Annotated in this window: 409 protein-coding genes, 10 tRNA genes and 4 pseudogenes (1 of these 423 cut by a window edge); 243 read left to right on the plus strand and 180 right to left on the minus strand. The window is 63.2% G+C overall.

Translation table 11 applies throughout. The features are described 5' to 3' along the window. Positions 1 to 1310: the 3' portion of a sulfatase-like hydrolase/transferase gene (locus ACOGXC_RS02700; protein ID WP_419919187.1), read on the plus strand. 184 nt of this gene lie to the left of the window's left edge; the window shows 1310 of its 1494 coding nt (coding positions 185-1494); its start codon lies beyond the left edge, outside the window; it ends in the stop codon at positions 1308 to 1310. 14 nt (positions 1311 to 1324) lie between these two features. Then, complete coding sequence (locus tag ACOGXC_RS02705; protein ID WP_419919188.1) at positions 1325 to 2143, plus strand: hypothetical protein; 819 nt, start codon at positions 1325 to 1327, stop codon at positions 2141 to 2143. Positions 2144 to 2241: 98 nt separating this feature from the next. Here ACOGXC_RS02705 and ACOGXC_RS02710 read toward each other — a convergent pair whose 3' ends face one another. Then, on the minus strand, positions 2242 to 3525 hold the full coding sequence (locus ACOGXC_RS02710; protein WP_419919189.1) for an amidohydrolase family protein: 1284 nt from the start codon (positions 3523 to 3525) through the stop codon (positions 2242 to 2244). A 245-nt stretch (positions 3526 to 3770) separates the two neighbouring features. Between ACOGXC_RS02710 and ACOGXC_RS02715 the strand changes: the two genes are divergently transcribed. After that, positions 3771 to 4313 carry a nuclear transport factor 2 family protein gene (locus ACOGXC_RS02715; protein ID WP_419919190.1) on the plus strand — a complete coding sequence of 181 codons (543 nt, stop codon included), beginning with the start codon at positions 3771 to 3773 and terminating at the stop codon, positions 4311 to 4313. A 33-nt stretch (positions 4314 to 4346) separates the two neighbouring features. Here the strand turns inward: ACOGXC_RS02715 and ACOGXC_RS02720 are convergent, their stop codons facing one another. Continuing rightward, on the minus strand, positions 4347 to 5321 hold the full coding sequence (locus tag ACOGXC_RS02720; protein ID WP_419918168.1) for an IS30 family transposase: 975 nt from the start codon (positions 5319 to 5321) through the stop codon (positions 4347 to 4349). A 237-nt stretch (positions 5322 to 5558) separates the two neighbouring features. Between ACOGXC_RS02720 and ACOGXC_RS02725 the strand changes: the two genes are divergently transcribed. Together ACOGXC_RS02725 and ACOGXC_RS02730 are read left to right on the plus strand one after the other, a co-directional pair. After that, positions 5559 to 6230 (plus strand): restriction endonuclease, encoded by a 672-nt coding sequence (locus ACOGXC_RS02725; protein WP_419919191.1) that lies wholly within the window; start codon positions 5559 to 5561, stop codon positions 6228 to 6230. After that, positions 6223 to 7728, plus strand: a complete 1506-nt coding sequence (locus tag ACOGXC_RS02730) for an SAM-dependent methyltransferase (protein WP_419919192.1) — start codon at positions 6223 to 6225, stop codon at positions 7726 to 7728. The genes ACOGXC_RS02725 and ACOGXC_RS02730 overlap by 8 nt, the downstream gene beginning before the upstream one ends. 14 nt (positions 7729 to 7742) lie before the next feature. Here the strand turns inward: ACOGXC_RS02730 and ACOGXC_RS02735 are convergent, their stop codons facing one another. From ACOGXC_RS02735 to ACOGXC_RS02745, 3 genes and pseudogenes are all read right to left on the minus strand, one after another. Further along, entirely contained in the window at positions 7743 to 8102 is a 360-nt protein-coding gene (locus ACOGXC_RS02735) for a cytochrome P450 (protein WP_419919998.1), read from the minus strand. Beyond that, positions 8078 to 8850 (minus strand): annotated as a pseudogene (locus tag ACOGXC_RS02740) (SDR family NAD(P)-dependent oxidoreductase). Before ACOGXC_RS02740 ends, ACOGXC_RS02735 begins: the two are co-directional and overlap by 25 nt. Before the next feature lie 150 nt (positions 8851 to 9000). Continuing rightward, positions 9001 to 10503, minus strand: coding sequence for a flavin-containing monooxygenase (locus tag ACOGXC_RS02745; protein WP_419919193.1), 1503 nt, complete (start codon positions 10501 to 10503; stop codon positions 9001 to 9003). Positions 10504 to 10724: 221 nt separating this feature from the next. Here ACOGXC_RS02745 and ACOGXC_RS02750 point away from each other — a divergent pair, with 221 nt between their 5' ends. After that, positions 10725 to 11639, plus strand: a complete 915-nt coding sequence (locus ACOGXC_RS02750; protein WP_419919194.1) for a nucleotidyltransferase family protein — start codon at positions 10725 to 10727, stop codon at positions 11637 to 11639. Between the two features lie 194 nt (positions 11640 to 11833). Here ACOGXC_RS02750 and ACOGXC_RS02755 read toward each other — a convergent pair whose 3' ends face one another. The 4 genes and pseudogenes from ACOGXC_RS02755 to ACOGXC_RS02770 all read right to left on the minus strand — a co-directional run bounded on the left by ACOGXC_RS02755 (position 11834) and on the right by ACOGXC_RS02770 (position 14161). Next, positions 11834 to 12583 carry an IS1595 family transposase gene (locus tag ACOGXC_RS02755; protein WP_419919999.1) on the minus strand — a complete coding sequence of 250 codons (750 nt, stop codon included), beginning with the start codon at positions 12581 to 12583 and terminating at the stop codon, positions 11834 to 11836. Positions 12584 to 12601: 18 nt separating this feature from the next. Beyond that, positions 12602 to 12817, minus strand: a pseudogene (locus tag ACOGXC_RS02760) (transposase); the annotation flags it as partial. Between the two features lie 256 nt (positions 12818 to 13073). Continuing rightward, complete coding sequence (locus ACOGXC_RS02765; RefSeq protein ID WP_419919195.1) at positions 13074 to 13388, minus strand: Dabb family protein; 315 nt, start codon at positions 13386 to 13388, stop codon at positions 13074 to 13076. A gap of 29 nt (positions 13389 to 13417) precedes the next feature. Next, complete coding sequence (locus ACOGXC_RS02770; protein WP_419919196.1) at positions 13418 to 14161, minus strand: SDR family oxidoreductase; 744 nt, start codon at positions 14159 to 14161, stop codon at positions 13418 to 13420. 144 nt (positions 14162 to 14305) lie between these two features. Here ACOGXC_RS02770 and ACOGXC_RS02775 point away from each other — a divergent pair, with 144 nt between their 5' ends. Next, positions 14306 to 15052: a hypothetical protein gene (locus ACOGXC_RS02775; RefSeq protein ID WP_419919197.1), complete on the plus strand. Its 747-nt coding sequence runs from the start codon at positions 14306 to 14308 to the stop codon at positions 15050 to 15052. A 23-nt stretch (positions 15053 to 15075) separates the two neighbouring features. On the opposite strand, the gene ACOGXC_RS02780 is transcribed toward ACOGXC_RS02775, so the two are convergent. Beyond that, complete coding sequence (locus ACOGXC_RS02780; RefSeq protein ID WP_419919198.1) at positions 15076 to 15405, minus strand: helix-turn-helix domain-containing protein; 330 nt, start codon at positions 15403 to 15405, stop codon at positions 15076 to 15078. Between the two features lie 115 nt (positions 15406 to 15520). Here ACOGXC_RS02780 and ACOGXC_RS02785 point away from each other — a divergent pair, with 115 nt between their 5' ends. Next, positions 15521 to 16495 carry an IS30 family transposase gene (locus tag ACOGXC_RS02785; protein ID WP_419918168.1) on the plus strand — a complete coding sequence of 325 codons (975 nt, stop codon included), beginning with the start codon at positions 15521 to 15523 and terminating at the stop codon, positions 16493 to 16495. Here ACOGXC_RS02785 and ACOGXC_RS02790 read toward each other — a convergent pair. After that, positions 16470 to 16850 (minus strand): hypothetical protein, encoded by a 381-nt coding sequence (locus ACOGXC_RS02790; protein ID WP_419919199.1) that lies wholly within the window; start codon positions 16848 to 16850, stop codon positions 16470 to 16472. The two genes, ACOGXC_RS02785 and ACOGXC_RS02790, sit on opposite strands and share 26 nt — an antisense overlap. A 554-nt stretch (positions 16851 to 17404) precedes the next feature. On the opposite strand from ACOGXC_RS02790, the gene ACOGXC_RS02795 reads away from it, so the two are divergent. The 5 genes from ACOGXC_RS02795 (at position 17405) to ACOGXC_RS02815 (ending at position 21391) form a co-directional block, all read left to right on the plus strand. Next, complete coding sequence (locus ACOGXC_RS02795) at positions 17405 to 17926, plus strand: hypothetical protein (protein WP_419919200.1); 522 nt, start codon at positions 17405 to 17407, stop codon at positions 17924 to 17926. Next, complete coding sequence (locus ACOGXC_RS02800; RefSeq protein ID WP_419919201.1) at positions 17923 to 18933, plus strand: hypothetical protein; 1011 nt, start codon at positions 17923 to 17925, stop codon at positions 18931 to 18933. The genes ACOGXC_RS02795 and ACOGXC_RS02800 overlap by 4 nt, the downstream gene beginning before the upstream one ends. Then, entirely contained in the window at positions 18926 to 19576 is a 651-nt protein-coding gene (locus tag ACOGXC_RS02805) for an ABC transporter ATP-binding protein (protein ID WP_419919202.1), read from the plus strand. The genes ACOGXC_RS02800 and ACOGXC_RS02805 overlap by 8 nt, the downstream gene beginning before the upstream one ends. Further along, entirely contained in the window at positions 19573 to 20691 is a 1119-nt protein-coding gene (locus ACOGXC_RS02810) for a hypothetical protein (protein ID WP_419919203.1), read from the plus strand. Before ACOGXC_RS02805 ends, ACOGXC_RS02810 begins: the two co-directional genes overlap by 4 nt. A 169-nt stretch (positions 20692 to 20860) precedes the next feature. Continuing rightward, positions 20861 to 21391, plus strand: coding sequence for a hypothetical protein (locus tag ACOGXC_RS02815; protein WP_419919204.1), 531 nt, complete (start codon positions 20861 to 20863; stop codon positions 21389 to 21391). Positions 21392 to 21397: 6 nt separating this feature from the next. On the opposite strand, the gene ACOGXC_RS02820 is transcribed toward ACOGXC_RS02815, so the two are convergent. Both ACOGXC_RS02820 and ACOGXC_RS02825 read right to left on the minus strand, forming a co-directional pair. Continuing rightward, the gene (locus ACOGXC_RS02820) at positions 21398 to 24289 is read right to left on the minus strand and encodes an ABC transporter permease subunit (protein ID WP_419919205.1); all 2892 of its coding nucleotides are present in this window, start codon (positions 24287 to 24289) and stop codon (positions 21398 to 21400) included. Between the two features lie 64 nt (positions 24290 to 24353). Next, entirely contained in the window at positions 24354 to 26657 is a 2304-nt protein-coding gene (locus ACOGXC_RS02825) for an MFS transporter (RefSeq protein WP_419919206.1), read from the minus strand. A gap of 84 nt (positions 26658 to 26741) precedes the next feature. On the opposite strand from ACOGXC_RS02825, the gene ACOGXC_RS02830 reads away from it, so the two are divergent. The 4 genes from ACOGXC_RS02830 to ACOGXC_RS02845 all read left to right on the plus strand — a co-directional run bounded on the left by ACOGXC_RS02830 (position 26742) and on the right by ACOGXC_RS02845 (position 28237). After that, positions 26742 to 26957: a hypothetical protein gene (locus tag ACOGXC_RS02830; RefSeq protein ID WP_419919207.1), complete on the plus strand. Its 216-nt coding sequence runs from the start codon at positions 26742 to 26744 to the stop codon at positions 26955 to 26957. Further along, positions 26950 to 27420, plus strand: coding sequence for a pyridoxamine 5'-phosphate oxidase family protein (locus ACOGXC_RS02835; RefSeq protein WP_419919208.1), 471 nt, complete (start codon positions 26950 to 26952; stop codon positions 27418 to 27420). Before ACOGXC_RS02830 ends, ACOGXC_RS02835 begins: the two co-directional genes overlap by 8 nt. A gap of 93 nt (positions 27421 to 27513) precedes the next feature. After that, the gene (locus tag ACOGXC_RS02840) at positions 27514 to 27816 is read left to right on the plus strand and encodes a DUF2442 domain-containing protein (protein ID WP_419919209.1); all 303 of its coding nucleotides are present in this window, start codon (positions 27514 to 27516) and stop codon (positions 27814 to 27816) included. Beyond that, complete coding sequence (locus ACOGXC_RS02845) at positions 27809 to 28237, plus strand: DUF4160 domain-containing protein (RefSeq protein WP_419919210.1); 429 nt, start codon at positions 27809 to 27811, stop codon at positions 28235 to 28237. Before ACOGXC_RS02840 ends, ACOGXC_RS02845 begins: the two co-directional genes overlap by 8 nt. Before the next feature lie 54 nt (positions 28238 to 28291). On the opposite strand, the gene ACOGXC_RS02850 is transcribed toward ACOGXC_RS02845, so the two are convergent. Further along, positions 28292 to 29071, minus strand: a complete 780-nt coding sequence (locus tag ACOGXC_RS02850; RefSeq protein ID WP_419919211.1) for an enoyl-CoA hydratase-related protein — start codon at positions 29069 to 29071, stop codon at positions 28292 to 28294. 122 nt (positions 29072 to 29193) lie between these two features. Here ACOGXC_RS02850 and ACOGXC_RS02855 point away from each other — a divergent pair, with 122 nt between their 5' ends. Both ACOGXC_RS02855 and ACOGXC_RS02860 read left to right on the plus strand, forming a co-directional pair. Further along, positions 29194 to 30069 carry a hypothetical protein gene (locus ACOGXC_RS02855; RefSeq protein ID WP_419919212.1) on the plus strand — a complete coding sequence of 292 codons (876 nt, stop codon included), beginning with the start codon at positions 29194 to 29196 and terminating at the stop codon, positions 30067 to 30069. A gap of 9 nt (positions 30070 to 30078) precedes the next feature. Continuing rightward, a complete protein-coding gene (locus tag ACOGXC_RS02860) occupies positions 30079 to 30477 on the plus strand; it encodes a PIN domain-containing protein (protein WP_419919213.1) in 399 nt (132 codons plus the stop codon). Here the strand turns inward: ACOGXC_RS02860 and ACOGXC_RS02865 are convergent. Further along, the gene (locus ACOGXC_RS02865; RefSeq protein ID WP_419919214.1) at positions 30461 to 30715 is read right to left on the minus strand and encodes a hypothetical protein; all 255 of its coding nucleotides are present in this window, start codon (positions 30713 to 30715) and stop codon (positions 30461 to 30463) included. The genes ACOGXC_RS02860 and ACOGXC_RS02865 overlap by 17 nt on opposite strands. 91 nt (positions 30716 to 30806) lie before the next feature. On the opposite strand from ACOGXC_RS02865, the gene ACOGXC_RS02870 reads away from it, so the two are divergent. The 4 genes from ACOGXC_RS02870 to ACOGXC_RS02885 all read left to right on the plus strand — a co-directional run bounded on the left by ACOGXC_RS02870 (position 30807) and on the right by ACOGXC_RS02885 (position 35263). Further along, positions 30807 to 32102, plus strand: a complete 1296-nt coding sequence (locus tag ACOGXC_RS02870) for an acyl-CoA dehydrogenase family protein (RefSeq protein WP_419919215.1) — start codon at positions 30807 to 30809, stop codon at positions 32100 to 32102. Between the two features lie 163 nt (positions 32103 to 32265). Beyond that, positions 32266 to 33015: an ABC transporter ATP-binding protein gene (locus ACOGXC_RS02875; protein WP_419919216.1), complete on the plus strand. Its 750-nt coding sequence runs from the start codon at positions 32266 to 32268 to the stop codon at positions 33013 to 33015. A gap of 32 nt (positions 33016 to 33047) precedes the next feature. Next, on the plus strand, positions 33048 to 33923 hold the full coding sequence (locus ACOGXC_RS02880; RefSeq protein WP_419919217.1) for an ABC transporter permease: 876 nt from the start codon (positions 33048 to 33050) through the stop codon (positions 33921 to 33923). 86 nt (positions 33924 to 34009) lie between these two features. Next, positions 34010 to 35263, plus strand: coding sequence for an ABC transporter substrate-binding protein (locus ACOGXC_RS02885; RefSeq protein ID WP_419919218.1), 1254 nt, complete (start codon positions 34010 to 34012; stop codon positions 35261 to 35263). Between the two features lie 47 nt (positions 35264 to 35310). On the opposite strand, the gene ACOGXC_RS02890 is transcribed toward ACOGXC_RS02885, so the two are convergent. The 10 genes from ACOGXC_RS02890 to ACOGXC_RS02935 form a co-directional block, all read right to left on the minus strand. Further along, the gene (locus tag ACOGXC_RS02890) at positions 35311 to 36354 is read right to left on the minus strand and encodes an acyl-CoA dehydrogenase family protein (protein ID WP_419919219.1); all 1044 of its coding nucleotides are present in this window, start codon (positions 36352 to 36354) and stop codon (positions 35311 to 35313) included. Next, entirely contained in the window at positions 36351 to 37493 is a 1143-nt protein-coding gene (locus ACOGXC_RS02895) for an acyl-CoA dehydrogenase family protein (protein WP_419919220.1), read from the minus strand. The genes ACOGXC_RS02890 and ACOGXC_RS02895 overlap by 4 nt, the downstream gene beginning before the upstream one ends. A 49-nt stretch (positions 37494 to 37542) precedes the next feature. Beyond that, positions 37543 to 37926 carry a hypothetical protein gene (locus tag ACOGXC_RS02900; protein WP_419919221.1) on the minus strand — a complete coding sequence of 128 codons (384 nt, stop codon included), beginning with the start codon at positions 37924 to 37926 and terminating at the stop codon, positions 37543 to 37545. Then, a complete protein-coding gene (locus ACOGXC_RS02905; RefSeq protein WP_419919222.1) occupies positions 37923 to 39242 on the minus strand; it encodes an SRPBCC family protein in 1320 nt (439 codons plus the stop codon). Before ACOGXC_RS02905 ends, ACOGXC_RS02900 begins: the two co-directional genes overlap by 4 nt. A 9-nt stretch (positions 39243 to 39251) precedes the next feature. Next, positions 39252 to 40487 (minus strand): amidohydrolase family protein, encoded by a 1236-nt coding sequence (locus ACOGXC_RS02910; protein ID WP_419919223.1) that lies wholly within the window; start codon positions 40485 to 40487, stop codon positions 39252 to 39254. Positions 40488 to 40571: 84 nt separating this feature from the next. Beyond that, positions 40572 to 40853: a 2Fe-2S iron-sulfur cluster-binding protein gene (locus ACOGXC_RS02915; protein ID WP_419919224.1), complete on the minus strand. Its 282-nt coding sequence runs from the start codon at positions 40851 to 40853 to the stop codon at positions 40572 to 40574. A gap of 81 nt (positions 40854 to 40934) precedes the next feature. Then, positions 40935 to 42155, minus strand: coding sequence for a CaiB/BaiF CoA transferase family protein (locus ACOGXC_RS02920; RefSeq protein WP_419919225.1), 1221 nt, complete (start codon positions 42153 to 42155; stop codon positions 40935 to 40937). A gap of 64 nt (positions 42156 to 42219) precedes the next feature. Continuing rightward, positions 42220 to 42708, minus strand: coding sequence for a VOC family protein (locus ACOGXC_RS02925; protein ID WP_419919226.1), 489 nt, complete (start codon positions 42706 to 42708; stop codon positions 42220 to 42222). Positions 42709 to 42715: 7 nt separating this feature from the next. Then, entirely contained in the window at positions 42716 to 43207 is a 492-nt protein-coding gene (locus tag ACOGXC_RS02930; protein ID WP_419919227.1) for a VOC family protein, read from the minus strand. 28 nt (positions 43208 to 43235) lie between these two features. Next, entirely contained in the window at positions 43236 to 44609 is a 1374-nt protein-coding gene (locus tag ACOGXC_RS02935) for an amidohydrolase family protein (protein WP_419919228.1), read from the minus strand. 188 nt (positions 44610 to 44797) lie between these two features. On the opposite strand from ACOGXC_RS02935, the gene ACOGXC_RS02940 reads away from it, so the two are divergent. Continuing rightward, on the plus strand, positions 44798 to 45811 hold the full coding sequence (locus ACOGXC_RS02940) for a Rieske 2Fe-2S domain-containing protein (protein WP_419919229.1): 1014 nt from the start codon (positions 44798 to 44800) through the stop codon (positions 45809 to 45811). 41 nt (positions 45812 to 45852) lie between these two features. Here the strand turns inward: ACOGXC_RS02940 and ACOGXC_RS02945 are convergent. Further along, positions 45853 to 45925 (minus strand) — tRNA-Lys (locus tag ACOGXC_RS02945). 7 nt (positions 45926 to 45932) lie between these two features. After that, positions 45933 to 46007 (minus strand) — tRNA-His (locus ACOGXC_RS02950). 207 nt (positions 46008 to 46214) lie between these two features. Here ACOGXC_RS02950 and ACOGXC_RS02955 point away from each other — a divergent pair. Beyond that, positions 46215 to 46289 (plus strand) — tRNA-Arg (locus ACOGXC_RS02955). A 48-nt stretch (positions 46290 to 46337) separates the two neighbouring features. Here ACOGXC_RS02955 and ACOGXC_RS02960 read toward each other — a convergent pair. Further along, a tRNA-Gly gene (locus tag ACOGXC_RS02960) sits at positions 46338 to 46408 on the minus strand. A gap of 104 nt (positions 46409 to 46512) precedes the next feature. Between ACOGXC_RS02960 and tig the strand changes: the two genes are divergently transcribed. The 17 genes from tig to proB all read left to right on the plus strand — a co-directional run bounded on the left by tig (position 46513) and on the right by proB (position 65677). Next, the gene (gene tig, locus ACOGXC_RS02965) at positions 46513 to 47868 is read left to right on the plus strand and encodes a trigger factor (protein WP_419919230.1); all 1356 of its coding nucleotides are present in this window, start codon (positions 46513 to 46515) and stop codon (positions 47866 to 47868) included. 164 nt (positions 47869 to 48032) lie between these two features. Then, positions 48033 to 48665: an ATP-dependent Clp protease proteolytic subunit gene (locus ACOGXC_RS02970; RefSeq protein ID WP_419919231.1), complete on the plus strand. Its 633-nt coding sequence runs from the start codon at positions 48033 to 48035 to the stop codon at positions 48663 to 48665. A 14-nt stretch (positions 48666 to 48679) separates the two neighbouring features. Next, the gene (clpX, locus tag ACOGXC_RS02975) at positions 48680 to 49951 is read left to right on the plus strand and encodes an ATP-dependent Clp protease ATP-binding subunit ClpX (RefSeq protein ID WP_419919232.1); all 1272 of its coding nucleotides are present in this window, start codon (positions 48680 to 48682) and stop codon (positions 49949 to 49951) included. A 175-nt stretch (positions 49952 to 50126) separates the two neighbouring features. Beyond that, entirely contained in the window at positions 50127 to 51449 is a 1323-nt protein-coding gene (locus tag ACOGXC_RS02980) for a bifunctional folylpolyglutamate synthase/dihydrofolate synthase (RefSeq protein ID WP_419919233.1), read from the plus strand. 11 nt (positions 51450 to 51460) lie between these two features. Then, a complete protein-coding gene (gene ndk / locus ACOGXC_RS02985; RefSeq protein WP_419919234.1) occupies positions 51461 to 51868 on the plus strand; it encodes a nucleoside-diphosphate kinase in 408 nt (135 codons plus the stop codon). An 88-nt stretch (positions 51869 to 51956) separates the two neighbouring features. Next, positions 51957 to 53000 carry a rod shape-determining protein gene (locus ACOGXC_RS02990; RefSeq protein ID WP_419919235.1) on the plus strand — a complete coding sequence of 348 codons (1044 nt, stop codon included), beginning with the start codon at positions 51957 to 51959 and terminating at the stop codon, positions 52998 to 53000. A 21-nt stretch (positions 53001 to 53021) separates the two neighbouring features. Further along, positions 53022 to 53870, plus strand: coding sequence for a rod shape-determining protein MreC (gene mreC / locus ACOGXC_RS02995; protein ID WP_419919236.1), 849 nt, complete (start codon positions 53022 to 53024; stop codon positions 53868 to 53870). A gap of 100 nt (positions 53871 to 53970) precedes the next feature. After that, on the plus strand, positions 53971 to 54477 hold the full coding sequence (gene mreD / locus ACOGXC_RS03000; protein ID WP_419919237.1) for a rod shape-determining protein MreD: 507 nt from the start codon (positions 53971 to 53973) through the stop codon (positions 54475 to 54477). A 31-nt stretch (positions 54478 to 54508) separates the two neighbouring features. After that, complete coding sequence (mrdA, locus tag ACOGXC_RS03005) at positions 54509 to 56593, plus strand: penicillin-binding protein 2 (protein ID WP_419919238.1); 2085 nt, start codon at positions 54509 to 54511, stop codon at positions 56591 to 56593. Continuing rightward, the gene (rodA, locus tag ACOGXC_RS03010) at positions 56593 to 57747 is read left to right on the plus strand and encodes a rod shape-determining protein RodA (protein ID WP_419919239.1); all 1155 of its coding nucleotides are present in this window, start codon (positions 56593 to 56595) and stop codon (positions 57745 to 57747) included. The genes mrdA and rodA overlap by 1 nt, the downstream gene beginning before the upstream one ends. A gap of 94 nt (positions 57748 to 57841) precedes the next feature. Then, the gene (locus ACOGXC_RS03015; RefSeq protein WP_419919240.1) at positions 57842 to 59740 is read left to right on the plus strand and encodes a TIGR03960 family B12-binding radical SAM protein; all 1899 of its coding nucleotides are present in this window, start codon (positions 57842 to 57844) and stop codon (positions 59738 to 59740) included. A 3-nt stretch (positions 59741 to 59743) separates the two neighbouring features. Next, positions 59744 to 60475: a TIGR03936 family radical SAM-associated protein gene (locus tag ACOGXC_RS03020; RefSeq protein WP_419919241.1), complete on the plus strand. Its 732-nt coding sequence runs from the start codon at positions 59744 to 59746 to the stop codon at positions 60473 to 60475. Between the two features lie 195 nt (positions 60476 to 60670). Beyond that, positions 60671 to 62320: an Rne/Rng family ribonuclease gene (locus ACOGXC_RS03025; RefSeq protein WP_419919242.1), complete on the plus strand. Its 1650-nt coding sequence runs from the start codon at positions 60671 to 60673 to the stop codon at positions 62318 to 62320. A 151-nt stretch (positions 62321 to 62471) separates the two neighbouring features. Further along, complete coding sequence (gene rplU, locus ACOGXC_RS03030) at positions 62472 to 62840, plus strand: 50S ribosomal protein L21 (RefSeq protein WP_419919243.1); 369 nt, start codon at positions 62472 to 62474, stop codon at positions 62838 to 62840. Between the two features lie 25 nt (positions 62841 to 62865). Continuing rightward, a complete protein-coding gene (gene rpmA / locus ACOGXC_RS03035; protein ID WP_419919244.1) occupies positions 62866 to 63117 on the plus strand; it encodes a 50S ribosomal protein L27 in 252 nt (83 codons plus the stop codon). A gap of 161 nt (positions 63118 to 63278) precedes the next feature. Then, complete coding sequence (gene obgE / locus ACOGXC_RS03040) at positions 63279 to 64583, plus strand: GTPase ObgE (protein WP_419919245.1); 1305 nt, start codon at positions 63279 to 63281, stop codon at positions 64581 to 64583. Next, positions 64580 to 65677 carry a glutamate 5-kinase gene (gene proB, locus ACOGXC_RS03045; RefSeq protein ID WP_419919246.1) on the plus strand — a complete coding sequence of 366 codons (1098 nt, stop codon included), beginning with the start codon at positions 64580 to 64582 and terminating at the stop codon, positions 65675 to 65677. The genes obgE and proB overlap by 4 nt, the downstream gene beginning before the upstream one ends. A 554-nt stretch (positions 65678 to 66231) precedes the next feature. Here proB and murJ read toward each other — a convergent pair. After that, positions 66232 to 68100, minus strand: coding sequence for a murein biosynthesis integral membrane protein MurJ (gene murJ, locus ACOGXC_RS03050; RefSeq protein WP_419919247.1), 1869 nt, complete (start codon positions 68098 to 68100; stop codon positions 66232 to 66234). A gap of 148 nt (positions 68101 to 68248) precedes the next feature. On the opposite strand from murJ, the gene ACOGXC_RS03055 reads away from it, so the two are divergent. The 3 genes from ACOGXC_RS03055 to ACOGXC_RS03065 all read left to right on the plus strand — a co-directional run bounded on the left by ACOGXC_RS03055 (position 68249) and on the right by ACOGXC_RS03065 (position 72051). Further along, positions 68249 to 69487, plus strand: a complete 1239-nt coding sequence (locus ACOGXC_RS03055; protein WP_419920000.1) for a glutamate-5-semialdehyde dehydrogenase — start codon at positions 68249 to 68251, stop codon at positions 69485 to 69487. Positions 69488 to 69612: 125 nt separating this feature from the next. Next, positions 69613 to 70512 (plus strand): AAA family ATPase, encoded by a 900-nt coding sequence (locus ACOGXC_RS03060; protein WP_419919248.1) that lies wholly within the window; start codon positions 69613 to 69615, stop codon positions 70510 to 70512. 78 nt (positions 70513 to 70590) lie between these two features. Continuing rightward, entirely contained in the window at positions 70591 to 72051 is a 1461-nt protein-coding gene (locus ACOGXC_RS03065; RefSeq protein WP_419919249.1) for a VWA domain-containing protein, read from the plus strand. Between the two features lie 143 nt (positions 72052 to 72194). Here ACOGXC_RS03065 and ACOGXC_RS03070 read toward each other — a convergent pair whose 3' ends face one another. The 4 genes from ACOGXC_RS03070 to ACOGXC_RS03085 form a co-directional block, all read right to left on the minus strand. Continuing rightward, entirely contained in the window at positions 72195 to 72518 is a 324-nt protein-coding gene (locus ACOGXC_RS03070; protein WP_419919250.1) for a TM2 domain-containing protein, read from the minus strand. Positions 72519 to 72975: 457 nt separating this feature from the next. Then, positions 72976 to 73830: a hypothetical protein gene (locus ACOGXC_RS03075; RefSeq protein WP_419919251.1), complete on the minus strand. Its 855-nt coding sequence runs from the start codon at positions 73828 to 73830 to the stop codon at positions 72976 to 72978. After that, on the minus strand, positions 73823 to 74515 hold the full coding sequence (locus ACOGXC_RS03080; protein WP_419919252.1) for a helix-turn-helix domain-containing protein: 693 nt from the start codon (positions 74513 to 74515) through the stop codon (positions 73823 to 73825). Before ACOGXC_RS03080 ends, ACOGXC_RS03075 begins: the two co-directional genes overlap by 8 nt. Positions 74516 to 74633: 118 nt before the next feature. After that, entirely contained in the window at positions 74634 to 75401 is a 768-nt protein-coding gene (locus ACOGXC_RS03085) for an SDR family NAD(P)-dependent oxidoreductase (protein ID WP_419919253.1), read from the minus strand. Positions 75402 to 75489: 88 nt separating this feature from the next. On the opposite strand from ACOGXC_RS03085, the gene ACOGXC_RS03090 reads away from it, so the two are divergent. Continuing rightward, positions 75490 to 75738, plus strand: coding sequence for an AbrB/MazE/SpoVT family DNA-binding domain-containing protein (locus ACOGXC_RS03090; RefSeq protein ID WP_419919254.1), 249 nt, complete (start codon positions 75490 to 75492; stop codon positions 75736 to 75738). A gap of 245 nt (positions 75739 to 75983) precedes the next feature. Then, the gene (locus ACOGXC_RS03095) at positions 75984 to 76154 is read left to right on the plus strand and encodes a hypothetical protein (protein WP_419919255.1); all 171 of its coding nucleotides are present in this window, start codon (positions 75984 to 75986) and stop codon (positions 76152 to 76154) included. 237 nt (positions 76155 to 76391) lie between these two features. On the opposite strand, the gene ACOGXC_RS03100 is transcribed toward ACOGXC_RS03095, so the two are convergent. From ACOGXC_RS03100 to ACOGXC_RS03115, 4 genes are all read right to left on the minus strand, one after another. Continuing rightward, complete coding sequence (locus ACOGXC_RS03100; RefSeq protein ID WP_419919256.1) at positions 76392 to 77066, minus strand: phosphoadenylyl-sulfate reductase; 675 nt, start codon at positions 77064 to 77066, stop codon at positions 76392 to 76394. A 34-nt stretch (positions 77067 to 77100) separates the two neighbouring features. Further along, positions 77101 to 78885, minus strand: coding sequence for a nitrite/sulfite reductase (locus ACOGXC_RS03105; protein ID WP_419919257.1), 1785 nt, complete (start codon positions 78883 to 78885; stop codon positions 77101 to 77103). 116 nt (positions 78886 to 79001) lie between these two features. Next, a complete protein-coding gene (locus ACOGXC_RS03110) occupies positions 79002 to 80375 on the minus strand; it encodes a class II 3-deoxy-7-phosphoheptulonate synthase (protein ID WP_419919258.1) in 1374 nt (457 codons plus the stop codon). A 90-nt stretch (positions 80376 to 80465) separates the two neighbouring features. Continuing rightward, on the minus strand, positions 80466 to 81299 hold the full coding sequence (locus ACOGXC_RS03115; RefSeq protein ID WP_419919259.1) for a sigma-70 family RNA polymerase sigma factor: 834 nt from the start codon (positions 81297 to 81299) through the stop codon (positions 80466 to 80468). 244 nt (positions 81300 to 81543) lie between these two features. Here ACOGXC_RS03115 and nadD point away from each other — a divergent pair, with 244 nt between their 5' ends. The 4 genes from nadD to ACOGXC_RS03135 all read left to right on the plus strand — a co-directional run bounded on the left by nadD (position 81544) and on the right by ACOGXC_RS03135 (position 86548). After that, positions 81544 to 82131 carry a nicotinate-nucleotide adenylyltransferase gene (nadD, locus tag ACOGXC_RS03120; protein ID WP_419919260.1) on the plus strand — a complete coding sequence of 196 codons (588 nt, stop codon included), beginning with the start codon at positions 81544 to 81546 and terminating at the stop codon, positions 82129 to 82131. Between the two features lie 190 nt (positions 82132 to 82321). Further along, on the plus strand, positions 82322 to 83446 hold the full coding sequence (locus tag ACOGXC_RS03125) for a LytR C-terminal domain-containing protein (RefSeq protein WP_419919261.1): 1125 nt from the start codon (positions 82322 to 82324) through the stop codon (positions 83444 to 83446). Between the two features lie 78 nt (positions 83447 to 83524). After that, positions 83525 to 83896 (plus strand): ribosome silencing factor, encoded by a 372-nt coding sequence (gene rsfS, locus ACOGXC_RS03130; protein WP_419919262.1) that lies wholly within the window; start codon positions 83525 to 83527, stop codon positions 83894 to 83896. A gap of 60 nt (positions 83897 to 83956) precedes the next feature. Next, positions 83957 to 86548, plus strand: coding sequence for a glycoside hydrolase family 3 protein (locus ACOGXC_RS03135; RefSeq protein ID WP_419919263.1), 2592 nt, complete (start codon positions 83957 to 83959; stop codon positions 86546 to 86548). A 110-nt stretch (positions 86549 to 86658) separates the two neighbouring features. Here ACOGXC_RS03135 and ACOGXC_RS03140 read toward each other — a convergent pair whose 3' ends face one another. Both ACOGXC_RS03140 and ACOGXC_RS03145 read right to left on the minus strand, forming a co-directional pair. Continuing rightward, entirely contained in the window at positions 86659 to 87369 is a 711-nt protein-coding gene (locus ACOGXC_RS03140; RefSeq protein ID WP_419919264.1) for an RDD family protein, read from the minus strand. 76 nt (positions 87370 to 87445) lie between these two features. Continuing rightward, a tRNA-Ala gene (locus ACOGXC_RS03145) sits at positions 87446 to 87519 on the minus strand. Positions 87520 to 87698: 179 nt separating this feature from the next. On the opposite strand from ACOGXC_RS03145, the gene leuS reads away from it, so the two are divergent. Then, complete coding sequence (gene leuS, locus ACOGXC_RS03150; RefSeq protein ID WP_419919265.1) at positions 87699 to 90170, plus strand: leucine--tRNA ligase; 2472 nt, start codon at positions 87699 to 87701, stop codon at positions 90168 to 90170. A 13-nt stretch (positions 90171 to 90183) separates the two neighbouring features. On the opposite strand, the gene ACOGXC_RS03155 is transcribed toward leuS, so the two are convergent. The 5 genes from ACOGXC_RS03155 to ACOGXC_RS03175 form a co-directional block, all read right to left on the minus strand. Continuing rightward, positions 90184 to 90393, minus strand: a complete 210-nt coding sequence (locus tag ACOGXC_RS03155) for a PIN domain-containing protein (RefSeq protein WP_419919266.1) — start codon at positions 90391 to 90393, stop codon at positions 90184 to 90186. Continuing rightward, the gene (locus ACOGXC_RS03160; RefSeq protein WP_419919267.1) at positions 90390 to 90677 is read right to left on the minus strand and encodes a type II toxin-antitoxin system prevent-host-death family antitoxin; all 288 of its coding nucleotides are present in this window, start codon (positions 90675 to 90677) and stop codon (positions 90390 to 90392) included. Before ACOGXC_RS03160 ends, ACOGXC_RS03155 begins: the two co-directional genes overlap by 4 nt. A 201-nt stretch (positions 90678 to 90878) precedes the next feature. Further along, complete coding sequence (locus tag ACOGXC_RS03165) at positions 90879 to 91931, minus strand: TIGR03617 family F420-dependent LLM class oxidoreductase (RefSeq protein WP_419919268.1); 1053 nt, start codon at positions 91929 to 91931, stop codon at positions 90879 to 90881. A 92-nt stretch (positions 91932 to 92023) separates the two neighbouring features. Then, positions 92024 to 92893, minus strand: coding sequence for a proteasome assembly chaperone family protein (locus ACOGXC_RS03170; protein ID WP_419919269.1), 870 nt, complete (start codon positions 92891 to 92893; stop codon positions 92024 to 92026). Positions 92894 to 92948: 55 nt separating this feature from the next. Continuing rightward, positions 92949 to 93995 carry a phosphotransferase family protein gene (locus ACOGXC_RS03175; RefSeq protein WP_419919270.1) on the minus strand — a complete coding sequence of 349 codons (1047 nt, stop codon included), beginning with the start codon at positions 93993 to 93995 and terminating at the stop codon, positions 92949 to 92951. Between the two features lie 120 nt (positions 93996 to 94115). Here ACOGXC_RS03175 and ACOGXC_RS03180 point away from each other — a divergent pair, with 120 nt between their 5' ends. Further along, positions 94116 to 94814, plus strand: a complete 699-nt coding sequence (locus ACOGXC_RS03180; RefSeq protein WP_419919271.1) for a tetratricopeptide repeat protein — start codon at positions 94116 to 94118, stop codon at positions 94812 to 94814. 33 nt (positions 94815 to 94847) lie between these two features. On the opposite strand, the gene ACOGXC_RS03185 is transcribed toward ACOGXC_RS03180, so the two are convergent. Together ACOGXC_RS03185 and ACOGXC_RS03190 are read right to left on the minus strand one after the other, a co-directional pair. Further along, positions 94848 to 95867, minus strand: coding sequence for an NADP-dependent oxidoreductase (locus tag ACOGXC_RS03185; RefSeq protein ID WP_419919272.1), 1020 nt, complete (start codon positions 95865 to 95867; stop codon positions 94848 to 94850). 7 nt (positions 95868 to 95874) lie between these two features. Continuing rightward, a complete protein-coding gene (locus ACOGXC_RS03190; RefSeq protein ID WP_419919273.1) occupies positions 95875 to 96867 on the minus strand; it encodes a TauD/TfdA dioxygenase family protein in 993 nt (330 codons plus the stop codon). Positions 96868 to 96936: 69 nt separating this feature from the next. Here ACOGXC_RS03190 and ACOGXC_RS03195 point away from each other — a divergent pair, with 69 nt between their 5' ends. Next, positions 96937 to 99282, plus strand: a complete 2346-nt coding sequence (locus ACOGXC_RS03195) for an arylsulfatase (RefSeq protein ID WP_419919274.1) — start codon at positions 96937 to 96939, stop codon at positions 99280 to 99282. Positions 99283 to 99360: 78 nt separating this feature from the next. Here ACOGXC_RS03195 and ACOGXC_RS03200 read toward each other — a convergent pair whose 3' ends face one another. Continuing rightward, positions 99361 to 100845 carry a sulfatase-like hydrolase/transferase gene (locus ACOGXC_RS03200; RefSeq protein ID WP_419919275.1) on the minus strand — a complete coding sequence of 495 codons (1485 nt, stop codon included), beginning with the start codon at positions 100843 to 100845 and terminating at the stop codon, positions 99361 to 99363. Between the two features lie 181 nt (positions 100846 to 101026). On the opposite strand from ACOGXC_RS03200, the gene ACOGXC_RS03205 reads away from it, so the two are divergent. The 9 genes from ACOGXC_RS03205 (at position 101027) to ACOGXC_RS03245 (ending at position 110338) form a co-directional block, all read left to right on the plus strand. Beyond that, complete coding sequence (locus ACOGXC_RS03205) at positions 101027 to 103120, plus strand: ABC transporter substrate-binding protein (RefSeq protein WP_419919276.1); 2094 nt, start codon at positions 101027 to 101029, stop codon at positions 103118 to 103120. A gap of 85 nt (positions 103121 to 103205) precedes the next feature. Next, a complete protein-coding gene (locus tag ACOGXC_RS03210) occupies positions 103206 to 103982 on the plus strand; it encodes an ABC transporter ATP-binding protein (protein ID WP_419919277.1) in 777 nt (258 codons plus the stop codon). Positions 103983 to 104007: 25 nt separating this feature from the next. Continuing rightward, entirely contained in the window at positions 104008 to 104955 is a 948-nt protein-coding gene (locus ACOGXC_RS03215; RefSeq protein WP_419919278.1) for an ABC transporter permease, read from the plus strand. A gap of 158 nt (positions 104956 to 105113) precedes the next feature. Beyond that, positions 105114 to 105773 carry a helix-hairpin-helix domain-containing protein gene (locus tag ACOGXC_RS03220; protein ID WP_419919279.1) on the plus strand — a complete coding sequence of 220 codons (660 nt, stop codon included), beginning with the start codon at positions 105114 to 105116 and terminating at the stop codon, positions 105771 to 105773. A gap of 127 nt (positions 105774 to 105900) precedes the next feature. Next, positions 105901 to 107673: a ComEC/Rec2 family competence protein gene (locus ACOGXC_RS03225; RefSeq protein ID WP_419919280.1), complete on the plus strand. Its 1773-nt coding sequence runs from the start codon at positions 105901 to 105903 to the stop codon at positions 107671 to 107673. A 40-nt stretch (positions 107674 to 107713) separates the two neighbouring features. Beyond that, positions 107714 to 108043 (plus strand): helix-turn-helix domain-containing protein, encoded by a 330-nt coding sequence (locus ACOGXC_RS03230; RefSeq protein ID WP_419919281.1) that lies wholly within the window; start codon positions 107714 to 107716, stop codon positions 108041 to 108043. Between the two features lie 4 nt (positions 108044 to 108047). Further along, a complete protein-coding gene (locus tag ACOGXC_RS03235) occupies positions 108048 to 108242 on the plus strand; it encodes a hypothetical protein (RefSeq protein WP_419919282.1) in 195 nt (64 codons plus the stop codon). After that, the gene (locus tag ACOGXC_RS03240) at positions 108235 to 108759 is read left to right on the plus strand and encodes an IS256 family transposase (protein ID WP_419919283.1); all 525 of its coding nucleotides are present in this window, start codon (positions 108235 to 108237) and stop codon (positions 108757 to 108759) included. The genes ACOGXC_RS03235 and ACOGXC_RS03240 overlap by 8 nt, the downstream gene beginning before the upstream one ends. A 340-nt stretch (positions 108760 to 109099) precedes the next feature. Then, entirely contained in the window at positions 109100 to 110338 is a 1239-nt protein-coding gene (locus ACOGXC_RS03245; protein WP_419919284.1) for a DUF222 domain-containing protein, read from the plus strand. Positions 110339 to 110365: 27 nt separating this feature from the next. Here the strand turns inward: ACOGXC_RS03245 and ACOGXC_RS03250 are convergent, their stop codons facing one another. Both ACOGXC_RS03250 and ACOGXC_RS03255 read right to left on the minus strand, forming a co-directional pair. Continuing rightward, entirely contained in the window at positions 110366 to 110920 is a 555-nt protein-coding gene (locus tag ACOGXC_RS03250) for an IS256 family transposase (protein WP_419919285.1), read from the minus strand. Continuing rightward, positions 110913 to 111116, minus strand: a complete 204-nt coding sequence (locus ACOGXC_RS03255) for a hypothetical protein (protein WP_419919286.1) — start codon at positions 111114 to 111116, stop codon at positions 110913 to 110915. Before ACOGXC_RS03255 ends, ACOGXC_RS03250 begins: the two co-directional genes overlap by 8 nt. A 29-nt stretch (positions 111117 to 111145) precedes the next feature. Between ACOGXC_RS03255 and ACOGXC_RS03260 the strand changes: the two genes are divergently transcribed. Both ACOGXC_RS03260 and ACOGXC_RS03265 read left to right on the plus strand, forming a co-directional pair. After that, complete coding sequence (locus ACOGXC_RS03260) at positions 111146 to 111676, plus strand: transposase (protein ID WP_419919287.1); 531 nt, start codon at positions 111146 to 111148, stop codon at positions 111674 to 111676. 11 nt (positions 111677 to 111687) lie between these two features. After that, positions 111688 to 112092: an IS30 family transposase gene (locus ACOGXC_RS03265; RefSeq protein ID WP_419919288.1), complete on the plus strand. Its 405-nt coding sequence runs from the start codon at positions 111688 to 111690 to the stop codon at positions 112090 to 112092. Between the two features lie 87 nt (positions 112093 to 112179). Here the strand turns inward: ACOGXC_RS03265 and ACOGXC_RS03270 are convergent, their stop codons facing one another. Beyond that, complete coding sequence (locus ACOGXC_RS03270) at positions 112180 to 115596, minus strand: hypothetical protein (RefSeq protein WP_419919289.1); 3417 nt, start codon at positions 115594 to 115596, stop codon at positions 112180 to 112182. Between the two features lie 563 nt (positions 115597 to 116159). Here ACOGXC_RS03270 and folP point away from each other — a divergent pair. Together folP and holA are read left to right on the plus strand one after the other, a co-directional pair. Further along, positions 116160 to 117002, plus strand: a complete 843-nt coding sequence (gene folP, locus ACOGXC_RS03275) for a dihydropteroate synthase (RefSeq protein ID WP_419919290.1) — start codon at positions 116160 to 116162, stop codon at positions 117000 to 117002. Positions 117003 to 117068: 66 nt separating this feature from the next. Further along, complete coding sequence (gene holA, locus ACOGXC_RS03280) at positions 117069 to 118082, plus strand: DNA polymerase III subunit delta (protein ID WP_419919291.1); 1014 nt, start codon at positions 117069 to 117071, stop codon at positions 118080 to 118082. A gap of 106 nt (positions 118083 to 118188) precedes the next feature. Here holA and rpsT read toward each other — a convergent pair whose 3' ends face one another. After that, positions 118189 to 118458: a 30S ribosomal protein S20 gene (rpsT, locus tag ACOGXC_RS03285; protein WP_419919292.1), complete on the minus strand. Its 270-nt coding sequence runs from the start codon at positions 118456 to 118458 to the stop codon at positions 118189 to 118191. Positions 118459 to 118600: 142 nt separating this feature from the next. On the opposite strand from rpsT, the gene lepA reads away from it, so the two are divergent. The 4 genes from lepA (at position 118601) to ACOGXC_RS03305 (ending at position 123398) form a co-directional block, all read left to right on the plus strand. Then, positions 118601 to 120385, plus strand: a complete 1785-nt coding sequence (gene lepA, locus ACOGXC_RS03290; protein ID WP_419920001.1) for a translation elongation factor 4 — start codon at positions 118601 to 118603, stop codon at positions 120383 to 120385. A gap of 109 nt (positions 120386 to 120494) precedes the next feature. Further along, positions 120495 to 121508: a heat-inducible transcriptional repressor HrcA gene (gene hrcA / locus ACOGXC_RS03295; protein WP_419919293.1), complete on the plus strand. Its 1014-nt coding sequence runs from the start codon at positions 120495 to 120497 to the stop codon at positions 121506 to 121508. A gap of 3 nt (positions 121509 to 121511) precedes the next feature. Next, entirely contained in the window at positions 121512 to 122636 is a 1125-nt protein-coding gene (dnaJ, locus tag ACOGXC_RS03300) for a molecular chaperone DnaJ (RefSeq protein WP_419919294.1), read from the plus strand. Between the two features lie 66 nt (positions 122637 to 122702). Further along, positions 122703 to 123398: an RsmE family RNA methyltransferase gene (locus ACOGXC_RS03305; RefSeq protein ID WP_419919295.1), complete on the plus strand. Its 696-nt coding sequence runs from the start codon at positions 122703 to 122705 to the stop codon at positions 123396 to 123398. 18 nt (positions 123399 to 123416) lie between these two features. Here the strand turns inward: ACOGXC_RS03305 and ACOGXC_RS03310 are convergent, their stop codons facing one another. The 8 genes from ACOGXC_RS03310 to ACOGXC_RS03345 form a co-directional block, all read right to left on the minus strand. Beyond that, the gene (locus tag ACOGXC_RS03310; protein ID WP_419919296.1) at positions 123417 to 124685 is read right to left on the minus strand and encodes a citrate synthase; all 1269 of its coding nucleotides are present in this window, start codon (positions 124683 to 124685) and stop codon (positions 123417 to 123419) included. A 99-nt stretch (positions 124686 to 124784) separates the two neighbouring features. Next, on the minus strand, positions 124785 to 126164 hold the full coding sequence (locus ACOGXC_RS03315) for an acyl-CoA carboxylase subunit beta (RefSeq protein ID WP_419919297.1): 1380 nt from the start codon (positions 126162 to 126164) through the stop codon (positions 124785 to 124787). 124 nt (positions 126165 to 126288) lie between these two features. After that, entirely contained in the window at positions 126289 to 127191 is a 903-nt protein-coding gene (locus ACOGXC_RS03320; protein ID WP_419919298.1) for a LysR family transcriptional regulator, read from the minus strand. 26 nt (positions 127192 to 127217) lie between these two features. Next, positions 127218 to 129491: an aconitate hydratase gene (locus tag ACOGXC_RS03325; RefSeq protein WP_419919299.1), complete on the minus strand. Its 2274-nt coding sequence runs from the start codon at positions 129489 to 129491 to the stop codon at positions 127218 to 127220. Positions 129492 to 129603: 112 nt separating this feature from the next. Beyond that, entirely contained in the window at positions 129604 to 130503 is a 900-nt protein-coding gene (locus tag ACOGXC_RS03330) for a lysophospholipid acyltransferase family protein (protein WP_419919300.1), read from the minus strand. Positions 130504 to 130579: 76 nt separating this feature from the next. Further along, a complete protein-coding gene (locus ACOGXC_RS03335) occupies positions 130580 to 132193 on the minus strand; it encodes a lactate racemase domain-containing protein (RefSeq protein WP_419919301.1) in 1614 nt (537 codons plus the stop codon). Positions 132194 to 132317: 124 nt separating this feature from the next. Beyond that, positions 132318 to 134630: an HAD-IB family hydrolase gene (locus ACOGXC_RS03340; RefSeq protein ID WP_419919302.1), complete on the minus strand. Its 2313-nt coding sequence runs from the start codon at positions 134628 to 134630 to the stop codon at positions 132318 to 132320. A 176-nt stretch (positions 134631 to 134806) separates the two neighbouring features. Then, positions 134807 to 135856 carry a D-alanine--D-alanine ligase family protein gene (locus ACOGXC_RS03345; RefSeq protein WP_419919303.1) on the minus strand — a complete coding sequence of 350 codons (1050 nt, stop codon included), beginning with the start codon at positions 135854 to 135856 and terminating at the stop codon, positions 134807 to 134809. Between the two features lie 151 nt (positions 135857 to 136007). On the opposite strand from ACOGXC_RS03345, the gene ACOGXC_RS03350 reads away from it, so the two are divergent. From ACOGXC_RS03350 to ACOGXC_RS03365, 4 genes are all read left to right on the plus strand, one after another. Next, positions 136008 to 137354 carry a UDP-N-acetylmuramoyl-tripeptide--D-alanyl-D-alanine ligase gene (locus ACOGXC_RS03350; protein WP_419919304.1) on the plus strand — a complete coding sequence of 449 codons (1347 nt, stop codon included), beginning with the start codon at positions 136008 to 136010 and terminating at the stop codon, positions 137352 to 137354. A gap of 11 nt (positions 137355 to 137365) precedes the next feature. Then, positions 137366 to 138754, plus strand: a complete 1389-nt coding sequence (locus tag ACOGXC_RS03355; protein WP_419919305.1) for an amidase — start codon at positions 137366 to 137368, stop codon at positions 138752 to 138754. A gap of 9 nt (positions 138755 to 138763) precedes the next feature. Further along, positions 138764 to 138837: transfer RNA gene (locus ACOGXC_RS03360), tRNA-Val, on the plus strand. 4 nt (positions 138838 to 138841) lie between these two features. Beyond that, on the plus strand, positions 138842 to 139363 hold the full coding sequence (locus tag ACOGXC_RS03365) for a hypothetical protein (protein WP_419919306.1): 522 nt from the start codon (positions 138842 to 138844) through the stop codon (positions 139361 to 139363). Positions 139364 to 139444: 81 nt separating this feature from the next. Here the strand turns inward: ACOGXC_RS03365 and ACOGXC_RS03370 are convergent, their stop codons facing one another. Continuing rightward, entirely contained in the window at positions 139445 to 139864 is a 420-nt protein-coding gene (locus ACOGXC_RS03370) for a hypothetical protein (RefSeq protein WP_419919307.1), read from the minus strand. Between the two features lie 235 nt (positions 139865 to 140099). Here ACOGXC_RS03370 and efp point away from each other — a divergent pair, with 235 nt between their 5' ends. The 16 genes from efp (at position 140100) to ACOGXC_RS03450 (ending at position 156649) form a co-directional block, all read left to right on the plus strand. Next, positions 140100 to 140663: an elongation factor P gene (efp, locus tag ACOGXC_RS03375; RefSeq protein ID WP_419919308.1), complete on the plus strand. Its 564-nt coding sequence runs from the start codon at positions 140100 to 140102 to the stop codon at positions 140661 to 140663. Between the two features lie 79 nt (positions 140664 to 140742). After that, positions 140743 to 141183: a transcription antitermination factor NusB gene (nusB, locus tag ACOGXC_RS03380; RefSeq protein ID WP_419919309.1), complete on the plus strand. Its 441-nt coding sequence runs from the start codon at positions 140743 to 140745 to the stop codon at positions 141181 to 141183. A gap of 218 nt (positions 141184 to 141401) precedes the next feature. Continuing rightward, complete coding sequence (gene pyrR, locus ACOGXC_RS03385) at positions 141402 to 141902, plus strand: bifunctional pyr operon transcriptional regulator/uracil phosphoribosyltransferase PyrR (RefSeq protein ID WP_419920002.1); 501 nt, start codon at positions 141402 to 141404, stop codon at positions 141900 to 141902. 55 nt (positions 141903 to 141957) lie between these two features. Beyond that, a complete protein-coding gene (locus tag ACOGXC_RS03390; protein ID WP_419919310.1) occupies positions 141958 to 142896 on the plus strand; it encodes an aspartate carbamoyltransferase catalytic subunit in 939 nt (312 codons plus the stop codon). Beyond that, the gene (locus tag ACOGXC_RS03395) at positions 142893 to 144164 is read left to right on the plus strand and encodes a dihydroorotase (RefSeq protein WP_419919311.1); all 1272 of its coding nucleotides are present in this window, start codon (positions 142893 to 142895) and stop codon (positions 144162 to 144164) included. The genes ACOGXC_RS03390 and ACOGXC_RS03395 overlap by 4 nt, the downstream gene beginning before the upstream one ends. Next, positions 144161 to 144286: a hypothetical protein gene (locus ACOGXC_RS03400; protein ID WP_419919312.1), complete on the plus strand. Its 126-nt coding sequence runs from the start codon at positions 144161 to 144163 to the stop codon at positions 144284 to 144286. The genes ACOGXC_RS03395 and ACOGXC_RS03400 overlap by 4 nt, the downstream gene beginning before the upstream one ends. Continuing rightward, a complete protein-coding gene (gene carA, locus ACOGXC_RS03405; protein WP_419920003.1) occupies positions 144286 to 145383 on the plus strand; it encodes a glutamine-hydrolyzing carbamoyl-phosphate synthase small subunit in 1098 nt (365 codons plus the stop codon). The genes ACOGXC_RS03400 and carA overlap by 1 nt, the downstream gene beginning before the upstream one ends. A gap of 44 nt (positions 145384 to 145427) precedes the next feature. Beyond that, a complete protein-coding gene (carB, locus tag ACOGXC_RS03410; protein ID WP_419919313.1) occupies positions 145428 to 148844 on the plus strand; it encodes a carbamoyl-phosphate synthase large subunit in 3417 nt (1138 codons plus the stop codon). An 88-nt stretch (positions 148845 to 148932) separates the two neighbouring features. Beyond that, on the plus strand, positions 148933 to 149847 hold the full coding sequence (locus ACOGXC_RS03415; RefSeq protein ID WP_419919314.1) for a dihydroorotate dehydrogenase: 915 nt from the start codon (positions 148933 to 148935) through the stop codon (positions 149845 to 149847). After that, on the plus strand, positions 149840 to 150685 hold the full coding sequence (gene pyrF, locus ACOGXC_RS03420; protein ID WP_419919315.1) for an orotidine-5'-phosphate decarboxylase: 846 nt from the start codon (positions 149840 to 149842) through the stop codon (positions 150683 to 150685). The genes ACOGXC_RS03415 and pyrF overlap by 8 nt, the downstream gene beginning before the upstream one ends. Before the next feature lie 38 nt (positions 150686 to 150723). Further along, positions 150724 to 151041, plus strand: a complete 318-nt coding sequence (mihF, locus tag ACOGXC_RS03425; RefSeq protein ID WP_419919316.1) for an integration host factor, actinobacterial type — start codon at positions 150724 to 150726, stop codon at positions 151039 to 151041. Further along, complete coding sequence (locus tag ACOGXC_RS03430) at positions 150968 to 151651, plus strand: guanylate kinase (protein ID WP_419919317.1); 684 nt, start codon at positions 150968 to 150970, stop codon at positions 151649 to 151651. Before mihF ends, ACOGXC_RS03430 begins: the two co-directional genes overlap by 74 nt. A gap of 126 nt (positions 151652 to 151777) precedes the next feature. Beyond that, positions 151778 to 152149, plus strand: a complete 372-nt coding sequence (gene rpoZ, locus ACOGXC_RS03435) for a DNA-directed RNA polymerase subunit omega (protein WP_419919318.1) — start codon at positions 151778 to 151780, stop codon at positions 152147 to 152149. A 115-nt stretch (positions 152150 to 152264) separates the two neighbouring features. Beyond that, positions 152265 to 153563, plus strand: a complete 1299-nt coding sequence (gene coaBC, locus ACOGXC_RS03440; RefSeq protein WP_419919319.1) for a bifunctional phosphopantothenoylcysteine decarboxylase/phosphopantothenate--cysteine ligase CoaBC — start codon at positions 152265 to 152267, stop codon at positions 153561 to 153563. Positions 153564 to 153709: 146 nt separating this feature from the next. Beyond that, positions 153710 to 154897 (plus strand): methionine adenosyltransferase, encoded by a 1188-nt coding sequence (gene metK, locus ACOGXC_RS03445; protein ID WP_419919320.1) that lies wholly within the window; start codon positions 153710 to 153712, stop codon positions 154895 to 154897. A 39-nt stretch (positions 154898 to 154936) separates the two neighbouring features. After that, entirely contained in the window at positions 154937 to 156649 is a 1713-nt protein-coding gene (locus ACOGXC_RS03450; protein WP_419919321.1) for a hypothetical protein, read from the plus strand. A gap of 122 nt (positions 156650 to 156771) precedes the next feature. Here ACOGXC_RS03450 and ACOGXC_RS03455 read toward each other — a convergent pair whose 3' ends face one another. Beyond that, positions 156772 to 157377: a class I SAM-dependent methyltransferase gene (locus ACOGXC_RS03455; RefSeq protein ID WP_419919322.1), complete on the minus strand. Its 606-nt coding sequence runs from the start codon at positions 157375 to 157377 to the stop codon at positions 156772 to 156774. Positions 157378 to 157566: 189 nt separating this feature from the next. On the opposite strand from ACOGXC_RS03455, the gene def reads away from it, so the two are divergent. From def to ACOGXC_RS03490, 7 genes are all read left to right on the plus strand, one after another. Continuing rightward, the gene (gene def, locus ACOGXC_RS03460) at positions 157567 to 158163 is read left to right on the plus strand and encodes a peptide deformylase (protein ID WP_419919323.1); all 597 of its coding nucleotides are present in this window, start codon (positions 157567 to 157569) and stop codon (positions 158161 to 158163) included. Continuing rightward, complete coding sequence (locus tag ACOGXC_RS03465; RefSeq protein ID WP_419919324.1) at positions 158160 to 159041, plus strand: methionyl-tRNA formyltransferase; 882 nt, start codon at positions 158160 to 158162, stop codon at positions 159039 to 159041. Before def ends, ACOGXC_RS03465 begins: the two co-directional genes overlap by 4 nt. A gap of 44 nt (positions 159042 to 159085) precedes the next feature. After that, on the plus strand, positions 159086 to 160348 hold the full coding sequence (locus tag ACOGXC_RS03470) for a transcription antitermination factor NusB (RefSeq protein ID WP_419919325.1): 1263 nt from the start codon (positions 159086 to 159088) through the stop codon (positions 160346 to 160348). A gap of 89 nt (positions 160349 to 160437) precedes the next feature. After that, positions 160438 to 160926 carry a MogA/MoaB family molybdenum cofactor biosynthesis protein gene (locus ACOGXC_RS03475; RefSeq protein WP_419919326.1) on the plus strand — a complete coding sequence of 163 codons (489 nt, stop codon included), beginning with the start codon at positions 160438 to 160440 and terminating at the stop codon, positions 160924 to 160926. Positions 160927 to 161031: 105 nt separating this feature from the next. Further along, positions 161032 to 162015 carry a bifunctional diaminohydroxyphosphoribosylaminopyrimidine deaminase/5-amino-6-(5-phosphoribosylamino)uracil reductase RibD gene (gene ribD / locus ACOGXC_RS03480; protein WP_419919327.1) on the plus strand — a complete coding sequence of 328 codons (984 nt, stop codon included), beginning with the start codon at positions 161032 to 161034 and terminating at the stop codon, positions 162013 to 162015. A 97-nt stretch (positions 162016 to 162112) separates the two neighbouring features. After that, the gene (gene hisG, locus ACOGXC_RS03485; protein WP_419919328.1) at positions 162113 to 162988 is read left to right on the plus strand and encodes an ATP phosphoribosyltransferase; all 876 of its coding nucleotides are present in this window, start codon (positions 162113 to 162115) and stop codon (positions 162986 to 162988) included. Between the two features lie 71 nt (positions 162989 to 163059). Then, positions 163060 to 163275 (plus strand): cold shock domain-containing protein, encoded by a 216-nt coding sequence (locus tag ACOGXC_RS03490; protein WP_419919329.1) that lies wholly within the window; start codon positions 163060 to 163062, stop codon positions 163273 to 163275. Here ACOGXC_RS03490 and ACOGXC_RS03495 read toward each other — a convergent pair. Then, complete coding sequence (locus ACOGXC_RS03495) at positions 163262 to 163732, minus strand: DUF1844 domain-containing protein (RefSeq protein WP_419919330.1); 471 nt, start codon at positions 163730 to 163732, stop codon at positions 163262 to 163264. The genes ACOGXC_RS03490 and ACOGXC_RS03495 overlap by 14 nt on opposite strands. A gap of 290 nt (positions 163733 to 164022) precedes the next feature. On the opposite strand from ACOGXC_RS03495, the gene infC reads away from it, so the two are divergent. The 11 genes from infC to ACOGXC_RS03550 all read left to right on the plus strand — a co-directional run bounded on the left by infC (position 164023) and on the right by ACOGXC_RS03550 (position 173364). Then, positions 164023 to 164643, plus strand: coding sequence for a translation initiation factor IF-3 (infC, locus tag ACOGXC_RS03500; protein ID WP_419920004.1), 621 nt, complete (start codon positions 164023 to 164025; stop codon positions 164641 to 164643). A gap of 1 nt (position 164644) precedes the next feature. After that, positions 164645 to 164839 carry a 50S ribosomal protein L35 gene (gene rpmI / locus ACOGXC_RS03505; RefSeq protein WP_419919331.1) on the plus strand — a complete coding sequence of 65 codons (195 nt, stop codon included), beginning with the start codon at positions 164645 to 164647 and terminating at the stop codon, positions 164837 to 164839. Between the two features lie 30 nt (positions 164840 to 164869). Further along, the gene (gene rplT, locus ACOGXC_RS03510; RefSeq protein ID WP_419919332.1) at positions 164870 to 165229 is read left to right on the plus strand and encodes a 50S ribosomal protein L20; all 360 of its coding nucleotides are present in this window, start codon (positions 164870 to 164872) and stop codon (positions 165227 to 165229) included. Positions 165230 to 165269: 40 nt separating this feature from the next. Continuing rightward, positions 165270 to 166025: a TrmH family RNA methyltransferase gene (locus ACOGXC_RS03515; RefSeq protein ID WP_419919333.1), complete on the plus strand. Its 756-nt coding sequence runs from the start codon at positions 165270 to 165272 to the stop codon at positions 166023 to 166025. After that, positions 166022 to 166249, plus strand: coding sequence for a hypothetical protein (locus ACOGXC_RS03520; protein ID WP_419919334.1), 228 nt, complete (start codon positions 166022 to 166024; stop codon positions 166247 to 166249). Before ACOGXC_RS03515 ends, ACOGXC_RS03520 begins: the two co-directional genes overlap by 4 nt. Positions 166250 to 166278: 29 nt before the next feature. Beyond that, a complete protein-coding gene (locus tag ACOGXC_RS03525; RefSeq protein ID WP_419919335.1) occupies positions 166279 to 167424 on the plus strand; it encodes a hypothetical protein in 1146 nt (381 codons plus the stop codon). Positions 167425 to 167561: 137 nt separating this feature from the next. Next, entirely contained in the window at positions 167562 to 168494 is a 933-nt protein-coding gene (locus tag ACOGXC_RS03530; protein ID WP_419919336.1) for an NAD(P)H-dependent flavin oxidoreductase, read from the plus strand. A 112-nt stretch (positions 168495 to 168606) separates the two neighbouring features. After that, positions 168607 to 169839 (plus strand): magnesium transporter, encoded by a 1233-nt coding sequence (locus ACOGXC_RS03535; RefSeq protein ID WP_419919337.1) that lies wholly within the window; start codon positions 168607 to 168609, stop codon positions 169837 to 169839. Between the two features lie 18 nt (positions 169840 to 169857). Next, positions 169858 to 171084 carry a potassium channel family protein gene (locus ACOGXC_RS03540; RefSeq protein ID WP_419919338.1) on the plus strand — a complete coding sequence of 409 codons (1227 nt, stop codon included), beginning with the start codon at positions 169858 to 169860 and terminating at the stop codon, positions 171082 to 171084. Continuing rightward, positions 171081 to 172325, plus strand: a complete 1245-nt coding sequence (locus ACOGXC_RS03545; RefSeq protein WP_419919339.1) for an MFS transporter — start codon at positions 171081 to 171083, stop codon at positions 172323 to 172325. Before ACOGXC_RS03540 ends, ACOGXC_RS03545 begins: the two co-directional genes overlap by 4 nt. Positions 172326 to 172419: 94 nt before the next feature. Beyond that, the gene (locus ACOGXC_RS03550) at positions 172420 to 173364 is read left to right on the plus strand and encodes an IS30 family transposase (protein ID WP_419919340.1); all 945 of its coding nucleotides are present in this window, start codon (positions 172420 to 172422) and stop codon (positions 173362 to 173364) included. Between the two features lie 4898 nt (positions 173365 to 178262). Here the strand turns inward: ACOGXC_RS03550 and ACOGXC_RS03555 are convergent. Beyond that, a complete protein-coding gene (locus ACOGXC_RS03555) occupies positions 178263 to 178652 on the minus strand; it encodes a helix-turn-helix domain-containing protein (protein ID WP_419919341.1) in 390 nt (129 codons plus the stop codon). 212 nt (positions 178653 to 178864) lie between these two features. Beyond that, a complete protein-coding gene (locus ACOGXC_RS03560) occupies positions 178865 to 179896 on the minus strand; it encodes a class I SAM-dependent methyltransferase (RefSeq protein WP_419919342.1) in 1032 nt (343 codons plus the stop codon). A gap of 29 nt (positions 179897 to 179925) precedes the next feature. On the opposite strand from ACOGXC_RS03560, the gene ACOGXC_RS03565 reads away from it, so the two are divergent. From ACOGXC_RS03565 to ACOGXC_RS03600, 8 genes are all read left to right on the plus strand, one after another. Beyond that, positions 179926 to 180810 carry an FAD binding domain-containing protein gene (locus ACOGXC_RS03565; protein WP_419919343.1) on the plus strand — a complete coding sequence of 295 codons (885 nt, stop codon included), beginning with the start codon at positions 179926 to 179928 and terminating at the stop codon, positions 180808 to 180810. A 16-nt stretch (positions 180811 to 180826) separates the two neighbouring features. Continuing rightward, positions 180827 to 181288 carry a (2Fe-2S)-binding protein gene (locus tag ACOGXC_RS03570; protein WP_419920005.1) on the plus strand — a complete coding sequence of 154 codons (462 nt, stop codon included), beginning with the start codon at positions 180827 to 180829 and terminating at the stop codon, positions 181286 to 181288. Positions 181289 to 181355: 67 nt separating this feature from the next. Continuing rightward, positions 181356 to 183674: a xanthine dehydrogenase family protein molybdopterin-binding subunit gene (locus tag ACOGXC_RS03575; RefSeq protein ID WP_419919344.1), complete on the plus strand. Its 2319-nt coding sequence runs from the start codon at positions 181356 to 181358 to the stop codon at positions 183672 to 183674. 33 nt (positions 183675 to 183707) lie between these two features. Then, positions 183708 to 184583 carry a DMT family transporter gene (locus ACOGXC_RS03580; RefSeq protein ID WP_419919345.1) on the plus strand — a complete coding sequence of 292 codons (876 nt, stop codon included), beginning with the start codon at positions 183708 to 183710 and terminating at the stop codon, positions 184581 to 184583. Positions 184584 to 184699: 116 nt separating this feature from the next. Then, positions 184700 to 184775, plus strand: a tRNA-Asn gene (locus tag ACOGXC_RS03585). 44 nt (positions 184776 to 184819) lie between these two features. Further along, positions 184820 to 184892, plus strand: a tRNA-Ile gene (locus ACOGXC_RS03590). Between the two features lie 20 nt (positions 184893 to 184912). After that, entirely contained in the window at positions 184913 to 186034 is a 1122-nt protein-coding gene (locus ACOGXC_RS03595) for a histidine decarboxylase (protein WP_419919346.1), read from the plus strand. Beyond that, entirely contained in the window at positions 186031 to 186444 is a 414-nt protein-coding gene (locus ACOGXC_RS03600; protein WP_419919347.1) for an ACT domain-containing protein, read from the plus strand. Before ACOGXC_RS03595 ends, ACOGXC_RS03600 begins: the two co-directional genes overlap by 4 nt. 171 nt (positions 186445 to 186615) lie before the next feature. Here ACOGXC_RS03600 and ACOGXC_RS03605 read toward each other — a convergent pair whose 3' ends face one another. Then, positions 186616 to 187080 (minus strand): HNH endonuclease signature motif containing protein, encoded by a 465-nt coding sequence (locus ACOGXC_RS03605; RefSeq protein WP_419920006.1) that lies wholly within the window; start codon positions 187078 to 187080, stop codon positions 186616 to 186618. Positions 187081 to 187427: 347 nt separating this feature from the next. On the opposite strand from ACOGXC_RS03605, the gene ACOGXC_RS03610 reads away from it, so the two are divergent. Further along, positions 187428 to 187637: a hypothetical protein gene (locus ACOGXC_RS03610; protein WP_419919348.1), complete on the plus strand. Its 210-nt coding sequence runs from the start codon at positions 187428 to 187430 to the stop codon at positions 187635 to 187637. Positions 187638 to 187796: 159 nt separating this feature from the next. Here the strand turns inward: ACOGXC_RS03610 and ACOGXC_RS03615 are convergent, their stop codons facing one another. After that, the gene (locus ACOGXC_RS03615; protein WP_419919349.1) at positions 187797 to 188594 is read right to left on the minus strand and encodes a phosphatase PAP2 family protein; all 798 of its coding nucleotides are present in this window, start codon (positions 188592 to 188594) and stop codon (positions 187797 to 187799) included. A 122-nt stretch (positions 188595 to 188716) separates the two neighbouring features. Next, entirely contained in the window at positions 188717 to 189277 is a 561-nt protein-coding gene (locus ACOGXC_RS03620) for a hypothetical protein (RefSeq protein ID WP_419920007.1), read from the minus strand. 124 nt (positions 189278 to 189401) lie between these two features. On the opposite strand from ACOGXC_RS03620, the gene ACOGXC_RS03625 reads away from it, so the two are divergent. The 4 genes from ACOGXC_RS03625 (at position 189402) to ACOGXC_RS03640 (ending at position 192587) form a co-directional block, all read left to right on the plus strand. Continuing rightward, positions 189402 to 190223 carry an inositol monophosphatase family protein gene (locus ACOGXC_RS03625; RefSeq protein WP_419919350.1) on the plus strand — a complete coding sequence of 274 codons (822 nt, stop codon included), beginning with the start codon at positions 189402 to 189404 and terminating at the stop codon, positions 190221 to 190223. A 16-nt stretch (positions 190224 to 190239) separates the two neighbouring features. Beyond that, positions 190240 to 190313, plus strand: a tRNA-Val gene (locus ACOGXC_RS03630). Between the two features lie 150 nt (positions 190314 to 190463). Continuing rightward, a complete protein-coding gene (locus ACOGXC_RS03635; protein WP_419919351.1) occupies positions 190464 to 191753 on the plus strand; it encodes an amidohydrolase family protein in 1290 nt (429 codons plus the stop codon). A 51-nt stretch (positions 191754 to 191804) separates the two neighbouring features. Then, a complete protein-coding gene (locus ACOGXC_RS03640; protein ID WP_419919352.1) occupies positions 191805 to 192587 on the plus strand; it encodes a TauD/TfdA dioxygenase family protein in 783 nt (260 codons plus the stop codon). Here the strand turns inward: ACOGXC_RS03640 and ACOGXC_RS03645 are convergent, their stop codons facing one another. Together ACOGXC_RS03645 and ACOGXC_RS03650 are read right to left on the minus strand one after the other, a co-directional pair. Next, entirely contained in the window at positions 192588 to 194216 is a 1629-nt protein-coding gene (locus tag ACOGXC_RS03645; RefSeq protein WP_419919353.1) for an acyl-CoA dehydrogenase family protein, read from the minus strand. A 103-nt stretch (positions 194217 to 194319) separates the two neighbouring features. Continuing rightward, positions 194320 to 194760, minus strand: a complete 441-nt coding sequence (locus tag ACOGXC_RS03650; RefSeq protein ID WP_419919354.1) for a Fur family transcriptional regulator — start codon at positions 194758 to 194760, stop codon at positions 194320 to 194322. Between the two features lie 94 nt (positions 194761 to 194854). Here ACOGXC_RS03650 and ACOGXC_RS03655 point away from each other — a divergent pair, with 94 nt between their 5' ends. Together ACOGXC_RS03655 and ACOGXC_RS03660 are read left to right on the plus strand one after the other, a co-directional pair. After that, positions 194855 to 195937: a metal ABC transporter solute-binding protein, Zn/Mn family gene (locus ACOGXC_RS03655; RefSeq protein WP_419919355.1), complete on the plus strand. Its 1083-nt coding sequence runs from the start codon at positions 194855 to 194857 to the stop codon at positions 195935 to 195937. Between the two features lie 48 nt (positions 195938 to 195985). Further along, on the plus strand, positions 195986 to 196849 hold the full coding sequence (locus ACOGXC_RS03660; protein WP_419919356.1) for a metal ABC transporter permease: 864 nt from the start codon (positions 195986 to 195988) through the stop codon (positions 196847 to 196849). Between the two features lie 29 nt (positions 196850 to 196878). Here the strand turns inward: ACOGXC_RS03660 and ACOGXC_RS03665 are convergent, their stop codons facing one another. From ACOGXC_RS03665 to ACOGXC_RS03675, 3 genes are read right to left on the minus strand one after another with little or no spacing between them, the layout of a single operon-like run. Further along, positions 196879 to 197373, minus strand: coding sequence for a MaoC family dehydratase (locus ACOGXC_RS03665; RefSeq protein ID WP_419919357.1), 495 nt, complete (start codon positions 197371 to 197373; stop codon positions 196879 to 196881). Beyond that, positions 197370 to 197828 (minus strand): hypothetical protein, encoded by a 459-nt coding sequence (locus tag ACOGXC_RS03670; protein ID WP_419919358.1) that lies wholly within the window; start codon positions 197826 to 197828, stop codon positions 197370 to 197372. Before ACOGXC_RS03670 ends, ACOGXC_RS03665 begins: the two co-directional genes overlap by 4 nt. A gap of 4 nt (positions 197829 to 197832) precedes the next feature. After that, positions 197833 to 198915 carry an LLM class flavin-dependent oxidoreductase gene (locus ACOGXC_RS03675; RefSeq protein ID WP_419919359.1) on the minus strand — a complete coding sequence of 361 codons (1083 nt, stop codon included), beginning with the start codon at positions 198913 to 198915 and terminating at the stop codon, positions 197833 to 197835. 117 nt (positions 198916 to 199032) lie between these two features. Here ACOGXC_RS03675 and ACOGXC_RS03680 point away from each other — a divergent pair, with 117 nt between their 5' ends. The 5 genes from ACOGXC_RS03680 (at position 199033) to ACOGXC_RS03700 (ending at position 202799) form a co-directional block, all read left to right on the plus strand. Continuing rightward, positions 199033 to 199800: an enoyl-CoA hydratase family protein gene (locus ACOGXC_RS03680; protein WP_419919360.1), complete on the plus strand. Its 768-nt coding sequence runs from the start codon at positions 199033 to 199035 to the stop codon at positions 199798 to 199800. 35 nt (positions 199801 to 199835) lie between these two features. Further along, on the plus strand, positions 199836 to 200588 hold the full coding sequence (locus ACOGXC_RS03685) for a GMC family oxidoreductase (protein WP_419919361.1): 753 nt from the start codon (positions 199836 to 199838) through the stop codon (positions 200586 to 200588). A gap of 14 nt (positions 200589 to 200602) precedes the next feature. Continuing rightward, on the plus strand, positions 200603 to 201079 hold the full coding sequence (locus ACOGXC_RS03690; RefSeq protein WP_419919362.1) for a GMC oxidoreductase: 477 nt from the start codon (positions 200603 to 200605) through the stop codon (positions 201077 to 201079). A gap of 67 nt (positions 201080 to 201146) precedes the next feature. Further along, positions 201147 to 202130: a hypothetical protein gene (locus ACOGXC_RS03695; RefSeq protein WP_419919363.1), complete on the plus strand. Its 984-nt coding sequence runs from the start codon at positions 201147 to 201149 to the stop codon at positions 202128 to 202130. 120 nt (positions 202131 to 202250) lie between these two features. Continuing rightward, positions 202251 to 202799, plus strand: a complete 549-nt coding sequence (locus ACOGXC_RS03700) for a UGSC family (seleno)protein (RefSeq protein ID WP_419919364.1) — start codon at positions 202251 to 202253, stop codon at positions 202797 to 202799. Between the two features lie 50 nt (positions 202800 to 202849). Here ACOGXC_RS03700 and ACOGXC_RS03705 read toward each other — a convergent pair whose 3' ends face one another. Continuing rightward, positions 202850 to 203170: a hypothetical protein gene (locus tag ACOGXC_RS03705; protein WP_419919365.1), complete on the minus strand. Its 321-nt coding sequence runs from the start codon at positions 203168 to 203170 to the stop codon at positions 202850 to 202852. A gap of 62 nt (positions 203171 to 203232) precedes the next feature. On the opposite strand from ACOGXC_RS03705, the gene ACOGXC_RS03710 reads away from it, so the two are divergent. Together ACOGXC_RS03710 and ACOGXC_RS03715 are read left to right on the plus strand one after the other, a co-directional pair. Continuing rightward, a complete protein-coding gene (locus tag ACOGXC_RS03710; protein ID WP_419919366.1) occupies positions 203233 to 204591 on the plus strand; it encodes a phosphotransferase family protein in 1359 nt (452 codons plus the stop codon). 198 nt (positions 204592 to 204789) lie between these two features. Further along, a complete protein-coding gene (locus ACOGXC_RS03715; protein WP_419919367.1) occupies positions 204790 to 209949 on the plus strand; it encodes a fibronectin type III domain-containing protein in 5160 nt (1719 codons plus the stop codon). A 75-nt stretch (positions 209950 to 210024) separates the two neighbouring features. On the opposite strand, the gene ACOGXC_RS03720 is transcribed toward ACOGXC_RS03715, so the two are convergent. The 3 genes from ACOGXC_RS03720 to ACOGXC_RS03730 are packed head-to-tail and all read right to left on the minus strand — an operon-like array spanning position 210025 to position 212507. Continuing rightward, complete coding sequence (locus tag ACOGXC_RS03720) at positions 210025 to 210816, minus strand: SDR family NAD(P)-dependent oxidoreductase (protein ID WP_419919368.1); 792 nt, start codon at positions 210814 to 210816, stop codon at positions 210025 to 210027. After that, positions 210813 to 211595: an SDR family NAD(P)-dependent oxidoreductase gene (locus ACOGXC_RS03725; protein WP_419919369.1), complete on the minus strand. Its 783-nt coding sequence runs from the start codon at positions 211593 to 211595 to the stop codon at positions 210813 to 210815. The genes ACOGXC_RS03720 and ACOGXC_RS03725 overlap by 4 nt, the downstream gene beginning before the upstream one ends. Before the next feature lie 60 nt (positions 211596 to 211655). Beyond that, positions 211656 to 212507 carry an SMP-30/gluconolactonase/LRE family protein gene (locus tag ACOGXC_RS03730; RefSeq protein WP_419919370.1) on the minus strand — a complete coding sequence of 284 codons (852 nt, stop codon included), beginning with the start codon at positions 212505 to 212507 and terminating at the stop codon, positions 211656 to 211658. Between the two features lie 182 nt (positions 212508 to 212689). Between ACOGXC_RS03730 and ACOGXC_RS03735 the strand changes: the two genes are divergently transcribed. From ACOGXC_RS03735 to ACOGXC_RS03745, 3 genes are all read left to right on the plus strand, one after another. Further along, complete coding sequence (locus tag ACOGXC_RS03735; RefSeq protein WP_419919371.1) at positions 212690 to 213589, plus strand: oxygenase MpaB family protein; 900 nt, start codon at positions 212690 to 212692, stop codon at positions 213587 to 213589. Between the two features lie 156 nt (positions 213590 to 213745). Then, a complete protein-coding gene (locus ACOGXC_RS03740; RefSeq protein WP_419919372.1) occupies positions 213746 to 214543 on the plus strand; it encodes a glucose 1-dehydrogenase in 798 nt (265 codons plus the stop codon). 48 nt (positions 214544 to 214591) lie between these two features. Then, positions 214592 to 215269: a PaaI family thioesterase gene (locus ACOGXC_RS03745; protein ID WP_419919373.1), complete on the plus strand. Its 678-nt coding sequence runs from the start codon at positions 214592 to 214594 to the stop codon at positions 215267 to 215269. A 170-nt stretch (positions 215270 to 215439) separates the two neighbouring features. Here ACOGXC_RS03745 and ACOGXC_RS03750 read toward each other — a convergent pair whose 3' ends face one another. Next, on the minus strand, positions 215440 to 216765 hold the full coding sequence (locus ACOGXC_RS03750) for a sulfotransferase family protein (RefSeq protein WP_419919374.1): 1326 nt from the start codon (positions 216763 to 216765) through the stop codon (positions 215440 to 215442). A 193-nt stretch (positions 216766 to 216958) separates the two neighbouring features. Here ACOGXC_RS03750 and ACOGXC_RS03755 point away from each other — a divergent pair, with 193 nt between their 5' ends. Beyond that, complete coding sequence (locus ACOGXC_RS03755) at positions 216959 to 217684, plus strand: hypothetical protein (RefSeq protein ID WP_419919375.1); 726 nt, start codon at positions 216959 to 216961, stop codon at positions 217682 to 217684. Positions 217685 to 217688: 4 nt separating this feature from the next. Here the strand turns inward: ACOGXC_RS03755 and ACOGXC_RS03760 are convergent, their stop codons facing one another. Continuing rightward, positions 217689 to 219881 (minus strand): malate synthase G, encoded by a 2193-nt coding sequence (locus ACOGXC_RS03760; protein ID WP_419919376.1) that lies wholly within the window; start codon positions 219879 to 219881, stop codon positions 217689 to 217691. A 208-nt stretch (positions 219882 to 220089) separates the two neighbouring features. Here ACOGXC_RS03760 and aceA point away from each other — a divergent pair, with 208 nt between their 5' ends. Next, positions 220090 to 222360, plus strand: a complete 2271-nt coding sequence (gene aceA / locus ACOGXC_RS03765; RefSeq protein WP_419919377.1) for an isocitrate lyase ICL2 — start codon at positions 220090 to 220092, stop codon at positions 222358 to 222360. A gap of 121 nt (positions 222361 to 222481) precedes the next feature. Here the strand turns inward: aceA and ACOGXC_RS03770 are convergent, their stop codons facing one another. Both ACOGXC_RS03770 and ACOGXC_RS03775 read right to left on the minus strand, forming a co-directional pair. After that, the gene (locus ACOGXC_RS03770; protein ID WP_419919378.1) at positions 222482 to 223681 is read right to left on the minus strand and encodes a CynX/NimT family MFS transporter; all 1200 of its coding nucleotides are present in this window, start codon (positions 223679 to 223681) and stop codon (positions 222482 to 222484) included. Further along, positions 223681 to 223827 carry a hypothetical protein gene (locus ACOGXC_RS03775; protein ID WP_419919379.1) on the minus strand — a complete coding sequence of 49 codons (147 nt, stop codon included), beginning with the start codon at positions 223825 to 223827 and terminating at the stop codon, positions 223681 to 223683. Before ACOGXC_RS03775 ends, ACOGXC_RS03770 begins: the two co-directional genes overlap by 1 nt. Positions 223828 to 223836: 9 nt before the next feature. Between ACOGXC_RS03775 and ACOGXC_RS03780 the strand changes: the two genes are divergently transcribed. Further along, positions 223837 to 224616: an SDR family NAD(P)-dependent oxidoreductase gene (locus ACOGXC_RS03780; protein WP_419919380.1), complete on the plus strand. Its 780-nt coding sequence runs from the start codon at positions 223837 to 223839 to the stop codon at positions 224614 to 224616. 126 nt (positions 224617 to 224742) lie between these two features. On the opposite strand, the gene ACOGXC_RS03785 is transcribed toward ACOGXC_RS03780, so the two are convergent. Next, complete coding sequence (locus tag ACOGXC_RS03785) at positions 224743 to 224934, minus strand: hypothetical protein (RefSeq protein ID WP_419919381.1); 192 nt, start codon at positions 224932 to 224934, stop codon at positions 224743 to 224745. Here ACOGXC_RS03785 and ACOGXC_RS03790 point away from each other — a divergent pair. The 6 genes from ACOGXC_RS03790 to ACOGXC_RS03815 all read left to right on the plus strand — a co-directional run bounded on the left by ACOGXC_RS03790 (position 224933) and on the right by ACOGXC_RS03815 (position 231048). Then, positions 224933 to 225523: a hypothetical protein gene (locus ACOGXC_RS03790; RefSeq protein WP_419919382.1), complete on the plus strand. Its 591-nt coding sequence runs from the start codon at positions 224933 to 224935 to the stop codon at positions 225521 to 225523. The genes ACOGXC_RS03785 and ACOGXC_RS03790 overlap by 2 nt on opposite strands. A gap of 295 nt (positions 225524 to 225818) precedes the next feature. Then, on the plus strand, positions 225819 to 226097 hold the full coding sequence (locus ACOGXC_RS03795) for a hypothetical protein (protein ID WP_419919383.1): 279 nt from the start codon (positions 225819 to 225821) through the stop codon (positions 226095 to 226097). Continuing rightward, positions 226063 to 227841, plus strand: a complete 1779-nt coding sequence (locus ACOGXC_RS03800; RefSeq protein ID WP_419919384.1) for a hypothetical protein — start codon at positions 226063 to 226065, stop codon at positions 227839 to 227841. Before ACOGXC_RS03795 ends, ACOGXC_RS03800 begins: the two co-directional genes overlap by 35 nt. Next, a complete protein-coding gene (locus ACOGXC_RS03805) occupies positions 227838 to 228839 on the plus strand; it encodes a hypothetical protein (RefSeq protein WP_419919385.1) in 1002 nt (333 codons plus the stop codon). Before ACOGXC_RS03800 ends, ACOGXC_RS03805 begins: the two co-directional genes overlap by 4 nt. After that, on the plus strand, positions 228839 to 229642 hold the full coding sequence (locus ACOGXC_RS03810) for a hypothetical protein (RefSeq protein ID WP_419919386.1): 804 nt from the start codon (positions 228839 to 228841) through the stop codon (positions 229640 to 229642). Before ACOGXC_RS03805 ends, ACOGXC_RS03810 begins: the two co-directional genes overlap by 1 nt. Continuing rightward, positions 229609 to 231048, plus strand: coding sequence for a DNA cytosine methyltransferase (locus tag ACOGXC_RS03815; RefSeq protein ID WP_419919387.1), 1440 nt, complete (start codon positions 229609 to 229611; stop codon positions 231046 to 231048). The genes ACOGXC_RS03810 and ACOGXC_RS03815 overlap by 34 nt, the downstream gene beginning before the upstream one ends. Before the next feature lie 29 nt (positions 231049 to 231077). Here the strand turns inward: ACOGXC_RS03815 and ACOGXC_RS03820 are convergent, their stop codons facing one another. From ACOGXC_RS03820 to ACOGXC_RS03830, 3 genes are all read right to left on the minus strand, one after another. Then, complete coding sequence (locus ACOGXC_RS03820; protein WP_419919388.1) at positions 231078 to 231974, minus strand: NaeI family type II restriction endonuclease; 897 nt, start codon at positions 231972 to 231974, stop codon at positions 231078 to 231080. A gap of 60 nt (positions 231975 to 232034) precedes the next feature. Next, positions 232035 to 233102 (minus strand): DNA cytosine methyltransferase, encoded by a 1068-nt coding sequence (locus ACOGXC_RS03825; protein WP_419919389.1) that lies wholly within the window; start codon positions 233100 to 233102, stop codon positions 232035 to 232037. Positions 233103 to 233225: 123 nt separating this feature from the next. Next, complete coding sequence (locus tag ACOGXC_RS03830; RefSeq protein ID WP_419919390.1) at positions 233226 to 233711, minus strand: very short patch repair endonuclease; 486 nt, start codon at positions 233709 to 233711, stop codon at positions 233226 to 233228. A gap of 255 nt (positions 233712 to 233966) precedes the next feature. On the opposite strand from ACOGXC_RS03830, the gene ACOGXC_RS03835 reads away from it, so the two are divergent. Beyond that, complete coding sequence (locus ACOGXC_RS03835) at positions 233967 to 234911, plus strand: hypothetical protein (protein WP_419919391.1); 945 nt, start codon at positions 233967 to 233969, stop codon at positions 234909 to 234911. Between the two features lie 704 nt (positions 234912 to 235615). Here ACOGXC_RS03835 and ACOGXC_RS03840 read toward each other — a convergent pair. Then, on the minus strand, positions 235616 to 235867 hold the full coding sequence (locus ACOGXC_RS03840; RefSeq protein ID WP_419919392.1) for a hypothetical protein: 252 nt from the start codon (positions 235865 to 235867) through the stop codon (positions 235616 to 235618). 77 nt (positions 235868 to 235944) lie between these two features. On the opposite strand from ACOGXC_RS03840, the gene ACOGXC_RS03845 reads away from it, so the two are divergent. From ACOGXC_RS03845 to ACOGXC_RS03890, 10 genes are all read left to right on the plus strand, one after another. Continuing rightward, positions 235945 to 236637, plus strand: coding sequence for a hypothetical protein (locus ACOGXC_RS03845; RefSeq protein ID WP_419919393.1), 693 nt, complete (start codon positions 235945 to 235947; stop codon positions 236635 to 236637). Further along, positions 236631 to 237308 carry a hypothetical protein gene (locus ACOGXC_RS03850; RefSeq protein ID WP_419919394.1) on the plus strand — a complete coding sequence of 226 codons (678 nt, stop codon included), beginning with the start codon at positions 236631 to 236633 and terminating at the stop codon, positions 237306 to 237308. The genes ACOGXC_RS03845 and ACOGXC_RS03850 overlap by 7 nt, the downstream gene beginning before the upstream one ends. Beyond that, positions 237308 to 238945 carry an ATPase, T2SS/T4P/T4SS family gene (locus ACOGXC_RS03855; RefSeq protein WP_419919395.1) on the plus strand — a complete coding sequence of 546 codons (1638 nt, stop codon included), beginning with the start codon at positions 237308 to 237310 and terminating at the stop codon, positions 238943 to 238945. Before ACOGXC_RS03850 ends, ACOGXC_RS03855 begins: the two co-directional genes overlap by 1 nt. Beyond that, positions 238942 to 239766 (plus strand): hypothetical protein, encoded by an 825-nt coding sequence (locus ACOGXC_RS03860; RefSeq protein ID WP_419919396.1) that lies wholly within the window; start codon positions 238942 to 238944, stop codon positions 239764 to 239766. Before ACOGXC_RS03855 ends, ACOGXC_RS03860 begins: the two co-directional genes overlap by 4 nt. Continuing rightward, complete coding sequence (locus ACOGXC_RS03865; protein ID WP_419919397.1) at positions 239763 to 240476, plus strand: hypothetical protein; 714 nt, start codon at positions 239763 to 239765, stop codon at positions 240474 to 240476. The genes ACOGXC_RS03860 and ACOGXC_RS03865 overlap by 4 nt, the downstream gene beginning before the upstream one ends. 39 nt (positions 240477 to 240515) lie before the next feature. Beyond that, positions 240516 to 240713 carry a hypothetical protein gene (locus ACOGXC_RS03870; protein WP_419919398.1) on the plus strand — a complete coding sequence of 66 codons (198 nt, stop codon included), beginning with the start codon at positions 240516 to 240518 and terminating at the stop codon, positions 240711 to 240713. Positions 240714 to 240722: 9 nt separating this feature from the next. After that, positions 240723 to 241124, plus strand: coding sequence for a hypothetical protein (locus ACOGXC_RS03875; RefSeq protein ID WP_419919399.1), 402 nt, complete (start codon positions 240723 to 240725; stop codon positions 241122 to 241124). A 73-nt stretch (positions 241125 to 241197) separates the two neighbouring features. Then, entirely contained in the window at positions 241198 to 241617 is a 420-nt protein-coding gene (locus ACOGXC_RS03880; RefSeq protein WP_419919400.1) for a hypothetical protein, read from the plus strand. Positions 241618 to 241668: 51 nt separating this feature from the next. Beyond that, the gene (locus ACOGXC_RS03885; RefSeq protein WP_419919401.1) at positions 241669 to 241995 is read left to right on the plus strand and encodes a hypothetical protein; all 327 of its coding nucleotides are present in this window, start codon (positions 241669 to 241671) and stop codon (positions 241993 to 241995) included. Positions 241996 to 242164: 169 nt separating this feature from the next. Next, complete coding sequence (locus ACOGXC_RS03890) at positions 242165 to 243481, plus strand: hypothetical protein (RefSeq protein WP_419919402.1); 1317 nt, start codon at positions 242165 to 242167, stop codon at positions 243479 to 243481. Here the strand turns inward: ACOGXC_RS03890 and ACOGXC_RS03895 are convergent. The 9 genes from ACOGXC_RS03895 to tatB all read right to left on the minus strand — a co-directional run bounded on the left by ACOGXC_RS03895 (position 243468) and on the right by tatB (position 250116). Beyond that, positions 243468 to 243866, minus strand: a complete 399-nt coding sequence (locus tag ACOGXC_RS03895; RefSeq protein ID WP_419919403.1) for an NUDIX hydrolase — start codon at positions 243864 to 243866, stop codon at positions 243468 to 243470. The genes ACOGXC_RS03890 and ACOGXC_RS03895 overlap by 14 nt on opposite strands. Positions 243867 to 243958: 92 nt before the next feature. Continuing rightward, a complete protein-coding gene (locus ACOGXC_RS03900) occupies positions 243959 to 244408 on the minus strand; it encodes a GNAT family N-acetyltransferase (RefSeq protein ID WP_419919404.1) in 450 nt (149 codons plus the stop codon). Positions 244409 to 244462: 54 nt separating this feature from the next. Further along, the gene (locus ACOGXC_RS03905; RefSeq protein WP_419919405.1) at positions 244463 to 244705 is read right to left on the minus strand and encodes a hypothetical protein; all 243 of its coding nucleotides are present in this window, start codon (positions 244703 to 244705) and stop codon (positions 244463 to 244465) included. A gap of 46 nt (positions 244706 to 244751) precedes the next feature. Further along, positions 244752 to 245264 (minus strand): hypothetical protein, encoded by a 513-nt coding sequence (locus ACOGXC_RS03910; protein ID WP_419919406.1) that lies wholly within the window; start codon positions 245262 to 245264, stop codon positions 244752 to 244754. A gap of 99 nt (positions 245265 to 245363) precedes the next feature. Next, positions 245364 to 246983 carry an FAD-dependent thymidylate synthase gene (locus ACOGXC_RS03915; RefSeq protein WP_419919407.1) on the minus strand — a complete coding sequence of 540 codons (1620 nt, stop codon included), beginning with the start codon at positions 246981 to 246983 and terminating at the stop codon, positions 245364 to 245366. Between the two features lie 152 nt (positions 246984 to 247135). Then, positions 247136 to 248311 (minus strand): M20 family metallopeptidase, encoded by a 1176-nt coding sequence (locus tag ACOGXC_RS03920; protein WP_419919408.1) that lies wholly within the window; start codon positions 248309 to 248311, stop codon positions 247136 to 247138. Between the two features lie 116 nt (positions 248312 to 248427). Beyond that, positions 248428 to 249039 (minus strand): hypothetical protein, encoded by a 612-nt coding sequence (locus ACOGXC_RS03925; protein WP_419919409.1) that lies wholly within the window; start codon positions 249037 to 249039, stop codon positions 248428 to 248430. Continuing rightward, a complete protein-coding gene (tatC, locus tag ACOGXC_RS03930) occupies positions 249020 to 249868 on the minus strand; it encodes a twin-arginine translocase subunit TatC (RefSeq protein ID WP_419919410.1) in 849 nt (282 codons plus the stop codon). Before tatC ends, ACOGXC_RS03925 begins: the two co-directional genes overlap by 20 nt. Then, a complete protein-coding gene (gene tatB / locus ACOGXC_RS03935) occupies positions 249865 to 250116 on the minus strand; it encodes a Sec-independent protein translocase protein TatB (RefSeq protein ID WP_419919411.1) in 252 nt (83 codons plus the stop codon). The genes tatC and tatB overlap by 4 nt, the downstream gene beginning before the upstream one ends. Before the next feature lie 121 nt (positions 250117 to 250237). Here tatB and ACOGXC_RS03940 point away from each other — a divergent pair, with 121 nt between their 5' ends. Both ACOGXC_RS03940 and ACOGXC_RS03945 read left to right on the plus strand, forming a co-directional pair. Beyond that, positions 250238 to 250990 carry a glycerophosphodiester phosphodiesterase gene (locus ACOGXC_RS03940; protein WP_419919412.1) on the plus strand — a complete coding sequence of 251 codons (753 nt, stop codon included), beginning with the start codon at positions 250238 to 250240 and terminating at the stop codon, positions 250988 to 250990. Then, on the plus strand, positions 250980 to 251840 hold the full coding sequence (locus ACOGXC_RS03945; RefSeq protein ID WP_419919413.1) for a metal ABC transporter ATP-binding protein: 861 nt from the start codon (positions 250980 to 250982) through the stop codon (positions 251838 to 251840). Before ACOGXC_RS03940 ends, ACOGXC_RS03945 begins: the two co-directional genes overlap by 11 nt. Positions 251841 to 251941: 101 nt before the next feature. Here ACOGXC_RS03945 and lepB read toward each other — a convergent pair whose 3' ends face one another. The 9 genes from lepB to arc all read right to left on the minus strand — a co-directional run bounded on the left by lepB (position 251942) and on the right by arc (position 261568). After that, positions 251942 to 252568 (minus strand): signal peptidase I, encoded by a 627-nt coding sequence (lepB, locus tag ACOGXC_RS03950; protein ID WP_419919414.1) that lies wholly within the window; start codon positions 252566 to 252568, stop codon positions 251942 to 251944. A gap of 15 nt (positions 252569 to 252583) precedes the next feature. Next, entirely contained in the window at positions 252584 to 253540 is a 957-nt protein-coding gene (locus ACOGXC_RS03955) for a helix-turn-helix transcriptional regulator (protein ID WP_419919415.1), read from the minus strand. Between the two features lie 124 nt (positions 253541 to 253664). Continuing rightward, on the minus strand, positions 253665 to 254630 hold the full coding sequence (locus ACOGXC_RS03960; RefSeq protein WP_419919416.1) for a helix-turn-helix transcriptional regulator: 966 nt from the start codon (positions 254628 to 254630) through the stop codon (positions 253665 to 253667). A gap of 143 nt (positions 254631 to 254773) precedes the next feature. After that, positions 254774 to 256132 carry a Pup--protein ligase gene (pafA, locus tag ACOGXC_RS03965; protein WP_419919417.1) on the minus strand — a complete coding sequence of 453 codons (1359 nt, stop codon included), beginning with the start codon at positions 256130 to 256132 and terminating at the stop codon, positions 254774 to 254776. A 75-nt stretch (positions 256133 to 256207) separates the two neighbouring features. Continuing rightward, a complete protein-coding gene (prcA, locus tag ACOGXC_RS03970; protein ID WP_419919418.1) occupies positions 256208 to 256885 on the minus strand; it encodes a proteasome subunit alpha in 678 nt (225 codons plus the stop codon). Next, on the minus strand, positions 256882 to 257682 hold the full coding sequence (gene prcB / locus ACOGXC_RS03975; protein ID WP_419919419.1) for a proteasome subunit beta: 801 nt from the start codon (positions 257680 to 257682) through the stop codon (positions 256882 to 256884). Before prcB ends, prcA begins: the two co-directional genes overlap by 4 nt. Positions 257683 to 257698: 16 nt before the next feature. Beyond that, positions 257699 to 257893: a ubiquitin-like protein Pup gene (locus ACOGXC_RS03980; protein WP_419919420.1), complete on the minus strand. Its 195-nt coding sequence runs from the start codon at positions 257891 to 257893 to the stop codon at positions 257699 to 257701. 188 nt (positions 257894 to 258081) lie between these two features. Continuing rightward, entirely contained in the window at positions 258082 to 259605 is a 1524-nt protein-coding gene (gene dop / locus ACOGXC_RS03985) for a depupylase/deamidase Dop (protein WP_419919421.1), read from the minus strand. Between the two features lie 76 nt (positions 259606 to 259681). Further along, entirely contained in the window at positions 259682 to 261568 is a 1887-nt protein-coding gene (gene arc, locus ACOGXC_RS03990; protein ID WP_419919422.1) for a proteasome ATPase, read from the minus strand. A gap of 145 nt (positions 261569 to 261713) precedes the next feature. Between arc and ACOGXC_RS03995 the strand changes: the two genes are divergently transcribed. Next, the gene (locus ACOGXC_RS03995) at positions 261714 to 261947 is read left to right on the plus strand and encodes a ferredoxin (protein WP_419920008.1); all 234 of its coding nucleotides are present in this window, start codon (positions 261714 to 261716) and stop codon (positions 261945 to 261947) included. A gap of 35 nt (positions 261948 to 261982) precedes the next feature. On the opposite strand, the gene ACOGXC_RS04000 is transcribed toward ACOGXC_RS03995, so the two are convergent. The 7 genes from ACOGXC_RS04000 to ACOGXC_RS04030 form a co-directional block, all read right to left on the minus strand. After that, on the minus strand, positions 261983 to 262762 hold the full coding sequence (locus ACOGXC_RS04000; protein ID WP_419919423.1) for a tRNA (adenine-N1)-methyltransferase: 780 nt from the start codon (positions 262760 to 262762) through the stop codon (positions 261983 to 261985). Positions 262763 to 262854: 92 nt separating this feature from the next. Next, entirely contained in the window at positions 262855 to 263067 is a 213-nt protein-coding gene (locus ACOGXC_RS04005) for a hypothetical protein (RefSeq protein WP_419919424.1), read from the minus strand. Positions 263068 to 263125: 58 nt separating this feature from the next. After that, complete coding sequence (locus tag ACOGXC_RS04010) at positions 263126 to 263347, minus strand: hypothetical protein (protein WP_419919425.1); 222 nt, start codon at positions 263345 to 263347, stop codon at positions 263126 to 263128. Next, on the minus strand, positions 263344 to 263700 hold the full coding sequence (locus ACOGXC_RS04015) for a hypothetical protein (RefSeq protein WP_419919426.1): 357 nt from the start codon (positions 263698 to 263700) through the stop codon (positions 263344 to 263346). Before ACOGXC_RS04015 ends, ACOGXC_RS04010 begins: the two co-directional genes overlap by 4 nt. 245 nt (positions 263701 to 263945) lie before the next feature. Then, a complete protein-coding gene (locus ACOGXC_RS04020) occupies positions 263946 to 265397 on the minus strand; it encodes a D-alanyl-D-alanine carboxypeptidase (RefSeq protein ID WP_419919427.1) in 1452 nt (483 codons plus the stop codon). A 5-nt stretch (positions 265398 to 265402) separates the two neighbouring features. Then, positions 265403 to 266866 (minus strand): acetate--CoA ligase family protein, encoded by a 1464-nt coding sequence (locus tag ACOGXC_RS04025; protein WP_419919428.1) that lies wholly within the window; start codon positions 266864 to 266866, stop codon positions 265403 to 265405. Next, positions 266863 to 267540, minus strand: a complete 678-nt coding sequence (locus ACOGXC_RS04030; protein WP_419919429.1) for an acetate--CoA ligase family protein — start codon at positions 267538 to 267540, stop codon at positions 266863 to 266865. The genes ACOGXC_RS04025 and ACOGXC_RS04030 overlap by 4 nt, the downstream gene beginning before the upstream one ends. Before the next feature lie 200 nt (positions 267541 to 267740). On the opposite strand from ACOGXC_RS04030, the gene ACOGXC_RS04035 reads away from it, so the two are divergent. Beyond that, complete coding sequence (locus ACOGXC_RS04035; protein WP_419919430.1) at positions 267741 to 268493, plus strand: fatty acid desaturase; 753 nt, start codon at positions 267741 to 267743, stop codon at positions 268491 to 268493. A 42-nt stretch (positions 268494 to 268535) separates the two neighbouring features. Next, positions 268536 to 269105: a DUF4352 domain-containing protein gene (locus tag ACOGXC_RS04040; protein ID WP_419919431.1), complete on the plus strand. Its 570-nt coding sequence runs from the start codon at positions 268536 to 268538 to the stop codon at positions 269103 to 269105. A gap of 69 nt (positions 269106 to 269174) precedes the next feature. On the opposite strand, the gene ACOGXC_RS04045 is transcribed toward ACOGXC_RS04040, so the two are convergent. Continuing rightward, complete coding sequence (locus tag ACOGXC_RS04045; RefSeq protein WP_419919432.1) at positions 269175 to 270464, minus strand: ATP-binding protein; 1290 nt, start codon at positions 270462 to 270464, stop codon at positions 269175 to 269177. Between the two features lie 654 nt (positions 270465 to 271118). Further along, complete coding sequence (locus ACOGXC_RS04050; protein ID WP_419919433.1) at positions 271119 to 271775, minus strand: hypothetical protein; 657 nt, start codon at positions 271773 to 271775, stop codon at positions 271119 to 271121. 48 nt (positions 271776 to 271823) lie between these two features. Here ACOGXC_RS04050 and ACOGXC_RS04055 point away from each other — a divergent pair, with 48 nt between their 5' ends. Next, entirely contained in the window at positions 271824 to 272798 is a 975-nt protein-coding gene (locus tag ACOGXC_RS04055) for an IS30 family transposase (RefSeq protein ID WP_419918168.1), read from the plus strand. Positions 272799 to 272885: 87 nt separating this feature from the next. Here ACOGXC_RS04055 and ACOGXC_RS04060 read toward each other — a convergent pair whose 3' ends face one another. From ACOGXC_RS04060 to ACOGXC_RS04070, 3 genes are all read right to left on the minus strand, one after another. Further along, entirely contained in the window at positions 272886 to 277331 is a 4446-nt protein-coding gene (locus ACOGXC_RS04060; protein ID WP_419919434.1) for a DEAD/DEAH box helicase family protein, read from the minus strand. Between the two features lie 111 nt (positions 277332 to 277442). After that, positions 277443 to 277751, minus strand: a complete 309-nt coding sequence (locus ACOGXC_RS04065; RefSeq protein WP_419919435.1) for a type II toxin-antitoxin system PemK/MazF family toxin — start codon at positions 277749 to 277751, stop codon at positions 277443 to 277445. Then, the gene (locus ACOGXC_RS04070; RefSeq protein ID WP_419919436.1) at positions 277748 to 277957 is read right to left on the minus strand and encodes a type II toxin-antitoxin system CcdA family antitoxin; all 210 of its coding nucleotides are present in this window, start codon (positions 277955 to 277957) and stop codon (positions 277748 to 277750) included. Before ACOGXC_RS04070 ends, ACOGXC_RS04065 begins: the two co-directional genes overlap by 4 nt. Before the next feature lie 182 nt (positions 277958 to 278139). Here ACOGXC_RS04070 and ACOGXC_RS04075 point away from each other — a divergent pair, with 182 nt between their 5' ends. From ACOGXC_RS04075 to cofH, 4 genes are all read left to right on the plus strand, one after another. Further along, positions 278140 to 279252, plus strand: coding sequence for an FIST signal transduction protein (locus ACOGXC_RS04075; RefSeq protein WP_419919437.1), 1113 nt, complete (start codon positions 278140 to 278142; stop codon positions 279250 to 279252). Between the two features lie 24 nt (positions 279253 to 279276). Then, complete coding sequence (tkt, locus tag ACOGXC_RS04080) at positions 279277 to 281244, plus strand: transketolase (protein ID WP_419919438.1); 1968 nt, start codon at positions 279277 to 279279, stop codon at positions 281242 to 281244. A 55-nt stretch (positions 281245 to 281299) separates the two neighbouring features. Further along, entirely contained in the window at positions 281300 to 282403 is a 1104-nt protein-coding gene (gene tal / locus ACOGXC_RS04085) for a transaldolase (protein ID WP_419919439.1), read from the plus strand. A gap of 124 nt (positions 282404 to 282527) precedes the next feature. Beyond that, the gene (gene cofH / locus ACOGXC_RS04090; RefSeq protein ID WP_419920009.1) at positions 282528 to 284786 is read left to right on the plus strand and encodes a 5-amino-6-(D-ribitylamino)uracil--L-tyrosine 4-hydroxyphenyl transferase CofH; all 2259 of its coding nucleotides are present in this window, start codon (positions 282528 to 282530) and stop codon (positions 284784 to 284786) included. 9 nt (positions 284787 to 284795) lie between these two features. On the opposite strand, the gene ACOGXC_RS04095 is transcribed toward cofH, so the two are convergent. The 4 genes from ACOGXC_RS04095 to ACOGXC_RS04110 are packed head-to-tail and all read right to left on the minus strand — an operon-like array spanning position 284796 to position 288640. After that, positions 284796 to 284975: a hypothetical protein gene (locus ACOGXC_RS04095; protein ID WP_419919440.1), complete on the minus strand. Its 180-nt coding sequence runs from the start codon at positions 284973 to 284975 to the stop codon at positions 284796 to 284798. 41 nt (positions 284976 to 285016) lie between these two features. Further along, positions 285017 to 286177 carry a (Fe-S)-binding protein gene (locus ACOGXC_RS04100; RefSeq protein WP_419919441.1) on the minus strand — a complete coding sequence of 387 codons (1161 nt, stop codon included), beginning with the start codon at positions 286175 to 286177 and terminating at the stop codon, positions 285017 to 285019. A gap of 28 nt (positions 286178 to 286205) precedes the next feature. Next, the gene (locus ACOGXC_RS04105) at positions 286206 to 287162 is read right to left on the minus strand and encodes an FAD-binding protein (protein ID WP_419919442.1); all 957 of its coding nucleotides are present in this window, start codon (positions 287160 to 287162) and stop codon (positions 286206 to 286208) included. Between the two features lie 26 nt (positions 287163 to 287188). Next, positions 287189 to 288640, minus strand: a complete 1452-nt coding sequence (locus ACOGXC_RS04110; RefSeq protein WP_419919443.1) for an FAD-linked oxidase C-terminal domain-containing protein — start codon at positions 288638 to 288640, stop codon at positions 287189 to 287191. A 59-nt stretch (positions 288641 to 288699) separates the two neighbouring features. On the opposite strand from ACOGXC_RS04110, the gene ACOGXC_RS04115 reads away from it, so the two are divergent. Next, entirely contained in the window at positions 288700 to 290439 is a 1740-nt protein-coding gene (locus tag ACOGXC_RS04115; protein ID WP_419919444.1) for a chloride channel protein, read from the plus strand. A gap of 88 nt (positions 290440 to 290527) precedes the next feature. On the opposite strand, the gene ACOGXC_RS04120 is transcribed toward ACOGXC_RS04115, so the two are convergent. The 4 genes from ACOGXC_RS04120 to ACOGXC_RS04135 form a co-directional block, all read right to left on the minus strand. Continuing rightward, complete coding sequence (locus ACOGXC_RS04120) at positions 290528 to 290746, minus strand: hypothetical protein (protein ID WP_419919445.1); 219 nt, start codon at positions 290744 to 290746, stop codon at positions 290528 to 290530. A gap of 202 nt (positions 290747 to 290948) precedes the next feature. Next, positions 290949 to 292130, minus strand: a complete 1182-nt coding sequence (locus ACOGXC_RS04125; RefSeq protein ID WP_419919446.1) for a ribonuclease D — start codon at positions 292128 to 292130, stop codon at positions 290949 to 290951. Between the two features lie 35 nt (positions 292131 to 292165). Further along, positions 292166 to 303763 carry a PKD domain-containing protein gene (locus ACOGXC_RS04130; protein WP_419919447.1) on the minus strand — a complete coding sequence of 3866 codons (11598 nt, stop codon included), beginning with the start codon at positions 303761 to 303763 and terminating at the stop codon, positions 292166 to 292168. Between the two features lie 1106 nt (positions 303764 to 304869). Next, entirely contained in the window at positions 304870 to 305073 is a 204-nt protein-coding gene (locus ACOGXC_RS04135) for a hypothetical protein (RefSeq protein WP_419919448.1), read from the minus strand. 87 nt (positions 305074 to 305160) lie between these two features. Here ACOGXC_RS04135 and ACOGXC_RS04140 point away from each other — a divergent pair, with 87 nt between their 5' ends. Beyond that, a complete protein-coding gene (locus tag ACOGXC_RS04140; protein ID WP_419919449.1) occupies positions 305161 to 305724 on the plus strand; it encodes a hypothetical protein in 564 nt (187 codons plus the stop codon). Between the two features lie 30 nt (positions 305725 to 305754). On the opposite strand, the gene mobA is transcribed toward ACOGXC_RS04140, so the two are convergent. From mobA to ACOGXC_RS04165, 5 genes are all read right to left on the minus strand, one after another. Beyond that, positions 305755 to 306606, minus strand: a complete 852-nt coding sequence (gene mobA / locus ACOGXC_RS04145; protein WP_419920010.1) for a molybdenum cofactor guanylyltransferase — start codon at positions 306604 to 306606, stop codon at positions 305755 to 305757. After that, complete coding sequence (locus tag ACOGXC_RS04150; protein ID WP_419919450.1) at positions 306534 to 307097, minus strand: flavin reductase family protein; 564 nt, start codon at positions 307095 to 307097, stop codon at positions 306534 to 306536. Before ACOGXC_RS04150 ends, mobA begins: the two co-directional genes overlap by 73 nt. 125 nt (positions 307098 to 307222) lie before the next feature. Beyond that, entirely contained in the window at positions 307223 to 307669 is a 447-nt protein-coding gene (locus ACOGXC_RS04155) for a DUF3151 family protein (protein ID WP_419919451.1), read from the minus strand. 152 nt (positions 307670 to 307821) lie between these two features. After that, on the minus strand, positions 307822 to 309240 hold the full coding sequence (gene pyk, locus ACOGXC_RS04160) for a pyruvate kinase (protein ID WP_419919452.1): 1419 nt from the start codon (positions 309238 to 309240) through the stop codon (positions 307822 to 307824). A gap of 221 nt (positions 309241 to 309461) precedes the next feature. Next, a complete protein-coding gene (locus tag ACOGXC_RS04165) occupies positions 309462 to 310253 on the minus strand; it encodes a SirB1 family protein (protein WP_419919453.1) in 792 nt (263 codons plus the stop codon). Between the two features lie 104 nt (positions 310254 to 310357). Here ACOGXC_RS04165 and ACOGXC_RS04170 point away from each other — a divergent pair, with 104 nt between their 5' ends. From ACOGXC_RS04170 to ACOGXC_RS04195, 6 genes and pseudogenes are all read left to right on the plus strand, one after another. Next, a complete protein-coding gene (locus ACOGXC_RS04170) occupies positions 310358 to 311113 on the plus strand; it encodes a glycerophosphodiester phosphodiesterase (RefSeq protein ID WP_419920011.1) in 756 nt (251 codons plus the stop codon). A 430-nt stretch (positions 311114 to 311543) separates the two neighbouring features. After that, positions 311544 to 312224 (plus strand): alpha/beta fold hydrolase, encoded by a 681-nt coding sequence (locus tag ACOGXC_RS04175; RefSeq protein ID WP_419919454.1) that lies wholly within the window; start codon positions 311544 to 311546, stop codon positions 312222 to 312224. Next, on the plus strand, positions 312221 to 313450 hold the full coding sequence (locus ACOGXC_RS04180) for an RNA-binding domain-containing protein (RefSeq protein ID WP_419919455.1): 1230 nt from the start codon (positions 312221 to 312223) through the stop codon (positions 313448 to 313450). Before ACOGXC_RS04175 ends, ACOGXC_RS04180 begins: the two co-directional genes overlap by 4 nt. After that, on the plus strand, positions 313447 to 314475 hold the full coding sequence (locus ACOGXC_RS04185) for a ParA family protein (protein ID WP_419919456.1): 1029 nt from the start codon (positions 313447 to 313449) through the stop codon (positions 314473 to 314475). Before ACOGXC_RS04180 ends, ACOGXC_RS04185 begins: the two co-directional genes overlap by 4 nt. Before the next feature lie 82 nt (positions 314476 to 314557). Further along, positions 314558 to 314803 (plus strand): annotated as a pseudogene (locus ACOGXC_RS04190) (transposase); the annotation flags it as partial. Positions 314804 to 314993: 190 nt separating this feature from the next. Continuing rightward, positions 314994 to 315386 carry a transposase gene (locus tag ACOGXC_RS04195; protein ID WP_419917674.1) on the plus strand — a complete coding sequence of 131 codons (393 nt, stop codon included), beginning with the start codon at positions 314994 to 314996 and terminating at the stop codon, positions 315384 to 315386. Between the two features lie 170 nt (positions 315387 to 315556). On the opposite strand, the gene ACOGXC_RS04200 is transcribed toward ACOGXC_RS04195, so the two are convergent. Continuing rightward, positions 315557 to 317017 carry a glutamate synthase subunit beta gene (locus tag ACOGXC_RS04200; protein ID WP_419919457.1) on the minus strand — a complete coding sequence of 487 codons (1461 nt, stop codon included), beginning with the start codon at positions 317015 to 317017 and terminating at the stop codon, positions 315557 to 315559. Further along, a complete protein-coding gene (gltB, locus tag ACOGXC_RS04205) occupies positions 317010 to 321632 on the minus strand; it encodes a glutamate synthase large subunit (protein WP_419920012.1) in 4623 nt (1540 codons plus the stop codon). Before gltB ends, ACOGXC_RS04200 begins: the two co-directional genes overlap by 8 nt. Positions 321633 to 321895: 263 nt before the next feature. Between gltB and ACOGXC_RS04210 the strand changes: the two genes are divergently transcribed. Then, positions 321896 to 323158 carry a M18 family aminopeptidase gene (locus tag ACOGXC_RS04210; protein ID WP_419919458.1) on the plus strand — a complete coding sequence of 421 codons (1263 nt, stop codon included), beginning with the start codon at positions 321896 to 321898 and terminating at the stop codon, positions 323156 to 323158. A gap of 26 nt (positions 323159 to 323184) precedes the next feature. On the opposite strand, the gene ACOGXC_RS04215 is transcribed toward ACOGXC_RS04210, so the two are convergent. The 4 genes from ACOGXC_RS04215 to ACOGXC_RS04230 all read right to left on the minus strand — a co-directional run bounded on the left by ACOGXC_RS04215 (position 323185) and on the right by ACOGXC_RS04230 (position 328146). Continuing rightward, positions 323185 to 324732: a TrkH family potassium uptake protein gene (locus tag ACOGXC_RS04215; RefSeq protein ID WP_419919459.1), complete on the minus strand. Its 1548-nt coding sequence runs from the start codon at positions 324730 to 324732 to the stop codon at positions 323185 to 323187. A 49-nt stretch (positions 324733 to 324781) separates the two neighbouring features. Beyond that, the gene (locus tag ACOGXC_RS04220; protein WP_419919460.1) at positions 324782 to 326083 is read right to left on the minus strand and encodes a TrkH family potassium uptake protein; all 1302 of its coding nucleotides are present in this window, start codon (positions 326081 to 326083) and stop codon (positions 324782 to 324784) included. 78 nt (positions 326084 to 326161) lie between these two features. Beyond that, positions 326162 to 327505: a Trk system potassium transporter TrkA gene (gene trkA / locus ACOGXC_RS04225; RefSeq protein ID WP_419919461.1), complete on the minus strand. Its 1344-nt coding sequence runs from the start codon at positions 327503 to 327505 to the stop codon at positions 326162 to 326164. A 44-nt stretch (positions 327506 to 327549) separates the two neighbouring features. Continuing rightward, a complete protein-coding gene (locus ACOGXC_RS04230) occupies positions 327550 to 328146 on the minus strand; it encodes a 5-formyltetrahydrofolate cyclo-ligase (RefSeq protein ID WP_419919462.1) in 597 nt (198 codons plus the stop codon). A gap of 160 nt (positions 328147 to 328306) precedes the next feature. Here ACOGXC_RS04230 and ACOGXC_RS04235 point away from each other — a divergent pair, with 160 nt between their 5' ends. Then, positions 328307 to 330433, plus strand: coding sequence for a sodium-translocating pyrophosphatase (locus tag ACOGXC_RS04235; protein ID WP_419919463.1), 2127 nt, complete (start codon positions 328307 to 328309; stop codon positions 330431 to 330433). A gap of 116 nt (positions 330434 to 330549) precedes the next feature. Here ACOGXC_RS04235 and ACOGXC_RS04240 read toward each other — a convergent pair whose 3' ends face one another. The 5 genes from ACOGXC_RS04240 to ACOGXC_RS04260 form a co-directional block, all read right to left on the minus strand. After that, complete coding sequence (locus ACOGXC_RS04240) at positions 330550 to 331650, minus strand: Zn-dependent alcohol dehydrogenase (protein ID WP_419919464.1); 1101 nt, start codon at positions 331648 to 331650, stop codon at positions 330550 to 330552. Positions 331651 to 331719: 69 nt separating this feature from the next. Next, positions 331720 to 332853 (minus strand): DUF222 domain-containing protein, encoded by a 1134-nt coding sequence (locus ACOGXC_RS04245; protein ID WP_419919465.1) that lies wholly within the window; start codon positions 332851 to 332853, stop codon positions 331720 to 331722. A gap of 501 nt (positions 332854 to 333354) precedes the next feature. After that, a complete protein-coding gene (locus ACOGXC_RS04250) occupies positions 333355 to 334098 on the minus strand; it encodes a 3-hydroxyacyl-CoA dehydrogenase family protein (RefSeq protein WP_419919466.1) in 744 nt (247 codons plus the stop codon). A gap of 63 nt (positions 334099 to 334161) precedes the next feature. Continuing rightward, entirely contained in the window at positions 334162 to 334887 is a 726-nt protein-coding gene (locus ACOGXC_RS04255; RefSeq protein ID WP_419919467.1) for a dienelactone hydrolase family protein, read from the minus strand. A 184-nt stretch (positions 334888 to 335071) separates the two neighbouring features. After that, positions 335072 to 335632 (minus strand): nuclear transport factor 2 family protein, encoded by a 561-nt coding sequence (locus tag ACOGXC_RS04260; protein WP_419919468.1) that lies wholly within the window; start codon positions 335630 to 335632, stop codon positions 335072 to 335074. Positions 335633 to 335815: 183 nt separating this feature from the next. On the opposite strand from ACOGXC_RS04260, the gene ACOGXC_RS04265 reads away from it, so the two are divergent. From ACOGXC_RS04265 to ACOGXC_RS04285, 5 genes are all read left to right on the plus strand, one after another. Then, positions 335816 to 336349: a transposase gene (locus ACOGXC_RS04265; protein ID WP_419919469.1), complete on the plus strand. Its 534-nt coding sequence runs from the start codon at positions 335816 to 335818 to the stop codon at positions 336347 to 336349. Beyond that, positions 336252 to 336644 carry a transposase gene (locus ACOGXC_RS04270; protein ID WP_419917674.1) on the plus strand — a complete coding sequence of 131 codons (393 nt, stop codon included), beginning with the start codon at positions 336252 to 336254 and terminating at the stop codon, positions 336642 to 336644. The genes ACOGXC_RS04265 and ACOGXC_RS04270 overlap by 98 nt, the downstream gene beginning before the upstream one ends. Positions 336645 to 336702: 58 nt before the next feature. Continuing rightward, positions 336703 to 337005 carry a DUF2510 domain-containing protein gene (locus ACOGXC_RS04275; protein WP_419919470.1) on the plus strand — a complete coding sequence of 101 codons (303 nt, stop codon included), beginning with the start codon at positions 336703 to 336705 and terminating at the stop codon, positions 337003 to 337005. A gap of 87 nt (positions 337006 to 337092) precedes the next feature. Then, positions 337093 to 337833: a hypothetical protein gene (locus ACOGXC_RS04280; protein ID WP_419919471.1), complete on the plus strand. Its 741-nt coding sequence runs from the start codon at positions 337093 to 337095 to the stop codon at positions 337831 to 337833. Positions 337834 to 337921: 88 nt separating this feature from the next. Continuing rightward, on the plus strand, positions 337922 to 339013 hold the full coding sequence (locus ACOGXC_RS04285) for a zinc-binding dehydrogenase (RefSeq protein WP_419919472.1): 1092 nt from the start codon (positions 337922 to 337924) through the stop codon (positions 339011 to 339013). Between the two features lie 75 nt (positions 339014 to 339088). On the opposite strand, the gene ACOGXC_RS04290 is transcribed toward ACOGXC_RS04285, so the two are convergent. After that, the gene (locus ACOGXC_RS04290) at positions 339089 to 340627 is read right to left on the minus strand and encodes an amidohydrolase family protein (protein ID WP_419919473.1); all 1539 of its coding nucleotides are present in this window, start codon (positions 340625 to 340627) and stop codon (positions 339089 to 339091) included. Positions 340628 to 340658: 31 nt separating this feature from the next. On the opposite strand from ACOGXC_RS04290, the gene ACOGXC_RS04295 reads away from it, so the two are divergent. Together ACOGXC_RS04295 and ACOGXC_RS04300 are read left to right on the plus strand one after the other, a co-directional pair. Further along, on the plus strand, positions 340659 to 341642 hold the full coding sequence (locus ACOGXC_RS04295; protein WP_419919474.1) for an alpha/beta hydrolase family protein: 984 nt from the start codon (positions 340659 to 340661) through the stop codon (positions 341640 to 341642). Positions 341643 to 341771: 129 nt separating this feature from the next. Next, entirely contained in the window at positions 341772 to 342749 is a 978-nt protein-coding gene (locus ACOGXC_RS04300; RefSeq protein ID WP_419919475.1) for a hypothetical protein, read from the plus strand. Positions 342750 to 342923: 174 nt separating this feature from the next. Here the strand turns inward: ACOGXC_RS04300 and ACOGXC_RS04305 are convergent, their stop codons facing one another. The 3 genes from ACOGXC_RS04305 to ACOGXC_RS04315 all read right to left on the minus strand — a co-directional run bounded on the left by ACOGXC_RS04305 (position 342924) and on the right by ACOGXC_RS04315 (position 344427). Then, positions 342924 to 344042, minus strand: a complete 1119-nt coding sequence (locus ACOGXC_RS04305; protein ID WP_419919476.1) for a nucleotidyltransferase family protein — start codon at positions 344040 to 344042, stop codon at positions 342924 to 342926. Between the two features lie 23 nt (positions 344043 to 344065). After that, positions 344066 to 344152, minus strand: a tRNA-Ser gene (locus ACOGXC_RS04310). 47 nt (positions 344153 to 344199) lie between these two features. After that, the gene (locus tag ACOGXC_RS04315) at positions 344200 to 344427 is read right to left on the minus strand and encodes a hypothetical protein (protein WP_419919477.1); all 228 of its coding nucleotides are present in this window, start codon (positions 344425 to 344427) and stop codon (positions 344200 to 344202) included. A gap of 36 nt (positions 344428 to 344463) precedes the next feature. On the opposite strand from ACOGXC_RS04315, the gene ACOGXC_RS04320 reads away from it, so the two are divergent. Further along, positions 344464 to 345282, plus strand: a complete 819-nt coding sequence (locus ACOGXC_RS04320) for a sugar phosphate isomerase/epimerase family protein (RefSeq protein ID WP_419919478.1) — start codon at positions 344464 to 344466, stop codon at positions 345280 to 345282. Between the two features lie 79 nt (positions 345283 to 345361). Here ACOGXC_RS04320 and ACOGXC_RS04325 read toward each other — a convergent pair whose 3' ends face one another. The 4 genes from ACOGXC_RS04325 to ACOGXC_RS04340 all read right to left on the minus strand — a co-directional run bounded on the left by ACOGXC_RS04325 (position 345362) and on the right by ACOGXC_RS04340 (position 351683). After that, on the minus strand, positions 345362 to 346399 hold the full coding sequence (locus tag ACOGXC_RS04325; protein WP_419919479.1) for a Gfo/Idh/MocA family protein: 1038 nt from the start codon (positions 346397 to 346399) through the stop codon (positions 345362 to 345364). A 64-nt stretch (positions 346400 to 346463) separates the two neighbouring features. Then, complete coding sequence (locus ACOGXC_RS04330; RefSeq protein ID WP_419919480.1) at positions 346464 to 347318, minus strand: inositol monophosphatase family protein; 855 nt, start codon at positions 347316 to 347318, stop codon at positions 346464 to 346466. Continuing rightward, on the minus strand, positions 347315 to 348301 hold the full coding sequence (locus ACOGXC_RS04335; RefSeq protein ID WP_419919481.1) for an acyl dehydratase: 987 nt from the start codon (positions 348299 to 348301) through the stop codon (positions 347315 to 347317). Before ACOGXC_RS04335 ends, ACOGXC_RS04330 begins: the two co-directional genes overlap by 4 nt. A gap of 22 nt (positions 348302 to 348323) precedes the next feature. Beyond that, positions 348324 to 351683 carry a M16 family metallopeptidase gene (locus ACOGXC_RS04340; protein WP_419919482.1) on the minus strand — a complete coding sequence of 1120 codons (3360 nt, stop codon included), beginning with the start codon at positions 351681 to 351683 and terminating at the stop codon, positions 348324 to 348326. 165 nt (positions 351684 to 351848) lie between these two features. On the opposite strand from ACOGXC_RS04340, the gene ACOGXC_RS04345 reads away from it, so the two are divergent. Beyond that, on the plus strand, positions 351849 to 352751 hold the full coding sequence (locus ACOGXC_RS04345) for a 3-keto-5-aminohexanoate cleavage protein (protein ID WP_419919483.1): 903 nt from the start codon (positions 351849 to 351851) through the stop codon (positions 352749 to 352751). A gap of 90 nt (positions 352752 to 352841) precedes the next feature. Here ACOGXC_RS04345 and ACOGXC_RS04350 read toward each other — a convergent pair whose 3' ends face one another. After that, positions 352842 to 353666, minus strand: a complete 825-nt coding sequence (locus ACOGXC_RS04350; RefSeq protein WP_419919484.1) for a fumarylacetoacetate hydrolase family protein — start codon at positions 353664 to 353666, stop codon at positions 352842 to 352844. 134 nt (positions 353667 to 353800) lie between these two features. Further along, a complete protein-coding gene (locus tag ACOGXC_RS04355) occupies positions 353801 to 355807 on the minus strand; it encodes an FAD-dependent oxidoreductase (RefSeq protein WP_419919485.1) in 2007 nt (668 codons plus the stop codon). A gap of 138 nt (positions 355808 to 355945) precedes the next feature. Here ACOGXC_RS04355 and ACOGXC_RS04360 point away from each other — a divergent pair, with 138 nt between their 5' ends. From ACOGXC_RS04360 to ACOGXC_RS04370, 3 genes are all read left to right on the plus strand, one after another. Next, positions 355946 to 356965, plus strand: a complete 1020-nt coding sequence (locus ACOGXC_RS04360; RefSeq protein ID WP_419919486.1) for an ABC transporter ATP-binding protein — start codon at positions 355946 to 355948, stop codon at positions 356963 to 356965. Between the two features lie 134 nt (positions 356966 to 357099). After that, positions 357100 to 357891, plus strand: coding sequence for an ABC transporter permease (locus tag ACOGXC_RS04365; protein ID WP_419919487.1), 792 nt, complete (start codon positions 357100 to 357102; stop codon positions 357889 to 357891). 5 nt (positions 357892 to 357896) lie between these two features. Beyond that, positions 357897 to 358664 (plus strand): ABC transporter permease, encoded by a 768-nt coding sequence (locus ACOGXC_RS04370; RefSeq protein WP_419919488.1) that lies wholly within the window; start codon positions 357897 to 357899, stop codon positions 358662 to 358664. 86 nt (positions 358665 to 358750) lie between these two features. On the opposite strand, the gene ACOGXC_RS04375 is transcribed toward ACOGXC_RS04370, so the two are convergent. Then, entirely contained in the window at positions 358751 to 359107 is a 357-nt protein-coding gene (locus tag ACOGXC_RS04375; protein WP_419919489.1) for a hypothetical protein, read from the minus strand. A 149-nt stretch (positions 359108 to 359256) separates the two neighbouring features. On the opposite strand from ACOGXC_RS04375, the gene ACOGXC_RS04380 reads away from it, so the two are divergent. From ACOGXC_RS04380 to ACOGXC_RS04430, 11 genes are all read left to right on the plus strand, one after another. Continuing rightward, positions 359257 to 360462, plus strand: coding sequence for an amidohydrolase family protein (locus tag ACOGXC_RS04380; protein WP_419919490.1), 1206 nt, complete (start codon positions 359257 to 359259; stop codon positions 360460 to 360462). Between the two features lie 380 nt (positions 360463 to 360842). Next, positions 360843 to 361604 (plus strand): DNA-methyltransferase, encoded by a 762-nt coding sequence (locus ACOGXC_RS04385; protein ID WP_419919491.1) that lies wholly within the window; start codon positions 360843 to 360845, stop codon positions 361602 to 361604. Next, positions 361601 to 362371, plus strand: coding sequence for a hypothetical protein (locus ACOGXC_RS04390; RefSeq protein ID WP_419919492.1), 771 nt, complete (start codon positions 361601 to 361603; stop codon positions 362369 to 362371). Before ACOGXC_RS04385 ends, ACOGXC_RS04390 begins: the two co-directional genes overlap by 4 nt. A gap of 127 nt (positions 362372 to 362498) precedes the next feature. Further along, complete coding sequence (locus ACOGXC_RS04395) at positions 362499 to 362981, plus strand: IS30 family transposase (RefSeq protein WP_419919493.1); 483 nt, start codon at positions 362499 to 362501, stop codon at positions 362979 to 362981. 273 nt (positions 362982 to 363254) lie between these two features. Continuing rightward, a complete protein-coding gene (locus ACOGXC_RS04400) occupies positions 363255 to 363785 on the plus strand; it encodes a SigE family RNA polymerase sigma factor (RefSeq protein ID WP_419919494.1) in 531 nt (176 codons plus the stop codon). Then, positions 363782 to 365704: a hypothetical protein gene (locus tag ACOGXC_RS04405; protein ID WP_419919495.1), complete on the plus strand. Its 1923-nt coding sequence runs from the start codon at positions 363782 to 363784 to the stop codon at positions 365702 to 365704. Before ACOGXC_RS04400 ends, ACOGXC_RS04405 begins: the two co-directional genes overlap by 4 nt. Before the next feature lie 245 nt (positions 365705 to 365949). Beyond that, positions 365950 to 367647 carry a formate--tetrahydrofolate ligase gene (locus ACOGXC_RS04410; RefSeq protein ID WP_419920013.1) on the plus strand — a complete coding sequence of 566 codons (1698 nt, stop codon included), beginning with the start codon at positions 365950 to 365952 and terminating at the stop codon, positions 367645 to 367647. Positions 367648 to 367785: 138 nt separating this feature from the next. Beyond that, positions 367786 to 369846, plus strand: a complete 2061-nt coding sequence (locus tag ACOGXC_RS04415) for a S8 family serine peptidase (RefSeq protein ID WP_419919496.1) — start codon at positions 367786 to 367788, stop codon at positions 369844 to 369846. Positions 369847 to 369976: 130 nt separating this feature from the next. Further along, the gene (locus tag ACOGXC_RS04420; RefSeq protein ID WP_419919497.1) at positions 369977 to 371950 is read left to right on the plus strand and encodes a molybdopterin oxidoreductase family protein; all 1974 of its coding nucleotides are present in this window, start codon (positions 369977 to 369979) and stop codon (positions 371948 to 371950) included. After that, on the plus strand, positions 371943 to 373688 hold the full coding sequence (locus ACOGXC_RS04425; protein ID WP_419919498.1) for an NADH-ubiquinone oxidoreductase-F iron-sulfur binding region domain-containing protein: 1746 nt from the start codon (positions 371943 to 371945) through the stop codon (positions 373686 to 373688). The genes ACOGXC_RS04420 and ACOGXC_RS04425 overlap by 8 nt, the downstream gene beginning before the upstream one ends. A 132-nt stretch (positions 373689 to 373820) precedes the next feature. Next, a complete protein-coding gene (locus ACOGXC_RS04430) occupies positions 373821 to 374660 on the plus strand; it encodes a 2Fe-2S iron-sulfur cluster-binding protein (RefSeq protein WP_419919499.1) in 840 nt (279 codons plus the stop codon). Between the two features lie 96 nt (positions 374661 to 374756). On the opposite strand, the gene ACOGXC_RS04435 is transcribed toward ACOGXC_RS04430, so the two are convergent. Then, positions 374757 to 375500, minus strand: a complete 744-nt coding sequence (locus ACOGXC_RS04435; protein ID WP_419919500.1) for a PaaI family thioesterase — start codon at positions 375498 to 375500, stop codon at positions 374757 to 374759. 70 nt (positions 375501 to 375570) lie between these two features. Between ACOGXC_RS04435 and ACOGXC_RS04440 the strand changes: the two genes are divergently transcribed. From ACOGXC_RS04440 to ACOGXC_RS04535, 20 genes are all read left to right on the plus strand, one after another. After that, positions 375571 to 376815: a DUF222 domain-containing protein gene (locus ACOGXC_RS04440; RefSeq protein WP_419919501.1), complete on the plus strand. Its 1245-nt coding sequence runs from the start codon at positions 375571 to 375573 to the stop codon at positions 376813 to 376815. A gap of 87 nt (positions 376816 to 376902) precedes the next feature. After that, positions 376903 to 377760, plus strand: a complete 858-nt coding sequence (locus ACOGXC_RS04445; protein ID WP_419919502.1) for a bifunctional 5,10-methylenetetrahydrofolate dehydrogenase/5,10-methenyltetrahydrofolate cyclohydrolase — start codon at positions 376903 to 376905, stop codon at positions 377758 to 377760. Positions 377761 to 377799: 39 nt separating this feature from the next. Beyond that, entirely contained in the window at positions 377800 to 379200 is a 1401-nt protein-coding gene (locus tag ACOGXC_RS04450; protein WP_419919503.1) for a hypothetical protein, read from the plus strand. 297 nt (positions 379201 to 379497) lie between these two features. Further along, a complete protein-coding gene (locus ACOGXC_RS04455) occupies positions 379498 to 380652 on the plus strand; it encodes an acetyl-CoA C-acyltransferase (RefSeq protein WP_419919504.1) in 1155 nt (384 codons plus the stop codon). Between the two features lie 76 nt (positions 380653 to 380728). After that, positions 380729 to 381262 (plus strand): VOC family protein, encoded by a 534-nt coding sequence (locus ACOGXC_RS04460; RefSeq protein ID WP_419919505.1) that lies wholly within the window; start codon positions 380729 to 380731, stop codon positions 381260 to 381262. Positions 381263 to 381407: 145 nt separating this feature from the next. Continuing rightward, complete coding sequence (locus tag ACOGXC_RS04465; protein WP_419919506.1) at positions 381408 to 382400, plus strand: LLM class flavin-dependent oxidoreductase; 993 nt, start codon at positions 381408 to 381410, stop codon at positions 382398 to 382400. Between the two features lie 134 nt (positions 382401 to 382534). After that, positions 382535 to 383920: a phytoene desaturase family protein gene (locus ACOGXC_RS04470; RefSeq protein ID WP_419919507.1), complete on the plus strand. Its 1386-nt coding sequence runs from the start codon at positions 382535 to 382537 to the stop codon at positions 383918 to 383920. Positions 383921 to 384088: 168 nt separating this feature from the next. After that, positions 384089 to 385249, plus strand: coding sequence for an acyl-CoA dehydrogenase family protein (locus ACOGXC_RS04475; RefSeq protein ID WP_419919508.1), 1161 nt, complete (start codon positions 384089 to 384091; stop codon positions 385247 to 385249). Between the two features lie 23 nt (positions 385250 to 385272). Beyond that, positions 385273 to 386052: an SDR family oxidoreductase gene (locus ACOGXC_RS04480; protein WP_419919509.1), complete on the plus strand. Its 780-nt coding sequence runs from the start codon at positions 385273 to 385275 to the stop codon at positions 386050 to 386052. 37 nt (positions 386053 to 386089) lie between these two features. Beyond that, positions 386090 to 386977 (plus strand): CoA transferase subunit A, encoded by an 888-nt coding sequence (locus ACOGXC_RS04485; RefSeq protein ID WP_419919510.1) that lies wholly within the window; start codon positions 386090 to 386092, stop codon positions 386975 to 386977. Then, entirely contained in the window at positions 386977 to 387795 is an 819-nt protein-coding gene (locus tag ACOGXC_RS04490) for a CoA-transferase subunit beta (protein WP_419919511.1), read from the plus strand. Before ACOGXC_RS04485 ends, ACOGXC_RS04490 begins: the two co-directional genes overlap by 1 nt. 52 nt (positions 387796 to 387847) lie before the next feature. Then, entirely contained in the window at positions 387848 to 388954 is a 1107-nt protein-coding gene (locus ACOGXC_RS04495) for an LLM class flavin-dependent oxidoreductase (RefSeq protein ID WP_419919512.1), read from the plus strand. After that, positions 388951 to 389340 (plus strand): nuclear transport factor 2 family protein, encoded by a 390-nt coding sequence (locus ACOGXC_RS04500; RefSeq protein ID WP_419919513.1) that lies wholly within the window; start codon positions 388951 to 388953, stop codon positions 389338 to 389340. Before ACOGXC_RS04495 ends, ACOGXC_RS04500 begins: the two co-directional genes overlap by 4 nt. 52 nt (positions 389341 to 389392) lie before the next feature. Further along, positions 389393 to 389647 (plus strand): type II toxin-antitoxin system Phd/YefM family antitoxin, encoded by a 255-nt coding sequence (locus ACOGXC_RS04505; RefSeq protein ID WP_419919514.1) that lies wholly within the window; start codon positions 389393 to 389395, stop codon positions 389645 to 389647. A gap of 51 nt (positions 389648 to 389698) precedes the next feature. Continuing rightward, complete coding sequence (locus ACOGXC_RS04510) at positions 389699 to 390112, plus strand: type II toxin-antitoxin system VapC family toxin (RefSeq protein WP_419919515.1); 414 nt, start codon at positions 389699 to 389701, stop codon at positions 390110 to 390112. A 69-nt stretch (positions 390113 to 390181) separates the two neighbouring features. Next, the gene (locus tag ACOGXC_RS04515) at positions 390182 to 391732 is read left to right on the plus strand and encodes an FAD-dependent oxidoreductase (protein ID WP_419919516.1); all 1551 of its coding nucleotides are present in this window, start codon (positions 390182 to 390184) and stop codon (positions 391730 to 391732) included. Positions 391733 to 391791: 59 nt separating this feature from the next. After that, positions 391792 to 392886, plus strand: a complete 1095-nt coding sequence (locus tag ACOGXC_RS04520) for a cation diffusion facilitator family transporter (protein WP_419919517.1) — start codon at positions 391792 to 391794, stop codon at positions 392884 to 392886. Further along, positions 392883 to 394523, plus strand: coding sequence for a class I adenylate-forming enzyme family protein (locus tag ACOGXC_RS04525; protein ID WP_419919518.1), 1641 nt, complete (start codon positions 392883 to 392885; stop codon positions 394521 to 394523). The genes ACOGXC_RS04520 and ACOGXC_RS04525 overlap by 4 nt, the downstream gene beginning before the upstream one ends. Before the next feature lie 271 nt (positions 394524 to 394794). Then, complete coding sequence (locus tag ACOGXC_RS04530) at positions 394795 to 395169, plus strand: hypothetical protein (RefSeq protein ID WP_419919519.1); 375 nt, start codon at positions 394795 to 394797, stop codon at positions 395167 to 395169. Further along, complete coding sequence (locus ACOGXC_RS04535) at positions 395169 to 395900, plus strand: ABC transporter ATP-binding protein (RefSeq protein WP_419919520.1); 732 nt, start codon at positions 395169 to 395171, stop codon at positions 395898 to 395900. Before ACOGXC_RS04530 ends, ACOGXC_RS04535 begins: the two co-directional genes overlap by 1 nt. A 224-nt stretch (positions 395901 to 396124) precedes the next feature. Here the strand turns inward: ACOGXC_RS04535 and ACOGXC_RS04540 are convergent, their stop codons facing one another. After that, positions 396125 to 396541: a hypothetical protein gene (locus ACOGXC_RS04540; protein WP_419919521.1), complete on the minus strand. Its 417-nt coding sequence runs from the start codon at positions 396539 to 396541 to the stop codon at positions 396125 to 396127. Here ACOGXC_RS04540 and ACOGXC_RS04545 point away from each other — a divergent pair, their 5' ends adjacent. After that, positions 396542 to 397963 carry a hypothetical protein gene (locus ACOGXC_RS04545; RefSeq protein WP_419919522.1) on the plus strand — a complete coding sequence of 474 codons (1422 nt, stop codon included), beginning with the start codon at positions 396542 to 396544 and terminating at the stop codon, positions 397961 to 397963. On the opposite strand, the gene ACOGXC_RS04550 is transcribed toward ACOGXC_RS04545, so the two are convergent. Beyond that, the gene (locus ACOGXC_RS04550; RefSeq protein ID WP_419919523.1) at positions 397947 to 398282 is read right to left on the minus strand and encodes a nucleotidyltransferase family protein; all 336 of its coding nucleotides are present in this window, start codon (positions 398280 to 398282) and stop codon (positions 397947 to 397949) included. The two genes, ACOGXC_RS04545 and ACOGXC_RS04550, sit on opposite strands and share 17 nt — an antisense overlap. A gap of 94 nt (positions 398283 to 398376) precedes the next feature. On the opposite strand from ACOGXC_RS04550, the gene ACOGXC_RS04555 reads away from it, so the two are divergent. The 3 genes from ACOGXC_RS04555 (at position 398377) to ACOGXC_RS04565 (ending at position 401000) form a co-directional block, all read left to right on the plus strand. After that, on the plus strand, positions 398377 to 400098 hold the full coding sequence (locus tag ACOGXC_RS04555; RefSeq protein WP_419919524.1) for an AMP-binding protein: 1722 nt from the start codon (positions 398377 to 398379) through the stop codon (positions 400096 to 400098). 108 nt (positions 400099 to 400206) lie between these two features. Continuing rightward, positions 400207 to 400623: a nucleotidyltransferase substrate binding protein gene (locus tag ACOGXC_RS04560; protein ID WP_419919525.1), complete on the plus strand. Its 417-nt coding sequence runs from the start codon at positions 400207 to 400209 to the stop codon at positions 400621 to 400623. Then, the gene (locus ACOGXC_RS04565; protein ID WP_419919526.1) at positions 400614 to 401000 is read left to right on the plus strand and encodes a nucleotidyltransferase family protein; all 387 of its coding nucleotides are present in this window, start codon (positions 400614 to 400616) and stop codon (positions 400998 to 401000) included. The genes ACOGXC_RS04560 and ACOGXC_RS04565 overlap by 10 nt, the downstream gene beginning before the upstream one ends. An 8-nt stretch (positions 401001 to 401008) precedes the next feature. On the opposite strand, the gene ACOGXC_RS04570 is transcribed toward ACOGXC_RS04565, so the two are convergent. Next, the gene (locus tag ACOGXC_RS04570) at positions 401009 to 402232 is read right to left on the minus strand and encodes a cytochrome P450 (protein ID WP_419919527.1); all 1224 of its coding nucleotides are present in this window, start codon (positions 402230 to 402232) and stop codon (positions 401009 to 401011) included. A gap of 51 nt (positions 402233 to 402283) precedes the next feature. Between ACOGXC_RS04570 and ACOGXC_RS04575 the strand changes: the two genes are divergently transcribed. The 4 genes from ACOGXC_RS04575 (at position 402284) to ACOGXC_RS04590 (ending at position 405104) form a co-directional block, all read left to right on the plus strand. Beyond that, complete coding sequence (locus ACOGXC_RS04575) at positions 402284 to 403156, plus strand: CoA transferase subunit A (RefSeq protein WP_419919528.1); 873 nt, start codon at positions 402284 to 402286, stop codon at positions 403154 to 403156. 61 nt (positions 403157 to 403217) lie between these two features. Next, the gene (locus tag ACOGXC_RS04580; protein WP_419919529.1) at positions 403218 to 404015 is read left to right on the plus strand and encodes a CoA-transferase subunit beta; all 798 of its coding nucleotides are present in this window, start codon (positions 403218 to 403220) and stop codon (positions 404013 to 404015) included. Between the two features lie 95 nt (positions 404016 to 404110). Continuing rightward, a complete protein-coding gene (locus ACOGXC_RS04585) occupies positions 404111 to 404869 on the plus strand; it encodes an SDR family NAD(P)-dependent oxidoreductase (RefSeq protein WP_419919530.1) in 759 nt (252 codons plus the stop codon). Between the two features lie 10 nt (positions 404870 to 404879). Continuing rightward, positions 404880 to 405104, plus strand: coding sequence for a type II toxin-antitoxin system Phd/YefM family antitoxin (locus ACOGXC_RS04590; protein ID WP_419919531.1), 225 nt, complete (start codon positions 404880 to 404882; stop codon positions 405102 to 405104). Positions 405105 to 405164: 60 nt separating this feature from the next. Here ACOGXC_RS04590 and ACOGXC_RS04595 read toward each other — a convergent pair whose 3' ends face one another. The 4 genes from ACOGXC_RS04595 to ACOGXC_RS04610 are packed head-to-tail and all read right to left on the minus strand — an operon-like array spanning position 405165 to position 408912. Next, positions 405165 to 405935 (minus strand): SDR family NAD(P)-dependent oxidoreductase, encoded by a 771-nt coding sequence (locus ACOGXC_RS04595; RefSeq protein WP_419919532.1) that lies wholly within the window; start codon positions 405933 to 405935, stop codon positions 405165 to 405167. A 50-nt stretch (positions 405936 to 405985) separates the two neighbouring features. Continuing rightward, complete coding sequence (locus ACOGXC_RS04600; RefSeq protein WP_419919533.1) at positions 405986 to 407320, minus strand: cytochrome P450; 1335 nt, start codon at positions 407318 to 407320, stop codon at positions 405986 to 405988. Positions 407321 to 407324: 4 nt separating this feature from the next. Beyond that, positions 407325 to 408485, minus strand: a complete 1161-nt coding sequence (locus ACOGXC_RS04605; protein ID WP_419919534.1) for a thiolase family protein — start codon at positions 408483 to 408485, stop codon at positions 407325 to 407327. A gap of 34 nt (positions 408486 to 408519) precedes the next feature. Continuing rightward, entirely contained in the window at positions 408520 to 408912 is a 393-nt protein-coding gene (locus ACOGXC_RS04610; RefSeq protein WP_419920014.1) for a Zn-ribbon domain-containing OB-fold protein, read from the minus strand. Between the two features lie 156 nt (positions 408913 to 409068). Here ACOGXC_RS04610 and ACOGXC_RS04615 point away from each other — a divergent pair, with 156 nt between their 5' ends. The 6 genes from ACOGXC_RS04615 (at position 409069) to ACOGXC_RS04640 (ending at position 413811) form a co-directional block, all read left to right on the plus strand. Beyond that, the gene (locus ACOGXC_RS04615; protein WP_419919535.1) at positions 409069 to 409683 is read left to right on the plus strand and encodes a fasciclin domain-containing protein; all 615 of its coding nucleotides are present in this window, start codon (positions 409069 to 409071) and stop codon (positions 409681 to 409683) included. An 83-nt stretch (positions 409684 to 409766) separates the two neighbouring features. Continuing rightward, entirely contained in the window at positions 409767 to 410279 is a 513-nt protein-coding gene (locus ACOGXC_RS04620; RefSeq protein ID WP_419919536.1) for a sigma-70 family RNA polymerase sigma factor, read from the plus strand. Beyond that, positions 410272 to 410931 (plus strand): anti-sigma factor, encoded by a 660-nt coding sequence (locus ACOGXC_RS04625; protein ID WP_419919537.1) that lies wholly within the window; start codon positions 410272 to 410274, stop codon positions 410929 to 410931. The genes ACOGXC_RS04620 and ACOGXC_RS04625 overlap by 8 nt, the downstream gene beginning before the upstream one ends. 83 nt (positions 410932 to 411014) lie before the next feature. Continuing rightward, a complete protein-coding gene (locus tag ACOGXC_RS04630) occupies positions 411015 to 411827 on the plus strand; it encodes an SDR family NAD(P)-dependent oxidoreductase (RefSeq protein ID WP_419919538.1) in 813 nt (270 codons plus the stop codon). 4 nt (positions 411828 to 411831) lie between these two features. Beyond that, positions 411832 to 412239, plus strand: coding sequence for a nuclear transport factor 2 family protein (locus tag ACOGXC_RS04635; RefSeq protein ID WP_419919539.1), 408 nt, complete (start codon positions 411832 to 411834; stop codon positions 412237 to 412239). A 12-nt stretch (positions 412240 to 412251) separates the two neighbouring features. Further along, positions 412252 to 413811, plus strand: coding sequence for an AMP-binding protein (locus ACOGXC_RS04640; RefSeq protein WP_419919540.1), 1560 nt, complete (start codon positions 412252 to 412254; stop codon positions 413809 to 413811). A gap of 264 nt (positions 413812 to 414075) precedes the next feature. Here the strand turns inward: ACOGXC_RS04640 and ACOGXC_RS04645 are convergent, their stop codons facing one another. The 11 genes from ACOGXC_RS04645 to ACOGXC_RS04695 form a co-directional block, all read right to left on the minus strand. After that, positions 414076 to 415410 (minus strand): Calx-beta domain-containing protein, encoded by a 1335-nt coding sequence (locus tag ACOGXC_RS04645; RefSeq protein WP_419919541.1) that lies wholly within the window; start codon positions 415408 to 415410, stop codon positions 414076 to 414078. A 372-nt stretch (positions 415411 to 415782) separates the two neighbouring features. Next, positions 415783 to 416043 (minus strand): type II toxin-antitoxin system Phd/YefM family antitoxin, encoded by a 261-nt coding sequence (locus ACOGXC_RS04650; RefSeq protein ID WP_419919542.1) that lies wholly within the window; start codon positions 416041 to 416043, stop codon positions 415783 to 415785. 71 nt (positions 416044 to 416114) lie between these two features. Then, positions 416115 to 419033: an insulinase family protein gene (locus tag ACOGXC_RS04655; protein ID WP_419919543.1), complete on the minus strand. Its 2919-nt coding sequence runs from the start codon at positions 419031 to 419033 to the stop codon at positions 416115 to 416117. 140 nt (positions 419034 to 419173) lie between these two features. Continuing rightward, positions 419174 to 420718 carry a sugar ABC transporter ATP-binding protein gene (locus ACOGXC_RS04660; RefSeq protein ID WP_419919544.1) on the minus strand — a complete coding sequence of 515 codons (1545 nt, stop codon included), beginning with the start codon at positions 420716 to 420718 and terminating at the stop codon, positions 419174 to 419176. Positions 420719 to 420832: 114 nt separating this feature from the next. Then, the gene (locus ACOGXC_RS04665; protein ID WP_419919545.1) at positions 420833 to 421858 is read right to left on the minus strand and encodes an ABC transporter permease; all 1026 of its coding nucleotides are present in this window, start codon (positions 421856 to 421858) and stop codon (positions 420833 to 420835) included. A 116-nt stretch (positions 421859 to 421974) separates the two neighbouring features. Next, positions 421975 to 423222 (minus strand): sugar ABC transporter substrate-binding protein, encoded by a 1248-nt coding sequence (locus tag ACOGXC_RS04670; protein WP_419919546.1) that lies wholly within the window; start codon positions 423220 to 423222, stop codon positions 421975 to 421977. A gap of 118 nt (positions 423223 to 423340) precedes the next feature. Then, a complete protein-coding gene (locus ACOGXC_RS04675) occupies positions 423341 to 424567 on the minus strand; it encodes a cytochrome P450 (protein WP_419919547.1) in 1227 nt (408 codons plus the stop codon). A gap of 51 nt (positions 424568 to 424618) precedes the next feature. Next, on the minus strand, positions 424619 to 425035 hold the full coding sequence (locus ACOGXC_RS04680) for a putative toxin-antitoxin system toxin component, PIN family (RefSeq protein WP_419919548.1): 417 nt from the start codon (positions 425033 to 425035) through the stop codon (positions 424619 to 424621). A 12-nt stretch (positions 425036 to 425047) separates the two neighbouring features. Continuing rightward, positions 425048 to 425434, minus strand: a complete 387-nt coding sequence (locus tag ACOGXC_RS04685; RefSeq protein WP_419919549.1) for a hypothetical protein — start codon at positions 425432 to 425434, stop codon at positions 425048 to 425050. 36 nt (positions 425435 to 425470) lie between these two features. Further along, entirely contained in the window at positions 425471 to 426661 is a 1191-nt protein-coding gene (locus tag ACOGXC_RS04690; protein ID WP_419920015.1) for a lipid-transfer protein, read from the minus strand. Further along, entirely contained in the window at positions 426658 to 427116 is a 459-nt protein-coding gene (locus ACOGXC_RS04695) for a Zn-ribbon domain-containing OB-fold protein (RefSeq protein ID WP_419919550.1), read from the minus strand. Before ACOGXC_RS04695 ends, ACOGXC_RS04690 begins: the two co-directional genes overlap by 4 nt. An 86-nt stretch (positions 427117 to 427202) precedes the next feature. On the opposite strand from ACOGXC_RS04695, the gene ACOGXC_RS04700 reads away from it, so the two are divergent. Beyond that, positions 427203 to 429116, plus strand: coding sequence for a CotH kinase family protein (locus ACOGXC_RS04700; RefSeq protein WP_419919551.1), 1914 nt, complete (start codon positions 427203 to 427205; stop codon positions 429114 to 429116). Between the two features lie 70 nt (positions 429117 to 429186). On the opposite strand, the gene ACOGXC_RS04705 is transcribed toward ACOGXC_RS04700, so the two are convergent. Together ACOGXC_RS04705 and ACOGXC_RS04710 are read right to left on the minus strand one after the other, a co-directional pair. Then, entirely contained in the window at positions 429187 to 431598 is a 2412-nt protein-coding gene (locus tag ACOGXC_RS04705; protein WP_419919552.1) for a S8 family peptidase, read from the minus strand. Positions 431599 to 431721: 123 nt separating this feature from the next. Beyond that, the gene (locus ACOGXC_RS04710) at positions 431722 to 432702 is read right to left on the minus strand and encodes an AAA family ATPase (RefSeq protein ID WP_419919553.1); all 981 of its coding nucleotides are present in this window, start codon (positions 432700 to 432702) and stop codon (positions 431722 to 431724) included. Positions 432703 to 432981: 279 nt separating this feature from the next. Here ACOGXC_RS04710 and ACOGXC_RS04715 point away from each other — a divergent pair, with 279 nt between their 5' ends. Continuing rightward, positions 432982 to 434253 carry an ATP-binding protein gene (locus ACOGXC_RS04715; protein ID WP_419919554.1) on the plus strand — a complete coding sequence of 424 codons (1272 nt, stop codon included), beginning with the start codon at positions 432982 to 432984 and terminating at the stop codon, positions 434251 to 434253. Between the two features lie 378 nt (positions 434254 to 434631). Further along, on the plus strand, positions 434632 to 434862 hold the full coding sequence (locus tag ACOGXC_RS04720; protein WP_419919555.1) for a hypothetical protein: 231 nt from the start codon (positions 434632 to 434634) through the stop codon (positions 434860 to 434862). Between the two features lie 70 nt (positions 434863 to 434932). Here the strand turns inward: ACOGXC_RS04720 and ACOGXC_RS04725 are convergent, their stop codons facing one another. The 7 genes and pseudogenes from ACOGXC_RS04725 to ACOGXC_RS04755 all read right to left on the minus strand — a co-directional run bounded on the left by ACOGXC_RS04725 (position 434933) and on the right by ACOGXC_RS04755 (position 447375). Beyond that, positions 434933 to 437575 (minus strand): site-specific DNA-methyltransferase, encoded by a 2643-nt coding sequence (locus ACOGXC_RS04725; protein ID WP_419919556.1) that lies wholly within the window; start codon positions 437573 to 437575, stop codon positions 434933 to 434935. Between the two features lie 10 nt (positions 437576 to 437585). Then, positions 437586 to 440679, minus strand: a pseudogene (locus ACOGXC_RS04730) (BPTD_3080 family restriction endonuclease). A 98-nt stretch (positions 440680 to 440777) separates the two neighbouring features. Further along, positions 440778 to 442511: a HesA/MoeB/ThiF family protein gene (locus ACOGXC_RS04735; RefSeq protein WP_419919557.1), complete on the minus strand. Its 1734-nt coding sequence runs from the start codon at positions 442509 to 442511 to the stop codon at positions 440778 to 440780. Next, positions 442508 to 443515 carry an SMODS domain-containing nucleotidyltransferase gene (locus ACOGXC_RS04740; RefSeq protein WP_419919558.1) on the minus strand — a complete coding sequence of 336 codons (1008 nt, stop codon included), beginning with the start codon at positions 443513 to 443515 and terminating at the stop codon, positions 442508 to 442510. The genes ACOGXC_RS04735 and ACOGXC_RS04740 overlap by 4 nt, the downstream gene beginning before the upstream one ends. Further along, positions 443512 to 444528, minus strand: a complete 1017-nt coding sequence (locus ACOGXC_RS04745) for an SAVED domain-containing protein (protein WP_419919559.1) — start codon at positions 444526 to 444528, stop codon at positions 443512 to 443514. Before ACOGXC_RS04745 ends, ACOGXC_RS04740 begins: the two co-directional genes overlap by 4 nt. A gap of 544 nt (positions 444529 to 445072) precedes the next feature. Then, positions 445073 to 446326, minus strand: coding sequence for an amidohydrolase family protein (locus ACOGXC_RS04750; RefSeq protein WP_419919560.1), 1254 nt, complete (start codon positions 446324 to 446326; stop codon positions 445073 to 445075). Positions 446327 to 446433: 107 nt separating this feature from the next. Continuing rightward, positions 446434 to 447375: an SDR family NAD(P)-dependent oxidoreductase gene (locus tag ACOGXC_RS04755; protein ID WP_419919561.1), complete on the minus strand. Its 942-nt coding sequence runs from the start codon at positions 447373 to 447375 to the stop codon at positions 446434 to 446436. Positions 447376 to 447420: 45 nt separating this feature from the next. On the opposite strand from ACOGXC_RS04755, the gene ACOGXC_RS04760 reads away from it, so the two are divergent. The 5 genes from ACOGXC_RS04760 (at position 447421) to ACOGXC_RS04780 (ending at position 454451) form a co-directional block, all read left to right on the plus strand. Continuing rightward, entirely contained in the window at positions 447421 to 448518 is a 1098-nt protein-coding gene (locus ACOGXC_RS04760) for a hypothetical protein (protein WP_419919562.1), read from the plus strand. A gap of 20 nt (positions 448519 to 448538) precedes the next feature. Beyond that, positions 448539 to 451463, plus strand: a complete 2925-nt coding sequence (gene gcvP / locus ACOGXC_RS04765) for an aminomethyl-transferring glycine dehydrogenase (protein WP_419919563.1) — start codon at positions 448539 to 448541, stop codon at positions 451461 to 451463. 2 nt (positions 451464 to 451465) lie between these two features. Next, positions 451466 to 452266 carry a crotonase/enoyl-CoA hydratase family protein gene (locus ACOGXC_RS04770; RefSeq protein ID WP_419919564.1) on the plus strand — a complete coding sequence of 267 codons (801 nt, stop codon included), beginning with the start codon at positions 451466 to 451468 and terminating at the stop codon, positions 452264 to 452266. A 77-nt stretch (positions 452267 to 452343) separates the two neighbouring features. Next, positions 452344 to 453165 carry an amidohydrolase family protein gene (locus ACOGXC_RS04775; protein WP_419919565.1) on the plus strand — a complete coding sequence of 274 codons (822 nt, stop codon included), beginning with the start codon at positions 452344 to 452346 and terminating at the stop codon, positions 453163 to 453165. A gap of 83 nt (positions 453166 to 453248) precedes the next feature. Next, positions 453249 to 454451, plus strand: a complete 1203-nt coding sequence (locus tag ACOGXC_RS04780; protein ID WP_419919566.1) for an acyl-CoA dehydrogenase family protein — start codon at positions 453249 to 453251, stop codon at positions 454449 to 454451. Between the two features lie 25 nt (positions 454452 to 454476). Here the strand turns inward: ACOGXC_RS04780 and coaE are convergent, their stop codons facing one another. After that, positions 454477 to 455088 (minus strand): dephospho-CoA kinase, encoded by a 612-nt coding sequence (gene coaE, locus ACOGXC_RS04785; RefSeq protein WP_419919567.1) that lies wholly within the window; start codon positions 455086 to 455088, stop codon positions 454477 to 454479. Positions 455089 to 455231: 143 nt separating this feature from the next. On the opposite strand from coaE, the gene ACOGXC_RS04790 reads away from it, so the two are divergent. Next, entirely contained in the window at positions 455232 to 456419 is a 1188-nt protein-coding gene (locus tag ACOGXC_RS04790; RefSeq protein ID WP_419919568.1) for an acyl-CoA dehydrogenase family protein, read from the plus strand. A gap of 34 nt (positions 456420 to 456453) precedes the next feature. Continuing rightward, positions 456454 to 457563: an acyl-CoA dehydrogenase family protein gene (locus ACOGXC_RS04795; RefSeq protein WP_419919569.1), complete on the plus strand. Its 1110-nt coding sequence runs from the start codon at positions 456454 to 456456 to the stop codon at positions 457561 to 457563. A gap of 108 nt (positions 457564 to 457671) precedes the next feature. Here the strand turns inward: ACOGXC_RS04795 and ACOGXC_RS04800 are convergent, their stop codons facing one another. Next, positions 457672 to 458712: a D-2-hydroxyacid dehydrogenase gene (locus ACOGXC_RS04800; RefSeq protein WP_419919570.1), complete on the minus strand. Its 1041-nt coding sequence runs from the start codon at positions 458710 to 458712 to the stop codon at positions 457672 to 457674. A 207-nt stretch (positions 458713 to 458919) separates the two neighbouring features. Here ACOGXC_RS04800 and ACOGXC_RS04805 point away from each other — a divergent pair, with 207 nt between their 5' ends. Further along, on the plus strand, positions 458920 to 459810 hold the full coding sequence (locus ACOGXC_RS04805) for an SDR family NAD(P)-dependent oxidoreductase (protein WP_419919571.1): 891 nt from the start codon (positions 458920 to 458922) through the stop codon (positions 459808 to 459810). Positions 459811 to 459834: 24 nt separating this feature from the next. Further along, the gene (locus ACOGXC_RS04810; protein WP_419920016.1) at positions 459835 to 461190 is read left to right on the plus strand and encodes a mycothione reductase; all 1356 of its coding nucleotides are present in this window, start codon (positions 459835 to 459837) and stop codon (positions 461188 to 461190) included. Positions 461191 to 461373: the final 183 nt, after the last annotated feature.

Raw genomic sequence — 461373 nt, forward strand, 5'->3', positions numbered from 1 at the left:
GCTACCTGGCCGAGCACAAGGTGGTGGACAACGTCAGCTTCCCGGCCCACACCGCGCTCGACCCGGCCATACCCACCGTGGGGCGGCTGCTTCGGGATGCCGGATACGAATCGGCCTACCTGGGGAAGTTCCATCTCACCCACGAGCCGAGGCCCGACATGGATGCCTTCGGCTACAGCGGCTGGCGAGGCGACGACCGCCACTACATAGGGGGGCCGTGGACCGGGCGGCACTTCGACCCGGTGATCGCCACCCAGGCGGTGGATTGGCTGCGGACCCATGGCACCGATCCCACCGCCGGCCCCTGGTTCTTGACCGTGGCGCTGGTGAATCCCCACGACGTGATGTGGTTTCCGCTGGACCAGCCCTCGTACCAGCGGGCGAACCCCGACTCCGCCGCTATCTTCCGGTTCCTTCACGAGCACATGCTCGGGGGGAAGGTGGATCTCGATCCCCTGGAGGAGATCTACCCCCGCCGGTTCACCCGGCTGCCCGACAACTTCGACGACGACCTTCACACCAAGCCCGAGGTTCAGCGGGCGTGGCGGCACGTCCGCAATCGGGAGCACATGGTGGGCAACATGGACCTCGACGACGTTGACTCGTGGTTGCGCCAGCTCGACTACTACGCCTGGCTCCACGAGCTTTTGGATCACAGCATCGCCTCGGTGCTGGGGGCGCTCGACGAGATCGGGGCCTACGACGACACCGTGGTCATCTACACCTCCGACCACGGCGACACCTGCGGATCGCACGGGCTGCGGGCCAAGCTGCCCTGCGTGTACGAGGAGGTCATGGGGGTGCCGCTCATCGTCAAGGCCCCCGGACTCACACCGGCGGGAGCGACCACCGATGCGCTGGCCACCCACGTGGACCTGGCCACCACCATTGCGGCGTTGGGCGGGGTGGACGTGGGCGGTGTTCCCACCCTGTCGGGTCGGGATCTGACCCCGGCGCTGGCCGATCCGTCGGCATCGGTGCGGGACTACGTTTTGTTCAGCCAGGACAGCGCCCAGTCCGAACTTTTGCGTCACAGCCGCTACGCGGTGCGGGGCTTCTTCGACGGGGAGACCAAGTACGCCCGTTACTACGGCGTGGGGGGCGGCATCGACCGGACCGGCAACCCCGCTCCCGAGCCCAAACTGTTCGATGTGGATGCCGATTTCGACGACCATGACCACGAGTGGTACGCCCCGGCCGACGATCCCCACGAGCTGGTGAATCTGGCCAATGACCGCGCCCGCCGATCCGAGCTGCGGGAGTTGTTCGCTCGCCTGCTGGAGTACGAGGCCGCCGAGTTGGGGGGCTGACCGGAGGTTGTTTTTTGACCCCTTCGGGAAACAATCCGCACCCGACCGTCCTGCTGGCCCTGGCCAGCGTGGCGGTCTCTCTGGGGGCGGTACCGCTGATGTGGGTGGGGGATTTCCGGCTGGGTTCGCTGTCCAACGGCTTCTGCATGGCACTGACGGTCGTGGCGATGCTGCTGGCCGGCATGGGGGCCCGAACGATGCTTCTGGTGCGATGGCGGGACAGGACCCACCCCTCGGTCCTCATGGGGATATCCTCCATAGCCGTCGGTATGACTGCGGTTCCGCTTCGGGGCGCGGGCACGCCGGAACCGGACCCGCTCCATCAGGGGCTGTTGGTCGCCATCATGGACTCGCTCCATCAGGGGCTGCTGGTCGCCATCATGCTGGTGGCCATGGTGCTGGCCTTCTCCTGCGTGGCCACCGCTCTGGGTAGTATGGCCCCGGTGCGGGTGGGACTGTATTTATTCTCGGATCACCCGCAGTTGCCGGAGACCAGTTTGCAGGCCTTTCCCGCAAGCCTGGGGCCGGATGTGCTCGACGACATCGCCGATACCTACGAGGAGGTGTGGCAGGCCATCGCGGCGGCTCATGATGCCGGTACCTGTTCGAGGAAGTTCGTCCGGACCCAGGTTCAGCTACTGCGAGGGCTCGCCACCCGGGTGGATACCGCTCCCACCGATGTTGCCATACGAGCCGAGGCCGACGTATTCGACCGCAAGGCCCGCCGGGCGGCCCGCTCCATGAACTCCGCGTCCGCCCTCTACATCAGGGAGCAGTGCCACAAGCGCTTCACCGTTGCCGTCACCATCGCCAACCACCGGCGCGGCCGCTGAGCGGGTTTCGCGGGTGGTGGTGGGGCATTTCTCGGGCTGAGCGGGCACCGGCTGGGCGGGGGAGGGGCGGGCGCGGTGAAGGGGGGGAGGGATCCCCGTTAGTCACGCCTCCAGCCACCGGTGGTGATCTGGTGCCATATCTTCCGGTCGCGCTCGTCGGCCGGGCGGCCCACCCGGGTTACAACATCCACATCGGGGGATTCCGACCGCAAAGCGGCGGCGGTGCACCGCTCGGTCGGGCGGTGGGCGAAGGGGTCGAACCGGTAGTGGTGCATGGCGTTGCGGTGGGTGATCTTGGCCACCACATCCTCGGGCAGGCCGTCGAGCAGTTTGGCCACGTACTCGGGGGACTGGGGCCAGGTTCCGTCGGAGTGGGGGTAGTCCGACTCCCAGCTCAGGTTGTCCACGTTGAACTCGTCGAGAAGCTTCACCCCGATGCGGTCGTTGATGAAGCAGCACAGTATGTGGTTGCGGAACACACCGGCGGGACCACCGGCGGCTCCGAAGGTGTGCTGGATCCACCCCGAGTGACGATCCTGCACGTGCTCGGCCCGCCACAGGAAGTAGGGGATCCAGCCTATGTCTCCCTCGGTGAGCGAAAACTTGAGGCCGGGGAATCGGTCCCAGAACTCCGCCCACAGAAGCTCCACGAGGGTGGATATGGTGGTGGCCGACGAGAGGGTCATCTGCACACCGGCCGGGGCATCGGGCGAGGCCCCCACCCCGCGCGAAGACGATCCCAGGTGGCAGCACAGCACCGTGCCCAGGTCGCTGCACACCCCGAACAGGCGGTCCCAGGCACCGGAGTGGATCGACGGCATGCCCAAAGCGGCCGGATTCTCGGAGAATGTCACCGCGTGGCAACCGTTCTCGGCCAACCGCTCGACCTCGGCCACCGCCCGGTCCACGTCGTAGAGCGGGAGGATGCCGCAGGGGATGAAACGACCCGGGTAGGCACCGGCCCACTCGAAGACATGCCAGTCGTTGTAGGCCTTGATCATCACCTCGTTGATATCGGGATCGGGCCCCTCGTTGAGCACCTGGCCGGAGAACCCCGTCCAGTTGGGAAAGTTCAGCCCGGCGAGCTGGCCTCCGGCGTTCATGTCCCGCACCCGCTCGTGCACGTCGTAGCAGCCGGGTCGCATCTCGTCGTAGCGGCTGGCATCCAGGTTGAAGTACTCCCGGGGCTTGCCGGCTACCGCGTTCAGCCCCAGGTTGCGGCCGGGGAGTTTGCCGTAGTACCACTGCTCCCGGCCGTTCTCGTCGGTAACCACCCGGGGGGCGTGCTCCCTGTACTTGTCGGGCACGTGGGCCTCGAACATGTCCGCCGGCTCGGCAATGTGGTCGTCCACGCTGATCAAGATGAGGTCGTCGGGGTTCATCGGGTTCCTCTCAAGATGAGGTCGTCGGGGTTCATCGGGTTCCTCTCAAGATGAGGTCGTGGGGTTCATCGGGTTCCTCTCAAGATGAGGTCGTCGGGGTTCATCGGGTTCCTCTCAAGATGAGGTCGTCGGGGTTCATCGGGTTCCTCCAGGCGGGCCGGTTCGTTGCTCGGCCCGGACCCCAACGGTAATAGAAACGATCCCTGCCTGCCCGCCCTCTTGACCCCGATGCAAGAATGGGTCGTATGACCGACCTGGAAGCCAAGCAGGCGATTACCGAAGCGCTGTACCGCTACTGCCGATCCATGGATCGCATCGACACCGAGTTGGGGTACGGCGTTTGGCACCCGGACGGCACCGCCCTCTACAGCGGTATCTACGAGGGCAGCGGTCGTGGCTTCATCGACTGGGTGTGCGAGGTGCACCGGGGCATGGAGTTCACCTCCCACCAGGTAACCAACATCCTCATCGCTCTGGACGGCGACACCGCTACCAGCGAGGCCTACGTCACGGTGCGCCTGCGCACCTCCGACACCGGTTCGGGCCGGTTCAACATCATGACCACCGGCCGGTATCTGGACCGGTGGTCATGCCGCCACGGCCACTGGGCCATAGACCACCGCCAGTACCTAACGGACTCCTCGTGGACCAATCCGGCCCCCGACCCCGCCGCCCCAGGTGATCCCGGCGACACGGAACCAACCGCAGGGGTCCCCCTCCTCGTACCCCACCCCAACCGCGGCGACCCCAGCTACAGCATCCTTGGAAGTGTCATAGGTGGTGGGTAGCCTTCGGAAATGGCTGACGAGACACGGTAGGCTCTATTGGTGATCGCGACAGAGTTTAGTGTAGATGGTTTGGGCGGGTTGCCATTGGTGGATTCTGCGGGGCATGGTGTTGATGAGGTCTTCGATGATGGCGAGGCGTACCGGGCCGATGTTGAGGTTGGTGCTTTTGGGTAGCCAGCGTCTGAGTGTGGCGTTGTTTTGTTCGTTGGTGGGTCGTTGCCAGGGGGATCGGGGTTCGCAGAAATAGACCTGTATGTTGAGGGTTTTTTCGATGTCGGCCCATTTGGCCATTTCTGTTCCTTGGTCCCAGGTCAGGGTTTTGACCATTTCGGCGGGTTGGCGTTTGAGTGCGGCGGTGACGGCTTTGGCGGTGTTTCGGGCGTCGTAACCATCACATAAAGGCACTACCAGGGTGTGGCGGCTGGTGCGCTCCACCAGGGTGGCTACGGCTGATTGGTTGTTCGCACCGATTATCAGATCACCTTCCCAGTGGCCCGCCTCGGCTCGGGTGTCGACTATTGCGGGGCGCTGCGCTATGGGCCGGAAATCACCCAGCACGGAGCGTTTCGCCTGCTCACAACGGCTTCGGGGTTTGCGCCGCCGGCGACGGCGCACCAGCAGTTTCCAGCTATCGGCTGCTAGGCCGCTGCGTCCGCTGGGGTCGTAACACGCCCGGTAGATGGTTTCTGCGCACACCCGCAGCCCTTGTTTGCGGAGAGATTCTGAGATCGCATGAGGGGACCAACGAAGCGCCAACAACTCGGCCACCGCGTCGGCCAACACCGGATCTGTGGCCAACTTGGATGGGCGAGGCCTCAAAGCCCGCACATCGGCAACGGCTTGGGCCGCATCGGCCCGATACACCGAACCACCCCCGTTGCGCCGCAACTCCCGCCACACCGCGGAGCGGCTCCTGCCCAACCGGCGGGCCATCTCAGCTGTCCCCACCCCCATCCCAACCATAGTCTCGATGCGGGCACGCTCGCCCGCACACAACCTCTGTGCCATACTGGAACACCTCCACCGGTGATTCGCCAATGTTTCTGATCGACCATCATGGCCGACCTGTCGCGATCACCGGTGGAGCCTTCCCACCTCCAGTGAATGGAGCCGATGACGGGGCGGACGCGGCCCCGGAACCCCCTGAAGATGAGTCCAGTGCCTTGACTATGTTGTGTAATGAATACATTGTATGGAGTGATTTTGCCGATGAAGTCACGGAACCTGCTTGATATGGTTGGAGATATGTCACTGATGAAGAGCTCACTCAACCTCGCTGCCTTGAAGATCTCAGCTCAACAATTTTCAACTGAACTAACATCGACCTCTATTTCATCTCTATATGGAGTTACTGATGGAAAGGCTGTAGGGTCATATGTTGAAAAGGCTTTTGTTGAATATGTTTCAAAGCGCTTTGATTTTCAAGCTGGCAATTCTGCACAAGGACTTGATTTTCCAAAACTTAGTGTAGATATTAAGGTAACTTCTATACGGCAACCACAATCAAGCTGTCCATTTATAAGCGCAGATCAAAAGGTATATGGCCTTGGTTACCACCTTTTGGTATTTGTATATGAGAAAACTGATATTGCATCAGATAAGGTTGCAAAGCTAGAAATAAAACATGTAATTTTTATTGATAAGCTGTATACTGGTGATTTTCAGACAACAAAAGGCATTTGTGAGCTGTTAGATTCTGGGGCAAATGCTGATGACTTAGATGCTTTTATTGAAGAGCGTAATCTCCCATTAGATTATATTGGAAGGAGAAATTTAGCGACACGTTTGATGGCTGACAGACCAAGAATAGGTTGGCTCACAATCTCTAATGCACTTCAGTGGAGACTACAGTATACTAGGGCTATAGAAAAAGCTTCATCCGAGGAATTGGAGGGAGTTGAGAATCTAAGTGGCTAGAGATGAATGGGGGGACTTCCAGACCCCGTTTGACCTTACACAACAAATCATAGAGATATTTAGGCATCAAAACTGGAAGCGAATACTTGAACCAACCTGTGGAGTTGGCAATTTCCTCAAATCTTCCACCATTCTAGGTGACCACATTCAACGGCAGGGCATTGAAGTAAACTCTGCATATGTTGCAAAGGCTCGATCTGCTGGTTTTGATGTTAGGCAAGGTAATATATTCCACATGAAATTAAATACTGAGCTTATATGGCAACAGAAGGGTTCACTTCTAGTTATTGGGAATCCTCCCTGGATTACAAATTCACAGCTCGGAATGCTAGGTTCAATGAACCTACCTACTAAATCAAATATAAAAGGGTTTGATGGATTTTCAGCAATTACAGGTTCTTCTAATTTTGATATTGCAGAGTTTATTTTTCTTAAGCTTATGATTGAATTGGAGCATGAAAAGCCTACAATCGCACTTCTAGTAAAAACACAAGTTGCCAGGAATATACTTCTGTATGCTGAACAATCTAATTTGCATTATTCTGGCTATGAGATCCGCTTGATAGATGCAAAAAAACACTTCAATGTAAGTGTAGATGCTTGCCTATTTGTTGCACAGTATGATGAGAATCCGAAATATGAATGTGATGTGTACCCGGACATCATATCTGAAAAACCAATAAAGCAAATGATATCAATAAATGGGAAACTAATTTCAGATACTGCGAAGTACAAGTTAGCAAAGCAAATAGATGGGGTTTCGCCACTTGAGTGGCGTTCTGGAATAAAACATGACGCTGCAAAGGTAATGGAAGTAAATCTTGACACTGTACGTAGGTATGAGTTGGAGGACAAATATGTCTATCCACTACTCAAATGTAGTGATATTTTTTGTGGACGTTTGCAGCCTAATAAGTATGTTATTGTAACACAACAAAAATTAGGTGAAGATACTAGACACCTCAAGTATGATGCCCCTAAATTGTGGATATATCTTATGGAAAACTCTAAAATCCTTGATGGGCGTAAGTCCAAGTTATACAACAAACAGCCAAGATTCTCCATGTTTGGTATAGGTGACTATGCTTTTGCCCCATTCAAAATTGCGGTTTCTGGTCTCCACAAGAGTGCTAGGTTTGCACTTTTAGGTTCATTTGAAGGTTATCCAGTCCTTGTAGATGATGCTAGCTATATTCTTTCATTTGATGATTCCCATAATGCAGCATTATGTTACGCTCTTCTCTCCAGCAAGATAGTGTCAGATATGCTACAGGCAATAGTTTTTACAGATTCAAAGAGGCCGATCACAAAAAAGGTACTTCAAAGAATTGATCTGAGGAGCGTCGTTGAATCTAGTTCATTCAGAGATATAATACCTTTCGCAAACCATTCTCTATATTCTATTGGAGAGCAGTTGAGCCGCCCATGGGAAACTGTTATTTCTTCGCTCATGATGGAGTGGGATGCAAAACCTACATTGAACTTTGCTAACTCCTGATCGAACGCGGTTCATCAGCGCCAGGTGATGTGGGCGGGGAGGTCGCCGTAGGTGAGGTTGGCGGGTAGCGGTGGGTACTCGAACCCGGCAAGTGGGGTCAGGGCGGCCACTCGGTCAAGCAGGGTCTCGATAGCGGTGACTCCTTCGAGGCGGGCCAAGCTGGCCCCGGGGCAGATGTGGGCACCGGCACCGAAGGCCACGTGGTTGAGCATGTCGGGCCGGTCGAGCCGGAAACTCTCGGGGTCGTCGTACTGGGCCTCGTCCCGGTTGGCCGAGGCCAGACCCACCTCCACCCAGTCGCCCCGTTTCATCTTCACCCCGCCCAGGGTGGTATCGCTCAGGCACCGCGTTATTCCTCGAATGGTTCTCGCCAGGGGCCGGCCAGGTGTCCGCCGTCGATCACGAACTGGGCACCGGTGATGTAGTTGGCCTCGTCGCTGGCCAGAAACAGGGCCAGGGAGGCGATCTCGTGGGGTTCGCCCATGCGCTTGATGGGCTGCATGGCCATTAGGCGGTCCAGGCGGGCCCTGGTCTCGGGCGGGGCCTCCTGCACCATCGGGCTGTTGATCACCCCGGGGTGGATGGAGTTGACCCTTATCCCCAGCGGTCCCAGTTCGATGGCCGCGGAGCGTGTCATGCCGGTGACCGCGAACTTGCTGCCGGCGTAGCTGGTCATGCCCAGCACCCCGACGATGCCGTCAATGGATGAGATGTTCACGATGGCCCCGTTGCCGGTGGCCACCAGTGCGGCTTTGGCTGCTCGCATGCCCAGGTAGACGCCGTGGAGATTGATGTCGATCATCTCGTGGTGGGCTTTCAGATCGAGCCCGTCGAGGGTGCCGAACGCCCCGGTACCAGCGTTGTTGATCAGGATGTCCAGCTTGCCGAACCGCTCGACCGTGGCGGCCACCGCGGTATTCCAGTCGTCCTCGCGGGTGACATCCAGAGGCTGGTAGAAGGTGTCGGCCCCAGTTCGACGGCAAGCTGCTCACCCAGCACGTCCCTGATGTCGGTTATGACCACCCTGGCCCCCTCGGCCACGAACCGGCGGGCCTCGGCCTCCCCCTGCCCCCGGGCGCTGCCGGTGATGAGCGCCACCTTCCCCTCCAGCCGCCCGCTCATTGGTTCTTCATTCACCGGTTATCGCCTCCCGATTGGTTATCGCAGGTTTGCTATCGCCCGCTGTGACCCCGCCGGACCGATTGGTTATCGCAGGTTTGCTATCGCCCGCTGTGACCCCGCCGGACCGCTGGGTATTTCCTGCCCACCGGGTCAACTCGCCGGCAGGGCCGCCGTCTCGTGGGTTTCGTAGGCATCCTCGTCGATGGTGGCGGTCTGGTTCTTGAACGTGGTCATGTTGTGGGGCCACTGGGTGACGATGCGACCGCTGGGGCTGCGGTAGTAGCCGTTGCAGCTCGCATGCCAGGGCTCGATTCCGGCGATGCCCTCCTGAACCCAGTCGTTGTAGCGGGCCATGGGTTCGGCCTTCACGTCCACCCAGGCCAGCTTCCGGTCGGCGATGCGCCGGATGTGGGCCAGGGCGTACTCCACCTGGTATTCGATCATGGTGATTATCGAGCCGTTGTTGGTGTTGGGGCCGTACAGCATGAACAGGTTGGGGAATCCGCTGGTGGTGATGCCCATGTAGGCGGTGGCACCGTCGTTCCATGCATCCTCGATGCGCAGGCCGCCCCGGCCCACCACCTCGATGGCCGACAGGTACTTGGTGGTGGAGAACCCGGTGGCCAGCACCATGGTGTCCATGAACCGCTCGGTGCCGCCGGTGGTGAGGATCCCCCGGGGCGTGATCCGCTCGATGGGGTCGGTGACCAGCTCCACGTTGGGGCGGTTGAAGGTGGTGTAGTACTCGTTGTGGAACAGCGGGCGCTTGCACCCCCACATGTGGGTGGGGGTGAGCCTGGCCCGCAGCTCGGGGTCGGCCACCGCCTCCAGGGCTCGACGGCCGAGCGCCTCCATCTCGGCCCGCCGGTTGGGATCCTTGAAGGCCATACCGCTGTCCACCTGCTCGAACAGCTCGTTGCGGCGGGTCACGACCATGGAGGGGTCGGCCCGGCGGGCGGCCAGCTCCTCGGGGGTGTAGGGGTCGTCCTCCTTGGGCAGCACCCAGTTGGCGGTGCGCTGGAACACATGGAGCCGGCCCACCTCGGGGGCGATCTCGGGGATGAGCTGCACCGCGCTGGCCGCCGAGCCGACCACCCCCACCGTCTCGCCGGCCAGGTCGTGGTCCCAATCCCATCGGGCCGAGTGAATGGTGGTGCCCTCGAAGGATCCCAAACCCTCGATGTCGGGCAGGGGCACGTCGTTGAACATTCCCAGCGCGCTGATCACCACCTCGGCCTCCACCTCGGTGCCGGACTCGGTTGTCAACGTCCAGGTGGCCCGGTTCTCGTCCCAGCGGGCCGATCTCACTGCGTCGCCGAACCGGCAGTGGGCGAGCACCCCGTACTTGCGGGCGCAGTGCTCCATGTAGCGCAGGATCTCGGGCTGGCGGGCGTAGGGGCGGGTCCACTCGGTGTTCACCTCGAATGAGAACGAGTAGAGCTCCGACTGGATGTCACAGGCGCAGCCCGGGTAGCGGTTGTGGTACCAGGTGCCGCCCACGCCGCTGCTCTTCTCGAGCACGGTGAAGTTCTCGAACCCCTCCTGGCGCAGCCGGATGGCGGCGCACAACCCACCCGGACCGCCCCCGATTATGGCTATCCGCAGGTCGCCGGTTCCGTTGCTGCCGGAAGCCCCGAAGTGTTGCGTGCTCATTTCCCCCCTTTGGATGCGCTCGGGTTGATGCGCTCGGAAAAAGCTACTCCCGGAGCTGCGGTCAGATAAAACGCAAGCAACAACGGGCCTCCACGCAGGGGCATCCCCCACAGGTGTTGCCCTTGATCGGTCGTGGCCCACGTCGGCAAGCCACAGGGACCAATGGTGCATGCCGCCAGCCCTGTATCGCCTCCGCTGGAGCCGATGGTACAATACCTCACATGGGTACCGCCGCTGTTTTGAAGGCCAGCGATGTGCCTACCCTTGAGGATGCGAAGCGCGTCGCTCAGGTATTCGTTGGCGAATACGGTGTTGGGGCAGTGCTGCTGTTCGGGTCGGTTGCTGAGGGCGTAGCTGGCAGTGGCAGCGATCTTGATCTGGTGGCAGTGTACGACGATCTTGACTACTCCACACGTTACCAGCGGTGGAAGGACTTGAAATTCGCAGCTCGGAAGTGCGTGGGTTACGAGATCGATCTGCTGGTTACCGACCGTCCCGAATGGAAGCTCCGCACCGAAGCAGTTGGTAACTCCTTCGAGTGCGGCATAGCAGGAACCACCCGGATTTTGCTTGATAAGCCCGGGGGTAAGATAGATTGGGAAAAGGAAATAGGAATGCCCGACTCCGAGCAGAAAGAAACTGATGAGAAACTGGGTGACATGGGTGGAGCATTACGAGAGATTGAAGATAAGTACAAGGCCAGGGAGCGTGAAGAATCAGCACGCTTCAAAAACGACGAGTGGGGGTTGGAGTATTTGAGGCGAGAGAGGTTGGCAAAAATATGTGCAAGTGGTGCAATGGCCATCGAGCACGGGCTCAAAGCTCTTGTATCAATGTCTGGAAAGCCATTTGCACGTACACATTCCTCTGCTGACCTAACAGAGGAAATTCCAGAGCATATGGCTCACCGGTATGCAGTTATACCTGAAGACCTGTTGGGTATTATATACATATGGAGGCAAGCAGGATCGTATGAATCCGAGTTGACACAGATGCATCTTTCTACCGAGGATCTGGCCCGGCTGGCTTCGCAGTACACAGAGGCAGCAACACATTTTGCCAAAGGAGTGCTGGAAGAATATGTCCTCACCTATCCCGAACCTGGTCAGCAAGCTAGCTGGGGCTTATATATGTGACTAGCCAAACTACATCTGGCCTGGGATTTTTTTGACTGGTTAGAGAGAAAAGCCCTGGTCAAAACAGATGTGGTTAGCTTTGTATATAATTTCCGCATTAGACGCTATCCTCCAAATCGGTTGTGTCCACAGCGTCGGGTGGCATGATGAGCACGGCTCGGAGCATATCCGCTAGTTCTTCCTCTGTGGGATAGTCAGGCTGCATTCGCTTGGACCCCCTCGGCGGTTAGACGGTCATAGGTTAGTAGTTTGTCCTCCATCATGGAGAACGCATCCGCCATTTGCTGAATCGTGTTCTTGGGACGCTCGTTGTGCCTGTGCTGGAACTCAGCGATGTAGCGGTGGAGATGTTCAGGCGATATGTGGTGGTAGGTGCCCTGATAGCCGCGCTTGAGCAACGCCCAAAAGGATTCCAGCCCATTCGTGTGGGCCATCCCATCAACCCAGCGACCTGTCGAATGCGTAACGGCGTGGTGCTTGTACCCGGCCCTGTTCAACGGCAGGTAGCCGGGGGCCTCGTCGGTGAACACCACAGATTCCCTCTCAGTGTGGTCGGTGACCACGGCGGTCAAGGTAGCAGCTTTGGTGTCAGCCACCACACCGGCAGCAACTCGACCCGTTGTCCGCTCCCTCACACCGGCGACGATAGCCTTCCCCGATGGGCCGCCTGCTGCTTTCATCCGTTTGTGCTGGTGCTTGTTGCGCTCCAGCCCGCCCACATAGGTCTCATCGGCCTCCACCGGGCCGACAAACAGGAAATCGTCAACCTTCATCCCCTCACGAATCCGGTGCGCCAAATGCCACGCCGTTTTCTGCGTCACCCCAAGATCACGATGCAACTTCATACTAGACACACCTTTCAACCCGGTGTTGAACAAATACACGGCTAACAACCATGTCTGGCAGGAGAGCTTTGAGTCGGCCATCACCGTGCCGGTCTTCACTGAGAAATGCTTACGGCAGTCCTTACACCGAAAGGGCATCGGCTGGCGGGTTCTTATACGACTGATCCGTTCACTTTGGCATCGTGGACAGGCCACACCGTTCGGCCACCGCGCCGCTTCTATAAAAGCTTCTGCACTTTGATCGTCGGGAAAGAGTCGAAAAAATTGAGGCAAGGAAATGCCTTTCCTGCCCGACCGTCCCGGCCCTTTACCCGAGGATTTATTATTCTCCATATTTACTATTATACCAACACAAGCGACACTTTCTCTGTGGCCCAATTCCCCAGGTCAACAGTAGTTTGGCTAGTCACATATATAAGCCCCAGCTAGCTTGCTAGGTGCCACTTGTGAAGATATAGAGGCTTTGTATTTTGTTGATGATATATAGTTCAGGGTATATGCTATTATCTACTTTTAAGACAGGGTTTGTAAAAGTATATATTTGGTTCAGTTGTTGGAATAAACCTATTGATGCGGACGGCGGGTTTGGTCAGTCGGGCTTGGGGGGTTGGGGTATCTCGTACTGGATGGCGGCTCGGTCGGATATGGCGGGGCGGATTATTTCGGAGACTATCCTTTGGTGTTCGGGGTGGTCGCGGTATGTGAGGTAGGCGGCTTCGTCGGCGAAATCCCCGACAACGGCGAAATCGAAGTTGCCCTCGGCCAGACCCAGGTCGGGGCCGATGGCATAGGCCTCGGTTGCCCCGGTGGCCCCGGGCATGGTGGCAATGGCATCTCGCACGGCCCGGCGCTGGGTGGCATCTGCATCGTTCCGGAAGCGGAACATGACAACATGGCGGATCATTGGTTGCTCCTTCGTGGGTTGATCTTCGGTTATTGAAGTCCGGCGTAGAGGCCGCCATCCACCGGTAGGGCAGCCCCGGTTATGAACCGGGCGTGCTCGGAGCAGAAGAAGGCGGCGATGCGGCCGAAGTCGGTGGGGCTGCCCACCGTTCGGGTGGCGGCGGTGGATTCCAGGTCGGTCATCCGGTCGCCGAAGAGTTGGGCGAGCCGGTCGGTGGCGTGGTAGCCGGGTTGCAGGGAGTTGACGGTCACCCCGTCGGCCGCCACCTGCTTGGCCATGGTCTTGAGATAACCGGTGACCCCGGCACGAGCAGTGTTGGACAGGATGAGCATGTCCAGGGGTTGGCGCACCGACACCGAGGTGATGGCCAGCACCCGGCCCCAGCCCCGGTCCTGCATGGCGGGGACAGCCTCCTTGGTCATGGCCACCACCGACATGAGGTTCAACTCCAGGGCGGCCGGGTATTGATCGGTGCCGATGGTGGCCCAGTCCCCTCCCGGCGGCCCGCCGGCGTTGGTAACCAGGATGTCGATTCCTCCCAGAGCCTCGGTGGCGGCTCTCACCAGTTCGATGGCAGCGGCTGATCCCGACACGTCGCCGGCTATGGGGATGGAACCGGGCACGCTGCGGGATGCGCCGTCGAGCCGGTCGGGGTCACGGCCGTTAATCACCACCTGGCACCCCTCCTCGGCCAGCGCCATCGCAGTTGCCAGCCCCAACCCGGCCGAGGACGCGGCGACCAGGGCTCGCCGCCCGCTTATTCCTAGATCCACGGGCCGAGGTTAGTGGTCGGGCACCGGTATTTGTGCGCCGTACCCTGGTGGACAGCGCCGGGTCGCCGGGGTTGCATCGAGGATGAGCGGTTCGGGGCCGGGGTCTCACCGTCAAGCTGGGGGGTGGTGGCATAGTATGGCCGGGTGGAAATCGACAGCGTGCAACTGGGTTCGATCAATTCCTTCGCGGTGAGGACAGTCCGTTTTACCGAGTGCATTGCCGAGGCCCATCGGCTGGGCCATGGTCCGGGGCCGCATGCACGACCCTGGTCGCTTGATTTCCAGCGGCGGGCAGCGCCGGTATATGCCGAGGCTTTTCCGGCCGCGTACCGCCGGGGCATAGCCGATGCCAGCAAGTTGGTTGCCAACTACATGGCCAACTACATGGAGGGGGCAACAGTCCCGGAGCCGACCGCAACCGAATGGAGCATAATAACCGAGTTTTTGCACACCACCAGTAAAGCACTATCCGAAGCATCCGATGTTGCTTCGCTCAACCCGGAAGCAGGGCGCGCCAGCATCAGTGGTACATTGCCGGCGGTATTGCGGTACGAGCTGTTCGCCGAACTGCTCAATGTTCAGGGAGTCACTCTGTTGCAGTCCGCAGCCATGGCTGTGGTTAGCTTCTGCCAAGCCAATTTGCCTGCTACGCCCAATGCCATAGAACTCGAGTGGATCATCTCACTTGCTAATCGGGTGCCAGTGGAAGAACTTGCCGAACGCTACAACCTGTCAGCAAGAAATATGTATCGCCGTCTCGAATCCATGTGGAAGCACCTCGGTGTCGGCTCCCAGGTGCAGGGGGTTGCCCTCGCAGTGCAGCATGGGTGGATTGCACTCCCGCCTACAAGTGGGCAGGAAAGTGCAGATCAAGAAAATGAAAGAGGCTGACCTCCAGGCTGGCTAATGAGACCTTACTGGTTGGTATCTCTGGGAATTGTTACCCAACCTTGTTCCACCGCGATGGCTAAGCCTTGGGTGGGGTTGTCCACACCAAGCTGATTCCACAGGTCGGTGAGTTTGCGTTGTATTTGGCGCTTGGAATATCTCATGTGGTTAGCGATATCCGCGTAATGCTCACCATTGGCCAGCCTTTGCAAGCAGGCAAGTTGGAAGTCGTCAGGAACAAATGGTGAGTCAAATCGGCAGTATCGAACAATGACGGTGGCAGCGTTATGCAGCTTGTTTACCAATTCAGGGTGAAATAGCTTGGCCAACTCCTCGTAGCGTACCAACTCCAGCATGCAGTCATTGATCTCGGAACCCTCGAAAGACGGAAGGCTCCACCGGTGATCGCGACAGGTCGGCCATGATGGTCGATCAGAAACATTGGCGAATCACCGGTGGAGGTGTTCCAGTATGGCACAGAGGTTGTGTGCGGGCGAGCGTGCCCGCATCGAGACTATGGTTGGGATGGGGGTGGGGACAGCTGAGATGGCCCGCCGGTTGGGCAGGAGCCGCTCCGCGGTGTGGCGGGAGTTGCGGCGCAACGGGGGTGGTTCGGTGTATCGGGCCGATGCGGCCCAAGCCGTTGCCGATGTGCGGGCTTTGAGGCCTCGCCCATCCAAGTTGGCCACAGATCCGGTGTTGGCCGACGCGGTGGCCGAGTTGTTGGCGCTTCGTTGGTCCCCTCATGCGATCTCAGAATCTCTCCGCAAACAAGGGCTGCGGGTGTGCGCAGAAACCATCTACCGGGCGTGTTACGACCCCAGCGGACGCAGCGGCCTAGCAGCCGATAGCTGGAAACTGCTGGTGCGCCGTCGCCGGCGGCGCAAACCCCGAAGCCGTTGTGAGCAGGCGAAACGCTCCGTGCTGGGTGATTTCCGGCCCATAGCGCAGCGCCCCGCAATAGTCGACACCCGAGCCGAGGCGGGCCACTGGGAAGGTGATCTGATAATCGGTGCGAACAACCAATCAGCCGTAGCCACCCTGGTGGAGCGCACCAGCCGCCACACCCTGGTAGTGCCTTTATGTGATGGTTACGACGCCCGAAACACCGCCAAAGCCGTCACCGCCGCACTCAAACGCCAACCCGCCGAAATGGTCAAAACCCTGACCTGGGACCAAGGAACAGAAATGGCCAAATGGGCCGACATCGAAAAAACCCTCAACATACAGGTCTATTTCTGCGAACCCCGATCCCCCTGGCAACGACCCACCAACGAACAAAACAACGCCACACTCAGACGCTGGCTACCCAAAAGCACCAACCTCAACATCGGCCCGGTACGCCTCGCCATCATCGAAGACCTCATCAACACCATGCCCCGCAGAATCCACCAATGGCAACCCGCCCAAACCATCTACACTAAACTCTGTCGCGATCACCAATAGAGCCTACCCACTCTACGGCCATGGGGTGACCAGAATCACCTGCCGAAGTTTTGGAGATTGAGCGGAGGTAGCTGATAATCGTGTTCCATTCTTCGGTCACTGAGTTGTCGGGCTGCATTAACTCCATCAAGCCAGCACAGTGTTCAAACGATTCAGCAATTAGCTCCACCTGGTGCGGGGGCAAGGTCAACTCGTAAACATCGCGGGCTTGGCGGCGAAACTTTTCGCTATCGCTATCGGTATGCTCGCCAGGCCCGTGCCCCAGATCGTGCGCCTCAGAGATTTGTGCCGCCTGCCACTGGATCCATCTAGCGTGCCTGAGAACGATGCCGAGCTGCTCTTGCCTGAGCTGCATGGTGCCAATTCTACACCCTCCATGGCTCCACACCTCCGCAGGAGCCTCACTGAACCCTCGCTGGTGGTCGCTGAGGGCGAGCGAAATGGACAGCGCCGACAGTGTGGCTGGGCAGCGGTGCGGCCTCCCTAGCGGGCCTGCCCGGGTGCGGCCTGCCCAGGCTCCATCGGTGCAGCCTGCCCTGCTCAGGTCATGCGGTTCGGACGGGTAGAGACATCATCCACCCTCTCAATGCGTAGGGGCTTGGGGTGTGCTTTTGTCAAAAGAGGACATAAAAGTTGTCCTCTTTTGACAAGCTTTTTGGTTGTGTTCTGCCAATAGGGGGGCTATGTTCATTCGTATTCCCCAGGCAGGGGAGTGCAAGTGCCGAGAGGCATGAAGTTCAGAAAGGTAGGGTTGTGATGATACAGGTTTTGGGACTGATTGGGTTGTAGGAGGCGGTTGTGAAAAGCGCCATACAGCACTCTGTCGACGTGTGTACCGCTAGACTGCTTGCCTCTGTCATTGCTGTCACAATGACAGTTGGCTGCTTGGGCTCTCCAGAGCAGAGGACTGTGGACATCGACGAGAAACGTCTGCGCGAAGCTGAAATAGCCGAGTTGCTGCTTGACAAAGAGATTGCCAAGCATCAACGAGAGATTTTGGCTGATGGATTTGTTGATCTCTCTGAGCTGGAGGAGGCTGGCATCAAAACTGAAGAGTGCATGGCAGAAAACGGTATTCCTAACCCTGCTTTTGAGCTATACCCTTCTGGGTCTTCTGCAGGTAACAAATACAAGTTTACCTGGTATGCAGAAGAGGACTGGACACCACCTGTAGAACGGCCAACTTTAAGCCCAGAAGAGTATGAAAAATATTTTGATATTGATGATAAGATATATCGGACATGTGAAAAAATAAACTTTCTGGCTGTGGCACTTCAGTGGGCTTGGCAGGAGCGGTTGCCGCCTGATGTTCGGGAGGCTGTGGATAAGGCCTTTGAGGATTGTGTCGAGCAGCTCGGTGAGCTTGATGGTAGCGATGAGTGGTTGAGCCGGGAATCGGATTGTTGGGATGAGGCTCAGGAGGTCCGTTGACCTTTCGCCGGGCCTGGTTCCTGCTTGGGGCCGTATTCGCTGCTAGCGGGCTGGCGGGGTGTTCCCAGAGCCCGCTGGTTCAGGATGCTGAGCCGGCGCCGATGGTTGTGGCGGTTGATCGGCAAGAGGTAACAATCACGACCTTCGCCACCTTGGAGCTGGAGTGGAGCCGGCCAGAGGTGCTCTGGGTGGCGGCCTCGGGTTTGGTGACGGAGGTGCTGGTCCAGCCCGGCTACACCGTGCCATCCGGTTCTGCGCTGCTCAATGTTGACGGGGCACCACTGGTGGGGTTGCACACCCCGGCACCATTCCACCGAGCTCTGGAGGCGGGAGACTCGGGCGATGACGTGGCGATGCTAACCGATGCTCTTGCTGCTGCGGGAGATCTGCCGGCGGAAACTGCCGACAACACCACCTTCACCCCGGTTGTTGCCGAGGCGGTGCAGCAGTTCAACCAGCGCCACAACCTCGGCAACACCGACTCCTTCGACCCTTCAAGAATCGTCTGGCTACCGAAGAGGTCTGTGGTTGCCGGTCAAGTCAACCTTCGGGCCGGCGAAGAGGTTGCGGGCCGCACCATCGGGTTCACCCTTAGCCCAGAGCTACTGGATGCGAGGTTGGTGGGCTTGTCCCGCCCGATCTCGGATTGGGCCAACACCTCTGTGATCCTCCCGAACGGGTTGGAGCTTCCACTACCGGAAGATGGGCTGGTGCCGGCCAACTCGCTGACCATACTGCAAGAAGCAGTCGATGCCGGCGTGCCGGACCTGAATGTGCGGGTGGAGAAGCGGCTGGGAACAGCCTCGCTGGTGCCGGTCACCGCAGTGCAGCAGTCGGCCCGGGGCGATGCCTGCGTGTACGATAAGCACAGCAACGTTCATGGAGCGGTGATCGTCGGGGGGGAGGCCGGGATCGTCTACATCTCCGGTACGAGCCTGGATGAAGTATTGGCCAATCCCACTGCCCTGGATCTGGCCAATTGCGGGGGAATGGAAGTTGATGGGTAGCTCGATCGGTCTCGAGTCAGCCTCTTACCATCCGCCCCGCACTGCCTCGCCCATTCTCAGCGAAGCGTGCTTGGAGGTCGGTTCGGGGGAATCGGTTGCGGTTATCGGTCCCAGCGGATCGGGCAAGAGCACGTTGCTGTCCATCCTCGGTGGTATCGAGTCGCCCACTGGCGGCCGGGTGATCGCCACCCACGAGGGTGAGTCCTGCGATCCTTGTTCGCTGGTGTCGTGGATACCCCAGGCCGACACCATGTTGCCCCGCCGGTCGGTTCTCGGCAATGTGCTGCTGGTGTCCAACTCCCGGGGCCGGGTTCGTAGAGCCGACCGCTCACAGGTTGTGCGGCTCTTGCCGGTACTCGGCCTGGGCCTGTCCCCCCGGTCACCGCTGCGGTGCCTCAGCGGCGGTGAGCGCCAGCGGGTCGCCATCCTGCGGGCGGTCATCTGCCGGACTCCCTTCATCTTTGCCGACGAGCCCACCGGCCAACTCGACCTCAGCACCTCGCAGGCGGTGGCCGATGTGCTGTTGAGATGCTGCTCCGACTACGGCCAGGGGCTGCTGGTGGCCACCCACGATCTCACCCTGGCCGAGCGATGCGACCGGGTTATAGAGGTGTGCGACGGCCGTATCGGGGAACGCCGATGAGCCCGTCGCCCGGCTCCACCGACCCGCTACGAAGATGGAAGCCGGGGGCGTGGGGGGCCGAGGCCATTCGGAACCTGGTGGCATCGCCGGGTTCTGCGGCTGTGCTGGTGTCGGTTCTCGCGCTGGTGTACTGGTTCTCGGCCCACGCCGACCAGCGAGAGGTGGAGGCACTGGTTCGCAGCGAACAAAGGCTCCAGCACGAGGGGGCATGGGTTGTGGTTGCCCTTGCCTCCGATGAGGGGGCCACGGTCTCCGGGGAAGCCTGTGGCGCGTTGTCGACCATCACCGGGGTTCTGGGAACCGGGACGATATCCCATCGCAACGCTCGAGCGATCACCGCCCGCACCCCTGCGGGACCGGAACTGGCCGCCGGGGAGCTCTCGCCGTCTTTGGCCGTGCTGCTGTCGGGCCGCGAGCCGCCGCCGGGCACCATAGCGGTGGTGGGTCGGGGAGCCGCCGACCGGCTGGGACTGACCACCGGAAGCCGGCTTGGTGCCAAGTTAACCGGTATGGAACCCCATGGTGCCGTGACTCGGGCTGCGGGGGAGATTGCGGTGGCCGATCTCACCCGGCTGGGCGTGATCAGCGACCGCGGCCTGTGGTTGCTGCGGGCCCGGACCGGTGAGGTGGAGAGCTGCGTGGTCGAGTTCGCCCCCTGGGTGGATGACAATGTTCAGCGGGCGGTGGCCTCCCTGGCCGCCGGGGGTAGCAGGCCCCCCGACCTGTCCCGCTTCACCCGAGTTCCCGAGGGTGAGGACTCCCTGCCCCATCGCTATGCCAACCGATCCACCAGGCTCCTACCCCTCGGTGCGGCCGCGGTGGTGGCGGTGGTGGTCTTCGGTTCGATGGCCCGGCGCCGGTCGGAACTGGCCCTGTACCGGCTGACGGGGGCTAGCCCACGGTCGGCCAAGCTGGTGATCATGGCCGAGATTTCCATTGCCGCGGTGGCCGCGTTCTGCGTAGCCACCGCAGTTCACCTGGCCACCCGTTCCACCGGCATCGACCATGGACTCGTCGCCGCGCTGCGGTGTCTCACCGCCACGGCCGCCGCCGTCCTCCTGGTTGGCATCACCTACTCCAGCGGTTCAGTGGCCAGCGCCATCAAGGATGCCTAGACACACAGGCGAAGATGCCTGGGTTCAGGTGTTTTTCAAAAGAGGACATAAAAGTTGTCCTCTTTTGAAAGAGGATTTGGTTGTCAGTTTCTGTAAGGGGTGTTATGCTTTCTTTGTGTCCTATGAATGTGGGATGCAAACACAAAGCAGATGATAGAGGCTACTGCCAATGATTGACATGGGCGAAGCCAGGCACTCCAAGTGGTTACTGGCTGCCGCATCGTGGGTGGTAATACTTGCGTTCTTAGCCGTGTTAGTAGTTGTCAGACTTGTATTTGAAGTACGGACTTACAAGCTGACTCCACTGTTTATCATCATGGGTCTGCTTTGCGTAATCTTGTCCCGGCTGTTATGGGTAAGAGCATATCCTGATAAGCACCCATATGCCTTTGAGCATTCTGGAATCAAATCTCTGGCTAAAATGTGGCCCAAAGGTTACTGGGGTGTAATAGCAATTATTTTTTTGGTAGCAATTGTGTTTGATAGCATTTCGATGTTGATTGAACTGTTTACAGCAGGAACTCTTCAACGTTTACTCTTGCTACCATTCGGCATTATTGGCATGTACATTGTTATAATGTTGATCCCAAAAACAAGAGAATTGATAATTTCAGAAATAAAAGAACTGCGTGACAGGTCATCGCGTTTTCGTAGTTGGTTATCGTATTTTTACAATTACTTCTCGCGGTCCAGGCGTTAGCAGGCGTTAGGTGTTGCTGATGGCGATGGCCCGGGTGTCGGTACCCAGGTAGCTGGCTATAACCAGGGGGTCGTTACGCACTTCGGGAGGGGTTCCCTCGGCGATCACCCGGCCGGCTTCGAGGCAGTACACCCGGTCGCTGATGCTCATGATTAGGGGCATGTCGTGCTCGATGATCAACATGGCCGCACCCAGCTCCCGGCGGATGTTCACGATGAGCGGCCCGAAGGCTTCGGTCTCGCGCTGGGCCACCCCCGCGGTGGGCTCGTCGAGGCACAGCACCCGGGCCCCCAGGGCCAAAAGCCCGGTGATCTCCACTATGCGCCGGGTGCCGGTGGAGAGGTCGCTGATGTAGGAGTCGCCGTAGCGGCCCAAACCCAAAAAGTCGATCAGCTCGTCGGCCTCGGCCCGCCGCCGCCGCTCCAGGGCGAACGTGCGGGGCAGGTGCAGGGCGGTGCTGATCAGCGGCGTGCGGCCCCTGGCCTCCAGGGCCACCTGCACGGTTTCCCTCACCGTCAGCTCTGGGAACAGTGCGGCGGCCTGGAACGTTCGCCCCAGCCCGGCCCGGGCTCGCCGGGGCGCGGAAAGCCGGGTGATGTCGGTGCCCAGCAACTCCACCCGGCCGCTCGACGGCACGTAGCCCCCCACCGCGTTCATGAAGGTGGACTTGCCCGCGCCGTTGGTGCCGATGAGGCCCACGATCTCATCGGGACGAACCAGCACCGTGGCCCCTGACACCGCATCCACACCGCCGAACCGCACGCTGATGTCGCGGCCGCCCAGCATGGGATCGGTGGCCGGCCTCGGGTCCCTGGGACGGTTCAGAGCCACCGGCACGGTTTTCACCGTCTTGGTCCAGTCGGCGGGACCGAGCCGCCGCTCGGCCAGGACGATGAGGGCGTTGCGGGCGCTGTAGCCGATCTGCACCAGCCCGCCGGGGAAGTACATGAGCACCACCAGCAGCCCGACGCTGGATGAGAACAGGGCCACGGTTTCGGAGCTGTTGAACAGGTTGGGAAGTCCGTAGACCCAGATCGCCCCCAGCACCGCGCCCACCGACGACCCCAGGCCACCGATGACCACCATGCCGACGAGTTGCAGGGAGTCACCCACCTGGAAGAAGCGCTCGCTGAGCGGCACGTTCTGCACCAGCCCGGCCAGAAGCGCCCCTCCCAGGCCGGCGATCCCACCGGCCAGCGCGAACGAGGACAGCTTGGAGCGAACCGGTCCGACCGTGTAGGCCGATGCCGAGTCGATGTTGTCGCGCACCGCGATGATGGTGCGGCCGGTGCCGGAGCGGCGCAGCCGGCTCACGATGATCACCACTATCAGCAGAAAAGCCAGGCAGACGTAGTAGTAGCGCTTCTGGGAGGCAAGATCCAGGCCGAACAGCTCGCCCCGGCGGAACGAAACCGATGAGGTGTTGCCCCCCGAGAAGAACGGCCTGTGGTAGAGGTACTGCTGGGCGGCCAGCGCGAACACGAACGTGGTAACCGCCAGGTGGAGGCCGCGGACCCGCAACGACCCGATCCCGATCACCGCTGCCACCAGCGCCGAGAACAAGCCGGCCAGCACGATGGCGACCATGAACGGGATGCCGCCGGTCTCGAACCGGATGTCGAAGAAGTCGAACGACAGGGCATCGCCGGGCAGGAACCCGGTTCCCACGGTGAAGTCCATGGACAGGCCCCGGTGGAGGCCGGCGGCGAACAGTGCCCCCATGCCTGCGAAGGTCATCTGGGCCAGGGATAGCTGGCCGGCCCAGCCGGTGATGATGGTGACCGATACGCCGCACACCGCGAAGCACAGCACGGTGGCGTACAGGAGCTGGCGTGAAGGCAGGTCGGTGATGCCGGGAAGTTGCACGAGCACGATGGCGAGCAGCGCCAGGGCACCCAGAGAGATCCGGGACAGGTGCCGCAGCCACCACAATTGCCGCAGCCGCTCGGGGATCGGCCGCATCTTGGGGGCGAAGGCGAAGGCTCCGGTCTCCCCCCGGCTGCGGCTCTGGAAGTAAACGGCCACCAGAACGGCCAAAAAGGTCACGAAGTTGATGAGCCCCTGATCGCTCAGGAAGTTGAACCGCAGCAGGGATTCGGAGGCGCCGATCAGCACCCCGGCCAGCACGGCCCGGGGGAACGAGACCATGCCGGCCAGCACGGCGGCCACCATTGCCTTGCCCAGTGTCAACGACCCCAGATTGATGAGGCCCGAGACCCCGCGGGTTGACCCCGACAAGAGGATCATGGACACCGAGGCCAAAAGCCCGGCCATGATCCACACGAAGGTGGACACCTTCTTGGGGTTGATGCCCGACAGGCGGGACAGTTCGGGGTTGCCGGCCGCCGCCGCCACCGACTTGCCGAACGTGGTGCGGTTCAGAAGCCAGCCCAGCACCAGGGCCAGCACCGGCACCACGATGAGAATGGTTAGCTGCGGGCCTCGCATGCGTATCCCGGTGTTCAGGACGCTTTCCCAGGTTCTGCCGATCATCACCGGGTAGCTCCGCCCGGCGGTTTCGATGTCGGGAAGTTGCAGAACCACCAGTTGAGCGAGCTGGGCAATGCCCACCGTGGCCACCAGCACGATCACCCGGGGAGAGGTGAACAGGCGGCGGATCACGGTGAGCTCCACCGCGGCGGCGAACAGCGTGCCCAAAAGCAGCGACAGGGCCAGCGCCAGCCAGAACCCCCAGCCGTGGTTCAGCACCAGCAGCGCCAGGACCGAGGCGGCGATGATGCCCATGTTGCCCACCGCGAAGTTGATGACCCGGGTGGACCGGTAGATCAGCACTATCCCCATGGCCACCAGGCCGACCGCCAGGCCGTTTACCACCCCGTCGAACACGATCTGGCGGGTGATCCACACACCGACCATGGGCAGAGCGGTGGTTTCCATCAACCGCCCTCGGTTCCGAGGAACTGGAGTACTGGGTCGTCTATTTGGTTGGATGCAGTTTCCATCAACCGCCCTCGGTTCCGAGGAACACCGCCCGGGCCAGGTCGTCACGTTCGGCCAGTTCCTGGGCCGGACCCTCGAAACGGACCTGCCCCTTCTCGAGGAACACGGCCCGGTCGGCGATGGCCAGCGCCACGTTCAGCGACTGCTCCACGATGATCATGGTCTGGCCCCGGGCCTTGAGCCCCTCGACGGTTTCCAGCAGCGACTGCACGACCACGGGGGCCAGTCCCAGCGACAGCTCGTCGATTATCAGCACCTCGGGCTCATGCAGCATCACCCGGGCCAACGCCAGCATCTGTTGCTGCCCGCCCGACAGGTTGGCGGCCCGCTCCCCGGGTCGTTTGGCCAGATTCGGGAACAGGTCGAACACCTTCTCGATGCGCCGGTCCCGGTCGTGGGAGTCCTTGCGGTAGGCGTAGGCACCCATGAGCAGGTTGTCGCTGATGGACATGTCGCTCCACACCCCGGCCCCTCCGGGCAGCATGTGCAGGCCCATGGCCGACCGCTGCTCGGGGGTGGCGAAGGTAATGGTTTGACCGTGCAGGCGCACCACACCCCGCTCGGGGGTGACCAGGCCGGTGATCACCCTGAGTGCGGTTGACTTGCCCGCTCCGTTGGTGCCCAGAAGGGCCAGCGTCTCCTGGCGGCCCACCTCGAAGCCGAGGTCGAACAGCACCTGAACCTGCCCGTAGCTGAAATCCACGTCGGCCACCTGGATGGCCGGTATTTCCTCGGGATCGGTTTCGGCCCGGCGGCGCTCCTCGGCCTGCTCCTCCTGGAGCTCTGCGACGATCAGGGAGAGGTCACGGCGGAGCCGCCCGGCCCCCCTCAGCACGAAGTAGGCCCCGATCGGCATGGCCGAGGCGGTGATGAGGGTGATGGCGGTCTGCTCGCCGAGCTCGTTCTGGAGGAAGCCGGCGATGATGCTGCCGCCCACCCCGCCCACCATGACCATGAAGAACGTCAAAAAGGCAGTGCCCATGCCCCGCAGGCGGTAGGGGAACACCGCCTGGATGGCGGGCTGTACCATGGCGAAGGCCCCGCCCAGCAGGGTGGAGTTGACCGCGGCGAACACCATGAACAGGGCGAGATCGGACATGGCGTACTGGATCGGTACCAGCACCCCGATGGGCACCAGCAACACGCCGATCATCCTCAGTGCCCGGTCGGGATCTTGGCGGTAGGTGGCGTCGAATCGGCGCCCGACCACCGGTAGGAACATCATCAGCCCGATGCCCGCGGGGGCCACGGCCAGGCCGCGCTCCAGGGCGTCGAGGCCGAACTCCTCCTCCAGGAAGAACGACTGGATCGAGCCGGCGGGGAAGAGGGCGAAGCCCATCGCCGCGAACGCGATGGTCATGTTGCGGATGGTGTCGATGTTCCAGATACGGGTGAAGGCGGCCTCCACCGAGATGGGCATCTTGTCGTTCTGCACCAGGCCGGTTCCCAGCACTTCCTTTTGCTCCCACTGGCCCCGGGGCGGTTCCCGCAGCCAGAAGGCGAACACCGCGAGGGCGGCAGTGGGCAACCCGAGCAGGTAGAACGCCCAGCGCCAGCCGTCGTCGCCGCCCATCCACACCGCGATGCCCCCGGCGAGTATCGGGCTGAGGGCCGCGAACACACGCCCCACGCCGGCGTTGGTGGCGAACATGCGGCCCCGGGTCTGAAGGGGGTAGGTGTCGGCCAGCATGCTGGGATGCACGGTGATGGTGTTGGCCTTGGACATTCCGGTGAGGAACCGAGCGAAGAAGAACATCAGGGCGTTCACCGCCGCTCCCGACAGCGCGCTGAAGGCGGCGAACGCCCCGCTGGCCAGCCCGACGATGGGGCCGCGCCGGAAGCGGTCGGCCATCCAGCCCATCGGCCCGGCCCCCAGCACGAAGAACATGAGCGACGCGGTGCTGATCGCGGTTATGGCCCCGTCGCTCACCCCGAAGCTCCTGCCGATGTCGGGTCCCAGGATGGCGACCGCGCTGTTCTCCAGCTCGTCCAGGCTGTTCAGCGCCAGTAGCACGAGAAATGTCCGGTAGCCCCCCTTCAGCAGGCCCTCCCTGAGGGTGGTCTCCTCGCCGCCCACGCCGGGGAGCAGGTCATCGGGGAACAGCACCTCGGCCTTATGGGCATCGCGCCGGGCAGCCTCACCCTCGAGCACCGTCGTAGCCAGAGCATCAATGGTTTCGTCCCGGGTTTGGGATTCGTCCGGGTTCGGGGTTCCGTTCCCGGTTTGGGATTCGCCCCGGGTCTGCTCGCTGTCCAAATAGTCCCCCCGACTGTCGCGGGTATCGTCAAACCCGCATCGGCCCATCAGAGTAGCGTGGGGGGCCGGTAGGTAATCCACAAGCGGGGCAGGCGACTCATGAACAAGCCGTTGAACAAACCATCCAACGTTGTGAGCGAGCCGTTGAGCAAGCCATCCAACAGCAAACCATCCAACGTTGTGAGCGAGCCATCCAACAGCAAACCATCCAACGTTGTGAGCGAGCCATCCAACAGCAAACCATCCAACGTTGTGGTTGTACTGTTGGACTCGTTGAACCGGCACATGTTGGGAAGCTACGGGGGTACCGAGTTCGAGACCCCGAACCTGGGGGTGGGTGATGGCTGAGGGTCGGGCCGGGCCCACGGTGCGGATGTCGCCCGAGGAGTGCTGGGAGATGCTCGAGACCTCGGTCAACGGCATCCTCACCACGCTCAGGGCCGACGGCCGGCCGGTGGCCCTCCCCGTCTGGTACGTCGTTTTGGATCGGAGGATCTACATGGTGACCCGGGGCAAGAAGGTGGTGCGGATCCGAAACGACCAGCGCTGCTCGTTGTTGGTGGAGTCGGGGGAGCGGTGGGCCGATCTGCGAGCGGTGCATATGGAGTGCACCGGCCGGGTGATCGAGCCCTCCGACGAGTTGGCCCAGCGAATCGGTAGGGCCCTCGACGACAAGTACGCCCCGTACCGGACCGCCCAGGACGCGATGCCCGGCCCAACCAGGGACTACTACCGCAAGAACCTAAATGCCACCATCGAGTTGACCCCGGTCGGCAAAATGCTCAACTGGGACAACCGCAAGCTGTTCTGAAGATATTGGTTGCTGTTCTTGGTTGGTCGCCTTTGCAGTTCGCCGCAGCAAATCGACGTTCGGGTGCAGGCGTTGGTGGAGTAGTGTTTGCCTATGGCTGATATTGAGACGCTGGCAAGACCCGTCGCTGTGCGGGCGTGTGATCCGTACCGAATATGGCTCCGCTACTCCGATGGGGTAGAGGGTGAAGTTGACTTATCGAACTTTGCGGGCCGTGGCGTATTCAAAGCCTGGGACGACCTGTCACTCTTTGCCAGCGTACATATCGGACCTGGGGGAGCCATTTGTTGGGGAGACATCATTGATATGTGCCCCGACGCGCTCTACCTGCGGATTACAGGCATCTCGATAGAAGAGTACATGCCGACACTTCGCGGCATCCCAGCGGATGCCTGAACTCTGCCGCTTCTACGGAATTGTGATCCAGATGTACTACGGAGACCATTCGCCACCTCACTTCCACGCCAGATACGGCAGCTATCGGGCGGTCATAGATATCGATAGTCTTGCTGTTATCGGGGGTTGCCTTACTCCTAGAGCGACGGGTCTGGTAATTGAGTGGGCTGCGCAGCACCGAAGGGAACTGAGCGCGGCGTGGCGCAGCGCAGAGCGTAACGAGAACCCAGGCAAGACGCTCCCTTGCCGTAACCGATGGGAGATAGCGGATCTTGCAATATCAGCTTCTCGCGGGTCAGATCAAGATAGGAGTGAATGTCCCGCTCGTAGGTGTAGCGAAACGCTCGGATCGTGCGGATCACAATTTGAGTTGACCCCGGTGGGCAAAATGCTCAACTGGGACAACCGCAAGCTGTTCTGAAGATATTGGTTGCTGTTCTTGGTTGGTCGCCTTTGCAGTTCGCCGCGCTGATCCCTATTCCCATTTGAATTCGGGGTCGCGCTTTTCCCGGAAGGCCCGGCGGGCTTCGCGGGAATCCTCGAAGCGCAACAGGCGGGCGGTGTAGTCCTGTTCGGTGCGGTAGGCCTCACGCAGGGGTAGATGCTCGGTGCGGTTCATGGACTCCTTGGCCAGGCGGAGGGCGATCGGGCTCTTCGACGCCAGCAGGCGGGCCAGCTCCAGGGCGGCCTCCCGGAGAGCTTCAGGGGCAGTAACCGTGCGGACCGCACCGATCCGGTGCATCTCAGTGGCCGAAACCGGCTCGCCGGTGAAGAACATCTCCCGGGCCTTGTGGCGGCCCATCATCAACGAGAGGTGGGCGCTGGCCCCGAGCAGGCCGACATTTATCTCGGGGGTGCCGAACGCGGCGTTCTCGGAGGCCACCAGCATGTCGCAGCACGCGGCCAGGGCCAGGCCCGCGCCGAGGGCGGGTCCGTTTATGGCCCCGATTACCGGAACCGCGCAGTCGATGATGGCCCACATGGCCTCCCGGGCCAGGTGCCCGGGGTCGGTCAGCTCCTGGGGATGGCGCTCGGATCGTGGCCGGTTAACGGCCGGGCTCAGATCGGCCCCGGCGCAGAATGCCTTGCGCCCCGCTCCGGTAAAGATGGCGGCCCTCACCTCCCGGTCGTCGCCCAGGCTCGAGAACAGTTCGCGGATCTGGACGAAGGTATCGTTGTTCACGGCGTTCACCGGAGGCCGATCGAGGGTGACGATGACAATATGCTCAAACTGTTCAACCTGGATATCGGGCACTGCTTGCTCCCTAACTGCCGGCTGCCGGGCCACCCCTCACGGTATCGGGTCGGCCCATCCCTTGAGGACAGCACGCCCTATTTGATGTAGCCTTGCGGTCCGGCGGGTTAGAGGAGGGACTGATGGTGCCCAGGACGTTGAGCGTGACCTTCGAGGGCCCAGGCACGCATAGTGGTGTACCGCTGGAGGATTTTCAGAAGACCCTTCGCCATGTGCAGGCCGCGGTACGGCTCACGGTCGAGCACCTGTCGGACCTGGATGTTCCGCAGCGAGGTCGTCCCTCGAAGTCCGTTCGCGAAGGGAGCGAATTGCATCTGTGCGGGATCACACTAGGGTCGCTGGTTGTCGAGTTGGAGCTCCCGCCTCCCAAGCAGGAACGACTGTGGGACGACAATGTCGGACCGCAGGCATTGGCAGCAATCTTGAGCCTTGACAGTGACGGGAACGGTGCCGGATCTGTTCCCCCATCTGCCGTTGACCAACTGCGCGCAATCTGTACTGATCTGTCATCGGAAGTAGATTCAGTATGGCTAGGTGATGCCAGCGAGAATCGAAGACTGCAATTCAAGCGGGAGACTTCTGTGAAGCAAATGTCGAATTCACCTGAAGTAGCCTTATTGTATGGTTGGCTGAAAGAGGTGAACTGGGAAAAGAACACGGCTCGACTATATGATATGGCTGGCGAATATGTTAATTTGAGATTTGACCCTTCGCTGGATGTCCTGATGCAGAAACTTGCAACTCAGTATGTAGAGGTATCAGGAACTGGACGATTCAACGATAGTGGAGAGTGGATCACTGTTTCGGTCGACCGGATCGATCACACGAGGTCCTCGGATCAACCGTTTGATATTGAGTCTGCTCTTGAGCAGGCACGAGACAAGGTGTTCAATCCCGAAGCGGTCATAACAACAAGTGAACCATTTGATGTGGATGACTTCATCGATATCATTCACCGAGCCCGTGATGTGGATGATGAGCTACCACAAGCCATGTAGGCTTCGATAATGGGTAATATTGTACTTGATACTAGCGTAGTATCCTTCATTTTCAAGAACGATAGCCGGGCTGGATGGTACATGGCTGAAATTACAGGGATGAGCCCGTGTATCTCCTTTCAGACGTGGGAAGAACTATTATATGGGGCAAAGATCGGGAAGTGGGGTGCACAGAGAATGAATGATCTAGCCCGTAATCTTGGACAGTACTCCGTGATATGGCCTAACGAAGAGCTAGTCATGCGTTGTGCAGAGTTGAGGGGTATACAAAAATTAGCGGGGCGCAAGTTGGCGTGTGCTGATGCCTGGATAGCTGCCACGGCTCTGATGCTCAAATGCCCCTTGGCATCTCATGATCGGGACTTCAACAATATTCCTGATCTAAAACTCATCAGGTCTCAACAATAGAAAGGGACCTGTGGGTTCCAGGTCCTTTTATCATTGGTATGTCGACTGTGTTCAGCACCCGCACCCTCACCGGCCCGAGCACGCTGAGCTTGCTGTCGGGCAGCAGGTCCATCTCGTTATAGACATTGTTGGAATGGGAGGGGTCCACCACGGCCAGCTCGCGGCGTACCTCTGCCAGTACTCGATCATTGTCGGCGTTGCCTTCCGTCAACCAGATCAGCGTTTCGGCCGCCTCCACTGTTGCAGAGGCCAGGTGCCCGGCTGGTGTTCGGCCCCTCAGGAGCCTGCGCAGCACCCGCAGTGTCGCTCCTGGACACTAGGGTCGGGGAATGGCCTGGGATTTTTCCACCGACCCCGAGTTTCAGGACCACCTGGATTGGCTCACCGAGCTGATGCGTACCGAGGTGGAGCCGCTCGACCACTACTTTCGGGGGCGGTCGCCGTTCGACAAGACCGACGAGGAGGTGCAGACCCATCTGCGCCGTGTCCAGCAGAAGGTGAAGGATCGGGGGCTTTGGGCCTGCCACCTGAAGCCCGAGATGGGGGGCATGGGGTTCGGCCAGGTGAAGCTGGCGCTTATGAACGAAATCCTGGGCCGGTCCTCGTTCGGTCCATCGGTGTTCGGCAACCAGGCCCCCGACTCGGGCAACGCCGAGATTTTGGCCCACTACGGCAACGACGAGCAGAAGGAGCAGTACCTGAGGCCACTGCTGGCCGGGGAGATCTCCTCGTGCTACTCGATGACCGAGCCCCAGGGCGGGTCCGATCCCAACCACTTCACCTGCACTGCCCACCGCGACGGCGATGAGTGGGTGATCAACGGCGAGAAGTGGTTCGCATCCAACTACCCGAGGGCAGAGTTCCTTATCGTGATGGTCATCACCAACCCCGATGTATCGGTGTACCGGGGGTCGTCCATGATGCTGGTGCCCCACGATGCCCCCGGTCTGGAGCTGGTCCGCAATGTGGGGGTGGGGGGCGAGCGGCGCGGCAGCCACAGCTACCTGCGGTTCAACGAGTGTCGCATCCCGGCCGAGAACCTCATGGGTCCCGAGGGGGCCGGGTTCAAGATCGCCCAGACCCGCCTCGGCGGGGGCAGGGTGCACCACGCCATGCGCTCGGTGGGGACGGCCCGCAAGGCGTTCGACATGATGTGCGAGCGAGCCCTCAGCCGGGAGACGAAGGGCACGCTTCTGGCCGAGAAGCAGGCGGTGCAGCACATGATCGCCGACTCCTGGATCCAGATCGAGCAGTTCCGCCTCCAGGTGCTGCACGCCGCGTGGCAGATAGATCAGGCCGACACCTCCAAGGCCCGCCTCTACATTGCGGGGGTGAAGGTGGCCACGCCCCGGGTGCTGATGGACGTGATCTTCAGGTCGATGCAGATCCACGGTTCGCTGGGTATGTCCAACGAGACACCGCTGGCCAACATGTGGATGATGGCCCCGACCTTCGGGGTGGCCGACGGCCCCACCGAAGTTCACAAGGACACCATTGCCAAGCAAGTGCTGAAGGGCTACCGCCCCTCCGAGGGCCTGTTCCCCACCGAGCACCTGCCCGCCAAGATCGAATGGGCCCAAGCCGTCATGGCCGAGCGCATCGAGCTGGAGTTGATGAACTCCTAGGTCCGGAGCCGGGCTCGAAGGCCTATCTTTGCCTATCTTTGCCTATCTTTGTTGTGCCGAACCACCGGAGGCCTATGTGAGAGCAGACGAGCCAGCCTCAACGAACGCAAAGATCTCTTCCGTTGGCCTTGAGCGCGTTTTCGGTGCCGAAACCGCAAACCCCGTGCACGCGCTCGGACCTCTCGACCTGGAGGTGGGCGACGGCGAGTTCCTCTGCATCGTCGGCCCTTCGGGGTGTGGCAAATCTACCTTTCTTCGGATAGTTGCCGGGCTGGTCAGGCCCACGAGCGGGCGTGTGGAGGTACGCAGCTCGGGACAGTTCTCGATCCCTTATGCCGTGGTCTTCCAGGATTATTCGATTTACCCCTGGAAGACGGTGGAGCGAAATGTGAGCTTCGGGCTCGAGGTTCAAGGGTTCAGCAAGAAGGTATCCCTGGAGAAATCCAGGCGATGGCTGGAAATGATGGGCCTATCCGACTTTGCCCGCGCCTATCCCGCCACGCTTTCGGGGGGTATGCGCCAGCGTGTCGCCATTGCTCGGGCACTGGCCGGCGAGCCCGAGGTCTTGCTCATGGACGAGCCGTTCGCCGCCCTCGACGCTCAGCTTCGCCAGTTGATGCAGGACGAATTGCTGGCGATCTGGCAAGCCGACCGGCGGACTGTGCTGTTCATCACCCACTCCCTCGAAGAGGCGATAATGCTGGGTGACCGGGTGGTGGTGATGACCTCCCGCCCCGGACGTGTGCTGGTTTCGATTCAGGTCCCCTTCGAGCGTCCCCGCAAGCCCGAGCTGCGCGATTCCGCGGAGTTTGCCCGCTTTCGGGCCATGTTGTGGGATTACCTCAAGGGGGAGGTGGAGCACTACCTCTCCGATGTTCACGACGAGATGGCCGATTCGAGGGAAGGCCGATGAGCACGGCTGGATCTTCAACGGCTGGGCCCTCAATGGCAGGATCTTCACTACCGTCCAACTCGGGGCAGAACGCCGAGCGAATTGTTCGCGAGCCGGGACCGGCGGAGCGGATGCCTCGAAGGGCCAGCCGCCGCCGCCGAAGCATCGAACTCACGCTTGCCGTGGCGTTTCCGGCAGTACTGATAGGTCTCTGGCAGGTGGCATCCGGCCTGGATTGGATCGACGGGCGGCTCTACCCGTCGCCCACCGAGATCATTGCCAAAACCCGCACTCTCTTCGCCGACCGTGATCTTGCCTCGGATGCATGGATCAGCGTTCGGCGAATCCTCTGGGGTTACTTGTGGGGAGTGCTGGGGGGCTTGTCCTTCGGGATCGGCATGGGAATGTTCCGCCTCATGCGAAAGACCGGGGAGCCCACGCTCATTGCCCTGTATACCGTACCGAAGCTCGCGCTCCTACCCATCTACTTGACGATCTTCGGCTTCGGCGAGACCACGATCATCGCGCTGATTGCCACCACCGTGTTCTTCTTCGTGTGGCTTTCTGCGATGGCCGCGGTCATGGCCGTGCCCGAAACCTACCGGGAAGCGGCATCCAGCTTCGGGGCGGGTCGGTGGTTGCTGTTTCGTCACGTCATGCTGCCGGCAGCCCTGCCCTCGATCTTCGTTGGCCTTCGCCTGTCGGCCGGGGTTGCGGTTTTGATGATCGTCGGGGTGGAGTTCGTGATCGGGGGCGAAGGTTTGGGTTACGTGATCAACCAGGGGCGGCTCCTTGGCCTGATCGAACAGACATATGTGGGAATTGTGATCGTGGCCGTCATTGGTGTTGTCTTTTCTGCTCTGGTACGGTTCGCCGGAAAACTCGCCTGCCCGTGGTCGAACGACGATCAAGGCCAGCCAATAGCATGAGCAAGACCGGTTTCATGGTGTTTCGCCACGGGTTGGGAGGCTCGACACGAACCAAGGCATTTAATTTGCCAAAAGGAAGGATGGAAATGAAACGAGGCAAAGGGATATGGCCCGCGCTGCTCACCATTTTTGTGGTGTTCGCCCTTGCGGCCACCTCGTGCGGAAACGACGACTCGGGGAACGAGGGCGATGATGCCGCCCCCGCACCGGCAACCGAACAACCGGCAACCGAACAACCCGCAACCGAGGAGCCGGCCCCCGAGGAACCGGCTGAAGAGGATCCGTTCGCCGGCTGTGGTGAGGGGGCCGAGGTTGACCCCTCCATCCTGGCCGTCGGCCGGCCGGTGGCTCGGTGCGAACCCGGGTATCCCAAGGCGATCCCGCTGGCGGAGCGTCAAACCATCAACTTCTCCTCGTCCTTCAAGCTGGAGTTCATAGCCCCCATTCTGCTGGCCGACTCCCTGGGTGAGTTCGAGAAGGAGAACCTTGATTTCAACTTCATCAACCTCGGGCTCTCCGATGCTTTGCCCCAGATCGGTACCGGCCAGATCGATCTGGGGGTGGGTGGCATCGAAGCGGCGGTGTTCAACGCCATCGACAACGATTTCGACGTGCGGTGGGTGAGTGCCAACTTCTTCCCCCCGAACGCCGGTGACAACAGTGTTCCCCAGACGGGGGTATGGGCCCGCGCCGACGTTTTCTCCGACCCGTCCAATCCCGACATTGCCGAGTTGGAGGGCACCAAGATGGCTTCCGCCGTCGGGCTCAGCTCGGTCATCGCTTATCCCATTGCCGAGGCGCTGAAGCCCGCCGGGTTGGTGTTCGGAGTGGATGTGGAGGCCGAGCAGATTCCCTCCACCGACATGATCCTGGCCATGGAGAACAACGCCGTTCAGTCGGCATGGATCCTGGATCCGCTGTGGGGGGCACTGGTGGATCGTCCCGATGAATTCGTGTTCGTCACCGGGCAGCCTCCGGGTGAACCCATCGGCGGTCTTTTCGGCGGCCCATCGTGCCGTGAGACCAAGCGGGATGCCTGCGTGGCGTTCCACAGAGCGATCATCAGGACAATAAACACCTACCTCACCGGTGACTACCACCAGAACGACGAGATCGTTGAAGCCATCGCCGAGGCCATTGATCGGGAGCCGGACGCGGTTCGGGCCACACCGTCTCTGCTGTTCGACTGGGAGATCCGCGAGGGCACAGCGACCCGGGCCCAGGAGGCATTCATCAGCTTCGCGGAAGCGGGTGTGACCGTCGTCGAGTACGACGAGCCCTATCCCGAGGACCAAGTGGTGGATCGTTCGATCTACCTGGAGGCCATCGGGCGGCAGTAGCGCTGGGTGGCAATCAGAGTTGGTTGGGGATCAGCGCTGGGTGGCAATCAGAGTTGGATGAGGCGGGGCACGGTTTCCTGGGCTAGCAGGTGACGGCCGATCTCGGCCGGTAACGAGTTGGCCGAGCCGAACAGCGTGTCCAGCACCAGCATCCGCTTCAGCCAGCGGTGAAAACGGTGCTCAGCCGTGAAGCCGATCCCGGCCAGTACCTGCTGGGCGTGGGTGGCGGTGGTGCGCGCCGCCCGGCCCGCCAGCGATTTGGCCAGCGCCGCCGGCAGGGGGTGGGGGTTGTGGATGCAGGACTCGGCCACCGAGCTTGCCCCCTCGATCTCAACCAGCGACTCGGCCAGCTTGTGCCGGATGGCCTGGAACGATGCCACCGGCCGGCCGAACTGCACCCGGTTTAGGGCATGCCGGCAGGCCTCGTCCAGCATCCATCGCGCCCCCCCGAGGAGCTGGTGGGCCAGGGCAACTCGAGCGGCGACAACCGCTGAGTCCCAGGTGCCGCCCCCGGCCTGCCACTCGAGTTGATCAGCCGTGATCCGGGTGGCAACCCGGTGGTAGGCCCGCCCCGGATCCACCCCCGCGGCGGTGGATAGGGGGAGCAGCGAGGTATCCAGGCCGGCAATCTGGATCTTCCCGCCGCAGTCCACGGCCACCGTTGCCGTGGAGGCGTACCGGGCCCGAGCCGACACGAGCCCATCGATGGCAACGCGATTGCCCCGGTGAATGGCCGGTGCGGTGGATTTCAAGGGGGCGGGGAATACCGCGCAGGTTTGTATCGAGACCGCGACATTGAGGGCATGGGCTACCACGTCGTCGAGCAGCCCGGCTGCGGCCCCGGTGGTGCCCAGGGCTTTGAACGCGGTGGCCGCGCCCCGGGCGGGGGCGGCGGCGAGCAACTCGGCCCAGCCCAGGTCGTAAAGCGCTTGGTCGGCCTCCCCCGGCCCGGCCGCGCCAACCATGGCGGCCTCGAAACCACCGGCCAGCAAGGCCAGATCGTCGGCATCGGGGGTTTGGTTCACGATTCCGGTCCCGGGTCGAGGAGGTGTGGTTGTGGACGCTGGTTCGGCATCGGGGGTTTGGTTCACGATTCCGGTCCCAGGTCGAGGAGGCGGCGGGCGATGATGTTGTGCTGGATCTCGGCGGTGCCGCCGTAGATGGTGGCGGCCTTGGAGTAGAGGTAATCGGTGCGCCACCTGGCGGCGGGGAGGTCATCGTCGAACTCGATCACGCCGGGCAAAAGGTCACGCGCCGTCTCGAAAAGCTGCTGCTCGGCCGATGCGATGAGGAGCTTGTCGATGGAGGTTTCCACACCGAGTTGTTCACCCGATGCCAGGCGGTGCTGGGTGTCGCAGGATCGGCTGCGGAAGGCGACGATCGACTGGAACGCCCGGCCCAGGGCGGCGGCCGTCGTGTCGCTGCGGTCACCGGATGCCGCCACCCGGGCCACCAGATCGGAGCAGCGCCGGTGCAGTAGCGCACCCCGGTGCCAGAACGTGGTGGACCTCTCGTAGGGGAGAATGTCCATGGCCACCCGCCATCCCCCGTTCTCCTCCCCGATGAGCCGCTCCTCGGGCACGAACACATCGTGGAAGTGGACCTCGGCGAAATCCAGCTTGCCGTGCATGGTCTGGATCGGGCTGTAGCTCAGGCCCGGTGAATCCACATCCACCAGCAGGGCGGTTATCCCCCGGTGGGCGCTGCCCGGTTCGCCGGTGCGGGTGAGCAGCACGCAGCGCCGGGAGTACTGGATGAAGCTGGTCCAGACCTTCTGGCCGGTCACCACCCAGCCACCCCTGGTTCGGGTGGCCCGGCACGACAGGGCAGCCAGGTCGCTGCCCGCGTCCGGCTCCGAGAAGCCCTGGCACCACATCTCTTCGCCCCTGAGGAAGGGGGGCACCACGCTAGCGGCCAACTCGGTCGGGGCGAAGTCGATGACGGTGGGGGCCAGCACCTCGATCATCGTCCAGGCGTTGGGGTCGGCCAGGTTGCGGAGGTTGATCTCCTCGCCGACGATGGCCCGCAGCAGCGGCGAACCTCCCAGCCCGCCCACCGACTCCGGCCAGCCGTACCGGCCGAACCCGGCATCGTGCAGGGCGCGCTTCACTCGGAAGTAGTGCGCCATCTGCGCGTCCATCGATTCGGGTCCCTCCCGGGGAGGGGTCAGTTCGCCGGCGTTGGTATCGAGCCACGCTTCCAATCGTTGGCGGAAGGTCTTGGGATCCATTGGGGTCGAAGCGAATCGGAGCTACCGGTCGGGTTGAGGGCTGTTCCGGCTACAGGCGCGGTTCGCGAACCAGCTCCAGGTCGGCCGACCCGCTGTCGGGAACGCGGGGCTGGCGCCACGCCTCCACCGGGAACGAGGCCTCGCCCAGGGCGAACACCATCAGCAGCAAGTTGCGGGTGTCGCCCGGCAGGTCGTGGAGGGCGAAGGAGTCGCAGTGCTCGAGGATCTGGGGTAGGCGGGGCATCATGGCATCGTAGAAGGCCTGCATCTCGTCCATTGTCGAGGCCAGGCGCTTCTCGTAGCGCTCCCGCCAGGTTTCGAGGGCCCACCCCGAGAAGGGGGTGAGGTCCAGAAAGCAAGCGGGAAGCGCGGCGACGGTGTCGCTGTTGTTGGCGTGGCTCTGGGCGTTGTCGCTGTTGTTGGCATCGCTCATCGTTGTCCCTTTCGGGGTTCTCGGTCCGAGGCGGGCATCCACGGGTAGCCGGCCGGGCGCTCACCGGCCCGGACCTGCTCTTGCACCGCGGCGTGGTGGTGGCGGCAGAGGATTTCCTGGTCGTTGAGCATGAAGGTGTCCACCACCTCGCCCTCAATCATCGTCTGGGTGGCCTCCAGCGTGTTGGCGTCCTGGAAGGCGTACTCCTTGAAGGTCGAGAACGCGAACTCCTGGGCGGCGCGCCCGCTGGCGTTCTCGGGCGGCACGAAGTTGAGGGTGGACTCGAACAGGTGCCTGCTCGGTCCGAGGGGCCAGTAGGTGTAGGTGAGGTACCAGCCGGTCTCCCAGATCAGGATCATGAAGTTGGGCCACACCAGAAACGAGTCGATACCCCAGGCCCGGTGCCCGGAGGGGTTGACCAGCGGGGGGAGGTCCTGGTTGTTGTTGATCGCCGCGGGCTTGTCCCAGGGGCCGAACAGGCCACTGCGCAGCAGGTTCTCGATCGGCTTGACCATCCCCGGATCCTTGGGGGGTGACATACCACCCCACGACGACACCATCGAGTGGGGGCTGAACAACTCGTAGTGGAGGCCCTCGAAGCCAAAACCGGCCAGCTTCTGGGCCTCATCGGCGGCCGCCTGGCGCTGGTGCAGCACCGGTGCGTGGTAGAACTCGACGAAAGCGTCGATGAACAGCTTCCAGTTGCTGTTGATCTCCGAGCGCACCTCGTAGGTCTGGGTCATCTCACCGAACGGGTACCCGGCAAGGCCGCCGGCCAGCGGGGCCAGAGCCTCGGTGAGCGTCTGCCGGGGTTCGGAGTCGAGGTTGACGAAGATGAAGCCCTCCCACACATCGCAAGCCACGGGAACCAGGCCGAGGGTGTCCTTGTCGATGTCGAAGAACTCCGACTCCTGCTGGATGAACGTGAGCGAGCCGTCGAGGTCGTAACGCCACCCGTGGTACTTGCAGGCGAATTGACGGCACAAGCCCGCGGTTTCCTCGTTGGGGTAGTCGTCCCATACCAGTTTGTTGCCCCGGTGGCGGCACACGTTGTAGAAGGCCCGCACGGTGCCTCCCCGGTCCCTGACCACCACGATGCTGCGCTTGGCCCAGGGGAACTCCCTGGTGAAGTAGCTGCCGGTCCGGCCGAGTCGCTCGACACGGCCCACGCACAGCCACTCCTTCATGAAGATGGTGTCGATCTCCCGCTGCCAGTGGTCGGGGTCGTAGGAGTCACGATAGGAGACCGGCCCGGTTCCCAACCCGGGGTAGTGCTCGGTCCAGCTCCCCTCGGCGGGTTTCGGGAAGTGGGGCATGGATTCTCCTTAGCGCTTGTACACCCTGCCGTTCTTCATCACGAACTGCACCCGCTGGGTGGTGGTGATATCGGTGAGCGGGTCGCCGGGGACACCGATGATGTCGGCGAGCATACCGGGCGCGATGCGTCCCAGGTCGGGTGCAGCGATCAGCTCGGCACCGGCGGTGGTTGCCGCCCGCAGGGCCTGCAACGGCGTCATGCCCCGCTTGACCAGCACAACCAGCTCCTGCGCGTTGCGCCCGTGCCAGATGGCGGGGGCATCGCTGCCGCAGGCGATTTTCACCCCGGCCTCGATGGCCCGGGTGAGGGACTCCTTGGCCCGGGGGAACACCTCAGCGGCCTTGGCCCGTAGCGTCGGTGGGTACTGGGAGACATCCCAGTCCTCGGCCAGAGCGGTGGTGGACACCAGAAACGTGCCGGTGTCCACCAGGCGCTGGATGGTGGCATCGCCGATCATGAACCCGTGCTCGATGCAGTCGATGCCGGCGTCCAGAGCGGCGTTCACCGCAGTGTCGCCGTGGCAGTGGGCGGCCACCTTCAGGCCCCGGCGGTGAGCCTCCTCGGCTATGGCGGCCAGCTCCCCGGTGGAGTACTGCTGGGCCCCCGACGGGCCGGTCTGGGACATCACGCCACCGGAGGCGCAGCATTTGATGAGCCTGGCCCCGTGCTTGATCTGGTAGCGCACGGCCCGCCTGATCTCGTCGATCCCATCGGCGATGCCCTCCTCCACCGTGAGGGGCATGATGTGCGGGGCCAGGCTGCTCTGGGCGCTCGGATCGAGGTGGCCGCCGGTGGGAACGATGGCATGGCCGGCGGGGACGATACGAGGGCCATCGATCCAGCCGGCTTCTGTCGCCTCGCTCAACGCCACGTCGATCAAGTACCCGCCGGTCTTGACGAACAGGCCCAGATTTCTCACGGTGGTGAAGCCGGCCCGCAGGGTGCGCCGGGCGTTGACGGTGGCCCGCAACGTCATCTTGATCGGGTCGCTCCTCACCGGGTCGGAAAGACCCGCCCCCGGGCCGCCGAGCACCAGGTCCACCTCCATGTCCATGAGGCCGGGGATGAGGGTGAGATCGGGCATGTGGATCACCTCGTCGGCCCTCTCGATGGTGCTCCGGTCGGTGGATACAGTGCTGATCCGGTTGCCCTCGACGACCACCGATGCGGATTCGATGACATCGCCGGTGTCGATGTCGAGAACGCCGCCGGCGCGCAGGACGGTTACGGTCGATTCGGACATGGCAGGCCTTTTCCTGTGGGGTTATTTCGGGGGTTGTTGGGGTAGGGGCTAGTAGTTCTCGTACTCGATGTCTTTTGGACTGGGCTAGTAGTTCTCGTACTCGACAACGGTATCGCCCTCGGGGATTGATTGGCAGGTGAGGATCCACCCCTCGTCCAGGTCATCGGGGGTCAGAGCGTTGTTGGCCCGCATCGTGACGTGACCCCGATGGAGCAGGGCCATACAGGTGGCGCAGTTGCCCGCCTCGCAGGAGAACGGGGGGCTGAGTCCGGCCCGCCGGGCGGCTTCGAGCACCGTGTCGCCCGCGACATAGTCCAAGGTGTGGTGCCGACCCTCAAACACGATGGTCAGGGTTGCGTTCTTCATCTTCGGCGATCAGGGGATTGCGTTCTTGGTTTTCGGTGATCAGGGGGTTGGGTTCTTGGTTTTCGGCGATCAGGAAGGCGATCAGGGGATTGCGCCCTTGATCTTCAGTTCGATGACCTGGTCGTAGTCGAGGCCGAGGACCCGCTGGAGAATCTCGTCGCCGTGCTCGTTGAAGTCCGGTGCCCGGCGGGGCTGAGCCGGCCGGCCGCCGTACTGCACCGGCGGAGACACCAGCGAGAACGGTTCCCCGGCGGCCGACTCGTACTCCTGCACGTACCCGTTGGCCACGGCTTGGTGGTCGGTGGCCGCCTCGAGGGTGTCCTGGACAACCGCCCACTGGCCCGAGAACCCCGCCAGCGCCTCGCGCCACTCCTCCAGGGTGCGCTCGGCGAAGGCCTCGGCCAGGAGTTGGGTACCCACCGCCGCGTTGCGGGTGATCGAGGCGGCATCGGCGAAGCGCTCGTCGCCGGCCAGCTCGGGGCGGCCCACCACCGCACACGCCTCGGGCCAGTACTTGGCGGCTTGAAGGCAGGTGAGGAAGATGAACCGGCCGTCCCTGGTGCGGTATGTGCTGCTTAGAGGATTGCCGGGGGGCGCGTCCTTGGGGCGGCCCCGCCAGGGGGTCTGATGCTGGAGGGACAGGGCAATGGTGGCCCCCATCGACCACATCCCCACGCCGAGCAGGGATACGTCCACGGTGGTGGCCTCACCGGTGCGCTCTCGGTGGAACAGTGCCCCCATGATGCCCCCGGCGATGGTCATGGCCCCTATGGAGTCGCCGAACGCCGGCCCCGGCGGGCCGATCACCGTGTCGTTCTCGGGGGGCGAGAGCGCGGCGGCGACGCTCGACCGGGCCCAGTAGGCCAGCGAGTCGTACGAGCCTTTGTCCCGGTCGGGCCCGTTCTCGCCCTGGCCGCTGCCGCTCACGTAGATGATGTCGGGGTTATGGGCCCGGATCTCGTCGAGGCCGATCCGAAGCTTCTCGCGGACCCCGGGCAGCTTGTTGGTTAGGAATACATCGCTGACCCCGGCCAGGCGGTACAGCACATCGAGGCCCGCGGCGGCGGTCAGGTCGAGGCCGAGGCTCTGCTTGCCCCGGTTGGAGTGCTCGAGCAGCACGTGGGCTCCCTTGCCCAGCGACACCGTGCCGCTGGAGGCCAGACCCCGCATGGCATCGCCCCGCTCCACATGCTCGATCTTTACGACCTCGGCCCCCCACTCGGCGAGCAGGGCAGAAGCAGCGGGTACGAACGTGTGCTCGGCCACCTCGAGGATGCGGACACCGTGCATGACATCGGTCATCGAACTCTCCGTTTCGGATATTTCGGGCCCGGGGCCTGGATGCGGGGCTCGGACCTGGGCAAGGTCAGCTCTTTTTGAGGGCGAGCCGGCGGGCCAGGGCGTAGACACCCTGATCGTGGGAGAACTCCACCATGTTCCCGTCAGGGTCGCTCAGCATGCAGATGTAGCCGATGGGGGGTGGCATGTCCGTGGGGGCCATGCGCAGCCAGCCACCGGCATCGCCCCGGGTGGCCGCATCCTCGACCGCCTCGCGGCTGGTCAGCTCGATGCCCAGGTGGGCAAACGGGGCCAGCCTGGCTATGGGCGAGTCCTTGAATGGGTCGGTCCCGGGAAAGAACTGGGCTATCACCAGCAAGAACGGAGAATCGGGGGCATCGTCGTGGCCCAGCCAGGCCCCGTAACCCATGTCGTCCTGGCGCCGGTCGAGCAACCGCATCGGGGTGTAGGTGGTGTACCAGTCGATGGTGGCGTCGATGTCGGTCACCCGCAGGGCCACGTGGGTCCAGCGGGGGGCCGGTGGGTGGATGTCGTGCACGGGGGCGTGATCGTCCACGGTGGATCTACTCCGAGGTCCAGCCGTCGGGCACTTGGGGGTCGTCGCCGCCCTTGGTCCATAGCATCAGCGTGTTGCCCCACGGATCCTTGAAAGCGGCGTTGAACCCGTTGAACTCTGCCCAGTAGTGGTTTCGCCACAGCTCGGTGGCCCCGCGGGCCAGGGCTCGGTCCATGATGGCGTCGGAGGAGTCGTCGTCGCTCACCAGGATCCACACCCTCACGGTGCGACCGTCGCCGGCCGGAGTGCGGGGCTCGGTTCCATCGGGGTGGGGGTGGGGACGGGCGTTGGCCACGTTGTGGATACCCATGTGCAGGTTGCCGATGGGGCTCTGGGAGCCGTCGTCCAGCAGGAAGTTCTGGCCGGGGACGATGCGGTGGAACACACCCGCGGGGCGGGGTTCCACCTCCCAGCCGAACACCTCGCGGTAGAAGGTGGCCGAGGCCTCGGGGTCACTGGAGGGGAAATCAACAAAGATGAGAGTGTTGGGGTAGGTCATCGGGTTATTTCTAGTCCATAACTCTGGGTCATCGCACCGGCCAGCGGCTGCGGGGCCGGATGCCGGACCGGTCGATGAGCCGCCGCCCGGCCCGGCCGGCCTCATCTCTAAGCGAACCGGCATCCACTGTGGTGCAGCGGCCATCGGCAATGACAAGGCGGCCGGCGATGAGGACATCGGTGACCGACCGGCCCCCACCGGCCCAGACCAGTTGCAGGATCGGGTCGGGGCTGGGCGGCTGCCACTGCACCCCGGAGCGGTCGATCACCACCAAGTCGGCGGCCTTGCCCACTTCCAGGGAGCCGATCCGGTCGGCCATGCCCACGGCCTCGGCTCCGGCAATGGTCAGCAGCTCGAAGGCCTGATGGGCCCCGAACGCGGTGGGATCGGCCGAGGTGTCCTTGGCCAGCCCGGCGAACAGGGCCGCAGCCCGAAGCCCGTCCACCGCGTCGCCGGCGTTCTCGGTGTCGCACCCCAACGCAAGCCGGCCCCCCCGCCGCCACAGCTCCAGGTGGGCGAAGCGCTCGGTGATGCCCTGGCCCAGCCGCAGGTAGGCCCACGGGCAGGAGGCCACCGCGGTGCCGGTGGTCACCAGGGTCTCCACCTCGGCATCGTCGATGTGGACGGCGTGACCCACCAGGGTTCGGGGACCGAGCACCCCCAGGCGATTCAAGTGCACCAGCGGTCGATGCCCGGTTCGCCCCCGGTAGTGGGCGGTGTCGTCGGGGGTGGGGGAGAGGTGAAAGCTCAACCTGCTTGCGGTGGAGCGGGCCAGATCGGCGGCCGCCACCACCAGCTCGTCGGACATCAGGTCGTGACCCACCAGGGTCACCGATGCCTCCACCATCCCGCCGGGCGGGTATCGCTCCAGCAGGTTCCGGTGAGCGTCGATCACCTCGTCGACCGAGCCGGACTGGGGGAGGCCAACGGCATCGGTGCCCCAGCGCCCGATGGCTCCCCTCACCCCCACCGCGTTCATGGCCCGGGCCACCCGGTCGGGGTGGGCCACCGTCCCGGCATCGATGGTGGTGGTGATGCCGTTGGTGGCCGCCTCGATCAGTCCCAGGGTGGCGGCCAACTCGTCGTCATCGCCGGTGACGTGCTCGTGGACGGGGACGATCCACTCGTAGATGGCAGCTCCGGGGGGCAGCTCGTCGGGGATGGTCGAGGCCATCAACCGGTCGGCAGTGAGGTGCTGGTGGGCATTGATGAATCCGGGGACGACCAGCGAGCTTGCCGCCCCCCGCTCGGGGGCACCCGGGTACTGCGCTTTGATGTCACCGGCCTTGCCCACCGCGGCGATAACCCCACCGACCACCGCCACCGCGCCCCCCGAAATGATGGTGCGCTCGGCATCCATGGTGACGATGTCCCCCAAGATCACCCAGTCGGCTGCGGTCACGCCCGTTGACCCTAGCCACCGGCTTGGTTTCGAGCAGCTCTTCTCGAGCAGACCTTCTGTTGGGGGAAACAGCAGCCACCAGCCTGCCTTCAAGCAGTCCTCCTGCTGGGTGAAATCAACAGCCACCAGCCGTCCCAGCGGGTTCTTGAGTGAAAAGCGGTTTGGGGCGGCGGGGGTATCATCGGTCCATGACGGGTAATGCCCATCTTGTTGGCCAGCCGGCGCTGGATCATCACTGGTATCCGGTGGCCCTCACCGGGGACATAGCGCCGGGGCCGGTGGGGTATCGGGTGCTGGGCCGCCGCTACGTGCTGTGGCGTTGCGGGGATGGATCGCTCATCGCCGCCCCCGACCGCTGCCCCCACCGGGAGGCCCCGCTATCGGCCGGCCGCATGGTGGACGGGTGCTTGGAATGCCCTTATCACGGGTGGCGGTTCGGGCCCGGTGGCCGGTGCGAGCGGGTGCCGTCGTCACCGCCGGGTACACCGGTGCCGCCCAAGGCTCACTTGGCCACGGTTGAGGTGACCGAGCGCTATGGCCTGGTTTGGCTCTGCCCGGGCCGACCGTGGGGGCCGATCCCCCAGATTCCCCAGGAGACCGACCCCGAGTTCCGGCGGCTCAACACCCCGTTCCAGCAGTGGGCGGTGTCGGCCACCCGGGTGACCGACAACTTCATGGATTTCTCCCACTTCCCGTTCGTTCACACCGCCACTTTCGGTCTGGCCCAGGAGACGGTGGTGCCGCCGCTGGAGATGGTCGATCTGCCCGACGGCTACCGGGGTTACGCCTACGAGGTGAACGCCAACAACACCACCGACGCCGGCCGGACAGTCACCGGCCAGGACATCGATGTGCTGCACCGCCGCATGACCACCGGTTACACGCTGCCGTTCTCGGTGCGCAGCACCATCACCTATGAATCGGGCCTGGAGCACATCCTGTTGCTGCTGGCCACCCCGGTGGACGACACCAATACCCGGTTCAACTTCGTGGTGTGGCGCAACGACGATTTTTCGGTGCCGGCCGAGGAGATCATGAAGTTCGACCTGGCTATCGGGGCCGAGGACAAGGCCATGCTCGAGAAGCTGGAAGGGGTGCTGCCCATGGATCTGACCGCGACGGTCAGCGTGCAGTCCGACCGCCCCTCGGTGGAATGGCGCCGAAGCCTGGCCGCGCTGCTGGACGGTGGCGGGAACTCCTGAGGTTTCCCGCCGTCCCCGGTTTTGTTGTCGATGCTGTGCGGTACCCCCCCTGGGATTCGAACCCAGAACCTGCGGATTAAGAGTCCGTTGCTCTGCCAGTTGAGCTAGAGGGGCTTGTCAGGCGGACCGAGGGGATTTGAACCCCCGACCTCCGGGACCACAACCCGGCGCTCTAACCAGACTGAGCTACGGCCCGCAAGGAAGAGCCAGTCTAGGCCCAACGATGCCCGATGCGGAAACCGTTTGTTGCCGGCCGGATGCTTACCGCAAGCACCCCAACCCCCCGCCACCCTCCGACACGGCCAAACCCCCCAACCAACCCCCGTCCCGCACCCAAACCAGCAGCCCAAACCCCTACCCGACCGCTAACCTGGCAATTACGCGCCACAATTCGCGCCAGCCCGCCCCTGTAGCTCAGTCAGGATAGAGCAGTTGACTTCTAATCATCAGGCCGCAGGTTCGAATCCTGCCGGGGGCGCATGCCGATTGCGGGAGGGTCGTAGGCACCATGCCGGGGGGGGGGGGGAGCGGGTGACGAGAATCGAACTCGCGTCATCAGCTTGGAAGGCTGGGGTTCTACCACTGAACTACACCCGCGGGGCTGGTCACCAATGATAACTGTTGGCCGCGGCAACCCCAATCGGCTACGACACGAGTATTCGGGGGGTGGCCGGTAAACTGGCGGGTCTGTGAGGAGCACCGTGGAAAGCCTGGAGGGCAACCGGGTAAAGGTGTCGGTGGACATCGACTGCGATGAGTTCGAGAAGAAGCTGGACCAGGCCTTCCGCAAGCTGGCCCACGAGGTTCGCCTGCCCGGATTCCGTCCCGGCAAAGCCCCCCGGCGGGTGCTGGAGGCTCGGATAGGTCCCCAGGCGGCCCGGGGGGAGGCCCTCAATGATGCGGTCCCCGAGTACTACACCCGGGCCATCAATGATCACGATGTGGACGCGATCGCTCCGCCGGAGATCGACATCACCAGCGGGGCTGAGGACGGCCCGGTCAGCTTTGACGCGGTGGTGGAGATCCGCCCCTCTGTCACCGTCACCGGCTACGACCGGCTCAAGGTGGAGGTGCCCAGTCCCGAGCCCACCGAGGAGGAGATCAGCCGCCAGATCGACCAGCTTCGCAAGCAGTTCGGCGAGTTGGCCTCGGTGGCCCGGCCCGTGCTTGACGGTGACAACGTGACCATGGACATTTACGGGTCGTACAACGGGGAGCAGGTCGAGGGTCTCACCGTGGACGACTACTCCTACGAGGTGAACCAGGAGTCATTGATTCCCGAGATCGACGAGCATCTCCGGGGATCCAAGGTCGGGGACATCCTGGAGTTCAACGCCCGCCACCCCGACCCCGCCGAGGACGGGCTGCTGAGGTTCCGCGTTCTCGTCAAGGAGGTGCAGGAGACTGTCCTGCCCGATCTGGACGACGAGTTTGTTCGGGAGGCCTCCGAGTTCGACACCGTTGACGAGTTGCAGGCCGACACGTCGGAGAGCATCGCCCGATCCAAACGGGCCAACACCTTGGAGTCTCTGATGCATCAGGTGGCGGAACAACTTGCCGGGCTGGTGACAGACGATGTTCCCGAGGCGTTGGTGGACACCGAGGTGCTGCGCCGCCTCCGAACCTTCCAGTTGCGCCTGGACAGCCAGGGGGTTGAGGTGGAGACCTACCTGGAGGCCATCGGCCAGACCACCGAAGAGCTGGTGGAGGCATTGCGGGGACCGGCCCTCATGGAGGTGAAGAGCGACCTGGCTCTGCGGGCGGTGGCTGCGGCTGAGGCAATCCAGGTTTCCGCCGAGGACATCGAATTGGAGATGGCCCTGCTGGCCGCCCAGGTGGGCCTGACCGTCGATGAAATCAAGTCGTCGGTTCTGGGCGGCGACGAGAATCGCCTCAAGGGGGTGCGATTGGATGCTCTGATGCGCAAGACCCGGGGATGGGTCCTGGAGAGGGTCGAGATCACCGATGACGACGGAAACCCCCTGGAGTGGTCTAGCCTGAACCCAGACGACAACTTCGAGCTTCCCCCGACTCTGAGTGAGAATCAAACCCCATGAACCCCCAGAACTGCTTCGAGCTTCCCCCGACTCTGAGTGAGAATCAAACCCCATGAACCCCCAGAACTGCTTCGAGCTTCCCCCGACTCTGAGTGAGAATCAAACCCCATGAACCCCCAGAACTGCTTCGAGCTTCCCCCGACTCTGAGTGAGAATCAAACCCCATGAACCCCCAGAACTACATGGTGCCCGTCGTGGTCGAGCAGACCAACCGGGGGGAGCGGTCATTTGACCTTTACTCCCGCCTTCTCAAGGAGAACATCATCTTCTTGGGCACCCCGATCGATGACACGGTGGCCAACCTCATCTGTGCCCAGTTGCTGCACCTGGAGTCGGAGAACCCCGACAAGGACATCAACCTCTACATCAACAGCCCCGGTGGTGACATAAACGCCATGTTCGCCATCTACGACACCATGCAGTACCTGAAGCCCGACATCACCACCATCTGCTTCGGGCAGGCGGCCTCGGCCGCCGCGGTGCTGCTGGCGGCGGGCGCACCCAACAAGCGCCTGGCGTTGCCCCACGCCCGGATGCTCATCCACCAGCCCTACGCCGGGGCATCGGGGCAGGTGTCCGACATCGAGATCGCCTCCCGGGAGATCCAGCGGCTCAAGGACCAGTTGGAGGAACTCCTGGCCCGCCACACCGGCCAGGATATCGAGAAGATCAAGCAGGACACCGACCGCGACTACGTGATGACCGCCAACGATGCCAAGGAGTACGGGCTGATAGACGAGGTGATCTCGTCCCGGGATGCCGCCGACAACTCCGGGCCGATCACGGCCATCCGGTAAGGGGATCTGGGACCGTGGCCAAGTTCGGTGAGGGCGGCGAGCTGCTGAAATGCAGCTTTTGCGGAAAGACCCAGAAGCAGGTCAAGAAGATGATCGCCGGTCCCGGTGTCTATATCTGTGACGAATGCATCGACCTGTGCAATGAGATCATCGAGGAGGAGCTGGCCGAGGGCAGCGGCACCGGATTCAAGGAACTGCCCAAACCCCAGGAGATCTACTCCTTCTTGAACGACTACATCATCGGCCAGGAGCACGCCAAGCGGATCCTGTCGGTGGCGGTCTACAACCACTACAAGAGGGTCCAGATGGGCTCGTCGGATCCCGAGGTGGAGCTGTCCAAGTCGAACATCCTGCTGCTCGGCCCCACCGGGTGCGGCAAGACGCTCATGGCCCAGACCCTGGCCAGGATGCTCAACGTGCCCTTCGCCATAGCCGATGCCACCGCACTGACCGAGGCCGGCTATGTGGGCGAGGATGTGGAGAACATCCTCCTCAAGCTCATCCAGGCCGCCGACTACGATGTCAAAAAGGCCGAGACCGGCATCATCTACATCGACGAGATCGACAAGATCTCCCGCAAGAGCGAGAACCCGTCCATCACCCGGGACGTGTCGGGCGAGGGCGTGCAGCAGGCCCTGCTGAAGATTCTCGAGGGCACAACGGCATCGGTTCCGCCCCAGGGCGGGCGCAAGCATCCCCATCAGGAGTTCATCCAGATCGACACTACCAACGTGTTGTTCATCGTCGGTGGTGCCTTCGCAGGGCTGGAGCAGATCATCGAGAACCGGGTGGGCAATGTCGGGGTCGGTTTCGGTGCCGACATCCGCAGCGATTCGGAGCGGGACCATGGGGAGTTGTTCACCCAGGTGCAGCCCGAGGATCTGATCAAGTTCGGTCTCATTCCCGAGTTCATAGGTCGCCTGCCGGTGGTCGGTGTGGTGTCCCACCTGGAGCGGGACATGCTGGTCAGGATCCTGGTGGAGCCCAAGAACGCCCTGGTCAAGCAGTACTGCAAGTTCTTCGAGTTCGAGAACGTGGAGCTGGTCATCACCAATGAGGCCCTGGCCGAGGTCGCCGAGCTGGCTCTGGCCCGCAACACCGGGGCCCGGGGTCTTCGAGCGATCCTGGAGGAGGTTCTGCTCGACGTCATGTACGAGTTGCCCAGCCGCGACGATGTGGTCCAGTGCGTGGTTAACGACAAGGCAGTTCGCGGCCAGGCTCAGCCCCGGATGTTGGACGCAGCCAAGGTTCGCTCGACGGACCGGTCCCGGCGCGAGGCGAGCTGATCGCTCGATGCCCACGGATTACCCCATGTCTTCGGACCGGTCCCGGCGCGAGGCGAGCTGATCGCTCGATGCCCACGGATTACCCCATGTCTTCGGACCGGTCCCGGCGCGAGGCGAGCTGATCGCAAAGTCGCCCACCAGATCTTTCGGATCTCTCGACGAGGCTCGGGCGTGGTTGGATACCCACATCAACCTGGAGGCCACCGCCGGGGATACCCGCGGCCTGTCGCTGGCACCGATGCGGGAGTTGTTGAGCGCGCTGGGAGATCCGCAGGCCGACTACCCGGCCATCCACATAACCGGCACCAACGGTAAGGGTTCGGTGGCCGCGCTGGTGGCCGCGCTGGCCTCGAGGTGGGGGATGACGGTGGGGACCTACACCAGCCCCCATGTCGAGCGTATCAACGAGCGAATGGCCGTGGGTGGCGACCCCATAAGCGATCCCGAGCTGGCCGAGCTGTTGAGCCATCTGCGGCTGGTGGTGGACCACATTGCTGCTCACCCGGGTTCTGGTATTCACACGGGTTCGGGCCTTAACACGGGTTTTGGTCCGCCGTCGTGGTTCGAGCTGGTCACCGCCGCCGCCCTGCGCTGGTTCGCCGATGCGGCGGTAAACCTGGCGGTGGTGGAAGTGGGCAAGCTGGGTCGCTACGACGCCACCAACGTGGTGAACAGCCGGGTGGCGGTTATCACCAACATCGGCCGCGACCACACCGATGGTCGACCCGGCTGGGAGGCGGAGGTCATGGGGGAGAAAGCAGGCATAATCCATCCCGGGGTCACCGCCGTTTTGGGGCCGATGGCACCTGAGCTGGTTGAAATAGCCTCTGGGGAGTCACCGGGGGATTTGCTGGTTGCCGGTGAGCATTTCGAGCTCGAGGAGAACCGCCCGGCGGTGGGGGGCCGGCTCATCACGGTACGCACCCCCCGGGCTCGCTATGAGGATGTTTATGTCAGCTTGTTCGGTGCCCATCAGGGGGATAACGCCGCGGTGGCTCTCACCGCTTTTGAGGCTCTGGCCGGCTGCGTGCTGGATGAGCCGCTGCTCGATGGGCTCGGGGAGGTGACTGTCCCGGCCCGCTTCGAAGTGGTGGCCCGCCGACCCCTGGTGGTGATCGACGGTGCCCACAACCCCGATGGGGTGGCCGCCACCGCCGCCACCCTGCGGGATCAGTTCAGCGTGTCCGGAGCGATCATCTGGGTCATCGGCATCATGCGCGACAAAGACCTGGATGCGATGCTGGCTGCCCTCGAACCAGCCGGTGCCCGCCGGAACCGGGTGATCTGCTGCGCCCCCCGCTGGCCCCGCGCCCTACCGGCTCGGGACCTGGCCGCCGCGGTCCGAAACCGGGGGCTGGATGCCGAGATTGCCGATGATGTCACCGGCGCGGTGGACACAGCCCTGGCTTCGGCCACTGCAAAGGACGCGGTGGTTGTGACCGGTTCCATGTACACCGCCGGGGAGGCCCGCTTTCACATGGCGGCCCACGATCGTTAAAATCCCGCCCGGTGAATAAAACACTGGTGTTGTGCAAGCCCGATGCGGTGGAGAGGGGTCTGGTGGGGGCCATCCTGTCGCGTTTCGAGGCCCGAGGTTTGCGGGTAGCGGCCATGCGCATGCTCACCATCGACCCGGATCTGGCCGCCCGGCACTACGCCGAACACGTCAACCGCCCGTTCTACCCCGACCTGGTGTCGTTCATCGGCCGTTCACCGTCGGTGGCCCTGGTGCTGGAGGGGCCCGATGACACCTATGCCGTGGTCCGCTCCATGATGGGGACCACCAACCCCTTGGATGCCCCCGCGGGCACCATCCGGGGAGACTACGGCCTGGAGGTAACCGAGAACCTCGTTCATGGCTCCGACAGCAAAGCCTCCGCCGAGCGGGAGATAGCTATTTTCTTCCCGTCCCTGTAGGGCCTTGCCGGGGGCGGGGGCTCGCCCGATTGCCGGGCAACTGCCGGGCCGGTGTGCGATTTCGGGTGAATCATTCTAACATTGCTTCATGGTGAAGCGGCGGTTCTATTCCGGCAGTGGCCTGGTGGGTCGTGATATCGCCATCGACTTGGGTACCGCCAACACGCTGGTGTACGTCCGTGGCGAGGGTGTCCTTATCAACGAGCCCTCGGTGGTGGCGGTCACCAGCGAGGGTACGCCTCTGGCCGTGGGGGCCGAGGCCAAGCGGATGCTGGGTCGCACACCGGCCCATATCCAGGCCATCCGACCGCTCAAGGACGGGGTGATCGCCAACTTCGACATCTGCGAGAAGATGCTGCGGTACTTCATCCAGCGAGTGTCCCCCGGGCGATTCACCCGGCCCCGTATGGTGATCTGCGTTCCCTCCGGTATCACTCCCGTGGAGCAGCGGGCCGTTCAGGAGGCCGCGATTTCTGCTGGGGCCAAAAAGCCGGTGTACATAATCGAGGAGCCCATGGCCGCGGCCATCGGTGCCGGCCTGCCGGTGCAGGAGGCTTCGGGCAGCATGATCGTGGATATAGGCGGCGGCACCACCGAGGTGGCCATGATCTCGCTCGGCGGGGTGGTCACCGGCCAGTCGATCCGCATGGGCGGCGATCGGATGGACGAGGACATCATCTCCTTTTTGAAGAAGGAGCACAGCCTCATCATCGGGAGCCGCACCGCGGAGGAAGTGAAGATTGTGCTGGGGTCGGCGTGGAGGGGCAGCGAGAACGAATACGCCGAGGTCCGGGGTCAGGACATGGTCACCGGCTTGCCCAAGACCGTGGTTACCTCCACCTCCGAAATTCGCGAGGCCATCTCCGAGGTGGTGCGGTCGATCGTGGACGCGGTCAAGGTGACCCTCGACGAAACCCCTCCCGAGCTGGCTGCCGACATCATGGAGGTGGGCATCGTGCTGGCGGGGGGTGGGGCACTGCTGAACGGTTTGCCCTCTCGGATCCAGGAAGAAACGGGGATGCCGGTCCGATTGACGGACGACCCCCTCCACGCCGTGGCCATCGGCTCCGGTCAGTCGCTGGAGGAGTTCGACGCGCTGGAGGGACTCCTCTTCTCGGCGTCGTACGACTGACCGTTCGGTTGGTTGGGCCCCGTGCCAGCGGGCACCCGCACCGGACGGTCGCGAGCAACGCTTGTCTTCCTGCTGCTCAGCTCAGTGACCCTTCTCACTCTGGATGCCCGTGGCTTCGAGCCCCTCCAGCGAACGGAAGAAACGCTGATGGATCTGATGTCACCATTTCGTTCAGCGGCGAACCGGCTGTTCAATCCGGTGGGCGATGCCTGGAAAGGCATGACCGGTTATGCCGAGCTGGAATCCGAGAATGTGATGCTGCGGGACGAACTCCAAAAACTCGAGGCTCAGCGCATTCTCGATTCCGATGCGGCCGTTCGCCTGGAATCGCTGCTCAAGGAACTGGATCTGCCCTATGTGCAGGCCATTCCCAACACCGTGGCGGAGGTGGTTACCGCCAATGTGGGCAACTTCGACCGGTACTCGGTGCAGATCAACCGGGGGTCCGAGGACGGGATCCGTAACGGGATGCCGGTCGTCACCAGGGGCGGGTTGATCGGGCGGATCGATGGTGACCCCGGGCGGCGGCATTCCCGGGTGACGCTTCTCACCGATCCCGAGTTCGAGGTGGGGGTGCTGGTGGTGGGAACCGACGACGTGGGATTGGCCTCGGGGGGTGGACATGGGAATGCGCTGAGGGTTGACAAGGGCTTGGAGGTCGATACCGAGGTAGCCGTTGGGGATGAGGTTGTCACCAGCGGTGTGGATCGCAGCCGTTACCCCCCCGGCATACCCATAGGCACGGTTACCAGGATCGAATTCGACGAGGCCCGCCTGCTCCAGGTTCTCATCGTGGAGCCCTCGGCCGATACCGATAACTTGAGCTTCGTGACCGTGCTGCTCTACGACCCCCTGGGCGAGGGCCCATGAGTTCAAAGGGCAGTGGGCGAGGGCCTGTGAGTCCAAAGGGCAGGATGAGCTTGCGACCCCCTGGGCGAGGGCCCGTGAGTCCAAAGGGCAGGATGAGGCGGTGAACACGGCGAGTGGCTATGTCCGCAGCGCCCTGTTTCTTTTCACCGTGCTGGTGCTTCATCTGACGTTGTTCTCCGATCTGCGGGTATTCGGGGTTGCGCCCGAGGTGCCGCTGGCCGTGGCGGTCACCGCCGGTTTGGTGGGGGGACCGCAGCGGGGGGCAACCGCCGGGTTCGTGATCGGCTTGGGCATGGATCTTTACCTGCCCACGCTGTTCGGTCTTTCCGCTCTCATCTACACCGTGTGGGGCTACGCGGTGGGTTTGCTGGAAGAGCGGATCATCCGCAGCGCCTGGTGGATAAACGTCCTGGTTGCTGCGGTGGCCACCGCGGGAGGGCTGCTGGTGTACGCGGTGCTGGGTGAGCTGCTGGGCGAGGCCAACCTCTATACCGAGCACCTCTACGTGGTCATGGGGGTGGCCGCGGCCTACAACCTGGTGTTGAGCCTGCCCCTTTTGGGTATGTGGCGCTGGTCGTGGGTTCGACTGTTGGCGGAGGAGTCGTGAGCCCGGAGTCATTGCGGTTGGCGGAGGAGTCGTGAGCCCGGAATCGCTGCGTCTGCGGTTGAGTTTTCTGGGCCTTTTGGCGTTGCTGGCCTTCGGAGCGTTGGTGGCCCGCCTGTGGTTCCTTCAGGTCATGAGCTCGGAGGAGTTCGAGGTTCAGGCCACGCAGAACACCATTCGGTTGGTCTACGAGCCGGCCCCCCGGGGGCGCATCTTCGACCGCAAAGGCAACGTGCTGGTTGACAACGGGGAGTCCCTGGTGGTGACCGTGGATCGGGTGATCTTCGACACCAAGTTCGATACCGACGAGCAGGAGGCTCTGGTTCTGCGGCTGGCCAAGGAGATCAGCCGAACCGGCCGCCTGACCAAGGTTTTTGAGATCAACAGGGCGTTGGAGGATCCCCGGTACGGTCCCCTGGACTCGGTGCCGGTCGCCGACGATGTGACCGAGCACTTCGAGATAGTGCTGGCTGAGCGGTCCGATGAGTTCCCGGGTGTGGATACGGAGATCCGCAGTGTTCGTACCTATCCCTACGGCGATCTGGCTGCCCATGTTCTGGGCTATGTCTCTCTCATCAGCGAGGAGCAGTACGAACAGGTGGCTGACAATCCCAAGTCCTACCGCCGAAACGATGAAATTGGGCAGACCGGGGTGGAGGCATCATTTGAGCCACTGCTCAGGGGTACGCCCGGCTATACCAGGATGGAGGTGGACAATCTCGGTGATCCGATCCGGATCATTGAGAAAATCGACCCGGTAGCCGGTGCGGATGTGCATCTCACCCTTGACATCGACATCCAGGGAATGGCCGAGAAGGAGCTTCTGGCCGCTTTGGCCGCGGCTCGCCAGCGGGCGGGGACCGAGGAGGGGGATCTGCCCTTCAACGCTCCTGCCGGTGCCATGGTGGTAATGGACCCCAATGGGGCAGAAATCCTGGCGATGGCGTCGTTTCCCACTTACGAGCCCGGCGAGTTCGTCAAGGGGTTTTCCGACGAGCGATGGGCGGAGCTTCAGGATCCCAACAACCATCAACCCCTGAACAACCGGGCTCTCTCCGGCATCTACTCACCGGGATCCACGTTCAAGTTGTTCACAGCCTATGCCGCGATGAACAGCGGGGTGCTCGGTCCTCGTGGGGTTCTGGGCCCCTACACCCTCTATGAGGACACCGGTAGCTTCGTCGTGCCTTCCTGCGATGAGGAGTTGATCGCCTCGTGCACCTTCAACAATGCCGAAGGAGCCGTATACGGGCCCGTTGACCTGGCTCGGGCCATCACGGTGTCCTCCGATGTGTACTTCTACTACCTGGCCGACACCATGGACCGGACCGACCGTTTTGATCGCGAGAGCATCCAGCGTACCGCTCGACTCTTCGGGTTCGGGGCTCAAGCCGGTATAGCCCTGGGTGGTGAGGGGGCCGGCAGGGTGCCCTCACCGTCGGAGGCGGAGGCCGCGGGGGAGCCGTGGCGAACCGGTGATTCCATTGTGCTGGCCATCGGGCAGGGCGTGCTGGGGGTCACCCCCATCCAGTTGGCCAACGGCTATGCCGCTTTCGCCAACGGGGGCACGCTCTACGCCCCCAAGGTGGTGGATCGGGTTGAGAATCCGGTCACCGGGGAGGTGTTGCAGTCCTTTGCCGACCGGGTGCTCAACCGCATATACATGCCCAGTTCCATCCGGCAACCGATCCTTCAAGGGTTGCTGGGCGTCACCAGCGATTTGGATGGCACCGCCTACTTCGCCTTTGAAGGGTTTCCCCATGAGGATTGGTCGGTGGCCGGCAAGACCGGCACCGCGGAGGTGGTGGGCAAGGCCGATTATTCGCTTTTCGCCGCCTTCGGTCCCAATCCCAATCCGGAGTACGTCGCGGTGGCGGTGATGGAGGAGGCGGGCTTCGGTGCCCATGTCGCCGCCCCCGCGGTGCGCCGCCTGCTGGAGCCCATCGCCACCGGCACGGTGCAGGCAGTCCGTACTATCGACGACCTCGCCGACCTGGGCCAATCGATGGATACCGGCGGGGATGGGGAAGGCGGGGACGGGACCGGTGGGGATGGGGAAGGCGAGGACGGATCCGGCGGGGACGGAGAAGGCGGGGACGGGACCGGGGGTAGCTCCTGATGTCGGTGATCTCCATGGAGGATCGCCGATCTCGGGATCCGAACACCCGGGACAGCCAGTACGCGCCCTGGTTGCACATCGATCTGCTGCTGATTCTGGCCGTGGCCGGCTTGACGGCAATCGGCATTGTGGCCATTTACAGCACCACTCGGGGCCGGGATCCCGAGAACTTCGATACTTTCTTTCTGGATCGGCAGTTGCTCTTCGGGGTGGCCGGAGCGTTGCTCATGATCTTTGTGGCCTGGATGCCCTACCACGAGCTGTCCAAGTTCGCCGTGGCCATCTACGGCGTGGGCATTCTGGCTCTCATAGTGGTGCTGGGACCGCTGGGCCAGGAGGTTAACGGTGCCCGGTCGTGGTTCCGGGTCGGCGACGTACAGCTCCAGCCGTCGGAGTTCCAGAAAATCGTGGTGATCGTGGCGATGGCCGCCTTTTTGTCCCGCTTCGAGGACCACATGGACGTGACCAGGGTGTTTTTGGCCGTGGGCATGGTTGCGTGGCCGGGCCTTCTGGTCCTGCTCCAGCCGGATGTGGGTACGGCGCTGATTTACGTGTTCATCGGATTCGCCATGCTCCTGATCGGCGGGATTCGCTTGCGCCAGGTGATCGGAATCGCCTTGATCGCCACCACGGTTGTAACCCTCATGATCAACTCCAACATGTTGGAGGAGTACCAGACCAACCGGCTCCGGACGTTTGTGGATCCCTCCAGCGACATCACCGAGGCGGCTTTCCAGCAGCGCCAGGCCCAGATAGCCATCGGCAACGGCGGGGTGAGCGGCACCGGCTACGGCGAGGGTTCCCAGACCCTGAGCGGCTTGGTGCCCCAGCAGCACACCGACTTCATCTTCACGGTGATCGGTGAGGAGTTCGGCTTCATAGGGGCGGCCGCCACCCTGGCGCTTTACGCCATCCTTCTGTTGCGGATCCTCCAGGCCGCTCGCTTGGCCCGGGACCGGTTGGGCACGCTGATCTGCTCGGGGGTTTTCGCCATGATCCTGTTCCAGATGTTCGAGGCGGTGGGCATGACCCTGGGCATTACCCCCATCACCGGTATCCCCCTGCCCCTGGTTTCCTACGGCGGTTCCTCGGCCATCGCCACCCTCATCGGCATCGGCCTGGTCATCAACGTGCGGATGCGCCGGTTCGTCTGATCCGCTCTGAGGGGTTTGGTCTGCGCCGGTTCGTCTGATCCGCTCGGAGGGATTTGATCTGAGAACCCGGTCCGGGGGCGGTACATTTAGGTAGATGTCCTTGTGGTCGGATTTGGAGCTGGTGCTCCCCAATGTCTCCAAACCGGCGCGCTATATCGGCGGTGAGGGTGGGATGGTGGTGCCCGAGCACCATCCGTCCAAGGCGGCTTGGCTGCTGGCCTATCCCGACACCTACGAGGTGGGTTTGCCCAATCAGGGTCTTCAGATCCTCTATGAGATCCTCAATGAGCAAGACGGCGCGGTGGCCGAGCGGGCCTACGCCCCCTGGGTGGACATGGAGGCCGAGATGCGGGCTGCGGGCCTGCCGCTGTTCTCGGTGGACACCCACCGGCGGGCCACGGAGTTCGATGTGCTGGCCTTCAACCTGTCGTCCGAACTGGTCTACACCAACGTGCTCAACTGCATAGACCTGGCCGGGGCACCGGTGCGGGCCGAGCATCGGGCCGAGGACGACCTGCTGATCGGTGCCGGGGGGCACTGCACCTACAACCCCGAGCCGCTGGCCGATTTTGTCGATTTCTTCGTGCTGGGTGACGGGGAGGAGGTGGTTTCCGAGATCAACGCGGTGGTCCGGGACTGGAAGCGGGCGGGCAAGCCGTCGCGCCTCGCGGTGCTGCTGGAGTTGGCCTCGGTCGAGGGCGTGTACGTGCCTTCGCTCTACGACGTGGTCTACGACGGCCCGGCGCTGGTGTCGGTAACCCCCCGCCACCCGGGGGTGCCCGAGGTTGTGGAGAAGCGCACGGTGGCCGATCTGGCCGCCTGGCCCTACCCCAAGAACCAGCTCGTTCCGCTTACCGAAGTGGTTCACGACCGGCTGAACGTGGAGGTGTTCCGGGGTTGCACCCGGGGGTGCCGTTTCTGCCAGGCCGGGATGATCACCCGCCCGGTGCGGGAACGGCCCGCCGAGCAGGTTCGCACCATGGTGGCGGGTGGGTTGGCCCGCACCGGTTACGACGAGATTGCTCTGACCTCGCTGTCCACCGCCGATTTCAGCGGGATAGAGGAGGTGGTGGCCACGACCATGGAGGTCGGGGGTGGTGAGGTATCGGTGTCGCTGCCCAGCCTGCGGGTGGATGCATTCACCGTGGGTTTGGCCGCTCAGATCCAGCGGGCCCGGCGTACCGGTTTGACGTTCGCTCCCGAGGCCGGGTCGTGGCGGATGCGCCAGGTCATCAACAAGCTCATCGGTGAGCAGGATCTGTACGGCGCGGTGGAGTCGGCGTTCTCCCAGGGGTGGCGGCGCATGAAGCTGTACTTCCTCACCGGGCTACCCACCGAGACCGATGAGGACACCCTGGCCATCGCCGAATTGGCCCGCAATTGTGTGGCGTTGGGTAAGGCTCATACCAAGAACCCGTCGGTGACCGTGTCGCTGGGGGGGTTCGTGCCCAAGCCCTTCACCCCCTTCCAGTGGTTCGGCCAGAACACGGTGCCGGAGTTGGAGCGCAAGATCTTCCTGCTGCGTGACGATGTCAAGCGGAATCGGGGGGTACAGATGAAGTGGCACGATCCCCGGGCCAGCCTGGTGGAGGGCATCGCCAGTCGGGGGGATCGCCGCATAGGCCGGGTCATAGAGGAGGTGTGGCGGGGGGGCGGCACTTTCCAGGAGTGGTCCGAGCATTTCGACCACGACCGCTGGATGGGGGCCATGGCCCGCCACGGTCTATCGGCGGACTGGTACGTGCACCGCCACCGCACCGCCGATGAGGTTCTGCCCTGGGATCACATATCCGCGGGGTTGCACAAGGACTTCTTGTGGCAGGACTGGCGGGATGCCCTGAACGAGGTGGGTTTGGAGGACTGTCGCTGGACTCCTTGCTACGACTGCGGGGCTTGCACCGGCTACAGCATCGAACACATCGTGGCTTCCGCCACCCCACCGGCGGGGGGGAGTCAGGGTACGGGGCAAACCCCGGTCTTTCTGCGGGGGTAATGCGTGAACCCGAACGAGGCCCCGCGGCGGCGAGTGCGGTTGCGGTACCGCAAGATCGGACCCATCCGCTTCACCAGCCACCGCGACGTGGCTCGTATCTGGGAGCGTTCGCTGCGGCGGACCGGGTTGCCGGTGGCCCGGACCGAGGGGTTCTCCCCCCGGGCCAAGTTGCACTTCGGGCTGGCGTTGGCCACCGGTTACGAGTCGGATGCCGAATACCTCGACGTTGACTTCAAGAACGACACCATTGGGGTCGAGGAGGTGCAAGAGGCATTGGTGGGCGTGCTGCCCGACGGGCTCTCGGTGACGGGTGGAACGGTTCTGGGTCGGGGCGCGATGTCGTTGCAGCAGGCAGTTACCAGTTGCGACTGGGACATCGAGGTGCTGGACGTGAGCACCCCCGATCTTGCCCGATGGGTGGATCGGGTGTGCGGCGCGGCTACGCTGATGGTCACGCGAGAACGCAAGGGACAAAAGATCACCGACGACCTAGCCCCTCAGGTGCATGCACTGGAGGTCGGGGAACCTACGAGCCGGGGGATACGCCTCCTGGCCACCCTGGGTACCCGACCGAGGGCGGCCCGCCCGTCGGAGCTTCTTACCGCTCTCGAATCTGCGTACCGTCCGGTGCTGGTTCGGCGCACTCGTCAATGGATTGAGCAGGATGGCGCCCGCTTGGAGCCGCTTGAGGTCGGCGCAGCCCCTGCTCGGCTCACCCTGGTTGGTGGGCAATGAGAAAGGACTCAGGATATGACCGACTCCACGGAGCGGACTGGCAAAAAGTCAGCCAGCAACGCGCCACAGGCTAAGCCACAGGCTAAGCCACAGGCTAAGCCACAGGCTAAGCCACAGGCTAGTCCCAGGATTGGGGATTCCCGGCCGGCACCGTCTGGGGATCGTCCCAGGATTGGGGATTCCCGCCCGGCACCGGTGCCGTCTGGTGGTCGTCCCAGGATTGGGGATTCCCGGCCGGCACCCGCGGGCAACGGATCCGGTGCGGGTGGGGCTCCGGGTTCGGGGGCCAAAGACTCCGGTGCGGGTGGGGCTCCGGGTTCGGGGGCCAAAGACTCCGGTGCGGGTGGGGCTCCGGGTTCGGGGGCCAAAGACTCCGGTGAGGGTGGGGCTCCGGGTTCGGGGGCCAAAGACTCCGGTGAGGGCCGTGGGCGTCGGCGTCGTCGGGGCGGCCGAGGTCGCGGTGGCGGCCGTCCCGTTCAGCCGGTGGAGCACCAGGTGTCCGACGGCCCGGTGGAGCTGGATGAGAAAACCTTGCAGCGGAGGCGGGGTCGGCGCCGCAAGGGCCGGCCGGTGGGTCGGTACATGATGCTCGTGCAGGTTCGTCCCGAGGCCACCCAGATTGCCGTCGTCGAGGGTCGAGCGCTGATTGAGCACTACGTTTCCCGGCCCGCGGACGATGTGAACGAGATCCACGGCAACATCTATCTGGGCCGGGTGCAAAACGTGCTGCCCGGTATGGAGGCTGCCTTCGTGGACATAGGCACCCCCAAAAATGCAGTGCTGTACCGGGGGGACCTGGTGTTCGACCCCGATGAGGTGGAAACCACCAATGGGGCTCCTCGCATCGAGAACCTGCTGGAGGCCCGCCAGACCGTCCTGTGCCAAGTCACCAAGAACCCCATAGCCCACAAGGGGGCCCGGTTGACCCAGGAGGTGTCGCTCCCCGGCCGGTTCGTGGTGCTGGTTCCCAATTCCAAGACCTATGGCATCTCCAAGCGGCTTCCCGACCGGGAGCGCAAGCGGCTCCGCCGGGTGCTGGACCGCTGCAAGCCGGACGCACACGGGCTGATCGTCCGAACCGTGGCCGAGAACATCACCGCTGAGGAGCTGGAACGAGACGTGGGGCGGTTGGTTTCCCAGTGGGAGCGAATCGATGATCTGGCCAAGCGGGTGCGGGTTCCGGGGCTGCTCTACCGGGAGCCGGAGATGGCGGTTCGGGTCATCCGTGAGGAGTTCAACCAGGATTTCCGCTCGGTTCATATCGACGATCCCCGGCTCTTCGAGGAGGTGAACGACTACGTGTCCAGCGTGGCCCCGGAGCTGGTCGAGAGGCTTCACTACTACGATGCGAGCAGTGAGCGCCTAGATCTTTTGGAGCGCTACCACGTGCATGAGCAACTGGTCAGGGCTTTGGACAAGAAGGTGTGGTTGCCGGGCGGCGGGTCACTGATCATCGAGAACACGGAGGCGCTCACGGTTATCGACGTGAACACCGGTAAGAACGTCGGCAGCTCCAATCTGGAGGAGACCGTGTTTCGCAACAACCTGGAGGCGGCCCGGGAGATTCCCCGCCAGCTCCGGCTGCGCGACATAGGGGGGATCATCGTGATCGATTTCGTGGACATGGACAAGCGGGTGAACCGCGAAGAGGTCATGAAGGTGTTCCGGGAGTCGCTGGCTTGGGACAAGACCCGCACGCAGGTACTGGACATCTCCGATCTGGGCCTGGTGGAGATGACCCGCAAGCGCATAGGCGAGGGTCTGCTGGAATCGTGCTCATCCACCTGCCCGACCTGCAATGGCCGGGGCCTGGAGCTGGACCGCCAACTGGTATCGAGTAGCTGACCGCGAGCCGGCAGGGCTGTTGGAAGGGCCCGTTGAAGTTCACGATTGGCTGACCGCGAGCCGGCAGGGCGGTTGGATCAGGGTTGACGGTTGGGGTTTCGCCCCGGTGGTTGGCCTAGAATTACCCGTCGGCCCTGCCGGCAACAAGTGAGTGAGGCGCAAGCAGGTGTATGCCATCATCCGCACAGGCGGCAAGCAGTACAAGGTGAGGGAAGGTCAAACTCTGGATGTGGAGTTGCTGGGTGAGCCCGGCACCGAGGTGGAGCTGATCCCGGTTATGCTTTTCGACGGGCAATCCGTGGTCGTGGCCCCGGACCAGCTCGGCGGGGCCAGGGTCACCGCCACGGTGCAGGCCTCGGTGAAGGATCGCAAGATCAACGGTTTCACCTACAAGAACAAGAGCAACCAGCGTCGGCGGTGGGGTCACCGCCAGCACAAGTCCCGTATCCGGATCACGGCCATCACGGCCCGGTCCGGGGTTGAGGGAGCCAACGATGTCCAAGACCAAAGTGTTGGGTAGTACCAAAGGCTGAGGGGAGTTAACGATGTCCAAGACCAAAGGCGGTGGCTCGACCCGCAACGGCCGCGATTCCAACCCCAAGCGTCTGGGGGTGAAGGTGTACGACGGCACCCGGGTGACCGCGGGGTCGATCATCGTCCGCCAGCGCGGCACTCGTATCCATCCGGGCGAGAACGTCGGCCGGGGTCGGGACGATACGTTGTTCGCCACCGCTGATGGGCGGGTCAAGTTCGGTCATCGGCGGCGCCGCAAGCTCGTCGACGTAATCACCGGCTGACCGCCCCTCGGTGGTTTCCCACCGATCGGCGCGGGGACCGTGATGGATATTGCCGCCGCTGGGCGCAGGCGGGTGGGGGGTTGCGGGGACCGTGCGGGGACCGTGATGGGCCGATGTTATATTGCCGCCGCTCGGCGCAGGAGCGCAGGGGTTGGCGGGCGATGACCCGGTTCGTGGACGAATGCGGTTTGAATGTGCGGGGTGGCGACGGCGGTGCCGGGTGCGTGTCGTTCCGGCGGGAGGCCCATGTGGCCAAGGGTGGCCCCGATGGCGGTGACGGTGGCAGCGGCGGCGGTGTCTGGCTGGTGGCCGATCACAATGTGGCTTCCCTGATCGCGTTCAAGGACCACCCCCACCGCCGGGCCGGCAACGGCCGCCATGGTGGGGGCAAGCGCCGTCACGGCGCGACCGGTGACGACGCGTGGGTCAGGGTTCCCGTGGGCACCGTTGTCAGGGACCAGGGCGGGGAGCTGCTGGCCGACCTGGCGGTTGACGGAGCCCGCTGGCTGGCGGCGGCCGGGGGTCAAGGGGGTATGGGCAACACCCGCTTCTCGACCCATCTGAACCGGGTGCCCGGGTTTGCCGAGCAGGGTGAGGCGGGGGCGCAGCGCTGGTTGAGGCTGGAGTTGAAGCTGCTCGCCGACGTGGCTCTGGTCGGCTTTCCCAACGCGGGCAAGTCCACATTGATATCCCGCATTTCTGCGGCCCGCCCCAAGATCGCCGACTACCCGTTCACCACCCTCGAACCCAACCTGGGAGTGGTTCGTACCGGCGACGACTTCGAGATGGTGGTGGCCGACATTCCCGGCTTGATTGCCGGGGCCGGCGAGGGACGCGGCCTCGGTCACCGTTTCCTGCGCCACATAGAGCGGGCCCGGGTTCTGGTCGTGATGGTCGATCTGGCCTCGGTGGAGGATGTGCCGGCCGGGGAGCAGCAGCGGGTGCTGCTCCACGAACTGGGGTCGTACCGACCGGAATTGCTGGATCGACCCCGGATCCTGGTGGCTTCCAGGGCCGATGCCGGTCACCTGGATCCGCCGCCCGGAGCACTGCGCGTCTCAGCGGTCACCGGTGCCGGCCTGACCGAACTGGTTCGAGCCATGTCCACCGCGGTGCGAACCGCCCGGGACCGAGAGGATCCGCCCCGAAGCCCCGGTGGTTCCGGTGGTTCCGGCGATGTTGTCGTTCACCGGCCCGTTCCCGAGGGGCTGGCGGTGGAGCGGGCCGATGACGGCGTTTTTGTGGTGCTCGGTCGGGCTGCGGAGCGGGCGGTGGCCCTGTCCGATCTGCACGCCCCCGGTGCCTGGGACTTCGCTCGTCGCCGCCTTCGGGGGTTGGGGGTGGACCGGGCCCTGGAACGGGCCGGGATAAAATCGGGGGACACCGCTCGAATCGGTGCCTTCGAGTTCGAGTACCAGGATGACGACGAGTACTGGGCCGAGGGAGCCGAGGGGGACACAAGGTGATCGTGGTGGTGAAGATCGGCACCTCGTCGATCACCGAGGCCGACGGCACCATCAAGGCCGGAGCGGTGGCCAAATTGAGCGGTGAGGTGGCGGCCGCAGTGGCCTCCGATCATCAAGTGGTGGTGGTCAGCTCCGGGGCGATCGGTGCCGGGCTGCCGGTGCTGGGTTTCGCCCGGGGGCGGCCCCGGGATCCGGTCACCCTCCAGGCGCTTTCCGCGGTGGGCCAGAGCAGGTTGATGGCCCTGTATCAGGAGTGCCTCGGGGGTTACGGTCTGGTATGCGGCCAGGTGTTGCTGGCTCCCCGGGATTTTCTGGAGCGCTCCCAGTACCTGCACGCCCAGCGCACCCTCGCCCGGTTGCTCAAGCTGGGGGTGATCCCCATCGTCAACGAGAACGACGCGGTGGCCGACGACGCCATCCGCTGGGGGGACAATGACCGCATAGCGGCACTGGTGGCTCACATGGTGGGTGCGGAACTTTTGGTGCTGCTGACCGACATCGAGGGGGTTCATACTGCCGATCCCCGCTTTGACACCGAAGCCCGGATTGTGGAGGAGATCACCGACCTCGGCATTCTCGACGAGCTGGCCGCCGCGGCCGGTGGGTCCGGTACCGACCGGGGCAGCGGCGGCATGGCCTCCAAGCTGGCGGCCGCCCGCATCGCCAGCCGATCAGGGGTAAGGACCGTCATTGCCGCCGCTCACCGGCACCAGGTGGTGGCCGATGCCCTGGCCGGGGTGCCGGGCACAGGATCCACGGTGGTTGCCCAGCCCCGCCGGTTGAGCGCCCGCAAGCTGTGGATCGGGTTTGCCATGGTCCCCACGGGAACGATTCAGGTGGATGCCGGTGCCCGCCGGGCGGTGATGGAGCGGGGTGCTTCGCTACTGGGTATAGGGGTCACCGGGCACGAGGGCAGCTTTCAGGTCGGCGATGCGGTGGATGTGTGCGGGCCGGATGGCCAAGTGTTCGCCCGGGGTCTGGTGAAGGTTCCGTCGGAGGAGATGCACTCGGTGGTGGGCATGCGTACCGACTCCATACCTTCCGGCCGCCCCGACGAGGTCATCCACCGCGATTCCCTGACCGTCCTGCTCTGAACGGCGAGGTACCAGGAGCCGACGACCTGCGATCTCCACGACCTCGCCTCCCACCCCCTGCTCTGAACAGCAAGGTACAGTTGGAGCCATGACAACGGTTTATTCCATTTTCCGGCGGCGGCACCTGGGGGTGATCGACGCTCTCATCGGGGCGGGCATCGTGGTGGTGACGGTATTCGCCTGGGCGGAACGGTCAAATGCAGTAGTAGGGGATCCAGGCACCTGGCAGTGGCGACTCTGGCATGTGGGCCCTCTGGTGTTCGCGTTGATCGGGGTTTGGGTGATGTGGCGAAACACCAGCAAAGTGCCTTGGGTGCGCACCCTTTGCCTGTCGGTGCTGGCCCTGTCCATCCTCCTCAACCGCTACACCGACATATTCAACAACAGCGGCAACCTGTGGTCAACCATAAACCCCTTGTCCATTGCTTGCGCCAGTGTAGCCGCCGTCACCGGATACAGCAGGATGATGTCGCAGCGCCAAGGCTTGGAGCCGCTCAATCCCTTCACGCTGTTGGCCGGAGCTATTGCCGTGGGCTTGGGAACAAGCGTGCTGATCATGGCCTTTTTCTTCGGTCACGTCGAGGTCGCCTGGCAGGTGCTGGATCCGCTGATGATCCTGGCGCTGTTGATCTGGGCTTCTGCTGCCCGCCGCACGGGAGTGGGTGACGCAATCTGATTCTGAGCAGCATTGCCTTGAACCGCCCCAGGCCCTGCTCGATCAGCGCGGCGGCTTCGTCGGCGGCGGCCACCCCCGCCCCCCGGCCGAGAACGATGTAGACCATTCCCACCACCAGCAGGGCGAACGGCGCGCCCACAAGAGCCGGCAGGGGTTCCAACCCCCAAGCCAGCACCCCGCCCAGCACCGCCGCGGTAAGGGCGGCGGGGGCCAATCGACGGGCCGGTCCCCGCAATGGCCGGTGGCACCGCAGCAGGTGGCGGACCCGATGGCGCAGAATGCCGTACTCCACCCAGGCCCCCACCGTGCTGCCCAGGGCCAGGCCCACCGCCCCCAGCCTCACGGCCCGGTCGGCCCTTTCCGCGCCGGAGAGCACCCGGAAGTCCCCCAGGCGCTGCACGCTGCCATCGATCACCGCGTAGGAGTCGAAACTGAACATCAGAAGCAGCCCCACGGTGGCGGCCAGCACCAGGCGCACGACCGCCACCCGGGCCGGACCCCTGGTGTCGCCGGCGGCGAAACAGGTGTTTTGCAGCAGGCGGGCCGAGGCCGAGGCAGCCAGCCCCAGGCTGTAGGCGGCCAGGATCCACCACACCTGAACCGTCTGGTCGGCGTTGAACTGTCCCCGCTCCAGCAGGGCTCCCACAATCAGCCCGCCCAGAGTGATGAACGCCACCGCGGAGAACAACACGTAGAACCCGATGCGGTCCAGCCCGGTTTGCAGCCGCCGCATCAGCGCCCCGGGATCATCCTGCTCGCGAGCCATCTCCGGCAGGTCGCTGGCCGCCACGCTCATGGCGAACAGGCTGATGGGCAGGAAGTAGATCACCTGGGCGAAACCCAGGGCGGCGATGGCCCCACCGGCCAGCAGACCGGCCAGGATCAGATCCACATAGGCCGACACCTGCACCACGCCCCGCCCGATGAGGGCCGGGCCGAACCGGCGGAGCACGATGCGCACATCGGGGTGTCGCCAGTTCAGGCCGAAACGTAGCGACGGGACCAGCCGGAGCACCAGTGGCACCTGGACCAGAAACTGGAGGGCACCGCCCAGCACCACACCCCAGGCCGCCATCCTGGCCACGTCGGAGGCTCGGGTTGCCGGGTCCACGGTGTGCCAAACGGCCCAGGCCCCCACCATGAACGCCACTTGGGTGGCGTTCCAGATCACCGGAGCGGCGTAGGACAGAAAGAACCGGCGATGGGAGTTGAGCACCCCCAGGGCCCACGCGGCCGGCACGATGAACCCGATTCCGGCGAACATGATCCGTACCAGCTCGACGGTGAGGTCGGTGGTGTCATCGGGCAACCGCCACAGCAGCAGCGACACCAGCGGCCGGGCCAGCATCCATCCGGCCAGCACCACCAAACCGGTAACCAGGGCCAGGAGTCCGAAAACCGCCCCCGCCAGCCGGCCGGCCTCCCGGGACCGCTTCTGCTCCACCAGTTGCGAGTAGATCGGGATGAACGAGGCCGACAGCACTCCCTCGCCCAGCAGGTTTTGAAGCAGGCGGGGAATGGTCAGGGCGGCCCGGTAGGCATCGCCGGTGCGCCCCGCGCCGATGAAAGCGGCCACCGCCGACTCCCGACCGATGCCGGCCAGGCGGGACAGGAATATCCCAGCACCGACAAGGATGGCACCCTTGCCGCTGGTTCTGCGCTCGTTGATGCCGGCTCTTCCGCCACTGGTTCCGCGCTCGTGATTGCCGGCTTTCCTGCCACTGGTTCTGCGCTCATCGGTGCTCATCGGGTGGAGTGCAACAATACGCTAGCCAAGCGGTTGGTGTGGCCCGGTACCGCCAGCGGGGGTGAGTTCTGCATGGTGATGCCGCCGGGCGTATCCAGGAACTGTCCATGGGGCCCGGTACGCTAGTGGGGTGAGTTCCGGTACATCCATGGTCGGGTTGGCGGATCGGGCCAAGGCCGCAGCCCGAGTCATGGCCACCGCCACAACCGAGATGAAGAACGAGGCGTTGTTGCTGGCCGCCGACCGACTCGAGCAGGCTCGTGAAAATTTGCTGGAGGCCAACTGCTCCGATGTGGAGGCCGCAACCGAGTCGGGCATGAGCGCCACCCTGGTGGACCGCCTCCGGCTGACCGACTCCCGGCTGGGGGCAATGGCCGGGGGCTTGCGCAAGGTGGCCGGTTTGGCTGATCCGGTTGGGGAGGTGGTCAGCGGTTGGGTTGTGCCCTCCGGTCTGCGGATCAGCCAGGTGCGGGTGCCCCTGGGGGTGGTGGCCATTGTCTACGAGAGCCGTCCCAACGTGACCAGCGATGCCGCCGGGCTGTGCCTGAAGTCGGGCAATGCCGCCTTCTTGCGGGGCTCATCCAGCGCCTTGAACTCGAACCTGGCCATCGCCGGGGTGCTGGGGGACGCGTACCACCAGGCCGGTTTGCCCCGCGATGCCCTGGTGCTGGTGTCCGACACCAGCCACGCCGCGGCCGCCGAGTTCATGCAGCTCAGGGACAGCATCGACTGCCTCATCCCCCGGGGCGGCCCCGGCCTGATCGCCTCCATCCTGGAGAACGCCACCGTGCCCTACGTGATCGACGGCGACGGCAACTGTCATGTGTACGTCGATGCTTCGGCCGATCTGGACATGGCCCGGCGAATTGTGGTGAATGCCAAGACTCAGCGGCCGTCGGTGTGCAACGCCGCCGAATCGCTGGTGGTGCATCGGTCGGTGGCCGCGGAGCTGTTGCCCCGGTTGGCCGCCGACCTGGAGGGAGTCGAGCTGGTGGGCGACGAGGTGGCTCGGGCCATCCTGGGGCCGGAGCGCATCGGGGAGGCCACCGCCGCCGACTACTTCACCGAGTTCTTGGACTTGAAGCTGTCGGTAAGGGTGGTGGACAGCCTGGACGAGGCCATCGACCATGTGAATGACACCGGCAGTGGCCACAGCGAGGCCATCATCACCACCGATCTGGTTGCCGCCGACCGGTTCTGCACCGAGGTTGATGCCGCGGCGGTGCTGGTGAACGCGTCCACCCGGTTCGTGGACGGCGAGGAGTTCGGTTTCGGAGCCGAGATCGGCATCAGTACCCAGAAGCTGCACGCCCGAGGCCCCATGGGTTTGCGCCAGCTCACCACCACCAAATACGTGGTCCGCGGCGACGGCCAGGTACGCGGCTAGCACCACCACGATTTCGGGGCCAGATCGGGCCGACCCTAGCCTTGTTTCCATGAGCGGTTGTTTTGTTGCCGACCCCGGTTTGTTTCCATGAGCGGTTGTTTTGTTGCCGACCCTAGCCTGTGCCCATGAGCTTCTCGTTCGCTGACGTTGCCGCCGTGCGCAAGGGTTTGAGCGATGCTCAGTATCTGGCCGACGACGGCATCGCCGGGGTGGTGTATCTGGCCGAGCGCCTGGAGAAGCCGGTGCTGGTGGAGGGTCCGGCCGGCACCGGCAAGACCCAGCTTGCCAAGAGCGTGGCCGAGGCCACCGACGCCCGGCTCATCCGCCTCCAGTGCTACGAGGGGCTGGACGAGTCCAAGGCGCTTTACGAGTGGAACTACAAGAAGCAGCTCCTGCGTATCCAGGCCGAGCGCCAGAGCGACGACATGTGGGAGCAGATCGAGGACGATCTGTTCTCCGAGGACTTCCTGCTCACCCGACCCCTTCTGGAGGCCATACGATCCCCGGACCCGGTGGTGCTGCTGATCGACGAGGTGGACCGGGTGGAGATCGAGACCGAGGCATTGCTGCTGGAGATCCTGTCCGATTACCAGGTGTCCATTCCCGAGCTGGGCACGGTGTCGGCCCGCCGGATCCCGCTGGTGTTCCTCACCTCCAACAACACCCGGGAACTTTCCGAGGCGCTCAAGCGGCGGTGCTTGTTTCTGCACATCGACTATCCCGACCTGGAGCGGGAGAAGGAGATCGTGCTGGCCAAGGTGCCCGGTGTGGGGGAGAGCCTGGCCGATCAGGTGGCTCGCATCGTCCGGTCGGTCCGCCAGATCGAGCTGAAGAAGGCCCCCTCGGTATCGGAAACCCTGGACTGGGCCCGCACCCTGGTACTGCTGGGGGTGGAGCACGTGGATGCCGAAACCGCGGCCGAGACGGTGAACATCCTGCTGAAGTACCGCAGCGACATCGACAAGGCGCTCAAGGAGTTCGCGTCCTCCGACGAGAGCTTCGCCCCGCCGACCGCAACCCCGTGATCCGAATCTCCGGAAATCCAGATCATTCAATGCAGCCATGAGAGTCGAGCCCCGTGATGGTGGCCTGCTGACCGGGCCATGAGAGTCGAACCCGCCACCTCACCGCTGCTCGGGCTCCTGGCTGGGTTCATCTCCGAGTTGCGGGCCGCCGGGCTGCCGGTCAGCCTCACCGAGAACCTGGATGCCATGGAGGCCATCCAGCACATTCCCATCGAGGATCGAGAGGCGTTCAAGTACGCCCTGGCCGCCACCCTGGTGAAGAACCACGCCCACTGGCGGGCGTTCGAGACGGTTTTCGAGGTGTACTTCTCGCTGCGGGGGGCCGAGTACGACTTGGTGGACGGGCAGTGGCCCGACGGCCTCGACATGTCCGACCTTGTGGACGGGATGGACGGGCAGCAGCGCCGCTCGGGTGGAGGTGGGGGCGAGTCGATGTCGGCCGAGCAGTTGGCCGAGATGCTGTTCCAGGCGCTCATGCGGGGCGACGATGCCCTGATGAGGGCCATTGCCCGCCAGGCGGTGCAACGCTACGCGGGCATGGAACCGGGCCGCCCGGTGGGGGGCACCTACTACCTGTATCGAACGTTGCGGAACCTGGACCTGGACGGGGTGCTGGAGCGCCTGATGGATCAGGCCCGCCAGGATACTCCCGGCGAGCTGACCCCGCTGGAGGAGCGGTTGGAGCGCGACGAGTTCGAGGCCCGGGTGGATCAGCTACGAAAGGAGGTGGAGGCCGAGATCCGCCGCCGCCTGGTGGCCGACCGGGGGGTGGAGGCCATGGCCAAAACGCTGCGCAAACCCCTGCCCGAGGACGTGGACTTCATGCACGCCAGCCGGGAGGAGATGCTGGCCCTGCGCCGCGCCATCTACCCGCTAACCCGCAAGCTGGCCGTTCGCCTGGCCCGCAAGCGGCGTCATGGCCGCAAGGGGCCGCTGGACTTCCGCAACACCATGCGCCATTCGCTTTCTTACGGTGGGGTGCCGGCCGAACCCAAGTTTCGCTATCCCCGCCCGGCCAAGCCCGAGATCATGGTGGTGGCCGACGTGAGCGGGTCGGTGGCCGCTTTCGCCCGCTTCACCCTGCACCTGGTTTATGCCATCAGCAACCAGTTCTCCAAGGTGCGCTCATTCGTGTTCATCGACGGCCTCGACGAGGTGACCGGTTTCTTCGAGGGGGTGGACGACATCGGCGAGGCCGTTCACCGGGTGAACGCCGAGGCCGATGTGGTGTGGGTGGACGGCCACTCCGACTATGGCCACGCCTTCGAGGTTTTCTGGGAGCGGTACGGGCGCGATGTGGGCCCCAAGACCACGGTGATGATCCTGGGGGATGCGCGCAACAACTACCACGCCTCCCAATCCTGGATAGTCAAGGAGATAGAGCACCGGGCCCGCAAAGTGTTCTGGCTCAACCCCGAACCCGGGGCCTACTGGGACACCGGCGACTCCATAGTCTCCGAATACGGCATCCACTGCAACGGCGTATTCGAAGTCCGCAACCTCCGCCAACTGGAGGCCTTCGTAGAAAACCTGGTGTAAGCGCGAACCTTGAGTCGTTGATTCGGTCTATGGCAAGGTCACTCTACCTATCCGACCCAACACGGGCACTAACCAGCAAGTTTAGCTGTTTTCCCAGCTCAGAACCGTTTTACATCACTTTAAGATATAAGCCCCAAATACTGTTAGCGAGCTTCGGCTATGTGGGCGCAGATATCGCGGATCGCGGTGGCGTTCTGCTCGGCGGTGATGCGGCGGATAATGAACAGATCGACAAACGCCCAAATGAAGAAACCGCCTAGAGTGAACAGCTTGGCGAATCCTGCTCCGACCTGGCCCAGATAAAACCGGTCCACTCCGGTGACGTTGAACACGACGCTCAAGATCGTGGCTATGGCGGGGTCACGTCGGTGGCGGGCGTACTGGGCTTCGAATACCAGCCGTTCGGTGTCAGACAGGTCTTTGCAGGCTGAGGCCATCTCCCGCAGTTCGGCGTTTCTCGGTGTCATGGGAGGCTCCCTTCAGATAGTCGGGTTCGTTTGCTGTCGAAGCCATGACGGTGCCGAAGGGATCCAGGGGTGACCCCGGCTCCTTCACGTCATGGCTTGGTTTCTACAGCGCTTGACAACCTAGCCCAACCGGCGCGACGTGTCGACCCGACTGGCGCTGACCTTGCACCGAAGTCACTGTGGGTAGGCTCCACCGGTGATCGCGACAGGTTGGCCACGATGGTCGGTCTGAGGTGTTCACGATCTACTGGTGAAGGTATTTCAGTGTGGCACAGAGTTTGGATGTGGGTGAGTGCGCCCGCGTTGAGGTGATGGTTGGTATGAGGTTGGGGGCAACCGAGATCGCAGACTTAAGTAACACCATGCCCTGCAAACTCCACCACTGGCAACCAGCCCAAACTATCTACAATAAACTCTGTCACGATCACCACTAGAGCTTGCCAACCTCTTTATCCTTTTAGGAATGGTGGTGGCACTTCCCTGATGGGTTGGTTGTTCGGTTCTTGCATTGACGGTTGTTGCTTAGACGATATGTGCAACGCTTTGACTTGGAGGCTATTGGTATAATTGTGTTTGGTGGTACCTGTTGCGTATTTGCTAGCTGTAAAGTTTCTTGCATAAGTGGGCTGAGTCTTGACCTGAGCAAGCTGGGAATGTTTTTGTCTTCCATAATTTTTTGAAAGATTTTCTTTTCACTCTTCGAAAGAGGTAGTTCACTTTTTGAAAAATGGCAACATTGCAGCAAAGTAATGATGTCATCATGATGACGCTTGGGGGAGCCTTGGAGACCTGATTGATTGTAGTAGAAAGCTGACCCTTTGATAACAAGTGCTCCTACGGGGGAAGGTATACGTATCATTCCTACAGTACCATCAAGTTGAATTGTGACACGGCGTGAACGTATCAATGCTCGCGATGCCCCACGGGCGGCAACCGTAGTCCCCATTCCTAGCCTAAGTAAGTTTCGATAGCCTATCCCCTCAGGTACCAGAACGTCGATCGTAGCCTCTCCGCGGCAGTAGCGATGCCCAGTACCGACTCTAGTGGAAACCAGTTGAGTAAACCCTGCATTGACTAGAATCTGATGAGTTTTCTCTAAACTTTTTGTATCAACTCGCAAGTTGACGACAATATCTGCATCAGTTGTCTCACGGGAGATAGCGTCTAGGTGCCCTGTGGCATAAACCGTTACCATCTGCCCACCTATCAGTATCCAGTCCTCTCCAAGTAAAGGGGCAACCTCTAAGAGAGCCTGCCAACTTGCTCGCCCTTTGGCACCTTGCGGGGAGATGATGATACTGTTGTCATCCATTATTTATTATTCTGGACTGGTAGTGCATCAATGAGTATGCTGCCTGTTGGCTTCGGGAGTTACCGTGTAGCATCAAGTCCAACGCCGCCGCCGCCACAGGAGCCAATCGCAAGCCTTTGATGTCGTCAGATGGGATGGCCGCGGATGTGGCCAACGTCCACACGCTGTCGTCCACGAAACGTACTACGGTGTATCCCTCAGTAGTCAGAACAGCACCGGTTAAATCAATCAACTCTTGTTGCTTGGACCAGGGCAGGTACAGATCATGTTCAAAGTTCTGTTTGGGGATGCCAACATCAGAGTACTGCCTCACACGATCCAGTAACTCCACCGATGCGTATGTTCCGCCTATCATCCCCCCCAAAGCGACCGCCTCTTCGGTTGGCGCTCTACTACCCATGAACCACCGAGTTGTGTGCCCGCGATTTTGATATTTTACTCCGTTGTCAACCTCCACATCACCCGCGTTTATGGCCTGCCAGGCGCTTTCCGCCCCAAGCGGGCGTGTGGAGGGAAGTCGCAGGTCGGCTCTGGCTGACACGTTGCCCAGCGGCAGAGCCCACACGCCACCTATTTTGTGCGCGGGCAGGTAGTGGTTTTCAATCAGTTGACGGACTCTGCTTTGCGAAACACCGAGTATCCCAGCGGCTTCCGTCACGCTCACGGGATGGAGCAGAACCGTCATGGAGACAACATTAACTTAAGTCTTGCGGCTACACAACTGATTTTTGAAATCATAGATGGTTTTGGGCTTGTCCCGGTTTGATTGATACATGGTTCTGATATGCAATAAACGCGCGGTTTCAGTCGTGGCTGGTGACACCGCCGTCGACGATGAGGGTGGTACCGGTTATGTAATCGGCTTGGTCGGACATGAGGAAGCGGACGGCTTTGGCGATGTCCTCGGGTGTGCCCACCCGGCCCAGCGGGGTTTTGGCCTCAAGAGCGGCCCTGCTCGGGGGGTCGTCCATGACTGCGGCCATCATCGGGGTGTGAATGTAGCCGGGGCATACCGCATTCACCCGGATACCGTCGGCACCGAGGTGGTTGGCCAGTGACTTGGTCAGTCCCACCACGCCGTGCTTGGAGGATGTGTAGGACGGGATCATAGCGTTACCCACCACCGACATGATCGAGCCGATCCCCACAATGGCCGACTTCTCGTGACGACGCAGATCCTCAAGCAGAGCCTTCACCGTGAATACCTGAGCCCGCAGGTTCACCCCCAGCACCGAGTCCCATATCTCCTCGGTCAGATGGTCGATGTCCACCGCAGTCACGATCCCGGCCGCGTGAACCAGCCCGCCGATGCTGCCCAGCGCCTCCCGAGCCGCGGTTACGGCATGGGCCACTGCGTCGCCGTCTGTAACGTCCACACTCACCGAATGGGTGACCACCCCGCAGTCGGCGGCGATGGATGCTGCCGCCTTTGCCGCCTCCTCGTCGTTGAGATCCCACAGCGACACCGGTCGTTCGGCCTCGGCCAGGGCCCGGGCGCAGGCCCGCCCGATCCCCGAACCCCCTCCGGTGACCACCACCCCCGTTGTCGGCGACATAATCAAACCGGACATGCCAGCTACCTTACGCGGCAATAGTAGCCCGAGGGTATCTGGGTTCGCTGAGTGTTGACGGGGGATTGCTTGAGGCTGAGGTAGGCTGATGAGTATGTCCAGTGCAGGTGATCTCAGAGTTTCAAAAAGTGGTCAGATGAGCCTCCCGGTGTCAGCTCGCCGACGGTGGGGTCTGATTGGTGGCGGCAAAGTCGGGTGTCTCGATTTTGGGCAAGGAGTGCTGCTTGTCCCCGGTGGTATTGAGGGACTGCGCAAAGAGGTGATGGAATCTGTTTCGGATCAGGATTGGGAAGCAGCTCAAGATGGATTCGGCGATCCTGACCTGGCCAGTATGTGACGCAGCTCGTTGACGACCGCCTCCTTGCTGGCGTACTCGGAGGAAGCGATCCACCTAACCCCTACGAGCCGGTTTTTACTACCGGTTACTGGTATGTGAGGTTGTGTCGAGCTGTCATGGGTTCTGGCGGCCCAAGGGGTGTGCTCTCGGTGACGTTTTCTACTATGCCTTTGTCTATTCGTAATTTGGCGCTTCAAGCACTGTTGGAGTTGCCCGATGAGGTTGGGTTGGAGAGCTTGAGGACCTTGGCACCAGTGATCGGGCGCATGAGCCGCCGCCACCATCTCAATGCATTGGGTATCGAGGTGTTGGCTGCGGCGGTGTATCTCGAAGCCGATGTCTATCTGTCTGCGCCTTCACCTCGACTTCAAGAGGCACTAACCGCTGAGAGCCGCAGCGTGGAGGTAATCAAATAGAGAGGGCCTGGGCCACGGCTTCCCAGGCTTATTGCTCTCGGTTCTCAGTGTGGCCACCATTTCCTCGGTCTCGTCTTCGGTGCAGTAAGTGGTGGTGTCAGTTCATCCAACTCATCCAACATCTCGGCGGCCATTCCGTAACAGCGAGCATCTCAGCCAAATCATCTTGATCGGCCTCCAGCGCCGCAACCTCATCAGCCAGGCAATCCATATGGTTACAGTGTCTGGAACTGATGGTCAGTCGTGGAGGCCGCACTCGGTTTTTTCGGAGCCGGCCCAGCGGCCGGAGCGGGGGTCGTCGCCGGGGGCCACCGGTGTGGTGCAGGGCATGCAGCCGATGGAGGGGTAGCCCCGATCCAGCAGGGGATTGAATGGCACCTTGTGCTCGACCATGTAGTCGGCCACGTGTTCGTCGGTCCAGGTGGCTATGGGGTTCAGCTTGACCAGGCCCCGTAGGTCGCGCACCACTATGGGGGCGCTCACCCGGGTGACGGCCTCTACCCGGCGCAGGCCGCTCATCCAGGCCGCCTTGCCGGCCAGGGCCCGGTCGAGCTGGCCGGCCTTGACCGCCGAGCAGCAGTTCTCCGGGTCCATGTTCCACAACTCGGGATCGTGGCGGGCCACGGTCATCAATCGCAGGTTCAAGCCGTAGTGGCGGCGTACCCGTTCCACCGTCTCCAGCGTCTCGGGGAAGTGGAAGCCGGTGTCTATGAACACCACCTCGATGGCCGGGTCCACCTTTACCGCCAGGTCTATAAGCACCGCGTCGGTCATCGACGCGGCCAGCGACAGGTGGGGGGAGAAGTTGTCCACCCCCCACTGGATGATCTTCTCGGCGGGGAGCCGCTCGAACTCCTCGTTGAGGGCGGCCAGCTCGGCGTCGGGAAAGGACGGTATGGTCAGGTTGCGCATTCGGAATCACCAACCACGGAGGGGGACGGTATGGTCAGGTTGCGCATTCGGAATCACCAATCACGACTTCGTAGGGGCCGGTCTCGTCGTAATCCACGTAGTACTCGGGGCCGGTCTCGGGGGTGGGGAACTCATCCAGGTCGGCCAGATCCCGGCCCACCTCACGGGAACCGCCCCGGCGCTCCAGCCAGTGACGGAACTGCTCGCCCGCTTCACGCTCGGCGGTGAACTGTCTCACCACCCGCACCACCGCTTCGGGAGCGTTGCGGGCGGGCAGGCGCAGGGCTTTGGTGCCGAAATGAATCTGGGTGTCGCCCACATAGCCCCCGAGCAGCATCTGGTAGCCCGGTGCTGAGCGGCCATGGGCCCGGCGCTCGGCCCCGAAGAAGCCGATGTCGGAGGCGTGGTGCTGGCCGCAGGAGTTGGTGCAGCCCGAGATGTTGATCCGCAACCCTCCCACCTCGGACAATCCCTCCTCCTCCAGGCGATCGCCTATGGCATCGGCCAGCCCCCGCGACTGGGTCACGGCCAGGTTGCAGGTGTCGGCCCCGGGGCAGGCCACCACGTCGCGCAGCAACTCCGCACCGGGTTCGGCCATGGAGATGGACGACAGGGCCTCGAACAACCGGGGCAACTGGTGCTCGGCCAGGTCGCGAAACACGATGTTCTGGCGGTTGGTCACCCGGCACTCCGCTCCCAGCTCCCGCTGGATGGCGGCCAGGGAGTCGAACTGATCGGCGGTGATGTCACCCAGGCGAGCCCAGGCGTAGGCCGAGACGGTGCCCCGGGCTGCTCCCCGCACCACGTTGGCCTGCTCCCAGCGCTCATACGGTGCCCGGCCGCCGATGGCAACCGCCACGCCCTGGCCCACCGGGGTGGCGGTCATCCCGTCCCGGTGCCCGGCGGGGGCGTCGCCGTGCATCCTGACAAGATCGGGGATACCACCGGCCCAGTCCGCCGAGGCCGGCAAGAACTTGCGCTCCCGGAGGATGCGGCGCTGGAGCTCCTCAAAGCCCAGGTGCTCGACCAGCCACTTCATGCGGGCCCGGAGCTTGTTGTCGCGGTTCCCGTCGTGGTCGAACACCCGCAGGCAGGCCTCAATGGTGGGCAGTAGCTCCTCGCGGGGGGTGAAGTCCTCCAGGGCCAGCGCGGGATGGGGATTGGCCCCCAGACCACCGGCCACGAACACCCGGAATCCGGCCTCGATTCCGCCGTTTACCTCCCGGGTGGCGGCCACGATACCCACGTCGTTGAACATGGCCTGGCCGCAGTCGGTGGCGCACCCCGAGAAGTTGATCTTGAACTTGCGGGGCAGCCGCTGAGCGTAGGGGTGGCGGAGGAAGTGCAGGGCGGTGGCCCGGGCCCAGGCGGTGATGTCCAGAACCTCGTGGGGGCAGGCACCGGCCAGGTGGCAGCCCTGCACGTTGCGGACGGTGTCGCCGCAGGCCTCCCGGGTGGTGAGCCCCACCGAGGCCAGCACCCTCATCACGTCGGGCACGTTGTCCAGATCCACGAAGTGCAGTTGGATGTTCTGGCGGGTGGTAATGTGCCCCCAGCCCCGGGACCAGGTTCGGGCGATGTGGGCCAGGGCCTCGAAATGCTCGGGATGGATGATCCCGGCGGGGACCTTGACCCGCACCATCTGGTGGGTACCGCCCTGACGCTGACCGTAGATGCCGTTGTTCAGGCGGAACACCCGCATCACATCCTCGGGTATCTCACCGGCCTTGTAGCGGGCCAGCATCCGCTCGAACTTGTCGATGTCGGCTTGCTGGGCGGGGTCTATCACCGCGGTGTTGTCGAGTTGAACGGTGACCATGGCACCTTCTTCGTCTGGGGTTGGGCAGTGGGATAAAAACTAAATCGGACTACTTTGATCCGATTACTTGTCTATCAGCCCGCAGTCCCGAAATCAAACGCAACGAACGCAAATGGTCAGTCGCTGAGCCGCTCGGCCAGCCGGAAGGCCAGTTCCAGGCTCTGGGTACCGTTCAGCCGGGGGTCGCACATGGTTTCGTAGCGCCGTTCCAGGTCGTTGTCGCTCAGGGCCTCGGCACCACCCACGCACTCGGTAACGTCGTCGCCGGTGATCTCCACGTGGATGCCGCCCGGCCAGGTGCCGGCCTGGTTGTGAGCGTCGAAGTAGCCGTTTATCTCGGTCACCACGTCCTCGAAATGGCGGGTCTTGAGCCCGCCGGGGGTGGTGTAGGTGTTGCCGTGCATGGGGTCGCACTCCCACAGCACCGGATGGCCGGCGTCGCGGGCCGCAACCAGCAGGGGAGGCAGGGCATCGAACACGTTGCGGGCACCCATGCGGCTGATGAGGGTGAGCCGGCCGGGTATCCGGTCGGGATTGAGGTTCTCGCACAGTTCGAGGACATCCGCCGGCGTTGCCGTGGGTCCCAGTTTGCACCCCACCGGGTTCTTGATGCCCCGCATGAACTCCACATGGGCACCGTCCAGCCGGCGGGTCCGCTCACCGATCCACAGCATGTGGGCTGAGCAGTCGTACCACTGGCCGGTTATGGAGTCCTGGCGGGTGAGGGCCTGCTCGTAGTCCAGCACCAGCGCCTCGTGGCTGGTGTAGAAGTCCACCTGGTGCAGCTCGGGGGCATCGGGGGGGATACCGCACGCGGCCATGAAGCGCAGGGCGGCATCGATGCCCTCGGCCACCCGCTCGTAGCGCCGCCCCTCGGGGCTGGACGCGATGAAATCCTGATTCCATCGGTGGACCTGGCGGAGATCGGCGTAACCCCCCTTGGTGAACGCCCGCAGCAGGTTCAGGGTGGATGCCGATTGGTGGTAGGCCCGGATGAGGCGCTCGGGGTCGGCGGTGCGGGAGCGCTCGGAGAAGCTGATGTCGTTGATCATGTGACCCCGGAACGAGGGGAGCTCCACGTTGTTGACCACCTCGGTGGAGGAGGAGCGGGGTTTGGCGAACTGGCCGGCGATCCGGCCGATCTTCACCGTGGGCACCCCGGCGGAGAAGGCCAGCACCACAGCCATTTGCAGGATGACCTTGAGCTGGTCCCGGATGCTGTCGGCGGTCACCCCGTTGAAGGACTCGGCGCAATCGCCGGCCTGGAGGACGAATGCCCGGCCCGCACAGGCCTCGGCCAGTTTACCCTGGAGCTGGCGGGCTTCTCCGGCGAACACCAGCGGGGGCAGCTTGGCCAGGGTCTCGCAGGCCTGTTCCAGCGTTGACTGGACGGGCCATTGCGGTTGCTGAGCCGCCGGCCGATCCCGCCACGAGGACGGGTGCCAGGAGGCTGGGAGCGGGCCAACCGTTTCAGCGGTGACCGAACTCATGGTGAAGCCCAATTCATGGTGAAATCGTCGCCTTTTGTCGAGTGGAGGACAACTGAATTAAATCAGAATAAGTGGAGCCACAACCGGCAGCTACGCCGCGTCTATGTCCAGCAGCTCGGCTCGGGCCCGAACCTTGTCCAGCGACCGTCCGATGATCCGGCGAATGGCCTCCGCGGTCAGGCCCAGGGCTTCGCCGATCTCCCGGTAGCTGTGCTTTTGCCGGTCGATGAGTCCGTAGCGCATCTCCACGGCCAGGCGGGCCTTTTCGTCCAGTTCCTCCAGGAGTACCGACAGGGTTTCCATCCGGTCGGCGGTCAACGCGAGATCCTCCGGTCCGGGACCGGCGTCCGGTTGCAGATCCATGAGTTCGCTGCCGTTGTCGTCGCCCACAGTGATGTTGAGGGAGGTCAACGATGTGAGCCTGTGGAGTATGGAGTGTTCGGCATCCAGCTCCTCGCCCCCGCTGGAGGCCTGGCGCACCGCAGCCCGCAGGCTGGCGGCCCGTTCTCCCGGTAGCCGGATCATGTTGGCCTTCTGATCCAGCGCCCGGCCGATGGATTGTCGTATCCAGAAGGTGGCATAGGTGGAGAACTTGAACCCCTTGCGCCAGTCGAACTTGTCCACTGCCCGGTCCAGCCCCAGGTTGCCCTCCTGAACCAGGTCCAGCAGCTCCATGCCGGGGGGCAGGGGGTACTTCTTGGCCACGCTCACGACCAGGCGGAGGTTGGCCCGGATGAAACGCTCCTTGGCCCTGGCCGCTTCCCGGACCTGGGCCCGCAGCCGGGGGCTGCGCTCACCGGCGTCCAAGCGTGCCTGGGCCTCCCGTCCCTGCTCGATGGTCTGGGCCAGCTTCCGTTCGTCCTCCTTGGTCAGGAGCGGCACCAAGCCGATGGCGTTTAGGTACTGGCCTGTTGAATCGTCCATGTGTCCCTGTCTTATCATCTGTGGGAGCTAAAACCGTGTCGCCCCCCGCTTTGTTCCCGGTTACAGCTAGCCCGGTGGTTTTTATGCAAATACCGACCTTCAAGAAAATACCGATCCTTCTGGCCGATGTCGCATGAATTACCGGCCGGCATGGCAGCCGGTCTGTGGTGGCGGTGGGAGAGCCGGACTTCGGTGGTGGCGGGGCAGCGGGGCAGCCGGTCTTCGGTTTCGTAAACTGCGGGCAGTGAGTCGCGTCGGGATATTCGGGGGTACCTTCGACCCCGTCCATGTCGGTCATCTGGTGGTGGCGGTGTGGGTGCGGGCTGAGTTGGGGCTCGACAAGGTTCTATTGGTGGTCGCCAATGAGCCGTGGCAGAAGCTGCACCGGTGCGAACTCAGCCCGGCTCGGGATCGCCTGGCCATGGTGCAGGCCGCGGTTGGTGGGATTGACGGGGTGGAGGCCTCGGCGATGGAAATCGATCGAGGGGGGCTTTCCTACACCGTGGACACGCTGGCGGCGGTCAGGGCCGGTGATCCCGATGGGTCGAGATTCTTGATTCTGGGCAGCGATGCCGCGGCGGGGCTGGAAACCTGGCACCGCTACCCGGAGATAGTCCGAATGGCCGAGGTGGTGGTGGTGGATCGGCCCGGCGCGGTGGGCCAGCGCCCGCCGGTGGCCCACCGGGTGGTGGATTGCCCGCTGCTCGACCTCTCCAGTACCCGGGTGCGGGAGTGGGCCGAAGCCGGCCGGCCGCTCGACGGGTTGGTCCCGGCGGCTGCGCTGGCTCACTGCCGTGAGAAAGGCTTGTATGGACAAGCCCGCCACCGGTGAGATCGCATGAGCAGAGCAGCACCGCGTGGGGATGCCGCGGGGCGTGGAGTACGACCTATGTGTGACCGGTGGGCGTAGTGAGCAGAGCAGCACCGCGTGGAGATGCCGCAGCGCACGGAGCATGGCCTATGTGTGACCGGTGGGCGTAGTGAGCAGAGCAGCACCGCGTGGGGATGCCTCAGGCTCTACCGTGGCTTTGTCGCGCTGGTGGCGCTGGGGGTGGCCGCTGATTCTGCTGGGGCTGATGGCGGCCATCCCGCTGCTGGTCTGGTCGGGATGGTCGGCCATATCCGAAAGCAGCGATGGCACCGACGTCAGCACGCCGGTCGATCCCACGGCTCCCGGTTACCAGGCGTTCGTGGATCCGACCCCCACGCTTTTGCTCATCCACGGCGACGACAACGGCCTGGATGGTGTGTCGCTGCTGGCTCTCACCGATGCCGGAGCCGAGGGAGCAGTCCTGTTCGTGGCTCCCGAAACCATGACCCCCGGTGGGCGACTGGGCGCGCTATGGATCGAGTCGGGCAGTGCCGGGGTGGTCGATGCGGTCGCCGGGCTTCTGGGTATTCGCCCCAGCGAGCTCCAGGTGGTGAACGATCAGGGGTGGGCGGCCATGGTGGCCGCGGTTGCTCCCATCTCGGTGGACAACCCCGATCCTTTGGTCACTGCCACCGAGGAGCGCCGCTTCGGGGCCGGGGTGCTGAGCCTGGCTGCCGGCGATGTTGGGCCTTACCTGGGGTGGCGCAACCCGGATGAATCTCCGGCGGCGGCCCTGTTCCGCCACGAGCTGTTCTGGGAGGCCTGGCTGGAGGCGATTGCCGTGTCGCCGCAGGCGGTGATCCCGGGCGAGACCGACCGGGGTATGGGTCGATTCGGGCGGGATCTGGCCAGGGGACGGGTTCGCTTCGAGACCGCGCCCGGGGTGGTCGATGAGAGCGGGGCGGTGGTGCTGGATGCGGCCAAGGCCGGTGAGCTGGTGGCGGAGATCGTGCCCTTTTCCATCCCGACCATCGACACCGGCCGCCCCCGGGTGCTCCTGCTGAACGGGGTCGGTGATCCTCGCTTCACCAAGGTAGCCGCCCGAGCCCTCAGCCGGGCCGGCGCTAGGATCGTGCTCATCGGGAACGCTTCTGAATTCGGTTGGGAGATCACCAGGATAGCCCACCACGACTCCGGGTTCGCCCCCGATGCCCTGGCGTACCGGGACGCACTGGGCACCGGCTCGGTGACCGTCCAGGAGCAGTGGGATCCCGGCATCGACATCACGGTGACTTTCGGAGCGGATTTCTCCCAAAGGTTCGCTGGGGATGGTTAGAGTATGGTTTCGGATGAGCACAGTTCCCACCCTGGGATCAACAAGGGGGATCAACGAGGGCAGCGGTGTGACTTTCGCATGAGCGTCAACACCTCTGACGCACTGGCTACCCAGTACTGGGCCAGGGTAGCCGCCGCCGCGGCAGAGGAAGGCCCCGGTTCCGACACGGTGATAATCGATGTGGGGGATGTGCTGGTTTTCACCGACCTCTTCGTGATCATCAGCGGTGCCCACAGCCGGGCGGTGCGGGCGCTGACCGAGCGGGTCGAGGAAGCGGTGGATGCCTGCGGTGGTCCCAAACCCATTCATATCGAGGGGCTCTCCGATTACGAGTGGGTGCTGATGGACTACGGGGACTTCGTGGTCCACATCTTCACCGCGTCGGCTCGGAGCTACTACGCCCTCGAACAGCTCTGGAAAGACTGCCCGCTCGTCGAGCACCGCCGGTAGCCAGGTCCCGCACTGCGGTGGGGATGCGAACCGGGCAATCCGATATGGAACGCTAGAATCATGTCCGAATCGATCAAGGCCCGCTTGGCGGTGCTGAGTATCCAGGAGAAGGCCGATCTGGTCGCCGGTGACGGGACCTGGACCACCAAAAAATTTGAACGGGCGGGGATTCCGGGGATCGGGGTTACCGATGGTCCCAATGGTGCTCGGGGTGGTGGGCTCCTGGGTACCGGCACCCCGACGGCGTGCGTCCCCTCCGGGGTGGTGCTGGGGGCGACATGGGATCCCGATCTGGTTGAGCAGATCGGCGGTTTGGTGGGCGACGAGGCCAGAACCAAGGGATGCCGGGTGCTGCTGGCTCCCACCATCAATCTGCATCGGAACCCGCTGGGAGGGCGCAACTTCGAGTGCTACGGCGAGGATCCCATCCTGTCCGGGCGGCTGGCCGCTGCCTACGTACGCGGGGTGCAGTCGCGGGGTGTGGCCACCACCCCCAAGCATTTCGTGGCCAACGATTCCGAATTCGAGCGCAACACCATCGATTCCCAGGTTGACGAGCGCACTTTGAGGGAGCTTTACATGGTGCCGTTCGAGCATGCGGTGATCGACGGCGGGTCGTGGGGAATAATGAGCGCCTACAACCGGCTGAACGGGGTCTTTTGCTCGGAGAACGAATGGTTGCTCACCCGGGTATTGCGGGAGGAGTGGGGTTTCGACGGTTTCGTGATCTCCGACTGGTTCGCGGTCCGGTCCACGGCGGCATCGGCACGAGCCGGTCTGAGCCTGGAGATGCCCGGACCGGGCCAGTGGTACGGGTTCGGGCCGATCGGCGAGGCCCTGGAGTCGGGGGAGATGGACGGGGACCATCTGGATCGTATCGCTGGGGATGTGCTCCGGCTGCTGGAACGCACCGGGGCCTTCAATGGCGATGACGGGTGCGTACCCGGTCAGGAGCGCCTGCTGGATAGGCCCGGGGATCGGGAGCTCATCCGGCGAGCGGCCGGGGCCGGAACGGTTATGGTGACCAACGACGGGGTGCTGCCGCTGGACGCCGGCAGATTGGGATCCTTGGCGGTGATCGGTCCCAATGCTCGCAAGGCTCAGATCATGGGTGGAGGGTCGGCCACCGTCCAGTCGTATCGCCGGGTGAGCCTGCTGCAAGCGCTGGAAGAAGAGTTCGGCCATCTTGATATCCGTTACGCCCAGGGCTGTGACATCGAGCGCTCGCTGGTTCCCCTGGCGGCTCCGACGCTGAGAGGAGAGCTTCGCTTGGAATATTTCAACGGCCACGACTGGTCGGGCCCGGTGGTGCACACCAGCCGGGCGGCGGCGGCCGAACTGGTGTTCTTCGGCACGCCCGGGCCGGGAGTGGATCCCGAGGCGTTCTCGGTGCGGGCCTCGGGGGTGCTGGTACCGGAGGAAACCGGTGAGTACAGCCTGGGGTTGGTGCAGCTCGGGCGCTGCCGGGTATTGCTCGACGCCAAGGTGGTGCTGGATGCCACCGAGGGGGACCACGGCCGGGGTGATGACTTCTTCGGAATGGGTTCGCAAGTCGTGTCCACGATGGTGCAGCTAACCGCCGGCCGGGAAGTAGCCATCGACATCGAGTACTCGAGCCGGGAGAGTGTGATGCTGTGCGGGGTCCGGGTGGGTCTGAAGGCGCAGGGGGAGCGTGATCTTGTAGCCGAGGCGGTCGAAGTGGCGGCCGCGGCCGATGTTGCGGTGGTCGTGGTGGGCACGAACGCCGATTGGGAGACCGAGGGGCGTGACCGGGGCGGCTTCGATCTGCCCGGGGATCAGCCCGAGTTGATCCGGCAGGTGGCGGAGGCCAACCCGGCCACCGTTGTGGTGGTCAACACCGGCGGGGCCTGCAACCTGGATTGGATCGGCGAGGTGGCCGGGGTGCTGATTACTGGTTTCGGGGGCCAGGAGATGGGGTACGCGGTGGCCGATGTGTTGTTCGGTCGGGCCGATCCCGGTGGTCGCATGCCGATGACTGTGCCGGCCCGCTACGAGCACAGTCCGGCTTATCTCAACTATCCCGGTGAGAGCGGGGCCGTGCGCTACGGGGAGGGACTCTACATCGGCCACCGCTGGTTCGATGCCCGGGCCATTGATCCGGCGGTACCCTTCGGGCACGGCATGTCCTATACCTCCTTCGAATGGTCAAAGCCGAGAGTATCGGGAGGGGGTGACACCGGTATGGTCGATCCCGTAACCGTGAGTGACACCGGTATGGTCGATCCCGTAACCGTGAGTGACACCGGTATGGTCGATCCCGTAACCGTGGAGGTTGACGTTGTCAATGTCGGCGACCGGCCGGGCAGCGACGTTGTGCAGGTGTACGTCGAGCCGCCCCCGTCGCTGCTCCACCGCCCGGTGAGGGAGCTCAAGGGGTTCGCCAAGGTCCACCTGGAACCGGGTGAGCACGCCACCGCCGCCATCGTGCTGGATCGCCGGGCCTTTGCCTATTACGACCCCGGCACCGAGTCCAGGGCCGCACTCTCCGCCGCAGGCCCGGTTCCCGCGGGGGCAGCCCCGAGCCGTACCGATCCGGGGTGGTACGTCGATCCCGGTACCTACACCGTATGGACGGCCCGCTCCAGTGCCGATCTGGTCCACTCCACCGAGGTATATCTGGCCCTTTCTTGAGCCGATCTGGTCCACTCCACCGAGGTATATCTGGCCCTTTCTTGAGCCGACCTGGTTCTAGGTGTGCCTGGCCCCTTCTGGGACAGCGTGGGGCTTTTTTGCTGCTTTGGTTAGCGCCGCCGGGGGTCGAATATGCCGTCAGGGTCACTGATCACCACAGTATTCAGCATCTTGTCCCAAATTGCTTGTTTATTTTCGGTGGATAGAAAAACTATGAAATTGGCCAGGGCCCATAAACTCAGAAATACCAATATAGCAAATACAGCTATGTCAGTAGATGACAATTCTTCATAATCATCTGACATTTCGATGAAATTTAGTACAAATACAACTTCCATTTTCAAGACAAGGTGGCGCAAAGCCATCAATCCCCAGGTGGCAGACCGATGGTTATCCAACCGGACAACCCTCATTTTGAGTAGTTGCTTTCCAGGGCTTTGGCCTCTCGAAAAAACGATCAAGGACCAGATCAGTATAGGAATGACACTTAATATCTCTAACAATAAACTAAGGGTAACTTCAATTACTATTACGATAAGTTCAGCGGACACTCTGCGCCACCTTGATGCCAGCATGGACAATGGGTCGGGCGGGACCGAACTGGAGCCAGCACTCAGCTCCCCGCCAGGCGGGCCGTGGGTAAGGCTGGGGGCAGATGGTGGGTGTTGATGCCCAGTCCGGGGGAGCTTCGCCTCGGAATGGCTGAGAGGATCAACCTTTTGCACCCCGTCGTCGGCAACCTGGTCGGTCCATTGCTCTCCGTCCCACCAGCGGTACTGGTGGCGACCGGTGGGATCGTTTTCCCATGCCGAAGTGTTCATGGGTGAGTAATATACCCGTTGCTGCTGGTGCGGAACCGGTGGCGGTCTCGGCGGTGTTGACCCTTATGGCCGGTTGTGGAGCTGATGGGACTCGAACCCACGACCTCTTGCATGCCATGCAAGCGCTCTAGCCAACTGAGCTACAGCCCCGTAGGAATGGGCACTCTACCAGCCATCGGTATGAAGGCCCACACCAGATATCCAAGCCGGTTGAGTGCGATGGCTCGAAAATACCGCCGTTTCCTCATCGGTATGAAGGCCCACACCAGATATCCAAGCCGGGACGACGGTTGCTGACCGCAATCCCGGCCTGGGTAGATTGAGCGACCATGGACGGCTACGCCCCGGCGATCATCGAGCCCAAGTGGCAGCAGCGCTGGATCGACGACGCGACCTACGAGATCGACAACGATGACCCCCGGCCCCCCTACTACGTGCTGTCCATGTACCCGTATCCCAGCGGTCCGGCCCACATCGGCCATGTTCGCAACTACACCTTCGGGGACCTGCTGGTCCGCTACCGCACCATGGGCGGCGATGGTGTGCTGTCGCCCATCGGATTCGACAGTTTCGGCCTACCCGCCGAGAACGCCGCCATCAGGACTGGCACCCATCCCCGGATCCACACCGATGCCAACATCGAGACGCTGTCGGCCTCGCTCCGCCGCATAGGGGCTGTTTATGACTGGCGGCGGACCCTGAGCAGCCACGATCCCGACTACATCCGCTTCACCCAGTGGATCTTCCTGAAGTTCTACGAGGCCGGTCTGGTGTACCGGGCCACCGCCCCGGTGAATTGGTGTCCCGGCTGCCAGACGGTTCTGGCCAACGAGCAGGTGCTGGCCGACGGCACCTGCGAGCGCTCCGGCGACCGGGCCCAGCAGCAGGAGCTGGAGCAGTGGTTCTATCGCATCACCGCCTACGCCGAGGATCTACTGGCCGGTTTGGACGGCCTGGACTGGCCCAACCGGGTCAAGACCATGCAGCGCAACTGGATCGGCCGATCCGAGGGGGTGGAGTTCACCCTGCCCATCGCCGATGGCGACGGCCGCCCCCGTGACGACGTTGACGGTATCGCGGTGTTCACCACCCGGCCCGACACCAGCTTCGGCATGACGTTCGCGGTCATGTCCCCCGAACATCCGCGGGTGACGGAGCTGGTGACCGACCATTGCCGGGGCGAGGTGGAGGCGTTCGTGGCCGCGGTGGCCGAACGCAGCGAGATCGAGCGCTTGTCGGTGGCCGGTTCGGCCGGCAAGCGAGGGGTGGACACCGGCACCAGGGTGATCAACCCGTTCACCGGCCGGCCCATCCCGCTGTTTCTGGCCGACTACGTGCTCACCACCTACGGCACCGGGGCGATCATGGCCGTACCCGGGGAGGATCAGCGCGACTGGGAGTTCGCCCGGGCCCACGACCTACCCATTATCCGCACCGTCCAACCTCCCGATGGCTTCGACGGCGAGGCCTACACCGGTGATGGGCCGGCCATAAACAGCCAGTGGCTGGATGGCCTGTGGATGTCGGAGGCCAAGGCCGCGGCCATCAACTGGCTGGAGGATCGGGGCATCGGTCGGCGCAAGGTGAACTACCGCCTGCGCGACTGGCTGCTGTCCCGCCAGCGCTACTGGGGGTGTCCGATACCCATCGTCTACTGCCACCAGTGCGGTACCCAACCGGTGCCCACCGAGCAACTCCCGGTGTTGCTACCCGACGATGTGGCCTTCATGCCCACCGGGCGTTCCCCGCTGGTGGACAACGCCGGCTTCCTGCACACCGAGTGTCCCGGTTGTGGCGGCCCGGCCCTGCGGGAGACCGACACCATGGACACCTTCGTGGACTCCTCCTGGTACTTCCTGCGCTTTGCCGACCCCACCAATCAGGAGCTGCCCTTCGGCCCGGAGGCGGTGGAGAGGTGGTTGCCGGTGGAGCAGTACATCGGTGGGGTGGAGCACGCCATCTTGCACCTGATGTACGCCCGGTTCTTCACCCGGGCACTGTCGGATCTGGGCGTGGCCCCCGCGGGGCTGAAGGAGCCCTTCCAGCGGCTGTTCACCCAGGGGATGGTGCGGATGGGGGGAGGCAAGATGTCCAAGTCTCGGGGCAACCTGGTGGCCCCCGAGGACATCATCGACGTTCACGGGGCCGACGCGCTGCGGCTGGCCATCCTCCAGGTCAAACCCCCCGCCGAGGATGTTGACTGGGAGGACTTCGGTCTCGAGGGCTGCGCTCGCTTCCTCGGCCGGTTGTGGCGGCTGGCGGCCGGCACCGCGGAGAGGGCCAACCCGGCTCGCTCCGGGCCGACCGGTGCCGCCGACCGTGCGGTTGATGCCGCCACTCACCGACTCGTCCACCGCATAACCGACGAGTTCGACCGCTGGTCCTACAACACCGCAGTGGCCGGTTGCATGGAGTTCACCAACGAGCTGTACCGCTACATCCAGTCCGACGACGGTCCCCACCATGACACGCTGGCGGTGGCGGTAGACACCCTGCTGCTGGTGATGGCCCCCATGGTGCCCCACATTTGCGCGGAGCTGTGGGAGATGCGGCGGGGGGGCAACATCCACGGGGAGTGCTGGCCGGTGGCCGATGAGGCCAAGCTGGTGCTGGGCACGGTGACGATGATCGTGCAGGTGAACGGCAAGGTGCGCGACCGCCTGGAAGTGGGGGCCGACATCTCCGAGGCCGAAGCCGAGGCGCTGGCCCTGGCATCGGCGAGGGTGCAGCAACACCTAGACGGTGCCGAGCCCCGCCGGATCATCACCCGCCCCCCCAAGCTGGTGAACGTGGTGGTCTAGCTCCAGGGGTTGATCACTGCGCTACCAGCGACCTGACCGCAACCGCAATCCGATCCCGGCGACGGCCAGGGGGAAGCACCCGCACACCGTATTCCAACTCATGGATAACTACCACCGAGAGCCACAGATCTTCCTTCGAAGCGAGGAAGGTGAGCACTTTTGCATCAGGCTCTGGGCGGGCCGACTCAGAGATTACGTTGGTATCCAGAAGGATCCCGCTCACAACCCCTCATCGTCGCAGTAGGAGAATGGGATTTCGCGGTCCGAACCACGATCGGGGAGCTCGAGGTTGTATCCCCTCGGCATGCTCTTGACGAGCCATTGACCCAGAGGTACCGATGAGGGAGCTCGTGCCTCCCAAACATGTTCGGGGACAACCACGAATGTCTTTCTGGTACCGATGCGCTGCGGTCCCTCCTCCTCGGCGCGGCGCAGCACTTGCGACAACCGCGCCTTGGCATCCGCTACGGTCCAAATCCCATGCGAATCAGTCGAATGCTGTACCACTATGACACTTCTCCATGAATGGGACGTTTCTCCATGAATCCTCGAATCCAGAATCCTTAAAATATAGTCTATGCTGGTCTAGGCCATTAATTTTCTAGACTATTAATCTTGCCTGGTCTATCGACACCGGATGCCAGCCGGAATGGGGAAGTCGTCCATATCTGTGGTTCCGGTGGCCAACCGTGGTTGCGGGCTGCTTCGCTACTCAGGTGATCGTCCGGGGATGGCACGGAGCGCTTCTCTTACCTCCGGCCATGGTCCGTCGGGGCGGATACCCTGGCCGAACGTCAGGCGGTCGATCAGCCCCCGGTGACTGGCGGCCACCGCCTCGGCCAGGTGGTCGGGCTCGGCCACCACTGCGAACGTGCGAAGCATCTCGTCGTCGATCACCTCGGCCATCTCGACCCACTGGCCCTGCTTGGACATGCGGTTCAGTTCCTCCTGGGCCTCGCCCCAACCGTGGTGTTCCAGCACCGGCCGGTAAGCGGGGGTGGATCCGTAGAACGAGAGCTGGCGCCGGGTGGCGGCTGCGCTGGCCGCCATCTCCTCCTCGGTGGTGCCGGTCACGATGAACAGGGGAATCGACACCTGGATGGACCTCGGATCCCGCCCGGCCCGGATCGCCCCCCGATCCAGCGCCGGCAGCGACACCTCCCTCAGATAGTCCGGGGTGGTGAAGGCGTGGCTGATCCAGCCGTCGGCCGACTCGCCGGCCACCTCGGTCATGCGGTCACCCACCGCAGCCAGAAATATCGGCGGCGGTCCGAACGGGTTGGGGCCGGGGCTGAACATGGGGGTCATCAACGTGTGCTGGTAGAACTCGCCCCTGAACGACAGGCGCTCCCCGGTCTCCCATGCCGCCCAGATGGCCCGTATTGCCGCGACCATCTCGCTCATGCGGGCGGCGGGCCGGGACCAGGGCATGGAGAACCGCTTGGTTATGTGGGGTCTGATCTGGGAGCCCAGGCCCAGGATGAACCGGCCCCGGGACCAAGCCTGAAGATCCCAGCCGGTGTTGGCCAGCGTCATGGGGTTGCGGGCGAACGCCACCGCTATGGCGGTTCCCAGATCAATCGTTTCGGTGCGCTCCGCGGCCAGCACCAATGGAAGGAACGGGTCGTGGGCCAGCTCTGCGGTCCAGGCCCCGCTGTATCCGGCGGCTTCCAGGGCGGCAGCATCGGCGGCGGCCTTATCCATCGACGCGGTTACCCTGCCATCTGCGGAGTGCATTCCCATACCGCCGTCCAGCTTCATCTGTTCATCCTTTCGGGGTTCTCCGGCATCGTCTACCGCCGTCCAGCTTCATCTGTTCATCCTTTCGGGGTTCTCCGGCATCGTCGTTACGATCACTGGGATTCGTCCTGGTCGCGCAAGAAGCGCTCCAGTTCCGCGGCCAACTCGTCCCCGCTGGGGATCTCCGTCTCCTGGGTTTCCATGCTGGCGTCGAACATACTCTCCAGGCGGCTGATCAGCCGCTGGTGGTTGGCGTTCTGGGCGATCATGGCATCCAGCTTCCGGGACACCTCCAATCCTTCGGCAATCAGCGGCGCCGGATCGAATCGCAGGTCGGCCACGGCACGCAGCCCCTGGAACAGGGCGGCCCCCGCAGCCGGGAACGGTGAACCGGCCACATAGTGGGGCACCTGGGCCCACACCGTCACCGATTCGATGCCGGCGATCTCGAACTTCTTGGCCAGCGCCGCACTGATCCCCGCCGGCACTTCCAGGTGTCCCCGGGGGGTGCCGAACCGTTCCACGAGGTCGGGGGCGGTGCCGGTGGCCGACAGCCGTACCGGGCGAGTGTGGGGCACCGCCGCGGGGTACGCTCCCAGGGTCACAGCCCGGGTCACGCCCAGGTGTTGCATCAGGTCGTCGATGGTGTCGCAGAACTCCCGCCAGCGGAAGTCGGGTTCGGGGCCGTTGAGCATCAGGAACCCTCGCCGGTCGAGATCGCGGACCACCCGCAGGGTTATGGTCGGCCAACTGATGTCGTCGATGCGACCGTCCCTCACGGTCATCGTCGGGCGGCGGGCCCGGTAGTCCAGCAGCATATCGGTGTTGAAATTGGCCACCAGCGGGCAATCATCCTCCCCCATCATGATTTCGGTGGCGTCGCGCACCCCGTACCCGGCATCCACCCACCCATCCAGGGTGATCACCAGCACGGGCTCAACCACGTCGGGTTCCCGGTAGATGGTGATCAGCTCGTCGTTCATGGCGCTCGCTCCGTAAGTGTTCCGGTTGGGCCTGCTTGCCGGGCCAGTTCGTCGTTCATACCGCTCGCTCCGTGGCGGTGCAGGCCATCCGGGTGAGGGCATCCACCCGGGCGGCGAAGCTCTCGGCTCCCTGAGGGGGGGCCTTGTCACCCATGGCACCGTTCATGTACCTGCTGTACACGCCCTCAAGGATGCAGGCCAGCTTCCAGTAGGCGAAAGCGATATAAAAGTCGATGTCGTCGAGGCTCCGACCCGATGCCTCCCGGTAGCGGTCCAGCATCTCGGCCCGGCCGGCGAATCCGGGGGCCGTGGTGGGCGGGTTGTCCAGGGCGAAATCATCGTCGCCGGCCTCGGCCCAGTACACCAGTAGCTGGGCCACGTCGGCGTTGCGGTCGCCCAGGGTGCAAAGTTCCCAGTCCAGCACGGCCAGTATCCGCCCCTCATCGCTCAGGATGCAGTTGTCCAGCCGGTAGTCGCCGTGCACGATACCGGCCGCCCCCTGCTCGGGAATGCGGTCTACCAGATGGTCGTGGACGGCTCGAATCTCGGGTCGCTCCCTGGTCCTGGACTTCTCGAACTGGCCGAGCCAGCGCCGGAGCTGGCGGGAGATGTAGCCCTCCTTGGGGCCCAGATCTCCTAGCCCCACTTGGTCCACGTCCACCGCGTGGATGCGAGCCAGGGTATCGACCACCGAGTGGGAGGCGGCCCGGCACAGCTCCGGGGTGAACCCGGCGGCCTCGTTGCGATTGCGCACTACCCGTCCCTTCACGAAGTCCATGACGTAGAAGGGGCGCTCGTTCACCGCCTCGTCCAGGCACAGCCCGTAAGTTCGAGGTACCGGAACATCGGTGCCGGCCAGAGCGGCGATGATGTTGTGCTCCCGGCTCATGTCGTGGGCGGTGGACAGCACCTGGTGCAGCGGGGGCCGGCGCAGCACATAGGTTTGGCCGTCGGCTCCGGTGACCTTGAAAGTGAGGTTGGAGTGCCCCCCGGCGATCAGCTCGAACCTCAGAGGCAGGGTGACACCGGCCACGTGGTTGTCGAACCACGCGCTAACCGTGTCGTACCGGATGCCTCGGATGTGGCCCATGCAAAAAGCCACGCTAGCTTTCCCAATGGCTTGATGAGATATGACCCGATGAGAGGCTGCCCGTGATGGTTCCTTGTTCCCCGATGAGAGGCTGCCCGTGATGGTTCTTTGTTCCCAGATGAGAGGCCAACCATGGCAGATGTGACCGACGCTGAGTTTGCCACCGCAGTGGTGGAAAGATCGCACACCGTACCGGTGGTGGTGGATCTGTGGGCCCCGTGGTGCGGGCCATGCAGGACGCTGGGGCCGATTCTGGAGCGGGTTGTTGCTGCCACCGGCGGTGCGGTGGAGTTGGCCAAGGTAAACGTGGATGAGAATCCTCAAACCGCCCAGGCTTTCCAGGTGCAGGGCATCCCCGCGGTGTACGCCCTGCGGGATGGCAAGGTGGTGGACGGTTTCGTGGGGGCCCAGGGCGAGACTGCGGTTACCGAGTTCGTGCAGAAGCTGCTGCCCACAGAGTTGGAGAGCGAGGTGGAGGCGCTGGTGGCCGCAGGTGACGAAGCCTCCCTGCGGCGCGCCCTGGAGTTGGATGCCGACCATGCCGGGGCCGTGGTGGCTCTGGCCGGCCTGCTGGTGGATCAGAATCGTTCAGACGAGGCCCTGGAGCTGCTGGGACGGATTCCCGAGACGGCGGAGGTTCGCCGGGTGGTGGCGCGGGCCCGCACCAGTGGCGGCGATGGCGACATCGAAAACCGGCTGGAGGCCCTACTCACCCAGGTCGGGGTCGACCCCGCCGCCCGCCAGGAGTTCGTGGATCTGCTGGAGGTAATGGGCACCGATGACCCCCGTACCGCATCCTACCGGCGGCGCCTAACCGCTCAGATCTACTGATGAGTAGCAGTGTCCTCGTTCATGTCCCTTCGTTTATGGCTGGATGTCTGATGGGGCTGGTGAGAGCTTGACAAGTTGCTTGCCCATGTTGTTGCCGTCGAAGATCCGGGCCAGGGCTCGGGGCGCATTGGTGATTCCTTCCACCACATCCACCCTGTAGGAAATACGCCCCTGGCCCACCCAGTCGGCCATCACCGGCAGCGCCTCGGCGAAGCGGGGGAAGTAGTCGGTGATGATGAGGCCCTGCATGCTCACGCGCCGGAACAAGAGATTGCGGAACCGCCGGGGCGACCACCAATCACCCTCGCGGTTGTAGGTGGATATGAGCCCGCAAAGCACGACTCGGGCGTGGTTGTTCACCATCCCCAAAACCGCGTCCATGACATCACCACCGACATTTTCAAAGTCCACGTCGATGCCTTCGGGGCAAGCCTGCCGCAACTGTTCCTCCAGGTTGCCGGCCCGATGGTCCACGCAGGCATCGAAACCCAACTGCTCGGTCACGTAACCGCACTTGAGCGAACCGCCGGCCACTCCCACAACCCGGCAACCCATGATCTTGCCTATCTGGCCCGCCACCGAGCCGGTGGCACCAGCGGCCGCCGACACCACCAGCGTCTCGCCCGGTCGGGGTTTGCCGATATCCGAAAGGCCCCAGAAGGCCGTCATCCCGGCAGGACCCAGCACGCTGGTGAACGCTTCCAGGGGCAGACCGAGGTTCATGGGCACCGCTTCGGCGTGACGCAGTACGGAGTATTCCTCCCAGATCAGCCCGCCGGTGACCACATCGCCGGCTCGGAAACCCTCATGGCGTGACTTGATCACGGTGCCCCAGGTACGTCCCCGCATGGGTTCACCCACCTCAACCGGAGGCATGTAGGCATCAATGTCGCTCATCCAGATGCGGTTGGTGGGGTCCACCGACAGGTAAATGTTCCGCACCAGGATCTCGCCCTCATCCAGATCGGGTATTGCCACCTCGATCAACTCCAGATCGCCCTCGGAGATATCCCCCTCCGGGCGGGTTCTCAATATCCACCGCCTGTTGGCCACGGTGGATTCAGCAGTCCCCGGGGCCGTGCACGACCTCCCCGGCGAGGGTCACACGGTGCATGGTGCGGGCGGAGGGGCCGTGCACGACCTCCCCGGCGAGGGTCACACGGTGCATGGTGCGGGCGGAGGGGCCGTGCACGACTTCCCCGGCGAGGGTCACACGGTGCATGGTGCGGGCGGATGAGTAGTCCTGCACGGCATAGTGTTGGAGGCAGCGGTTGTCCCAGACAGCCACGTCGCCGGGCTGCCACTGCCAGCGGATCTGAACTTCGGGGGCTCGGACCTGGTCGCAGAGCAGGCCCAGCACGATCCGGCTCTCCTCCTCGCTCAATTCGTTGATGCGGGTGGTGAAGAGCCGGTTGACGAAAAGGCATCGGCGGCCGCTGGCGGGATGGGTGCGCACCACGGGGTGCGAGATGGGTCGATCCGGCATCTCCTGTTCGACCATGGCCGCGCTGCGGGCCAGATGCCCTCCCCCCTCGTGAACGGCTGTCAACCGTTCGGCCAACCCCCTCAGGGGCGTCGAGAGGTTGTCGTAAGCGGCCCCCGCGTGAGCGAAGCAGGTGTCGCCCCCTTTGCCGGGTAGGCGAGCAGCCGCAAGCATGGTGCCGATGGGGGGTTGAGCCATCCATGTGGCATCGCTGTGCCAGATGGCCACACCTGCCCCCGGGCGGGCACCTTCCTCGTGGATCACGTGAACCAGGGGCAGGTCGTCGCGAACCGGGGGGGAGAAACGGAACTCGACCGGTTCGCCGAACACCGATGCCGCTGCCGGCAACTGCTCGTCGGTGACCCGCTGGTTCCGAAAGAACAACACCCCGAACTGGTGCCAGGCCCTCCGAAGCGCAGAAGCGGTGTCCTGGTCGGGCGGTACCGACAGATCGACGTGGTGCACCACCCCTCCCAGCACCGGCGAGATGGGTGTCACCTCCAAAGTCACCGCCCAATTCAACCACGCCGGGCCTTGCTCCGGCGGTTTGGATCCAAGCGCTGCGCTCACCGGCACCCCTTAATGGGGCGGGCCATGCAGGATGAGCACCCCGAGGCAGGTTGTGATAGTAGGAACGGCATGGAAACCCGAGGAGGGGCCATGCAGGATGAGCGCCAAAATGATCACTACCCGGGGTTCGGGGGCAGGATCGGGCGAGTTGTTTCCACTTCGGAACCGTGGTGGCCTCCACGCCCGACCCCCGCGCCGGATGCTCCCAACATCGTCATCGTGCTGGCCGACGATCTGGGTTACTCCGATATAGGTTGCTACGGCTCCGAAATACCCACGCCGGCCATTGACCAACTGGCCGGCAGCGGATTGCGGTACACCAACTTTCATGTGACGCCGCTCTGTTCGCCGACCAGAGCGGCGCTGCTGACCGGACTCAATGCCCACGCCGCAGGCATGGGGTTCACCGCCAATACCGATCCGGGCTTTCCCGGCTATGCCAGCGAGTTGCCTCGCAACCAGTCCAGCCTGGCTGAGATGTTGAACGCCGGCGGTTACGCCACCATGGCGGTGGGCAAGTGGCACCTTTGCCGGGAGGCCGACCTCACTGTTGCCGGGGATACCCACTCGTGGCCGCTCCAGCGAGGTTTCGAGCAGTTCTACGGCTTTTTGGAGGCCCTGACCGACTTCCATTTCCCTCACCAGCTCTTCGAGGGCAACAACCCGGTTCATGTGGACACCTATCCCGAGGGTTACTACCTGACCGACGATCTCACCGACCGGGCCTGCCGCATGATCCGTGAGGTGAAGACCGCCGACCCGGACAAACCGTTCTTCCTGTATTACGCCCACGGAGCGGTTCATGCCCCGCTGCAAGCCAAGGCAGCGGACATAGCCAGGCATCGAGGCAACTACGACAGGGGCTGGGACCAACTCCGTGAGGAGAGGCTGGCCCGCCAGAAAGAGCTGGGGATTGTCCCTCCCGATGCCGAGTTGCCTCCTCGCAACAGCGAGCCCAACGAGGATGTGCGCGCCTGGGACACCTATCCCGAACCGGATCGCCGGGTGATGGCCCGCTACATGGAGGTTTACGCGGCCATGGTGGAGACCATTGACGAGAGCGTGGCTCGCATCACCGCGGAACTGGAAGCTTTGGGTCAGCTCGACAACACCATCTTCATCTTCACCAGCGACAACGGCGCGTCACGCGAGGGGCGGGCCCAGGGCAGCACCTCCTATTTCACCCACAGTGGCACCGGAGCCAAACCCTCTCCCGAGGTGGATCGATTCGAGCTCGAGGCGTTGGAGGCCGGAGAGATAGGCGGCCCCACCACCTGGCCCCACTATCCCAGGGGCTGGGCCATGGCCTGCAACACACCGTTCCGGCTGTACAAGATCACCGCCCACAGAGGGGGCCACTCGGTTCCGCTGGTTGTCTCGTGGCCGGCTCGCACCGCGGCGGTTGGTGGGCAACTGCGCCACCAGTACACCCACATTACCGATATCCTGCCCACCCTGGCCGAGATGCTGGGCCTGGAAGTACCCACTCAACGCAACGGGCAGGAGTCCCTGGATCTGAACGGTGCTTCGTTCGCCGACTCGCTGAACGATGCGGGCGCACCCTCGCACCACCACGAGCAATACGTCGAATGCATCGGACATCGGGGCTTTTACCGCCAGGGATGGTCGGTGGCCGCTTTCCACGAGTTCTTGACCCCGTTCAGCTCCGATCGCTGGGAGCTGTTCAACCTGGAGGACGACTTCAACGAGCGTTTCGATCTGGCCGGTACCGAGCCCGAGAAGCTGGCCGAGATGGTTGCGGGTTGGGAGGAAGCCGCCTGGCGCAACCGGGTGTTTCCTCTCGACGATCATGCCGGGCTGTTCAGAACGCTGAAGCCACCCGGTCACGAAAAGCTGACCCGTGAACTGCGAATCCTGCCGGGGTCGCCCACCGTGGAGCGGGTGAGGTCGTCTCGTATCATCGCCGGTGGCAACTTCACCATCACGGTGGATCTGCATCACCGCCCCGGTGATCAGGGGGTGCTGGTGGCTCACGGAAGCCAGGCTTCGGGATACGTTCTTTTTGTCGAGAACAACGCCTTGCATTTTGAGGTGAACAGCGCAGGCCGCTATCTGGTGGTGGAACCCGTAAAGTTGGCGGGGGAGTGCAACCGGATAGTTGTGGACGTGAAGGCACCGGGCGGGCGCATCTGGAATGTCGAGATACACATTGACGGGCAATTCGGGGCATCGCTATTGAACATCCCGCAGATGTACGGCTTCTTGCCCTGGCAGGGCATCGATGTCGGGATCAACCGCCGATCCCCGGTGTCGTGGCCGCTCTTTGAACGCCACGGTGCCTTCCCGTACTCGGGCACTCTGGATGTTGTGACCTACACCCCCGGCCCTCCCGCCCCCGACACCGATGATGTGCGCCTGGCCGAGTTCCGAGAAGTGGGCATGGCACTGGAGTAGCAGCCGGCAATCCTGGTTCCCGTGTTCGGCCGGTTTGGGGATGGATCAGTTCCCGTATTCGGCTGCCTCTGGGATGGATCAGTTCCCGTATTCGGCTGCCTCCAACTCCTTCAGGAGCTGGAAACGCTCGCGCACCTCCACCCGACGGCTGCGATCGTTCGCCAGGTTCACGAGCTCGTGGGGGTCGTCATCGTGGTCGTACCACTCATGTTCGTGATCCTCGAAACTGGCTCCGGGTCCGAACAGCATCGAATCGCCCAATGACACCCCGAGGTTGCTGACACCACCGCCGATGCCGTAGTAGCGGCAGTACTTGTTATGGCCGTCGAACACCCCGCTGGATGCGTACCGCACCTTCTCCACCCCCATGTACCATGGCCATCGCTGAGCGAACAGGACGTAGTCCCGGATCTTGGCCTCCTGATTTCCGAACAGGGGGAGCAGGCTCCGCCCGGGCAAGTCGCTGGCATCAACGCCCGCAAGCTCCAGGATGGTTACGGCCAGATCGGTATGGCAACTGAGGGCCTCGGTGGTGCTTGCTGAAGTGGTCCGGCCCGGTGCCGAGATGTACAGAGGGATACGCAGGGTCTCCTCGTAGTTCCACGGCCCCTTGGACCGTAACCCGTGGGATCCGCACTGATCCCCGTGGTCGGAGGTGAACACCACAACGGTGCGGTCCCACTGGTTGATGTCGTCCATGGCGTCGAGGATCATGGCCAGGCTCTGGTCGCTGAGTTGGTGGAGTTTCACGTAATAGTCCAGTTGGCGTAGCCAGGAATCGTGGTCATCGGGATCCATCCGCCCTGGGCGGCTGTTGCGTTCCATCTCCAGCATCCATCTCCGGTGCACCTCGGGCTTGGTGTGCAGATCGTCGTCGAAGTTCTCGGGCAGCTCTGTGAACCACCGCTCGATCTCGTGACCAAAAGCGGGCAGGTTGGTGGCCCGACCCCACTTGCGCCGATCCAGCCGGGCGCGGCTCTCGGCCACGTATTCGGGCTCCCGGTTCCAGAACCAGGGCTGATCCAGCGGGAACCACATGATGTCGTGCGGGTTGACCAGGCCTACGGTCAAGAACCACGGTTGTGAGGCCGAACGCTGGTTTCTCAACCACCCGGCCGCATCAGCGGCAATGGGTTCGTCGAATTCCGTCCCGCTGCCGGGCAACCCCCAGAAGGCCATATCGTTGCCAACCCAATCGGAGAAACCGTAGGCCTCCATGTCGGGTTCGGCGGTTGCCTGGAGGTGCCACTTGCCCTTGTATGCGGTGCGGTATCCGGCCTCCCGCAAGCGGGTACCCAGTGTGGGTATCCGGGTGGAGAGTTGGGTGTTGCTGGGATAGCTGGAGTTTTCGGTCACCCCGTGAGCGTCCATGTGCAGCCCGGTGAACAGGGTGGCTCGGGACGGGGAGCACGGTGAGGTGTGGGTGTAGTGGCGGCGGAACTCCAGTGAGCGGCTCAACAAACTCTGCCTGGCGGGTAGGGACAGCCCTGGTGGTAGCCAGTCGCGCTGGCGCTCCTGATCCGATACCAGCAACAAGATGTTGGGCCGGTTGACATCTGGCATTGCCTGGACTGGGTTGGGCTGGCTGATTTGGGGCATTGCCTGGACTGGGTTGGGCCGGTTGATTTGGGGCATTGCCTGGACTTTAGCGGTGCCGGCCCAAGTCGGTTTTGCGGTTCCGGCGAGTTCGTGCTGAACTACCGGCTTTGTGGACTGCACGGCCACATCAACTTGAGGGGGATCAATGCGACACTTTTCCCGGCTTTTTTCGCTGCTGGCCATTTTGTTGGCGTTGGCACTGCTTACCACCGCTTGTGGCAACGACGACGACTCGGGTGCGGGAGAGAGCTCGGCGGAGGAAACGCCTTCGGCTGAACCCGCAGATGGCTCCTCCGGTTCAACCGAGGAGGGGCAGGATGGCGGTACCGCATCCGGGGCGGAGGAAGCTGCGGTGGTCACCGAGATTGGGCCACCCGAGGACTCGGTGGTGACGATCTGTGATGCCCCATCGTTCACCCAGCTCTATGCCAAGGTCATCGTGAACAGGGGATTCTTGGCCGATAGGGGAATCCAGGGCGAATTCGTTTCCTGCCTTTCGGGTCCGGCACAAGCCGCGGCTTTGATTTCCGGCCAGGTGGACGTGGCGCTGAACACTCCCGACAACATGCTGGGAATCCGCAACGCCGATTTTGATGTGGTGATGTTCGCCCAAATTGTTGACCGGCACTTCTTCGACATCGTGGTGAGCAACAATTTCGGCCCGATTGATTGCCCGCAGGGTGACTGGGAGTGTGCCATGGCGGCGCTGAACGGTTCCCGGGTGGGAGTGGTTGCCAGGGGCGCGGCTGCGGAGCAGATCGCCCGGCAGTTGCTGGAATCGGCAGGGTTCGACCCGGATGATTCCACCTACATTGCCACCGGTTTGTCGGGCACCACCCTGGCTGCGTTGGCTTCCGACGAGGTGGACTGGGCCATCACTTTCGAGCCCGGCTTGAGCACCGCCGAGATAGATGACATCGGCTATGCCCCGTTCCGGTTGCGGGCCGGGGACGGTCCCGTGGAGTTGGATTGGCCTTCGGCCATCTTGAACACGGCCCGCTCCTACTGGAAGGAAAACCCCAACACCATCCTCCACTACCGGGCGGCGATGGTGGAAGCGATGGAATGGATGCGCGATCCGGCCAATCGTGACGAGGTGATGAAGGAGCTGGATGCCCATCTGGGGCTCGACCCCGAGGTGGCGCAGGTGGTCTTCGACAACAACGTGGGTTCGTTGACCATCACCGGTGAACTGGATCCCGTGCGTCTCGGTAACAACGTCAAATACGCGGTGGGTCGGGGGATCCTCCAGGAGGCCCAGGAGTTCGGTGAGTTCGCGGTTGGGCCGGGCATAGATGTCATCCTGCCCGCTGCGCTGGAGCCCGAGACCGATCGGGTACGCATCTGCCAGGCTCCTTCGTTCAATGGCCTCACCGTGCACATTGCGGTGGAGAAGGGGTTCCTCTCCGAGCGTGGCGTTACCGGAGAGTTCGTGCAGTGTCCTTCCGGTCCGGCCAACGCGGCCGCCCTGGTGGCCGGCGAGGTTCAGTTCTCCATCAACACGCCTGACAACATGCTGGGAATCCGCAACGCCGATTTCGACGTGGTGATGTTCCAGCAGATACAGGACAAGCACTTCTTCGACATAATCATCAGCGAGAGCTTCGGGCCGATCGATTGCGAGCAGGGCGACTGGGAGTGCACCATGGCCGCCCTCGATGGCACCACTGTTGGGGTGGTGGCGCGTGGAGCGGCTGCGGAGCAGATCGCCCGGCAGCTCTACGACTCCGCCGGTCTTGATCCCGACGACGCAACCTACATCGCCACCGGCTTGTCGGGTACCACGCTGGCTGCGCTGGTATCGGGCGAGGTGGATTGGGCCATTACCTTCGAGCCCGGACTGAGCCAAGCCGTGGTGGACGAGATCGGTTACTCGCCGTTCGCTCTGCGGTCCGGCCAGGGTCCGGTGGAACTCGATTGGCCTTCGGCGGTGAACACCACCTCTCGCGAGTTCTTTGACAACAACCCCAACACGGTGGCCATATATGCCCAATCCGTGCGCCAGGCAATGGACTGGATGCGTAATCCGGCCAACCGGCAAGAGGTGTACGAGCTGATGGGCAGCTTCCTCAACCTGGAGCAGGCGGTTGCTGAGGTTGTGTACGCCAATAACATCGGCAGCTTCTCGTTGAACGGGGCGCTCCAGCCGGCGCGGCTTCAGAACAACGTGGACTACGCTGTTGGCCGCGGCATTCTCGAGGAGCCGCAGGACTTCGACGATTTCGCGGTTTCGCCATAACCGTGACTTCTCAGGATTGGGTTCCCCAGGTTTGAGTGAACGGCCGGGTCGCACTACCCGAACGGTTGTTTAAGGTTCCAGGGTTATGACTCCAGCGGTCGAGTTGAAAGACGTGTCGCTTATCTTTGGGGGGGGGCACCCCAAGGAAGAGCCGGTGCTGGCTGTGCAGGACATTCATCTTGCCATCCCGGCCGGCCAATTCATTTCCGTGGTGGGGCCAAGTGGCTGCGGCAAGACTACCATCTTGAACATGTTGGCCGGGCTGATCGGGCCAACCAAGGGTTCGGTTATGCGTCACGGCGAGGTGGTGGACGGCCCCAGCCGGGACATTGGCTACATGCTGGCTAGATCGGGTCTCAGCCCGTGGCGAACAGCCCGCAGAAACGTGGAGTTGGGTCTGGAGTTTCGGGGAGTCCCCAAGGCTGAACGGCGAAGGAGAGCCATGGAACTTCTGGGCAAGCTACGCCTGGAAGGATTTGCCAACTCCTACCCTTCCCAGTTGAGCCAGGGCATGCGTCAGCGGGTTGCCATCGCCCGGACGCTGGCCATCGACCCCGACCTGTGGTTGATGGACGAACCTTTTGGTGCTCTGGATGCCCAGACCCGTCTCACGGTACAAGCAGAGTTCCTGGAACTGTGGTATGAGACCCCCAGAACGGTTATATTCGTCACCCACGATCTGGAGGAGGCCGTGCTTTTGGCCGATCGGGTTCTGGTCATGACCGCCCGGCCCGGGCGCATCAAGTCGGACACCATTGTGGACATACCCCGGCCCAGGGTGATCGACGAACTTCGTTTCGACCCTGTATTCCGGGAGACGGAGCACAGGATTTGGGAGGAATTGCGCGGTGAGATCGTCTGAGGTTGACGAGCCTCGAGAAGCCGACATGGCTGATCAAGTTTCTCCTGTGGATGCGCTCAACCAGGAGGAAGTGGAGGCACTGATACCGCAGGAATCCATCTGGAGATACCGGTTGCGCCGTTTGGACATACCCATCCAGTTGATGCGGGTGGCGATCCTGTTCGGAATTTGGGCGCTGTGGCACTACGAGATCGTTTGGAACGGCTTCACCTCGATAACTGTCCCAGGTTTGTTCAGTTGGGATGTCTCTCTATTTGGTGTTCAACCCTTTCCTGAAGTCAAGGAAACCTTCCGAGCCAGTCCCGGAGAGACGTGGGAGTATTTCACGGACATCTACCACGAAAAGCTCTTCTGGCAGGACTTTTGGGTTACCGTGAAGGAGGCTTTATTCGGTTTCGCGATCGGCTCGATACTAGGACTCCTCGTGGGCATCACATTTGGGCGGTATCGGAAGGTGGCCAAGACGGTGGGACCTTTCATAATCGTCATAAACGCAATGCCCAAGATTGCTTTTTTGCCTCTTATCCTTATTGTCTACGGCGTGGGTGAATCCTCCAAGGTGGTCCTGGCAGTTATAATCGTTTTTTTCATCGTGCAGGTGCCCACGCAGGCGGCGGTGGCTCTGGTGGATCCCGATGTGGAACTGGTTGCTCGCACCATGGGGGCATCCCAGCGCCAGCTCTTCGCCAAGGTGACGCTGCCCGGTATAACTCCTGCGGTTTTCGGTGCCCTGCGACTTGCGGCTGTGATCTCGGTTCTTGCCGTCGTGTTCGGCGAGATATTTTCGGCTAAGCGGGGTCTTGGCCAGCGGTTGGCTTACGCAGCCAACCAGCTCTCCTATGACGATACTTTCGCAATCGTGTTCATCCTGGCGTTGATCGCGCTGATAATGAACGGTGGGATCGGGTTGATCGAGCGCAAAGCCCTTCGCTGGCAAGCCTCACAACAGCGCGGCCAGGTCATATCGCTCTAGGCCGAGGGGCAGCTTGTGAGCACGTCTGGTATGCCGAACACTTCGGCGTAGCAAATCGGGGCTAACCGGCGAGGGGCGTGGGCAGCTTGTGAGCGCGTCTGGTATAGTTGGCGTACTTCCCCCGTCACGGTTAGGGCGCGCCGCGCCGGGAACGGCACATGGAAGGCTCCTCGCTTCCTCCTCCCCGGTTGACTCCTGCGGAGCGGATCCGGGAGATGTGGGATGACTACCGCTACCTGATCCGGCTGCTGGTGGTCGGGATCTGCGCCCTGATCGCCACCGGGGTGGTGGTCTACTTGATGGTTGGAACCGATCGGGCACCCCGGCCCGAGGCGGTGATCCCCCGGGCCACGCCGCTGCCGGTTACTCCCTCGCCCGAACCGCTTCCGATTCTGGTTCACGCCGCCGGCGCGGTCGAAGTTCCCGGTGTTTACCGCCTGCCGGATGGTGCCCGCGTCCTCGATCTGGTTGGTGCGGCCCAGGGGTTGACCCCCGATGCCGATTTCGACCGGGTGAACCTGGCCGCGGAGCTGTCCGACGGTCAGCGGGTGTACTTTCCCAGGCTGGGCCAGGATGCCGTTCCTGCGCTCATTGGGGAGAACGGGTCGGAGCGCAGCGCGCCATCCGGGCCCCTTGATCTGAACTCCGCCACTGCCGAGCATCTGGAGTCGCTGCCCGGGGTGGGCCCGGCCATAGCCGCGGCCATTGTCGAGTACCGCCAGCGCGCCGGCGGATTCAAAACGGTGAGCGGGCTGCTGGCCGTGCCGGGTATAGGGCCGGCCAAGCTGGAGGCGATCCGTGACCTGGTAGTCGTGTGAGCGGTGGGGGTCGGGGGAGTGCTACCGGGGCCCATCGTGGGTTCGGTGGCGGTGGGTGGCGGGGCAGCCGTGGGTTCGGTGGTGGGTGGTGGTGGGCCCATCGTGGGTCAGGCAGCGGTGGGTTGCGGTGAGCGACCGCCAGGTGGTGGCTTTGGCCGTTGCCGCCATTGCTGGGGCTTGGTGGTCGGCGGCGGTGCCGTTGATCCCGGCCATTGCCCTTGGAGTGGTCGCCCTGGCCGCTCGCAAGCCGTGGCTGCTGGTTGCCGCGGTGGTGCTGTTGGGGTCATCGCTGGGGGCGAGAGCCTGGTCGGGCCTCGACCCGGTGCCGGCGGCGGCCTTCGAGGGAGAGGTTACCCTGGTGGCCGACCCGATCCCCGCCGGTGCCGGGATGCGGGTGGATGTGCGGGCCGGCGGGCGGCGCTACGAGGCCTGGGCCTACGGTCGGGCTGCCCGAGATCTGGGCGAGCGCCTGGCCGGGGACCGCGCCGTCGTCACCGGCAGCGTCCGCTCCATCCAGCCACTGCCGGCGTACCTGGCGGCCCGTCACATCAGCAACCGGCTCAGCATCGACCAGATACATGGCTCCCGGAGTGGGGCCCCGGCCTACCAACTGGCCAACTGGTTGCGTCGTACCATTGCCCGGGGAGCCGAGTCGCTGGGTGGCGATCAACACGCCCTGCTCACCGGGTTGTCCTACGGCGACGACCGCTACCAGTCACCGGTACTGTCCGACGACTTCCGAGCAGCCGGACTCACCCATCTGCTGGCGGTGTCGGGCCAGAACGTGGCCTTCGTGCTCATATTGGCCCGCCCCCTCATCGAGCGCTTCGACTACCGGGGTCGCTGGGTGCTCACCCTGGGGTTGATCGGCTTCTTCGCTCTGGTCACCCGGTTCGAACCCTCGGTGCTCAGAGCCACGGTTATGGCGGCCATTGCTGCCACCGCCACGCTGCTGGGCCGCGAGGCCTCCAGCCGCCGGGTGCTGGCCCTGGCCGTGGCTTTGCTGGTGCTGGTGGATCCGCTACTGGTCCACTCGGTGGCCTTCCGGTTGTCGGTGGGGGCCTCGGTGGGAATCATCTTGTGGTCGGTCCCCCTGGCCGAGCGCATACCCGGTCCCCGGGTGCTGGCCGATGCGCTGAGCGTCACCGTCTCCGCCCAGTTGGCGGTGGCTCCCCTGCTGATCGCCACCTTCGGCGGGGTTCCGGTAGCCTCCTTGCCGGCCAACCTGCTGGCCGCCCCGGTGGCCGGTCCGATCATGATGTGGAGCCTCTCGGCCGGGGTTGTGGCAGGGTTGGTGGGTGGGCCGGCGGCCCAGTTGATCCACTGGCCCACCGCGTTGGGTGTGGGTTGGATTCAAGCGGTGGCCGGTTGGGCCGCTTCGGCCCGGCTGGGCGAGCTGCGGGGCCTCCACCTGGTTGCGGTGGTCATCGGCGTGGGGGGCTGGTGGCTGGCCCGGCGGCGACTGCTGCGGGCGGTGGCCGTGGTGGGGTTGACCATCGCGCTCTTGGTGCCGGCGGTAGCCCTGCGGATCACCGATCCACCGTTCCACGCGGTACTCGACTCCGGTGTCGAGGTGTGGCGGCACGACCGGACCACGGTGGTGGTGCTCGGAGCCAACCGCTCGACCGGGAGGCTGCTGGAGGATCTGCGTCGCGCCGGGGTGGGTGCCGCCGATCTGGTGGTGGCCGACCGTGGCGGGCAGGCGCAGCGTGAGCAGGTCTGGGCATTGCGGGAGCGGATGTGGGTGGGGGCGGTGGTCGCCCCGCCCGGCCACCGGATAGGCGGAGCGACCACTGTTGGCACCGGCCGGCGCGTGCTGGTCGGGGGCCTGGAGGTAAATGTGGTGTCCCACGACCCCCACCTGGTGGTGACAGCCACCCATGCCGGCGGTGCCGCGTGATCGTGTGGTTGCCGGTGGCGCTGCGTGGGGGTGTTCTGGTATGGCACAGAGGTTGTGTGCGGGCGAGCGTGCCCGCATCGAGGCGATGGTTGGGATGGGGGTGGGGACTGCTGAGATGGCCCGCCGGTTGGGTAGGAACCGTTCGGCGGTGTGGCGGGAGTTGCGGCGCAACGGGGGTGGTTCGGTGTATCGGGCCGATGCGGCCCAGGCTGCTGCGGATGTGCGGGCTTTGAGGTCTCGCCCATCCAAGTTGGCCGCAGATAGCGTGCTGGCGGGGGCGGTGGCCGGGTTGTTGGCGCTTCGTTGGTCACCTCATGCGATCTCAGATGCTTGGGCTTGTCAGGTGTTTTGTGTAAGGGGGGTGGTTTGATTGTTTGCTGGGCCTGTCGGGTCCGGGTTTTTGGAAAGGAGTCTTTGTGAGTGGTATTGAACAGGATGCATTGTTGGTGTTGGATGAGTTGTTGGATGTGCTGGTGGAGCGTGTCCGCTCGGAGGGTGTTGAGTTGTTGGGACCTGGGGGGTTGTTGTCTCAGGTGACCAAGGCGGTGCTGGGGGCGTTTGTTGGCTGAGGAGCTTTCGGAGCATTTGGGCTACGACAAAGGGGATGTGTCGGGTCACGGGTCGGGTAACTCACGCAACGGGGTGTCTTTCAAGCGGGTGCACACCGATACGGGGATTGTGGAGCTAGATGTGGGTCGGGATCGTGCCGGCACGTTTGAGCCACAGATCGTGCCTAAACGCTCAACACGTCTGGCGGGGTTCGACGAGAGGATCATCGCCTTGTATGCCCGGGGTATGACCGTTCGTGATGTGCAAGCGCATCTGCGGGAGATTTACGGGGTGGAAGTATCCCATGATCTGATCTCCAAAGTCACCGACGGGGTTATGGATGAGATGCAAGCCTGGCGGACCCGGCCTCTAGATGAGGTGTACCCGATCATTTTCATCGACGCGCTGGTGATCAAGGTCCGTGACAACAAAGTCGCCAACCGGTCCTGCTGCCTCGCGGTGGGTGTTGACATCGACGGGCGAAAAGACCTGCTAGGTGTAACCCTTATCGAGGTTGTTGACAGTTCGGTTGGGTGAGTCTGTGATGCCATTGAGGTGGTTGTAAAGCATCCATCTGGGTGGCAGGGGAGGCTCTGTGTCACATGGTAATGCGCTTTTTATGTCCGCGGGGTGGTTGTTGATGGTACGAAGGGTTGAGTCGGGTATGGCTCAGGCTCGTCACCATCGGTTAGCCCTCTTTCTTGTGTTCAAAGGGAGCGCCGGTGTTGTTGAGGTCGATTGCTGATCGGGTGGGTCCACATCATAGATGTTATATAAGGTCTGGTCTGTACCTATTTTTCCTAACATTTTTTGGATTTTCAGAAATATCTTTATGTTTTGGGTGGGTATTGTCACCCGGGCTGATAGTATTACAGGTATGAAGTTCGACCTCAGTGTTTCCAGTGACGAGACCAATACTGATGCCAATGCTGCTGGCAGTGACGATGCTGGTGGTGGGGATGTTTTGCGTTTGGAGATGGTTGATTTGGAGGGGATGGATTCCAAGGGTTTGTTCGATTTGCTGTTCGAGATCAACGCTGCCCGCTGCACACTGGACGGGTACATGACCGAGGTGTTGAACCGTTACGGTGATCTTTTGGGCGAGGGCGAGGTGCAGGCTCTTTGCCTCCAATTCGGAATGGGCCGCTACCTGGCCAACCGCCAAGCCCGCACCGCCGGATCCCTGCGAGAACTACCCACCACCGTGGACGCGGTCAAAGCCGGCGGGTTCTCCATAGACCACGCCCGCTTGCTGGGGGAGTCCCACGGTCGGGTGCCTTTGAACCGAGCCCAAGAAGAAGAGTTGATCGACAAAGCCAAAACCGAGAACCTGGACAAGTTCAGGAAAACCCTGGCCCGCCAGGAGGACGACCGGCGCGGCACCGACAGTGAGTCGCGGCTTGATCAGCAGCGCCGCCGTCGCAAGGCTGCGGTGTTCAACGGTGATGATGGCATGGTGGTGTTACACGCCGAGTTGGACCGGGTGACCGGTGAACGGGTCAAAACCGCACTCGACGGCATGTGTGATCGCATGTTCCGCGACGACTCCAAAAATGGCAACGACCGCACCCACCAACAGCGCGCAGCCGACGCACTCGCTGCTCTCATCACCCAAACCCCTGGTAAGAACCCCAAAACCGCCAGTGGCATCTGTGGTGATCATGGCGGTGACGTGGCGGTGCAACCCACCACGCTTTTGGTCAAGGTTGACTACGACCTGCTCACCGGCCAGCTCAAAAACGCCGGGCTCATAGACGACACCCCCATCGACATGGACGAACTACGCCGCATCGCCTGCGACGCAGCCCTAATACCAGCCATCTTCACCGCCGAGGGGGTGCCCCTGTATTTGGGTCGTAAGCAACGCTCGGCCACCCAAAAACAAAAACTCGCTCTATACGCCCGAGACAAACACTGTGTCAATTGCGGGCTAAGAGCCACTGCCTGCGACATACACCACATCAAACCCTGGGAACACGGCGGCAGAACCAGCATCAACAACCTCGTCCTACTCTGCCCCACCTGCCACGCCCAAACCCACAAACACCAACCCCAACCACCCCCCACCCCATGGACCCGAAAACCCACCTACAGCAACGTCCTCCTCAGCCCCTAACCAACCAACACAGCAGACCTCCACCCGTTACAACCGACCTGTGGCGATAACCGGCCAACCCCCAACCGAACTGTCAACAACCTCGATAAGGGTTACACCTAGCAGGTCTTTTCGCCCGTCGATGTCAACACCCACCGCGAGGCAGCAGGACCGGTTGGCGACTTTGTTGTCACGGACCTTGATCACCAGCGCGTCGATGAAAATGATCGGGTACACCTCATCTAGAGGCCGGGTCCGCCAGGCTTGCATCTCATCCATAACCCCGTCGGTGACTTTGGAGATCAGATCATGGGATACTTCCACCCCGTAAATCTCCCGCAGATGCGCTTGCACATCACGAACGGTCATACCCCGGGCATACAAGGCGATGATCCTCTCGTCGAACCCCGCCAGACGTGTTGAACGTTTAGGCACGATCTGTGGCTCAAACGTGCCGGCACGATCCCGACCCACATCTAGCTCCACAATCCCCGTATCGGTGTGCACCCGCTTGAAAGACACCCCGTTGCGTGAGTTACCCGACCCGTGACCCGACACATCCCCTTTGTCGTAGCCCAAATGCTCCGAAAGCTCCTCAGCCAACAAACGCCCCCAGCACCGCCTTGGTCACCTGAGACAACAACCCCCCAGGTCCCAACAACTCAACACCCTCCGAGCGGACACGCTCCACCAGCACATCCAACAACTCATCCAACACCAACAATGCATCCTGTTCAATACCACGGAAGGCTCCACCGGTGATCGCGACAGGTCGGCCATGATGGTCGATCAGAAACATTGGCGAATCACCGGTGGAGGTGTTCCAGTATGGCACAGAGGTTGTCTGCGAGCGAGCGTGCCCGCATCGAGACGATGGTTGGGATGGGGGTGGGGACAGCTGAGGTGGCCCGCCGGTTGGGGAGGTGCCGTTCGGCGGTGTGGCGGGAACTTCGGCGCAACGGGGGTGGTTCGGTGTATCGGGCCGATGCGGCCCAAGCTGCTGCCGAGGTGCGGGCTTTGAGGCCTCGCCCATCCAAGTTGGCCACAGATAGCGGGTTGGCGGGGGCGGTGGCCGAGTTGTTGGCTGATCGTTGGTCACCTCATGCGATCTCAGAAGCTCTCCGCAAACAAGGGCTGCGGGTGTGCGCAGAAACCATCTACCGGGCCTGTTACGATCCCACCGGACGCAGCGGCCTAGCAGCTGATAGTTGGAAACTGCTGGTACGACAACGCCGGCGGCGCAAACCCCGAAGCCGTTGTGAACAGGCGAAACGCTCCGTGCTGGGCGATTTCCGGCCCATAGCGCAGCGCTTCCGAAATAGTCGCCACCCGAGCCGAGGCGGGCCACTGGGAAGGTGATCTCATAATCGGTGCGAACAACCAATCAAGCAGTAGCCACCCTGGTGGAGCGCACCAGCCGCCAAACCCTGGTAGTACCACTACCCGATGGCTACGATGCCCACAACACCGCCAAAGCCGTCACCGCCGCACTCAAACGCCAACCCACCGCAATGGTCAAAACCCTGACCTGGGACCAAGGAACAGAAATGGCCAAATGCGCCGAAATCGAACACAACCTGGGCATACAGATCTACTTCTACGAACCCCGATCCCCCTGGCAACGACCCACCAACGAACAAAACAACACCACACTCAGACCCTGGCTACCCAAAAGCACCAACCTCAACATCGACCCGGTACGCCTCGCCATCATCGAAGACCTCCATGCCCCGCAGACTCCACCACTGGCAACCCGCCCAAACCATCTACACTAAACCCTGTCGCGATCACCAATAGAGCCTACCCTTCCCTGCCTCAAAACCAAACACCCAACCGGGCGACCCCGCCTCAGAACCAAACACCTAACCGGGCGGGGAACAAGTAAAGCGGATACTCTTGGAAGACCACTCAGAAGAAGGAATACCAGAAGCTCGGGCCTGAACCTCGAACTGATAAGTACTCCTCACCGTTCGAGGAAACGAAACCGAAGTACCAGTCAAACCAGTTCTCGACAAACCCGAACCCAACACATCGCGAACAGCATAACTCCGAGTCCTGCTATCCCCACTACGCCACTCAACCAAGACATTCACCGTACCCGGTCTACTACTAGAAACACAATCAACACGATAAACAGAAGGCACCCCCAACCGCGCAGGAACAACCGTAGGCGCAGGCGTAGCAGTAGGCGTGGGAGTGGGAACATTACAAGCAACACGGGCGTTACTATTATACTGAGAAGACCAATGCGACCATTTCTTCAAAGAGTCAGAATACCCGGCAACTATAAACTGATAAGTACCATTCGCCGTTTGCTCAAACACAGCCGAAGTATTAGTCACCCTCTTAGTCATCCCCGGAGTACGATTATTATCCCGAACACTATAACTCGTAGTTATACCCGTCGGGTCAGCATCCCACTCAACAACAACATTTATAACAGCAGTTCTAGGATTATTAGGATTACGACTGGGAGTAGCACAACTAGCCCTCACATTAGCAGGCACAGACACCGTCTTAGGCGTAGCAGTTGGAGTAGCAGTAGGAGCCGGAGTCGGCGTAGCAGTAGGAGTAGGAGTGGGGGTAGCAGTAGGTGAAGGAGTGGTAGTAGCGGGTGGAGTGCAGGTGATACGGGTACTCCTGGAAGACCAAACCGAAGAAGGAATACCAGAAGCCCGTGCCTGAACCTCGAATTGATAGGTTCCTTTCACCGTTCGAGGAAACACAGCTGTAGTACCAGTCAAACCAGTTCTCGACAAACCTGAACCCAACACATCGCGAACAGCAAAACTCCGGGTTCTGAGATCACCACTCAACCACCTAACCGTCACATTCACCGTACCCGGCCTATTACTAGAAACACAATCAACATGGGAAACAGAAGGCACCCCCAACGGCGAAGCCGTAGGAGCATTACAAGTCTTAACAGGGCCGTAAGAAGACCAACCCGACCAACCCACCCCAGACTTAGAAGAATACCCGCGAACCTTGAAACTATACCTACCGTTCTCCGTCCTAATAAAAGTAGCCGTATTAGCACCGATCACAATTTTAGACAACCTATTACCAAGCGACGCATTCGATTCCACTTCATAACGCTCAGTCCTACCCGTCGAGTCAGCATCCCAATTAACAATAACACTAACAACACCAGCCCTACCCTTAACCCCACCAGCATAACACCTAATAGATACGTTAGAAGGCACCACCATCGGCCTATTATCAGCACACTTAGTAACATCAGACTGACTAACCCAACCCGAATACCTACTATTACCACCGCTAGTTACAGCACTTCTTACTTGAGCCGTATAAGCACGACCGGGAGACACCACAAGAGTACCAGAAGTAGCAGGAGCATCCACCGTCTCAGCAGACCTACCAACCACCTTGAACTCATAAGAAGTAGCCCCCACGACGGCATCCCAGCTGACAGTCAAAGTACGGCCATCAGCCGAACAACTAACTGAAACATTAGAAGGCGGAGGTACAGGCACAGCACAAGTGATACTGCCCGGCATTTTAACTGGGCCTGCGCCCATCAATCCTTGCACATTATTAATGGTAACTCTTCTCATGCTATACATATCAACAGTATAATTTTTACCGGGTATTATAGGAAAAGTAGTTGAAGTAGTAGACCCACCTTCTACATGTTTAGTTTCCCATGTATTTTTGCCTTCTACAGAAGTGAATAGACGCACAGTGTAGTAGCTGGCATTACTAGCAGCCCTCCAGCTAACAGTTAAAGTACGGTTGCCAGCAGAACACCTAGAAGTTATATTAGAAGGTGGTTTAGGGGGAAGTGGCATACCCGGTCTCCATGTCGGTGGGAACAAAAAACAGTATGCTGTAAAAATGGTACTCGCAATCGCACCAAGAGGAGTTATCTTACTGAAGAGTGATACCAACCTAGCAGTGTTAACTATGGCAGGAAGTCCTTTACTTATCAAATAATTATTCAAGCTATTAAATATGGCAATACCAGTAAGAAAAACACCACCAGTACCCAATTTAGTAATACCAAAGTATTCGCACGTGTAATAGTAGTAAGGCCCTGAATTGTACCAGTGCTCATCAGTTGACCTTATATAAGACATAAGGTTACGAACATCTTCCCACTGCTGGGACGATATACCAGCCAATGCATTTAGTCCATCTCTGCTCAAATTACCTAAGTGATTTACTGCGTTTTGCCCTAGGTTTACTCCAGATCGTACTATGTCTGATCCTGCGTCATAAATCTTTTTAAATAGCCCACCCCAATTAATACCACCACCTGAACTGTGACTAGGAAGAATAGGGCCATACTTATAACAATTAGGATGGTGTTCATCATATTTCACCCATTGAACCGGATACACTGGAAATGCTTCTAAACCTTGGTCCCAACGCTTTTTATATGCTTCATATATTTCAATTCGCGATCTATAGAGATTATCATTATCATCGATCCACAGCCCATAGCCAAACATAGTTGAAGAGCTTGATGTAGCAGGTAATGAATTTTTGTTGCGAGCATGAGTGCTCCCTGACGGACAGTTGTTATGTGGTGTATGGGTGGTAACGGTTGTTGTCCCAGTCTTTTCTTGTATAGTGGTAGTGCCTGTTTGTCTCCGTACCTTTTGCTTTGATATCACGGTATAGTTATTGGGGGGAGGGTCGGTAACCTTACGATACCGGGTCTCAGTCCGATACGTTGTTTCTGTGAAGCCAACGGTAACTGTGGAGGTATACAACCATTTCCCAATAGCAGTAGACAAAGGGAAAAACCTTTTAGAAGGGTACTTATAAGCACCCCAGGTATTACCAACGCGTGGTTGTAAAGCAATCTCAACCCTACTATTCGCCGTCTTACGAGCAGCAATACGAACCGTAGCATTACCAAAACTGATCGGAGCGCTATGCAACCATTTCCCAGTGGCAGTAGACAAAGGGAAAAACCGAGTAACAGGATACTGACGGTCACCCCAGGAAACAATAAGAGCAACTGCAATACGCTCCTGTAATGCTAACTCAACCCTACTATTCGCCGTCTTACGAGCAGCCATACGAAAACTCAAAGAACCAGGTGTATAATTAGGAACCCTTACAGTTTCTTTCCAAAAATCCTCATAAACAGGAACTACCCTATCCTCATAAACGTCCTTAGTTATAGTCTGAGGATCATGCGCCAACACAACCTTAGGAGCAACCGAAGCCAACAACCCGGCAACAACAACAAACACCAACAACCTTCTCATGGCCGCTGACTCCTTAATTTTCTCTTGTCTTTCCACTCTAAAATTTTTACCCAAATCCAGAGGAGTAATAAAAGCCCCACAATCCCACGAGATACAAAAAAAGTAGTTTGCTTAGACAAACCATACCAGTGAGGTAAATAATGCATCGAGAATAAGAGGAAGCCTATAAGTAAAGGTGCAAGTGCCATTACATAGGCTACAAAAACCAGAAAAGGGGAGGGGGGAGATGAAGGGGTATCAGTTTGTGGTAGCGGTTTCGGTGGGGGGCGGTATTGGTTGGGGGGTAGGCCCTCGGTCGGGGTCATCGAGTCGGGTTCGGGTGGGGTGGTCATGGGGCTAATGGTAACAGTGTTTGGTGTTGTTGTCGTTGGTGGCCCTCTTCAGTCTGGCGTTGAGCTTCTGTCAACAAGAGTGTCGCGGTCAGGGCCGAAGGGAGCCAGGAGGTGAAACCCGAAGCGCCTTTTGATCCTGACCGCGAGGCACATACCCCAGTGAGGCCGCTTTGAGCGAGGGAAAGAGTAGGTGTAATCCTTATGGAGGTTGTTGACAGTTCGGTTGGTGGCGGCGCAGCGGTGGGGTGGCGGTGTAGCGTCGCTGTTGTGATAGTGGAGCTGGGGAGTCGCGGCTACGACGTGTCCAGCAGGGCTCTGGTCATGGGTATTTTGAATCGCACACCCGACTCTTTCTACGATGCCGGTAGCTACTGGGATTTTGATGCTTTCCTGGGCCGGGCCGAGAAGCTGGTGGCCGAGGGGGCCGACCTCCTGGATGTGGGAGGGGTGAAGGCCGGGCCCGGCCCGGAGGTGACCGAGGCTGAGGAGATGGATCGGGTGGTGCCCGCCATCGAAGCGCTGCACCGGCGTTTCGACCTGCCGATCTCGGTGGATACATGGCGGGCTTCGGTGGCCCGGGAGAGTTACGCCGCCGGGGCCGTGGTGGGCAACGACATCAGCGGGTTCGCCGATCCCGACTTCCTCCCGGCCGCGGCTGAGGCCGGGGCTTCGGTGGTGGCCTGCCATGTGCGTTTGGCCCCCCGGGTGGCCGACCCCGAACCGGTGTACGGCAACCTGATGGAGGAGGTGAGCCGGTTCCTGTCCGAGCGGGCCCGATGGGCGGTGGACGCGGGGATCCCGGCCCGGCGGGTGATGCTGGATGCGGGCCACGACCTGGGGAAAACCCCCCAGATGTCCACCGAACTGCTGCACCGGGCCGGCGAGTTGGTGGATTTGGGCTACCCGGTGCTGCTTTCGGTGTCCAACAAGCGCTTTCTGGGTGAGCTTACCGGCACCGATGTGGGGGACCGGCGGGAGGCCACGCTGGCGGCTCACACCCTGGGCATCGGGTTGGGCTGCCGGATCCTGCGAGCTCACGATGTGGTCGGAACCCGCCGAGTGGCAGATTTCATGAGCGCGATCCTGCAGTCGCGGGGGGCCATGGCATGAGTGCGATCTTGCAGTCACGGGGGGCCATGGCATGAGCGCGATCCTGCAATCCCGTGGGGCAATGGCATGAGTGCGACTGTGGTTTTGTTGCACGGGGGTGATGATGTGTTGCTGTCCACCGCGGTCAGGGAGCGGGTGGCTGGGTTGGTGGGTGACGGTGACCGGGAGCTGATGGTGTCCGAGCTCACCGAAGCCGCTTACCTGGTGGGGGAGGAGTACGAGATAGCTCCGCTGGTGGACGCGGCCCAGACCCCGCCGTTTCTCACCCCCCGGCGGGTGGTGGTGGGTCGGGAGCTGGGCCGGTTCTCCAACGCCGAGTCCCTCGGCCCCCTGCTCGGCTATCTGAAGAACCCGCTGGACACCACCGACCTGGTGCTGGTGTGGGAGAAGGGGCCGGCGCTTCAACGGATGGCCGCGCTACCCAAGAGCTTGTCGTCTGCGGTTGCTGCCGCCGGGGGGGAGGTGGTCGGTGCCGGGGTTCCCCGGGGCAGCGACGGGGTCACCCAATGGATGGACGGGCAGATCGCGACGGCAGGACTGCGTTTGCGGGCCGGGGCCAAGCGGCTGCTGGCCGACCGGCTGGGGGAGGACATGAGTCGCCTGCCCTCGGTGCTGGCCACTCTGGCCTCGGCCTACGGCTCGGATCGGACCCTGGAGGCCGACGACGTGGCCCCGTTTATAGGGGAGGCCGGATCGGTGCCTCCCTGGGAACTGACCGACGCGGTGGCGGCGGGCAGCATCCCCGACGCCCTGGAAAAACTGCACCGCATGCTCCATGGTGGGGGTCGCAACGAGATGCAGGTGCTGGCCACCCTGTACAACCATCACGCCCGGTTGTTGAGGCTCGACGGCTCCGGTGCCGAGGACGACAAGGCGGCGGCCCAGCTTCTGGGAATCAAGGGCTCCACCTTTCCGGCGCTCAAGGCGCTGCGTCAGGTTCGCAAGCTGGGGTCGAAAAAGGTTGCCCGATCCATCCAACTGCTGGCCCAAGCCGACCTGGATCTCCGGGGTGCCACCGCGATGTCTCCCCCGATGGTGCTGGAGGTGCTGGTGGCTCGCCTGGCCCAGCTCAACCGATGAACCGGCGGCTCGGCTCTGGCTAGGGGAAAGGCGGGTTTTAGCTGGTGGCTCGCCTGGCCCAGCTCAGCGGGCGGCGCGGGCGGCGCGGCGGGGTTGCGCGAGGGGTTTAACCGGCCTGCAACCGGGACAGGCGCTTCATCAGGCGGGACTTGCGCCGGGCCGCGGTGTTGGGATGCAGGATGCCCTTCCCGGCCGCCTTGTCGATGCGCTTGATGGCCATGCGAGCGGCTTCGGCGGCTTCGGCGGCGTTGCCATCGGTGGCGGCAGCCACGGCGGTGCGGGTGCGGGTATTGATTTCCGAGCGTACCGCCTGGTTGCGTTCGCGACGCTTGACGTTCTGGCGGTTGCGCTTTATCTGGCTCTTGATGTTCGCCACAGGGGGGTAACCCTACCGTTTTTGGATTCCGAAAACCACATGGGAGCCACCTGGGAAAAGGGTTTCTCCGGTTTGGTGAACACCGGGAGAAAACCTGGGAGGTTCGCGGGAAAGGGCGGTAGCGTTTTGAGTTATCGTGGCCATTGACTCATCTCGCATCCGCAACACTTCGATCATTGCCCACATCGATCATGGCAAGTCCACGCTGGCCGACCGTATGCTCGAGTTGTGCGGGGCGGTGGACCCCCGGGAGATGCGGGCCCAGTACCTCGACTCCATGGACCTGGAGCGGGAGCGGGGTATCACCATCAAGCTCCAGAGCGTGCGCCTGGATCACGACGGCTATGTGATCAACCTCATCGACACCCCCGGCCACGTGGATTTCGGCTACGAGGTGAGCCGCTCCCTGGCCGCTTGCGAGTCGGTGATCCTGCTGGTGGACGCGGCTCAGGGCATCGAGGCCCAGACCCTGGCCAACTGCTACCTGGCCATCGAGAACGAGTTGGAGATCGTGGTCGCTCTCAACAAGATCGACCTGCCGGCGGCCGAGCCCGAGCGCTATAAGGCGGAGATCGAGCGGGTGCTGGGAATCCCCGCCACCGATGTGCTGGCCATAAGCGCCAAGACCGGTGAGGGGGTGAGAGAGCTGCTGGAAGCGGTGGTTGATCGCACCCCGCCTCCTGCGGGCGACCCCGAAGGCCCGCTCCAAGCGCTGATATTCGACTCCCATTTCGATCAGTACCGGGGTGTGGTCAGCTCGGTGCGGGTGATGAACGGGTGCCTGCGTTCCGGGGCCGGAATCCGGTTCATGCAGGCTCGTACCGAGCGGGAGGTGGATGAGATCGGGGTTTGGCGACCCCGCCCGACCCCGGTCGACGAGCTGGGGCCGGGTGAGGTGGGTTACCTCATCGCCGGAATGAAGAACGTGGCCGAGGCTCGCTCGGGTGAGACCGTCACCACGGCCCGCGGGGGGGCGGTCGACCCACTGGCCGGCTATCAGGAGCCCAAGTCAATGGTGTTCTGCGGCCTGTACCCCATCGACGGGGACGAGTTCGCGGCCCTGCGGGATGCCATGGAGAAGCTGCGGGTGAGCGACTCCAGTTTCAACTATCAACCGGAATCCTCGGGGGCGCTGGGCTTCGGTTTCCGCTGCGGCTTCCTGGGACTCCTGCATATGGAGATCGTGCGGGAGCGCCTCGAGCGGGAGTTCGGCCTCAGTTTGATAGCCACCGCCCCCTCGGTGGCCTACCGGGTGTATCTGGACAACGACGAGGTGATTGAGGTGGACAACCCCTCGGCCATGCCCCCCGCTGCCGAGGTCCGGGCCATCCATGAGCCCATGCTGGCGGTCACCATCATCGCTCCGGCCGGATACACCGGCACTCTCATGGAGTTATGCCAGGGTCGCCGGGGGGAAATGCAGAAGCTGGAGTACCTGTCGCCCGAACGGGTGGAGCTGGCCTACCGGCTGCCGCTGGCGGAGGTGGTGATGGACTTCTTCGATCAGCTCAAGAGCCGCACCCAGGGTTACGCAAGCCTCGACTACGAGCCCGACGGGTACACCCCCGCCAACCTCACCAAGGTGGATATTCTGCTCCAGCACGAGCCGGTGGACGCTTTCAGCTCCATCGTTCACCGGGATGCGGCTTACAGCTACGGGCGGCGCATGACCACCAAGCTCAAGGAGCTGATTCCCCGCCAGCAGTACGACGTTCCCATCCAGGCGGCCATCGGCGGCAAGATCATCGCTCGTGAGACCGTTAAGGCCTACCGCAAGGATGTCACCGCCAAGCTGTACGGCGGTGACGTAACCCGCAAGCGCAAGCTGCTGGAGAACCAGAAGGCCGGCAAGAAGAAAATGAAGGCCATTGGCCGGGTGGATGTGCCCCAGGAGGCGTTCATCTCCGCCCTCCGTCTGGACGACTGAAATGAGGGCCATTGGCCGCCTTACATCTGGATGACTGAAAGGTTGATGGCCCGGTGGTTCCGGTTGGACCGCGGCCGGCTTGGGCAGGGCCATTAGTATCAAAGATTTGATGAGCAAAAACGGCGAGATGCTCTCCGCGCGCAAGGCTGCGGTGCTGCGGGCCGTGGTTGAGGGGTACATCTCGACCACCCAGCCCGTGGGTTCGACCCAGGTTTCGGAGTTGGCCGACCTGGGGGTGTCCCCCGCCACGGTCCGCAACGAGATGGTGGCCCTGGAGCAGGCCGGATATCTGAGCCAACCCCACACCAGCGCCGGCCGCATCCCCACCGATAAGGGCTACCGCCATTTTGTCGATTCCCTGACCGACGTGCCCGACACCCTGAGCCGCAGCGAGCGCCGCCAGGTGCGCGACTTCTTTGACACCACCCACAACGAGCTGGAGAAGATGCTGGCCGATACCAGCGCTCTGCTGGCCGACCTTACTGCCTACGCCGCCCTGGTGGTGGCCCCCCAGCACTCGACTGCCACCATCCGGTCGGTGAACCTGGTTGACCTGTCGGAGCGCCAGGTGCTGGCCCTGGTGGTGTACGAGAACGGGTCGGTGGACAAGCGCACCATCGAGATGGACGGCCCCTTCAACCCGGTGGAACTGGCCCGAGCTGCCATGGGGTTGACCGAATTCCTGGTCGGACGGCCGATCACCGCCCTGCGGGAGCAGATCACTGCCTCCTGGCTGACCCCTCTGGCGGTTCGGATCATGGGCTCCCTGGCCGATCTGAGCGAAGCCGAGGAGGATCTGTACGTGGGCGGGGCAGCCAGCGTGGCCGGCCTGTTCGATGCCACCGACACGGTACGGTCGGTTCTGGGAATACTGGAGAAGCAGTTGGTGGTTGTGTCGTTGGTGAGAGACATACTGGATCGGGGCCTTACCGTGGCCATCGGCTCGGAAACCGGTATCGCCCCCCTGGCGGAGTGCTCGCTGATCGTGGCCCCCTACGAGGTGGCCGGTCGGCCGGTGGGGTCCATCGGGGTGCTGGGACCCACCCGCATGAACTATCCCCAGGCTCTGGCCGCGGTGGCGGTGGTGAGCCAGAAGTTGGGCGACCGGCTGTCCGTCCCGTAGATCATGGCTGCCGACTTCTACAACCTGCTCGGCGTGGGCCGGGATGCCACCGAGGACGACCTCAAGAAGGCATTTCGCAGGCTGGCTCGCCAGTACCATCCCGATGCCAATCCCGATAACGCCGAGGCCGAGGCCCGGTTCAAGGAGATAGCGCTCGCCTATGAGACGCTGAGCGACCCTCAGAAGCGAGCCCACTACGACCGCTTCGGCACTGCGCCGGGAGCCTCGGGGGGCGGCGATCCGTTCTCGGGCATGAACCTGGGCGACGTATTCGATGCCTTCTTCGGGGGGAGCGCGTTTGGCGGCAGCCCGTTCGGGAGGGCTACGGGACGGGCCCGGAGCGGCCCCCAGAAGGGTGCCGACCTGGAGACGGCGCTGACCCTCGACTTTGAGCAGGCGGTGCTGGGGGCCGATGCCGAGGTGGCGGTGCGCACCGCCACGGTATGCGAGCAGTGCGAGGGCCGGGGCGCGCCCGAGGGGGTACAGCCGGTGACCTGCGGAACCTGCGACGGTATGGGCCAGGTGCAGCGGGTGCGTCAGTCGATCCTGGGTCAGATGGTCACCCGGACGGTGTGTGACACCTGCTCCGGTTCCGGTGAGGTGATTCCCGACCCGTGTACCGGATGCGGGGGTGATGGCAGGGTGGTGGAAGATCAGGACTACAAGGTGACCATCCCCGCCGGGGTGAGCCACGGGTCCACGCTGCGAGTCACCGGCCGGGGCGCGGTCGGGCCCCGGGGGGGTCCTCCCGGAGACCTGTACGTGCATGTGGAGGTGCGCCCGCATCCCCGGTTCGAGCGCGACGGCGACCACCTGCTGGACCAGATCCACCTCACCATGACCCAGGCCGCCCTCGGGGTCAACGTCAAGTACGAGACGCTGGACGGGGTGGAGGATCTGGATGTCCCGGCCGGCACCCAGACCGGGCGGGTGTTTCGCATCAAGGGCCGGGGGGTGCCTCGGCTGGAGGGTAGGGGTCGGGGCGATCTGCTGGTGCAGGCGATGGTGGAAACTCCCACCGGGTTGAATGATGAGCAGATCGACCTGGTCCGCCGGCTGGCCGAGATTCGGGGCGAGGAAGTGGCTCCGGCCACCCGGAGGAAACGACGCCGCCGCGAATCCCGGTAGTGCCGGCTGCTTTTGGTGGGGGAGTGGTGAATCCCGGTAGCGCCGGCTGCTTTTGGTGGGGGAGTGGTGAATCCCGGTAGCGCTGGTGGCCCCCATGTCTTCGTGGCCGATTTGGAGCATCCCGAGCTAAGCGACGAAGACCGTCGCCACCTGACCCGGTCCCTGCGGTTGAGACCGGGCGATGCCTTCACCATCTCCGACGGTGCGGGGTCGTGGCGGGCCTGCCGCTTGGGATCCGATCCGGGTGGTGAGGCCGAGCCCGCCGGCCCGGTGGTGCCCGTTCCCGCACCCCACCCACCCCTCACCATTGGCTTCGCCCTGATCAAGGGGGGTCGCCCCGAGCTGGTTGTCCAGAAGCTGACCGAGCTTGGTGTGGACACCATCTTGCCGTTCATCGCCGATCACAGTGTGGTGCGCTGGGAACCCGACCGGGCTGCCCGTCACACCGAGCGGTTGTGCCGGGTGGCTCGGGAGGCGGCGATGCAGAGCCGCCGGGTGCGCCTTCCCGAGATCGGAGGGGTGGCCGACTACGCCGGTCTGGCCGGCCTGCCGGGAGCGGTTCGGGCTGACATGGATGGGGATCCGCCCACCCTGGATCGTCCCGTTGTCCTGATTGGCCCCGAGGGGGGCTGGTCCGATGCCGAGCGGAACCGGCTCGGCGCGGTGCGGATCAGCCCCTGCGTCCTGCGGGCCGAAACCGCCGCCATCACCGCTGCTGCCCTTCTCACCGCCCTGCGCGACGGCCTTACCCGCACCCAATGATGGGCCTCTGGTTTGGGGTTAGCGTTGGTGGATGGGGGTGTAGCTACGTTCGGCGGGGCCGGTGTAGACCTGGCGGGGCCGGGCTATGCGGCTTTCTTGTTCCAGGAGTTCCACCCAGTGGGCCAGCCATCCCGCGGTGCGGGCGATGGCGAACAGCACGGTGAACATCTCGGTGGGGAAGCCCATCGATTGGTATATGAGCCCGGAGTAGAAATCAACATTGGGGTAAAGCCGGCGGCTCACGAAGTACTCGTCGGCCAGGGCCACCTCCTCCAGCTTGAGGGCTATGTCCAGCAGCGGGTTGGAGCCGGTCACCTCGAACACGTCGTGGGCGGCCTGCTTGATTATCCGGGCTCGAGGGTCATAGTTCTTGTACACCCGGTGACCGAACCCCATCAGGCGAGCCTTGCCGCTTTTGACCGCGCTGAGGAACGGGTCGATGTTCTCGTAGTTTCCGATATCGTTGAGCATTTCCATGACGGCCTGGTTGGCCCCCCCGTGACGGGGGCCGTACAGGGCGCTGGCGGCGGCGGCGATCACCGAGTAGGGGTCGGTGTGAGCGCTGCCCACCACCCGGGCCGCGCTGGTGGAGCAGTTCTGCCCGTGGTCGGCGTGGGTGATGAGCAGCAGATCCAGTGCCCGCCGGAAGGTCGGGTTGCAGTGATAGGTGGGCTCGGCGACCTTGAACATCATCGACATGAAGTTGCTGGCGAAGTCCAGGTTGTTGTCGGGGTAGACGAACGGCATGCCGGTGCTGAACCGGGCGCTGGCGGCGGCCACCGTGGGCACCTTGGCGATGAGCCGCACGATCTGGTGCATCCGGTTCTGGGGATCCTCGATGTCCTTGGCCTCGGGGTAGAAGGTGGACAGGGCGGCGATGGTGGACACGAACATGCCCATTGGATGGGCATCGTGCAGGAACGATTCCATGAACCGCTTGCGGAAGCGCTCGTGGATGTAGGTGTGATGGGTGATCTCGTCCACCCACCGCTGGTACTCGCCCGAGGTGGGGAGCTGGCCGTAAAGCAGCAGGTAGGCCACCTCCAGATAGGTGGAGTGCTCGGCGAGCTGTTCGATGGGGTAACCCCGGTAGCGCAGGATCCCGTTTTCGCCGTCCACTTCGCTGATGGCGCTGGTGGTGGCCGCGGTGGTGCTGAAGGACGGGTCCAGGAACCATACGTTGGGAAGTAACTTGCGCCAGGCCGAGGCATCCACACCGCCGTTGACAATCGGAACCTCTGTTGACTCACCGGTCCGATTGTCGGTGATTGTTATGGATTCAGGCACACACGGCTCCTCTCGCCTCGCTCTTTGACGCTGCCGCAGCTTACCCCAGAGGGCTTCGTCGCCCCAGAAAAGCGGTTACCACCGGTTCGAAGGGGGGTTTCAAAGGGGGGTGTTGTCGTGGCGGCGGCGAGGGAGGGACTCCCGCTTTGACTCCAGCAGTTCCAGGGCGGTGGCCACCTCGGCCCGGGTGTCGGCGGGATCGATGACCGCGTCCACCGAGCCCCGCTCTGCGGCGATATAGGGGTTCAGGTAGCGCTCCTCGTAGGCGGCCTCAAGCTCGGTCCGCTCGGCGGGGCTCGCCCGGCGGTGGACGATCTCCACCGCTCCCCTGGCCCCCATGACCGCTATCTCCGCCGAGGGCCAGGCCAGGGCGATGTCGTTACCCATGTGCCGGGAGTCCATAACTATGTAGGCCCCGCCGTAGGACTTCCGCAAGGTGATGTTCACCCGCCCCACCGTGGCTCGGGCGTAAGCGAAGGCGAGCTGGGCACCGTGGCGGATGATGCCCCGCCATTCCAGATCCTTACCCGGTTGGAAGCCCGAGGTGTCCACAAAGGTCACCAGCGGGAGGTTGAAGGCATCGCAGAACGACACGAACCGAGCCCCCTTCTGGCTGCACGCGATGTCGAGGGTTCCCGCCATGCTCTGGGGCTGGTTGGCCAGCATCCCCACCGGCCGGCCGGCAACGGTGGCAAAGGCGCACACCAGGTTGGTGGCCCAGTCGGCCTTGTACTCCAGCAGGTCACCGTCGTCGGCCACGGCCCGGGCTGCCTCCCGCACGTCGTAGCTGCCCAGCGGGGAATCGGGTAGCAGGTCGCGCAGCTCCGGTGTGGGGCGGTCGGCCGGATCATCGACCGCCCACCGGGGGGGCAGCTCGTCGCAGTGGGCGGGCAGCAGGTTCAGCAGCGTGCCCACCAGGTCGCAGGCACCGTTCTTGTCGGGGACCATAAAGGCGGCCACTCCGCTGCGGCGGGAGAGCTGGCCGGCACCCCCCAGGGTTTGGGTGCTGATCACCTCCCCGGTGTACTGGCCGACCATGCGGGGGCCGGTCACGAAGGCGTAGCTGCCTTCGGTGACCATGGCCATGTCGGCCAGACCGAGCAGCAGGGCAGGCCCTGACACCGCCGGACCGGTGGCGCAAAAGATGGTGGGCACCCGGCCCGAGCAGTTCACCACCGCCCTGGCAACCCGGCCCCAGCCCATGGTGGCCGCGATGCCCGAGTCGATGTCAGCTCCCGAGGATGCGATGAACCCCACCAGGGGGAGGCGCCGCCGGAGGGCCTCGCCGGCCGCCCGTTCCAGGGTCTCGCTGTCGGCCGGGCCCAGGGCCCCCCGGTCGGTGTCGTTGTCCTCCACCTCGAAGGTCACGCACTCCCGACCGTCGTAGGCACCCAGCCAGGCTCGGGCCGATCCCGATGATCGAGCTCGTAGCGGGACTCGTCCCGGCTGGTCGCCATAGCAATCCGTGGTGTCAGACATGGTCGATGGTTAGTTTCGCGCCGGGTTCAGCTCGGATACACCTGGACATGGTCGATGGTTAGTTTCGCGCCGGGTTCAGCTCGGATACACCTGGACATGGTCGATGGTTAGTTTCGCGCCGGGTTCAGCTCGGATACACCCCGGCCTGGTCGTAGCCGTGGGTGCCCACCACGTCGAAGATGGCATCGCGCACTGCCTGGGTGAGGGCCGACGGGGTCACCCGCCGGCTGACGATCAGCCCCACCGACCGCCGGACCAGCCCGGTTATGGGAATGCGCCGCCACGGCCCGGGATCGGGGGTCGCGGTGGCCGGCAGGATGGCGGCGCCGAACCCGGTGAGCACCAGGGTGGCAATCATCCGCATACCGTCGATCTCGGCCCGGGTGGTGAGCTCCACCCCCTGGTTCTTCAGCTCCGAGTCGATCTCGTCCCGAAAGGCGGTTCCGGTGGGGGGCAGCAGCAGCTCGTGGCGGCTCAGCTCGGCCGGGGTGACCACCGACTTGCGGGCCAGTGGATGGTCGGGCGGAGCAACCAGCAGGCGGTCCTCCTCGAACAACTCCTCGACGCGGATCCCGGGGTCACGCAGGGGGAGGTTCACCACCGCGCTGTGCAGATGACCCGCCACCACCTGGGGGAGGAGGCTGGTGGTGGTGGCCGTCAGGATCTCGAGCCGGATGTTGGGGTAATTGGCCTCGAGGGCGGGAAGCAGTATGGGAATCAGCCACCGGGCGGTGGAGTCTATGGTGCCCAGGCGGGTGACACCGGAGATGTTGTCGCGCATGGCGGCCATATCGTCGGCGATGGCATCGGTCTCGGCCCGGATGCGTCGGGCCCGGGTTGCCACCGCCTCTCCCTCCTCGGTGAGGGTGCCGGTGTCGCGGTCCACCAGGCGGGTGCCCAGCTCCTCCTCCAGGCGGGCAATGTGCTTGGACACGTTGGATTGCACGGTATGCAGGGACCGGGCGGCATTGGAGAAGGTCTTGTGCTCGGCTATGGCCAGCAGGGCATCAAGCTGGCGGATATCCATGGCGGCTCGCGGTGGCCGGTAACCGGTCAGTCCCGGGTTCGCCGGCGGATCAGGTTCAGCGCGCTGCCCGCCCGGAACCATTCGATCTGGTCCGGCGACAGGGTGTGGTCGGCGGTGATATCCAGGGTGGTGCCGTCGGGGCTGGTCACCTGGATCCTCACCGGCACGCCGGGGGTCAGATCGGCCAGGCCCAGCACCGAGATGCGGTCGTTTTCGCCGATGCGGTCGTAGTCGTCGGGATCGGAGAAGGTGAGGGCCAGCATCCCCTGCTTCTTCAGGTTGGTCTCGTGGATGCGGGCGAACGACCGGGCGATCACCACCGCGCATCCCCGGAAGCGGGGCTCCATGGCGGCGTGCTCCCTCGACGAGCCCTCGCCCATGTTGCGGTCGCCCACCACCACCCAGCGCCAGCCGGCGGCGTGGTAAGCGGCGGCAACCCCGGGGAACGGCCCGGTGGAACCGTCGAGTTGGTTCTTGCCCTCACCCACCGCCCCGGTGAAGGCATTCACCACCCCCAGGTACAGGTTTCCGGAAATGTTCTCGAGATGCCCCCGGTAGCGCAGCCACGGCCCGGCCATGGAGATGTGGTCGGTGGTGCACTTGCCCAGGGCCTTGAGCAGTACCGGCAGATCGCAGAAATCCTTGCCGTCCCAGGGGGCGAACGGCTCGAGCACCTGGAGTCGCTCGGAGTCGGGCGACACCCGAACGCTCACCTCGCGTCCGTCCTCGGGCGGGGCCAGGAACCCGCTGTCGCCGGGGTCGAATCCCTGTTCAGGCAGCTCGGTGCCCGGACCCACGGTGAGCTTCACCTCGGTGCCATCGGGGGCGGTGAGGGTGTCGGTGGCCGGGTCGAAGTCGAGCGTGCCGGCCAGGGCCAGCGCCACCACCGTCTCGGGGGAGGTCACGAACGCGTTGGTGGAGGCGTAGCCGTCGTTGCGCTTGGGGAAGTTCCGGTTGTAGCTGGTGACGATGCTGTTGGGGGTGCCTTCGGCCACGTCGTCACGTTGCCACTGCCCGATGCACGGACCGCAGGCATTGGCCAAAACGGTGGCCCCGATGGACTCCAGGTCGCCCAGGAGCCCGTCACGTTGGATGGTGGCCCGTACCTGCTCCGAACCGGGAGTGACCATGAGCGGGGTCTTGGTTCTCAGCCCGTGGGCAGCAGCATGGCGGGCAATGCCGGCCGCCCGGGTGATGTCCTCGTAGCTGGAGTTGGTGCACGACCCCACCAGGGCCGCGCTCACCTCCAGCGGCCACCCGTTCAGCCTGGCCTCCGAGCCCAGTTCGGCCACCGGGCGGGCCCGGTCGGGGGTGTGGGGACCGTTGATGTGCGGTTCCAGGCGGGACAGGTCGATCTCCACCACCCGATCGAAGTGGCTACCGGGGTCGGCCAGCACCTCATCGTCGGCCCTCAGGTGGTGGGCCACAGCCGTGGCCGCGCCGGCCATCTCCTCCCGACCGGTGGCCCTGAGGTAGCGGGCCATGGCATCGTCGTAGGCGAACAGCGAGGTGGTGGCGCCTATCTCCGCGCCCATGTTGCAGATGGTGGCCTTGCCGGTGGCTGACAGTGATGCCGCCCCCGGCCCGAAGTACTCCACGATGGCCCCGGTGCCGCCGGACACGGTGAGGATCTCGGCCACTTTCAGGATCACGTCTTTGGGGGCGGCCCAGCCGCTGAGCTCACCGGTGAGGAGCACCCCGATGAATTGGGGCCAGCGCACGTTCCAACCGAAGCCGGTCATCACGTCCACCGCGTCGGCTCCCCCGACACCCACAGCCACCATGCCCAGCCCGCCGGCGTTGGGAGTGTGGCTGTCGGTGCCGATCATCATGCCTCCGGGAAAGGCGTACTGTTCCAGCACCACCTGGTGGATGATCCCCGAGCCCGGCTTCCAGAACCCGGCACCGTAGCGGGCACTTACCGACTCCAGGAAGTCGTAAACCTCCTGGTTGCTGTCCAGCGCGGCGGCCAGGTCGTGCTGGGCGTCGATTCGGGCCGAGATGAGATGGTCGCAATGGGTGGTGGTGGGCACCTGCACCCGGTCGAGCCCGGCGGTCATGAACTGGAGCCACGCCATCTGCGCGGTGGCATCCTGCATTGCCACCCGGTCGGGTCGCAGATCAACATAGGACGTTCCCCGCTCGGGGGTGGTGGTCCGGTCGTCGAGGTGGTTGATCAGGATCTTCTCGGCCAGGGTTAGGTTGGGCCCGAAACGTTCCCGGGCGGTTTCGATCCGCTCGTCCATGGTGGCGTACACGTCGTTTATGAGTTCGATGGGGGTAAAGGCGGCTACCGGCATACTCCCGATCCTACCGAGCTGACATGGGGTTTGGTCTTGTCGCGGAGCCCGGTTGCCGGCCCTGGGGGTATCAGGGGTTGGTTCGGGTTTGGTCTTGTCGCGGATCGTCCGTCTAGGGCCAGCGGCGGTGCTGGCGGCGGGAGCGGGGGGAGCGGTCTCCCAGGGCCCAGGCCCGGCGCCAGGGGGAGACATCGGGGCCGGTGAGTCCGGGGGTGGTTCCGGAGTGGGCTCGGCGGCGGGCCTGGTACCAGTCGGTGGCGCACTCGTCGGCAAGGGTGGCCACCGCGGTCTCGATGCGGGCTGCGAACCGGCGGGCGTTGTCCCCCTCGGCGGGCACCAGGGGATCGCCGAAGGTAACGGTGGTGGCCGACACCCGGGGCACTCGCCGGCCCTTGGGCAGAATGCGGCCGGTGCCCTCGACATGAATCGGTACCACCGGCACCCCGCAGCGCACGGCCAGGTAGCCGGCCCCGCCCAAAAAGGGTCGCCCCCAGCCGTCGGGGCTGCGGCCGCCCTCGGGGAAGACGAGCAGGCTCCAGCCGTCGTCGATCAGCGACGCGGCCAACCGGGTTGAGCGCCTTCCCACCTTGGATCGCTCTATGGGGATGGCTCCGATGACCAGAGCCGACATCACCGATTTGATTGCTCCGGTGAAGAAATAGTCGGATGCCGCCCCCACCACCAGCCGCTTTCTCCACCGGGTCGGAATGGAGGTGACCAGCAGGGGGGTGTCGATGTGGCTGTGGTGGTTGGCCGCGAAGATCATCGGTCCCTCCAGCCGCTCCAGCCGGTCCAGCCCCTGGTGAAGGGGGCGGGCCAGGGCGGTCACCGCGGGCCGCACGACGGTTTCGGCGAGGACCCACCGGGCAGCCCGGGCCGCGGGTTTGCGGGCCCAGTCGGTGTCGTAGTCCGCCCCCCGCTTCCTTGCTGGCGGCGCAGGAAGCACCCCTACCGGGGGCCGAGCCGCCCGGTAGGGAAAGTCGAGCTTCGATATCACCCGCCTAGCTGACATGGGCCTTCATCATTGGGTGGGGGTTGTGGTTCGTTGGCTGACATGGGCCTTCATAATCGGGGGTGGGGGTGGTTTGTTAGCTGACATCGGCCATCAGGATCGGGGGGTTGTGGAGGTGGGTGATGGTGGGCTGGCGGCCCACGGTGTCGCCTGCGATCTCCAGGGCATCCTGGAGGGTGGACGCGGGACGGAAGCCCATGCGCTGCACGGCCCCGGTGTCGCCGCCCACGATGATGACCTCACCCAGGTGCTGGAGAGCGTGTGCCCCCCAGTACCACATGTAGAACGGGTGCACCCCGTGGTAGGCGTAGGACGTGCGGTACAGGTGGCGGTACCACTCGTCGGTGGCAAACCGGTGCTCGTAGCGGGCCTCGATCTCCACCGGGTCGGTGGTATCGGCCAGCACCTGCTCGAAGAAGTCGATATAGCTGGGATGGTGAACCGGGTGAAACTCCCACCGGGTGGGGTGGCCCATGATGACCACCCCGCCCTTTCGCACCAGTGGGCGCCCCCGGTACAGGTTGAAGAAGTATCCCAGCCCCAGGCACATCACCAGGATGGGGTTCATCACCGAGTTCACGTTGTAGGGGCATATGTAGGGCAGGCCCATGGTCAAGATGTCGGTCTGGCCCTCCACCGGCACCAGGTGTTGGGCGTACACGTTCTCGGTGGTTGTCCTGTGAACCGCCTCGACCTCACCGGCCTGCACCGAGGTCAGCTCATAGGGGGCCCGCCAGGATTGAAAGATCTGCCGGGCCATCCGGGGCGGGGTCCGCTTCAGCGCCGCAGTCATGGCGATGAACGAGGCTCGGTCCCTGGCCGTCCACTCCCATTCCCGCTTCTGGAGCATGGCCAGCGGGCCGTCCACCCCGAAGGTGTTGTTGTTGACCGTGGTCTCGATCTGGAAGATTTTCACCCCGGCATCCCGTAGCACCTTGCCCATGCGCCAGTTGGAGGCATGCAGTTCGGATCGGTGCTGGTCCATGAACGACTTGGACTCCTGCATGGTTTTCACGTTGTGGTGGTGCCGCAGCCCCTGGTAGCCGGCCAGCCCGGTGGCGGTACTCTTGTGCCCGCCATCCATGGCCACCAGGTTGATGTTCACGTACACCACCAGGTCGCTCTCCGCGGCCCGCCGGTTGAACTGCACCTCCTCGCCGTGGGGGGTGGTCCCCAGGATCACCATGCCGTCGGGATCCTCGGCATCGTGGTTGTAGAGGCAGCCCGAGGGGGCGAAGGCATCGTGGACGCGGTCGCCCACCGCGTGGCGCAACTCGGATTCGGTCATGCGCCGGTGCAGGGCCAGGGCGGCGATGACGTGGACATCCTCCACTCCGGCGGCGGCGGCCATCTCCAGCACTTGCTCGATCACCATCTGGCGGATGTCGGGGCGACGCATCGGGGGCAGGGGAAGCGAGATGTCGTCGAACGCGATGGTGAGCCTCATGCCCGGGCGAAGCTGGGCGGGCAGTGGATCCTGATCCACGGGGTTGAGCAGCGCCCGGCGGATGGCCCCCTCGGGATCGGGCAGGCCCAGCAGTGGCTCGGCCGGGTATATCACCCGGCTACGTCCGGCGGGGAGCCGCTCGGTGCGGAACCCCTCACCGTGATGGAACACAATCGGCGGGGTGGACCGGTCCACCTCCAGCACCAGGCCCGGCCGGGGAGTGGGTCGAACCCGGTCCTTCATGCCGGATTCACCGCTGGATTGTCGGTCCCGGTGTCCGGTCGCGGTGGGGCGGTTCTCATGATGCCTTCCGGGTTCCGATGGGTTGGGTTGTCGGTTGTAGTGGCCGGTTTCGGTGGGGCGGTTCTCATGATGCCTTCCGGGTTCCGATGGGTAGCAGTTTGCGGGGGCCACCTGGAGCCTTCTCGAAGTGTTCGATGAGCCATCCCCGCTTGCGGGCCAGCATGGCCAGCTTGGGTTCGGGGTTGACCGCCACCGGGTAGCCCACTGCTTCCAGCAGGGCCAGGTCGCTGGCCGAATCGGCATAGGCCACCGACTCCGACAGCAGCAATCCCTCGGCCCGGGCGAAGTCCCGCAGCACCTCGGCTCGCGACTCGCTGGTGGGCGGCACCGCCGCCAGTTGGCCGGTGTAGGCACCGTGGGACTGGGCCAGCTCGGCACAGACGATGTGATCGAACAGGGGTCGGAGCGGTTCCACGATGAAGTCCAGCGCACCGGTGATGAGCACGGTGGTGTGTCCGGCGGCCCGGTGGCGGCGTACCCGGCGGATGGCCGCGGGGAATGCCTGAGCCAGGATCAGGTCGCTGAACATCTCCTGGGAGTCCTCGGCCATCTGTTTCACCCCTGCCCCCTCGTAGCGACGGTAGAAGTGCCGGAGAAAGTCGCTGCGGTCCCGATGGTCCAGTGCGAGCAACGATGGTGCCTCCAGCAGGATTCTGGTCACCAGCCGGACCCGGTCGTCGAGGGGCAGGCGCCGGGTGGCCAGCCAGCCGTAGGCCATGACCACGTTGGCGGCGATGAGGGTGTTCTCCAGGTCGAATGCCGCCAGGTGCCGGTCGGGCGAGAGCACCCGGGCTCGCTGGCGGTCCTTGCGGGACGGCTCCGAGCGTCCCGACGGTGCTGTTTTCACCCTGCCCTGGGCCACCACCGTGGGCAGGTGGACACCGGTCACGTAGTGGGGCCAGTCGATGATCCGGGGGTCGAAGCAGAAAGCCTGCTGGTCGCTCTGGTCGAGGTCGGCCCACAGCTCCAGCAGCCGGCCGACCCCGAACAGCGCCTCGCACTCGGTGTAGGCCCCGTACAACTCCACATAGCCCAGCGCCCGCTCCACCTGCTCGCGGCGCTCGTCCAGATCGGCGGTTATCTCGGCCTGGCGACCCCGGATGGGCAACCGCCCCAGCACCCGCTCGCCGGCGTTCAGCCCCCGCTGGAGCCGCTTGAGTTGGCGCACCACCCGGCCCCGGCCCGGGTAGGTCCAGTTGGGCGGGGGTATGGGTTGGTCCCGGTCGTCGTAGATGGGGTTCTCGCTGAACCAGCCGTGGGCCAGGTTCACCAACTGGTTCAGCCGGAAAGGGTTGACCGCCCCCGACGCCACCTGGATGACCGGGCGGTCGGGATCGTGGCCCCGGGCGGCCACCGCGCAGATGGCAGCGGCCACCAGATCCACCGGAATCACGTCCAGCACCCCCTGGGGGATGCCGGGGAAGTCGGTCAGCAATCCCCGCCCGTAGCCGATGATGATCGGTTCGGCCATGCGAAACCCCCGGATCCATCCGGGGTAGGGTTCGGAGTAGGCCGACTCGATTATGGATGGCCGCACGGTGGTTACCTCGAGATCACCCCTGACCTCGGCCAGGGCGGTCTCAGCCAGCGCCTTGGTGAATGCATACGCGTCCGGAAACCCCAGCGAGGCGGCCCGCGACCGGCCCGCTTCCACCATCTGGTTGTTGACCCAGCGATTGCGGATCTGCTCGGTCTTGGCGGCCAGTGCCGGGGTGCCGGCCGCGCCCAGCTCGTGGCGGGCCCGGCTGCGGAACTCAGCCAGGCGGCTGGGGTCACGGCTCTCGGTCTCGGTGGTGATGCGCCGGCGCCGGCTGGTCTCGGCCTCTTCCTGCCACGACACCGGCACGTACATCGGCCCGTCCACCAGGGGTTCCTCCGGGGCGTTACCCCGGCGGCTCCCGGCCACGTAGCAGGTGGACACCGCGATCAGGTGGGGGGAGGCCCCCATCTCGTTCAGCATCCGGGCCAGGCGTACCGGTCCCAGAAGGTTGACCTCCACCGCGGTATCCAGCGGATTGTCGAAAGCCACCGCCGCGGCCGAGTGGATGACGATGTCGCAGCCGGCGATCAGCTCCCGGCCGGTATCGTCGAGCCCCAGCCCGTTCACCCCGACATCTCCGGCCACCCCGGTGATCCGCTCCCGGCACAACCGCTCGAAAGCGTCGGAGCCCACCTGCTCGCGCAGGCGGTCGAAAGCGTCGTTGCGGACTATCTCCCGCCGGATGCGCTGCTCGACGCCCCGGCGGCCGGGGCGCACCAGCAACACCAGCTCAACATCGGGTACGCATCGCAGCAGCCGCTCCACCAGCGCGGTGCCGAGAAACCCGGTGGTTCCGGTGATGGCCAGCCGCTTGCCGGCCAGCGCCTCGGGGATCATTGCAGTGTTCTACCAAACCCCGGTGACATTCCCCGAATGCTCAAGGCAACCCTCACCGCCCGGCCTCACCGCCCGGCCTCGCCACCCGGTGAGGCCACCGCTTGTTCGGGTTGCGGTTCGCCCGCAGGGTGGTTGCTCGCCGCTGGTTGCCTGGGTTGCGGGTCGGGCTTTTGCTTTCAGGGGTGATGCCGGTGGCGGCGCTCGAAACGCTCGATGGCCAGCTCGACCAGCCGGTGGATGAGCTGGGGGTAGGTGAGCCCGGAGACCTCCCACAGCTTGGGGTACATGCTGATGGGGGTGAAACCGGGGATGGTGTTGACCTCGTTGATCAACATGCCCCGACCGCCGGCCTCGTAGAACAAGTCCACCCGGGCCATGCCCTCGCACCGCAGGGCGCGGTAGGCCGACACCGCCAGCTCCCGGGCTTCCCTGGAGGCCGCGGAGGGGATCTGGGCGGGTACCACCAGTTCGGCACCCTGGGTGAGGTACTTGTCGGCGTAGTTGTAGAAATCGGCACCGGGCACGATCTCCCCGGGTACGGACACTTCGAGGTCACGGTTACCCAGCACCGACACCTCTATCTCCCTGCCGGCAACGGCCTCCTCGATCAGCAGCGTCTCGTCGTATTCGGCGGCCAGCTCCAGTGCCCTGACCGTTTCCGATGCGGTGGTGGCCCGGCTCACCCCCACCGATGAACCCATGTTGGCCGGCTTGACGAACAGGGGCAGCCCCAGATCGGCGATGGCGGTCTCGGCCACGGTCTCGGCCCGGTCATAAGCCGATGCCGTCCGGTACCGGCATTGGGGCAGACCGTGGTGGTTGCAGACCAGCTTGGTCGTGGCCTTGTCCATGCACATTGCCGAGGCCAGCACCCCCGACCCCACGTAGGGCACATCGGCTATCTCCAGCAGCCCCTGGAGGGTTCCGTCCTCACCCATCGGGCCGTGGATCAGGGGGAACACCACCGTGCCGGGCTCGGCAAAGATCTCGGCCGGGGCCACACCGGGGCCCTGGGCATCCAAGCGGTCGGGCAGCGGGTCGGGCAGTTCGGCCAGGCACCACTTCCCCGACCTGGTGATGCCCACGGCAACCACCTCGAAACGGCTCCTGGCAATGGCGGCCACGTGGCGGGCCGACACGCAGGAGACATCGTGTTCGGCCGACCGGCCGCCGAACAGAACAACCAAGCGGGTACGGGTTCCCACGAGGCGACGGTACCCCACCATGCCCGCTCGAGGTGGGAAACTGGGTCAACCATCTTGCCGGTTGCAGGTAATTCAGCAATCGCGCCCGCTCGAGGTGGGAAACTGTGTCAACCATCTTGCCGGTTGCAGGTAATTCAGCAATCGCGCCCATCCATGGTGGGAAACTGGGTGAGTGCAACTGGCAGCGTCGGAGGTGGCTCGAGCGGTGGGGGGTTTACTTGCCGGACCCGAGGTTGTGGTTTCGGGGGCATCCATCGACTCCCGCACGGTGGTGCCGGGTGAGCTGTTCATACCGGTGGTGGCCGAGCGGGACGGCCATCGCTACATCGACGATGCCCTGGCGGCGGGAGCGGCTGCCTACCTGACCTCGGCTCCTCCCCGGGGCGCAACGGCGGTGGTGGTGGGTGACACCGCGGTGGCGCTGGCCGAGTTGGGCCGCCATGCCCGGAGTGGTTTCGACGGCCCGGTGGTGGGCATAACCGGGTCGGTGGGCAAGACCTCGGTCAAGGACATGGCGGCTGCGGCCATCGGGGCCGACCGCCCGACCCATGCCAGCCCGATGTCGTTCAACAATGAGCTGGGGGTGCCGCTCACCCTGGTCAACCGCCCGGCTGGTGCCGAGGTGGTGGTTCTGGAGATGGGGGCCCGGGGCCCGGACCACATCCGCAAGCTGTGCGTTATGGGGCGGCCCACCGTGGGAGTGGTTACCGCAGTGGGCGCTGCCCACATCGAACTCTTCGGTACGGTGGAGGCGGTGGCCGAGGCCAAGGGTGAGTTGGTGGAAGCCCTGGATCGCTCCGGCGTGGCCGTTCTCAATGCCGATGATCCCCTGGTGGCGGCCATGGCCGGGCGTACCGAGGCCCGGGTATTGAGCTACGGCCGGTCCCGCGGGGAGGTGCGAGCCGCGGCGGTGAGCATGGACGATGGCCTGAAGTGCCGGTTCCGGTTGGAGACCCCGAGCGGTCGGGCCGAGGTGGTGTTGGCGGTGCCCGGCGAGCACATGGTGGTCAACGCCCTGGCGGCGGCGGCGGCGGCGCTGGCAGTGGGAGTGGGGGTGGAGGCCATAGCCGCCGGCCTGGGCTCGGCCCGGTTGTCGCCGTGGCGGATGGAGGTGACCACCCTGGAGTCGGGGGCGGTGCTCATCAACGATGCCTACAACGCCAACCCGGTGTCCATGGCCGCCGGGCTGAGGTCGCTGGCCGCGGTGGAACGCAGCCGCCGGGTGGCGGTTCTGGGGGTGATGGCCGAGCTGGGATCACAGGCCCCGACCGAGCACGCGGCAATTGGTGCTCTGGCCCGGGATCTGGGTATTGAGATCATCCCGGTGGCAACCGCCGACTACGGACCGGTGCCGGTGGCCGATGCCGCCGCTGCGGTTGCCGCTCTCGGCCCCCTCGATTCCGACACCGCCGTGCTGGTGAAAGCCAGCCGAGTGGCCGGCTTGGAGTCGGTGGCCGCCGCCCTCACCGCCGCCCCTTCCGGCGGTAGTGTCGGGATCCCAACTTCAGAGGATATGTAGAGGGTATGTATATGGACTTTCGTGAGCAGCCGGTGCAGGAGTGGGCCGCGGCGGTGCGGGACCGCGAGGTGTTGGCCCGGGAGATGGTCCGGGCCTCACTGACCGCCATCGATGCCCATGAGGATTTGAATGCTTTCGTGGCCGTCGATCCCGAGCGGTCCCTGGCCGAGGCCGATCGGATCGATGCCCGGCTGGCCTCGGGTGACGAGGTGGGGCCGCTGGCCGGGATCCCGATCGGGGTGAAGGACCTGGAGGATGCCGCCGGGTATGTCACTTCCCATGGTTCGAGGCTGCATGCCGAGGATCCGCCGGCCGCGGTTGACAGCGTGCTGGTCGAGCGGCTCCGGGCTGCGGGTTGTGTGGTGATGGGCAAGACCAACACCCCCGAGTTCGGTTGGACCGGTGATACCTACAATCCCCTGTTCGGCCCCACCAGGAACCCATGGGATCGGCGGCGGTCCCCGGGGGGATCATCGGGGGGAAGCGCGGCAGCGCTGGCCGCCGGTCTGGTTCCGCTGTGTACCGGTTCGGACGGGGGCGGGTCGATCCGCATTCCCGCAGCGGCCTGCGGGTTCACCGGGTTCAAGCCCAGCCTGGGGCGGGTACCGGTGGAGGGGTCGTCCCGCCTCTGGCCCATTTCGGTTCACGGGCCCATGGCGCTGCGGGTGGCCGATGCTGCTTTTGTGCTGGATCTGGTGATGGGGCCGTCACCCCACGATCTCAACTCGTTGCCGAAACCCGACCGGTCGTGGCGGGAGGCTCTGGATGAGGGCAGGCAACCCCGCCGGGCGGTGTGGTGCCCGGCACCCGACGGCAAGCCCTCCGACGCCGAGGTGGTGGCGGTGTGCGAGGCCGCGCTGGCCGAGCTGGAGGGGGCCGGGGTGAAGGTGGAAGTGAGAACCGAGCCCCTGTTCGCCGATCCCATCAGGGAGTACATCCTGTTGTCGGGCACCATGGTGAGCGGCGAGTTGGGCGAGATGACCGAGGATCGCAAGGATATGATCACCCCTGGCCTTCGCTACTACCTGGATCTGGCCTCCGAACCCCAAGTGGCCGATTTTGTGCGGGCGGTGGAGACCTTCCGAGTCATGGCCATTGCGCTGGCCGAGGTGATGGATGGTGCCGACCTGCTGCTCACCCCCACGGTGGCCGGCCAGTTCCCCGAATGCGGGGGCAAGGGACACATAAACGGTGGGGCCACCGATGCCTGGGTGCGCCACACCTACCCCTACAACCTCACCCGGCTGCCGGCGGGCAGCGTCCGGGCCGGTTTCACGGCCGGTGGCATGCCGGTGGGACTCCAGATCGTCGGCCACCAGCACGCCGATGTGGAGGTACTCCAGGCCCTGGCTTTCTGCGAGCAAATCTTCGCCCCACCGGTTTGGCCCGCGCTATCCTGAACCGTCCCCGGACCGTTAGCTCAGATGGCCAGAGCGCTCGCCTCACACGCGAGAGGTCACTGGTTCAAGTCCAGTACGGTCCACCCCATGAGTTCCCGGGTAGGGATTACGGGCGCGAGCGCGAGCATAATGGCTGCCTGCCTGCTGATTGGTGCCTGCGGAACCGGTACCCCAGCGTCCACGCCGGTTACGCCTGTGGCAACCTCTGTTCCAGCGTCCACGCCGGTTACGCCTGCGGCGTCACCCTCACTCTCACCCCCATTTTTCCTGGGCGGCACCGATGACATCACGTATCGGGTTCTCGAACTTTTCGTTGACACCCCAGTGGCGGAGACCATGCTCGATCTCGGCCTGATGATTGCCCAGGCCCTCTTCCCCGAAGATGAAGACGTTGAGGGGTCGCTACGTATCTCGATTGCCGGTGACCCGGTAGTGGGTGACCTCGGTGAGATCGTCGTTGATGTAGTGGGCCTGCCCGACGACTCGATCCTCGGCTACCGGCTGCATGTGTTCGCCACCCCCCACGAGAGCGGCGAGGCCTTTACCCTCAAAAGCGTCGAGAGCACCTTGCTGTGCGCCCGGGGAGTCAGCAGCGACCTCTGTGTCTAATAGCCGGATTCGTCGCAGGCGGCGGTGTCCAAGGGGTGGAAATCGCTAGCATTATTATAATCTTGAGCAAGCAAATATGGGTTATGATGATTCGGGATAAACTAATTCAGTATAATGCTTGGCAAGTAGTTTACAATAACGCTTGGGCAAGCCAATAATATAATGAGCATAGTTGCCCGCGTAGTTTAGTTGCTCATGGGCTTGAGATTCTGGCAATGTTGCTAGTTGTTTGGCATAACGTTTGCAAGCATTATCGTAACAACTACCTATCCTATCAAGCTCATTGCCGCTCCATATAATCTTATTGGAACAACTATCTATTAGAGCTTGCGCTTCATCAAGATAAGTTTGGAGCCAAACACTACTTGTATCATCAAGCGATTTTGGTAATGGAGTTTTGAGTTTGGGCTTGGCTTGAACACTTGGCCTTGAGCGCTTGGAGCGCCTACCAAGAACACTTGCGGCAACGGCAAGTGTTTTATACTTATTGTAGTTGCTCATAGTCCTATTCCTATCAAGTTTATATAACTCATTATAGCAGGTCACAGGCCATTTGTCAAGTTTGCTCGGTAACTCCCTATATCAACCCCAACCACCACCCATCCCATGGATCAGAAAACCCATCTATAGCAACGTCCTCCTCAGCACCTAACCAACACCGGGCGACAAAAACGCGAGGGCTTTTAAATTGCGGGGCGGTTCAGCTTGGGCTGGTTGGTTGGGCCAGACTTGGGCCATGGCCACGATCACCACCAACGATCTCAAGAATGGTATGGCGCTGAATCTGGACGATGGCTTGTACAGCGTGGTCGAGTTTCAGCATGTCAAGCCGGGCAAGGGTGGGGCGTTCGTGCGTACCACCCTCAAGAACGCTCGCACCGGTGCTGTTCTGGAGCGCACTTTTCGGGCTGGGGAGAAGGTGGAGCGGGCCAACATCGACCGCCGAGAGATGCAGTATTTGTACTCCGATGGCGACAGCTTTGTGTTCATGGACAGCGAGACCTACGAGCAGCTCCATGTGAGCGCCGACGTTCTGGGCGATGCGGTGAACTATCTGGTGGAGAACAACTCGGTCATCCTGGCCATGTTCGGGACCGAGATCGTGGGCACCGACCTGCCGGCCGCGGTCGAGTTGGACATCACCGTGACCGAGCCCGGCGTGCAGGGCGACCGGGTGTCGGGGGCCACCAAACCGGCTACCTGCCAGACCGGTCTGGTGGTTCAGGTTCCCCTGTTTTTGAATCCCGGCGACCGCATCAAGGTTGACACCCGCTCCGGCAGCTACATCAGCCGGGCCTGAGTTCTCGGATCCTTCGTGAGTGAGGCGGGGGTCAGGGAGTATCCTGCGTGAGTGAGGCGGGGGTCAGGGAGTATCCTTCGTGAGCGAACCGCATCCGTTGGTCGCGGGGTCCCGGCGCCATCAAGTCCGGGAACGGGTTCTGGGTCTGCTCTATGAGGCCGAGATCAAGGCAGTGGGGATGGCTGAGCTGGTGGCCGCCCAGGAGTTGCCCCTGGATCCCTATGCCCACGCGCTGGTAACCGGTGTGGCCCACCACCGGGATGAGATCGATGCTCGCCTGGAGGAGTTGTCGGAGCGCTGGCCGGTGGCTCGAATGCCGGCGTTGGACCGGGCCATCCTGCGCTTGGCCAGCTTCGAGTTGTCCCACAGTGAAGACATCTCTGTTGCGGTAATCATCAATGAAGCCGTGGAGTTGGCCCATGAATACTCCACCCCAGCCTCAGCCGGTTTCATCAACGGCCTGCTATCCCAGGTGGCAACCATCGTCCGTTCACCGGGGAGCGATTTCGGCGGGCACTAGCACCGGGCTCACATCGTCAACCATTGTCCGCTCATCGGAAAGCGGAGGTTGCTGATCCGGGCCCTTGACCCGACCACTGGTTGCTGTATAGTGCTCGGGGACAGCCGTGAAGTGGGTCCGGCGAGGCCCATACGGACATGGAGGAAACCTGGTTGGCAGAACGAGAGCGCCGTCGAACGCCCCCTTACGGGGGCGTTTTCGTCGCCCGCAACCGGGTGATGGTCGCCGAGGATATCAATCGGGCGATTTGGCGCATGGCCCACGAGATCGTCGAGCGCAATCATGGTCTTGGTGATGTGGTCCTTGTGGGGTTGCAAACCGGAGGGGTGTGGCTGGCAGGGGAGATCGCCAATTCCCTGGAGGAGATTGAAGAAGTCCAGATCCCCCTGGGGACCTTGGACGTGGCCTTTCACCGCGACGACATCGGGTTGAGACCGTTGCTGCCCGAGGCTCCCACCCGGGTACCGGTCGGTCTCGACGGCCGAACCGTGGTGCTCGTCGACGATGTGCTGTACACCGGTCGCACCGTCAGGGCCGCGCTGGATGCGCTGAACAGCTACGGGCGACCCCGGGCCGTGCAACTGGCGGTGATGGTTGACCGGGGCCACCGGGAGCTGCCCATCCGCCCCGACTTCGTGGGCAAGAACCTGCCCACCCGGCGCGACGAGATGGTGGATGTCAAGCCCGAGGGTGTGGACATTGGTGAGGTGGTTCGATGAAGCACCTGTTGTCGGTGAACGATCTCAGCGCGGAGGGCATCAACGAGGTGGTTCGGTGAAGCACCTGTTGTCGGTGAAAGATCTCGGCGCGGAGGGCATAAACGAGGTGTGCCGGTTGGCTGACGATTTCACCGAGGTGTTGCAACGACCCATTCCCAAGGTTCCCACCCTGCGGGGTCGCACGGTGGCCATGTTGTTCTACGAGGACTCCACCCGTACCCGCCTCTCGTTCGAGGTGGCCGCCCGGCGGCTGTCGGCCGACGTGATGGGCTTCAGCGTGTCCAGCTCCTCGGTCAACAAGGGGGAGTCGGTACGCGACACCGTGGCCACCATCTCGGCCATGGGTACAGATGTCATCGTGGTGCGCCACAGGTCGGCCGGGGTGCCCCACCAGGTTACAGCCTGGACCGATGCCGGGGTTGTCAATGCGGGGGACGGTTGGCACGAGCATCCCACCCAAGCCCTGCTCGACTGCTACACCATCCGTGATCGCCTCGGCACGGTGGCTGGGCGGCGCATCGTGATCCTGGGCGATATCAAGCACTCCCGGGTGGCTCGCTCCTGCGTGCTGGCGTTCACCGCGCTGGGGGCGAAGGTCACGCTGGTGGCCCCCCCGACGCTGCTGCCCCCGGCCCCGGACTCCTGGCCGGTGGACATAAGCCTCGACCTCGACGAGGTTCTCGGTGACTGCGATGTGGTGTACGGGTTGCGGATGCAGGCGGAACGCCAGTTCGAGGCCCTGTTGCCGTCGCTGCGGGAGTACACCGCCCAGTGGGGGCTCACCGTGGACCGGGCCGCCCGGCTGCACCCGGGAGCGCTCATCATGCATCCCGGTCCGGCCAACCGGGGTGTGGAGATCGCCTCCGAGGTGCTGGACGGCCCCAACTCGACCACGAACGAGCAGGTCCGCCACGGGGTAGCGGTAAGGATGGCGGTTCTGTATCTCATGCTGGGGGCCGATTCCCAGCCGAACCAGCGGGAAGACGAGGCATGAGCATCGTCATAAAGGGAGGTTCGGTGGTCGACCGCACCGGGGAGCGCGCCGCCGATGTGGTGATCGACAGCGGTCGGATTGTCGCCGTCGGTCCCGACCTCGGCGGTGATCGGGTTCTGGATGCCTCCGGCTGCGTGGTGGCCCCCGGCTTCGTGGATCTGCATACTCATCTACGCCAACCCGGGTACGAGGAGGCCGAGACCATCGAAACGGGGGGATGGGCCGCAGTGCGGGGCGGGTTCAGCGCGGTTGTGGCCATGCCCAACACCGACCCGCCCATAGACAACGCCGCGGTGGTGCGGGAGGTGCTGCTGCTGGGTCGCCGAGCGCCCTGCGACGTCTACACCTCCGGAGCCATCACCGTGGGCAGGGGGGGGACGCAGCTAGCTCCCATGGCGGAGATGGCCGCATTGGGGGTGCGCCTGTTCACCGATGACGGCAACGGTGTCCAGGAAGCCGGGCTGATGCGCCGGGCCATGGAGTACGCCGCAGGGCTGGGGGTGATGCTGGCCCAGCACTGCGAGGTTGATTCCCTGGCCGCAGGGGGTCACATGCACGAGGGTAGGTGGTCCAGTTGCCTGGGTATACCCGGGATACCCGCCGAGGCCGAGGAGCTGATGGTAATGAGGGACATTGCCCTCAGCCGGCTGACCGGTGCCCCCATCCACTTCCAGCACCTGTCCACCGAGGGATCCCTGGCCATGGTACGAGCTGCCCGCCGGGCCGGTGTCGCCGTAACCGCCGAGGTGGCCACCCACCATTTCACTCTTACCGACGAGGCTTGTGCCTCCTACGACCCGGTGTTCAAGGTCAACCCCCCCCTCCGCCCGGCTGAGGATATGAAAGCGGTGCGCTCCGGTCTGGCCGATGGGACGGTAGATGCCATTGCCACCGACCATGCCCCTCACCCCGGTCACACCAAGGAATTGCCCTTCGATCAGGCCCCGCCGGGGATGCTCGGCCTGGAGACCGCTCTGGCGCTGGCCCTCACCGAGTTGGATTTGCCGGTGCAAGAGGTGGTGGCGCTGCTGAGCTGGCGGCCGGCCGCCATAGCCGGGTTGGAGGGCGTGCATGGGGGTCCGATCGTGCCCAACGCGCCGGCCAACCTGTGCGTGTTCGACCCCGGGGAGGAATGGATTGTGGATCCCGGCAACCTGGCCAGCCGCTCCCGCAACACCCCCTACGCCGGCCGCCGGGTCCGCGGTCGGGTTCGCCACACCATTGTGGCCGGCCGGCCCGTGCTGGTGGATCAGGAGATGCAGCGATGATCGATGCGGCGGCTCTTGCGGGGGTTGCTCTCGATGCGGCGGCTCTTGCGGGGGTTGCTCTCGATGCGGCGGCCCTCGCGATGATCGTTCTCGCAATGATCGCTCCGGGGGCGGTCTCGTGATCGCTCCCGCGGCTCTGGTGCTGGGTGATGGCGAGGTTTTTGAGGGCGAGGCCATCGGCGCGGCCCCCCCCAACGGGATCACCTCCGGTGAGGTGGTGTTCAACACCGTGCTCACCGGTTACCAGGAGGTGATCACCGATCCCTCCTACGCGGGGCAGATCATCACCTTCACCTACCCCCACATCGGCAACTACGGCGTCACCCCCGATGATCACGAGAGCCGCCGCCCCTTCTGCCGGGGGGTGATCGTGCGAGAGATGGCCCGTCGCCGCTCCAACTGGCGGGCCACCGGCGACCTGGAGGCTTTTCTGGCCGAACAGGGCATTGCCGGCCTCGCCGGGGTGGATACCCGGCGGCTCACCAACCACATCCGCGAGGCCGGGGCCATGCCTGGGGCCTTCGGGACCGCGCCCGAGTCCGATCTGCGAGCCGCGGCCCGGGCCGAACCCGGCACCGATGGGGTGGATCTGGTGGCCACGGTCACCCGTTCGGAGCCCGAGCAATTCCCCACCACCCGCACCGATGGCCGCCCCCCCCGGAGGGTGGTGGCCCTGGATTTTGGAATGAAGGCCACCATTGTCCGCAACCTGCGGGCCATTGCCCAGGTCGAGGTGGTGCCGGCCGCTACCACTGCGGCCGAGATCCTGGCCCGGCAGCCCGACGGGGTTTTCCTGTCCAACGGCCCCGGTGATCCCACCGCAGTGGCCGGCGCGGTGGGCACCATTTCCGACCTGCTGGGCAGGGTTCCCGTATTCGGCATCTGCCTGGGTCACCAACTGCTGGCCTGCGCCCTGGGCGGGGAGACCTACAAACTCCCCTTCGGCCACCACGGTGGCAACCATCCGGTGCGCAACCTGGCCACCGGCGCGGTCGAGATCACCAGCCAGAACCACAACTTCTGCGTGGCCGACAGCACCATTGAGGGTGCCGAAATCACCCATGTCAATCTGAACGACCACACCGTCGAGGGCCTGCGCGGTCGCGACCTGCGGGCATTCAGCGTGCAGTACCACCCCGAGGCCGGTCCCGGCCCCCACGACTCCCGCTACCTTTTCGCCCAATTCGATGAGCTGATGAACAAAGGTACTTATGACTGAGCGGGCGGGACTCGTGGTGGCGGCTCATGGGACTAAAGGCATCCATGCCTAAGCGGGCGGACATAGATTCCATCCTTTTGATCGGGTCGGGTCCCATCGTGATCGGGCAGGCCTGCGAGTTCGACTACTCCGGTACCCAGGCCTGCCGGGTGCTGCGCGATGAGGGTTACCGGGTGGTGCTGGCCAACTCCAATCCGGCCACCATCATGACCGACCCCGATTTTGCCGATGCCACCTATGTGGAGCCGCTCACCGCCGAGGTGCTCACCAAGATCATCCAGAAGGAGAAGCCCGATGTGCTGCTGCCCACCCTGGGGGGTCAGACCGCGCTGAACCTGGCCATGGAGCTGATCGAGTTGGGGGTGACCGATGAGTACGGGATGGAGGTGATCGGGGCCAACCGGGAGGCCATCTCGACCGCCGAGGACCGGGCCAAGTTCCGCGAGGCCATGATCCAGATCGGCCTCCCCGTGCCCCTGTCGGCCACCGCCCACAGCCTGGACGAGACGATGGGGGTCATCGAGGACATAGGGCTGCCGGTCATCATCCGTCCGGCCTACATCCTCGGCGGCACCGGCACCGGAATTGCTCACACCCCCCAGCAGGGGCGGGAGATGGCCGCCCAGGGGTTGGCGGCCAGCCCCATCACCGAGATCCTCATCGAGCGGTCGATTGCCGGCTGGAAGGAGTACGAGCTGGAGGTGATGCGGGACCGGGCCGACAACTGCGTGGTGGTGTGCACCATCGAGAACCTCGACCCCATGGGGGTTCACACCGGCGACTCCATCACCGTGGCCCCGGCCCAGACCCTCTCCGATGTGGAGTACCAGACGTTGCGCAACGCCGCTTTCGCCTGCATCCGCCGGGTGGGGGTGGAAACCGGCGGCTCCAACATCCAGTTCGCCGTGAACCCCGACACCGGCGAGTTCGTTGTCATCGAGATGAACCCGAGGGTGTCCCGCTCCTCCGCGCTGGCATCCAAGGCCACCGGCTTTCCCATAGCCAAGATCGCCGCCCGCCTGGCCGTGGGTTACACCCTCGACGAGATTCCCAACGACATCACCCTGAAGACGCCGGCCAGCTTCGAACCGGTCATCGACTACGTGGTGACCAAGGTGCCGCGGTGGGCTTTCGAGAAGTTCACCGGGGTGTCCTCGGTGCTCAACACCCAGATGCAGTCGGTGGGGGAGGTGATGGCCATAGCCCGCACCTTCACCGAGTCTCTGCAAAAGGGTCTGCGCTCGCTGGAACTGGGTCGCCACGGTCTGAACGCCGACCCGGCCGAGGCTGCCTACGACCGCCTCGACGATCAGGAAATGCTGGCTGCGGTCGCAGTACCCACCCCCGAACGGATCTTCCAGATGGAGGCCCTGCTGCGCCGGGGGACAACCGTCGAGAAGCTGCACGAGGTCACCGGGGTGGACCCGTGGTTTTGCGACCAGATCCTGCGGATCACCGAGGAGCGGGCCGAGTTGGTGAGGTGCGGCTTTCGGGCCATGACCGCCCGGTCGTGGAAGCGGGCCAAGCAGTTCGGGTTCTCCGACGCACAGCTCGGCTATCTCTGGGATGTGGCCGCGTCCGAGGTCCGGGAGGCCCGGATAGCCGCCGGTGTCGAGCCCACTTTCAAAACGGTGGACACCTGCTCGGCCGAGTTCGAGGCCCAGACCCCTTATCACTACTCCACCTACGAGGACGTGAGTGAGGTGGTCCCATCCGACCGGGCCAAGGTCATCATCCTGGGATCGGGTCCGAACCGGATAGGGCAGGGCATCGAGTTCGACTACTGCTGCGTCCACGCCTCGTTCGCCCTGGCGGAGGCCGGTTACGAGACCGTCATGGTCAACTGCAACCCGGAGACGGTGTCCACCGACTACGACACCAGCGACCGGCTGTACTTCGAGCCCCTCACCGAAGAGGACGTCCTCAACGTGATTGATGCCGAGACGAGGTCGTCGCAGGCGGCAAGCAGTGGCCGCGTTGCCGGGATCGTGGTGTCGCTGGGTGGTCAGACACCGCTGAAGCTGGCTGGTGTGCTGCCCGAATACCTGGTGGTGGGTACCAGCCCCGACAGCATCGATCTGGCCGAGGACCGGGAGCGGTGGAACGCGCTGTGCGCCCGCCTCGAAATCCCCCAGCCCGCGGGGGGTACCGCGGCCACCGTGGAGGAGGCCCTGGCGGTGGCCGATCGTGTCGGTTATCCCGTGCTGGTGCGGCCCTCCTACGTGCTGGGCGGCCGGGCCATGGTCATCGTGTACTCCGACGACGACCTGGCCGACGCCATGACCGAGATGGCCGCCTCCGGCTCCCTGGGTCGCGAGGGTGGACTGTCGGCCGAGCGGCCGGTTCTCATCGATCGCTTCCTGGAGGATGCCATTGAGGTGGATGTGGATGCCATCCGGGACATGGACGGCGAACTGCTCATCGGCGGGATCATGGAGCATGTGGAGGAGGCCGGGGTTCACTCTGGTGACAGCGCCTGCATGCTGCCGCCGGTCAACCTGTCCGCCGACACCGAGGCCCTCTTGGGGCGGCATGTGAAGGCCATTGCCGACGAGTTGAACGTGGTTGGCCTCATCAACGTGCAGTTCGCGGTGAAGCGCCACGGTGAGGGGGTGGCGGATCAGGTGTTCGTGCTGGAGGCCAACCCCCGGGCCTCTCGCACCGTTCCCTTCGTGGCCAAGTCCACCGGCGTTCCCCTGGTGAAGGTGGCCACCAGGGTAATGATGGGATCCAGCCTGGCCGAGCTGCGTCAAAGGGGTTTGCTGGGCCGCCCGATGGACAGCGATCACATCTCGGTCAAGGAGGCGGTGCTGCCGTTCAACCGTTTTCCCGACGCCGATGCCATCCTGGGTCCGGAGATGAAGTCCACCGGGGAGGTGATGGGCATAGACCTGAAACCCGGTCTGGCCTTTGCCAAGAGCCAGATCGCCGCCGGGGCACCGCTGCCCACCCAGGGTACGGTGTTGATGTCGCTGGCCGACAGGGACAAGGAGGCGGGCGTGGAGATGGCCCGGATCTTCACCCAGTTGGGCCTGTCCATCGTGGCCACGGCCGGCACCGCCGCGGCGCTGTCCGGGGCCGGCGTGGAGGTGGCCGAGGTGGTGGCCAAGGTGGGCGAGGGAGGTAGCGACCTTGACGTGGTGGAGCCGATCCAGGGAGGTAGCGACCTCAATGTGGTGGAGCCGATCCAGGGAGGTAGCGACCTCAATGTGGTGGAGCAGATCCAGAGCGGCCGGGTGCAGCTAGTGGTGAACACTCCGAGGGGGCGGGGGTCGCGGGCCGATGGCGATCACATCCGCCGGGCGGCCAGCCGCAATCGGGTACCCCTGCTGACCACCGCATGGGCCGGTCTGGCCGCGGCCGATGCCATGCAGGAATGGTCCCGCCACGAACTGCGGGTCCGGAGTCTCCAGGAGTACCACCAGGGGGTGGCCAAAGATCAACTCACCCTCAAGCTGTGAGTGGTGAGCGATGCCCGGTGGTGGGGCCCCGGTGAGGGGGGGTCAAAGGTCAACTCACCCTCAAGCGTTTAGGTCGAAGCGCGCCGGGTTGGGTACCGCCATCGGCTCGGTGCTGTTGCCCAATCCGGTGATGACCGCCTCGGGCACGGTCGGCCACGGCGCGGAGATGGCCCGTTACCTGGATCTCTCCGAGCTGGGTGCGGTGGTGGTCAAGTCGCTGGCTGCCTACGAGTGGCCCGGGAACCCCTCCCCCCGGGTTCATCCGGTTCCCGCGGGGATGATCAACAGCGTCGGTCTCCAAGGCCCGGGCCTGCCGCGCTGGCTGGCCGAGGAGCTACCGGTGTTGGCCGGTACGGGGGCTCGTGTCGTGGTGTCCATCTGGGGGCGCACCCTGGACGACTACGCCGCCGCCGCCGCTCTTTTGGCCAGTGCCGGCGACCCGGTCCTGCAAGCAGTCGTGGCGGTGGAGGTGAACGTTTCCTGCCCCAATCTGGAGGATCGGGGCCGTATGTTCTCCCACTCCGCGGAAATGACCCGGGCCGCGGTGGCCGCCACTGCGGCGTGCGGTCTTCCCCGGTGGGCCAAGCTCAGCGCCACCGGCAACCTGGTAGAGGTTGTCGATGCCGCGATGGAAGGTGGGGCTGAGGCCGTTGTCCTCGTCAACACCTTGCTGGGCATGGTTATAGATGTCGAGGCTCGCAGGCCCGTGCTGGGCGGCGGTGGGGGAGGGGTGTCGGGTCGGGCCATGGGCCCGGTGGCGGTTCGGGCGGTTCATGACGTTCACGCCGCCCGCCCCGATGTTCCCATTGTCGGGGTGGGGGGCGTGGCCACCGGCACCGGCGCGGTCGAAATGCTGCTGGCGGGGGCCCGGGCTGTGCAGGTGGGTACCGCCACGTTCGCTGACCCCCGAGCCCCGGTCAAGGTGCTGAGAGGCCTGGCCCGGTGGTGCACCTCCCACGGTGTTGATCGGGTGGACGAACTGGTCGGAGCTGCCCATGAGTGAAATCGATCCTCTGGGGCCCGATGTTGCTGGGCCCGATCCCCTGGGGCCCGATCCCCGGCTGGCCATCGTTTTGGATGTGGATGATCTGGAACTGGCCTGCTTGATGGCCAAGGCGGTACGACCCTGGATGGGGGTGGCCAAGGTCGGGATAGAGCTGTTCGCAACCGCGGGCCCGGATGCGGTCAGGGCCATGATCGATCTGGGATTTGAGGTGTTCGTGGATCTCAAGTTCCACGACATCCCCACCACGGTGGGCCGGGCAGCGGCGGCGGTGGGTCGGATCGGGGGCCGGTGGCTGACCATCCACACCGCCGGTGGGGTCACCATGCTTCGGGCCGGGGTGGAGGGTCTGGCCGAAGGCAGCGGCGGCACAGCGGAGGTTCTGGGGGTGACAATTCTGACCAGCGAGCGGGATCGGTCCCCAAATGTGCTGGCGGAGCGGGTGGCTGCGGCCCGTGACGCCGGTTGCGGTGGGGTTGTGTGCTCGGCGGCTGATCTCACGGTGGTGAGGAATACGGCTCCCCGGCTGGCCCGGGTGGTTCCTGGCATCCGCCTCGCGGGTACGAGCCCCGACGACCAGGCCTGGCCGGCCACTCCGGAGGCGGCTATAGCCGCGGGAGCCTCCATGCTGGTCATAGGACGAACCGTGACCGCCGATGTCCAATCCTACGCCGGAGTTCAGTCCCATGCCGATGTCCAGTCCTACGCGGATGTCCAGTCCCATAAGGCTGGATCGGAGCAGTTGGAGCAAGCATTGGCCCGGATGGCCGAGCGGGCCCGGCTGCTTGCCGCCGCTATCCGCAGTCTCCGGCCCCAGGAAACACCGGGTAGCTCGTAATCCCAAAAAGTACTTGCAGCACGAACTACAATCATGTAATGGCAGAACCCCCACAACTGACAGAAGAGCAGCGCCGGGCAGCGTTGGCCAAGGCCGGGGAGGTGCGCCGCCGGCGTGCCGAGGTCAAGGCCAAACTCAAGATGAGGTCGCTCTCGCTCTCCCAACTGTTCGAGCAGGCTGAGACCGACGAGGTCGTGGCGGGGACCAAGGTGCTGGCCGTGTTGGAGTCCCTTCCGGGTCTGGGAAAGGTTCGGGCTCGCAAGGTGATGGAAGAGGTCGGCATTGCCGATAGCCGTCGCGTTCGCGGGTTGGGAGCGCAGCAGCGGGCTGCGTTGCTCGAACGCTGCGGCGGCTAGACCAACCACTCGTAATCGAACGCTGCGGCGGCTAAACCAACCGCTCATAATCGTACTGTCCGGCCCCGGTGGGGTCGGTAAGGGGGTGCTCGCGTCCGCCCTCGTGGCCGGCGATCCCCAACTGTGGCTCAGCCGGTCGTGGACAACCCGGGCCCGCCGCCCGGGTGAGGCCGAAACTGCTTACGTGTTCGTCGATGAGGCTGCTTTCAACCAGAGGGTTGCCGGGGGTGGCTTCGTGGAGTGGGCCGAGATCGCCGGCCATCTGTACGGCACGCCGTGGCCCGATGCCCCCGAGGGCAGTGACGTTTTGCTGGAGATCGATGTCCAGGGCGCGGTACAGGTACGCAATCGCCATCCCGATGCCCTGTGCATATTCGTGGAGGCTCCGTCGGCCGCGGAGCAGGAATCCCGCCTGCGGGGCCGGGGCGATTCCGAGGTTCACATTGCCGAGCGGCTGGCCCTGTCCGCGGCCGAGCGGTCCCTGGCTCGCGAACTCGATGCCGTTCGCGTGGTCAACGACAAACTCGATGAGGCGGTGGCGGAAATTGCCTCCATCATCGAGGATGCCCGCCGGGGCCCACCGGAAGGCGATGGGGGTGAGGGCGGATGAAGGATTTGTGGCGATGGGGGTGATGAATCCGGGTGATGAAGGATTTGTCGTGGCTTCTTGTTATCATTGGCCCGCTCTACCGGTACCGGCCGGAATAGGGTTGCTCATCACAAGAAGGCCATAAAGATGACCGAACAGCACGACACCATGATGCATCCGACCATTGAGGAGCTGCTGGGGCGTACCGGGTCCAAGTTCCGGTTGGTCACCCTGGGGGCGCTGCGGGCCTGCCAGATCAACTCGTACTTCGGCCAGCTCGGTGAGGGCCTGGGGGCGATGGTTCCACCCCAGGTGCTGACCACGAGCCGCAAGCCCCTGTCAATTGCCTTCGAGGAGATCGTGGCCGACAAGATCACTGCGGCCGATCCGGTCGAGGCATCGGAACCGGAGGAGGAGACCTCGCCCGCGTCCATGATTCTCACCGGTGGGGCCGATCTCGGCGGCGGCGCTTCCGACCCGGGCGATGGGGACCGATCCGGCCTCGATTCAGCGTCCTGACCAGGAAATGGCCGCGGTTGCCGGTAAGCATCCTGACATAGCAATGCCCGCGGTTGCCGGTAAGCGTCCTGACCAAGCTATGTCCGCGGTTGCCGGTAAGCGTCCTGACCAAGCTATGTCCGCGGTTGCCGGTAAGCGCATCGTGCTCGGCGTGAGCGGGGGTATAGCGGCTTACAAGGCGGTCGAAGTCTGCCGGCGGCTGATGGATGGTGGGGCCCACGTCCTACCGGTGCTCACCAGGGGTGCCACCCGGTTCGTGGGCCGGGCCACATTCGATGCCCTGGCCTCCGAGCCGGTTCGCATGAGCCTGTTCGACGAGGACGATCCCATTCCCCATACCACCCTGGGTCAGACCGCCGATTGCGTGGTGGTGGCTCCGGCGACGGCTCGGGTGATCGGTGCCTACGCTGCCGGCATCAGCTCCGACCTGCTGACCGCCACCCTGCTGGCCACCCGGGCCCCAGTGGTTATCTGCCCGGCCATGCACACCGAGATGTGGGAGCACCCGGCGGTGGCGGCCAACGTTGCCACTCTGATCCAGCGGGGGGTCCATGTCGTCGGGCCGGAAGCGGGTCTTCTGGCCGGAGGTGATGAGGGATTGGGGCGCCTGAGTTCACCGGGCGACATCGTGGCCGCGCTGGGGCGGATCCTGGCGCAAGCTGCGAATCCGCCCTCCGAAACCCCCGATATGGTCGGGCTGTCGGTGGTGATAACCGCCGGTGGCACCCGGGAACCCATGGATCCGATCCGCTACATCGGGAACCGGTCGTCGGGCAAGCAGGGTCATGCCTTTGCCGACGAGGCCGCGAGCCGGGGGGCCGAGGTGACCATTGTCACCACCGTGGGTCGCTCCGGACCGCCGGGCGCAACCGTGGTCAGGGTGGACACCGCGGCCGAGATGGCCGCCGCCACCACTGCGGCCGCCGCCGATGCCGACATGGTGATCATGGCCGCCGCAGTAGCTGATTTCCGCCCGGTTGATCCGGTTGGTGTGAAGCTCAAAAAGCGTGACGGGGTGCCCGATGTCGAGTTGGAACCCACCCCCGACATCCTGGCTGCGCTGGGGGCGTCCAAGCCAGAGGGGCAGATTCTGGTGGGCTTTGCCGCCGAGACCTGCGATGTCGCCGCCAATGCCACCGCGAAACTCAGCGGCAAGGGAGCCGACTACATCGTGGCCAACGATGTGACCGCCGAGAATGCCGGTTTCGCCGGCGACACCAACGAAGTTGTGGTGCTGGCTTCCGACGGTCGTATGCTCCCGATAGGTTTACGCTCCAAGCGGGACGTGGCCCGAGCCGTTCTCGATCTGGTGCTGGCCGACCGGAAACGGCGCGATGGGCGACAAGACCCCTCCTCAGGGGGTCAAGAACACAGCCGGTACGTATCCAATACTGTCAGCCAGGAGATTCAATGAGCCGAGGTTCCAACCACCGTTACTCCACTGTCAGCCAGGAGATTCAATGAGCCGAGGTTCCAACCACCGTTACTCCACTGCCAGCCAGGAGATTCAATGAGCCGAGGTTCCAACCACCGTTACTCCACTGTCAGCCAGGAGATTCAATGAGCCGAGGTTCCAACCACCGTTACTGCTTCACGTCCGAATCGGTAACCGGAGGCCATCCCGACAAGATTGCCGATCAGATCTCCGACGGGGTGCTGGATGCCCTGCTGGAGGCCGACCCCCACAGCAGGGTGGCGTGCGAGACCCTGGTTACCACCGGGCTGGTGGTGGTGGCCGGGGAGATCACCACCGAGGCTTACATCGACATCTCCCAGGTGGTGCGCAAAACCATCACCGAGATCGGTTACGACCGGGAGGACTTCGGTTTCGACGGCAACACCTGCGGGGTCATGGTGTCCATCGACGAGCAGTCCCCCGACATCGCCCAGGGGGTGAACCGGTGCGACCGGCCCGACCCGCTGGAGCAGGGGGCCGGCGACCAGGGCATGATGTTCGGCTTCGCCTGCGACGAGACCCCGGAAATGATGCCCCTTCCCATCCACGTCGCCCACCGGCTGGTGGAACGCCTCACCGAGGTTCGCCGTTCGGGGTCGGTGCCCTACCTTCGCCCCGACGGCAAGAGCCAGGTGACGTTCGAGTACGAGGGGACCAGGCCCGTGGGTCTCAGCACCGTGGTCTTGTCAGCGCACCACCGCGACCTGATCGACCTGATCGAGATGAAGAACGACCTCAGGGAGCAGGTGGTTGATCCGGTGGTGCCCGAGAGGTTCCGTGGAGACGGCTACGAGGTTCTGATCAACCCCACCGGCAAGTTCGTGATGGGCGGTCCGGTGGCCGATGCCGGGCTTACCGGGCGCAAGATCATTGTGGACACCTACGGGGGCATGGCCCGTCACGGCGGGGGGGCCTTCTCGGGGAAGGACCCCAGCAAGGTGGATCGCTCCGGGGCCTACGCAGCTCGCTGGGTGGCCAAGAACGTGGTGGCCTCGGGGGCGGCCACCCGCTGCGAGGTTCAGGTTTCCTATGCCATAGGTATCGCCCGCCCGGTGTCGGTAATGGTGGAGACCTTCGGCACCGAAACGGTGGATCCGGCCAGGATCAGCCGCCAGGTGAACGAGATCTTCGATCTGCGGCCCGGAGCCATAATCAATGATCTGGGTCTGCTGCGGCCCATCTACCGGCAGACCGCGGCTTACGGTCACTTCGGGCGCAGCCCTGAGAGCACCTTCACCTGGGAACGCACCAACCGGGTGGAAGATCTCCGCTCCGCGTTGGGGTTGTCCTGATCGCGGACCGCGAAGCGAACCGCGAAGCGGGCCACGAAATTGCATGTTCGGGTCCTTCCCGATGTCATCGCCGTAGATCGCGAGTTCACGTACACGGTTCCCGAGGGCTGGGACCGCGATCCCCGCTTCGGTGTCGGGTCAATGGTTCGGGTGGTGCTGAACGGTCGCCGGACGGGAGGGTGGATCACCGCGGTTGATGTGGACCGGCCCGAGGGGGTCGAACCGGTACCGCTGGCCCGGTTGAGTGGGTTGGGACCCGACGAGGGGCTCATCGATCTGAGCCGGTGGGCCGCCTGGCGCTGGGCCGGGCGCCCGGCCCACTTCCTGCGCACCGCTTCGCCTTCCCGCATGGTGCCGGCTCGTCCCCGCCCCCAGCGCTCCCGGTTGGTGCCCTCCGGTGACCACGCCAACCTGTTCAACGGCGAGGGCTGCACCCTGCGCCTTGCGCCCTCGGAGGATCTTCTTTCCATTGCCGTTGCCGCCGCGGCTCGGGGCCAGGCGTTGATCCTGGTGCCTGACCACGAGCGGGCCGATTACCTGGTGCGGGGTTTGCGCCGGGCGGGAGCGTGGGTTGTGCGCCATCCCGAGGGTTGGGCAGCGGCCTCAGCCGGGGCCACCGTGGTGGGCACCCTGTCGGCGGCGTGGGCCCCCGCCCCCGAGCTGGCCTCGGTTCTGGTGGTTGACGAGCACGACGAGGCCTATCGCTCGGAGTCCGCCCCCACATGGAGCGGCCGGGATGTGGCCATGGAGCGGGCCCGCCGGGCGGGGGTTCCCTGCGTGATGCTGTCACCGGTGCCCAGCCTGGAGGCGCTCCGGTCCCGGCCCCTGCTGCGGCCCGCCCGGGGCATCGAGCGCGACGGTTGGCCGCAGGTGGAGGTGGTGGATCGCCGCGGCGAGGATCCGGCCCGGGCCGGTCTCTACTCCCCGGCGCTGGTTCGGGCGCTGCGCGAGCAAAAGCAGGTGGCCTGCGTGCTGAATCGGCTGGGACGCTCGGCGTTGCTGGCCTGCCGGGTGTGCGGTGAGCTGGTCGTATGCACCGAGTGCCGGTCATCCATGCGCCAAACCGACGATGGACGGTTGCGGTGCCGGGCTGGGGATCACGTTCGCCCCCGGATTTGTGCCGATTGCGGCAGCACCGGGATGAAAAACCTGCGGGCCGGGGTGAACCGGGTCCGCGAGGAGGTGGAGGCGCTGGTGCGGTCCCCGGTGGCGGAGGCGACCGGCCAGGGCTATGCCGGCCCCGCCGGTGCCCGGGTGGTGGTGGGCACCGAGGCGGTTCTGCACCTGGGACGCCCGTTCGAGACGGTGGCGTTTCTGGAGCTGGACCAGGAACTGCTGGCCCCCCGGTTCCGGGCTCGGGAGCAGGCGCTGGCCCTCATAGCCCGGGCTGCTCGGGTGACCGGCTCCCGCACCGCCGGTGGGCGCATACTGCTCCAGACCCGGTTGCCCGAAGACCCCGCGGTGGTGGCCGCGTTCCGGGCTGATCCGGCGATCCTGGCCCGGTTCGAGCGGGACCGCCGCCAGGAAATTGGCCTGCCCCCCTACGGGGCCATCGCGGTGGTGTCCGGCAAGGTTGCTGGGGAGTACATGGAGCGACTGGGCAACCCGCTGGGTGTTCGGGTGGCTCCCGGCCCGGACGACCAATTCTTTCTGCGAGCCCCCGACTACGACACCCTGTGCGATGCCCTGGCCTCGGTGAAACGCCCCCCAGGCCGCCTCCGGATCGATGTGGATCCGGTTAGAGCGATCTAGCTTGCACTTCCAGTATGCGTCCAACGCTGCCCCCGATTATCGATGTGGATCCGGTTAGAGCGATCTAGCTTGCACTTCCAGTATGCGTCCAACGCTGCCCCCGATTATCGATGTGGATCCGGTTAGAGCGATCTAGCTTGCACTTCCAGTATGCGGTAGCCTCGGCGGGATCTGAGCCGGGTGGTGGGATGGCCTTGCTCCTTCAGCCATCGGGCTAGTGAGTCTGAGCCCAGGTGCTTGTTGACCACGAAATAGGCCCGCCCCTCTTCGGTCAGTTTTTCCAGCCATGCGGCCAGCATCTCGTAAAGGGCGGCCTTGCCGATGCGGATGGGGGGGTTGGAATAGATGGCGGCGAAGCACACCTCGGAAGGAACCTCGTCGGGCAGGCAGGTGGTGGCTGCTTTGCCGCCGTGGCGATCCAGGTTGGCCCGGCACAGTTCCAGCGCCCGGGGGTTGATGTCCACGGCCCACAGCGGGGCCTGGGGGGCCCACCGGCTCAGGGCCACCGCTATCGGCCCGTATCCACAGCCCAGGTCCAGCAATGGTCCGGTTCGGGGCGGGCGAGGTGCTTCGGCCAGCAGGTACCGGGTTCCCCAGTCCACCTCGCCAGCCGCGAACACCCCCCGGTCGGTGGACAGTTCCACATCCAGATCACCCACCCGCAACTCGACCGTTCCCACCCGCCGCCTCTTGGCCGGCACCGTGCTGAAGTAGTGCGAGTCGCCCATGCCCCGACGGTACCCCGACCCATCATCGGGCTTGGCTATCGAGATGAGGGTGGTGAAACGGTTGGCGGTAACCGGCCGGATGAAAGTGGTGAAACGGTTGGCGGTAACCGGCCGGATGAAAGTGGTGAAACGGTTGGCGGTAACCTGCCGGATGAGGGTGGTGAACCGGTTGGCGATAGCCTGCTTTTCATGGTTGGGCTTCGAATACGGGTTTATGGCGACCCGGTGTTGCGGCGGGTGGCTGCCGAGGTTACCGATATCGACGGGGCGCTGGCCGATCTGTGCCGGCAGATGTTCACTTCCATGTACGAGGCCCCGGGCATCGGTCTGGCCGCGCCCCAGGTGGGGGTGTCGCAGCGCTTTTTCGTTTACGACTTCGGTGAGGGCCCCGGGGTTCTGATCAACCCCGAGATCATCGGCAGCGACGGCGAGTGGACCTACAACGAGGGCTGCTTGTCGGTGCCCGAGCTGTCGTGGGAGATCGTCCGTCCCCGCCGTATCCATCTGAGGGCCTACGATCTGGACGGCAACGAGGTGGCCATCGAGGCCGAGGACCTCCAGGCCCGCCTGTTCCAGCACGAACTCGACCACCTCGAGGGCCGGATACTGCTCGACTATCTGGATGAGGATCAGCGGCGCGAGGCCAAGCGCATCCTGCGGCAGCGAGCCATGGGTGATCCGAGCCGTCCCCCCGGTTCCGGCGGCAGCCGGAGTGGAGTCGGTCGGGTCGAGGTGCCGGATCGGAGCCGTCCCCCCGGTTCCAGCGGCAGCCAGTTATTGCCGTGATCGATCCGCCGGCTGAGATTCACCGGCTCGTCTATCTCGGCACCCCGGCGGAATCGGTTCCGTTCCTGGAAGCGCTGGTTGAGGCCCGCTTCGATGTGGCTCTGGTGGTGACCCGGCCCGACAAGCGCCGGGGACGGCGGGCTGCCCCCAGCCCCAGCCCGGTGAGGGCCACCGCGTCCCGGTTGGGCATTCCCACCACCTCCGATGTGGACGATGTTCTCGACGTGGATGCCGATCTCGGAGTGGTGGTGGCCTTCGGTCAGATCATCGCCCCCCCCGTCCTGGATCGCCTGGCCATGGTCAACATCCATTTTTCGGGGCTGCCTCGATGGCGGGGCGCGGCCCCGGTGGAACGGGCCATCCTGGCGGGTGACCGGGTGACCGGGGTGTGCCTCATGGAGGTGGACGAGGGACTAGACACCGGCCGGGTGTATCGCCGGGTCGAGGTGCCCATAGCCGCCGATGCCACCACGGCGTTGCTGAAGGCTGACCTGGTGCAGGCAGCCGTCCCCATGTTGATCGATGCTTTGCGCGACGGCCTGGGCGAGCCCGAGCCTCAGCGGGGTGAGCCGGTTTACGCAGCCAGGATCACCCGTGATGAACTCCGCCTGGATTGGAACCAGCCGGCGGTGGTTCTGGGTCGGCAGGTTCGGGTCGGTGGGGCGTGGACAACCTGGAGGGGAAGGATCCTCAAAATTTGGTCGGCCCTTCCGGTTGAGGGGTCGCAAACGGCTGGTGAACTGGATGGCGATCTCGCCGGCACCGGTGAGGGGCGGTTGCGGCTGGTGGAGGTTCAGATGGAGGGCGGGCGGCGGCAGACTGCCGGGGACTGGGTCCGGGGGGTCCGCCCGACCCCCGATGATCGGCTCGGGTCGTGAGCCACTCTGGCGGGGGGCGAAACGCCCGGTAAGGAAACTCGCCCATGGGAAAAAATACGAACCACTCTGGCGGGGGGCGAAACGCCCGGACCGTGGCGGTTTCGCTCTTGAACCGGATAGAGGGTGACGGTGCCTATGCCAACCTGGTGCTGGCCTCGGTCGACCTGCCCGAGCGCAGCGCGCCCCTGATCACCGAACTGGTTTACGGGGTTACCCGCATGCGCCGGGCCCTGGATCACCTGATCGACGGTTTCGTGGCCGATCCTCCCGACCTGGGTACCCGCAACCTGCTGCGGATCGGGGCGTACCAGCTCCACATGATGGACGTGCCGGCCTATGCCGCGGTGAGCGAGACCGTTCGAGCCAGCCCCAGCCACCGGCGGGGATTTGTCAACGCGGTTCTGCGCCGGGTGGCCGAGCTGGATCCGGTCTGGCCCACCGACGCGGTACGGATGAGCTACCCGGATTGGATGGTGAAGCGGCTGGAGGCAGATCTCGGGTCGGCTGATGCCCACGCCGCGCTGGAGCGGATGAACCGTCCGGTTGCGGTTGCGGTTCGACCCGACGGCTATGTCCAGGATCGGGCATCGCAATGGGTGGCCGAGTTGGTCGATGTTCAACCGGGGGAGCGGGTGCTGGACATGTGCGCCGGCCCCGGAGGCAAGGCCACGGCCATGGCCGGGAGTTCGGCGGCGGTGGCTGTCGAGCGTTACCGTCACTGGGCGGCGGTGGTGGCTTCTGATTCTGTGGTGTCGCCCCTGACCCAGAAAGCGTCTGGTATGGCCGGGAGTTCGGCCGCAGTGGTGGCTGCCGATCGCCGCCGTCACCGGGCATCTCTGGTGGTGGCCAACGCCGCCCGCTTGGGGGTTCCCCTGGCCGGTGTGGTGGTTGCCGACGGTCGTCAACCGCCGTTTCGCTCCGGGGTCTTCGACCGGGTGCTGGTGGATGCCCCTTGTTCCGGGCTGGGTGTGTTGGGTCGCCGGGCCGATGCCCGCTGGCGAGTGAATCCCGAGGATGTGGAAGAACTGGCCCGCCTCCAGGCCGGGTTGTTGCGAACCGCGTTCCGGCTGGTGCGGCCGGGGGGAGTGGTGGTGTACAGCGTCTGCACCATGACCGAGGCCGAGACGGTGGCCATGGACGATTTTGTGGCCCGGGAGCACCCGGACGCCGTGCCGGTCGGGATTGACGATGCCCGCTGGCGCCCCCGTGGTCGCGGTGCCCTGGTTCTGCCCCAGGATCACAACACCGATGGAATGTTCATCGCCATATACAAAACCTCCGGAGACCACTCACCACCCCCGGACTGACATGTAGCCTGGCCGGTGATGGCTGATCGGGTGGATGCATGGTTCCGATCGGTGATGGCGGGTAGCGCGGATGGCTAGCCTGGCCGATGATGGCTGATCGAAATACCGCGGGGTTGGCCGCCAAGGTTCTCACCGTGTCCGACGGTGTGATCGCCGGTACCCGCCAGGACGGCTCGGGGGATGCCCTGGTGGCGACGCTGGTTCGTGAGGGTTACCGGGTGGCTGACCGCCGGGCGGTCGAGGATGGGGTCGAGTCGGTGCGGGATGCCCTGCTGGACATGTCCGGGGGCTTCGCCGGGCTCATCGTCACCACCGGGGGGACCGGTTTCGGCCCCCGCGACCTCACGCCCGAGGGCACCGCCGCGGTGCTGGAGCGGCGGGCCGACGGCTTGGCCGAGGCGACCCGGCTGGTGAGCCCGTTCGGCCGCCTGTCCCGAGCCATAGCCGGCACCAGGGGAACCGCGCTGATCGTGAACCTCCCCGGATCACCGAAGGGGTCGGTGGAATGCCTGGAAGCGGTGCTCGATGTCATCCCCCACGCGGTGCGCCTGCTGGCCGACCAGCCCACCGAGCATTGAGGTTGACATCGCCTCACGAGGACGGGGGTCACCGCGGTTGATTGGACACCAGCCTGCCTCCCTGGCTGGATCGCCTCACGAGGATGGGGAGGTCGCGGCGGCCGGATGATGGATCTGGCTCTGGAAGCGGCTCGCTCCTGCCGGCTGATCACCTCGCCCAACCCGTGGGTGGGGGCGGTGGTGGCCACCGGCAGGGAACATTTCATCGGGGCCACCTCGCCGCCGGGGGGCAACCACGCGGAGGTAAACGCCTTGAGGGCCGCGGGGCCCAAGGCCGAGGGGGCCGACCTCTACACCACCCTGGAGCCGTGCAATCACCAGGGCCGTACCGGACCTTGCACCGATGCCATCATCGCCGCGGGAATAGCCCGGGTGGTGGTGGCGGTCGAGGATCCCGACCCCGCGGTTCGCGGGCGGGGTATTGCCGCGCTTCAGCAGGCAGGGGTGACGGTGGAGGTGGGGATGCGGGCCACCGCGGCCGCGGAACTGCTCGCCCCCTACCTGAAGCATCGCCGCACCGGACTCCCCTGGGTGGTGCTGAAGTTGGCGGCATCGCTGGATGGCCGCATAGCCGCTCCCGATACCACCAGCCGCTGGATCACCGGACACCAGGCCCGGGCCGACAGCCACCGGCTGCGGGCCGAGAGCGATGCGGTGCTGGTGGGAGCGGGCACCGTAAGAGCCGATGACCCTACGCTGACCGTGCGCCACTGGCAGCCCTCTGCCGGTGTGACCCCCCGCACCGATCAACCCCTCAGGGTGGTGCTGGGCACCGCTCCCCCCGGCACCCGGGTCCACCCGGCTCTGGAGATGAAAGGCCCGCTCCAGCGGGTGCTCCAGGAGTTGGGGGAGCGGGGCGTGGTCCAGCTCCTGGTGGAGGGGGGAGCGGCCACCGCGGCCTCCTTCCACCGGGCCGGCCTGGTGGATCACTATGCCGTGTACCTGGCTGCTGCCCTGTTCGGCGGCGACGACGGCCAACCCATGTTCTCCGGTTCGGGGGCGGCCACCATCGCCGAGCTGTGGCGAGGGGAGATCACCGATGTGTGCCGACTGGGCCCCGACCTGCGCATCGACCTTCGCCCCTGGTGAATTGGTTGCGGATCGCTGCTTGTTCTTCTCTTTGTTTCGTCCCCTTGAACCGGTTGCGGATCGCGGCTCGGAACCATGGATTCGGTAGCTTGGGGGCATGCTCTCGCTGGTGCTACCCAAAGGGTCGTTGGAGAAGGCGACCATGGAGCTGTTCGAAGCTGCCGACATCCCGGTGATTCGCGGCTCGGACGTGGCTTACAAGGGAACCATCAACGATCCCCGCGTTGATCGGGTTCGCATCCTCCGGCCCCAGGAGATCCCCCGGTATGTGGCCGATGGGCTGTTCGATCTGGGTATCACGGGGCGGGACTGGGTGGTCGAGACCGGCAGCGAGGTGGTTTCGCTGGGTGAGCTGCGGTACTCCAAGAACACCTCCCGGCCCATCCGAGTAGTGCTGGCCGTTCCCGCCGATTCGCCGTGGGACACCGCCGGGGACCTGCCCCAGGGGGTGAGAATCTCCAGTGAGTATCCCGCCCTGACCAAGCAGTTCTTCGACGATCTGGGCATCGAGGCCGACATTGCCCTGTCATACGGTGCCACCGAGGCCAAGACTCCCGACATCGTGGACGCAGTAGTGGATGTCACCGAGACCGGTCGGGCGTTGCGGGCTGCCGGACTCAAGATAATCCACACCATTCTCACGTCCTACACCGAACTGGTGGCCAATCCGGTCAGCTACGCCGAGCCCGAGCGCCGCCACGCCATGGAGCAGATTCATACCCTGTTGAGCGGGGTGCTGGAAGCCAGGGGCAAGGTGCTGGTGAAGATGAACGTGCCGGCCGGGAATCTCGACAAGGTGATAGATCTGCTGCCGTCCATGAAGGCCCCCACGGTGAACGAGCTGTTCGGGGGCCACGGTTACGCGGTGGAGACCGTCGTGCTCAAGACCGAAATGAACATCCTGATTCCCGATCTGCGGGATGCCGGGGCCAGCGACATCATCGAGTTGCCACTGGCCAAGATCGTCCATTGATTCCGGCGGACCCCGACATTTTGCTCACCGGCTGCGTCGAGAGTTTCGACGGTCATTACAGGAGGCGTAAAATGGCAGACACCCTTTTGCTCACCGGCTGCGTCGAGAGTTTCGATAGCGCTACCGGCTGGGGGATGATCACCACGGTCAGCAACACCAGCTACCCGTTTCATTGCACGGCTGTCGCGGATGGAACCCGCACCATCGAGGCCGGTACCGCGGTGGTTTTCCGGTTATCGCCCGGTCACCGGGGGGCGTGGGAAGCGGTCGGGGTTACTCCTCGCTAGGTGCCTCGAAAGCCCTGGATACCTGCACGAACGCCATTCGGATCTGGTGGAGGGCGTCCTTCAGGGTGACCTCGTGCTCGCCGAGGCGGCCCTCCAGCTCGATCACCACCGCGGCGAGGGCATCTATGGCCAGCCGGGCCTCGTCCAAGTTGGGGGGTTGCTGGCTGAGGTGGATCGCCCCCAGCTCGTACAGACCCATGGCATGGTTGCCCACCACCACTGATGCCGGGGTGCCGGCGATCTTCTCCCGGGCCTCGGCCAACTGCTGGGCCAATTCCTCGGCCTGGGCCCGCTCTTCTTCGCTCAGCCCGGCCAACGGATCCTCCGGCACCTCGGGTGGTGCTTGCGGTGGTGCCTCGGGTGGTGCCTGCGGTGGTGCCTCGGGTGGTGCTTGCGGTGGTGCCTGGGGTGGTGCCTGCGGTGGTGGGGTAGCCGGTTGCTGGTCGCCTCTTCCCACCGGCACCTCACCCCCTGGTGTCCACAGTGTGCTCATCGTTTTGCTCAGCTCCTTTTGGCTTCGTTTGGTGTGTTGGTCCTTGAACGCTGATACTGTTACCCCGCAGCTTCGGCGTGCAAGTGGGGGCTATCGTCCTGCTCAGCTCCTTTTGGCCTCGTTTGGTGTGTTGGTCCTTGAACGCTGATACTGTTACCCCGCAACTCCGGCGTGCAAGTGGGGAAACCAAGCCCAGCGCGTCGGCCCCGTAAGCGAGAGAGAGGAATATGCGCATTGCAGAGCGGTGATCGGCCATAGCCTCGGCAGAGGACGAGCCCCGGATCAACGACCGGATCAACGCCCGGGAGGTGCGTCTCGTGGCTCAGGACGGGCAGCAGGTAGGTATCCGCCTGCTGGCCGAGGCGTTGGACATGGCCCGTGAAGCCGGCTTGGATCTGGTGGAGGTTGCCGAAAAAGCGAATCCACCCGTATGCCGGATCATGGACTACGGCAAGTACAAGTACGAGGCGGCCCAGAGGGCCAAGGAATCCCGGCGGAACAGCACGAACATCATCGTCAAGGAGATGAAGTACCGGCCCAAGATCAGCCCCGGCGACTTCGAGACCAAAACGCGCAAGGTTCGGAGTTTTCTGGAGGATGGGCACAAGGTCAAGGTCACGATCATGTTTCGTGGCCGTGAGGTGCAGCATCCCGAGTTGGGTCGGCGCATTCTCGACGGCATCGAGGATGAGGTGACCGACGTGGCCAAGGTCGAGGTGTATCCTAGGCTGGACGGCCGTAATATGGTTATGGTGCTGGGCCCGGCCAAGAGAAGGTCCCGCAAGCAAGCCGCCCGCTCGCCCCGTGCCTCCGCCGAGGACACGGCGGAGGTCGAGGCTGCGGCCGAGGCTGCTCCCCAGAGCGCAGGTAACTGAAATGCCCAAGATGAAAACCCACCGAGGCGCGGCCAAGCGGTTCAAGACCACCGGTACCGGCAAGCTCCGCCGCCGCCGCGCCTACAAGAACCACATCCTTGAGAAGAAGGCCCCCAAGCGCAAGCGTCAGCTACGCGGCCCCGTGATGGTGTCCAAAGCCGATACCCCGGCGGCCAAGCGCCAGTTGGGCCTCTAGCCACGGATTCGAGTACAGGGAGAAGACACGATGGCCAGGGTCAAGCGCTCCGTTCCCGCCCGCAAGCGCCGCAAGGCGGTTCTCAAGCGGGCCAAGGGTTACTACGGCAACAAGAGCCGGACATTTCGAGCCGCCAACGAGCAGTTGCTGCACAGCGGTCAGTACGCCTTTCGGGATCGCCGGGCTCGCAAGGGGCAGTTCCGCCGCCTGTGGATCCAGCGCATCAACGCCGCCTGCCGCCAGAATGGCACCACCTACAGCCGGTTCATCAGCGGCTTGAAGCAGGCCGGCGTGGAGGTGGACCGCAAGATCCTGGCCGATCTGGCGGTTCACGACCCCTCGGCCTTCACGTCGCTGGTGGAGGTTGCCCGAGCTGCTCAGCGCGCGTAATCCCCGGGTGGCCGAGCTGCGCCGCTCATGAAGTTCTCGGTTGCCCGAGCTGCTCAGCGCGCGTAATCCCCGGGTGGCCGAGCTGCGCCGCCTGGTGCACCGGCATCGTGAGCGGGTGACAACCGGCAAGTTCGTCGTGGACGGGCCCCGGCTGCTGGCCGAGGCGGTGGATGCGGGGGTCGAGCTGGCTGATGTGTTCGTGGAGCCGGGGGTGGAGCCCGGTGTCGTGGTGAATGCCCCGGTTTGGACGGTGGGTGAAGGGGTTCTGACCAAAATGGGTTCGGTGGTCACGCCTCAGGGGGTCATGGCCACTGCCCGGATCCCGCCGACCGGCCCGCTGGAGGATGGCGATTTCGTGGTCGAAATGGCCGGGGTGGCCGACCCCGGTAACGCCGGCACCATCGTGCGCAGCGCGGTGGCTGCCGGTGCTCAAGCCGTGGTTTTTGGTCCCGGCTCGGTGGATCCGTGGAACCCCAAGACCGTGCGAGCCGCCGCCGGTGCTCTGTTCCGGACCCCCCTGGCGGTGGCGGCCCCCGTGGGGTTCCGAGTTGGTACGGACCCCCACCGGGGTGACCCCTGCGACCGGGTTGATCTCACCGGCCCCCTCACGCTGGTGGTGGGCAACGAGTCCCACGGCCTCGATGAATCGGCGGCGGATCGCTGGGTTTGCATCCCCACGGCGGCCTCGGTGGAATCCCTCAACGTGGCCTCCGCCACCGCCGTGCTATGCTTCGAAATAGCCCGCCAGCGCCGCCAGAAGGCTGCAGCATTCCAACCCGCAGGAAAAGACCAATGAAACAGGATTCGGAGCCCAGCAGCAACCCCAGCAAGGTAGGGTTGCTCTTGAAAACCGTACTGGTCTGGCTGGCCTGCTTTTTTCTATTGCTGATAATACTTGCTGGTCTGGGTTTGGGAGCAATTGGACCTGGAGAAGTGCTTATTCTGGTTGCAATTACCTCCATTGTTGCTTACTTATATTACAGAAAAAGTAATTTACATTATAGAAAAAAACACAAATAGTCGTTGGGATTGCCTAGTCTTGAGCGGGTATGAGCTGGGTGGACGGGATTGTGTTCGGGGTGGGGGGGCTGATCTCCATGGGCACGCTGCTGGCCGCGGTCCGAACCGTTGTGGTTCCCCGGGCCGAGCGGAGTTTTCTGGTCCGCTTCGTGTACGTCGGTATGGGACTGCTGTTCTCGTTGCTGGCCCGGCACCGCAAGTCCTACGAGTCGCGCGACACGGTGCTGTCCCGCTACGCCTCGACCACGCTCATGAGCCTGCCGTTCGTTTGGGCCACCGGGATCATCTACGGGTTCTCGCTCATGTTCTGGGCCAACGGTGTGCGCCCGTACCGGGAGTCGTTGATGTTGAGCGGGTCGTCGCTGGCCACGCTGGGCTTTCGGGAGAAGAACGACCTGGTGAGCCTGGTTCTGGCCATCATCGAAGCGCTCATAGGTTTGGGCATCGTGGCGCTGTTGATCAGTTTCCTACCGGCCATGTACAGCGCGTTCAGCTCCCGGGAGTCCGCGGTGGCCCGGCTCGAGGTCAGGGCCGGCACCCCCCCGACACCGGAGGCCATGATCATCCTGGCCCACAACAACGGCGCACTCGAGTCCATGGAAGACACCTGGACCGAGTGGGAGCACTGGTTCATCCAGATCGAGGAGACTCACCAGATCTTCCCGGCGCTGTCCTTCTTTAGGTCGGTTCGCTCCGACCGCTCGTGGGTGGTAGCCGCAGGGGCCATCCTGGATGCCGCGGCCATCATGCAATCGACGGTGGCGGTACCCAACTCGCCTGCGGTGCCGTTCATGATCCGGTCGGGTTATATGGCTCTGCGCCACATTGCCGATTTCTTCGGCATTGACTACGACCCCGACCCGCAGCCCGCAGCCCCGATCACCGTGCGCCGCCGGGAGTTCTACGAAACCTACGAGACTCTGCGAAATGCTGGGGTTCCGGTGGTGGAGGATCGCGACCAGGCCTGGAGCGACTTCGCCGGTTGGAGGGTCAACTACGACAACTGCCTGGTGGGGCTGGCCTCCATCACCTCGGCCCCACCGGGCAAGTGGAGCAGCGACCGCCCCTCCCCCTACCACCGGTTACCGCTGTTTCACCGTCCCATGCACCGCCCCCGGACTCCCTTGCTGCGCCAGCTCGTGTCTCGATCCGACAACACCAGGGGGCGGCAGTGATTCTCTCAGTTTCTTCAGGGTGCCGGTGATATTTTCAGTTTCCTCAGGTTCGGGCAGGGCGGCACGGTGAGCCGGGTGCTTCAGGGTGCCGGTGATATTTTCAGTTTCCTCAGGGTGCCGGCACCGGTGAAGCTGGCGTGATGCGAACCCGAATCACCGAACTTCTGGGTATCGAGATACCCGTTGTGCAAGCTCCGATGGGCTACATCGCTCGATCCCGGTTGGCCTCGGCGGTGTCCAATGCCGGGGGCATGGGAATAATTGAGACATCCTCGGGCCGGCTGGACGACATCAAGGTGGAGATCGCCAGGATGAACGATCTGACCGATCGCCCGTGGGGGGTGAACATCGCCCAGCTCCTGGTGCCCGATGCCACCGTCATCGATTTTGTTATTGATCACGGGGTGAGGTTCGTGACCACCTCGGCCGGCGACCCCGGCCGGTTCACCGCCGTATTGAAGGACGCGGGAATCACCGTATTTCATGTGGTACCCACGCTGCGGGGGGCCCGCAAGGCGGTGGATGCCGGGGTGGACGGCCTCATCGTTGAGGGGGTGGAGGGGGGTGGTTTCAAGAATCCCCACGGCTCGTCCACCATGGTGCTCACTCCCCTGGTGCGGGCCGGGGTGGATGTGCCGATCATCGCGGCCGGGGGGATATGCGACGGTGTGTCCATGGCCGCCGCTCTGGTGCTGGGGGCCGACGGTGTGCAGATGGGGACCAGGATGCTCTCAGCCGCGGAGTCGCCGGTGCACGGCAACTGGAAGCAGGCAGTGGTGGATGCTGCCGAAACCGACACCGTGTTGCTGAACCGGTTCGGCCGGCCCGGGATGCGGGCGCTGCGTACCGAGCTGACCTCCGAGCTGGAACACCAGGATCAGGTGCAGATGCCCGGTCTGGACCGGCTCATGGACCAGTATTTCGGCGGGCGGATGGATGTGGCCGTTCCCTTCGGCGGCCAGGTAATGGGCAGGATCAACTCGGTGGAGCCCGTCGCTGACATCCTGAACCGAGCCTGGGAGGAGTGCCGCCGGTGCTTGCGTCGCCTGGGCCAGGCCGCTTCGCAATAGATGCCAGCGCAGATTTCGCGGCTGCCGGCCTGTGTTGAGGTTCGGGAATCGGTTTGATGATGGTCTCTCCCACCCGGCTGCCGGCCCGTGTTGAGGTTCGGGAACCGGTTTGATGCTCTCTCTCGTCCGGCTGCCCCTGGCCCGGCTGCTTGGTCCCGACCCCAGAGGGGTGGCCCAGGCGCTGGGGGCGCTGTGCGTGCTCGCGGTTACCAGCGTGATCGCCGGGGTGGTGCTGGGTCGCAGCCACGAACGGCTGGCCGATCTTCCCGGTTTGTTGCTGCTGGTACCGGCGGCCATCGCGCTACGGGGCAACATCTTCGGAGCGCTGGGCAGCCGGCTGGGCACTGCCATCCATGCCGGCACGTTCCGCCTGTCGCTGCGGTCCTCAAGCGTGGTGGGCCAGAACGTGTGGGCTTCGATGGTGCTGACCCTGGTCCTGTCGCTGGCGCTGGCCCTGCTGGCCTCGGCGGTGGCATCCGGTACCGGGGTGGAGGGGGCCATCGGGGTGGCCGACTATGTGGTGGTCTCGGTATTGGGGGGCACGCTGGCCTCGGTGTTCGTGCTGCTGGTGGCGCTGGGAATGGCCACCGGGTCGGTGCGGTGGGGTTTGGATCCCGACAACGTGACCTCTCCGATGGTTACCGCCGCGGGTGATGTGCTGACTGTGCCGGCACTCCTTTTGACATCCTACCTGGTACGGCGGAACGTGGTAACCCCGGTGATTGCTGGAGTGGTGGTTGCGATCACGGTGGTCTCGCTGCTGGCTGCCGTCCGGTCCCCGGGGCCTCAGTTGCGGACCATCCTGCGGGAGTCGATCCCGGTTCTGGTGCTGGCCGGGGTTTTGTCGCTGATGGCCGGGGTGACGGTGGAGAACCGGTTCGAGGTGTTCGCCGGCCACCCCGTGCTGCTGGTAATGGTGCCCGGTTACCTGGCTACCGCGGGAGCGTTGGGGGGAATCCTGGCCAACCGGCTGTCCAGCAAGCTGCACCTGGGTCTGATCAGCCCCTCGGTTCTGCCCCGCCGGGGGGCCCGGACCGACGTGGGGGTGACGTTCGGATTGGCGGTTCCGGTCCTTGCGCTGGTGGCCCTGGTATCACAATGGGGTGGGGTGCTGTTCGATCTGGGCGGGCCGGGGGCGGGCCGGTTGGTGGCGGTTGCCCTTACCGGGGGAATCCTGGTGGTGATGGTTGCGGCGGCTGTGGCCTACTACGGGACCATTGCCGCGGTGCGGTTCGGAGTGGATCCCGACACGGTGGGCATCCCGATGGTGACCGCGGTGCTCGATCTGGTGGGGGCTCTCACCTTGGTGTTTGCCATCGCCGCGGTGGGAGGAATCAGTGGATAGTTTGAAGGGAAACTGCTGATGGACGATAAACCCCGAAATCTCCGGGCCATGCTCGCCGAGGCCAAGGACCTCTCCGAGCTGATGGTCGATCTTGCCTATGCCGCCCTGTACTTCGGTGATCCCGATATGGCCACCGAGGTGGACAACCTGGAGGTGCGGATGACTGAGATGGTGCGGGACATGCGGGCGGTGTGCATCATGGCCGTGCGCCACCCGAGGGAGGCCGAGGGCATGTCATCGGTGCTCCAGGTCATCAGCGCCATCGAGCGGATCGCCAACGATGCGGTGGACATATCCCGGATAGTGACCCGCCGGCTGGGAATCCCTGCCGAGCTGGTGGCTGACATGTCCGGCGCGGAGGAGGTCTCGCATCGGTTGGTGGTGCGGGAGGGATCCCACATGGCCCGCCGCCCCCTCGGGTACCTGGAGTTGCCGGTGGTGGCCGGGATGCGGGTCATGGCCATCCGGCGGGATCGGAGTTGGATCACCGATGTGAGGGGTGATCAGCTCATGATGCCCGGCGATGTGCTCTTCTTGCGGGGATCGCCCGCGGGGATCACCCGGCTGCACCAACTGGCGGCCGCACCCGTGTGGGAGGAGCGGGTGGCACCTGAGGATCCGTGGATCTCCGATCTGGATCGGGCGGTGGGGGTCTTGGTGGAGATGAAGGATCTGTCGGAGGCCGCGGTGGGTTTGGCCTACTCCACACTGGTGCTGAACGACCGGGGGTTGGCCGCGGAAGTGCGACACCTGGAGTCCCGGCTGGACGAGATGAACCATCAGTTGGAGCTGTGGGTGCTGCGGGCCGCGGCCGACAACATAGATCCCGCCCCCCTTCGAGGGCTTTTGCACCTCGGCCAGGCTGCCGAGGACATCGGGGATCAGGCCCGCCAGATGGTCTCGCTGGTGGAGCAGGGGGAGGACGTGCATCCGATTCTGGAGATTGCCCTGGGTGACTCCGATGAGGTTGTGGTGGAGCTTCCGGTGGCTTCGGACAGTGAAGCCGATGGGGCCTCGCTCCGGGATCTGGCGTTGAGCATCGAGCCGGGCTTCACCGTGCTGGCCATCCGCCGGGCCGGACGCTACATCTACCACCCCCGGGGCCGGTCGGTGCTGGCGGCCGGCGACCGGATCATCGCCTGCGGCCCCGACGAGGGTCGCGAGACCCTGTCCGCCCGTTTCGGCTGGCACCTGGTACGCGAGCAAGAGGGTCTCGAGGACGAGCTCCAACCGCTGGAACTGTGAGCGTCACCTCCACCGGCGGGGCGTTCGCGTCGCTGTCGAATCGGAGCTACGCCATGCTGTGGTGGTCGGGGTTGGTGGCGTTTCTCGCGGTGGGTATGCAGATCCTGGCCCGGGGGTGGCTGGCCATCCAGCTCACCGACAGCAACTCCAGCTTTGGCCTGGTGCTGCTGGCTTTCGGCGTGGGTATGGTCACCGTAACCCCGTTCGGGGGTGTGGCCGCCGACCGGTTCCCCCGGCGGGCGCTGATACTCGGTTCCCACGCATCGCTCACCCTCAGTTCGCTTTGGCTCGGGATAATGGTGGTGCTGGGGCAGGAGCGGTTCTGGATGCTGCTGGTGGCATCGTTCATACAGGGGGCATCGTTCGCGTTCATGGGGCCGGCCCGGGTGGCCATGACCGGAGAAGTGGTGGAGCGCGAACTGCTGTCCAACGCAATATCGCTCACCCAGCTCACCGTGGCCAGCACCCAGACGGTCGGGCCTGCTCTGGCCGGGGTGCTGGCCGACACCCCCGGATTCGGCCTGGCCGGAGTCTACTTGCTGAGCGCGGGCCTCACCGCAGTGGGGACAATCCCGGTCATGTTGTTGCCGGTATCGCGTCCGAAGTGGCGAGAGGCTCGCAGCCCTTTCGAGGAAATAGCCGACGGGGTGGGCTATGTCCGGCGGCTGCCCTACCTGCGAGTGGTGGTGATCTCCACCGCGCTCATGGTTGTCGCGGCCCTTCCCTATCTGGCGTTCCTCCCCAAGTTCACCGAGAGCGTGTTCGGAGTGGGAGCGCTGTGGTTGGGACTGCTTCAGGGTGCCAACGCTCTCGGCGGCACGGTCACCGCGCTCCAGGTTGCTCGCATTCGGGACAACACCAAGCTCTGGCAACTGCGGGTCACCAGTGGGGTGGTGGTGGCCGCCGGTGTGGCCGTTCTGGCCGTGACCCCCGACCACCTGGTGGCGCTGGCAGTGCTGTTCGTGCTGGGTGGTGCGGCCACCACTTTCCAAACCGCCAACATGTCCATGTCGTTGCTGCTGGCCGAGCCGGTCTATCACGGCCGGGTTCAGAGCTTGATCATGATCGCGTTCAGCGCCCAGAGCCTGATCGCGTTCCCTCTGGGGGTTCTGGCCGATCAGATCGGTTTGCGACAGATGCACGGGTACATGGCCGCAGCCACCGCTCTGGTGGTGGTGTGGTCGATTGTCGCCGGCCGCACCGCTCGCCGCCAGACCCAGGCGGCTGGGGGGAGGGTGTGATCGGATGGTGGGAAGGCTCCACCGGTGATCGCGACGGGTCGGCCATGATGGTCGATCAGAAACATTGGTGAGTCACCGGTGGAGGTGTTCCAGTATGGCACAGAGGTCGTGTGCGGGTGAGCGGGTCCGCATCGAGACGATGGTTGAGATGGGGGTGGGGGCCGGGGAGATGGCCCGGCGGTTGGGGAGGTGCCGCTCTACGGTGTGGCAGGAGTTGCGGCGCAACGGGGATGGTTCGACGTATCGGGTTGATGCGGCGCAAGCCGGCGCTGGGGTGCGGGCTTTGAGACCTCGTGTACCCAGGTTGGCCGCGGATAGGGTGCTGGCCGGCGCGGTGGCCGGGTTGTTGGCTGATCGTTGGTCACCGCATGCGATCTCGGGTCATCTCCGTGAGCGGGGGTTGCGGGTGTGTGGGGAAACGATCTACCGGGCGTGCTACGACCGCGACGCGCGCAGCGGACTGGCAGCCGATAGTTGGAAACTGCTGGTACGACAACGCCGTCGCCGCAAACCCCGAAGCCGTTGTGAACAGGGGAAACGCTCAGTGTTGGATGATTTCCGGCCCATAGCGCAGCGTCCCGCAATGGTCGCCACCCGAGCCGAGGCGGGCCACTGGGAGGGTGATCTGATGATCGGTGAGAACAACCAATCAGCGGTAGCGACCCTGGTGGAACACACCAGCCGCCACACCCTGGTAGTGCTTTTACCTGATGGTTACGATACCCACAACACCGCCAAAGCCGTCACCGCCGCACTCAGCCGCCAACCCGCTGGGATGGTCAAAACCCTGACCTGGGACCAAAGCACAGAAATGGCCAAACGGGCCGACATCGAAAAAACCCTCAACATACAGGTCTACTTCTGCGAACCCAGATCCCCCCGGCAACGACCCACCAACGAACAAAACAACGCCACACTACGACGCTGGCTACCCAAAGGAAGCAACCTCAACATCGGCCCGGTACGCCTCACCACCACCGAAGATCTCCATGCCCCGCAGACTCCACCACTGGCAACCAGCCCAAACCACCTATCCTAAACTCTGTCGCGATCACCAATAGAGCTTTCCACCTCTCAACCGATCCTGTTTCAGAACCAAGAACCTAACCGGGTGGGGAACAAGTAAAGGGAATACTCCTAGCAGACCACTCCGAAGAAGGAATACCTGAAGCCCGGGCCTGTACCTCGAACTGATAAGTACCCCTCACCGTTCGAGGAAACACAGTCGAAGTACCAGTCAAACCAGTTCTCGACAAACCCGAACCCAACGCATCGCGAACAACATAACTCCGAGTCCTACTATCCCCAGTCCGCCATTCAACCGACACATTCACCGTACCCCGCACACTACTAGAAACACAATCAACACGATAAACCGAAGGAGCCCCCAACCGCGCAGGAACCGCAGTCGGCGTGGGAGTAGCAGTCGGCGTGGGAGTGGGAGCCGGGGGGCGGGTGGGAACATTACAAGTAGTCCTGTCACTCCAACCAGACCAACGCGAATTACTCACATCATCAGCATGACCCCGAACCCTGAACTGATAACTACCATCCACACTCCGAGTAAATGTAACCGAAGTACCAGTCACCCCGCTCCGGGACAAACCCGACCGGCGACGCTCCGAAACAGAATAACGCTCAGTCCTACTATCCCCACTACCCCAACTAACAACCACATTCACCGTACCCGGCGTACTACTAGAAACACATCTAACAGTTACATTAGAAGGAGTCCCCAACCGCGCAGGCACAGCCGGAGTAGCAGTAGGAGTAGGCGTGGGGGTGGCAGTAGGAGCGGGAGTAAGGGTGGGAACATTACAAGTAACATGAGCATTACTATTATACTGAGAAGACCAATGCGACCACTTATTCAAAGAGTTAGAATACCCGGCAACTACCATACGGTAAGCACCGTTCACAGTCCGAGGAAACACAGCCCCATTAACACCCACAACTGTCTTGGCTACCCCCGGAGTAAGATTAAGATCCCTCACACTGTACTTCGAGGTAACACCTGTCGAGTCAACATCCCAACTAACAACAATGTTCACCCTACCAGCCGACCCAGCCGAACAACTAGCCCTCACATTAGCAGGCACAGGCACCGTCGTAGGCGTAGCAGGTGGAGTACAGGTGATACGGGCACTCCTGGAAGACCACTGCGAAGAAGGTATACCATCGGCATGGGCCTGAACCTCGAACTGATAGGTTCCTTTCACCATTCGAGGAAACACAGCTGTAGTACCAGTCAAACCAGTTTTAGACAAACCCGAACCCAACGCCTCGCGAACAGCATAACTCCGGGTTCTGAGATCACCGCTTAGCCATCTAAGAACCACATTTACCGTACCCGGCGTACTACTGGAAACACAATCAACACGGTAAACAGAAGGCACCCCCAACGGCGAAGCCGTAGGAGCATTACAAGTCTTAACTGGGCTGTAAGAAGACCAACCCGACCAACCCAACCCAGACCTAGAAGAATACCCGCGAACCTTGAAACTATACCTACCATTCTCCGTCCTAATAAAAGTAGCCGTATTAGCACCGATCACAATTTTAGACAACCCATTACCAAGCGATGCCGACGCTTTCACCTGATAACGCTCAGTCCTACGCGTCGAGTCAGCATCCCAACTAACAATAACACTCACAACACCAGCCCTACCCTTTATCCCACCAGCATAACACCTAACAGATACATTAGGAGGCACCACCATCGGCCTACTATCAGCACACTTAGTAACACCAGACTGACTAACCCAACCCGAATACCTACTATTACCACCGCTAGTTACAACACTTCTTACTTGAGCCGTGTACGCACCGCCAGGTGTCACAGTAAGAGTACCAGAAGTAGCAGGAGCCCTCACCGTCTTAGCAAACCCACCAGCCACCTTGAACTCATAAGAAGTAACCCCCACAGCCGCTCTCCATCTAACACTCAAAGTACGACCATCAGCCGAACAACCAGCCGAAACATTAGAAGGCACAGGCACAGAACAAGTAACACTACTAGAACTAACCGTATCCGACTGCCTAACACCACCAGAAACAATACTTCTACTTCTCACTTCAGCCGTATAAGCATGACCAGGAGATACAGTATAATCATTAGTAAAAGTAGTGGAAGACCTTTTACTAACAATAGAAGCAGCATGTAACGTCTTACTAGACCTTTTAAGTACCCTAACCTCATAAGAAGTAATCCCATTAGCAGGTCTCCAACTAACAGTCAAAGTACGACCATCAGCCGAACAACTAGCCGAAACACTAGAAGGCAAAGGTACAGTAGCAGGTGGAGGATTAGAAGAAATAGCACTATCCCAATACTTACAACCCCAATAAATAGCTGCAGCAGTGAGGTAGCCAGTAACCGCACCAGCTCCAGTTGCTGAAGTAACTCTAACTAAACTTACTAATCTACTTGACATTTCTATAACTTTGGAAATAGCTGCCGAATGAGTTGCTACGCTAATAAGGTTGCCAGTACTCGTAGCTGCATAGCCACCAACAAAAGTACCTATAACCAACCCACTAACCTGTGCTTCGGGCTCAACATCTACTTTGAAACATATAATTTTGTGGAGCCAGGGAAACCCACTTCTTATTTCTTTGATAACCTCTTTGCCAATTTCTTTCATAGGTTCTGTTGATCTTTGATAAATTGATACACCAACCGCTTCAACTGTTTTGTAAACAGCACCCCCAATTTTCTTTGCTACATTTATAATGTACTCAGCCAGTGATGGTTCAGGTGGGAACACTGGTTTATAACATGGATGATGTTCTGTGGTACTTGGGTCTTCCGGTTCCCACCACCACGCCTCAGATGTATTCCTGCTTATTTTAGTATAAATACCACCCGGCCCCGCCGGGTTTGTAGAAGGGTATACCTTTGGAACTTTTACAGTTTGGGGGAATGGTTGTTTATAATATCCGCTTTTACAGTCATGAGGATCATGGGTGGTAACGGTTGTTGTCCCAGTCTTTTCTTGTATAGTGGTAGTGCCTGTTTGTCTCCGTACCTTTTGCTTTGATATCACGGTATATTTATTGGGAGGAGGGTCGGTAATCTTACGATACCGGGTCTCAGTCCGATACGTTGTTTCTGTGAAGCCAACGGTAACTGTGGAGGTATACAACCATTTCCCAATAGCAGTAGACAAAGGGAAAAACCTTTTAGAAGGATACTTATAAGCACCCCAGGTATTACCAACACGTGGTTGTAAAGCAATCTCAACCCTACTATTCGCCGTCTTACGAGCCGCTATACGGAAACTCAAAGAACCAGGTGCATAATTTGGAACCCTTACAGTTTCTTTCCAAAAATCCTCATAAACAGGAACTACCCTATCCTCATAAACATTTTTAGTTATAGTCTCAGGGTCATGCGCCAACACAACTTTCGGAGCAACTGAAGCCAACAAACCGGTAACAACAACAAACACCAAAAGTTTTCTCACAACTAGCCCCTTGATAATATTTTAATTGATACTGAAAGCAGTATCCCATTTATTCCTGCCCAGACCATCAAAGGTAGTGAGTGAAAACCATCTACCCAGATACGAATTACAAAGAATGCAAGAGCAGTGATTACATAGGAGGTAGTACCACAAAGGAGGAATAATAAGGGGCGTATGCCACACCGGTTTCGCCACCTGGCAAGTTTGGTTTCCTCGGTAAGTGGTGTGGGTTGGGGTGGGGTAGTCATGGGACAGCCGGGATAGTTCGAGTAGTAACCCTCTCAGGGTCATGCGCCAGCACAACCTTAGGAGCAACTGAAGCCAACAAACCGGTAACAACAACAAACACCAATGCTTTTCTCACAACTACTCCTTTGTTTTCCAGTAAATCCACATAGTAAGAATAATACTAAATATGAGCATACCTACAGAAAAAACAAGATATTTCACCCAACCCCCAAACAAGGAGTAAAAACAGAATATAGTCGCAAGCATAACTGTAGAAAATGCCCATAACCTCCAAAAACTTATTGATTGGCTTTTGTTGGTTTCAATACTGTTTGGGTTGAAGGTATTAGCCTCGGTTGAGGTCTGTGGGGTGTTGTCCGGGTCGGGGGTGTGGGGGGTGGTCACGGGGTTGATGGTAGCCGTTTGTGGCGATCCTGTCATTGGTGGCCCCTTCAGACTGGCGTTGAGCTTCTATTCACCAAAACGTCGCGGTCAGGGCCAAAGGGAGCCATGAGGTGAACCCCAGAACGCCTTTTGATCCCGACCGCGAGGCAGAAACCTACGATGCTTTGGTGCATGCCGGGAAGATTAGGGCCGGGGCTGGGTGCCTATCAAGTGAAAGTGCCGAGGGCCGCCGCTGCCCGCTGGGAAGGGCAGTGGCCGGGCTGATGGTTTGCAAACTCCGAGGCGATACGGGGTCTGTCCCACCCAGCACGGCCACAGTCTCCAAGGGGGCACCTGGGGGTATGGGATGGCTCTCAGCGTCTCACGGGGCCTGGGCTTCGAGGATGACCGGTTTACGGTTCAAAGGGAGTAGTTCAGTGAAGCCTTAACCCTGTAACGGGCCGCCTCAACCGTCAGGTATGCCATCGACTCCCTGGCATGGGCCTCGACCTCGATGCCAGCCCGAACCCCGTAACGGGCCGCTCAGCGAACGAGATCGGTTCTGTGGTGGCCGGTTCGGAACCTGTGGTAGTTCAAGTGCTCCCAGCGGCCCGATGGTGGTTCAGGGCCTCAAGCCGGGGTCTGTGGGGGTGGTCAAGCGGTCGAGGTACTGCCCCACAGCATCAGAGTCGAGGTGGTCGGGTTTGGCATCGGCCAACATTTCACTCAGCGGCCCGTCCACTATCCAGGGCCAACCCTCAACCAACGCGGCACCGACTCAACCACAGGCAACGACCCCAACAAACCCGAACCCGAAGCGGTAGCCCCGGTCGTCAAACCCGCCACACCAGTCACAGGCTCAGTCATACCCACCACCGGCCAACCCATCCCCGCTCAACCCGTCAGCTATGGCCTCAGCCACCCTGGGCAATACTTCTCTCAAAGCCGCCACCCTTCGAGCCAGATTAGGTAGCGAACCTTCCAGCGGTTCCCCACTCGAACCGGCCACCGCGTCGCCCAGCACCCTATCCGCGGCCAACCTGGGTACACGAGGTCTCAAAGCCCGCACCTCAGCGCCGGCTTGCGCCGCATCAGCCCGATAGGTCGAACCGTCCCCGTTGTGCCGCAACTCCTGCCACACCGTAGAGCGGCACCTCCCCAACCGCCGGGCCATCTCCCCGGCCCCCACCCCCATCTCAACCATCGTCTCGATGTGGGCCCGCTCGCTCGCACACAACCTCTGTGCCATACTAGAACACCTCCACCGGTGACTCACCAATGTTTCTGATCGACCATCATGGCCGACCTGTCGCGATCACCGGTGGAGCCTTCCGTCCTCCTCAGCACCTAACCAACCAACCCTCACCCACCAAAACCAACCCATCGCGACCACCGGCGAAGCCTGCCAACCCCAACCAAAGAGTCAACAACCTCCATAAGGGTTACAGCTAGGGGAGGGGGTTAGGCGCGGGCGCTGACCAGCCAGGCGGCTGCCCCCATGACTATGCCATCGGGAGTCCGGCGGCGCTCGACCATGGTTCCGAGGGCGGCCTTGATCCGGTCGATAACATGAACCTCGGCGTTCTCGGGGATGGTCGTGCCCGGCAGGAGGTCAATGTAGTAGCGCACCAACTCATCGGTGGTGCCGTCGCCCACGCTCAACGGAAGGTCGTGGGGAGTGATGTCGATGTCCACCAGCCCGGCCCCGGTGAGGGTCGAGCTGATGCGGTCGGCAGAGGCCAGGGAGAACGGTCCGGGCGCATCGGGATCCACCGGTTCGGGTGGACCCAGAACCTCGGCTACCGCCTGCCCCGGTTCGGTTACCCAGGAGTTCTCGCCCGGTGACCGCCAGCATACGAAGCTCAACTGTCCACCGGGTCGCAGAGCCCGCCTGAGGTTGGTAAATCCGGCCACCGGTTCGGCGAAGAACATGATTCCCATTCGCGAGAAGGCGGCATCGTAGAGCCGGGGTTCGAACTCGTAGGCCCCGGCATCGGCCACTACGAACGACAGGTTGGTCACTCCGGCTTCGGTGGCCCGGCGGCGAGCTTCAGCCACCATGGGTGCGGATATGTCCACCCCGGTCACTTGGCCGCTCCCACCCACCAGCCGGGCCAGTTCCAGGCTGGTGGAGCCGGTACCGCATCCGATGTCCAGCAAATTCTCGCCCCCACCGGGGTGCAACCGGGCTATGGCCGCCTCACCCAGGGGGGCGAGCATGGAATCCAACCTGGTCCGGTGATCCACCCACACCCGTCCCCGGTCGGTCCAGTAGTTGCGCAGCACCTCGGCCTGGTCTGACATGGCCCAAGTCTGCCAGATCACCACCACCGAGTTTGCTGTACCACCGCGACCGAGTCCTGCCAGATCACCCGGACCGGATCGCCGCGACCAACTCCACCAGATCACCACCACCGGGCTGGCCAGATCGCCGTGACCGAGCTGGCCCGACCACTGGTGGAGACTGGCGTGTCCCGATACTCCTGCGGTCACGAGGGCGGGTCGGGCTACAGTCGCTCGTAGTGAAACCTGCTCCTTTTGAATACCACGCTCCCGAGACGGTGGCCGACGTGGTGGGTCTTTTGGCTGAGTATGGGGATGATGCCAAACCTCTGGCTGGTGGCCAGAGCCTGGTGCCCATGCTGGCCATGCGCCTCACCCGCTTCGAGTGCCTGGTGGACTTGAACCGGGTGGACGAGTTGTTCGGTGTTGCGCCCCGCGACGGGGGCATACGCATCGCGGCCATGACCCGCCAAGCCGATGTCGAAACCGACCCCGTGGTGGCCGAGCGAGTGCCGCTGTTGCATCTGGCCACCCCTCACATCGGCCATTTCCAGATTCGCAACCGGGGCACCATCGGTGGCTCGATAGCCCACGCCGACCCGGCATCGGAGTACCCCGCGGTGATGCTGGCACTGGACGGTACTGCGGAGATCGCGTCGGTGTCGGGTACCCGGGAGGTGCCGGCGGCCGAGTTCTTCGAGTCCACCTTCATGTCCGCATTGGCCGCCGATGAGTTGCTGGTGGCCGTTCGGTTCCCGGCCTGGGACCAGCCGGCCGGGTTCGCATTCGACGAGATAGCCCGCCGCAGCGGCGACTTCGCGCTGGCGGGGGCTGCGGTGGGCATAGGCCTCGACAGCACCGGCCGTATCGACCGGGCCGCGGTGGGCATGCTGGGTGTCGGCCCCACCCCGCTGAGAGCCTCGACGGTGGAATCGGCATTGATGGGTCTGGCCGTGGGCGATGCCGATCCCGTCGAGATCGGGCACCTGGCAGCCGGCGACATGGAACCGGTAGGTGATGTGCACGCCGGTGCCGATTACCGCCGCCGGGCCGGCTCCACCCTGGTGGGCCGGGTTCTGGCCCGCGCACTTTCCCAACTATCCCAGGAGGCAAACGGTGGCTGATCTGGTCCCCCTCTCTATGACGATCAACGGCCGGACCCAGCGGGGGTCGGCCGAGCCCCGGCTGACGCTGGCCGACTTTCTGCGGGAGCAGGCCCTGTGCACCGGGGTCCACCTGGGTTGCGAGCACGGGGTATGCGGCTCCTGCACCGTGCTGATGGACGGCCGGGCGGTGCGCTCCTGCCTGCTGTTCGCGGTGCAGGCCGACGGTGCCGTCATAACCACCGTGGAGGGGCTGGCTCCCGATGAGGAGACGCTCCACCCGGTGCAGGAGGCGTTTCGCGATTGCCACGGCCTCCAGTGCGGGTTCTGCACTCCGGGTTTCGTGGTGTCGGTGGCCGCCTTCCTTGAGGCCAACCCCGACCCCTCCGATGAGGAGATCCGCCACGGTATCGCCGGCAACCTCTGCCGCTGCACCGGGTACCAGGGCATCGTGGCTGCTGCTCGCCAGGCCGCGGCCACCATGAGAGGAGACCGGTAATGATCGGGTACCAGGGCATCGTGGCTGCTGCTCGCCAGGCCGCGGCCACCATGAGAGGAGACCGGTAATGACTACGACAACTGCGGCTCGCTATGTGGGCCAGTCGGTCAAGCGGATCGAGGATCCCCGGCTGGTCACCGGGCACGGCCGGTATGTGGACGACATCGTTCTTCCCGGCATGCTCCACGCCGCCTTCGGTCGCAGCGACCTGGCCCGGGCAACCATAACCCGCCTCGACACCTCAGCAGCCGAGGCGCTGGAAGGGGTGCACGCCGTTTTTGTCGGGGCAAACCTGAACCCCCACAACGACTCGCTGCGGTCTTCCATGCACCCACCGGAGTCGCCCGCGCCCCCGGCCAACATGCTGGCCGGAGACGACGTGAGGTTCGTGGGCGATCCCTACGTGATGGTGGTGGCCGATAACCGCTACATCGCCGAGGACGCCCTGGATCTGGTGGAGGTGGAGTTCGAGCCGCTGACCCCGGTGGTGGATTACGAGACCGCGGCCGGTGCCGGCGACCACGTTCACCCCGAACTGGGCAGCAACCTGGCCCATGACATGGCCGTGCCCAACCCGGCCACCGAGGAGGCCTTCGCCTCCGCTGCTCATGTCGTCACCGAGACCTGGCACCAGCATCGTCAGACCAACGTGCCCATGGAGACCCGGGGCATGGTGGCATCCTGGCAGCCCCATGCCGGGGTCATGGAGGTGTGGGCCTCCACCCAGAGCCCCCATGAGATCCAGCACACCGGGGCCCGGGTGCTGGGCATCGGCGAGCACAAGATGGTGGTTCACTTCGGCGATGTGGGGGGTGGGTTCGGCCAGAAGATGTTTTTGGGTCGCGAGGACATGGCGGTGCTGGTGGCCGCCAAACTCTTGGGCAGGCCGGTGAAGTGGATCGAGGATCGCCGGGAGAACCTTCTGGCCTCCAACCATGCTCGCATCGAGCAGATGACCGTGAAGATGGCGGTGGGTGAGGACGGTGCTTTCCTGGCCGCCGATCTTGACCAGCTCGAGGACGACGGTGCCTACCCTCTGGGCGGTCCGGCCACACCGGGGGCCATGACCGTGATGCAATTCCCCGGTCCCTACCGGATGGGGCCGGTTGGCTGGCGGGCCCGCACGGTGTACACCAACACCTGCGGGCGCGGGGCCTACCGGGGGCCGTGGCAGATGGAGAGCGTGGCCCGGGAGCAGATGATCGACCGGGTGGCTCGGGAGATCGGCATGGATCCACTCGAGTTGCGCCGCCGCAACGTGCTGACCCCCGCCGACCTGCCCTACCAGGTGCCCACCGGGCTGGTCTACGAGACCACCATTTCCCCCGATCAAACCCTGGAGCAGGCCGCCGAGATGATCGGCTACGACCGGTTCCGGGCCGAACAGGCCCAAGCCCGGGCCGAGGGTCGTTACCTGGGACTGGGCATTGCCCTTTACATCGAACCCACATCCATGGGAATGGGGCCGCTGGGTACGGAATCGGCGATGCTCCGGGTGGAGGTGGACGGCCATGTCAACTTGTTCATGGGTACCGGCTCGCACGGCCAGAGCCTGGAGACCACCATGGCCCAATTGGTGGCCGATGAACTCGGGGTGCGCCCCGAGGATGTAACCCTCCACCAGGGTCACGGCTCGGGCTACGGGTTCGGCACCGGCGGAAGTCGCTCAGCAGTGATCGCCGGGAGCGCGGCCCGGGCGGCGGCCTCGGCCGTGAGGGAGAGGGTGGTCGCCATTGCCGCCCACCTGATGGAGGCTTCGGCCGAGGATATGGAGGTGGCCGACGGGGTGGTATCGGTCAGGGGCACGCCCGCGGCTTCGATGACGCTGGCCCAGGTGGCGGCCACCGCGTACCAGAACTCCGATGCCCTTCCTCCCGGCATGGAGGCCGGACTGGAGCACACGGCCCGCTACAAGGCCCCGCCGACCACCCACTCCAACGCCTGCCACATGTGCACCTGCGAGGTGGATCCGGGAACCGGCCAGGTCACGCTCTTGCGGTACGTGGTCAGCGAGGACTGCGGGGTGCTGATCAACCCCATGGTGGTGGACGGCCAGATCGCCGGGGGAGTGGCCCAGGGCATCGGTGGGGTGCTCTACGAGCACGCGGTGTACGACGAGAGCGGCAATCCACTGGCATCCACCTTCCTCGACTACCTGGTGCCCACCGCGGCCGAGGTGCCCGAGCTGGAGTGCGGCCACGTGGTGGTGCCCTCCGACACTCCCGGCGGGCACAAGGGGACCGGGGAGGGCGGTGCCATCGGGGCACCCCCCGCCGTGTTCAACGCGGTGGCCGACGCTTTGTCCCCCTTCGGTGTATATCCCAACCGCCAACCGCTCGATCCCGATACGGTGCTCAACCTGATTGCCTCCTCCACCAACCCCTAGCACCTTCCCGCCATCACCAGGAGCGTCGGGCCAGTGAGGGGAGCTACCGGTGCCGCGCCGCCCGGGACGAGCCTGGGGATGTGGGCCGCGATCGTTGGCATCTTCCTGTTCAGTTGGGGCCCGGTACTGGTCCGCGACAACGAGTTCGGCGCTTTGCCGTTCGCGTTCTGGCGGCTGGTCGGTGCGGCGACGTGGGCGGTGGTCGCGCTCTACCTTCGGGGAGGGCGCTTGGATCGGCGGGTGCTGCGTCACTCCCTGGCCGGTGGGGTGGTGTTCGCCATCAACGGAGCCACGTTCTTCACCGCCATAAAGACCACCACCATCGCCAATGCCATGGTCATCGGGGCCACCGCTCCCATCTTCTTGCTGTGGATAGCCGGCCGGGTGTTCGGCGAGAGGATCAGCCCCCGGGTGATGCTGGCCACCCCGGTAGCGGTAGCCGGGGTGGCGCTGGTGTTCCTCGCCCGGCCCGGGGGGATCGGCGGGGGATCTCGTTCCGGTGACGTGCTGGCGGTGGTGGCCATGCTTGCCTTTGCCGGCTACCTGGGAACCTCCCGCTTGGCCCGCAACCACCTGAGCGCCCTGGAGTACCAGGCGGGGTGGTCCACGATTGCCGCGGTGCTGATGCTGCCGGTTGCGCTTCTGTCCTTCGACCCCCTGGTGGTCGGTGACGGCCGGAGTTGGGTGGTGGCCGCCATCATGGCGGTGACCGCCGGCCTGGCCCACCTGATGGTCAACTACAGCCACCGGTTCGTTCCGCTACGGGCCATTTCCCTGTTGAACATTGCCGCCCCCGCCCTGGCCGTGGTCTGGGCCTGGTTCCTGTTCGACGAGCAGCTCGGCGGTTGGCAGTGGCTCGGAGTACCCCTGGTGGTGGTATCGGTGGCTGCGGTGATACTGGATGAGTGAGGCACCCCACCACCGGGATAAAATCAGCCCGCACAGTAAAATCATGGCCGGTCCGGGGTAGCTCAACCCAGGGAACGACGGACCAGGATGGCCCGCACAGTAAAATCATTATTCCATCCGGGGTAGCTCAACCGGCAGAGCAAGCGGCTGTTAACCGCTAGGTTGTGAGTTCGAGTCTCACCCCCGGAGCCATTTTGAAACGGAACGTCGGGTCGGCACTCCGGTAGGATGCCGGCGGGCCCGTAGCTCAGTGGTCAGAGCAGGCGACTCATAATCGCTCGGTCGCGGGTTCGATCCCCGCCGGGCCCACTAGATTGGTTAGGAGTACTATGAGTCAGGTTGAGTTGGATGCCCGCATTCACCAGGTTCTCTGCGAGTTCCAGCTAGTCGGCCCTTTCTCCGCCGGCTATCCCGTAAACCAGAACTTCGATTACTCCGAGCTGCAACCGCTGCTGGCCTTCGCCGCCAACAACGTGGGTGACCCGTTCGGCTACTCCCGCTATCAGGCCAACACTCATGAGACCGAGCGCGAGGTGGTGCACACGGTCGCCGAGTTGCTGCGGCTGCCCACCGACCAGGCTTGGGGTTATGTCACCTCGGGGGGCACCGAAGGCAATATGTACGGCATCTACGTGGGCCGGGAGATGCTCCACGAACCCATCGCCTACTTCTCCCAGGACACCCACTATTCGGTGCTCAAGATTCTCCATATCCTGAAGATCCGCAACATCATGATCCGCAGCCAGGAGAATGGCGAGATCGACTACGACGACCTGCGCGAGTCGATCCGCATCAACCGCGATGTTCCCGCCCTGATCATCGCCAACATTGGCACAACGATGAAGGGTGCCATCGACGATCTCGACCGCATTCGCGGCATCATCGAAGACCTGGCGCTGACCCAGTACTACATCCACGCCGACGAAGCTCTCAGCGGCATGATCCTGCCCTTCGTGGATGACCCCCAACCGTTCGGGTTCGACCACGGCATCGACAGCGCCGCCGTGTCCGGCCACAAGATGTTCGGTTCCCCGCTGCCCTGTGGGGTGGTGGTGACCAAACGCGAGCACACGGCTCAGATAGGCCGTGCCATCGAATACGTGGGAGCCCTCGACACCACCCTTTTGGGCTCCAGGAGCGCCATCGCACCCGTGATTCTCTGGTACTCCCTGACCAAGCACGGCCATGATGGTTTTCGCGAGATGGTGGCGCGCATGCTCGACATGGCCGAGTACGCCGTGCAGCAGTTCAACGCCAATGGCATCCCGGCCTGGCGGAACAAGAACAGCCCCACCGTGGTTTTCCCCCGGCCCTCCCCGTATGTCCTCTTCCAGTGGCAGCTCGCCCCGCTGGATGACTTTGCCCACCTCATCACGATGCCCCAGATAACTCACGAAATGATCGACGCAATCATCGCCGACTACATCGAAAGGCCACCGACCGATCAATGAACCAGCCCGCCGGCCAGGACCACCGCATCATTGTCATCGTGCCCCACGAGCCGGGGCAGCTCGCCCATATTGCCGGTTTGCTGGTCGAGGAGAACATCAACGTGGAAGCCATCGACGGCCAATTGGTCGGCGACCTCGGCGTGCTCATACTCAGCACCAGTGATGACGATGCCGCGCTCCAGATTCTGCTCCGGGACAACCTGCGCGCCGTCACGTCCGATGCCCTCGTGTTTCAGATACCCGATCGTCCCGGGGCCCTGGCCGGTGTCGTGCAGCTCTTCGAGCAGAACGGCCTCAACGTCCGCACCATCCACATCATCCACCGCCATGGCGGTACCGCGGTGGTTGCGGTCACCACTGACAACGATGAACTGGCAAGCTCCCTGCTAGACCCCGACTCCCTGCTCTGACCCTTAGTCATCCCGCCTGGCGTATAGCCAATCCCCCCTGCCTGCCAGGAACTAAGAGCGAGAGCGGATAGGTAACTGTTAATTTGTCGTTGTGTTGGTTTGGCTTTGATGTTGGGGGGTTAGTTAACGACAGCTACGTGGTCACCGCGCAACGCGGCTTACCCCTAGATGTCAAGGCGGTGCACCTGGATTGCGGCTATGAGGTTTGTGTGGGGGTGGGGGTTTGAGTCGGTGTCGGCCTTTGGGGTCGGTGGTGAGGGTGTAGCCGTGTTTGTGTATTTTGGTGTGGCAGTTGGGGCAGAGTAGTACGAGGTTGTTGATGTTGGTGGTGCCGCCTTGTTCCCACCAAGCGATGTGGTGGACTTCGCAAGCGGTGGCTCTGAGTCGGCATCCCACGCAATTTATCTCCACCTCCTGAGCGGAAGTGAAAGACACCCGCTGGTTCGACTCACCGATCAAGCGGGCATGATCCACCGACACCAAACCCTCAGCGGTGGCGTCCAGCGTGGCCGCCAAACCCTTCAACAACCACGTCCCTTTCGCTTGGCGGTGAGCCGCGTGTCGGCCTCTACCGAACTGCTCACACACATCTTCAACCCAACCATTGCCTTCCAACTCGCCCAACCGAACCAGCATCTCAGCCACCAAACCCTCCAACTTACGACGAGTACGATCAGTTTGGAGAATCAATTGCACCAACTCACCGGAATCCATACTGGAATAGTCAACACCGGCACAGCAAGGGCAATTACAGCAATGCTGGGTTGTTTCATGTTGGCTGATGGGTTCAACTGCCATACCTACAAGTTTACCAACCCCGGTGACACTTACCCCCCTGATCCACCACATAAACCAGAAATAATAGGAATAATATATTTAGGTTGGCAAAAGGTTCAGAACTGGGGTCTAGAGGCTGAAAATACAGCTTAAAGTTAGAGCGCACACAGACAAGTTAGTTGGGGTTCGGGTTGGTAGCTTGTTTGGTGAGTGTGGTGGTGATTATCAGGGTGATGGCGAGTGCAAGTTGGCCTAAGGCGTGCTTTGGTGTTGCGGCGTTCGAGGTTCCGCTTCAACATGGCTTGAAACTCAGGGTCACGGCACCGCCGCTCGATGTGCTCAACCAGAGCTTCCCGGACGACATCGCTCAGGGTGGCTCCCTCAACCTCAGCGATCGTTTGAGCCTTGCTGGCTAGTCCTTCGTCCAGTCGCAACGTCATGCTCTTGGTCTCTTTTTGCAAAGCCATTGCTACCTCCGGAGTGCCTTCCGGCTACACCATAGCTGACACCTTGGTAGCGAGCCACCCAGACACGGCGGCGCGACGGCAACTCCACCCCAATAGGGCTTGCCCCCCTCAGGTATTGGCGTGGATTTTGGGGGTTTGGGTTCCTCTTCTATCGATTTCGGCGGCATCTTGCCAGCGGCGGGTCAGCCAACCCAGGCGATGAGCGAGGTAGAGGCCGACCATGGCCAGCGCAGCACCCACGAAACCATCGATCACCCAGTGGTTGCCGGTGAGCACCACCGCTATCGACATAAGTGTCGGGGATGCCACCGCGAATATCCGTATCGCCACTGATCGTGTGCTGCGGAACAGCACCACTCCGGCCAGAACGTTCCATCCCACGTGAAAGCTGGGTAGGGCGGCGTACTTGTTGACCACCGACGGGGGCTGAAGGTACTTGTAGGATGTGGACAGATTGGTGACCGTGTCGGTGAAGCCATCGAAGAACCGGGGTGGGGCCACCGGGAAGAAGGCGAAGAAAATCAACCCCAGCGCGCCGGAAATCAGCATGGCATTGCGCATCAGGGTGTAGCGGTGCCGGTTGTGGTGGTACAGCAGCAGTAGAGCTCCCACGATCACCGGCCAGTGCAGCCAGATGTACACCCAGTTGAAGAAGGTGACCACCCAGTGGTAGTCCAGCACCGCTGATTGGGACCAAGCCTCAAAGTCCAACCCCAAAGTGGCCTCGAAGGAGAGCAGGTCGTAGGCATTCTTGAACGCGGCGCTCTCGGCCCCCTTGGTCAGCATCCGTACCCCGAAGTAGATGAGCGCGGCCAGGGTGATGATGCCGATCTGGCCCGGAAAACCACGCCAGCCCCTGGTGCCGATAATTTCCGGCACCAGAACATGCTTCACCCGAAGACTCATCAAGGGTTGAGTTTACTAGGTGTAACCGTCTGGTGGTTGCGGGTTAGCACCCCGGTGGAGGTGCGGTGCCGGTGGCCGGCCCGGCCGGTGGGCTGGCCACCGCCAATGGAGGTGCGGGGCCGTCAGGCCAGGTTCTCACCCAACCAGGCCGGGGCCCGATCCAGCAGGAACTCGCTGATCTCGGCCACCTTGGGCAGCGCTCCGCCCAGGCATTCCTGGCCGGTGTACATGCCGCTGATCGAAACCTCCACCCGGGCCGAGATGGTGATGCTCCGTTGGGGGGCATCGGTGACCGCGGCGTAGGCATCCATGGCCGATACGTCCAGGGGTAGATCCATGCCCCCGATGCCGGCCAGATCAGTGGCCAGAAGCAGAAGATCGGGGCCGTCGGTCAACGGTGGGAGGCTCCACGAGATCACCATCGGCAGTTTGAAGTCCTCGGTGGGCTCCACCCCCTCGGGCAGGCTCATCACGTGGTCCTCGAAGCTCAGCATCACCCGGGGGTCAACCTCCAGGCTTATGTGCACATCCAGAGGTCCGCCGCAGGCGTTGGAGGGGTGCAGGTCCACTTCCCAGGCCTGACGCATCGAGTAGGTCTCGACGAAGTGGCGATCGTCGTGTATATGGAAGCCGAGCTCGGCGGCATGGTCCTTGAGATCGGCGATGAAAGTAGAAAGATCCACAATAGCCAAGAGCCCTACATTGCCACGCAAGAACCCGTTCTGGCTATCCGATGGCAGCCGGCAGCGGTTAGTTTCGCCCCGGTGAACGGTGATCGTATTGGAGGTGCCCCGCTTTGGTGGACCCATGAGATCAGCGATTTTGGGGGGTTGGGAAGGTCTTGCCCCGGTGGACGGTGATCGGATTCTGGCGGTTCTGGATCGGGCGGCAGCGGCGGTGGCCGCAGTGGTGGGCCGCACCGATGATTGGGTGCTGACCGGGGCTCGGGAGGGTCAGTACGACTTTGACGTGGCCGCGGACGAAGCGGCCCGAGAGGTGCTGGCCGGGGCCGGTTTCGGGGTGTACAGCGAGGAGTCGGAGGGGCACGACATCGACCGGGAGATGGTGGTCGTGCTCGATCCGGTGGACGGTTCCACCAACGCGGCGCGGGGTTTGCCGTGGTACTCCACCAGCCTGTGCGTGGTGGACTCGGAGGGAATGCGGGCTGCGCTGGTGATGAACCTGGTTAGCGGCAGGGTCTACCGGGCGGTCAGGGGTCGGGGGGCCACCGTGGACGGCCGGCCGTTGGCGGTCCCGCTAGGAAGCCACCATCGCGGGGGCTCGGGGCCTTCGACTCAGGAGTCACTGGGGGCGGCCACGGTGGGGTTGACCGGCCTGCCGCCTCAGAACCTGGGGTGGAGGCAGTACCGGTCCCTGGGATCCATCGCCCTGGATTTGTGCGCCGTGGCCGAGGGAGTGCTGGACGCTTACATCGATTGCACCCCCGAGGGCCACGCCACCTGGGACTATCTAGGCGGTATCCTGGTGTGCATCGAGGCCGGGGCGGCGGTGGGGGAGGCCCGAGGTTGCTCTCTTCTGCCCGATGATCTGACCGAACGCCGGCTACCCGTGGTCGCGGCCACCTCCCCTCTGCTTTCCGAGGCTCTGGCTCGGCGTCGCACGTTCTAAGCTCTTGTTCCGGTTCGGGCGCGTAGCTCAGACGGCGAGAGCGCTTCCCTTACAAGGAAGAGGCCGGGGGTTCAAGTCCCTCCGCGCCCACCTCCCCGGACCATGGGTATGGCCCTATGGAGTTGCGGACTACGGCTATCCCTTGTACTCATACGGGACGAGCGGCGTGCTGGTTAGCTACATTTCTGTTGTCGCCTGCTCCCTTCACCGGCAGGTCGGAGATAGAGAGGGGACAGACCCATGTCCAACCCAGTGACAGATGTTGATCAGAGCAATGCCCCTTACGTCATTGTTTCGTCCGATACCCATGCCGGGTTGTTCGTCGAGGACTACCGGGAGTACCTGGAGTCGTCACTGCATCCCGAGTTCGACGAGTGGCTGGTCACCCGCCATCAGCATCGGGCCATGGTGGAAGAGGTCAACGGCGAGTACGTGGAGCAGTGGGAGCGCGAGAACGAAATCGGCTTGAAGGGGGCCTACGACCCCGGGATCCGCGACAAGACCCTGGATGCCGATGGGGTCGCGGGTGAGATCATCTTTGCCGACGGCGACGCGGTCACCGGTATGGAGTCCCCGCCGTTCGGGGCCGGTCTGTCCGCCGGGCAGATAACCGATTCCCGGCTCGCCTGGGCCGGGGCCCGGGCCCACAACCGCTGGCTGGAGGAGTTCTGCGCAACCAACCCACCGCGCCGTGCCGGTGTTGCGCTGGTACCGATCACCCACGGTGTGGAGGAGTCGGTGAGGGAGGTCCAGGCGCTGGCCGGCAAGCCGGGTATCAAGGGCATCATGGTCCCGACGATGTGGCACGACCACCCGTCCTACGGTCACCGGGGCTATGAGCCGGTGTGGGCCGCCTGTGCCGAGGCCGGGCTGGTTGTGCACACCCATTCGGGTGAGGCCGACACCCCGTCCTACAACGAGAACATGGCCCAGTACATGCTCGAGGTGGCGTTCTGGACCCATCGCCCCCTCTGGCAACTACTGTTCTCCGGGGCCTTCGACCGCCATCCCGGCCTGCGGTACGTGCCGGTGGAATGCGGTTCGTGGTGGCTCGGCGACCTGCTGTTCAAGGCCGATGCCATGTTCGGGGGGCGCAACTGGAAGGTGAAGAAGATGAGCTCACGCACCAGGGGCCTCATCCAACGGTTACCGTCGGAGTACATCGGCACCAACGTGTTCATCGGGGCCTCCACCATGAGCAAGGTGGAGTTGCGAAGGCGCTACGCCAACGGCGTGGACGCTCTGATGTGGGGTACCGATTACCCCCATCCCGAGGGAAGCTGGCCGAACACGGTCGAGCGTCTCGAAACCGATTTCCAGAAGATCCCGGTTGAGGAGACCCGCCTTCTGCTCGGGCTGAACGCCGTGCGCTGCTACGACCTGGACATCGACGGGTTGGCGTCCATTGCCGACCGGATCGGTCCTACCCCCGAGCAGCTCAACCAGAATCTCGACCTGCGGACCGACCCGAACGCCATCCGCGAGGCCCGGTTCTGGTTCGACGACTACAACATCGAGTGGCCCGGCTGAACTGCCCTGGGTTGGAAGGCTCTATTGGTGATCGCGACAGAGGTTGGAGCAGTGGAGGTTCGGCCCCTGGCCGGGGCAGTGGGAGCGGAGGTGCTCGGACTCGATCTGGCTGCCGGAATTGATGACTTTGAGTTTGCGGCGGTGCGCAACGCTCTCCATAGCCACGGCATGATTTGCATACGGGATCAGGCGGCGATGACCCCCGAGGACCAGCTTGCCTTTGCAGCGCGGTGGGGGCGCATCTCGATCCATCCCTACGTGCCATCGATTGAGGGGTACCCGGGAATCATGAGGATCTACGACCCCAACCCCATCACCCAGACCTGGCACTCCGATTCGACCCATATGCGCGAACCCCACGCTTACACACTCTTGCTGGCCCGGACCTTGCCCGAGGTGGGCGGCGATACGATGTTTGCCAGCACAGTCAAGGCATTCGAGTCGCTTTCATCCGGGTTCCGGTCGGTGTTGCGTACCCTCTCGGCCGTTCACGAGGGCACCGATCGGGCCGCGGCTGCCGGTTTGGATCACGAGTCCGTGGTGGCGGTCCATCCCGTGGTGATAACCCATCCGAGTACCGGGGCCGAGGCGCTGTTTGTCAACGGCAATTACGTGACCCGCATAGAGGGATGGACCCCCGAGGAGAGCCGCCCGCTTCTGGAATACCTTTACACGGTGGTCGGGCGTCCTGAGAACACCTACCGGCATCGTTGGCACCAGGGCGATCTGGTGATTTGGGACAACCGGTGCACCCAGCATGCGGTTGTCGGCGATGCCAACCAAGCCGAGCGGGTGCTTCATCGGGTTACGGTGGCGGGGGGTGTTCCCGCCTGATCAGCGGGTCAGAGCGGCCAACTTCTTTGAATGTTCGGCGGTTGTTCCGGCTCGGGCCTGGGCGGCCCATGCCCATTCGGTGTAGGGCGCGAGGAGGTGGTCGGCGTAGTAGCCGTCGGCACCGTGCAACTGGTGAGCACCGGCCACGATGTCCAGCAGGTGCTCGTTCCCGACCATCTTGGCGGCCGATAGCAGGTAATCACGCTGGGGGCCGGGGGGAGTGTTGGCAACCTCCATGGTGGTGAGTTCCATGGCTTCGACTGCTATCGCCATGTCTACGAATCGGTGGCGGGCGGTCTGAAAATCTCCCACCACTTTTCCGTACAGCGGGCGGTTCAGGCCATGGTGGGTCGTAATGGTCAATATCCGCCGGGCCTGTGCGGCCATGGCTAAACACGCGGCCACAACCGGATCCTTGTTTGTCACTGCTGGGATGGGGCTGGTTGATGGGTGAACAGAACCCTGGCCCGGCTCTTCTGGTAGGGGGCTGGTTGATGGGGGGTCGTGGTCGAGCAGGGTGGTGGCGATCATGTCGCGGTGGGTCTCGTTGGCTCCGACGGAGATTGTTGGGTGGATGGCCTCAAGGGTGTCGTAGTAGTGGGGCGGACCATCCGCAAACATCGGGGACCAGGCAAATCCTTCCGCTCCCGCGGCCGAAAGGGCGGTGCGGGCGATGGTTTGAAGCAACTCGGTGGCCGCCACCTTCACCACCGAAGCCTCATAGCCCACCGGCCGCCCGGTTTCCTCGAAGTCAACCAGTCGCTGGCAGAAAGCCCGAACACAAGTCGCGGCGGCGTGCAGGCGGGCCCGATCCGGGGCCGTAACCTCGGGGGGAAGCCGTTCCAACCCGCGCTCGACCCACCCGTAGTAGGCGGGTGAGCCCCTCTCGGCCGCCACCGCGGACATCACCTGGGACCAGCCCTTCCCCACTTCGCCGAGCACGCAGCCGGTGTCCAGGTGCACCTGGTGGAGAGCGATCTCGCCCAGAGTCCACCGGTTCAGGGTTGGCCTCCTGCGCACCTGTACCCCGGGGGCATCCAGCGGGACCAGGAACATGGTCATCGATGAGCGAGGGTTTCCCCCGGGGTCGGTTACCGCCAGCACCACGGCCATATCCGCCTTGTGGGCCCCGGTCACGTGCGATTTGGTGCCGGAAAGCTCCCACCCATTCGAGTTCCGCACCGCTCTGGTGGAGATGGCCGCCAGGTTGTTTCCCGCACCGGCTTCGCTGTAGGCGATTGACCCCAGCATTTTCCCGGAGACCATTGGAGCCAGCCACCGGCTCTTTTGGTCGGGGGTTCCGAAGCGGGACAGCACGAATCCGCACAGCGTCACCCCCGTGTCCATGGATGGCGCACCGTGGTAGGCGGCTTCCAGGTCGAACACGTGTTTCCAGGCCCGTGAACGCCCGCGTCCACCATCGGCGATCGGCAGCGACACCGCCAGCATTCCCCGGCGAGCGGCTTCTTTCTGGTGGCGCAGCTCGAAGGTCCGGTCGAGTCCGGTGAGGTCGGAGGGGTCGATGTGTCCGGCCACGTTCCCGGGTGCCATCTCGGTGCGCAAAAAGTCGCGGACTCCGTCGCGCCACCCGGCCAGTTCTACCCCTAGCCTGAGTTCGGTCAGTCGCATCTCTGGTGATCCTTGGATGGGCAGACCGCAAGGATAATGGCTACGGCCCTAGCCTGAGTTCGGTCAGTCGCATCACTGGTGATGGGAATCGGGCGGGAGCCGGTCAGCAGTCGGCGCAGTGCCCGTGGAGGTCGAGGCTGTGGTGGGTGGGGGTGAACCCGGTGCGTTCGGTGATCTTGTCCAGGCTCCGATCAACGAAGTCCTCCAAGTCATTATCGAGATGGATGTCCTCGATCTTGCCGCAGCTAGTGCAGATCAAGTGGTGATGGTGCTCCAGCAGAGGTTCGGCCAGTTCAAAGTGGATGCGTTCTCCTCCGGAGTTGATACGGCGGATGATCCCGCAGCGAACCATCAAATCCAGATTGCGGTACACCGAACTCTGGGCCAGATCCGGATCGGCTGCCACTATTTCCGGCAATGTCATCGGCTGGCCGGAGCTGGAGATGACCTCGACCAGCTTCCTGCGGCCTCTGGAGTAGCGGTGATCCCGGGCCGACAGCATGGCCCCCGCCTCCAGGTGCAGCTCATCCAGGGGGCTCCTCATGGGAGGGGGTACAAGAGGTTGATCGCCATCCATGCCCAGTATCTCACTTGGTTTCGACTTGTTGACCCTGCCTCATACCAATACAGTAATAAGAATGATTATCAGTTTCAAAAAGTCGGTAACCGGAGCCCTGCTCGTTCTGACCGTGTTGGCCCTGGTGGCATCGGGTTGTGGCAACGACGACGATGGTGGCAGCGGGGGGGCTGATGAGCTACCGACGATATTGACCACCACCTCCATCTGGGCCGATGTGGTGGCAAATGTGACCTGTAATGGACTCGCCGATGTCGTGACGCTGATTCCCCCGGGCGGGGATCCTCACGCCTTCCAACCCTCTATGCAGGATCGGGCCCGGATGGATGCTGCCGCCCTGATTGTGGCCAACGGTCTTGATCTGGAGGAGGGCCTGCTGGACACCATCGAAGCGGTCGAGGACTCCGGCACCCCGGTGTTCCACATGACTGATCACATCGAGACCATCGAATTCGCCATGGGCATGGAATCCGAGCACCACGACGAGGAAGGCGAGAACGGCCATGAGGAACATGATGAGGATGAGCATGGCCATGATGGGCACCATGAAGAAGAAGGCGAGCACGGCCATGAGGAACACGAAAAAGAAGATGAGCATGGCCATCATCACCACGGAGGGGATGATCCCCATATCTGGTTCGACCCGGTCAAGGTTGCCGGTGCGATTCCTGCGCTCAGCGAGGCTCTAGGGGCGGTTGCTGGTTTGGATGCCGATGCGGTGAGCACCTGCGGGGATGAATACCGGGAAGAGCTGGTCTCCCTCGATGCCGAGATCCAGAACATCCTGGAGCCGATTCCCAGCCAAAGTCGTCTGCTTGTAACCAACCACGATGCCCTGGGGTACTTCGCCAACCGGTACGGGTTCAAACTGCTGGGGACGGTCTTGCCCGCCGGCAGCACCCTGGGAGCGGCCAACCCATCCGCAATGCAAGAACTCGTGAAGCTGATCGAGCGGACCGAGGTCAGAGCCATCTTTGCCGAGTCCACGAGCAGTTCCCAGGACACGGAGGCTTTGGGTCGGGAGGCCGGTGTGAATGTGGTAGTCCTGGACACCGGGTCATTGGGTCCGGCGGGCAGCGACTCGAGCACCTACGTCGGCTTCATGCGCACCAACGCGCGAAAGATCGCCGACGCTCTCGGCTGACGATAAAGGTGAGCAGATTTTTGTAAACTCGGCTTCAGGTTTAAAAAAATGGAGTTCCTGAGCAGCCCCGTCGAATGGTGGGTTGAACCGTTCGTTGCCAACACCTTCATGCGCAATGCCCTCTGGTCGGCCCTGCTGGCCGTGCTGACCACTTCAACGGTTGGCACCTGGGTGGTGCTCCGGGGGATGAATTTTTTGGGTGATGCTCTGGCCCACGGGGTTCTGCCCGGCATAGCCATTGCCTTTATCCTGGGCGGGGACACCACGGTTGGCGCGTTGGTTGCTGCGCTGGCCATGGTCGCAGGCATCAACATCATTCGCCGACACTCGCCGCTGCCCGACGACAGTTCCATTGGATTGCTGTTTGTAGGATTCTTGGCTCTGGCGGTGGTGATAATGTCGAGCAGCTCAGGGGCCTACTCCGGTGATCTCACCCGGTTCCTTTTCGGCTCGATCACCGGGGTGACCAACCGCGATCTGGTGCGGCAGCTAATCGTTGCCGGGATAACGATAACCGGGGTGGTGCTTCTGCATCGGGCGTTTCTGGTCATGACCTTCGATGTGGTGCAAGCCCGCCTTTTCGGATTCCGACCCGAGTTGGCCCACGCCGCCCTGCTGATCCTGCTGGCTTTCTCCATCGTTGCATCATTTCAAGCTGTCGGGAACCTGCTGGTGTTCGCGTTCCTGGTGGCTCCCCCCTCTGCGGCGGCCATGCTTATTCGCCGGATCCCGATGATCATGGCCATTGCGGTTGTCTTCGGATCCGTCTCGGTGGTTGTGGGCCTGCTCATCAGCTATCACTACGGCACCGCGGCGGGGGCCACCATGGCGTTGGGTGCGGTGGGGCTGTTCTTGATCACCCTGCTCATCCGGGCTTTATCCGGTGCCTACAACATAAGGTTCGCCACCTAGATTGAGGTGTGCAACATAAGGTTCGCCACCTAGACCGGGGCTTGCGAGAGGGTGGCGGTGCCGGCCAGCACGGGGTGGGTGCCGTCGCGAGCCAACCACACCTCGCACTCCACCATGCCATCGTCGTCGGCCGAGGTTATGGTACCGCCGGCCTCCAGGCGGTCACCGGCGAACACATTGTCCAGAAAGCGGACCCGCACCCGTCGAATATGCTCGGCACCACCGGCCCAGTCGGCCAGCATGTTCATCACGTAGGCCATGTTGTTGGGTCCCTGGTTAACGGGCTGGTTGCCCATGCCCAGTGCCTGCACCGCCTCTACGTCCCAGTGGATGGGGTTGGGGTCGGCCAGCAGGGCGGCCATGGTCTTCATCTTCTCGCCATCCACCGCCTCGATCACCAATCGGGGTAACTCGGTGCCCACCAGTGGTTCGGGGGTAACTCGGGGTAACTCGGTGCCCACCAGTGGTTCGGGGGTAACTCGGGGTAACTCGGTGCCCACCAGTGGTTCGGGGGTTGTGCTCATGTAGATCTCCGGGGATAGATGAAGGAGTTGGACACCACGGCGGACACCTCGCCCCCGGGATCGACCACCTCCAGCCGAAAGGCCACGATGTCGAAGGTGCCGGTACGAGCACCCTGCTTGCGCACAGCGCTGGTGATTTGCCCTCGCACGGTATAAGTAGTGCCGGTCTCCAGGGGGCGGAGTTGCTGGAGGTCGGATTCCCCGAACATGGGACCGTCGTCAGCCGATGCCCAGCACAGGGTGAACATCTCGTCGATGCTCAGGCCCATACCACCCATGGCCACGTAGTAGCAGAACATGGGGTGGGCGATGCCGTCCGGACGTTGGGGTGCTCCAATCACGTCGTTGGTCAGCCATGACCGCCAGGGCTCTACCGTATAGGTTCCCCCCGGAAGCGGCCGGCCCACCAGGGACTCCAGCTCCTCGAGGGTCGGGGTTGCCGAGACATCGTTCATCGGCTCACCACCGGCAGGCGGCGGGGATCGCCGGATGATCGGGTGCTGGGTACTTGCGGTGCAGCGGTTGCACCACCTCCTCACCGAATCTCTGGATCTGCTCCCGGGTGGCTTCGAATGAGGGGCCGGTGACCATGCGGAACTGCACGGTGAAGTACTGCACCCCCAACTCCTCGTGGTACTGCTCCAGGCGCTCCCGGCACTGCGCCGGGGAGCCCACCACTATGTGCTCGCGGGCCGATTCGGTGGTGATCTTCTCCGGGGAGTCGAACTCGGGATGGTGGGCGAGGATTCCCTGCTCGCAGTAGAAGCGCATCTCGGGTACGTAGTGGGTGCCGTACTGCTGGGCGGCCTGCTCGAAACTGTCGGCCACCCACGCCTTGCGCATCAGGACTATGAACGGCTCCTTGCCGTGCTCGGTGGCTTTGGCCCGGTAAGCCCCGGCCTGTTGATCCCAGGTGCTCTTCAGGATGGGGAAGTCGTCACAGGTCCAAGACTCGGCGTAGACCCCGCATCGCTCTATGGCTGCGGGCAACTGGCCTCCGCCCCAGAACGGGAACCGGGGCTGCTGGTAGGAGTTGGGGGACAGCAGGCCGTCGTGCACCCGGTAGAAGTCCCCGTCCCAGTCGAACCGCTCACCCTTGGATCTCAGGGCCTTGTCGATGATGGCCACGTTCTCGAGGTAGCGACCCAGCATCCGCTCGGGCGGGACCCCGAACTGGCCCCAGTAGCCGGCGTGGAAGCCCCGACCCCAGGTCATGTACAGCCGGCCCCGGGAGATGTTGTCCATGATGGCGCACTGCTCGGCCACATGCATGGGGTGGTAGAGGGTGTTGACCAGGCAGTAGGAGCCGATGGCCACCCGGCTGGTTTCCCGGGCCAGGATCATCAAGAGGTTGAGCGGGGAGCCGAAGTAGGACTCGGTGCGGCCATGGCGATCGGGTACTTGGATGGAGTGGAACCCGAACTGCTCGGCCAGTATGCCCTCCTCGACCATGGCATCAAGGGTGTTGGCGGCGGTGCTGGGGTCGGGCAGGGGCTGGTCGTAGGCTCCGTGGTTGGTGTCGATCAGGTAGCCAATGCGCAATGGTAACTCGCTTTCGATGGGCCAATGGGAAGGGTCACGGCCCCAAAGGTAGTGGCTGGGGCTCGATGGGCATACGCTGAGCCGCGGACAATCCGAATCGGGCAAAGGAGCGCACTTGTGACCATTCACACCGAGATCGATGAGCAGGGCATTGCCGTGGTCACCATGGACAACCCCCCGGTGAACGCCCTCAACATTGCCGACACCTACCGGTTGGCTGAGGTCTTTCGCGGTTTCAAGCACGACCCCGGGGTACGGGCTGCGATCCTGACCGCGGTGGGGCGGGGGTTCAACGCCGGGGTGGACATCAAGGAGATGCAGGGCTTCGAGGGCTTCGAGGGCGTTCTGGGCACCGGCGATGCCTGCTACGAGGCTTTCGGTGCGGTGTACGACTGCGCGGTACCGGTGATTGCCGCCGTCCAGGACTTCTGCCTGGGTCTGGGCATCGGTCTGGCCGGCAACTGCGACCTGGTGGTGGCGGCCGAGGGGGTGAAGTTCTCCATGCCCGAGGTGGACAACGGTGCTCTGGGAGCGGCCACCCACACCGCCCGGCTGGTGCCGGAGAAGGTGATGCGGTGGATGATGTACAGTTGCGAGCCGGTCGCGGCTGAGGATCTGCACCGGTGGGGAACCGTGCTCAGCGTGGTTCCCGGCGATCGACTCATGGCCGAGGCCCGCCGGGTTGCCGGGGTGATCGCGGCGAAGCCGCCCGGTGTCATCCGCAAGGCCAAATGGTCGATCAACGGGATCGACCCGGTGGATGTGCACCGCAGCTACCGCTTCGAGCAGGGGTTCACCTACGAGCTCAACCTCATGGGGGAGGGGGACAAGGCTCGGGAGGCGTTCATGCGAGGAGAGCGGAAGTCCAACAAGGCGGCCCAGTAGTGGCCCGGTAGGAAAATATCCCGCGGATAGTTTCGATGGCGTCCGACACCGGGGCGTTCGACACCGTCATAGTGGGGGGCGGCTCGGCGGGGTCGGTTCTGGCCGCCCGCCTTTCCGAGGATCCCGCCCGCCGGGTGGTGCTGCTCGAAGCCGGCCCCGACCATGGTGAGCGCCTGCCTCCGGAACTGGCCGACATCACGGAGTCGTCCCACCCTGCTCATGATTGGGGCGATGAGGTGCGCCTGCCCGGGGGCCGGACCCAGCCCTATCCCCGGGGACGGGTGCTGGGTGGCAGCTCGGCGGTAAACGGCGGTATCGCCGTGCGAGCCATGCCCGCCGATTTCGATGCCTGGGGATTTGCCGAATGGCGGTGGGATTCGGTGCTGGACAGTTTCCGGCGGCTGGAGTCCGATCCCGACGGTGAGGACCGCTGGCACGGCCGGGACGGTCCGCTACCCATTGCCCGCACGCCTGATACCGAACTCCACCCGGTGCATGTCGCCTTCTACGAGGCGTGCCGGTTGGCCGGTCACGGCTTCGTTGCCGATCACAACGCCCCGGATTCCACCGGTGTGGGTCCGTTGCCCCGCAACCGCCGGGGTCGGCAACGGGTGTCGGCGGCGGATGCCTACCTGACTCCCGAGGTTCGTAGTCGCCCCAACCTGGAGGTTCGAGGCGGTTGCTTGGTTCTGTCGGTGCGATGGAGGGGTCGGCGGGCAGTGGGGGTGGAGGTGGTGAGCAACGCCGGGTCGAGGCGGGTGGGCTGGATACCGTCTTCGCGTTCGTAGCGGCCCTGCAACAGGTGAACAGCCGGGGAACGGTGCGGCCGGTATCGGCAGATCCCGTTGACCCGCCGGCCATCACCTACCCCTTTGTTGCCCACAAGCCCGATTTGGATCGGCTGGTCGAGGCCACCGAGCTGGGGTTGGAGCTGCTGGACTCGCCCCCGTATCGGAGGACGGCCTCTGGGGCGGTGTTCCTACCCGGCCGGCTCACCCGTGACGATTTGCCGGCCCATGTGTTCGCCAACCATGTGGCCTTCTACCACGGGGCGGGTACTTGCGCGATGGGTTCCGCCGACGATCCCGGCGCGGTGGTCGGCCCCTACGGGCAGGTGTGGGGAACCGAGGGGCTACGGGTGTGTGACACCTCCATCATCCCCGCAACCCCCAGAGCCAACACCAACCTGAACGTGATGGCCATCGCCGAGCACATGTCGGAACTGATCCGGAGCCTTCACAGCGGCCCGGTGCGGAGTGCTGGTGTCCATGGGGTCTAATGCATATCCACCGTTTTCGGGCTGCTGCGGGCAAGGGATCACCGGTCAGGGGGTCTAACGTCGGGGTATGACCGCAGCGACCCAGCATGGCTACGAGACCCATGACGACCTGGTGGAGGACTACCACCGCCGGGGGTGGACCGATGGGCTGCCCATCGTGGCCCCCACTCCCGGCAAGGTGGCCGCCTTCTTGGAGCACGCCGGACTGCCGGGTGACGAGGTGCTGGGAGCGGTACCCACCCGGGAGGTGATCTGCACCGCGGAGCAAGCCGCCACCAACGCGGTCATGGCCGGTTGCCTTCCCGAGTACTTTCCCGCGGTGGTGGCGGCGGTGCGGGCCCATCTCCACCCCAAGGGGAACTGCCATTCCACCACGGGCACCTTGTCGGGAGCGGCCCAGGCGGTGATCATCAACGGTCCCATCCGCAACGAGTTGGGGGTGGCCTCGGGGGCGGGTTGCTTCGGGCCGGGGTTCAGGGCCAACGCCACCATTGGCCGGGCGCTGCGCCTGGTGATCCGCAATGTTTGCCGGGGCATACCCGGATTCTTGGACCGGGCCAGCTTCTCCACCCCGGCCCGCTACTCCTTTTGCTTCGGGGAGAACGAGGAGGCCTCCGACTGGGTGCCGTTGCACGTGCAGCGGGGGCTGGCCCCCGACCGGAGCGCGGTTACCGTCCACTCCCTTATGAAGATGGTCGAGGTCACCGACTTCACCAGCCGCACCGCCGAGGGGGTGTGCAATTCTCTGGTGACCCAGATAAGGGCCAACGGCGTTGCCGGCGATTCCTGGCTGGGTGAGGACGGCAACGTGGTCATCGTGATCGGCCATGAGCACCACCGGTTCTTCATCGAGGACGGATGGTCCAAGGCCCGCATCCAGGAGCACCTGTGGCCCCGGCTGAACGCGCCCGCTACCAGCGCCACCGATCGCATGGCTCGCATCGGCAAACCGGAGGGCATCCTGATCGTGGCCGCCGGGGGCGCGGGCATGGGAGCCAGTTGGCTGTTGCTGCCCCACCTGGCACTGGCCATCACCCAACCCATCGATTAGCCCGGGGAGTGCTTGAGATGGCTAGAGCAGGCCGTATCTGCTGATCTGAGCCACCCATCGATTAGCCCGAAGAACGCTTGGCGATCACACCCGGTTGCCCGATCCCGCTAACCTGGGGCCATGACGCAGCTAATTGGCCTCGATCCCACATCCGGCCCGTTCGATCGCAGCAACGATCATGATTTCGTTCCCCGGCCGGCCGGCTTGAATGGGGCGGTGGTCGGGTTGGTGGCCAACGGTCTCGGTGAGGGGGAGATCTTCCTGGATGCCCTCTACGACGAGTTGGCCCGGCTGAGCGACCTGCAAGCCCCGTTGAAGGTGGTGAAGAGTTCGGTGTCCATCCCGCCCGATCCGGGGGATTGGAGCCGGTTGACCGAGGAGGCCACCGTCGCCATAACCGGCTTCGGCGGTTGAGGTAGCTGTAGTGCCCGCAGTTTGCGGGACGCAGTGGAGCTGGAGTGGGCCGGCGTACCCAGCGTGGCCATAGTCCATGAGCAGATGAGGGGTTCGGCCCAGGCCATAGCCCGGGTGAGCGGATGCCCCGACTACGAGTTCCTCACCGCCGACTACCCCTGGATTCCCACCGCCATCTGGTCCAAGGAGGAATGCCTGGAACTGGCCGAGATAATGGCCCCCAGAGTTCTGGCCGCCCTCACCCGTTCCGGCTGAACAAGGACCGGGATCAGTCCTTTATTTCTATGAGAATCTCGTAGTAGGGATCAGTCCTTCAGCTCTATGAGAATCTCGTAGTAGGGCTCGGTACCAGTGTTGACCGCGGTTTCTATGCCGCCGCGGGAAATGAACATCGCTTGGCCTGGGACCACTTCGCCCTCCACCGAACCGGAGAACTCCCCGGCGGTGTCGGGCTCGAACTCGCCGGTGATCCTGTCGCCCGTCACCTGCACGAGCACGTAGTCGTGGTCATGGCGGTGGAGGTCGGATCGCTCACCCGGGTCGAGGCGCATTTCCCAGATGCGCACCCGCTCGTTCTCCATAACCAACTTGGTGGCTACGTCTCCTAGGGTTCTTTCGGTATTCATGGTTGCATGGTAGGCCGACAATCGGACTTCTAGGAACCAAGCGGGCGTGATAAGCCATCGGGATGGCTGAGGAGTTCAATCACGACCTGCCCGATGGGATGACCGCGTGGATCGCCGAGGTGGGGGGCGGCCGAATCACCCGGCTGGAGCGTCACATCGCCCGGCGGGAGGCCTGGGTGGTGGACGTTACCCGTCCCGACGATTCGGTGGCCGAATACTTTTTGCGGCTGGATCGCGAAGGCGATGGCAGCGGCACCCATTCGGTGAAGCACGAGGCCAAGGTGCAGGCGGCGCTGGCCGAGTCCGGCTTGAAGGTTCCGGCTATACACGCCTGGAACGATAACCTCCAGGCCGCATTGCACGAGCGGGTGCCGGGCCGGGCCGATCTGGACAACGCCGACCCCGGTGAGCAGGCCACGGTGTTCGAGGATTTCGTGCAGCAACTGGCCCTGCTCCACTCGCTGGACCCCGACTCGCTGGGTCTTGATCATATGGTGATTCCCACCACATCGGCGGAGTGCGCGCTGGGTGAGATCGAGTTCGTCGAGCAGTTCCTGGCCGGCATGGTGGTCGATCCGCTGTACACCTTCTCACTCCAGTGGCTGAAGAACCACGTACCCGAGCCACTCGACCGGGTGTGCCTGTTGCAGGGCGACACCGGGCCGGCCAACTTCATGTTCGACCAGGGCCGGGTGAGCGCCATAGTGGACTGGGAGTGGGCCCATTTCGGTGACCCGATGGAGGACCTGGGAAACATCTGCGCCCGGGAGTTCTACTGCCCCTCCACCCCTGAGGATGGTCTGGGTCCGGTCTTTCGCCGCTACGAGGAGCTGTCGGGTTTCCCGGTTCATCTCGACTCGGTGCGCTACTACCGGGTGCAGCAGTTCGTGCGATCCATCGTGTCGCTGGCCCGGATCACCGAGATCAACGACCCCCAGATGCCCAACGCCATGAACAGGGCCTACCGCTACATCTGCGAGCGGGCCACCTGCGAAGCCCTCGCCGATGCCATGGGAGTGGAGCTGGAGCGCCCCGAACTGCCCGAAGTAGAGATGGCCCCCTCTCTGGAGGGGGTGATCGCCGCCAATCTGCGCGATGAGGTCCGGCCCGCAGTGGCCGGCGACTTTGCCCGCCACCGCCTGGAACACGCCGGCTTGCTGGTGGAATGCCTCGACCGCCGAGCTCGGATGGGCCCGCAACTGGCCTTGATCGAGTTGGACGAGATCGCTGCTTTTACCGGTAAGCGGGCCGGCACCCTCGAGGATGGGTTGATGGATTTGGACCGCACCGTCAAAGCCGGGGGAGCCGACCGTGAGGAGGAAATGCTGCGTTATCTGGCCCGCCGAGCCTGGCGCCTGGAACACCTCTGGAAACCTGTGGTGGACCTGTTCCCCGGCCGCACGTTCTCGCGGATTGATTAGAAGAGCGCTCTCTCAGGAGCTGTTTCTTCTGTGGAAAGTCATGCTTTGGGCGATTGGGGTGTGTATGCTCGTTTTGTGATGAAGAAGCAGTCTTTTGCGCCAATCCTTCGGGGGGGGGGTAGTTGTTTAGGGCTGCCCTGGTTTGGACTCCTGGTTTTGGTGGGGTTGTTGGGGTCGGTGTTGGTTTCGGTGGGGGGTGTGGGTGCGCAGAGTGTGCCGAATCAGCCGTCGTCGGCATCGGTGGTGGTGTTGGGTGGTGGTGCGGTGCGGTTGTCGTGGGGGCCGCCCCCGGATGCTGCGACTACGGGGGTTTCGGGTTATGAGTATGTGTTTTCGCGGTCGACCGATGGTGGGACCAATTGGGATCCGCCGGTGGACAGGGTGGTGGATACTTCTACAAGTTTAGCGCCTACTTCGGGGGATCGTAGTGGGGTTGTGTGGCGGCCGGTGCCCGGTGGTGGGGGTGCTGGGTCGGTGGTGGTGTCGGGTTTGGTGATTGGTAGCCGCTACCGGTTCTGGGTGCGGGCGGTGAACACCGCGGGAGCGGGGCAGATTGCTGAGTTGAGTGGCGCGTCGCAAGGGCATTTGATGTCCAGTGTTCCACCAGCGCTGGCGGGTTTGCGGGCGGTGGTTTCCGATTCCCAGGTGGAGTTGAAGTGGACGCAGGCTTCCGGTTCGGTGATGGGGTCGGGGTTCGCTACTATTTTGTGGTACGAGTACGCGATCAAGCGGGGTGATGGGGGTTGGTCGGGGTGGTCTACGATGGCCGATGACGGTAGTACAGCGGCTAAGGATCGTGAGTCGTTCGTGGTTTTGGGTTTGACCAATGATGTTGGGTATTCGTTCAGGGTGCGGGCGGTCAACATGCATGGTGCTGGTGCCACCGGTGAGGTGGGGCCGGTGGTGGTGGGGGGCGCGCCGGGTGCTCCTCGTAACTTTGTGGTGGCACCGGGTGATAAGTCGGCGTTGTTGTCGTGGTCGGCGCCGGGGGTGGTTGGCTCGCCGATCACGGGTTGGGAAGTTCGTTGGGTCGGGGATCGTAGTTCCACAAACTTGGAGTTGGCTCAGTGGTTTAGGGTGCCTGGTGGGGCTGGGGTTAGGTCTTATTTTGTGACCGGTTTGGATAATACCCAGCCCTATGTGTTTGAGGTGCGGGCTGTTAACGCGTTGGGTGGGGGTTTGGGGGCGCGTTCTGGGTTCATATATTTGGGTGAGGTTTTGGGGGCTCCCAAAAATTTGAGAGCGACACCAGAGGAGTCGTCGGTGACGCTGAACTGGAACCGACCGGATGGTGCTACTAGCGAGAGTTTTCGGCGTTTTGAGTATTCGATGCGAGCTGGTGACGGTGAGTGGGGTGGTTGGGTGGCGATACCGAACAGTGTTTATTCAACTATAGAGTATAAGGTTCCGGGTTTGAAGGCGGGCACAGGTTATCGGTTCCGCCTGCGGGCAGTGACTGTTGTTGGTGCTGGTGCGGTGGCGGAGACGGGGGTTGTTTATCCGGGGACGGTGCCGGCGGCTCCGGTGTTGTCTGCGGAGGCGGTGTCGGATTACGCGCAGGGGTTGCTCCGGGTGGTTTTGTCGTGGACGGTGGATGATGGTGGTTCTCCGGTAACGAAGTGGCAGTTGAGTCATGCGACAGCGCCTGGATCGGCTGGTGCGGAGTGGGCGGATTTGTGTGATAACAGCAAGGGGGCGGATCCGACCTGTGAGGAGTTGTCGACGGTGACGGTGCCCACGGGTCGGGTCTTTAATGGTGTTGGTGGTAGTAGATGCGTTTTTACATGTTTGGGTAATTTGGATGTGGGGGATCATTATTTTGTGTTGCGGGCGGAGAATGCTAGGGGTGTGGGTTTGTCGTCGGGGGTGGTGAGGGTGAACTTCCCCAAGGGTCTTCCTCCTATGCCGAGGAATGTGTTTTTGCGGGGTTACACTGATGATCCTCGTACCAATGGTAGGCCTCATATGGGTGCAGCTTTGCTTGTTAAGTACTTGCATGGTGGTAAGTTGTTGCGGTGGGAGTGGTCTTGGAAGATTGATGATGGGCCGTGGGGTGGGTGGATTACTCAGGTGGGTAGGTTGTCTCCTTCTACCCCGACGGAGGTTTTCGAAGAGATAACTTTCGAGGTTGGGAAAACCTATACGATGCGGTACCGGACGGTGACAGATTTGGGTGCGGGTTATGTGGGTGAGTCGGAGCCGTTTATTTTCGGGGCTCCATCTTTGCCTGGTGGTGTGGATTGGTGGGGTTCGTCTCACACTCGTCCGGAGGTTTTGGCGGTGCCGGGTAATGGTCAAGTCACGTTGAACATCGTCCAACCTAGTGATGTCAGTTCAGGCAGCGTGATTGTTTACAATAATGCTTACACTGATACCGATGGTACTTATGATGATACGGTTTGGGAGTATTCGTATCGCCCGGTTGGCGGTGGTTGGTCTCCATGGGCGGTGGTTAATGTTGGTAAGTCGTTCGCGAATCGTAACCCCGATGCTGGGGGTACGGCGACGAACAGGCACGTGGTGTCGGGTTTGCGTAATGGGGTGTCCTATGAGTTCCGGGTCAGGGCGCGGAACCGGCACGGTACCGGTTGGTTGGAGGGTCCGGCGTTGTATTCCAACGGTGCTGGTTTGGTGGGCAAAGCCTCCGATGTCATGCCGGATAAGGTGGTGATACCGGGTGTGGCCCCACCGGCACCAGCAGGTTTGGCGGTAACTGGTGGTGATGAACAGGTTTCGTTGTCGTGGACATCGGTGGGGTCTGGGGGTCCGCCGATCATCCGCTGGGAATACATCAAACAGGAACGAACCGCGGGTAACACGTCGTTCGGTGAATGGGACGAAAATTGGATGCCGGTTCCGGGTTCGGGGCCGTCGAGGACTCAAGGGGTGGTGAAGGGTTTGACCAATGGCACCTCGTACCGGTTCCGGTTGCGGGCGGTGAACGCGCTGGCCGATTGGGTGCCCTCCGGCCAGTTGTCGACCGGCGCTGGTAACGGTGCGCAGGCGCAGTCATTATCCGTCACCCCCGGCAATACGCCCACTGCGCCCCGCCAGGTGCGGGTGATGCCCGGTGATGGTGAGGTGAGAGTCTCTTTGTTGGCCCCGCAGGGTGGTTCTGATGTTTTGGGCTATGAGGTTCGGATGCGGCGCAGCGATAGTAGCAGTTTTGATGCGTGGCAATCGTTGGGAGCTCGCGTCACCCCACCGGCCCGCCATTTGGCCGAGTCGGTTGGTGTGCCGGTGCGGGGCTTGGTCAACGGGGTGGCCTATGACTTCGAGGTGCGGGCGGTGAACCAGTTTGGTGCCGGCCCGGCTGCGGGGGTGGTCGGTCCGGTCACACCGGTGGGCGCACCCGCTGGTGGGGCGTTGACAGCGACCGCGGGTGATGGACAGGTCACGCTGTCATGGGCAGAACTGAACACGGGGGGTTCCACGGTTACGGGTTGGCAGTACCGCATGAAAACTGATGGTGGGGGTTACGGTTCATGGACGACCGTCACCGATGGGGCGGCGGCGCGCAGCCTGGTGGTGGATGGTTTGGCCAACGGGCGGGCCTACACTTTCCAGGTGCGGGCCATAACCACCGATGTTCAGGTGATTGGGGCGGCGTTCGAGTCCGAGGTGGTCACCCCCTCGGCAGTGCCCCCAGCGCCCACAGTGACTGCTACCGCTGGTGATATGTGGGTCACTTTGAACTGGGATGCCGGTGCTGGTGGGGCGGTGGGTGAATCGTCGTGGGCTGCTGCGGTTACCGGGTGGCAGTACCGGATGAAGACCGGCACTGCTGGTTACGGGGCTTGGGTTGATGTGGCTGCCGCGTCCACCACCCGCGAGGTTGATGGTCTCACCAACGGTGTTGCTTACACCTTTGAGGTCCGAGCGCTGAATAGGATTGGTGCCGGCCCCGCCGCTACCGCCACCGCGATGCCGGCGGCGGTGCCTGATGCGCCCACGGTTACTGCCACGGCTGGTGACAAGATGGTGACGGTGAGCTGGACCCCGGGTGGTGATGGGGGTTCGGTGGTGACGGGTTGGCAGTTGCGCACCGGCGATGGTGAGTGGGTTAGTTATCCTGCTGGTACCACTTCGGTGCCGATCTCGAACCTAATCAACGGCACTACTTATACCTTCGGGGTTCGAGCCCAAAACGTCATGGGTGCTGGTGTTGCTGGGGTTGCTGCGGCGATGCCGGCCACGACCCCTGCTGCTCCGATGGTTACCACCACGCCCGGTGACGAAACGGTCACTTTGTCGTGGACACCCGGCACCGATGGGGGTTCTGTGGTGACGGGTTGGCACTTGCGGGTTGATGATGGCCAGTGGCAGGACCTGGCTGGGATGGGTTTGGGCGCTGATGCCACCTCGGTGCCGGTTCGAGACCTGACTAATGGCACCAGCTACACGTTCCACCTACGAGCCCAAAACGCAATGGGCACCGGTGCTGTGGCCTCTGTTACGGCGACACCAGCCACGACCCCCGAAGCTCCCACCGTCACAGCGACGGCCACCGATGGCACCATCACCGTCACTTGGATGGCGGGTGCCGATGGTGGGTCTTTGGTGACGGGTTGGCAGTGGCGCACCCGGGTTGGGAGCGCCGGGTTCGGTGAGTGGGCCGATGTCGGGGCCACCACGATGAGCACGGTCATAGGCGGGGTCGATACCGGTACCGGCCCGGTGGCCTACACCTTTGAGGTGCGAGCCATAAACGCAGTCGGCACCGGCTCTGCGGGCACTTCGCCCACCATCGTCCCCGGTGATGACCGGGCTGGTGATGAGGACTACTACACCGGCCCCATCAACAGCCCGAACTTTTGTGCGGAGTTCTCTTTGGGTGGGGCCCGCTTGTTCGCCCTCGATAGCGATGGTGACGGGGTGGCCGATGTGTGCTCGCTGCCGTATACCCGTCGTGAGGCCATAGCTCGTCACAATGCGGTTATCACCCTGGCCAACCGGTATCCCGACCTGTACCGTCGGCTCGTCAACGCCGAGTGCGCCAACCAACCCGACAACGGCGAAACCTGCGGCGGTGACACCCTCGCTGCGCCGGGGTTCCCGCCTCCCAACGATGGGGGCCCTTATTACTCGGGCACCATCACCGGCCCCTCCTGGTGCGCCAACCGCTCCCTGGGAGGCCCCACCACTTACCCCCTCGACAGCGATGGTGACGGTGTGGCCGATGTGTGTTCGCTGCCCTACACCCGCCGCGAGGCCATAGCCCGCCAAAAAGCCGGCGACACCCTGGCGGCTACCTATCGCGACGAGTACAAAACCATCCTTGCTGAGGAGTGCCGCCGCCTGGGCCGCGGTAACTACGGCGACCGTGTTGCTGATTTGAACAACGACATCTGCGCCTAACCAACCCTCATTCAATTTCTCCCCGCCGGAGTGCCCCCTGCTTGCTCGCGCTCCAAGCCAGTTAGTTGGTTTTGGTCAGCGCCGAGCCAGGTGCTTGAGCATTTTTGCCAGGTAGCCGTTGGGGTCGGCTCGTTTGGCCTCTGCGTCCTTTTTCAGGTTGGGGGCGGCGAAGCCCTCGAAGTCGTCGTTGTCCAGCTTGGTGATAAGGGCTCGGGCCACATCCACCGGGTCCATGAAAATGTTGGCGGGCTGGGGGAACGGGTCGTCGTTGCCCGGTTTGGGAGTGGAGAACTCGGTGGCGGTGCTTCCGGGAATGAACAGGTGGGCCCGGACACCGGTTCCGGCCAGATCCATGTAGAGGCCCTCGGTGAACAGGTTGAGAGCGGCCTTGGCTGCGCCGTAGGCCCCGGTTCTGAACGCCATCGACTGGGTGCCCATGGATGAAACGTTCACAATGTCCCCAGAGTCCCGCTCCAGCATGTACGGCAGCAGAGCAAGGGTGAGCCGGGCCGAGCCGGTGAAGTTCACCGCCATCGTCTCGTCCAGCTCCAGGGGGGTGAGCCTTTTCAGCGACCGCCGCCTCGGGGCACCGGCGTTGTTGACCAAAACATCGATGGGTCCCATCTGTGCCCAGGCCTGTTCGGCGAACGATTCAACGCTGCCGAGGTCGGCCAGGTCGAGCCGCCACCAGCAACCGTCGCCTCCAGCGTCGCGCACCTGCTGGAGAACCTCTTCGAGGCGCTGGCCCCGCCGGGCGGCCAGGCCGACATATGCCCCACCTCGCCCCAGTTCCACCGCCAGAGCGGCACCGATGCCCGAGGAAGCACCGGTTACCAGCACTCGCCGGCCGTTGGGGTCCCAGCTCATCCTGCGGTAAGCCCGGCGTCCACGCTCAGCACCGCGCCGTGGATCCGGTGGGCCTCATCGGAGGCCAGGTAGGCCACCGCCGAGGCGATGTCGCCGGCCTGGGCCATTCCCCTGAAGCCCATGTACCGCCCCATCAGTTCCATGTCGGGATCGGCGGGGAACTCGAAGGATGCCACCAGGTTGGTTTCCACCCCGCCCGGCGCAACGGCGTTGATCCTCACCGGGGTGCGGATGGTCTCCATGGCCATGGCCTTGGTAATCAGGATCACCGCGGCCTTGCTGGCACAGTAGGGCACGGTGTAGGCCTGCCCGATCTGCCCGGCGTTGGAGGCCATGTTCACGATGCACCCTCCGGAGGACTCCAGGTGGGGGAGCGCGGCCTGCGACATCCAGAACACCCCGCTCACGTTGACCCCCATTATTTGATCCCAGGTGCTTTGATCCACATCGCCCACACGATGGCACCCGGCCACCCCGGCGATGTTGCACAGCACATCCAGGTGTCCGTGTTCGGTCACGGTGGAGTCAACCAGCTCGTGGCAGGCCTCCCTTGAGCGCACATCGGACACCACCGGGTAAAAAGCTGCGGCATCGTTGATAATTCCTGTGGTTTCGTCCAGGCCCGACGAGCTGATAATTCCTGCGGTTTCGTCCAGGCCCGACGAACTTATGTCGCTGCCCACCACCACGGCTCCCTCGCTGACCATCCGGGCCGCGGTGGCCCGGCCGATACCCGAGCCGGCCCCGGTGACCAGGGCCACCTTTTTCGAGAACCTCATGTTGTTGCCTCCTTCAACGGCTGCTGTTGCTTTCTTTTTGCCACCCGGGTGGTCGGGTTCCTAGGGCAGTCCGGCACCGGGAACCTCAACCCGGACGGTTTCTATGCGGGCCTGGCCCCGGCCCCTCACCTCATCGGGATGAGATCCCGGTGCCGTGAGCAGGAACAGGGTACGGCGGTCGTCGCCCCCCAGCATGACCGCGAAGCAGTTCTGTTCCGTCTCCACCCGGTGGGTGATCTCACCTCCCTCGATCACCCGCTGGGCGGCGCAACCCACAGCGTCGGCGTACCAGATGCCTTCCTCGGCGTCATAGCAGCAACCGTCGGGTATGGTTCCCGGTACCGCGGCCCACAACCGCCGGTTCTCCAGCCGGCCGCCGGCTCCTATGTCGAATGCAGTGAACTGGCTGGCGAAGCTCTCACCCACGATGAACTTCGCACCATCAGGGGTGATTACCGCCCCGTTGGGAAACAGCAGATCCCCTGCCGCGGCTTCCACCGTGCCGTCGGGTTGCACCAGCCCCAGCGTGGCTCCGGCTACATCCTCACCCTCGTGCAGATCGAAACCGAAGTTACCCACGTAGGCGCGTCCCTGGGTGTCCACCGTCATGTCGTTGCAGTGTGAAGTGGCCAGTGCCGAGAGATCGGCGTGTTCCCCAAGGGTGGTCCCGTCGTAGTGCAGAACTCGCCGGTCCAGCATCGACACCACCAGCAGGTCGCCTCCGGGCATCCACCCCAGCCCCGAGGGTTGGCCGGGCACCTCGACGATCACCTCCACTGTGCCGTCCGGCGATGCGGCATTCACGGTGTGCTGGTAGAAGTCCGAGTACCACAGGCGGCCGTCGTGCCATCGGGGAGCCTCGCCAAAATCGATTCCGCCGAGAAACGGCTCCGGTCGGGCAAGCATCTCCATACCGGATGACAATAGCGACTGTCCATACCGGATGGCACCGGATGACACCTCGAGCAGCGGTGGACGACCCCCGGAACCACCACGCTAGCGACTGTCCATACCGGATGGCACCGGATGACGATAGCGACTGCGGGTGGGGTGGTTCCTAAATCGTTTCGGGTGGGCGATAGGGTGGTTTGGCCATGCTCCACGAGGTCCGAACTCGAGTTATCGACTCGGTGAGGGGGATGTTCGCCCATGCCGAGACACCGTTGCTGCGTACCGGTGAATTCGAGGGCGATCCCGGTCTCTGCGGTCCCGGTTCGGTCAGTTGGCGGGTGATCGGCGATGTCAGCGTGTTCGTGGGCGGTATCCGAGCCCTTTTGATCCAGGCTGCCCACCCCGAAGTCGTAGCCGGGGTTGAAGATCACAGCCGCTACCGGGATGATCCGCTGGGTCGGCTCAGCCGGACATCGTTTTATGTAACGACCGCTACCTACGGCGCGATGCCCGAAGTTGTGGAAGCCATCGACAAGGTCAGGGCGGCTCATGGAGGGGTGAGCGGTACATCTCACCGGGGGCAGGCCTACAGCGCGTCGGCCCCGGAGTTGGCCGCCTGGGTTCACAACACCCTCACCGATTCCTTCCTTGAGGCCTACCAGCGCTTTGGTGGCCGCCTGAGTGTCGAGGAGGCCGACCGGTTCGTGGTCGAGCAGATGAGGGTGGGGGAGTTGCTGGGGGCATCACCACTGCCGGCAACGGCAGCCGGTTTGCGGGCCTGGATAACTGGGCATCCGGCTCTGGCCCCGAGCCCGGGGATGCGCAACGCGATCGGGTTCCTGAAAAGACCCCCTATTCCCCCGGCGCAACGGGTGGGCTACCTGGTGTTGATGAACGGGGCAATCACCACCATCCCCCGCCGGCTTGCCTCCGTTCTGGGGGTGGTTGCGGTGCCCGGTGCCCGGGTGGCCGCCGTTTCCCTGATTCTGGGGTTGCGCCGGGTAATGAGTAACAGCCCGGCGTGGCAGGCGGCCCTCGAACGGTGCGGCACCCCCTACGATCCGCGGCTGTTTCGTGACCAGCACCCGGGAATGGCGCAATAGATTGCGCAATAGATATTGCGAGATATGGCGCAATGGATGTAACCCTGGGGAGGTTGGGTTTGAAAGGCCGGGATGGCTCGGGTTAGGGCGATTTCGGTAAAGCAGGTAGGGTGGCTCGGCAAGCAGCGCGGTAACACCGAAGGAGAGGGTGCCGAGATGGGACGGTTGGACGGCAAGGTAGCAATCATCACCGGAGCAGCCCGGGGGCAGGGGGAGGCCGAGGCCCGGCTTTTCGCCTCCGAGGGGGCCAGGGTGGTTCTGGGTGATGTCCTCGACGACGCCGGCCAGCAGGTGGCGGCCGGCATCGGCGACAAAGCCCACTACGTTCACCTGGATGTATCCAGTGAGGCCGATTGGGCGGCGGCGGTGGACGCGGCCACCGCCATGGGACCTCTGCGGGTTCTGGTGAACAACGCGGCCATCATCATGCCCGCAGCCATCGAGGACACCACCCTCGACGACTACATGAAGGTGATCAATGTCAACCAGGTGGGCACGTTCCTGGGCATGAAGGCGGTGCTGGGGCCCATGAGGATGGCCGGCGGCGGCTCGATCGTGAACATCAGCTCCATCGACGGCCTTCAGTCCAAGAACGGTCTCATCAGCTACACCGCCTCCAAGTCGGCCATCCGGGGTATGACCAAGACCGCCGCCATCGAGTGGGGTCGGTTCGACATCCGGGTCAACTCCATTCACCCCGGTGGGGTCAACACCCCGATGGGCAACCCCACCAACGATCCCCGGGCCGAGAAGGAACCGTACCAGTTCCAGGCCATTCCCCGTATCGGCGAGCCCGTCGAGATCGCCCATGCCGCCCTGTTCCTGGCCAGCGACGAGGCGTCTTACGTGACAGGTGCCGAGCTGAGCGTGGACGGCGGCTGGCGGGCCGGGCAGGTCACACCGGGGCTGCCGGGCACCGACTTCGTGGTCGAATACGGCTACGAATCAGCCTGACGGCCTCCGGTTTCTCGAGTCTCTTCAGCCCCCGGTCTTCTTGATCACTTGAGCGAGCAGCCCCTCTGGGAGGCCCCCAGCGCCGCTTCCGGCTCCGATTACGGGGCCGGTGCCGAACGGTTGGCCCTGGCCGGTGCCGCCCGCCGGGTGCTGAACGCGGTACGGGTCACTGCGGCCACCGGCGATGCCGTCGCCCGGGCCACCGATCTGCTGGAACAAGCCGCCTTGTTGGTCGAGGCCGAGCAGATGGAGGGGCACCACCGCCAGGGGGTCATGGGCGACCTGGAGGCCGGGTTCGAGTCCCGCGACCCGATGACCTTCTTTCCCTACAGCCCGATCATCGGCCGGTTGAACCCGGTATCGCCCCCGGTGGAGTTCTGGGTGGAAGGTGCCGAGGTTCACGGGCGGATGAACCTGCCCGCGGTCTACGCCGGCCCGCCGGGCCTGGTCCATGGGGGGATCATTGCCGAGGTGTTCGACGAACTGCTGGGCGTGGTCAACGTGGTCAACGAGCGGGGTGGCTACACCGGCACGCTGAAGGTGGTGTACCGGCGGCCCACGCCGCTGCTGAGCGATGTCGCCCTGCGGGCCTGGCCAGCGGGCAGCGAGGGGCGAAAACTGTACGTATCCGGCGAAATGGTTCACGCCGGGGTGGTGACCGCTACCGCCGAGGGTATTTTCGTGCGAGCCAACCGGCAGTTGATCGACGACCTGCCTCATCGATAATCCACCCCACCCCGGTTCGCAATCCCCCCGGTGAGGTCAGGACTCCGGTTCTACTGCGAACCGGTTGGTGTGGAAGTTGAGCGATTTGCGGCGTTCGGCGGGTTTAGGACTCGAGTTGTACTGCGAACCGGTTGATGTGGAAGTTGAGCGATTTGCGGCGTTCGGCGGGTTTAGGACTCCGGTTGTACTGCGAACCGGTTGGTGTAGAAGTTGAGCGATTTGCGGCGTTCGGCGGGGTCGATGCCGAAGTCGGTCAGGTCGTAGATCACCCGGCCGTGCCGGTCCCGGGGATGGTCGACCATGTATGCGTCCATGGCCGCCCTGACCTTCGGGGTGAAGGGTTGTTCGGCCCGGTCGTAGATGCGCTCCACCATGGCCACGTCACCGGCCATGAACTCGTGGAACAGCACGTCCATGGACTGCTCCGGGGCCACCAGGTCCCGGTCGTCGGTGCAGGACCGGAGCATGTCCTCGATGAGCTGGGCCCACCATTGGCCGATACCGTGGACATCCACCGGATGGGTGGCGCTCATGCGGGCCGAGTAGCAGATCATGGTGGCGAAGGAGGCGGTGATCGACACCGGATCGCGGTGGGTGAACACCACGGTGGCATCGCCGAAGACGTTCATCAGGGGACCTATCTGTTCCAGGTGCTGGGGGGATTTGAGTACCCATCGCTCCCGGGGCGGGCGCTGGTGGGTGAGCACCTGAAGGATCCGCTTGAGGTACTCGTAGTGGGGGGTCTGGTCTTGCTCTTTGTAGTAGGACCGCCACGAGGGCATCACGGCCATGCAGTCGAACAGCATGGTGGAGAAGTCGATGCCCAGCAGATGGATCTCCTCATGAACGTGATCCCAGGTCATCTCGTGCATGCGGGCGTAGTGGGGCATGGCCGTGTTGAGGATCGCCAGCCCGCTCTTGGCCCGCTCGATACGGCCTTCGGTGGTTCCGGCCTCCTCGGGAGGGGGAACCGGCTCCATGGCTTCCCACCAGGGCAGTGAGCGCAGCTCGGGATCGGCGGAGATGAGGTTGTGCAGGTGGGTGGTGCCGGTGCGCGGTAGCCCGGCGATCACGATGGGCCGGTTCACGGGCACCTCCAGAGCGTCGGGGTGGTCCTTGATGTACTGCTCGATCCGCAACCGGTTGGCGGCGAAGCCACTCAGTTGGTTGAAGCTGCTCACCCGGCCCATGGGGGAGTGGTCGGCCTCGGTGTCCAGGGACCGGCACAGCACCTCGAGCGGGCCCCGGAATCCATCGGGCCCGAAATCGCTGAGCCCGGTCCGGGTGGTGGCTTCGGCCATAACGGCCTCGGGGCTCAACTCGATCTGCTCGGCCATGGGAGCGGTTTGCTCCATCATCTGGGCAATTTCCGGGGAGAGCACCGGATTGACCAGGTCCTCTATGCGAATGGGGGCGGGACGGTTGCTCACGCCTCGCAGGTTACCCTGATCGGTCACCACCGGAACCGGACCAGCAGCCACACTTCCCCCCGACACTGCTGGTGACCTCACCAGAGCTGATCGGCCACCACCGGAACCGGACCAACTGCCACGGTAGGCTCCACCGAGTGATCGCTCCAGGGGTTAGCGCAGGTGATTTGATTCCAAAACCCAAAACCGAAACCAACCCATCGCGACCCCCGGTGGAGCCTGCCCTCGGTGGCCAGGATCGGCCCTCTACCATATAGCTGTGCCCCAGCATGTTCCTGAGATCGAATGGACCGAGGATGCCTTGGTGCTGCGCAAGTTCGTGTTCGACTATTGGGGGGAGACCGGTCGGGCCCCCAATCTGGCCGCCATGCACGCCGCTACCGGCATGGAGCGGCGGCGGCTGGTGGAAGCGCTGAAACTCTTGCAACTGGGGATCGTGTTCGTCATCGACGAGACCTCACCCAATTGCGACATCTTGAAGGCTCCGCCGTTCTCGGCGTTCCCCAGCCAGGTGGAGATGTACATCGATGGGGAGTTCCACAGCTATATCGGCTGTGCCCATGAGGGTGTCGGGGTTTCGTGGACTCCTTACTTCCGGGGCAAGGAAGTCGAGCTGCGGACTTACGATGCCCACACGTTGGAGCCCATCACCCTGGTGTCCAAGGATTTCGAGCTGATCTCCGCCGAACCCTTCGAGCCGCTGATCCTGTGCACCGAGGTGATCTGGGACTGGGTGAGCACCGACATGAAACACATGTGCGACCACACGAATTTCGTGTTGAACCGTGACACCGGGGCAGCCTACGAGGCATCCATCGGTCGCCGGGGCATCTACTTCACCATCGAGCAGGTGTCCCAGTACATCGCATTCGTGCTCAACCAGAGAATCTACGACTATCACTGGCCGGCTCTGACCATGGATCCCCCCATTATCATCGACCGGCTCCGAGAACTCGACATAGACCTGAGTCCCTGGGGCTTGTAGCGGCTCATCCGGTCCGGCGGGTGGCTTTTTGGTGGCGGCGGTGGGTGGTGAGTATGGCCTCGGTGTAGCCGTTGGGCTGGTCGCGGCCTTGGAAAACCAATGCCAGGGCGGCCTTGAACGGGATGCTGGTGGACAAGTTCTCGCTCATGGGCTCGTAGTTGGGGTCGTCGCGGTTCTGGTTGTCGACCACCGCGGCCATCCGGTGCATGGTCTGGATCACCTGATCCTCGGACAGCAGACCGTGGTGGAGCCAGTTGGCCATGTGCTGGGAGGAGATCCGCAGCGTGGCCCGATCCTCCATGAGGGCGACACCGTTTATGTCGGGCACCTTGGAGCAGCCCACGCCCTGGCCCACCCATCGGGTTACGTAGCCCAGGATGCCCTGGGCGTTGTTCTCCAGTTCCCGCTGGATCTCGGCGGGGGAGACCTGGTGATCGGGGGCCAGCGCTGCGGGGGTCAACATGGCCCGGATGGCGCCCGCACGATCTGCGGGGGATAGAGCCAGCTCCTCCTGGCGGGCGGCCACGTCGTTGTCCAGGTAGTGCAGCGCGTGGAGGGTGGCGGCGGTGGGGGAGGGTACCCACGCGGTGGATGCTCCGGCGCGCGGGTGGCTGCCCTTCTCGTCCAGCATGGCGGCCATGTCGTCGGGCCGTGCCCACATGCCCTTGCCGATCTGGGCATGTCCCGGCAGTCCCAGGGCCAGCCCGGCTGCCACGTTGGCCTCCTCGTAGGCGGTCAACCACCGGCATGACTTGATTTCCGCCTTGGGGACCATTGGGCCGACCTCCATGTTGGTATGGATGTCGTCACCGGTGCGGTCCAGGAACCCGGTGTTTATGAACACCACCCGCTCGGAGGCTGCGGCGATGCAGGCGGGCAGATTTAGCGAGGTGCGCCGCTCCTCGTCCATGATCCCCATCTTCAGCGTGTTGGGGGCCATCCCCAGCGCCCCCTCGGTTGAGGCCAACAGGTCGCGGATCAGCGCAGTTTCGCGGGGACCATGCAGCTTGGGCATCACGATGTATGCCGACCCGGTGATGCTGTTGCGATGCGAGCCGCTTGCGTTCAGATCATGAATGGCGCCCCAGGCGGCCATCGCCACATCGATGATGGTTTCGGGAATGGGCCGACCGTCCAGACGCACCATGTCGGTTTCCAGGTGCAGACCCACGCAGCGGATCAGCATGACGCTGCGGCGGCGCACCGTTTCCGGTTTTCCCGACGGGTCGGTTACCGCGGTGTCACCGGCTAGCCCCCGTGTCATGGAGCGACCGCCCTTGGTGAACGATGCCGTGAGGTTGCCCTGCATCAAACCCAGCCAGTTGCCGTAGGCCAGGGTCTTGTCCTCGGCATCCACAGCGGCCACCGAATCCTCCAGATCCATGATGGTGGTGAGGGCCGATTCCATCAGGACATCGGAGATGCCCGCGGGGTCGTCCCGACCGATGCGGTGGTGGCGATCCATCACCAACTCCAACCCCAGGCCGTGCTTTCGCAGCAGTACCGTGGTGGGAGCCGTCGCCGCCCCGGTGTAGCCGGCGAACTGCCCGGCTTTGGCCAACGCCGTTGTGGTTCCGTTGGCCAGTTCAACCCTCAGCCCGCCATCGGCCACCGTGTATGCCACCGCGTCGGCGTGCGATCCGGTCCCCAGGGGAACATGGGTGTCCAGCAGAGCCCGGACCCGGTCTATCACTCTTTGGCCCCGCGCCGGGTTGTACGCCCCGCCCCGCCCCGCCCCGCCGGATTCATCGATTGCGTCGGTGCCGTAGAAGGCGTCGTACAGGCTGCCCCAGCGGGCGTTGGCCGCGTTGAGGGCGTAGCGAGCGTTGTCCAGCGGCACCACCAGTTGCGGCCCGGCCATCGACGCGATCTCGGGATCGACCCCCGTGGTGGTCACCCGCACCGGTTCGGGGTCATCAACCAGGTACGAGATCGAGCTCAAGAAGGCAACCGTTTCCTCCGGGCCGGCCGGGCCGGTTCCCTGGAACCGGTACCAGGCATCGATCTGGGCCTGCAAGGCTTCGCGCTCTTCCAGACTTTTCCGTGCACTGGGTCCGAAATGGGTGACTACCTGCTCGAATGCCGGCCAGAACTGCTCGGGACTCACTCCGGTGCCCGGGGCGAGCCGGTCGTGGACGAATGCAGCCAGCGGATCGGCAACTTCCAGCCTTCCCAATGTCCGGTAGATCTCGGGCACTGCTTCAGGCTATGACCCGTGGTGGCGGGTGCCGAAGGTGAGAAGGGGAAAAATCGTCACCACTTCCCGCTTGGCCCCCGGTAGTGTCGGTGGCCAGTCTTTTGTTACCCAACAAACGACCATCATCGACAAACTCATCACCGCGCTGAGGGTTGCTGATCAGTCTTTTGCCACCCACCCAAATCCACCCACCAAATGAGGTATCAACATGGCCGTCAAAGCTGCCGGTTCGTTGGATTCCGAGGTTCGATCCACTCAGGAGTGGATGGCCTCGCCCCGCTTCGAGGGGTTGACCCGCCTGTACTCGGCCCGCCAGGTGGTGGAGCAGCGGGGGTCGATTCCCCAGGATTACCCCGTAGCCCGAGTTGCGGCCGAGCGCTTCTACACCCGGTTGAGGGAGTTGTTCGACCAGGGGCGGTGCATCTCCACGTTCGGCCCGTACTCGCCGGGCCAGGCGGTGGCCATGAAACGAGCGGGGATCGAGGGTATCTACCTGGGCGGTTGGGCCACGTCGGCCAAGGGGTCCCTGCACGAGGATCCCGGCCCCGACCTGGCCAGCTACCCGCTGAGCATGGTGCCCGACGAAGCGGCCGGTTTGGTTCGGGCCCTTCTGACCGCCGACCGGAACCAGCAGTTCGCCCGCTCCCGTATGAGCGTTTCGGAACGCCAGACCACTTCGATGATCGACTTCACCCCCGCTATCATCGCCGATGCCGACACCGGTCACGGCGGGGATCCCCATGTTCGCAATCTGATCCGTCGCTTCGTGGAGGCCGGGGTGCCGGGTTATCACATCGAGGACCAGAAGCCCGGACTCAAAAAGTGCGGTCACCAGGGCGGCAAGGTGCTGGTGCCGTGCGACGAGCAGATCAAGCGGCTCAACGCGGCCCGGTTCCAGCTCGATGTGATGGGGGTGGCCGGCATCATCGTGGCCCGCACCGATGCCGAAGCCGCCAACCTGCTGGACGGTGGCACCGACGAGCGCGACCAGCCGTTCATCATGGGTGCCACCCAGCCGTTCGTTCCCTCGTACAAGGATGCCTACCTGGCCGTGCTGCGCCGCCTCGCCGAGGCCGGGGTGGACGGGGTCAACGGGCATCTTCTTTACGCCGTACCCGAGAGCCGTTACGCCCGGGCCTCGGCATGGCTGGATCAGTCGGGGGTCGGCCGGATGATTGAGAAGGCGATGGTGGCTTATCACGCTTCGTCCGATCCCCGGCCCGACGACGCGGTGGATCGGGTTTCCGATGCCCTGGCTGAAGCCTGGCACCGGACTGCGGGCCTGGCCACCTACGCCCAAGCGGTGGCCGACCAGTTGACGCTGCGATCATCGGAGGGGGAGACCTTTGGGGTGGGAGTGGAGGAATGGCTCAGCTTCGCCGGTACCGTTGACACCGCCACCGCCCACTCCCGGGCCATCGAACTCGGTCTGGATGTTGCCTGGGATCCCGAGGTGGCCCGCACCACCGAGGGCTACTACCAGGTGCAGGGCGGCATACCCTACGCAGTGGCCAAGTCGCTGGCGGTGGCCCCGTTCTGCGACTTGTTGTGGATGGAGACCAAGACTGCCGATCTCGACGATGCCCGGGAGTTCGCCGAGGCCATCCACGCGGTGTATCCCGACAAGATGCTGGCCTACAACCTGTCGCCGTCGTTCAACTGGGACACCACCGGTATGAGCGAGGACGAGATGCGGGAGTTCCCCACCGAGCTGGGCCGGATGGGGTTCGTCTTCAACTTCATCACCTACGGCGGTCACCAGGTGGACGGCATGGCCGGTGAGGAGTTCGCCGCCTCCCTCCAGCAGGACGGGATGCTGGCTCTGGCCCGGCTCCAAAGGAAGTTCCGCCTGGTGGATTCCCCGTACAGGACACCGCAAACTCTGGTGGGTGGTCCCCGTCTGGACGCTGCGCTCATGGCCAGTTCGGGGCGCACCGCCACCACCCGCGCCATGGGTAAGGGTTCAACCCAGTTCCAGCACCTGGTCCAGACCGAGGTTCCCACCCGGGAGCTGGAGGCATGGCTGGAGCGGTGGGCCGTGCACAACGGCGTGAACAGCGATCTCAAGGTGAGGCTGCGGCCCTATACCGCCGGTTCCGAGGTTCTAGAACTGGCCGTGCTCAGCAGCGACAAAGATTTGGCCGATGTGGTGTTCGGGGTGCTGCACGATCGGCGGGGAAGGGCCATCTTGTCGGTGCGGGACCAGAACACCCACAGCCCGGCGCTGCGCCGCAAGCGGCTGATGGCGCTGATGCACCTGTATTTGATCCGGCGCTACAACGCGGTGTCGGTCCAGTACCTGACCCCGACCGATGACAATTACCGCCAGACAGCGGGCATGAAGGATCTGGGTTTTTTCACATCGGTATCCGATGAGGTGGGGGAGATAATCGTGGCCAACGTGGACGAGGGGTTGATATCCAAACTGGTGAGCGACCAGGATGCCCTGCAACAGCTCATCGCCGGTCGGAACACGTAGCTTGGCAACAGCTCATCGCCGGTCGGAGCACGTAGCTTGGCAACAGCTCATCGCCGGTCGGGGCACGTAGCTTGGCAACAGCTCATCGCCGGTCGGGGCACGTAGCTTGGCAACAGCTCATTTACGGCCGGGGTGTGGGCGGCTTTTTGAGGGAGCGAGCCATTTCTGAGCGGAGGAACAGGGCCAGTACCGCGGTGGCGATGGCCACTGCGGTGAGCAGAAGCAACCCGGCGGCGGATCCCCCGAAATCGGAGAGGACACCGAACAGGATCGGACCGGTCACGCCCCCGGCCTCGCCCGCAGTGAAGAACAGACCTCCGGCCGCGCCCATGTTGCGTTGGGTAACGCCGGGAAGCTGCATCATCACCAGCAGGGCGATGGGCACGGCCAACCCCTTGCCCAGACCGATGATGGCCAGCCCGATGAAGGTGGTCGGCCTGATCCCGGCCCCCAGCAGGATGGTTGCCGCTCCGAACAGAGCGAACGTTGAGGCCAAAACGGCGATCCGGTCGTTTTCGGGTATTGACCGCGGCCCGAAAAGCGCTCCGATGATGCCCAGGGCGATCACCGTGCCGGCCAGGTAACCGGCCACCGAGCTGGAGAATCCCTGATCCTCGATGATGGTGGGTAGCCATCCGTTGAGGGAGTGGCTGTAGAGGAACATCCCCACGGCCAGCATCAGCATGATCCTCACCGCCGGACGGCTCAGCAGGTGCCACGCGCCCGAGAATCCGGGAGCGGGATCGGTGTTGCCATCGACACCGGGAGCGATCCGCCCGCCCACTGCGGCGGCCACCAGCCAGACGGCGATCACCAATACGGTGATGAGGGCGTACACCATCAGCGTCGCCCGCCAGCTCTCGTCGAACGCGGGCATCAACAGGCTGTTGGCGGTGGTCAGGGGAAGCACACCGCCGAGGGCCGGAGCGGTCATGGTTATGCCCATGGCCAGGGCCTGCTCCTTTTTGTCGAACCACAAACTGACCAGCTTGGGGGCCCCCACCGACACCAGTGGTCCGCCGAACCCGAACACCGCCACCGCTCCGAACATCTCGATGAAGCTCCCGGCCACCGTGCGCAAAAGAGCGGAGGCCGAGATGATCACCGTTGCCATTCCCAGCGAACGGCGCAGCCCCAACCGGTCCACCAGAGCGCCCGCGGGGAGCGCAGCCACGAGGTACACCAGTGGCCATGCCCCCAGCACGCTGCCCATGGCTCCCTTGCTCATGTTCAGGTCTTCGCGGATGACCTCCACCAGCGGGGCCATGGAGAACACCGCCAGACCGAAGGAGAAGTACACCATCCACAGCGCGCCGAGCATCACCCAGCGGTAGGAATGGTGCTGGTGATGCCCATCGGAAGGGGGTGGGCAAGCATGCCGGTGCCGTTGTTCACCGCCGTAGCGGTGGAAACGGCGCTGGTGATGCACATCGGGACCGTAGCAACCGGCCCCGGTCGATCTGCCATGCTGGGGTTATGGGAACATCCGTGGCAACAGCAGTAGTAACCGGGGCCGGCCAGGGGCTGGGGCGGGCGATCTCGCAGCGGTTGGCGGCCGATGGTTACCAGGTTGTTGCGGTTGACCAGAATCCTGGCAGCGCGGCGGCCACCGCAACCATGCTCAGCGGTTGTACTGGTGCCGCAGAAGGCATCGAGACTGCACCAGAGGGCGCAGCGGGCGGTCAGTGGCGGCAGTGCGATGTTTCCGATCCCGCTTCGGTGGTCGCGCTGGCCGAGTCCTTGGATCGGGTGGATGTGCTGGTGAACAACGCCGGCATCTGGATTTTTGCCGATCTGGACTCCATGACCGCCGAGGATGTGCAGCGGGTGTTGCAGGTGAACCTTATGGGCACGTTCTATTGCACCCAGGCGCTGGCTCCGTTGATGGGCCCGGGTGCAGCCATAGTGAACCTGTCGTCGAGCGCCGCGTACTCCAACTCACCAGGGGTGGGTATCTACCCGGCATCCAAAGCCGGAGTGGAGAGCTTCACCCGCCAGACCGCGCTCGAACTGGGACCGAAAGGAATCCGGGTAAACGCCGTCGGACCGGGAACGATTGTCGCCGAGGGCACCAAGAAGAACCACGAGGGTGAGCGGGGCGAGCAGCGAGCCCGGGCCGTACCGTTGGGCAGAACCGGTCGGCCCGACGACATTGCCGACGTGGTGGGATTCTTGGCCTCCAACGACGCCCGCTACGTGACCGGCCAGGTCATCTACGTAGATGGCGGTCTCAGCGCCGGTCGAGCTGCTATCTAGCGATTGATAAGCAGACTTTGCGTAAATGATATGACTTTACATAAAATACTTTACATAACATGTATTCTCAACGCTGGCTCAGTGCCACGAGGCTCTTGTGGCCAAGCCATTGATCTGTTTTGAGGTTTAGGTGAGTGCGATGGCCAGGCCCATACCAACTACCGACAGGATGGTCGCCAGCGAAAAGCCGATGATGGCGAAGATTACGGTACGGGCGAGGTTGGACATCTGAAGCGTCAACCTCCCCTCCATAGCCTTCATCTCGGCCTCGACCTTCTCGAAGCGGCTCTCGACTTTCTCGAAGCGGCTGTCGACCATGTCGAAGCGGCTCTCGACTTTCTCGAAGCGGCTGTCGACCATGTCGAAGCGGCTCTCGACTTTCTCGAAGCGGCTGTCGACCATGTCGAAGCGGCTCTCGACTTTCTCGAAGCGGCTGTCGACCATGTCGAAGCGGCTCTCGACTTTCTCGAAGCGGCTGTCGACCATGTCGAAGCGGCTCTCGACTTTCTCGAAGCGGCTGTCGACCATGTCGAAGCGGCTCTCGACTTTCTCGAAGCGGCTGTCGACCCTGCCGGACTCACCGAACATTTCAACACGGAGCTTGTTCACCTCGTGTAGTAGCCGTTCCTCCAAGGCTTTCAGGTCGTCCTTGGTGGCGAGGCGATCCCAGGGAACTGGTGGGAGGGACTCCATCAATGTCTCAGCCTCCTCCTCTCCCAACTGCTCACCCAATCGCTTCAACAGGGCCAAACGCCTGGTTTCATCAAATGACCCGCTCTTCGACACTGCCAGCCCCTTCAATAAACCTTATCCAAGGGAGGCAAAGCTCACCGCCTCCGAGCGATCTCCCAACCATACACCCTTCCAACCACCACGCAAGCAAAATCCTGGGTCGCCCGATCAGTAGGCCAACTTCGTAATGGGCAGGGCAACCGGAGCACTCTCGCCAACCCCGCTGGATATCGCACCTCCGTTTCGGTGCCGCGAGTTCTCTGTCGCAATCACCGGGGAGCCTGCTCTGCCATGGCTCAGGCTCATGTGGCCGCTCAGATGGACTTGTTCCGAGCTACAGTTTCCAAGTGGTGAAAGTCCTACCAGACCCCCACAAGGCGGAACTACCTTCAGTATTCGGCACATCGAGGGTGGTACCCCCTGTGGCAAAATGTTGAACGACATGGCGAGCATGAGAGAACGGGTGCCCGATGTCGGGCAGTGAGCGATGGTTCTGGGAGAAGATCAATGCTGGCTCCACTGCCGTCAGCGGTGATTTCTCCAAGGAGTTCAAGAACGAGACGGTTAAGCAACCTGGTGTCTTCGCTGCGGACCCGGTTCCCGGCGCAGCAGTGTTGCTGGTGCGTGAGGCCATTCAGAACTCCTGGGACGCGGCGCGTGAGCGCTACATCAGCGACAACGGGGGGGGGGGGGGGGGGGCGAGAGAATTTCGCGGTGCGGTTTCGGTTCCGCGAACTCAAGGGCGATGATCGTCAGCGATTCGTCAAGGTGCTCGGCTTAGACGATTTGGCCGATCGGGTTGACGCAGTCGGTATGGAGCACGGCGAGCAAGGCCGCCGGATGCTTGGTCTTAGTGAGCAGGACTGCCTGTCGCTCTTGAGGCAACAGGCTACCCCGTTGCGACTGCTTGAGCTGTCGGAGGAACACGGGGGCGGGATGAACGGCCCTTGGCACGGCGACCGGTCCAAGCTGTTCAAGGCGATGTGCTCGTTGGGAATAACGCCCTCAACCTCAAGCAGGGGCGGCTCCTACGGATACGGCAAGGCCGGATTGATTCGCGGCTCGGCGATTCGCACCGTAGTGGCCTATACGTGCTTTCCGGAACAGCCCGATGACTCTGGCGTGACTCGCCGTCTGCTGGGCATGACCTACTGGGGCAGCCATAGCCTGGAAGGAAACAGCTTTAACGGCACCCGCTGGTTCGCCCGCTCAACCGGCGACGGGGGTAGGCCTTACGAGAACGAAGAAGCTGACGAAGTAGCCCAGGAGATTGGCATAGCGATTCGCAACGCGAGCGTGTCGGCTGAGCTGGGCACCACGCTGCTGGTGATTGATCCAACCGTTGATGCCGACGGTTTGCTGCGTGCCACCGAGCGTTTTTGGTGGCCGGCACTGTGTGACAACGATGTGGCTTTCGAGGTGTCGGTCACTGACGAGACGAGCGAAGAGGGCGAGCGGCACCCGAGGCCGAAGCAGAACCCTGACCTGAGGGCATTCCTGGACACGTTCGACAATGCGCTGACACCACTTGATGCCAGGCGAGACCATTATCGCGAGCACAGTCTGGATCCAATCGGGCGTGTGAGACAACCGGGCACGGTTGCGTTGGCAAGTGACCCTGACGGCTGGTCCTTCCCTGTCGTGGGCACCGGTTTAGGCACAGGCGGCGCTGCCAGGACTGCGCAGTCGGCAGGCGGTGAACTCGTAGGGACGGGTGACCCGATGGCTGCCGAGGTGTCACACAGCAGTCTCGTGGCACTCGTGCGCGGCCCGCGCATGGTGGTGGAATACTTTGAGGCAGCTCGTGTGCCGCCACATATTCGCGGCACTTTCGTGGCCTCGGACGAAGCTGACGACATGCTGCGAGACACGGAGCCGAAGGCGCATGATGCGTGGCAAACCGACGGAAGCTCGGGCGATTTGCCATCAGAGTCGGCAACTTTGGCCAAGACGGTGCTTAAGCGCATCAAGCAGCATGTTGATAAGTTCCGCAGAGACATCAAGCCGAAGCCCAAGCCGGATCGTGAGCTGAAGCTGCCCGTCTGGGATGAGCTGGCTCGCCAACTTGAAGGCAGCGTGCGGGGCCCCGGGTCGGCGGAGGGGCCGAAATCTCAGCAGCGGCCATTCGTTATCCATCCGGGTGGGTCCTTGGAAACCGCTCCCGATGGTCAGGTCCGCCTGGTCGGAAAGGCATCGATCGGCTTCAGTCAACACTATGAGTTGACCTCAGACGAGGGTGATCTGATTGAGGTGAGGGTGCGGTACCAGTTTGAAGGGGCCGATCGTAAGGAGACCCATGAAGAAGATTTGCTCGTCTTTGGGCCGGACGGCTTTGAGGAAGTCGCATCCTTTGCAAACACGTACCGGGGCTGGCTGCGGTCGGACGAGACTGTTGAGTTCACTTACGAAAGCGACCCCTACAACCCCGATTGGTCCGGTGAGTTGAGTGTCGAAGCAAACTTGGTGGCCGATGAAATGAGTCAAAGCAAGTGAGCCGCGAGCAACGGTCAATCCGTCCGTATCGGATTGACCCTCGGCTCGACGGGCTCTTTGCCGACTCGGTGTTGCAGTTCGGGTCGCAGCAGTGCACTGCGGGTGGATCGGTGTCGGTTCGTGACGACTTTCAACAATGCGCTGTGATTCTCAACTGGATGCCCTCGGGTCAGCACGTGCACTTTGTGAGGCGTCTGCGTGAAGGGGTGATCCGTACGGGTCTGCGGCTGGAGGACACCTGTGTGGTGGTAGCGGCGCGATCTGGTTACTTGAAGTTGAGCGGGGTTGTCTTCCGACATTCCCTGGCAAATCCGAGCGAGCTGTCGCCTGAACCTCGGCTTGACTTGGCCCAAGCAGGTGGACGGCCCGAGATATTCCGCTGTGCTACTCACGGCGTAACGATTGACGCTTACATAGCACTTGTAAAAACGCTCCCCCAGGAACGTCGCAAGGCCCTCGCTCCGTGGCGTGTCGGCACTTGGCTGGCGCACGTTCGTTTTCGCGTCAAAACGATGGACGACGCAGAGCTGTTCCGGCCCCAGCTACTCAATGAACAAAAACGCTCAGAGTTGGGCTTACCCGATGGGACTGTCACGTATGCCGTATTCGATGGCAACGTGACCGATGCCGACCGTGAAAGTGCTGATGTCTGCACGTTCTGGGTTGATGAGGAGCTGCTTCGGACCATTGACACCCAGTCCGGATCGGCCGAAGCGGACATGCTGCAGCGCTGGCTGTTCGTCGAGTTCATATCGGCGGTGTTAAATAAATGCCGCACCGAGTTGGGTGGCTCGGCAGAGATTCGTTTGGACGACCTGCGTGAGAGCCTGTTCGGCCGCATCCTGCGCATGCTCGCGGGTAGCAGAGCGAGCGACGACGAGTTGAATATGCTGGCGCGCGACTGTGTGGACGATCCCAGCAAAGCCATTGCGACTGCTCAGGATCAGTTCAAGTTGCGCAAAGCAGCTATCTCGTCGCTAAAAAGCGGTCAGAACTGATGTATCCGCACCTGCCACTTAGCATCGCAATTGAGGCAGCAGAGGAACGCATCCGACGAATGCATCGAAACGGTACTCGGGTGCTTGGCAACCTGGTGGACGACATCAAAGACCGCATCGGCTGGACAGGCAGCGGAACTCACATTGATACCGACCCGTTTGAGCGGGCCCGGGAGCGTATTGAACTGCTCGCCGGATTGACAAGCGATTCTGACGGTGTCCCGAACATCTCTGACCAGGACAAGGTGGAAGGCGAGGCCGCAGCCCACTTGTTTGAGGCAGTTATCAAATCACAAGCAGAACCGGCCGCGCTCGACGACCCGGGCTTCTGGCGCTACGTCGCGCTGGCTCATGTGTGGAACTTCGCGGCCTGGCGAGAGTCCAAAAATTTCACAGCCGTGATCGAAGACGGGGGCACGATTACCATACCGAGGAAACTCGGCCTCTACGTGAATGGCAAGAGACAGTCCGAATGTGTGCCGACGCGGATGTTCCTGCGGGTGCGCTGTTTGGGCGGGATGCCGCACGCGCATCTAGCGGGTGCCGTGCGCGAAGGCACCGACTTCTGGCGCAGCCACATTCTGCGAGTGGTGGCCGGTGAGCATCCCCCCCTAGTGCGGGCCATGGTGCGGTGTCAAGCCGACGAAGCGACACGTTTGTCCACGGGGCCGCTGCGTGAGTTCGCCAAGCAGTTGAACCGCACGCTGGTCAACGTGGTACCCGCAATGCTTGACGACAAGACCGCTGATGCATTGGTGGACGAACTGTGGTGTCTTCAATTGACACAACCGCAATCGACATGAGCTCTGCTACGACGATGTCGCGCCAGCTGCATCGGGTGTTCACCGTCGGCGATTACCGAATGACTTCGGCGATTGACCTGCGTGCAGATTCCGTAATCAGCGAGGAGCTTGCCTGTGCCATTGAGGAGGAGGCGCGCACCGATCCTCAGGGCGCGTGGTGGAAGGCAGTGCTCGCCGGCGCAGCCCCATTTGCGACCACTGGCAGTGAACGAAACGGGGATGATCTCGGCCCGGTTCGAGTGGTTGACCTGTTCTGCGGCGTGGGCGGGCTGACGGCTGGCACAATGCTCGCGGCGGCGGAAATGGGACACCAGGTTCGCTGCGAACTGGCTGTTGATGCCGACGGCGATGCCCTGGCTGTCTTCGCTCGCAACCACGATGCGCGGCGAACGGTTGATGAGTCGGTGCAGGGTCTGGTCGACTACCGCGTGCGAGGAGAGGGTCTAGATGCCGCGTTCGTGTACGCTCCGGAGCTGCTTGATTCCGACCTGGCTCAGTGCTGTGCAGATGTGGACCTGGTTGTCGCTGGGCCACCGTGTCAGGGGCACTCCAACCTGAACAACCACACTCGGCGCAACGATCGGCGGAATCATCTGTATTTGGGTGCGGTGGCGTTTGCGCTGGCATCACGAGCGCGGGCAGTTCTCATCGAGAACGTCGTCTCGGTGCTGCACGACAAGGACCACATAGTAGATAGCGCGCGTGCGTTGTTTGAGGCACACGGATACCTAGTCACCGATGGCGTGCTGGCCGCACATGACCTGGGGTGGCCACAGACACGTCGGCGCCATTTTTTGGTTGCTCAACTGCCCGTGAATGGGCGCAGGCTTGTGCCCCTCCCAGATGTAGCTGAGGCTCTGCACGAGTCGACTTGCCGCTCCGTGATGTGGGCCATCGGCGGTGAGCAGTGCCTCTCACACGATCCGTCGCTGCATCAACCCACGGAGCTGACACAGAAGAACAGGGACCGCATCGGGTGGCTCTTCAAGAACGACGAGCACGATCTTTCGCTCGAGGAACGCCCCGACTGTCACCGCAACGGAACCACCTACGCCTCAACATATGGGCGCATGCGAGCAGACCAGCCGGCACCGACGATAACCACCGGCTACACGACACCAGGGCGAGGCCGCTTCGTTCATCCTCTTGAGCCGCGCACACTGACCCATGCCGAAGCGGCCCGGCTGCAGGGCTTCCCGGACACCTACCGCTTCGAACCCACACCGGGCCATCCCGCCACGCGAACACAGTTGTCGAAGTGGATAGGCAACGCCGTCCCAATCCCGCTCGGCTACGCCGCCGCGCTCAGCGCCCTCCTACCATACTTCGGCTCGCCCGCAGGACCCTCAGTCCCTACAAAAGATCACCCTCGCCACCCACATGTTGAAAAGCACCAAGCGTTGTGATCTTGGTACCTCAGCCCATCATTTACTTTTTATATATCTGGAGCCATTGTCTCCAAGTCGTTTTCGGTTGCCAAACGCCACAAAGAGCCATTGATCAACACGGAGTTGCTGCTACCCGGCTCTGCCGGATGAACGCGAGCACTGACCGATTTACCTTTGGCTGGTAATGGGAGTCCAAGTCCGCGAGCAATTTCCCTGTGTGTCTCATACTGGCCAAGAATGATGATTCCTTCTGCTTGTAGCTGGCTACGGGCCCCACCATTAGCCCGGATACGTTTCATGTAGTCGGCTTGTTGAGCAACTGTGGCCACGACACCGCGTCCGATTCTTTGACCTTGCACGGTACGGAAGAGCCTCCTGATCCTTTCTGCTCCAGACCTCGGCTCCATGATATGACTTATGTCCCGATCGGATATCTTGAGAAGGACATTGGGTGGGAGTTCGCTATCGTAGAAGAGCCAGCGTATAGTTGACATTCCATCCCGGCTTAGAGTAACTTTTCGGTCCCTGTTGCTACCCTTGGTAAGAATCTCTCTGAGTGCTCTAACTAAGCCCAATGTCCATTCAGCTTTAGAATCATTAGCCCATATAAGTAAGCACAATTCGCCTTGAGCTTCTACAGGTATCATCCAGCCTCCAAGCCTTTGTGAATACTTACAGTCTACCTCGATTCCTGCGATCTTGTAGTCTAGTTTGTCCCCGTCAGTAAACCGGAACTCCCGCTGCATGTTTATCTCTACCAGGGTTCCACAGTGGGTCTTTTCTGTTTTATGAAGTTGGTCCCATTTGTACCGGCCACTGCGTTGACCATCATATAGCTGATCTAGTATATCTCGAAGCACAGCAGCGACTCGACTTTCAAAATTCTGAATTCCCATTAGTTCTTTAGCGACTGTGTCCAGTTCAGGATCTACGGTAGTGCCCATTGGTCTATATAAAATTAAAAGTACGGTTTCTGCAACAGCCTATTATGTATTGATTTCCAGTCATATGGAACGAAGGAGTTGGGCGGTATGGAGAGCAATTACTTTACCCAATAACGGGGGCACAGCATTGCCGATCTGGCGGGCAATCTCAATCTTGGTCCCCTCAAAAATAAATGTATCTGGGAAGGTTTGGAGACGGGCTGCCTCCCGATGAGTGATGGGGCGGTCTTCTCTGGGGTGCAAGTATCTACCCTTCTCGGGCTTGTAGAACTCGGTACGGATCGTGAAGCTCGGTCGGTTCCACCACAGTCTACCCATGACATCGGTGGTACCTGTTGGTTTGTTGGCCCAGCACGCAGGGGTCAAGTCAGGCCGTACCCGCTGGAGATCGAACCGGTTTCCTCCCTCGGGGATAGCCCGGTACCGTTCCAGCGAGGCCGGGCGAGGGTTCCTCCGAATATGCAGATCTTGCAAACCGTTTCTGATGACAGGTTGGTCGGTCGTCGGAATAGGTGGTAAATCCCCGATGGCATCACGCACTGTTTGAACCGGTTCCTGTCCAATGGGACCATGTCCATGTGTGGGCGGTGGGGGCCATGGAACCTTCCGGCCTCTTACGGCAACGAAGATACCGCGACGCCTGCTCTGAGGCACTCCGTAGTCTGCCGCGTTCAACACTCCGAATCCATATCCGTACTTCCTGAGGATAGGATGTGATGCCATCCGTCTGCGTAGTTCATCGAACTCGGAGGACTTTTGGAACTCCGGGACGTTCTCGATTACAAAAGCCAGCGGTTTTACTTGCTCAACCGCGGACAGGTAATGCTCCCAGAGTGCATTCAACCGGGTACGAGACTTGTCGTCCCTGTCGCGACCGAGTGGGGAAAAACCCTGGCAGGGAGGGCCACCGACGATGATTTCCGCGTCCGGGTAGGTGATTGGATCGAATCCCTCGATGTCACTGTCGTATACCCCCACTCCGAAATTGGTTTTGTAGGTCAGCGCGGCTGCGGGATCGTGCTCGACAGCCAGTACCGGCTCGAACCTGAGATCGACCATTTCGTCATTGGCCAGCTCGAACCCCAGAGACAAGCCACCTGCTCCGGCGAACAGGTCGATCGACCGCATGGTTCTTGACATCCCTTGTACCTCGCTTTCCAGAGCAGACCGTAGTACGCCCACAACTTACTTGGATGTCATTATGGGGAACCCGGTGACACAATCTCCACTGTAGGCACAGGATGTGCAATCTCAGCGACCGAGCGGTTGGGGCTGCTCATCGGCAAGTGGCGGGGAATCCACGACTCCGGGTGCCCTTGGTCTGATGGACCGTAGGCGCTGGATGTACGCCATCTGCACGCGGTCGGCTGCGGTCACGATCTCGTGCTCCCAGAGACGCAGGGGTTCCCAGCCGCCTTCCCGAAGGAGGCGATCGGTGTCGGTGTCGCGCCTGCGGTTCGCCTCGATCTTGTTTTTCCACCACTCGGCGTTGTTCCTCGGCCATGTTCCATGTGTAGGGCAGCCGTGCCAGAAGCACCCGTCCACGAAGACGGCGAGACGGAGTCCGACGAACGCTATATCGATTGACCTTCTCGGGTTACCCGGCACCGGGTAACCCACCCGGTAGCGCAGACCGCGGCGGTGGAGCTCCCGCCGAAGCACCATCTCCGGTTCGGTGTCGCGAGTTCGCTGTCGCGACATGCGTGATGAGACTGACTTACGATTGGAGTGATCCATACCAGGGGTTTTCCCAGCGTAACGCGCTTGAGATGCCGCTGGCGGTGGTGAGCAGGCGGTGGGAGTGTTCGGGGCTCGTGGGTATGGGTGGCCACCACCGTTGCCTGCGTTTCCCTGCTCCCACGGGTGTGAAGCAAATTTATTTAAAATTACTGTTGATATTTGAAAATTGGTGAGCTAGGGTGCTCTTGCTGGCTTTTGCCAGGGTTATCGGCCCTACGGGCCCCTGTCGAACATGTCGAACGGAGTGGTCGTATGGGTCGCACGCGTGGGGCATGGCTGGTTGTTGCGCTGGTGCTTACCGCTTGTGCCGGCTCGGATATCGATTCAACCGAGGTAGCTTCGCGGGCTGCCCAGGGAAACTCGGGGGCGGCGGTGCTACCGGGGTCACCCGAACCGGAATCGCCGGAGGGGACGGTAGCTGGTCATGGCCCCTCGGGTTCGGTCTCTCACCACCATGATCAGCCCGCCGCCGCTGCCGATCCACCGGAGTCGGCTCCGGACTGGCGGGACACACCTCCCGGTGCCACCGATGAGGGCGGGAACCACAGCGAGGAATACCACCTGCCGCCCGAGTCGCTGAAAAGTGCGTGGACCGAGGTATCCCCCGGTCAGTACCGGGTGCTGCGACCCGCCACTCAGGAAGAACTGGGTGGCTTCCGGGTGATCCTGCCACCCCCGGAGGCCGTGGATTGGATGACTGGGTGCGTGAACCACCACGCCGACTCATCGGACTCATCGGCGTGGTCGCAGGAAGTGAGGGTGTCGCAAGCCGTACTGGGCTGCACGACCAGCGCGGGGCTTATGGAGCACGCGATACAGCGTTACGGTGCCGACCGGGAGTGTGTGCAGCGGGCGTATTCCGACGACTACAACGCGGTCGGCGGGCAGGGGAACTCCTGGACCCAGTGTCCGACCATAGGGAACCCGAGTCCGCTGGATGGGCGTTCCTTCGCGGAGAAATGTCGTGATGCCGTATTGCGAGGCCTGGAGCTGAAGGGCCACTCCCGGTCGGAGAAGATCGCCGCGGACACCTGCCCGCTGTTTGAAGCTGACCTCGCTGCCCACCTCGCGGTTCCGGGAACAACCCGTTTATGTGCCGAGCACTGGGTTCTGAACGCCGTTCTCAATGCCGAGGCTCCCGGCTCGGTGCCCGGATTGCAGAAGCATGTGGGGGTGAACACCAATGGCACGTGTTGATCGTATGGGGCTGACCACCGCCCCTCTCGATGTGAATGGTGACCAGGCCAAGAGGGTAAGCGTTGGCCGTATGAGGGTGGCGGTCATCGTCGTTTTCATCTCGCTGCTGGCCACCCCATTTGACTCTGCGCCGGTGGCCGCCGACCTAAAACTCAGTTTCAACCCTCCCTCCTGCGCCAGCGCATCGGTGGGTCAGTGGTGCTGGACCAGTCGGGTGCGGAATGTCCACGAGTACACCCACACCAACCAGTTCGTGGAGTACGCCGGGACACCCTATGGCAAGCGGCCTACAGGGAGTATCCGCTCCAGCACCTGCGTGGTTCACGGCACCAGCGAGGGGTGCGGCCACAGTTCACCCGCGGCCGACACCCCTGGGGCCTGGTACGAGTTTCCCGCGGGAAATCACTGGTGGACTCCGAGGACGTACTACTGGAGCTACACCATGCAACAAAAGCCTGATCCTGGCTGTCCCGCGGGGTTGCATAAGCATTTTGGCCATAGTGGGGTTTGCCGGCGGGAGTCCGGTTCGGAGCCTTCGTGTGCGGGCAGGGCCGGTCGTACTCTGTATTGGGTTGGTCCGCATCCGAGTCATGCGACCCGGTCCAAGACCTGCCCGTTACCCACCCCGGAGCCCACTCGCCCACCTCCGCCGCCTCCTCCCCCTCCGCCTCCTCCTCCCCCGCCTCCTCCTCCGGTGCAGACGGCTACTCCGGTGCCCACTCCCCCGCCTCCTCCTCCCCCGCCTCCCCCGACTCCGCCTCCGGTACCGACTTCGCGTCCCACTCCGCCTCCCCCTCCCCCGCCTCCCCCGGTTCCCACTCCTCGGCCTTACCAGCCGCCTCCCCCGCCTCCCCCGGTTCCCACTTCCCGGCCTTACCAGCCGCCTCCCCCGCCTCCCCCGGTGCCCACTCCTCGGCCTTACTGGCCTTACCAGCCGCCTCCCCCGCCGCCAGCACCCACTCCTCGGCCTTACCAGCCGCCTCCCCCGCCGCCGGTTCCCACTCCTCGGCCTTACCAGCCGCCTCCCCCGGTGGTGACGGAAAAAATCTGCTCGTCGGGGTGGACCGAGCAGACCCGGATGTCGTTGCTGGAGCGGGTGCGATGGGAGTCGATTGTTCCCTACGCCGACGGCTTCATCGGCCATCACCACCCGGAGGTACCCGGTGGCCAAATATTCCTGACCTCGGCCTCCACGCCGGGCAACCCCACGCGCCACTGGATAGCTCTGCAAGCGGGGGCCACGCTGGATGTGTTGGACAACCCGGTGAATGGGTGCTGGTGGACTGCGACAGCCGTGGGGGTGTCCTTTCGGGAGTTGCTTCCGTATGAAGCCTCCGATCTGGCCGAACTGCGATCACCGGGTAATACGGCCGCGGCGGGTGCGGCTCGTGCTGCTGCCGGACTCTGGGATCGGATGGATCAGCAGCGCAAGCGGTGGTTCGTGACGGCGTTCCCGCGATCCGACCCTCGAACCGTCTGGTGCTCACCCCAGGAGTTGCCCCCCTGGACCGAGCCGAGCCGCGGGGTGCTGTACCTGTCCACCGATTGGCGGTATCGCTACGAAAAGTGTCGGTGGGCGATTCCCCGGCGCGGCTTTTGGGAGTGGCAGCTCAAGGTCGAGTACACCTCTGAACAAGGTCACCGCCACACCGAGGTGCTGGCCTCGGACCTGTCCTGGTTCCGTGAGCCCAACGATTATCTGAACGAGCGGGTAACGATATGGTGACCCTTCCGGAGAAGGATCAGTGGTCGCCGGCGGCTTGGCCGGTGAGCTTCCGCCGGCGGTTGCTGGCGGCGGGGGTCGTGCTGGTCGCAACCGTGCTGGCCATTGTCGCCCTGTCCGGCAGCGGCGAGGATGCCGCCGAGATACCGGTGGTGGCTGCTGCCGAGCGGTGGGTCGAGGGGCATCCTCCCGGGGAGCACGTCACCATGAGCATGCCCGCCGACCTGGCTGCGCTCTTCACTGACCCCTCGGAGCTGGACAGCACCGTGGTCACCACCGATGTACCCGAGGGCACGCTGGTGTCACCGGCAATGCTGCGCCCACGACCCGATGACAACAACCGCCGCACAGCGTTGATACGGATTGAGGCGAACCATGAGATGTGGTCCGGGGCCGGGCCGTACCCGGGGGCCCGGGCGGTTTTCGCCGGCACCCCCGGCGGTTGTGCGGTTGCTCTGGTGAACCTGGTGGCTACCGGAACTGACGGCAGCGATTCGAGCGTGACGATAGAGGCCGACCCCGAATTGGCCGCCGTCCTGGCCGGTGAGCAGTGGTGGATATGGGAGTCTCCTCCCGCGGGCTGGCCCCGGTGTGAGCCCGCGACGTACCGGGATGCTCTTCAAGTGCCCTGTGAGCCCGGCGGGGCCGGATGCCGGGTTGAGGAGGTCAACTGATGCTGCTGGCGGTTCGTGATCGTCTGCTCGGGGTTGAGGCGGCCCAGCGAGTGCTGGACGGGGTGCTGGACGGGATGACCACCGCCGCTCCCGACGTGGTTCTGGCCTCCTCATCGGTGGAGATCGACCGGGCCTCGGCGGCGGGCCATCCCACGGTGCTGTCACTGGGTGAAGGCGAGCCGGCGGTTCGCCTGGAGTCGGCCATCGCCTCGGCGGCCGCGGTGCTGTGGATCACCTCGGCCGACTGCACCGATGTGCGTTCCCAACTCCGGTTGGACAGCGGTCCGCGCCGGTCCACGCCGATCGTGTCGGTGGTGGTGTCCGATGAGCAGCCCGATCTGGACAGTCCCCGCCGCGAGCGCGTCTTCGCTCTGTGGGTGCCCCCGGAACCCACCCGGGGGCACCTTCGGCGACTCCGCCGGCTCGGACGCAGGTTGGTCTGGGCGGCGGCTGCGCCCCGCCGGCTCGACCCGCTCGACCGCGAGACCCATCTCTGGTCGGCCTCGCAGGCCGCTCAGGGTCGGCTGGCCGACTTGCTGACCGAACCCGGGGTTGAGGAGTTCCAGATCAGAGGGGGCGAGTGCATGATCGTCCACCGCTCCGAGGGGCAGAGAGAGCGCCGGGAATCACCGTTTGCCTCCAACGAGGAGCTGGTGGAGACGGCCCGGCAACTGGCCAGCTTCTCCGGTGGGCATCCCCAGCGGTTCGACATGCTGGACAGCCGGCTGGACATTCGCCTCGGTGACCGGTGGCGGCTCCACGCCGAGGCATTTGTGTGTCATCCCCCCACGATGGTCCTGAGATCGAACATGGCCGGCAAAGCCACCCTCGAGGCTCTCAATGTCGCCAGCCCGCAGTTGAGGAAGATCCTGGTGGGCGCGGTTTCCGGCCCGGTCAGGGCCAACGTCGTGATCGCCGCCGCGATGGGGGGCGGCAAGACCACGCTGTGCCAGGCCCTGCTGGCCACAGTCGATGGTTCGGAGAGGATAGACACCATCGAAGACACCCCCGAGCTTCGCCTGGCCCAGTACGGCATCCACCCCAACAGCTTCGAGCGACTCACCCGTGACGCCAACAACGACGGGGTGGGCAAGCTGACGATGAGCGACCACATCCGGGACGCCAAGCGGGCCAACTCGTCCAAGCTTGTGATTGGGGAGACCAGGGGTGAGGGCACCCTCGCGCTGCTGGATGCCATGAGCAGCGGGCTAAACGGCTGCCTGGTTACCCTGCACAGCCAGCCGGGGCCAGGAGTGCTTGCCAAGCTGGTGTCCTACGCGTGCAGCGAGGGGGCCGATCCCCGTTTCGCTCGCCAGCAGATAGCCATAGCCGTGCACCTTCTGGTGTGGATGGGTCGCAACGAGCAGGGGGAGCGGGTTATCTCAGACGTCACGCAGATAGTCAGCTATGACGATGAGCACGACACCATCGCCACCCGATGCCTGTGGTCACTACAACCCGGCCGGCGGTGGGCCTCCCCGGTGGATCGGCCCCACGGGCAGGCCGAGCGTTTGTACCAATCGGTGGGAATCCAACTTCGACCGGCCGGCAACCGAGGGTCCACACCGCGCCCATCGGCGGATCAGCCATCCGGAATCGCACAAAAGGTCGCGGTTCCTTCCGGGGCCAAACCGTGACTGCCCAAACCCTGGTGGTCGTGGTTGCCGGGGTCGCGCTGGGGGCCGTTATTTGGTGGCCGGCGTCGTCGGGAGGCCGCTCGGGGCTCCGGTTCGCAAGCATGGCGATCTTGTCCCTGCCCCGCCGGCTCTCGTCCTGGTCCGGGCCGGTGATCGCAGCATCGGTGGTAGCCCTCGGATTCGGGGTCGGCGCGGTTTTGGTCGGGGTGGTTACGGGGATGGGGGCAGCCGCGCTGGCCGGAGTGTGCGTGTGGGCCTTCGCAGTGCAAGCGCGCTCACGCCGCGCCCTGGTCGAGACCGATGAGCTGGCCCAACTCGCCGGGGTGCTGGCCAATCAGGCTCTGGTCGCCCCGACGGTGGTTCAGGCTGTTCGCGAGGCGGCACCACTGGTCTCGGGCCGGGTCGGCATAGCAGCCCGTCAGATGGCCGCGGAGTGCGAAACCGGAGGGCTGGTGGAAGCGGCCAGCCGGTTCGCAGCCACCATCAGGCGCCCTTTGGCCGAGATGGTGGTCACGATGCTGTCCGAAGCGTTCCGCGGGGGTTCGCAGTGGGTGAACCTGGCCTCGGTTCTCGCCGATGAGGCTGCTGAGGCGGCTGAGACCGCTCGCCATTTCCATCGCCAGGTGGCTGCTCTCATGCCCCAGGTCGCGGTCACCGTCGTGATGGCTGCCGGCATGGTGGCCATCACCGGTTTTGCTGCCCGGGACGTGGGGGCTTGGCTGATCTCGGCGACCGGTCAGCAGCTCCTGCTGGTGCTGGCTCTGTTGATTGTTGTGCTCTGTGCCCGGGTGGTGGCCCCGGCTTGGCGGGCCGCCCGATGATGTTGCTTGTCGGGTTGTCAGGGGTGGTGGCCGCGGGCTTTTTGTTGTTGACGGTGCCCCGGGCCGGGGGTCAGGCCACGGTTCAGGCTTCGGCGATGGGGTGGTCGCCCTCTCGAATTTCCGCGGTCGGATGGGGTCTGTCGGCAGCGGCCGCGACCATCGGCGGTTCGGTCGGGTGGGCGCTGTCGGGCCGGGCCGTGGGTATGGCTCTGGCGGTGATTGCCGGCACATGGTTACCCCGGTGGGTACCGGCCGCGGTTCGCTTCATGGCCGCAGCCGCCTACCGCAACGAGCGGGATCACAAGATGCTCGAGTGGATGCGCAAGTTGCGGCTTCTCACCGCGTCGGGTCAGCCCATCAACGCCGCTGCGGTCAACGCCGCTCTGACGGTGACCGGTCGGGCGTTCACCGTGGCTCGGGGGGCCATAGGGGGAGCCCTGGAGGCGGGACGGGATCCCCTGCCCGCGGTGACCGCGGTGATAGCCGGCTCCCCCACCGAACCATTGTTGAGCTCGGTGGTGGCGGCCGAGCGGGCGGGGGCCGCATCCTCGGACTTGCTGGACAAGTCCCTGTCCCGATCCATCCGGACCCTGGAGTCCGAGAGGCGCCTGGCGATCGACCAGCTCGGCCGGGCCATAGCCACAACGGTCACGCTCGTGGCCGCCATCGCTGGTCTCACCGTCATGGCTGCCGTGATCTTTGTGCTCTGAGCCCTGCCGGCAGCCCCCAATACATCGGAGAACCCAACCATGCAATCAGCCATTGTCCAGATGATCCTGATCGTCGTCGGCATTGCCGCCGCGGCGATCGTGTCCATCATCGTCTACGCCCAGCTCAGCTCCAACGCTCCCAAGGAGGGGGATGAGAACATCGACAAGGCAAGAATCAGCAGCCAGACGCTGTGTGAGGCGGTAGGAGGCACTTGGAAAAGCAAGAAGTGCGCCTAGTAGGCACTCATGGCCTCCTCACTGGTGGTGCTGCGCACTGCGGTACTGCTCATGCTCCTGCTGGCTCTGATAACCGGGCTGTACGTGAGCCACGTCACCCGGCTCTCCACCGCCGCGGCGGCCCAATCAGCGGCCGCCGCGGCGGTGGAGGCCGCCACCGCCGCCGGTTGGCAGTGCCGGTCCGCTCCCCCGGCCGAGGCGGTGGTTGCCGCCTCCCGGGCCGCCCTGGGTCAGATCGAGCATCTGGCGGTGCAGCCGGTGGCTGTCGAGGTGGATGCCGATGCCTGCAACCTGATCGTCACGGTTACCACAGCCCCGCTGGATGCTCGGGTGTCAGCGCTCAAAACCACCGCCACCGCCTGCCACTCGGTGACCGCCCCCGTGGCTTTGAGTGTTCCCGGGTCGTGTTGATGATGTCTAGGTTTCGAGCATCGGTGGGGTGTCGTGGCTTTGAGTGTTCCCGGGTCGTGTTGAGGGGGTCTCGGTGAGCGATGCCATCGCCTTCTTGTTGGTCTTGCCGGTCATGGTGCTGGGTCTGGTGGTGCTCAATGCCGCCGGAACGCTGGGGGCGGCTAACTACCGGACCTCGATCTTCGCGGAAACCGCGGCGGTCTATGCCGCCGATGCTCTGGCCGGTTCCAATGCTTCCCATCTCCAGCCATCGGCCCGGCCCCGCTGGAGCGAGGTGGTTGCCACCGTGGAGCAGTCCGGGCTGGCTGCCACCGCCGGGGTCTGCAACCAGACCGGTACCGGCTTCAATGTCAGCGTGGTATCCCAGCCCCGGGCCTCCGACCGATCCGGTGATTTGGCCTCGGTGGCCGTGGTGGCCGGCTGCCCGGTCGAGCTGGGAAATCTGCTCGTAACCGGCAGAGCCGTCGCCGTGGCCGTCGAACCCGTCGGCTAGGCCGCGTTGTACACGGCCATCGTTCTTTTGGCCCTGGGTATGGGGGTTGCCGTGACCACCGGGTCGCTGGCCGACCATGCCGAGTTGATGACCAACCGCAACCTGGCCGCGGTCCGGGCCGAGCGAGCCGCCGCCGAGTTTGTTGACGGCTGTGGTGGCCGCGGCTGCAATCCGGCCGTGGTGAACACCACCCGCATCGATGGTACCGCTCTGGTCGGATGCACGATCCAGGATGCCAACTCGACAATCCTCCGGGTGAGGGCCCGGATAACCTGGGCCCCCAGGGTGCTCATCGCACTCACCCCGGCTACGGCCACGGTCGCCGTAGACCTCGGGGGGTTCGCCGTTCCGGCCAGGGCGGTGCTGGAGCGATGCTGAGCGTAAGTTCTTTGATGGTGACCAGATGGGTTGGCAGGGGTGGTGCTATGTGGTCAGTGGTTCTTTGGTGGGGCTCAGATGGGTTGGCAGGGGTGCTGGCTTTTGCTCTGGTGGTGCTATGCGGTCAGTAGTTCTTTGATGGGCCCCAGATGCGGTAGCGTGGCCGCCGGTGTCTCGAAGGATAGAGATTGAGCTGACCAGCCGGCGCTCCGACGGTTCCTGGACATGGCGGGCCGCCGGAGCTCGCGAACCCAAGGGCGATCTTCCCGGCGATTTGCTCACTTTTTCGGTGGAGGTGGGTGATGAGGTGACCGCCGAGGCCGAGTTCCACATGGATGGCATCGAGATCATCGAGGTGTTTGCTTCCAAGCAGAAGCGCCCCATGCCCGAGACGCTGGAGATAATGGGATCGGGCCGGGAGCAACCGCTGGTCACCACTCGTTTGGTCGCCGGCCGCAAAGGGAGCGACCGGAGCGATCGGCGGGACCGGAACGACCGCCGAGATCGGCAGGACCGGCGGAACCGGAGCGACCGCCGAGATCGCGGCGACGGTAAGGATCGCTCGCGATCGAAGCCCCACCGTGAGGATGATCGACCCCAGCCCCGGCGCCTGCGCCCCCAGCGGGTTCATCGCCAGGCAGTGATCGACAGCCTGCCCGATGAGCAGAAGCCCATCGCCGAGAAGATGGTCCGGGATGGTATTGGTTCGGTGGAGCAAACCCTTAGGGATAAACGCAAAAAAACCCGAGACTCAAACCGATCAGACAAGAAGTCGGTTGGGGATGAGTCGGCTGTTGTGGGTAAGAAGTCGGCTGGGGGAGAGTCGGCTGTTGTGGGTAAGAAGTCCGCTGAGGGAGAGTCGGCTGCACCGGAGACATCAGATGACTTTGTGGCTGTGGCTCGCAAACTGCTCCCCCGGCTGCGGGCCGCGGAGTGGCGGGATCGAGCTGAGGCGGCGTTGGCGGGGGCAAATGAGATCGACTTGCGGGATCTCCGGTCGGTTGTGGTGGCCGCCGAAACCGGAGCAAGCGACGACGAGGCCAAGAGCATGGCCGAGGAATTGCGGACCAAGCTCACCGAGCGGGTCGACCGGGAGCATTCCGAATGGCTGGCCGAGGTGGCGGCCACATTGGCCGACGGTCGTATGGTCCGAGCCCTGAGGCTCAGCTCCCGGCCCCCCAAAGCCGGGGTACCCCTACCTCAGGACATAGTTACCCGATTGACCGAGGCGGCCAACGCCGAACTGGCCGGTGACACCCCGACCAAGCGGTGGATCACCGTCATGGGAGCAGTGGCGTTCTCACCGGTTCGTTGGACCGTGCAGCCCCAGGGCGTACCGGAGAAACCCGACGAGGAACTGCTTACCGAGGTAAAGAAACTGGCCACCCGGATTCCCCACATCGCGGCACTGTTCGGGGTGGAACCCTCTCCCGCTCCGAAACGCAACCGCAGGGGCCCCAGAACCCAGGCTGCTACTGCGGAATAATTTGATGGTCGGCCAAGAACTGTTGAAGGCCGTGCACCAAGTCCCACTGCTCCAGGTCGTCGAAAGCGACCCAAGCTGCATCGGTGGCATCCGATCCGGCGATCTCCTGGCTGTCCGGGGCCACGGCGACCCGGTAGTCAACCACCACGAAGTGACGGCGGCGCCCAATGAGTTCGGTCCAACCGAGAGCTTCGCCGACCACCCCGTTAAGCCCGGTTTCTTCTCGTAGTTCCCGGCGGACGGCATCGGCCAGGCTTTCTCCCCGCCGTACCCTGCCCCCGGGAACCGACCACAGCCCCTCCCCCGGCGGGTGACCCCGGCGGATGAGCAGGATGGAGTTATCCCGCACCACCACAGCCCCCACGCACAGTTCCGGTCCGGTCATGTGGTGTGGTCCTGGTTCAACCGGGTGTGCGTGTTCCGGTCCGGTCATGTGGTGTGGTCCTGGTTCAACCGGGTGTGCGTGTTCCGGTCCGGTCATGTGGTGTGGTCCTGGTCCAACCGGGTGTGCATTATCAGCCCGTGGGCGGTCATCTTGAAGGTCTCGAAGAAGTTCTTGGCGGCGCGGTGTCCGGGCAGTACGAATGCGTCTATTGCCACCAGCTTCTCGTTGCCGGCCCACAGCAGCAGTGCATTGAACAACGACTCCCCCACCCCCACCGAACGGGCATCGGGGGTGACGAACAGCTCCCCGATCCGGCCCACCGGTGATCCATCCAGGCGTATCCAGCGCCGGGCCCACCCATAACCCACCACCGACTTCTCCCACACCCCTATCAGCAGCACGGCATCGGGATCGGCCAGCAACTCCCGGAAGTGATCCTCCAGCGGTTCGGGAGCAGCTTCGGTGGCCAGCCAACGCTCTCCTCCCCGGTACTCCAAAGCCTCATGGCGGGCTTCGCGGGCCAAGCCGGCTACGAGATCCACCTCGTTTGGTTGGGCCGCTCGGGCTGTTTTTCCGGTCGGAGATTCACCCACCGGTCAGCCCGGTTCTGGGTTGGGGGTTTGTTCGGAGTCGGGGTGGGTAGAGGCTCGGCCCGGGGGGTGCCCCAGGGCCATGCGCCCCAACAGCCGGGCCGCCTCCAGATGCCGCCGGCCTCGGGCCGCCAACTCCTCGCCCAACCGGTCCGGTCCGGCCAAAAGCCCCAGGGGCAAAAACACCAGGACATCGAGCAGCCGGTCCAGTGTTTCTCGGTGGGGGTCGGGTTCGTCCGTCGCGCTCACAGCCGGTCCAGTGTTTCTCGGTGGGGGTCGGGTTCGTCCGTCGCGCTCACAGCCGGTCCAGTGACGGGCAGGGCTCTTCTCCTGATGGGCATCGAGGGTTGTCACGGGGTCCGAACTGGCCGGGGCTGACGATCAGGAAACACCCCTCGCAGGTCCACTCGTTGTCGCGTTTGGGGGCTACCTGGCCGGCGGCCTCCGGTTGGGGTTCGGGATTGTCCTCGTCCTCGTCGTCGCCCGCGGCCAGACGATCCTTGAGGATGGTATCCAGATCGTCCTCAACATTGTCGGGATCGATGTCCTCCTTGTCCTCGTTCTCATCGTCGGACATGGTCGAACCGCGCCTGGATCCGTTGCTTACCTCCTCGTCCTCATCGTCATCCTCGTCGTCGTCCAGATCGCCATTCAGGTCGTCGTCCAGATCGCCGTCGAGGTCGTCGTCGAGATCGTCATCCAGATCGCCGTCCAGGTCGTCGTCGAGATCGCCGTCGAATTCGTCGTCCAGATCTTCACCATCGAAATCGTCCAATGGGATTTCCTTGTCTTCATCAGGGTTGGTCATTTTCCCCTGGGCCCTCCCTCTGTCCGCGCGGATCATAGACACCCATGAGCGGCAATGTGTGCACTTACCGGATCAATTTCGGATCAATTTTGTCGAGGCTCAAGCCTGTTGCTCGGCCCGGCGTTTTTGTTCGGTACGGCTCTCGGCGTTCAGGCGACCCAGGGGGGGTTCCTCGGCGAGATCGACGAACTTCATCATCTCCGCGATGGCCGTGTGCCCGGCCTCGTCCCGGATGAGCCTCCACATCTCCTGCCCGATCCTCCGGTACGCGGAGTGACCCTGGGGGGTGGTGCGCAGTTCTATGAGATGCATGGCCGAGCGGGCGTTCAGGCTCATGGCGAATCGCACCTTGTAGGCGAGGCACACCGCGTAGGAGGCCTGCTCGGGAAAGTCCCGGTCCAGCAGGTGGTACAGGGCCTCCGACCGTTCCATGACCTCGTTGAACACCAGGGTGCAGCCCGCGGCATCCACCGCCTCGGGGCGGGTGAACCCGTGTCGGGGGGTGAGCCTCTGCCACTCCAGCGTGAGCATGCGATGGCGCTGGAGGTCCCGGAAGGCCCCGTAGTCTGCCATGATGTCGAACTGGTAGAAGGGGCGCTCCAGAGCTCGGCCCGGTTTGTGGCGGCGGTTGGTTCTGGACCCGACGTAGGCTCGTATCACCGATAGCCGGTCCTCGGGGCCCATGGCCCTCGCCTCGCGCTCCAATTGTTCCTCGGGCAAGTGGGTGTAGGGATAGAGCATGGAGGCCACCATCTTGATTTCGGCGTCCGGGTCGAAATCCACCAGACGAACCGTGGGGGTGTCATCGACGGGTAGGTCGGGGGGTAGCAGATGGTCGGCCACCTTCTCCATGGAAGTCCGGATATCTTCCAGGTAGTGGCTCCAGGCCACTCCCCGGTCATCCAGGTCGACCCGCTTCAAGAAGGACGGTATGACCTTGCGCAACTCGGTCAGCATCAGATCGGCATAGGCCCGGACCTCCGGCAAGCCGTGGGACCGCATCCGCAGCAGGAGCAGCTCGTACGACTGGCCGGTACCGTAGATGCCCACGTTCGACACGGTGGCCGCCGGGAGCAACCCCCGGACGGAGTCCAGCGCCTTGGCCCGGACGGCGCGGCGGTAGGCGAAGTCGGAGGAGCTGGAATCCTTGGGAGCGTGGCGGCGGTAGAAGTCGGTCATGGCCGGCAGGAGCCGGCCGTAGGTCTCGAACATCCGGTCCATGTCGCTCACATAGCGGCCCGACAGGGGTGACTCCCCCACCCGGGGGTCGCGGTAGTAGCGGTAGCGGCCCCCTATCCGCTCGAGATAGTCGATGTAGCGGGTTGATTGTTCCAGGTACGACATCAGCCGGCCCCACTCCAGCACCTTGGTCAAGATGTTGGAGGCCTGCTCGCAGGCCAGATGCACCCCGCCCAGTTGAGCCACCGAGTCGTCCCCGTACTCGAGGAACACTCGGTCGTAAAGCTCCTCGGCCCGCCTGAGACCGACGGTGGCGTCGATGGTCTTGTCACCGGTTATGTCCAACTCGCCGACAAACTCGTCCAGAAACAATCTCCGCAATGATTTGGCCGATCGGCTGTAGCGGGCGAACAGGGCCCCCTTGACAACCTCCGGCAGGTTCACCAGAGCGAACACCGGCTGGTCGAGGTTGGTGAAATACCGCCGGAGTACGCCCTCCTCCTCGGCGCTGAACCGCTCGGCGACGTATTGGCTAATCAAAATTTGCTGCCCGCCATCAATCCGGGCTCACCGGTGGGCACGATTCCTCAGGCAATCCTGGCTCACCGGTGGGCACGATTCCTCGGCCCATCCGGGCTCACCGGTGGGCACAGTTCCTCGGCCCATCCGGGCTCACCAGTGGGCACGATTCCTCAGCTCCGGGCCTGGGTCAGGTCGTTGGCGGCCCGATCCAGGGAGTCGGGATCCAGCCACAGATCGACCACCGTCATGGCCAGAAGTTTCGCTCCGTCCAGCACCGCCCGGTCGCCGCTGCTCGATCTCGCATGGTGGGCGAACTCGGGGGTATGGATGGCTACGTGCTCGGGGGCGACCTTTATCATGGGGTGGATCGAGGGTACCGCGTAGCTGACGTTACCCATGTCGGTGCTGCCCACCACCGCCACCTGCCCGGGCTCGTCCACGATCCGCCCCGCAGCAGCAGCGTTACGGACGTAAAGGTCCAGCAAAACCCGGTTGTCGAGCATGTCGGCGTATACCGGTGCCATGCGCCGGCAGTCGATGTCCACCCCGGCGGCTCCAGCTCCGGCCTCCAGGCAGGCCACCACCCGTTCTCGCAGGTCGTCCAGGCTGTCGCTTTTGGGGGAGCGGACGTACCATTCCGCGGCCACGTCGTGGGGGACGATGTTGGGCTTGTTCCCGGAACGGGTGAAAATACCGTGGATTCGCTCGTCGGGGCGTATGTGCTGTCGCAGCGCCGCCACGTTCATGTAGCCGAGGACGGCGCCGTCGAGAGCGTTGCGTCCCTGATGGGGAGAGGCGGCGGCATGGGCCGACCGGCCGGTGTAGACGGCTTCGATCTGCTCCACGGCGATGGCGTTCATGCGGGCCAGTTCGTGGTTGGCGGGATGGATCATCATGGCTGCGCTCACCCCGGTGAAGGCACCCCGCTCGAGCATGTAGCACTTACCTCCTCCCCCTTCCTCTGCCGGGGTTCCCACAACGCTGACGCGGCCCCCGAGTTCATCGGCCAACGAAGCCGCCGCCAATCCGGCTCCCAGCCCGGCAGCGGCAATCACGTTGTGGCCGCACGCGTGCCCTATCTCGGGCAGCGCGTCGTACTCGCAGATCACCGCTACATGGGGACCGTCGCGCCCCGCGTGGCCCACGAATGCGGTTTCCAGACCGTAGGCCGAGCGCTGCACATCCAGCCCGGCCCCCTCCAGGGCTGAGCACAGCAGATCGTGGGCCGTGTACTCCTCGAAACATAGTTCGGGAACCTCGTGGATCCGGTGGGAGATCTCGATCAGGTCAGCGGCTCGGGCATCCACATCCGCGGCTATCCGTTGCTTGGCCACCTCGGGGGTCACAATAGGAATGCTAGTTCTCGTGTGAGCGGTTGCCGTGTGTTTGCCCCCAACCGAGTACGAACCGCTCAAGTTCTCGTGTGAGCGGTTGCCGTGTGTTTGCCCCGGGCTGCGTCCGTTCAGACCACTACGGTGAGTGCGGCCGCCTCCACCCGGATCGATAGCTTGGATGTCCGCTGAACCGGCTGCCCGTCCAACTCCACCATCAAGGGCTGCTCCAGTACTGCCTGGAAGGCGCTGGTGCGGTGATAGCGGATATGAGGGTGGGGCAGATGATCCCCGGTGCCTAACCGGTGCCGGGCTCGCAGCCGGTCCCCGATTGAAAGGCGGCCGTGGGAGATGTCCAGCAGCCCATCGCCGGGGTGGGCCCTGGGTCCCAGATTCCAGCTTCCTCGCCACGCCGCGTTCATGGCCACCAGTACCTCCCCGCCCCAACCCCGGCGCCGGGCAACCAGATGGGCGCAGAACCAGAACAGCCGGCCGTCGAGCAAAACGGCACCGACATCCACCGCGAATCGCCAAGATTCGGGTGAACGCAACGAATCGGGGTTGCCCCGGCCTCCCAGCGTCCGACACAGATCGCCGCCCAGAAGGCCCAGTTCGGGCAGCGGTCGGTTGGTCCGCCGGGCCTCCTCCACAAGGGTCCGGGCCTCGGCGTCGCGGCCCACCAGCACGCCATCGGGTCCCAGGCCTCCGGGTTCGCCCCAATCCCTACCCCGTTGAACCGGCATCGGCTCTCCGGGGGTCCCCATCCTCGATGGTTCGGCGTCGTTCCCGCCGGGCCCGTAACCATCCGAAACCGATGGCCATCTCGTAGAACAGGTACATGGGTACCGACAGCACTATCAGAGTGAAGGGATCCCCGCTGGGGGTGATCACCGCCACCAGGGCCACGATGCCCACGATGGCGAAGCGCCGCCCCCGGATCAGTTGGCGGTAGTGGATGATCCCGGCAAGCTGAAGGAACACCAGCAGGATGGGAAACTCGAAGCCTATGCCGAATGCGGCCATCATCTTGATCACGAACGACAAGTACTTGGCCGGGGAAAAGCCGGTCACCAGATCCTCGCCCCCGATAGAAGCCAAAAAGTTCAACGCCCGGGGGATGCTCCAGTAAGCCAGGCCGGCTCCCAGAGCGAACAGCAGGGCCCCGACCACCGTGAACGCGACGGCGTGGCGCCGTTCACGGCGATGCAGGCCCGGTTGTACGAACCTCCAGATCTGCCACAGGATCACCGGCACAGCCAGAGTCAGCCCCCCGTACCCCGCTACCGTCAGCCGCACGGAGAAGGGCTCCAGGGGATCCAGCACCAGCAGTTCGCATCCCCCGAACAGGTTCCGGCGGGTTGCTTCCTCGGTGATGGTCTCCTCGGGAATCACATCGCAGTACGGCTGGACCAACCTATCCAGGATCTGGGGATAGAACACCCAGCACACGATGGCCCCGGCCACCACGGCCAGAACACATTTGATGATTCGTTTCCGGAGCTCGGCCAGATGCTCCATGAGGGGCATGGTCCCGTCGGGGGATCGGGAACGGCCCGTCCCGGTGTCGTTCACCGCTCAGGGGCCGGCTCGCCCCCCTCTTTGTTTTGCTTCACCGCCAGTTCTCCCCGGCGCCGGGCCTCGGCCTCGATGGGTTCATCCAGGGCATTTTGCAGCTCCTGCTGGAATCCGGTGCTGATCTTGCGAAGCAATCGAACGGCCTGACCCACCTGCCGGGCAGCTCCGGGCAGTTTTTCCGGTCCCAGCACCACAAGGGCGATCACCGCGATCACCGCGATCTCAGCCCATCCGAGGTTGCCCACGCCCAAAGGTTATCGCCAGTTCGGGCAACGGGACACCCCGCGGGTGGTGACCCGCCCGCCGCCGCTTTGATGTCCAAGGGTTATCGCCAGTTCGGGCAATGGGACTGCTAGAACTGCGGAAATGGCCCCCAGGATCTCTCCCCTTCAAGTCCCCCCGACCGGGTTCGCTCATCGGGGGGCCCGAGCCCACGAGCGGGAGAACACGCTGGAGGCGTTCTCCCTGGCACTGGATATGGGGGCCACGGGTTTGGAGAGCGACGCATGGGTCACCGCCGACGGGCAGGCGGTGCTGGACCACGACGGATTGGTGCGCTCGAGCCGGTTGAGGCGACGGCGCCCCATTTCCGACTGTCGCCGCGACGAGTTGCCCGGCCACATCCCCACGCTGGACGAGCTGTTCGATGCCTGCGGTGCGAACTTCGAGCTCTCACTGGACCTCAAGGACCCAGGGGCCGTGGCCGCAGTCATGGCCAGCGTTGATGCCGCTGCGGACCGCACCGGTCTTCGGCTCAGGGAAAGGTTGTGGCTGTGCTACCCAGAGGTGGACACCCTTACGGCATGGCGGGATCGCTGGCCCGATGTGCGCCTGTGCAACTCCACCCGGCTGAGCCGTATGGACGGCGGTCCCGAGCGGCGGGCCGCCGTGCTTTCCCGGGCCGGGATCGACGCGGTGAACCTGCACCAGGTGGATTGGACCGGGGGGCTGGTCACCCTGTTCCACCGGTTCGGCATCTTGTGCTTCGGCTGGGATGCTCAGCAGCCCCGAGTGCTCAAGGAGTTGCTGGACATGGGGATCGACGCGGTTTACAGCGATCATGTGGATCGCATGAGTGACGCTTTGGGTGACTGCTACCCTGGAGCCAATGAGCGGTAGATACCCGGGGATCGAGAGTTCCAATGGGGGGGACGGCCCGGGCGAGATCGTTTTCAGGGATGTGGAGGCCAGGTACGGAAACGGTCCCGTTGCCCTGTCCGGTGTGAATTGCCGATTGCAGTACGGCACCTGCACGGCCCTCATAGGGTCCAACGGTTCTGGGAAGACCACCCTGCTACGGCTGCTGTGCGGTTTGTTCCGACCGTCCGCGGGCATGATCAGCCCGATGCCCGCGAAGAAATCGGTTGCGCTGGTGGCCCAGTACCACGGCAACCAGTCCTGGATGCCGGTTACCGTGGCCAGCGTTTTGCGCATGTCCCGTTACAGCAACCAGGGCCTGGTCAGGCGGCTGAAGGCAAAGGATCGGGAGTTGATCGAGGAGTCGGCCGAGCGGATGGATGTGGCCGACCTGGGTGACCGGCAATTGGGGGAGCTGTCGGGAGGTCAGCGTCAACGGGTGCTTGTCGCCCAGGCTCTGGCCCGTGATGCCCGGATCCTGCTGCTGGACGAGCCCGTCGCCGGCTTGGATCTACCCAGCCAGAAAAAGATCCTGAGCATTGTCGAGGAGGAGCGCAAGCGGGGTCGCATGGTGGTCATGTCCACCCACAACATGCATGAGACCAAGTTTTGCGATCAGTGCCTGCTACTGGCCAACCGCCTGGTGGCCGTGGGAACGCCCTCCGAAGTTCTGAGCAAGGAGAACATGCAGGAGGTATTCGGTCCGAGGATGCCCCATGGCGACAACCATGACCTTGTTTTCCAAGACGAGAACTCCGATGATTCGGATGAGTTCATGCATTTCTTCGACGATCACGGCCATGATCACAGCCACCACCACTCCGGCAATTAGATCCCTGCGTAGGATTTATTCTGGTTTTTGTAGACCCTCGGTGTGATTTATTCTGGTTTTTGTAGATCCCTGCGTAGGATTTATTCTGGTTTTTGGGTGGATTAGAGGCGGCCGAATTCGGTTACCGGCCAGATGCGCAAGAAGGCATGGCCCACTATCAGATCCTCGGATATGGGGCCGAACATCCGACTGTCGGTGGAGTTGGTCCGGTTGTCCCCCATAACGAACACATCCCCGGCCCCGACCAGGCAACCGTCGTCAATGATCGCGGCGCAGCCCGAGGGTACCGAGCCGGAGGTGATACCGGGTGATTCCAAGTAGGGCTCGTAGAGCTGCCGGTCGTTGATGTACACATTCCCCCCGACGAATTTGATCACCTCGCCAGGAAGGGCGATAACCCGTTTGATGAGGTCGTCCTCCTGGCCGCTGACCCCTCCGGGCCGTTCGAACACCACGAGGTCGCCGCGGTTGACATCGTGGAGGTCGTAGCTCAGCTTGTTGACCAGCACCCTATCCCCGTTGCTCAGGGTGGGTTCCATGGAAGTGAAGCGGATGTAGTAAGCCTGAAACAGCACTGCCCGCAGAACCAACGCCAGAACCAGCGCCCCCCCCAGCACGGCTACCCACTCCAGAGCCACCCGCAGGGTCGATTTGGCCGACTCGGGACCAGGGTCATCTCCTACCTCTTCGGGGTATCCCGGAAGGTTTGCGTCTTCTACCTTGTCCATGTCGCGGCTGAGCTTCTACCGGTACCGGGCCAGAACCCGCCATGCGGCCTGCCGATGCTGGTCAGCGGCCACCGGCGGGTCGGCATGTTCAAGTTCGGCTTGGGGACCGAGCTGCAAGAGCAGCCGCTCCAACCGGCCCACTCGGCTCACCGGCAGGGTGGCCTCGATTCCCCCGCCATCCAGGTGCACCCGTTCCTCGGTCGGGTACTGCTCGACAACCCACGAAGCCTCAGGGCTCAATCTCAGCACTACCCGGGGATCGGTATCGCGGGCTTCGAAAGCCGAGGGTGAGCTCACATCTTCGGGAGGTTCGAAAAGTTCCCCCAGAACCTCCAGCGATTTGATCCGGTCGATCCGGAACACCCGCACTCCTCCTGCCTGGCGGCAATGTCCTTGCACGTACCAGTTACCCATCTCCGAGAACACCCGGAACGGGTGGATAACGCGATCGGATTCCTGGTCCCGGCCGAAACTGAAGTAGCGGATCCGCACCTGACGGTGATCGGCGGATGCGGCCAGCAGCGGCTCGACCCACTCTCCCGCCGACTCTCCCAAGCTCACGGCCAGATCCTCGCCGACGCTCACCCCGAGTCCGGCGGCCAGCTTGGTCAGCCCCCGGCTCAGTGGGCCATCGGGGTCGGCACCGGACAATAGTGCTTCCCCCGCTCCGATCAGACCGAGGGCCTGGCTGGGACTCAGTCGGAGCGGGCGGGAGAAGTAGTCGGCGTTGCTGATCATTACCCAGTCGCCGTTGTCGTCCTCATCCAAACCCATGACATAAATCAGCTCATCAGGAGTGAACGGGTGCAACCCCACCACGAACAACACCTTGACCAGATCTTCCCGCAACTCCGCTTCGGGATAGTCGAACCGCTGAGCCACCTCGCTCAACTCCGCCCCGCCCTGGGACATGACCCAGGGCACAAGCTCCAGCATCCGCCGAAGCCGATCCCCCGCGCTCAGCCGGCTCATCGGGCGATTCCTGTGTTTGGCTCCGCGCTCATCGGGCGATTCCTGTGTTTGGCTCCGCGCTCATCGGGCGATTCCTGTGTTTGGCCACGTGCTCATCGGGCGATTCCTGTGTTTGGCCACGCGATCATCGGGCGATTCCCTCCAGCCACGCGATCATGTCGGCGCGCAGTTCGGGCGGGTCGAGAATCTCGGCGTGTTCCAGGAACTCCAGAACCGTATGGCGGAATGCATCCTGGTTGCGAACCACCACCTCGAACACCGCCGATCCGTCCTGGTCCCTTTCCGAGGGCTCCACCCCCAGGTATCTAGCAGCCCAAACCACCTGATCGGCATCGACTCTCAGCCGGGCGGTAACCGCGGGATTGGTTCCGAATTGCCACGGCTGGAGCGGTACCCAACCGGTGGCATCCTCCGGCTGCTGGAAGGCACCGGGATTGCTCAGGGTTGCCTCGCCCTCTATCCGGTCCACCCGGAAGGTGCGCTTGTCGTTGCGCCCCCGGTCGTGGCCCACCACATACCAGTGCCCCCGATCGAAGGCCAGGGTCCACGGCTCCACCGAGCGGGGCTGATCGTTGTAGATGAACTCGGCCACCCGCTGCTCGGTGACCGCCTGGAAGAGGTCCACCAGGACGGGGTGGACGGGAACCGCGGCCAACTCGGCATCCGTTCCCTCCCCCACCCTGCCCCCCAGCTTCCACAGTGCCTCGGATCCTGAAACCCCGTCGAAGCGTACCGCGGTGGCCGCCCGGTGCAGGGCCGCCAGCTCGTCGAACTCGAGGTCCATCTCCGGCAGGGAGTAGTCCTGCTTGCGGATTCGATACCCCCAGGTGTCACGTTCTCGTCCGAGTACCGCTCCGGAGATTACCGGTATGCCGGCTTCGGCCAATTCGTTCATATCCCGATGGAACGCTCGCTTGGCCGACTTCCCATTCTGGGGGTAACCCGCGGAGTCCTCTCCCCGGGCAGTACCCACCCGATCCAGCAGCTCCTCGATGGACAGGAACCGGGGCGTGTCGATGAGCGCCGCAATCAGCCGCAAAAGCCTCTCCAGCCTTACCTGCTCCGGTTTTCGTCGGGGTTCAACCACCATCAGTGCGGTTCCTGCTCCGGTTTTCGTCGGGGTTCAACCACCATCAGTGCGGTTCCTGCTCCGGTTTTCGTCGGGGTTCAACCACCATCAGGGTGACTTATCCATCGCCGGTTTCTCCACTTTCCCCGGCTGGCGTTCGGCCATCAAAGGGATTCGATCAGTTTCTCGACCCGCTCATCATGGGCCCGGAATGGATCCTTGCACAGAACGGTTCGTTGGGCCTGGTCGTTCAGCTTCAGATGCACCCAGTCCACGGTGTAATCCCGCTTGCGTTCCTTGGCTCGGCGAATGAACTCACCCCGGAGTCGGGCCCGAGTGGTGGACGGCGGGTTCTCGATAGCGTGATTTATTTCGCCGTCCCCGCACATTCGCTCAACCATGCCCCGATCCTGTATCCGGTAGAACACACTGCGTGAGCGGTTCACATCGTGGTACCGGAGATCCAGCAGGGCTACCCGAGGGTCACGCAGGGCCAAGCCATGGCGCTCCCGGTAGGCCTCGATTAGGTGGAACTTCATCACCCAGTCGCATTCCCGAGTCAGGGTAAGGGGGTCTTCGGCGATCCGGGTAAGGCAATGCTCCCACATTTGCAGGGCCTGCTTCTCCTGGGGGTCCAGATCGCGGGTTTCGGCATACTTGAGAGCGCGGTCGAGGTACTCGGATTGAATGTTCAAAGCGCTGACCTCGCGCCCGCGGGCCAAGCGAATGCGGCGAGTGCAGGTCGGGTCGTGGCTGATCTCCCGGATCGCCCGGATGGGGTTCTCCAGTGTCATGTCGCGCAGCGCCACCGATGGGTCCTCCAGCATTCGCAGCAAGATACTGGTGGCCCCCGACTTGAGGAACGTGGCGTACTCGCTCATGTTGGAATCGCCCACGATCACATGAAGCCGCCGGTAGCGCTCGGCATCCGCGTGAGGCTCATCGCGGTTGTTGATGATGGGCCGGGAGCGGGTGGTCGAGCTCGAGATACCCTCCCAGATGTGCTCGGCCCGCTGGCTCATGCAGTAGGTCGCGCCCCGGGCGGTCTGGAGCACCTTGCCCGCCCCGGCGTAGATCTGGCGGCTGATCAGAAAGGGGATCAGCACCTCGGCGTACTCGATGAAATCGTCGCGCCGGGTGGTCAGGTAGTTCTCGTGGCAGCCGTAGCTGTTGCCGGCCGAGTCGGTGTTGTTCTTGAACAGGTAGATGTCGCCCTGGATTCCCTCCTCCTGGAGGCGGATTTCCGCGTTCTTCGCCAGTGTCTCCAGGATGCGTTCCCCGGCTTTGTCATGGGCCACCAGGTCGTAGACGGAGTCGCACTCCGGCGTGGCGTATTCGGGGTGTGAACCTACGTCCAGGTACAACCGGGCCCCGTTCACCAGGAACACGTTGCTGCTACGCCCCCAGGACACCACCCGGCGGAACAAGTAGCGGGCCACCTCATCAGGACTGAGTCGCCTATGGCCCCGAAGCGCGCAGGTAATGCCATACTCGGTTTCGATTCCCAGGATGCGGCGGTCCATGTTTACTCGGTTTCGATTCCCAGGATGCGGCGGTCCATGTTTACTCGGTTTCGATTCCCAGGATGCGGCGGTCCATCAGCCGAATAACCCGGCCAGGTCTTCGCCCTCAATTCTTTTGAACGCTCTTCGCCCGGTTTCCCGGCTCAGGATGGCCACCTCCAGGTCGTCGGCAACCAGCGTCCTTTCCGGTCCGGACAGCGCCGCCGCCGCCGCCCTGACCGCATCGCCCACATCCCAGTCGGGGTCATAGGTTTGCCCCAACCGCTCGGCTATCGAATCGGCCTCTCCCCCCAGCACTGTGTAACCGGCCTCGTCGTTGACCGTACCGTCGTAGAGGACATGGAACATCTGATCATGGTCGGGGCCGGATGCCACCTCGGCCACCAGGATCTCCACCTCCATGGGTTTCATCTCATGGGTGAAGGTTTGCCCCAGCAGTTGGGCGTACTGGTTGGCCAGGCTTCGGGCCTCCACATCCTCGCGGCTGTAGGTGTAGCCCTTGAGGTCGGCGTGGCGCACCCCGGCGATACGGAGTTGGTCGAACTCGTTGTAGCGGCCCACCCCGGCGAACGCGATGCGGTCGTATATCTCGCTCACCTTGCGCAGGGTGTTGGACCGGTTCTCGGCGCAGATCAGGATTCCGTCCCGCACGCTCAAAGCGGTAAGGGCCCGTCCCCGGGCGATGCCCTTGCGAGCGTAATCGGCCCGGTCCTTCATGAGCTGCTCGGGTGCCACGTAGAACGGCATGGTCATCGGACATCACCGCCTCTGACCTCCAGGCCGGCCAGCAGATTCCGGAAGCGGGCTTCCACATCGGTGTCGGGGACCCGCTCGAAGCCGTTTTCGTCTATGAGCGCCACAATCGGGTAGATGCCCCGCACCAGGTCGGGCCCGCCGGTGGCCGCATCCTCCTCCGCGGTGTTGAACAGCGCCGATACGGCCAGGTCGATCATCTCGCCGGCCTCGGCCTCGGAGCGGTAGCCCAGCTTTATGACCGTACCCGCGTGCAGGCTTCCCGATCCCCCGACCGCGTACTCCCGCTCCTCGTAGCGGCCACCGGTCACGTCGTACTGGAACAACCGTCCGACTCCCCTGGTGGTGTCGAAGCCGGCGAACAGCGGGACCACGGCAAACCCCTGAAGGGCGGCCGGCAGGTTGTTGCGAATCATAATGCCCAACTGGTTGGCCTTACCGTCGAGGCTTAGAGCCTTGCCCTCCACCTTCTCGTAATGCTCCAGTTGCAATTGAAAAAGTCTCACCATCTCCATGGCCGGCCCGGCTGCTCCGGCGATGGCCACCCCGGAGTAGCGGTCGGCGGCAAACACCTTCTCGATGGTCCGGTGGCTGATGAGGTGCCCCGCGGTGGCCCGGCGATCTCCGGCCATGACCACGCCCTGCCGGCAGCGGATGGCGACCACCGTGGTGGCGTGGGTGATGACCATGTCGGAAGAAGGAAGGTCGATCCTCGGTGGCATCGACCCGCTGGAACGCAGTAGGGCCGCGAAATCAGGACCGGGATCGCCCTCGGATTCGAAGAGGGGCAGCGTCACGGTTGGCAGGTTACCGCTACTGTCCACCCTTTTGGATATAGGACTTCACGAAGTCCTCGGCGTTGGACTCCAGCACCTCGTCGATCTCGTCCAGCAACTCGTCGAACTCGGCCTTCAGCTCGTCGCCCTGCCGTGAAGCTGCCGGGGTGTCCTGGATGTCGGTCTGATCGCGCTGGTTTGCCGACTTCCTGATCTGCTCTCTCTTGGCCATCGCCTCCCCTTCCTACCGGTAGCGTCCCTGCCACGATACCGCGCTAACCATAGGTTGGATACGGATTGTCGAAACCGGCTCAGCATCGGCATGGATAGGGATTGTCGAAACCGGCTCAGCATCGGCATGGATACGGATTGTTTATACCGCGCTAACCATAGGATGGGTATAAATTGTTTATACCGCGCTCAGCGCAGGTACGGGTCCCGCAGGTGTTCGAGCAGGTCGGTTGCGGTTCGGCAGCCGGCCAGCAGGTCCTCGACATGATCCGCTCCCCCCCGGGTGGGTTCCATCATCGATACCCGCCGCAGCGATTCACCACCCACGTCGAACACGATGGAGTCCCAGTTGGCGGCCACGATGCTGGGGGCCCACCGCTTCAGGCACTGGCCCCGGAAGTAGGCCCGGGTATCGACAGGGGGGTCGGTGACGGCTGAGTTGACCCGGTCGGCCGGAATCAGCGTCTCCAGACCCGCTCGGGCCGCCACCGATCGCTCGGGCCGCAGGTCGTGGTACTGGAGGTCGAGCGCAGCCAGGCGGGCATCGTCGGGTCGCAGGTTGTGGCGCTCGGCCAAGCCCCGGATCAACCGGTACTTGGCCACCCAGTCGAGCTGGGAGGCCAGGCTCATGGGGTCGGATTCCAGCCCGGTCAGGATCTGCTCCCACCGGTCGATCACCATGTTGCCCACCGTGGGGCCCACCACATCGAGCCCGTGGCTGTCGGCGTACTTGCGGGCTTGGTCCATCAGGTCCCACTGGATCTCCAGCGCGGTGGCGGTGGTTCCGTCGGCCAGTACCAGCGGATGGGTCAGACTCAGGTCGTAGGACACCTGGCGCATGGCCTGAACCGGTTGCTGGAACTGAAAATCCCGGGCCAAAAAGTTGTCCTCAACCATGGCCAGCACGATGGCGGTGGTTCCCACCTTGAGAAATGTGGCCACCTCGGCCATGTTGGCATCCCCGGTGATGACGTGGAGGCGGCGGTAGGCCCGGGAATCGGCGTGGGGCTCGTCGCGGGTGTTGATGATCGGACGCTTCAGCGTGGTCTCCAGCCCCACCTCCTCCTCGAAGAAGTCGGCTCTTTGAGTTATCTGGAAAGGCACCTCTTCGGTGGTCAGCCCCGGGGCCTCGGAGCCGACCTTGCCCGAGCCGGTGAATATCTGGCGAGTTATCAGGTGGGCGGTGGCATGAATCACGATCCGGGAGAAGGGGGTGGAGCGGGCCATGAGATAGTTCTCGTGGCAGCCGTAGCTGTTGCCCTTGCCGTCGGAGTTGTTCTTGTACACCACCAGCTCCTGGCCGGGGGGCAGGATTCGGGCCGCGGCCAGCATCGAGCGTCGCAGGATGAGTTCGGCGGCCTTGTCGAATCGGGTTACTTCCAGGGCGTTGCTGCACTCGGGGGTGGACAGCTCGGGGTGGGCATGATCCACGTAGTAGCGGGCCCCGTTGGTGAGCACGGCGTTCACCAGGTGGGTTTCGATCTCCGGGGCCAGCGACTCCAGGGGGGTGATGCCCCGGATGTCGTTGCCCGGCATCTCGTCCTCGAAGTCCCAGTTGACCCCGAACGCCGGTCCTCCCTCGCCGGTGTGTTCCGCCTCCGACAGGTAGGAGTTGATCAGCAAGGAGGATGCCAGGATCGGGTGTGAGTCCTCGGTGCCGGTGTGCGCGATCCCGAACTCGGTCTCAATGCCGCAGATCTTCGGAACGGCCATGGGGGCACGCTATCCGAACTTGGTTGCCGCTTCGGGGGTTGTATCCGAACTTGACCAAAGCTGGGGGGTGTGGCGGTTACAGGTACTGGCCGGGGCCGACCCTTTCGATGGAACGGCCACCCTGGTTGGAGTCCTCGCTGGACAGCAGCGTGCGGACGAACACGATATGTTCCCCCTTCTTGCCCGAGATCTTGGCCCAGTCGTCGGGGTTCGTGGTGTTGGGCAGATCCTCGTGCTCCCGGTACTCCTGGTGCACCGACTCCAGCAGGTCGTTGATATGGATGCCCGGTGCCCCCCCGGCGATCAAGCGCTTGATCGCCAGTTTCTTGGCCCGGCGCACCACGTTCTCGATCATGGCCCCGGAGGCGAAGTCCTTGAAGTACATGATCTCCTTGTCGCCGTTCTGGTAGGTCACCTCCAGGAACTGGTTGCGCTCCTCCTCCAGGAACATCTCGACCACGGTCTGCTCAATCATGGCTTGGATCGCCTTGTCCGGGTCCCCCCCACCCATTGTCTCCACCATCTCCGTGGCGATGGGCAGATCGGTGGTTAGGTAGCGGGCGAAGATGGCGGTCGCGGCGTCGGTATCGGGGCGCTGAATCTTTATCTTCACGTCGAGGCGCCCGGGTCTCAGGATGGCAGGATCTATTAGATCCTCACGGTTGGAGGCCCCGATCACGATCACGTTCCGCAAAGTTTCAACCCCGTCTATCTCGGCGAGCAACTGGGGAACCACGGTGGACTCCATGTCGGAGCTGATGCCGGTGCCCCGGGTTCGGAACAGCGACTCCATCTCGTCGAAGAAAACGATCACCGGCCATCCCTCGGCCGACTTCTCCCGGGCCCGTTGAAACACCAGCCGAATCTGGCGCTCGGTCTCGCCCACATATTTGTTGAGCAGTTCGGGGCCCTTGATGTTGAGAAAGTAGGAGCGGGCCTCCCGGTCGGAACTTCTCTCAGCCACCTTGGCGGCCAGGGAGTTGGCCACCGCCTTGGCGATTAGGGTCTTGCCGCAGCCCGGCGGGCCGTACAGCAGGATGCCCTTGGGGGCGGGCAGTTGGTATTCGGCGAACAGGTCCTGGTGCATGAAGGGAAGCTCCACGGCATCGGTGATCTGCTCGATCTGCTGGTCGAGCCCCCCGACCTGCTCGTAGGTGATGTCGGGCACTTCCTCCAGTAGCAGATCCTCGACCTCGGGGCGGGGCAGGCGTTCGATAACAAGCCCGGAGCGGGCATCCATCAACGCGGTGTCGCCACTGTTCAGCGGCTGGTTGATCATTTCGGTGGCCAGTTTCACCACCATCTCCTCGTCGGCCCGTCCGACGATGATGGCCCTCCGTCCGCAGCTCAGCACCTCCTTGACCGTCACCACCTCGCCGGTTCCGTCACCCACCCGGGACAGCACCACGTTCAGCGATTCGTTCAGAACCACTTCCTGGCCTCGGCGCAGATCGCCGGCCTCGACCCCGGGATGCATTGAGACCCGCATCTTGCGGCCTCCGGAGAAGACATCCACCGTGCCGTCGTCGTTGAGGTCCAGAAATGTTCCGTAAGCCGATGGGGGTTGCGTGAGCTTGTCCACCTCCTCACGCAGGGTGGATATGTGCTCCCGGGCCTCGCGCAGGGTGTAGGTGAGCTTCTCGTTCTGGGAGACGGCCTTGGCCAACTGCCCTTTTGTTTCCAGCAGTCGCTCTTCCAGGGTCCTCACCCTCTTGGGGGCATCCTGGAGTTTTTGGCGAAGCGAGACCACCTCCTCCTCCAGCGCGGCCAACCGTTCGTCCGGAGCAGCTTTGTTGCCCGACCGGTCTCCTTTTGTCCCGGTGCCCTTTTTTGTTGCGGCGCCCTTGTTCGTTGCGGTGCTCTTTTTTGTTGCGGCACCCTTGTTCGTTGCGGTGCTCTTTTTTGTTGCGGCACCCTTGTTCGTCCCGGTGCCCTTGTTCGTCACGGTGTTCCCGTCCGCCATATTTGCCCGATTTTATACATAACATCGTGGATTGCCCCCCGTATGGCCCATATCGGGTTCGTATCGGCTACACTGGGGGCAACTCGGGCGCTCACCGTGCTCACCAATCACAGCTTCCAACGAAAGGGTCACCGTACCGATGCAAATGAAGGTCTGGATCGATCAGGATCTCTGCACGGGTGATGGTCTCTGTGAGGAGATCGCCCCCGATGTCTTCACGTTGCTCGACGACGGCTTGGCCTACGTCAAGGAGGGTGACAAGGTGTTCAGCGACCCGGGTGGGGTTGAGGGGCTGGCCATCGTTCCCGAGGGGCAGGAGGAGGCCACCATCGAGTCGGCCGAGGAATGCCCCGGGGAGTGCATCTTCATCGAGGTCTGATAGCCGGCGGTATGGCCCACCACTTCGGTGGTCGGTCACTGGGTGGCTAGCCGGCGGGCGGTGGTTACGAATCCGGTATGGCCCACCATGCGGTGCTCGGGTCGAATCGCATTTTCCTTGATGTGCCAGTGGCGGTGCAGAACCTCGACGGTGGATGCCATGGTCCACTGCCCGTTGTCGCAGGCCTCGTGCAGTTGTGCGGCCTGCACGATGCTGGGGGTGTAGGCCACCAGGATGCCACCGGGACGTAGCGAGGCCGCGGCGTGGGGGACGACCTGCCAGGGTTCCGGCAGATCCAGCACCACCCGGTCCAGATCCTCGGCATCGATCCCCTGGTAGGCATCCCTGATCTCCACCTGGTAGCGATCGGCGGCCTCCGAGCCCAGGAACCGGTTCACGTTCTCGGCGGCTCGCAGGGCAAAGTCCTCCCTTATCTCGTACCCCACCACCACAGCCCCGGCTCGAAGCAGGCTCAGCGAGAGTGCCCCCGAGCCCACTCCCGACTCCAGCAGGCGCGCTCCGGGGAACACGTCGGCCAGCATCAGCATCGCTGCGCTGTCCTTGGGGTATACCACCTGCGCTCCCCGGGGCATTTTGAGGACATAGTCGTGGAGCGTGGGGCGCCAAACGGTCAGCTCGGCGTTTCTGGTGGTGCGCACCCGCATTCCCTCGGAGCCACCGATTAAAGCGTCATGGGCCACCGATCCGGCATGGGTGTGGAACTCCTGCCTCTCGACCAGGGTGATCAGGTACCGGCGCCCCTTCCGGTCGGTGAGAAGGACAGGTTCACCGGCTTGCAGGGCTCGGCGGCTCACTGCGGTTCTTTGGGCAGGGCTCGGCGGCTCACTGCGGTTCTTTGGGCAGGGCTCGGCGGCTCACTGCGGTTCTTTGGGCAGGGCTCGGCGGCTCACCGCGGTTCGTCGGGTAAATGGGATATGAGCAGGCTCTCGCCGGGCAACAGTTCATCGGTGAACACCGGGCGCAGATTGCGAGTGCCGGCCACTCGGCGCAGAAGGTGGATTCCCCAGGCCAGCCCGCCCAGGACAAGCCAGCCGCGCTGCCCGCCGAACAAGCCCCGCACCACGGCCTGGCGACGCAGATGGCCCAAGGGATCGGGCATCCTCCGGCCCGATCCAACCCGGTGCATCAATCGGTTGGGCCCGCGCCTTCCCATCCGATCAGACCCGGCGGATTTCGACCACGGTCCGGCCGGCCCGGCCTCGCCGCCTTCCCAGTACGAAGGCCAGCACCACCAGCATCAACAGAACGGCAGCGCCCGCGCCCAGCAGTGGAGTGCGGGCCGATTCGGCGGTGGTTCCCAAGCTGTCCTTCAACTCGGAGAACTTGGCCCGGATGTCCTCCCTGCTTATGTTCTCGCTGCTCGAATCCGCAGTACTCATGAACGGTCTCCTCCCGAGGTCCGGGTCTTTATTGCGATGGCGGCGGCCAGCACCAACACCACCCCGGCCAGCACCACCAAATAGGGCAGGACACCCATATTGCCGTCGAACACCCCGGAGGCTTCGGTTTGGAGCAGGCGCAAACCGGCTATGACCAGAAAGATCAGCCCGATGCCGATGCTCAGCGCCCCGAGTATGCCCAGCTTCAGCGTTTTGCCGAGCTGGGACAGCGGCACCACGATCTCCTGCCGGGCGTAGCCGCTTACAAGGGTCTTCAACTCGGCCATCACCTTGTTTGGCGGGTTGCCGTTTGGTGGGTTGCCGTCGGGGGTGCTGTTGGAACGATCGGACACGATTCCCTCCTGCCGGTGGTCAGCCTATCCCGATAAACCCCAGCTACCCCATACCCATCTGGATTCAGGCTCGGAGTGTCTGTTCGGTTGGGTGGATTCAGGCTCGGAGTGTCTGTTCGGTTGGGTGGATTCAGGCTCGGAGTGTCTGTTCGGTTGGGGCTATCCCATCTGGATGCGGGCTCGGAGCATTGTCTCCAAGGTCGGGTGGCACTTTTAATTTATGGTCGAAGGGTTGTCCAGCCGCGTTAGCCGCGACGGATGGGTTCGAGGTCGATGTCGTCGAGGCTCTGCACCGCTTCCAGCGTGCTCAGGTGGCGCACGATCCGATCCCCCAGATCCCGGACGGCCCGGTTGTCGTCGGTTCCCGGTTGGTTGGCCATGAACACGAACGTCACTTCCTGGTCCAGGCCGATGTCGATGTAGCCCATTATCACCGCAGTGCCGGATGTCCCCCCGGCCAGTGCGGTGATGCGTCCTGGCTCACGGGTACCGGCTAGCCGCTCCCGGAGTGGACCGTCGTCGGCTCCAGTCGGTAGGAGCTCGTGGAACAGGGGGCTGAACTCCTGGTTTTGGAGCAGCGAGGCAAACGCCGGGCAGGTTGCCATATTGGCCGGGTCAATTCCCGAGCCGTCGAATTGCACAAGTTGCGACCGGTCGGCATCGACCCCCGCATTGTCCAATGTGTCCATTACTGCCTGGAGCCCTGCGCTGGTACTGCCGGTTTCCGACACGGCCAGACCGATCTCCTTGAGCAGTAGCTCGATGGTCTCGATATCCCGATTGGTCAGTATCTGTTGGTACAGGTCCGAGAGCGGTTCCGACTTGATCGATGCCAGCTCGTAGCTCTCACCATCTTCGGGGATCGCCTCGGAGCGGGGGCTGACGCGGATGACCACCTGCCGGTCCTCCAGCATGTCGTCAAAAAGCGCGGCGGCGTAGAAGGGCGGGTCCTCCGCGGCCAGGTAGACCCCCTCTGTGACCTGCTCCTGTAGCCAGCCGTCGCTGAATTGCAGCGCCAGCAGGGTGCCGATCTTCTTGGATTCGATGAGGGGTTGCGGCCAGGTCGGGACGTAGCGGAGGTCGTCATAGCGGGAGGTGTCGCCCACCACCGCACCGGTGACCAGGGTGAGGCCGTTGTCCACCAGCAACTGGGCCAGGTTCTCGATGGGGGTGTGCAGCGGGTTCTGCTCCTCGGTCAGGGTGGCCCGGAATGCCTCGGTGAGCAGCAGGGGATCACCCCCGCCCACCAGGTAGATGTCTCCGTTCACCACCCCCCTTTCCATGGGTACGGTGGACTTGACCGAGGTGGTGAACGTGTGATCGGGGCCGAGCACCTTATGGGCGGTGGCCAGGGTGGTCAGTATTAGAGCCTCGGAGGGCGCTACCTGGATGTTGGTACCGCTCTCGTAGATCGGAGTCACGCGGTTGTCGCCGGTGACGGTGAGGCACGCCGCCGCGGGGGCGGTGGCCATGAGGTCGTCCAGGGTGGTTGAGAAGTCGGGTTCTGTCAGCGACGGGGTCAGAATGTCCCGCAGGCGAAGGGTGGAGATCAAAGGCGTGCCCACCCCCGGCAGGGCGGAGCTGTCGGTGGCCACCTCACCGAGATCCTGGTGGAGCCGGTTGCTCAGGGTGTTGGAGCCGATGAGCGCCCCGAGGGCTACCGCCAAAAGCAGAAGGGGCATCGGGATCCGGCGCACTGGGCTCATCCTAGGTGGCGCTTGCGCCATCTGGCGTACCACCACAGATGGTGCAGAGCCCGGACCGCCCGATCGGCCGAGGGGAAGCAGTAGCGGTTTCCGGCCGCCACCGTGGCGGGTCCGGAGTTGCCGGGCTGGGTGATGGACAGTTCGGTGGCGGTCAGGATGGGTTTACCGGTCCGGATCGAGGCATCGGCCGCGGCTTGGGCGAAGCGGCTGTCCTGGCGCTCGTGGTACTCGCAGATGCGGGCGAGTTCGGCCGAGTCGAAGAACGGGCCCGACCGCATGTGGGAGGCGGTGTTGGCCTGGATGCCCATTCCCAGATACACGACGGCATCCACCTCGGGGTGCTCGGCCACCAGGTGGATGGCCTCCGGGATGGTGTCACGACTCTCGCCCCCGGCCAGATCGATGGGGTTGTGGCGGCTCCAGCGGGGTGGCACCAACCTGTCGATGGCCGCTTCCAGGTCTTTGGGCAGGGGGATCAACTCCAAACCGGATCCCGACACCGCGTCGGCGGCGATGACCCCCCATCCGCCCGCACTCGAGAGCACCAGCGTGCGGGGACCGGCCGGCAGGGGTTGGGTGGCGAAAGCGGCCACCGCATCAAAGGCCTCCTCCACGGTGGTGGCTCGTACCGCGCCGCTCTGGCGCACCATCCCATCGAATATCCGGTCGTCGGTGGCCAGGGCTCCGGTGTGGCCGGCGGCGGCTTGCGCTCCTCTGGGAGTGGTTCCCCCCTTGACCAGCACCACCGGCTTGGCCTCGGCCGCTTTTCGGATGGCGGTGGCGAAACGCCTACCGTCGCCGACCCCCTCGACGTAGGCGGCCATGGCCCCGGTCCAGGGGTCGTCGGCGAACCAACCCAGATAGTCGACCACCTCCACCATGGCCGCGTTGCCCGCGCTCACTGCCCGGCTTATGCCCACCTTGCTGTGGGTGGCGTAGTTCATGAACGCCGATACCAGGTTGCCCGACTGGCTGGCTACCGCCACCGGGCCGGGGGGCGGAACCGGGGCCACGATCTGGGCGGCCAGCCCGGCCGGGGTGGAGATGAGCCCCTGCCCGTTGGGGCCGGCCACCACCATGTTCAGCGACCGGGCCAGATCCACCAGTTCCTCCTCGGCCCGAGCCCCTTCGGCCCCGGCTTCCCGGAATCCCCCCGAGGTGATGAACGCGGCCCCGATACCCCGGCCGGCTGCCGACCGCAGGATGCCGGCGCAGGCTCGAGGGGGGGTGCAGACAACCACCAGATCGGCGGCCCCGGCCGGCACTTCGTCCATTGATGCCACCGTCTCCAATCCCAGGATTGTCGGTCGCTCGGGGTTGGTGGCGAACACCGGCCCGCCGAACCCACCCGCCAGCACGTTGTGAAGAGCGACGAAGCCGAACTTGCCCGGGTGGGTGGAGGCCCCCGCCACCACCACTCCTCGGGGATTGAACAAGAGATCGAACGGGGCCGGGCTCATGGTCCGCTGGTCACCACCGGGGCATCCACCGCCGGGCCGCTGGTCACTACCAGGGCATCCACCGCCACCGGCAGGCCGTTGCGAATCACCAGGGGATTCACGTCCACGGCTTGGATGCCGTCGTCCCGGGCGGCTTCGGCCAGGCTCAAGAGGGCACCGATCAGTGCATCCCGGTTGACCGCGGGTTCGCCTCTCTGGGGGTCCAGCAGGGTGGGAACTCCCAGGTCGTCGATCATGTCCTGGCAATCCACCGCCCCCACCGGAAGCAGGCGGAACACCACCGTGCCGATTGCCTCGGCCAACACTCCGCCCAAACCGAGCATGAGCGCGGCCCCGAACTGCGGAGTATGCACGACACCGGCGATCAGCTCCCGATGCCCGGACACCATCTCCGACACCAGAAGCCCCACGTCACCGTCGCTCTCGGTGGCCGCGCCCAGAAGCTCCTGGCCCGCCGCCCGCACGGCCTCGGGGTTGTCGAGGCCCAAGCGCACCAACCCCCGCTCGCTCTTGTGGGCCAGATTCTCACCGCACAGTTTCACAGCCACGTCACCCCCGATCGCCACCGCGGCCGCCACCGCCTCTTCCGGGGATCGAACCAGCTCGTCCCGGCTCACCGGCACTCCGTGCGCAGCCAGCAGCCTCTTGGAATCGAACTCCGACAACGAACCCATGTCCCCAACAAACTACCCCCACTCCCGCTCTTGCCTCTCATGGAATCCCGCATTGCCGCTTTGGCCTCTCATGGAATCCCGCATTGCCGCTTTTGCCTACTCTCCCCAGTCCATGATCTCTTGTAACCCCTGCCCGTGCTCTAGGGTCACACCGGTGGTTGCTCGACCGGCAGCCGGTTTCATTCCCTGGAGTTGACGCTGTGCAGATTGTGATCGCGATTTTCGTGGGACTCGCTCTCACCCAGTTGGCCAATCTGGCCACCACCGTGTATCTGCACCGGGATCTGGCCCACCGGGCGGTGCGGTTGCATCCGGCTCTCCGTAGCTTCTTCAAGGTGTTCCTCTGGATGTCCACCGGCATTTGTGCCCGCCAGTGGGCCGCGGTCCATCGCAAGCACCACGCTTTCACCGACACCCCTGACGATCCCCACTCCCCCGCCCGGCTGGGGTGGTTGCGGGTGCAGTTGACCAATGCCGCTCTGTACCGCCGCTCGGCCCGTGATCCCCGCACCACCGATCGCTATGCCCGGGACATACCGGTAACCGTGGCCGACCGGTGGCTGCTCAACCGGGGGATAATCGGGTTGGCCCTGGGTGTCGCCGTTCTGGTGTGGAGCCTGGGGTGGCTGCCCGGCGTGGTGGCCGCCGTGATCCACACCGTGGGGTACATCGGTTTGGGAGGCTCGGTGAACGGGGTGGCCCACACCTTCGGACGCCGCCCGTTCGACAACAGCGCCACCAACGTGGTTTGGCTGGCCTGGCTGACCTGTGGTGAGGGCTACCACAACAACCATCATGCAGCCCCGACCTCGGCTCGTTTCGCCCGCCGCTGGTACCAGTTCGATCTGGGCTGGTGGTTCATCAGCCTGGCCTCCCGGCTGGGCCTGGCCCGGATCCGCCACACCAACGTTGACGCTCTGGCCTCCCGCCCCTCTCCCCCGGTCAAGGTTTAGACCGCCCGCCGATAGATTCCCATCCAAGAAAGGTATAAAAAAATGTCAGAGGATACTTCAAAAGCCCCCATACAAGCCCCACAGGTCAAGCCTACAAATGGAATGGCTACCGCTGGTTTCGTGCTGGCTTTCTTCACGCTGATTCCGTTTTTGGGGTGTGGGAATGATGATCAACAGGCAACATCCCCGACTACACAGTCAAGCTCAACATCCGAGGCGACACCCGAGACTGCAGTCGAGCAATCACGCAAGGTAAAAGTTGGTAACTTGGAACTCGAAGTGGTGGGTATAGAATCCTATGATGCCTCTGTTCATAACATGTTCAACGATGCTAATACTCGTGTTGAGTTGAAGGTCCGCAAAATACGCGGTGATGAGTATGACTTCACCTTGTCAACGGCAACTTTGATTGACACCGACGGAGTGGGCTATGATACTTATTTTGCGTGCACGGATTGTCCAGGCTCATTGGGGGACACAAAGCTCTACTCATCCACAGAAGTAACACGCTATGTATATTTTGAAATACCCCCCGGTACCACTGTAACTCACCTGCGTTACAAACCATTTTCTATTACAACCGATCCCGTAACCATCCCCATCCCCAAGTAAAAGTTTCAGATCAATCCTTCCACCGGTTGATCGCTGACACTGGCCATCATGCTCATGGGTAATCCGATTTCAGGGGCCTAGGGCGGTGATGGGCAGCACGGATACGCCATCGAGGCGCTCGTAGCCGTAGCCCTCGGTGGTCATCACCAGCTTCTTGGCCGGCTCGCCACTTCTCGACATGTCGATCTGCTCGCAGGCCCGAGTCAATGACCTCGCTGCCTCCTCAAGCCGCGCCCCCGATCCGAGCTTGATCTCCACGGCCAGCCAACGGCCGTCGCCGTGCTGGACCACGGCATCAAGCTCGTGCCCGTTGCTATCGCGATAGTGGTAGACAGCCGCATCATTGGCCTCGGCATAAACGCGCAGGTCACGCACCACCAGCGACTCGAACGCCTGACCCAGATAGCTGGGATCACGCCACAGGCGCTCGGGGCCGGCCCGCAAAGTGGCCACCGCCAGTGACGGATCCACCAGATGGCGCTTGGGGGCGCGCCGTAGGCGGGCCCTCGACTTCAGATGCACTGACCAAGCGGGCAGGTCTTCCACCACAAAGACCCGCCGCAACGCCTCCAGATACTCGGCAACGGTCGCCGGCGACGCCACGGCATCGCCGGCGATGTCATCCGCGAGAGTTGTAGCCGCCGCCGTAGTCGCGATGTTGCGGCTCAGCGAAGCAAGCAGCCTCAGAATGCCGTGCGGGTGGTGCATTGTGCGACCCAGCCGGGCGATGTCGCTGCGAGCCACCTCCTGAAGGTAGGCACGGCACAGCGCCTGTGCCCGTGAGGTCTCCATAAACAGGTGTCGGGGCCATCCGCCACGGCAGAGCGCCTCTACAACCTCGGCAATGGTGACATCGGGGGCTCGAGCGGCGCAGTCACCGCCGTCAAGGAGCGAGGCCAGCGACACCTCGGCGGTGGACTCCCCCGATTCCGCAAGTGACATCGGCCGCACCCGCACCCGCATGACCCGGCCCGCACCGGAGTGGCGGGTGCTGTCATCGGGGGGATGCGCCGACCCGGTGAATATGAAGCAGCCGGTGCCCGGTGCGGCGTCAACCACATGGCGGGCGATGTTCCACAGACCCGGAGCGAGCTGCCACTCGTCCACCAGCCGGGGCCTGGCACCCTCCAGCACCTTTTCCGGCCACAACGTCGCCGCCTCCACCGCAGCCAAATCACGATCAAGACGCACTTCGCTGTGGGCCTGGCGCAGCGAAGTCCACGACTTGCCGGTGCCTCTGGCCCCCTCCACCACCACGATGGGCGCAGCGGCCAGAGCCTCGCCAAGCACGGCATCCGCCACACGGGGCAAGTACCCTTCCGGTGCCAGCGGGCCCGGTGGCGTGGCTGAGGGCAGCATCTACAAAGCCTAGCCCCAAGGCCAGTTACCTAACATATTGCAGGATAAATAACCGACAGATTGCAGCATTTACACCGTACAGAATATGGAGTCCCGCATCCGAGGAACCGTCGTAAAGCGCGCCAACGGCAAGCTCTATAGGTTTGAGCCCTTCGCGATGGGGGGCGGGGGGCGGTTTAGGGGTGGGAAAGCTCTACAGGTGGGGCCTGCCGAGTCCGCCGTCGCGCTGTAGCGGATTGCTGCTGTGGTCCATGCTCTATGCGAACGTGACGGTGTCGCCGTTCCCGGCTGGGTGTGGAACCACAAATCGGAGGTGCCTATCGCGTGGGGCCGCAGTTTTCCGACCAGCGGCGGCTTTTGGGATCGAATGGTAAAAAACGCTCCACCTGCTTGCGCGTGGCACAACGTTTGGTTCGACTACCAGTTCATATCCTCAGCTCGACGGCCAGTAACCAAAGACAACTACAAGGAGTTCATAGTTCCAACACCGAAGGCAACAGAGGGGTAAGCCGTGTATGAGCAAATCTGCCTGGAAATGACAGAGGCCCCTCGTAGAGAGGGGCCCCGAGTCCTGAGCGACGAAGCACTCAGGGGGTTATGTGTGATTATACCGGCTAGGTGCGACGCTTTGAAAGCCGTCTCAGCGGGTGCGGGCTATTCCTTCCACTGACCGTATGCGACTCCTCGCACGCGGGGCTCGCGGGCGAGCAGCTCTCCCAGTTCTGTGATCTCATCCATGCTCCAGCCCAAAGCGGTGCACACTGCGGCATCCCAGCGGCGGCGAACCTCGGTGTAGCCATCGCGGAACTGGGGGACGATCTCCTGGCGGGTTGCTTGCCAGCAGTCGGCCAGAACCTCAACCAACGAGGGGTTGCTGATGTCGGGCATGGGTAGAGCGTTGACCGCTGCGGTGTTGTAGTTGGGAAAGTGGAGGAAGCGTCCACCCAGCCGCATCAACAGCAACCGCCCCGCAGTGGAGTTGATGAACACGGCCAGCGCTTGGGCCTGCTGGGGGGTTGATCCGGTAACCGGACGCCAACCCCGGCCGACGTATGCCTCCGTCGTGGCCAGCGCCGTCAAGCGGGTGGCCGACATGTACTGGCCGGTTGTTAGGAACAGGTACCCCGCCTTGGACAGGATGGGGGCGGTGCCCTTCCCTTGCCATACCCAGTGCTCGTCGGGTGCCCCCTCTACTGCCTGCTGGACATCCACGCCCTTGCTATCCAGTATCGGGAACGCTCCTGGCGTGCCGACAGTTGAGCAGGCGTAGCCGTTGGAAGGCTCCACCGGTGATCGCGACAGGTCGGCCATGATGGTCGATCAGAAACATTGGCGAATCACCGGTGGAGGTGTTCCAGTATGGCACAGAGGTTGTGTGCGGGCGAGCGTGCCCGCATCGAGACTATGGTTGGGATGGGGGTGGGGACAGCTGAGATGGCCCGCCGGTTGGGCAGGAGCCGCTCCGCGGTGTGGCGGGAGTTGCGGCGCAACGGGGGTGGTTCGGTGTATCGGGCCGATGCGGCCCAAGCCGTTGCCGATGTGCGGGCTTTGAGGCCTCGCCCATCCAAGTTGGCCACAGATCCGGTGTTGGCCGACGCGGTGGCCGAGTTGTTGGCGCTTCGTTGGTCCCCTCATGCGATCTCAGAATCTCTCCGCAAACAAGGGCTGCGGGTGTGCGCAGAAACCATCTACCGGGCGTGTTACGACCCCAGCGGACGCAGCGGCCTAGCAGCCGATAGCTGGAAACTGCTGGTGCGCCGTCGCCGGCGGCGCAAACCCCGAAGCCGTTGTGAGCAGGCGAAACGCTCCGTGCTGGGTGATTTCCGGCCCATAGCGCAGCGCCCCGCAATAGTCGACACCCGAGCCGAGGCGGGCCACTGGGAAGGTGATCTGATAATCGGTGCGAACAACCAATCAGCCGTAGCCACCCTGGTGGAGCGCACCAGCCGCCACACCCTGGTAGTGCCTTTATGTGATGGTTACGACGCCCGAAACACCGCCAAAGCCGTCACCGCCGCACTCAAACGCCAACCCGCCGAAATGGTCAAAACCCTGACCTGGGACCAAGGAACAGAAATGGCCAAATGGGCCGACATCGAAAAAACCCTCAACATACAGGTCTATTTCTGCGAACCCCGATCCCCCTGGCAACGACCCACCAACGAACAAAACAACGCCACACTCAGACGCTGGCTACCCAAAAGCACCAACCTCAACATCGGCCCGGTACGCCTCGCCATCATCGAAGACCTCATCAACACCATGCCCCGCAGAATCCACCAATGGCAACCCGCCCAAACCATCTACACTAAACTCTGTCGCGATCACCAATAGAGCCTACCGTTGCTCAACTGTCGGCCTGTCGAGTGCCCCGACAGGCCAACAGTTTTGAGAGGCCTCAAAGCATTGTCACCGGCCAACCTAGTTGCTGTGTCCGCGAGCACTGGGGACCGCCACATGGCCGCAGTCCAGTCGCCTGCCGCGATCCGCTCGGCAGGCCATGACGACACCTCGCCCCAGCCATCGGGCAGTGTTCCAGCATCGCAGCCCTCGAGGCCGTTGAAAAGCTGATCGGCCTCGTTGTGGTCGACAGGCAGCCGGTCGAGCGAGACAACTCGGGTTTCGGGGGGGGGGGGGGGGTGACGTAGCAGGGTGACGTTGGAGCACGACGATGCTCTCGCTGATCTCACTGTGCTGGCTCAATCCCACATCGCGTGCCTGGTGGCAGGTCAGGATGGTGTGGATGTGGAACCGGTTGGCGAGTTCCAGGCGTTCGAGCAATCCCGATGTATTGGTGAGGGCGGTCGTTGGTATAACCGTCGCAAACACGCCCTCCTCTCGGTTGAGGCAGAGGTCTGCTAGGGCCGCGAACCGCGGCCCTAAAGAGTTCTTGTCCAAGAACTCTTTAAGGCGATGGTCAAAGCTTTCCAGGAACCCCTCCAGGGTGTCCATCCGGCGGCGGAGGGCCTGCTGGGTGTTCTGGTCGAACTTCTCGCCCATTTTCGTGCGGTTCGTGAACGGCGGGTTCATTATGACGATGCGGGCATTTTTGGCATCAGCGACGGCATCGTCCATCTCGGGGCCTTCCAGCGTGCTGGGGAGTTCGGCACCGGTCCGGACTCTGGTGAAATCAGCGGCATCGTAGAACAGGCGACCCGCGACGATACCCTCACATCCCAACAGCTCCGGCGATCCGGCAGCCACGGTGCCGTCCGGCTGGGGCCCGTAGGGCATCAGGTGGAGCCCCATCCTGCGATACTTCACGTCGGTGTTGCCCGCCATGAGCTGCGTGGCCGCCAACTGGAGCGACACGGGGTTGATGTCGAGCCCCTTCAACATCTCCTCCACGGCGACCTTCTGCAAATCCGCCAGCCGGTCCTGGTCTGCGCCGTGGTGCTCGGCTCGGCGCTTCATCTCGAGCATCACCGCCGCCAGCAGCGTTCCCGATCCGCAGGCCAGGTCCACGGTCTTGTGGTGTCGCCAAACATCGGGGCTCGACCAGTCCAGCTCGTTTTCGGGGTCCAGTGCCTCCAGAGCCAGTCTCGCGGCGATGTCTGCTGCCACAGGGCGAGTGAAGAATGCCCCGTCGGAGGACTGGTCGCCCATGACCTTGTTGAACAGGGCACCGGCGTGGTCGGTGCCCATATCGGCGTATGTCTCAGCGATCTGCTCGGCTTCTGCCGCCAGATGCCGCAGCGCCCGGCGCAAACCGCCCAACCTTTCTGTGCGCCGCGCCGCTTTCAGCGCTTCCACTGCCGGTTCGATGACGGGCAGGAAGTCCTGGCGGGTGATCGCGTTCCACGAGTCGCGCAGCGCTTCTTCGGGTTCGGGAGAGCTCTTGATGTCGGTAAGCGGGTCTATACCCCTGCGTCCGAGCCAGCCGCCGGCGTGGATGCGCTGGTGCAGCATCGCCGCGTTCATCCACAGCAGCGCGGCGACGGTTGCTCCGTCGGCTCGGGGCTTGCCCGCCTTCGGGGCGGCCAGGCGGTCGAGTCCGAAGTGGGCATCAAGTTCGACGGCGAGGCCCCTCTCGTCATGCAGGTGACGCGCTGCTTCGCCCACGGCATCGGCCAGCAGGTTCAGATCGCGTTGCACCTTGTGACCGGTGAGGCCGGACTTCTCCAGCAGGTTCATTGTTATGGTCCCGCCCAACCGGTCCGACAAGTCGAGTAGCACACCCTGGACATGGCCCTCGAACGCGGCCTGCCTCTGCGCCTCGCGCTCTGAACGCCGCCGGGCGCGCTCGGCGGGGTCGGGCAGGTTTCGGCCCCGCTCACCGTTGGCAACCCGACGGGCTCGCCGCCTGGTCTGCATTGGGTTGACCGACCCCAGTTGCTGGTTCGCTTTCGGCTTGTGGCGAACCACCGAGTCCTCGCGGGTCTCGGTGCTGCCGTCGGGCCGCTTGGTGTGGACAATCAGCGAGGTCGGTTCGTCCTCGGGTTCTTGCCACTGGGCTTGGTCGAACGGCTCGGCGTTGTCATAGTCCAGCAGGGGGCGGTCTTGTTTAACCGCAATGCGGGCAACGTGTTCGGCGGTTTCGCGGCTGCCGCTCACCACGGCGTATTCCAGCCTTGTCCTATCGGGTCTGCCGATGGCGACAGCGGTCTTCAATTTCAGTTCCAACTGGGGCTCGGGCGGCAGTTGGATGGTCAGCATCTCGGGCAGAGCGTCCTCTATGCGCTGGTCGTGGGCCCGCAACGCCTGGAGTATGTCCCCCAGTTCGCGCCAGCCCTCGTGCTTGTCGCTCACCGCAAGATGCCGTTCAGCGTCCACACCGGCAGGGATGACCACCGGCACGATTATGTAGCCGAGTTCCTTGCCCTGGGCGCGGCGCATTGCCCGCCCCACTGCTTGCACCACATCGATGGGTGATTTGCGGGGTTCCAGGAACGCAACCGCCGAAAGTGACGGCGAGTCGGTGCCCTCGCCGAATATTCCGACGTTCAGCACGCCGTGCGGCTTGTCATCGTCGGCGGTGGCGAGCCTGCGCTTGGCTTCGTCACGCCGGGCCACCGGTGAGGAAGCGTCGAGATGCTCCAGCCGGTAGTCGGGGGCGGGGTCGCCGGCCTGCTTGGCCACCCATTCCCGTACCGCTTCGGATTGCAGCACCGAGGTCATTGCCTTGCTGCGAGCGATGGTGTTCAGGAAGCCGATGCAGGACCGCAGCGGCACCCGTCGGCCGGAAGCGGTGCGGGCCGCGCCCCCCATCGCCAGCGCGAACGCCATTCCCTTGAGATAGTCGCCGGTGCTGGGCAGCCGGTCGGCGCGCCTGCGGGGAGCCTTGACCTTCTGCCCGCTCTCGGCGGCGACCCGCGCCGCAGTCTCGGCATCGCGTGCGGCCTGCTCGTCGGCTTCGCGTACCAGCTCGTTGGCGATGCCGGTGGCCTCCTGCCCACCCACCGCCATGGCGATGATCCGGTAGTCCGACAGCCAGCCGTTGCGAACGGCCTCGGCGTATGACCGGCGGTACAGTTCAACCCCGAAGATGGCCTGGTCGTCCATCTGGCGAACCACGAAATCGGCTCGGTCGGCGGCACTGGCCACCTGTGCTGAGGCGCTGTCCCCGTAGATTCGTGGAGTGGCGGTCTGGTAGATGCGATAGGTGGCCGGAAAGGCGTCGCGATCGTGGCATAGCGTGAACTCGCGCAGCCTCTCCTCGGCGGCGGTGTTGCGCCGGCGGCGGCGCACTCCGGCGGTGCGGTGGGCCTCGTCACAGACAAGCACCTTGAACGCGTCCGCGGCTTCGGCCTGCTTGATGGCTTCCGAGATTCGCTGCGCCGACTGGTAGGTGCCGAAGATCACGCTCGTTGCGTTCCCGAACCCGCCCTCGCGCCGCTGGCGTATCCAACCGGCTATCTCCCCGGCATCGGTGGTGACCGGGCAGCCCTTTATCTCCTCGGTTGTCACCATTCCCCGGTCGAGGGTGGCATCGTCGTCGTTGGCGACCTTCTCCTCATCGGCGGCTACCCCCTTGTCGGAGCAAACCGCCATCACCCTCAGCGGCCGTCCGGCGTGTTGAAGGAACTCTCGCCGTATCTGCGCCACCAGCGCAATCGACGGGCACAGCACCACCGAAAACTCGCCGGCATATGTCAGCTCCTCGGTGATCCGCAGCGCGATGCGGGTTTTCCCGGTGCCGCAGGGCAGCACTATGCGACCACGCGCCTCCCCTCGAGGGATGCCCTTCTCATCGGCCAATTCGTTGGCGCGCAAGCGGGCCACAGCCTTCTCCACCGCCTCGCGCTGCATGCACGAGCGCGCCTGCGTTGGAGGCTCCTCGCCGGCCAGCAGGGTACCGCCGTTGCCGGCCTCGCAGTGTGGGCATGGTTCGCCTTCGATGCCGGCAGCCAGCGCCGCGCGCTGCGATTCAACCGCCTGGGCAACGTTGATCACCTTCACCGAAGCGCCCGACATCGTGGCTTTGCCCGGGGAATAACCTCCCAGCGGGACAGCGCCGTTCACCGCCAGCCAGCGCTCGGCCCAAACCTCGGCGTTCGCGGCGGCGGCCAGAAACTTGTCCATCTCCCCCGAAGCAACCTGCGCGCCCACACCATGCGCATCCAGCTTGCGGGCCTTGACTTGAATGGCAATCCACCTTCTGTCGTCACGGCGGCGAGCCACCAGGTCGATCCCGACATCGGTGGCGGGAGTGCCCTCGTTCATCACCTCGTCGCGTTCCGGCCAGTCCTCCCAGCGCCAGCAGCCGTCCACGTTCCAATCCCGGATGTGTGGGGCCACGTCAGCGGTCAGGTCTTCCAACCAGCGGCCATCGGTTTGCTGGGGCGCGTGATCTTCGAGCTGGGCCAGCGCATCATCCAGGACAGAACCCGCTTCGTGGGCAACGCCGATGGTGGTGTCTTCGGACATGAGCCTCCTGGAGATCCCCGGTTCTGCGACCGGAGTTTACGACAGGAGCAAGCACGGTGGGTGTTTACGGTGAAAGACCAGCAGGCTCGTTTGTCACAAGTGGTTTTCGGGTCAGCATCCCAGGGCGTAAGCCACGCAGCGACACACTGACTCTAGCGTTTGCTCACTCACCACGCCGGCGCGATCAGACAGCGAGGAGCGCCTTACAGTGTGAAGACCGTCACAGTTGATGACCGACCCAGCGGCAAGACCAGGTACCTGATCCGCAAGCGGTACCTCCACGGCAAGTCCTCGCACGGTGGTAGTAATCTCGGCAACGGTCAACAGATCGCGAACATCAATTACTTCTGACCGTGTGAGCACCAGTGTCGGGCGTCGCTTGCGCCCTACCTGGGCCCACCATACTTCGCCGCGATTCATTCACTTCCCCATGCTTCGGCATCGTCCCAGAAGCTGTCCGGCGACTCCGGAATACGCTGGTAAGCGGCCCGGTCGGCTTCGCCCATGGCGCGCTTCACGGCCGCGGTAACCCCCTCGCGGGCTGCTGCTGAGATATTGATGTTGAGTTGGCGGGCTCGCTCAGCCAGCTTCGCGTCCAGGGAGAACGTGGTTCGCCTGTAAGCCATCACATTACACTATCAGGTTTGATAGCACTGCCAGGCACAGGGTGAGGCGGCGACGGAAGTTGTTCGCAGGGGCGTGGCCGACCTGTTGGAGGGGGTAAGCGTTCTGCCCCCCGCCCTCAAGTTGGCTGCCTCCGCCGCCTGGACAGACGGCAAGGCCGGTGGCAGCAAGTAGCGTGTTTCGGGTGAACAGGTACGGGGCTGCTTTGTCCGAACATCCCGACTCGGCCGGCGCAGCCGGCGAGGTGATCGGTGAGATCCTGGAGGCGGTGGGCCCCTCACCCGATCTGGTGGTGCTGTTCACATCGGCCTCCCACCGTGAGGCGATCCCGGAAATAGCCGGCACCATTCACCGGGTGTTGGCCCCGGAGGCCCTGATCGGGGCCACCGCGGTATCGGTTATCAGCGGCCCCCTGGAGGTGGAGGAGAGTCCGGCCCTTTCCCTCTGGGCGGTGGCCCGCTGCCCGGCCCGGCCGGTTCGACTCGAAGCGACCAAGGGGTCCGACGGGTGGGTGCTGGAAGGGTTGCCGGTTGATGCCGAGGGAACCCTGCTGGTGCTTCCCGATCCGTTCACCTTTCCCAGCGAGGCGCTGCTGGAGGCGGGACCGGCAATGACGGTTGTGGGTGGGCTGGCCTCGGCAGGGGGCCCGGGGAGCAATCGTCTGGTTCTGGGGCACGAGGTGTTCAGCGACGGCGCGGTGGGTGTTCTCCTCGATCCCCGGGTCGGGGTTCGTTCCGTGGTCTCCCAGGGGTGCCGTCCCATCGGCCGGCCCTACACGGTGACCGGGGCAGAGGGCCGGGTGATCTCCGAGATGGGGGGCCGTTCCGCGGTGGACCGGTTGCGTGAGACCCTGCTCGAGCTGGACGAGGCCGAACGAGCCCTGGTGGCGAGGGGGCTGCACATCGGTGTGGTCATGGATGAGCACAAGTTGGAGTTCGATCGGGGTGACTTCTTGATCCGCACCCTGGTGGGTGCTGACCAAGAGTCCGGCGTGCTGGCAGTTGGCGACTCCGTGGAAGTAGGTACCACGGTCCAGTTCCAGGTGCGGGATGCGGCCACTGCCGACGAGGATCTGCGCGAGCTGATGTCCGGTATATCTGCCGGATCGGCTCTGGTCTTCACCTGCAACGGCCGGGGAACCCACCTGTTCGAGGGGCCCAACCACGACGCATCGGTGATCCACGAGGCCCTGAACCGGGCCCCGGTGGCAGGCATGTTCTGCGCGGGGGAACTCGGACCGGTCGGTGGCCACAACTTCCTTCACGGGTTCACTGCTTCAGTGGTGCTGTTCCCGTGACAGTCTGAAAAGATCTGTCCTTCTATGGCAGCGTTTCCCGCCGCTCTCGAAGCCCGAGCCGTCAGCGTTATCCGGGGCCTGGCCATGGATGCCCCCCACCAGGCCCGCTCGGGGCACCAGGGCACCGCCATGGCCCTGGCCCCCCTGGCCCATGTGCTCTGGACCCGAATCCTGCGCTACGACGCCGACGATCCCGCCTGGCCCGACCGGGACCGGTTTGTTCTCAGCGCCGGCCACGCCTCCATCCTGCTGTATTCCATGCTCTACCTAACCGGCCAGGGATTGACCCTGGACGACCTGCGGAACTTCCGCCAGTGGGACAGCCGCACCCCCGGACATCCCGAGGTCGGACCCACTGCGGGGGTGGAGGTGACCACCGGCCCCCTCGGCCAGGGGATCGCCAACGCGGTGGGTATGGCGGTAGCCGAGCGCTGGTTGCGCCACCGCTTCGGTGCCGGTGTCTGCGACCATCGGGTGTTCGCCCTGTGCGGCGACGGTGACCTGTCCGAGGGCATCAGCCACGAGGCCGGCTCCCTGGCCGGTCACCAGCGCCTGGATCGGCTGATCTGTGTCTACGACGACAACCGGATCACCATCGACGGCCCCACCGATCTGTCCCTGTCCGACGACGCCGCTCAGCGGTTCGGTGCCTACGGCTGGCATGTCATTGATCTGGGCGAGGCGGCCGACGACCTCGATGCCCTGGAGGCGGGCATCCGGACGGCCATGGCGGTTGACGACGCTCCGTCTATGCTCATTGTTCGCAGCCACGTGGCTCACCCCTCCCCCGGCCAGACCGGCAACCACGAGGCTCATGGCTACTCGCTGTTCGACGAGGAGATCGCCGTCACCAAGGCGGTCATGGGACTACCCACCGACCAGTCCTTTTACGCTCCTGCCGATGTGACCGGGGCCTACCGGGCCGCCGGCCGTCGCGGAGCCGCCGAGCGCGCCGCCTGGGGGCAGCGGGTGGAGGCCCTCGGTCCCCGCCGCTCGGAGTACGAAGCCTGCCGGGCCGGTCGGGGCCTGCCGGACTGGGAGGGCAAGCTGCCGTCGTGGCCGGCCGGCGGGTCGGTGGCCACCAGAAAAGCCAGCTCGGCCTGCCTCAATGCCATGGTCGAGGTGGTTCCCGGCCTGGTTGCCGGTGGGGCCGATCTCACCGGCAACACCGGCACCGATCTATCCGATGCCGATCCGCTCGACCCGACCCATCCCGCCGGTCGTCAGCTTTACTTCGGTGTGCGGGAACATGCCATGGGCGCGCTCATGAACGGGGCCGCCCTGCACGGTGGGTTGATGCCGGTGGGCGGCACATTTCTGGTGTTCAGCGACTACATGCGCCCGGCGGTGCGCCTGGCCGCGCTGTCCCGGGCCCACTGCGTCTTCGTGTGGAGCCACGACTCGGTGGGGGTCGGGGAGGACGGTCCCACCCACCAGCCGGTGGAGCACATCATGTCGCTGCGGGCCATCCCCGGTCTGAGGGTGTTCCGGCCCGCCGACGGCAACGAGGTGGCCCAGGCGTGGCAGTTGGCCGTCAATGGGGACGGCCCCAGCGCCATGATCCTGACCCGCCAGAACGTACCCGTGCTGGAGGGGACCGCAGCGGCCGCCGGGGTGGCCCGGGGGGCCTACACCCTGGTGGACAACCCCGACCCGGAGGTGATCCTGGTGGGCACCGGTAGCGAGGTATCGGTTTGTGTCTCCGCAGCTGCCGCCCTGGAGGGTCGGGGGGTGGCGGCGCGGGTGGTCTCCATGCCCTGCTGGGAGTTGTTCGCCGAGCAGGATGCTGCCTACCAAACCGGCGTGCTGCCCGCAGGGGTGCCCAAGCTGTCGGTGGAAGCGGGAGTCACCCTGGGTTGGGAGCGGTGGGTTGACCTCCCGGTGGGTATAGACCGGTTCGGGGCCTCGGCACCGGGTCCGGTGGTTCTGGACAAGCTGGGAATGAACCCCGACAACGTGGCCTCCCGGGCTGTTGATCTGATCAAGAGCTGAGGTCGGGTATGACTGTTTTGCACGACCTGTATTTCAACCACGGTCAGGGTTGCCCGTGACTGTTTTGCACGACCTGTATCGCGAGCACGGTCAGAGTCCCTGGCTGGACAACCTGCGCCGGGAGTGGCTCGAGAACGGAGAGCTGGCCCGCTGGGTGGAGCGCGGGGTGCGGGGCATCACCTCCAATCCCAGCATCTTCCAGAAGACGATGACCTCGGGTTGTGAGTACGACCATCAGTTGGTCGAACTGCTGGCCGGCGGGCTGAGCGTGAACGATGCCTACTGGGAACTCGTGCTGACCGATATCGGGGGTGCGCTCGACGTGCTCGCCCCGGTACACGAGGCCAGCGACGGGGTTGATGGTTTCGTCTCGGTGGAGGTGGATCCCACGCTGGCTCGCGACACCGAGGGAACCCTGGCCGCGGCCCGAGCCATCCACCAGAGAGTAAACCGCCCCAACCTGTACGTGAAGATCCCCGGCACCGCCGAGGGGCTTCCGGCCATCCAAGCCATGACTGCCGAGGGTCGCAGCATCAATGTGACCCTCCTTTTCTCCCTGAGCCGCTACGCCGAGGTCATCGAGGCCTACCTCTGCGGCCTGGAGGCCTGCGAGGGCGACCTGTCGAGGGTCTCGGGGGTGGCATCCTTCTTCATCAGCCGCACCGACACCGAGGTGGACCGCCGGCTCGAGGCCATCGGCACCCCCGAAGCCCTGGCCCTGCGGGGGCAGGCCGCGGTGGCTCAGGGCCAGGTGGCCTATCAGATCTTCAGGCAGAAGTTCTCCGGACCCCGCTGGGCGGCCCTTTCCGCCCGGGGAGCCAGGGTGCAGAGGCCGCTTTGGGCTTCCACCTCCACCAAGAACCCGGCCTATCCCGACACCCTCTATGTCGACCGGCTGATCGGCCCCGACACGGTGAACACGCTTCCCGACGCCACCCTGGAGGCGTTCTTGGACCACGGTACGCCGGCCCGCACCGTGGATGCCGATCCCGACATCGCTCGGGCGGTCCTGGATAGAGTCAGCGGTGTCGGCGTGGATCTGGAAGCCGTGGCCGGCCGGCTGGAGAACGAGGGGGTATCGGCTTTCGTGAGGTCGTTCGAAGATTTGCTGGCGAGTCTGGTTGCCACCGCCGACCGGTTGATGGGCGGTGACCGGTGAGAATCACTGTCGCAGCCGGACGGGCTGCCCGGCGCGCAAGCAACCTCGAAACGGTTGGGGGTGACCGGTGACGGTAGCGGTCGCATCCGGACGGGGCTTGCTGGAGCTGAGCCTTTCCGATCTGATGGCCCGGGCCCGGGCGGTGCGTGATGAGATGCACGGCAACCGGGTCACCTACTCCCCCAAATCGTTCATCCCCCTCACCATGCTGTGCCGGGACAAGTGCGGCTACTGCACCTTTGCCCAACCGCCGGCCCGCCTGGAGTCGCCCTACCTGAGCGAGCACGAGGTGCTGGCCATAGCCGAGTCGGGAGATGCGGCCGGTTGCCACGAGGCCCTGTTCACCCTGGGGGAGCGTCCCGAACTGCGCTACCCCGATGCCGCGGAATGGTTGGAAACTCGAGGATTCGCCTCCACGGTGCACTACCTGGCCCATGCCGCCCGACTGGTGGTGGACAAAACCGGGTTGCTGCCCCACATCAACGCCGGGGCGCTCAGCCTCGAGGAGATGGCCCTGCTGCGCACAGTCGCGCCGTCACAGGGCATGATGCTGGAGACCCTGGCCCAACTGGACTGCCACCGGGGATCGCCCGACAAGACCCCCGAGCGGCGGCTGGCCACCCTAGAGGCCGCCGGCGAGCTGGCCATCCCGTTCACCACCGGCATCCTGGTGGGCATCGGCGAGACCCGGGCCGACCGGGTAGACGCGCTGGAGGCCATTGCCGAGTCCCACCGGCGCTGGGGCCATGTCCAGGAGGTGATCGTCCAGAACTTTCTGCCCAAGCCGGGCACGGCCATGCACGCCGCCTTGCCCTGCGACCACGACGAGCACCTGGAGGCCATCGCCCTGGCCCGGATCATCCTTCCCGGCGAGATCCACATTCAGGCCCCGCCCAACCTCTCCGACGATTTCGGGGTGTTGCTGGACGCGGGCATCGACGACTGGGGCGGGGTGTCCCCGGTCACCATCGACCACGTGAACCCCGAGCGCCCCTGGCCGGTCATCGACCGCCTGCGGGAGGTCACCGAGGCCAGGGGATTCGTCCTGGCCCCCCGGCTCACCGTTTACCCCGAGTTCGCCCTCGATCCCGAGCGGTGGTTGGACGTTGACATGAGGTTCCCGGTGCTCGACCACAGCGATGCCGAGGGCCTGGGGCGACCCGACGACGGCGGTTGGTACTCCGGTGCCGATGTCCCGCCCCCGATGCCGGCATTCTCGCGACCCGGGGTGGTCGCGGTCCCCGCCCCCGGCGGGTTCGCTGCGGCGGGGAGCGCAGTGGGCGAGGTTATCGCCGGGGTGCGCGAGGGCCAGGAAGTGGGGATCGACGAGATCGTCGCCCTGTTCGGGGCTCGAGGCCCAGAGGTTCGAGCGGTCGCCGATCTGGCCGACTCCCTTCGCCGGACGGCCGTGGGAGACGAGGTCACCTGGGTCTCCAACCGCAACATCAACTACACCAACGTGTGCACGTTCAAGTGCCGGTTCTGCGGCTTCTCCAAGGGGCCGCTGTCGCTCAACCTGCGTGGCGACCCCTACATGCTGAGCTTGGACGACATCGCCGCCCGCACCATCGAGGCGGCCGGGGCCGGGGCCACCGAGGTCTGCCTCCAGGGTGGCATCCACCCCGACTTCGACGGCGACTATTACATAGATGTCACCCGGGCGGTGAAGGAGGCGGTGCCCGGTATCCACGTACACGGTTTCACCGCCCTGGAGGTGACCGAGGGCGCTCGCCGGTTGGAGGAGCCGCTGATCGACTACCTGCGCCGCCTCATGGAAGCCGGCCTTCGCTCCCTGCCCGGAACCGCCGCCGAGATCCTCGACGACGAGATCCGGGCGGTTATATGCCCAGACAAGATCAATACCGATCAGTGGCTGGAGGCCCACCGCACCGCCCACCGGATCGGCCTGGCGTCCAACGTGACCATGATGTTCGGCACGGTGGAGCAACCGGTTCACTGGGCCCGCCACCTGGTCCGCACCCGCGAGCTTCAAAAGGAGACCGGCGGCTTCACCGAGTTCGTGCCTCTTCCCTTCGTTCACATGGCCGCGCCCATCTACCTCCAGCGGCGATCCCGGCGGGGACCCACCTTCCGGGAGGCGTTGCTGATGCACGCGGTGGGTCGCATCGCCTACCACGGTTGGATTCCCAACATTCAGGCCTCGTGGGTGAAGCTGGGACTGCCCGGAGCGTCACAGATGCTGCAAGCCGGGGCCAACGACCTGGGTGGCACGCTCATCAACGAGAACATCTCCCGAGCCGCCGGGGCATCCCACGGCCAGCAGGTCACCGAGGATGACCTCCGAGCCCTCTGCGATGCCCTGGGACGCCCGCTGCGGCAGAGAACCACGCTGTACGACCTCGTAGGGCTCGTAGGGGGCTAGACCGGATTATTACATCTCCAGTATTGAAATGGCTTTCTCCACCGAGCGGCGGGCCCGGGTCAGCCGTTTTTCCTCCTCGGGTCTGGAAGTCGCCCCCTCCTCCACCGCATCGCGCAGAACCGCCATGGCCATTTCGCCCAACTGCTCGGCCACGGCCTCAAGCTGCTCACGGACGTGCTCAACCGTCATGCTTTGTGGCTCCAGTCATGGTTCGATCATGGTTCGTGGCCTCAGCTATGCCTGATGGCCTTGTCGATTATTTCCAGGGGGTGGCGCACCTGGACCCCGGCGTTGGCCAGGTGGATGGAGCAGCCGGGATTGGCGCTGGCCACCACCGTTGCGCCGGAGCGGCGGATGGCTTCCAGTTTTCGCTCCCGGATCGCGGCGGCCATCCCCGGTTGCATGGCGGCGTAGGCCCCACCCGCTCCGCAGCACAGGCCGTCGTCGTCCAGAGTCACCACCGAGGTGTAGAGAGCCAGCACGGTTGCCACCGGCTCGTGGGCTCGCTGCACATGGCGCAGATGGCAGGGGTCATGAACGGCAATCACCAACCCCTCGTCCCGCTCCCCGGCCGGGGGCAGCCGGTCGGTGCGGGTGGCCAGCCACTCGTGCACATCCATCACCCGGCGGCTGAAGGCAATTGCCTCCGGGGTTCCCAGCAGCTTTCCGTACTCCTTGAGGGCCGCTCCGCAACCGGCCGAGTCGACCAGGATCGGGGCCTGGCCCCCCAGCGCCCCCATCGTGCGAATCGCCAGGGTGCGGGCGTGGTCATCCAGTCCGGCGTGCAGCGACAGCGCTCCGCAACACCCGGCACCCGCGCCGGGCAGGGCAACCCCGGTACCGGTCGCCTCCACCACCCGCTTGACCGCGGCATGAACCGATCTCTGCCAGGCATCCATCACGCATCCGGTGAACAGCCACACGTCATCCCCCGAAGCCTGGAGGCGTTCTTGGTGCAGCGGCAGCCGGGGAAGCCCCAGACGTTTGGACGGCACCATCCGCAGGCGCTGGGCAACGGCCAGCAGCCGCGACAAAAGGGTCAGCAGTCGGGGGCGGCCCAAAACCTTGAACCCCCACCGCCTCGGGTTCCAGCGGTGCTGCCGGCTCAACTCGGCCTGGGTTGTTTCCATCATCGAGCCGAACGGCACCCCGGAAGGGCAAGCCGGCTCGCAGCCCCGACACTGCACGCAGGTTTCCATCGATTCCCGGAACGCCCGGTCGGCCGGGGCCCCATGGTCCTGCACCTGGCGCATGGCGCTGATGCGTCCCCGGGGTGAGGCCCATTCCTCGCCGGTAACCCGGAAGGTGGGGCAGTGGGGCAGGCACAAGCCGCAAGCCACGCACGCGGCCAATTCCTCGGGAGCTATTCCCAAAGTTGGCCGGGAACTCATGGAGCTATTCCCAAAGTTGGCTGGGAACTCATGGAGCTTTTAGTGGGTTGCGGCCCGGGTTGAGGCGGCCCCGGGGGTCGAATTCGGCCTTCAGCCGCTGGTTCAGGGCAGCCACCACCGGATCAGGATCGGGAACCGGGCCCGGCTCGTGCACATATGCCGACCCGGTTCCGACTTGTACCAGGAACTCGCCCCGGTACTCGCCGGCTGCGGTCGAGGCGGCCGGAACCCGGTGGGGCGGCAGCGGCGGGGGCTCATCCACCGGCGCGCACCCCAACGACCGGGCCAGCTCCGCCTCGGTCTCCACATCCGCCTCGTGGCCTTCCAGGTGAACCCACGCCGTGGAGCCGTTCCACAGGATGGACGATGGCCGGAACAGGCGGCGGCGCAGCTCCACCGGGTTGCACTCCCCCGCCATCCACCGGCCGGCGGGCGACCGGGGCCAGGTACGCAGCACCACCTCCGCCACCAGCCCCAGGGTGCCCAGCGACCCAACCAGCAAGCGGCACAGGTCGAACCCGGACACGTTCTTCACCGTCGGTCCGCCCGCGGTCACCAGGCGGCCATCGTCGGACACGTAAACCGCTTCCAGCAGGGCATCGCGGAGCCGGCCCCGGCCCAGGGCATGGATCCCATCACGGCCCACCGCCAGAACCCCACCGACCGTGGCCCCGGTTTCCGGGGGCAGGTTGCCCCCTAGTGGCAGGTTTTCCCCCGGCGACAGGTTGCCCCCTAGTGGCAGGTTCACCCGCTGCCCGGCTTCGGCCAGCGCGACATCGAGTTCCGCCACCGGTGTGCCCGCTCCCACCCTTACGGTCATCTCCGCCGGGTCGAAGGAACGCACACCGATCGGGGCCCGCACCAGCAGGGTGTCGTTGGGACACAACCCCCCGACCCCCCAGTGAGTGCGCCCCCCCACCACCGCCACCGGAGCTTTTGTCCCCACCTCGGCGGCAAAGGCCTCCAGATCCTCCCTCACCCCCATACCCCCTCGGGCAGATACCCCCTCCCTCACCCCCATACCCCTTCGGGGACGTTGTCCAGGGCGTTGATGTCGGCGCAACTCGATCCGGTGGGCAGAACCTTTCCGGGGTTGGCCATCTCGCCGGGATCGAATGCCCGCCGCAGCCGCCGCTGGGCATCCAGGTCGGCTTCGCTGAACATCAGCGGCATGAAGTCACGCTTTTCGATGCCGATGCCGTGCTCGCCCGACAACACCCCGCCCGCGGCCAGCGAGGCCTCGATGATGGCCGACCCGGCGGCGTGTACCCGATCCATGATCCCCGGCTCCTTGCGGTCGTACAGCAGCAGCGGGTGGAGGTTGCCGTCGCCCGCGTGAAAAACGTTCATGACCTGCAAATCGTGCTCCTCGACGATCTCGTACACCCGGCTCATCACCTCGGCCAGGCGGGTGCGGGGCACCACCGTGTCGTGCAGGTAGTAATTGGGCTTGATCCGGGCGATGGCACCGAACGCGCTCTTGCGTCCCTTCCACAGCAGGGCACGCTCCTTATCGTCGGCCGCCCGGCGAACCCTGCCGCCCCGCTCCGTTGCCAACTGGGCCACCCGGTCGGCCTCGGCCTCGACCCCGCCGGGCAGGCCGTCCACCTCCACGATCACCACCGCGGCCGCGTCGGTGGGGAACCCGGCTCCCACGTACTCCTCCACCGCGGCGATGATGTTGGCATCCATCATCTCGATGGCTGCGGGGACAATGCCGCCGGCAATCACCGCGCTCACCGTCCGGGCAGCGGCATCCACGGTGTCGAAGGCCAGGAGCAGGGTTTGTATCGCCGGTGGGTTGGGCATGAGCCTCACTGCGATGGCGGTGGCGATGCCCAGCATTCCCTCCGACCCTATGAACGCGCCCCGCAGATCCAGACCGGGTGAGCAGCCGTCGGGATCGCCCAGGATCACGGCCTCGCCCGACATGAGCACCACCTCAACCGCCAGAACATGGGCGCTTGTCACCCCGTGGGCCAGGCAGTGGGGTCCGCCGGAGTTGGTGGCGACGTTGCCCCCCAGTGAACACACCTGCTGGCTGGACGGATCGGGGGCAAAGTGCAGACCGTGGCTCGCCGTGGCCCGGCTGAGGTCCAGGTTGATCATGCCGGGCTGGACCCAGGCCATCTGCCGTTCGGGATCCACCGACAGCAGGCGGTTCATCTTGGTGGTGACCACCATCACCGGTTCATCCAGGGGCACCGCTCCCCCGGCCAACCCGGTTCCCGCCCCGCGGGGAACCACTGCCCGCCCATGGTGCCGGGCAACGTTCACGCAGCCTTGCACCTCCCCGGTATTGAGAGGAAAGCACACCGGCCCGGCCCGGCCCGCCTCAAAAATCGATGCATCCCGTTGCATGAGCGACTGCTCCAGCGAGGCCACTCGCACTCGCTCGGGGGGCAACACCCCCAGGAGATCCCTTATCAAGGGATCCTTGTTCCTTGCCCGTCGGATGCCCATCGGCCAGGGATCCTTGTTCCTTGCCCGTCGGATGCCCATCGGCCAGTAGGATACCGGCAGTGAGTCGGACAGGGCGTGTGGTCGGCCGCGGCGCTGGGGGTCGCATCGCCCGTTCCGGGATCGCCCGTTCCGGGGTGGAGCTGCTCTCCTCCTTCCGGCCCCGCCGGGCCCTGCCGACCATGGTGCTCCTGTCCATCGCCACCGGTGCGCTGGTGGGCATTCTGGTGGCCGGGTTCGAGCAGCTCACCGTCGAGGTGCTGCTGGAGCGACTCCTGGCCGCCCCGCTGTGGTGGCAAGCGGTGGCACCGGTGGTCGGGTTGGGGGCCACGGTGGTCATCCTGCGCCTCGCCGGGCGGGGGGCGACACCCTCGACCTCGGATGAGTACGTGCGGGCCTTCCATGAGCGCCACCCCAGGCTGCCCATCTCCCAACTCCCCGCCAAGCTGCTGGCCGGGGTGGCAACCATCGGTCTGGGGGGCTCGGTGGGTCTGGAGGGGCCATCGGTGTATGCCGGGGCCACCGTGGGTCATGGCACCCAGGGGCTGTTCGGGCGCTGGCTGCGGCGGGAGGAGGCCAAGATGCTGCTCACTGCGGGGGCGGCGGCTGGCATCGCCGCGGTGTTCAAGACTCCCGCCACCGGGGTGATCTTCGCTCTGGAGGCACCTTATCGTGACGACGTGGCCCGGCGGGCGCTGCTGCCGGCGCTGCTGGCCTCTGCCTCGGGCTATCTGGTTTACGTTGCCGTGCTGGGGACGGCCCCGGTCATCGACCTGGGCAGCCACGATGTCGATCTCAGCATCATCCACCTGGGTGGGGGTGCGCTGCTCGGGTTGGTGGCCGGTCTTGGGGGTCGGGGGTTCGCCGGGCTGGTGCGCTGGGCCAAGGGGCTGGAGAATCGGTTTCCAATCGGGATGCGGATTCTGGTGGGCGGGGCGGTGCTGGCCGGGCTGGTGGTGGCCAGCGACGCCGTGTTCGGCCATCCCCTGAGCCTGGGTCCCGGGGTGGAGGCCACCAAATGGTTGCGCGACAGCGAGCACACTCTGCTACTCGTTGCCGCCCTGCTGGCGTTTCGAGTCGTGGCCACGCTCACCACGGTTGGAGCCGGAGGTGCGGGTGGGCTGTTCATCCCTCTGGCGGTTCAGGGGGTGATCGTGGGCAGCTTTTTGGGTCAGGCCATGGGAGTGAACGAGATCGGGCTGTACCGCACATTGGGATTGGCGGCATTCTTGGCCGCCGGCTACCGGGCTCCCATAACCGCGGTGATGTTCGTGGCCGAAAGTACCGGTACCTCCGCGTTCGTGGTTCCCGCCCTCATCGCCGCGGCGGCATCGCAACTGGTGGCCGGGACCAGCTCGGTGGCTTCGTACCAGTTGGACAAGCGCCAGGGGGTGGTGGAGCGCAGGCTCGCCCTACCGCTGACCTCCGTGCTGACCACCGACACGCTGACCGTGCCCCCCGATGCCACGGTCAGCGAGCTGGTGCACATACACCTCATCGGGCGAAGGGAACGGGAGGTTCCGGTGGTGGACGGCGGGCAATACCGGGGGATGTGCGGCCTGGAGCAGGTGAGCGACCTGGAGCGTGAAGCGTGGGACACCACATTGGTGGCCGGCATCACCCGCCGCGACCTTCCCACGGCCCGCCCATCATGGACGTTGCGCGACACCATGACCCAGATGGACTCCAACGACACCGACCACCTTGCGGTCACCGATGATCACGGTACGTTCATCGGGGTGGTGCGCGCCGACGACATCCTCCGGTTGGACGAGATTTTGGACGAGACCGAAGGAGTGTGACCGGGGTTATCTTGGCCGAGGCAGAAGGAGCGCGACCGGGGTTTACGTAAACGAGATCGAAGGAGCGCGACCGGGGTTTACGGGAGTGCTAGTTGGGGAATAGCTCGTCAACGTTGTCGGCTGAGGGGGTGTCCCGGTACTCGCACCAGGGTTTGGCCCCCACCTTCACCAACCGGCATTCCTCTCCGGGGATGGCTCCACACTCCACGCATGGATCCTCATTCTCCTTGAACATAACGTCAAAGTCGTCGCTCGTGTGTTTCAGCGCGCGAGCTTCTTCATAACGACGGTGGCGTCCCTTTTTCATGGGCGGCTCCACAATGTCGAGCCGGTTGCTTTTCGGCACCGGCAATAGGGGGTATTCCGCCCCCCTACTTTTTCATGGGTGCCAGTGTAACCACTTCTGCGCCTGCTCTTGCACACCGCAGGGGTCACCGCCGGTGCGAACGCCGGGTATGCCAGCCTGCAAATCGGGTGCCGGAGCGTTCCTCCAAAACGGTGCCCCTGTTCTAGCTCCGCGTTGTGGGTGAAATCGGGCGCCGGGAGCGTTCCTCCAGAACGAGCCTGCCCTGGCTGTCCAGGGCTATGGCTGCGGTTCTTTGCAGAAGCTGTTGAACGGGGGCCGCGATCATGCCGGCCCGCCATCCCCTGAGGGCCCGGCAGTCGGGGTCGCCTCGAACCAGTGCCTCTATGTCGCTGCGGGTGGCCAGCAGCGTGGGGTCGAGGTCGGACTCCGCGGCGTGATGGGTAGCCCACGAAGTGATCAAGTTGACCGTTGGCTTGAGCGACTGATCCAGTTTGGGGGGTCGGTCGTCGGGCACGCTCTTGATCTCCGCGCCCCGGATCCGGTTGAGAAAGTCCAGCAGCTTGCCGTCCGCACCCCGGCTGAGGTTGCGCGACTCCATGCCCTCCAGGTTTCGCAACTGTTTGAGCGTCCTCGGCAGGCGCTGAGCCACGGCCGCTACCGCCGAATCCGACAGGACATGGCGCACGGGCAGGTTCTGCTGGACCGCGCACTCCTCCCGCCATTGGGCCACCGCCTGGGCCACAAATCGGGACCGTCCCTTCAGACCGCGGATTTCCTTGATCCGCCGCCACGCATTCTCGGCCGATCGCTCCTTGCCTGACTGCCTGAGCAGGAGTGCGCACTCCTCCTCGGCCCATTCGAGGCGGCCCCGGGCTTCCAGTTCCTTGTGCAGTATGTCGCTGATTTCCAGCAGGCGCTCCACATCGGCCGCGGCATACGCCAGCATGGACTCGGTCAGCGGTCTTCGCAGCCAGTTGGACCGGCGGGCTTCCTTGGGCAGGTCCACCCCCAGCAGATCGTGGTGGAGCAGGGCCAGCGATGGGGTGCGGTACCCTATGAACCCCGCCCCGATCTGGGTGTCGAATATGCGGTTGGGTAGCGTACCGCATTCGTGCTGAAGCAATTCCAGGTCCTGGGCGGCAGCATGGAACACGGCCAGGCCATCGCTTTGCAACAGCTCAACCAGCGGCGTTATGGGCACACTCAGCGGGTCGATGATGGCAAGCTGATCTCGCCAGGCCACCTGAATCAGCGCCGCTTGGGGATAGTAGGTGCGCTCACGGTGAAACTCGGTGTCGATGGCATAGGCAGGCGCGGTGGTTGCATCGGCCACCATCTCAGCCAGCCCGGCCGGGGAGGTGATCGGTTCGATCCGGGGGGACATAGGGCTCATAGGATTCTATGGCCGGGGGTTGTTGTTTAGTTTTTTGGTTGGTGGTGGGTGTAGTGGAGGTTGAGGGTGGTGGGTTGTTGGAGGGGTTTGTCTAGGGTGATGGTGATGGTTGTGGTGGGGTTGGTTCCTTCGGTGATGGTGGTGGTTGTGGGTTTGATTGTGATGAGGTTGTCGGTGGTGATGGTTATGGTGATTGTGCGCAGGTAGGCGTAGTCGTTGGTGTCGGTGGCCATAACTGTCATGGTGTAGGTGCCGGTTTGGGTTGGGGTGAAGGTGAGTCGGGCGGTGTTTAGTGCTGTGCCTTCCGGTAGCGGTGGTGTGGTCTCGCCGGGTTTACGAGTCCAGGCGTAGGTGATGGTCTCGTCCTCGTTGGTGTGGGTGGCTACCGCAGTGATGTCCACTTGCTGGCCGAGTCTGAGGACCAGATCGCTGAGCGGGGCGAGCTCCAGTGGGTTGGTGTGGTTGTCGGTGGGGCTGATTTCGTGTTCTTCGGGGGTTGGGGGGTTGCCGACGGTGATTGTGATTGTTTGGGTGTCGGTGTTGCCGTGGGTGTCGGTGGCGGTAACCGTCATGGTGTAGGTGCCCGAAGCGGTGGTGGTGAACCGCAACCTAGCTGTGTTGAGTGTAGTGCCCTCAGGTAGCGGTGGTGTGGTCTCGCCGGGTTCGCGGGCCCAGGCGTAGGTGATGGTCTCGTCCTCGTTTTCGTGGGTGGCTGAGGCGGTGATGTCGATTCGTTGACCGACCTGGGCGGTGACGTTATCGAGCGGTTCCAGCACCGGGGAGCTGTCGTCGTCGATGACGGTAATCGTGGCGGTGGCGTTACCCAGCCTGAACCCTGCCGGCAGCTCGCTCACCGGTTCTATGGTCACCGTGATGGTTTCTGTCTCTTCGTCCACTTCGTCGTCGGGTATTGGGATGGTGACGGTCTTGGATACCTCACCCGGGCCGAAACTCAAGGTGCCCACAACCGCTATCGTCACGGTTCGGGTGTCGGTGTTGGTGTTACCGTCATCAGCGGTCACCGTCATCGTGTAAGTCCCCACCTGGGTTGGAGTGAACAGCAACCGAGCCTCATCCAGCGCGGTGCCCTGAGGCAACGGCGGTGTGACCTCCCCAGCCTTGCGAGACCATTCATAGGTGACCGTGTCTCCGTCCTCATCGGTGGCCGAAGCAGCGATGTTCACCTTTTGACCGGGCCGGACAGTAACACTCTCTATTGGTTTCAGGACCGGTGAACTGTCATCATCAGCAATCGTCACCGTCGCGATGGTGTTGCCCATGACAAACCCGCCCGGTAGTGGGTTGACCGGCACAATGATCACCAGGAAGGTTTCGTTATCCTCATCTATCCCGTCATCGGTGATCGGAACCATAACATCCACGAAGCGCTCACCAGCCTCAAAAACCACCTCACTAACTTCATCATAATCCATATTGCTAATGGCAGGATCACCATGGGGGGCACTATCAGAGATCACCTCGAAGGTTGTGTCCTGGGTGGGTGGTTCGGCGGTGCTGATCCTGACTGTGGCGAAGTTATCGGTGCCTTCTGTTACCGACACCATGGCTGGTATCGAGATGACGGTGTCGGCAACGACGGTGATAGTCACTGTTTCGGTGCTGACGGTGTTGTTGTTGCTGTCGGTGGCGGTGACTGTCATGGTGTAGGTTCCCATCCGGGTTGGGGTGAACGTCAACCGGGCTTGGTTGAGTAGCGTGCCGGTTGGCAGCGCCGGTGTGGTTTCCCCGGTCTTGCGAGCCCACAGGTAGGTGTAGGGGTTGTCATCATCGGTGCTGGCAGCCGTAGCAATGACGTCCACTAGCTGGCCGACTTTGGCTGTCACCAGGAGTGGGAAGCTGTCGTAATCGGTGATCGTCACCGTGGTGGTGGCATTACCCAACCTGTAACCGGCCGGTAGCGCTGCTGATGGTGCGATGGTGACAACAATGGTTTCCGCGCCCTCTACTACATTGTCGTCGGTGATCGGGATCACGATATCCTTCGACACCTCGCTGGTTCCGAAGGTGATCGAGGTTACCGCGTCGTTGTCGTAATCCCCATTAGCCGGGTCAGCCGCGCCGGTCGCAGTGCCGCTGTAAGTCACGTTGAAGGTGACCGATTGCCCAAAAGCTTCGGCCAGGCTGATCGTGACCGTGGCATTTTTGTCGTTACCCTCGGTTGCCACCACCGCTGCGGGCACCGACACCACCGTTTTCGGGTTGACTGTGATAACCACTGTTTCAGCATCGCTGTTGGCGTTACCGTCGTCGGCGGTCACGGTCATGGTGTAAACCCCGGCAGTGGTTGGGGTGAACGTCAACTGCTTGGCACCCAACGCGGTGCTCTGGGGCAGCGCGGGTAAGTTCTCATTCGCCTTACGGGTCCAGGCATATGAGATTGTGTCCCCATCGGCGTCGGTCGCGTTAGCGGTAACATCCACAAGCTGGCCGGCCTTGAGGGTGACATCGGCCAAGTCCCCCAGGACCGGGGAGTTATCATCATCGGTGATCGTCACCGTGGATGCCGCGTTGCCCAACCTGTACCCGGCCGGCAACGCCGCCGAGGGTTCTATGGTCACAGTGATCGTCTCAGCGCTCTCATCCAAATCATCATCAGTGATCGGAACCACAATGTTCTTCGACGTGTCCGTGGTGTTGAAGGTAACCGATGTTACCGCGTCGTTGTCGTAATCACCATCGGATGGGTCAGCCGCGCCGGTAGCGGTACCGCCATAATCAATGTTGAAGGTGACCGATTGGCCGAACGCTTCCGCCAGGCTGATTGTGACGGTTGCGTTGCTATCAGTTCCCTCGGTCACCGCTACTGTGGCGGGTACTGACACCACTACCTTTGGGTTGACTGTGATTGTCACTGTTTTGGTGTCGGTGTTTTCGTTGCCGTCGTTGGCGGTAACGGTCATGGTGTAGGTGCCGGTGGTGGTGGGGGTGAACGTCAACTGCTTCGTGTTCAGCGCGGTGCTTGGAGGTAGTGCAGGGGTGGTTTCCCCGGCCTTGCGAGCCCAGGCATAGGAAACCGTGTCGCTGTCAGCGTCGGTGGCGTTGGCGGTGATGTCCACGAGTTGGCCTGCTTTGAGGGTGACATCGGCCAAATCCTCCAGCACCGGGGAGTTATCGTCATCGGTGATGGTCACGGTTATTGTGGCGTTGCCCAACGTGTACCCGGCCGGTAACGCTGCCGAGGGTGCAATGGTCACAATGATTGTTTCAGCGTTCTCATCGAGACCGTCATTGGTGATCGGTATCACGATGTTCTTCGACGTGTCGCTGGTGCTGAAGGTGACCGAGGTTACCGCGTCGTTGTCGTAATCACCGTTAGAGGGGTTTGCCGCCCCGGTAGCGGTACCGCTATAAGTCACGTTGAAGGTGACCGACTGGCTGAACGCTTCAGCTAGGCTGATTGTGACGGTTGCGTTGCTGTTGGTTCCCTCGGTTACCGCCACCGTAGCTGGTACCGACACCACTACCTTCGCAGCAACTGTGATAACCACCGTTTCGGTATCGGTATTACCGTTACCATCATTGGCGGTAACGGTCATGGTGTAGGTGCCGGTAGCGGTTGGGGTGAACATCAACCGCTTCGCAGCCAACGCAGTGCCCCCGGGCAGAGCCGGGGTGGTCTCACCGCTCTTGCGGGTCCAGGTGTAGGAAATCGTGTCCCCATCGGCATCGGTGGCGTTGGCGGTGATGTCCACAAGCTGGCCCACCTTCACCCCAACAGCAGCCAAATCCCCCAACACCGGGGAATCATCATCATCGGTAACCGTCACCGTTGTCGCGGCGTTGCCCAAGGTGTATCCGGCCGGTAACGCCGCCGACGGTGTAATGGTTACAGTGATCGTTTCCGCGCTCTCATCGAGACCATCATCAGTAATCGGGATCACGATGTTCTTCGACGTGTCCGTGGTGTTGAAGGTGACCGATGTTACCGCGTCGTTGTCGTAATCCCCGTTGGAGGGGTTTGCCGCCCCGGTAGCGGTACCGCTATAAGTAATGTTGAAGGTGACCGACTGGCCGAACGCTTCCGCCAAACTGATCGTCACCGTAGCATTACTGTCGGTTCCCTCGGTGACCGCCACCGTAGCTGGTACCGACACCACTACTTTTGCGGCAACAGTGATAACCACCGTTTCGGTATCGGTATTACCGTTACCGTCGTTGGCGGTGACGGTCATCGTGTAGGTGCCGGTAGCGGTGGGGGTGAACGTCAACCGCTTCGTGTTCAGCGTCGTAGCTTCGGGCAGCACCGGTGTGGTCTCCCCGCTCTTGCGGGTCCAGGTGTAAGAAATCGTGTCCCCAACGTCGGTGTCGGTGGCGTTGGCGGTGATGTCCACCTGCTGGCCCACCTTGACCCCAACCGCCGCCAAATCCCCCAACACCGGCGAGTTATCGTCATCGGTAACCGTCACGGTTGTCGCGGCGTTACCCAACGTGAACCCAGCCGGTAACGCCGCCGAAGGAGCAACAGTCACAGTGATCGTCTCAGCGGTCTCATCGAGACCATCATCGGTGATCGGTATCACGATGTTTTTCGATGTGTCGCTGGTGCTGAAGGTGACCGAGGTTACCGCGTCGTTATCATAATCCCCATCAGCCGGATCACTGGCCCCGGTAGCAGTACCACCATAAGACACATTGAAAGTCACCGACTGGCCGAACCCCTCAGCCAAACTGATCGTAACCGTCGCATTACTATCGGTTCCCTCGGTGACCGCCACCGTAGCGGGTACCGATACCACTACTTTTGCGGTGACTGTGATAACCACTGTTTCGGTATCGGTATTACCGTTGCCATCGTTGGCGGTAACCGTCATGGTGTAGGTGCCGGTAGCGGTTGGGGTGAACGTCAACCGCTTCGCGTTCAACGCAGTGCCCACGGGCAGTGCGGGGGTGGTCTCACCACTCTTACGCGTCCAGGCATAGGAGATAGTGTCGCCAGTATCGGTGTCGGTGGCGTTGGCGGTGATGTCCACCTGCTGGCCCACCTTGACCCCAACATCGGCCAAATCACCCAACACCGGGGAATCATCGTCATCGGTGATAGTCACCGTCGCCACGGCGTTACCCAACGTGAACCCGGCCGGCAACGCCGCCGACGGGGCAACAGTCACAACGATTGTTTCAGCGGTCTCATCGAGACCATCATCAGTGATCGGGACCACGATGTTCTTCGACGTGTCGCTGGTTCCGAAAGTGACCGAGGTTACCGCGTCGTTGTCGTAATCCCCATCAGCCGGGTTTGCCGCGCCGGTAGCGGTACCACCATAAGTCACATTGAACGTAACCGACTGGCCGAATGATTCCGCCAAACTGATCGTCACCGTAGCATTACTGTCGGTTCCCTCGGTGACCGCCACCGTAGCGGGTACCGATACCACTACCTTCGCGGCAACAGTGATAACCACCGTTTCGGTATCGGTGTTGCCGTTGCCGTCGTTGGCGGTGACGGTCATGGTGTAGGTGCCGGTAGCGGTGGGGGTGAACGTCAACCGTTTCGTGTTCAACGCGGTGCCCACGGGTAGAGCGGGGGTGGTCTCACCACTCTTACGGGTCCAGGTGTAGGAGATTGTGTCCCCAACGTCGGTGTCGGTGGCGTTGGCGGTGATGTCCACCTGCTGGCCCACCTTGACCCCAACATCGGTCAACTCTGCCAGCACCGGGGAGTTGTCGTCATCGGTGATAGTCACCGTTGATGCCGTGTTGCCCAACGTGAACCCGGCCGGTAACGCCGCTGATGGGGCGATGGTCACAACGATTGTTTCCGCCGTCTCATCGAGATCATCATCAGTGATCGGGATCACGATGTTCTTCGACGTGTCAGTGGTTCCGAAGGTGACCGATTTTGCCGCGTCGTTGTCGTAATCCCCGTTAGCCGGATTGTTGGCGCCGGTAGCGGTACCGCTATAAGAAATGTTGAAGGTGACCGATTGGCCGAACGCTTCGGCCACGCTGATCATGACGGTTGCGTTGCTATCGGTACCCTCGGTCACCGCCACCGTCTCGGGTACCGACACCGGGGTGTCGGCCAGAACAGTGATAACCACCGTCTTGGTGTCAGTATTGCCATTACCATCGCTGGCGGTCACCGTCATCGTATAGGTACCGGTCGCGGTGGGGGTGAACCGCAACCGTTTCGTGTTCAACGCAGTGCCTTGGGGCAGCGCCGGGGTGGTCTCACCGGCCTTGCGGGTCCAGGCATAAGAAATCGTGTCGCTGTCGGCGTCGGTGGCGTTGGCGGTGATGTTCACCTGCTGGCCGGCTTTGACCCTAACCGCGGTCAAGTCATCGAGCACCGGGGAGTTGTCATCATCGGTGATCGTCACCGTCGCCGTGGCGTTACCCAACACAAACCCGGCCGGTAACGCCGCCGACGAAGCAACCGTCACAACAATCGTTTCCGCAGCCTCATCGAGATCATCATCAGTGATCGGAATCGCAATATTCTTCGACGTATCCGCTGTTCCGAAAGTGACCGATGTGACCGCGTCGTTGTCGTAATCACCATTGGCCGGGTTATTGGCACCAGTAGCAGTACCCCCATAAGAAACATTGAACGTGACCGATTGGCCGAACGCCTCCGCGACGCTGACCGTCACCGTCGCATTAGCATTGGTGCCCTCGGTTACCGCCACCGCTTCGGGCACCGATACCACCGTTTTCGCGTTGACTGTGATGGTCACCGTTTCGGTGTCGCTGTTGCCGTTACCGTCACTAGCGGTAACGATCATCGTGTAGACACCGGCCTGGGTTGGGGTGAACCGCAACCGCCTCGCACCCAACGAAGTCTCAGGCAACGCCGGAGTGGTCTCCCCGGCCTTGCGGGTCCAGGCATAGGAAATCGTGTCACTATCAGCATCGGTCGCCGTAGCCCTGATGTTCACCCGCTGACCAATTTTGACTGTCACATCCTCCAAATCTGCCAACACCGGGGAGTTGTCATCATCAGTAATCGTCACCGTCGCCGTGGCGTTACCCAACGTGAACCCGGTCGGCAACGCCGCCGACGAAGCAACAGTCACAGTGATCGTCTCCGCAGCCTCATCCAAATCATCATCGGTGATGGGAATCACGATGTCCTTCGACGTATCCCCGGTGCCGAAGGTAACCGAGGTTACCGCATCATTGTCGTAATCCCCATTGGCCGGGTTTGCCGCCCCGGTAGCGGTACCGCTATAAGACACGTTGAAGGTGACCGACTGGCCGAATGCTTCGGTCACACTGATCGTCACCGTCGCATTGGTATCAGTGCCCTCGGTTACCGCCACCGCTGCTGGTACCGACACCACCGTTTTCGCTGTGACCGTGATAACCACCGTCTCGGTGTCACTGTTACCATTACCATCACTAGCAGTAACAACCATGGTATAAACACCAGCCCGGGTGGGGGTGAACGTCAACCGCTTCGTGTTGAACACCATACCTTGGGGCAACGCGGGTGTGGTCTCACCAGCCTTGCGCGCCCACGCATAAGAAATCGTGTCGCTGTCGGCATCGGTAGCGTTGGCGGTGATGTCCACCTGCTGGCCCACCTTGGCATCAACATCGGCCAACGCGTCCAACACCGGCGAACTATCATCATCGGTGATCGTCACCGTCGCCACGGCGTTACCCAACACGAACCCCGCGGGCAAGGTTGCCGACGGTGCAACCGTTACAGTGATCGTCTCGTCGGTCTCGTCGAGATCATCATCGGTGATCGGAATCACAATATTTTTTGACGTGGCCCTGGTTCCGAAAGTGATCGAGGTCACCGCGTCATTATCGTAATCCCCGTTGGCCGGGTTATTGGCACCGGTAGCAGTACCCCCATAAGAAACATTGAAAGTAACCGACTCGCCGAACGCCTCGGCCACACTGATCGTCACCGTCGCATCACTATCAGTGCCCTCGGTCACCGCCACCGCTGCCGGTACCGACACCACCGTCTTCGCCCCAACAGTGATAACCACCGTCTCGGCATCACTATTACCGTTACCATCACTAGCAGTCACCGTCATCGTATAAGTGCCGGTGGTTGTGGGGGTGAACCGCAACCGCTTCCGGTTCAGCGTGGTCGCGGGCAGCGCGGGTGTGGTCTCACCGCTCTTGCGGGTCCAGGCATAGGAAATCGTGTCACTATCAGCATCAATCGCGTTAGCAGTGATACTCACCTGCTGACCTATCTTCACCGTCACATCGGTCAACTCCTCCAACACCGGAGAACTATCATCATCAGCAATCGTCACCGTCGCAGTAGCGTTACCCAACACGAAACCAGCCGGCAACACCGCCGACGGGGCAATAGTCACAGTGATCGTCTCATCGCCCTCATCCAAATCATCATCAGTGATCGGAATCACGATGTTCTTCGACGTGGCCCTATTTCCGAAAGTGATCGAGGTTACCGCGTCGTTGTCGTAATCACCGTTGGCCGGATCACTGGCACCAGTAGCAGTACCACCATAAGAAACATTAAAAGTAACCGATTCGCCGAACGCCTCAGCCACACTGATCGTCACCGTCGCACTACTATCAGTGCCCTCGGTCACCGCCACCGCCGCCGGCACCGACACCACCGTCTTCGCAGCAACAGTAATAACCACCGTCTCGGTATCGCTATTACCATTACCATCACTAGCAGTCACCGTCATGGTATAGGTGCCGGCCTCAGTAGGAGTAAACCGCAACCGCCTCGTATTCAAAGTAGTCTCGGGCAACGCCGGAGTCGTCTCACCAGCCTTACGTGTCCAGGCATAAGAAATCGTGTCACTATCAGCATCAGTCGCCGTTGCCCTGACACTCACCTGCTCACCCACCTTGACCGTCACATCGGTCAAATCCTCCAAAACAGGGGAATTGTCATCATCAGCAATAGTCACCGTCGCCGTGGCGTTACCCAACGAGAACCCCTCCGGCAAATCCGCCGCCGAAGCAATAGTCACAGTGATCGTCTCATCGGGCTCATCGAGATCATCATCAGTGATCGGGATCGCAATATCCTTCGACGTATCCTCAGCCCCAAAAGTAACAGAAGTCACCGCATCATTATCATAATCACCATCAGCCGGATCACTCGCACCACTAGCAGTACCACCATAAGAAACATTGAACGTAACCGACTCCCCAAACGCCTCCCCCACACCAACCCTTACCGTCGCATTAGCATCAGTCCCCTCAGTCACCGCCACCACCGCCGGAACCGACACACTCTTAGGCGACACAACAGGTATAACAACAGCACCAACCTCATCAAGGGACAAATCCCCGCCTAAAGCATCTATCACAGCCACTAGAATGGCCATACCCTCATCCGGTACCGTGAAAGTTCTCTTACCTGTCCAACTACCATCACTGTTGACCCTCGCGCCTCTGATGGAGGCTAGAAGCGCGTCTAGGCCGCCGGCAAAAGCTATATTTTTCACGCAAATGTTGGGGTTACCTTCAATCTTGTTTATATCCCCATCAGGTGGGTAATCACATGCTATGAAGAAAACCCCCAAACTTGTAGGGCTTACTTGAGGTACCCAGCCAGAACCGCTAAGAGTGAACTCATAATCACCAGCACTTTCAACACTTGCTGGGCTAACCGTTACAGGCTTGAACTCAGGAAACTTAGGATAAAACATTGACGCTTCCTCAGGTGACACCAAACCATTATCCGTGCGAACCTGGAAAGTATACACGGAAAAGTTGGTTAAACCTGTTGTTAGGGTATAACTAGTCGTATCCGCATCCGAACCAGGCACCTCCAACCAAGAAGTATAAGGAACATCAGTTGCGGTCTGATGATCAGTTTTATAACGATACTCGTAACCAGTAATACTATCATCATTAGGATCAGTCCACGACAGCTCCATCAGCCCCTTAGCAGATTCCACAGCAAAACCACTGAGTTGCTCGGCTGGGTCATCCAGCGTCCCATCAGCGGTACTATCCCCACCTACCTTATAACCCGTACCAGCATTCAAAGTGACCCGATAAGCCTCGCCACCCTCAACAGAGGAATCACTCAAGGTGGGAATCGTCACCGTACCAGTTGTATTAGGGCTCGAACCGAAAACTGCGTCGAAGTTGCGCGGCCCCAAAGTGCCTACGATGTCGTCTGCGGTGAAACCACTGGAATCACGGGCCGCCAAAGTCAAATTCACCTGCTGCGTACCCGTCAACGCCTTATTGGAGGTAACCGTCAAACTGATATCATTTCCCTCCGTCACCGTCGCCGGATCAGTCGACAACTGCAAAACCGTTGGGTCAATCAGTGTTCCATCAGCGATGCTATCACCACCCACCGTATAGCGCGTCCCAGCATTCAAGGTGATCCGATAAGCCTCGTCACCCTCAACAGAGGTATCGGTCGAGGTGGGAATCGTCACCGTACCAGTCCTGCTGGGAGTCGCCCCGAAATCAGCGTCGAAGTTGCGCGGCCCCAAAGTGCCTACGATGTCGTCTGCGGTGAAACCACTGGAATCGCGGGCCGCCAAAGTTAGATTCACCGCCACCGTACCCGTCAACGCCCTACTCGAGGTAACCGTCAAACTGATATCATTTCCCTCCGTCACCGTCTCCGGATCAGTCGACAACTGTAGCGAAGGCGGTAGTTCGTCCAGTGTTCCATCAGCGGTGCTGTCACTACCCACCGTGTAACCCGTCCCAGTATTCAAGGTAATCCGATAAGCCTCGTCACCCTCAACAGAGGTGTCGGTCGAGGTGGGAATTGTCACCGTACCAGTTGTATTAGGGCTCGACCCGAAAACTGCGTCGAAGTTGCGCGGCCCCAGAGTGCCTTCGATGTCGTCTGCGGTGAAACCGCTGGAATCGCGGGCCGCTAAAGTTAGATTCACCTGCTGCGTGCCGGTCAACGCCTTGTTGGAGGTAACCGTCAAACTGATATCATTGCCCTCCGTCACCGTCGCCGGATCAGTCGACAACTGTAGCGAAGGCGGTGGGTCGCTCAGTGTTCCATCAGCGGTGCTGTCACTACCCACCGTGTAGCCCGTTCCAGCATTCAGGGTGATCCGATAAGCCTCGTCACCCTCAACAGAGGTGTCGGTCGAGGTGGGAATCGTCACCGTACCAGTTGTATTAGGGCTCGACCCGAAAACTGCGTCGAAGTTGCGCGGCCCCAAAGTGCCTACGATGTCGTCTGCGGTGAAACCACTGGAATCGCGGGCCGCCAAAGTTAAATTCACCTGCTGCGTGCCCGTCAACACCCTATTGGAGGTAACCGTCAAACTGATATCATTGCCCTCCGACACCGTCTCCGGATCAGCCAACAACTGCAAAACCGGTGGGTCGTCCACTGTTCCATCAGCGGTGCTGTCACTACCTACCGTGTAACCCGTCCCAGCATTCAAAGTAATCCGATAAGCCTCAGCACCTTCTGTTGAGCTGTCGCTCGAGGTGGGAATCGTCACCGTACCCGTCCTGCTGGGAGTCGACCCGAAATCAGCGTCGAAGTTGCGCGGCCCCAAAGTGCCCTGAATGTCGGCTGCTGTGAAACCGCTGGAATCGCGGGCCGCCAGAGTCAGATTCACCTGCTGCGTACCCGTCAACGCCTTATTAGAGGTAACCGCCAAACTGATATCCTCCCCCTCCGACACGGCCGCGGGATCAGTCGACAACTGCAAAACAGGAAGAAGAGTAGCTACACGGATTGGAATAAAAATACGAATTGAGCTTGAAAAGGTACCCACGAAAATCATGATCCCATCCGTTGGTACAGCAATATTTGAAAGCCTACCAGTAAACGCACCAGAAGTATCTACAGTAACATTAACAAATTTTGAAAAGATACAAGTAGATTGATACCTACCTAAATCTGCTTTTGATGGTAGGATACCGTTTGCTGGCATAGGGCATGGAAATGTAACTAACCGAGTCCCAGAAACGAATCCTTTGCCCTTCAATGAAAAACTATAGGTACCAGCACTAGAAACCGACGACGGATCTACGGTTACTGAAGGCCCAGTAGGTGTAGGAGTAGGGGTGGGAGTAGGAGTAGGGGTGGGAGTAGGAGTAGGAGTAGGGGTGGGCGTAGGCGTGGCAGTGGGGGTAGCAGTAGGGGTGGGCGTAGGAGTAGGGGTGGGCGTAGCAGTAGGGGTGGGCGTAGGAGTGGGTGCGCCGACCGGCACAAGGACACCACCGCTTTCGGCAATTTTCTTCCCTGAAAGAGGATTACTATAGGTGGCCACATCGGATACTGCAAAAGCTACACCAGGCTCTACTATTTTCGCGTTAGGAAAAGTAACACTAAAACCACCATTTTGATTAATGGAAACCCGTTTAGTAAGTCCTCTCTCTGCGGGCGCAAAAAGAGCACCAGTACATTCGTTTGCTCCTAGGTCGTCAACATTGCCGCTTGAGGGCCAGAGGCAAAGCACAACAGCAACTTGCGCCACAGTCCAGCAGCCAGAACTACTGATAGTAATACTATGCGTACCAGCAGCCGAAACATACGCTGGAGTAGCAACAACCGTTTCAATAATTTTCTCGACTTGCGGGTTAGTCTTTGTTGACGTGCACGCATCCGATTCCTCGGACTCCTCCGTTTCCTGCGCATGAAGCTCACCAGACCCGATGACTGACCCCCCCCAGGCCATGAGAACCAGCGCAACCATGACAACCCACCACTTCTTGTGCATTGCCAAAGCTTGAGGTGATGATCCGTGCTCTTTCATTTTCCCCCTCTTTTCTGTTTTGCTGTTCACAGCTAGCCACTCACAGACCCCGTATGCTACAGCAGGTGATGCTCCCTGTAAAGAGCCTTTTGAGATTTCTGCCCAAGCCGGACAGCGGTGCCCACCCCAGCAGCGCTGCCCACCCCCACCGGAGCCGCTTCAAAGCTCGCCACCGACCCCATCCTCAAACACCTGCCCCTGGCGATTACCCCCAACTCCGAGCTACCCACCCCCAACACCCCCAGAGCGATGGATGCCATGGGAGTGTTCGATAGCGCGAGAAAAGAACAGAGGTGTTGTTGGGCTGTGGGTGGGGTAGGCTGGATACGAGCAGGAGGATTGTAATTGTGGATGCTGCGTTGTTGGCTGTGATTTCGGTCTTCGGTACCGCCTTGGTGGCACTGCTGGTGTGGGTCGCCCGCGCGTTCAACGCCCGCTTCACCGACCTGGGTGCTAGCATCAATGCCCGCTTCACCGACCTGAGGGCCGACATGGGCTCCCGCTTCCAAGCGATGGATTCCCGCTTCCAAGCGATGGATTCCCGCTTCCAAGTGATGGATGCTCGCTTCGAGGGGTTGGACACCCGCATGGAGAAGATGGACACCCGCCTTCAGTCGGTGGAAGTCCGCATCGAGAAGATAGATGCCCGCTTCGACGGGTTGGATGCTCGCATTGAGGGGTTGGACACCCGCCTTCAGTCGGTGGAAGTCCGCATGGAGAAGATGGACACCCGCCTTCAGTCGGTGGAAGTCCGCATCGAGAAGATAGATGCCCGTATCGACGGGTTGGATGCTCGCATTGAGGGGTTAGATGCCCGTTTGGTCGAGTTGGGGGGCAAGGTGGATCGACTGGGAGGTCGGGTTGCTCGGATCGAGGGAAAGCTGGATATTCAGGACCCGGTGACCGCTTGAGCACAGGCTGAGCCCCTGCCAACAGGGCTATTACCGGTATGGCCGGGGAGACTTCAACACGGCTTCGTTCATACCTCTGAAGCGGTCGAGATCGGCGGGGGTGTCGATGTCGGTTACCGCCGTTGGTGGGGCGGGTAGGTCGATAACCGTTATCCCGTCCAGCAGTGCGGCCACCGAACGTAACCCCGACTCGAATAGCTGCTCGGCCACCGCCGCCGCCCGGGTGGTGATGGCCAGGGGGAGATGGTGTCGGCGCTGATCGGTGAACACAGCCGCTACCGGTTGAGGCTTCAGAGGTGGATTGGAGCGGTCCCGATTGACGGTGTCCACCAGCAGGGCCACATCGGCTGCGGATATGTCGGGCAGGTCGCAGGGCAGTATTACGGTTACCGGGTGTCGGGCGTGAGCCAGAGCGGTGATCACCGCCCCCAGGGGTCCTTCACCGGGCCACCTGTCGGATACCTGGATGGCGTTGGTTTTGGCGGCAACCTCGGGCAATCGGGGGTTGCAGCCTCCTATTATCAGCCGCTGCGAGGCACCCTCCAGGGCACTCAATGCGTGGGTTACCAGCCACCGCCCCCCAACCGGCACGAAAGCCTTGTCGGTGCCCATCCGCCGACTCAGCCCCCCAGCCAGTACTGCGCCGGTGAACTCTGCTGCGATCCCTAACCCTTGGTGGCGGTCATTGCATGGCTCTGGCTGAATGTCGGGCGGGCCGGTGAACTCTGCTGCGATCCCTAACCCTTGGTGGCGGTCATTGCATGGCTCTGGCTGAATGTCGGGCGGGCCGGTGAACTCTGCTGCGATCCCTAACCCCCGTAGTTCATGCGGGTGTCTTCCATACGGAGCACGGGGGTGTCCTCGTCGGCTTGGAAACCGCAGTCCATCACCTCGCCGATGAACAGGGTATGGGCCCCGGTCACCACCGCCTCTCGCACCTCGCAGTCGAGGTAGGCGGGGGCGCAGTCCAGGATGGGGGCCCCGGTGACCCCATCGTGGAACGCGAATCCGTTCAGGGTCATGGCCACCAGGTCCACCTCCACCGGTTTGGTGAACTTGCGCACGATAGCCCGGTCGTCGCGGGCCACGGTGCACAGGCTGAAAACCCCGCCCTCGGAGATGAGTTCGTGGGTGAAGGCCGGATGCTCCACCCCTATTCCCACCAGCTTGGGCTCAAAGGCCAGTTGGGTGGCCCAGTTCAAGGTCATGGCGTTGCGACGCTCCCCGGACCGTGATCCCACCACGTACAGCCCGTAGGGCAGGCTCCACAACACCCGCCGGCGCATCCGATCGTAGGCATCCTGGGCTTGGGCATCATCGCCCACTTGCTGGGGAAAAGGCCCGATGGGCCCGGTGCCCCCCGGAGCGGCCATATCAGGCCCGCCGGTTCGGTGGGTGGGGCACTAAGGATTCCCGTCTCGGGGGTTTGGTCATGCTCAGGCCCGCCAGTTCGGTGAGTGGGGCACTAAGGATTCCCGTTTCGGGTGTCCAGTCATGCTCAGGCCCGCCAGTTCGGTGGTGGCCATGACGGGTCGAGTTGGTGCAGGAAGTGCTGGCAGCGCTGGCTCTCGTCGTGTTCTTGGATGGTTGCCGCGGTGGCCTGCAACCCTGCCAGGGCTCGCAAAAAGCCGCGGTTCACCTCGTGTTCCCAGCGCACGTACCCCGATCCCCGCCAGCCGTTCTGACGCAGACGGTCCAACCCCCGGTGGTATCCCACCCGGAAGGCGGCATAGGCCTCAGCGGTATCGCGGGCCAGCAACCCCAACCGGGCCCAGCCGTCCAGGAAGCGGGGAAACCGCACCACGACCTCGGCAACCGCATCCCGCCTGCGATCCTCGGTCTGGGCCAATGCCTCCTCCAGGGCAGCGACCGCCAGCGGCGGCTCGGGATCCAGAATGGTCTCCGGCGGCCCCGATCGACTCAGGCTCACCGGTGCATCGCTCATACTCGTAATCCTTCTACGATCTGTCGATGCGTACCAAGCGCAGGGTGTTGGGTGGTTGTTTGGGGTCAGTCGATGCGTACCAAGCGCAGGGTGGTTGTTTGGGGTCAGTCGATGCGTACCAGGCGCAGGGTGTGGGGTGGTTGTTTTGGGGGTTAGTCGATGCGTACCAGGCGCAGGGCATCGGTGGCTTGGGCCATGCCGGCCAGCACGGCCACGATGTCGCCGGAGCGGATGTAGCCCGCCTTCTGGGCTTGACCCAGGGCATCGGCCAGCCGATCCTCGTAGCTGCTCCTGTTCTGGGCCAGCATCGGGGTTACCCCCCAGCTCAGGGTGAGCTGATGGGCGGTCCGGTCCGAGGTGCTGAAACCCAAAATGGGGGTCTGGGGGCGGAACCGGGCCATTGACCGCACGGTGAAACCCGATGCCGATATGCAGATTATGGCCGCCATGTTCAACTCGTTGGCTGCGTTGGCCGCCGCGCCGGTCATGGCATCGGTTATCGATTTGGGGGCATTGGCATCGGTCATCCGCAGCCGGCGAATGCTCTCCCCCCAGCGGACGTAGTCGAACTCCTCATCGGCCCGTTGAGCGATGCGGGCCATGGTGCCCACGGTGGCTGCCGGGTGGGCTCCGATGGCGGTCTCGGCCGAGAGCATCACTGCGCTGCTGCCGTCGAACACTGCGTTGGCCACGTCGGATGCCTCCGCTCGAGTGGGGGTGGAGGCCTGGACCATGGAATCCAGCATCTGGGTGGCGGTGATCACCGGCAGCCCTCCGGCGATGCATTCCCGGATGATTTGTTTCTGGAGATGGGGGGTCTCCTCGATCCGGCACTCGGTGCCCAGATCGCCACGGGCCACCATGATCCCCGCCGACGCTTCGATGATGCCCGCGAGGTTGTCAACCGCAGCTCGGGTCTCGATCTTGGCTATCACCAGCGGGCCGGTGGGATGGGGCTCCACTCCCATCCGGCGGACATCGTGGCCCGACCTCACGAACGACAGGGCCACCATGTCCACCCCCTCATCCAGGAAAGCATCCAGCGCTCGCAGGTCCTCCCGGGTGGGTGTGCCCAGGCTCAGCCGATCCGAGGGGATGCGGAACCCGGGTCGGCCGTGGACCATGTCGCCGTGGAGCACCCGAGCCCGAGCCTTGTCGGCTCCGACATCGATGATCTCCAGCAGGACCTGGCCGTCACCCAGTGCCACCTGGTCGCCCCCGGCCATGTCGTGCAGGAGGTTCTCGTAATCAACCTCCACGGCCTCGGCGGTGCTCCGGTGGTCGCCCACCCGGATCTCCACCTCGGTGTTGGCAATCAGCTCTACTCCCCCGGTGCCGAAGCTGGCGGTGCGCACCTTGGGTCCGGGCAGATCGACGAGAGTCCCCACCCGCTTCCCGGCTTCCCGGGCCACCTGGCGCACCCGGTGAAACCGTCCCAGAGCTTCCTCCAGGGATCCATGGGCCAACCCGATGCGGGCCACATCCATACCGGCATCCACCATGGCCCGCAAAGTCTCCGGTGACTCCGATGCCGGACCTATGGTGGCGATGATCTTGGTACGCCGAGTCACAACCCTCAACGCTATCGCTCAAAGGGGGCCATGAGGGTTTGTCTCCGGCCGTTCCATCGCTCGTCCCGACGCTTGTTGTGGCCCATAAGAGCTTGTTTGCCGACTATCGCCCGTCAGTTCATACGCGCTCTAGCAATTGCGGCCAGGTGTCAGTTCATACGCGCTCTGGCAATTGCGGCCAGGCGTCAGTTCATACGCGCTCTAGCAATTGCGGCCAGGTGTCAGTTCATGCGCGCTCTGGCAATTGCGGCCAGGCGTCGTAGCTCCCCGGCCTGGTCCTCGCTATCGCCTGCGGACTCGGCCAGCATCTCGAACCGGCGTGCCGCTTCATCGAACCGCCCCCGTTTCATGTTGATCAGCCCGAGCTGCTTGGTCTCGCGGGCCGAGACCGTGGGGAACATTGCTCGCAGTTCCAGCACCCATTCCAGGTTGGTGTAGTCCTGGTGCCGCGCGTAGATGGCCCGGAGGTTTCCCAGCATCCGTTCCATGATGGAAGCATGGCTCACCGCAGACAGGTAGGCGGGATGGAAGCCCTGCCGCCCTCCCGAGATCCGGTCGAACAGTTCTGCGCAGCCCCGAGCATCCAGCAGCACGCCACCGGCGAACACGTCGATGAACGTGTTGGGATCATGGTGATCCCGGATCAGGAAATGTCCGGGCATTCCGATTCCCTCAAACTCGAAGCCGGTGCGCCAGCCGATGACAATGGTCAGCACGGCCAGGCTGATGGGGATTCCGGTGCGGCGGCGCATCACCTCGTTCAAGAACGAATTGCGAGGGTCGTAGTAATCCACCCGGTTGCCGTGGAAGCCCAACTCGCCGAACAGCGAGTGCAGCATGAGGTCCCGGTTGGTTTGTTCGCAGTGGCTGGCCAGGGCATCCAACCGGTCCAACTCGGCATCGAAGTCCATATCTGGGTAAGCGTGGGCTGCGATGCACAGGGCCCCCTCGTCGAGGGGAAACTCCTCGTGCTCAAGCAGCAGGCCGAACCTCTCGACCAGCACACGGTTCATGCCCCGGCAATCTATCCCGGTCTCTGGTGCCGTACATCCCGGTATCCATCCCGGCCGCTGGTGGCGTACATCCCGGTATCCATGCTTGCCACTACCATCTGGGGGTGTCTGCCTGGCCGTTTCTGGACCATGAGGGCCCGGTGGCCATTGCCCACCGGGGTGGGGCCGCGGAAGCGCCGGAGAACACCATGGCTGCGTTCGCCGCCGCCGTCACTCTGGGCTACCGCTATGTGGAAACCGATGTGCACGCCACCCGGGACGGGGTGCTGGTGGCATTCCACGACGAGGGGATGCAACGACTCAGCGGTCACCCCGGTTCCATCGCCGATCTGACCTGGCGAGATCTGGATACGGTTCGAGTGGGGGGCGGGCAGGCCATTCCCCGCTTTGAGGATCTTCTGGAGGCCTGGCCCGAGATCAGGATTGCTGTGGACCCGAAACACGATCGGGCCACCGCGCTGCTGATCGGTGCTCTGCTGCGGGCCAACGCCATCGATCGGGTTTGCGTGGGATCGTTCTCGGGCCGCCGGTTGGCCTCGGCCCGGAGATTGGGCGGACCCCGGTTGTGCACCGGCCTCGGCCCCGGGGAGATCGTCCGGCTCCAAGCGGCGGCCGCGGGCTTGCCGGGGCGGATCAGAGCCGGAGCGTGTGCCCAAGTGCCTCCGGCGGTGATGGGGGTGCCGGTGGTCCATCAACGATTCGTGGACGCTGCCCATGCCCAGGGGCTGGCGGTGCACGTGTGGACCATCGACGATGCCGGTGAGATGAACCGCCTGCTGGATATAGGCGTGGACGGCATCATGACCGACCGCCCCACAGTCCTGCGTGATGTTCTGGTGGAACGCGGCTCCTGGCCCTAGGAGTTCGGCAATTTGGCTGTGGTTAACTCCAGGTTGCCTGGGGATTTCAACTCATATCGGTGGAAAACCCTGTGGATTTTATTTTTTCCCTTGACTTGGGTTGCCGGAGGGGTATGGTGGCATCACCAAACAGAACCAAGCGGAGTTCACAGGGCCGCTGGAACGGGCTGAGGAAGTCGGTGGCACCACCGAAAGCCAAGGTTCGGGAAGGAGGCCAGGTGCCGGGAGGATCTGGGAGGGAGGGCCCGGGGAACCGGAGGGCGCAAGCCAAACGGATCGCCGGGGTCGAAAGGGAAGGCCCCGAGAAGTTGACCGGTTCAGGCCGGGAGGCTACTCGGGGCCTCCTACTTTCTCTGAGGCGAAACCGGAGCGGGTCGAAACTAGAGTAGGGGAGGCGAAACCGGAGTGGGTCGAAACTAGAGTAGGGGTTGTGAGCGAACCAGCAGTGGTGCTCCTGCACGGGCTGGCCGGATCGGCCCGGCGGACCTGGGGGGACAACGCCTGGTTCGATCTGCTGGCTGATGCCGGCAGGGAGGTGATCGGTGTAGACCTGCTGGGCCACGGCACCGCCCCCAAACCCCACCACCCAGAGGGGTATTCCGGCTTTGACCAGCACGTGATCGATCACTTTCCCGATGCCCCGATCGACGCCATCGGTTTTTCCCTGGGGGCCTACACCCTGCTGTCCATTGCCTCCCGCATGCCCGAAAGGTTCCACAGGCTGGTGGTGGCCGGGGTGGGCAATAACCTCTTCGAGCGGGACGAGGACCATAGCCGCATGATCGTGCACGCGATTACCGGCGAGCCCGACCCCGAGAACCCCGAGGCGCTCCACTTCTCCACTCTGGCCGACGATCCCGAGGCCGACCGGCTGGCTCTGGCCGCGCTCCTGGCCAGCCGCACCCCCTTCGACACCGGGTGCCTGGCCCACATCACCGTTCCCGTGCTGGTGGTTCTGGGGGATCAGGACTTCGCCGCCCCCGGCGACCGGCTGGTTGAGTGCCTGCCCGATGCCCGCCTCGTCACCCTGCGAGGCGTGGACCACTTCGCCACCCCAAAGTCATTCGCCTTCATAGATGCCGCCCTGGATTTCCTGGATGCCCGCCCGTGACACCGCTCCGTGACGATGAGCTGCTCAGGCTGCTCGATACGGGTGAGACAGACCGCGTCGAGTACAAGGAATCGCTAGCAGGCAGCGCTCCCGAGAGGATCCGGGAGGCCATCTGCGCCTTCGCCAATGACTTGCCCGATCATGGGGTGCCCGGCATCGTCTTCGTGGGTGCCCGTGACGACGGTTCATTGACCGGTCTAGAGGTGACCGACGATCTGCTGCGCCAATTGGCGGACATGAAGACAGACGGCAACATCGTGCCCCCACCATCCATGACAGTGCGGAAGGTCGCCCTGCTTGGCACCGATATAGCTGTGATCACGGTGATGCCGTCGGATTCGCCTCCGGTACGCTATAGGGGTGCAATACATGTACGGACCGGTCCTCGCCGGGATCTTGCCACCGCACAGGACGAGCGGATCCTAAGCGAGAAGCGGCGTAGCGCGGACGCACCCTTCGATGTGCAACGGGTACCGTCGGCGGTGCTCAGCGATCTCGATCAGAATTATTTCGAGAACGAATACTTGCCTCAGGCATTTGCGCGTGAGGTACTTGAAGCCAACGACCGCAGCCGCGAGGAACAAATGGCGGCTACTAAGATGATCGCCTCGGCTGAAGACCCCACTCCCACGGTACTGGGGCTGCTGGTGCTCGGCAAGAATCCCCAGGACTTCCTGCCCGGTGCCTACATCCAGTTCATCCGGTTCGCGGGCACCGAACCCCATGACGACATCATCGATAACGCCGATATCCGCGGCACGGTCGCGGATATGCTGCGCGGGCTAGAGGAGAAGCTGAAGGCCCATAATCGCATCGCCATCGACTTGTTCACGGACTTCACCGAGCGCCGTATAAGTCTCTATCCCCTCGGCGCTTTGCAACAGATCGCGCGTAATGCGGTGATGCACCGCACCTACGAAGCAACCAACGCACCAGTGCATGTGCGCTGGTTCAGAGACCGGATCGAGGTGATAAGCCCTGGGGGCCCTTTCGGGCAAGTAGCCACCGCCGGCCTCGGGAAACCAGGGGTGGTTGATTACCGCAATCCGAACCTGGCGGAGGCACTGCGCACACTTGGATTCGTTCAGCGTTTCGGTATCGGTATTTCCAATGCACAGAAGCTGCTTCGAGAGGCTGGACACCCCGAAGCGATCTTCAACGGTGAACATGATCGCGTGCTGGCGACTATACCGGAGATACACAGCCCCGAGGGTGGATTGCGATGACAGTACCGGTACTAACTTTTTTCAACAACAAGGGGGGTGTCGGTAAAACCTCTCTAGCTTACCACCTAGCGTGGATGATGTCGGAAATCGGTCACCGTGTACTCGCTTGCGACCTCGATCCACAGTCCAATCTCACAGCCATGTTCTTGGATGAGGACCGCTTGGAGGCTATTTATGACAAGTCCGATTCAGGATTGGATCAGCCTTCCGAAACGATCTTCGAGTCTCTAAGGCCACTAATGCAAGTTGGGGATCTGAACTTGCCGGCCCCACACTTCATCAGCGACAAGTTGAGCCTGATAGCTGGCGATCTGGGGCTCGCTGGCTTCGAGGATACGCTATCGGCGGAGTGGCCGAATGCCCTGCGGTCGGCTGAACTCCATCGATCCTTCAGAATTCAAACCGCGTTCTCGACCGTCATGCAAAAAAGCGCTAGAAAGATGGATGCCTCCATCATTCTTGCCGATGTCGGCCCAAACCTCGGTGCCATCAATCGCTCCGCACTGATCGCGACGGACTATGTTGTCGTCCCAGTTGGAGCTGATCTATTCTCACTTCGCGGTCTCCGCAACCTGGGACCAACTTTGCATAATTGGCGCGATGACTGGAAAAAACGATTGGCGAACTGGCCGGAGCCAGACTTTGATCTTCCCAAAGGACTGATGCAGCCGATAGGCTATGTAGTGCAGCAGCACAGTATCCGGCTGAGCAGGCCAGTTAAGGCATACGATACGTGGGTGAACCGGATACCCGAGGAGTACGCGCGAGAGCTACTCGGCTATACCGAAGGGCCATATCCACCAACTCCAGCATCAGATGATCATGCTCTCGCTGCGCTCAAGCACTACAGAAGCCTCGTCCCTCTTGCACAAGAAGCACGCAAACCCGTGTTCAAGCTAACATCTGCCGACGGAGCAATTGGTAGCCATGCCGTTGCCGCCAACAGCGCTTACGATGACTTCCGGGAATTGGCTCGCAATATCCTCGAACGGGTACCGGAACTAAGAGCGCGCGCAGATAGGTGACCATCCACCTGTCGTTGTGTTGGTCCGGCTTTGATGTCGGGTAGTTACTCAACGACAACGACATGGTGGAGGTATTGTAATCATGCTTGCTTTGGATCCGCGGGTGGTGGATGCTGTGTGGGCGGCGGTGGAGCCGCTTGTGCCGGTGCGGGGGGAGGTGTTCCATCCGTTGGGTTGTCACCGGCCGAGGATCCCTGACCGTGACGTGTTTGAGGGGATCTTGTTGCGATTAGTGACCGGGTGCTCTTGGGATGTGGCCGGCCGGTTGGGCAAAGGCGGTGAAACGGTGTTGCGCACCCGGTTCAACGAGTGGAACGCCCAGGGTGTGTTCGAAGGTGTCGTCACCGAAGCCATAGAGGGCTACGACCGCGTTGTGGGCATCGATTTGTCCGAAGCATCGGTGGACACCTCGACCCACAAAGCACCCTGCGGTGGGGAGGGAACGGGTAAAAGCCCTGTTGACAGGGGCAAATCCGGGTGGAAATGGTCGCTTCTGGCGGACCGTAACAGCTATCCCAGTGGGTTGGGCCGCTGGGGCCGCGAACCGTCACGACCAGCAACTGTTCGCTCCCACTTTGGCGGCCACAGCACAACGCGGTCTACACCTAGACATCGAGACCCTGCACCTAGATCGCGGCTATACCGGTGAGCCCGTCCGCCGAACCTGCTGGAGCTACGGAATCGAAGACATCGTCTGCGCTCCCAAACGAGCACCCGCCACCACCCCCCAAGAACCCAAACCCATACCCCTGGGGAAACGCTGGACCATAGAACGCACCAACTCCTGGCTATCCAACTTCGGACAACTACGCCGCAACACCGACCGCAACACCAAAGCACGCCTCGGCCAACTCGCACTCGCCATCACCCTCATCATCACCATCAAACTCACCAAACTCAACCCCGACTAACCTATCTGCGCGCGCTCTAAAGGCCAACAATCACTAGCTCCACTGCGCTGAAGTATCCAGCAGCGTGGGATCGAACGGCGCTGCGGCACCAGGGGCGGCCCGCGCTAGTTGGGGCTGGATTGAAACCCAACCGCGAGGCTGACCTCGAAGGGAGGGAGATTTGGATCCTCTCAGCGGAGTTGCTGGGCGGTCGGTGCCAGTGGGGCTGGTAGCAGCGTGTCGCCGGTGAGGTAGTGGTCCACGGCGGCGGCGCAGGCTCGGCCCTCGGCTATGGCCCACACGATGAGACTCTGGCCCCGGCCCATGTCACCGGCCACGAACACGCCGGGCACCGAACTCATCCAGTTGCCGTCGCGAGCCACGTTGCCCCGGTCGGTGATCTTTACCCCCAGCTCGTCCAGCAGTCCCCCGGTCTCGGGGCCGGTGAATCCCAGGGCCAGCAGCACCAGGTCGGCCCGGAACTCCCGCTCGGTGCCCCCGATGGGGGTGAAGCTCATGCGCCCGCCCTCGGACGACTGCTGCACATCCACCGTTCGCAACGCCTGCACCCGGCCGGCCGATCCAACGAACTCCACCGTGTTGATGGCGTAGATCTGGGTGCCGCCCTCCTCGTGGGCCGATGACGACCGGTACATGAGCGGCCATGTCGGCCACGGGGTCGAGCCGGCTCGCTCGTCGGGCGGGCGAGGCATGATCTCGAACTGGTGGATGGAGGCCGCCCCGTGACGGTGGGCGGTTCCCAGGCAATCGGCTCCGGTGTCGCCGCCACCGATGATGATCACATGCTTGCCGGCGGCCGAGAACGGGTGTTCGGCCAGGTCGCCCTGCTGCACCCGGTTGGCCGGCGGCAGGTACTCCATCGCCTGGTGGATACCCTCCAGTTCCCGGCCGGGAATGGGCAGATCCCGCCACTGGGTGGCCCCGCCGGCCAGAACCACCGCGTCGTGCCGGCCGGTCAGCTCGGAGACGCTGATGTCCACCCCTACGTTCACCCCCGTCTTGAACACCGTACCCTCGGCCTCCATCTGGGCCAGGCGGCGGTCGATGTGGCGCTTCTCCATCTTGAACTCGGGGATGCCGTACCGCAAAAGCCCCCCGACGCGGTCGGCCCGTTCGAACACCACCACATCGTGACCGGCCCGGGAGAGCTGTTGAGCCGCGGCCAGCCCGGCCGGCCCCGATCCCACCACCGCCACCGAACGGCCGGTGCGATCATCGCACACCACCGGGGTGATCCATCCCTCATCCCAGGCCCGGTCCACGATCTCCACCTCGATCTGCTTGATGGTCACCGGATCCTCGTTGATGGCCAGCACGCAGGCCGCCTCGCACGGCGCGGGGCACAGCCGCCCGGTGAACTCGGGGAAGTTGTTGGTGGCGTGGAGCCGCTCGCTGGCAGCCCGCCAGTGATCCCGGTACACCAGATCGTTCCAGTCCGGGATCAGGTTTCCCAGCGGGCAGCCGTTGTTGCAGAACGGGATACCGCAATCCATGCAGCGCGACGCCTGGACCCGCACCGCCTCGGGGTCGAAGTCCTCGTACACCTCCCGCCAGTCCTTGATGCGCACCGGTACGGACCGCCGCCCGGGCAGTTGCCGGCCATGCTTGATGAACCCCCGGGTGTCACCCATGGGCGGCCGCCATGATGGCGGATCTGGCATCGGCACCGGTCCGCTCGGCCTCGGCCTGTGCCACCAGTATCCGCTTGTAGTCCTGGGGCATGACCTTCACGAACCGGTGGACTTCGGTGGCCCAGTTGGCCAGGATCCGCTCGGCCATCGTCGAACCGGTATTCACCATGTGCCGGTTGATGCGGTCCCTCAGCCACTGCTGGTCGTCGTCTTCCAGCGGATCGAGATCCACCATCTCCCGGTTGAGCTTGGGCGGAAAAATCCCTTCGGGGTCGTACACGTAGGCGATACCCCCCGACATGCCCGCACCGAAGTTGCGCCCGGTGGGGCCGAGCACCACGGCCCGACCCCCGGTCATGTACTCGCAACCGTGGTCGCCCACCCCCTCCACCACAGCGATCGCCCCGGAGTTGCGAACGCAGAACCGCTCCCCCACCAGTCCCCGCAAGAACAGCTCGCCGCCGGTGGCACCGTAGCCGATCACATTGCCGGCAATCACGTTCTGCTCGGCCACGAACTGGGCCTGGGGATGGGTGGTCACCACTATGCGCCCGCCCGACAGGCCCTTGCCCACGTAGTCGTTGGCATCGCCGGACAGCTTCAGGGTTATGCCCCGGGGCAAGAACGCCCCGAAGCTGTTGCCCGCCGAGCCGGTGAAGTTGATGCGGATGGTGTTGTCGGGAAGGCCCTCGCTCCCCCATCGAGAGGTGACTTGGTGGCCGAGCATGGTGCCCACCGTCCGGTTCACGTTGCTGATGGGCAGGTCCAACTCCACGGCGTGGCCGTCCTCGAGGGCGGGGCCGGCCATGGCGATGAGCTGCTGATCCAGCGCCCGCTCCAGGCCGTGGTCCTGGGACCGGGTGCAGTGCAAACTGGTGCCGGGGTCGATCTCGGGGGCGTACAGGATGGGCGACAGATCCAGCCCGGAGGCCTTCCAGTGGTCCACCGCCTCGCTCACGTCCAGGCAGTCCACCCGCCCGACGGCCTCGGCCAGCGTGCGGAAGCCGAGCAGGGCCAGTATCTCTCGGACCTCCTCGGCGATGTACTCCATGAAATTGATGACGAACTCGGGCCGGCCGGTGAACTTCTTGCGCAGCTCGGGATCCTGGGTGGCCACCCCCACCGGGCAGGTGTCCAGATGGCACACCCGCATCATGATGCACCCCATCACCACCAGGGGTGCGGTGGCGAATCCGAACTCCTCGGCCCCCAACAGGGCGGCGATCATCACGTCCCGGCCGGTCTTGAGCTGCCCGTCGGTTTGCACGACGATCCGGTCCCGCAGGCGGTTCAGCAGGAGCGTCTGCTGGGTCTCGGCCAGGCCCAGCTCCCACGGGGTACCGGCGTGCTTGATGGAGGTCAGCGGTGACGCCCCGGTGCCACCGTCGTGACCAGAGATGAGTACCACGTCGGCATGGGCCTTGGATACCCCGGCGGCCACCGTACCCACCCCCAGCTCCGACACCAGCTTGACGTGGATGCGGGCGTTGGGGTTGGCGTTCTTGAGGTCGTGGATGAGCTGGGCCAGGTCCTCGATGGAGTAGATGTCGTGGTGGGGTGGCGGGGAGATGAGCCCCACGCCGGGGGTGGAGTGGCGAACCTCGGCGATCCACGGCCAAACCTTGTGGCCGGGGAGCTGGCCGCCCTCGCCCGGCTTGGCTCCCTGGGCCATCTTGATCTGTATGTCGTCGCTGTTCACCAGGTACTCGCTGGTCACCCCGAAGCGCCCCGAGGCGGCTTGCTTGATGGCCGAGCGGCGCAGGTCGCCGTTGGGGTCGGGCCGGTAGCGGCGGGGATCCTCGCCCCCCTCCCCGGTGTTGGACTTGCCGCCGATGCGGTTCATGGCGATGGCCAGGGTCTCGTGGGCCTCGGCCGAGATCGACCCGTACGACATGGCCCCGGTGGAGAACCGGGCAACGATGCCGGCGACCGGCTCCACCTCCTCGATGGGCACCGGTTGCCGTACCCCGGTGCGGAACCGGAACAGCCCCCGAAGGGTGGCCAGGCGCTCCGACTGGGTGTCCACCTGTTCGGTGTACTGCTTGAAGATGTCGTAGCGGCCCTCCCGGGTGGCGTGCTGGAGCTTGAACACAGTCTCGGGGTTGAACAGGTGGTACTCGCCCTCCCGCCGCCACTGGTACTCCCCTCCCCCCTCCAGGGTGCGGTGGGCCCGCTCATCGGGGTTGTCGGGATAGGCGATGCGGTGCCGCAGCCTCACCTCCTCGGCCAGTTGGGTGAAGCCGATGCCGCCGAGGCGGCTGACCGTGCCGGTGAAGCACTCCTGGATTATGGGATGACCCAGGCCGATGGCCTCGAATATCTGCGCCCCCACGTAGGACTTCACGGTGGATATGCCCATCTTGGACATGACCTTGAGCACGCCCTTGTCGCAGGCCTTTACATAGTTGCGGTGGGCGGCTGCTCTGTTGTCGTCTCCGGGCGAGAAGCCGTGAAGACCCTCGTCGATCATCTGGTCGATGGTTTCGAACGCCAGGTACGGGTTGATCGCGGTGGCCCCGTAGGCCAGCAGCAGGCAGATGTGGTGGACCTCACGGGCATCGCCGCTCTCCACCACCAACCCCACCTGGGTCCGGGTCTTCTCCCGCACCAGGTGATGGTGGATCGCCGCGGTGGCCAAAAGAGACGGGATCGGGGCCGTTTCGGGGCCTGACCCCCGGTCCGACAGCACGATTATGTTCTTGCCCGCCTCGATGGCCCGGCTGACCTGTTCCCGGATCCGCTGGATGGCTATCCGCAGTCCGGGCCCGCCGTCGTCCACCGCGTACAGGCACGGGACCACCTCGGTGTGCCAGTGGTCGTGACCGTCGGGACCGTCCACCCCCACCAGATCGGCGAGCTGCTGGTTGGTGATCACCGGATGGGGGGTGAATATCTGGCGGCAGGACTCGGGCTGGGGGTCGAGCAGGTTGCCCTCGGGCCCGAGCCATCCGCAGGTGGCGGTGACTATCTCCTCCCGGATGGCATCCAGCGGCGGGTTGGTCACCTGGGCGAAGAGCTGCTGGAAGTAGTCGTACAGCAGGCGGGATCGGGTTGACAGGACTGCCACCGGGGTGTCGGTGCCCATCGAACCCAGCGCCTCCTTGCCGTCCCGGGCCATGGGGGCCAGAAGTACCTTCAACTCCTCATGTGTGTAGCCGAACATCTGCTGGCGTACCAGCAGGGGGGTGTCCTCGGGCTCGGGCAGGGGCCGGTGCACCAGGTCGTCCAGGTCCACCTGGTTGTCGGCCAGCCATTGAGCGTAGGGGTGGGCACCGGCCAGCCTCTTTTTGATCTCCTCGTCCCTCACGATGCGCCCCTCGGCGGTGTCGATCAAAAACATGCGGCCGGGCTGCAAGCGACCCTTTTCCACAACGGCCGCCGGGTCCACCTCCATCACCCCCACCTCGGAGGCCATGATCACCAGGTCGTCGTCGGTCACCCAGTAGCGGGAGGGTCGCAGGCCGTTGCGGTCGAGCACCGCACCGATGAGCACACCATCGCTGAACACGATGTCGGCCGGCCCGTCCCACGGCTCCATCAGCGAGGCGTAGTAGCGGTAGAAGGCCCGCAGTTCCGGTGCCATCGACTCGTGGTTCTCCCACGGCTCGGGGATCATCATGAGCACCGCTTGGGGCAGCGAGTAGCCGCCCATGTAGAGCAGCTCCAGTACCTGATCGAAGGTGGCGGTGTCGCTCACCCCCTCGGCGCACACCGGGAACAGCCGCCCCAGGTTGCCGGGCAGGTGGGGTGAATCCAGCAGCGCTTCCCGGGCCCGCATCCAGTTGCGGTTGCCCTGCACGGTGTTGATCTCACCGTTGTGGGAGATGAACCGGTAGGGGTGGGCCAGGGGCCACGATGGGAAGGTGTTGGTGGAGAACCGGGAATGGATCATGGCCAGCGCGCTGGTTACCCGTACATCGTTCAGGTCGAGGTAGAACTCGCCGAGCTGGGGGGTGGTGAGCATGCCCTTGTAGACGATTGTCCGGTTGGAGAGGCTGGCGAAGTATCCGTAGGTCAGCTTGCGGGTCTTGGATCCCAGCGCCCCGGTCTCGGCCCGGTCGTCGGTCTCGTACTCCACCTCGTTGCGGATCCGGGTGCGCACGATGTAGGCCCGCCGCATCAGCGCGTTGTTGTCGAGGCCGTCACCCCGGTAGAACGGCTGCCAGAACGAGGGCATGGTGGCCAGCGCACCGGCTCCCAGCTCCTCGGGGTTGGTGGGTACCTCCCGCCAGCCCAGGGGGGTCAGCCCCTCCTCCACCGCAATGGCATCCATGGCCGCCCGGGCGTGGGCCGCGGCTTCGGGATCGTCGGGCAGAAAGCCTATGCCGGTGGCGTAGGCCCCCACCTGGGGCAGGTCGAATTCGCAAACCTGCCGGTAGAAGTCGTCGGGGATCTGGATCAGCAGTCCCGCACCGTCGCCGGTGTTGGCCTCCGCTCCCAACGCCCCCCGGTGCTGGAGATTGCACAGCGCGCCGTAGCCCGTGGACACGATCTCGTGGCGGGGCCGACCCTTCAGGTCCACCAGGAAGCCGACACCGCAGCCGTCGTGCTCGTTCGAAGGATCGTAGAGGCCCCTGGGGTATGGCAGATCGGGTATCTGCGGCCGGTTCCTCATTAAGTCCTTTCCAGCATCTTCATCCAGCATCTTCATGGTGCGCGCCCCGGACGACACTGACCAGCGGCAGGGCACAATTTTACCGTTGCGCTCCGGTGGTCCACCAAGTCTGGTGCAGGGGTACCGGTTGCATCTACCAAGTTTGGTGCAGGGGTACCTGTTGCATCTACCAAGTTTGGTGCAGGGGTGCCTGTTGCATCTACCAAGTTTGGTGCAGGGGTGCCTGTTGCACGGGGCGGTTCCCAGCGAGGCAAGATTACGGGGTGGTTTCACTCCATGAGGCTGATGTAGTCGAGTTGCTGGCTTTCATCGATGCCTGCCCGACACCGTTCCATGTGGTGGATCGGGCGGCGGCCATGGTGCGCTCCGCCGGGTTCGTCCCGATGGATCTGGGCGAGAGCTGGCCCGATGCTTCCGGCAGTTGCTTCGTGGCCCACGGCGGCAGCCTCGTGGCCTGGCGGCATCGACCGGAGGCACCGAGCTTTCGCATCATCGGCGCTCACACCGACAGTCCCAACCTGCGCATCACCCCCCGGCCAGACACCGGCGGTTTCGGATACCGCCAACTGGGGGTGGAGGTTTACGGGAGCCCGCTGCTCAACAGTTGGCTGGATCGCGATCTGGGAGTGGCCGGTAGGGTGGCCACCCGGTGGGGTACCCGGCTGTTCAGCATTGATCGACCCGTGTTGCGGGTACCGCAGTTGGCCATCCACCTCGACCGGGAAGTGAACCAGAAGGGGCTACTGCTCAACCCGCAGCACCATATGGCACCAGTGTGGGGGTTGGGGTTGCCCACTCCCGGCGAGTTCGCCGCAGTGACGGCCGAGGCCGCGGGGTTGGATGCCGGGGAGGTGCTGGCCTGGGACGCCATGCTCCACGACCTCACCCCCGGCACCACCGCCGGCCCGAGCGGCGAGTTCATTTTCGCTTCCCGGATCGACAACCAGGTGTCCTGCTGGGCCGGACTCCAAGCGCTGCTGAATGACCCCATCGCCACCGAAGCCTCCCCCAGCGCGGTCCTGTGCCTGTTCGATCATGAGGAGGTGGGCAGCATGTCGGCTCGGGGAGCCCTGTCCCCGTTGCTGCCCACCGTGCTGGAGCGAATCGCCGGCGGCCGCGACGCGCTGCTTCCCATGCTGGCCCGATCCCTTTGCGTGTCGGCCGACGGAGCTCACGCCACCCATCCCAATTATCCCGAGCGCCATGAGCCCGGGCACCACGTGTTCATGGGGGCCGGCCCGGTGATCAAGCGCAATGCCAACCAGCGTTACGCCACCGACGCGGTTGGGGAGGCCGCGTTCGTGGTTGCCTGCGAGCAGGCCGGCCTGGACCACCAGGTTTATGTCCACCGCGGCGACATGCCCTGCGGTTCTACCATCGGCCCGCTGACCGCGGCCACCACCGGGGTGACCACCGTGGATGTCGGCGTTGCCCAACTCTCGATGCACTCGGCCCGCGAGATGTGTGCCACCTCCGATGCTCTTGATTTTGCTCGGGCTCTCGGCGCATTTCTCCGATGCTCTTGATTTTGCTCGGGTCCTTGGAATATTCCTCAAAGGTGCAGCTTGACCCTTGCTACCCGCCGGGTTCGCTCGTAGGCCGCTACAAGCATGAGGAAGATGGCGAAGAACTCCAGGCGCCCGATTAGCATCAGGGCCATCAGCACCGCCCGGGCCGGCCGGGTGAACACCAAGAAGTTGGAGGTGGGCCCGGCCTCACCCAAAGCCGGCCCCATGTTGCCCAGGGCGCTGACCGCTCCCGACGAGGCCGTGATCAGATCCTGCCCCAGCACCGACAGAACCATGGTGCCCACGAACGCTGTCAGCGCGTACAGAGCCACCAGACCGGCAACCCGATGCAGCACCGGCTCGGGCAACGCCTTCTGTCCCAGCTTCACCCGGGCCACCACCCGGGGGTGCTTCACCCGCAGCAGCCCCACCCGCAGGTACTTGGCCATCACCTGGGCCCGCAGCACCTTCAGCCCCCCCGCAGTGCTACCGGTCATGCCCCCCACCACCATCAGGGGCAGCAACAGGGCCTGAGCCCCTGGGGTCCAGAGCACGAAGTTGCCCCCCGGGTTGGCCTCCGACGCATTCCCGAACCCGGTACTGGTGCCCAGGGTTACGGCAGTGAAGAACCCGTTGCGGATGCTGCTGGTGATGTTGAGTATGCCGTGCATCTGGTTCAGCGCGGTTGTGGCCAGCGCAACGATGAGGATGACCAGGATGTACACACGGAACTCCGACGACTGCCCGTAGCTGCGGGGATTGCCGGAGATGGCCCGCCAGTGGAGGGTGAAGCTGGCCCCGCAGATCAGCATTCCCACGATGATCACCGTCTCCACTGCGACGCTGTCGAAGTGGCCGACGGAGCTGTCATAGGGCGAGAACCCCCCGGTGCTGGCGGTGGTTAGGGCATGGGCCACCGCGTCGTACAGCCCGAGTCCGCAGATCATCAGGGCCACCGCCAGCGCCGCGGTTATGCCGCCGTACAGTGCCCACAACCGCCGGGCGGTGGAACTCACCCTCGGGGCCAGGCGGTCGGAGGTGGGGCCGGGGGCCTCGGCGGTGATGAGGCCAAGCCCCCCCACGCCCAAAAACGGGAGGATGGTCACGGCCAGCACCACCATGCCCATGCCGCCGTACCACTGGATGAGCTGGCGCCACATGAGCACCCCCCGCCCCGCCGTCTCGATGGGGCTGAGCACGGTGGAACCGGTGGCGGTGTAGCCCGATACCGACTCGAACAGGGCGTTGTCGAAGCTGCCCAGCTCACCGGAGAACCATAACGGCAGCGCTCCGGCCAGTGAGGAGGCTATCCATGTCCAGGCCACTACGGTGAACACCGACGCGGGGGGCATGTCCTGGTCCAACCGGGTGAAGGTCAGCAGGAGGAGGGCCGCGGCCAGCGTGACCAATGCCCCCAGACCGAGGGCCAACTCGTGGTGGGAGTGTGACGACCCCCACTCCACCAGGGTGGCGAACAGCATCCCCGGAACCAGAAACAGCAGCCCCAGCCCCACCACGAACCCGCTCCGGCTGCTCACCTTCCAGGGCCGGTCTTTCAGCAGCCTGGATGTTGCTTGTTTGGCGGTCAGCATGGCCGGTCTTTCAGCAGCCTGGATGTTGCCCGTTGGGCGATTGTCACGGTTATCGCAGCCTCATGCGTTGAAGTTCGCCCACTCCCCAGCCGATCACCACCACCACCGGGTAGATCGACAACTTGCCGAGGAACATCAGCACCATCAGCACGGCTCGGGCCGGGGCGGGCAGCACGTCGGCACTGGCGAACCCGGCCAGGTCGCCGAGCCCCGGACCCATCGTGGCCAGCGCGGAGATGGATCCCGATATAGCGGTCAGCAGGTCGCCGCCCAGCGAGGCAATGCCGAACACCCCCGCGGCGGCGGTCAGCACCCACAAGATCTGGAAGTTGTGCACCCGGGTGAGCGATGACTCCGAGGCCGCCACCCCCGACACCTTCACCCTCACCACTGCCTGGGGATGGAGCTGGAGCACCAGCTCACGCCGAATGATGCCCAGTATCTGGATCACCCGCAGCATCTGGAATCCGCCCCCCGCCGAGCCGGCCATCGCGCCCACCCCGATGAGTACCAGCAGCAGGGTCTGCGATGCCGGGATCCAGCTCGACCAGTCGGTTACCCGGTAGCCGGTGGTGCTCATGGCCGAGGTGACGGTGAAGAATGACTGCCGGATGGTGGCTACTCCTCCGGGGGGATCCCGCCAGGCCCAGGCGGTCACCAGCAGAGTTGAGATCAGCATCAGCCCCAGGTAGAGCTTCAGCTCGGTGGATCTTGCCAAGGTTCGAACCTGCCCCCGCACTATCCACACCAGAACCGCCACCGAGAGACCGGCTACCCCCATGGCCCCGGCTCCCACCCACTCGATGGCGGCCGAGTCGAAGTGGGCGAACGAATCCCGGTAGTTGGAGAACCCCCCGGTTGACGCGGTGGTCAGCCCGAAGGTGGCGGCATCGAAGGGGCGCATTCCCGCCACCGCGTAGGCCACCATCACAACCAGTGTCAGCCCGGTGTAGGCCAGCAGTACTCGCCTGGTCATGTGCGACGCGGTGCCTGCCACCATCAGCTTTTTCCGGCGCGCCCCGGCGGCCCGGCTCAGCCGCCTCTGACCTCCGAACGTGGGCACCAGTACCAGGAAGAACACCAGCGCTCCCGCCCCCCCCAGCCACTGGGTGATGGATCGCCACCCCAGCAACCAGGTCGGCAGGGTCTCGGGATCGAGCACGGTGAGCGATGTGGTGCTGAATCCGGCCACCGACTCGAAGAGGGCATCGTCGAGGCGGTTCACCTCTCCGGAGGCCCAGTACACCATGGTGGAGATCGCCACCGACCCCACCGCCGCCCCCACAAAGGTGGTGAACACCCTCACCGCGGAGCGATGCCAGGGAAAGCGAACCCGGGTTAGTCCGCTCATCTCGATGTCCTGCTTGGCATTGATGGTCCCCCCATTATTGGGGGAAAGCGAACCCGGGTTAGTCCGCTCATCCCGACTTCACCCGAAGAAGCGTCTTACTTCGTCAACCGTGTCGGGGCGGGCGAAGACCACAATGTGGTCGCGGCATCGCAGCTCGCTGTGTCCCCGACCGATCTGAGGCTTGCCGTCGCGCACGTATGCACCGATTAGCACATCCTTGGGCAGCCCCAGCTCGTTGACCACCGCGCCATCGGCTGAGGAGCCCTGCTTGACCTCGACCTCGATGATCTCGAAGTCGCCCGACAGGTAGGTTGCCACCTGGGCCACCTCGCCCCGCACGTACCGCAGCACGCCGTTGGCGCTGGCCGTGCGGGGGGAGAGAGCCACGTCGATACCCACATCCCGCAGCAGGTTGCGCAATGCCATGTTGTGGAGCACGGCGATGGTCTCGCTGGCCCCCATCGATTTGGCGTACAGGCAGGCCAGAATATTGGCCTCATCCTTGCCGGTTAGGGCGATGACAGCGTCGCATTTCCCGACACCCTCGGATTCCAGCAACTCGGCGTCGGTTATGTCGCCGTGAATCACCAGCACCGCGTCGAGGTTCTCGCTCAGCTTCTCGGCCCTCTCCAGGTTGCGCTCGATGAGCACCACCTCGGCATTACGTTCGGCAAGGTGCTGGCCCAGGATTTCGGCCGTCCGCCCCCCTCCCAGAAGCATCACCCGCTGGTGGGTGCCCGGGGCCAACCCCAGAAGCGGCAGCAGTGTCCGCCGGGCCCGCCGCTTGCACACCACTCGCAGGAGGTCGCCGGGGGCCAGGGTGGTGTCGGCCCGGGGGATCCGGGTCTCGCCCTCCCGGGTGAGCACGGCCACCAGAAAATCCCAGTCGGGCTCGTACTCCTCGGCAATGTCGAGCAGTCGGCGGTTCACCCAGGGGGCATCGGCCGCGAGTTTGGCTCCCACCACCACCACCTCGCCATCGGCCATCACGGTCACATCGGTGGCCCCCGGGTACGACAGGAGGTCCATGATCTCGCGGGCGGTCTCCCCGTCGGGGTCGATGATGGTGTCCACCTGCATGGCCTCCCGCAGCTCACGGGCATCCTTCTCCCTCAAGTTGCGGGCCTGGATGCGGGCGATGGTGCGCTCCACCCCATGCTGCTTGGCCAGCAGGCAGGCCACCAGGTTCACCTCGTCGTCAGCGGTTACCGCCACCAGCAGATCGGCTTTTTTGATTCCCGCCTGGCGAAGGGTGTGGGGATGGGCACCGCTGCCCTCCATGGCCAGCACATCCAGCTCTTCAGCCACGTTGTGCAGCTTTTGGGCATCCACCTCCACCACTGCCACCGTGTTGCCCTCCTGGCTCAAAATCTGGGCCACATGGGATCCAACTTCGCCGGCACCCACTACCACGATGTGCACTGGTACAACCTTACCGAAAACCTGCTTGCGGGCTGAACACTCTCTTACCGAAAACCCACCCGCGGGCTGAACACTCTCACTTGTTGCTCGGTTACCACTGCGTCCATGGCGACATCGCCGGGGTGGGTGGGCACGGTGTCCACCAGTTGCGACTCGTAGGCCAGGCCCACCACCACCGGTTTGGCCGGGCGGGGAGCGTTGAGCAAAAAGGCCAGCGCCCGGTCGTAGTACCCCCGGCCCCGCCCGGCTCGGTGGCCGGCGGCGTCGAACAGCACCACCGGGGCCAGCACCACATCCAACCGGGATGCCGTCACCAGCCGGTCGGGTTCGGTGTCGGGTTCAAGAATGCCGTAGCGGTTGGGCACCATGGGGGTGTCGGGGTCGGCCGGGGCGAACCTCATCGGGTCGGGGTCGCACAGCACCGGGTAGTACACGGCGCTGCCCCCAAACCGGCAGGCGGCCACCAGCGGTGCCGGATCCAGTTCGCCGTCGTCGGCCATCGTGGCCCCCACATGATACACACCGTCCAGCCAGCCGAGAGCCACTACTGCGTCGCTCACCGCCCGCGCCGCACCCTGGGGATCGGGATGGGAGCGCCGGGCATCCCGGGCTTCGGTTCGCAACCGGCTGAGGCTGACCACTGTTGCAGAATATCCCGGCCCAGCTCCGGTGGGGACGGCTAACGCGACCTCCGGTTTGGCTCCGGTGGTGGTTTGGCTCCGGTGGTGGTTTGGTCTTGGTGGTGGTTTGGCAACGTTGGCAAGATGTTCAGCCGGTGGGTAGGTTCGCATTTCTGCCGGAGTGCCCAGTTGTCGAATTCAGGGGGTCAACGTGGACATCGTTCCGTATCTTGCCGGGCTGAGCGCCATCGTAGCGCTGGTGCTCGCCTTCTTCTTCTACAGATTGGTGAAGGTCGCCCCACCGGGCAACGACCGCATGGTTCACCTGATGACCGAGATCCAGTCCGGAGCCCGGGCCTTCCTCAAGCAGGAGTACACCTGGGTGGCTGGGTTCGTGGTCGTGATGGCGGTGCTCATTCCCGTGCTCACCGGGGTGGCGCTCGCCTTCGTCAGCTACATCCTGGGCGCGGTGCTGTCGGCTGGGGCCGGGTACGTGGGCATGACGGTGGCGACCATGGCCAACGCTCGCACCACCCAGGCCGCCACCGAGGGGCCGGCCAAGGCCCTGCCTCTGGCCTTCCGGGGTGGTGCGGTCATGGGCTTCTCGGTGGCCGGGTTGAGCCTTCTGGGTCTGGCGTTCACTTACTTGCTGTTCGTGGAGTGGCTCAGCGTGGATGATCCGTTCGAGATCTTCACCGCCTTCGGGCTGGGGGCCAGCTCCATCGCCCTGTTCTCCCGGGTGGGTGGCGGCATCTACACCAAGGCTGCCGATGTGGGGGCCGATCTGGTGGGCAAGGTCGAGGCCGGCATCCCCGAGGACGATCCCCGCAATCCGGCCACCATCGCCGACAACGTGGGCGACAACGTGGGCGATGTGGCGGGCATGGGGGCCGACCTGTTCGAGAGCTACAGCGGGTCGATCATCGCTCCCATCGCTCTCACCGCCTTCTCCTTCGCGGCGGCGGGCACGGAAGTCACCGGCGACGACATCGGCCTGGCCCGGATCATGTTCCCCATGGCTGTGGCTTTCGTCGGGATGCTGGCGGCCATGATCGGCTCCTTCGCGGTGCGGGGCAGTTCCCGTGCCGATGTGAAAAGCCTCTCGCGCCAGCTCCACATGGGCACCAACGTAGCCATGGGCCTCACTTTGATCGGAACGGTCCTGGTGGGGTTGTGGTTGTTCTCCGGCGACGAGTTCGAAAGCTGGTGGGGGCTACCCGTGTCGGTGATCGGCGGCCTGCTGGTGGGTTGGGCCATCGGCAAGGTGGCCGAGATCTGGACCAGCGACCACTACGGCCCGGTGCGCAAGATTGCCCAGCAGTCCGAGACCGGTCCCGCCACCACTGTGCTGTCGGGCATCAGCGCCGGCATGGTGTCGGTGGCCGCCTCGGTGGTGCTGATCGGGGCCGGGGTGCTGGTGGCCTACTGGGGCGGCCAGCAGACGCTGGGTGACACTTCCGCTGCCGGTATCTACGGCATCGCGGTGGCCGCCATCGGGATGTTGGCCACCACCGGGGTGGTGGTGTCTGTGGATGCCTACGGTCCCATTGCCGATAATGCCGGTGGCATCGCCGAGATGTCCGAACTGGATCCCAAGGTGCGGGAGGTGACCGATGCCCTGGATTCATTGGGCAACACCACTGCGGCCATCGCCAAGGGTTTCGCGGTGGGTTCGGCGGCGCTAACCGCCCTGGCGTTGTTCAAAACCTTCGAGGTGGCGCTCCGGTTGGAGGACCCCAGCTTCGTGCTTTCCCTGGATGTGGGCCAGGTGGATGTGTTCATCGGACTTTTCCTGGGGGCCATGCTCCCGTTTCTGTTCGCGGCCCTCACCATCGACGCGGTGGGAAGGGCGGCCAACAAGATGATCGAGGAGGTCCGCCGCCAGTTCCGGGAGATTCCCGGCCTCCGGGAGGGTGCCGAGGGGGTCAAACCCGACTCCTCCCGGTGCGTGGCCATCTCCACGCAGGCCTCGCTGCGAGAAATGCTGGCCCCCGGTGCCCTGGCGGTGGTGGTGCCGCTGGTGCTGGGGTTCATCGACGTGGACACCCTGGGAGGCTTTTTGGCCGGTGCCCTGGTTACCGGCTTCGCTCTGGCCATATTCATGGCCAACGCCGGCGGAGCCTGGGACAACGCCAAGAAGTACATAGAGGCCGGTGCCCACGGCGGCAAGGGTTCCGATCCCCACAAGGCCGCCGTGGTGGGCGACACCGTGGGCGACCCGTTCAAGGACACCTCCGGGCCGGCCATGAACATCCTCATCAAGGTGATGACCATCGTGTCGCTGGTATTCGCCTCCGCGTTCGTGTAAAGCCACCAACCGGCGCGGGCACAGTTCGGGTAACCCACCCGGACCGGGCCAAACCTCCGGTGATGCCGGTGCCGGTCAAACCCCCAGATTGAACACGGTGCGGATGCTGGCCTGGGTCAAACCCCCAGATTGAACACGGTGCGGATGCCGACGCTGGCTCGCAGGTCGTCGAGGCCGGCGTTGATCTCATCTATGGGGCGGCGGGCGGTGATCATGGGCTCCAGGTCGAGCCGTCCGGTCTGCCACAGAGCTAGCAGGCGGGGAACCTCCCGCTGGGAGTTGCAGTCGCCGTACAAGCAGCCCAGCAGCTTCTTGCCCTGCGTCAGGTACAAGACCGCCGGGTTTATGGTGACGGTGTGCTCCAGGGCCGGGGCCCCCACCATCACGGTGGTGCCCCCGGTACGGGTGGCGGCCAGTCCTGCTTCCACCAGGGGGCCGGCTCCGGCGGCGTCGAAGGCATAATCCACCCCTACTCCCCCGGTGACCTCCAGCACATGGGCCACCACGTCGGTGGTGGAGGGGTCGAGCAGATCGGTGGCCCCGAAGGCGATCGCGGCGTTGCGCCGGTCGGCCACCGGGTCGGAGGCAAAGATACGGCAAGCTCCGGCGAGGCGGGCTCCCTGCACCACCGACATGCCCACCCCGCCCAGGCCCATCACCAGAACGGTGGCTCCCTCCTCCACCTTGGCGGTGTTCAGCACTGCCCCCACCCCCGTCTGGGTGGCGCAGCCGATCACCGCCGCCACCTCAAGGGGAATATCGGGGTCGATCTTCACGGCGGCGGAGGCGGCCACCACGGTCAGCTCTCCGAAGCCGGCCACCCCCAGTCCCCGGTACACCGGCCGACCCTCGAGGGAGAACGGCACCGACCCGTCGGGCAAGGTGCCCGTGAACATGGACATTGCGGCCGCGCAATGCACCGTTTCGCCCCGCACGCACCAGTAGCACACCCCGCACGGCCCGAACGGCGACAGCATCACGTGGTCTCCCGGGGCCAGGGTGCTCACCCCCGTACCCACCGCATCCACGATGCCGGCGGCCTCGTGACCGAGGATGATCGGGGCCAAACCCTCCGGGGCATCAATCAGGGTCAGATCGGAATGGCACAAGCCACAATGGGTCACCCGAACCCGAACCTGCCCAGGCCCGGGATCGGCACACTCGATATCGGTCATCACCAGCGGGGTAGCCGGCGATGCCAGCAATGCTGCTCTCAACGAAACCTCTCCTTCTTGGATTCAAGACCAAGTTTAGGGGTAACAGCTAACGCGGCTTACAGCTAGACATCAAGACCCTGCGCCTGGATCGCGGCTACGAGGTCTGTGTGGGGGTGGGGGTTTGAGTCGGTGTCGGCCTTTGGGGTCGGTTGTGAGGGTGTGGCCGTGTTTGTGTATTTTGGTGTGACAGCTTGGGCAGAGCAGTACGAGGTTGTCGATGTTGGTGGTTCCGCCCCGTTCCCACCACAAGATGTGATGAACTTCACAAGCGGTGGCTCTGAGCCGGCATCCCACGCAGTGTTGGTCTCTGGCGTGTAAGCCCAGTTTTTGGGTTTGGGAGGCTGCTCGTTGTTTGCGGCCCAGGTATAGGGGTATCCCGTCGGTGTTGAAAATTGCTGGTACCACCCCGGCATCGCAAGCTATGTGGCGTAGCTCGTCGACGCTGATGGGGGTGCCGTCGATGAGGCCGGCGTTTTTGAGTTGGCCGGTGAGGGCATCGTAGTCAACTTTGACCAAAAGTGTGGTGGCTTGCGGTGCCGGGTCGGTTTGGTTGTCACCAGCTGGGGTAGCGGTACCAGGGGTTTGGGTGATGAGGTTCACCAGCGCATCCACGTAGCGTTGCTTGTGGGTGCGGTTATGGCCCGCTTGGAAATCATCGCGGAACATGCGGTCACACAAATCATCCAGAGCGGTTTTGACCCGCTCACCGGAGATGCTGTCGAGTTCGGCGCGAAGGATGACCATGTCGTCGTCACCGTTGAACGCCACGGCTTTGCGGCGGCGACGCTGGCGTTCAATGCGGGTGGGGGCTTCGTCGCTGCGGCGCAGGTCTTCTTTGTGGAGCACGGTTTTTTTGAACTCGTCCAAATCCTGGGTTATGGCTAAACCGATTATCTCCACCTCCTGAGCAGAAGTGAAAGGCACCCGCTGGTTCGACTCACCAATCAAGCGGGCGTGATCCACTGACACCAAACCCTCAGCGGTGGCATCCAGCGTAGCCGCCAAACCCTTCAACAACCACGCCCCCTTGGCCTGGCGACCAGCCGCGTGCCGGCCCCTACCGAACTGTCGGCACACTTCTTCAAGTGAATCATCGCCCTCCAACTCGCCCAACCGAACCAACATATCAGCCATCAAACCCTCCAACTTGCGGCGGGTACGGTCAGTGCTAAGAATCAACTCCACCAACTCATCGGAATCCATACTGGAATAATCAACACCGACACAGCAAGGGCAACCACAACAACTCTGGGTTGCTTCATGTTGGGTTGTTTTGGTTAGGTTTTTGTGTTGGCTGATGGGTTCAACTGCCATACTTACAAGTCTACCAACCCCGGTGACACTTACCCCCCTGATTCATCACATAAACCAAAAAATAATGGGAATTATATATTTGGGTTCGCAAAAGTTTTGGAAATGGGGTTTTAAAGCTTAAAACACAGCTTACCGGATTTACCCCTCTCAACATAGCTTTTGTCCGTTCGGTCATCCCCGCAAGGCGCTTTGTGACTGGAGCGTCGAAAAACACCCCGACACCGGCCGCCACTACCTGCGACCACCCTGGCAACAACCACCCAAACCCACCGACTCCACCGTCAGGAATCAATCCCACGACCCCGAACGGTTATCAATCCGACGCAACCCACCAACACCAACCCCACACACTGAACCGATGGGGTTGCACTGGTCGCCTTGAGTTGTGTTTTACCCTTTCCAGCCGGTGGTGGCTCCTGACACCATGCCGTAGGGGCCGGATGGCCACCGGAAACAGTCCACCATGAGTTGGTCCACCTCTGATCTTGTGGCCACACCTTCGGCGACCACGGCGTTCGCCTCTCGAATCATGGCCCCGTATACCCGGTTGGTTACGTAGCCCCAATTGGTGGCCGAATCCTGGATCACGATGGGGTGCTTGCCTGCGGTTGTGCCCAGGTGGCAAATGGTTTCGGTGGTCTTGTCGGATGTTTGCGGTGCCCGCACGATTTCGGCCAGCTTCATCACCGGGGGTGGCGATGCCCAATGCCAGCCGATCACCCTATCCGGCCGGTTGGTGGCTGCTGCTAGGGCCTGCACCGGAAAACCGCTGGAGTTCGAGGCCAGGATGGTGTGCTCGGGGCATTGCTGGTCGAGTTCCCTGAACAGGGAGATTTTGAGATCGAGGCGCTCGGGGATGGCCTCGATGATCACATCCGTAACAACAGCAGCGTCCCGGTCGGTGGTGAAGTGGATGCGGCTCAAGGCCTCTTCGGCTTCGGATTGCGTGAGTTTCCCGCGGGCCACCGCTCCCTGGATGCCGAAACGGCCATCGGTCACCAGTGCCGGGGCAGCATCAACAACATCGGGATTCACATCGAAAGCCACCACCGAGTACCCGGCTATTGCCATCACCTGGGCGATGCCCGAGCCCATCACGCCCGAACCGATTACCCCAATTTTTTCATGGGCCACGTTTACCTACCATGTTTATCCAAGCTGTTTATCCAAGCTGAGTACCTGGGGTGGACCTTTGGTTTACCCCAGGTGAGCCTCGAACCAGGTGAGCATTCGCGACCAACCATCGGCCGCGGCCTCGGCGTTGTAGGACGGTCGCTCGTTACACGAAAAACCATGATCGGCCTCGGCGTAGCGCACAAGATCGGTGGGCTGGGTGCTGGTTTCGAGGTCGGCTCGGAGCTGTTCCAGGCCATCTATGGGGATCATGCCGTCCAGGTCGCCGAACAATCCCAGCCACGGGCATCGCAGGTCGCCATGGCGGTCGGCCAGCTTGGGTTGGTTGGGGGTAAAGCCTTCGGTGACGATGGCCCCGCCGTAATAGGTGACGGCCGCGCCCACCGGGCGGCTGATGGCGGTGAGAAAGGTCACCCTTCCACCCATGCAGAAACCGGTAATGCCCACCTTGTTGGAGGTGAAGCCCTGGCCACCCAGGTACTCCAGGGTTGCATCCACATCCATCAGGGATTGGGGGTCGGTCAGGTTGCCCATTAAGTCCATGATCTCTGCCATCTGCTCGTAGCCGACCACCTTGGTTTCGTAGCGGTGGTAGAGATCGGGGGCCACGGCGAGATAACCCTCGGCCGCCACCCGCCGGGTAACCTCCTCGATGTGGCCGTTCAGCCCGAACGCCTCCATGATGACGATGACTGCGGCTTGCGGCTCACCATCGGGCCGGGCCACGTAGAGCCTCATCGGCCCGTCGGCGGTGGTCAGCTCGACATTCTCGGTATTCACGTTCTGCATAACTTGAGATAGTACATGACTGCTGGCTGGGGGCCGGAAACGCACCATTGGTCGAGCCTGAGGGTGCCCGGACACTGAGGGTTGCTGGCGCGCTGGCTGGGGGCCGGAAACGCATGACTGGTCGGGCCTGAGGGTGCCCGGACACTGAGGGTTGCTGGCGCGCTGGCTGGGGGCCGGAAACGCATCATTGGTCGGGCCGGTCGGAGTACAGCGGATCGGACCGGTCCCGGCGGCCTTGCCGGAAGCGCGGATCAACCGGGCGGTACTGCTGCTCGTGCACCCATTCGGTGGTGGCCACCCGGCGCTGGATGAGCCAGGGCCCCCCGTCGCGGCTGCTCAGATCGTCGATGAATCGGAAGCCCACGGTGAGGTTCAGCTCGGGCTCGCCGCCGCCGGTCCGGTGGTAGGCCACCCCGTAGGCCTCCGAGCGGGCCCACCGCACCGGAGCCTCGCCGGTCCCGGCGATTGGCCCGATCTCGATAAGGATGTTCGACAGAGTGTGCAGGGTGGCGGTGTAGCGGCGCAGAAGGCGCTCGCTCCACTCCAGGTACTCCTCCACCGATCCGTGAAAGGTACCGTGGGAGTCGGTGGCATCGGGGTGGTAGCAGGAGCGGACCAGCTCCATGTCCAAACGGTCCACTCCCCGGCAGTAACGGTGCAGAAGATCGGTGATGTCCTGCTTGGCCATCAACTCGAACAGTTTGGTCCGGGCTTCGGGCATCCCAGTCGGATCCACGCCGGCCATTGTGCCATCAACTCAACTCTTTGGGAGTTGTGCAGGTTGGCACCACCCCGGATCCACGCCGGCCATTGTGCCATCGACTTAGAGCGCGCGCAGATAGGTGACCATCCACCTGTCGTTGTGTTGGTCCGGCTTTGATGTCGGGTAGTTACTCAACGACAACGACATGGTGGAGGTATTGTAATCATGCTTGCTTTGGATCCGCGGGTGGTGGATGCTGTGTGGGCGGCGGTGGAGCCGCTTGTGCCGGTGCGGGGGGAGGTGTTCCATCCGTTGGGTTGTCACCGGCCGAGGATCCCTGACCGTGACGTGTTTGAGGGGATCTTGTTGCGATTGGTGACCGGGTGCTCTTGGGATGTGGCCGGCCGGTTGGGCAAAGGCGGTGAAACGGTGTTGCGCACCCGGTTCAACGAGTGGAACGCCCAGGGTGTGTTCGAAGGTGTCGTCACCGAAGCCATAGAGGGCTACGACCGCGTTGTGGGCATCGATTTGTCCGAAGCATCGGTGGACACCTCGACCCACAAAGCACCCTGCGGTGGGGAGGGAACGGGTAAAAGCCCTGTTGACAGGGGCAAATCCGGGTGGAAATGGTCGCTTCTGGCGGACCGTAACAGCTATCCCAGTGGGTTGGGCCGCTGGGGCCGCGAACCGTCACGACCAGCAACTGTTCGCTCCCACTTTGGCGGCCACAGCACAACGCGGTCTACACCTAGACATTGAGACCCTGCACCTAGATCGCGGCTATACCGGTGAGCCCGTCCGCCGAACCTGCTGGAGCTACGGAATCGAAGACATCGTCTGCGCTCCCAAACGAGCACCCGCCACCACCCCCCAAGAACCCAAACCCATACCCCTGGGGAAACGCTGGACCATAGAACGCACCAACTCCTGGCTATCCAACTTCGGACAACTACGCCGCAACACCGACCGCAACACCAAAGCACGCCTCGGCCAACTCGCACTCGCCATCACCCTCATCATCACCATCAAACTCACCAAACTCAACCCCGACTAACCTATCTGCGCGCGCTCTAAACCAGTAGTGGATTGCAACTGATTAGACTGGTGGCGAGGTGGTTGCTAAGCCCGACTCCGAGGCCTCTTGGCACACCGACCCTTTCGGGCGGCACGAAGCCCGTTGGTGGAACGGTAAGAAATGGACGGAGAAGGTCCGCGACGGGAACCGGATCTCGATAGACCCGCCCGACATCACCGCTGCCCCCCAGGGGGTTCCCTTCAACAAGCCCGCCTCCCCCATTCCCGGGCGACGGACCATCCGACTGTTCGGCCGGCGACTTCCCGGTGCCATGCTTCTGGCCCTGGTTGTGGTGGTTGCGGTGATCGTGCTGGTCGGTGTGGTGCTCATCCTCGGTTAGCGGTGGGGTTGGGTTAGCGGGCTGCGCCAGCGAGCCGCGCCAGGCCGGATCGCGGTGGGGTTGGTCCTGGTCGGTAATATCTCGACCGTGGCCGAGCGAGAGATCATCCTGCATGAGTATGTCGATGTTAGGGGCCAGGCGGCGTGGCCCTACATGGAGCACACCAAGATGCAGAACCGGGACGCTCGGGTGGGTTTCGAGTTGCTCGGCACCTGGTACACCATGGGCATCACCGCCCGGTGGCCCCAGGTGGTGAACCTGTGGGACGCGGGCGGTTGGGACGGTTGGCTGGAGCGGGTGGATCGGCTCAACCTCAAGCGGAAGTCCAACGACCAACTGGACGACTGGTGGGAGGAGGCCTACAAGCTCCGCACCGGGGGCTACGACCGGGTACTGGGCTCGGTGCCCGAGTCGCCCCCGGTGGCATCGGTGCTCGCCGGTGAGGTGAGAGGCACGCTGTACGTTCACGAGCTGACCGAGGTGCGGCCGGGCTCGGCTCGCGACTATCTGGCGGCCATGGCTGTGGACTACCTACCCGTGGCGGCCGACTACGGTTACACCTGCATGGGGCTGTGGGAGGTACTTCACCACGACTACGAGGTGGTCACGGTATGGGCCGCCTCCCCCCGGGACTACATCCGGCTGAACCGGGCCGCCGATGCTGCCAGCGGGTTCGACGAGGGCATCGACGGCGACGACCGCCTGGTGGCGTGGCGGTTGGCGGCTCAGAAGTACACCACCCGCTTCCGGGAGGAGCTAATGACCCCGGCACCCGGCACCCTCACCGGACCGGCGGCCTACGAACACGACAGCTACATGAATCCATGAATCAGGCGGCCTACGAGAACGACATCTATATCAATATGGATCGGGGTTGACCATTATGCGGGGCATACTTTTCGACGGGGAGTCAGCCGTGGTTACCAGTGAGCTCGGGGTGACCGACCTGGCTCCCGACCAGGTTCGGGTTCGGATCGGGGCCGCCGGGGTGTGCCACTCCGACCTGTCGGCAATCAATGGCACGTTCGGAGCGATGTTCACACCCCCGTTCGTCATGGGCCACGAGGGTGCCGGTGAGGTGCTGGCGGTGGGTGGCGACGTTACCACCGTGGAGGTGGGCGACCACGTGGTGATCGCCACCATTGACAACTGCGGCCGGTGCCCGGTGTGCGTCACCGGCCACCCCACCCTGTGCCAGGCCTCCAAGTTGGGGACGGCCATCGCCCGGCGCAACGAGACCGGTGAGGAACCCGGTCCCGGTGATCTTCCTGCCTACTTCACCTACAGGGGTACCCAGATTCCCGGTTTCGCCAACACCGGGGTGTTCGCCGAGGAGGTGGTGGTGGGTCAGGGCCAGGTGGTGGCCATCGACAAGCGGGTGCCTTTCACCAGCGCCTGCCTCATTGGCTGCGGGGTGCTCACCGGCACCGGGGCCGTCTTCAACCGGGCCAGAGTGTACCGGGGTGACAGCGTGGCGGTGATCGGCGTGGGGGGCATAGGTCTGAACGTGATCCAGGCCGCCCGCATCGCCGGGGCCACCAAAATCATTGCCATCGACAACAACCTGGCCAAGGAGGACTTCGCCCGCCGGTTCGGAGCCACCCACTTCGTGGATGCCGGCGAGGTGGCCGCGGTAGGGGCGGTGAACGAGATCTCGGCGGGTGGGGTGGACTGCTCGGTGGAGTGCGTGGGCAACACCAGCCTCATGCGAGAGGCGATCGAGATGCTGCGCCCCGGTGGCAACATGGTGATCCTGGGGGTGGCCGGCATGGAGGCCGAGATGACCATAGCCCCCTTCCAGCTCTACCAGAACAAGTCGATCATGGGATGCCGTTACGGCTCCTCCCGCCCCGCCTACGACATCCCCGCGCTGGTGGATCTGTATCTCGACAAGCGGCTTCTGCTCGATGAGCTGGTGTCGGAGACCTACGACCTCAGCGAGCTGGACCGGGCGTTCGAGGATCTGGAAACCGGCAAGCTGGCCCGGGGCGTGATCGACTTGAGCTGAGACCCGGGCGGGTGGGAAGGGGGGAAGGGGCGGTTACCCCACCGGATGTCCGCGTCGAGGTAGCTGGCCGGAAGGTTAACCCACCGGTGTTTCGGTGATGTCCGCGTCGAGATCCAGGTCGAAGTAGTTGGCCGGGTTCTCCAGCAGCACCTTGCGGGCGATGGCCTTGTCCACCTTGGGGAAGTGCTCGGCTATGTACTCCTGGGAGTCGGGGTACGAGCCCACTGAGTGGGGGAAGTCGGAGCCCCACATGATGTTGTCCCACGGGATGATGTCGGCCATGTCGAACACCACCGGATCCCGGATCACGCTGAAGTGGAAGTGATCCACCACCTGCTCGCTGGGTTTGCGCTCGTAGCTCACCTTGAACCAGTCGCTGAACAGGTCGTAGTTGTCGTCCAGGAAGTACAGCGTTCCCGGTAGCCAGCTCGCGTTGGTCTCGGCGAAGTAGAACTTGATCTCGGGGAACCGGTTGAGCACGCCCGCAGCGATGAGCTGGGCCATGCAGTACACCGGGGCATGGTTGCCGGCCCGCTGCACCAGAGCGCTGGCCCACGGGCTGTTGGCGGTGCCGGTGGCGGCCGACTGGAGCGGTGCCTCCCGGGCCCCAAAGCCGAAGTGGGGGGCCAGCTTGAGGCCCAGCTCCAGGCTCTTCTCCCAGAACCGGTTGTCCACCGGATCGGCGTAGGGAGTGCCGTTGGGGAAGTTGTAGAAAGCCACCGAGGGCAGCCCCGCCTCGGCGATGAACTCCAGCTCGTCCACCGCGTGATCGATGCCGCTGATGGGGATGACCGCGTTGCCGATGAGCCGGTCGGGGGCCACCGAGCAGTAGTCGTGGGCCAGAAAGGTGTTGTAGGCCCGGATCATCGAGCGGTACACGTCGGGATCCTTGATGCCCTCCAAAAAGCGGCTGGCGAACACCGGCGGGAACAGCACCTCGGCATCAATGCCGTCCAGGTCCTGTTCCCGGAGTCGCTGCTCGGCCGGTCCGGCCCCCTCGGCCGGGCTACCGTCGGCGTTGTAGTAGGTGCCGCCGGAGAACTTGACCTTGTCCCGCCCGGCGATGTTCTGGCCGTTGCGGAGCATGGGTTGACCCTCGATCAGCCACCCCTCACCCCCCTCGGGCAAATGGATCAGGCGGGGGGCCCGATCCTTCCATTTCTCGGGCACGTACTTGACGAAGAAGTCGGGTGGTGTTTCCACATGCCCATCGGCGCTGATGATCCTGTACTTTCGACCCATGGATGAAGTGTATTCACACCAACCCGATCCGGTAAACGGCGGGCCGGCGAAAAATCGGGTACCACGGGCAATGGGAGCTCGATTGGTGCTGGTGCTGATCCTGGCGATGGCCCTGGCGATGGTGGCCGCGGGCTGCTCCTCATCGAGCAACGACGCGACCAACGACGACATCGAGGGGCCGGCTTCCAACGGTGCTATCGGGGAGCCGGCCGCCACCACAACAACGACACCGACCGGGATGGCGGCAGCATCCCCCACGGCGACGACCTCGCCCACCGCCACAACCCCACCGGCCTCGGCTACGGCAACCGCACCGGCACCCACGCAGCCCTCGGCTACGGCAACCGCACCGGCGGAGGCACCGGCAGCCACCCCGCTCCCTTCCCCCGATCCCGAGCCCCCGTTGTACACCGGGGCCGGACCCCACCCCGTGGGGGTTGCAACCCTGGTGCTGGGGGACGAGGCCGATGGGCGGCTGGTGGAGGTTTGGTATCCAACCAGCCTCGAAGCGGTGGCCGGGTTGGAGACCGAGCAGTTCGATTCCGGCAGCGTCATCCCCGAGGCGTTCCGCAGCCTCTTGCCCCCGGAGTTGCAGAGCACGGTGGACACCAACGCCTACCGGGATGCCCGGATCGTTCCGGACCGGTACCCGGTGGTGATCTACAGTCACGGCTTCGGCGGGCATCGCAACGTGGCCATCTTTCACACCGTTCACCTGGCCTCATGGGGGTTCGTGGTGGCTTCCATCGAGCACACCCACCGGAATCTGGCCGCCCAGACCACCGGGCAGGCCCGTTTCGACCCCGATGCCGACCGAGCCGACATCGTAGATACCCTGGCCGCTCTGGATGCCGAACTCATGGGGGTGGCAGATGTGTCCCGCACCGGGGTGATCGGCCATTCCGCCGGTTCCTTCACCGCTATCGACGCGCTGGCGGTTGACTCGGTGCTCACCGCCGTCTCCCTATCGGGGGGTGGTCCCGACTCCCCCGCCGGCCATGACAAGCCGGTGCTGGTCGTTGCAGCCGAGCTGGATGAGGTGGTGCCGGTTTCGACCAGTTCGGGGCTTTACGAAACGCTCACCGGTCCCCGCCGGTTAGTGGTGCTGGCTGGTGCCGGGCACAACAGCTTCACCGACAGTTGTACCCAGATCCTGGCCATGGGCGGGCTGGGAGCGCTGGAGCCGCTTCTGGGGGCAGCTCAGGTGGCCCGAGCCGAGGACGGTTGCACTCCCGAGTATGCCAACCCGGACTTTACCTTCGCCGCCCTCAACCACCTGGCTACGTCCCACTTTCTCACCGTACTGGCCGGTGTGGATGCCCCCATCACCCCCGAATTCGCCGATCGCATCGGTATAGGCCTGGCCGACTACCGCGAGGCCGGTTGATCCCATCTCGAAGGGCGGTAAAATACCTAAACCGCTAAATTGATGACGCTTACAACCGACCATCACCGACTGGCCCGTGGCGATCACCGACGGAGTTTACCAACCACCAAACAAAGAGAGTAGGAAAAAATGAGCCTCAAAGAGGTACTGGATAGGGCTGCAAGCATTATCCGATCAGGAGTCTTGCAGTACGAAGAAAATTGTAAGCAAGTCATTATTGAGCCCATTTTGTATGAGTTAGGTTGGGACCAACAGTGCCTTTCTCAGGTAGTACGGGAGTATGCTCCGAACCCAATTCAGCCTAATGAAGGGGTAGACTATGCACTTATTGTTGAGAGCGAACCTTGTGTTTTTATTGAAGCTAAAATGCTACATAAACTAAACAATCGGGCAAGAAATCAAGTTATTTGGTACGGTAATCTCTACAGCCCAAAGTCAAGGGTGCCAATGCTTGTTCTTACAGATTCTCAGATTTGGGAATTTTATATAGATATAGGAGTTGAAAAGCCGGATTACCAACAATTCCACACTATCCAAATAGAAACTACAGGCACAGACAACACAACAATAGGTAGGCAGCAACAGATTGAAGAGCTTAAGTTGTTCCTATCCAGAACATCACTTGAGTCCGGGAGTGCTTTTGAGGAAGCTAAGAAACGCCTCAAGCATTTCCAGAGTAGAAAAGAAATCAAACATACCACTGATTCAACAATTAATCTAAAAAATGGCAGCAAATCTTCTAATATATATGGCTATTACTTTAAGGGTGTATACTATCCTGCTAAAAGTGGGGTCAAGTTGATGAAGGGTGTTTTAAGAAATTTTGAAAATAGTGAAAAGGGGTTTTTGAATCGACTTCATGTATATGAGTCGCAACCAAATGAGGTGCTGACTGTATCCAAAAACAAAGAGCAATTCCCTGAGACTGCGAGCCGTAAGATGAATACGAGAATTATAGAATTGCAAGATGGGTGGTTTCTATTTCATGATCTTCTTAAGCAGGACATGAGAAATAAAATAGAATTGTATTGCGAGGTAGCCAATGTAAAGTTCGGAGATCGGGAGACTGGCCTTGTCTTGGAGCCGGAGGGATGGGGTAGAGAGTAGGCGGCGGGTTCGGGGGATATGGAGTGTCACGCTATGGGGGGAGGGGGGAGGTAGGCTCTATTGGTGATCGCGACAGAGTTTAGTGTAGATGATATGGGCTGGTTGCCAGTTGTGGAGCCTGCCGATGGGCCGGGGTGGATCGCTCCTAGGCTGACCTAATCTGAAGTCGTATCCCTAATCTGAAGTCGTATCGGGTAGCCGGGATTGGTTTGGGCTGACTCGTTTCCGTTTCCGACGGCGAAACCACTTCAGCTTCCTGGAGGTCTCATCTCCCATAAGGTCAACCACTTCTTTTTCTTGACCTGTGAAGAAGTCAATAGAAGTGAAATCTTTGTCCAGGGATGTTAAATCTTTTCTGAATTCATCAACATCCTGTGATCTACCATAACGTTTTTCGAATTCCTCGATAGCCGCAGGCATAACCAGTATAATCACATTGTAATACCGCTCGATTTCTTCTACTACCTCCTCTTCAGAAAATGCCAACTTCTCCCAAATATCAGAATAGGTGCCAGCCTGCCTCCATTCCTCAATCCGGCCCCACTCTTCATCTGTCAAAAACCCTTCCAGATCATCCGAAATCGTGTTCGGCAACATGTTGAGCAACTCTACTGCTGAGTGAGTTTTAGGAGGAGTCCGACCTTCCAAAGCCACAAGCAACTTCAAACCCTGCTCTACAGATTCGGCGGTGACTGCGCCTAGTGCTCGTAACCGGTGCCTGCGAGCGTTCATTAGCCGTTGGTTATCCGATGGTTCATCACCATCCAACCTTGACATCGCAGCCCGTTCCGGCCTTGACACCTCTATATTGGCCCAAATTTGGTTTACTGCTTGCTTAGAGCTTGCTATCCACTGCAGGATTTGTTCTTCGTTGTTCATGGGTAAACCTATCTTGTCTTTGGTGAGGTGCCGGTAGGGATCAGATTGTTGAGCCAGCACAAGACTGTCGTCTGATATGGCGTGCTCGAAACTCAACGTCACCTCAGTTGAGCGGAGTTTCCACTCAGGCCAATCGGTGGCCAGTACATCTACATCTCGACCAGAAATATCCCTCGCTACTCCCTTGAGGTGGCTGATGAGGTTCCACCGTTGGGAGTAGTCCATATCCGGGTAGATCGCGACCAGGTCGATGTCGCTGTCCGGGGTGGCTTCACCCCGTGCCACAGACCCGAACACCGCCACCTCGGCCACACCGTGCTCAGCTACGAACACCTCCGCTATACGCTGTGCCGTCTCCAACGTCGGAACAGCTCCCGGTGCCTCTACCAGTGTGCTCCCTGCCACAACCCTCATCCTACATCAAGAGCCACTCCAATCGGAGGGAAGGGGATTCGAACCCCCGGGACCCCTGAAGGCCCTACGGCTTTCAAGGCCGTTGCAATCGTCCGCTCTGCCATCCCTCCGAGGGGCATACTAGCGTCTCATCCAGCCAGTGTTAGGTGGGAAAGCTCTATTGGTGATCGCGACAGAGTTTAGTGTAGATGGTTTGGGCGGGTTGCCATCGGTGGATTCTGCGGGGCATGGTGTTGATTAGGTCTTCGATGATGGCGAGGCGTACCGGGTCGATGTTGAGGTTGGTTCCTTTGGGTAGCCAGCGTCTGAGTGTGGCGTTGTTTTGTTCGTTGGTGGGTCGGAAGGCTCCACCGGTGACTCGCCAACGTTTCTGATCGACCATCATGGCCGACCCGTCGCGATCACCGGTGGAGCCTTCCGGGTGACGCTGGGGCCTGAGGATCTGGTGCTCAGCTCGGGATCGCTTGATAATCCCCCGATTGAGGTGCTGGTGGAGGCGGGGGTGGCCGGTGGGTTCGCCGGCTTGACCCTGTGGCCGGCGGCGTACCCACCCGATCCCACCATCGGTGAGCGTATCCGTGATGCCGGGCTGGCGGTGGTGGACATGGATGCCGCCATCGTGTGGGTGGGCCCCGGTGACCCCGGTGGGCCTTACTACGAGGAGGCTCCCCGGGAAACGGTGTTCGAGACCGCGGCCGCGCTGGGGGCCGGCGGAGTCAATACTCTCTTGGTTTGTTCGGGATCGGTCACTCAAGAACAGGTGGTGGAGGCTCTGGTGGGGTTGGCCGACCAGGGGGCCGCCATCGGGGTGAGCGTGTACATGGAGTTCAGCCGGAACCGCCCCGTTCCCGACCCGCTAACCAGTGCCGAGGTGGTGGCCGCCACCGGCCGGGAGAACTGCGGCCTTACCGTGGACTTCTGGCATGTGCGCCATGGTCCCGGCGACTTTTCGGACTTTGCCTCGATCCCCGGTCACCTGATCGGGGCCATACAGCTCAACGATGCCCCGGCCGAGTTTCCCACCGACCTGGGCTGGGCCACCCGCCACCGGCGTTGCGTACCCGGTGAGGGGGCGATGGACTTGCCCGGCGCGCTCCGGATCATCCGCGATGGCGGATGCCGGGCCCCCATAACCCTGGAAGTGTTCGACGGCGACCGCCTGGGGGCGCTGGGCCCCGGGGGTTTTGCCCGGCTGCTTGGTGATTCTGCGCGCCGGGTACTCGACCAAGCCCGCGGCTAGATCCCGCGATTGGTGGGCGCTACCGCTAGCCGAACACTGAGCGCCCGCGGCAGAGCGCCCGCGGCTGAAGCACTCGCGGTTAGATCCCCACCCGGACCGGCAGGCCTGCGGCCCGATACACCGCGTCGATCAACTCCATGGTTTTGATTGACTCAGCCGGCGGGTACAGGTTGGGGCCACCGCCTTCTACGCAGGTCACAAAGGCCTGGAGCTGGCGGGTGTAGGTGGCCACCGGCTCGGCGGTTTCGTGGAGGACGGTGTAACCATCGGCACCGGTCAGGGTCAGGCCGCTGCCCCACATCGGCCCCAGCGGGTTGTCGATGTGCAGCCGCCCCCGGGTGCCGGTGACCGTCACCTCGGCCCGGAACTCGAAATCGAACTCGTCGGGGTTGATCGCCCCCGGTTCGCCCAGGTCGGCCTTGCGTTCGGTTCCGGTGAATGCCGAGACAATGGTGGCGGTGGCACCGCGGTCGCGATAGCGCAGCTCCGCGGTCGTCCGCACGTCCACGCCGGGGGCCATCTCCTCGGCCTCGGCTCGCAGCACGTCCAGCTCGCCGAACGCACGCAGGTTGCTGAGGGCGTAGGAGCCGGTGTCCATGAGGGCACCACCGGCCAGGTCGTAGCGATAGCGGATGTCGTCGGGGCCATGCATGGACGGGAAAACCATCGTCGCTTCGACATGGCTGATCTCGCCCACCGCTCCGGTGGTCACCAGCTCCATGGCCCGATCGGCCTGGGGATGGAAGCGCCAGTGGAACGCCTCCATCACCACCAGCCCGGTGCGCTCGGCCACCTCGGCCACCTGGCGGGCCTCGCCGGCGTTGGCGGTGAATGGTTTCTCCAGCAGTACCGGTTTGCCCGCTTCCAGCGCGGCGATGGTCCAGCGGGCGTGGTGGGAGTTGGGCAGGGGGTTGTACACCGCGTCGATCTCCCCGGATGCCAGCAGGGTGTCATAGCTGTCGAACACCAGGGGGATGTCGTGCTCGGTGGCATAGACTCGGGCCCGTTTCGGGTCGCGGGCCGCCACTGCGGCTACTTCCACCCCTTCCACTTCCCGGGCCGGTTCGATCAGACCCATTGGCCCGATCCAGGCTGCTCCCAGCATTCCGATTCGCATAGCAGCAGATTAGGCAGCTTGTAGAAGTGGGGGATGGGTTGGTGTGTCTGAAGTGCTGAGCAGATTAGGCAGCGAAGGCGGCCTGGAGGTCAGCGGCCAGATCGGGGCGGCAGATGAGGATGCCCCACTGGGCCGGATCGTGGCGGTTGTAGCGCAGGGGGGAACCGTCGAGGTGGGAGGCGTGCAGGCCGGCGGCCAGGGCCACCGCGGCCGGGGCGCAGGTGTCCCATTCGTAGAGCCCACCGGCGTGGACCCAGGCATCGGCCTCGCCGGTCACCACGGCCATGGCTTTCACCCCGGCCGAGCCCACGCCGTAGATATCGGCATCCAGGTGGCGAGCCAGCCGCCGGCCGTCCCACCGCACCCGGGAGCGGGACATCACCACCAGCGGCCGCGGCCGGCTGGTGCCGGCTCCTGGATGATTGGGGGGAAGCGCCTGCTCAACCGAGTCGCTACCCCGCGGCCGGCTGGTGCCGGCTCCTGGATGATTACCGGTCGGTGGCTCCTGGGCCACCACCGTGCTGAACGTGCGCCCCCAGGCAGGAACCGTTACTGCCCCGGCGGCCGGCCGGCCGTTCACCGCCAGGCCGACATGAACCGCCCAGGTATCGCTCCACTGGTTGGCGAAGTCCGATGATCCGTCCAGGGGATCGATGATCCACACCCTTTCGGCCCCCAGCCGGGCACCGTCGTCGAGCCCCTCCTCCGACAGCACCATGTCGTCGGGTCTAAGCCGGGACAGCGCCCCGGTGAGATAGCGGTGGCTGATCTGGTCACCCGCCAGCTCGCGGTGGAGGTAATCGATACGGGAGTCCTGCATCTCCTCCCGCAGGGCCTGGAGCTGATCCCCGGCTTGCTGAGCCAACCATTGGGCCAGCTCGTGGTCGTCGGGTTGCGGGGTCTTTGAGGTTTCGCTCACGGGGCCAGAACAACCGGTCGCCAGTTGAGTACTGGCACCGGGAGGTTGCCGTCCCGCTCGGCGTGCACGATTACGGTGAACGCCAGCAGGCGGCCATTGGTCACCGGGTGCACGGTATCGAGCGTGGCGGCCACATCCACCACGTCATCCTCGAAGACCGGGCCGGTGTGATCGCACAGGTGCCAACCCACCACGGTGGCCATGGTGGGCAGGAGGCGTACCAGAGCCGCCTGGGCCAGGCCCACCGTGTGCCCGCCGTACACCAGCCGGCTGCCCTTTTGACCCAGGCTGGCATCCCGGTGGGGAGGGGCCAGGTTCTGGGTGAGCCTCACCAGTGCGGTGGCACCGGTGACCGGGTCCCGCAACGGATCCTGGCGGGTCTCCCCCACCGGCCATTGCTGGGGGGGTCCGAGCGGGCTCAGGTCCCAGCCGGTCGGGGCGGCCTCGGCGAAGGGGGCCATGTCGAGTTCCTCTCCGGTGTTTCCCAAATCATCCTGGTGGCCGGTGGGGGCCGCGGATCGGCGGTGCACCAGAGCGCACCGCTCGAAGTCCAGCACCCGGCGATTCTGGCCGTCCACGGTCCGGATGCCGAGCAGCACCAGGCCCCGGGGCGGCCGGTCGGGGCGGGTCGAGGCCTCCCGCAGGCCCCGAACGGTCACCGTGGTGGTGAGGGTCTCGCCCACCCGCACGGTTCGGAGCTGGCGAACCCCCCGGTAGAAAAGGTTGGCCACCACCTTTCGGGTGGCCACCGTGGACTGGCCGATGGCCACCAGTAGCACCAGCGCGGGGTTGACCACAGCGCCGGGCCGGCCGGTGACCGCCTCGGCCAGGGGTCGACTCAGGCTCATGGCCAGTGGATCGCCACAGATTGCCTGGTAAACGGCAGCCTCGCCCGGTCCGATGGTGATGGATGGGGCGGGTTCGAGTTGCTCGCCCACCGTGAAATCCTCGAACCAGTGACCATCTGCTGCCGGTGCAACCACACCCTTCAGTAAATCATGCCGGCTAAACCTCCCTGAGGTTTCTCCCGTTACGGGCTTCCTCTGCCGGCTCGTCAGAAGAAAGTTTTGTGACTATCTGGATGTGTTGTTCCGGGTCGTAGAGCAGCACTGCCAGTTTTTGTATGTCGGCTATATCAAGCACCGAAAGTTCGCGGATGAGGCGAAACGGGGTGGGCAGTTGGCTGTGGTCGGTGCTGGCTCGATGCAGCAGGTTGATCAGGTCGAAGTTGTTTATGAATCTGTAGTCGTCGGCTACCACCGAGCGGGCACTGTTGAACTCTTGTTGGGTGATGCCACCGGAGGTTATGTCGGTCAAAATACGGGTTAGTTCTGCTTCGATGTTGGCCATCTTCTTTGGGTCTCCCGATACTGATACCTGGGATTTGACCGCGGATGTCGGGGTCGATTGCAGGGTTATTCGCGCTACCGTCGTGTAGCTGTCACCGAGGTTCTCCCGGACGTTTTTGACCAGGCGATTGTTCAGGAGCACTTCGAGTACGTCAGCAGCCACTTGGATTGGTGGGGTTGCCTCGATGATGGGGGCCTCGTAGTGGTAGACCGCTGAAGTGGCCTGATTGCCGGGCCCGAGTTTGATCTCGCGGCGCACTATCCCGTTGGGTTCGGGGGGGCGACGGTTCACGTAGGTGTCGGGTTCACCGGCGGGCAGGGTGCCCACGTAGGTGCGGGCCAACCTTTCCACGGTGTCGCGGTCTATATCGCCGACGATGATTACGACCAGATCATCTACATCGTCCAGGCGCTGCCGGTAGAGATCGACCAGATCTTCGGGAGTGAGCGAGTCCAGGGTGGCCTGGGTTGAGATGGGGTTGAGCCATTCGAAGGCTGCTTTGCCGTACCGGGCCTCCAGGTAGGCCAGATCGCTCTTCAGGGCGGGGCTGGACTCAGCCAAAGAGATGTTGTTCCTGGCGTTGTTCACGGCTTCGGCAAAAGCCTGCTGGTCCAGCCGGGGCTTGGTTATGTACAGGTGCATGAGCTGGAACATGGTCTCGATGTCGCCGGAGACGGAAGCCCCGACCAAGCCCTCGATGCTTTCGCCTATGAACGGTTGGACCGCAACGTTGCGGTTGTCGAGATGGCGGGAGAGTTGAGCGGGGCTCAGATCACCGACACCGCTATTGCGCACCGCCCGGACGGCTATCTGGGTCAGGGGGCGGTCCCCGGCTTTCAGGGTCGACCAGCCCCCCCAGGAAATCGCTTGCAGGTTTATCCGGTTCTCGCTGATGGGCGACGGGGCGAACATGACCCTGGCTCCGTTGGCGAAGGACCATTCGTAGGCCCCGGACCAGACATCCAGCTCGCCGGCGGTTTCGGGGGCAACGGGGTCGGGGCTGACCATGAGTTCGTCGGTGCTGTTAACAAGGGTGGGCAGCTTGCCGGGTTGAGCCGCTTCCAGGGCGGCAGCCATGTCCTTCTCGGTGGGTATTTTTTCTGGATCGGAGCCCACTGCGATCAGGATCAGCCCGCTTTCGTTCAGGATTTCTCGGTAGCGGTCGTTGAGGTCGTCGATCCGGATCTGTTCGAGCAAGGTGTTGACCCGCTCGGCGGTGTCGGCCGGTTTTCCGATGTCGTTGCCGTCCAAAAAGTGCGAGGTATACAAATCGGCGTATCGAGAGTCTTGAGTGGTGGGCACCGCCTGGATCGCTGATCTCAGGTCGGCCCTGATCGTTTCGGCTGCTCGGGCGAAATCGGCGCTGGTGAATCCTTGCTCCTTCAGGCTTAGCAGCAAGGACCAGTAAGCAGTGAGGGCGGCGGAGTAATTCTCGGATCGTAGGTTGGTGCCGTAGTACCTCAAACCCCGGTTGTGGGAGAACGACATCCAGTGGGTCGGATCGATCTGGGACAGGAATCCCTGCTCGTAGCCGGCCTGCAACCGGTTGCGCAGCATTATGCTGATGATTTCCTCGATCCACTTCTGGCGGTCCCCATCGACCGTTCCGAAATCCCACGACGGCAGGCGGATGTCCAGCGATAGGTAGGAGTTGCCCTGCTCGGGCGAGGTGGCCACCGCGAAAACCGGCTCAGGGTTGAGCGGCGACCGGTTGCTCGGGGCCGCCGGAGCCTCACCGGCCGGGATGTCGCAGAAGTACTCCTCGATCAGATCCTCCAGCGTGTCCAGGCTCAGATCGCCTACCGCGATCACTGCCATGTTGGACGGGACGTACCAGGCCTCGTAGAAGTCCCGCAGCTCCTGGGCGGTGATCGCCTCGATATATGCCGCTGTGCCGGCCGGTAAGCGGTTGGCATAGGGCGTGTCCTGGGTGTACACGCGGTCGAACTCCGCCTCCACCGCTCCCGAGCCGGTCTCCGCCCTGCTTCGGTACTCATCGCGGACGATGCCCCGCTCCTCCTCCACGGCCTCGGGATCAATAGTGGCGGCGTGAGCCCACTGGGACAGCACATCAAAAGCGGTGGCCACCGACCCTTGCGCCTTGTCAATAACCAGGTCGAGTTCATAAACGGTCTCGTCATAGGAGGTGTAGGCGTTTATGTCGGGGCCGAACTCGACACCGATGCTTTGCAGGGTTGCAGTGAGCTCGTTGCCGGGAAATTTCTCGGTGCCGTTGAACAGCATGTGCTCGAGGTAGTGGGCAACCCCGCTGCCGGCGACAGGCTCGTTGAGCGACCCGGCGTTCACCGCCAGCCGCAGCGACAAACTCCCGCCCGGGCTGTCGTTGGACCGCAAGTAATAGGTAAGCCCGTTGTCCAGCTTGCCGATCCTCACGTCGGGATCAACTGGCAACATACCCTCTGCGGTGTCAACCCCGGTGCCCTCGTGGCCGGCCAGGCAGCCATCGGGTTCTTTCTCGCCATTGTTTTCGCCATCGCCATCGCTCTCGCCATCGCCGTCGGACGGGGTGGCGGGGTTTTCTGCGGTTTCGAGGGTGATTGGGGTGCTGACCAGCCAGCGGAGGGGGGTTATGTCGGGGGAGAAGTAGCGGTTTTGGGGCAGGATGTGGTGGCTCCATGAGTCATCGGGTTGGCGGGTTTGGAGAGCGACCTCGATCTTGTCGCCTTTGTCGCCGGCAAGTTTGCGGGCGGTGATCCGCACCGTCGGGGCGTTTTCTGCGGTTTCGAGGGTGATTGGGGTGCTGACCAGCCAGCGGAGGGGGGTTACGTTGGTGGAGAAGTAGCGGTTTTGGGGCAGGATGTGGTGGCTCCATGAGTCATCGGGTTGGCGGGTTTGGAGAGCGACCTCGATCTTGTCGCCTTTGTCGCCGGCAAGTTTGCGGGCGGTGATCCGCACCGTCGGGGCATCACCTTCACCAGGTTTTTGCGCGGCTGCCCCGGGCAGCACGACCGCGGCACCCGCAGTGACCAGCAACATCGCCACGCCGAGGCCCACCAGCCTCTTCCACGGGCTCTTATCGGACTGCCTACTTGACTGCGCCGTTGGCGCTGACCACTTCACGGGCGCACTTTCTAGCACGCATTCTGCGGTGTAGGAACGCGACCCTACTGAAAACCCAAGTGCGCACCTGTTTTCCGGTGACGGCAGTAGGGTTGGGCCATGGCAGCAGTGGCATCCGGCGAGATACCGGTCATCATCGAGGTGGCCATCAACGGCATCACCACCCCCGACATAAATCCCAACGTCCCGCTGAGCCCGCAGGCCATCACCGCCGACGCTCTGGCCTGCCTGGAGGGGGGTGCGGCCATCATCCACACCCACAATCACGACATCGGCCTCACCGGGGCCGATGCCGCCGGTCCCTACATCGAGGCCATGATCCCGGTGCTGGCCGTCCGACCCGATGCCCTGTGGTACCCGACGCTCACCTCGGGGGCCGATCACCAGGCCCGCAATGCCCACATGGCCATGATCGCCGCCGAGGTGCCCCTGCGCATGGGGGTGGTCGATCCCGGCTCCACCAACATAGGTACCGCCGGGCCCGACGGCTTGCCGGTGGGAGGTACCTACAAGAACGACTACGCCGACATTCGGGCCAGCTTCGATCTGTGCCGGGAAAGCGGCTGGGGTCCGGCGCTGGCCATCTACGAGCCCGGCTTCCTCCAGTGCGTGCTGTCGTACCACCGGGCCGGGTGCCTGCCGGCCGGATCCATGGCCAAGCTCTACTTCGGGGGTGAATGGGGGCTGACCCGCCGGGCCAGAGGCGTGACCTTTGGGCTCTCCCCCACCAGGCACGCCCTGCTGGCCTACCTGGACATGCTGGAAGGGACCGCCATCCCCTGGTCGGTATCGGTGTGGGGCGGCGACCTCATGGCCACCCCGCTGCCCCGCCTGGCTCTGGAGCGGGGCGGCCACCTCCATGTGGGCATCGAGGAGTTCTACGACCCCAACCGCTCCCCCACCAACCAGGAGCTGCTGGCCGAGGCGGTGGCGCTGTGTGCCGAGGTGGGCCGCCCGGTGGCAAGCTGCGCTCAGGCAGTCGAGATGTTGGGGTTACCCTGAACCGCAAGATCCACCTGAACCGCATGATCCAGATGCCCATGATCCAGATGCAGGGGTTGTCCAGAGAGCCGAGCCCCTCTAGCCCATGATCTAGATGCAGGGGTTGTCCAGAGAGCCGAGCCCCTCTATTTCGGAGACGATCCGGTCGCCGGGTTTCAGGTAGATGCCTCGGGCTTGGCCCACCCCGCCGGGGGTTCCGGTGAAGATCAGATCGCCGGGGTTCAGGGTCAAAATCGACGACAGGTGGGCTACCATCTCGGGAACCGGGCGCATGAGCAGGCTGGTGCGGCTGTCCTGGCGCAACTCCCCGTTGATGCGGCAGCAGATGGCCAGGTCGTCGGGGTTGCCAACCAGGTCGGGGCTCACCAGAGCCGGGCCGGTGGGGCCGAAAGTGGCCCTTGACTTGCCCAGGGAGAACTGGGGCGGGGTGGCAGCGGTCTGTAGCGCCCGGTCGGAGATGTCCTGGCCGATCATCAGCCCGGCCACCCGGTCCCAGACCTGGCTCTGGTCCACGTCCCGGGTTTCGGTGCCGATCACCACCACCAGCTCGCACTCGTAGTCGCAGCGGTCTCCTACCAGCTTGACCGGCGCGGTCGGGCCGATCAGGCAGCTAGGGAACTTGGTGAACACCACCGGTGCCTCGTTGGTGGTTCGGGCCAGGTAGTTCACCTCGTCCATCTCCCTCACGTGGTCGCGGTAGTTGAGGCCGTAGGCGAACACTTGCCGGGGGGCAGGCACCGGGGGTCCCAGCTCTGCCGGGGTGACCCGACCATCGGGAGCACCCCGGCTGTCCCAGCGGCGGTGCAGATCATCGGGACGGGTCAAAGCCCCCATGGGGTCGATCCCCAGTTTCCAGTAGTCCTGCCCCTCCAGCAGCACTGCCTGCCCGTCGTGGTTGGCCAGCCGAAAGCTCATGTAAATCTCCTTGCGGTGGTCTCCGGAGTTGTGGTTTGTGCGGGTTCATGGCCCAGCAGCAGCGCGTTGGCCATCCTTGCGGTGGTCTCCGGAGTTGTGGTTTGTGCGGGTTCCGGCGCTACTGGACTGGGGCACTAAAGGTTTGCCGCCAGTTCAACCGCCGAGCGCATCGCACCCTCGAGGAATCCGGGCTGGGCGCAGTCGCCCACCGTGTGGGTCTCGGCACCGGCGGCCCGCAGTTCATCCACCAGCGAATGGTCTGCCACCGGATCGGAGGTCACCACCACCCGATCGGTGGGGGTGGTCTGCTCGGTACCGTTGCTGCGCCACACCACCCCTTCGCCGGTGATTGCCACCACCTCGGCACCGGTGATCAGGTTCACCCCTGCTCGGCTCAACTCGTTCACCACCCGCCAGCGGCCGGGCAGCCCCAGTGAATGGCCCAGCACGGGGCCGGATTCGATGAGCGTGACCTCGGCACCCTGGCGGTGGGCGGCCTCGGTCACCCCGAGGCCGGGCAGGTCACCGCCCAGCACCGTCACCCGGTCGGCGTTCAGCGGGATCCCGTCGAGCAGCCACGGGGCCAGGTCGTCAACCCCCCACACCAAGGGGCTTTCGATACCCTCCACCACCGGCCGGTCCCACCGGCCCCCCACTGCCACCACCACCGTATGGGGTGACAGCGCGCTCACCCGGTCCACATCCATTCGGGTGTCGAGGCGGACATCCACCCCCAGCCGGTCGAGTTGGTGCTCGAACCATCCCAGGAGTTCTGCGTTCACATCGCTGGTGGCCGAGGCCAGCGCCCACCGGCCCCCCAGCCGGTCGGACGCCTCGGCCAAAATCACCTCGTGGCCCCGCAGGGCGGCCACCCGGGCCGTTTCCATACCCGAGGGTCCGCCCCCCACCACCAGCACCTTTTTGGCCGATGGCGCGGCCGCCGCGGTGAGGGAGTCCTCCCGGCCCAAAAACCCGTTGCCCGCGCACCGGGTGCCCTTGCGCAAAAAGATGTTGCCTATGCAGCGGTAGTGGTAAACGCACGGGCGCACGTCGTCGGGCCTACCCGCGCCCAGCTTGTTGACCAGGTCGGGGTCGGCCAGGATCTTGCGGCCCATGGCCAAGAAGTCGAAGGAGCCCTCGGCGATGTGGCTATCAGCGGCCTCGGGGCTGATGCGCCCCACCGCGATGACCGGCACGTCCACCTCGGCCTTGACCGCCGCCGCGTTGGCCACCAGCAGCTCGGGTACGTGAGGGGCGTAGGAGTCGGTGGGGCCGGTAGCAATACCGGGGTCGTGGTAGGCCGACACGTGGATGGCATCGGCCCCGGCGGCAGCCGCCCGGCGAGCGTTGTCAATGGCATCGCTCAGAACGATGCCGTCGATGTCCACCTCGGTGCTGTTGAGCCGTACCCACACCGGGTAGTCGTCACCCACCCGCCGGCGTATCTCGGTCAGGATCTCCACCAGGAACCGGGCCCGGTTCTGCGTCGATCCGCCGTACTCGTCGTCGCGGGTATTGATGGTGGGCGAGAGAAAGGCATCGATGAGGTAGCCGTGGCCGCCGTGCAGTTCCACCCCATCCACCCCCGCCGCCCGGGCCCGCACGGTGGCGGCTGCGAACTGGTTCACCACGGTGGCGATGTCGTCGTGGTCCATCACCCGGTAGTGGACTTTGGCACCGGGGGCGATGAGCGGTTCGGCCATCATGGCCCCCTCCTCGCCGGTGACCATCCCGTACAGCGGATCCACGGTGGCCGGTCCCGGCACCGACGGAACCCATAGGGGGCGGCCGGCCATGGTGTCCTGAAGGGCGATCTTGCCGGCGTGGGTGAGCTGCATGGCGATCTTGCCGCCGTGGGTGTGGACCCGGTCGGCGGCACGTTCCCACGACGGGATGAAGCGGTCGTCGGATATGGCCGTCTGGCGCTTGTTGGAGCAGCCCACCGGGAAGGCCACCGCCACTGACCCCAGCATCACCAGCGCCATGCCGCCCCTGGCCCTGGCCTCCAGGTAGGCGATCTGGTCGTCGGACACCTCGCCGCTCTCGACCCCCAACTCCTCCCCCATCGGGGCCATGATCAGCCGATTACGAAGTTCCAGGGTACCGATGCGCCCCGGTGCCAGCAGATGCTCGTAACTCATGGCCCCCATCATGGCCCATACACGCCCTCCGGATTGGGGCAACCGCTCAGAACAAGATCGGCGGGTACCCTGTAACCTGCGAAGCCGCGATGGTTCAAGAACTGCCGGTTGGCCCGATAGGGAGCGTATTGTCGCCGGGTGTCTTTGATCGCGGCATGGGGGTTGACAAAGCGTTTTGGTGAGTTCACCGCGGTGGATGGCATCGATTTTCAAGTTGATCGGGGTGAGGTTTTCGGCTTCCTGGGCCCCAACGGCGCGGGCAAGTCGTCCACCATGCGGATGATCGGCTGCGTTTCCGACCCAACCGGGGGCGCCCTGCGCATCATGGGCATGGATCCGGCCCGGGAGGGCACCCGCATCCGGGCCCGCCTGGGGGTGGTGCCCCAGCAGGACAATCTGGACGAGGAACTGTCGGTGGCCGAGAACCTGTACGTGTACGGGCGGTACTTCGACTTGCCCCGGTCGGTGCTGCGTCCCCGCATATCCGAGCTCTTGGAGTTCGTGCAGCTCGACGGGCGAGCGGGCGACCACGTGGAGCCGCTGTCGGGGGGCATGAAACGCCGCCTGATCATTGCCCGGGCCCTGATCAGCGAGCCCGAGGTGCTGCTCCTGGACGAACCCACCACCGGCCTCGATCCCCAGGCCCGCCATGTGGTGTGGGAGCGGCTGTGGACGCTGAAGCGCCGGGGGGTCACCCAGGTGCTGACCACCCACTACATGGACGAGGCCGAGCAGCTCTGCGACCGGTTGGTGGTGATGGATCGGGGCCGGATCGTGGCCGAAGGGTCGCCCCGCCGGCTCATCGAGCGCTACTCCACCCGGGAGGTGGTGGAGCTGCGGACCCACGACCGGCTGCCGGCGCTGACCGAGAAGTTGAGTTCTCTGGGTGATCCGGATGGCATCGGAGACAACCATGAGGTTGGTGGCCAGCGGCTGACCGAGAAGTTGGGTTCTCTGGGTGATCCGGACGGTGGTGACCGGGGTGATTGCCTGTACGAGAGGATCGAGGAACTGCCCGACCGGGTACTGCTGTACACCGATCACGGCGATCGGGTGGTGGCCCAGCTCGGAGAGGTCAAGCCCGAGAGTGTTCTGGTGCGGCGCAGCACGCTCGAGGACGTGTTCTTGCACCTGACCGGCCGGTCACTGGTTGACTGATGCCCCACCCCCCGGCTGTTTCCAGCCCCCGACCGGTGGTTCCGGTATGAAGCACGCCGGCGTTTCCAGCCCCCGACCGGTGGTTCCGGTATGAGGCACGCCGGCGTTTCTGGATCCCGACCGGTGGTTCCGGTATGAGGCACGCCGGTGTCTCCAGTCCCAGATTGGCGTTTGAGTACTGGTTGGTGGCTTACCGGCGCAACTGGAAGGGGTCGCTTCTCACCAGCTTTTTGAGCCCGATCCTGTTCCTGGCCGCCATGGGGCTGGGGTTGGGCTCGCTGGTGGACACTCAGGTGGGTTCCGGGCCCGACCTGGGCGGGCTGAACTACCTGGATTTCCTGGCCCCCGGGCTACTGGCCGGCAACGCCATGATGCTGGCGGTCAACGAGTCCACCTACCCGGTGCTGGGTGGCTTCAAGTGGTACCGCACGTACCTGGCCATGGCTGCCTCCCCGCTGCGGGATCGGGACATATTGCTGGGCCATTTCGCCTACATGGGATTCCGGGTGGGGCTGGCCAGCTTCGTGTTCCTGGCGGTGATGGCCGCGTTCGGCGCGGTCTCATCGCCACTGGCGGTGCTGGCCCCGGTGTGCGCAACCCTGTGCGGCCTGGCCTTCGCCACCCCCACCACCGCCTTCGTGGCCACCCGGACCAATGCCGACAACTTCAGCACCTTCACCCGGTTCGTGATCATGCCCATGTTCTTGTTCTCGGGCATCTTCTACCCGGTGTCGCAGCTTCCGGTGGGGTTGGAGCAGATCGCCTGGCTCACCCCGGTGTGGCACGGCGTGCGGATGTGCCGGGCGCTGACCACCGGCCATGACCTGGGGTGGGAGATGGGCGGCCACGCGGCCTACCTGGTGGTGCTGACCCTGGTGGGAGCACTGGTTTCCAGCCGGACCTTCTCCCGGCGGTTGTACGAGTGATTTCCATGGTGGGGTCTTGGCGGTTCGCCCGGGTGGTGGAGCGGAACATAACCGTGTACCGCCGTACCTGGTTGGTGCTGTTGACCGGGTTCTTCGAGCCGGTGTTCTACTTGCTCTCCATCGGTATCGGCATCGGCGAGCTGGTGGGTGATGTGACCGTCGGGGGCAGAACCATCGACTATCGCACGTTCGTAGCGCCGGGGCTTCTGGCCACCTCGGCCATGAACGGAACCTTCTACGACAGCACCATGAACATGTACTACAAGCTCACTTGGGCCAGGATCTACGACGCGGTGCTGGCCACCCCGGTGGGGGTGACCGATCTGGCGCTCGGAGAGATGAGCTGGTCGGTGTTGCGAGCCAGCCTTTACGGTGCCGGGTTCCTCGGGGTCATGGCCGGATTCGGGCTGGTGGACTCGCTGTGGGCGATTGCCGCCCTACCGGGAGCAACCCTGATCGGCTTCACTTTTGCCGCGCTGGGCATGGCCGCCACCAGCTACATGCGGAGCTGGAACGACCTGGACCTGGTGACCGTGCCGCTCATAGTGCAGTTCCTGTTCTCGGCCACCTTCTTTCCGCTGGACACCTACCCTCGAGCAGTGCAGTTCCTGGTACAGGCCACCCCGCTCTATCACGGTGTGGCCCTGGAGCGGGCCTTCATCGCCGGCAACGTCGGCTGGGGCCTGCTGGTTCACATTGCCTACCTGGTGGCACTCACCGCGGCCGGTGCCATCGTTGTCAGCCGCCGCCTCGGCCGTTTGCTGACTCCTTGAATCGCCGGCCGGTTTGGTCAAGCAGTCCGGCGAATGGTGGTCAAGCCTGAGGGCGAATGATGGTCAAGCCTGAGGGTGAATGGTGGTCAAGCCTGAGGGCGAATGGTGGTGCCGGGGCCGATGCCGGAGTCGGGGCCGATGCCATCGAGCTTCAGGGCCATGAGCATGTGGAACTCGTCGTCGTCCTGCACGGTGTGATCAATGGAGACAACCCGGGTTGGAACCGCCTCGTCGCCCACCTCGACCACCAGCGCGTCACCCTCCCGGACTCGACCGGCAACCGCCCGGCCGATCACGAAAAAGTCCTCGCCCGACATGGCTTGGGTGCGGACCACCTCGAACCGGAACGACTCCTCGCGGCGCCGCCACCGCTTGAAGAACGTCCGCCAGTTGTGGGGTTGATCGTCCCACTCCCCTTCCACAATGCCCGGTGAGGAACCCATGGGAGCCAACCTAGCGCACTCGGCCTGCGTTTCGGTTCCCGGCGTGGCATGTTGGTTGGATCGTTCCCGGTGGCTGCGTTTCGGTTCCCGGCGTGGCATGCTGGGGAGCAGACCCTTTTTCAGCCCCTACAACCATCTCGGAGGGATCAATGAGCAACCGATACACCATCATCTCGGCTGACTGCCACGCCGGTGCCAACCACGAGACCTACCGGGGATACCTGGAATCCAAGTATCTTGACGACTTCGATGCCTGGCGGGAGAAGTACCGCAACCCGTTTCGGGATCTCCAGGACGGGGGCCGGGTGCGCAACTGGGACAACGAACGCCGGCTCAGCGACCTGTACGCCGACGGTCAGGTGGGTGAGGTGGTGTTCCCCAACACCGTGCCCCCCTTCTTCCCCAGCTTCATCCTCTTCGCCCGCCCGCCCCGATCGGATCAGCTCGAGCACCGGCTGGCCGGCATCCGGGCTCACAACCGCTGGCTGGCCGATTGGTGTGCTGAGTACCCCCATCAGCGGGCCGGCATCGGCCAGACCTTTTTGAACGATGTGGACGAGGCCATCGCCGATGTGGAGTTCATAGCGGCCAACAACCTCCGGGGAGGCGTGCTCATATCGGCCATTCCCCCGGATTGCGGCGACCTGGCCCCCCTTTACGACCCGGTGTACGACCCGTTCTGGGCTGCTTGCCAGGATCTCGGGGTCATCGTCAACAGCCACGGTGGCACCGGTGTTCCCAACTACGGCAGGTACTCGGTGTCAGACCTCCTGTTCATCACCGAGGTGAGTTTTTACTCCCACCGGCCCTTCTACCAACTCCTGCTTTCGGGGGTGTTCGAGCGCTTTCCCAGGCTCAAGTTCGTCATGACCGAGCAGGGCTGCGCCTGGTTGGTGGGCGCACTGGCCCATCTGGACGAGACCCTGGCCAAGATTCGTGACACCGGCCGCATGGGTGAGATGCGCTACGACGACAGCCACATCCTTCCCAGGAGTGCCACCGAATACTTCCAGCAGAACTGCTGGGTGGGCATCAGCCAGCCGGGTCATGACGATGCCGCGGCTCGGCAAGTGCTGGGGGTTGACAAGGTGATGTGGGGATCGGACTATCCCCACAACGAGGGAACCGGCCCCTACACCCGCGAGCACCTGCGCCAGGTGTTCTGCGACACCGACCCGGTGGAACTCCAACAGATCCTGGCCGGCACCGCCGCCGACCTGTACGGCTTCGACCTGCAGGCCCTGGCCCCGCTGGCCGCCCAGCACGGTCCGACCCATGCCGAGATCTCCGTACCGCTCGCCGAACTCCCCTCCGAGCCCAACGAAGCCCTGCTCAAGAACGCAATAGCCGCCTAAAGCCGCGCCGTTCCAGAGCCGGGCCACAACCGTGCCACCATGGCTGTGTGAAATTCAAACCCGAGCCGGGCCACCATAGCTGTGAGTCTGCTTACCGTAGCGAGCCTGTAACCTAGCCGGTCGGGGTGATGTCACACCCCTATGAGACAGTGGGTTCCATGAGAGAAGTGATGCTTCGAGGCATTGAGGGTCAACTTTTCGATATGAATACGAGCGGTCCCTCGGACGCGTGGCAGGAGCCACTAACATCAGAAAAGATGAGTCGCTTCAGGCCGCCGGGCTCAGCCCAGATTCACATGAGTGCAGAAGCGGCCAGCGGCAAGATTGTCAGTCCAAGCGAGTCGGTTCTGATCTGTGGGCGAGCCTCGGAGGGGCTTGACATGCTGCCCGATCGATGCGTGCGTACTGTGGTGACATCGCCACCGTACTGGTCGCTTCGTGACTATGAGGCTGACGGCCAAATTGGCCGGGACGACGCGCTGGGTGACTATGTGAAGAGCATCGTGATCACCTTCGACAAAGTACGACGGGTGCTCACCGACGATGGTACGGTTTGGCTGAACGTAGGCGACAGTTATACCTCGGGAAATCGGAGTTATCGCGCTCCTGACCGCAAGAATCGGGCCCGGGCCATGCGGGTTCGCCCACCGACACCAGAGGGTCTCAAGCCTAAGGATCTGATTGGGGTGCCATGGAGGCTCGCGCTCGCATTGCAGGATGCCGGGTGGTGGCTACGCTCGGAGGTGATCTGGTACAAGCCAAATGCACATCCCGAGTCGGTTGGGGATCGACCCACCAAGGCTCATGAGACTGTGTTCTTGTTGTCGAAGAGTCAAGACTACTACTACGACATTGACTCGGTGCGAGGTCCCAACGACCGTCGCTTGCGCACGGTTTGGGACATCAACACCGAACCGCGCAGGCCTGCCGGTAGTGGAGTTGGCGATCATCCCGCAGTCATGCCGATGGCGCTGGCACGCCAGTGCATCAAGATTACGAGCGAACCTGGTGACATGGTTCTGGATCCCTTCGCAGGATCGGGCACTACACTGCTGGCAGCACAGGATATGGATCGCCGCTGGGCAGGCATCGAACTGAAGCCAGCATTTGTGGATCTGATTCGGCATCGGTTGGGGCTGTGAACGAACGGAAGGCTCTTGAGCAGCGCATAGACGCACTTTCACCGATGGGTATCAGGTATGTGACCCGTATGGTCGATTCGTTGGCGGACCCACCTCGGGCACTCCTCGCAGAGCCCGTACCGACTTGGCTTACCGCGGAGCCGGACTGGATTGAGTACTTCAGCCTCATGATCTCCGCTCATCATGGCGTAACGGTGGATGCGCTTGGTCTTGGGAGCTTTGAAAGTGCCTTTCGAGATACGTGTGAAGCCGTCGGTTGGACCCTGCACCCGCTCGGCTCGGCTACACAGCGCTTTGTGGATACAACCGTCACAGCAGCAGACGGTCATGTTCGCAAGCTGTCACTAAAGTCGACCGCGGCGCAGCGACTTTCAAATACTTCAACGCATATCTCCAAACTGACGGAAGCGGCATGGATCCAGGATGTCCGTTCGGCACGCGCTCGTCAGGCTAAAACACTCGAACTCTTCAAGGAGTATTGTGCCGCAGTGGATGCAATTCTCATGCTCAGAGCGTTTCGAGCCAGTCGGGCCATAACGCCGTATCGCTATCAGCTGATCGAGATACCCACCGCTATTTTTGAGTCGCTCGCAGATGCACCGCTATCCGCGTTTGAGGCAGACGGGCCAACGATCAACTGCGCGTACGGTGAGAACTCCGCAGCAGCACGCGTCTCGCTTGATAGATCCGATGCCAAGGTGACCGTCAAACAGATTCAGCTTTCGGCTTGCGACGTTCATGCAGAATGGGAACTGCAACATTCCTGATTAGACTGACATATCTTTCATTGCAACAGGGGGCAGATAGCGTGTTGGCTAGGGCTGTGGCTGAGTGGTTGGCGCTTCGTTGGTCACCGCATACGATCTCAGATGCTTCGTGTAGCGGGGGCTGCGGGTGTGTGGGGAAACGATCTACGGGGCGTGCTACGCGCGCGACGCTCGCAGTGGTCTAGCGGCTGATAGTTGGAAACTGCTGGTGTGTCAACGCCGTCGGCGTAAAGCCAGAAGTCCTTGTGAGCTGGCAAAACGTTCTGTTTTGGGTGATTTCCGGCCGATAGCGCAGCGTCCCGAAATAGTCGCCAACCGAGCTGAGTCGGGCCATTGGGAAGGCGATTTGATAATCTGGCGGAACAACCAAACCGCCATAGCCACCCTGGTGGAGCGCACCAGCCGCCAAACCCTGGTGGTGGCGCTACCTGATGGTTGCGATGCCCAAAACACCGCCAAAGCCATCACCGCCGTACTGGGTCGCCAACCCGCCGGATTGGTCAAAACCCTGACCTGGGACCAAGGAACGGGAATGGCCAAAAGGGCTGACATCGAACATGCCCTGGGCATTGAGGTCTATTTCTGCGATGCCGGATTCTCCTGGCAATGACCCACCAACGAACAAAACAACGCAACGCTACGACGCTGGCTACCCAAAGGCACCGACCTCAACATCGGCCCGGTACACATCGCCATCATCGAAGACCTCCATGCCCCGCAGACTCCACCACTGGCATCCAGTCCAAACCATCTGTAGTAAACTCTGTCACGATCACCACTAGAGCTTTCCGACCACCAATTGGTCCTGGAGAGCATGGGGATCAGGATGCGGGGAACCAACCGGCGTGGTGATGCGTCGTTGCGGGTAGTGGAGACTTTACCAGTGGTCACAAGGCGAGGTGCAGAGGTCCGGGGGGAGGAGTTGTCGGCTCCTCAGGAAGCCTCCCCTGGTAAAAGGTTCGCCTGGCGGGCCGGGTTCAACGATCTGTACCAGGAGGAGTACGAACCGATGGTCCGGTTGGCCCGGGGGTTGGTGGATTTGCCGGAAACCGCCGAGGAGATCGTGCAGGAAGCCTTCGTCAAGGTGTTCGACCGCTGGAGCCGTCTCGACAACCCCGGTGGTTACCTGCGCTCCACGGTGGTCAACAGTGCCCGAAGCGAGCTGCGCAAGCGAAGAACGCGCCGGCGCGCCGGCCCACGGTTGTTCAACAATCCAGACTCCGTCGAGGAGCAGGACTACTTGCTCGATGCGCTCAACCTGCTGTCTCCCCGCCAGAAGACTGCCCTGGTACTGCGGTTCTACGCCGGTATGAGCGAGAAGGAAATCGCCCGCACGATGGGGGTGCGCCCCGGCACGGTGAAAAGCGCCACCTCCCGTGGTTTGGCTGAACTGAGAAAGGTAATCGAGCGATGAACAACAAGCATTCGAGCCCCGAAAATCCGATGAGCCGCAATGATTCGTTTGGCCGTGACGATTCGGTTGGCCATGGCGATCCGGCTCTGGGTGAGGCGCTGAGTGAGGCCATCTGCCGCCGAGTGGATGGTCCGGCTGTCCGGCCCCCGGTGGGTTATATCGCCGAGCGGGCGGCCGCCCATGCTCGAGCCCGCAACATCCGCCGAGCGGTGGTAGGTATCGTTGCCTCCACTGCCCTGCTGGTCGGGGGCATCGTTGCCTGGAACTCGGTGGATCGTGAGCAGACCACCCAGGTAGTCGTGGCCAATGAACCGACTACCGGCCCGGTACCGGAAACAACCTCGGGCAACGAGCCGCCGAATGAGTTCCAAAATTTGCCCCGGGCCGAGATCGGCGAGGGCTCTGGGCCGGTCACGCCGGAGGCTCTGTCTACCGGGAAAGCGCTCGAGTGGACAGAGTTCAACCCTGCCTCGGTATTCGGCGCTGACGCTGTGGACATCTACGGCATTGCCTCGGTTGGTGACGGACGGGTGCTGGTCAGGGTTGATGGCGGCTCCGGTGGGAGCCGGGCAATGGTTTCCCGTGACGGCACCACATGGACAGCGGTCTCGTTGCCGCCCGATTTTGTCCTCGAACGTCTCGACATCACCGGTGACCGCTGGCTGGCCACTGGATGGGCTCTCGACTCTTCCTCCACTTCTGGCCGTTTCAACGATCACCGAGCCTTCTTCTCCGACGACCGCGGTGCCACCTGGACCGATCTGGCTTTCGAGACCGCCAGTTCCGGCGAGTCACAATCGGGAACGGGGGTGATGGTGTCCGGGAAGAACATGGTGATCGCCACCATGGTGTTGCTTCCCGAGAGGGGGGGGAGTCATACCCGTCTCTACTACAGCAATGGTGATCCCCTGGAGCTGGTAGCCGAGTATCCAGCCCAGCAGGTGGCGGGCTACAGCACTCCCGAGGGTTTCTACCTCACCCTGCTGAGCGCTGAAACTATTGATGCCGGGAAGCTGGTTACCTCCCCCGACGGCCGCCAGTGGTCGGAGGCATCCCTGGCCGACGGCAACTGGGTAAGGGGAATCACCACGGTGACCCATAGCACCCGCCAGTGGGATCAGCCATCGGTGCCCGATGAAGATGGCACGGTTTCTTTCATCCACCGTTTTTTCGGGCACTACGAGACCGCCCAGGAAACGATCTGGATGCTGGGCCTGTCCGGCAGTGACTACCGGTTCGAGCGTCTCGACGGTGTCTATGCCCCTGTGCTGGTTTCCAAGCTGCCCAGCGGGTTGGCCGGAGTTGATCGCCTGGGGGTCGGTCCTGCGGGCACGGTCGTGGTGTCGGCCCCGGAGCGCGTGTCGGCTGCCAGCCTCATCACCGTAATGCGAGGGATCAAGGACGGCTACGAACTGCGTTACAACCTGCTGGAAGGCAAGTTCGTCCTGAGGGACATATCCACCGATACCGTCCTCTACGAGTTCAATACCGGGGTCATGGGGAACATATCCCTGCCCGAGGGAGTCTGGGTGCAAATGCGGGATGCTGCGGACGCTCCTTATGGGGCCGCCCTCGAGGAGTTCGTGTTCGAAGATCCGGATACCGGGGAGGATCTTGTGACTTTTTCCTTCGACGATCTGGAGCCCCTGGCCGATGCTGAGAACTCCCAGGCGGTCGAAGCGGCAGACGGGTTTGAACGGTGGGTGGGCTGGTCGTCCGATGGTAAAAACTGGGGGTGGCAGACCCTATCCGACGCTTTCGACCTGCCCGATCTCACATATGTCGAGAGGGAGTTGACCAACGTCCAGTTGGCGGTGGGTGAGAACTTCGTGATCGCTCGGGTCCAAACCTATGAAACCAGCGAGAATGGCTTGATGCTTCTGGGTCAGCCTGTCCGCTGGTTCATCGCCCGTACCTGAAGGAGGAGCCTCCTCGGCTGGTAGATCGGCAGATACGTCTGAACCCCTCACTGCGGGTGGTTGGCGAGTCCCCTCCTCGCCAACCACCCGCGGAATCAGTCGGGCGGTGCCGCCACTTCTCGGACGGATAATTTCGATTGCGTCTACGCTGTCGGGTTGAGAGCAACCGTCCATGTATGAGAAACATCAGGTATGAGAGGCGGGCTTATCATGTATGACGACCGTTATGTATGAGAGGCGGGCTTATGTCCTTCCCATCCGATCTCGAGATTGCCCGCGGGGCCAAACTGCGGCCACTGAGCGACATCGTCGCAGAAGCGGGCATCCCCAACGATATGCTGGAACCCTACGGATCGGGGGCCGCCAAGATCGGTTTGGAGGCCATCGAGGCTCTGGCCGACCGTCCCGAGGCCCGCTACGTGGTGGTGACCGCCATCACCCCCACCCCGCTGGGCGAGGGCAAGACCACAACCACCGTGGGGCTGGGTCAGGGGTTCAGCCACATCGGCAAGCGAGCCACCATCGCCATCCGCCAGCCCTCGCTAGGGCCAACCTTCGGCATCAAGGGGGGCGCGGCGGGTGGTGGCTACAGCCAGGTGGTACCCATGGAGCTGTTCAATCTCCACCTGACCGGTGACATGCACGCTGTGACCGCGGCTCACAACATGTGCTCGGCCATGCTTGATGCCCACCTTTACCACGGCAACGAGCTGGGGCTGGATCTGCACAACATCACCTGGCGCCGGGTGCTGGACATCAATGACCGAGCGTTGCGTAATGTGGTGCTGGGCCTGGGCGGGCGACTCGACGGGATTCCCCGTGAGAGCGGGTTCGACATCACCGCCGCATCCGAGGTCATGGCCACGCTGGCGCTGGCCACTTCCCTATCCGATCTGAGGGCCCGGCTCGGGCGTACCGTTGTGGGCTACACCGAGCAGGGCGACCCGGTCACCGCAGAAAACCTGAAAGCTGCCGGGGCGATGGCGGTGCTGTTGAAGGAGGCGATCAAGCCCAACCTGATGCAGACCCTGGAGGGTGGTCCCGCCCTCGTGCACACCGGGCCGTTCGGCAACATAGCCACCGGAAACTCCTCCATCGTTGCCGACCTCATTGGCATCCGCACCGGCGATTACCTGGTGACCGAAGCCGGGTTCGGTGCCGACATGGGTGCAGAGCGTTTCTTCAACATCAAGTGCCGCTACTCGGGCCTTGCTCCAGATGCCGCGGTCATGGTTGCCACCGTGCGAGGCCTCAAGGCCCACTCCGGGAAGCACCGGATCGTGGCCGGGCGACCGCTGCCCGAGGGTCTGCTGGCCGAAAACCCCGATGAGGTCCACGCCGGGGGCGACAACCTGCGCAAGCAGTTGTCCAATATGCAAGCTCACGGTGTAACCCCGGTGGTGGCCATCAATGCTTTTCCCGGTGACCACGATGCCGATCTGGCTGCCGTTGCCGAGATAGCCGGCGAGTACGGGGCCCGCTGCGCGGTGACCACGCACTTCTCCGATGGTGGTGCGGGCGCGGTCGAGTTGGCCGAGGCGGTGGCCGAGGCCTGCCAGGAGCCCAGCTCGTTCAAGATGCTGTATGAGGACGAGCTGTCCCTGAAGGACAAGATCTCCGCAGTAGCCACTACCGTCTATGGCGCGGACGGTGTGGAGTATTCAGCAATCGCCAACCGGCAACTTTCCACCTATGAGGCGGCCGGCTTTGGTCATTTGCCGGTGTGTATAGCCAAGACTCACTTGTCCATTTCCTCCGACCCGTCTCTCAAAGGTGCTCCCACCGGCTGGACGCTGCCGGTTCGGGAGGTGCGAGCCTCGGTGGGTGCCGGTTTCATCTATCCCATCTGCGGCGACATGCGCACCATGCCCGGCCTCGGCCGCCAACCCGCCGCCATGGGTATAGACCTTGACGAGAACGGCGAAATAGTCGGCTTGAGCTGACATCCCCGCTGAAATAAAATATGAGCAGGAGGAAAAAGATATGAGCAGTCGGCATTCCGACCAGAACAACCTGCTCCCCCCCCCCCCCCTTCTAGCAGTCATTTCATCTCCAGGGGTGGTATGGTTGTAGCTGTATTGGTGCTGGTGGTTTTGGTGGTGACCGGACAACTCTCGTTATCAGGTGCAGCGCCCGAGGCAGACACGGTAAACTCCACCCTTATTCCGATGAAACTGCCTGTTGTTACTACTTCACCCGCGGAAATTCTTGACATCAGATCAACTCCCACAATGTCGGTATCTCCTCTTCAGGTTGCCAATATCAATGACCCTGAGTCTTCAAAGCAATGGTATCTTGATGCAATAAATGCTGATGAGTTGCAGGAAGGATGGCCTGAAGGTGCTCACGTTTCAGTAGGAGTCTTTGATATTAGCTTTGATATAACCCACAGGGACCTAGACGATAATATTCAAAATGAGGATACTACATCTTGTTCACTTGTTGCTTCTTTGGGTTCTCATGGTACAAAAGTATCTGGGGTTATAGCTGCTGAAATGAATGGAGTAGACGGGATTGGTGTAGCACCATTGGCCAAGATTGTGCCCAGAAGGTATGATTGCTATGGAGATATGTTCTCCGATATGTATTCTGACATTATCCAACTGATAGTTAACAATGAAGTTGATATTATCAATATGTCATTTGGGATTTTTAGCTATGATGATAACGAAAGATTTGCTAATGATATTGATGATTTAGCTGGGGGTAAAATTCTTGAATCATTAGTGCGCATTGCTCAAGCACAAGGAATTATTGTTGTAGCAGCAGCAGGAAACTGCGGTAAGTTTGAGAAGAGTTCTGTAGAAATAGAACCCAGTGAAGTGCCAGCAGTGCCTTTCGACCAACGTTGTATAGAGGCTGATAATATTGTGTACCCTGCGGGTTTTCCAGGCGTTGTAACTGTGGGAGCGACTACTGAAACAGGTAGTAAAGCATGGTTTAGTTCAAAAGGCACCCAACAAGACCATGCCGCTGGCAAGCGTATAGACATAGCAGCTCCTGGCAATAATATTCTCTCTACAGTGCCAGGTAACATGATGGCTTCGAGTTGGGGAACGTCGCTTGCTGCTCCAGTTATTAGCGGCATTTTAGCGCACTTGATTGCCCGTTTCCCTGAGGCTGATTCTGAGCTTATCCTGAGAGCATTGTATGAAACAGCAGAAAACCCTAATGGTGAGGAGCTGACAGATGAGTTCGGGCATGGAATTGTGAAACCTCTGGAAGCTATCAAATGGTTGGAGGACAATATTGGTAGCACACCCAATGATGAAATTTTAGATGAGTCACCAGTAGTTGAAGTAACCGATTCCCAACCTGTCAACAAATACAACTCAATTGCCACTGGTTGGGCTCATTCGTGTGGATTGCATGTCGATGGTGTCATCACTTGTTGGGGCAGCAACACTGCCGGTCAGTTGGATGTGCCTGATGGTCGGTTTGTTGCGGTGTCGGCAGGCTCTTGGCATTCGTGTGGGTTGCGGGTTGATGAAGCCATTGTTTGTTGGGGTGATGGTGGTTACGGTCAGTTGGATGTGCCTGATGGTCGGTTTGTTGCGGTGTCGGCAGGCTCTTGGCATTCGTGTGGGTTGCGGGTTGATGAAGCCATTGTTTGTTGGGGTGATGGTGGTTACGGTCAGTTGGATGTGCCTGATGGTCGGTTTGTTGCGGTGTCGGCCGGTTGGGCTCACTCGTGCGGGTTGCACATCAATGGGGCCATTGCTTGCTGGGGCAGCAACTACGACTGGTTCCAAAACGACACCTACCAAGCGCGACCACCGGTTGGCCGGTTCGCAGCTATATCCTCCGGCCCGTGGCATTCGTGCGGTTTGCACGTCAGTGGTGTCATCGTGCTTTGTTGGGGTGATGGTGGTTACGGTCAGTTGGATGTGCCTGATGGTCGGTTTGTTGCGGTGTCGGCTGGTTGGGCTCACTCGTGCGGGTTGCGGGTTGATGAAACCATCGTGTGCTGGGGTGACGGTCGCCAGGGTCAGTTGGATGTGCCTGATGGTCGGTTTGTTGCGGTGTCGGCTGGTTGGGCTCATTCGTGTGGGTTGCGGGTTGATGAAACCATCGTGTGCTGGGGTGACGGTCGCTACGGCCAGTCGGATGCGCCCGGCGGTACCAAGACCAAGGAGGAGTAGCACAGGGGAGCGCCGGTGCGGGCCCGGAGGGGTGCGGATTGCCCGGGATGGTTTCGGGGGGAGGAAAGGAAGGCGGGCCAGCTAGAATTGCGGATTGCCCGGGACGGTTTCGGGGGAAGGAGAGGTATACATGGTTCGGCGGGAGCGGTTGACGGTGCCTTTGGTGCGTGACGGGGGCCACCTGCGGGAGGCGACATGGGAGGAAGCGCTGTCGCGAGCGGCGAGCGGGTTCAACAAGGTTCTCTCCGAGCGCGGGCCGCAGGCGTTCGGGATGTTCAGTTGCTCAAAGGCCACCAACGAGATGAACTACATGGCCCAGAAGTTCATCCGCACGGTGGTGGGATCCAACAACATCGATTCCTGCAACCGGACTTGACACGCTCCTTCGGTCGTCGGTCTGGCGACAGTGTTCGGAGCGGGGGGCGGTACCAGCTCCTACCAGGAGATCGAGGAAGCCGACGTTGTCCTGCTGTGGGGGTCCAATGCCCGCGAGGCCCATCCCATCTTCTTTCACCACCTACTCAAGGGGTTGGACCATGGGACCCGCATGTATTGCGTGGATCCCCGCTACACCTCCTCGGCCCGCTTCGCCGATGTTTGGGTGGGCATCAATGTGGGTACCGATATAGCCCTGGCCGGTGGGATTGGTAGGGAGATCATCCGAGCCGGACTGGTCAACCACGACTTTGTGGCGCGCGCCACCCGGGGTTTCGAGGCCTACGCCGCCTCGGTTGACCCCTTCACCCCCGATGCCGTAGCCACCATCTGCGGCATTCCCGGCGAAGTGGTGGTGGAGATGGCTCACACCTACGCCACTGCGGGCAAGGCCCAGATTCTGTGGACCCTGGGCATAACCGAGCACCACAACGCCGTGGACAACGTGCTGGCGCTGTGCAATCTGGCCCTGCTCACCGGTCATGTGGGCCGGTGGGGTTCGGGCCTGGTGCCGCTGCGAGGGCAGAACAACGTGCAGGGTGGCGGCGACATGGGGGCCATTCCCAACAAGTTTCCCGGTTTTGTCGGCGTGGACGACCCCGAACACCGGGCCCGTTTTGAGGCCGCCTATGGTCAACCGCTCAACCCCGTACCCGGCTGGCATCTCACCTTGATGTTCGAGGCCATGGGGCGGGGCGACCTGAGGGCGCTGTACGTGATCGGTGAGAACCCGGCTGACTCCGAGGCCGATGTTGCCCACGCCCGGGCCCGGCTCGATAACCTGGACATCCTGGTGGTGCAGGACATCCTGATGACCCGCACCGCCGAGATGGCCGACGTGGTGCTCCCTGCCTCGGTGGCCTGGGCGGAGAGCCACGGCACCGTCACCTCCAGCGAGCGCCGGGTGCAGCGGGTGCGTCCCGCGCTGCTGCCACCCGGTCGGGCCCGCCACGACATCGACATCCTCTGTGACATGGCCGGGGCGATGGGTGCCGCTCTTGGGCCCCGCGACCCCCAGGCAGTATGGGATGAACTGCGGGCCCTGTCCCCCGTCCACCGGGGCATGACCTGGGATCGCCTGGAATCATCCGGCGGGTTGCAATGGCCATGTCCCGACGAGGACCACCCCGGTACCCCCTTTCTCCACGGGTGGCTGTGGGCCGAAGACCTGGAGGGTCGCGACCCGGCCCCGTTCTCGGTACTGGAGCACAGGGGGCCCATCGAGGAGCTGAGCGAGGAGTTCCCCTTGCGACTCACCACCGGGCGGGCGCTGGACTCCTACAACACCGGGGTGCAGAGTGGCCAGTACGCCTCGCCCCTTCGATTTGTCGGCCTCGAACTCAACCCGAAAGACGGGATCGCCCTGGGTATATCCGACGGTGACCGGGTACGAGTGTGCTCACCCCGGGGATCTGTGGAGATGAACGCCCGGTTGGTGTCCGGCCTGCCCCCCGGCCTGGTCTTCACCACCCTGCATCACCCGGAGCTGGTCGACGTGAACATCCTCACCAACCCGGCCTGGGATCCGAAGTCGGGCACTGCCGAGTTCAAGGCCGCCGCCGTGCGGGTGGAGCGGGTGGATGCCGACGATCAGGTGGTTTCGAGCCGCGGTAACGATGTCGCCGTGCGGGTGGGGGCCGGTGCGGCGGTGAGAGAGTCTCTTGGCTGATCTGCACTTCGGGGCCGGCCGGCCCACCAGCGCCGAGCGGGCCGCTGTGGATGCCGTTGTCCCTCCTTCGGAAGCTGCGACCGTGGTCGAAACCGAGCGGTTGGTGCGAGGGGGCCGTTCCCGGCACCGGGGACTTCGCCACATGCTCCTGCCGGTGCTGCATTCTCTCCAGCACGAGATCGGCTGGATCAGCCCCGGCGGTCTCAACTGCGCCGCCGAGCGGCTGGGGGTTGCCCCGGCCGAGGTCTACGGCGTGGCCACCTTCTACGAGCTGTTCCGAACCACCGATCCTGGCCACCGCGATGATGTGGTTCATATATGCATCGATCCGGTGTGTGCCCTGGCCGGCAGCGGCGACCTGCGGGCCTCGTTGGAGGCCGGTGGGGTCAGGGTCCGCACCAGCCCCTGTTTGGGCCAGTGCGACCGGCCCCCGGCGCAGTTCATCCAGGGGACGGGGCGGCCCGACAGGGTACCGGTGGACGATGCTGAGAACCTCCACCTTCCCCAACTGGGTCAACCCGGCCTGCGGGTGCTTCGCCGGGTGGGGGTGGTGGATCCGACCTCCCTGGACTCCTACCGTGCTCATGGCGGCTACCGGGCCCTGCATCGGGCTGTCGAGATGGGGCCGGACGCTGTGATAGCGGCCATCAGCGAGTCCGAGCTGTCGGGCCGGGGTGGGGCCGCCTTCCCCACCGGGACCAAGTGGCGGGTGGTGGCCGACCAGCCCGGGCCCGACAAGCACGTTGTGGCCAACTGCGACGAGTCCGAACCGGGCACCTTCAAGGACCGCATCGTGTGCGAGCACGACCCATTCTCGGTCATCGAGGCTATGACCATCGCCGGTTTGGCCACCGGTGCTGTCCAGGGTTGGATATACATCCGGGGCGAGTACCCCCGGGCAACCACCCGCCTGGAGGGGGCCATTGCCCAGGCCCGCAAGGCCGGGCTGCTGGGGGAGGACGTGGCCGGTGGCGGCCAACGCTTCGATATCGAACTGCGCCGGGGAGCCGGGGCTTACATATGCGGCGAGGAGACCGCCCTGTTCAACTCGATCGAGGGCTTCCGGGGTGAGCCTCGCAACAAGCCCCCCTATCCCACCAGCCACGGCCTGTTCGGCCGTCCCACCGCCATCAACAACCCGGAGACCTTGGTCAACGTGCTGGACATCGTGGTTTACGGCCCCGAGGCCTATCGCTCGGTGGGTACCGAGCGCTCACCCGGCACCCGGCTCTTTTGCGTCTCGGGTCGGGTGGGGGTGCCGGGCCTCTACGAAGTGCCGTTCGGTACTACGCTGGGGGATCTGCTCGATCTGGCCGGCGGACCGGACGGCCGACTGGCCGCGGTGTTGCTGGGCGGGGCGGCCGGAGTTTTTGTCGGCCCCGACGCGGTGAGAATGCCCCTCAGTCTGGAGGATGCCCGAGCGGCGGGAGCCACCCTGGGGTCGGGGGCCGTAACCGTGTTCGACGACACCGTTGACATGGCCGCGGTGGTTGAGCGCATCGCCGAGTTCTTTCGAGACGAGTCGTGCGGCCAGTGCGTTCCCTGCCGGGTGGGAACGGTTCGCCAGCATGAGGTGCTGGTGGAGCTGCGGCGCTCCGGTGAGCCACTGGCCCCATCACGGGGCGAGCTCATCGACGACATGGCTCGGGCCATGGTTGATGCCTCGATCTGCGGCCTGGGTCACACCGCGGCCTCGGCGATACGCTCCGCGCTGGCACTGGGGCTGGTAGGAAGCTGATATGGCGTTGGTGCTGCTAGGACATTGCTGCTGATATGGCTTTGATGCTGATAGGACATTGCTGCTGATATGGCGTTGGTGCTGCTATGAGGTTGGTGTTGATATGGCTTTGGTGCTGCTAGGACATTGGTAATGCATCCTGTACCTGTCGAAACCGCAGTGAGCATCCGGGTGGACGACCGGGAGGTTCTGGTGCCCGAGGGGGCCACCATCTTGGATGCCTGCAACGCTGCCGGGGTGGACACCCCGACCATCTGCTACTCGGACACCCTCACCCCGGTGAACGTGTGCCGGTTGTGCGTCGTGGAGCTGGACGGCAGCCGGGCTCTGGTGCCCTCCTGCTCCCGACCGGTGGAGAAGGGCATGGTCGTGCGCACCGGTAGCGAGCGGGTCCGGCACAGCCGCAGGATGGTGCTGGAGTTCCTGGCCACCGGGGTGGATCTGTCACAGGCCGATGAGTTGGCCCGGTGGGCCGAGTACTACGGGGCCGACCCCGGCCGCTATGTTCCCGATGGCGAGATGATGAACGAGCCGGTAAGGGTGCAGGACAACCTCTACATCCGCGACTACGACAAGTGCGTGCTGTGCTACCGCTGCGTAGAGGCTTGTGGCGATGATGCCCAGCATACCTATGCCATTGCGGTGGCCGGCCGGGGCTCCGGTGCCCGCATATCCACCGAATTCGACGTTGCCCTGCCCGACTCGGCCTGCGTGTATTGCGGCAACTGCGTGGCGGTGTGTCCCACCAACGCTCTTCAGTTCAAGACCGAGTACGACCTGCGCCTAGCCAGCGACTGGCGACCCGACGACCAGACCGTGACCCGGACCGTGTGCTCCTACTGCGGGGTGGGCTGCAACCTGGAACTGCATGTTCAGGACAACCGCATCGTCAAATGCACATCCCCCGACGACCACGACATAACCCAGGGCCACCTCTGCATCAAGGGCCGCTTCGGCTGGAATTACGTATAGCAATAGTTATTGTAGCAATAGTTATTGGTAAATAATCACGCGAATTGCAGTCAACAGTGGTCCTTGAATATAGATTTTCTCAGTAAATTTTATAGCCTATACTTGCGAGTTCCGAGAGAGGTTGCGTATGGCTTCCAGTTCGAGTTGCCGGAAGGTACCTTCGGCTCGGGCGGTTACTTGGTCGCCTTGGAGAGCCTTGCCTCTTACCTTGGTGGTCTGGCCCTGGATGTCTTCCACCCATCCCTCGAAGGTTGTTTCCACCCCTAGCAGGGTGGGTCTGCGAAATTGCACCGACAATTTTGTTGTTGGCCCGCTGGCATCTGCCAGCGAGCAGGCGCTGGTGAACACCATGTCGAACACCGAAGCAATGGCGGCACCATGCACACATCCGGGTGGGCCTTCATAAACGACTGAAAAATTGGCCCGACCCCTGGCCACAGCAGGGTTGGCCTCGGTATCCACCGACATCTCCACCGTCAGGGCTGCGGGATTGCAGATACCGGTCACCAGATCGAACGGTGCTCTCCTATGGGTAATGGGTGGCCCTTCGAACTTGCTGACACCAAACCCATACCGGGGAGGAGGTTCATCGGGTATATGGGCTTCCATGCGCTCGGCCAACTCGTTGGCTTCGATGGCCAGGGCTGCGGTCTCAGCGGCCGTTGCAGTGTTGGAAACGGTTGCGGCCACCAGGCGGCGCACAGCGTCGGCCAGTGCTCGAAGTTCAAGCTCCCGACCGGAAACCGCCGGGTGGTCAATGCTTTGGAACGGGCCACCCGGCTGATTGATATGAGGCACGACCACAAAATTACGTGTCCCGTAGCCTTGCCGCACAATCATTGAGTGGGACTCGACGCATTGAGTGAATCCGGGAGGGGTAAGTGTCACCGGTGTTGGTAGACTGTTGTGTATGGAATATAGTTCTGGGTTTGGCATCTACTCGGGCTCTGATACCGTTGAGTATCACAGTGAGGACACTCCTGGGCAGGTGGGTGCTCGGTGCTGTAAGTGTTTGTGTTGTGAGCAGGTTGATTATTCCGATTTGAGTTCTGACGAGTTGTTGAAGCTGGTTTTCCGAGCTGACCACACTCGCCGTCAACTGGAAGGCCTCGTGACTGCATTGTTGGGCCGCTTTGGGGAGTTGGAGGGTGATGAGGCTGTTCGCGAGGTGTGCCGCCAGTTCGGAGTAGGTCGCTACCGTGCGAACCGTCAAGCCAAAACCGTCAACATTCTCAAAGACCTGCCCCACACGTTGGATGCGGTCAAGGACGGTTGGGTGTCTATGGATCATGCCCAACTGATCGGAGAATCTCACCTTCGGGCACCGCTGGCTAAACAGCAGGAAGCCGAACTAATTGCCCTAGCTATTGTGGAAGATTTGGACAAGTTCAAGAAAACCGTGGGGCGATGCGAGAATGAGCGCAGCGGTGATGATTCGGCTGGCCGGATGGAGCAGCAGCGCCGCCGCCGCAAAGCCGCAGTGTTCAATGGCGATGATGACATGGTCGTGCTCCACGCCGAACTAGATGCCGTATCCGGTGAGCGGGTGAAAACAGCCTTGGACGGCATGTGTGATCGCATGTTGCGCCATGACTTCCAATCCGGCAACGACCGCACTTTCCAGCAGCGCTGCGCGGACGCGCTGGTCAACCTGGTCACTCAAACCCCTGGTACTGGCATTCCCACCGGTGAAGACCAAAGCGACCCGGCACCGCAGGCCACCACTCTTTTGGTGAAAGTTGACTACGATGCCCTCACCGGCCAACTCAAGGATGCCGCGCTCATGGACGACACCCCCATTGGCATCGACGAATTGCGCCACATCGCCTGCGATGCCGGTATCATCCCCGCCATATTCAACGCAGACGGCGTGCCCCTGTATCTGGGTCGCAAGCAGCGAGCAGCCTCACACACCCAGAAACTAGCCTTACAAGCCCGGGACAAACATTGCGTGGGGTGCCGGCTCCGAGCCACCGCCTGCGAAGCCCACCACATCTTGTGGTGGGAACAAGGCGGAACCACCAACATCGACAACCTCGTGCTGCTTTGTCCGAGTTGCCACACCAAAGTGCACAAGCACGGCCATACCCTCACCACCGACCCCAAGGGTCGGCACCGGGTCAAACCTCCATCCCCGTTCCTAACCAAACGCTAAACAACCAGGCAAACCTGAACCTGGAGTTGCAGCGGGATCTGCGGATATCCGTAACCAGCCGCTCTCGATGAGGGAGACTTGTTGGTGATGGCTGTGATCAAGTTGGATGGGGAGTTGCTGGCTGCTGAGATCAAGGATGTGTTGAAGAGCCGGATTGCGGTTCTGGCGGAGCGGGGACGTACACCGGGTTTGGGTACGTTGCTGGTGGGTGACGATGGGCCGTCGGCCAATTATGTGGCTATGAAGCATCGGGATTGCCAGGAGCTGGGTATGGTTTCCCGGGAGGTTCATCTGCCTGCTGGTGCCACTCAGGTCGAGGTGGATGCGGTGGTGGATGATTTCAATGCCGACCCGGTGGTGGATGCCTACATCATGCAGTATCCGTTTCCCGGCCATCTTGATTATGAGGCTGCTTTGATGCGGGTGGAGCCGGCCAAGGATGCCGACGGTTTGCATCCGGTGAACCTGGGTCGGTTGGTGCAGGGTGTGGATGCTCCGCTGGCCTGCACCCCGGCGGGTATCCAGCTCTTGCTGGAGCGTTACGAGGTTCCCATAGCCGGCCGGCATGTGGTGATAATCGGGCGGGGGCTCACCATCGGGCGTCCTCTGGCCAACCTTTTGTCGTTGAAGCGGCCCAATGCCAACGCTGTGGTCACCGTGGTCCACACCGGCGCTGGTCACCTGGCCGCCCATACCCGTACTGCCGACATCTTGATAGCCGCGGCGGGCTCGCCCCGCATGGTTACCGCCGACATGGTCAAGCCCGGTGCCGCGGTGGTGGCCGCCGGGGTGAGCTTTGTCGACGGCAAGCTGGTGTCGGATGTTGACGACGATGTGGCCGAGGTGGCCGGCTGGCTTTCTCCCCGAATCGGCGGTGTGGGTCCCATGACCCGTACCATGCTCATGTCAAACACCGTGACCGCCGCCGAGCAGGCCACCGGTTGAACCATTCCCCCGAGCAGCCTGGAGCAAGAGAGAAAACCCATGGCCGATCTGCGGCAACATCGGGGCACTCCAATTACTCGGAGAAAGTTTGTTGGGGGTGCGGTCGCCGGAAATGGAACTTTGCTATGGAGAAGTATCTTAGGGGTTGTAGTTATTTTATTGAGTTTGGCAGGCTGTAATAATAAAGAATCGCAGTCGGATAGCAATCAATATTTTGCTACCTCAACCAGTACTTCTGCTTTTGAAACTTTGCGACCTTCAAATGACTCTTCTATAGCAACACCCTCTGTAACACCAACGGTTATCTCTGCTACGCCAACAGTATCATCCACCGTGTTGCCACCGCCTACAACAACAGTTCCCCCGAATGTAGAAGAAGGCTTACAGGAAATTACAAAACATGTGATACGGGTACCATCAGACCTAGAAATACTGGAAGGTTCATATCTCGAAAGTAGTCAAGCAAGTGCTAAACAATTTGAAGCAGGTGGTCCGACGCCAACCAAGATAATTGTGTCAACACATGACTGTCAGCTAATTTCAATAGATACATTAACTCTAGAGCAGGTTGTAATATGGCATTATTCTGGTGCTGATTATCGGCACTTCTACTGCAAACGTTTTGGTAATAAAAACGAAATATTCCCGGATATAGAAGGCCCTATCAGCTACATTGAAAACTTGGAATGGATTGATTCAAGATATTTGTTGATAAGCCTATGTTGTGAACCGGCCGCAGGTAGGTTTGAAGTCATTGACACATTGCAAAACAGTAGCCCACTTTTTCTTGCTCTTAATGGTCGCTATCCATCTATCAATGAAAAGAACATATTGCTGTACAATACTATCTCTACCATTGGATCAGTAATATTTGATGTCAACTATGATATATCTGATCCAGATTATCCGTTTTATGGACTTGAGTCTGAGTCTATTTTTTATACCTTATCCTTTGACCGAGAGCTGGATACTGATGGCTTTATTGTAGAAGGTGGTTTTATTTTGGAAGTTAGTTGGGTTGGCGACGATAAGATTGTATTTGAACTATGGGTAAATTATTACCATGGCAAATGGTATCCATTCATTGGTATATTTAATACCGTATCACATTCCTCTACATTTATGAGTCGGGGTGATGGCTGGACATTGCCAACTGGTGATGTCAATGGCAACCTAGTAGTTGTCGAACAATCTTGCAATTATGTAAACAATGCAAGCAATAATTGTGATAGGCAGGGGAGAAAAATTGTGTTGCTCAACCCCGATACCCTACTTCCTTACTATGAGATTGCTGTACAAGAAAATATTGTAGATATGGACTTGAATGGTGAATCGCTTTTGGTCATATTTTCAAATGGTGAAATGGGTATTTTCAATCTTTCAGATGGTTCATATCGCAGGATTGCTGATGGAATTACCAATGCTATATGGGCCGAATAGGTGCGAAGTATACCCCGCTGGGCAACCCTAACCCGACCTGGCTCAAACCGGTTGAACAGCCACCCCAAGCAGAGCTACTGAGCCCAGCCCCGCAGTTGCGTTGTGTCACAGGCGGCCAACGAGGGCGACTTGCCGGTGGTGGATGCCTACATCCATCATGCAGTATCCGTTTCCTGGCCACCTTGACTATGTGGGTCCCATGACCCGTACCATGCTCATGTCAAACACCGTGACCGCCGCCGAGCAGGCCACCGGTTGAACCATTCCCCGAGCAGCCTGGAGCAAGAGAGAAAACCCATGGCCGATGCATACATCATCGACGCAGTCCGCTCACCCATGGGCCGCTTCGGCGGCGGGCTGAGCCACCTGCACCCCGCCGACCTCGGGGCTCACATCCTCAATGGCTTGATCCGGCGCACCGGTGTGGACCCCGCCGCGGTGGACGACTGCATCATGGGCTGCGTCGGCCAGATCGGGGCCCAGGCGTTCAACCTGGCCCGCAACGCCTGGCTTTCGGCCGGGCTGCCCGAGCATGTGCCCGCAGTGACCATCGACCGCCAGTGCGGGTCGTCGCAGCAAGCGGTGCACTTTGCCGCCCAGGGCATAATGTCGGGCACTCAGGATCTGGTGGTGGCCGGTGGGGTGGAGGTGATGAGCCTCGTCACCCTGAACAGCCAGGGCGATGTGGGGCCCGATCTGGGTATGCGCTACCCGTTCGACGGCGAGGGCTGGGCCACTCGTTTCGCCGATGAGGAGGTGCACCAGTTCCGGGGTGGCAACCTGATCGCCGAGCGGTGGGACATAACCCTGGAGGACATGAACGCCTTGGCCCTGCGCAGTCACCGCAACGCCGACCGAGCCTGGCAGGAGGGCCGGTTCGAGCGGGAGGTTCTGGCGGTGGGCGACTGCGCCCGTGACGAGGGCATCCGGCCCGACACCTCGATGGAGAAGATGGCCAAGCTGCGCCCCTTCTCCGAGTACGGCCCCTTGACCGCGGCCAACTCCAGCCAGATAACCGACGGGGCGGCAGCGCTACTCATCGCTTCCGAAAAAGCGCTGAAAGAGCACAACCTGGTCCCCCGAGCCAGAGTTCACACGATGGCCGTGGTGGGCAGCGACCCGGTACTCATCCTCACCGGCCCCATACCTGCCACCGCCAAGGTTCTGGAACGGGCCGCCATGGCGCTGGACGGCATCGACCTGTTCGAGTGTAACGAAGCCTTCGCCTCGGTGGTGCTGGCCTGGGCCCTAGACACCGGTGTGGACATGGACAGGGTCAATGTGAACGGTGGGGCCATCGCTCTGGGTCATCCGTTGGGGGCCAGCGGAGCCCGGATCATGACCACCCTGGTGAATGAGCTGGAGCGCAGCGGCAGCCGCTACGGGCTCCAGACCATGTGCGAGGGCGGCGGGCTGGCCAACGCCACCATCATCGAGAACCTGGCCGCTTAGTTCGCGGGGAAAGCAATTCGGAAAGAAGAACGGGTAGTTCGAGGGAAAGCGATTCGGAGAGAAGAAGGAGAGAACAATGGGTATCCACATCGACCACATCTCACTTTTGGTGAAGGACCTGGCCCAGGCTGAGGCCGACTGGCATCAGATCCTGGAGGCGCTGGCCCCCGGTCACACCATGAAGGTCACCCGGGGATCGGGGGCCGATGACATGGACGGCACCCCCATGGAGTGGGTCACGTTCCAGAACCCCGATCCCACCGGGGTGTCCATCCAGCTCTGGTCGCCGGCCGAGCCGGGGCACTGGCCCGACAAGGTTCTGGCCAAGCGGGGCGAGTACGTCCACCACATCGCCTTTTGCTCCGACGATTTCGACACCATGATCGACGGCGTGCGCGGGGCCGGCATCCCACTGGTGATGGACGACCCCAGCCATCCCGACACCCAGCCCTGGTTGAAGTGGAACTTCATCCCCCCCGACAAGGCCCACGGACCGCTGATCGAGCTGGCTACCCGCTACCTGACGGTGGGCGACAAGTGGCTCCCCCACCCCGACAACGCCGAGAACCAGCCGCTGGCCGACGAACTCAACGACCGCTACGCCGGCTAACCCCCTCCGAGCCCCGAAACCCCGCCAGGATCAATGACTGATTATCCGGTGGCGATCACCATGCCGGTGGAGGGCGACTCCCCGGTGGCGATAACCATGCCAGCGCCATGACCGACTCCCCTGTGGCGATCACCATGCCAGCACCATGACCGACTCTCCGGTGGCGATCACCATGCCGGTGGAGGACGGCCTGCCCATCGGATGGTTGGTTGATCTGGTGGTGGACGCCGAGCGGGCCGGGATCGACACCGCGCTGGTGGGCGAGGTGGCCGGCCCCGAGGTGTTCGCCACCCTGGGGGCGATGGCCGCCCGCACCGAGCGCATCCGGCTGGGATCGGGCATTGTGGCCGCCTATACCCGCTCCCCCGCGCTTGTTGCCATGGGCTTCGCCACCCTTATCTCGCTGGCTCCCGGCCGGGTGATAGCCGGCATAGGGGCCAGCAGCCCCATCGTGGTGGGCCGCTGGCACGGCGGAGAGTTCGACCGTCCCCTGACCACCGTTCGGGAGTTCGTCGGCCTGCTGCGGGCTGCCCTGGCCGGTGAGAAGCTGAGCCACGACGGGCCCCGGTTCCGGTCGCACGGGTTCCGCCTCGACCTGCCCCCCGTAAAGGTGCCCGTATGGCTGGGGGCCATCAATCCCCGGATGCTGGCCCTGGCCGGCGAGTTGGCCGATGCCGTATTCATGACCTGGTGCCCACCCACCGAGGTGGCCGCCAAGCGGGCCGTGGTGGATGCCGCGGCGACCGATGCGGGGCGGAACCCGGCCGACATCTCCACCGTGCTGTCGTTTTGGGCCTACACCGGTCCCGCCCCCGAGCAGGCCCTGGAGCGGATGCGGCGCTCGGTTCTGGCCTACGCCATGGTTCCCACCCACCGGCCCGCCTTCGCCGGCACCTTCGACGGGCTTTTGGCCGCGGCCGAGGCCTGGCAGCGAGGTGACCGGGCCGCCGCCCTGGCAATGGTCCCCGATGAGGCCGTAATGGCCCAGTGCGCCATCGGTGCCGACGCTTTGTCCGAACGCATCGCCGCCTACCGGGCCGCCGGTGTGGATTTGCCCGTCGTGCTCCTGACCGGGGCTCACGTGGGTGACCGCACCGGCCCGCAGGCCACCCTGGAAGCCCTCAAGGGGAAGCCCTGAGGGGGCTGCTGTGAGAGAAATGTCACCGGGAAGGAATAACCTGAGGCCCAAGAGAAAACCGGACAGGATAAAGCCGGACAAGAGATTGCGAGTTATGGCATGACAAAACTAAATCAGCACGAAGGCCCCCGGAAATGACCAAACGCGATGTTGTCGTCATCGGCGCGGGGGCAGCCGGTCTGAGCGCCGGGGCTCTGCTGGCCGCAGAGGGCCGCTCGGTGACCATTCTGGAGCAGTCCCCCTACCTGGGCGGGCGGGCGCTGGCCGTGGACGACGAGGGATTCAAGGTGAACCTCGGCGGCCACCTGATCGAGGATCCCGGCTCCGGGCTCACCAAGGTGTTCGAGCATGTCGGCAAGGAGCTGATTCACGGTGAGGTGTCCCACGACATGCCGGTGTGGGACAACGACACCGGCAAGTGGGGCTCGATTCGCGACCGCTACCCCGACAAGGCCGAGGTCAAAAAGGTGATCAAGGCCATCACCGATAGTTCCTGGGACGAGCTCGAGGAGTGGGACGATCGCCCCCTGCGGGAGTGGCTGGCCCAGCACACCTCCGATCAGGGGGTTTACGACCTGTACGAGTTCATCGCCGTGCTGGAGTGCATGACCGACGAGTGGTACGACCACTCGGCCAGCGACAACCTGTGGGTGCGCAAGATGCACTACGAGGAGCGGAAGATGGCGGCCTACTCCTGCTGGCCCGGTCAGGGTTGGGACGGCATGTGGCAGGACCTGGCCGACGGCTACGTCGAACACGGCGGCGAGTTGCGGATGCAGACCCCGGCCGGGCGGGTGCTCATCGAGAACGGGGCGGTGGTCGGTGTCTCCCTGCCTCACGAGCCCAACGTTCCCAACGACTGGGACGTGGGCGAGGTGATCGAATGCGACGCGGTCATATCCACCCTGCCGGTGTGGAACGTGTTCAGCGTGGTGCCCGAGTGGGAGCTGCCCGATTGGTACACCAACCAGGTTCGCTACCTGGCGCAGGACCAGTACCGGGTGTCGCTGCTGAACCTGTACTTCGCCACCGAGGAGCCGGTGACCATGTTCGACCCCCGGGAGCTGGCCACCTGGGTGGCCACCCCCCACAGCCCCACACCGGGCTACATGTACGATCAGGCGGCCATGGATCCCAACGGTATCCCCGACGGCATGCATCTCTACTGCACCGGTGGGGTGATACCCGGGTCCCGGGGTCGGGACCGGCGCTACCTGGAGGACATGTTCGATCGCCTCGAGCAGGGGCTGTTCGTCATGTACCCCGGCCTGGCCAAGCACGTGTGGAAGCGGCGCGGCCTGGTGTTCAACCCCCCGTTCGGCGTGACCCAGCGCCCAATGCTGGTGGGCAAGTTCCGCCCCCACTGGCGGGCCCCCACCGTGGACGGCCTGTACTTCGCCAGCGAGACGTTCCGCAGCCGGGGCATCGGCACCGACCGGTCGGCCCGGGCCGCCCTGACCTGTGTGGAGGACATCCTGGCTCGCCGCATCCCCGCCTTCGGCGACGGCTGGCGCTACTGATACAACACTGCTGCAACGCTGCGCTTCTGCAATGCTCCGAGGTCGCATTCGAGAGCAAGACGCAACACCGCGACACAAAACATACGAAACCTAAAGAGCCACAAGAACTAACACAAGAAATAAAGCCACAAGAAACATAACCTCAAGAAACAAGGAGTCTTGGAAATCATGGAGTTCACCCTCACCGATGAGCAGGAAATGTTCCGCGAGATGGTGCGGAACTGGGTGGAGAAGGAATGTCCCAAGGACGTGGCCCGCGACTACGAGGCCCAGGAGTTCGAGTACCCGTTCGAGCTGTGGGACAAGATGTCCGAGGCCGGGTTCCACGCCATCGGCCTACCCCCCGAGCTGGGCGGGCAGGGCGGCGACGTGGTCACCCAGATGATCCTCACCCGGGAACTGGCCCGGTCGCTGGCCGGGCTCACCTGGATCTTTGGAATCTCCTCGTTCTGCGCCAAGTCGATCAACAAGTTCGCCTCCGATGTGGCCCGTGAGGAGCTGATCCCCCAGTTGGCCGAGGGCAAGCTGCGGGTGGCCATCGCGGTGACCGAGCCGTCGGGGGGAACCGACCTGATGGGGGCCATGCGCACCCGGGCCACCAAGGTGGACGGCGGGTGGAGCATCACCGGCCAGAAGATCTGGTCGACCGCGGCTCACGTGTCCGACTACCTGTTCCTGATGGCTCGCAGCGAGGACATAGTGGACAAGCCGGCCCGTGGGGTCACCCTGTTCTTGGTGAAGAACCCCTCCGAGGGCTTGGAGTGCCGCCAGATACCCAAGGTGGGGATGAGGTCGGTGGGATCCTGCGAGGTGTTTCTGGAGGATGTGTTCGTGCCCGACGAGTACGTGGTGGGCCGGCCCGGCGAGGGCTTCTACCAGATGTTGTCCACCCTCAACAACGAGCGGATCATGGTGGCCGCTCTGTGCACCGGGATCATCGATGGCTGCATCGAGGAGACCTTGAGCTACCTGATGGAGCGGGAGGCCTTCGGCAAGAAGATCGGGTCGTTCCAGGTGTGGCACCAGAACCTGGCCGATATGGCCATGATGCAGAAGCAGGCCGAGCTCATGACCTACTACGCGGCGTGGAAGTCGGAGTCGGGTGAGGACTGCGGCCGGGAGGCCAACATGGCCAAGGTGGTGGCCTCCGAATACGCCGGCAAGTGCTCGGACATCGCCATCCAGGTGCTGGGGGGCATGGGCTATGCCCTGGAGACCCACCCGCAAAGGTACTGGCGGGACAGCCGTTTGTACCGGATCGGCCCCATCACCAACGAGATGGCTCGCAACAGCATTGCCGAGACCTTCGGTTTGCCCCGCAGTTTCTAGTGGGTCGGAACCTGGAGGGGCGGGTGGCGCTTGTCACCGGGGCCGGTCGGGGCATCGGGTTGGCCGTGGCCGGTCGGCTGGCCCGGGACGGGGCCGCGGTGGTGGTGAACGACCTCGACGCGCAAGCCGCGGCTGAGGCTGCCGCCGCCATCGTTGCCACTGGTGGGCAGGCAATGGCCGCGCCGGGGTCGGTGGTCGACCAAGATGCCGTGACCATCATGCTGGATACCGCCACCGGGTCGTTCGGCGGGCTGGACATTCTGGTGAACAACGCGGGCATCACCGCCGACTCGATGATCCATACCATGACCGACGAGCAGTGGGATCTGGTGAGCGACGTGGTGCTGAGGGGAACGTTCAACCTGTGCCGGGCCGCCGCCCCCCTTTTGCGGGGTAAGCGGGACAACCCGCCGTCCCACCACCGCAAGGTGGTCAACATGGCCTCCATCAACGGGATCTACGGCATAGCCGGAAACGCCAACTACTCGGCGGCCAAGGGCGGGGTGATCGCCCTCACCAAGTCGCTGGCCCGGGAGTGGGCCCGGCACCGGATAAACGTGAACGCGGTGGCACCGGGCTACATCGCCGGAACCCGCCTTACCGGGGTCCGCGATGACGGCACCGGTCTGGGCATTCCCCAGGCGGTGATCGAGCGCATCGAGGCCCTGATACCCATAGGCCGGGCCGGCACCCCCGAGGATGTGGCCGGTGCCTGCGCCTGGCTGGCATCATCCGATGCCGACTATGCGACCGGCCAGGTGATCGAACTGCACGGAGGACGAGAGATGATCGAGCTGCTATGAGTGTCGGGCCAACGAAGAACCCGATCGGGGAGCTGCTATGAGCGTGGAGAAGTTGACCACATTGGCGGAGGCGGGGGCGCTGGTGCGTGACGGCGACACCGTGGCTATCCAGAACATGGCCACCCAGGCGGCTCCGATGGCGCTGGTGCGGGAGCTAATCCGCCAGGGTCGGCAGGATCTCGGGGTGGTTTGCCTGGTGGGCGGTATCCCGGTGGACTGGCTGGCCGCGGCCGGGACCATCAACCGTTTGGTGGGTGCCGCGGTGTCCATGGAGCAGTTCGGATTGTGCCAGCGTTATCGCAAGGCGGTGGAGGCGGGGGCGATCCGGGTGGAGGAGCTGTCGGAGACCGCTCTGAACGCCCGGCTCGGTGCCGGAGCCCGGAACCTGCCGTTCTTGCCCACCCGGGGGTTGATAGGCACCGACCTGATCGGGGTGAACGACAACCTGGTGATGCTGGACGACCCGTTCGGCGGCCCGCCAGTGGTGGCATGCCGGGCCCTGGTTCCCGATGTGGCCCTGGTGCACGCCCACAAGGCCGACCGGTTCGGCAACATCGGCTACGAGCCCACCGCTTTGTGGCCCGATCTGGGCATCATGCCCAAGGCGGCCACCACGGTGATTGTCACCGCCGAGGAGATCGTGGATTCCGAGGTGCTGCGGGCCGACCCCGACCGCACGGTGCTCCCGGGTTTCATGGTGGACGCGGTGGTGGAGGTGCCCTACGGTGCCCACCCCACATCGTTCTTCCCCTGCTACGGCTACGACTCGGTAATGCACCGGGAGTGGATCGGCGCAACCGGTGACGATGCAAAGGTGGCGGCCTTCCTGGAAACCCATGTGACCGGCCCCGCCGATCACACCGACTACCTGGAAACCGTGGGTGGGGCCGAGAGACTGGCTGCCACAAGGGCTTGGGAGGCGTAATGACCGGTTGGCAACACAGCCCCGAGGCTGAGGACTGGACCATCGACGAGCTGATGATCGCCCGGCTGGCCGCCTGCTTTGCCGATGGTGATCAGGCCTGCAACGGCATGGCCTCGTTCGTGCCGGTCAGCGCTTTCTGGTTGGCCCGGCTCACCCACGCCCCCAACCTGGTGTGGTTGGCCGGGGCGGTGGGGCTGGAACCCCGGCCCGATCGGGTGCCTGCCTCCACCCTGGAGGCCCCGTTGTGGCGGGACTCCATCATGTACGTGGAGCAGTACGGCGACTTCTGGACCTTCGCGCTGAACGGCCGGTGGCTCACCAAGTTCTGCGTGGGGGCGGCCCAACTCGACCGCTACGGCAACGGCAACAACTCGGTGATCGGTACCGACTATCACGCCCCCCGGGTGCGATTGCCGGGCACTGCCGGGTTGGGTGACATGGGATCCATCGGCAAGCACCTCTACTACTGGAACCCCAACCACAACCCTCGCTCGCTGGTCGAGAAGGTGGATTTCGTGTCCTGCGCCGGCTACCTGGGGGGCGGCTCCCAGCGGGCGGAGGCCGGACTGGAAGGTGGGCCCGAGCTGGTGATAACCAACCTCTGCGTGCTGGACTTCCACCCCGATACCCGCCACATGCGGGTGTCGTCGCTGCACCCCGGGGTGTCGTTCGAGCAGGTGCAGGAAGCCACCGGCTTCGAGCTGCCCGCTCCCGAGGGGCCGGTTCCCACCACCGCGGTGCCCACCGTCGAGCAGGTACGGCTGATTCGCCAGGTCATCGACCCCGATGGGATGCGCCGCCGGGAGTTCGGCCGGTGACAACCCACTCCCAACCTTGCGGCCCAGCGCTCACCATGGGTGGGTTCAATCCATGAAAGATCTGGAGATCGGGGTACCGGGGCAGATCATGCCCCCGGCCGAACGGGCGGTGGATCTGGCCCGGCGAGCCGAGTCCGAAGGCTTCGATGCTCTGTGGTGGCCCTGCCACCTCATGGGCTGGCACCCCGACTCGATTTGGACCCCGGACATGAGCCCGCTGGCCGCGACCCAACCCAGCTCCCATGTTTACTTCGACCCGCTGCTGATGATGGGCGCGGTGGGTTCGCAGACCGAAACCATCAAGGTGGGCGCGGTGGTCACCGACCTGATCCGCCGCCACCCGGCCATGGTGGCCAACATGGCCCTAACGCTCGACCACCTGACGAAGGGGCGGGCCATCCTGGGCCTCGGGTCGGGCGAGATGATGAACGTCACCCCCTACGGCATGAGCTTCGATCGCCCGGTGGGCCGGTTGGAGGAGGGCATCGAGATCATCCGGGCGTTGTGGGCAGCCGATGGCCCCATCGATTACGAGGGGAGGTTCCACCGGCTGAGGGGGGCGGTGCTGGGCCTGTCCCCCTACGGACCCGCTCCCCCGCCGATCTGGACTGCGGCCCACGGTCCCCGGATGCTGCGAATCACCGGGCGGCTGGCCGACGGCTGGTTGCCCACCAAGCTGGCTCCCGAGGTCTACGCCGAATCCCTGGCCACCATCCGGCAGGCATCGGTGGCCGCTGGGCGGAGCGCCGACACCGTCACCCCCGGACTTTTGGCCTACGTGCTGGCTGCTCCCGACGAGACCACCCTGCGGCGAATGCAGGAGGCTCCGCTGCTGCGGGCCATCATGGTGATGCTGCCCCCGCAGATCTTCCGCGAGTTGGGGGTGGAGCCGCCCGAGGGGTTCCACGAGCTGATCCCCGCTTCGGTACCCCGGGACCGGGCCGAGGCCATCATTGCCGGTATCCCCCCCAAGGTGGTGGACTACTACTGCTTCTGCGGCACTCCCGAGCAGATCGCCGAGGAGGTCCGCACCTACTACAAGGCCGGGTTGCGCCATCTGATCATGTGGAACGTGACTGCTTTCGGAGATCCCGAACTGGCGGGCTGGTCATTCAGGGCCATGCGCGAGGTCAAGGACATCCTGAAGGGCGACGCATGAGCCCAGAGCCGCGATCCGGGAGCCCCCTGGATGTTGTCGAGGACTATTTCAGAGCCCTCAACACCGAGGACTGGGATCTGATGGCAACGGTGCTGGCCACCGATGTGGAGTTGGTGCCGGTGGGGTCGCGAGCCCGCACCGGTTCCGGCCAGGCCATCGCCTTCTTCCAGAAGGTGTTCCAGCGGTTTCCGACCCACGACGACAACCCGACCCGGTTCCTGGATGCCGACAACACCGTGGTGGTGGAGATCGCCTTCACCGGTGCCACCCCCGACGGCCTCGAGGTGGCTTTCGACGCGGTGGATGTCTTCGATGTTGAGCACGGCCGCATCCGCCGCCTCTCCCAGTGGTTCGACACAGCGGCCCTCAGCGCCATGCTCCCGTAGGCCAGTTCGGCGCGAGATGGTGGTTGGTAGCACCTCGTGCTACGGTTAGGTTGTGAGCGATCAGATCAGCCAGCGACAACTGCGCAACGAAAGTGGGCGAATCATGCGGGCCCTGATCGAGGGCGAGAAGTTCGTGATCACCCGCAACGGCGAACCAATCGGCGAGTTGACCCCACTCCGCCGTCACCGCTTCGTACGAACCGAGGCGGCCATCGAACTCTTCCGAGCCGCGGCACCTGTTGAGTACGAGCGGCTCCGTAACGACCTCGACAGGCTTGCCGACCAGACCATGGCCCCCCGTGCCTAGCCCCTATTTGGCTGCTCACCCTGAGTGACAGCCCAGAAGACCGTCGCCTCCGTGCCTAGCCCCAATCGACCCGAACGGGGCCTGCTTGACACTTCGGTCATCATCGATCTTGAGCACCTGACGGTGGACTCGCTCCCGCTCCAACTCGCCATCAGCACTGTTACCCTCGCGGAACTCGCCGCAGGACCGCACGCCACCGATTGCCCCGATGAACGCAGTCGACGCCAGGACCGCCTCCAACGGACCGAGGCTGCCTTTGACCCACTCCCCTTCGGAGCAAACACCGCTCGTGCCTACGGTAGGGTCTTCGCTGCTGTCAGCACTGCTGGCCGCAAACCCCGCGGAGCGCGGGCGGTGGATCTCCTGGTAGCGGCCACCGCCCTAGCCGAAAATCTCCCCCTCTATACACGCAACCCCGACGACTTCCACGCCCTGGACACTCTCATAGAGGTTGTCGCGGTATGACCTCTTGGCGATCGCTGGCTCTCCAGCTCCCTGCTGGGGAGGCACGCCGGCAGGTGAGCATTTAGAGCGATGATCGTTGTGGGGTCGGGGGTGGCGGGCCTCACGGCTGCGGTGGCTGCTGCTGCGGGCGGGGCCCGAGTTACGCTGGTGGAGCGGGCCCCGGTGCTGGGGGGCACCACTGCCCTGTCGGGCGGGCTGGCGTGGATGCCGGCCAATCGGTGGATGGCTGCCGAGGGGGTGGATGACTCCCCCGCCGAGGCCCGGCGGTATCTCCGAGCCCTGCGGCTGGGGGATGTGGACGATGATCTGCTGGATCATTTCGTAGCTCGGGCCGCGCTGGTGGCCGATTGGGTGGAGTCGGCCACCGGGGTGCGTTGGCAAACCGTCCCCTACCCCGACTACCACCCCGAACTTCCCGGGGCCCAGCACGGGCACCGCCCCGTGGAACCCCAACCTCGAGAAGTCCCGCCCGGGTTGGATCGTCGCATCCGCACCGCCCCCAACGTGGTTGCCCCCGTAACCTACCGGGAGTTGGCCACCGGAACCTTCGACCGGGCCGAGGTGGCCGAGAGGGCTCGCCGGGGGGTAATCACCATGGGCCGATCCCTGATCGCCTCCCTGGTGGAGGCGGCCGAGGCCGCTGGGGTGGTTATACGCACCGGGGTGGGGGTGGACGGATTGGTAGGTTCCGAAAAAGCAGTCACCGGGGTGCGAATGGGTGGTGAGGTGCTGGCGGGGCCGGTCATCTTGGCCTCCGGCGGGTTCGAGCGGAATCCGGCGCTGGTTCAAACGTTCCTGCGGGGGCCGATGACCGGGCCCGTGGGCGCTCCCGGGTTGGACGGCACCGCTTTGCGATTGGCGCTTGGTGCCGGGGCCGAGTTGGGCAACATGGCCGAAGCGTGGTGGTGCCCAGCCATGACCGTGTCCACCGAGACCATCGACAATCAGCCGTTCCACCGGCTGGTGCTCACCGAACGAGCCCGGCCCCGATCGCTGATGGTGGACTCCCGGGGGCGGCGATTCACCAACGAGGCCCGCAACTACAACGATGTGGGCCGGGCCATGCATGCCTTCGACCCCACCGGCTTCCAGTATCCGGCGGCCACCGCCTGGCTGGTATTCGACTCCGGTTACCGCCACCGCTACCACCTCGGCCCGCTGCGCCGCAGCGACCCCGATCCCCAGTGGCTACTCCGGGCCGGCACCCTGGTTGAGCTGGCCGATGTCATCGGCGTCAGCCCCACTGAGCTCGCCGCGTCGGTGGCCCGATTCAACCAGTGGGCCGAATCCGGCGAAGACCCCGACTTCGGCCGGGGCCGGTCGATCTACGACCGTTTCGTGGGCGACCCCACCGCCGTCCATCCCACATTGGGGCCGGTAAGCGAACCGCCGTTCTACGCCGTTCGCATTCACCCCGGCTGCCTGGGCACCAAGGGTGGCCCTCGCACCGACATGCATGGCCGGGTCCGCCATCAAAGCGGCGACCTCATCAAGGGCCTCTACGCCGTGGGCAACGCCGCCGCCAGCCCCCTGGGCGCGGCCTACCCCGGCGCCGGCGGCACCATCGGACCCATTCTCGTCGCCGCCCACTCCGCCGGCTTGTCAGCCGCCGCCGGCTAGCGGGTCGGGCAACCGGTCGGCAGTTCCCCAACAATCGGCGAGTGCTGTAAAATGGCATAGTGGAAAAGTCCGATTGTGGTGCTCACAACGACGATCATGGCCCCGGGCACGACCATCACCATCGTCACGACCTCAGGGAGGCCAGCCGCCGCAGCCTGATCCTGGCTTTGACCTTGACCACCACCTTCATGGTGATCGAGGTGATCGGCGGTATTGCTTCGGGCAGCTTGGCGCTAATCGCCGATGCCGGCCACATGCTCACCGACAGCGCAGCCATCGGTCTGGCGCTGTTCGCCATGTGGGCCGCCGATCGCCCGCCCTCCACTCACCGGACTTTCGGACTGCACCGGACAGAGATTCTGGCCGCGCTGATCAACGTGCTGTCCCTGTGGGTGATTGTGGCCTGGATCTTCTGGGAGGCCTTCCATCGAATTGGGGAAGAAGCCCATATCAAGGGTGGACTCATGCTCATCGTCGGTGTTGCCGGTCTGCTGATCAATGTCCTGGTGGCCTACATCCTCCACCGGCAGTCCAAACACAGCCTGAACGTGGGGGGTGCCCTCCAGCATGTAATGGCTGATCTGATGGGTTCGGTGGCTGTGGTGGTGTCCGGGGTGTTCGTGCTCAGCTTGAGCTGGCACATTGTCGATCCGATTCTCAGCATGGTTATCGGGTTGCTGATTCTCATGAGTTCCTGGAATCTGATGACCGAGGTGTTCCATGTGCTGATTGATGGAACCCCCAAACAAGTGGATGTTCCCAGGCTTTGCGCCGAGATAGAAGATGTTGAGGGCGTTATCTTCGTTCATGATGTTCATGTTCGTACCATTACATCCGGCTACCTAACGCTGACCGCCCATGTTCTGGCTGACCCGGATTATGAGGGTGGAATCGACTTCCAGTTGCGGCTTATCCGTCAGATCGTTGGTAGGTATGGAATCACGCACTCCACTGTGCAACTTGAACATTCCGTTCAGAGCTGCGACCGTGAGAATCATCATGTCGCCTTTTTGATGGCCAATGACAAGGCAACTCGCAAGAAGTTCAGTCTCATCCGGTTTTTCTCTTCCTTGACCGGTACTCTTCGGCGGTTGGCGAGCTTCACCCGGTCGGATGACATGAAACCGCTCGGGTACGCGAAGCTACGGGGATGAGAACTTGGATCGACGTCACCACGTTCGGGGACCTGCCCGTGCGGGCCGCCTCGTTCTACGGGGGTGGGGATGCGGTGGTTTTCCCCGACAGCCGCCACAGTTTCGAGTCGCTCGAGGAAGCGGCCCGCCGGTCGGCCCGGTCGCTGCTCGGGCTGGGGGTCGGCCCGCAGGACAAGGTGGGTATCCTCATGCCCAACTGCATGGACTTCGTGGAGGTCATGTTCGGGGCCGCGCTGATCGGGGCCATTCCCGTTCCCATCAATGCCCGGTTCAAGGGTCGGGAGCTGGCCTACGTCACCGAGAACGCCGACCTGAAGGTGTTGGTAACCAGCGACATCATCGACCAGCACACCGACTACGTGACCATCCTCCACGACTGCCTCCCCGGTTTGGCCGAAGCCCCCGACCCCACCGGCCTCAGCCTCGACGTTGCCCCCGAACTCCAGGCGGTGGTGTTGCTGGGCAGCATCTCCCCCGCCGGCATGGTGGACCGGGCTGGATTCGAGGCCCTCGCAGATGGAGCCACCGAGGACGAGGTGGAGCTGCTCCGCTCCCGGGTGGCCGTTGGGGACACCGCCCTGATGATCTACACCTCGGGCACCACCGCCGAGCCCAAGGGCTGTCCCCTGAGCCACGAGGCTCTGGTGCGCACCGCGGTCACCGCTTGCCGGACCCGGTTCGAGCTCACCGCCGCCGACGTGTTCTGGGATCCGCTTCCCCTGTTCCACATGAGCTCGATCCTGCCGCTCATCGGCTGCCTGGATGCGGGATCCTCCTATGTAACCCTCACCCACTTCGACCCGGCCACCGCCATCGCCCAGATGCGCGAGGAGAGGGCCACGGTGTGCTTCTCCACCTTCCCGCCGGTTACCCAGGCCATGATCAACCATCCCGACTGGGATGCCGGCGAGTTCCAGCACATCCGGCTGATGAACAACGTGGCCCCTCCCGATGCCCTGCGGGCCATACACGCCCTGCTGCCCTGGGTCCGCCACATCAACGCCTACGGGCTCACCGAGTGCGGCGGGGTGGTGGCCTTCTCCGGTCCCGATGATCCACCGGAGACGTGGGCGGTGTCATCGGGCCGCCCGTTCAGGGGCATCCAGATAAAGATCAAGGATCTCGAGACCAGCCGGACGCTGACCGAGCCCCACCAGCCGGGCCAGATCTGGGTTCGGGGTTACAACCTGTTCGAGGGCTACTACAAGGATCCCGCCAAGGATGCCGAGTGCTTCGACGAGGAGGGCTGGTTCTTCACCGGCGACATCGGTTCGCTGGATGCCGAGGGGCGCATCAGCTACCTGGGCCGCACCAAGGACATGCTCAAGGTGGGCGGCGAGAACGTGGCCGCGGTGGAGATCGAGAGCTACCTCCAGACCCACCCCGCAGTGGCCATCGCCCAGGTGGTGGCCCTACCCGACGAGAAGTACCAGGAGGTGCCGGCCGCTTTCTGCGAGCTGAAGCCCGGCACCGAGGCCAGCGAGGAAGAGTTGATCGAGTTCTGCCGGGGCGAGATCGCCGGCTTCAAGATTCCCCGCCATGTTCGCCTTGTCGCCCCCGACGAATGGCCCATGTCGGCCACCAAGATCCAAAAGTTCCGCCTCGCCGACAAGCTCCGGGCCGAACTAGGTCTTTGATTACCCGGTAGAACCCGCCGGCGGCCTAGCCACTGTCGTCTGGGATCGCGGCCACGCGAGCTGCGTGGTTCCCCGGCAGGCGGTCTCTCCATACATGTTAAATTCAGTGGTGTCAATACTCTGTGCAAAATTATCCCTGTCAAAAAGTGACATAAAATATGTCACTTTTTGACACGATATTTGGTTGACATTCCCTGATTACGAGCGTAGGGTCATCCTTGATCTGAGTTTCACCTGAAGCTCAACATAACAACCATGGAGGTTTAGCATAATGAAAGCACTGGCAAACATGCTGCTGGCTCTGCTTGTCGCTGTGGTGATTCCCATCGCATCGGAGACCGCGGTCAGCGCTGTAAGGAGCTACCAGGGAGACGACTACTCCTATGATTACTACAACCGCACCTACATGATGACTTGTGATATGGAAAGCGACAAGACGAAAGTCAAGTCGAAGTCCGATAACAATGAGTCGGGTGACGGTGACGATGCTGCTAAGGACATTGATGGTAACAATGGAATCTGTGCCAGCAAGAACATGGGCTATACAATAGTACGCCATCGAACCTGCGAATATCGCGCTTGGTGGCGCGACCAGTGTGACAACTGGCAAGCAACACATTCTTCGGGAGGCGGGGGAGGTTGGTAATGTCTCGAAGTGTCATGGACACGGAACAGACTTTGTCACCTCACCGGGAAGACTGCTCACAGAATATCACAGGTGACCTCGCTATATCTTGTGCTGATGTAAGCCTGGCATTTGGTGAGCAACATGTGCTGGATGGTCTTTGCTGGGAGGTCACTAAAGGTAGCCGGGTGGCGGTTATGGGTCCGAGTGGGTCGGGAAAAACCAGCTTGTTACATATTTTGGCTGGGATTATTATTCCCTATAGCGGGCGGGTAAGCATTGCTGGTTTAGATCTTCAAAGAGCACGGACAAAGGCTCGAGCAGTATTACGACAGCGCAAGGTTTCGATGGTTTTCCAGTTCGGTGAACTCCTACCGGAGTTGAGAGTCGGAGAAAACGTTGCGCTTCCATTGCTGCTTCGTGGCGATAAACCCTCGGTCGATCTCGTAAATGGTGTGCTTGAAGCTGTCGGCTTCGACAATCCAAAGGCCTGGCCAGCGCAGCTTTCGGGAGGAGAGACCCAGAGAGTAGCAATCGCCCGCGCTCTGGTCACTCAACCTGAAGTGATTCTGTGCGATGAGCCGACCGGTTCGCTCGACAAGGAGAGTTCTAAATTAGTGGTATCGGTGCTGCGTGGAGCAGCCTCTGATTCCGGAGCTACTTTAGTAGTCTGTACCCATGACCAGTCGGTTGCCGATCAGATGGGCGAAGTTTATGACTTAACCCAAGGTCGGCTGGCACACCGCCAGTAGTGATCAGTTCAATCGCTCTGGCTACCAGTTGGGGAGGGGGCTGGGTAAACCGCCTCAAGAGCCTCTTACTCGCAGTGGCGACGGCTGTGGTTACCATGGTTGCCCTGGCTGGAGTCAGCGCCGGCTTCCTCGCCGAAAGGGTGGATGATCGGGCAGGTCGACGGTCATTTGAGCCAGCAGTAGAAGGCCAACCGGCTGCCTTCAGCTTTGGTGCCAATTACGATTCAGTGAAGGGGGAACCCCTTGATGTCTATTACTGGCGTATTGAAAGCCCTGGTGCGGTTATTCCCGGTGTACCAACGACCGCGCAAGTTGGAGATTGGTTGGTCAGCCCCGAACTCGAGCGCCGGATACGAACTGAGCCTGTGCTGGCAGGCCGCTTCGGCGACAACCCCGCAACAATAGCGAAGGCCGGCATTGGTGCCGCTGACGAACTGCTTGCATACCGAATTGTTGGTCCCGATGTCGCCCTTGGAGAACGACTCTCGGCCGTACATTCCAATGAATGGATCGGGCTCAACTCTGCGGTCAGCGGCCCGACCGTAGCCCTCGCTACCTTCGGTTTGATCCTTGTCATCGGTGTCGGTTTTTTGCGCGCGGCTATGGGGCCGGTTTCTGTGGGGCTGGAGCGTCGGCTTCAAGTGCTGCATATCCTCGGGGCCCCTCGACTCACCCTGGCCCGGCTATCGGTGCTCAGCACCGTGGTGGTCGCGTTGCCGGCGGCAGCCATTGCCGCCGCCGTTTGGTACTGGGTCGCGCCGAAGCTCACAACCGTCCCGCTGGTGGGCGAGCGGGTATTCGCAGGCGATCTTGCCGTTCCCCTATGGGTTGTTGCCCTCACAGCCGTTGTTGTGACCGCCCTGGCCGGATTGCTCGGTCTTCGCCACCTCGCCAGCAGGGTGGGATCGCGCCCGACATCTCGAATCCCGCACTCCCCCGCCCTGTGGCGAGCCCTGCCGCTGGTCGGCTCCATCGGCCTTATCGGTTATTCCATCACAGAGTCGGGGGAAGCGGCGATACGCTTGTTGCTCACCGGCCTTTTGGCGGCATCTCTGAGCGTCACCTTCGCCCTGCCCGTGATCATCAACCACCTCGGAGCGGCTATAGCCAATGGAGCCTCCCCGCTGGCCACCCTTGTGGGTCGTCGGTTGAGTTGGAACTCGGCAAACTCGGCCCGTTCGCTCATGGCTTTGGCGGGTGTAGCAGTTCTCATCCCGGTTGCCGCCTCGTATATCGCCGTGGCTCGGCAAGGCGACGACGAACCTCCCGAAGCGACGGTCGCGGCCATTCGGGTGAACGGCTACCTGGATGAATCCGAGCTGCAACAACTTGAAACCGAAGCCGGTGGTGACTTCGTGGACCTTTACGTAACCCCACCCATCGGCAACGCCGTCCCAACACAAACCTGGGTTGGCGACTGCACCAGTCTTGGCCGGTACGTGAAACTCGAAAGATGTGGGCCGGATGGGATCACCGTTGCCCCCGAAGCCGCCGGTGCCTTCGCCCGGCATGGTTCAGGTGACACTACGCCACCACCCGCAGCGAGGCCCGAAGCCCGCCTCTTCATCACCCCCAACGAGCTGGAGGCGGAACGGATCATAAGAAAGTTCGTGGTGAACAGTGCCCGTCCCGGCCTGTCGGTGCGAAGCCTGGCCGACGACGTGCAAAAGGAGGACAGGGCGGTTCCCTGGATCATCGCCGGTTTCCAGATCGCCGGTGTTGGTGCGTTTGTTGCCTTGCTGCTGTCGGTTGCCACCAACGCCTCGCAATCGGCCCGAACCCGCTTGCGCCTGATCGCCCTCGGAGCCAGGCTCGCAACCATCCGCCGCCTGGCCGCCGCCGAGTCGTTCGCCGTGGTATCAATAGTCGGTCTCGGCGGCACCGCCGTGGGCACCATAGGGGCTGTTGCCTACGCCCTGGTTGACGGCTCGGTCTCCCCCAACTACGCCCCCTCGATTGTCATCGCCACCGCAACCATTGCCGCGGCCGCCCTAGCCGCCCTCGCCGCCGCCACCCATATAACCGCATCCAGCGCTCGCCGAGCCCTCAACAACCCCGACTGACCATCATTGAATTGCGGTCGTACCAGGTGACGCCTTCCTGGCGGATGTGTTCTTTCAAAGAATCATTTTGAATTGATTTGTACAGCACGAGATCGACCGACTGAGCCATGGGCAGCGCCTCCAAAGCGGCGGCGAGATGAGCCTGATCGGTAAATGTCAAACAGTCGCCGAACAAAGCAATATCCACATCGGACGACACTGTATTGCTTCCGGTCGCTCTGGATCCGAACAGCACTGCTTTTTCCACCCTGTCATTGGCAGCAATCACTGAGATGATTGCCTCGCGATGCCGTTCCTTCAACTCGTGCGGGTTGCTCATGTTTGCCTTTCTGCCGGCTTCTGGGCCTTCCAAGCAACTGCCTGGCCCTTTCAGTGTACGTTCATTCTTTCAGTGTACGTTCATTATTGAGCGGGTGGCCCGATGTGGTATCCAGCAGGGCATGGGCAAGTTGGACGAAACCATCGGGGCGTGGATCCGTCGCAAGGCGGAGCAGAACGCCGACCGGCTGGCGTTGACCGTGGAGGGGCGGCACAAATCCTACGCGAGGGTGCACACCGATTCCGACCGGCTGGCGGCCGGGCTGGCCTCGCTGGGGCTGGCCCCCGGTGATCGCTCCTGCTTGATGATGCAGAACTCGCTGGAGTGCATCGACACCTGGTTCGCCATGACCAAGGCTGGCGTGGTGGAGGTGCCGATCAACCAGGCCTACCGGGGTCACCTGCTGGAGTACCTGGTCGGCCAGTCGCGCTCGCGGGCCGTGGTGTGCGATGCCGAGTACCTGGACCGCATAGCCGAAGCCGCCCGGAGCCTGCCCAACCTGGAACACGTGGTGATCAACCGGGCTGAGGGTGCGCAGGATACCGGCTCCCCGGAGTTTCCCGGTCACCGGACTGGGGGTGCGCAGGATACCGGCTCCCCCGAGTTTCCCAGGCACGGGGCTGGGGGTGCGCAGGATACCGGCACCCCCGATTTTCCCGATCACGTCACGGTTCACGATCTGGCCGACCTCTACCGGGATGCCCCGCCACCCGAACCCGACATCGACTACCGGGACACCGCGGTGATCCTCTACACCTCGGGTACCACCGGCCCCTCCAAGGGGGTGATGCTGAGTCACGAGGCCAACCTGAACCTGTCCCGCCACACCGTGGATCTGGTGGGTTACCACGCCGACGATGTGCTCTACACCGCCTTCCCGCTGTTCCACATCAACGCCAAGTACACCAGCGTGATGTGCGCCATGGAGGCCGATGCCCGGCTCATCATGGATCGGCGGTTCTCGGCCAGCCGGTTCTGGGATCGCTGCCGGGTCGAGGGCATCACCGCCTTCAACTACCAGGGTGGGCTTTTGATGATGTTGTGGAAGCAGCCCGAGCGGCCCGACGATGTCGACAACCCGGTGCGCAACGGCTTCGGTGCTCCCTGCCCGGTGGACATATGGGAGCGGTTCGAGGAGCGCTTCGGGGTGCACCTGACCGAGGTGTACGGCATGACCGAGGCGGCCATCGCCACCGAGAACCGCCGGGGGGTGCGCAGGATCGGTACCGCCGGGCGGGAATCGGCCCTTTACCACGTGGCGGTGGTGGACTCCGAGGACCGCCCGGTGCCGGCCGGAACCGCGGGCGAGATCGTGGTGCGGCCCAAGAAGCCCCACATAATGTTCGACCGCTATTTCGACATGGCCGATGCCACCCTGGAGGCGTTCCGCAACCTGTGGTTCCACACCGGCGACCGGGGCCGCCTCGATGCCGACGGCTACCTGACGTTCATCGATCGCATGAAGGACTGCGTGCGCCGCCGGGGCGAGAACATCTCCTCCTACGAGGTGGAGGCGGTGATCAACACCTGCGAGGCCGTGCTGGAGTCGGCGGTCATCGGCGTGCCCTCCGAGTTGGGGGAGGAGGAGGTCATGGCCGTGGTGGTGCTTAAGGCCGATCACGAGTTGACGGAAACGGCACTGCTCGACTTCTGCGTGCCCCGCATGGCCCATTTCGCCGTTCCCCGCTTCGTGCGCTGGGTGGATGAACTGCCCAAGACCCCCTCCGAGCGGGTCCAGAAGTTCAAACTGCGCGAGCAGGGCATCACCCCCAACACCTGGGACCGCGACCAAGCGGGCTACATCGTCCCTCGATGAATTTCAGCGGAGCAAAGACCGGCTACTTGGCAACCTGTATCATTGCGGCGTAAGCATCGGGCCACTGATCTCGATGAGTCTTGATAAGTACAGCACAAAAGGGCTTCATTGATCGATTACGGGAAACTTGAACAGTCCCTGCAACGCCTTGAGGAGCAGCACGCCAACCATCTGCGCGGCAATCCAGCGCTCTCCGGCTTGGACCGCGAGGGAATCGCAGAGTCCGTCATCCAGCGATTCGAAACCTGCTATGACTGCCTATGGAAGGTTTTGAAGCGTCACCTTATCGAGAATCTGGGTGTCGCTGACCCGCCCAACAGCCCTAAACCGGTGTTCCGAATCGCGCATGAAAGCCTGCGGTTCTCGACACCTCTGGAGCAGTGGCTGCGTTATGCCGATGCCCGGACCGATACATCGCACGACTACGACGGTGAGAAGGCCAAGGCATGCCTGGAACTCGTGCCCAACTTCATCAATGACACCATTGACCTCTACGAGACCATGAGCGGCAGGACATGGCGATGAATGCCTCTATTGAATCTAAGTCAATTGATTCTAAGTTCGGGCAAGGCGACACCACTCCCATCGATCTCACGCCCCGACAGCGCGAAACCGTGGAGACATTGCTCGCCAGGCATCTCCCCAACACCGAGGTCTGGGTTTATGGCTCCCGGGCCAAGTTGACCTCCCGCCCTCAATCCGACCTGGACATGGTGGTGTTTGCCACGTCAGCACAGCAGCGGGCCGTGTCCGATCTCCGGGAGGCGTTCGAGGAAAGCAATCTCCCCTTTCGGGTAGATCTGTTCGTTTGGGATCAAGTGCCGGACTCGTTTCGCGATCAGATCGAGGCCGACCACGTTGCATTGATCGAGCGTTGCATTGATCGAACGAAAGGCCCGTAACCACCGCCTTAGCCAGTGGCGAAGTCCGGGTTGGGGGTGAAGGTTAGCGGGAGCGAGGTTAGGCCCCGGGTGTAGACACCGGTTTCGACCTGCTCGTAACCGTCGGCGTAGGCGATGTCGTCCATGGCATCCAGCAGAGCGTCCATCGCCACCGTCAGCTCGGCCCGGGCCAGCATGGATCCCACGCAGAAATGGCGGCCCAGCGCGAACGCGGTGTGGTTGGCCGCCGCGGTGAACGCCTTGTCGAACTCCAGGTCGGAGCGGTGGATGTCGAACCGGTCGGGTGCGGCGAACACGGCGGGATCCCGGTTGGCCGACCCCAGCAGCAGCTCCAGGGTGTGGCCCGCCTCCACCGTGCCCCCGGAGAACTCCACGTCCTCCTCGGTGTGGCGCATTATCATCTGCACCGGCCCGGTGTAGCGCAGCGTCTCGGCGAAGGCCCGGCCGATGAGCCGGCGGTCGGCCCGCACCTCGGCCATCTGCTCGGGGTTGTCCAGCAGGTTCCGCATGGTGAGCGTGATGGCCTTCTCCGTGGTCTCCCCACCGGCGGTCAGCAAAAGGCTACAGAACCCCCGGATGTCGTCGTCGCTCATCTGCACACCGTCGAACTCCTTGGTCACCATGGCGGTGAGCAGATCATCGCCGGGGTTGGCCCGCCGCTCGGCGATCTTGGGCATCAGGTACTCCCCCATCTCCTTTCGGGCGGCCATACCCCGCCGGTTCTTCTCCTCGTCACCGGTGATGTTGGACACGAAATCCATGATCATCGTGTACCACTGGTAGAACTGGGGAACATCGGCCATGGGTAAATCGAGAAGCTGCACGATCACCCCGATCGGGTAGTTGGTGCTGAACCGGCGGCACAGGTCCACCTCACCGTCAGCAACGAACTCGGCAATCTGGCTGCGGGCCGCCTTGGTGATGGCCGGCACGATGCTCCGCTCCAGGTAGCTGCCCCGAAAGATCGGGTTGACGATGCCCCGGTAGGAGGAATGCTCCTTGCCCTCCATCTGGAGGATGGTGCGGCCGTGAACGGGCTCGGTCTGCCACTCGTAGTTGCGGCTCGACACCCTGGGATTGCGGAAAGCTCCCGCTACATCCTCATAGCGGCTGATCACGTAGGCCTGGGTGCCCTCGTGCCACATCACGGGGTACTCGTTGCGGAGCACCTCGTAGTACGGATAGGGGTTGGCATCGTATTGGGGGGACAAGATGTCGGGGGCGGTGGTCATGGGTCGTATAGTACGGCCATTGATGCGCCAAGATTCCATGAGAGCAACCAGATGAGCAAGATAACCCCACTGGAGCAGGCCGCGGCGTCGATCCCCGACGGGGCCACGGTGGCCATCGGCGGGTTGTCGATGAACAGCGCCCCCATGGCCCTGGTGCGTGAGCTGGTGCGCCAGCAGAAGAAAGATTTGACCCTGGTGGCCATCGTGGCCGGGATGGCGGTGGACTGGCTGGTGGCCGGGGGTTGCGTGCGCCGGGTGATCTCCGGGCTGGTCAGCTTCGAAGGCTTGGGCCTGGCCCCCAGCTTCAGGGCCGCGGTGCAGTCGGGGCGGGTGGACATCGAGGAGTACAGCGAGCACTTGCTGATCTGCCGGCTCCAGGCCCAGAGCTACAACCTGCCGTTCATGCCCACCAGGGCCGGTTTGGGCACCGATGTGCTCGGGCTGCACGCCGAGTCGGGCACGGTGCGCGAGGAGAAGGACGGTCCCACCGGCGAGCGCTACGTGGCCTGCGCCCGGCTGCCCATCGATGTGGCCCTGGTCCACGCCCATGAGGCCGATGACCGGGGCAACACCCGGGTGAACCCCAAGCTGGTGTGGATGGACAGCGAGATCGTGAACGCGGCGGCTCGAACCGTGGCCTCGGTGGAGCGAGTGGTGGACACCACCGCGTTCACCGCGGCCCCGGAGCGCACCACCTATCCCCGGTTCATGATCGACACCGTGACGGTTGCCACCAGCGGGGCTTATCCCTGCTCGTGCTTTCCCGAGTACTCCCATGATTCCGGGTTCTTCGCCGATTACTCCCGGGCGGCTCGCGATCCTGAGGAGTTCCTCGGGTTCTTCCGCCGGCGGGTGGTGGACCCCCCGAGCTGGGAGGATTTCCTGGCCGTCAACAACGTTCGGGTTGAGGGGGCTTCTGCATGAGCGCTCCGGTTTTGCGGCCTGGTATCCAATTACCGGACTTGAGGGTTGAGGGGGCTTCTGCATGAGTACTCCGGTTCCCGGTTACGACTGCACGGTTGATGAGTTGATGGTTGTGGCCTTCTCCCGGGCTATGAGCAACGACACCCGAGCGTTCAACGGCGCGGTGTCGTTCATCCCGGTGTGCGGCTACCTGCTGGCCCGGCGCACCCATGCCCCCGAGCTGGTGTGGGGGGCCAGCTCCATCGCCATCGATGCCGACCCCGGCGAGATCGGCGACTCCACCCTGTCGGACTCGCTGTGGGGCGGGGCCGCCATGTTGAGCAACTCCCCTTTCGACTTCTGGGCCTACGCCCAGGGTGCCCGCTACAACACGTTCGCCTTCCGGGGGGCTCAGATGGATGCCTACGGCAACGTGAACAACACGGTGATCGGTGCCTACGACGCCCCCAAGGTTCGCCTGCCCGGCGGCGGCGGCATGGCCGACCTAGGGGCCATGATCCCCCGCATCTACCTGTGGTCGTCCACTCACGATCCCCGCACCTTCACCGAGCACCTCGACTTCCGCTCCGGCATCGGCTGGGGCGATGGTGGCGATCACCGCGAGCGCTTGGGCCTGCCCGGGGGGCCGAAGCTGTGCATCACCAACCTGTGCGTGTTCGACTTCGAGCCGGTGAGCAAGCGGATGCGTCTGGCTTCGCTGCACCCGGGGGTGGCACCGGAGCAGGTTCAGCAGGCCACCGGCTTCGAGGTGGTGATGCCCGGCGGCGACATCCCGGTCACCCCCCAACCCACCGCTGAGGAGCTGCACATCCTGCGCACCGAGGTGGATCCCACCGGAGCCCGCCTCCGGGAGTTCTAGGCCGGGTTTCCGGGAGACAAGCAGATGAGCGACTCGTTCCGGCTGGACGGCGTGAGCGCTTTGTTTGTCTGTGTTCGGAGGAGGTGAAGCAGCAGATGAGCGACTCGTTCCGGCTGGACGGCGTGGGCGCGGTGGTTACCGGGGCTACCGGCGATATTGGTGGGGCCATTGCCACCGCTCTGGCCGATCAGGGGGCCCGGGTGGGTGTGATAGCCCGGCGGTTGGATCGCCTGGAGGTGCTGGCCGCCGAGCTTCGAGCCCTCGGTGCCGAAGTGGCCGTTGCCGGATGCGACGTGACCGATCCCGAAGCGGTGGCTGCCGCTGCCGACCGGATCAGTGCCGAAATCGGTCCGGTTGGTGTTGTGGTAAACAACGCCGGTGGGGCCCGGTTCACCGCCCCGGCCATCGACATTGCCGAGCCGGGCTGGTCGAAGACGGTGGCTTTGAACCTGACCGCCCCGTTTCTGGTGTCCCAGGCATTCGGACGGTCGATGATCCAGCGGCAAGCGGGCAGCATAGTCAACGTCGGCTCGCTGTCGGGTTTGCGTCACCTGCCGGGTATGGCCGCCTACTCCGCGGCCAAAGCCGGGTTGTTCCAGCAAACCAGGGCTCTGGCCCGGGAGTGGGCCCCCCACGGGGTGCGGGTCAACGCCGTGGCCCCCGGTTTCATCGACACCAGTGGCTGGGACAGCTACGACAAGGAGGAGGTGGTGGCCGAGGCCGGCATCGGCATACCCCTGGGACGTTGGGCCACCCCGCAGGAGGTGGCTCTGCCCGTGGCTTTTCTGGCTTCCGGTGCCGCTTCCTACATCACCGGCGCAATCCTCACCATCGACGGCGGCATGCTGGCCTGATATTAGGGAAATGTCCACAGTGCTTCCTTTCTCTGAGTTACAAGCCCATCTTTCGGAGATGGCCGATCGCGTTGAGCAACAACGCGACAGGATCCTTGTCACCCGCAACAGCCACCCATCGTTCGTGCTGATCAATTACGACGACCTGGAAACTCTGGAAGAAACCCTCGAAATCATGAGCGATCCTGATCTGATGGCCTCCATATGTAAACGGTGCTGCTCATACACCGAGTAGCTCACCGACGAAGTGTGTACCGACCCGGTTGAGGCTTCTACTGAACTAGAGTAGGTATGGTCAGCGGGTTGCGAGCCTTAGGCCGGCGTCCAGGCGTACTACCTCGCCGTTGAGGAAGGTGTTTTCCATGAAGTGGGCTACCAGCGCGCCCACATCGGCGGGGGTGCCCAGGCGGTGGGGGAAAATGTTGCCGGCCACCAGCTCGGTGATGAAGTCCCCGTCGAGGTTGGCCAGCATGGGGGTATCCATGGTGCCCGGAGCGATGGTCATCACCCGGATTCCCCAGGGGGCCAGGTCGCGGGCCAGCGGCAGCGTGAGCCCGATCACCCCCGCCTTTGACGATCCGTAGGCCGATTGCCCCACCTGGCCCTCGTAGCCGGCAATCGACGCAATGTTGATTATCAAACCCCGCTCACCCTCGGCGTTGGGCTGGTTGGCCGACATGGCGGAGGCCGCGTGGCGGATCACGTCGAAAAGGCCGATCAGGTTCACCTCGATGTGGCGGCGGAAGTGCTCAAGCGGCTTGGGTACGCCGTCGCGGCCCACCACCCTCTGGCCCGAGCTGATACCCGCGCAGCTCACCAGCACATCCATCCGCCCGTGAACATCGCGGGCCTCGACCACCGCTTTTTCCACCCCGCCGGGATCGGTCACATCCACCGGCACGAACGCCACGGCATCGCCCACCTGCGCCGCCGTTTCTGCGCCTTTCGATGCCGGCAGATCCAGGATCACCGCCCTGGCTCCCCTACCCACCAGGGTTCGCACCACGCCGGCTCCCAAACCCGAGGCTCCGCCGGTGACCACCGCCACCGAGTCATGCACCTCCATTGCTGTTACCTCCTCATAAATCTTGTGGGGTCACAAGTGTTAAGATCCGGTCACCGCAGGCTCACCGGCAAGTGCTCGAGGCCCCGGCTCAGCATGGTGGGTACCCACACCTCGGGTTCCGGCCCCAGCTCCAGGTTGGGCAGGCGGCGGACCAGGGCCTCCAGGGCAATGGTTCCCTCCAGGCGGGCCACCGATGCTCCCAGGCAGAAGTGCAGGCCGAAGCCGAAGCCGATGTGGTTGTTGGGGTCGCGATTTATGTCGAACCGGTCGGGCTCATCGAAGACCTCGGGATCCCGGTTGGCGGCATGCTGCACCAGGTAGACCATGTCTCCCGCCGGCAGGGTTTTGCCCCCCATCTCAACCTCGCCGGCCAGGGTGCGAACCTCCATCTTGGACGGTCCGTCGAAGCGCAGGATCTCCTCCACGGCCGGTTTGATCAGGTCGGGGTCGGCCCGCAGCAACCGGAGCTGGTCGGGGTGGTTGAGCAGCACCCGCATCCCGTTGCCGATCAGGTTGGTGGTGGTCTCGTGGCCGCCGAACAGGAACAGCACGCAGTTGGCCACGATTTCGGGGTCTTCCAGGCTGTCGTCGCCCTCGGAGGCCTCCACCAGGTTGGAGATGATGTTGCCGGCCGGGTGCCGGCGGTAATGATCCACCAGTTCTCCCAGGTAGGCGGCCAGCTCGATGAGCCCCTGCTGGGCCCGGGCCCGGCGGTCCCCCACGCCCCGTGCCCCGAAAACCAGGATCATCACATCGTCGGACCAGTCCTTGAAACGGTCCCGGTCGCCGGCGGGCACCCCCATCATCTCGGCGATGACCACCGCGGGAATGGGATAGGCGAAATCCTCGATCAGATCGAAGCGCTCCCGGCCCGACAGGTCGTCGATCAACCCGTTCACCACCCCGGTGATCCGCTCCCGCCAGGCCTCCACCGCCCGGGGGGTGAACGCCCGGCTCACCAACCGGCGCAGGCGGGTGTGGTCGGGGGGATCCCTGAACACCAGCCAGTCCATCAAGATGTCGTAGGTGGGCCGGCGCTGGACCTTTTGTTCATCGGTCAGCCGGTCATAGGCCGGACCTATGCGCTCGGAGGAGAACCGGGGATCCCGCAGGGCGTCGAGCACATCGTGGTAGCGATGGATGAACCACGCCCGGTACTGCTCGTTCCAATGCACGGGGTCGTGGATTCTCAGGGCGGAGAAGTAGGGGTGGGGATCGGCGATCCGCTCCGGGGATAAAACCTCGTCGTCGATCCCGGTGTGCGGGTCGATCCCGGTGGTTGGGTCGATCCCGGTGGTTGGGTCGATCCCGGTGGTTGGGTCGATTCCGGTGGTTGGGTCGATCCCGGTGTGCGGGTCGATTCCGGTGGGCGGCTGGTTGGTCATCGTGTCATCCCCCGGCCCCCACCCGTTCGAGGACCGTTACCACGCAGGCGTTGCCGTCGATGCCCGCGGTGCCCCCTCCCATCGTCTCCACCGCCCCCAGGCGGGCCCCGGGCACCTGACGCTCTCCCGCCATCCCCCGCAACTGCCAGACGATCTCGGCGATCTGGGCCAAACCGGTGGCCCCCAGCGGGTGACCTCGTGACAGCAACCCTCCCGACGGGTTGACCGGCTGGGGTCCCCCCTGCCCGGTGTGCCCCGACTCCACCAGCCTGCCCCCGCCGCCCAGCTCGCACAGCCCCAGCGCTTCGGTGGTGATGATCTCGCCAATGGTGAAGGCATCGTGCACTTCGAACACGTCGATGTCGTCGGCCCCCAACCCTGCGGCTTCGTAGGCTCGGGCCGCGGTCTCGGCCACGATGTCCCAGCCCCATACCTTGCCGGCGGTGTGGTCCCACAGCCGTCCCGAGCGTAGCTCGCTGGAGCGGATGGCCGTTTCCTGGTTGGGGTCCCGGGATCCCCCCAACGGTCCGATGATCGCGGCGGCGGCGGCATCGGCAATCGAGCAGCACTGGAACAGGGTGATGGGGTCGGCCACCGTGCGGCTGCCCAGAACCTGCTCGACGGTGACGGTCTTGCGGTGCTGGGCTCGGGGGTTGTCCACCGCGTGGCGACGGTTCTTCACCGCCACCAGGGCCATCTGCTCAGGGGTTACCCCGAACTCGTGCTGGTACCGGGTGGCTGACATGCCGTAGATGCTGGGCATGGCAAAACCCTGGGCCCCGTCGGGATCGGAGGCGATGGGGTTGATGGCACCATCGAAGTGGGCGGTCATGGTCTCGATGCCGAAGGCCAATACCCGCTCGAACCGGCCTGTCTCCACCGCCATGCGAGCCTCGTGGAATGCCGATGTGCCGCTGGCGCAGGCGTTCTCGATGGTGATGACCGGCACTTCGGCAATACCGATCTGCTGGAGGCAGCGGGTAACCGTACCCGGGTCACCGAACACCGTGCCGGCAAACACCGCGTCGATGTCGGGGGCGCTCAACCCGGCATCATCCAGCGCCTCCACCGTGGCCTGCCACGCCAGGCGGGGACCACCCACGGAGGTCTGCTTCCCGAAGGCCGAGGTCCCCACCCCCCAGATTGCTGTGGTTGTTGCGGTCATGGTTTGAATTCCTGTACGGCTGTGGTTGTTGCGGTCATGGTTTAAATTCCCGCACGACCGGGTCGCCGTGCTCGTTCCATCCCGACAGCGTTACCCGGCTGCCGGGCACCAGTGATGTGTCGGGACCGTTCACATGGGCGAGGATGCGAGGGCCGCTGTCCATGTCCACGTAGGCCAGGGTGAACGGCGGGGTGCGGCCCGGCACCGGTATCCGCAGAACCGTCGAGCTGAACACCGTACCCCCGGGGCCGAAGGCGGCCGGTTCCATGGAATCGTGACCGCAAACCGGGCATCGGGGCGGAGCCGTGACCATCGGATAGCGGCAATTCCCGCACCGGCTCCCACGCAGCAGGATGAGGCCGTCGCGAACAACCAGCTCGGGGCGAGGGTCAACATCGGCCCGCTGGGGTGGTGTGGTTAGCAGCATGGCCACGGGGGCAATCTACCAACAGTCACTCCCTACCAACAGTCACTCCGAGCCTGACGATCTTCAATGGCATCAGCAAACTGTGCTAGGTGGTCCGACTGGTTCATCCGCTGCATCCAAACTTGAGCATCGCACCGTATACCTACTGTGAACTCCATGAATCAGATATTCAGCAAATTCGTCAAGCTGGTGGCCGCACTGCTGCTTTTCGCTCTTGTTGCGGCCGCTTGCGGAAACGACGACAGCGAAAGCTCGCCCGAGCCTGCTGCCACTTCCATGCCCGCAACAACGCCCGATCCTGAGCCAGTGGCCGAGGAGCCTGATCCTGAGCCAGTGGCCGAGGAGCTGGGGACGATTGTGGAAGTGGCTGTGGGGTCGGGTCAGTTTCCTACTTTGGTGGCAGCCGTTGAGGCGGCTGGGTTGGTGGATACGTTGAGTGGCGAGGGTCCGTTCACCGTTTTTGCTCCTACTGAGGAGGCTTTTGCTGCTGCTTTGGCTGCTTTGGATCTGACTGCTGAGGAGTTGTTGGCTAACACCGAGCTGCTGACTGGGGTGTTGACGTACCATGTGCTCCCGCTGGCCGCGCCTGCTGAGGTGGTGCTGACCCTGGATGGTCAAAGCGTTACTACGGTCAACGGCGCGGACATCGCGGTGACCATCGATGGCGATACCGTGAAGGTCAACGATGCCACCGTTGTCAGTACCGATATTGCCGCTTCAAACGGCATCATCCACGTAATCGACTCCGTCCTTTTGCCCCCATCCCCCTAGCAGCAGGCAGCAGCTACCCGCGGGAGTAGCGGTGAGAATATGATATTAGGGTGAACCGACGGGGTTTGGATTCACCATACGATATGGAAAAAGCCTTCTCCCGGGGTGAGGAGGGTTCCCTGCGTGCGGTCTTTGACCAGTACGGCAGCCTTGTCTACACCTTCTGCTGCCGGACACTTGACGAGAGCCGTGCCAAAGACGTTACCCAGGAAGTTTTCATCAGCGCGTGGCGCAGCCACCAGAGCTACGAACCGGCCCGGGGAGCGTTGGCCGCTTGGCTTGTTTCCATTGCGAAGAACCGGATTATTGACAACGTGCGCTCGGAACAGCGACACGCCCGGCATCGATCTCACGAAGAAACTGCCGGGGTTACCAGCGATGAGCAGGTAGAAGCCATTGGGGATCGCCTGATGGTGGCGGAAGCGCTGAACTTGCTCTCCGAAAGGGCTCGGCAAGTGGTAAAGCTCCACTACTTCGAAGGTCTCACCCACAGCCAGATCGCCGACCAGCTTTGTCTACCGCTCGGCACCATCAAGAGCGACCTAAAACGCAGCCTTAGCATAATTCGAGACTACCTGGAGTCAGATGATGGCTGAGAGACATGCTGGGAAGCCGCCAGATGTTGAGGCTGTGCTGAGCGACATGGATGCAACCGAGCTGGAGTTTTGGGATCCTCCGGCCCAGGTTTGGGAGGGTGTAGCCGCCGCCACGGCTGCTGGCGAAACTGCCCATAAGGCATCGGTGGGTCGGCAGCGGCCTAATTGGTGGACATCAAGGCGGATGGGCATCGCCGCTGCCGTGCTAGCGGTTGCCGGTATTGCGACAAGTTTGTTTTTCGTGTTAAGAGACGAACCCCCAGCGGGGTCAAACGAACCTGCGACGGTATTGCGCAGCGCCGAGCTGGCATACGACGCGAGCGCTTTCGATCCTCTCGGTGCCAGAGCCAGAGCCAGTGTCAGCCTTCTCAAGGGTGGGCCCGGCTACGTGATCGATATGGCGGGAGCCAATCTGCCCGAACCCGAGCCCGGGGCAGACTTGGAGGTGTGGCTCATCCAACCCGATCCTGAAGGTGGAGTGGCCGACTTGGTCTCACTTGGAGTGGTGGATCCCACCGATCCCGGTCGCCTGAACGTGCCAACCGGACACGACCCCGACATCTACTCCGTGGTGGATATCAGCGTCGAACCACGAGACGGCGATCCTGGCCATTCAGGGCGATCAATCCTGCGCGGAGCACTTCAAAACTGAGGGTGCAACAGGCTCTGTATTGTTTTACAGTTGCTTGTCCTGCGGCCTAGGCTGCGGGTCGCATCGAACTCAAGGGGGTATGCATGGGTATCGAGGGATTGCGGTTCGTCATTACCGGTTCGGCGACCGGGATAGGGGCGGCCACCGCCCGGGTGGCGGCGAGCAAGGGGGCCAGGGTGATGGTGTCCGACCTCAATGACGAGCTGGGCCGGGCCGTGGCCGGCGAGATCAATGCCGCCGGCGGCGTTGCGGCGTATACGCACTGCGACGTGACCGATCCCGAGCAGGTGGAGGCCCTGATGGCGACCACCGCCGAGGCTTATGGCGGTATCGACGTGCTTCACAACAACGCCGGCATTCACGAGACCGGTTTGGCCCCGGCCGAGCAGTGCGGCCTGGAAGGGATGCCCCTGGAGGTGTTCAAGAAGGTGGTGGAGGTCAACGCCGTCGCCCCCTGGATCTGCTCCAAGGCCGCGCTGCCCTACCTCAAAAAGAGCGATTGGCCTTCGATCATCAACGCCGCTTCCACAGGTTCGCAGTCCGCCTACCCGAACAATTCGGCTTACGGTACCTCCAAGGGTGGTATCCGGCTCCAGACCCAGAACCTGGCCGTGGACCTGGCGGCATACGGCATCAGGGTCAACTGCTACGGCCCCACCGCCATCGCCACCGACATGGTGACCGACTTCGTGAAGCAGTCCGACGACCCGGCGGCGTTCGAGAAGGCGCTTATCAGCACCTCCCTGATACCCCGCCTGGGCCTGCCGTCCGAGGTGGGCGAGCTGGTGTGCTTTCTGGCCGGTAGGGAGGCCGGCTTCATCAACGGCGCGTACATTTTGATCGACGGTGGTTCGCTCGCGTGGCGAGGCACGGTGGAACAACTGGGAATGGAGTGATCCAATGGCAGACAAGCAAGCAGTAACCGAACTGTTGAACCACGCCGGCGTGGCTTACGATGTCGGCGACAGCGACTTCCTCATCGGGATGTTCGCCCCCGACAACCCGGTTTTCGAGATGACCATTGCCGGCGGCGACCCGATCACCTTCGAGGGTTCGGAGGCCATTGCCGGGTTGTTCAGCGGGGCCATGGAGGAGCAGACCGATCAGCGTCGCCACGTGGTGACCAACCTCTACTTCGAGAACGAGACCGAGGACTCGGTCACCGCCATCAGCTATTTGGTTCTCATAACCGTGGAGAACGGCCGGCTCTCCGTCCTGTCCAGCGGCGTGTACACCGACGACTGCGTGAGGGTGGGCGAGGACTGGAGGATAAAGAAGCGGTTCCTGGCCCTGGACCTGCCCTACTAGGAACGGTCGGCCATGAACATCGGCCAGATTCCGGCCAAGTGGGCCCGGCAGACGCCGGATGGCGAGGCCATCATCGACTCCACCACCGGCCGCCGGGTCACGTTCGCGGCCTTCGACGAACACATCAGGAAGCTGGCCAACGGGTTGATCGGCCTGGGCTTGGATAGGGGCGACCGGGTCGGCATTTTGAGCCAGAACTCGGTGGAGTACGCCGCCCTGTACTTCGCCTGCGGTCGAACCGGTCTGGTGGCCCAACCCATGAATTGGCGGCTGTCCCCCCCGGAGCTGGCCAAAATCGTGAACAACGGCGAACCCCGGGCCTACATAACCCAGGGGACCTACACCACCGAGGCCGCCGAGCTGTCGGGGCTGGTGAGCTGCGTTGAGCATTGGCTCCAGTACGGCGAAGGTGGCGACGGCTCCTACGAGGAGCTGGTGGAGTCGTCATCGGCGGCCGAGCCGGAGGGCTCCGCAACGGTGGGCGACAACGATCCCCTGTTCATCCTCTACACCGGGGGTACCACCGGCGAGTCCAAGGGGGCGCTGCACAGCCACCGCAGCGTCTACTTCGGGATGCTCAACCAGACGGTGGCCGAGCGCATCGTCCCCAGCGATGTTTACATGCTCACCGGGCAGATGTTCCACATCCCGGTGGTGCTGGCCATGAACTACCTGGCCCACGGCTGCCCGCTGGTGCTGATGAACTTCGATGCCACCCTGGCCCTGGAGCTGATCCAGGCCGAGCGGGTGTCGGCCTTCCTGGGTGTCACCACCATGTTGAACTGGATGATGGCGGTGGAGGGTTTCGAGAACTACGACATCTCCAGCCTGCGCAACATCCAGTACGGGGGTGGCCCCATGCCCTCCCGGGTGATCACCGAGGCGCTGGAGAGGTTCCCCTGCACCCTCATCCAGGGTTACGGCCAGACCGAGGGCACCACCATGTGCTTCCTGTCCCAGGAGGACCACATCCGCGCCATCCGGGACGGCTACCGCCCCGATCGGCTGCGTTCCTGCGGGCGGGAGGGTTTCGTGACCTCGGTGCGGGTTGTGGACGGCGATGGTGTGGAGGTGCCCTGTGACGGCGAGACCCCGGGGCAGATCATCGTGCGCTCCGAGGCCAACATGTTGGGCTACTTCCGCCGCCCCGATCTCACCGCCGAAACCATCAAGGACGGCTGGATGTGGACGGGCGACATTGCCACCTGGGACGACGAGCGGTACGTGTTCATCGTGGACCGGGCCAAGGACATGATCATCTCCGGCGGCGAGAACATCTACTCGGTGCAGGTGGAGGAGGCCATCGCCACCCACGAGGCCGTGCTGGAGACCGCGGTGATCGGCGTGCCCGACGACACCTGGGGTGAGTCGGTGATGGCCTACGTGGTGCTGAAGCCGGGCACGAGTGCCACCGAGGAGGAGATCATAGAGGCGGCCCGCCGGAACCTGGCCTCCTACCAGAAGCCCCGCTCGGTGGCCTTCGTGGATGAGTTACCCAAGGCCCCCACCGGAAAGATCCTCAAGCGAGCCCTGCGAGACCCGCATTGGGCCAACCAGGAGCGCCAGGTCTAGGGTTCCGTTCAACCACGGCTATGCCAGTGACACGGCTATGCCAGTGAGTCCGTGCAGCGAGCCTGCCAAAGTTGTGGAATCAAAGGCATTAATAGCCTATCCATCCCTGCTCATCCTTGCCCTTAACCGCGATATAACCCTCATCACACCGGTCAACCGGTATAACGAGGGTTATATCACAGTCTCTGATGACACCGAATTCGGCTTCACAGTTATGTTTATGTGTGTGCGAGTAGCGACGCTCGCACACACATACTTGCAGGTTTAGTCGTCGTTGGTGATGGTACCAGTGGCTTTGGCGTTGACCTTGCTGCCATTGCTGAAATGGACGCGGTTGTCATCGGTGCTCAGGTTGTTCAACCACAAAGTCAAAGTCTCGTCCGGTTCGACATTGGTGTCACCGAACACCGTCACTGCCACCGTCTGCGACAACCCTTCACCGGTCGCGCCCGCCTCAAACACAATCAGCCTCTGCTTGAAATATTGATAGAAGTCTTCCCCCAACCCGCCCGTGGCCGTTGGAGTGCCGAACTTCGAGTTGCTCCTCTCGTTACCGATCGCCGTCGCTTTAAGCTGCACCCTATGGGAAGGAGAAGCACTTAACGTCACCGTGAAACTCATGTTCGTTTTGCCAGAATTACCCTCGTTTACGCTCACATCCGAAACCGAAATCACATGGCCAGTATCAGACTCTTGATCGTCATCAACAATGGTGCCGGTGACCTCCAGTTTCTTACCACCACCGGCGAACCTCACACGAGAATCATTAGCTCGCACATGGCTACCATCCAAACGAAGATTGTTCAACCGCAAAGTGAACGTCTCATTGTTCTCTTTCACCTGATCGCCCAAAACTGTAACCGTCACCGTCTTCGTCAGATCATTCCCGCTCGCGCCCGATTCAAACACAAGGTTCATGCCCTTGACCATCTTAAAATCAGTGCCAGCTCCACTCGGGCCGGCGCTAAGACGATCCTTAGCCAAATCCTCACCAGCTCTGCTCAATGTATTAGCACGAATCTCCACCTTATTGGAAGGTGTGCCACTCAACCTCACCGTGAAATTCGCATTCATCGTACCACTATCCCCCTCGGTCACACTCACATCACTGGACGAAATCACAAGAGGTGCCGCAGTAGGAGTGGCAGTAGCGGTGGCAGTAGGAGTGGGGGCACCAACTCTAACAAGAACGCCACCGGCTTCGGCAATTGCACTGCCGTACAGAGCATTTAGCATAGTTGCGCTATCGGCTGCGGCGAAAGCTATACCCGGACTTGTCACGGCAATGTCCGTAAAAGTAGCAGTCCAACCCCCACTATCGTTTACATTAACAGTTGTATGCAGGCCTAAAGTATAATTACCTGCACAATTAATTACACCTAGGTTATCAATATTGCCATCGGTTGGCCAAGTGCAAGCAATAACCGTGACTTTTGGCACAGTCCACCCCGAACTGCTACTGACAGTAAAATTATGCTTACCAGCAGTCGCAACGGTCGCCGGAGTGGCAACGACAGTCTCAACCCGCTTGGTGATCTTGTAGCCTCCTGTCAGCTGCCCCTGCGCCTGGGGACCTGAGACAACGACTGCCCCCCCCATGCCATGAGCGCCAGCGCGACCAGCACCAGCAACCGCGCCATCCAGTTGACCCGGGTAAGGTCAAAAACGTGTGAACCAACTGTTTTCGTACCCATTTTGAGTTCCCCCTAACTATGAGTACCGGATAAATTATGTGCACAGTACCTCAACTGATACTCCTTGTCAAATTAAAATCCTTGTCAAGGTTAAACGGCTCACTACCTGGGCTTTTACCGGACGCGACCGGGAACCAACCCCTATCAGGCAGAATCGACAGGAGGCCATGACAGGCCAGATCCGACACCGGCAGCCACATCCGGCTCGGCCACGGCGTTGACCTCCACCAACTTCTTGAACACCTCAAAGGGCATCCCCGCCAGGTCCTAACTGAGCTCAGACGCGGATTACTCGCAGTTCATCAGTAGTCTCGCCGGCCAGCGCTGCCAGGTCATCTGCCAGTGCGGCATCGGCTTGATGCATCAGCACATCACGAACGAACCTATCCCGCGCCATCCACTGAGGCCTTTCCGCTACAGGCGTAAGTTCGGCCACCGGCCGCCCGTTCACAGTGATGGTTATGCGCTCTCCATCAGCTACGCGGTCAAGCAGAGCTCGAGTCTGGTTGCGCAACTCTCGGGATGCCGCCTCAAACATATGCGAAGTGTAGCATAAATGCTACACACCTGGACAATTGCCCGAAGTGGCCACCCCTGATCCCTGGGCTACTAGGGCACCACCCTGACGATTTGGATGTTCTGGTTGGGGTCGTAAAGCCGCATCGCCAGCTCCTGTATATCGGCCAGGTCCAGATCGGAGAGTTCTTGGTCGAGGCGATCGGGCGTGGGTAGCTCATCGTCATCGGTATGAACCCGCCGCAGCATGACGTTTATAAAGTCATAGTTGCTGATCAGGCTGTAGTCGTCGGCCACCACCGATCGGGCCTGCTCGAGCTCGGCCTGGGTGATACCACCGGAGATGATGTCATCCAGGATGCGGGTCATCTCCGCCTCTATATCGGCCATTCGATCTGGGTTGCCTGTGACCAGGACCAGCGACTCCACCACCGGTTCGGGCATCAACCGCAGGGTCACTTCCGCAAAGGTCGTGTAGCTGCTGCCCAGATCCTCCCTAACGTCCTCGGTAAGCCGGTCGTTCAGGAGCACCTCGAGCACATCGCCGGCAACTTCGACCGCGGGAGTGATCGCAGTCAGGGGGGCTTCGTAGTAGTAGGTAGCCGAAGTGGCCGTGTTGTCGGGCCCGAGTTGTATCTCGTGGCGTATCACCCCTTCGGGCTCGGAGGGTCGGCGGTTCACGAAGCTATCGGCCTCACCGGCGGGCAGGGTGCCTACATAGGTGCGGGCCAGTTGCTCCACGGTGGCTTGATCCACATCCCCCTCTACCACAACAACGAGGTCATCCACACCGACCAACCTCTGGCGGTAAACATCCAGCAGGGTGTCGGGAGTTAGCGAGTCGAGCGTGGCGTGGGAAGCGAGCGGATCGAACCAGCCCCATTGCCGACCGTATCGGGCCTCCAAGTAGGCCAAGCCGGCTTGCCAGTCGGGGTTGGAATCCGCCAGGGCAAGGTAATTCCTGCCGGTGCTGATCGCCTCGGCGAACGCCTGCTGCTCCACCCGGGGCTGGGTCATGTAGAGGTGCATGAGCTGGAACATGGTCTCGATATCACCAGCATCCGATGTTCCTTCTACTCCCTCGGTGGTTTCATAGATGTAGGGGGTAACCTCAACGGTGCGCCCTTCCAGGTATCTGGACAGTTGCGCGGGGCTGAAATCGCCCACACCGCTGCTGCTAACCGCGCGAGTCGCCAGGGCCTGCGCCAACGGCCGGTCTCCCGGCTCCATGGCCGACCATCCCCCCAAGGCCTCCGCTAGCAGAACGACGGTGTTATCGCTTATGTCCGAGGGCGCGAACACAACCCGGGCCCCGTTGGCGAACGACCATTCGTAAGCTTCCGGCCACACATCCAGAGGGCCGGCTGAGACGGCTTCGGCAGGGTCGGGGGCAACCAGCAGTTCGGCTATAACCTGAATCGAAGCGGGAAGCTCTCCCGGTTCTGCCCTACCCAGAGCCGCTTCCATCTCTTCTGCGGTGGGCACCTCGGCAGGATCTGCCCCCACCGCTATCAATATCGGGCCGCTGCTGTCGAGTATCTGCCGGTAGCGATCATTGAGTTCGCCAACCTCGATATCTTCAAGAATGTTGACGACCCGCCGCATGGTATCGGTCAAGGTTCCAATGTCGTTGCCTTCAAGGAAATGGGAGGAGTACAAGTCGGCATACTGAGAATCTTGGATGGTGGTTTCGGCCTGAAGCGCTGAGGCGAGGGCAGCTCCAATCGACTCCGCGGCCCGGGCCAGATCCTCATCGGTGAACCCGTGCTCCTTCAGGCTGAGCAGCAGCGACCAGTAGTCGGTGAGGGCGGTGGAATGGTCATCGGCCCGGAGGTTGGTACCGTAGTACCGCAATCCTCGGGTGTGCTCGAAGGTCATCCAATGCGGTGGATCTATCTGGGACAAGCCCCCCTGCTCGTAGGCGGCCTGCAAGTGGTTTTCGACCATCACTGCGATGATCTCCTCGATCCACAGTTCACGGTCGCCTTCAACGGTTCGAGAGTCCCAGGAGGGCAGGCGGATATCCAGCGACAGGTAGGAGTACCCCTGCTCGGGTGATGTGGCCACATCGAAAATCGGGTCCTGGTTCGGTGCCGACCGGTACTCGGAGGCAGAAGGAGGACCATCACCGGCTGGGATCGCGTGAAAATACGCCTGTACCAGTTCCTCCAACTCGTCCAAGGCGAGATCGCCCACTGCGATCACGGCCATGTTGGACGGCACGTACCACGTCTCGTAGAAATCCCTCAGCTGCTCAGCGGTTACCGACTCGATGCCGGCCGCCGTACCTATCGGATCCCGACCGGCGTAGGGCGTGTCCTTGGTGTACAGGTCGTCGAACTTCGACGATATGACGCTGGAACCGGTCTCGACGCTGAGCCGGTATTCGTCGCGGACTATGCCCCGCTCCTTTTCCACATCTCGGGGGTCGAGGGTGGCCGCGTGGGCCCACTGGGACAGCACCTCAAAAGCAGTGGCCACCGATTGCTCTTGCTGGTCGATAATCAGATCCAACTCGTAGACGGTATCGTCGTAGGTGGTGTAGGCGTTGATGTCGGGTCCGAACTCTATTCCGATGCTGTGAAGCGTTTCGGTAAGTTCGTTGCCCGGAAATTTCTCGGTACCGTTGAACAGCATGTGCTCGAGGTAGTGGGCAATCCCGCTACCCGGGACCTCTTCGTTCCGCGACCCGGCGTTCACCGCCAGCCGCAGCGACAAGCTCCCGCCGGGGCTGTCGTTCGACCGCAGGTAGTAGGTGAGCCCGTTGTCCAGGGTACCGATCCTCACCTCGGGATCCACCGGCAGCGGGCGCTCGGCAATCTCGGACCCGGTTTCCCCGCTGCTCTCCCGGCCTCCAACCGCTTCTGCCTCCGGAGAGCCGGTGACCGGTGTTTCCGAAGAGCCGTTGACCGGCACGGGTGAAGAGCCGGTGACCGGCACGTTGGAGCTGTTGTCGGAGCAGGCGGACAACGCCAGAACCACGCTCAAGAACAGAATCAGTAGTTTCTTCACTGGCACCCCTGGAGGGATCGGGCTCGTCACGGTTCGGCGAACATCAACGAACATCAATAGGTGCCGATGGTACCGACTCACTGCGACAAGATCGTGGCACTCCCGATTTACCGGCGCGGTTTGCCTGCGGAGGTTGACCGTCAGCGTTGGCTGTAACAGGCCTCCACGATGGCCGGCTCGGTTACCGCATCCCCCTCCAGCTCGCCGACAATCCGCCCCTCGCCCAGCACCAGCACCCGGTGGCACACCCCGACCAACTCGGAGAACTCCGAGGATATGAACACCACAGCCTTTCCCTCGGCGGCCAGCTCCTCCATGATGTCGTAGATCTCCTCCTTGCCGTCCACATCCACCCCGATGGTCGGCTCATCGAAGATCAACACGTCGGCCCCTTGCTCCAGCCACTTGGCGATCACCACCTTCTGCTGGTTGCCGCCCGAAAGCAGGCGCACGAGCTGGCGGTCGCTGGGGGTGGCGATGCTGAGCCGCCCGATACGGCTGCCGGCGGCCTGCTTCTCCGAGCGGGAGGAGGGAACCGGTGCTTGACGGCGAATCCGGTGACGATCCAGGGAGGCCAGCGTGATGTTGTTGCGCACGCTGAAATCCATGATGTTGCCCTGGGTCTTGCGATCCTCCGGCAAGAGCGCCAGACCGGATGACATGGACTTGGATGGATTGTTACCGGCAACCTCGGTGCCGTGAACCCGCACCGTTCCCCCCTGGCGATGGTCGGCGCCGAACACCGCCCGAACCAACTCGGTGCGCCCGCTGCCCACCAGCCCACCCAAACCGAGGATCTCCCCCTTGCGCACATCAAAGGAGCAATCATGCACGCCGGTGTCCGCGCTCAGCCGGTGAACCTCCAGCACCACCTCGGTATCGGGCCGCCCCCCCACCTTCCGGTTCGCTCGCCGCTCTGTTGCGGTTCGGGCGTGCTCGTGGCCGGTGATATGGGCGATGAGAGAGCCCCGATCCAGCGACTCGGTGGGCTCGTCGGCCACCAAACGCCCGTTGCGCATCACGATTACCCGCTCGGTCAACTCGAATATCTCCTCCAACCGGTGCGACACGTACACCACGGTTATGCCCTCGTCTCGCAGCCGCCGCACCACCGTGAACAAGTGCTCTATCTCCTCATCGGTCAGCGACGCGCTGGGTTCGTCCAGTACCAGCAAGCGGGCCTGCTGGGCCAACCCCCGGGCGATCATCACCAGCCTTTGCTGGGCCACGCTCAGCTCGCCCACCGCCCGGCGGGGATCGATATCCACCTCCAACCGGGCTATGGGCTCCGCAGCCCGGCTATACAACTCCGCCCAGTCCACCAGCAGGCCGAACTTGCGGGGGTAACCCAGACCCAGCATCACGTTCTCGGCCACCGACAGATCGCCCACGTCTTGAAGGTCTTGATGGACGAAGGCCAGGCCCGCAACCGTGGCATCGTGCGGGTGGTGCAGATCCAGTGGCGTGCCGTTCAACCGCAGGTGGCCCTCGTTGGCCCGCTCGGCCCCGGCCATGATCTTGATGAGCGTGCTCTTACCCGCCCCGTTCTTGCCCACCAGACCGATGATCTGGCCGGCCCCCAGCGAGACCGACACATCGTCCACCGCCAGCACACCGGGGTAGCGTTTGGTGACTCCGCAGATCTCCAGCAGGGGCACGTTGTTCGCCAAAACAGCGGCGGTCATCTGGTGACTCCGCAGATCTCCAGCAGGGGCACGTTGTTCGCCAAAACAGCGGCGGTCATCTGGTGACTCCGCAGATCTCCAGCAGGGGCACGTTGTTCGCCGATGCGGTAGCAATCATCTCCGCTTCGCTCCCAGCGCGGTGAGCAGCATGGCCAGCACCAGGATCGACCCTCGGGAGATGTCCAGGATGTCGCGGTCGTAACCCAGGATGGTCAGCCCCGACTGCACGGCCTGCAAGAAGATAACCCCGAGCACGGTGCCCGGAATGTTGAAAAGGCCCTTCCGGGATGCCGCCGCCCCCAAGAAGGCGGCCGCGTAGGCCGATAGCAGCAACGAGATACCCACCCGGGGAATGGAGGAAGCGGTGCGGGCGGTTTGGGAAACTGCGGCCACAACCGCCACGAACCCCACCACCATGAAGCCCAATGCCCGCAACGCCTTGACGTTGATACCCGACAGGCGGGCTGCCTCCGGGTTACCCCCGATGGCATACATGTACCGCCCCAGCTCGGTTCTCGACATCATCAGCCACAAGATGATGGCCAAACCGGCGGCGATCCACACCGGTGAGGTGAACTCCGTCCACGGTTCGGGCTTACCAATACCCAGGTCCCGATAAAGATCGGGCATGTCAGCCGCACCGGTGATGTTGCGCCCGTCGCTGATCGTGTACTCGATCCCCAGCAGTATCAAGAAGGTGGCCAGGGTGGTGATGAACGAGGGCATCTGCATGTAAGACACCAAAAGACCGTTGATCGCCCCGATGCCGAGCCCGAACGCCATCCCGACCAGCACCGCCAGTCCCCAGGGCCAGTCGTGGTTCACGATCAGCACCACAATGGCGGCTGCTGTGGCCGAGAGCGTGCCGGCTATGGACAGGTCGAAATCGCCCATGGCCAGCACCACGGTCAAACCCAGCGAGAGCATGAGCAGTGGAGCGGCCAGGCCGAGCTGGGTGCGCAAGTTGTCCATCTCGAAGAAGCGGCTGTCCAGTACCGAGAAGATCACGATGCACGCCACCAGGGTGATCAGCACCCCGTAGGTGGATATGAACATGAGCGGGTCGAAGCGTCTGCGTAAGGCTCCCGAACCGGCAATGTTTGAATCCCGCTGCGTCGGGACAGTGTTGGTGTCGGCCATTGGCATCCTCCCCCGTGTTGAAATTAGCCGCTGAACGCGATCGGGCCGGCGACAGGGGTTGCTGCCACCGGCCCGATCAATGAATCAGTTGTGCCCCTGTTTGCGGGGTTGATGCCTCAGCAGTTGGGCAGCCCGTCGTACTCCTCGCACCACTTGTTGCGGAAGTACTCCTCGTAGTCACCGGGCGGATCCGGGGCGGGCACCTCGGTGCTCTCGGGATCCATGGCGTTCACCGTTTCGATGGTGACAACCTGGCGCACCGAGAAGTTGCGCCCGTCATAGGTGGGGGCTCGCTCCTGGCTGGGCATCGTGCCGTTCTCCAGCCATGCCGCCACGGCATCCACCTGGGCCCAACTCTGCCATTCCAGCTTCTCGTCCACTGCGGCATCCACCCGTCCGGTGCGGATGTCGCCGACTGTGCCGGGGTTGGCGTAGAAGGTCAGGATCTGGGGGCGTTCCGGGTCGTCGGCCTCGTAGAGGGCACCGATGGCCTGGGCCGCGCCGATCGAGGCCACCGAGAAGTTGATCCATATTGCGTCGATGTCATCGAACTGCTGGATCTTTGTGGTTACATCGGCTTCGGTACCGGCCACCAGGTCGGCCATATCAGCCTCCCACTGGTCGACAATCTCGATGTTGGTTCCGGCGATAACCGAGTTGAGGCCGTTGATACGCTTGTCGCTCCACGCGGTGGGAACCGTCTGCACGATGATGCGGGCCCCATCGGGGAACTGGTCCACCAGGTATTCGGCCAACTGCACGCCGAGATCGGTGTCGTCGGAAGCAAAGCTGGCAACGTAGTGGTCGCGTGGCTCCACCTCGCCGCCCGCCGATAGCACGGGTACATCCTCTTCAGCGGCCCGCTCGAGCACATCGGTGATGAATGCCTCGGGGATGCCGTCGGTGAGCATCACATCGATGCCCTTGTCCAGGAGCAGGTTGCCGCACACCGGCATCTGGGCCGGATCCCCCGCCGCGTCGCAGGTCTCGTAGTTCCAGCCGAAGAAGTCCACGGCCTCCTTGGCCGCATCCTCGATCCGCTTGCCGGCCTCGTCGGCATAGATCCACTGGAGGTAGCCGATGGTGATGTCCGAACCGGTATTGACGACACTGGTTGCGGTGCCGTCACTGTCGTCGTGGTCGGCATCGCTACCGTCGTCGTGGTCAGCGTCGGAGTGGTCTTCACCGTCGCCGGCATCGGTGTCGTCACTGTCGGTGCCGGAACCGTCACCAGCATCGTCGCCGTCACTGCTTTGGTCGATGGTGGGTGTAGTACCGGCATCGCTGTCGTCGTTGCCGCAGGCTCCCGCGACCAGCGTCAACGCCAGCAATGCCATGAGCAGCTTCCACAATGAACGTTTCATCGAAATCAATCCCTCCTAGATTCGCCGGCAACCCGATTGTCTGGCCGGTTCGATCCAACGATGTTAGGCAACCGCCCCCGCGCCGTACCAATCCCGCTGGATTCCCCGCTCGTTGCGTTCAGGACCCATCCGCGAGTTGAACCGGGTCGAACTCCACCTGAAGCTCGGCAGGGGCCCTGAGGAACACCCCGACTTCCCTCGCCTCGAAGCCGTTGGCTAGGCGAAGGTTCTGAGTGCAGTCCAAAACCATGTTGAGCGCTGTCTCTATCTCGGCCTTGGCCAGGTAGGAGCCCACACAGTGGTGCCGACCGAAGCAGAATGTGGTGTGTTCTGCGTTGGCGGCAAATGCGCTGGAAGCCGGAAGGTCCTGGCGGTTGATGTCGAACAGCTCGGGATCGGTGTGGGTGTACTTGCGCTCGTCCCGGTTGGCCGCGCCGATGATGCCCGTCACCGTGGCCCCGGCGGGAATGGTGCCGGTGCCCGAGGGCAAATCGGCCTTCTCGTGGGGCAAACGCTGGATCCAATGCGCCGGTGGGCTGTAACGCAAGGTTTCCGCCACCGCCATGGTCACCAGGGAGCGGTCGTTACGCACCTGTTCCAACTGGTCGGGATGTTCCAGCAGGTTCTTGAAAAGGCTGGCTATGGCCTTGTCGGTGGTCTCTCCCCCTGCCGTCAGCAGCAAGCTGGTGAACGATTTGATCTCCAAATCGGACAGGCCCTGGTCATCGATCCGGGCGTTGACCAGGTTCGACAGCAGGTCTGTGCCGGGATTGCGGCGGCGCTCGGCGATCACCGGCATCAGGTACTCCTGAAACTCCTCCCGGGTTTGCTCCCCTTCGGCGATAATCTCGGGATCCTGGTTGATGTTGGACACGAACCGGTTGATCGACTCGTACCAGTGCTGGAACTTGGGATGATCCTCATCGGGCAGTCCGAGCATGGACACGATTACCTTGATGGGCAGGTATCGCGATAGCCCCTCCACCAGATCGCAGCGGCCATCGGTGTGCCACTGATCGATCATGGATCGGGCCTGGGCCTCGATCATGGGCAGGAAGTCCTTCTCCAGAAGCGCCCCCCGGAAGAAAGGTGCCACCAGGTTCCGGTAGCGGGAGTGCTCGGCCCCGTGCTTGGACAGAAGCGTTGGGCCGTGGGCCGGCTCGATCATCCATTCGTACATGTCGGTGCTGAACGCCGGGTTCTTGAACACGTGCTCCACATCGGCATAACGGCTCACGAACCAGGTGTCGGAGGCCTCATCGTGGAAGCACGGGTAATCGTTCCGGTACACCCGGTAAACCTCGTAGCGGTCCTCGTCGGAACTGAGCAGATCAGGCGGTGCCATGGCAGCACTCTAGACGCGAATCGGGAAACCGGCCGGGGCAAGTGGTCCCTTCTACTTCTCTATCAGCTTCTCAAACAAGAGCGGCGTTATCACTGGTGATTGCTGTTCCAGGCACTCGAGCAGGTCCTTGTCGCCCGTAACGATGTAGTCGGCGGAATTTTCTCGTGCGAGGGCTACAAGGTAGTCATCGTTAACGTCACGCGTCGTAGGTTCAATAACCTGGGGGTTGGGGACGACATCGGCAAGAACCTGGATTGTCTCGATGAGACGTTGGGCAATATCTATGTTGACCCACTTGCGCATTCTTGGACGCCGGGTGAGCACATCAGTGATTTCGTTGATCAGCATCGGACATATGACGACCTCGAAGTGGTTCGATCCGGCAAGCCAGTGCATCACGATCCGCTGCGATGGGCCGGCCTGGATCAAAGCCGATACCCATACATTGGCATCCAACACCACCCGCACGGCAGAGCTGGCTCAGCGAGCGTGCCGGCTGCGCCGCACCATCCGAACCTCCTCCACTGCCAGATTCAATGCCTCATCACCTGAAAGCTCGGAGTTGGCCGCAGAGTTTGCCACCAGATCGGCTCTGGTTCTGGAGGCGTAGTATTCCCATGCCGATTGACGAGTCATGCCGAGTGCTTCTCCGATCTCCTCCCATGTCGCACCAGATGCACGGGCCGCGGCTACCCAGCTTTGTCGCATTTTTTCCAGCTCGGTCTCAGTGCGCGTCAGCTCGCGCAGCGCGCCTAGTGGATCTGCCGGCAGGTCTTCAATGAGGGCCGAGCTCATATTGTCAGGATAACCTGACAATCCCGCTTCACACAAAATCGCCGACGAGCCTCCCGGGTCGTTTACCTGCACCACGGGCAGGCTGATTGGTGGGCCTTCCTCCGGTGGTTAGCGGGTGCAGATTACCGAGGAGCCGTGGCCGAACATGCCGTGGTTGATGCACAGGCCCACTTTGGCCCCGTTTACCTGGCGGTGGCCGGCCTGGCCCCGGAGTTGCCAAACCAGCTCGCACACCTGGGCGATGGCCTGGGCGGGAACGGCCTCTCCGAAGGCCCCCAGCCCCCCCGATGGGTTCACGGGGATGCGCCCGCCCAGCGCGGTGTCGCCGGCCCGCAGCAACCGGGCGGCCTCACCCCGACCGCACAGGCCGATGTGTTCGTACCAATCCAGCTCGTAGGCCGATGACAGGTCGTACACCTCGGCGAAATCCAGATCCTCGGGCGACACCGAGGCTTCCTCGTAGGCCCGGGCTGCGATGTTGTCCTTGAACGTCATGGTGTCGTCGCCGCCGGCGGCCCACGAGTCCGACGCCAGGTAGGGCAACTCGATGACGCTGTTGGGGTAGGTGGGGCTCACGGTGGAGATTCCCGACACCCGCACCGGATCCTCGACCCCCCGGGCCGCGGCCCATTCCAGGCTGGATACCACCAGTGCCGCCCCACCGTCGGAGGTGGCGCAGATCTCCAGCAGGCGCAGCGGGTCGGCCACCATCGGGGAGTTGGCGATGTCGTCGATGCCGTACTCCTTGGTGTAGCGGGCGTTGGGGTTGAGCGCCCCGTGGCGGGAGTTCTTCACCTTCACCGCAGCGAAATCCTCGGGGGTGTCGCCGTACAGCTCCATGCGCCGCCGGGCGTACAGGGCGAAGTAGGTGGGGTTGGTGGCCCCCACCAGATGGAACCGGAGCCAGTCGGGATCATCGTGGCGCTCGCCGGCATTGGGGGCGAAGAACCCCTTGGGGGTGGCCTCGGCCCCCACCACCAGAGCCACGTCGCAAACCCCGGACAGGATCTGGGCCCGGGCGATGCTCAGGGCGGTGGCCCCCGAGGCGCAAGCCGCATACGAACTGGCCAACTGGCAGCCGGTGAACCCCAGGGCGTTGGCGAACGTGGAGGCCGACACGTAGCCGGGATAGCCGCACCGCACGCTGTTGGCCCCGGAGACGAACTGGATCTCGTCCCAACCCACCTCGGCATCGGTCAGCGCCTCGCGGGCCGCCTTGACACCGTACTCCACGAAGTTGCGGCCCCACTTGCCCCACGGGTGCATACCCACGCCCAAAACGGCGATCTCGTCCATCAGCCTTCCCCTCTGGTGGCCGGCCCCGCCGGGGCCCACTTCCAAACCAGGTAGTCGTGCTCGTCGTCGGAGTGGAGCACATCGAGCACCAGTTCCATCTCCATGCCCACCGCCAGATCGTTCACCGCCACGCCGGGAGCCACCTGACCCAAAACCACCAGGTGTTCCTCGACGAGCTCCACCGCGGCGACTGCGTAGGGCTCGAACTTGTCACCGGGAATGACGAAGGGGGCGGGAGGGGCGTACTCGCCGGTGGTGAACGACCACAGCTTGCCGGTGCGGCTGAGCAGCACCTCCTCGATTTCGTCCCCCAGGCAGGCCGGGTCGGATCCGGCCAGCGTTCTGGGAAAGAAGTACGAGCCCCGGCTGCGGGCCCACCCCCCGATGAGGCGGGGCTCCTCGGGGTCGAGCGTGAACAGCCCCTCCACCGCCGCCACCGGCGTTCTCGTCGTGGTCACACCGCCAGCTTAGGCCCGCTGCCTCACGGCGGCCCATCCGGTGCCGGAGTTACGTTTTGACGGTGGCCGGGGTTACGTTTTGATCCGTGCGCCGGCTATCGACCTTTTTGGTGGTGGCCATGGTGTTGTTCGGCGCTGCCTGCGGTGGCGGGGATGAAGACATCGGCCGATCCCCTGCGGGGACTCCCTCGACTGCGGCCTCCCCCGGCCCGGTCGCGCCCAGTCCTACCCCAGGAGCCACGAAACCTCCGCAGGAGCCGGCATCGGAGCCGACCGCCACTCCGGCCGCCTCACGGGAAATCGAGGCCGACCCCGATCCCAGCGAGGCTTATTTCAACCTGGAGCGTGTGCTCGACATAAGCATCCAGATCGACACCGGGGATTGGGATGTTCTGCGCAACCAGACCCGCACTTTCCAAGATTTAATTGCCGAAATCGGGGAGTACGAACTTTCCCGGCCGTTCTCCGACATCTATTCCTGGTTCCCGGCCACGGTGACGGTGGACGGCGAGACACACACCGATGTCGGGGTGCGCAAGAAGGGTTTCATCGGATCCCAGAGCAACACCAAACCCGCGCTCAAGCTGCGCTTCGACAAGTACGTGGACGGTCAAAGCCTGGGCGGGGTCATCGAGAGAATGACCTTGAACAACAGCGTCCAGGACCCCTCCATGCTCAATACCTGCCTCGCCTACCGGGTGTTTACCGCCGCGGGCAATATCGCCCCGCGCTGCAACTTCGCCACGGTGTCGGTGAACGGCAGCGACCTCGGGCTGTACGTGCAGGTGGAGGAGATCAAGGCCCCGTTTTTGGCCCGCCACTTCGACAGCACCGGGGGCAACATCTATGAGGGCACGGTCAGCGATTTCACCGAAACCTACCGGGGCACCATCGAGAAGAAGAACAACGAGGATGCCGGTGACTGGTCGGACATTCAGGCAGTGGTGGAGGCGTTGGAGGATTCCTCTGAGCGAGGGTTGAAAAAGCTGGGCGAGATCGTTGATCTGGACAGGTTCCTAACCTTTTGGGCCACCGAAGTGCTGGTGGGACATTGGGACGGGTACGCGGGCAACCGCAACAACTACTGGTTCTATCGCGAGCCGCAGGGCCGTTTCGTGTTCATTCCCTGGGGTGTTGACGGCACCTTCCACCTGGAGGACGACCCCAATCCCTTCGACAACATCTCCAGCCCTCCCCCGTCGGTGCTGGCTCTGTCGGCCATCCCCAACCGCCTCTACAGCCACCCCGATTGGAGGGCGGCGTATGCCAAGAGGCTGGAGGAAATCCTCGATACCGCCTGGGACGAGGATGAACTCCTAGCCCTGGTGGACGAGATGGCGGCCATCGTTCAGCTCCATGCCCTGCCTGAGGAAGCCGAAGCCGCCGCTGCCGGCACCGAGCGGGTTCGCAAGTTCATCCACGAGCGAAGGGGTGAGATACTCGCCGATCTCGTCCCCTCTCCACCGCACTGGCCGGGGTCGGCACCAGCCCCACCACCCCCCGCCGCCGTGGAGACCGTGGAGGTTGCCTTCGAGACCACATGGGGCAGCCACCTCAACCCCGACCCTGTGGGGATGGGATCCATCAGCAGTCTGCTACTGAACGGCTCGGAGGAAACCGCCGAGAACGTGGGGGTCTTCTCCGGCTATCCCAGCCCGGAGGAGAAGGCCCTGCTCCCGGACGTGGCCGAAACCGCCGCCATCGTGTTGATGAACTTCGAGGAGGACGGTTCCACCAGCGGGATGACCCTGGTTGTGGATCTGGCTCTGGTCGAAGCCGGTGCCACGCTCGCCATCGGTTCCGATGCGATCGCGGGAGGAGTGTGGTACTTGCCGCCCGGCGCTACCTCCCCCGAGTGGTTCTCCCCCTTCGTTGACGGCACGCTGGAGCTTTCCAGGGCGGGCACCGATACGGAGGATGTGATTGCCGGAAACTTCTCGGGTGTCTTCGGGGATGGCGCGGAGCCGGCCGCCGGTGTCAGGGGACTTCCGAACCGTTGACAACCCCACACCGGGAGCTGCCAACCGGCAGTAGGCGTGTTTTTCCCAATTCGTCAGGCGCTCCGCAACTCTATGTCTCTATCACCAAGGGCACATCGGCTTGGTTTGCTATCGGGGTCCAAAGGTCTACCTCAATCTCAGGTGATTCGACAGACACGATGAGTGCGTAGCGAACACCATCCTTGCTCCGGTCGCGTGACTTGCGCTCTTTCCACCAACCTGTCACGGGATAGACAGCGATTGCTCCGCGTGCGGCAAGCTCAACTGCGGGCCCCTTCCAGTGATCAACATGCAATGACCCGCGCACCCGTTCTTGGGGACCAAGCAACCATTGACCGCTGTCCCTCTCCGAAGTTGGGCGTTCTTCGCCCTCGGCAAGAGCGAGCTTGTTGATTCGCTTGCGAAAGTCATCGGTGGTTTCGGTAGGCTTCCGCACGTCGAATCGGAGACCGTGGGAGGCGTACCGGAACCGTCGTGTCCAGCCACGCCGAGCTGGATTAGGCTCAATGAAGTAAGATAAAACGACTCGCATCTCCACTATTTCTTCACCGAGACCACTTAATACATCAGTGGGCCATGGGAGACTGTGCAAGTGCATCTCGCGCATCCTGCCGTCGCGATAGGGGTGAATTAGGTTCTGGCTAATTAGCGTGACCGAATCGTTGGCAGACCGTAGCGCTCGGCTTATGTCGGGCACGCCCCATCCGTAGCGACGTAGCTTCGCTACGGTACTTTGTCGATTGGCTCCGTTGAAGTGGCCTTTCATGGTCTCGGTCCAGCGGGCGGAATGAACAATCAGACCCCGAATAGTCTCTGGCCACAGGTGCGGGTACTTGGTCGACAGTTGTTGTGCGAGATGAGCTGCCTGAGCGGTGGCTGGGCTCGTACCAGCAGCCGTGGTGAGGAGCCTACCCCCAAGCACTGGCGAGCGTGTAGTGAGGAGTTGGAGGCCGGGAGGGGTATCTATCGACTGGTTCGACGGAGAGATCGCTGCGTTTCCACCCTCGAGAACTATTTCGGGTTTGTGAGGCCACTGTGTGCGAAAGCTGACTGAGGTCCGGCTGAAGGGAGACAGCTCACCTATTTGCGCAAGTGGTTTCCAACCCTTGAAGTCCTCGTGGTGAATGTGAGATAGATTGGTGTAAGCACCGACAGTCAAGGCATTCCATGCCTGGCCGGGATCTTCGACCGGTTCAATATCGCTTCGCTCAAGGTGGTTCCTGTCGTAGGGGCCGCGTACATTACCGGACGCAACGATGAACAAGCGTTGCGCATTACTAGCGGGTTTGTCGATATAGATCAGGTTGCCTTCAGAAGCAAAGACTGCGCGGCCAGCTGCAAGAGCGTCGATGGTGGATGACCACGCCGACGGCTCTCCAAGATGTGAAGGGTACATAGCTGTGTTGGTGGCTGTGACTGCGAGAACAAATGTCCGATGCCGCTGAGGTTGGTTGATCTCAACAATCGATATTGCCTGCGCAGTTATGGCACCGTAAAACTGGGGGTCATTCTGTCCTGTGTTGGGCAGGATTTTTACCGACTCAATCCAGCCCTGAACATTGACCGGACCACCAACCATAAGGCACTTGGCTAGATCCCCATAAACCACCAGTCCGGCCATCTCGGTGCCATGTCCTCGACGATCATCGCTGCCCCAATGAGGCTGGACGCTATGAGCATCATTTTTCGAAATCGCAACACGGAGCAATGGATGGCCTATCGCAATTCCCGTGTCCAAAAGACATGTCACAGCCGCGTTATCAGGTGGCACAACAAGCCTCCCTGCCAACTCATCAACGAACTCACTCTGCTCAGAAGCGGGCAGTTCAGCCAGAAACTGGGTAGCTTCAACCGGATGGCGAAGCTCAGCAAGGTCATCAAGAAGGTCGAGTGCTGTTCCGAGCTGAGCTGGAGTGGCTCGCACGAGCATGACTATGCGATCCTCAAACGCAAGTTGTTGATGTTTTATCTCCATACCAGTGATCTCAGCGAAACTCAAAAGTCGTTGATCAGCTCTCTCACGGTGACGCAGCCACAACTCCCACCAAACTGCCACATCGCTATCAGGGAACTCGTCTGGGTTTTCGGTCCACAAAGCACGAAGCGTTGCCAGTCGCACCCCTGCGATCCTCTCGACCAGATTTTTGTTCTTTGGGTTACCGCCCGTGGTATCTTCAGAAATGTATTCCTCAAAGCGCTTTATGAATTTACCTACCCAGTCATCAGGAATAAAAACAGTAGCAAGCTGAGTGGGTTTGCCGTCAATATCTCTTGTCGTTACAGCGCACAGTTCAGGGTGAACGCTCCCCTGTTGCGGTTCGAGCGAGGTCAGTGCTAACTCGAAACCAGGTTGTGACTCGAACTCCATGTAGATGCCATCGAGAGCACCTTCAACCCGAACTGCTCCATGGTCATCCTTGCGCTTTTGAGATTCTCCGACGGCAATGCCAAACTGTTTGAGGAGTTTGTCACCGTGCTGCACCCGGTCGGACGGTGATGGCGGTGCCGTTAGCCAAGGAGCGGCTGCAAACGGTTTGTACTCATCGATATGGGGATCCCGCGTCATTATCACATGGGATCTGTTCCGTTCTGCCACCTTCCGGCCTTACTCAGATGGTGAGATGACCGATACCTGTCGCGCCTGGAGCGCTTCCACCAGGAGCTTTGTACCTACTTTCTCCTGGTCAATTAGGATCGCTTCTTTGGCTGCCTGTTCAGCAGCAGCCGTGATCTCCGAGTGGCTCAAACCCTTTGCTATCGAGGACACCTGCTGCCAACACACCGTTCCGAGATCAAACATGGCGAGGCGATTGCGGATCACCTGCTTGGCGATCTCCCCCGACGGCATCGGGTAGTTCAACATTACGTCGAATCGGCGGTAAAGAGCTCGGTCAAGATGCTCAGGCAGATTTGACGTGGCAATAATAACGCTGTTGGACGCGTCTTGCTCCAAAAACTGGAGGAACGAGTTGAGCACCCTGCGAATCTCGCCGACATCGTTGCTGTTGGTGCGTGCTCCGGCGAGCGCATCAACCTCGTCGAACAGGTATGCTCCTGCGGTCTCGGCTAGTTGATCGAAAATGAGTCGCAGCTTCGCCGCTGTCTCACCCATGAACTTCGTAATTAACCCCTCTAGCCGAACGGTGAACAACGGAAGGCGCAACTCCCCTGCCAGCACCCGCGCCGTCAGTGTCTTCCCCGTCCCTGGCGGGCCAACCAGCAACAGGCGGCGCAGAGGCGCGAAGCCTGCTGCTCTGAGCCGGTCCCGTTGCCTCTGTTCATGTAACACTCTACGCAGCGCCGACAGTACATCCTTGTCCAGCGACAAGTCCGATAGTCGCTGTTCGGGATACTCCACTGAGAGCAGCGAAGCCAGATCGCCGCGCGGCGCAACCATCGGGGTAGGTACTGCCTTCGCAGAGCGCCCTTTCGCGGCGTCAATCAACTCCCGCAAGTCCTGCGCGTACCCTGCATGACCGTTACGAGCTTCCCGAGCCGCCATCTGAAGGGCGACCGCGTAGAACTGGTAGTCGTCGCCCGCGGCGTGACTCCTGATCAAAGCCTTCACTTGATCCGCTGTAGCCAACCTCTACACCTCGCTCAGTCCTTCAACCTATGTTAGATGAAGATCATGGCCTGAGCCATGGAAAGGTTGACCATCCTGCCAGCCGCCCCAACGGTATCTGCCGTCGCAGCGTGGACGGTGGGGGCAGGGCATCTGTGGACCGTGACGAGCTCCTCACCCAACCGAACTGTCAACAACCTCCATAAGGGTGAAGGCTGACAGCCCGCTGCGCGTCCAAATTGTCAGCTAGTAGCCGTCTGATTAGTAGTGTATCTTCCGTCGATTCGGTAGTCTTGTGGTGTGGGGTATCAGCGCCGGATTGTTGACGAGGAACTTGATGAGCTTCTCACGGGCTTGCCGGCAGTATCACTGGAGGGCCCCAAGGCTGTGGGTAAGACCGAGACGGCGCTGCAACGTGCAGGCACTGTTCATCGGCTGGACGACCCGGGGCAACTGGAGATTTTCCGTGCCGCTCCGGAGCGTCTGATCAGCGGTGATCCACCGGTACTCGTGGATGAGTGGCAACGGCTACCAGCTTCGTGGGACCTGGTCCGCCGGGCGGTTGATAGTGACCCGGCACCGTCAAGGTTCTTGCTCACCGGCTCGGCAGCACCTGCCGAAACTCCCATCCACTCGGGTGCCGAACGAATCCTCACGGTGCGTATGCGACCGATGTCTCTGGCGGAGCGAGGCCTTGAGGTTCCTTCGGTACGACTCGCCGAGATGCTCTCCGGCTCACTTCCAGCACTCGGGGGAGCCAGTCGGATCGGGCTGGCCGACTATGCCGAGGAGATCACAAGGTCCGGGTTTCCCGCCATACGCCAGCTCAGCGGCCGGCTGCTTCGGTCGCAGCTCGATGGCTACATCGACCGCATTGTCGAGCGGGATTTCGTTGAAGCCGGTCACCGAGTGCGGAACCGAGGCGCACTTCGCCGGTGGCTCAGCGCTTATGCTGCCGCATTATCCACGACCGCGTCCTACGAGGTGATTCGGGATGCGGCGACCCCGGGCGAGGACGACAAACCGGCCAAAACCACCACGGGCCCGTACCGTTCCACCCTTGAAGGGCTTTGGATAATCGAAGATGTTCCGGCCTGGGCACCGTCCCGCAATCGATTGCGTCGCCTCGGCGCCTCTCCTGTCCACCAACTTGTTGACCCCGCACTTGCAGCTCGGCTACTGGGTACCGATACCGACGCACTCCTGGGCAACAAACCGGCAGGACCTCCCGTGCCCCGTGATGGCACACTGCTGGGCGCGTTGTTCCAGTCGCTGGTGACCCTGTCTGTGCGCACCTACGCACAGGCCAACGAGGCTCGAGTCAGCCACCTGCGCACCCACGGGGGCGAACACGAGATCGACCTAATCGTGGAACGCAGGGATGGCCGGGTTGTCGCCCTTGAGGTGAAGCTCGCCGCAACAATCCATGACAACGACACCCGACATCTTCATTGGCTTGCCAACACGATCGGCGAGGATCTCCTTGACGCAGCCATCATCACCACGGGCACCGAGGCCTACCGCCGCCCCGACAAAATCGGCATCATCCCCGCTGCCCTCCTTACTGCGTAGCGCCCAATCCCAGAAGAGACATCACCTCGATGCGGGCACGCTCACCCGCATACAAACTCTGTGCCGTACTGAACTACCTCCACAGGTAGATTGTGAATACCTCAGACTGACCATCATGGCCGACCTGTCGCGATCACCAGTTGAGCCTGCCGTCGCTCGGGGCTGATATCGCCAACGATGTCAGTAAACTTGCGGTGTCCCACTGGTCTTGCTCCTTTAGTCGGTTGTGTCATCGAAGGCCAGGGCCAGAGCTACGCCCGCATCCCCGACGTAACCGGGAATTTCCGAACCGTTGACAACCCCACACCGGGAGCACCCAACCGCCCATAGCCGTGTTTTCCGGGCCTGGGGCTGTCGCACGCCTGGGCTATTGTTGGGTTGATGCGACCCACCACCGTCAGGCTCGACGATGAGGACGAGGCGATCCTTGACGTTCTCGCCCCCGAGTACGGAGGCCGTTCAAGCGCCATTAGCCAGGCGCTTCGCAACCTTGCCCTTGAGTGGCAACGCCAGGAGGCCCTGCGAGGGTTTCTGACCGAATGGGAAGAAGAGGAAGGACCGATTTCGGACGGGGAAGTCGCTGCCATGGCCGACCGCTACGGGTTGTGATCCTCGATGCCGGCTTCCTCATCTCGGTTGATCGCAGCGATCAACCGGACAGCTTCCATGTAAATCCGGATCAAGCAACCTCGTAGACCTTGACGACCTCGTCGCCGTAGTCGTTGATGACCTTCACCGCTATCTTGCCGGTGGATGGCTTTGGGAATGGTCGGCTCACCGTCGAGTACAAGGTGGCCCATGCCTCATCATTGATATCTGCTCTCAACGCTGTCTTCAGTCGCTTGTAAGGTTTCTGGCCGCCGGTGAAGTAGCAGTGGCGGACGAAGAAGCTCTCCTCGTTGTAGTCGGTGTCAATCATCCAGAGGGCGACCTTGTCCGTCCCGTCCGAGCGCACCTCACCGGTGGTTGGGTCATAGACATCCACTCCGATCAGTTCCACTACAACCTCGCCAGCTTCCTCTCGGATCTCGATGTCCGGTTCTCCAAAGACGGTGAATAGGTTTCCGGCCCCGGTTTTCCTGAGTTCCTCGCCCATCAGCAGGTCTGCGTTCATCCGAACGAGTAGAACGGGGATACGGCCCAGAGACCTGGTGGCAGCGACATCGAAACTCTCGTCGGTGGCAACGTAGTCCTCATCAGTGTTCAACACCTGGGGATCGAAGGCGAACGCGAGAATACATAGAAGGTCCAAGTCTTTGTCCTTGTTGGCTTCTCTCACAGCATTCTTCACAAAGGATGGGGCAACCGTCCCGTACTGGGGCCCGATAGATACCCCAACGTGATTGGGTGCGCTACCTTCACGGATGCCAACCGCCTGCACATGTGTACTGGCATATGGTTCGATCATGTCGAATACTAGTCTTTCTGCCCTACGACCGTTCTGGATACCCGCTGTTCGTAAGTTTTCGAGGATCATTTGTTCGAAGATAGTCTCGGTATCGCCAAATGTAAGATTGTCATCCGATTTGTAGGTTTTAGGGCTGGCAAGGTTGCGGTGTGGTGAGAGGCTCTCAACCGTGAAAGGTCCTGTTACTCGAACCTTGTGAGGATCCTCGTAGGGCTTGTCGTATAGCAACTCCTGATCAGCGTGCTTGGCAATCGCAGCATCGATCTCCTCCTGCTTCATCCCATCGTGGATATCGGGGTTGTTGGCAATTGACCCAAGCGTGATGTGGGGTACACGCTCGTACACGAAACCTCGCCCGATGTCATTGGTCATCTCCTGGGTCGGTAACTCCATACCTGCTAGTTCGCTTTCCTTCGCCCATCCCTCAATTGAATCGGCAAGCAGAAAATAGGGGTATCGAGCCCCCATCAATCGCTGACGTGCTAACGCCAGAGCAACCCGCGAGGAGTCGATGGTGATCCATCGTCGCCCCCAACGTTCAGCCACGTAGGCGGTGGTGCCCGAGCCGCAGGTCGGATCCAGCACAAGATCGCCGGGATCGGTTGCCAGCAACAGGCATCGCTCTACAACTTTTGTGTTGGTCTGGACCACGTAGATCTTGTCATCGGTAAATCCACCTGTTCCAGTGTCATCCCAAAAGTTGGTTCTTTTTTGATAAGGAAAATCTTGAATGAATCGTCGATAGTGAATGCTACCCTTTGTTACATGAATACGATTTGCATAAGCTAAGCGATTCATGCCGTCGGGATAAGATGCCTTCCAGTGGTGGTTGGGGCCCGGTCTGTAAGTCTTACCGGCATAAGTGAATGCTTGATCGGCTGATGCTGGCCCCTGGGACTTCAAATCACTGGCCTTGTAGAGAATTGAGTCTTTGGGTATATTTTCAGCAGATTCCGTTGCCTTGAGCCCACGACTACTTCCATCTTCAAACAACAACCAGCGGTATCCCTGCCTGTCAGGCGCATTGACCCATTGGGGACGGCTCTTCAGGTTATCAAGCTGCTTGGCGTACCAAAGCAGGTAGTCGCCATTGCGGGGGAGCGCCTTGGATTGCGTAAAACCACTCGTGGTGACAAAGGAGATCAAGCTCACAAAGTTCTCGGCCCCGAATACCTCGTCAAGCAGGTTTCGCACCAGGTGGACATTCTCGTCACCGATCTGCAAGAAAAGCGAACCGCTAGCGGTCAGTAGATCGCGAGCAATAGCCACTCGGTCGCGCAAGTACGACAGGTAGCTATGAACACCCAGTTCCCAGGTGTCTCGAAACGCTCTGACCTGCTCAGCTTCGCGAGCGACATCATCAACCTTTCCATCCTTGACCTCTCGCTTCCTTGCTGATACCTGCCAGTTGGAGCCGAACTTGATCCCGTAAGGCGGGTCGATGTAGATCATCTGAACCTTTCCCCGGAGCCGTTCGCGTTCGGCGAGGCTGGCCATCACCTGGAGGCTATCACCCAGTATCATCCGGTTGGACCAGTTGGCCGAATGCTTGTAGAACTCGACGAGGTCCAGTTCACCCAGCCCGTCGAAATTGTCGAAGAGGGTGAGTTCGGGATCGGGCTCCCCCGCCGAAGCCGTCTTTCGGAGGTTCTCGATGAGGACCCGCGGGTCGATCTTTTCCTGAATGTAGATCGGGGGTGCGTCAACCTGGAGGTCATGACTATCGAGCTCCTCCTTGCCCTTCCAGACCAGCATCGGGGAATGGATGTGGCGTGGATAGGTGACCTCGACGACCTCCTCTACCTCCGGTGCCACCATGTCTCGGGCATCGGCGGTTGGAATGTTGGTTCTCTTGTCCGGGTGGACGATCGCGTCCACGGGTGTCGGGCCTTGCTGGGTCCTGCGGCGTGCCATTGGAGTACTCCTACCTGATCGGTTCACCGATGATTGGGGCATCTGCATACAACGCGTCAATCGCAGAGCCGATCCTCTCGGAAGCGTTTGTCATTGAATCGATCTCAACGTAACCCCATTTCCCCCACTCTCCGTGGTTGTTAACCGCCGTACACCAGTGATCCCGAGCCGTCTTGGCTTTGGCTGCGGTGGCTCCTGGGCTCTTCCGACCTCCTGATACCTCAATGATGAGCGTGCGGGTGAATGGGTCATCCTCGGGTTGAACGAGACGCACAAGGAAGTCGGGCAAGTAGCGGTGGCTGCGTCCCTCATGGACGTAGGGGATATCGAAGTCGAGGTGATCGTTCTTGACATACGACGAGACTCGCTCCGTGTCACCTTCCAGGATGTCGGTGACGGTTTCCTCCCAGGTGTTACCCCTGAGTCCGTCGAGCACCACATAGTTGACCGGGGATCGCTCGGTCCCCACAACAACCTTGCGGGTGAGGAAGGAGACGTTGTCGGTTGATCCTCGGTTGTCGAATCGGCGAAACATTGGAAGAATTATCTCCTGTCGAGCATCCGGATATCGCACTATCGCGTTGTATACGGCTTCGGCAGCGGTAGCTTTGTATTGGGCCAGCAGAAGTACACCTGGGGGCGTGTCCGCCGCGAACGTTACTTTGTGCTCGAACCATCGTCGTGTTACATCGACAATAGCGGGGAAGAGCCACGGCTTGAGTGCTCCGTCATGGCCCGAGAAGAACCGTTGGAGCACTTCGGCTGCCACCGCGTAGACAATGTGCTGTGAGCGGGTATTCCGCACTTGGGACAGGTCAACTTCCTCGGTTGCGCCGATCATGCCAGCCGATTCAACCCAAAGGGCGAGCGAGTCACGGTCGATATGAAGTGGCCTGGTGTGCTCGTGGTCAAACTCAATTGGCTCCTCCGGGACTTCTACCCGGTAGCCGTCGAGCTTTGGGAATACGATGCGGAGGTTTTGTCGTTCCGGCAGAGCCCTCACCTCGATTGCCGGCGGTGCGGGTTTCGATCCCGAAACAGTTCGATCCGTTGGTATAAATACGAACGGCACCCCGTAGACATCGGCGTATTCGGGTTCGAACTTCCCCTCGGCATTTGCCTCGTAGCTACGCCGGCGCAAACCCCTACCAACGACCTGCTCACACAGAAGTTGGCTGCCGAACCGCCGGATGCCGAGGATGTGGGTGACGGTGTTAGCGTCCCATCCCTCGGTGAGCATCGAAACGCTCACCACACATCGGACGGTCTCCCCCAGCTTGCCCTTCTTCCCAACGGTGTTCATGACCTCACGGAGGAGATCCTCGTCGGTGAGTTTCTCAAGATCTGCCCCGGGATTCCTGCGGCTGTACTCGCGTTTGAACGTCTCGATTTCCTGGGAGACTGCTTGTTTGAAGTTGCTCTTGAGCGATTCGCCCGATTCTAGCTGAGCGGAGTCAACGATGATCGTGGGAGGTCGATCCAGCCATGTGCCGTTCGCTACGTTGGTCAGCAAGTCCAGGTTTCCCTTGCGGATTCCTTTGCTGCCGTCCGGCAGCTCCACCTCCTGGCCGGCAATCCAGTCGAACACGAGCTTCGAGACCACCGTGTTGGGGCAGATCACAATCATCACCGGGGGTGGCTCGCCGTGCGGCTCGAGATCCCGCTTCCAAACTTGGAACCGCTTCTCATAGCTCCGGTGCAAGGACTCCAGGGCTCCCTGTAACTCTACGGGCGGTATCCAACTCGAGTCCGATTCGGCATTCCTGCTCACACGCTTGGGTAACTTGTCACCGATGTGGTCCCACAGCCAGAGGTAGGTGGGTTGCTCGGTACTGACAACATCATCATCAACAGGCACCCTTGGCACCTTCACAATGCCCGACTCGATGGCATCCATGAGCGAGAAGTCGCTGACCACCCATGGGAATATGTACCCCTCCTGGTACCCGGAGCCACCCAGGTAGTAGGGAGTGGCCGAAAGGTCGTAGATGATCTTTACACCTACGCGCCTGGATACTGCTTCGAGGCCCCGGAACCAGACGCGAGCACTTTCATTGCGCTCCTTGGCCTCCTTCCCAGGTTCGTCGGAACCAAGGGGGTTTGTCCTGATAGCAGTGGTGGGCCTCATCGTTGAGAACGAGAACCTCGCCCTTGCCGCGGCTCGAGAGATCGCGCATAACACGGTCTGCAACATCCTCATCGGTTTCGAGAAATGGGTTGGTTTCCTTGCCGGATGTCAGCAAGAGCCGTGTGTTTTTGGCAATACCTTGCATCTCCTTAGCGGTTTTTGGCAGGAACGTATGGTAGTTCGTGATGATGATTGCAGCATCGTCCAGCACCGTTCGAAGATCATGGGGAACGAGTCCACGCAGGTCGTAGTAGTTGGTTTCATCATGAGGTAGAAGCACCCTAAGCCGATCCCGAATGGTGATCCCTGGAGTCAGAACGAGAAATCTATTGGTAAACCGTCGATCTCGTGGGCTGAAGGCTTTATTGGTGGTCTGCCACACAATTATCATACACATGACAACGGTTTTACCTGTTCCGGTGGCCATCTTCAGTGCGACCCGCGGCAGACCATTGTTGTGTTCATCGTTCTCCGGCCCGATCAGTGCCCGAAAGTCGGGTTCACCATGACGTCCTGCTACCTCTGCCAAGTAGATCGCGGTCTCAACCGCTTCTCTCTGACAGAAGAGAATCCGATCTTCACGTGTTTCGTCAGCCCAATGATTCAACAACTTCCGGCTGATCGGAGTAACCCAGGTGTAGCCACGCACTCGCCATAATTCCACCCGATACCTGATGTCGTTGATAAGTTGATTACGTTCCCTACGTTCTCCAGTGGTGTCGAAGAGGTCTAGCATCTCCTGCTGTTGAGCCAACTCGGCAGGATCAATCCTGCGCCGACCCCGCTTCTTTCGCGACATCGGTACAGGGATGAAAGACTCACTTGGCCGCCTTCCTGTTTTTACTTCGCCAGTCGGGCCATTCGGGCCCAGCACAAAGTGAGCCTTCGGAGGTTCATACGGCGAGTTCAGAATAGGATTGCTGAGAGCGTCGGCAGGCTCCACCGATGGTAGCGACGGGTTCGATGCCTGGCTCATCAGGTTCCTCCGAGCAAACCTGTGTGATTCGACATTCAACCCATATTAGACGAAGGGTGTGACATCAGGGAGGAACTCGACGGGGTTGCCGCCTTCAATCACCTGGTCAAGGGGATGTATGTGTGCGCTGGGGCATCCACGGCTGCGTGAGGCATGGCCACAAGGTGGAGTCCTGAGCCGTGTTCATCAATGTGTCCAGCTATGAGATTCACCATCGTGCCCGCCAGCCCAACGGCATCTGCTGCCGACCCATGGAAGGTTGGGGTGGAGCATCCACGCATGGCGATGAGTTCTTCGCCCTGCTCCGGCTTGTTCCAGAAAGTTTGGAAAGCTTCAAGCCTACCGGTGTTGAGGACCTCATGGTGGAGTTCCTCGTCGACCGCAGCGGGGCCGAGCCCGCTAGATTGACCTGATACGGCAATGAGTCCGAGCGAGGCAGTGGAGATGTCGGTTGAGACCGCGGCCAGAAGGGGGTGCTGGAGGTCCTTTGACGCTGCCCTGCTGAGGACGGCACCGAACGCCTCATTAACCGTTGCATCTATGATGAGATCGTGGTTGGCAACGTCCTCGGCTACCCGGCCTTGGCTGGGTTCGTACCTAGGGTTGACCTCAACATCGTCTGAGAGGGCTCGGAGCCGGGCGGCGAGTTGGCTTACTTTGGGAAAGCCAACATCGTCCTCGGTGTAGTTCTGCCGTACAAGCAGATCAGGTCCGACAGTGGCGAGATCCGTGACAGTCAGGTGCGAAACACCAGCGCGAACGAGCAATTCAGCAATCCAGGAACCTAGAGCACCACAGCCGCAGAGGAGTACTCGCTTGCCATGCAATCGTCGTACCGGACGCCTTATATCCCGCCGAAGAGCGGTTTCGGTGCGAAGGTCGGCGGTTCTGTACCAACTCAGTGGGACTGGGTTTTGGAGCGCGTTGTGGGGATCGTCTTGTGATGCTGCGACTGCCGAGGAATATCGAGGGTCGATTTGAGCGGCAGCTAGATGATGCCCGGAGCCGGCATCTGCTGCCTCCCGTGAGACAGCTAGGAGCACAATGAGTGGTTTGCCTGGGCCATTCTTTGAGGCAGTACGGCGAAGCGCTCCCATAACGGCTTCGGGCTTGCTGCCTCCAGCATCGGCAACGCTTTGGAGTAGCTCCTGAAGGGTTGCTCCTGGGCCGCGTATCAGCCGTTTAGGTGAAGTCAAGGTGAGGATCCTGAGTTCGGTGTCATCGCGTGTGAAGAGATCGATTCGTTTCTCGCTTCGCATACGTGCAGAGGCGATATTGATGTTCTTGTTGAGATCTCCGAGGTGGGAGCGAACGACTGCGGTTGAGGCTTTGTGATCGTGGGGTTGGATGCCACCAATCGGATGAAACAGGGCAGTAGTAGGATCAAAGTTGCCGTTGGCAAGTTTCTCAATGAAGTCCCAGATTCGTTCGATTGAACCCTTGATCCCTAAGTCAGGATGCCACTCCCTATGCGGATCTAGGTAGGTGCAGAGGCGGACACCATTGCGATTCCATAAGCCTCCTGCAAGAGTATGGGCACAACCGAGCCAGCGTTCATGATTGACTTCTATGAGCGGGGGGCAGTCGGGGAACATCTCTGGAAATCCGACGAAGAACTTTTCAGTGTCATGAAGTTCAATGTGCTCACTGTCATTTCTGAAGTGAGACATCGATAATGTGATAGCTATGACTAGGCTCTTGTCTTGGAATAGGCAGGGAGCACCAAGTGATAATATGAAACCAGGATATTCATGCGCAAGCTTATGCAAATCATAGATCGCGTCATATTGTTGTTTATTGCCGCGTTGTTGGCTAACAGAACGCCGACTCATCCGGCACGGCTTGCTGAGGTTGAAGCTGGTACGACTACTGGGGGTCCGAGTGGGGACGAAGCAGTCTCCACAGATTCTGTGGGTTCAAAGTCTTCACCGAAGATCTCCTGCCAGCGGCGCATGGAAGATTTATAGTCAGAGTCGCGATAGGCGACTTTGATGAGAGTTGTGTAGTGATGCATCTTACTCCGGAATGAGTGGTAAATTGTGTCGTTCCATCGATGATCAAAGGTGACGGGATTGCCTTGTGGGTCGCACGCGCCGGAAGGATCCTCAATAGTGGGTTTGTAGGGATTGGCTTGCAAGTAGTAATTGAGGTCAATCATTACTTGGTAAAGAGTAGAGGGAACATCTCCATATCGTCCATTGTACTTGTTCTCAGTGGTGATGGTATCTCCGATTAGCTTGGTGATGATGATCGAAGGTACGTCAGGAAAAGCGTCGTGGTAGTCACGTAGGTACTTCACAAGCCGAATGACCTTACGCAGGTTGTTGTTGGCGGTTTCGTCACGGGACTGCATCCATGAGATGAATCTCTCTGGGTTAGTGTCCTCCCAGTCGTTATCATCGCGGCAAACAATCACCTTCCGTCCGTCAGCAAGAGTAAGGTAAGGAACGATGTCCACATGGTGATTATTGGCGTAGATGACACGAACACACCTGGACTTAGTTTCATCGTCAATCATATCTCCATAAACTCCGTGGGTTCGTAGTGCCTGCTCGAGCCTTATGAGGTAGCTCCTCGGGTTAGCCGACCAGTTGACATCCTCTTCAAGGTGCAACAGGAAGTCAGCATCGAACTCAAGGTCATCGACCGGACGGATTATGGTGCGGTGGCTCCATGATCCTTGAGGGATCTTTGCAATAACTAGATGACCGATTATGTCAGAGTTAACCAGGGCCGCAAAGATGGCATCAACATTGGTCTCCAATTGGTCGAGTCGGTGCTGGGGTAGGTTGACGACGTTGGTGAGGAACTTGTTGAAAGTGGGTGTGTGTCTCATGGCGGTGTGATCTCCATAGCAAATCGATAGGTTTTGTTGATGAGGTCGTAAGTGACAAGGTTAGGGTGTATCCCCCATCCGATGCTGCGTCCTATGGTTATGGCGACGGAAACGGGAGCAGCGGCCAGAACGTGTAACCGTTCGAGGTTCTTGACACTGCTTTCGAGTTCTCCAAGAAGATCGCGAAGTATCCGCTCGAAAGACATCAATGTTGCTCTCGATGATACTGTTCCAACCTTAGGTGTTTCGCCTACTGGTTCGATTGTATATGTGGGTAGGGGAGCAAGCTGAGTGGGTGGAGTGTGGGTTGTTCCAGAGGCATTAACAACCAAAACAGCCTCGGTTGAAGTGTCTGAAGGTTCACTGTTACACCGCCATATGAATTCGACTGGCTTGGTTTTCTCGCCCCATATCCAAGGTGCGATTTCGCTACGAGGCTCGTAGATATCGCAATCAATTGTGTCGTCAAGGCGCGAGCCAAAGTAAACCAGCAAGGGCAGTCGAGCCATCGCGAAAACGCTTATATGCTGAATCTCACCTTTTCTAATAGCTGGTCGAATGATACGATCAAGCTGTTCATCAATACGCCGCGCACAGTTTTGGTAATACAAATCAGTTGGAATTGACTCATCTGGGAAGTCCCGTAAGTCTATCTCAACACCTTGCCGGTCATAAGTAAATCGTAGACTGGGAAAGCGGTCCGAGGTTTTTAGTATGGCGTTTGCAGCGATCTTGGCAGATATTTCAACAGGGGCATCGCGGATGAGTGCGCTTAGGCGTACGATAGCGGTGCTTTCTGAACCCACCTGCTTGGTTGCAGCCCGAATACGAGCCTCGTGTTGATACTTGATCTTCTTCATCTTGCAAATCGGGAAAAGGTCTGCATGGGCTAGCTTGTCGACCTCATTGTGGCAATTTTCACACAAAAGAATGAGGTTGTCCGCACAGTCTCGTTCTTTAGGGGTCAGATTGCTGATACCTCGTGGGGAGTTGGCGGAGTTGGTCTGCCCCACAATGTGGGCCAATTCCCCCAATGTAAACTCCCGGTAGGATAAGCCCGACTCCAGTAGATAGCGATTGCAGAGCGCACAACGGCCCCCGGACCGTACCCACACAGCAAGCCGGACCTTCTCATCAATCTTGCGGCGGTTGCTCGTCACGATGCTCTCCGGCTGCTCGATCTTCCTGAGGCCGAGAATGCCCCAATGCCTTTAGCTGCTAGCCTCGGCATGAGATGAAGTGCCATAAATGCTGACTTGGGTGGATTGACCCAGCCCCATTATAACCGGTCAGGTGACCCCATGGCGGTGGCAACGTTTTGAGTGCTCATCATGTCCTCTGGTTTTCCCTCTGTTGAATTACACGGTTGGAATTCAAGCATATCGGCCCTCTCAAACAATCACACCTGATTTTTAGAAAATTTGTGAGGAGGGAGTAGATGAGGTTCAGTGTGCGTGAAGTGGGTTGATGGGAATCACCACCATCAGGCTCGACTACGAGGACTAGGTGTAACCCTTATGGAGGTTGTTGACAGTTCGGTTGGGGGTCGCTCTGCTGCTAGTACGTGGCGATGTACTCGGGGTGGAAGGCGTAGGAGGTGGAGTCGGCGGGTGCGGCTTCCAGGGGTACTGCCAACTCTGAGAATGTGGGTCCCACCTGTGCGGCCCGATCGTTCAGCGCGCTGAGGTTGAATCCGTACAGGGATGCGGCGTTTTCACCCAGCATGGCCCGGGTTTCGCCGGCGGGTACCTCGGCAAAGGTGGCTCGTAGGGCCTCGCGGCTGTGGGGGGTGGTGCCTTCCCTGTGGGGGTAGTCGCTGCCCCACATGATGCGGTGCACACCCACGTCGTAGCGATGCGGCATCTCGTGGGGCTGGCAGAAGCTGGCCCCCAGCCAGCAATTCCGGGCGATGTGTTCCGATGGCAGCATCGAGCGGGAAACCATCTCCTGGTTGTCGAATCGAACGGTCTGCTTGTTGGGGTCGACCAGGGTTTCGAACTTGGTGTCCAGTGCGACCTTCAGCCGGGACAGCCAGCTAGGGCCACCTTGCTCGGTGATCACGTACCTCAACCCGGGATGGCGCTCGAACACACCCCCCAGCACCAGGTGCCATAGGGTGCGATGCGACCAGAAGCCGTACTCGTAGATGAGCACGGGCAGGGTAGCCGGGTCTGCGGGCAGGGTGGGTGCCCCTCCTCTGGCGTGGGTCACCACCGGAAAACCGGCCTCCGCGCACAGCCGCCAGATGGGGTCGTAGAGCCGGCGGTAAACCGGCTCGAGCGTGTTCGGGGGAACCGAGGGAAACAGCACCCCGCACAGGCCGGGCTGGCCCAACGCCCATTCGATCTCACCAACCGCGTCCTCGACCACGTTGGGGAACACTTGGATCAGGCCCCGCCTGAACCCCGCGGCTTCGGCGCAGAAGTCCACCAACCAGCGGTTGTGGGCCCGCAAGCCGGCCCAGCGTCGCCGGTATTCCCCTTCGTTGGCAGGAAGCGTTCCGGCCAGGTGGGGCTCGGGATAGAACGGTGGGCTGGTGTTGGGAAACACCACCTCGGCCACAATGCCGTCGGCTTCCAACTCGCCCCGCCGCCGGTCGGTGTTCCAGTTCCGGTTGGCATCCTCATCGAGCAGGTCGGGCCATTCGGTCGAATGATCGTCGGCCCAAGCGTCGAACTCCTCATGCAGATCGGACTCCAGGTACCAGCGGTAGCCACGAAGGTCGGCTCCACCATGGGTATCGGCAGAAACGATTGTCACCCGCTCGCCACCAGCCGGTGCCTCGAATCCACGCGGATGTTCGGAGCTCACCCCGCGAACCCTACCGGTTTTGCCAGAGGCGCCTGGCAGGGGGGCGGGGGGCTCGACGGGACTCCATCCCGCCTAAACCGGAAGGTTTCGCCGGGGCTGCTCGGGGATTAGCGGCAGATCATTCCGCCGTCCACCACCATTGTGTTGCCCGACACCCATCGGGCCTCGTCGCTGCATAGCCAGACTGCGGCCTCGGCCACCTCCTCGGGTTGACCCAGGCGACGGCCCGGCATGTGCTGGATCACCGCCTCGGCCATTTCCGGGCTGGATTCCCGCCAGGATGCCACCATGGGGGTGTCGATCATGCCCGGGCACACCGAGTTGACCCGGATCCCCTGGTTGTTCAGCTCGTCGGCCGCGTGGGTGGTCAGCCCCAGCACGCCCCGCTTGGCCGCGGTGTAGTGAGGTTGGCCGGGTGCGGGCACGATGGCCGCCCCCGAAGCGGTGTTGACGATGGCCCCACCGTCACCTTGGGCCAGCATCTGGATTATCTCGTGCTTCATGCACAGGAACACCGAGGTCAGGTTCACCACGATCATCTCGTTCCACTGGTCCAGGGTGAGTTCGTGGAACGGCCGGGATGGGTGGGTGATGCCCGCGTTGTTGAAGGCGCAATCCAGCTTCCCGAACTCGCCCACCGTGGCCGCCACCAGCTCCTCCACCCCGGCCTCGTCGGTCACGTCGGTGGCGAAGAACCGGCCCCGGCCACCCCCGGCCTCGATCATGGCTACGGTCTCCGCCCCGCCGCCGAGGTCAAGGTCGGCCACCGCCACCCCGGCCCCCCGGTGGGCGAACAGCACCGCCGCCGCCCGGCCGATCCCGCTGCCACCCCCGGTCACCAGGGCCACCTTGCCCCTCATGGGGTCGTCCTTCTGGGGGTTTGCGTCCCTGGTGGGGTTGTTCTTCTGGGGGTTTGCGTCCCTGGTGGGGTTGTTCTTCTGGGGGTTTGCGTCCCTGGTGGGGTTGTTCTTCTTGGGATTTGCGTCCCTGGTGGGAGCTCGCTTGCTGATGATGTCACCATGACGGCATAAGGTAGGCCGAGATGGCATCGGCACACTAGATGTCGCCCGGTGCCGGTAAGCGAAAGGACATTTATGACCATCTCCTCATGGGACGAGTTCCCGGTTCACCAATCCCCCGACTGGATCCGCAACGTCAGCACCTCCGACCGGAACTTCTACGACCGCAACTACTTCTGCCTGCACGGTTCCAGCGGCGAGCTGTTCGCCATCTTCGGGATGGGCCAGTACCCGAATCTGGGGGTTCAGGATGCCTTCTGCTGCGTGCGCCGGGGGGATGAGCATCATGTGGTTCGGGGCTCCCGGCCGCTCACCGACCGTATGGACATGTCGGTCGGCCCCATGCGCATCGAGGTGATCGTGCCCCTCCAAAAGGTGCGCTTCATCGTGGAGCCCAGCGAGCACACCATTGCCATGGATGTGACCTGGGATGCCGCCATCCGGGCCATCGAGGAGCCCAACCAGTTCATTCGTCAGGAGGGGCGGGTGGTGTTCAACACCCAGCGTTTCGCCCAACTCGGCCGGTGGGAGGGTACCCTGTCGGTGGGGGGCGAGGATTATGCCGTCACCCCCGACCGCTGGGGCGGGGCCCGCGACCGCTCGTGGGGTATCCGGCCGGTGGGCGAACCCGAGGGCGACGGCATACGCCAGGGTGTCAACGTGATGTCGGGCATGTGGAACTACTTCCCCATGATGTTCGACGACCATGCCGTGTTGTACATGAACAACGAGCGCGACGACGGTCACCGGAGGCTGGTGGAGGCCAGGCGGGTGTGGGCCGACGGTCGCCCCGACGAGGACCTGGGCCGTCCCGAGCACGACCACACCTTCGAGTCGGGCACCCGGGTGCTGACCCACTCCACCATCACCTTTCCCGAGGCCGGGATCCAGATCGACTGCCAACCCCTGCTGGTCAACTTCGTATCGGTGGGTACCGGTTACGGCATGGATGCCGACTGGCGCCACGGCATGTACCAGGGGCCGGATCTGGTGGTGCAGGGCAAGGTGCTGAGCGTGGAATCCGAGGTCAAGCCGATCGGCCAGTACGGGGTGGTGGATCATGTGGCCCGCTACAGCTATGACGGCAATGTGGGCTACGGGTTGTACGAGCACGGCTTCTTCGGGCCCTTTCACCGTTACGGGCTGACCGACGCGGCCGCGGTGGCCCCCTGAGCCGGACCGGTAAGGTTGTGGTGTCGCTCGTTCCGCCTCCCGTGGGCCTGGTTCATCTGGAGAACCCCGACGAGTTTCGGGCCCGCCACATCGGGCCCAGCCCGCAGGATCGGGCCGCGATGCTGTCCGAGCTGGGTTTCGAAAGCCTGGATGCCCTCGTGGACGCGGCGGTGCCCCCCAACATCCGCTCCGACGGCCCCCTGGAGTTGCCGCCACCGATGACCGAGGCTGCCACCACAGAGGCCCTGAGGACCCTGGCCGATCGCAACCAGGTGGTCACCTCACTGATAGGCATGGGCTACTACGACACCTTCACCCCGCCGGTGATCCGCCGCAACGTGCTGGAGAACCCCGCCTGGTACACCGCCTACACCCCGTACCAGCCGGAGATCTCCCAGGGCCGCCTGGAGGCGCTGATCAATTTCCAGACCATGGTCACCGATCTGTGCGCCATGGGCATGGCCAACGCCTCGCTGCTGGACGAGGGCACCGCGGCGGCCGAGGCCATGACGCTGTTGCGACGTGTCAACCGCAAGGCCCCCGGCGACCGGTTCATCGTGGATGCCGATACCCATCCCCAGACGATTGGGGTGATAAGAACCCGGGCCGAACCGCTGGGCATCGAGGTGGTGGTTGCCGATCTGGAGCAGGCCAACGTCGAACAGCTCGCGGCCGGGGCGTTCGGGATGCTGGTCTCCTACCCCGCCGGCTCGGGGCGTATCTGCGACCTGAGTTCGTTGATCGCCGCCGCTCACAACGAGAACGCCATGGTGGTGGTGGCCACCGACCTTTTGGCCCTGTGCTTGCTAACACCCCCGGGGAGGCTGGGGGCCGATGCGGTGGTGGGATCGTCGCAGCGCTTCGGGGTGCCGCTGGGTTTCGGCGGCCCCCACGCCGGGTTCATCGCGGTACCCGAGTCGGCAATGCGGTCGCTGCCCGGCCGCCTGGCCGGTGTGTCGGTGGACGACTCCGGGGCGGTGGCCTACCGGTTGACCCTCCAAACCCGGGAGCAGCACATCCGCCGGGAACGGGCCACCAGCAACATCTGCACCGCCCAGGTTCTGCTGGCGGTGATGGCCTCCATGTACGCGGTTTACCACGGTCCCGAGGGTCTGGCTCGTATCGCCCGGCGGGTCCACCGGCTCACCGCCATAGCGGCCGCCCGGTTGCGCCAGTCCGGTTACGAGATCGCGGCCGAGCACTTCTTCGACACCGTCACCGTCGAGGTGCCGGGCCGGGCCGCCGAGATCATGGCCGCGGCCCGGGCCGAGGGGCTCAACCTGCGTCCCGTGGACGGCGATACCGTGGGGTTCTCTCTGGATGAAACCACCACCCGGGCCACGGTGGTCGCCCTGTGGCGGGCTTTCGGGATCGAGGCCGATGTTGCCGACCTGGACACCCTGGATGCCGCCACCCCCGATGCCCTGCCCCCCGGCAGTATCAGAAACCGCGACTACCTGACCCATCCGACCTTCAACCGTTACCACAGCGAGACCGAGATGCTGCGCTACCTGCGCCACCTGGCCTCCAAGGATCTGGCCCTGGATCGCACCATGATCCCGCTGGGATCGTGCACCATGAAGCTCAACGCCACCTCTCAGATGGAGCCGGTGAGCTGGCCCGAGTTCGCCCGGATTCACCCGTTCGCGCCGCAGGATCAGACCGCGGGTTACCGGACCATGATTGCCGATCTGGAACGGATGCTGGTGGCCATCACCGGTTACGCCGCGGTGTCGCTCCAACCCAACGCCGGATCACAGGGCGAGCTGGCAGGGCTGCTTGCCATCCGGGCCTATCACCGCGCCCGGGGCCAGTCGCAGCGCGAGGTGTGCCTCATCCCCGCCTCGGCCCACGGCACCAACGCGGCCAGCGCTGTCATGGCCGGTATGCGGGTGGTGGTGGTGGGCTGCGATGGCGACGGCAACGTGGATATGAACGATCTCAGGGCCAGGGTCACCGAGTGCGGCGACCGGCTCAGCACCCTGATGATCACCTACCCGTCCACCCACGGGGTGTACGAAGCCACCGTGGTCGAGGTGTGCGACCTCATCCACGCCTCCGGGGGCCAGGTGTACCTGGACGGTGCCAACCTGAACGCCCTGATGGGGGTGGCTCAGCCGGGACGATTCGGTGCCGATGTGTCCCATCTGAACCTGCACAAGACCTTCTGCATTCCCCACGGCGGTGGCGGGCCGGGAGTGGGCCCGGTGGCGGTCGGTGCCCACCTGGCCCCCTACCTGCCCAACCATCCGGTTGTGGCCGGGGTCGGGCCCACCACCGGGGTGGGCGCGATCTCGGCCGCCCCCTGGGGATCGGCCGGCATCCTGCCCATCTCCTGGGCCTACATCACCGCGATGGGGGGCGAGGGCCTGACCGAGTCCACCGGGGTGGCCCTGCTCAACGCCAACTACCTGGCCGCCCGCCTCAACAGCCTGTTCCCCGTGCTCTACACCGGCAACAACGGCCTGGTGGCCCACGAGTGCATCATCGATCTGCGACCCCTGCACGCCCTCACGGGGGTAACCGTTGAGGACGTGGCCAAGAGGCTCATCGACTTCGGCTTCCACGCTCCCACCGTCTCGTTCCCGGTGGCGGGAACCCTCATGGTCGAGCCCACCGAGTCGGAGTCCAAGGCGGAGCTCGACCGCTTCGTGGCCGCCATGGCCGCAATCCGCGCCGAGATCGACCAGGTGGCCGGTGGGCTGGTGGCCATGGACGAAAGCCCCCTGCGCCACGCCCCCCACACAGCGGTCGCCATAGCCGCCGGCGGCTGGGACCGCCCCTACAGCCGGGAGCAAGCCGCTTTCGCCCTGCCCGAGATACGGGCCGGCAAGTACTGGCCCCCCGTGGGCCGGATCGACGGTGCCCATGGCGACAAGAACGTTTTCTGCGCCTGCCCGCCGATCCAAGAACTATCCCAACCCTCACCAACCAAGGAGAGCTAGCGATGCCCGATGCCATAGTCGAACGTGAAGGCCCAATCGTCATCATCACGATGAACCGCCCCGAGAGGTACAACGCGCTGTCCGGGGCGATGCTGGTGAGGATGTACGACGCCTACCAGGAGGCATCCAGCAACGACGACGTTCGCTGCATCATCGTCACCGGTGCCGGGGGCAACTTCAGCTCGGGTGCCGATCTGAAGGCCATGAGCGGCAACTCCGGCAACGCCGACCCCGAAATCGATGTGGAGGCCCGCATGGCCGCCGATCCCGAAATCCACTGGAAGGCGCTGCTGCGCAGCTATCGCCCCACCAAACCGATCATTGCCGCGGTGGAGGGGGTGGCCATCGCCGGAGGCACCGAGATCCTCCAGGCCATGGACATCCGGGTGGCCGGCGAGAGCGCCCGGTTCGGGGTGTCCGAGGCCCGCTGGTCGCTGTACCCCATGGGTGGCTCCGCGGTTCGGCTTCGCCGCCAGATCCCCTACACCCATGCTGCGGAGATCCTGCTCACCGGCAAGCACATCACCGCCACCGAGGCGGCCCGGATGGGCCTCATCGGCCATGTGGTGCCCGACGGCCAGGCTCTGGCCAAGGCCAGGGAGATCGCCGCCACGATCTGCGATAACGGCCCGCTGGCCGTGGAGGCCATCCTGCGCACCCTGCACGAGACCGACGGCATGACCGAGGAGCAGGCTCTGGCCCACGAGTTCGAGTACGGCTGGGCGGTGTTCCAAAGCGAGGACTCCAAGGAGGGGCCTCGGGCATTCAGCGAGAAGCGCAAGCCGAACTTCAAGCGCAGCTAAGCGCAGCTAAGCGCAGCTAAGCGCAGCTAAGCGGAGGTGGACATGGCCGCAGACATGGTGTCCAAGCGCAGGTAAACATGGCAATTGCCGTCTTCGATATCCACCACCATGTGGGCGATGCCTCCGGGGCTTTGGGGTTGCCTCCCGAGCAGGCCCCCGATCCTGAGGCCTATGCCGCTCTGGAACTGGCCAAGCGCATCGAGATCATGGACACCGGTGGCGTGGATCAGGCCGCGGTGATCCCCGGCCACGGTTACCCGCGGCCCAACGGTCACGCCGATACCCGGGCAGTGAACGACCGCATTGCCGCCTACCGCGACGCAACGCCGAGCCGCTTCCCGGTGGCCATCGGCATCGTGGAGCCTCGCGACGGCGACCTCAGCCTGGGCGAGTTGGAGCGGGCCGCCGGGCCGCTCGGCCTGGTCGGGATGAGCTTCCATACCCGCTTTCAGGGGGTGAGCCTCGACAACCACTGGGTGTCCACCTATGTGGGGGCCATGGGCGAGCTGGGCCTGCTGCCGGTGATCCACGCGCTGGATGAGACCGCCGAGGAGTCCTTGTGGAAGGTGGGTTTGCTCGCCTCCCGTCACCCGGATCTCACCATGCTGGTGCTCGACGGCTACTCCACCCACGAGGGCACCAAGCACTGTGGCCACCTGGCCGCGACCCATCCCAATCTGGTGTTCGATTGCAGCCTCTCCTACAACTTCGACTTCATCGCCGACCACGTGCGCGCCCACGGTGCCCACCGCTACGTCTACGGCACCGACCTTTACTCCTGGCCCCTGGGGCGGCGCATCAGCCACATCCTGGGCCAGCTTCTGGAGTCCGATCTCCCCGACGAGGCCAAGGCTGCGGTAGCCGGCGACAATGCCCGCCGCCTGCTGGGGCTGTGCTGATGACAATGCCCGCCGCCTGCTGGGGCTGTGCTGATGACAATGCCCGCCGCTTGCTGGGGTTGTGCTGATCTAGTCTCTGATCCATGACCGTCACCCTCGATGAGTTCCGGGAGCGGGCCCGGGAGTTCCTGGCCGCCAACTGCGTTCCCCGAAACGACCCCCCTGTTGAACGCAGCGAGGCCGACTATGTGGCGGAGTGCCGCCGGTTCCACCAGGCGCTGGCCGATGCCGGGCTGGGGGGCATCACCTACCCGGTGGCCTACGGCGGGTTGGGACTCGACAAAACCTACCTGGAGGTGTTCAACCGGGAGCTGTCCCAGTACCAGGCACCGCTGGTACCCGCGGCCATCTCCCACGGCATGTGCCTGCCGGTGATGAACGATTTCGGCACTCCCGAGCAGCGGACCCGCTACCAGGCCCGGATCATCCGGTGCGACGACATATGGTGCCAGATGTTCTCCGAGCCCGGTGCCGGGTCGGACGTGGCCTCGCTGGCCACCCGGGCGGTACGAGACGGCGACGAGTGGGTGCTGAACGGCCAAAAGGTATGGACCTCGGGGGCGCAGTACTGCGAGTACGGGCTGTGCGTGGCCCGCACCGACCCGGCTCAGCCCAAGCATCGGGGGCTGTCCATGTTCATCGTGGATCTGTCGCTTCCCGGGGTGGATATCAGGCCGCTGCGCCAGATCAACGGCAGCTCGCACTTCAACGAGATCTACCTGACCGATGTGAGGGTGGGCCATGACTGCCTGGTGGGGGATGAGGGCAACGGCTGGAACGTGGCCGTGGCCATGCTCATGTACGAGCGGGTGGCCATCGGTGCCGGCGGCTCCGGGGCCCTGGGAGGCACCATGACCAGCACCAAGCTGATCAAGGAGGCTCGTAGCCGGGGTCGCGCCGGCGATCCCGTGGTTCGCGATGCTCTGGCCGATCTCCACATCCGCGAGCGCATCCAGACTTTCATCGGCATGCGTATCCGCCAAGCCGCCGAGGCCGGGCGGGCACCGGGGCCCGAGGGTTCCATCGCCAAACTGAACGCCGCTCTGATAGGCCGCCGAGCTGCTGATGTGGCCATGGAACTGGTGGGACCGTCGAGCCAGGCCTGGGAGGCGGCCGGTGACGACGGCGACCAGTGGGCCGGAGCGGTCATAGGGGCTCCGGCCATGGCCATTGCCGGGGGCACCAACGAGGTGCAGCGCAACATCATCGGCGAGCGGGTACTGGGTCTGCCCAAGGAACCCGACCCCTACAAGGGACAACCCTGGGAGCAGGTCCCCCGCTCCTGATCGGCAAGAAAGGGTTAAGAAAGAGTTATTGCCCCGTCAACTCAGCCCAAACCCGGTCCACCGCTGCGGCCAGATCGGAGGGGCTGCCGCTGTTCACTATCACGTGGTCGGCCAGGGCTCGGCGCCGGGCATCGGTGGCCTGGCTGGCCATGCGGGCCCGGGCCTGCTCCTCGGTCAGACCCCGCTGGATGAGCCGGGGCAGGCGCACCGCCTCTGGGGCTTCCACCACCACCACCTTGGTATATCCCCGCCCCGACTCCAGACGCCCCAGCCGGCTCTCGGCCAGCACCGCCATGTCCAGGACCACCACCTGAACCTCTCCCCCGCCGGCCAGCTCCCCGAGCCGTTGGTCCAACTCGGCGTTGATGGCGGGATGGCTGATCGCTTCCAGGGTCGCCAGACGGTCGGGGCGACCGAACACCTCGGCGGCCACCCGGGCCCGGTCGATGCGACCGTGCTCATCCAGTATCCCGGGGCCGAAAGCATCGATCACCCCTCGCTCGGCCCGTCCCCCGGGGGCCAGAACCTCCCGCCCGATGGCATCCACGTCGATCACCACCGCCCCCCGCTCGGCAAATCGCTCCGCAGCAGTGGATTTACCCGCGCCTATCCCCCCGGTCAGCCCCACTACCAGCATGTCCGGGAGACTACCCGTCCCGGATGGCCCGACCGGATTTGCTGCTTGTTTCCCTGGTGCTACCCGTCCCGGATGGCTGCTTGTTTCCCTGGTGCTACCCGTCCCGGATGGCCCGACCGGGCTGGAGCTGGCACACTTTGTTTATGCGTGTTGAGCTGACCGACGACCAACTGGCGCTCCAGCAGGAGGTGCGGGGCTACTTCTCCCGCCTGATGACCGATGAGGTGCGCGAGAGGATTCGCCACACCGAGACCGGGCCCAACGAGCACTACAAGGCCCTGATCCGCCGGATCGGTGGTGACGGCTGGCTGGGAGTGGGTTGGCCCACCGAGTACGGGGGCAAGGGGTTCACGCCCATCGAGCAGTACATCTTCTTCAACGAGTCCTGGGCCGCTCAGGTACCGGTTCCGTTTCTCACCATCAACACGGTGGGCCCGACCATCCGGGAATACGGCACCGACCGCCAGAAGGACTTCTTCCTGAAGAAGATCCTGGCCGGTGAGATGCATTTCTCCATCGGCTACTCCGAGCCCACCGCGGGCACCGATCTGGCTGCGCTCAGGACCAGGGCGGTGCGTGACGGCGACGAGTGGATCATCAACGGCCAGAAGATGTTCACCAGCCTGGCCTACGATGCCGATTACATCTGGCTGGCCGCTCGCACCGATCCCGATGCCCCCGCTCACAAGGGCATAACCATGTTTTTGGTGCCCACCGATGATCCCGGCTTCGACATCCAGCCGTTCATCACCATGGGCAACAGCCATACCACCGCCACGTTCTACGACAACGTGCGGGTACCCGACTGGTTGCGGGTGGGCGAGGTGAACGGGGGCTGGGGACTGATCACCAACCAGCTCAACCACGAGAGGGTGTCGCTGTGCGCCTCCGGCGGCATCGCCAACCTGGTGGACCAGGCGGTGGAGTGGGCCCGCGAGGCCAAGCTGCCCGACGGCCGCCGGGTCATCGACCAGGAGTGGGTGCAGGTGAAGTTGGCCGAATGCCGGGCCCGGGTCGAGTTCCTCGACCTGTTGAACTGGAAGGTGGCCCACGACAGCACGGTGGGTGGCAACGTGAACCCCGCCCTGGCATCCACCGTCAAGGTGTGGGGCTCCGAGTCGATGCATCTCATCTACTCGGGGCTCACCGAGGTGGTGGGGGCCACCGGGCACCTGAAGAAGGGTTCCTCCCACGCCGACTTCTCCCACCGCATGGAGGAGTCCTACCGGGGCTGCTGGGTGTTGACCTTCGGCGGCGGTACCAACGAGATCCAGCGCGACATCATTGGAATGGCAGGTTTGGGTCTGCCCCGCGAGAAGCGCCGCAAGTAGGGCCGGGGAGCACTAGCCCAAAGGAGCATTGGCCATGGATTTCACTTTGACCGAGGAGCAGCAGGCGGTGGCCGATCTGGCCAACCGGATCATGGGTGACCGGATCGACATGGAGAGGCTGGCGGCCGTTGAGACAGCAGGAGGATGGTTCGACCGGGATGTCTACGGCGAGCTGGCCGCGGCCGGGCTGGTGGGTATCGCCCTGGGTACCGATGTGGGCGGAGGAGGGCTCGATCTGATCGCCGCCGGCCAGGTGCTGGAGGCTCAAGGTCGCCATGTGGCCCCGGTACCGCTGTGGAGCGGGATGCTGGCGGCCATGGCGGTGGACGACTTCGGCACCCCCGAGCAACGCCGCCGGGAACTGCCCGGCTGTGCCGACGGGTCGAATGTGCTGACCGTGGGGCTCCAGGAGTACCTGAACGACGATGTTGCCAATCCCATGGCCCGGGTGGTTGGCGGCAAGCTGGTGGGCACCAAGGAGGTGGTGGAGTTCGCCGCCGAGTCGTCGAGGATCGTGGTGGTGGCGGGCCTCGACGATGGCACCGACAACGGCACCATCAGCGGCACCGGGCTGTTCATGGCCGACCTGTCCGACCCGGCGGTGACGATGGAGGCGGGTATTTCCACCCGGCACCAGCCCGTGCACCAGGTGAGCTTTTACGGAGCCCCTTGCGAACCTCTGGGACCGGCCGACGGGGCTTCGGCAAGATGGCTGGCCGACTGGGCGGTGGCTCTGCTGTGCGCCACCCAGGTGGGCGTGGTGGACCGGGCTCTGCGCCTGGCTGCCGAGTACACGTCGGAGCGCGAGCAGTTCGGCCGGCCGGTGGCCACCTTCCAGGCGGTCACCCAGCGCCTCGCCGACCAGTTCATGCACGTCGAAGCGGTGCGGTTGTGCACCTATGCCGCCCTTTACGACCTGGCCAACGGTAACGATGCCTCGCTACGGCTGCCCATAGCCAAGTGGTACGCCTCCCACTGGGCCCACGATGTGGCCCATGCCACCCAGCACGTCCACGGGGGAATGGGAGTGAGCATCGACTACCCCCTCCACCGCTACACGCTGTGGAACAAGCACATCGAATGCAGCCTGGGGGCCGGCACCCAGCAGCTTCGCACCCTGGGGGCGCGCCTGGCCGCTGGATGAAGCCAGGCACCCTGGGGGCGTGCCTGGCCGCCGGATGAAGCACCCTGGGGGCGCGCCTGGCCGCTGGATGAAGCACCCTGGGGGCGCGCCTGGCCGCCGAGGGGAACCTCAGTAGCCCCGGTCGGGGTCCACCACGTTCAGCAACGGTTCGCCCGCCAGGTAGCGTTCCAGGTTGTCGCAGAACAGTTCCAGCAGGGCCTCGTTGTATCCCTCCCGGGCGGTGGAGCAGTGGGGCGACAGGTACATGTTGGGGGCATCCCACAGCGGGCTGCTCGCCGGCAGAGGCTCCTCGCGGGTGACATCCAGCACGGCAGCCCCCAGGTGGCCCGATTCCAGGGCTTCCACCAGGGCGGTTTCGTCGATGATGGATCCCCGCCCCACGTTCGCAACCACCGCCCCGGGTTTGAGCCGGGCCAGGCGTTCGGTGTCGAACAGGTCGATGGTCTCGGGGGTCTGGGGGGCGCACAGCACCACCGCATCGCAGCGGGCCAGCATCTCATCCAGCCCATCGGGGCCGTAGATCTCGTCGGCATCGGGGTCGGTGTCGCCCGGCCGGGCCGAGCGGCGGTTGGCCAGCACCGTCATCTCGAAGGCCCGGGCCCGCCGGGCCACGTCCCGGCCGATGGCTCCCAGCCCGACTATGCCGATGCTCCGGCCCTTCACCAGCAGGCCCTGGTGCATCCGCCAATCGCGGTCGCGTTGCTGGCGCTCCAGCACCCGTATGTCCTTCCACACCTCCAGCAGCCGGCCGATCACGAACTCGGCGATAGGAACGGAAGCCACCCCGGCGGCGTTGGTCAACATGATGTTCTTGGCGTGCAGCTCCTTGGGTTCAAGATGACCGATCCCCGCTCCGATTGCCTGCACCCAGCGCAGCCGGGTTGCCCAATCCCTTATGCCGGGGGGCAGGTCCAGGGCCATCAGCACATCGGCACCGGCGATCACCTTTCTTTGTGCCTCCGTCAGCACCGGTGCGGTGGCCAGCAGATCCTCGGTGACCCGGCCCTTGGCCTTGGCATCTCGCAATCCGTGGGGATCCAGGTAGCCGATATTGTGGAACGCAACGGTGCCGAAGCGGCGCTCCAGACGCTCCAGTTCCGACTGGTCCATGTTCGGGGGAAACATCAACACCGCGCAGAGATCACTCACCGCTAAAACCTACTTCCCGAACTGCGGGGCCGGATTCGAGGGACAAACCTTCCGGATCACTCACCGCTAGAACCCTAGTACTCCCGGCTCGTGACCGCGATCAACCATGGGGGAGGCGGGGGCCCGCAACTGTTTCGGCCTAGTACTCCTGGCCAATAACCGCGGTCAACCAAGGTTCTGGTGGCACGGAGGTTGTAGGTTCGTTACATGGAAACTTTCGAGGGCAAAGCGGCGGTTATCACGGGCGGAGCCAGTGGGATGGGCCGGGCCATGGCCGAGCGGTTCGGCGCGGCCGGTGCCCGCATCATGATTGCTGATGTGGAGGGCCCCGCCATGGATGCTGCCGTGGCCGAGTTGAACCAGGCCGGCATCGACGCGGTGGGCGTGCTCACCGACGTGAGTTCGGAGCGCGACATGGACGAGCTGGCCACCGCCGCCCTGTCCCGGTTCGGGCAGGTGAACGTGGTTTGCAACAACGCCGGGGTGGGCGGCGGCGGATTGATGGACGAGCTCACCACCGCCGACTGGGAGTGGATTCTCGGGGTGAACCTGTGGGGGGTGATTCACGGCATCCGGGTGTTCCTGCCCCACCTGCTGGAGCATGGTGACGGCCATATCATCAACACCGGTTCGGTTGCCGGTCACACGTCGTATCCCAACATCGGCCCCTACAACGCCTCCAAGCACGCCGTGGTGACCATTTCCGAGACCCTTTACAGCGAGCTTCAGGATCGGGGGTCGCCGGTGGGGGTGTCGGTTCTGTGCCCGGGCCTGGTGAAGACCAACATCATCAACTCCGAGCGGAACCGCCCCGAAACTCTGCGCTCACCGATCATTCCCCCCGACCCCACCGCCGCCGACGAGGAGCGGATCCAGATGATGCTGGCCATTTACGAGGACGCGGTGAAGCCGCCCGAGGTGGCCGAACTGGTGTACCGGGCGGTGCTCAACCAGCAGTTCTACATCTGGACCGACTACGTGTACGCCGAGGCCATCATGCAGCGCCACGAGGACATCCGATTGGGCCGCAACCCCAGCCGCCGCCACCAGCTCATCGAGGAGGACCAAACCGTCAAGGGCCCGCCTCAAGGGGCCTGAGCTAACCCAGGTTGAAAACCAATGGTGGAACACTTCGATTTGGTGGTGGTGGGTACCGGCTCGGGCAACAGCGTACTGACCCCCGATTTCGACGGCTGGCGGGTGGCGCTGATCGAACGGGACACCTTCGGCGGCACCTGCCTCAACCGGGGTTGCATACCCTCCAAGATGTTCGTTTACGCCGCCGATGTTGCCCATCAGGCCGGTCGTACCGGCCATCTGGGGGTGGATACCTCGCTTGTGGGGGTGCGCTGGGGTGAGATGGTCGGCCGGGTGTTCGGGCGCATCGACCCCATCGCCCGGGGCGGCGAGGACTACCGCCACAGCCTGGACAACGTCACCGTGTTCAAGGGCGATGCCCGTTTCGTCGGCCACAAGGTGCTGGAGGTGGGTGGGCGGCGGATAACCGGGGATCACATCGTGCTGGCGGCTGGGGCCCGGCCGTTCATCCCGCCGATTCCCGGCCTGGAGCAGGTTCCCTACCACACCTCCGACACTGTCATGCGTCTGGAGGCGCTGCCCGAGCGGTTGGTGATCCTGGGAGGGGGCTACATCGCTGCTGAGTTGGGCCACGTTTTCGATGCCATGGGGGTGTCGGTGTCGATCGTCAACCGATCAAAGCGGCTGCTGCGGGCCGCCGATGAGGACGTGTCGGCAACGTTCACCGAGATCGTGGCCGGACGCATGGATTGCGCGCTGGGTTCACCCATCGTTGAGGTAACCAGAGCCAAAGCGGGTATCAAGGTGCGCACGGAGGCCCGTGACGTGATCGGCGATTTGTTGCTGGTGGCCACCGGTAGGGTGCCCAACGGCGAGCAGTTGGGGGTGACCCGTTCGGGGGTGGAGTTGGATCGCGCCGGCTACGTGGTGACCGATGAGTTCTGCCGCACCGGTGTCGAGGGGGTTTGGGCGCTGGGCGATATCTGCCACTCCGCCCAGCTCAAGCACACCGCCAACGAGGACACCCGGGCCGTGGCCCACAACATCGCCCATCCCGACGATCTGCGCCGCCCCGACCACTCCGGCATACCCCACGCGGTGTTCGCCCACCCGCAAGTGGCCGCGGTTGGTGCCACCGAACAGGCCCTGCGAGCCGGCAATCAGCCCTACGTGAAAGCGGTTCGCCCCTACGGCGATACCGCCTACGGGTGGGCCATGGAGGACACCACCAGCTTTGTCAAGGTTCTGGCCGATCCTGCCACCCGCCTGCTGCTGGGAGCCCACATCATCGGCCCCCAGGCTCCCACCCTCATCCAGCAGCTAATCCAGGGCCGCCAGTTCGGCCTCACCACCGATCAGATGGCCCGGGGCCAGCTCTACATCCACCCCGCTCTCACCGAAGTGGTCGAACAAGCCCTCCTCGACCTGCCCTATCCGTAAACAACCAGAGTGCTTCCCACCAATTGTCACTGCTGGTGCCTACGCATCTAGTGCGGGGTGCGGATCAGCTAAAAAGGAACCTCACCTCCGTTTCTTGCGGGGCTCGTCGCCCCGGGTCCATGACAGCGATACGCCCCCGTCGCGGGCCGCGACATCGAGGTTGATCGGCGCGTCTACCGACAC

Source organism: Candidatus Poriferisocius sp., assembly GCF_965202595.1.
GTDB lineage: Bacteria > Actinomycetota > Acidimicrobiia > Acidimicrobiales > Bin134 > Poriferisocius.

Excerpts from the sequence above, each read along its gene's own strand:
- ACOGXC_RS03525 (WP_419919335.1), top strand. The coding sequence starts at position 166,279 with ATGAGCTGGGTGGACGGGATTGTGTTCGGGGTGGGGGGGCTGATCTCC.
- ACOGXC_RS02715 (WP_419919190.1), top strand. The coding sequence starts at position 3,771 with ATGACCGACCTGGAAGCCAAGCAGGCGATTACCGAAGCGCTGTACCGC.
- ACOGXC_RS04610 (WP_419920014.1), bottom strand. The coding sequence starts at position 408,912 with ATGCTGCTAACCACACCACCCCAGCGGGCCGATGTTGACCCTCGCCCC.
- ACOGXC_RS02720 (WP_419918168.1), bottom strand. The coding sequence starts at position 5,321 with ATGGCACAGAGGTTGTGTGCGGGCGAGCGTGCCCGCATCGAGACTATG.
- ACOGXC_RS04185 (WP_419919456.1), top strand. The coding sequence starts at position 313,447 with ATGACAGTACCGGTACTAACTTTTTTCAACAACAAGGGGGGTGTCGGT.
- ACOGXC_RS03980 (WP_419919420.1), bottom strand. The coding sequence starts at position 257,893 with ATGGCCAAGAGAGAGCAGATCAGGAAGTCGGCAAACCAGCGCGATCAG.
- ACOGXC_RS03850 (WP_419919394.1), top strand. The coding sequence starts at position 236,631 with ATGGTGACCCTTCCGGAGAAGGATCAGTGGTCGCCGGCGGCTTGGCCG.
- ACOGXC_RS03650 (WP_419919354.1), bottom strand. The coding sequence starts at position 194,760 with ATGAGGAGCCCCCTGGATGAGCTGCACCTGGAGGCGGGGGCCATGCTG.
- ACOGXC_RS04255 (WP_419919467.1), bottom strand. The coding sequence starts at position 334,887 with ATGCAGAACGTGAATACCGAGAATGTCGAGCTGACCACCGCCGACGGG.
- ribD (WP_419919327.1), top strand. The coding sequence starts at position 161,032 with ATGATGGATCTGGCTCTGGAAGCGGCTCGCTCCTGCCGGCTGATCACC.
- ACOGXC_RS04300 (WP_419919475.1), top strand. The coding sequence starts at position 341,772 with ATGAGCCTCAAAGAGGTACTGGATAGGGCTGCAAGCATTATCCGATCA.
- ACOGXC_RS04355 (WP_419919485.1), bottom strand. The coding sequence starts at position 355,807 with ATGAGTTACGAGCATCTGCTGGCACCGGGGCGCATCGGTACCCTGGAA.
- coaE (WP_419919567.1), bottom strand. The coding sequence starts at position 455,088 with ATGCTGGTAGTGGGGCTGACCGGGGGGATAGGCGCGGGTAAATCCACT.
- ACOGXC_RS04025 (WP_419919428.1), bottom strand. The coding sequence starts at position 266,866 with ATGAGCCCGGCCCCGTTCGATCTCTTGTTCAATCCCCGAGGAGTGGTG.
- ACOGXC_RS02820 (WP_419919205.1), bottom strand. The coding sequence starts at position 24,289 with ATGGAAACCACCGCTCTGCCCATGGTCGGTGTGTGGATCACCCGCCAG.
- ACOGXC_RS04650 (WP_419919542.1), bottom strand. The coding sequence starts at position 416,043 with ATGTTTGAGGCGGCATCCCGAGAGTTGCGCAACCAGACTCGAGCTCTG.
- ACOGXC_RS04380 (WP_419919490.1), top strand. The coding sequence starts at position 359,257 with ATGAGCAACCGATACACCATCATCTCGGCTGACTGCCACGCCGGTGCC.
- holA (WP_419919291.1), top strand. The coding sequence starts at position 117,069 with ATGAGTGCGACTGTGGTTTTGTTGCACGGGGGTGATGATGTGTTGCTG.
- ACOGXC_RS03320 (WP_419919298.1), bottom strand. The coding sequence starts at position 127,191 with ATGGATATCCGCCAGCTTGATGCCCTGCTGGCCATAGCCGAGCACAAG.
- ACOGXC_RS03365 (WP_419919306.1), top strand. The coding sequence starts at position 138,842 with ATGAGTTCCCGGGTAGGGATTACGGGCGCGAGCGCGAGCATAATGGCT.
- leuS (WP_419919265.1), top strand. The coding sequence starts at position 87,699 with ATGGACGGCTACGCCCCGGCGATCATCGAGCCCAAGTGGCAGCAGCGC.
- ACOGXC_RS03255 (WP_419919286.1), bottom strand. The coding sequence starts at position 111,116 with ATGTTTCTGATCGACCATCATGGCCGACCTGTCGCGATCACCGGTGGA.
- ACOGXC_RS04570 (WP_419919527.1), bottom strand. The coding sequence starts at position 402,232 with ATGACCACCGCCCCCGACATCTTGTCCCCCCAATACGATGCCAACCCC.
- ACOGXC_RS03635 (WP_419919351.1), top strand. The coding sequence starts at position 190,464 with ATGTCCAACCCAGTGACAGATGTTGATCAGAGCAATGCCCCTTACGTC.
- ACOGXC_RS04600 (WP_419919533.1), bottom strand. The coding sequence starts at position 407,320 with ATGACCAACCAGCCGCCCACCGGAATCGACCCGCACACCGGGATCGAC.
- ACOGXC_RS04535 (WP_419919520.1), top strand. The coding sequence starts at position 395,169 with ATGTCTCGAAGTGTCATGGACACGGAACAGACTTTGTCACCTCACCGG.
- ACOGXC_RS04485 (WP_419919510.1), top strand. The coding sequence starts at position 386,090 with ATGAGCGTGGAGAAGTTGACCACATTGGCGGAGGCGGGGGCGCTGGTG.
- rpmA (WP_419919244.1), top strand. The coding sequence starts at position 62,866 with ATGTCCAAGACCAAAGGCGGTGGCTCGACCCGCAACGGCCGCGATTCC.
- ACOGXC_RS03535 (WP_419919337.1), top strand. The coding sequence starts at position 168,607 with ATGCTCTCTCTCGTCCGGCTGCCCCTGGCCCGGCTGCTTGGTCCCGAC.
- ACOGXC_RS03775 (WP_419919379.1), bottom strand. The coding sequence starts at position 223,827 with ATGGCAGATCGACCGGGGCCGGTTGCTACGGTCCCGATGTGCATCACC.
- ACOGXC_RS03655 (WP_419919355.1), top strand. The coding sequence starts at position 194,855 with ATGATTATCAGTTTCAAAAAGTCGGTAACCGGAGCCCTGCTCGTTCTG.
- ACOGXC_RS04030 (WP_419919429.1), bottom strand. The coding sequence starts at position 267,540 with ATGGGTTCGTTGTCGGAGTTCGATTCCAAGAGGCTGCTGGCTGCGCAC.
- ACOGXC_RS02905 (WP_419919222.1), bottom strand. The coding sequence starts at position 39,242 with ATGCCCCACTTCCCGAAACCCGCCGAGGGGAGCTGGACCGAGCACTAC.
- ACOGXC_RS02870 (WP_419919215.1), top strand. The coding sequence starts at position 30,807 with ATGGCCTGGGATTTTTCCACCGACCCCGAGTTTCAGGACCACCTGGAT.
- aceA (WP_419919377.1), top strand. The coding sequence starts at position 220,090 with ATGGCCGTCAAAGCTGCCGGTTCGTTGGATTCCGAGGTTCGATCCACT.
- ACOGXC_RS02750 (WP_419919194.1), top strand. The coding sequence starts at position 10,725 with ATGGGTACCGCCGCTGTTTTGAAGGCCAGCGATGTGCCTACCCTTGAG.
- ACOGXC_RS04435 (WP_419919500.1), bottom strand. The coding sequence starts at position 375,500 with ATGATTGTGCGGCAAGGCTACGGGACACGTAATTTTGTGGTCGTGCCT.
- ACOGXC_RS03195 (WP_419919274.1), top strand. The coding sequence starts at position 96,937 with ATGGAAACCCGAGGAGGGGCCATGCAGGATGAGCGCCAAAATGATCAC.
- ACOGXC_RS04405 (WP_419919495.1), top strand. The coding sequence starts at position 363,782 with ATGAACAACAAGCATTCGAGCCCCGAAAATCCGATGAGCCGCAATGAT.
- ACOGXC_RS04040 (WP_419919431.1), top strand. The coding sequence starts at position 268,536 with ATGTCAGAGGATACTTCAAAAGCCCCCATACAAGCCCCACAGGTCAAG.
- ACOGXC_RS04640 (WP_419919540.1), top strand. The coding sequence starts at position 412,252 with ATGAACATCGGCCAGATTCCGGCCAAGTGGGCCCGGCAGACGCCGGAT.
- ACOGXC_RS03400 (WP_419919312.1), top strand. The coding sequence starts at position 144,161 with ATGATCGATGCGGCGGCTCTTGCGGGGGTTGCTCTCGATGCGGCGGCT.
- ACOGXC_RS03940 (WP_419919412.1), top strand. The coding sequence starts at position 250,238 with ATGGCCCCCAGGATCTCTCCCCTTCAAGTCCCCCCGACCGGGTTCGCT.
- ACOGXC_RS03780 (WP_419919380.1), top strand. The coding sequence starts at position 223,837 with ATGGGAACATCCGTGGCAACAGCAGTAGTAACCGGGGCCGGCCAGGGG.
- ACOGXC_RS03165 (WP_419919268.1), bottom strand. The coding sequence starts at position 91,931 with ATGAAGCTGGACGGCGGTATGGGAATGCACTCCGCAGATGGCAGGGTA.
- ACOGXC_RS03705 (WP_419919365.1), bottom strand. The coding sequence starts at position 203,170 with ATGAATACCGAAAGAACCCTAGGAGACGTAGCCACCAAGTTGGTTATG.
- ACOGXC_RS03855 (WP_419919395.1), top strand. The coding sequence starts at position 237,308 with ATGCTGCTGGCGGTTCGTGATCGTCTGCTCGGGGTTGAGGCGGCCCAG.
- ACOGXC_RS03605 (WP_419920006.1), bottom strand. The coding sequence starts at position 187,080 with ATGCTGGTTCGGTTGGGCGAGTTGGAAGGCAATGGTTGGGTTGAAGAT.
- ACOGXC_RS02885 (WP_419919218.1), top strand. The coding sequence starts at position 34,010 with ATGAAACGAGGCAAAGGGATATGGCCCGCGCTGCTCACCATTTTTGTG.
- ACOGXC_RS03455 (WP_419919322.1), bottom strand. The coding sequence starts at position 157,377 with ATGGGCGACTCGCACTACTTCAGCACGGTGCCGGCCAAGAGGCGGCGG.
- ACOGXC_RS04670 (WP_419919546.1), bottom strand. The coding sequence starts at position 423,222 with ATGAAACGTTCATTGTGGAAGCTGCTCATGGCATTGCTGGCGTTGACG.
- ACOGXC_RS04100 (WP_419919441.1), bottom strand. The coding sequence starts at position 286,177 with ATGAGTTCCCGGCCAACTTTGGGAATAGCTCCCGAGGAATTGGCCGCG.
- ACOGXC_RS04770 (WP_419919564.1), top strand. The coding sequence starts at position 451,466 with ATGCCCGATGCCATAGTCGAACGTGAAGGCCCAATCGTCATCATCACG.
- ACOGXC_RS04345 (WP_419919483.1), top strand. The coding sequence starts at position 351,849 with ATGGCAGCAGTGGCATCCGGCGAGATACCGGTCATCATCGAGGTGGCC.
- ACOGXC_RS03340 (WP_419919302.1), bottom strand. The coding sequence starts at position 134,630 with ATGATCCCCGAGGCGCTGGCCGGCAAGCGGCTGGCCATCACCGGAACC.
- ACOGXC_RS03625 (WP_419919350.1), top strand. The coding sequence starts at position 189,402 with ATGAGATCAGCGATTTTGGGGGGTTGGGAAGGTCTTGCCCCGGTGGAC.
- ACOGXC_RS04735 (WP_419919557.1), bottom strand. The coding sequence starts at position 442,511 with ATGAGTCGGCGTTCTGTTAGCCAACAACGCGGCAATAAACAACAATAT.
- ACOGXC_RS03335 (WP_419919301.1), bottom strand. The coding sequence starts at position 132,193 with ATGAAGGACCGGGTTCGACCCACTCCCCGGCCGGGCCTGGTGCTGGAG.
- ACOGXC_RS03105 (WP_419919257.1), bottom strand. The coding sequence starts at position 78,885 with ATGGTCACCGTTCAACTCGACAACACCGCGGTGATAGACCCCGCCCAG.
- ACOGXC_RS02930 (WP_419919227.1), bottom strand. The coding sequence starts at position 43,207 with ATGACCTACCCCAACACTCTCATCTTTGTTGATTTCCCCTCCAGTGAC.
- ACOGXC_RS03220 (WP_419919279.1), top strand. The coding sequence starts at position 105,114 with ATGGAAGGCTCCTCGCTTCCTCCTCCCCGGTTGACTCCTGCGGAGCGG.
- mihF (WP_419919316.1), top strand. The coding sequence starts at position 150,724 with ATGGCAGAACCCCCACAACTGACAGAAGAGCAGCGCCGGGCAGCGTTG.
- ACOGXC_RS03865 (WP_419919397.1), top strand. The coding sequence starts at position 239,763 with ATGATGTTGCTTGTCGGGTTGTCAGGGGTGGTGGCCGCGGGCTTTTTG.
- ACOGXC_RS03015 (WP_419919240.1), top strand. The coding sequence starts at position 57,842 with ATGTCCTTGTGGTCGGATTTGGAGCTGGTGCTCCCCAATGTCTCCAAA.
- ACOGXC_RS04475 (WP_419919508.1), top strand. The coding sequence starts at position 384,089 with ATGGAGTTCACCCTCACCGATGAGCAGGAAATGTTCCGCGAGATGGTG.
- ACOGXC_RS03955 (WP_419919415.1), bottom strand. The coding sequence starts at position 253,540 with ATGAGCCGGCTGAGCGCGGGGGATCGGCTTCGGCGGATGCTGGAGCTT.
- ACOGXC_RS02810 (WP_419919203.1), top strand. The coding sequence starts at position 19,573 with ATGAGCCCGTCGCCCGGCTCCACCGACCCGCTACGAAGATGGAAGCCG.
- ACOGXC_RS03180 (WP_419919271.1), top strand. The coding sequence starts at position 94,116 with ATGGCAGATGTGACCGACGCTGAGTTTGCCACCGCAGTGGTGGAAAGA.
- ACOGXC_RS03615 (WP_419919349.1), bottom strand. The coding sequence starts at position 188,594 with ATGAGTCTTCGGGTGAAGCATGTTCTGGTGCCGGAAATTATCGGCACC.
- ACOGXC_RS02880 (WP_419919217.1), top strand. The coding sequence starts at position 33,048 with ATGGCAGGATCTTCACTACCGTCCAACTCGGGGCAGAACGCCGAGCGA.
- ACOGXC_RS04220 (WP_419919460.1), bottom strand. The coding sequence starts at position 326,083 with ATGAGCGGACTAACCCGGGTTCGCTTTCCCTGGCATCGCTCCGCGGTG.
- ACOGXC_RS02920 (WP_419919225.1), bottom strand. The coding sequence starts at position 42,155 with ATGACCGATGTCATGCACGGTGTCCGCATCCTCGAGGTGGCCGAGCAC.
- metK (WP_419919320.1), top strand. The coding sequence starts at position 153,710 with ATGAGCCGAGGTTCCAACCACCGTTACTGCTTCACGTCCGAATCGGTA.
- ACOGXC_RS04775 (WP_419919565.1), top strand. The coding sequence starts at position 452,344 with ATGGCAATTGCCGTCTTCGATATCCACCACCATGTGGGCGATGCCTCC.
- ACOGXC_RS04265 (WP_419919469.1), top strand. The coding sequence starts at position 335,816 with ATGCTTGCTTTGGATCCGCGGGTGGTGGATGCTGTGTGGGCGGCGGTG.
- ACOGXC_RS03810 (WP_419919386.1), top strand. The coding sequence starts at position 228,839 with ATGTATCCGCACCTGCCACTTAGCATCGCAATTGAGGCAGCAGAGGAA.
- carB (WP_419919313.1), top strand. The coding sequence starts at position 145,428 with ATGCCTAAGCGGGCGGACATAGATTCCATCCTTTTGATCGGGTCGGGT.
- ACOGXC_RS03595 (WP_419919346.1), top strand. The coding sequence starts at position 184,913 with ATGAGTCAGGTTGAGTTGGATGCCCGCATTCACCAGGTTCTCTGCGAG.
- ACOGXC_RS03825 (WP_419919389.1), bottom strand. The coding sequence starts at position 233,102 with ATGCGGTCGATCGACCTGTTCGCCGGAGCAGGTGGCTTGTCTCTGGGG.
- ACOGXC_RS03055 (WP_419920000.1), top strand. The coding sequence starts at position 68,249 with ATGGTCGGGTTGGCGGATCGGGCCAAGGCCGCAGCCCGAGTCATGGCC.
- ACOGXC_RS03960 (WP_419919416.1), bottom strand. The coding sequence starts at position 254,630 with ATGGTGGTTGAACCCCGACGAAAACCGGAGCAGGTAAGGCTGGAGAGG.
- ACOGXC_RS02785 (WP_419918168.1), top strand. The coding sequence starts at position 15,521 with ATGGCACAGAGGTTGTGTGCGGGCGAGCGTGCCCGCATCGAGACTATG.
- ACOGXC_RS04515 (WP_419919516.1), top strand. The coding sequence starts at position 390,182 with ATGATCGTTGTGGGGTCGGGGGTGGCGGGCCTCACGGCTGCGGTGGCT.
- ACOGXC_RS03110 (WP_419919258.1), bottom strand. The coding sequence starts at position 80,375 with ATGAGTTCGGTCACCGCTGAAACGGTTGGCCCGCTCCCAGCCTCCTGG.
- ACOGXC_RS03770 (WP_419919378.1), bottom strand. The coding sequence starts at position 223,681 with ATGCTCGGCGCGCTGTGGATGGTGTACTTCTCCTTCGGTCTGGCGGTG.
- ACOGXC_RS04525 (WP_419919518.1), top strand. The coding sequence starts at position 392,883 with ATGAGAACTTGGATCGACGTCACCACGTTCGGGGACCTGCCCGTGCGG.
- ACOGXC_RS04445 (WP_419919502.1), top strand. The coding sequence starts at position 376,903 with ATGGCTGTGATCAAGTTGGATGGGGAGTTGCTGGCTGCTGAGATCAAG.
- ACOGXC_RS04005 (WP_419919424.1), bottom strand. The coding sequence starts at position 263,067 with ATGCCCGATCCCTTGGGCCATCTGCGTCGCCAGGCCGTGGTGCGGGGC.
- obgE (WP_419919245.1), top strand. The coding sequence starts at position 63,279 with ATGACCCGGTTCGTGGACGAATGCGGTTTGAATGTGCGGGGTGGCGAC.
- rpmI (WP_419919331.1), top strand. The coding sequence starts at position 164,645 with ATGCCCAAGATGAAAACCCACCGAGGCGCGGCCAAGCGGTTCAAGACC.
- ACOGXC_RS04625 (WP_419919537.1), top strand. The coding sequence starts at position 410,272 with ATGGCTGAGAGACATGCTGGGAAGCCGCCAGATGTTGAGGCTGTGCTG.
- ACOGXC_RS02825 (WP_419919206.1), bottom strand. The coding sequence starts at position 26,657 with ATGGGCCGATGCGGGTTTGACGATACCCGCGACAGTCGGGGGGACTAT.
- ACOGXC_RS02725 (WP_419919191.1), top strand. The coding sequence starts at position 5,559 with ATGTCACTGATGAAGAGCTCACTCAACCTCGCTGCCTTGAAGATCTCA.
- ACOGXC_RS02790 (WP_419919199.1), bottom strand. The coding sequence starts at position 16,850 with ATGCAGCTCAGGCAAGAGCAGCTCGGCATCGTTCTCAGGCACGCTAGA.
- ACOGXC_RS03245 (WP_419919284.1), top strand. The coding sequence starts at position 109,100 with ATGAAGTTCGACCTCAGTGTTTCCAGTGACGAGACCAATACTGATGCC.
- coaBC (WP_419919319.1), top strand. The coding sequence starts at position 152,265 with ATGTCCGCGGTTGCCGGTAAGCGCATCGTGCTCGGCGTGAGCGGGGGT.
- ACOGXC_RS04385 (WP_419919491.1), top strand. The coding sequence starts at position 360,843 with ATGCTGCCCGATCGATGCGTGCGTACTGTGGTGACATCGCCACCGTAC.
- ACOGXC_RS03660 (WP_419919356.1), top strand. The coding sequence starts at position 195,986 with ATGGAGTTCCTGAGCAGCCCCGTCGAATGGTGGGTTGAACCGTTCGTT.
- ACOGXC_RS03795 (WP_419919383.1), top strand. The coding sequence starts at position 225,819 with ATGTCGGGCAGTGAGCGATGGTTCTGGGAGAAGATCAATGCTGGCTCC.
- ACOGXC_RS04365 (WP_419919487.1), top strand. The coding sequence starts at position 357,100 with ATGAGGCACGCCGGTGTCTCCAGTCCCAGATTGGCGTTTGAGTACTGG.
- hrcA (WP_419919293.1), top strand. The coding sequence starts at position 120,495 with ATGAGCAAAAACGGCGAGATGCTCTCCGCGCGCAAGGCTGCGGTGCTG.
- ACOGXC_RS04155 (WP_419919451.1), bottom strand. The coding sequence starts at position 307,669 with ATGAGCGATGCACCGGTGAGCCTGAGTCGATCGGGGCCGCCGGAGACC.
- ACOGXC_RS03925 (WP_419919409.1), bottom strand. The coding sequence starts at position 249,039 with ATGCCGGTTCAACGGGGTAGGGATTGGGGCGAACCCGGAGGCCTGGGA.
- ACOGXC_RS03735 (WP_419919371.1), top strand. The coding sequence starts at position 212,690 with ATGCTCCACGAGGTCCGAACTCGAGTTATCGACTCGGTGAGGGGGATG.
- ACOGXC_RS02840 (WP_419919209.1), top strand. The coding sequence starts at position 27,514 with ATGGCTGATATTGAGACGCTGGCAAGACCCGTCGCTGTGCGGGCGTGT.
- ACOGXC_RS03665 (WP_419919357.1), bottom strand. The coding sequence starts at position 197,373 with ATGAGCACAACCCCCGAACCACTGGTGGGCACCGAGTTACCCCGAGTT.
- ACOGXC_RS04215 (WP_419919459.1), bottom strand. The coding sequence starts at position 324,732 with ATGCTGACCGCCAAACAAGCAACATCCAGGCTGCTGAAAGACCGGCCC.
- ACOGXC_RS03740 (WP_419919372.1), top strand. The coding sequence starts at position 213,746 with ATGGGACGGTTGGACGGCAAGGTAGCAATCATCACCGGAGCAGCCCGG.
- gltB (WP_419920012.1), bottom strand. The coding sequence starts at position 321,632 with ATGAGGAACCGGCCGCAGATACCCGATCTGCCATACCCCAGGGGCCTC.
- ACOGXC_RS04095 (WP_419919440.1), bottom strand. The coding sequence starts at position 284,975 with ATGACGGTTGAGCACGTCCGTGAGCAGCTTGAGGCCGTGGCCGAGCAG.
- ACOGXC_RS04500 (WP_419919513.1), top strand. The coding sequence starts at position 388,951 with ATGAGCCCAGAGCCGCGATCCGGGAGCCCCCTGGATGTTGTCGAGGAC.
- ACOGXC_RS04370 (WP_419919488.1), top strand. The coding sequence starts at position 357,897 with ATGGTGGGGTCTTGGCGGTTCGCCCGGGTGGTGGAGCGGAACATAACC.
- ACOGXC_RS04245 (WP_419919465.1), bottom strand. The coding sequence starts at position 332,853 with ATGGATTCCGATGAGTTGGTGGAGTTGATTCTTAGCACTGACCGTACC.
- ACOGXC_RS04780 (WP_419919566.1), top strand. The coding sequence starts at position 453,249 with ATGACCGTCACCCTCGATGAGTTCCGGGAGCGGGCCCGGGAGTTCCTG.
- ACOGXC_RS03835 (WP_419919391.1), top strand. The coding sequence starts at position 233,967 with ATGGGTCGCACGCGTGGGGCATGGCTGGTTGTTGCGCTGGTGCTTACC.
- ACOGXC_RS04675 (WP_419919547.1), bottom strand. The coding sequence starts at position 424,567 with ATGGCACCGCCTGATCTGCTCAGTTCCGACGAGGACCGCTACGAGGTT.
- ACOGXC_RS04530 (WP_419919519.1), top strand. The coding sequence starts at position 394,795 with ATGAAAGCACTGGCAAACATGCTGCTGGCTCTGCTTGTCGCTGTGGTG.
- hisG (WP_419919328.1), top strand. The coding sequence starts at position 162,113 with ATGCTCTCGCTGGTGCTACCCAAAGGGTCGTTGGAGAAGGCGACCATG.
- ACOGXC_RS03570 (WP_419920005.1), top strand. The coding sequence starts at position 180,827 with ATGACGATCAACGGCCGGACCCAGCGGGGGTCGGCCGAGCCCCGGCTG.
- ACOGXC_RS04120 (WP_419919445.1), bottom strand. The coding sequence starts at position 290,746 with ATGAAAAAGGGACGCCACCGTCGTTATGAAGAAGCTCGCGCGCTGAAA.
- ACOGXC_RS03140 (WP_419919264.1), bottom strand. The coding sequence starts at position 87,369 with ATGAACACTTCGGCATGGGAAAACGATCCCACCGGTCGCCACCAGTAC.
- ACOGXC_RS03470 (WP_419919325.1), top strand. The coding sequence starts at position 159,086 with ATGGGAAAAAATACGAACCACTCTGGCGGGGGGCGAAACGCCCGGACC.
- ACOGXC_RS03670 (WP_419919358.1), bottom strand. The coding sequence starts at position 197,828 with ATGAACGATGTCTCGGCAACCCCGACCCTCGAGGAGCTGGAGTCCCTG.
- ACOGXC_RS03115 (WP_419919259.1), bottom strand. The coding sequence starts at position 81,299 with ATGGACGATTCAACAGGCCAGTACCTAAACGCCATCGGCTTGGTGCCG.
- ACOGXC_RS03945 (WP_419919413.1), top strand. The coding sequence starts at position 250,980 with ATGAGCGGTAGATACCCGGGGATCGAGAGTTCCAATGGGGGGGACGGC.
- ACOGXC_RS04260 (WP_419919468.1), bottom strand. The coding sequence starts at position 335,632 with ATGGCCGGCGTGGATCCGACTGGGATGCCCGAAGCCCGGACCAAACTG.
- ACOGXC_RS04165 (WP_419919453.1), bottom strand. The coding sequence starts at position 310,253 with ATGAACCGTGTGCTGGTCGAGAGGTTCGGCCTGCTGCTTGAGCACGAG.
- ACOGXC_RS04740 (WP_419919558.1), bottom strand. The coding sequence starts at position 443,515 with ATGAGACACACACCCACTTTCAACAAGTTCCTCACCAACGTCGTCAAC.
- ACOGXC_RS03345 (WP_419919303.1), bottom strand. The coding sequence starts at position 135,856 with ATGGTGGGGTACCGTCGCCTCGTGGGAACCCGTACCCGCTTGGTTGTT.
- murJ (WP_419919247.1), bottom strand. The coding sequence starts at position 68,100 with ATGAGCACCGATGAGCGCAGAACCAGTGGCAGGAAAGCCGGCAATCAC.
- ACOGXC_RS03725 (WP_419919369.1), bottom strand. The coding sequence starts at position 211,595 with ATGAGGTTCTCGAAAAAGGTGGCCCTGGTCACCGGGGCCGGCTCGGGT.
- ACOGXC_RS03490 (WP_419919329.1), top strand. The coding sequence starts at position 163,060 with ATGGCAGACACCCTTTTGCTCACCGGCTGCGTCGAGAGTTTCGATAGC.
- ACOGXC_RS04410 (WP_419920013.1), top strand. The coding sequence starts at position 365,950 with ATGTCCTTCCCATCCGATCTCGAGATTGCCCGCGGGGCCAAACTGCGG.
- ACOGXC_RS04490 (WP_419919511.1), top strand. The coding sequence starts at position 386,977 with ATGACCGGTTGGCAACACAGCCCCGAGGCTGAGGACTGGACCATCGAC.
- ACOGXC_RS02860 (WP_419919213.1), top strand. The coding sequence starts at position 30,079 with ATGGGTAATATTGTACTTGATACTAGCGTAGTATCCTTCATTTTCAAG.
- ACOGXC_RS04760 (WP_419919562.1), top strand. The coding sequence starts at position 447,421 with ATGACCATCTCCTCATGGGACGAGTTCCCGGTTCACCAATCCCCCGAC.
- ACOGXC_RS02765 (WP_419919195.1), bottom strand. The coding sequence starts at position 13,388 with ATGATCCGCCATGTTGTCATGTTCCGCTTCCGGAACGATGCAGATGCC.
- ACOGXC_RS02815 (WP_419919204.1), top strand. The coding sequence starts at position 20,861 with ATGATTGACATGGGCGAAGCCAGGCACTCCAAGTGGTTACTGGCTGCC.
- ACOGXC_RS03370 (WP_419919307.1), bottom strand. The coding sequence starts at position 139,864 with ATGAGCAACTACAATAAGTATAAAACACTTGCCGTTGCCGCAAGTGTT.
- ACOGXC_RS02900 (WP_419919221.1), bottom strand. The coding sequence starts at position 37,926 with ATGAGCGATGCCAACAACAGCGACAACGCCCAGAGCCACGCCAACAAC.
- ACOGXC_RS03395 (WP_419919311.1), top strand. The coding sequence starts at position 142,893 with ATGAGCATCGTCATAAAGGGAGGTTCGGTGGTCGACCGCACCGGGGAG.
- ACOGXC_RS04630 (WP_419919538.1), top strand. The coding sequence starts at position 411,015 with ATGGGTATCGAGGGATTGCGGTTCGTCATTACCGGTTCGGCGACCGGG.
- lepB (WP_419919414.1), bottom strand. The coding sequence starts at position 252,568 with ATGGACAAGGTAGAAGACGCAAACCTTCCGGGATACCCCGAAGAGGTA.
- ACOGXC_RS03790 (WP_419919382.1), top strand. The coding sequence starts at position 224,933 with ATGTCGAAGCGGCTCTCGACTTTCTCGAAGCGGCTGTCGACCATGTCG.
- ACOGXC_RS03260 (WP_419919287.1), top strand. The coding sequence starts at position 111,146 with ATGGCACAGAGGTTGTCTGCGAGCGAGCGTGCCCGCATCGAGACGATG.
- ACOGXC_RS04460 (WP_419919505.1), top strand. The coding sequence starts at position 380,729 with ATGGGTATCCACATCGACCACATCTCACTTTTGGTGAAGGACCTGGCC.
- ACOGXC_RS03785 (WP_419919381.1), bottom strand. The coding sequence starts at position 224,934 with ATGGTCGACAGCCGCTTCGAGAAAGTCGAGAGCCGCTTCGAGAAGGTC.
- ACOGXC_RS04055 (WP_419918168.1), top strand. The coding sequence starts at position 271,824 with ATGGCACAGAGGTTGTGTGCGGGCGAGCGTGCCCGCATCGAGACTATG.
- ACOGXC_RS03100 (WP_419919256.1), bottom strand. The coding sequence starts at position 77,066 with ATGCGCAACCTGACCATACCGTCCTTTCCCGACGCCGAGCTGGCCGCC.
- ACOGXC_RS03475 (WP_419919326.1), top strand. The coding sequence starts at position 160,438 with ATGGCTGATCGAAATACCGCGGGGTTGGCCGCCAAGGTTCTCACCGTG.
- ACOGXC_RS03070 (WP_419919250.1), bottom strand. The coding sequence starts at position 72,518 with ATGACACCGAGAAACGCCGAACTGCGGGAGATGGCCTCAGCCTGCAAA.
- ACOGXC_RS04305 (WP_419919476.1), bottom strand. The coding sequence starts at position 344,042 with ATGAGGGTTGTGGCAGGGAGCACACTGGTAGAGGCACCGGGAGCTGTT.
- ACOGXC_RS04060 (WP_419919434.1), bottom strand. The coding sequence starts at position 277,331 with ATGTCCGAAGACACCACCATCGGCGTTGCCCACGAAGCGGGTTCTGTC.
- ACOGXC_RS04470 (WP_419919507.1), top strand. The coding sequence starts at position 382,535 with ATGACCAAACGCGATGTTGTCGTCATCGGCGCGGGGGCAGCCGGTCTG.
- ACOGXC_RS04595 (WP_419919532.1), bottom strand. The coding sequence starts at position 405,935 with ATGGAGGTGCATGACTCGGTGGCGGTGGTCACCGGCGGAGCCTCGGGT.
- ACOGXC_RS04375 (WP_419919489.1), bottom strand. The coding sequence starts at position 359,107 with ATGGGTTCCTCACCGGGCATTGTGGAAGGGGAGTGGGACGATCAACCC.
- ACOGXC_RS03205 (WP_419919276.1), top strand. The coding sequence starts at position 101,027 with ATGCGACACTTTTCCCGGCTTTTTTCGCTGCTGGCCATTTTGTTGGCG.
- ACOGXC_RS02805 (WP_419919202.1), top strand. The coding sequence starts at position 18,926 with ATGGGTAGCTCGATCGGTCTCGAGTCAGCCTCTTACCATCCGCCCCGC.
- dop (WP_419919421.1), bottom strand. The coding sequence starts at position 259,605 with ATGGCCGTTCCGAAGATCTGCGGCATTGAGACCGAGTTCGGGATCGCG.
- ACOGXC_RS04620 (WP_419919536.1), top strand. The coding sequence starts at position 409,767 with ATGGAAAAAGCCTTCTCCCGGGGTGAGGAGGGTTCCCTGCGTGCGGTC.
- ACOGXC_RS04660 (WP_419919544.1), bottom strand. The coding sequence starts at position 420,718 with ATGACCGCCGCTGTTTTGGCGAACAACGTGCCCCTGCTGGAGATCTGC.
- rplT (WP_419919332.1), top strand. The coding sequence starts at position 164,870 with ATGGCCAGGGTCAAGCGCTCCGTTCCCGCCCGCAAGCGCCGCAAGGCG.
- ACOGXC_RS04010 (WP_419919425.1), bottom strand. The coding sequence starts at position 263,347 with ATGAGTACTGCGGATTCGAGCAGCGAGAACATAAGCAGGGAGGACATC.
- ACOGXC_RS04580 (WP_419919529.1), top strand. The coding sequence starts at position 403,218 with ATGAGTACTCCGGTTCCCGGTTACGACTGCACGGTTGATGAGTTGATG.
- dnaJ (WP_419919294.1), top strand. The coding sequence starts at position 121,512 with ATGGCTGCCGACTTCTACAACCTGCTCGGCGTGGGCCGGGATGCCACC.
- pyrR (WP_419920002.1), top strand. The coding sequence starts at position 141,402 with ATGGTCGCCGAGGATATCAATCGGGCGATTTGGCGCATGGCCCACGAG.
- ACOGXC_RS04150 (WP_419919450.1), bottom strand. The coding sequence starts at position 307,097 with ATGGCCGCTCCGGGGGGCACCGGGCCCATCGGGCCTTTTCCCCAGCAA.
- ACOGXC_RS03685 (WP_419919361.1), top strand. The coding sequence starts at position 199,836 with ATGGCGTCCGACACCGGGGCGTTCGACACCGTCATAGTGGGGGGCGGC.
- ACOGXC_RS02895 (WP_419919220.1), bottom strand. The coding sequence starts at position 37,493 with ATGGATCCCAAGACCTTCCGCCAACGATTGGAAGCGTGGCTCGATACC.
- ACOGXC_RS04575 (WP_419919528.1), top strand. The coding sequence starts at position 402,284 with ATGAGCAAGATAACCCCACTGGAGCAGGCCGCGGCGTCGATCCCCGAC.
- ACOGXC_RS04635 (WP_419919539.1), top strand. The coding sequence starts at position 411,832 with ATGGCAGACAAGCAAGCAGTAACCGAACTGTTGAACCACGCCGGCGTG.
- ACOGXC_RS03230 (WP_419919281.1), top strand. The coding sequence starts at position 107,714 with ATGGCACAGAGGTTGTGTGCGGGCGAGCGTGCCCGCATCGAGGCGATG.
- ACOGXC_RS03830 (WP_419919390.1), bottom strand. The coding sequence starts at position 233,711 with ATGGATCACTCCAATCGTAAGTCAGTCTCATCACGCATGTCGCGACAG.
- ACOGXC_RS03090 (WP_419919254.1), top strand. The coding sequence starts at position 75,490 with ATGAGTATGTCCAGTGCAGGTGATCTCAGAGTTTCAAAAAGTGGTCAG.
- ACOGXC_RS04755 (WP_419919561.1), bottom strand. The coding sequence starts at position 447,375 with ATGCCATCTCGGCCTACCTTATGCCGTCATGGTGACATCATCAGCAAG.
- rpoZ (WP_419919318.1), top strand. The coding sequence starts at position 151,778 with ATGACCGAACAGCACGACACCATGATGCATCCGACCATTGAGGAGCTG.
- arc (WP_419919422.1), bottom strand. The coding sequence starts at position 261,568 with ATGGCGGACGGGAACACCGTGACGAACAAGGGCACCGGGACGAACAAG.
- ACOGXC_RS03200 (WP_419919275.1), bottom strand. The coding sequence starts at position 100,845 with ATGCCAGATGTCAACCGGCCCAACATCTTGTTGCTGGTATCGGATCAG.
- ACOGXC_RS03170 (WP_419919269.1), bottom strand. The coding sequence starts at position 92,893 with ATGAACGACGAGCTGATCACCATCTACCGGGAACCCGACGTGGTTGAG.
- ACOGXC_RS04045 (WP_419919432.1), bottom strand. The coding sequence starts at position 270,464 with ATGCTGCCCTCAGCCACGCCACCGGGCCCGCTGGCACCGGAAGGGTAC.
- pyrF (WP_419919315.1), top strand. The coding sequence starts at position 149,840 with ATGAGTGAAATCGATCCTCTGGGGCCCGATGTTGCTGGGCCCGATCCC.
- ACOGXC_RS04805 (WP_419919571.1), top strand. The coding sequence starts at position 458,920 with ATGGAAACTTTCGAGGGCAAAGCGGCGGTTATCACGGGCGGAGCCAGT.
- ACOGXC_RS04070 (WP_419919436.1), bottom strand. The coding sequence starts at position 277,957 with ATGGCTTACAGGCGAACCACGTTCTCCCTGGACGCGAAGCTGGCTGAG.
- ACOGXC_RS04455 (WP_419919504.1), top strand. The coding sequence starts at position 379,498 with ATGGCCGATGCATACATCATCGACGCAGTCCGCTCACCCATGGGCCGC.
- rsfS (WP_419919262.1), top strand. The coding sequence starts at position 83,525 with ATGAGCGTCAACACCTCTGACGCACTGGCTACCCAGTACTGGGCCAGG.
- ACOGXC_RS03210 (WP_419919277.1), top strand. The coding sequence starts at position 103,206 with ATGACTCCAGCGGTCGAGTTGAAAGACGTGTCGCTTATCTTTGGGGGG.
- ACOGXC_RS04645 (WP_419919541.1), bottom strand. The coding sequence starts at position 415,410 with ATGGGGGGGGCAGTCGTTGTCTCAGGTCCCCAGGCGCAGGGGCAGCTG.
- ACOGXC_RS04605 (WP_419919534.1), bottom strand. The coding sequence starts at position 408,485 with ATGACCGCAACAACCACAGCAATCTGGGGGGTGGGGACCTCGGCCTTC.
- ACOGXC_RS04440 (WP_419919501.1), top strand. The coding sequence starts at position 375,571 with ATGGAATATAGTTCTGGGTTTGGCATCTACTCGGGCTCTGATACCGTT.
- efp (WP_419919308.1), top strand. The coding sequence starts at position 140,100 with ATGGCCACGATCACCACCAACGATCTCAAGAATGGTATGGCGCTGAAT.
- ACOGXC_RS04790 (WP_419919568.1), top strand. The coding sequence starts at position 455,232 with ATGCGTGTTGAGCTGACCGACGACCAACTGGCGCTCCAGCAGGAGGTG.
- pafA (WP_419919417.1), bottom strand. The coding sequence starts at position 256,132 with ATGGACCGCCGCATCCTGGGAATCGAAACCGAGTATGGCATTACCTGC.
- ACOGXC_RS03520 (WP_419919334.1), top strand. The coding sequence starts at position 166,022 with ATGAAACAGGATTCGGAGCCCAGCAGCAACCCCAGCAAGGTAGGGTTG.
- ACOGXC_RS03645 (WP_419919353.1), bottom strand. The coding sequence starts at position 194,216 with ATGCGACTGACCGAACTCAGGCTAGGGGTAGAACTGGCCGGGTGGCGC.
- ACOGXC_RS03720 (WP_419919368.1), bottom strand. The coding sequence starts at position 210,816 with ATGAGCTGGGACCCCAACGGCCGGCGAGTGCTGGTAACCGGTGCTTCC.
- ACOGXC_RS03215 (WP_419919278.1), top strand. The coding sequence starts at position 104,008 with ATGGCTGATCAAGTTTCTCCTGTGGATGCGCTCAACCAGGAGGAAGTG.
- ACOGXC_RS02745 (WP_419919193.1), bottom strand. The coding sequence starts at position 10,503 with ATGAGCACGCAACACTTCGGGGCTTCCGGCAGCAACGGAACCGGCGAC.
- ACOGXC_RS04200 (WP_419919457.1), bottom strand. The coding sequence starts at position 317,017 with ATGGGTGACACCCGGGGGTTCATCAAGCATGGCCGGCAACTGCCCGGG.
- ACOGXC_RS02710 (WP_419919189.1), bottom strand. The coding sequence starts at position 3,525 with ATGAACCCCGACGACCTCATCTTGATCAGCGTGGACGACCACATTGCC.
- ACOGXC_RS03875 (WP_419919399.1), top strand. The coding sequence starts at position 240,723 with ATGGCCTCCTCACTGGTGGTGCTGCGCACTGCGGTACTGCTCATGCTC.
- cofH (WP_419920009.1), top strand. The coding sequence starts at position 282,528 with ATGGCCCGGGCCCGGGCGGTGCGTGATGAGATGCACGGCAACCGGGTC.
- ACOGXC_RS03060 (WP_419919248.1), top strand. The coding sequence starts at position 69,613 with ATGAGCTTCTCGTTCGCTGACGTTGCCGCCGTGCGCAAGGGTTTGAGC.
- ACOGXC_RS03540 (WP_419919338.1), top strand. The coding sequence starts at position 169,858 with ATGGACGATAAACCCCGAAATCTCCGGGCCATGCTCGCCGAGGCCAAG.
- ACOGXC_RS03080 (WP_419919252.1), bottom strand. The coding sequence starts at position 74,515 with ATGACGGTTCTGCTCCATCCCGTGAGCGTGACGGAAGCCGCTGGGATA.
- rodA (WP_419919239.1), top strand. The coding sequence starts at position 56,593 with ATGTCGGTGATCTCCATGGAGGATCGCCGATCTCGGGATCCGAACACC.
- ACOGXC_RS03730 (WP_419919370.1), bottom strand. The coding sequence starts at position 212,507 with ATGGAGATGCTTGCCCGACCGGAGCCGTTTCTCGGCGGAATCGATTTT.
- ACOGXC_RS02845 (WP_419919210.1), top strand. The coding sequence starts at position 27,809 with ATGCCTGAACTCTGCCGCTTCTACGGAATTGTGATCCAGATGTACTAC.
- ACOGXC_RS04725 (WP_419919556.1), bottom strand. The coding sequence starts at position 437,575 with ATGGCACGCCGCAGGACCCAGCAAGGCCCGACACCCGTGGACGCGATC.
- ACOGXC_RS03330 (WP_419919300.1), bottom strand. The coding sequence starts at position 130,503 with ATGTCAGCTAGGCGGGTGATATCGAAGCTCGACTTTCCCTACCGGGCG.
- ACOGXC_RS02835 (WP_419919208.1), top strand. The coding sequence starts at position 26,950 with ATGGCTGAGGGTCGGGCCGGGCCCACGGTGCGGATGTCGCCCGAGGAG.
- ACOGXC_RS02780 (WP_419919198.1), bottom strand. The coding sequence starts at position 15,405 with ATGCTGGAGTTGGTACGCTACGAGGAGTTGGCCAAGCTATTTCACCCT.
- ACOGXC_RS03710 (WP_419919366.1), top strand. The coding sequence starts at position 203,233 with ATGGCTGAGGAGTTCAATCACGACCTGCCCGATGGGATGACCGCGTGG.
- ACOGXC_RS03820 (WP_419919388.1), bottom strand. The coding sequence starts at position 231,974 with ATGGGCACTACCGTAGATCCTGAACTGGACACAGTCGCTAAAGAACTA.
- ACOGXC_RS04065 (WP_419919435.1), bottom strand. The coding sequence starts at position 277,751 with ATGAATCGCGGCGAAGTATGGTGGGCCCAGGTAGGGCGCAAGCGACGC.
- ACOGXC_RS03315 (WP_419919297.1), bottom strand. The coding sequence starts at position 126,164 with ATGTCTGACACCACGGATTGCTATGGCGACCAGCCGGGACGAGTCCCG.
- ACOGXC_RS02855 (WP_419919212.1), top strand. The coding sequence starts at position 29,194 with ATGGTGCCCAGGACGTTGAGCGTGACCTTCGAGGGCCCAGGCACGCAT.
- ACOGXC_RS04465 (WP_419919506.1), top strand. The coding sequence starts at position 381,408 with ATGACCGACTCTCCGGTGGCGATCACCATGCCGGTGGAGGACGGCCTG.
- ACOGXC_RS04105 (WP_419919442.1), bottom strand. The coding sequence starts at position 287,162 with ATGGGGGTGAGGGAGGATCTGGAGGCCTTTGCCGCCGAGGTGGGGACA.
- ACOGXC_RS03555 (WP_419919341.1), bottom strand. The coding sequence starts at position 178,652 with ATGGCACAGAGGTTGTGTGCGAGCGAGCGGGCCCACATCGAGACGATG.
- ACOGXC_RS04125 (WP_419919446.1), bottom strand. The coding sequence starts at position 292,130 with ATGTCCCCCCGGATCGAACCGATCACCTCCCCGGCCGGGCTGGCTGAG.
- ACOGXC_RS04135 (WP_419919448.1), bottom strand. The coding sequence starts at position 305,073 with ATGGCATCCATCGCTCTGGGGGTGTTGGGGGTGGGTAGCTCGGAGTTG.
- ACOGXC_RS04585 (WP_419919530.1), top strand. The coding sequence starts at position 404,111 with ATGAGCGACTCGTTCCGGCTGGACGGCGTGGGCGCGGTGGTTACCGGG.
- tkt (WP_419919438.1), top strand. The coding sequence starts at position 279,277 with ATGGCAGCGTTTCCCGCCGCTCTCGAAGCCCGAGCCGTCAGCGTTATC.
- ACOGXC_RS03575 (WP_419919344.1), top strand. The coding sequence starts at position 181,356 with ATGACTACGACAACTGCGGCTCGCTATGTGGGCCAGTCGGTCAAGCGG.
- ACOGXC_RS03325 (WP_419919299.1), bottom strand. The coding sequence starts at position 129,491 with ATGCCGGTAGCCGCCTTTACCCCCATCGAACTCATAAACGACGTGTAC.
- ACOGXC_RS04795 (WP_419919569.1), top strand. The coding sequence starts at position 456,454 with ATGGATTTCACTTTGACCGAGGAGCAGCAGGCGGTGGCCGATCTGGCC.
- ACOGXC_RS04050 (WP_419919433.1), bottom strand. The coding sequence starts at position 271,775 with ATGGCCGACCTGTCGCGATCACCGGTGGAGCCTTCCAACGGCTACGCC.
- ACOGXC_RS02970 (WP_419919231.1), top strand. The coding sequence starts at position 48,033 with ATGAACCCCCAGAACTACATGGTGCCCGTCGTGGTCGAGCAGACCAAC.
- ACOGXC_RS04315 (WP_419919477.1), bottom strand. The coding sequence starts at position 344,427 with ATGATGGTCGATCAGAAACGTTGGCGAGTCACCGGTGGAGCCTTCCGA.
- ACOGXC_RS04325 (WP_419919479.1), bottom strand. The coding sequence starts at position 346,399 with ATGCGAATCGGAATGCTGGGAGCAGCCTGGATCGGGCCAATGGGTCTG.
- prcA (WP_419919418.1), bottom strand. The coding sequence starts at position 256,885 with ATGACCATGCCGTTCTACGTGGCACCCGAGCAGCTCATGAAGGACCGG.
- ACOGXC_RS03065 (WP_419919249.1), top strand. The coding sequence starts at position 70,591 with ATGAGAGTCGAACCCGCCACCTCACCGCTGCTCGGGCTCCTGGCTGGG.
- ACOGXC_RS03135 (WP_419919263.1), top strand. The coding sequence starts at position 83,957 with ATGTCCGAATCGATCAAGGCCCGCTTGGCGGTGCTGAGTATCCAGGAG.
- ACOGXC_RS04110 (WP_419919443.1), bottom strand. The coding sequence starts at position 288,640 with ATGGGCATCCGACGGGCAAGGAACAAGGATCCCTTGATAAGGGATCTC.
- ACOGXC_RS03995 (WP_419920008.1), top strand. The coding sequence starts at position 261,714 with ATGAAGGTCTGGATCGATCAGGATCTCTGCACGGGTGATGGTCTCTGT.
- ACOGXC_RS04350 (WP_419919484.1), bottom strand. The coding sequence starts at position 353,666 with ATGAGCTTTCGGCTGGCCAACCACGACGGGCAGGCAGTGCTGCTGGAG.
- ACOGXC_RS03355 (WP_419919305.1), top strand. The coding sequence starts at position 137,366 with ATGGACTTTCGTGAGCAGCCGGTGCAGGAGTGGGCCGCGGCGGTGCGG.
- ACOGXC_RS02940 (WP_419919229.1), top strand. The coding sequence starts at position 44,798 with ATGACGGGTAATGCCCATCTTGTTGGCCAGCCGGCGCTGGATCATCAC.
- ACOGXC_RS04565 (WP_419919526.1), top strand. The coding sequence starts at position 400,614 with ATGGCGATGAATGCCTCTATTGAATCTAAGTCAATTGATTCTAAGTTC.
- ACOGXC_RS03695 (WP_419919363.1), top strand. The coding sequence starts at position 201,147 with ATGACCGCAGCGACCCAGCATGGCTACGAGACCCATGACGACCTGGTG.
- ACOGXC_RS04550 (WP_419919523.1), bottom strand. The coding sequence starts at position 398,282 with ATGAGCAACCCGCACGAGTTGAAGGAACGGCATCGCGAGGCAATCATC.
- ACOGXC_RS03895 (WP_419919403.1), bottom strand. The coding sequence starts at position 243,866 with ATGACCGGACCGGAACTGTGCGTGGGGGCTGTGGTGGTGCGGGATAAC.
- ACOGXC_RS03075 (WP_419919251.1), bottom strand. The coding sequence starts at position 73,830 with ATGGATGACAACAGTATCATCATCTCCCCGCAAGGTGCCAAAGGGCGA.
- ACOGXC_RS04665 (WP_419919545.1), bottom strand. The coding sequence starts at position 421,858 with ATGGCCGACACCAACACTGTCCCGACGCAGCGGGATTCAAACATTGCC.
- ACOGXC_RS02990 (WP_419919235.1), top strand. The coding sequence starts at position 51,957 with ATGGTGAAGCGGCGGTTCTATTCCGGCAGTGGCCTGGTGGGTCGTGAT.
- ACOGXC_RS04495 (WP_419919512.1), top strand. The coding sequence starts at position 387,848 with ATGAAAGATCTGGAGATCGGGGTACCGGGGCAGATCATGCCCCCGGCC.
- ACOGXC_RS03550 (WP_419919340.1), top strand. The coding sequence starts at position 172,420 with ATGGCACAGAGGTCGTGTGCGGGTGAGCGGGTCCGCATCGAGACGATG.
- ACOGXC_RS02915 (WP_419919224.1), bottom strand. The coding sequence starts at position 40,853 with ATGAAGAACGCAACCCTGACCATCGTGTTTGAGGGTCGGCACCACACC.
- ACOGXC_RS03600 (WP_419919347.1), top strand. The coding sequence starts at position 186,031 with ATGAACCAGCCCGCCGGCCAGGACCACCGCATCATTGTCATCGTGCCC.
- ACOGXC_RS03910 (WP_419919406.1), bottom strand. The coding sequence starts at position 245,264 with ATGACCAACCCTGATGAAGACAAGGAAATCCCATTGGACGATTTCGAT.
- ACOGXC_RS03085 (WP_419919253.1), bottom strand. The coding sequence starts at position 75,401 with ATGTCCGGTTTGATTATGTCGCCGACAACGGGGGTGGTGGTCACCGGA.
- ACOGXC_RS03870 (WP_419919398.1), top strand. The coding sequence starts at position 240,516 with ATGCAATCAGCCATTGTCCAGATGATCCTGATCGTCGTCGGCATTGCC.
- ACOGXC_RS04615 (WP_419919535.1), top strand. The coding sequence starts at position 409,069 with ATGAATCAGATATTCAGCAAATTCGTCAAGCTGGTGGCCGCACTGCTG.
- def (WP_419919323.1), top strand. The coding sequence starts at position 157,567 with ATGGTTGGGCTTCGAATACGGGTTTATGGCGACCCGGTGTTGCGGCGG.
- ACOGXC_RS04430 (WP_419919499.1), top strand. The coding sequence starts at position 373,821 with ATGCATCCTGTACCTGTCGAAACCGCAGTGAGCATCCGGGTGGACGAC.
- ACOGXC_RS02910 (WP_419919223.1), bottom strand. The coding sequence starts at position 40,487 with ATGTCCGAATCGACCGTAACCGTCCTGCGCGCCGGCGGCGTTCTCGAC.
- ACOGXC_RS04450 (WP_419919503.1), top strand. The coding sequence starts at position 377,800 with ATGGCCGATCTGCGGCAACATCGGGGCACTCCAATTACTCGGAGAAAG.
- ACOGXC_RS04590 (WP_419919531.1), top strand. The coding sequence starts at position 404,880 with ATGTCCACAGTGCTTCCTTTCTCTGAGTTACAAGCCCATCTTTCGGAG.